This is a genomic window from Bradyrhizobium sp. WSM1417 (genome assembly GCF_000515415.1).
Lineage (GTDB): Bacteria > Pseudomonadota > Alphaproteobacteria > Rhizobiales > Xanthobacteraceae > Bradyrhizobium.
On record NZ_KI911783.1, the window covers coordinates 214,274 to 668,374 of the forward strand.

Consider the following 454,101-nt stretch of genomic DNA (forward strand, 5'->3'; position numbering starts at 1 on the left):
CTGGTTTGGCTGACATTGAGCGATCTCGGGACCGAATCACCTCGCCAAATGGGCGGGAAGCGGTCGATGAATGAATAGGGCTTGGGTACGGTCTTACAGGGACTTCAGAGGGAATTGGGCCCCCTTTCGGGCGCTGTCAAGGCACTATCTATAGCAGAACCATTGCGTGGCTACCCCCTCCGGGCTTATATAGCGCGAATTCCCAGTCATCGCTGATGACCACCGGTTTCGCCTCCAAAGGGGTGGGCGAAGCACAAAGGAGATTTGCCATGAGCAACGCACCTCTGATGCCCAAGGCGACCGCCGTCTGGCTGCTCGACAACACCGCGCTGACCTTCGATCAGGTCGCCGATTTCACCAAAATGCACCCCCTCGAGGTGCGCGCGATCGCCGATGGCGACGCCGCTCAGGGCATCAAGGGCATGGATCCGCTCTCCAACGGCCAGCTGACCCGCGAGGAGATCGAGAAGGGCGAGAACAACCCGGACTACCGACTCCGCCTCCAGGAGAGCAAGGTGGTGCTGCCGCCGCAGCCCAAGCGCAAGGGCCCGCGCTACACCCCGGTCTCGCGCCGCCACGAACGCCCGAGCGCCATCCTCTGGCTGCTGCGCAACCATCCCGAGCTCAAGGACGCCCAGATCATGCGCCTGGTCGGCACGACCAAGAGCACGATCGCCAGTGTCCGCGATCGCACCCACTGGAACACCTCCCAGCTGACGCCGATTGATCCCGTCACCCTCGGCCTCTGCTCGCAGATCGAGCTCGATTTCGAGGTCGCGCGCGCGGCCAAGGAAAAGCCGATCGACGCAGCCTATGGCGGCGCCACCCTGCTGCCGGCCTCAGAAACCACCAAGAAGGACGAGTACGAACCCGCGGAGCGGTCCAGCGACGATCTCAACGTCGATGCCGTGTTCGCCAAGCTGAAGACGCTCGGCGGCAAGAAGCAGGACCAGGAGGAGGAGTAATCCTTCACTCCCTGTTGGTCATCGAATGGGAATGCGAACGCGGCGGGCCAACCCGCCGCGTTTTTGTTTGTAACTGTCCGCGGTCGCGCGGCAGCGTGCTCCCGCCAAACTTCAGAACTTATACGTCACACCACCGCCGACCAGCCACGGGTCGATATGCGCGGTACCGGTAACCGGCAGACCACTGACCGTCGCCGAATAGTCCGGCCGCAACCAGAGCTTCTTGACGTCGACGTTGAGGCCCCAGTGCCGATCGAGCATGTAGTCGAAGCCGAACTGCACCGCGCCACCGAAGGCGTTGCTGACATGCAGGCTCGTGGCGGTGGCGACGATCGCGGGCGGACCGACGATCGCGGCCGGCGCGTTGGCCGCGGAATTGTTGAAGAACACGGTGTAGTTCACGCCGGCGCCGATATACGGCTTGAACGCGCCGAAATTGTCGAAGTGATATTGCAGGGTCAGCGTCGGCGGTAGCAGCGTGGTCTTGCCGATCGGCAGATTTGCCAGCGAGCCGGTGCCGCTGATCGAATGCCGGGTGACACCGAGGATCAGCTCGGCCGCGATGTTCTTGGTGAAGAAATAGCTGATGTCGAGCTCAGGCACGACCTGGTCGCTGATCGAGAGGCCCGAATTCGGCGACGACAGCGACGGAACGCCGGCGACATTGACGGTCGAGCCGCCCGCATCCGGCAACACGCCTAGTACCCGCAAACGTACCATCCAGGGATTGAAGGCTTCTACCGGCGGCGGCGCCTTTTTATAGATCGGCAAATCGGCAGCCTGTGCCGAGGCAAGAGCTCCCACCAGCGTCGCACCCAGCGCCGCGAGCCGCGCCATGTTTCTTGTCATTCCGTCCATTGCATTCCCCTTCAGCCTTGTGCGCGCTTCGTTGCGCGACATCAGCGTCAGAGCAGAAAGGCAATGGTGAAGGATTTGATGCCGATCAAATCAGGACAAATGCGATTGCGATTTGGCTGCGGCGTTGCAGATGTGTCGCGGCAGGATAATGCCGCAGCTTACATCATGGCCGGTCCGGATGGTTCAGCATGTATTCGCCGAGGTCGCGCTGGCGGCGGTCGGCGCGGGTGGTCGCGGCGCTGCGCTGGACGTCGCGGTCCTTGCGGCAGGCCACGTATTCGGGCGAGCCGGCCGCATAGCCGCGACTCTGGCAGACCGCGTCGTCATCGTCGCCGCCCATCGCCACCGGCGTCTGGTAGCGCGCGGAGCAGGCGGAGAGAATGAGGCCCGCAAATGCAATCGCTAGAAACGGCTTCGAATTCATGGCAGGCCCTTCATCCTCATGGTGAGGAGCCCGCGCAGCGGGCGTCTCGAACCATGCAGGCCAAGCTGCAGCAGCGGGCCTTTCATCCTTCGAGACGCGCGCCAGGCGCGCTCCTCAGGATGAGGATTGAGCGGAAAAATGCGGCCTATTCAAGCCCCATTGCAAACCTCACACCCGCCCCTTCAGCGCATCGCCGATCTCGTCCAGCACCTTGGGGTCCTCGATCGTCGCCGGCATGGTCCAGGCTTCACCATCGGCGATCTTCTTGATGGTGCCGCGCAATATCTTTCCGGAGCGCGTCTTGGGCAGGCGGCCGACGGTGATGGCCAGCTTGAACGCGGCAACGGGACCGAGCTTGTCGCGCACCAGCGCGATGATCTCCTTCTCGATCTCGGCCGGGGCCCGCTTCACGCCCGCCTTGAGCACCAGGAAGCCGCAGGGGACCTCGCCCTTGATCGCGTCCTTGACGCCGAGCACGGCGCATTCGGCGACGTCGGGATGCGAAGCCAGGATCTCCTCCATGCCGCCGGTGGAGAGCCGATGGCCGGCGACGTTGATGATGTCGTCGGTGCGGCCCATGACGAAGACATAACCGTCTTCGTCCTTGTAGCCGGCATCCGACGTTTTGTAGTAGCCGGGAAATTCGGTGAGATAGGCTTCCTTGAAACGTTCGTCCTGATTCCACAGCGTCGGCAGGCAGCCCGGCGGCATCGGCAGCTTGATGACGATCGAGCCCATGGTGTTCGGACCGACCGGCTTTGCCGCTTCGTCGACCACGTCGACCTGATAGCCCGGCATCGGCACCGTCGGCGAGCCGTGCTTCACCGGCAGCTGGCCTAAGCCGACCGGGTTGCCGGCGATGCACCAGCCGGTCTCGGTCTGCCACCAATGGTCGATGACAGGCACTTTCAGCTGCTGCTCCGACCATTCCACCGTCGGCGGATCGGCACGCTCGCCGGCCAGGAACAGCGTGCGGAAGGTCGAGAGATCGTATTGCCTGATGAATTTTCCTTCCGGATCTTCTTTCCGGATCGCGCGGAACGCGGTCGGCGCAGTGAAGAAGGCGACAGCCTTGTGCTCGCTGATCACGCGCCAAAACGCGCCGGCATCGGGCGTGCCGACCGGCTTGCCCTCATACATGATCGAGGTCGCGCCGTGCAGCAGTGGGCCGTAGACGATGTAGCTGTGGCCGACCACCCAGCCGATATCGGAGCCGCACCACCAGACCTCACCCGGCTTGACGCCATAGAGGTTGAACATGGACCATTTCACCGCGACGAGATGGCCGCCATTGTCGCGCACGACGCCCTTGGGAATGCCGGTCGTGCCTGACGTATAGAGGATGTAGAGCGGATCGGTAGCGGCGACCGGCACGCAAGGCGCCTGTTTTCCGTCGTTCATCGCCTTGCGGCGCAGGCCCGCCCAATCATAGTCGCGGCCGGGCGTGAGGGCGCAGACGAGCTGCGAACGTTGCAGCACGATGCAGGCCTTCGGCTTTGCCCCCGCAAGCCTGATCGCCTCGTCGAGCAGCGGCTTGTACTGCACGATCCGGCCGGGCTCGATGCCGCAGCTCGCCGACAGGATCAATTTTGGCTGCGCATCGTCGATGCGGGTGGCGAGCTCTTTCGCGGCAAAGCCGCCGAACACCACGGAGTGCACCGCGCCAATGCGCGCGCAGGCGAGCATCGCGACCACGGCCTCCGTGACCATCGGCATATAGAGGATGACGCGATCGCCCTTGGCGACACCAAAATCCTGCATGATGGCGGCGAGCGCCTGCACTTCGGCCAGCAGTTCGGCGTAGGTGAATTTGGTGACGCTATTTGCCAGCGGCGAATCATGAATCAGCGCGATCTGGTCGGCGCGGCCGCGTTCGACGTGGCGGTCGAGCGCGTTGTAGCAGGTGTTGACGACGCCACCGCTGAACCAGCGGCCGTAAACGCCCTGTGAGGGATCGAAGATCTTTTTCGGTGGCTCGATCCAGTCGATCTCCTTGGCCGCCTCGGCCCAAAAACCCTCAGGGTCGGCCAGCGAGCGCGCATAAACCTCGTGATAGAGGCTCTTTCCGTCGATGTTTCCTCGGACGTTCATTCCCGCGCTCCCGTTCCCTTTATTCGCCTGGCCCTGACCTTGTGGCAGGACAAACGTCCCGCCATGACAGGGATCAAGTACCGGCCATGTTTGGGGGGTATTTTCCCGGGAACGGGCCACGGTTCAAGCTGAAAAGAACAGTGTTCAGCTATCCATCGCATTGAGCCGCTGCAGCCGCTCCTGCATGACCTTCCTGAGATCATAGCCCGGGCGGCCGAAGCTCGTATTGCGGGTGGCGAGGAAATCGCGCTGGGTGCGACGGAGGTCGCTGGCCGAGCGCGATCCCGCCGATTTCAGCACGCGCTCATAGGTCTCGGCGATCTGGCGATCGAGCACGCCCAGCTGCGGATCGGCACAAATCACCTTCTCGACCTCGCGCTTCGCAGTGGCACAATCGAACGAGGGGCCATTGCCGGAATTCGCAGCGAGCGGCCGCAGCGGCTCGCCGCCGAATTTCGCAATCTCCGCGATCATAGCGCGGCGGCCGGCGGCGGCGTTGTCATTGCCGGGATCGAGCCGCAACGCGGTCTCGTAGTCGGCCAGCGCCTTCCTGCGTTCGCCCATCTTCTTGTAGAGCACGGCGCGGTTATTGTAGGTCTGCGCGAAATTCGGATCGAGTTTCAGCGCGGCCTCGTAATCGTTCAGCGCCGCGCCAAGCTCGCCCTTGAGGTGGTAGGAGTCGCCGCGGTTGGTGAAGAAGTTCGGTCGCGGCGCCAGCCGCAGCGCCTGGTCGTAATCGGTAATCGCCTTGTCGTACTCGCCCATCGCGGCCAGCGACAGCCCGCGATTGTCGTAATATTCGGGCACCTTCGGATCGAGCCTGATCGCCTCGCCGTCGTCGGCAACCGCCTTGTCGAGCTGACCGAGCTTCTTGTAGGCGGCGCCACGATTGGTGTAGCTGCGCGGCCGGTTCGGATCGAGGCGCAACGCCTCGCTGAGATCGCGGATCGCCTTCTCGTTGTCGCCGCCGAGATAATAGGTCACGCCGCGGTCTGACCAGGCCTGTGCATTGTCAGGCTTCAGCTTGATCGCCTGGTCGTAATCGGCAAGCGCGCGGTCGAGCCGGCGCTGGTTGGTGTAGACGACGCCGCGCAGCTCGTAAGATTCCGAATCCTGCGGATCGAGCTCGATGGCCTTGCTGAGGTCCGCCGCGGCGCGGTTGAGATCGCCGCCGGCCTCGCGGAGGAGATCGCCGCGCAGGCGCCAGGCTTTTGCATTCTTGGCATCGAGCGCAATGGCGCGATCGATATCTCGCAGCGCCTGTGTGAGGCCGCCCGAGATCCGCGCATTGGCGTCGGCGCGCACCAGCAATGCCGCGGCGCGATCGGAGGATGGATTTGAGGCCTGGTCAATGATGGCGCTGCAGGCCGGGATCAGCTCAGCCGGAGCGGCCTTGCTCCCCATCACGCAATCGACGCCGGCCGAGGTAGGGGCGACGAGAACGACGCTCATTGCCGCGCTGAGCAGGAGCGAGCGAAGCGAGATCTTGGCAAACGAGAATATTTGCGCGGAAGGATGCGTGCCGCACATGGCAGAGGGCTCCGGGACATCAGGCTTTCACCATTGTCGCGGCGGGGACGCGATGGGTTCAAAATTGAGCCAGTCAGGGGCGCGCCAGCGCCCTTCTCACGAGAAGTCGTCATGCCCGGGCCTGAGGTTGCGGAGGCCCTAAAGCTTCAATACCCGTCCACCCCGTTGAGCCGCTGCAGCCGCTCCTGCATTGCCTTCTTCAAATCGTACCCCGGCCGGCCGAAACCGGCGTTGCGGCGGGCGATGAAATCGTCCTGCTCGCGCTGAAGCGCCTTCGCTTCGCCTGCATTGCGGGCTTCGCGCAACACGCGCGCGTTGGCGGCAAAGACCTCACGGTCGAGATCAGCGAGCTCGCGGTTGGCGCAGATCGCCTTCTCGACGGGACGGCGGGCACCCTTGCAAATGAAGCTGGGCTTGCCCGCGACCGCCATCTGCGCGCCGATCCGCTCGATCTCGCGCGCCATCGCCTTGTGGTTGACCTTGGCCTTCTCGTGGTTCGGATCGATCTTCAATGCCGCGCCGAAGTCCTGCACCGCCTTGGGCTTGTCACCCTTCCTCAGCCAGAGTTCGCCCCGCGCGTTGAAGATATCGGCGAGACCGGAATCGAGCTCCAGGGCGCGGCTGTCGTCAGCGATTGCGCGGTCGACCTGATCATGCCGGGCAAACAGCGCGCCGCGCGCGATCAGCGCCTTGATCAGGTCGGCCTTCGCCGTCTTCTCATTGTCGATCACGGCGGCGCAGGCCGTGACGGCCTTGTCAATATCGTCGGCCGCGGCAGCCGCGAGGCACGGCGCGATGTCGACCTGCGGGACCGCGGGCGGTTCGCCGCCGGTCGCGGCATGAGCCACGACGAACGAGAGCGCGAAGAGCACCCCGGCGCCGGACCATTGAATGAGGAAACGCATGCTCGTCACAGTCGGCAAATCTTGGGTTTCAATCTTGAGTTAAGGTCCGGGTTGAGGCCTTGCCTTGGGGCTGCACTATCCATCATACGGCCGGATTGGTGCTAGCTTGTGGCGCCGCTCAAATCGGTTTCGGGGATCAACGTGTCGACATTCGAATGGATCATCGTGCTTCTGCTCGGCGCCGTTGGATTATCGGCGCTGGCGCGGCGGATCAAGGTCCCCTATCCGACCTTTCTCGCGATCGGGGGTGCGCTGATCGCCTTTGTGCCGTCGAGCCCGTCCTGGACGCTGGAGCCCGACCTGGCACTGGCTCTTTTTGTCGCACCGGTCCTGCTCGATGCCGCCTTCGACACCTCGCTGCGCGATCTCCGCAACAATTGGGTTCCGGTCTCCACCCTGGTCGTCGCCGCCGTCGGCCTGACCACGGCCGCTGTGGCCTACGTCGCGCATCGGCTGATGCCTGACATGCCCTGGGCCGCCGCGGTTGCACTCGGCGCCATCGTGGCCCCGCCGGACGCGGCCGCCGCAGTCGCGATCCTGAGCCAGGTCAAGCTGCCTCACCGCATGGTCAAGGTCCTTGAGGGCGAGAGCCTGCTCAACGACGCGACCGCGCTGTTGATCTATCGCATCGCGGTCGGAGCGGTTGCCACCGAGCATCTGGCATGGAGCCAGGTCGCGCCGACCATGGCGCTGGCCCTGGTCGGCAGCGTCGTGGCCGGCTATCTCGCCGCGAGAGTCATGCCACTGGTGATCGTGCGGATCACGGAGGCTCCAAGTTCGATCATCATGCAATTCGCCACCACCTTCATGGTCTGGATCGGCGCTGAACATCTCGGCCTCTCTGGCATCCTCACCATCGTCGTGTACGCCATCACGATGGCACGCGCTGCACCCGCCCGTATGCCGGCGCGGCTGCGGGTGCCGTCCTACGCGGTGTGGGAGACGATGGTGTTCGTGCTCAACGTGCTTGCCTTCATGCTGATCGGCATGCAGATGCGGCCGATCTGGACACGGCTCGACGCGGACGTACGCTGGGAATATTGCCTGGCCGCCGCCTGGATCCTGCTCACCGTGGTCTTGGTTCGGCTGCTCTGGGTCACGTTCTACCGCACGACGCTGCGCACGCTGGTGGCGCATGGGATCTACCATCCCAAGGATCCGAGGCAGGTCGCCTCGGCCAAGGGCGGCCTCATCATCTCCTGGTGCGGCATGCGCGGCCTCGTCACGCTCGCCACCGCCTTTGCCCTGCCAGAGAGCTTTCCGCATCGTGACTTCATCGTCTTCTCGGCGTTTGCGGTCGTGCTCGGCACGCTGGTCATTCAGGGCCTGACGTTGCGGCCGCTGATCCTGGCGTTCGGCCTCAAGGACGACGATCCCGTCGGCATCGAGGTCGCGCGTGCCCGCGCCGTCGCCTATCGCGCGGCGCTCGACGCGATCGAGGACGATCCGTCGGAGGAAGCGGAAATCCTGCGGCTCGAATATCGCGCCATCCTGATGCAGGCCGACGACGATCCCCATGGCGGCATCACCAACGGCGAACTGCCCGCCGACCCGCTGCGCCGCCGTGGCATCGCGGCCGCGCGAAAGTCGATCTTCGACCTCCGCGCCAAGGAAGTGATCGGCGACGATGCGTTTCATCGGATCGAGGAAGAGCTCGATCGCGCAGAATTGAGCGCGGGGGGTTAAATCCCCATCCTCGACAAGTGCCCCTGCACAGGTGGCTAGGGGCTTGAACCAAACGCCGCCTCTCCAGACTCATCCCTCATGACGACCCTGATCGACGACCGTCGTGTGCGCGCGCGAGATGCGTCGCCCGCACGATATTTCTATCTCCACATGGCACTGGCCTGCGCGGCCACCGCCTTTCTCGGCTTCGCACCGACCTATTTTGTACCGCTCGCCAACCGGACGTTGTCCGCAAGCCCCGTCATTCATTTCCACGGTCTGTTGTTCTTCACGTGGTCTCTCTATTTCGTGATCCAGACCTGGCTCGCCGCCTCAGGCCGCGTGGTCAATCACCGTGCGCTCGGCATCGCCGGCGTTTCGCTCGCGACCGCGATGACGATCTTCGGCTTCCTCGCCTCCGTCCATGTGATGCAGCATTCCGCGGCGCTCGGCCAGAAAGAGGCAGGCATTGCCTTCTCGATCGTGCCGATGAGCGGGATCGCGTTCTTCGCTGGTGTATTCGTGCTCGCGATCATGAACACGCGAAAGCCGGAGATTCACAAGCGCCTGATGCTGCTCGCCGCGGTCTCGATCCTCGATGCGGCGATCGCGCGCTGGTTTCTCACCTTCCTCGCGCCTCCGGGACCGCCCGGGCCGCCGCCGGTGCCCGTCACCATCGCACCCGCGATGGTCGCCTCGCTGCTGCTCGTCGTCGCCATGGTACGCGACTGGCGCACCGAGGGCCGCGTGCATCCGGTCTACATCACCGGCACGCTCGCGATGCTGACGGTGAAGGTGCTGAACTGGCCGGTCAGCGAGACTGCGGCGTGGCATTCGTTTGCCGGCGGGATTCTGGCGCTGGCGCAGTGATGTCGTCCTGGCGAAAGCCAGGACCCATTACCCCGAATGCCTGTTGTTGAAGAAAGCTGGAGCCATCAGCCTTCGCCGAACTTCTCCCTGTGGTTATGGGTCCTGGATCAGCACTCGCTACGCTCGCTTGTCCAGGACGACGGCGGAATATGGAGGGGCGCCTACGCCCCCGCCTTGCATGTGATCCCGCCGTCCACCACGAGCTCGATCCCCGTCACGTATTTCGCTTCGTCCGAGGCCAGGAACAGCGCGGCGTTGGCGACGTCGAAGGCGTCGCCCATGTGGCCCATCGGCACTTGCGCATCGCGCGCGCGCCACATCGCTTCGACGTCGCCCTTGGCATAGCTGTTCGCAAGACCTGCGGAATGTTCCACCATCGGCGTCTTCATCAGGCCGGGCAGGATCGCGTTGACGCGGACATGGTGGCGCGCAAACTCGATCGCGGTGGTGCGGGTCATCTGGTTCATCGCCGCCTTCGAGGTGCCGTAAGTGACGTAGGAGATACCCATGTGGCGGATCGAGGCGATCGAGGAGATGTTGATGATGGAGCCCCCACCCTGCTTCACCATCACGGGGATGACGTGCTTCATGGCGAAATAGGCGCTCTTGAGGTTGACGCTGAAGACGCGGTCCCAGCTCTCCTCGGTCACCTCGACAACGCTGCCCATCTCGGCGATGCCGACATTGTTGTCGAGCACGTCGATGCGGCCGTAGGCCTTCAGGCACGCCGCGACCATCGCCTCGACCTCGCGCGCACGCGAGACGTCGGCCGTAAACGCGCTCGCCTTACCGCCTTCGTCCGTGATGATCTTCACGGTCTCCTCGGCCGCCGCGCCGTTGCGATCGACGCAAAACACCTGCGCGCCCTCACGCGCAAAGGTGACCGCGGTGGCCTTGCCGTTGCCCCAACCCGGCCCGATCGAGCCGGCGCCCACCACCATTGCAACCTTGCCCTTAAGCCGGTCCATCGCGTTTCTCCCGTGTTGTTGTTTTAGTAGCCCGGATCGTTGCAGACCTTCATGGTGGTGACGCTAGCACCAATGGGATGACCGACAATCTCGGACAACGTCCGGCACTTGCCGTCATGGCATAGCCGCCATTCACCAGCCGCGCCCGAATTGCCAAGCACGACCTCCGGCATCGGCGCGCGCGCGGGCCTCCATTGAAACCAGCCGTCGACCAGGCGCGCCTCGGGCGGCGGCTCCATGCCGGGGCCGGTGCCCTTGACGCGTGCCTGCGTCAGTTCGAGCCCGGCGGGGGTGACGCGCCAGTCTTCCTGCCAGTCGACCTTCGCGATCGAATGCGTCCACACCAGCGTGAATGCGGACAGCGCCAGCGCCTTCACGCCTGAGGCTGTGACGAAGCAGAGGCTCACACCGCCTCGACCGACGCCGGCGGACGCCGCCGCCACTGCCACAGCACGATTGCCGCAGCGAGCAGGAAGCCCGCGGTGTCGCTGAACGGGAAGTCTCCGAGCAGGCACAGCGCGGCACCGAGCGCGACCAAACGTTCGAGGAATGTCAGGCGCGCGAACAGGAAGCCGATCGCGACCATGCCGAACAGCGCGATCGCCACCAGCGCCTTGAGAGTCGCCAGCGCCACCGCGCCGTAGAAGCCGAGCTTGGCCGCCATGGGATCGCCCGCCTGCAGCATCAGCGCCGGCGAATAGACGAATATGAAGGGGATGACGTAGCCGGCGAGCGCGATGCGCATCGCCTCCCAGCCGATCTTGTCCGGATTCTCCTTCGCGATCGGTGCTGCGGCTAACGCTGCCAGCGCGACCGGCGGCGAGAGGTCGGCCATGATGCCGTAATAGAACGCGAACATGTGGCTCGCGATCAAGGGCACGCCGAGTTTGGCCAGCGCAGGCGCCGCGAGCGCTGCCGTGATGATGTAGGTCGGGATGGTCGGGATGCCGGTGCCGAGCAGGATCGACAGCAGCATGGTCATGATCAGCGCCAGGAACAGGCTCTTCTCGCCGAGGCCGATCACCCAGCCGCCGAAGATGGTGCCGACCCCGGTCTGCGACATCATGCCGATGATGACGCCGACGATGGCGCAGGCCATGCCGACGGTGATGGCGGATTTCGCGCTTTCGGCCAGCGCATCGCGGCAGGCGCGCAGGGCGGAAAATCCGCCGCGCACGAACGCAGTGATCACGATCAACGCGACGACGACGCAGGCGACCGGCACGATCTGGAGACCATCGCGCGAGAGCGCGGCGACGACGAGAGCGAGCCCGATCCAGAAGATATAGCGGATCGCCATCGAAGACGCGCCTGTCGTGATGGCGGTGCCAAGGATCAGCCCCACTGTGAGCGCGAGACCCATGCTCCCGGCGTAGAGCGGCGTAAAGCCTTCGAACAGCATGTAGACGAGGGCTGCGAGCGGCAGCACGAGGTACCAACCCTTCACCAGCGCCTTCCAGGCGCTCGGGGTCTCCGACTTTTTCATGCCGGTGAGCCCGTGCTTGCCGGCTTCCAGATGCACCATCCAGAAGGCGGAGGCGAAATAGAGCATCGCGGGAATCGCGGCCGCTTTCACGATCTCCGAATATTGGACGCCGAGCGTCTCCGCCATGATGAAGGCAACCGCGCCCATCACCGGCGGCATGATCTGTCCGCCCATCGAGGCTGTCGCCTCGACGCCGGCCGCGAATGCGCGGCGATAGCCGAACCTGATCATCAGCGGAATCGTGAATTGGCCGACGGTGACGACGTTGGCGACGCCGGAGCCGGAGATCGTGCCCATCATGCCCGAGGCGAACACCGCCACCTTGGCCGGGCCGCCACGGGTCCTGCCGAATAATCCAAGGGAAACGTCGGTGAAGAGCTGGATCATGCCGGCGCGCTCCAGGAACGAGCCGAACAGGATGAACAGGAAGATGTAGGTCGCCGAGACGTAGATCGGCACGCCGTAAAAACCTTCGGTGCCGAACGACAGATGCGTGACGATCTGGTCGAAATCATAGCCGCGATGGTTGAGCGGTGACGGCAGATACTGGCCGAAGAACCAGTAGACGAGGCAGGCGCCGCACATCAGCGGGAGCGCGGCGCCCATCAGCCGCCGCGTGCCCTCGAAGATCAGGACGGCGAGCAGCGTGCCGACCACGAGATCGAGGCGCGTCGGATCGCCGTCACGTGCGATAAGATCCGCATAGAAGATCCATTGATAAAGCCCGCACAGAAAGCCCGCGCCGCCGATCAGCCAGCCGATCGCGCGGCCGAAATCGCTTTTGGCGGTGAAGTTGCCGATCAGACCGAAGGTGAGGAGAATGAGGAAGCCGACATGGACGCCGCGCACCACCTGGCTCGGCAGATAGTTGAAAGCCGCGACATAAAGCTGGAACGTCGCGAAGGCGATGCCGATCCAGTAGGCGAGCGTGCCCCACCAGCCCGGGCCGAAGCCTTCCGGAAAACCGTGCTCGAAATTGTCGAACTCGACCTTGATGGGCTCTTGAGCGCCCTCTGCCTTCTCCAGCATTTCAACCCATCCCCAATCGTCGAGCGCTTATAGCATTGGCACGGTCCATCCGCGCCGTCATGCCCGGGCTTGACCCGGGCATCCACGATCTTTCTCGCTTGGCCTTGGAACGTGGATGGCCGGGACAAGCCCGGCCATGACGTCCGATAACGAAAGCTGATTACTTGATCAGCCCTTTTTCCTTGTAATAGCGGATCGCGCCGGGGTGCAGCGGAACGGGGCTGCCGCTGGCGGCCGTCTCGAGCTTGATCTCCTTGCCGGCCGCATGCGCGTTGGCGAGCTCGGGCAGCGACTCGTAGATCAGTTTTGTCATCTGGTAGGCGAGATCGTCCGACACCGCCGAGCTGGTGACGAGATAGTTGATCACGGCCGCGGTCGGCACGTCCTTATCCTGCCCGGTGTAGGTGTTGGCGGGAATGGTCGCCGCGACGAAGGGCAGGCCGATCTTGTCGACGGTCTCCTTCGGCACCGACACCACCGTGATCGGGCTCGAGGTCGACAGATCCTTCAGCGAGGCCACGCCGAGGCCGGCCGATTGCAAGGTCGCGGCGAGCTGGCGGTTCTTCATGAGATCGACGGATTCGGCAAACGGCAGATACTCGACCTTGCCGAGATCCTTGTAGCTCATGCCGGCCGCCGCCAGGATCGCGCGCGAATTCAGCTCCGTGCCCGATTTCGGCGCGCCGACCGACAGGCTCTTGCCCTTGAGGTCCGCCAGCGTCTTGATGCCGCTCTCGGCGGTCGCGACGATCTGGATGTAGTTCGGATAGATCGCGCCGATGGTCCTGAGCTTGTCGAGCTTGGACTTGAAGCCCGCTTCCTCGTCGCCATCCCAGGCGGCCTTGAGCGAGTCGCCCAGCGTGAACGCGATCTCGCCGCGGCCCTGCTGAAGCAGGATCAGGTTCTCGACCGACGCCTTGGTGGCCTGCACCTGCGTCTTCACGTTCGGAATCTTGTCGCCGTAGATCTTCCCGATCGCGACCCCGAGCGGATAGTAGACGCCGGAGGTGCCGCCGGTCAGCACGTTGATGAAGGATTGCGCCTGCGCACAAGGCGCCGACGCCGCCAGAGCAAGAGCCGTGGCCACGCCGAAAATTGTCCGTTTCATGTTCTTTCCACTCCCCAAACCGGCCGGGAAGTTGGCCGGATGAGGGGTGCGGGTCAACCCATCCAAAAGTCAAAACAGGACTGCGGTAAATGGCTGTCCTGGCTCGATTTTTGGGGAACTCGGCGGGTGCGGCGAGGTGGCGCAGCCAGGCGTGGACAGCCCCTCACTGGAAGGTCATGTCCAGGCATTTGGAGATGTCGGAGCCGAGGCCGGACGAGATGATGATGCAGCCGCGGACTTTCTGCGCGCCCACGTCGGCGGCCCAGACCGAGTAGCCGCCGGGGCCGAAGAAGGAATTGGTGTTCGGCGGCTCGGTCTCGGTGGCGTCGAAATCGTAATGGCCGTCGGTCTCGAAGATGCGCGGCTTCTTGGTGCAGGCGCCGTCGGTCTGGACGTTGATGACTTCCTTGTTGTCGCGGGTCAGCGCCAGCGAGACCTGGCAGCGGAAATATTCCGAGGTCTTGGTGTTGAAGAGGTAGGTGTATGACTTGCAGGTCGCGGTGTTCAGCTTGCCCGGGGCCAGGCCGCGGCTGCACGAAATCCGCTGGTTGTGGCTGAGCTGGTAATCATCGGCCCGGGCGGCCGGCGCGAGCGCCGTCAGCATCAGGCCGGCGGCCCAGCAAGCTTTCATGACGAGGTTCATTCGAATCATCCCCTACCCAATGTTTTTGTCGAATTGCGTTCTAGACGGAAAGCGGAACATAGTCGCGCGGGGACGAAGGGAAAATCACAAACTGCTCGGCAAGACGTGAACCGCTGCGGCGCTTTCGCAAATTGACCCGGATGCATCGTTCGTGATTTGTTCAAGCCGGGCGCCTCGATGGGGAGGATAGGGTGATGGCAATTTCAACAAAGATCTTTCTGGTGACGGCCGTGCTCGGCGTGTTCGCTGCGCCCGCATTGGCGCAGACCGCTGCAACACCTTGGGAGCTCAAGCCCGACACCGGCTACGCCTATGACAAGGACGGCAAGACCTTTTCCTACAAGATGGGCACCAGCAATGCCGGTGAACTCCTGAAGGGCGCCAAGAAGGTGCCGAAGGGCACGCTGTTCTTCCTCGGCCACAACGGCCAGCTCTACATGCGCAGCGGCCCGTATCTGGAAGGCGACGGCAAGTTCAAGTTCGGGTCGGATCAGTAGGGCGAGGCTGGCGGACGACAGCGCCGCCGCGCCCTCGGTGTCATCGTCCGCGAAGGCGGACGATCCAGTATTCCAGAGATGGTAGTGCTTGAACGGAGACGCCGCGGCGTACTGGATGCCCCGCCTGCGCGTGACATGACAGCTACCGAGGACTAAAACGCGCCCGCCAGCTCCCGCGCGCCGGCATTGTTGCTGTTGCTGTCCATCCTCGTGTCCGTCACCGCCAGCAGCTTCGCCACCGTGTTGTGGCGGATCGCGACCGGGTTGCGCTCGTAGCCACCGCGCTGGAAGAAGTTCGAGGTCGGCACCTGCTCGCGCATCGCCTGCGGCATCGTCACCATGTCGAGGCCGGTGCCGTCGCCGGTGAGGTTCATCATCTCGAGCTCGGCCGCGCTGAGCGGGCGGCTATAACCCTTGGCGCGTGCGAACAGCACCGAGGTGAGCAGCTTGTGGGTCTGCAGCATCGGCCCGATGTCGATGTCGAGCACCATGGCATGCATGGCCCAGCCCTGCGCGGTGTTGCCGATCTTCTCGTGCTCCGACCAGGTGTCGGGCACCGATTTGGCATGCGCCACCATTTTCTTGAGCACAGTGAGCTTGTGCTCGAGCGACTGGCGCGCCGGGCCCGAGGTCCTCGCCACCTTGTCTGAAAGCGCGCGGATGAATTCATGGCCTTGCTCGGCCAGCAACTCGACGCTGTTGGTCGTCAGCAGCTGGTTGTAGCCCATCGCGGTCGAAATGGCGCGCTTGCCGCCATGCTCGATTCCCGCCTGCACGTCGTAACTGCCGGTGCCGCCGGTCTCGAACGCATAGACCCGCACCGCCTGCTCGCGCGTCAGCCCCGAGGCCAGCGCGTAGCGTGCATAGACGCGCTTGAATTCGACTTCGCTGGCCGGCCGCTGCGGCGTGAACTGGTAGAGTTCCTGCGCCGCACGCAGCAGATCGGCGACCACGGGGATCGGCTTTTTTGTCGGGCGGTCCGGGGTTTCCTCCGGCTCCGGATTCACCGGCCGTTTCGGCCCGTTATAGAGCGGCGGGTGCTCCAGCACGTAGTCGTCGAGCGTGATCTGCTGACCGCTGCGCCGCTTGGCGTTGCGACCTTTCCGCTTCTCGGAGATCTGACTCCAATAGGCGCCGGCTTCCTCGTCAAAGGCTGCGCGCGCCGCCTGATACTCCTGCAGCTTGCGACGATATTCGAGCACGGCGGGCGACCCGCCGCCTTGCGCAAAGAACTGCGACAACAGCTGGGCATTAGCATTGCGGACGGCCGGCGGCAGCGCGTCGGATTCGCCACCGCGCGCAACGGGCGCGAGCAGGACGAGCGCGAGTGGAACCAGTCTCACGGCATTTCGAATCGATTGATGCATGCTGCCCTCTTAGCAGGCATCCGGTAACCGTCACGTTAACACGTCGTTTACCTCGTTTTCGTCCCTCGCGTCACTTCCAGGCGAATACCGGCTGTTCCAGCTCGGTGACGCGGGTGTGCCGCCCCGCCAGTACCTCGCGGAACTGGTAGATCAGGGCCGCCGTCGGCGCGTGGATCAGGCTCGACTGATGATGAAAGCGGATCACACGGCGCGTGCTCTCGGGGATCACGACGAAATCGAAAGCGTCGGAGCGCTCGACCGTCGCAAGCGCGATGCGGTGGACGGAGGCGACCTCGTCCGGGTTTGGTTTGATCGCGGCACTATCGGCGGCCCAGACCACGACCGGCGTAATCAGATAGCCCGAGCGGGTCGGATAATCATCCAGCGTGCCGAGCACCTCCGCGCTGGTGAGGTGGAGGCCTAGCTCCTCGTCGAGTTCGCGCAGCGCCGCCTCGACCGGCGTCTCGCCGGCATCGCAGCGGCCGCCGGGCAAGGCCCATTGCCCGCGATGGGCGCGCAAATGAGATGCGCGTAGCGTGAGCAGCAACGCCGTGTCATCGCTCTCGCTGGCCGCAGTCAGCGCAACTGCCACCGCGGCGCGCTTCAACGCCGCCGGCGCTTCGTCCTCCGGCAGCCGCGTGAAGGCCGCGCAGGCGGCCGCGATATTCCGCCGTGTGGCATCGTCGAACGGTCTCATGATGCTTGACTACACCACGTCCGGCCCCGATGAAATGAGATCGCACGACCCGCTCAGGAATGGACGACATGACCAATAAGGCAGCCGCAAGGCTGAAAGCAGACGGCTGGACCATTCTGGAGACCACGGGCTTCATGCATCTGATCGGCCCCCTGTGGGAGCGCAAGGTCGACGGCCAATACGAATTCGCACTCGCAACCGAGGACAAGCACCACAATCGCCGCGGCATGGTCCAGGGCGGCGTGATGATGACCTTCGCGGACCGTACCTGCGGCATGACCGCCCGCTACGTCTCCGGCAAGGAGTTCATGGCGACGGTGCAGCTCGACACCCATTTCGTCGAAGCCGGCCAGATCGGCGATATCCTGATCTCCCGCCCGCGCGTGGTGCGCGCGACGCGCAGCCTGATCTTCATGAGCACCGAGGTCAGCGTGGACGGCCGCTGCTTGGTGATGGCTAATGGTGTGTTCAAGATTTTGAAGGGGCCGGGGTAGGAGCGATACCCACCGCTGTCATTCCCCGGGCAGGCGGGGAATCCAGTACACCGCGGCTTCTCGATTGAACTATAGCCCTCTCGGAATACTGGATCGCCCGGTCAAGCCGGGCGATGACAGTTGAGAGCGTAGGAAGCATCTCCGCCAACGTCGTCATTGCGAGCGCAGCGAAGCAATCCAGACTGCCGCCGCAGACGCATCTCTGGATTGCTTCGCTGCGCTCGCAATGACCGAGTGAGACGGTTATGCTGTCGCCCGAAGAAGCAGCTAAGGACGCGCCCCATGCAATACCGCCAACTCGGCCGCAGCGGCCTCAAGGTGTCGCCGATCTGTTTGGGCACGATGATGTTCGGCGGGCCGACCGATGAAGCCACCTCAAAGCGGATCATCGCGAAGGCGCACGAGGCCGGGATCAACTTCATCGACACCGCCGATGCCTATTCGAAGGGCGCATCCGAAGAGGTCGTGGGACGCGCGATCGGCAACAACCGTCACGCTTGGGTGCTCGCGACGAAACTTGCGAACCCCATGGGCGAGGATCCCAACCGTGTCGGCCTGTCGCGACGCTGGGTGTTGCAAGCGGCAGATGAGAGCCTGAAGCGGCTCTGCACCGACCGCATCGACATCTATTATCTGCACAAGGAAGACCATTCGACGCCCCTGGAGGAGACGGTGCGCGCGATGGGCGACCTGATCCGCGCCGGCAAGGTGCGCTATTTCGGCGTCTCGAACTACCGCGCTTGGCGCGTCGCCGAAATCTGCAACATCTGCGACCGGCTTGGGATCGACAGGCCCGCGGTGAGCCAGCCCTATTACAACGCCATGAATCGCATGCCCGAAGTCGAGCACTTCCCGGCCTGCTCCTATTACGGCCTCGGCATCGTGCCCTACAGCCCGCTCGCGCGTGGCGTCCTGACCGGCAAATACAAGCCCGACGCGGCTCCCGACAAGGAGACGCGCGCAGGCCGCAACGATACGCGCATGATGCAGACCGAATGGCGGTCGGAATCGCTCCAGCTGGCGCAGGAGATCAAGGCCCACGCCGAGAAAAAGGGCATCACCGCAGGCCAGTTCGCGGTCGCCTGGGTGCTGAACTCCGCTTTTGTCTCCTCGATCGTTGCCGGTCCGCGCACCGAGGAGCAATGGGACGGCTACACCGGCGCGCTCGACTATCGTTTCACTGCCGAGGACGAGGCGCTGATCGACAGACTGGTCGTGCCGGGTCATCCCTCGACGCCGGGCTACAACGACCCGGCCTATCCGATTGAAGGACGTCGCGCGCGGACGGCCTGAGCCGGAGACAAGAATGGCCCTCGAAGATCGCTACGGCCTGCCGCTATCTACCTCTTCGCCCGAGGCGGCATCCGCTTATGGCGAGGGTGTCGACCTCATGCTCGCGGGCTGGACCGGCACGGCGGAAACGCTGGAGCGCGCGATTGCGCTCGATCCGGATTTTGCGCTCCCCCAGATCGCCCGCGCCCGCGTGCATGCCTTCTATCAGCAAGGCGATCTGGCACGGCAGAAGGCAGCACTCGCGCGCGAGCTCGTGGCGAAACGCGGCACGGAACGCGAGCGCTCGCATGTCGAGACGCTGGCGCTCGCAATCGAGGGCCGGCTGCCCGAGGCGATCGCGGCGACGATGAAGCACGTCGAGGCCTGGCCGCGCGATGCATTGGTGCTGTCGCTGCCGCTCGGCGCGTTCGGCCTGTACGCGTTCTCCGGCATGGCCGATCACGACCGCGCACGACAGGAGCTGTGCGAGCGCGTCGCGCATCACTATGGCGAGGATTGGTGGTTCCTCACCATGTACGGCTGGGCGATGACCGAGAACGGCAATGTCAGTCGCGGGCGCGGCGTCACCGAGCGCGGCTTCGAGCTGCGCCGGCAGAATGCCCATGCCGCGCACGCCGTGCTGCATGCGATGTTCGAGGACGGTTCGATCGAGGCGGCCGACCGGCTCGTCGACGACTGGATCCCCTGTTACGACCGCGCCGGAATTTTGCACGGCCACATCCGCTGGCATCAGGCGCTCGGCGCGCTGGAGCATGGCGATGCCGCGCGGGCGCTCGCGATCTATGCCGATGTGCTGCAGCCGAAGGCCACACAAGCGCCGCCGCTCAATCTCGTCACCGACGGTGCGTCACTGCTCTGGCGCCTGTCGGCTTACGGCCACGCCGTGCCGAGAGCGCTCTGGCTCGAAGCCGATGCCACCGCGCAAGAATTGTTTCCGAAATCAAGCCTGTCCTTCGCCGATATTCACATGGCGCTGTTCGCGGCTGCGACGCAAAATCGCGAAGCGCTCGCCGCGCGTCTTGCCGCGATCGAGCAGCGGCTCGCCGACGGCAAGCTGCCGGCCGGTCCCGTGGTGCCGGCGGTCTGCCGCGCGCTGGCCGCCTTTGCGGACGAGGATTACGCGGCTTGCGTGCAAATGCTCGCGCCGGTCCTCGGCGAGGTCGTGCGTCTCGGCGGCAGCCACGCCCAGCGCGAGTTGATCGAGGACACTTTTGTCGTTGCCCTCATGCGCAGCGGCGAGCTGGCCCGCGCCCGCGCCCTGCTCGACGCGCGCCTGCACCGCCGCCCATCCTTGCGCGATGCGCGCTGGCAGGCGGCGATGGGGTAGCCCCGCCACGAAAAAAACACCGGCCGGGCGGCAAGTGCCGGCCGGGAATGGGTCGGGCGATCTGGGCGAATCGCCGTTGGGGTGGCGCGGTGGTATTTCAGACGGATTTGGCTGAGCAAACGGGATCGCAACCAATTTGCGGTTCGCTGGTTGTCGGACGGAACTTTTCCGTGGTTCCCTGGCATGTGAGCCTTCCGATGCGCCTCTGCCGATCCATCCTCGCTGTCGCCCTCGTCGCCACGTTCGTCCTCTTGACAAGCCCTTGTTTTGCCGAGTCTTCCGCGCCGATTCCCGTCAACAATCCACCCGGGCAGCAGAGCGCCTTTATCGACTTGCTGGCGCTGATGTCCGGCCACTGCAAGACGTTGAAGGTCGCCGGCCGCACCTTCGCCTGCAAGACGGTGGCCTACGCCCACGGCGACAGGGGCCGGGTCAATTTCACGGTCGCGGTCGACGATCCCGCCGACGAGAATCACGTCGTGTCGTTCTCCGGCGAGAACGGCAAGCGCGCCGACGACAACTCCTATGAGCTGCCGATCGACCGCATGCTGCTCAACTCCAAGGACCGCCCCAAGGTCGACGGACTGCCGGTGCCGGCCGAGCAGACCTCCACCGGCCTCTGCCGCCAGACCGGCAATTTCGCCGCCAAGAAGGTGACTGACGTCACCTGCTCCGCCACCGACAGCGAAGGCCGCCGCTACGAACTGCTGTTCGTTTCCGACGGCTCGCCCGTGAGCGTGCGTCGTATCAGGCAGTCGGCGCCGTCGATCCAGGATCCGTTCAAGTAGCGGTCCTTCTTCGCTCTGCATGCGGGCCAAGTGAACCGCCGCCTGCGCGGCACAGCCGGATCAAATCCTTTCATTGAAACTTCGGAACCGGCAGGTATGCTCGGATGCGACCTCATCGAGGAGGCGCCCGTTGCAAACACAGGCCAGGCACAGAGTCAGCAATGAGGATGGTCATCGCGATCAAACGGCTCCTGATCGCCTGCCTGTTCGCAACCCTGGCACATGAATGCCCTGCAGCCGACGGTCCGGGGCAGCGCTCGATCCTGGTGCTGGAAGACGCCGACTTTCGTTCGCCATTTTATTCGGAGATTTTTGCCGGTATCCGCACGGCTGCGAAGGAAAATGGAGAGATCCACACCGTGATCTACGGCGAAAGCCTCGATCTCGCCCGTTTCCCGGGACCGGACTACGAGGAGAGCCTGGTCGGTCATCTCAAGACCAAATACGCGCATCGGTCGATCGACGTCATCGTCTCGATCGGCGTCGCGTCGGCGAAATTCCTTCAGGGGCGCAAGCACGACATCTGGCCCGCCGCACCCGTGGTTTACGGCTTCGTGCCCGATCTGCCCGAGACGCGCGCGCTGTTCCTGCCCGGCACGACCGCAATCTTTGCCAAAGTGTCTCCGACGCAGATACTGACTGCGGCACGCGCGGTCGTTCCCGACTTGACTGGCGTCGTCCTCGTTGGCGATGCATGGAAAAATCCGCTGACATATGGCCACTGGAAGCAGGAATTCGCGGCCGCGATGCCGGATCTCGAGATTATCGATCTATCCGGCATGGTGCTGCGGGAAGTGCGCGAACGGGTCGGCTCCTTGCCCCCTCGCTCTGCAATCCTGACCTCGGCGATGTATTCCGACGGCGAAGGCACCCACTATTTGCCGGCTGCAGCGCTTGCCCGTGTCGCCGAGCGCGCGAACCGCCCGATCATCATCACTTCCGATACATTTCTCGGGCGGACGGGAGTCGGCGGCTTCCTGCTGCTGCCCGAAACCATCGGACGGGAAGCCGGCCAATTGGCAATGCGGATTCTCGGCGGCGAATCGCCGTCGAACATTCCGTCCGTTGCCGGGGACAACGTGAAGCCGATCTTCGACTGGAGACAGCTCAAGCTCTGGAATGTGGACGAAGCCCATCTGCCTCCGGGCAGCGAGGTGCGTTTCCGAGAACCGAGCTTCTGGGAGCAGTATTATTGGCGTGTCATGATCAGTGTCGGCGTGGTGCTGGTGCAGGCGACGATGATCGCCGTCCTCCTGCGCGAGCGCAGGCTGCGATTCCTGGCGGAGGTCGAGGCACGCCAGCGCATGTCGGAGCTTGCCCACATGAATCGCCTTGCGACCGCGGGCGAGATGTCTGCGACGATCGCGCATGAGCTGAGCCAGCCGCTCGCCGCCATTCTGATCAATGCTGAGACCGCCGAGCAGGTGTTGCAGACACAGGCACCTGACCTCGGCGTGATCAGGGAGATACTGGGTGACATTCGCCGAGACGACAAGCGCGCGAACGAGATCGTCGTTCAGGTGCGCTCATTTCTGAAGAGGGCCCGCACAGAGCGGATCGAGCTCGACCTCAACGCGGCGGTCAGCGATGTGTTTAGGTTCCTTTCCATTCAGGCCCTGACCTACGACGTTTCGCTCGCGACGGATCGATGGTCCTCGGATATTCGCGTAAGTGCCGACAAAGTGCAGCTCCAGCAGGCTATTCTGAACCTGGTCATGAATGCCATCGAAGCGGTGGCCGATCTGCCGGAGGATCGGCGACGCATCGTCGGTCGAACCAGCCTTGCGAACAATCAGGCCATGATCTCGATCGCAGATGCCGGCGACGGCATCCGCACAGAAAAGGTAACCGAAATCTTCAAGCCGTTTTTCACAACCAAGACGCGGGGGATGGGCATCGGCCTCTCGATTACGCGCACGATCATCGAGGCACATGGCGGGCGCATCTGGGCCGAGAACGCGCCGACGGGAGGCGCCGTCTTTCATATCAGCCTGCCGCTGGCTGTGGCACGGTCGTGAGTCGAGGCCCTCTGCCGTTCAAGTAGCTCCACCCGTCACATGAACGCCTTTTCCAGCGTCGCGAAGATCACCGCGAGCGATTTGTCGTGCCGCGTCACCGGCGGCACCGGGCGATCGATCTTCATCAGCTGATAGACCGCCATCTGGGCCGCGCGCACCGAATATTCGACGGTGAACACGACGTCATCGGGGATTTCGACGAACTGGCTGACGAAGGCGAGATTGACGGAATTCCTGGGCACCGGCAGCGGCCGGTCGGTCGCGGTGCGCGGCATGAACATGCTGGTGATATAGGGCATGCGGCAGGGAACGCAGATCGCATCCTCGAAGACGCCAGGGTCGAAGTTCAGGTGACCGCAAAGCTCCTTCAGGATGTCGGCGCCGCCGCAATCGGACATCGGCTTGGCCACGAAATTGCCGACGCGATCGGGATGCAGCGCATAGCCCCAGAACACCTGCACGTTGTTCGGCTGTCCGGCGAAATGCGGCTGGTGATACAGCACTACCGACATCAGCCAGTTGGAGTCCCTGAACGTGACGAGGCCGCCGGTGCCGGCCTTGTTGCCGGAGAACGCCTCCATCTTGTCGAAGAAGCGCGGATCGCGGCAGGTGACAGTGAATGACAGCCAATAGGATTCCGGGATCGACGCGTTGAACGCGGACGGCTTGCCGAATTCGGGACGCCCCTTCGCGATCTGTTCCCACAGCGCCCAACCCCGGCTGTCGGACTTGGTCAGGCGAGGAGCCGGCTCGGTCATCGAGCCCAGGCTCGAGGCATCGGTCATCGAGCCGTTCTGAAAGAACACGAGATCGCCGTCCTCGATCTGGACATTGGCGGTGCGGCCGTCGCGGTCGAGTACGAGCTGGCGCACCCGCAAGAGTCCGTCCTCGCTCTCGATCGCCATGTCGGTGACGGCAGTGCCGCGCACGAACTGAACGCCCTGCCCCTTGAGCCAGTCGGCAAGCGGCCGCACGATCGCGTCATACTGGTTGTAGACGGTGCGCTTGACGCCGGCGAGCGTCTCGATGCGGGGGAATTCGTTCATGAAGCGATGCAGATAGCGTTTCAGCTCGACCGCGCTGTGCCAGGGCTGGAAGGCGAAAGTGGTCTGCCACATGTACCAGAAATTGGATTCGAAGAATTTGGGCGACAGCCAGTCGGTGATGCGGCTGTTGCCGAGCGTCTCCTCCGAGGCCTCCGTGAGCCGCAGCAACTCGAGCCGGTCGCGCCCGGAAAATCCCATATGCGAGACATCGAGCTTGAAGCGGTTGCGATCGACCAGCCGCGCGCGCGAATGCGCAGGGTTCTCGGTGTTGAACGCGACGGTTTCCTCGCGCACGCTGAGGCCGGGATGTTCGAGCGAGGGAATGCTCGACAGCAGGTCCCAGGTGCATTCGTAGTGATCGGTCGTGAGCATGCGTCCGCCGCGCAGCGAATAAGCGCCGTTCGCGAGCAGCGCGCCGTCGAGGCTGCCGCCGACCAGCGGCTGCGCCTCGTAGATCACGATGTCCCGCCCCGGCAGCTGCGCGTCACGAACCAGGAACGCCGCGCCCGCGAGCGATCCAACGCCGCCACCGATGAAATACGCCTTCATGTCTTGCCTCGATCTGCAATTCGAATTGTCGCGGCGACATTGCATGGCGAGACACTGGCCGGAGTTGCGCTGGATCAAGCGCAACGCGCATGAGGATCACGTTGAGTTGAGCGATTGACTGATCAGCCCCGGCATGGCGTCCTTTCGCGACATCATCGAATCATGTCTTGACATTGCGGCCGTACCTCGGAGCGACCCATGATGCGCGACCGCCTGTGATTGCGTCATTCGCGGCAGAGTGATGGCGGAGTTGCGGTCGACGCCCGTGATGCGACAATAAATCTCACAGACGCACGCAGCCGCGCGAATCGAACGCGCTGAAACTGCGTCGTTTCGACGCCCGCACTGGCCGGAACGCGCGGGCTGACCATGTGTTGTCACACGACATTAAACTGGAGTGATGACATGAAGTATCTCTTTGTCGCGATGGCCGTCGGTGCTGCGGCGCTTGTCGGCGGATCCGCGGCGAACGCGGCCGATCATTCAAGCGCAAAACAGAACGCACCAACCGCCCAGTCAACCGATATCAGCGCGCAGCACAGGCACCACCATCACGGCCATCGCCATCACTGGCGTCCTCACCACCATCACGGCTATTATCGTCCGCACTACCGGAGCTACGGCTATTATCCGCGGCACCACGGGTACTACGGCGGCGGACCGTACGGATATTATGGCGGCGGCGGTCCCAGCGTGACGTTCGGCTTCGGCGGCAGCCGCTGGTAAGACGGTCGCCGGTAAGACGAAAGGCCCGCGAAATGCGGGCCTTTTTTTGCTCGTCAGCCTATCCCCGCAAGATCATCCCCGCCGTCTGCTGACCGCTCGCCAGCGCCGCTTCGACCGTGCCCATGTCGGCTCCGCGATAGAGCGCCTCGCCGGAGAACAGCACCGGCCCGTCGGCGCGCGCGAGGATCGTTTGCGCCTCGCGCGTTCGCGGCGTCGCCCAGGAATAGGCGCCGCGGGCGTAGGGATCGTGCGCCCAGTTTGTCGCAACGGCCGCGATGAGCTCGCGCGCGAGGTCCTCACGCGAGAGGCCGAAGACGGTCGCAAGCGAATCAAGCCCGGCGTCGATCAGCGCTTGCGGGTCGAGCTGCGCCAACGCTGCCGTGCGCGGGCCGCCGAACCATCCGGTCAGCACGAGATGCCGGTTCGGATATTGCGTCCACCACACCGGGATGGCCTGGTCGGTCAAAAGGAAGCTCATGTCCGCGAGCTCTTCCTTGCGCTCGCGCCACCATGGCCGCCTGAAGTGCAGCAGGATTTTTACTACGTTACCGAAGCCGATGTCGTCGGCAGACGCCGCCTTCACGCGCGCGCTCTCCGGGAGAGCGATCTCGCGCAGCAACGGCAACGGAACAGTGAGGATCACGCGATCGCAGCCATGTACCCCGCGGCCGACACAGCGAACGGCGAGCGCGCCGCCCTCCTCCTCGATCGCCGACACCACGCAGCCGAAGCGAAAAATCACGCCAAGCTTGCGGCACTCGGCCGTCAGGAACTCGATCATCGCACCATAGCCGCCCTTGACCCGCGCCTGCGGAGAGTGCCCGCCAGCCATCCATTCCTCGCGCAGCGCCAGCGTCGAAGCGCGCTCGGGATCGGCCGCATCATAGCCCTCGACCATTCGCTCGATCGCATGGCGCAGCCGCGCATGCTCATCGCCGGCAAAATGCCGGCGCAGGAAGTCGGCGACGGTGAGGTCGTCGTTCAATTCCCGAACCACGGCGTGCAGCTCAGCCTCATGCGGATCGTGGCGATCCTCGCGCACGATGTCTGCGCCGTCAAAGCCCCACCGCTCGCCTTCGATCTCCTGCAGGGATAGCCCGGCCTCCCGCAGCAGCGCGCGCGTGACCGGCGCCTCGCCGTGGACGAATTCGGCGCCACCATCGGCGGGGTAGCCGAATTCCGAAGCAGGCAGCGGATGGATGCGGCCGCCGCAGCGCTCGCGCGCCTCCAGGATCGTCACTGTCTTGCCCGCGCGCGCCAGCTCGCGCGCCGCCATCAGGCCGGCCGCGCCGGCACCGACGATGACGATATGCTCTGATGTTGCCGACATCTCGGTGCTGCTACTTGCCCACAGCCTGCGGATCGTTCTGGAACAGATAGCGCAGCAGCAGGACACCGCCGCCGAGATCCCGCGTGCTCTCCAGCGTCATCGCGCTCAGCGGTGCACGCCGATCGCCCTCGGCGTCCGTGGAATCGAACACGAAGGGAGCGCCCCTGGCGCCGTCGATCGCGGGACTGAGGACCAGATTGAACTCGTCGATCAGGCCGGCGCGCAGGAACGCGCCGTTGGCGACGCCGCCGCCCTCCACCAGCAGGCGCTTCACGCCGAGCTCGCGGTTGAGAATGTCCACTGTCAGTGCGAGGTCGATCTCGGACTTGCCGGCAAAGATATAGGAAACGCCCTCGCCGCGGAGCCCCGCGAGATGCGAATCCGAGACGCTCTCGGTCAGCACGACGACGATCGGATCGCCGCCGATATCGGAGCGGCCCCAGCCGATCTTGCCCTGTGCATCGAGCACGACGCCATAGGTTTTCGCGTCGCGCCGCGCGAACCAGTTTTCGCGCGGAAATTTCGCGTCCGTCGTCGCGGGATAGGGCTCGCCCTTGGCGAACTCCGAGCCGGTGACGCGGCCGATCACCCAGGCATCGCCGCCGAGCTCGTCATGGATCTTCTCGAACCAGTCCGTCCCTGCCCCCTTCGGGCGCCAGCGGCTCGGATGGGTGCGGCCGTCCAGACTCGAATGCATCAGACAGATGACGTAAGGCTTCATGCGTATCTCCGGGCCGCGCTCAGGCTGCCGGTTCATTGCCCTTCTCATTCCCCGTAGCGCGATCGTTCACGATCACCGCGAGGGGATTGAGCTTTGGCGGAGCGACGAGTTTCAGCGTGTTGGTGTCGCGATGGTTGAACGGTGCGCCGCGCACGAACAACTCGGTCTGGATCAGATAGGTCCAACTGCCGTCGTCGTTGAAGGTGATGTCGCAGCGGTAAGCATCGGTGCGGAACGCTTGTTCCAGAAAATCAGTCGAGCAGATCCCGTAGGCGGTGTCGCCGCGCTTGGCGGTGACGGAGATCTCCTTGTCGTCCGGCCCGGCCTTGCCCGACGCCAGCAGCACCTGCCCGCGCGGGATTGCCAGCGTCTGCATGATCAACCCGGTCGCGGGCTCCCACAACCAGTAGCCGACCTGGTCGTGGAAGGTGATGTCTTCCTCGGGGGTGTTGATGTGGATGTGATAGCGCAGCCCATAGAGCAGCTGCGGCCCATTGGCCTGGGGATCGATGGGGTCCATCCGGATGCGCTCGATGAAGGTCCGCCGCTCCGGCCCCTCCGCCTTTGGATTGATGTCGATACCCTTGTCGGCCTGCCAGACGCCGGCGAGACGGCGGAGCGGACCGAGATTGGCGAGGCCGTCGGGCGAGACGTCCTCGGGCTCGGTGAAGATATCGGCGGGAAGGGGCAGCATGGGTGTCCTCGCGTCATTGCGAGGCAGCCATAGCATGAGGGCGCGGGCGTGGCTCGTTCTGAAGCCTCACAATCGCGAATGGACATCCGCGCCACACGCAGACGATCCACGACGCGAAACGGAGCCAGGACGCTTAGTGGCGGTGGTCGCGGACCTCGGGGTGAGTCCGGTGGTCCCGAACGATGGTCGTCGCGTTCGAAGGTGTCACCACGTTCGCCAATGCGATCGCTGCGAGAGCCACGAGGATGTAGTTGCGCATCAGTCTTTCCCTTGCCAGGTGGATCACTGCGATCCACCTGACAACAGGCTAGACTGACCGGCTGGAATGATATGTGTCGTCAGTCACGCGCTGATCGTCGACACCCCCTGCGGCTTGCCTCGTGCAATCGGAGGAGAGGCCATCCGCGCTGCTACTTCAACGCAAGGCTGCTGCAATATGCCGACGTTTCGCCGCTCCGCCAACCCGTGACGCGTCCCGCTTCCTTGCACTCGTCGTAGGTCTTGTAGTTGCCGACGTTACGGCACGTGAACGAATAGACGCCACCCGAAACGTTGCAACCAACCCAGGGCTTGTCGGCCGCCTTGAAGCTCGATTGACAACCGCCGACGCAGCTGCCCGTGGCGGCGGCGAGCTTGGCAAGCTTCGCGGCGTCCGAGTTCGGCGCCAGTGACGCCGTCGAAGCGGCTGACGTGCGCGATGCGATACTGCGAGCTGTCGCGTGATGCGCCGGCCGGTGTGGCCGCGCCACATGCTTCGGCGCATCGACCGTGACGCCGGGAAGCTGGGTGTCGGCGGCGGTCGTGGTCGGCGTCGGTTGCGACATCGCGGTGCCGCCGAGGGCGCCGAGTAGCAGTGCAATCGATGAGATGGCGACAGCGGGACCCGTAACGAAGCGTGATGACAACGTCATGGCCATGTCCTCCCAGATGCGGGGACGGTCAATTCCGCCCCGAAGGCCAGGATATCACGCCTGATCCAGGTTGCATGGAGAGGAACTATGCAACTTGACACGGGCTGGCGACGCGCTCCGCATCGCGGGGGCAAGACGGTGCGGTCGGCCCGACCTGCGTGCGGACGGCCCCGGAACCTGTCGCAGCGATCATTCCGCAGTGATCCAGGACCTGTCCCCGTTCGTTTCCAGACCCACAGGTCGCTTGTCGAGGCGCTATGATCGCTGCTATCCGAGCTTTAGATGCGCCAATTCGGGCGAAGGCTGGTTTTCCCCGGAGGTTTGAAGCGCGGCTGTCGACTGGCACGAGCAAAGGGCCGAACACAAAGGTGGATTGGGCTGATCTGATCGGACGCGTCGCCTCGGCCGGAGACCGGGAGGCCTTCAAGCGCCTATTCGAGCATTTCGCGCCACGCATCAAGGGACTGATGCTGAAGGCCGGGTGCAGTTCGGACGAGGCAGAGGAGATTGCTCAAAATACCCTGATCGCCGTCTGGCGGAAGGCAGGCCAGTTCGATCCTGCGACGGCCGGGGCAGCGGCATGGATATTCACCATCGCGCGCAATTTGCGCATCGATTTTCTCCGCAGCAGAGCGCGGGCAGACCGCCTGCGGGGCACCTCTGAGCTTCCCGAGACGCCGGATCCCGCCGAACCCGCGGATGCCGTCATGTCCCGCGTGCAGGACGCGGCGCGGATCAATTCGGCGGTCAAGCAGCTCTCGATGGAGCAATCCATGGTGGTGAGGTTATCGTTCATCGAGGAGAGGCCGCACCCGGAAATCGCAAGCCTGCTCGGCATTCCGCTCGGAACGGTAAAGTCGCGGATCAGGCTGGCGATGAACCGCCTGAGAGACATATTGGACGAAGAAGCATGACGATCACCCATCATCCGCCGGAAGATCTTCTGGCCGACTTTGCGGCCGGCAGGTTGGAAGAAGCCCATCAATTGGTGGTGGGGGTGCATGTTGCGGGTTGCGCACGGTGCGGCCGGTTCGTGCAAGCCATCGAGCAACTGGGCGGCTTGGCGCTTGAAGATGTCGAGCCGGTGCCGGTTGCATCGGATTCGTTCGAGCAGGTGATGTCCCGCATTCACGAGGCTCCTGAAGGACGAGCGGCGCGGACTGCCGAGGTCGCTGGCGGCAGCGAGCAGGATGTTCCGGCGGCGCTGCGAAACTACCGCATCGGCAAGCGCAGGCGCATCGCTCCGGGTCTGAGCATGCGGCCGATCGAGTTGTCCGGATCGGGGACGGCGCGGGCATTTCTGCTTCGCTCCGCGCCGGGGAGCCGCATGCTCGAACACACGCACACCGGAACCGAACTGACCCTCGTGCTCGAGGGCAGCTTCAGCCACGAGGGCGGTCGGTTTGGTCCGGGTGATTTCGACTATGGCGACGATGAGGTCGACCATCGACCTGTGGTGGGCGACGAGGGCCCATGTGTTTGCCTGGTCGCAATGACTGGCAACCTGCGCATGAACGGCCTGCTCGGCAGGTTGATCGGGCCATTCGTGCGGCTTTGATCCGCTCGCCTCCTTCTTCCGCCGGGTGATCCGAACGCGATCCCGGAGCGTTTCGATGGAAACGCAAGGGAGACAGGTCATGGCCGGCTTAAGCCTGACAGGACAGGCGCAGAGCGAAACATTGCCCGAACTGCTGGCATGCGTTTCGGCGGGTGACACACGGGCCTTCGCAGCGCTGCATGTGCTGACGCGGAGCAGGCTGCGCAGGACTGCGCTCGCCGTCGGAACTCCGCCCCACGACATCGAGGACATTCTTCAGGAAGCCTATCTGAAGATCTGGCGCAACGCGGGTCGGTTCGACGGCGACCGGGCTTCGGCGATGACCTGGATGTCTGCCATCGCCCGGAATACCGCCATCGACCATCTGCGGGTCAGAAGACTGCCGACCTACGAGTTGGACGAGGCGCTGCTGGTTCCAACAATTGCTGATCAGCCGGCGAGCGACGATTTCGACTACGCCCGCGCCGAACCGATCGCACGCAGCGTGCTGGCTCGTTTGCCGGAAGACCGCCGCCGGCTGGTGGCGCTGGCTTATCTCGAGGGTGAGAGCCGCGCGAGCTTGTCACGGCGCTTCGGTGTGCCGGTCGGCACCATCAAGACCTGGCTGCACCGAACTCTTCTGGCGGTACGCAAGGACTGCCTTGCCGCATCGGCTGCAGCCTGAAGCAGGCGAGGGACCCGCGCGTGGCCGCAGAAATCATCGAATTCCCCAACCGTGGACACCAGGACCCGCTTGTGTCCTCCGTTGCGAGACTTGAGCAAATCGTGAGAGAGGTCGACGGTCTGGCGGCCAGCCAGCCCGCGGAAGGTCCCGATCATTTGCTCGCTGTCATGGAGCGCTTCGGCGATCGACTGGTCGATCTTGCGCACCTCGTGCTTGACGACGATGCCAAGCGGAGTGTCCAGATCGCATTCACGTCGCTCTCCGACAAGATCGCGACGACCCGAGAGGCCTTTGACGGGTGCGATGGAGCGACGGATCCCTGATTCGGCGCCACGCTCGTCCGTTCGACGCGTGAAGTCAGTTATGCGCGCCGATCTTAATTGAGGCGGAGCAGCGAGATGTTCAGCAAAGTCGCAAAACCCACCCAGCCGGCATAGAGAATGAAAAGCGCCGCTGCCAGCCGATCGTGCGCCCATTGACGCCAGACAAAGGCAAGGATCGCAGCAAACAGCGCAACAATGACGCCGAGCGCCACGTCCATGCGATGAAGCGAAAAGAAGATGGGAGACCATGCAAAATTCAGGATCATCTGCAGGCCCCATAATCTCATCGTCGTTCCCCGCGGCTCCGCTTCGAAGGTGCGGAAACCCGCCACGGCGATCATCAGGAACAGGGCCGTCCAGACCGGTGCGAACACCGCATCCGGCGGATTGAAGGATGGCTTGTTGAGCGCCGCGTACCACGCTCCCGGACGGTTCAGGACCCCGATCAGAATCCCCGCGGCAGGGACCAGAAACAGGAAAGCGGCGCATCGGTACCATCTGCCGCGCTTCCGGTCGCCATCGTGTCGCAGTGCTCCGTTGTGCGACCCATCCATGATCAGTGCGCCATCCTTTGAGCGACGAGAAATCCGGTCCAGGCGCTGACACCGGCGAGGAAGGATCCCCAGCACACGTCCGCAACAGTGAGTGCCGTCGACCAATTCCTCAGCGTGGCCTGGTTGGTCAGATCGTAGGTCGCATAAGTGAAGCAGCCCAGCATGACGCCGGACGTGAAGGCACGCAGAGCGCCGCCATCCTGCTGAGCCGGCAGCACCGCGAACCAGATCAGGCCGACGGGATAGGCCAGATAGAACACTGCGGCGGCGGCGAGGTCGGGCTGCGAGCGCAACATGTCGCCCAGCACCGGCCGGTAAAGTCTCTCGACCATGGTCTTGAGCCAGATCATGTCGAGGGCAACGAAGGTCGCAGCGACCGACAGATATGTGAAAAGCAGGCTCATGTCCGGTCTCCCTCCGGTGGTGTCGCAACCGGTTTGACAAAGGCAACGCCTGTAAACGACGTGAGCCCCTCGCTGGATCACGCTGCGCGCTCGTTCCGCCTGCCGCGCAACCCTGTCAGGCCCTTGAACCAGACTGTGCGGCGTCGGAGTTCCGATCATTCCGGCGCCTTCTTGGCGGCGAACGGGTGATCCACGCCGTCCGTTCGAACGTTTCCTCAGTGCGCGTGTGGCGGGTCAGCTATCTGAGCCGGGCGATGGACGACATTGGCCCGAAACCGGATGTTCCGGCCGCCGCTGGTGGTATTGGGGGGCGACAAAGCATGCGTTTGGCGGTGATCGGGACGGGAATTGCCGGCAATGCCGCCGCATGGCTCCTGTCCGAACGTCATGCCGTGACCGTCTACGAGCGCGAATTGCGACCGGGTGGACACAGTCATACAGTACGGGTTGACTACGATGGCGAAGAGATCGACGTCGACATCGGCTTCATCGTGTTCAACGAGCCGAACTACCCGGAATTGACGTCTCTGTTCGCGCACCTGGGTGTGAAGACCGAGGAGACATGCATGAGCTTCGCGATGTCGGCCGACCATGGCCGATTTGAGTGGCGGGGCGGCGGCGAGACCTTCCTGCAGGTCGCCTCCGGCCTGTTCGCCCAGCCGCGTAACCTCTTCTCCCCGCCGTATTTTCGCATGCTGGCCGAGGTCCGCCGCTTCAACAAGGAAAGCGTCTCCGACTTGCGGGCTGGCCGGCTCCAGAACCTCACACTCGGCGAGTATCTGCGCCAGGGAGCGTTCAGCCCGCGCCTGTTCAGCGATTATCTGGGACCGATGGGGGCCGCCATCTGGTCGTCGCCCTCAGCCGAGATCCTCGCCTTTCCTGCGGCAAACTTCGTCGCGTTTTTCGACAATCACCGGCTGTTGCATCTGGATCGGCCGCTCTGGCGGACCGTCCAGGGCGGCAGTAGGCGCTATGTCGAGAAGCTCACGGCCAGGTTCAAGGCGAGCATCCGGCTCGGCTGCGCGGTGACGTCGATCCATCGCACCGAGCACGGGGTGACGATCGGCGACAGTCACGGCAATCAGGATTCGTACGACGCTGTCGTGATGGCCTGTCACAGCGATCAGGCCCTGACGATGCTGTCGGATGCCGACCCACGCGAGAGATCCATTCTCGGCGCGATCCGTTACGCTCCAAACACCGCCTATCTGCACCGCGACCTCAACCTCATGCCGAAACGCCGCAATGCATGGGCATCCTGGAACTTCTTGCGCTGGCGACGCGAGACGCCTGCCCAGAACGACGTCGCGGTGACTTACTGGATGAACCGGCTGCAGGGCATCGAGGACAGCAAGCCGTTATTCGTCAGCCTCAATCCCCCTTTTGAGCCGGCGCCTCATCTCACTTTCGGCAAGTTCACTTTCGCGCATCCGCAATACAACGCGGGCGCGTTTGCCGCGCAGAGGAATCTCCCCGAAATCCAGGGACGCCGCCGCACCTGGTTTTGCGGCGCGTGGACCGGCTACGGATTCCATGAGGATGGCTTGCGCTCCGGCATCGCCGTTGCAGAGGCACTTGGCAGTGCGGTGCCGTGGCGGCAGTCCGGCGCGTTGCTGGCGCAGGCTGCTGAGTAAGACATGTTGCAACCGGGCGCCCCAGAACGAAAGGCGACGTCATCTGCAGCCGCGCTCTACCTGGGCCGGGTGATGCACGCCCGCATGCGGCCCGTGCACCACAGGTTCGCTTACCGGATCATGAATCTGCTCATCGACCTCGACCGGCTTGATGAAGCGGATCGCCAGTCTCGCCTGTTCGGCATCAATCGCGCGTCGGTCTTCAGCTTCCACGAATCCGATCACGGCAAGCGTGACGGCGCATCCTTGAGCAGCCATGTGCGGCGCCTGGCCGAACAACGCGACATCGATCTGTCGGGCGGGCGAATCCTGCTTTTGTGCTATCCGCGGCTCTTCGGTTACGTGTTCAATCCGCTTTCGATCTACTTCTGCTATGGCAGCAGCGGCAATCTTGCGCTGCTGATCTACGAGGTCCGCAACACTTTTGGCGAAATCCATTCCTACATCCTTCCGGTCGAGGATGCTGCTGCCGGCGGTGCCATACGACAATGCCAGGCGAAGGAGTTCTACGTCTCGCCATTCATGGAGATGCAAACGCAATATCGCTTCAGCATTGCCCCGCCCGATCAGCAAGTGAAGGTCAAAATCGTGCAGACCGATGAGCACGGTGCTATATTTACGGCCGCATTCTCCGGGCAACGTCGCCCGCTGACCAGCCGCTCGCTGTTGGCGACGCTCGTCACTCTGCCACTTCTCACCTTCAAGGTCGTCGCGGCCATCCATTGGGAAGCGATCCGGCTTTGGCTGAAAAATGTCCCTTACGTCCCCCGTCCGAACCAACGCTGAATGTGAAGCCATGGATCTCGCAGCCACTCACCAGACTGCTCGCTTCGATGACGTTCCCTTGCTCGCGCGGCTCGCGCTGCGGCTTGCCTCGCGGCTCAAGCTCGGCACCGTGGATGTTCGCCTTCCCGACGGCAGAACGGCGGTGTTGCGGGGAACGCATCCGGGGCCGTCGGCGATCATCGAACTCAACAGCTACGCCTTCGCGCGAAGCCTGGTGCTGGGCGGCGATATCGGCATGGCCGAGGCTTACGTTCGAGGCGATTGGAGCACACCGGATCTCTCCCAGCTGCTTTACGTGTTCTGTCTGAACGACGATCTGGTCGACAGCGCCTTCGCCGGCAATGCACTGGTCCGGCTTTGCCGGCGCGCGCTGCATCGGTTGCGTCGAAACACGCGACTGGGATCGCGGCTGAATATTCACGCCCACTATGATCTCGGCAATGCGTTCTTTGCGGCCTGGCTCGATCCGGGCATGACCTACTCGTCGGCCTTGTTCTCGCCCGATGCGACCGACCTGCTCGCCGCTCAACGGCACAAGTACGAACAACTGGCGAAAGCGATCGAACTGCGGCCCGGCCATACCCTGCTCGAGATCGGCTGCGGCTGGGGCGGCTTTGCCGAATATGCCGCCAAGACTTGCGGCGCTAAGGTCTTGGCGCTCACCATCAGCAAGGAGCAGCACGCATTCGCCAGCCGGCGAATCCACGAGGCCGGGCTCGGCGACAAGGTCGAAATCCGGTTGCAGGATTACCGCGATCAGGACGGACAGTTCGACCGTATCGCCTCGATCGAGATGATCGAGGCCGTCGGCGAGCCGTTCTGGCCGACATACTTCAATCAACTGCATCAACGGCTCAAGCCAGGCGGTCTTGCCGGCATCCAGGCGATCACCGTCCGCGACGAGCTCTTTGACAGCTACCGGCGCCGCGTGGACTTCATCCAGAGATACATTTTTCCGGGCGGGATGCTGCCTTCGCCGAATGTCCTGCGCTCGCTCGGCGAACGCGTGCAGATGCCTCTGATCCGCGAGCGGGTCTTTGGACAGGACTACGCCAAGACGCTCGCAGTCTGGCGAACGAGCTTCGGCCATGCCTGGACGGACCTGACCTCGCTCGGATTTGACGAGCCGTTCCGACGGCTGTGGGAATATTACCTCTGCTACTGCGAGGCAGGTTTCAGGGCCGAAAAGATCGACGTCCGGCAGCTGGTATTCGCGCGCCGAAGCTGACGTCGCTGACGTTTCTGATGTGAACGAACCCTCAAGCCGCTTCCGACGTTGATCGCGCACGCTGCTCGAGCACGCCGATCGTCGAGACCAAATTGTCGCGTCGCGCGCGAAGATTAAGCGCAAGAAGCGGGTATGACGGCTGAAGCGGGTCAAACACCCCTGCTCTCGCCTCTTCCTCGAGAATGTCTGTGTTCATGAGCCGAACGCGCCACCACAAATCGGCGACCAACGCATCGAGCCGGAGTTCGCCAGCAGCACCAGAACGGGACACTTCCTGCATCACTTGCCTCAACCTGAAACGGCCTCTCTTCCAGGCCAGACTTTGGTCCTGGCTGAGCAAGCAGAGTGCCAGCAATGGGCGGGCGCGATCTGGTTCCGGAATGGATTGCTGCGCGAGCCGGCTGGTCAAGGCTGGCGCTAGGGAAGTGTTGCCCGTGGAGAGCGGAATGGTGCCCAGGGGCGGAATCGAACCACCGACACTGCGATTTTCAGTCGCATGCTCTACCAACTGAGCTACCTGGGCGTGCTCCAAAGAGGGGCCAAAGCCCATCGAGCGGGCGGTTTATAGTGGGCTGAAGGCTGCCTGTCCACCCGGCTTCGCCAAGTGGCTTCGCCGGGCGCGGCCTGGCTGTGCACAAGGCGGGACGTGGCTTGGAGGAAACGGCGCGCGGCGGTGCATCGAGAATTTAAATAATTGATAGAACACGGTTATTCTTCCCCGTCTGCCTCGTCATCCCGGCCGGGAATGACATAGGAGCCTTTCAGCCAGCGGTTCAGATCGACGTCGCGGCAGCGTGAGGAGCAGAACGGGCGGGTGGCCTCGGACTGTGGCTTGCCGCAGATCGGGCAGGTTTTGGGGGGGCTTGCGGGCTTTTTCACCTGGTCGTCCATAGGGTGCCGAGCTTACACGCGGTGAGAGAGTTCAAGAGCCTGTCGCCAAAGGGGTTCCTCCGGCGGACGCGCAGGCGTCCCGGCCAGGTCCCGCGGGGCAATTCTACTGTGCATGGGGTTGTTTTCGAGATTTTTTGCAGGAGCAGCTTGTCGGCTCAGATGGCGGTGGCGTTGAGCCAGCCGAAGCGGATCGGGAAACCTTCGCCGCCAAGCAGCGTGGTGGTCTCGTAGAGCGGCAGACCGACGACGTTGGTGTAGGACCCCACCATCTTGACCACGAATGACCCGGCGATGCCCTGCACGGCGTAGCCGCCGGCTTTGCCGCGCCATTCGCCGGAGCCGATATAGGCCTGGATGTCGTCCTCCGAGAGGCGCTTGAAGCGGACGCGGGTCTCGACCAGGCGCTGGCGGAAGGCCTCGCGCGGCGTCACCACGGTGATGGCGGTGTAGACGCGGTGGTTGCGGCCCGACAGCAGCCGCAGGCACTGCGCGGCCTCGTCGACGAGATTGGCCTTGGGCAGGATGCGGCGGCCGACCGCCACCACCGTGTCGGCGGAGAGGATGAAGGCGCCGCGCAGCTCGTCGTCGAGCTGCACCGATTTGAGCGCCGCATCGGCCTTGGCCCGCGCCAGCCGATTGGCACAGGCGCGCGGCAGCTCGCCCCGCTTCGGCGTCTCGTCGACGTCGGCGGGCCGGAGCGCGTCCGGCTCGATGCCGGCCTGGTTGAGCAGCGACAGGCGCCGCGGCGAACCGGAGGCGAGAACGAATTTGGGGCGGCCGAGCATCAGGTGATTTGGGGAATGAAGCAGGGGGTGAATTGCGCGCGGAACCTATCGGACGGGGGCTGATTTCACAACCCGGGAACCCGGACTTTACTGATTCGACGGGTACGGGATGCGTGTGCCCGCAGTCTGTGACGCGGGTGTTACGGGCGCCGAATGCTACCCGTTTGGCGCGCCTACCTTCGAAAATCGCCGGCGGATGCGCAGCAGGAGCTGGTCGCAGACGTCGCGATAGGCAGCCAACTTCTGGTCGCGGCTGCCTTCCATGGTGGTGGGATCAAGCGTCGGCCAATACTCGACATCGGCGGCGAGCGTGCGGGTCAGCTCCAGCGCCTTGTGATGCGCCTCCGGCGAGAGCGTGATGATCAGGTCGAAATTGAGCCCCTCCCAGTCCTCCAGCTCCTCGAAGGTCTGCGGCTTGTGGGTGGAGATGTCCTGGCCGAGCTCGGCCATCACGGACACCGCGAACGGATCGAGCTCGCCGCGCCTCGCGCCGGCCGACCTCACATAGAGGCCCTGCGGAAACATGTGCCGCAGCAGGCTCTCTGCCATCGGCGAGCGCACGCTGTTCATGGCGCAAGCGAACAGCACCGATTGCGGATCGCGTGCGCGTGGCGGACCCGCCATCGCGCTTAACCCTTCCAGTGCAGAACAGTAATGAGCGTGAACAGCCGGCGCGAGGTCTCGAAATCGACCCGCACTTTGCCTTTCAAGCGCTCCTGCAGCGTACGCGATCCCTCGTCATGAATGCCGCGGCGGCCCATGTCGATGGCCTCGATCTTGTCCGGCGTCGCCGTGCGGATCGCCTGGTAGTAGCTGTCGCAGATCATGAAATAGTCCTTCACGATCCGCCGGAACGGCGTCAGCGACAACAGATGCGCGACCACGGGCGTGCCGTCCTCGCGGCGGATGTCGAACATCAGCCGGCTGCCGGTGATGCCGATATGGAGCGTGAACGGGCCCTTCCCGTCGGCGCCCTCCGGCGCGAACAGATTCTGCTCGATCAAATCGTAGATCGCGATCGCGCGCTCATGCTCGATGTCGGGCCCGGAACGGCCGATCGAGTCCTCGTCGAGCGTGACGCCGACGATGCGATTGGTCGAGTCGTCCTGTTCGGGCGGCTGGGTCATGACAAATTGAGGCGCAATCCAATCGAGCGCGAATGGGCATCTAGCCCCTCCGCCTTGCCGAGAATCATCGCGGCCGGACCCAGCGCACGCAGCTGATCCGGGCCGCATTTCAGGATCGAGGTGCGCTTGAGGAAATCGTGCACCGAAAGACCCGACGAGAATCGCGCCGAGCGCGCCGTCGGCAGCACGTGGTTGGAGCCGCCGACATAGTCGCCGATCGCCTCCGGCGTATGCGGCCCGAGGAACACGGCGCCAGCGTTGCGGATCCTTGCGGCGAGCGCGTCGGGATCTTGCGTCATGATCTCGAGATGCTCGGCGGCAATCGCATCTGCGAGCGGAATGGCGTCGTTGAGGTTCTTCACCACGATGATGGCGCCGAAATCGGCCCACGAGGCGCTGGCAATCGCGGCGCGCGGCAGCGTCTTCAACTGCGCCTCGACGGCCTTTTCGACATCGGCGGCAAGGCGCGCGGAATCGGTAATCAGGATCGACTGCGCGCTGGCATCATGCTCGGCCTGCGCCAGCAGGTCGGCGGCAATCCAGTCGGCATTGCCGGTGTCATCGGCGATGACAAGCACCTCCGAGGGACCGGCGATCATGTCGATGCCGACCTTGCCGAACACCAGCCGCTTTGCCGCGGCCACATAAGCGTTGCCGGGTCCGACGATCTTGGCGACGGGCGCGATCGTCGCGGTGCCATGCGCGAGCGCGGCAACCGCCTGCGCGCCGCCGACGCGGTAGATTTCGGTGACGCCGCCAAGCTTTGCTGCCGCCAGCACCAGCGGGTTGAGCTTGCCGTCGGGCGAGGGCACCACCATGACGAGACGGGTCACGCCGGCGACCTTTGCCGGCACCGCATTCATCAGCACCGAAGACGGATAGGCCGCGGTGCCGCCGGGCACGTAGAGGCCGGCGGATTCGATCGCGGTGTAGCGCCAGCCGAGTTCGACGCCGAGCGAATCGGTGAAACGCTCGTCCTTTGGCAGTTGGCGGCTGTGATAGGTCTCGATGCGATCGCGTGCGAGCTTGAGCGCATCCAGCGTCGCTGCATCGCAGGCTGTCACCGCGGCCTCGATCTCGGCGGCGGTGACGCGCAGGCCGGATGCATCCAGCGTCAACCGGTCGAACTTTGCCGTGGCCTCGAGCAGGGCGGCATCGCCCCGCTTCGCCACGTCGTCGACGATGGCACGCGCGGCCGCCTCGACATCGGCCGAGGCCTCGCGCTTGGCGGCGAGGAAGGCCCCGAATCGCTGGTCAAAATCGGCGCTGCTGCGGTCGAGACGAACGGGCATCTTGGCTTCTAACTGGTTTTTGGGGGCGCGGTTTGGCTCACCAGGCCCCTGCTCAATGGCGCGGCGGGGAAGCTGCGTCAACCCTTGGGCCGGGCCGTTCCCCTCCGGCGTCGTCCCGGCAAAAGCGGAATGCGTGGCCTTGGCATGCCACCTCACCCCTCCCCTTCAGCCTCCAACCCCGTCCCCAGCTGATCCGCCCCCAGATCCGTCAGCTCGCATTCAAGGCATTCGACGTCGAGGCGGATGGCGCCGCCTTGGGCAAACAGCAGCAGCGCGCTCCCGCCGGGGGCGTCCTGGCCGTGGAATTCGATGCCGACGAGGTCCAGGACAGTGTCCGGCGCGTCGAGGTCGATGTTGCGCGACTTGCAGGCGAGCACGCGGTCGAAACGGAGGGCGGCCACCAGCCTGCGCGGCTCGGCCTCGCCGTCCAGTGTCTGCTCCCAGTCCAACCGGCTCATGCCGACGACCAGCCGCTTTTCGCTTTGCCGCCAGATGATGTCCGAGGGCTGCACGCGGGCGTCCTGGACGTGGGCCGAGATCACGGAGAGGTCGTCGGCGTCAAGTGCGATCAGTTTGAGCTGGGGAGACATCGACGGCGCTTTCTGCTTCGGGCGGACGGGGCTCAACGCGCGCGGGCGGCGAAATTTCCCTAGAACTAACGCCCCACTGGACTAGAGGCTATTGATATCCTCCATCTCCAGCACCTTTCGCGGATACCCCTCCCGCGCAACCCGGATCATGGCGCGGCCGATCTGCTCGGTCGAGGTGACGAGCCGCGGCGACAGCCGACGCAGCACCGACCACAGTGGCCAACTTGCTGCATACACGGCCTGCACCCACGCGGTCTTGGAGCGGGCGCCGTGGAGCGGCTGGATCGCGCCGGGCCGGAACATGTAGGCCGCCTTGAACGGCAGCTTGAGGAGATCGTTCTCCGTCTTGCCCTTGATCCGCGCCCACATCCGCGAACCCTGCTCGGTGGAATCGGTGCCGGCGCCCGTGACATAGACGAACGTCATCTGCGGATTGAGCCGTGCCAGCGCGGTCGCCGCTGCGAGCGTGATATCATAGGTGAGATGACGGTAGCGCTCCTCGCTCATGCCGATCGAGGAGACGCCGAGGCAGAAGAAGCAGGCGTCGAAGCCGGTGAGCTGCGTTTCGATCGCCGAGTAGTCCGTGAAATCGCCGTGCGTGATCTCCATGAGCTTGGCGTGGCGCACGCCGGTCGGGCTGCGGCCGACCACGAGCACGCGATCGATGCCGGCATCGACCAGGCATTCGCGCAAGACGCCCTGCCCGACCATGCCGGTCGCGCCGAAGATGATGATCTGCATCGGGACCTCCCCGCAGCGCGCCTTCCGCGGCAGACTGGCTAATGAAGGGCTGCAGCCACCGGCTCACACGCGACTGGAACGTGTCCGCACCCGGCCCGTTCGAAATCAGATCGGTCCGCGCGTGGACTGAGGCCGCTCACCCCTTGAAGAATGCCAGCAAATCCGCGTTGATGGTCTCGGCGTGCGTTGTCGGCATGCCGTGGGGAAATCCCTTGTAGGTCTTCAGCGTGCCGTTCTTCAAGAGCTTGGCCGACAGCGGCGCGGAATCGGCGTAAGGCACGATCTGGTCGTCATCGCCGTGCATCACCAGCACCGGCACGGTAATCTTCTTCAGATCCTCGGTGAAGTCGGTTTGCGAGAACGCGACGATGCCGTCGTAATGGGCCTTCGCGCCGCCCATCATGCCCTGGCGCCACCAGTTCTGGATCACCGCTTCCGACGGCTTTGCGCCGGGACGGTTGTAGCCGTAAAAGGGGCCAGCCGCGATGTCGCGGTAGAAGCTGGAACGGCCGGCAGCGAGCTGCACCTGGAAATCGTCGAACACGCTCTTCGGCAGGCCGCCGGGATTGGCGGCGGTCTGCACCATCAGCGGCGGCACTGCGGAGAGGATCGCGGCCTTCGCCACCCGGCTCTCGCCATGGCGCGCGATGTAGTGCACCGCTTCGCCGCCGCCGGTGGAGTGGCCGACATGGATCGCGTTCTTGAGGTCGAGATGGGCCGTCACGGCTGCGAGATCATCGGCATAATGATCCATGTCGTGGCCGTCGGCGACCTGCGACGAACGGCCATGGCCGCGACGGTCATGGGCGATGACGCGATAGCCGTGCGTGACGAAGAACATCATCTGCGCGTCCCAGTCGTCGGCCGACAGCGGCCAGCCATGGCTGAACACGATCGGCTGGCCCGAGCCCCAATCCTTGTAGAAGATCTCGACGCCCTCCTTGGTGGTGATGGTGGGCATTGTCAGGCTCCTTGAATGATCAGGCGAACGCCATTGGCTTGAAGCGGCGCCAGGCGCCGATGGTGAGCACCACGAAGAACACCAGCACGAGGCCCTGCACCACGGCGAACACGGGACCTCCGGGCGGCGCCGGCGCCACGGCGGGTGCGAGCGCGGCGAGCGCCGGCACCTTCAGGAACGACTGGATCACCAGCACGAAGACGTTGAAATAGAGCGAGATCATCGCGGTCACGATGTAGACCGGGCGCCAGACCCCAGCGAGCTTCATGCCGTAGAGCGCGATGCAGGCGATCGCGAGCAGGACCAGCGAGATGATGCCGATGATATGCGACGGCAGCAGCTCCTTGACCGGAAACAGGAAGCCGGTGGCGCTGGTGAGGATCGTGAACGCTAAGAAAATCGCGGTGAGGCCCGGCATCGCCTTCGAGCCGAGCAGGCCGAACATCACGACGAGGCCGGCGGCGATGCCGATCAGGCTGATGACGACATGAATTAGCGTGAAGGCGGGCAAGCTCAACCCAAGAACCATGACATCTCTCCTACTCTCCGCATTGAGTTCGGGATTGATATTACGGTCCTCATCGGATTGCCACACGCGCTGGCGTCACACATGCGTGCACAGCCATGCGTCATCGTGCGAATCGAAAAACGCATGGCTGATATTTTTGCACCGCTGTCACAAACGACGGCAGTTAGCCGACCAAAGTCGAATCGCGGCTCACACTTCCTTGGTGTCGAAGATCAACAGGTCGGCGCCGCCACTGGCGAATTTCGGCACGTCAGCGCCGGTCGCCTTACCTTCCGGGCTAGCGAATGCCGCCTGGATGTCGGCCGTGCTGTCGAAGGTGAGAATGGCAACGAGATGGATTCCGGAAGGTCCAGCGGGGGAGCCGACCGGCCCCTTGCTGATAGCGTACTTCTTCAGGCCTGGAAGTTTCTTCGCGAGCGGAATGTGGGTCTCGGCATAATATTTGTCGAAGGCCGCAGCATCCGTGGGCGTTTTATACAGCACGACGATTTCAGCCATTTAGTCCTCCCGTTAAGCGTTTTCTTTGTCGATCCTCATGGTGAGGAGGCGCGCGAGCGCCCCTGCGGACGATGCTTGCGCATCGCCGCGCGAACCATGCAGGCCCGGCTTTGGCGGCTGGGCCTTCATCCTTCGAGACGCGCGCAATGCGCGCTCCTCAGGATGAGGAGATAATCCCGCATCACATCGCAGGATGGCAAGCCTCAATCGACTTGCCATTTACTTGCCTTGTCCTTGACTAAAGCGCCGGTTTTGCGGCGTCGCCGAGGAAGCCGTGCAGGGAGGCCACGACCTGGGCGCCCTCGCCGATGGCGCCGCCGACGCGCTTGACCGAGCCGGAGCGGACGTCGCCGACGGCGTAGACGCCGGGCACCGACGTCTCCAGCGGCGCGACCAGCCGGCCCTGGTTCTGCTCGGACTGCGCGCCCGTGACGACGAAGCCGCCGCGATCGAGCGTCACGCCGCAGCCATCGAGCCAGCTGGTGGCGGGATCGGCGCCGACGAACAGGAAGAGATTGCGGAGGTCGGCGAAATCCTCGTCGCTCGAGAGCCGGCTTTTCCAGCGGATACGCCGCAGCAGCGAGGCCTCGTCGCCTTCGAGCGCCGTAATCTCGGTGTTGAACATCAGTTCGATGTTCGGCGTGGCTTCGATGCGCTCGATGAGATAGCGCGACATGCTGGCGCCAAGGCCGCCGCCGCGGATGATCATCAGCACTTTCTTGGCGTGCCCCGAGAGGAAAACAGCGGCCTGTCCCGCGGAGTTGCCGGCACCGACAAGCGCGACCTCCTCACCGGCGCACAGCTTTGCCTCGACCGGCGAGGCCCAATACCAGACGCCGCGGCCCTCGAACTTGTCGAGGTTCTCGATCTCGGGCCGGCGATAGCGCGCACCGCTCGCGACCACCACCGCGCGCGAATGCAGGGGGTCGCAGCCGTCAAGCGCCACCGAAAACGCGCCGTCCTTGCGCGTGCAGTCGAGCGACTTCACCGTCACCGGGATCATGATCTCCGCGCCGAACTTTTGCGCCTGGTTGAAGGCGCGCGCGGTCAGGGCCTGGCCGGAAATTCCGGTCGGAAAGCCCAGATAATTTTCGATGCGCGCGCTGGCGCCGGCCTGGCCGCCGAAGGCGCGGGTGTCCAGCACGGCGACCGAAAGGCCTTCGGACGCGGCATACACGGCGGTGGCGAGCCCGGCCGGTCCGGAGCCGACGATCGCGACGTCGTAGATGCGGTCGTTGCGCGGGCCGCCGATCATGCCGATCGCGCGTGCAAGCTCGGTTTCGCCGGGATTGCGCAGCACAGCTCCATCGGGGGTGACGACCAGCGGCCAGTCGTCCGGCTTGGGCGAATAACGCGCGATGACGTCGGCGGCGTCGCGGTCACGCGCGGGATCCAGCAGATGATGCGGCTGGCCGTTGCGGGTGAGGAAGCCCTGCAGCCGCACCACGCCTGCCGAATGCGAGGGACCGATCAGCACGACGCCACCGACGCCGCCTTGGAGCAGATTGACCCGGCGCAGGATCAGCGCGCGCATGATGCGCTCGCCGAGCTCGGCCTCGGCGACCAGTAGCGCGCGCAGCCGCTCCGGCGGCAACAGCAGCGTCTCGACTTCGCCTTCCGCGCGGCCGTCGACCAGCGCCGGCCGTCCCGAGAGCTGGCTGAGCTCGGCCAAAAATTGTCCCGGCCCCTGGTCGATCAACGGCGTGACATGGCCCAGGCCGTCGCGCTGGGTGATGGCGACGTGGCCCTTGAGCACGACGAACATGCCCGGCCCGGGCTTGCCGGTCTCGAACAGGAATTCGCCATCGGCATAGTTGCGGACCTCGCCGAAATGCCTGACACGCTCGATCTCGGCTGGTGTCAGCGTCGGAAATGTCTGTTCAGGGCGGGTGAACCGCGACATCTGCGCGTCACTCTCGGGTCGTTGCGATTCGTCCTGCCCCATTGCCACGTCCATGCACTCCAAAAAATTCTAGTCGCCAGTCTTGTCGGCTATTTTGCCGGCGGTCCCCTCATTTAGGGGATCATCTTCGTTCTGCGAGGGGCCACCACTTGCGGCCCGTTCGCGCGCCTGCATTTTTCGCCGCTTCAGGTTTTCGCGCAGCGCCGATTTCAGCCGGTCGTCGCGGGACGCCCTCGCCTGTTTCGAATTCTGCTGCTCGCTCTTGTCGTTCTCGTCTGCCATCGGGGTCCATTACAGCGATCGGCGGTAACATGCCCGAGGAATAAGGCAGCTCAAGAGGCCCGCGCGATCCGATCGTGCGAAAAATCGAAATGGATCGAATCCGGCGCATCGGGCAACTGGCCAGTTGGGTGGGGATATCGGAACCGATTCCGCGGAAAGTCGGCCGTTTCGAGCCAAAACAGGCATTTTGGCCCCGATATCGACCCGATTTTATCGCTTTGGCGGAGCTAGCAAGCTTGCACAGGAGGGGGGCTTGTGGCAGATATCGGCCCGCTTGGTAGGCCCCTCGTGGCGGCCGATTCTTACCCCAGCACATGCTGCCGTAGCTCAGTGGTAGAGCACTCCATTGGTAATGGAGAGGTCGACAGTTCAATCCTGTCTGGCAGCACCATTTCCTGGGTCGATCACGCACAGATCAGCATTCTCGCGGCACGAGATGCCCGAGGTTTGCTTCTACCTTGACCCTCCTCTGTGAAGAGGGCGCAGGGAAGACCGGGTGCCGGCTGGCACCCACGGTCCGCTGCGCGAAAGTGTAGCGCAAAGAGACCGCACAGCAGCATACAGGTGACGCCGAACACTCGGCCTTCCCTGCGCAGTGGGTTGACGGCTTATGCCGCGCTCTCCCCGGCGACGAGTTCCTTTTTGTCACCGTCGCCTTGCGAATTGACGATGCCTCGAGACCCGGTAGAGCCCCGATCCATCTCCGCAAGGCTTGACCGTAGCAACGACGGCCAGGACCATACGATTTTGCCGTACGCAGCGATCCGGCTTTGCCAAGAGGCTTCGCCGGACACAGGCGCCGTTCGTCCGCACGCTAGACAAGACCTCACGAGGTTCATCTCGCCCTGGTCCCGTCTTCGTGCCCGACGCTGCCGCGTCCACCACCCCCCGATCCACGTTCGTTACGACGGACGATCGCCCCTCTCCCTGGACCGAGATGGCGGACTGATACTGCGATTCCGAATTTCGGTAAAGTGGAATATTTTTGTAGAGGAGGATTGACACGGTTTTGCGGGAGCCGGGTGTTTTGGCCGACGGGTCGGTGCAACGGTTCCCAGGATTGATCGGGCGGCTTTACGCATCGATTCCAGTACAAGGCCGTGATCGTTTCACTCTGCTATCGCTATAAATTACCTGCACGCGCGCCCCGGATTTGCGCCGCTCCCATTCAACTGGGACAGCATCTTACTCCGTCGAAAGGCCATTCTGAAGCACACCCACGAATCCCGTTGCATCCTTGCGAAGTATATGCCGGAGCGCTGGACCATCAACTTTTCGAGCTAAAACCCAAACGTTTGCTTCTCCCGCAACAATAGAAGCAGCGGAAATGACGTGATCGATGTCGTGGATCATGGCCCTCCTGCCAGTGATCTTGGGCTGGAGATCGAAATGCGCAATTGCCGTGTTTCGCAGCTCAGCCAATGTTGCGATTGCTTCCCCTAATTTGCCCCGCCGAAGTGCGCGACTGTATTTTACCAACCGCTGCGCAGAAATACCTGCCAATTCTGCACTGCCATTGCGGGCATGAAGCAGCTGCAAGAACTCGGATCGGTCCGGCCTTAGTGCTGCGGTCAATGTCCTTCGGAGGCTGGCCGCACGCCGGTCCTCGTCAAACAATGCAGCGGTCGATATAATCATTGACCTGAGTAGTGTTGCCACCACGATGTTGGCCCCCTCAGCTGCCGTGCTGTGGTTGCATGCGTCTACAAACCGCTTTGATCTGGACATAGCGCGGTAAAGAAATAGCTGCCCCAGCAACACCCGGATCTCTCTAGTGATAAGGAGCAATTCACGTGCAAGCGCTTTATCGTCTTCGCTTCCGAATGCTTCCGTAAACTCCGGCATCAGCATCGAGATTTGGTCGTCACGCACAACTTTTCCTCGCATTTTGGAGCCCAGCTCGTAAGATGGGTAGAGCGAAACGCAAACAATCAAGGCTTTTCGAAACGCGACGTGATGGGTTTCGCTTGCGTTCTACGCATCCTGCCGCCTTTCAATTGTCGTCATGCACCTGCTGCCCGGCAAATCGATTGTCGGCCCGACGCAGCCGTCGGCATAGCTCGCGATTGATGTTCTGCAGGACGATCACATAGGCGTGGATATCGGCCTTGTAACAGGCGTAGAGCTTTTGGGCGGTCAGCTCGTACAGCACCGTTGGAGTCTCCGCGATCACCGTGGCAGAACGATTCTGCATTTCGATCAGCGTCATCTCGCCGAAGAAATCGCCGGGCTCCAGAACTGAAATCGGGATGACCCTGCCCGCATTCGCCCGTTTGCTCACCGCCAGCCGGCCGGATTTGACGATGAACAGCGAGCGTCCGGGCTCGCCCTCCGTCACGACGGTTGCTCCGGTATCAAATCGGCACTCGACCAGCATCGACATCAGGAGGTCGAGACTTTGATCCGGGATACCGCCGAAGAACGGCGTGGCGAGCAGGAACGCCTTCACCTCGGGGACACTGACGGCCATCGCGAAAGGTTACGCCCGGTCGCTGACTGCGGCAAGCGGGGTAGCCTGCTCCGTCATTGCGAGCGTAGCGAAGCAATCCAGAATCTTTCCGCGGAGGGACTCTGGATTGCTTCGTCGCAAGTGCTCCTCGCAATGACGAGTTGAGAGAGCTTCGCCTCTTGAGCCCAGTGAGCTACTGCCGCGCGACACTTTCCCCCCGCGGCGTCCTTCGCTTTCGCCACACTTGCAGGTCAATCATGACCTTCACGGTTGCCACGAGGATCAACACGCACAGCGCCGCCTTCGAGATCGTCTCCATCGTCCCCTCGATCAGCAGGCAATGGGCCACGCTGCAGGCGACGATGACGATGGCGAGGGGAATATGGACGATGCGCCAGGTGCGCAGCCGCAATCCCAAGCGCCGGCGCAGTAGCGCCATAAGCGCGACGGTGAAGATGGCCCACATGGCGGTCACGCCGAAGGGGGAGAACGGCGTCGGTGAGGTATAGGTCAGGGCGTCGATCATGTCGGGCGGGCTGGTGATCCAGAGGCCGGCGACGTGGATCACGACTGCCAGAGCGAGCGCGCCGCCGATCCAGTGATGGGCGCGCCGGCCGCGATAGGCCGACAATCCCGGCAGATATCCGCCGATCAGCAGGGGCTGAACCAGCACGAGACCGAGCGCGATGATTCCCGCGAAGCCGGCGAGGATGTAGACCGGGCCGCGCCATGCGAGTTGCTCGCTTCCCGCAGCGAGCGCGATCGGCACGCCGATGGCCAAGGCAAGGACGACCCAGATCAGGCTCGCCCGGGCCGATCGCCGCCCCTTCATCTGCAATGCGATCAGGCCGGCTGCAGCACGAAGTGTGCCTCGAGGCTGGTTTCCTTTGCGCTCCGCATCACCGGCCGGAGGAACACGGTTTTGAACTCGCCGCTGTCATAGGCGAGATGGCCATGGGGCTGGCCGAAGATCGGAATGATCTGCGGCATCTCGAGCCGGAATCTTCCGTCCTTGTCGGTGAGCGTGGCCCCGTGACTCTGCGGCTGGTGCTCCTGCCCCTCGGTGGTGTGCGCCCAGATCTGGATGCGCTGGCCCGCGAGCGGTGCCCCGTCGCCGGCACGGCGCACGGTGCCGCTCATCCAGAAGCCACCCTTTCCGATCCGCTGCACGACCGCCGCGCCCTTGCGGTAGTTGTTTGCCCCGCCCGACATCGTCTCGGTTGGCGCGAGGCCGTCCGCGCGGGCACGCAAGAGCAGGCCGGGAACACCGGTTACCAAAAGCCCGGTTCCGAGGATCGAGCCGCCCGCGGCGAGGAGGCTCCGGCGATTGAGTACGACCGTGGTCATATCGGTTCCTCCTGGCGAGCGTCCAATGGCTCGGTGAGTGTACAACAACGGGCGCCAGCCGCCCAGTTGGGCCGAGGGGCGCAACGGGTCGCAATGACGGTGTTGTGAACGGGGTGCATGCCGCCCGCATGCCGTCAGTGATCGTCGTCTTCCTTGACCAGCGTCAGCAAGCGAAGGGTCAGGAACGTGAATAGGGCGACCGTCACCGCGACATCGTACGCGCCGAGCCCGACGGAAACGCCGATCGCGCCTGTAGCCCAGAGGCTCGCGGCCGTCGCGGTGCCCTGCACCGAATTCCCCTGCTTGAGAATCGCGCCACCGCCGATGAAGCCGATGCCGGTGATGAGCCCCTCGATCACCTTTGCCATCCCGTCAGGCGAATGCACGAGCAGGCTTTCGCTGGCCTGCACGAAGCCGCAGCTTGCCATGGCGACCAGCGGAAAGGTGCGCAAGCCCGCGCTGCGCGCGCGCTTCTCGCGGTCCCAGCCAATGGGAACGGCGAGCGCGAACGCCGCAGCCAGCGCGACGACATGAACGCCGATGTTGAATCTGTCCAAAGAAAGCCCCCGAAATGAAAATCGTAGCCGTTGATCAAACCGGCCGGCAACGCCGCAATGCGGCCCGCGGTTTCCATGCAGGCGAATTTGCCGCATGCCTCAGCGCAGCGATGGCTTGGCCTCCGCGCAATGGAGCCGCCGGCGCAGCACCATGATCGTTTCGGCTGGTATTCCCGGGGCCGGCTCCTACATGTCGAGTCACGTTCCCATCGCATGCTTCCGGACCCGCCCATGATCCCCTTCTCCGTGCTCGACCTCGCGCCCATCCGCCAAGGCGGCGATGCGTCACAAGCGTTCCGTAACTCGCTCGATCTGGCGCAGCATGCGGAAGCCTGGGGCTACAAGCGCTTCTGGCTGGCCGAGCATCACAACATGACGGGCATCGCGAGCGCGGCGACGTCGGTGGTGATCGGGCATGTCGCGGCCGGCACCAAGACGATCCGGGTCGGCTCCGGGGGGATCATGCTGCCGAACCATTCGCCGCTCGTCATCGCCGAGCAGTTCGGCACGCTGGCCTCGCTCTATCCCGGGCGGATCGATCTCGGGCTCGGCCGGGCGCCGGGCACCGACCAGTTCACCGCGCGGGCGCTGCGGCGCGATCTCGCCACCAGCTCCGAGAATTTTCCGCAGGACGTGCTGGAGCTGCAGGCGCTGCTCGGCGATTTGCAGCCGAACCAGACCATCCGCGCCGTGCCGGGCATGGGAACGAAGGTGCCGCTGTGGATCCTGGGCTCCAGCACTTTTGGCGCGCAGCTTGCGGGGATGCTCGGGCTGCCGTTCGCGTTCGCCTCGCATTTCGCGCCGCAGATGATGATGCCGGCGCTGCGGGAGTATCGCGCGCGATTCGAGCCCTCGGCACAGCTCGACAAGCCCTATGCGATGGTCGGCGTCAACGTGTTCGCCGCCGACAGCGACGCGGACGCGCAGCGCATGTTCTCCTCGCTGCAGCAGCAGTTCATCAATCTGCGCCGCGGCACGCCCGGCCCGCTGCCGCCGCCGGTCGACGACATGGACGCGCTGTGGTCGCCGGCGGAAAAGGCGATGGTCGGCCAGTCGCTGTCGTGCTCGGCGGTCGGCTCGCCTGAAATGGTCGAAGAGAAGTTGAAGGCACTGATCGCCGAGACCGGCGCGGACGAATTGATGACCACGGGCCAGATCTACGACCACGCCGCGCGGCTGCGCTCGTTCGAGATCGCAGCCGGGGTGCGGGACCGGCTGGCGGGGTGAGCAGGCGCGAATAGTTGCGACAATAAAGGTGCGCTCCCTCCCCCGCCTGCGGGGGAGGGTTTGGGAGAGGGTCTATCCGCACCGGGACAATCCCCTAGAGGGGAGAGCCCTCACCCCGACCCTCTCCCGCAAGCGGGAGAGGGAGCGCACCGCGCTCGGGGCAGGCCGTGAGCCCTAATCCGGAAAGCCGAACAGCTTGGCCGGATTGTGCACCAATATCTTCTCCAGCTCCGCCTGATCGGCTGCGTAACGGTACATCAGCTCGAGCAGATCAGCGTCGTTCGGTGGCTGCTTGACCGAGACCGGATGCGGCCAGTCGCTGGCCCAGACGCAGCGGTCGACGGCTCCCTCGATATAGGCACGCGCGATCGGGATGACGTCGTCGTAGGGTGGCCCGAGCTTCGAGGTCTTCTCCCCGAGCGACAGCATCACCCAGAAATTGCCCTTGGCGAGCAGCTCGAGCATCTTGCGCAGGTTCGGATCGTTCCTGCCGGCTTCAGGATCGGGCCGCGCCATGTGGTCGATCAGCACGGGCACGTCGAGATTCTCGTATTTGGCGACGCTGGAGACGATGCCGTCCTTCTCCGGCTGGATCTTGACGTACCAGCCGAGCTCGCGGATGCGCGCAATGGCGCGGGCGAAATCGGCATCCGACAGCACGGCGCCGAGTTCCTGGCGGAAGCTGAAGCGCGCGCCGCGGACACCGGCATCGTGCAGTTTGGCGAGATAGGCATCGTTCGCCTCCGCGAACACCAGCGCGTTGGCGCAGCCGCGATAGTTCGGCCCCATCGCGGCGAGACCGTCGAGCACGACGGCATGGTCGGCGCCATAGGTGGTGGTCTGCACGATGATGCCGCGCTCGATGCCGAGCGTCTTGTGCACGCGCAGCGCCGCTTCCCAGGTCGCGGTCGGCATCCGATAGGCCGCGCCGGGACGCTCCGGATATTTTTCGATGGGGCCGAGCACGTGGAACTGGCTGTCGACAGTCTTCGGCGGCGGCGCCTTGACCGGGCGGCGCGGGTTCGGGTCGAACGGCAGATAGGTCGGCATGCGCAAACTCCTTTAGTCGATCACGGCAGTGAAGTCGCACTGCACCAGCGCGCCGCCGTCCATGTTGTCCATCGGCAGCGCGTGGCGTGCCGGGCGTGAATGCTCGTCCGGAAACATGTTAAGCCACTCGACATTCACGGGCCCGCGCTGCGTACGGTCCTTCAGCCACACCGTCATCTTGATGATGTCGTCCGTGGTGCCGCCCGCGGCCTCCACCGTCGCCTTCATGTGCGCGAACATGTTGGCGCATTGCGCGTCCAGGCTCTCGGGCATCGCGCCAGCCGCATCGCGGCCGAGGATGACGCCCGACATCACGAGATTGCCGATGCGGCAGGCGTTCGGAATCGGATTGGCGTGCTTGAAGCCGCCGATATGGATGCTCTTGCGCCGCGTGTGACCGGTCATGATGCGCTCCCTCTTGCTTATTGGTTCAGACGAATTGGCACGACACCGAGCCGAACGCGCCATAGTCGCCATGAAACGTGTCACCGCGGCGGATGTCGACCGGCCGCGTGAACGATCCTGCCAGCACCACCTCGCCGGCGGCGAGATGCTCGTCATGCGGCGCGAGGCGGTTGGCGAGCCAGGCAATGCCATTGGCGGGATGATTGAGCACGCCGGCGGCAAGGCCGGTTTCCTCGACCTCGCCGTTGCGGAACAGCAGCGCGCCGATCCAGCGCATGTCCGCGTCCATCGGACGGAACGGCCGGCCGCCGAGCACCAGCGCGGCGTTCGCCGCATTGTCCGAGATCGTGTCCATGACTTTTCGCGCCTTCCCGGTCTGAGGATCGACGCGGTGCATGCGCGTCTCCAAGATCTCCAGTGCGGGCGTGACGTAGTCGGTGGCGTTGAGCACGTCGAAGATGGTGCAATCGGGCCCGCGCAGCGGCGCCTTCAGCACGAAGGCGAGCTCCACTTCGATTCGCGGCGCGTGAAAACGGTCGAACGGGATCGGCGTGGCATCGGCATAGAACATATCGGCAAACAGCACGCCGTAATCGGGCTCGCTGATGCCGACCGCGTTCTGCATCGCCTTCGAGGTCAGGCCGATCTTGTGGCCCTTGATGACCCGGCCGCGACTGAGCTGAAGCTTGGTCCAGGCGCGCTGAACGGCATAGGCATCCTCGATGCTGAAATCGGGATAGTCTTTGGTAAACATCGTGATCAGCGTCTTGCTGCGCTCGGCTTCGTCGAGGCGCGCGGCAAGGCGTTCGATCGTGGCAGTATCCAGCATGGCTCAACTCTCCGCGGCTACGGTGTTGCGCAGTACGCCGATGCGGCTGGATTCGACCTCGACGACATCGCCGACTTTGAGCCAGCGCGGCGGGTCGAAGCGGGCACCCGCCCCGGTCGGCGTGCCCGTCACGATCATGTCGCCAGGCTTCAGCGTGGCGAAGGTCGAGAGATAGGAGATCAGGAAATCGAACGGGAACATCAGCCGCTCGGTGGTGTCCTGCTGCCGGACCTCGCCGTTGACGCGCGTGATGATGTCATGAGGCCCGCGCGCATCGAGCTCGTCCGATGTGACGATCCAGGGACCGATGCTGCCGGAGCGGTCGAAGTTCTTGCCTTGCGTGACATTGAACTTGCCGTGGCGCAGCCAGTCGCGGATCGTGCCCTCGTTGCACAAGGTCATGCCGAAGATGTGCGCCCAGGCCTTTTCGCGCGGAATGTGGCGGCCGCCCTGACCGATCACGATGACGAGCTCGCCTTCGTAATCGAGCTGATCGGAGACGTGAGGCTTCTCCAACGGCTGACCGGAGCCTGTCATCGAGGACATGCTGCGCACGAACAGGCTGGGATATTTGGGCAGGTCGGAGCTGTCTTTATACTCCGCATTGCGCTCGGCGTAGTTGACGCCGATGCACCACAGCTTTTCGGGCGCCAGCACCGGCGGAAGCAGCACGAGATCGTCGAGGGCGTAGTCCGGCTTTTGTCCGGCGACGGCTTCCTGCGCGTCGGCCAGCGCATTGGCCGCGATCAACGCCCTCACATCGGAGAAGTCGCGGCCGATCCGCCGGGTCAGGTCGACGACACCGCCTTCGATGGCGGCACCGTAGCGCGGCTCTCCGTCAACGATGTAGCTTAGGAGTCGCATGGTCGTTCTCCAATGGTCTTGAGGCGCGCGCGGGGCAGCGCGCTCAGTCTTTCGACTTGGGGGTCTGGAACACGCCGCGCAGTGTCACGATCTCGCCGAGCCGGGCGTAGCGCGGCCCGCCGATGCGCGCGATCGGGTCGAGCGCCGCGGTTTCGACCTTGCCGTCGTTCACGAGGCCGTCGCGGAGGTGGAACATGACGACCTCGCCCACGATGAGACGGCTGCGGGCGTCGCCGAATTCGAGGCATTGCCGGAAGCGGCATTCCATCGCAACGGGTGCAATGCCAAGACGCGGCACCTTGATGCGCTCGCTCGGGATCGTCTCAAGGCCAAGCTCCGCGACCTCGCTGATCTCAGGCGGATGCTCGACCGATGAGTCGTGCACGGCCTGCATCAGCGGGGTGTCGGCGATGTGGATGACGTATTCCTCGGTGTCGAGGATGTTATGCGCGGTGTCCTTATAGTCCGCGCCCTTGCGGCCGACGCTGATGGCCAGCATCGGCGGCTTCTGCGAGACGAAGGTGAAGGCACTGAACGGCGCGAGGTTGAGCACGCCTGCGGGCGACAGGCTCGTTACCCAGGCAATCGGACGCGGCACCACGATGCCGGTCATCAGCCGGTAGATGCGTTCGGCGCCGAGCTCGGTGGGGTCGATCCGCATCGATCAATCCGCCTTGATGTTGGCCTTGCGCACGATCGGAATCCATTTGGCATCCTCGCGCTCGAGATAGGCCTTGAATTCGCCGGGCGTCATCGCGACGGCTTCGCCGCCGAGCTTCTCGAACTTGTCGACCACGGCGGGATCCTTCAGGATCGCGGTCAGCGCCTCGTGCAGCTTGTCGATCACGGGCGCCGGCGTGCCTGCCGGTGCGAACAGGCCGGTGAAGGTCTGGCCGTCGAAATCCTTGTAGCCGAGCTCGGCGAACGTCGGCACGTCGGGCAGCGACTTCAGGCGGTGCGGGCTGGTGACGGCCAGCGCCCGGAACAGGCCGGCCTTGATGTGCTGCAGGCTGACCGTGAGCTGGTCGAACGCGAACTGCACCTGCCCGCCCAAGAGATCGTTGACCGCAGGCGCATTGCCGCGATAGTGCGCGGTGACCCATTGCAGGTCGAGGCTGGACTGCATCAGCTCGCTGAGCAAATGGTTGGTGGTGCCGGGACCGGGCGAGGCCATCGTCAGCTTGCCCGGCTCGCGTTTGGCGAGGTCGATGAATTCCTTGAAATTCGTCGCCTGCACCGACGGATGCACCTCGAGCACCAGCGGCGTCATCGAGATCGTCGTGATCGGCAGGAAGTCCTTCTTCCAATTGTAGGCGTCGCGCTTGTTGATTTCGGTCGCGAACAGCACCGGGCCGTTGGCGCCGACGAACAGCGTGTAGCCGTCGGGCGCGGATTTCGCGAAGGCCTCGCCCGCGATCATGCCGCCGGCGCCCGCCTTGTTCTCGATGATGAAGGGCTGGCCGAGCTTTTCCTGGAGCTTGTCGGCGATGATGCGCGCGGCGCTGTCGACATTGCCGCCGGCCGGATAGGGCACGATCAGCTTGACGTTGCGCGCCGGCCATTGCTGGCCCGACGCCGGTCCCGTCAACATCGCCACTGCGGCAGCTATGGCAATCCAGATTAATCTCATGTTAACCTCCCGGCGGCGCTTCCAATTTTAAATCGAGTGCCCCGAACGTCGTACACGGCATCTCGATTCGGAGCGCAATCTCCAGATGCGCGCTTTACCTGTCGAGTGAATTGTGGCGTTCTTGTCCATATTATGGACAAGACCTCTTCCGCGAAATCCGCCCGCCGCATGACCGAACCGCGACAGGGCGCGCAGGCGATCCGGCGCGCGCTCGCGGTGCTGCGCATTCTCGCCGCAGGCCGCGAAGACGGCGTGCCGCTGGCCGAGGTGGTGCGGGCGACCGGCCTCACCCGCCCGACCGTGCATCGCATCGTCCACGTGCTGATCGAGGAAGGCATCGTCGAACGGCATGACAAAACCGGCCGCTACGCGATCGGCAACCAGGTGCCGGAGCTCGCGCTCGCACGGGCCCGGCCGTCGCGGCTGCTGATCGCCGCCAATCGGTCGCTGCAACGCGCCTCCACCGAGATCGGCGACACGCTGTTCCTGACGGTGCGGACCGGCAACGACACGCTGTGCGTCGATCGCAGGATCGGAATCTATCCGATCCAGGTGCTGTCGATCGAGGTCGGCGCGCGCCGGCCGCTCGGCGTCTCCAGCGCAGGCGTTGCCATCCTCGCCGCGATGCCGGCGCAGGACGCGCGAAAAATCGTCGCAGCCAACGAGAAGAGACTGGAGGCCTACCGGACCGACGCGGCGACGGTGCTGGGCCAGGTCACCGCCGCAAGGCGGCTGGGATATGGCATGAGAGAAATTGGTCTGGTGCAGGGCACGAAATCGATCTCGACCTGGATCAAGACCCCGGACGGCCGCCCCGCCGCCGCGATGACCGTCTCCGCCGTTCGCACGAGGCTCGGCCCGCGCCGCGAACAGGAGGTCGCGGAGATTTTGCTGCGCGAGGCGCGGATCATCGAGCAGGCGATCCGGGGGAATACTGGATAGCGCTGACGGTGCCGCTTCACCTCTCCCCGCTTGCGGGGAGAGGTCGGATCGCTCTTGCGATCCGGGTGAGGGGGTACAGGTCTCTCGACCATCTCGCGTGCGGAGAGAGGCCCCTCACCCCACCCCTCTCCCCGTAAGAACGGGGCGAGGGAGCGCACCGACGATGCGTCGCTGTCAATGGGCTGACTTCGCGCGCCGTTTTGTGGCACAAGGGCCGCCTCCGCCGACCGAGCAACGAGGCCCCGCATGCCCGCGCCAAAACCGCCCGCCTTCGAGACCCTGAGCCTGCATGCGGGCCAGCATCCGGATCCCGCGACCGGCGCCCGCGCCGTGCCGATCTACCAGACCACGTCCTACGTGTTCCAGGATTCCGACCACGCCGCCGCGCTGTTCAACCTCGAGCGTGCGGGCCACATCTATACGCGCATCTCAAATCCGACCACGAGCGTGCTGGAAGAACGGCTTGCGGCGCTGGAAGGCGGCGTCGGCGCGATCTGCACCGCGAGCGGCATGGCCGCGCTGCATCTGGCCATCGCGACGCTTCTAAACGCCGGCGACCATATCGTCGCGTCAAGCTCACTCTATGGCGGCACCATCAATTTGCTGGCGCACACGCTGCCGCGCTTCGGCATCACCACAACGTTCGTGAAACCGCGCGATCTCGACGCGTTCCGCGCGGCTATCAAGCCGAACACGAAGCTGTTGATCGGCGAGACCATCGGCAATCCCGGGCTGGAGGTGCTGGACATTCCGAAGGTCGCGACGATCGCGCATGACGCGAAGATTCCGCTGCTGATCGACAACACCTTTGCCACGCCCTATCTCAGCCGTCCGATCGAGCTCGGCGCCGACATCGTCATGCATTCGGCAACCAAATGGATCGGCGGCCACGGCATCGCGATCGGCGGCGCCATCGTCGACGGCGGCCATTTCGACTGGCGTTCATCCGGAAAATTCGACGTGCTGACCGAGCCCTATGGCGGTTATCACGGCATCGTCTTCGACGAGCAGTTCGGCACCGCCGCCTTCATCATGCGCGCACGCACCGAGGGCCTGCGCGATTTCGGCGCTTGTCTATCCCCGACCAACGCGTTCCAGCTGTTGCAGGGCGTCGAGACGCTCGGCGTGCGCATGGACCGCCACATCCAGAACACGCATCTCGTGCTGGAAGCGCTGAAAGCCAACAAGGCGGTCGATTGGGTGCTTCATCCATCGCTGGAGGACCACACGGACTACCAGCTCGCAAAACAATTGCTGCCGCGCGGCGCCGGCTCGATCGTCTCCTTCGGCATCAAGGGCGGACGGCCCGCGGGCCGCAAGTTCATCGAATCGCTGCGCATGATCAGCCATCTCGCCAATGTCGGCGACGCCAAGACGCTGGTGATCCACCCGGCGTCGACCACGCACCAGCAGATGGACGCCGAGCAGCTCAAGGCCTCCGGCATCGGCGAGGAGCTGGTGCGGCTCTCGGTCGGGATCGAGACCGCAAGCGACATCATCGACGATCTCGCGCAGGCGCTGCGCATCTCGCAAAAGGTCTGACACCATGAAGCTCTCCGTCAACGGCGCCGAGGTGCTGGTCGCAACCGGCGGCCGCGACTTCGACAGATCCCTGCCCGCGGTCGTCTTCCTCCACGGCGCCGGCTTCGATCATTCGACCTGGGCGCTGCACACGCGCTGGTTCGCCCATCACGGCTTTGGCGTGCTGGCCCCTGATCTGCCCGGTCACGGCCGCTCCCCCGGTCCTTCGCTCGGCAGCATCGCCGAGATGGCAGACTGGACGGCGGCCCTGCTCGATGCGGCCGGGGTGACCAAGGCGCATCTGATCGGCCATTCCATGGGATCGCTGATCTCACTGGAGACGGCCGCACGTCACCCCGACAAGGTGTCCGCGCTCAGCCTGATCGGCACTGCCGCGACCATGACGGTCGGCCCGGATCTGCTGAAGGCGGCCGAAATCAATTCGCAGGATGCAAACGACATGGTCTCGATCTGGGGCCTCGGCTTCAACGCCGAGCTCGGCGGCAGCCTCGCACCGGGCCTGTGGATGCATGGCGGAGCGCAGGCTGTGTTAAAACACTGCGAGCCGGGCGTGCTGTTCAGGGATTTGTCGGCCTGCAATGCTTACGCGAATGCGCTTCAAGCAGCCGCGAGTGTGAAGGTGCCTACGACGCTCATCCTCGGCGAGCGGGACATGATGACGCCGGTGAAGGCCGGCAAGGCACTCGCGGCGGCGATCCCGAATGCGAAGACCGTCGTGGTGCGGGGCGCCGGCCACATGATCATGGCCGAATGCCCGGATGAACTGTTGGCAGCGCTGACGGGCTGAGTCTGCTCAGGAACCCGGCGTCGATCATGCGTTTTGGCGACGTCTGAGCCAGCGCCTCGTCCTTCGAGACGACCGCTTTCAGCGGTCTCCTCAGGATGAGGGCTCAGCTCGGTTGCGCGAACTTTGAAACTGCAGCCACCCCCTCCGCCCTCATCCTGAGGGCCCGCCGAAGGCGGGCGTCTCGAAGGATGGCCACAGGCAATCTGCCCACCACGTTCTTCTTCATATGATATGCGATTCCTGTGGTGGGACGGGGAAGGGGGGACAACCACTCACCACATCGTCGCTGCCGCACGCTCCGGCCAAGCGCGATCGTACTCCGCGCCGCCGATCTTGTTCTCGCTCATCTCGGCGAGGATCTGGCCGGGTGTCGGCAGCGTCTTGGGATCGATGCGCTTGTCGGGATTCCAGAGGTCGGAGCGGACGATGGCGCGGGCGCATTGGAAGTAGATTTCGTCGACCGTCATCACCATGACGCTGCGCGGCGCCTTGCCGTCGACCTTGAAGGAAGCGAGCAGTTCGGGATCGATGGACAGATGCGCCCGGCCATTGGCGCGGACCGCATTGCCGGAGCCGGGAATCAGGAACATCAGCGACACCCTGGGATCGCGCACGATGTTGCGCAAGGAATCGACCCGGTTGTTGCCGCGGCGATCCGGCAGCATCAGCGTCTTCGGATCATGAATGCGGACGAAGCCGGAGAGATCGCCGCGCGGCGAGCAGTCGATGCCCTCGGGCCCGATGGTGGCGAGCGCGGCGAACGGGGCCTTTTCGATGAAGACCCGATAGAGCGGGGTGACGTGGTCGGCGACTTTCACGGTCGAGGCGTCGTTGGTGACGCCGTAGATGGCCTCCAGCTGCTCGACCGTTTCGATCACCGACATTCCAGTCTCCTTGTTGCGCCGGCTATTCGTGCCAGCCTTGATTCCTGATCACGCGCAGAAGCTGGCGGCCATGATACTCCGCGCTGCCCGCGTTGAGGATGGTGACGTCGGCCTGCGCCGATGCATCGCCGACGCTGCGTGTCAGCCGTTCCACGATATTGCCGTCACTGTGCCGGGCGCGGGCGGCGAGCCGCTGCGCCAACACCTCCGGCGGCGCCGTGATCGCGACCACCACGACGTTTGCATAGGTCTGACGCAGCGCGCCGATCACTGTGCGCGAAACGTTGGCCACGACGGCGCGTCCGGCAAGAATGTCGTCGTTGAGGTCGAGCGGCAGCGCATAGGAATGGCCATGCGCCTCCCAATGCACGGCGAATTCGCCATGCTCGCGCGCGCGACGGAATTCGTCAGGGCTCACCGCAATATTGTCTTCGTCGGCCGAGGATTCGCGGGTCACGACACGGCGCGGAAAGACGATGTCCTGATCCTCGATGCACGCCGCCCGCGCCAGCCGCAGCAGCGTGTCCTTGCCGGCACCGCTGGGACCGACCACGAGCACGAGCCGCCCGGGCCCGATCGCGCCCGTCTGCGCTCCCGCCACGGTGACGGTCTCGCTCATGCGACGCGGCGCCCTTCGCGCCAAACGCTGCGGACCGCAGGGACGCTGCCAGCAACATGCACGCGGATCAGATCGGCCCGCTTGCCAACCGCGATTTCACCGCGGTCGGACAGGCCGACGGCGTCCGCGGGCGCCTTCGTCACCGTGCGGATCGCCGCCGCAAGACTGATGGCGGGCACATGCTCGGGCAAATGTAGCGCGGCCATCAGAAGGCTCGAGGGAATGTAGTCCGATGACAGGATGTCGAGCAGGCCCTCGCGGGCGAGATCAACCGCGGCGATGTTGCCGGAATGCGAGCCGCCGCGCACGACGTTCGGCGCACCCATCAGGATGTCGATCCCGGCCTCGTGCAGGCCGCGCGCGGCCTCCAACGTGGTCGGGAATTCCGCCACCGAAACGCCATCGCGCACGGCGTCGACGACATTCTCCTCGGTGGTATCGTCATGGCTCGCCAGCGGGATCTTGTACTGATGTGCCAGCGCCACGATCTCGCGCATGTTGGTCGCGGCGTAGGCCTTCTGATACTCGAAACGCTTCGCGAACAGTTCGTCGAGCTGGGCGTCGGTCTTGCCGCCGCCCTTGCCGCGATAATAGTCGCGCAGCTTGCCTTCGTCGCGGAACTGGCGCTGGCCGGGGGTGTGGTCCATTAGCGACATCAGCCGCACGTCGGGACGGTCGATCAGCTCCCTGGCCTCCTCGACCACGCTCGGCATCGGGATTTCGCAGCGCAGATGCAGGAAGTGATCGGCGCGCAGCAAATTGGCATCGCGCGCGGTCGTGATCGCGGCGGCAAGCACGCCGGCGCGCCCGTCGACTTCCTCGGCGCCGTCCTCGCGCCAGACCCGGAGCGAGTCGAACACCGTGGTAATGCCCGATGTCGCGAGCTGGCCGTCATAGGAGACGACGGCCGCGACCGGATTCCAGAACACCTTTGGCCGCGGCACGTAATGTGCCTCGAGGTGGTCGGTGTGGAGCTCGATCAAGCCGGGCATGATCAGATCGCCGCCGGCATCCTCTGCCCCCGTGGGCGCCCTGCCCTCGCCGATCTCGGCAATGCGTCCATCGGCGAGAGCGAGCCAGCCCTGCTCGATCACCCGTTCCGCCAGCACGATCCTGGCGTTGGCGATCACGATGTCCTTCTTGGCGTTCATGTCCATTTCCTTCAGGCCGCGGCGGCGAAGCTGGTGACATCGACGATGCGGTCGGCAATCTGATGACGGATTTCGTCGTCATGGACAATGGCGACCATGGCGACGCCGTGGCGCTTCTTTTCGGCGACCAGTTCGACCACGACGGCGCGGTTGGCGGCGTCGAGCGAGGCGGTGGGCTCGTCGAGCAGCAGGATCGGCAGGTCCGAGATGAAGCCGCGCGCAATGTTGACGCGCTGCTGCTCGCCGCCGGAGAAGGTCGCGGGCGGCAGCTGCCAGAGCCGCTCGGGGATGTTGAGACGATGCAACAGTTCGCCGGCGCGCCGCTGCGCCTCCGCGCGCGCCATGCCGTTGACGATCAGCGGCTCGGCAACCACGTCGACGGTCGCGACGCGCGGCACCGCGCGTAGGAACTGGCTGACATAGCCGATGGTCGCGCGGCGGATGTTGAGGACCTGCCGCGGCTCGGCGTTGGCAAGATCGACCAACATGCCGCGATGGCGGATGCCGATGCGGCCGGAGTCGCAGCGATAGTTGCCGAAGATCATCTTCAGGATCGACGATTTTCCGGCGCCCGATGGCCCCGACAGCACGACACATTCGCCCGGATTGACGTGAAAGGTCATGCCGCGCACCACGGGCAGCTCGATGCCGCCTTGGAGATGCATCGTGAAGGTCTTGTTGGCGTCGGTGATGTCGATCATGGCGGTCATTGAAGGACTCATTTTGGAAGGCTTATGGCGGCAGGATCGAGGAGACGAGGAGCTGGGTGTAGGGCTCGCGCGGATCGTCGAGCACCTGGTCGGTGAGGCCGGTCTCGATGACGCGGCCGCCCTTCATCACCATCACCCGGTGCGACAGCAGGCGCGCGACCGCGAGATCATGGGTGACGATGATGACCGCAAGGTGCAGCTCGGCAACGAGGCTGCGCACGAGGTCGAGCAGGCGGGCCTGCACGGAAACATCGAGGCCGCCGGTCGGCTCGTCCATGAACACCAGCCGCGGCTCGGTGACGAGATTGCGGGCGATCTGGAGACGCTGGCGCATGCCGCCAGAATAGGTACGCGGCGCGTCGTCGATGCGTGCGATGTCGATCTCGACGCGGGTCAGCCAGTCCGACGCGGTATCGCGAATGCGGCCGTAGTGATTCCAACCCACCGCCATTAACCGTTCGCCGACATTGGCGCCGGCCGAGACCGCCATGCGCAAGCCCTGCGCGGGATCCTGATGAACGAAGCCCCAGTCGGTGCGGAACAGGAAGCGCCGCTCGGCCTCGCCCAGCGTGGCGAGATCGCGGGTGACGCCGTCGCGCATCCGATAGGAGACGTGCCCACCGCTGGCCGCGAGCTGACCCGAGAGGAGCTGGAGCAACGTCGACTTGCCCGAGCCGGATTCGCCGACGATCGCCAGCACCTCGCCGGGATAGAGCGCAAAGGACACATCGCGGCACGCCGCGATACGGCCGTAGGACTTGCTGAGGGATTTTGCGACCAGCAGCGGCTCGTCGTTCTCGTGCATGTCTTGATCAGCCATTCGATGCCTCCTGCGCCTTGTCCTTGTACGGCGCGGCGCTGAGGCTGCCGTGATGGCCGGCGGCCTGGCGGCCCTCGCAATAATCCGTGTCGGAGCAGACGAACATGCGTCCGCCCTTGTCGTCGGTCACGATCTCGTCGAGATAGGAATTGTCCGCGGCGCACAGCGCGCAAGGCGCGTTGAAACGATATGGCTCGAACGGGTGATCCTCGAAGTCGAGCGACACCACCTGCGTGTAGGGCGGGATCGCATAGATGCGCTTCTCGCGGCCGGCGCCGAACAGTTGCAGCGCCGGACAATTGTCCATCTTGGGATTGTCGAATTTCGGCGTCGGCGACGGATCCATCACATAGCGCGAGTTGACCTTCACCGGATAGGCGTAAGCCGTCGCGATGTGGCCGAAGCGGGCAATGTCCTCGTAAAGCTTCACATGCATCAGGCCGTATTCGGCCAGCGCGTGCATGCGCCGCGTCTCGGTCTCGCGCGGCTCGAGGAAGCGCAGCGGCTCCGGGATCGGCACCTGATAGACCAGCACCTGATTCTCGTGCAGCGATCTCTCCGGAATGCGGTGGCGGGTCTGGATTACGGTCGCTTCTTCTGTTGCCGTTGTCGTGGCGACGCCGGCGGTCCTGGCGAAGAATTTGCGGATCGAGATCGCGTTGGTGGTGTCGTCGGAGCCCTGGTCGATCACCTTCAGCACGTCCTCGGGCCCGAGGATCGCGGCGGTGACCTGAACGCCGCCGGTGCCCCAGCCATAGGGCATCGGCATTTCACGGCTGGCGAACGGCACCTGATAGCCGGGAATCGCGATCGCCTTGAGGATCGCGCGGCGGATCATCCGTTTGGTCTGTTCGTCGAGATAGGCGAAATTATAGGCGGGCGCGTTCATTCCGCGGCCTCCTTCAAGGCATCAGGCGCATTGGCATTGGTGAATTCCTTGCGCAGCTTGCGCAACAGGCCGAGCTCGGACTGGAAGTCGACATAGTGCGGCAGCTTCAAATGTTCGACGAAGCCGGTCGCCTGGACGTTGTCCGAATGCGACATCACGAATTCTTCGTCTTGCGCAGGGGCGAGTGTCTCTTCGCCGAGCTCGCGCGCACGCAACGCGCGGTCGACCAGCGCCATCGACATGGTCTTGCGCTCGCTCTGGCCGAAAGCGAGGCCATAGCCGCGGGTGAAGCACGGCGCTTCGGTCGCGGAGCCCTTGAACTGGTTGACCATCTGACACTCGGTGAGCTCGATCGAGCCGAGCGGCACGGCGAAGCCGGCGTCTTCCGCCGAAAATTCGACCTCGACCTCGCCGAAGCGGATTTCCCCGGCGAATGGATGGTTGCGGCCATAGCCGCGCTGGGTGGAATAGCCCATCGCCAGCAAGAAGCCTTCGTCGCCACGCGCGAGATTTTGCAGGCGCAGGTCACGATCCGCCGGAAAGTTCAGCGGCTCGCGGGTGAGGTCGCCGACGCTGGCGCCCTCTTCCGCTTGCGGCGAGGATTCGATCAGGCCGTCGCGGCCGAGAATATCGGTCACCCGCGGCGTGGGCGCCGTAGAGGCTTCGGCCGTCGCAGGCTGCTCCGGCACAAAGCCTTCGACGAGCGAGGGATCGAGCAAACGGTGGGTATAGTCGAAGGTCGGGCCGAGGATCTGGCCGCCGGGAATGTCCTTGAAGGTCGAGGACACCCGCCGCTGCACCCGCATCGCGCCGGTCTCGACCGGCTCGCTGGCGCCGAAGCGCGGCAGCGTGGCGCGGAAGGCGCGGACCAGGAAGATCGCCTCGATCAAATCGCCACGCGCCTGCTTGATGGCGAGCGCCGCGAGCTCGCGGTCATAGAGCGAGCCTTCGCTCATGACGCGGTCCACGGCGAGGCCGAGCTGCTCCGAGATCTGGTCGAGCGAGATTTCCGGCACGCTTTGGTCGCCGCGCCGTGCATTGGCGAGCAGGCGATGGGCGTTCTCGATGGCGCGTTCGCCGCCTTTGACTGCGACATACATGCGGCTAGCTTCCCTTGTTCACGACACGCGTGGTGCGCGGGATCGCAACCAAGGCATCGTCGGCGACCAGCACCACATCGGTGCCGCGCGGAAACAGCGTTTCGTTAACGCGCAGGCGCTCGAACAAGTCGAACGGCTTGATCGAGGCCTTGAGCGTCGCGACACCATCGATGCCGGGACCGCGCAGCTCGAAGCTGCGTCCTGCGTCCAGGCTCTCGACCTGCAGGATCAACGTCGTCGACCGATCCGGATATTCGCTGGTGCCCAGCGCGAAGCGCTCGAGCGAAGGCAGCGCCGCCCCGTCACTGATCAGCGCAAAGCTTGCGATCGAGGAATCCTGCACCATCGGCGCGCCCGTGTGGAACTTCAGCCATTTTGTCACGTCGGTGCTGTCCGACATGCGCGCATCGAGCCAGAGCGGCGTGTCGTGGTCGAACAGCGTCAGCGCGATCGCGGCCGTGCCGCGCATCATCGTATGAGGCGCTCCTGACGTCGGCACGATGCGCCGGACCGAGCTCGGCCGCGCCATCGCGTCCATCACCGAGCGAAAGGTCGATTGTGCTGACAGCACCTTGTCGGCGAACCCCGGCGGCAGTTCCGCAATCGTGGTCATGATCTCACCCCTCACCGCGCACCATGGTGTAGAAATCAACCTTCGTCGCGGCGGTCTCGGCCGCCGCCTGCTTGCGCTTAACCATCAGTTGCTCACGCAACGGCGCGATGATGTCGCGCTCCGCTGCGCCGCCGAAATCGCTGGACTGCACCAGCGCATCGCACAGCGCGATCAGCCGCGCCTTCTCGCCGTCGCGACCGAGCGTGTAGCCGAAACCGACCTCGCCGCTCGCGAGCCTGACAGCCGCGCGCGACACTGTCGCTTCGCCGATATTGAACGGCGCACCGTCGCCGCCGACCCGGCCGCGCAGCATGACGAGGCCGTTTTCCGGCGCGCGCAGATCCTGATGCGCCGGCAAAGCGAGAGCGCTGAGACGAGCGGCGATCTCGCCCGCCTCCGCGTGCGCCAGCACGGCCATTGCGGCCTGGCGCTGGGCTTGCTGATTGTTGTGCTGGGTCATCAGATCCACCGAAACTTTCTGCAGAACTTGCCGAATCCAAGTTGTCTATGATACTAGACAACTTGATAGCGGAGCGCCATGACTGTTTCGTGACAAAGGCGTGATTTCTGGAGTAGCTTCCCGGCCACATGAGCATGCAGGACACAGCCTCCTCCGGCGTCGCGTTGTGGCGCCTCGTTGCCGACGGCATCGAGCGCGGCATCGCCGACGGCCGCTTTGCGGCCGGCGACAAGCTGCCGGGCGAAGTGGAGATCGCCGAAACCTATCGCGTGAACCGCCACACCGTGCGGCGCGCGCTGGCCGCGCTGGCCGAGCGCGGCATCGTGCGGGCCGAACGCGGCAGCGGAACTTATGTCGAGGCGCAGAAGCTCGCCTACCCGCTGCGCTCGCGGACCCGTTTCTCCGAGATCGTCGGCGCGGACGGCCGCGAACCGCATGGCCGGTTGATCGAGGCGTCCGATGATGTCGCGACCCGCGAACTCGCGCGCGAACTTGGATTGAAGACCGGCGCACCACTGGTGCGGATCGAGGCGATGCGCCTCGCCGACCGCACGCCGATCTGCGTCTCCACGACCTGGCTGTCGGCGCAGCTATTCCCCGGTGCGGGCGACGTCTTTGCCGCGACCCGCTCGATGACGAAGTTGCTTGAGCATTACGGCGTTCGCGACTATCGCCGCGGCGCGACCCGGATCACCGCCGGCATCGTCGACGCAACCGACGCCGCACGGCTCGATCTGGCGCTCGGACGACCGATCCTGGTGGTCGATGCCACCGACCACGCTCTCGACGGCAAGCCGCTGGTCACCAAGCATTCGCGGTTTGCCGCGGAGCGGGTGGAGTTTCTGGTGGAGCCGTAGGGTGGGCTGCTTGTTCTCCCTCGCCCCGTTCTTACGGGGAGAGGGTTGGGGTGAGGGGCTGCCTCCACAATCATCGTAAGAGACGGACTCGCGGAGAGTCCCCCTCACCCGCCGCGCTGCGCGCGTCGGCCTCTCCCCGCAAGCGGGGAGAGGCGAAGACCTACGCCACCGCCCTTCGGCCAATGATCGCAAACCGCAGCTTGCCCGAGACGAAATCGATCGCGGCGACCGCGACCAGGATCATCAGGATCAGGAACGACACCTTCTGCCATTCCAGCACGCGGATCTGCTCCGCGAGCTGGAGGCCGATGCCGCCGGCGCCGACGATGCCGATGATGGTGGCCGAGCGCGTGTTCGACTCGATGAAATAGAGCACTTGGCCGGCGATCACGGGCAGGACCTGCGGCAGCAGACCGAAGCGGATCTCGTGCAGCGCGCTGCCACCGGAGGCGCGGATGCCCTCGACCTGCTTCTGGTCCGCGCCCTCGATCGCCTCCGAGAACAGCTTTCCAAAGGCGCCGAAATCCGACACGGCAATGGCGAGCACGCCGGCAAACGGGCCGAGCCCGACCACGTTGATCCACACCAGCGCCCAGATCAGCGTGTCGATGCCGCGGATCGAATCGAGGAAGCGGCGGACAGGGAAGCGCAGCAGCTTTGACGGCACCACGTTACGCGCGGCAAGAAGACTGATCGGCAGCGCGAACAGTGCAGCCAGCGTCGTGCCGAGCAGCGCGATCGACAGCGTCTCACCCAGCGCCTTCAGATAGATCGGCAACGACGAGCCGGGATCCGGCGGGATCATCATCAGGCTGATCCAGCCGAGCTGACTGAGACCGGCGACGAAGCGCGAGGGCGAGAAATCGAGATCGACCAGGCCATAGACCAGGATCGCGAACGCCGCGACGATCATCACCGGCATGGCGAGCCGCGCCGAGGCCGGCCGGGCGAACACGTCGGGGTAGCGCGCGCGAAGCGCCGCGGTGTCGGTCTCCTGCGGTCCCGTCACGTCCGCGCCTCCTTGCCGAACAGACGGCCGCGCAGCCATCCGGTGCTGATGTCGATGATGAAGACCGTGACGATGATGGTGAGCAGGATGGCGCTGACGTCGGAGTAATAGAACTTGCGGATGGCGACGACGAGCTCCTGGCCGATGCCGCCCGCGCCGACGAATCCCATCACTGAGGCCTCGCGGACGTTGATCTCGAAACGCAGCAGCGCGTAGCTGGCATAGCCTGCCGTGACCTGCGGAAGGATGGCGAAGCGCATGCAGGAGAGCCAGCTCGCGCCGGTTGAGCGGACGCCTTCGACCGGCTTCATGTCGGCGTTCTCGACGATCTCCGAGAACAGCTTTCCGAGTGCGCCCGTAGAGTGAATCGCGATCGCCAGCACACCCGCCATCGGACCGAGCCCGAAGGCGATCACGAAGATCAGCGCAAAGACGATGCCGGGGACGGTGCGGGCGAATTCGAGCAGGCGCCGCATCGTGAAGCGCAGCCAGGGCGCGGGCGAGGTGTTTTCAGCCGCGAGGAAATTCAGGCAGAATGCAAAAGTCGCGCCGATCAACGTGCCGACATAGGAGATCAGCAGGGTCTCGCCCAGCATCCTCAGCCATTTACGCCAGCCCCACAGCCATTCGCCGACATCGGTCCAAACCCGCTGTCCGCTGTCGAGTGTGAGGATCCGGTCGAAATAGCTGATGAAGTTGCCGTAGTGGGCGAACAGCGTGCGCAGATTCACTTCGGCGCCGATCGCCGCCAGACACAATGCAGCGGCGAACACCACGGCTCCGAACAGGAGGCGCCATCGCCTGCGCGCGACCGCCTGGCGATAGGCGGCGTTGAGCACGGCGAGCTGCTGCTCGGGGAGGATCGAAACCGCGACGGTCATCTGATCAGGAAAGGTGGTCGATCAAAGAGAAAGAGCCGGGTCCATCGACCCGGCTCCAGTGGCATCGTCCCGATACTCAGGACGCCTTCTTCTTACGCAGCGCATCGACGAACTTGATCAGCTCGATCGTGCCATCCCAATCCTTGGTGGTCGCGGGATGAAAGCCCTTCTTCTGGCCGTCCTGGAGGCGGTCGAAGGCAGCCTTGTCCTTGGCCGGCGCGTCGAAGAACGCCTTGGCGATCGCGGCCTTGGCCTCTTCCGGCAGATCGGAATTGTAGGCATAGGGGCCGTTGATGATCGGCGCCGATTTGTGGATGATGCGGAAATCGTCCTTCTTCATCGCCGAGCCGTCGGCATTCTTCAGCATGCCCTTGGTCAGCATCTGCGCCAGCGTCGAATCGTCATCGCTGGTCCACTGGTTGGCGGCTACGTCCACCGTGCCCTGCGCCAGTGCCAGGATCGCGTTCTCGTGGCTGCCGGTGAAGACGACCTTGCTGAAATAGGTGTCGGCATCCGTGATGCCCATCTTGTCGAGCTCGAAGCGCGGCACGTTGTTGCCGGAGGTCGAGTTCGGGTCGACCAAGCCGAGGTTCTTGCCGTTGAGCTGGTCGATACTCTTGTAAGGGCTGCTCGCCTTGACGAAGAACACCGAGTAGTAGCCGGTCGAGCCGTCGGAGTTGATGTCGTTGGCGAAAGCGTCGGTCTTGACGCCGGTCAGGCGGGCGCGGGCGAACGAGGCCGAGCCATAGCTCGCGATGTGGATATTGCCGGCACGCTGGCCTTCGATCACGGCGGCGTAGTCGTTGGCGATGCGCAGCGTGACTTTCACGCCCAGTTCCTTGGAGAGATAGCTCATGAACGGCGCCCAGCGCTCGGTGACGCCCGAGGCATTTTCCGCCGGAATGACCGCGAAGGTCAGCTCGGGATATTTGGCTTTCCAATCCTCGGCGGAAGCCGAAGCCGTGAACGCGAGCGCGGCGGCGCCGGCAAGAATCAATCTGCGAGTAATCATGATAGCCTCTTCATGGGTTGAGGTCGGTTGACGCAAAACTGGTGATGACTGATGCGGCGCAGCTCAGGCGGCAGCCGCCGTTCCAAGCGCCGGAATGCCCTGTCGCACCGGTGCAGGCGTGCCGCCCATGACATCGGCGGCTTCGAGATCGTAGAGCTCGCGCGCAACGTGCTCGGTCAATTCGGCTGGCGCGCCGTCGAACACCACGCGCCCCTGGGCCATGCCGATCAGGCGGTCGCAATAGCTGCGCGCCAGGTCGAGCGAATGCAGATTGCAGAGCACGGTGATGCCGAAATGCTTGTTGATGCGCAGCAGCGCATCCATCACGATCTTGGTGTTGCGCGGATCGAGCGAGGCGATCGGCTCGTCGGCGAGGATGATGTCTGGCTGCTGCACCAGCGCGCGGGCGATCGCCACGCGCTGCTGCTGGCCGCCGGAGAGCTGGTCGGCGCGCTGGGCTGCAAGCGGGGCGATGTCGAACTGTTCGAGCGCGGACATCGCCAGCCCCTTGTCCTGCTCGGGCCAGGTCTGCGACAGCGAGCGCCAGGCCGGCATCGTCGCGAGTCGTCCCATTAGGACATTGGTGAGAACATCGAGCCGGCCGACCAGATTGAACTGCTGAAAGATCATCGCCGAGCGCGCCCGCCACTGCCGCAGCTCCTTGCCGCGCAGCGCGGTGACGTCGAGACCGTCGAACAGGATGCGGCCCCGCGAAGGGGTCGCGAGACGGTTGATGGTCCGCAGCAGGGTCGACTTGCCGGCGCCAGAGCGTCCGATCACGCCGACGAAACCGCCGGGAGAGACTTGAAACGAGGCGTCGTCCACCGCGGCTTTCACGCCGAAGCGACACGTCAGACCTTCAACCACCAGCATGCAGAGCTCCAGAGTAGCTGGGACCCACCGCTAACGCCGGCGCTTGACACTTGTGTGACACGGACGTTGCGGTGCGGCGATCCTACGCACGCCATCCACTGTTCTTGCCCTGTCATCGCGTCGTCATGACATTGTCATCAAGCCGCTCGAAGAGAAACGCCCGCCCTCTCGTTCGGATGCAACATGGCCGCCAAAGCTCTTTCAGTCCAGCCGACTGTCGATTCCTCGGCGAAGCTGCACGACGCCAGGCTTGGGGCCTACACGGAGGTCGGCGCGCGCACGATCCTGCACGAAGTGACGATGGGCGATTACTCCTATGTCGTGAACGACGCCCAGATCACCTACACCACCATCGGAAAATTCTGCTCGATCGCGGCGATGACGCGGATCAATCCGGGCAATCACCCGATGCACCGCGCCACGCAGGCGCACTTCACCTATCGTTCGAGCGCCTATTTCGAAGGCGAGAGCGACGACACCGACTTCTTCGACTGGCGGCGCCAGCATCACGTCCATATCGGCCATGACGTCTGGATCGGCCATGGCGCGATCGTGCTGCCGGGTCGCAACATCGGCACCGGCGCGGTGATCGCGGGCGGCGCCATCGTCACCAAGGACGTGCCGGCCTACACCATCATCGCCGGCAATCCGGCGCGCATCGTGCGCCGGCGGTTCTCGGAAGAGGTTGCCGGACGGCTCGCCAGCCTCGCCTGGTGGGATTGGGATCACGACAAATTGCGTGCAGCATTGCCCGATTTCCGCAAGCTCGGGATTGAAGATTTCCTCTCGACATATGAAGCACGAGGAAGTTCTCTCAACAATTCTGTTGGCAGCAAACCAAGCGCGGTCGCGTGACAGACATTTTCCTTGAGGGCGGCCGGACCCTGATCGGCTCCGAGCTCGTCGGAACTTCTCTTGCCCTGTCCGGAGCGGACATCGCGGAGGTCGATGCCTCTCGCGGCCGGGCGCGGCTTGCGATCGACGCGCGCGACTTGCTGGTCCTGCCGGGCATCGTCGATCTGCATGGCGATGCCTTCGAGCGCCAGATGATGCCGCGCGCCGGGGTCGATTTTCCGATCGACGTGGCGCTCGCCGATAGCGACCGCCAGGCGATCAGCAACGGTATCACCACGGTGTTTCACGCCACGACCTGTTCGTGGGAGCCGGGCCTGCGCAGCGCCGACAATGCGCGCAGCCTGATGGAGGCGATCGAACGGCAGCGCCCGCAGTTTGCCGCCGACACCCGCTTTCACCTGCGCCACGAGACCTACAATCTCGATGCGGAAACCGAGATCAGCCAGTGGCTCGCTGAGGGCCGCGTCGACCTGTTCGCCTTCAACGACCACATGGACGGGACGGTTGGGGACATGGCCAAGCCCCGCAAGCGCAACCGCATGGTGGAGCGCACCGGTCTGTCGAGCGAGGAATTCGACCGGCTGGTCGGACACGTGCTTTCGCGCGCCAGTGAAGTGCCGGCTTCCGTGTCGCGGCTCGCCGCGACAGCCCGCGCCGCCGAGGTGCGAATGCTCTCGCATGACGATGCGACACCGGCGATGCGCGAGGGCTTTCGCGCCATGGGCGTGGCGATCGCGGAGTTTCCGATCAACGAGGAGACGGCGCGAGTGGCGGCAAGCCATGGTGACGCCATCGTCTACGGCGCACCGAACGTCGTGCGCGGCGGCAGCCACACCGGGTGGACCAAGGCATCCGACATGATCGCCAAAGGGCTCTGCTCGGTGCTGGCCTCGGACTACTACTATCCCGCGCAGCTGCTCGCTGCGTTCCGGCTCGCCGCCGATGGCGTGCTGCCGCTGACCGAAGCCTGGAACCTGGTTTCCGCCGCGCCGGCGCGCGCGACCGGCCTTGTCGATCGCGGCGTGCTCGCGAAAGGACGGCGCGCGGACATTCTGCTGGTCGACGACAGCATGCCGCTGCGGCCGCGGCTGATCGCCGTCATATCAGGCGGCAAGCTCGTGCATCTCACCGACGCGACGCGGTTGCTCGGCATGGCAGCTACCCCGCGCGAAGCTGTCGTCGCGGCATAAACCCGCTATGCTCGGACGATGACGAGTTTCCCCCGCTACGCGATCTATTTTGCCGCAGGCGTCGACAGCGCCCTCACCCGCTTCGGCGCGGAATTGCTCGGCTACGATGCCTATACCGGCAACGAGCTGCCCTTTCCCGCCGAGGCAGCGCGTCTCGCGCCGGACTGGCGCGACATCACCGCAGATCCTCGCAAATACGGTTTTCACGGCACACTGAAGGCGCCGATGGCGCTCGCGCCGGGCAAGACCGAAGTGGAGCTCTTGGCGGCCTGCGCGGCCTTCGCCGGCGAGGCGCGGACGATCCCGGTGATCCGCCCGGTCGTCGATGCCATCAGCGGTTTCATCGCGGTCATTCCGGCCGAGCCGGTCGTTGCGCTCCAAGAGCTCGCCGCCGATTGCGTCCGCGCGTTCGATGGCTTTCGCACCGCCCTGACGGCGGAAGATCGTGCGCGTCGCAGGCCCGAGAAGCTCAGCGATCGGCAGCGCGACTATCTCGACCGCTGGGGCTACCCTTACGTGATGGAGGAATTCCGTTTCCACATGACGTTGACGGGGCGGCTGGACGTGGAGCGCCGCGGCCCGATTCTGGAGATGCTGCGGGCAAGGTTTGCTGCGCTCGGGCTTGATGCGCTGGCGATCGATCGCATTGCGTTGTTCAAGCAGGATGATGCGGGGGCAAGGTTTCGTATTGTCGGTGAGTGGGCGTTGGCGAGATAGCCGACGCCGCTGCACCATTCCCGGTGTCGTCCTGGCGAAAGCCAGGACCCATTACCCCAGGGAGCTGTCGTGGTACGAGCCCGTAGCCCCGAGTATCCGCCAAACGACATCCTGGGGTAATGGGTCCTGGATCTGCGCTCCGCTTCGCTGCGCTTGTCCAGGACGACGGCGGAGTTAAATAGCAACCGCCGAGCAGCGTTGCCCTACTTCCCCCACCGCAACGCCAGCGCATCGCGCTCCTTGGCCAACTCCAGCAGTCCTGCCCGGGTCGCCGGGTGCAGCGGCTGCAGCGGATGCCGCACCGTGTCCGACTTGATCACGCCGCCGGCCTGCATCATCGCCTTGCAGGCGATCAGGCCACATTGGCGGTTTTCGTAGTTGATCAGTGGCAGCCAGCGTTCGTAGGCGGCTTTGGCCTCCTCACGCTTGCCGGCGAAATAGGGATCGACGATCTGGCGGATGCCGTCGGGATAGCCGCCGCCGGTCATCGCGCCGGTGGCGCCGGCATCAAGATCGGCGAGCAGCGTGATCGCTTCCTCGCCGTCCCAGGGACCCTCGATATCGCTGCCGCCGGCCTCGATCAGACTACGCAGCTTTGCAGCCGCGCCCGGCACCTCGATCTTGAAATAGCGGATGTTGGAGAAGTCGCGCGCCAGCCGCGCGAGCAGCTCGACCGACAGCGGCGTGCCGGCGACGGGCGCATCCTGGATCATGATCGGAATCTTGATTGCACCCGACAGCACCTTGAAGAATTCGACGACGCCTTTTTCGGGCACGCGGAAGGTGGCGCCGTGATAGGGCGGCATCACCATCACCATGGCGGCACCGGCCGCCTCGGCCTGCTGGCTGCGCGCGGCGCAGACGGCCGAGCTGAAATGCGTGGTCGTGACGATCACGGGAACCCGACCCGCGACATGATCCAGCACTGCATGCATCACGGTCTCGCGCTCGGCATCCGTGAGCACGAACTGTTCGGAGAAATTGGCGAGAATGCACAGACCGTTCGAGCCGGCATCGATCATGAAATCGATGCAGCGGCGCTGTCCCTCGAGGTCGAGCTCACCGCGTTCGTCGAAGATGGTGGGTGCGACCGGGAACACGCCGCGATAGGGGCGCTGGGCCTTGTGTTGGGGCGTGACCGGCATCGAACTCTCCATCCCTGATATTTCTTACATCTGCCGCGGCGCTCGCGCAGCGTCACAGATGTACCCGCCGCGTGCATCGGCGGCAATGCCGATCGCGCGACGGTGGGACGGAAGATTGTCGAAGTTACGCGGTCCTCACCGCGCCCAAAAAGCCCTCGACCGCCACGCGGAGACGATCAGCGTCGGCGGACATTTTCGACACGGACACCGACAGCACCGAACCGGCATTGCCCGTTTCCTGGTTGAGCCTGGCGACGCTGCCGATGGTGTCGGTGACCTCGCGGGTTCCCTGCGCGGCCTGCTGGAAGTTGCGGGAAATCTCGGTGGTGGCCGCGCGCTGCTGTTCGACCGCGGCCGCAATCGCCGTCATCTTCTCGTCAATACCGCTGATCGCGCCGCCGATCGCGCGGATGGCAGTGACCGCCTGGCCGGTCGCGCCCTGGATCTCCGCGACCTGGCGGGAGATCTCTTCCGTCGCCGTCGCCGTCTGCGAGGCGAGGCTCTTGACCTCGCCGGCGACCACGGCGAAGCCGCGGCCGGCCTCGCCCGCGCGCGCAGCTTCGATGGTGGCGTTCAACGCCAGCAGATTGGTCTGTCCTGCGATGGCGTTGATCATCTTCACGACCTCGCCGATGCGGCCAGCGGTCTGATCGAGGATCTCGACCGTCGCATTGGTCTGTGCTGCCTGCGACACGGCTTCACGGGCCTCGCGGGCGCTGGCCTGCACCTGCGCCGAGATCTCGCCCACGGACGCGGAGAGTTCTTCGGTCGCGGCCGCGATGGTCTCGAGATTGTTGGTGGCCTGTTCGGCGGAGGACGAGACCGCCGCGGTCTGGCTGCTCGATTCTGACACCAGCGAGCGCACGTCGGTCGCGGTGGCGTCGAGCTCCTTCGTCGACGCCGCAACGCTGTGAATGACAGCTTGCACGGTGTCGTCGAAACTGCGGCAGGCGGCATCGACGGTGCCGGAGCGGGCGAGCTGGAGCGCCTGCTGCGATTCGCGCTCCCGGCCCAGGCGTTCCGCGGTCGCCGCGCTCTCGCGCAGGCTTTCGAGTGCGGCCGCCATGGTACCGAACTCGTCGGGATACCTGGATTGCGGGACGGGCGTCGCGTAGTCGCGGGCGCTGATCTTGGCGATGGCATCCAGGATGGCGCGCACCGGGCGCATGAGGCGGTTGCGGACCACGTAGACGCCGGTCAGGGTCACGGCCAGCGCGAGCAGGAACGCGAGCGACTGCACGACGAGATTGGTGAGCGCCTTGGCCTGCACCGTTTCCGCCCGGACGATCGACTGGTCGAGCGCCTTGTTCGCCACCGCGACGATGGATGCAAAGGGTGACTGACACAACGTATTCCATTCCGCGGCGGGCATCGCGGGCTTGCCGCTTCCGTCGAAATTCTTGGTGAGCTCGCCGATCTGCTTGAGGGCACCGTCGGTCTTGGCCTTCGCGTCCGTCGCGGCCGTCACCAGCTCCGCCGCCACGCCCGGCGCAGCCAGCAACTCGGCCATGCCCGCCCAGCCGGAGGTGATCGTGCCATCCCATTGCGCCACCGACCGCTTCTGAGCGTCGTCGAGCGGCTTGCTGCTGTTGACGTTCGAGCGAAGCGACGAACAATGGATTCCATAGCGGTCGCGCACCTGCCAGGCGAAGCGCCGGACCTGGATCATGCGGGCGATGAAGGGGTCGTCCATCCAGGCACGGTTCGACACCGCGGTGGAGGCGAAGTTGGCTGTTTCGATCACCTTGGTGACGGCATCATACCAGGAGTTGGTCCGCTCGATCTTGCGCTCGGCGCGGGGGCGCTTGGCTTCGTCGTAGAACAGCTGGAATTGCGGCGTGGCGGCGCTCCAGCCCTGCTTCAATGTGCCAGCGAGTTCGTCGCGGCGGGCGAAGTCGACGGTGGCGAGCGCGGCGCCGATGGCGTCATAGCCGCCCTGCTCGGCCTTCTCCGCCGCCTCGAGTTTTGCCCGGGGGTCGTCCTCACCGAGGATCGCGCTCTGCGCATCGCCGCGATTGTTGCGCAGCGCCAGCACCCCATGGAAGATCGCCTTGTCGGCGGCGGCAAGCCGCGCGGTCTCGAGGCTGTCGCTATAGCGGCCGAACGCCCCAACCATCTGGATCGCCGTGGAGGCCAGCGCACCCGCGGCCAGCAGGGCCATCAAGGTCAGGAGGAGCGAACTTACCGATTTCTTAAACATTGCCATGGTGTCGGGGGCCTGGGTCGGGGGCCTATTTCGAGCGCCACCTTGCCCCGGGACATGCCAATGTTCCGTTAAGTTTAATGGAATTGCCGCGAGTACCCCCGACGAGGCTCGGTGCACCCCCCATGTCACGCAACCTTGGTGAAATCCGGCGGGCGGCGCTCCGCGAACGCCGTGAAGGCCTCGCGCGCCTCCGCGGTGCGCAGGCGCAGTCCGAACTGCTCGCCCTCGGCATTCATCTGCGCGACCAGCGCCTCGCCATTGCGCATCAGCTTCTTGGTGGCGGTGAGCGCGCCGGCCGGCTGACGGGCAAGACGCTGCGCCAGCGCAAGCGCTTCGGCATCGAGCTTGTCGAGCGGCACCACGCGGTTGGCGAGCCCCCATTCCAGCGCGGATTTGGCCGGCACCGTCTCGCCCAGCGCGAACATCTCGTAGGCCCGCGCGTAGCCGATGCGCGCCGGCATCAGCAGGCTGGAGGCGGCTTCCGGCACGAGCGCAAGGCTGACGAAGGGCGTCGACAATTGCGCGTTGTCGGCAAGCACGACGAGGTCGCAATGCAGCAGCATCGTGGTGCCGACGCCGACGGCGCGGCCCTGCACCGCCGCAACCAGGGGCCGGGTGCAGCGCGCCAGCGACTGGATGAAGCGCACGACGTTGCGGCTGCCTTCCGACTTGCCCGCTGCGACCGCGGCGAATTCGCCGACGTCGTTGCCGGCAGTGAACATGTCGCCTTCGCCGCGGATCAGGATCACGCGGGCCGACGCATCGGACTCGGCGGATTCGATGGCGTCGGCAAGCTTGCCGTACATCGCATCCGTCAGCGCGTTCTTCTTGTCGGGGCGCGCCAGCGTGAGCGTGAGAATTCCGCCGTTGTTCTCGATCCGGACTTGGTCAGTCATTCGTTCGCTCCTCTTGGAAATTTATCCTGAATGCTCGTCAGCCAGCGCGCGACGATGTCGATCTCCGCGCCGGTAAATCCTTCCGTCAATGCCGCATTGACCTTTGCTGCGCTGGCCTTCGCCTGCGCCAGCGCCGTTCGCCCCTTCGGCGTCAGCCAGACGCGCCAGGCGCGACCATCCTCGTGATCCGCGCGCCGCTCGACCAGTTTAGCCGCCGCCGTACGGTCGACCAGCCCCGAGATGCCGGCCGGCCCCATGTCGAGCGCCGCGCCGGCCTCGCCCATCAGGACGCCGTCATGCTTGCCGAGGATGAACAGGAGTCCTGCCTGCGCCGGCGTGACCTCGCTCGAAGGCTGCGCCGCCATCCAGCGCTGCAAGCGCCGCTGCGCAACGCTCAGCAGGTAGATCAGCCGATGATGCCCCGCGCCGGCCTCCTTATTTCGCATGCGAAATAGATAGTCGAAGCGGTTCAGATTGTCAAAGAGCGGCGACTAGGTCGATGTGCCGCGGCAGTCGTCGAGGAACAGGGCCGAACCAGCGGCACCAGGGCCTCAGCCACCAATCGCAATTAGTCGCCTCCGCCCGCTTGACGGTCGCGTCCTTTTGTGTTCCCTATTCGTTCTATTCAATCATAGATTGTCCCGGAGACTTTTCGTGATGAACAGTATGCGTGGCGAGAACCAGCCGACCCAGCTCGTAATTCATAATTACGATGATACGCCGGACCAATTCGTGATGGATCTGCTTCGGCAGGTCTTCGGCAAATCAGACCGTGAAGCGACCGCGCTGATCACTCAGATCGAGCAGAAGGAAAAGGCGTTTTGCGGACCTTACCCTCAATCCGTCGCCGAAGCCCTTTTCAAATCTGCGCAACAATCCATCGGCCTGGCTGGCCATCAACTGCAGGTCACGCTTGAGGCGGTCAAGACTCCTTGCGAACTCTGTGGCAAGCCTGAGGGACAGATGGACGTGCGTATCGGCGACCGCACGGTCTGGCTGTGCAGCGACTGCATGCGTGCGGCGGATGAACCCTCGAACGAACAAGAGGAAGATTTCGACTTTGCTTGCGACGTTCTCGATTGGCACCTTGCCAGCACCGCGCGCAGCAAACTCGTGACCACGATCCGCCAATTTTCCGGCCACATGCGGGTCGATCTCCAGGCCGCAGTCGACCGGCTCTTCGGCAAGGCCATCCGGCTGGTGGGACTGAACGAGGAGCAGCGCTACGAAACGTTGTCGATTCCACGACTGCTCAAGGAGGGCCGCTATGCGATCGCGATTGCCCCGCTGCAATATTCCGACGTCGATGTAGGCGAGAAGAGCCCGGTCAAGTGTCTGGATAACGGACTATGGCTGTGTGAGCAGGATCATCTCCGCTATGCGGTTTTGCTCTGCGCACACCGCGAATACAGTCGCGAGCCCGGAATTCGGATCGAGATCCTGGTGCCTTCAGGTTCCGCAGGCGCGGCTCTGGTCCAGCAATGCTTCAATGAATTGGAAGAAGCCGTACAGGCTGCGCGGACCTATCGCGGCAAGATCCTGTCGCTCGATGCCGACTCCGACTATCGCGGTCGCTCGCGCGGCATCACGGTGCATCGCTTGCCGCAGGTCGCGCGCGACGAGGTGATTCTGCCGGAGCAGACGCTGCGGCTGCTCGATCGCAACGTTCTGACCTTCGTCAATACCCGAGACCAATTGCGCCGGCTGGGTCAATCGACACGCAAAGGCATCTTGCTGTACGGGCCGCCGGGCACTGGCAAGACCCACACGATCCGCTATCTCGCAACGCATTTGCCCGGGCATACGACGCTGATCATCACGGCCGAGCAGATCGGTCTGCTCGGCGCCTATATGAGCCTGGCACGGCTGCTCCAGCCGTCGATGGTGGTGATCGAGGATGTCGATCTCATCGCCCGCGACCGCGATGACATGGGGCCGTGCGAGGAATCCATGCTGAACAAGCTGCTCAACGAGATGGACGGACTGAAGGAAGATGCCGACATCCTGTTCGTCCTGACCACCAACCGGCCGGAGGACCTCGAAGGAGCTCTCGCGGGTCGCCCCGGCCGCATCGATCAAGCCATCGAAGTGCCGCTGCCCGACGAGACCGGCCGCGGCAAGCTGGTCCGGCTCTACGGCAGGGGATTGCCGCTCGAGGGGGCGGTGATCGCGGAGGCTGCCCGACGGAGCGAGGGCACCAGTTGCGCCTTCATCAAGGAGCTGATGCGGCGGCTGGCGCAAGGAAGCATCGCACGGGACGGCGGCAACACCGTGATCTCCGCCGATATCGACGAAGCCCTTGACGACATGCTGTTCTCCGGCGGCCGGCTCAACGCGCAGCTGCTCGGCGGCGCGCAGGCAATGGCGACGGGGTGAGCGGTGCGTCTCTCCCTCGCCCCGCTTGCGGGGAGAGGGTCGGGGTGAGGGGGAGTCTCCACGGGGACGGTGGGAGTTGGATTCGCGGAGAGTCCCCTCACCCGGAATTCAAGCGTTGCTTGAATTCCGACCTCTCCCCGCAAGCGGGGCGAGGTAAGAACTCACGGCGCGCAGGTAAAACTCGACGCCTCCGTCACCGAACCGCTCTTGTAGTGCGGCCAGGCCGGCCAGCGGCACAGCGGCAGCCCGCGAAGCGTCGCGAACGACGGCGCCTCGACCTTCTGCTCGGTAACTTCCAGATCGCCGGGCGCCTTGCCCTTTTCGACCCAGTCGACCAGCGCGCTCAGCATGTCGACATTGGCCGGCGCGCCGGAGCCGACATGGTCGACCCCGGGCGCGGTGTAGAGCCGCGCGAATTCGGCCGTCTCGGCCTTGCCGAGCTTGCGTTCGACGTTCTCGAAATAACGGATGCCGGCATAGGGGCTCTGCGCGTAGTCCGCCATATGTTCGAGCATGATCAGCCGGCCGCCGCGGGCGCGGAAGCGGCTGAGGTCGGGGTCGGTGGAATCCATCAGGCTGGAGACCTCGAGCAGCCGCGCCTTGTGCTGTTCGGGCTTATACGTCGTCACGTCGAGCTTGGGATCGCGCGCGAACACGTACTGGATACCGCCGGCGCCGTAGATCCAGGCGATGCCGTTATTGGGCGCGGGCGGCTGCGCGGGAGGCGCCGTGCCGAGCCACCACGCGACCCAGCCGCCGGTCGGGCCAACCGCCGGCGTGTCCTCGCCCGACACGCCCCAGCCCGGATAATCATCGAGACCGTTGGCGAGCGGGAACGGGAATTTGTAGGTCGCATGCAGGGTCTCGACCGCCTTGATCTGTGCGTCGGTGAGGCACTGATCGCCCGTCTTGCCGCTCGCGCAACGCAGCGTCTCCGCCTTGAACGCCGACTTGCAGGATACCGGATCCTGCACCAGCGCGTCGTCGGAGCCATCGGCCTTGTCGCAAGCGGCCCGCACGGCATCGCCCACGAGCTTCACCTGGGCTGGATTGATCCAGCCGTCACCCATGGTCGCGAGACCCGAGCGGGTGCCGGCATGCTGCAGGCCGACCCAATTGATGACGGGCACGCGGGCAAAGATGCCGTCGAAATCATCGGGATAGCGTTGTGCCATGGTGAGGCCTTCGCGGCCGCCCTCGGACGACCCCATGAAATACATCTTCTCAGGCCTCTTGCCGTAAGCGCGCTGCATCAGCGCGACGGCCGCATCGCGCACCTTCTTGTAGGCGCGATGGGCGAAATTCTCGAAGGCTTCGTCGTTGAGCGCGAACAGCTGCGGCGGTTCGCCCGGCTTGGACTCGTGACCGGAATCGGTGCCGTAGGTGACGAAGCCGCGCGCGAGCGGCGACGGCTTGTCGAAGGGATAGGCCGGCGGCAGCGCCAGGCCCGTGATCAGCACGCCGTTGAATCCGCCGCCGCCATATTGCAGTGAGCGGCCGTTCCATTCGACGGGCAAATTGACCTGAAATTTGATCGGCGGCGCCTTGGGATCGGTGGGATCGATATGGCCGAGCACCTTGCAGAAGCCGGGATTGGCGGGCGTGACGCGCCCCGACGGCGTCGGGCCGCGCTCGGCGACGGCCAATTGCGACGGCGCCAGCAACGTCGCCGAATCGATCTTCACAGCGTCAGTGCTGCCGACCAAGCCCTTGCAGACGGCGTCCGCATCCTCAGGCAGCGTCGCCGCTGAAGCGGAGCTCCCGCCCAGCGCGCCCGCTGCGCCCACCAGCAATACACACAGTTTCGCACGCACCTGCGCCATCGTCTCCCCCTGAGTTTCTGTTCGTTCTGCCGGCAGGCCGCATTCAAGGCGCCCTGCGGCCGGTCGTCAATGCAGTGCTAGTGCTCAAACACCAGCCGCGCGCCGACGGTGCCCTCTAGGCTGCGGATCTGCTGGAGCAGCGCGCCTGAATCCTGGCCGCCGAGGTCGGCGTCGAGCACGACGTAACCGAGGTCGCCGGAGGTCTCCAGATATTGCGCGGCGATGTTGATGTCGCGCTGGAGAAAGACCTCGTTCAACCGGCGCAGCATGCCGGGCACGTTGCGATGGACGTGGCTGAAGCGCGCGCCGGAGGGACGCAGATGCAGCTGCACCTCCGGGAAATTCACCGCCCCCGTGGTCGAGCCGGTGATGAAAAAATCGACCAGCTTGCGCGCGACCTCGCCACCAATGCGCTCCTGCGCCTCCTCGGTCGAGCCGCCGATATGCGGAGTGAGGATGACGTTGCCGAGGCCCTGCACCGGGCTCTTGAAACGGTCCGAATTCGAGGACGGCTCGACCGGAAACACGTCAATGGCGGCGCCCGCGAGATGGCCGTCGCGCAGAGCTTCCGCCAGCGCGTCGAGATTGACGACGGTGCCGCGGCTGTTGTTGATCAGGAGGGAGCCGGGTTTCATCGCCCGCAACTCCTTCTCGCCGATCATCCCAGCGGTCTCCGGCGTCTCGGGCACGTGCAGGCTGACGACGTCGCTCTGCGCCAGCAGCTCTTCCAGCTTCTCGACCGGCTCGGTGTTGCCGTGGCGGAGCTTGTCGGTGCGATCGAAATAGATCACGCGCATGCCGATCGCCTCGGCCAGGGTCGAGAGCTGCGAGCCGATATTGCCGTAGCCGATGATGCCGAGGGTGCGGCCGCGCACCTCGCGGCTGCCGGTCGCGGACTTGTCCCAGCCGCCCTCATGGGCCGACACCGAGCGCGGGAAGATGCGCCGCAGCAGCATCACGATCTCGCCGATCACGAGCTCGGCGACGCTGCGCGTGTTGGAGAACGGCGCGTTGAACACCGGAATGCCGCGCTTGCGCGCCGCCAGCAGATCGACCTGGTTGGTGCCGACGCTGAAGCAGCCGACGGCGAGAAGCTGGTCGGCCGCTTCCAGCACCTGATCGGTGATCTGGGTGCGCGAGCGGATGCCGAGCAACGACACGCCCTTGAGCGCCCGCCGCAAATCCTCGCCGTCCAGCGCCTTGGTCAGGCGCTCGACATTGGTGAAACCCGCCGTTCTGAACAGGTCCACGGCGCTGTCGTTGACGCCTTCAAGCAGCAGCGCCTTCGCGCTCCGCTCAGGGCTTTGGCCTGGGACTGACATGAAATCTCCGTGGGTCACAGCTTCGCCGCAGCTCATAGACCGCGGGGGATGCGCAGCACAATAGGGTCTGGATACGGGGAGAAGATGGCGGGGGAGGAAGCTGGGGAACAGAGCTGCCGACTCCGATGTCGTCCTGGCGAAAGCCAGGACCCATTACCCCAGGAAGTAGTTGCGTACGACGCTGACCGCCACGCGTCTTCGCCAAACCCCGCCCCGGGGTAATGGGTCCTGGATCAGCGCTCCGCTTCGCTGCGCTTGTCCAGGACGACGAAAGAATTTGCCGTGGGTCGCAGGGACGACCCATTGGGAGTAGCCATCAGATGACGTAAAACCCGTGCGTGCCGTCGCGTCGGAGCTGTTCGACCAGGCCATATTCCCAGTCGAGATAGGCCTGCATTGCGCGCTCGTCGACGCCGGTGCCTTCATAGGGGCGGCGGTAACGGTGCGCGGGGTCGGGCTTGGGCAGGACGTGCGGCGCGCCGATTTCGAGCGCGCCGTCGTAGCCGCCTTCCCGCACATAGACCTCCCAACCCATCTGCGCGAGCCAGGACGCCGTCATATCGGCGCGGACGCCCTTGTCGTCGGTCAGCGCGATGCGCGCGCCGCGCACCGGTGCGGCCATATCGGTTTCCTGGACGAGCTGTCCGCCGGGATAGTGGCGAAACCCCGGGAGATGGCCGGCGGCATATTCCTCGGCGTCACGCACGTCGAAGCGATAGAGCGTGCGATCGGTCTGCGCGACAAGCGCAGCCATCTCACGCGCGCCGATGTGGCGCACACCGGCGCGATAGGCGACGTCGCGCGCATTGGCCGGGCCGCCCTCGAACGACCCGATCGCGCCACGCCTGTTAGCACCATGGTCGAGCGTATGCCGCGCCAGCGTCCAGCCGATGGTGCCGTTGCGCAGCGCCCGGACCTTGTTCGGCACGCCGGCATTGATCAGCGATTGGGTGCCGATGATCGAGCGGGTGCGGCCGGCGCAATTCACGATGATGGTGGTGTCGGCATCGGGTGCCACCTGCCCTGCGCGCAGCACCAGCTCCGCGCCGGGCACGCTGACCGAGCCCGGAATGTTCATGGTGGCGTATTCGTCGAAGCGGCGAACGTCGAGGATGGCGATGTTGGCCTTGTCCGCGATGAGTTTTGCCACCTCGTCGGCACTGAACGACGGCGTGTGCCTGCGCGCTTCGACCAGCTCGCCGAAGGCTTTTGAGTAGGAGTTGACGTCCTCGAACATTTGATAGCCGGCGTCGCACCAGGCCTTCAGCCCGCCATGGAGCGCGCGGAGGTTGGTATAGCCGAGCGCGGCGAGCCGCTCGGCGCCGGCAGTGACGAGGCCCTCACCGTCATCATAGAGCACGATCGGCACATTTTTGCGCGGCAGCCTGACCTGCGCTTCGATCTCGACCCGGTCCACGGCCATGTTGGCGGCAAAGAGCGGATGTCCCGTCGCGAAACCAGCCTCGTATCTCAGATCGAGCAGCGCGATCTCCTCGCGGAGCAGCAGCGCGCGGCGGATGTCGGCGGGGGTGACGGTGGTGAGCTTCATAGCGTAGACCCTGACGAGGATTGGCCATGGGCTTTTGAACGATTGCAGAAGTGTTGGCTAGCCTTTGCGGCAGCCCGTTCACTCGCCGGGAACAAGCTGCCCGAGCCGCGGCTGCGCCGGGCGCCGCAGCTTGCGGCGCGACAGATAGAGCAGGACGCCGGTGGCCGCGAACAGCGGCATCAGCGCAGCCGCGAGCATGAACGCGAGCTTGCCAGGCCAACCCAGAATCGCGCCGCGGTGAATGTCGAGCACGTTCGCGATGATCTTCTCGCCGAACGTCTTGTCGGCATAGCGTTCCGCGGAAACGAATTGGCCTGTGACAGCATCGATGCGGAATTCATCGCGCGTGGTGTCGAGGGAGGAGTCTTTCCCCCATGAGCGGATCCGAATCGCCGTCCCCGAACCGGCCGGCAGCGTCAACAGAGCCTTCGAGAAACGGCTGCCCTCTTCGTGCAGGAAGGCGGCCCACGCGCGATCAAAGCCGATCGGCTGTGCCGTCTCGCTGGCGCCGGCGGCACGTGACGCCTTTGTAGGCATCTTGGGCTGCATCTTAGCGGCGGCGACTTGCGGGCGCGACAGCAGCCAGAAGGCACCGTCCTTGTACCAGTCAAACGAGTACCACAGCCCGGTCAGCGTCATCACCAGATAGACCGGCAGGACCCAGGTGCCGATCACCGCGTGCAGCGAGCGATGGAGGCCGCGTCCGCTGAGGCCGAGATTGGGCTTCAGCCACATCTTCACGCTGCCTGCACGCCGCGGCCAGCGCAGCACGAGGCCCGAGATGAGCATCACGATCAAGCCGAGCGCGGCCACGCCCGTGATCTGACGCCCCCAGCCCTTGGCGTAGCCGGGAATCAACAGCCAGCGATGCAGCTTGCGCACGGTCGCGAAAAACTCTTCGCCGCGCGGTGCGCCCAACACGCGCGCGTCATAGGGATCGACATAGAGCGAGGACGGCCGCGCGCCTCGTTCGTCGCGGGCGAAGCGCACATGCACCGCGGCGGACGGATCACTTGCTAGCGTCACGGCGGAGACCTTGCCGACATCCTGCGCCGCAGTCAGGCGCGCAACCAGTTCGTCCGGCATCAGCGCCGGTGACTGGCGCGGCGCGACCTGCATGATGCCGGCGTTGAGATGATCGACGATCTCATCCTCAAAACTCATGATTGCGCCGGTCAACGCGATCACAGCAAGCAGCAGCGCGAGCACGAGGCCGGCGATGGAATGGGCCTGGTGGAGGGCGGCCTTGATCGCGCGCCAGCACTCACGCATCGGCGCCGATCCTTCTGGTCTGCACGACCGGGAAATCGGCTTCCTCGCGCCACACTGTCATCGCTAGAACTTCACCGTCGCCGACAGGGATACCCTGCGCGCGTCGCCGATCGCGACGTTTAAAGCGTTTCCGGTGGTGGACGTATAGTAGAGCTTGTCGAACAGGTTCTTGACGTTGAATTGATAGGTCACTGGCAAATTGTCTACCTTGGTGTCGTAGGTCGCGAAGACGTCCGCGACGGTATAGGCCGGCAGGAAGAACGTGTTGAGGGAGTCGCCCGGCCGGTCACCGACATAGTGCGCGCCACCGCCAAGCCGCAGACGTCCGGGCAGCGCATCGCCGAAATCGTAAACGAGATAGAGCGAAGCCGTGTTCATGGCGGCGTTGAGGAGCTTGGCGTTACCGACGGCGGGATCATTGATCAGCCGGGCATCGGTATACCCATAACTTCCGATCAGGCTCCATTGATCGGCTAGTTTGCCGGTCACGTCCAATTCGACGCCGCGCGACCTGGCCGCGCCGGAGGCACGCGCCGCCGACTTGCCACCGCCGATGTCATCCAGCACCAACACATTCTTCTTCTGGATGTCGTAGACGGCCAGGCTGCCCGACAGCCGCTTGTTGATATCGAACTTCAGACCGGTCTCCCATTGCGTTCCTTCTTCAGGCGCGATGGTGGAGTCGACGACAAAGCCGGAGGTGAACGCTGCGATGACCGATGTCGGCTTTAACGACTGCGTATAACTCACGTACTAGGAGAGCTGATCGTTCAGCTTGAAGATGACGCCGCCGAGCGGCAGCACCTTGTCACCCGCCAAATTAGTGTTTGTGATGAAGTTCGGCCGGCCTTTTCCCGCGAGCTGCTCGTATTCCATCCAGCGCACGCCTCCGACCACGGACAGCCAGTTGGTCAGATGGAAGGTGTCCTGGGCGAAGAAGCCGCGGGTGCCGAGCTTGTCGGTCTGTTCGCTGTCCGTTGGCGAAACAGCCGTGCCCGGCACGACCAGCCCGTAGACCGGGTTGTAGAAATTGAAGCTCGCCGTCGCCTGCCGAATCAAATCGTGGCGGTCGATCGTGCGATAGAGCGCCTCGCCTCCGAACAAGATCTCGTTTCGGAAGCCGCCGACCAAGACGTCACCCTGCAGATAGGAGGTGCCGTAGCTGGCGTTGCTCAGCGAGTTACGCGTGCCGTCGTTGCTGCGGGTCTCGACGCCAGTCGTCGCGTTGACGCCGGTGATGCGAAGCTGGTTGGCACTGAACGTCTCGGTGTTGTAGCTGTAGGCTGCGGTGACCTTCCAATTGTCGTCGAGCTTCTGCTCGACCGAGGCCTGCACCAGGCCGGAGATGCCCCACATGTTGTTGAAGGGCTCGTCGAGCCGGCGCGTCTTCGGAATCGCCAGCGGAGCGCCCTTGACGAAGGCAGTGCCGCGGTCGAATGGGAAGATGAATTCGCGGTGCTCATAGGTGAGCTGGACCGTCGTGGTGTCGCCGTACCAGGCCAGCGACGGGTTCACCAGCATTTCCCTGTAGCGGCCGAAATTGCGCCAATAGTCCTCGCTGACGCCGTAGCCGACGAACCGATAGGCAAGGCCTTGGTCGCCGATCGGACCGGTGATGTCGAGCGTGCCGTCGGCGCCGTTGCGATTGTTCGCGAAGCTCGAGCCGAGCAGCGTGACCGAACCGTGCTGGTAGAGCTCCGGACGCTTGCTGATGGTGTTAACGACCCCGCCGGGGTCCATGATGCCGTAAAGTAGCGATGCTGGCCCCTTCAGCACCTCAACACTTTCGACCGCGGCGTTCAGGCTGCGCCCCTGCACCAGCGGCATGCCGTTGCGCATGATCGAGCCGTCGCGGTTGTCGCCGAAGCCGCGGCGGATCACGGCATCCTGGGTGCCGGCGAGCGTGTTGGTCTGGGTGATCCCGCTGATGTTGACCAGCGCGTCGTCGATATTGCGCGGAAGCTGGTCCTTCAACACCTGCGCGGGCACGACATTGACGGACTGCGAGGTGTCGAGCGGCGAGGCACCGCTGCGCAGCGTGGTCGCGCTCGGCATGGCGCGGTAGCCGAGCTTAGCGGCTTGCTGCGCGGCGGCATCAGCCGCGGCGCGTTCCGATGGCGTCGGAGCCGCGGGGGTGGTGGCATTGCGGCTGCGCTGACGCACGGCCGCTTGCGTCCGGCGTTGAGATGTCTCCGATGCGCGCGCCGTTTTCGGCCGCGGCGCCGGCGCTTCCACCGTCACCGGCGGCAGTGCCGATTGCGCCTGCGCGCTCGTCGTGCTGGAGGGACATTCAGCGAGCAGCACGGCCGCTCCGATGAGAAGAGCCGCGCGGCTCTTGCCGGCAGGCGTTCGACGGCCGCTGACGCGCTGGCCGTCCAGATAGACACGCACTTTCGATTCACTTCCAAGTCAGACGCAGAAGCTGGCGCGTCTAACAGCCGCTGTACGTGAAGAGAACCGCAAGCGGACTTGAATCGCTCTAGTGTTGAATGGTTCTAGGCTTCGATCGCGCTATTCGGCAATCCTCGATTGATTGCGCAGCGAGCGCGACACGCAGCGCGCGAACTCGCGGCAACGTGCCGTGGTTTTGCGCGATTTCACGCGATGGCGGGAGCCACCAGCTCGTCGAGTTTCCGTTTGAGCGCGGTGCCGTCGGACAAGGCCCGCAGCGGCGGCCGCACGCGCAGCCAGCTCGCATCGCCCGTCTGTGCCGCGAGGATGGCTTTCAACGTCGTGAGGAAGGATGGCGATTTCACCACGATGTCCACGGCAGCCTGCATCCGTGCCTCGACATCCTTGCCGTCGATCATCGCCTTGACCAGCTCCGGCGCGATGTTGGCCATGCCGCAGATGGTGCCGGCACCGCCGGCGGCGATCGCGCGGGTGATGTCAACCTCGTTGCCGACGGTGATGGCGAGCTCGGGGGCCGCGGCACGGAACGCCTGGAACTGCTTGAAGTCGCCGCTGGAGTCTTTCAGGCCTGCAACGACCTTGCCGTAGCGCTTGCGCAAATTCGCGGCGACGGCGGTCGGGATCGCAACACCCGAGATCTGCGGGATATGATAGAGGTAGGCGCGCAGGCGATCGTCGGCGACGCGGTCGAGGATCGCCGCAAACGCATCCTCGATACCCTCAGGGGTGACGCTGCGGTCGAAGTAAGGCGGCAGATACAGCACGTGACGCAGGCCGAGACCGAGCACGGCGCGCGTCAGCGCGATGCTGTCGCTGATCGCGGGGAAGCCGCCGCCGATTCCAATTCGCTCAGGCGCGACGCCGGCCTTGAGCACGGCTTCGATGGTCGCGACCCGTTCGGCGACATTGAAGGAGGTGCCCTCGCCGGTGGTGCCGAACAGCACGACACCGTCGACGCCCTTGCCGAAGAGTTGCTTGGCGTGGGCCGCGAGCTTTGCGGAGTCCGCGCTGCCGTCCGTCGCCAGCGGCGTCGCCGACGCCACCCAGAACCCGCGAATTGCCTCGGTCATCACACCAGCCTTGTTTTTGCTTTACTTTCCGCCTTGTACCTTACATACAACAAACGCGCAAACCCTTTCCGCCGTCATGGCGGACATAACACGCAGCCAGATTCCGAGGAGGTCTCGCATGAACATGGTGACCCCCATCCAGCGGCCCGACCAACTGCTCGGCGCCCTGCGCGACAGGCTCGGCGCGGCTGCTGTGCTTGTCGGCACCGACGTGCCCGCCCGCAATTGCAACGACTGGAGCGCGAGCCTGCCGCAAACGCCGCTGGCGGTGATCCGCCCGGTCGACGCGCAAGGCGTGGCAGATGCGATTCTGACTTGCCGGCAGGCGCATCTGCCCTTCGTGCCGCAGGGCGGATTGACCGGGCTGTGCCGCGGCGCATCGCCTGAAGCAGGCTGGGTCGCGGTCTCGCTCGAGCGCATGAGCGGCATCGAGGAGATCGATCATGCCTCGATGACGATGACGGTGAAAGCAGGCACGCCGCTTCAGACGATCCAGCAGGCCGCCGACGAAGCCGGGCTCTTCTTTCCGCTCGATCTCGGCTCGCGCGGCTCCTGCGCGATCGGCGGCAACCTCTCGACCAATGCCGGCGGCAACCGCGTGATCCGCTACGGCATGACGCGCGAGCTGGTGCTCGGGCTCGAAGTCGTGCTGCCCGACGGCACCATCATCACAAGCCTCAACAAGCTGATGAAGAACAATGCCGGCTATGATCTGAAGCATCTGTTCATCGGCTCGGAAGGCACGCTCGGCATCATCACCCGCGTGGTGCTGCGGCTGTTTCCAAAGCCGCGCTCGACCATGGCCGCGCTCTGCGCGCTCGAGGACTATGCCGCGGTGATTGCGCTGCTCGGCGCCGCGCGAAGCGGGCTCGGCCCGCTGCTGTCGGCGTTCGAGGTGATGTGGCCGGATTACTGGGACGTCATCACGAATCGCGCCGGCGTCAAGCCGCCGGTCGCCGCAGGCCACGGCCTCTACGTGCTGGTGGAAGCGCAAGGCATCGACGAGAGCCTCGACGCGCCGCGCTTCCAAAGCTGGCTCGAAGAGCTGATGGAGCGCGGGCTGCTCGCCGACGCCGCCGTGGCGCAATCGCTGGCGCAGACGCAAAGCTTCTGGCGCGTGCGCGACATCTGCGCCGAGTTCGGCCAGGTACTGGGGCCGCACATCTCCTACGACATCGGTCTCGCCGTGGCGCGGATGGACGAGTTCGCGACACGCTGCAAGGCGGCTCTCGCGAAGGGCATCGAGGGCTGCGAGAGCGTCTATTACGGCCATATCGGCGACGGCAATCTGCATCTCGTCTCCTGGGTGACCAGCCTTGCCGTCGAGCGGCAGCCGAAGGAAGCGATGGACGCGATCATCTACGGTCTCGTGCGCGAGATGGGCGGCAGCGTCTCCGCCGAGCACGGCATCGGCACGCTGAAGAAGAAGTGGCTGGGTCATGCCCGCAGCGAGGCCGAGATCGCGCTGATGCGGACGCTGAAGGCCGCGCTCGATCCCGATCATCTGCTCAACCCCGGCAAGGTGATCTGAGAGAGCCGATGCGATCGCTGAAGCTCGATGCACCGAAATCGCTGTCGCAACGGGTCGTGCAGCGGCTGCGCCAGGCCATCATCGACGGCGAGTTCGCGCTGGGTGCAGCCATCTCCGAGGAGATGGTGGCAAACTCCTTCGGCGTCAGCCGCACCCCGGTGCGCGAGGCGATGGGCCAGCTGCAAGCGCAGGGCCTCGTGGTGATCCGCCCGCAGGTCGGCAGTTTTGTCTTTACGCCGAGCGCCGAAGACATCACCGCGCTCTGCACGTTCCGAATCGCGCTGGAGCCCAAGGCCGCCGAGCTCGCCTTCCGCCATGATCGCGCCGGTGCGATCGCGACGATGAGCGAGGCGATCGCGGCGATGGAGCCGGCGATTGCCGCCAGGGACAATATCGCCTATGGGCGCGCCGATGCCGCGTTCCACGAAGCGCTGTTCGCCCATTGCGGCAACCGCTATCTCGCCGAATCCTATCAGCTCGCATCCAGTCGCGTCGCAGCACTGCGTACCAATTTGACTTCGCCGATCGACGTGCGCACCCGCACGTCCTTCGACGAGCATCGCAAGCTGCTCGATCTGTTCGCCCGCGGCGAGTTCGCCGCCTTCGCGACGCTGATGACCACGCACGTCACCAATTCGGGCGTGGTCTACGCCAAAGCGCTGCAGGTGGATTGAGCGTTGCTACCGGGCATTTTTCGTGCCGGGCCTGTCCAGAAAATCCAGCGCGGTGTTGATCTGTTCGAGCTGGTGTTCGATTTTGTCGCGGTCCTCGACCGTGGGCGCCTTCTCGAGCTGCTCAACGAGCTTCTGCTTTCGAAGCAGCAAGTTCTCTATGACTGTACTCACGGCTCCCCCATCCGCCAGAGGCGAACATCGAGGCGATACTAAACCCCGGGCGCGAGCGCGCGCCAGCCGGGCCGGCGCAAACCCTGCATCAGAATGTTCGCGAGGGCAGTTGGTTCCTGCGCGTGACCCGAGAAGGTGCAGACACCTGATGGCGGCACTCGCGAACGGTTAACGCGGTCGCACGCCCGGGCTGCCGGCCACGGAACCGGATCTTTCACATGCCCGTCGGTTGTATTCGCCGTCCCGGAGTCCTATGCGTATGCGCCATGGACATCCAGATCATCGCCGCCGAAAAGCCCCTGATGGCGCAGGCACGCCCGCGCAAGCCGGCGCCGTTCCTCCCGATGAGCCGCGCCGAGATGGACGCGCTTGGCTGGGACGCCTGCGACATCGTGCTGGTGACGGGCGATGCCTATGTCGACCATCCCAGCTTCGGCATGGCCATCATCGGCCGCCTGCTCGAGGCGCAAGGCTTTCGCGTCGGCATCATCTCGCAGCCGGACTGGCATTCGGCCGAGCCGTTCAAGGCGCTCGGCAAGCCAAAAGTCTTCTTCGGTGTCACCGGCGGCAACATGGATTCGATGGTGAACCGCTATACCGCGGACCGCCGCATACGCAGCGACGATGCCTATACCGCGGGCGGCGAAGGCGGCAAGCGGCCGGACCGCTGCACCGTCGTCTACGCGCAGCGTTGCCGCGAGGCGTTCAAGGGCGTCCCGGTCGTGCTCGGCGGCATCGAGGCGTCGCTGCGCCGGATCGCGCATTACGATTACTGGTCCGACAAGGTGCGCCGCTCGGTGCTGGCCGACGCCAAGGCCGACCTCTTGCTTTACGGCAATGCCGAGCGCGCCGTCGTCGAAGTCGCCAACCGTCTTGCGGCCGGCGAAGCGCCGCGCGAGCTCGACGACATCAGGGGCGTCGCGCTGTTCCGCCGCGTGCCCGACGATTACACTGAGCTGCACGCCGACGATATCGACTCCGCCGACGAGGGCGCTTCGCGGACGAAAGGCTTGACCGTGATCCGGCTGCCCGCTTTGGAGCAGGTCGAGCAGGACAAGGAAGCCTATGCCCGCGCGTCACGCGTGCTGCACCGGGAGAGCAATCCCGGCAATGCGCGGCCGCTGGTGCAGCGCCACGGCGATCGCGATCTCTGGCTCAACCCGCCGCCGATCCCGCTGACCAGCGAGGAGATGGACGCGGTCTACGATCTTCCCTACGCGCGCGCCCCGCATCCGTCCTACGGTGACGCGAAGATCCCGGCGTGGGACATGATCAAATTCTCGGTGACGATCATGCGCGGCTGTTTCGGCGGCTGCACCTTCTGCTCGATCACCGAGCACGAGGGCCGCATCATCCAGAACCGCTCCGAGGGCTCGATCCTGCGCGAGATCGAGAAGATCCGCGACAAGACGCCCGGCTTCACCGGCGTGATCTCCGACATCGGCGGTCCCACCGCCAACATGTACCGGATGGCGTGCAAGGACCCGAAGGTGGAAGCCGCGTGCCGGCGGCCGTCCTGCGTCTTCCCCGAGATCTGCCCGAACCTCAACACCTCCCATGACGATCTGATCCGGCTCTATCGCAAGGTGCGCGAGACCAAGGGCATCAAGAAGGTGATGGTCGCCTCCGGCGTGCGCTACGACCTCGCGGTCGAGAGCCCCGAATACATCAAGGAGCTCGTCACCCATCACGTCGGCGGCTATTTGAAGATCGCGCCTGAGCATACCGAGCGCGGGCCGCTCGACAAGATGATGAAGCCCGGCATCGGCGCCTACAACCAGTTCAAGCGGATGTTCGATGCCGCGGCCGAACAGGCCGGCAAGAAATATTACCTGATCCCGTATTTCATCGCGGCACATCCGGGCACGACCGACGAGGACATGATGAACCTCGCACTGTGGCTGAAGAAGAACCGCTACCGCGCCGACCAGGTGCAGACCTTCCTGCCCTCGCCGATGGCGACCGCAACGGCGATGTACCACACCGGCGTCAACCCGCTGCGCGGCGTGCGGCGCGGCGGCAGCGACAAGGTCGAGGCCATCAAGGGCCTGCGCCAGCGCCGCCTGCACAAGGCGTTCCTGCGCTACCACGACCCCGACAATTGGCCGGTGCTGCGTGAAGCCCTGAAAGAGATGGGCCGCGCCGATCTGATCGGCTCGCGCCCCGACCAGCTGGTCCCCGCGCACCAGCCGCCCGGCACCGGCAAGGCCGCCGGCACGCGGCGGCCGGTTCGTCCAGACGGCAAGACCCAGCGGTTCACGACCAAGAATCTGCGGGTGATGAAGTAGCGGGCGAGCCGGATCAGGTCCGGTTCATCCTCGCACTGTCGTGCCCTCAAAAACAAAGAACCGGAAAAACAACCCCATGCACAGTAGCCGGCATGAGCGGGATCAATGACTTAGGCGGTTCGCGAATCCGCTGAGTCCGCCGGGCGAGATAACCGGAAAACGGAACTTAGGTTTTGGCGAAATATTGACTCGTCGGGCAAAACAGGCGCAAGATGCCATCGTCGCGGCATGCGTGACAGGGCGAGCCCCAACCACTACTCCGTATCAATATCCTCGAGCTTCATGCGGAGGCCATGCTGCACTTGCTTCGCAATGGCAAATAGCCCGTCTCGCTTGACGATTGTTTAACCGCAATCAGCATTGCAGTTGCATTGTTTTAAAATCTCTATTGTCGATTGCGTTAAACTTCGGGCAAGAGCGATTTCTCGGCCCGGAGAAGCAGATGAAAATAGGCTTGGCCCAGAGGCGGGTGGTGCGCGGGATTGCCTTCCTGTCCGTGCTCTGGTCCTTCTGTTCTGTGGCCATTGCGTCTGACGCCCAGACTTACCAGACGGCTGCTGCCGTTGCCGCAAGCAAGCTAGACTTTGAGCAAGCCATTCAAATCTACTCCAAAGGGCTCGAACAGCAATTCAGTCTCGAGGACCGGGCGGAGCTGCTGCGGATGAGGGGTGTAACCGCTCAGTTGGCAAAAAGATGGGATCAAGCCGAAGCCGATTTCACGGCGGCCGTCGAAATGGTCGGCTCTACCGACCCGCGCGCTTATATGGGCCGCGGGTTTTTCTATCACCACCAAGGTCGCTTTGAGCTTGCGCTGGCCGACTACACCGCCGGGGCGACATTGTTCCCGGATAACGGGGCTTTCCCCAATGGCCAGGGGCTGGCGCTTATGGAACAGGGCAAGTTCAAGGAAGCAATCAATCGGTTTGACGAGGCAATAAGACTTGATCCGACGTCGGGTGTCTTCATGTTTGGACGGGCCGAGGCCTACAATCGTTCGGACCGACCGCAAACCGCGCTGGACGATTACGAGAAGGCGCTGGCACTCGGATATCTTACGCAAGACGATACCTCTCGACTTCGCGTGGGCGTCGGAGACGCACATCTCAAACTGAAGAATGAGAAGGCCGCGATCGAAAGCTTGAATAAGGCTGTCGAACTCAGCCCCAACTCCACTACGGCCCTGAGGTATCGAGGACTAGCTTATGAACGGGCAGGCGAGCTTGATCGTGCGTATCGCGACTACGAGGCCGTCTTAAGACTGAAGCCTGGCGACGAATTCGCCGTGAAACGGCTGCAGAGACTCCGCTCGAAGTAGGGATCAACGGTCGCCTGATCTACAGCTGTTACCTCGGATATAGTTGCTCGAGTGGCCTGGGAAACTGAAGGCGTCAGGACCGCTTTAGGTCACAGCGGTCCTGCACCGGCGGCGCGCGGCAGGTCAGCTATGGGCCACAAGCCGACGTCATCCGCCGTTTACTTCGGATTCTGGATGAGGCGAAGCAACGTGCCGTCCGGATCGATCAGAGCTCCGATCCGGAGGCCACTATCCTCCACTACCGGACGATGCAGGCGTGGTGCACCTGTGTGGGCCTGAGGGATTCCTGCCGCAGTACAGCTTGCATAAAATGCATCCAAGTCGTCGAGTCGCAGACAGCAGCTAAAGCCGTTGCTCGCTGGATCGACGGTGGGATCGGGGAAGAACTCCATAACAAGGCTGTTGCACTTGAGGATCATCCATCCCTCATCACGAAAGCCTTCCGTGAAGCCGAGCACCTCGTAGAACTTCGCAGTTATTTCGAAGTCTCGCGAGGGAAGGTTTGGGGTTGCGTGATCCATCACTGAGCACATTATCGGAACTGCGACTGGTCGCAATGGATTGGCGGTGGTCTGGCCATCCATGGCGGACGTGTTCGGTCCCGGTCTCGCCCTGGAAGGAACTTGTTAAATATCTTTCGTTGCTGGAACGGCACACACCGCGCGTTTTCTTTGCGGGAACAAACCCTTTACGTCGCGCGAACGGCTCGTTGAGTCCGCTTCGGGTCATCAGCGGTCTCCACCGGCTGCGCGCGGCAGGTCAGCTAGCGGACAAGATGCGGCATCCCGGGTCGATGAGCTTCCAGTATGAACGGCACAAAAAAGTTCTGGATCATGCCGGGGCTTTGGAATGCACAATAATAAAGTGCTTCGCGATGGCGGAACCGCGGAATTCGTAGCTCAGACGCCCGGTTACGAGTCTACACGTTCCTCAATTAACAAATGACCAGAGCGTTCCTCGGGCAGATCGGCCGCGTGTGTCTGGCGCGCTACAGCAAATTCGGTGAGTTAGGTTAGCGTTTGGCACACGTTCTTTAAACCTGAGAGACTCGAAATGAAAAAGTTCCTTCTCGCTACTGTCGCTTTCGCCGCCTTAGCGGGTACAGCATCGGCAGCTGATATGGCCGCGCGTCCTTACACCAAAGCCCCACCGATGGCGGCCTCGCCGATTTACAACTGGACCGGCTTTTACATCGGCGGTCACGTCGGCGGCGCATTCGGCGGCAGCAACAACATTCTGGCCCCCGGCTTCACCGGCACCAGCAGCAACGATGGTGTGTTCATGGGCGGCGTGCAGGTCGGTTACGACCATCAGTTCTCGCCGAACTGGGTGCTGGGCATTGAAGCGAACTACAGCTTCCTCGACACCAATGACAATGCCTTCGTCAACCGTGGGCTCGGTTCGGTCACCGGTCGCCTCGGCTACACCTGGGGTCCGGCGCTGCTGTACGTCAAAGGCGGTTATGCCTGGGCTGACTCCCGCCTTACGAACGGTTTCGGCGGCGGCACCTTCACCAACAACGGCGGTGGTCGCGACGGCTACACCGTGGGCGGTGGTCTCGAATACATGTTCGCCCAGAACTGGTCGGGCAAGGTCGAATACCAGTACTACGACTTCGGCACGCGGAACGCTCTCTTCACCAGCGCCGGCGGTGTTGTTACCGCCGTCGGCTTCCGCAATGACGAGCACACCATCAAGGCCGGCCTGAACTACCGGTTTAATTGGGGTGCCGCGTCGGCTTCTCGTTACTGACGCCTTACGTAATATACTTAAAGGGCCAGCCATACGGGCTGGCCCTTTCTCCTAACACGGAATGCTGGCGCGAGTTGGCCGCTTGCGTTTTTTACGAAGTTCTCCAGAAACTACTTGATGTCAGCTACGGGGCAACAGCGGTCCACGGCCGGCTGCGCGCGGCAAGTCAGCTGTGGACCAGAAGCGGACATATGAATTGAAAGAGAAGCCGCGCCCTAACGGGTACGCGGATGCACTTGCTTGCCGTCCAATGCGCCTTCGAGCACATCGAACACACCTGCATGTCTGATGCATGGTGGAGCAACCTGGAGCGCCCGATGCGAGCCGCACTTCTCGATCGGGTCAGACGCGCAAATTCCTTGGCCTACCGCCGCTCGCCCCGTTGCTTATCCTATCGCATACATTATGCAGACTGGCGTGTTGCGGACATCCGTGGTCACAGCATTCCCTGAGAGCGACCAAGGCCCCTCCCCTCACCTCTCCACCGGCGCCCCGCCCCTCGATGATACCGGCTGGAAAAGAACACCAGTGGCGTGGTGTCGCGATGGTCGCAGGTCGAGACTTCGGCGATGATCAGCGTGTGGTCGCTGACATCGACGTGCCGGGTTACCTCGCCCCGTGGCCGAGATCGCGCGGTGCATCCGGCCGGGCCTGGCGCGATATCGAACAGCTGATTGCAGAGTTCTGCAAAGCAGCGCGGCCCAAAGCACTTGAATTGCAGCACGCTCTAGAGGTCACAAAAGCGCTGAAGGGCGCAGGATGGACACCGCCTAAAAATTCAAACTGAGACACTACCGAACTTTGCGATGGGGATTCTGCACGGATCTGCCGGCGCGCAGTTCGCTTCGGAAGGCACGCCGAAATCGGTTGACCTGAATGCGCTTATGTAACATATAAAGTTACATGAAACGAGACAGTCGATTATCCGGCGTGCTTCACGTTCTGCTGCACATGGCACAGCAGCCTGGTCCGTTCACGTCCGAGACCTTGGCAAAAGCCATGGATACCAACCCGGTGGTGATCCGGCGGATCATGGCCGGGCTTCGGGACCTTGGTTACGTCCGCTCCGAAAAAGGCCACGGCGGCGGCTGGACGCTGGATTGCGACCTCACGCAGGTGACGTTGCGCGACGTCTACATCGCGCTCGGCAGTCCCTCGCTTCTGGCGATTGGCAACCGGACGGAGGCGCCGGGCTGCCTCGTCGAGCAGTCCGTCAATGCCGCCCTCGACCAGGCGTTTGGCGATGCGCAGGCGCTGCTGCTGTCGCACCTTGGCGAGGTGACGCTGGCGATGCTGGGCGACGATCTGCGCAAGCGCCTCGGCTCGCGAAAGCTTCAGGGCATGAGCGCGCATGGCGCGTGATTGGCCCATTTCAGCAAGGACGACATCATGGCCGACGTTCAGAACATGTTTTCCGATCCGCAGGCGGTGGCGAGATACACCGAAGGACCGCCACGGTTTGTCCCCGGCTACAGTGCCATGCTGTCCATGGCGGCGATCCTTCTGGCCGAGCGCGCGCGTGACGATGCACGGATTCTCGTCCTCGGAGCCGGCGGCGGCCTGGAGCTGAAGGCTTTTGCGCAAGCGCATCGAGGCTGGAGCTTCGATGGCGTCGATCCGTCCGCAGCCATGCTGGGGCTTGCGAGCCAAACCCTCGGATCGTTGGCGCCACGCGCGCGTCTTCATCAAGGCTATATCGACGATGCTCCGGAAGGTCCCTTCGACGGCGCCACCTGCCTGTTGACCCTGCACTTCGTCGATGTCGAGGAGCGACGCCGTACCGCCTCGGAGATCCGCCGCCGGCTCAAGCGGCGCGCGCCGTTCGTGGTCGCGCATTTGAGCGCGCCCAATGGCGAAGAGGAACGCCCGCTGTGGCTCTCGCGGTACTCCGCTTTCCTGGCTGCGTCCGGCGTCGAGCCAGATCAGGCGGCGGCCGCGCGGAACGCCGTCACCAACCATCTGGAAATTCTCGCGCCCACGCAGGATGAAGCGATTTTACGGCAGGCCGGCTTCTCCGACCCGACGCTGTTCTATACCGGCTTCACTTTCCGTGGCTGGGTCGCTTACGCCTGAGGCGCCACGGCTTCGTCAACACGGCCGGCGTCAATGCGACGCCGGATGCGCCAGCGAGCGGATCATAAACCCGACAGCTCGCGAAGTCGGCGGTGTCAGTTCTGCCTTCGAAACCGGACGTGGCAGTTCACCTTTGGGAGTCAGCGAGGGGGCAGAAGCGAAGTTGGCGGAATCGAACTGGTTGCGCGAGGTTTTTATGCAACCTTTGACGGCCACGACGATATATGGAAAGAAGCGGCCAGTCAGGGGACCTTCCTCACTGTCGCTGAGAAAAGGAAGATGCGCATATTTTGGATTGGATGCGGACTTATCGCCGCTCTCACATTTATCGTCATTCCTTATGTGTCAGATGATCAATGTAGAAAACGATTGGAGCCGATGAAACAGGAGGCTTATTGGGACTGGCAGGCCGGGTGCGTGGTGAATGTTGGAGGTGCTCTCGTTCGTGAGGAGAACGTTCAGATCGGCCCCGCGATAAAGTTCAATGCGCCGAAATCGAACTAGGCCCAGTTTTGCTTTGCACCAACGCTCATCGGGCAATTACAGACAACGACCGGATTTGCGAGGAATAGGTCAGCCACCGAGAACGCACGACGAATAAAGAGTCCTGAATGTCTGCCTTGGGTCAAAGTGCGAAGAATTGAACCTGAGCAGATCCACTCCGCCGCGCCTCACCAAGCGGACTTCAACGAGGTGCGCCGCTCCTTCGCTGATGGGCCAGAAGCCGACTCGTTCGTCGACCGCAGCCTGTCACGGCCGCCAAGTCTGCTCAATTCTTCATTGCTCTTGCCGCCTGTTCCAAACTCGCCGGCACAATCACGCGATGAAACGGTGCTATCGTCGCAAGATAGATGCGCCCCAGTCGGTTATGACAATGCACCACCGTGCCCGCGACAAGCTCGCGCCCATTTGCTGCATCGGCGCGAAGTTGAATGGTGACGCGGAAGTCGAGATGCCGGTCATCCGCACCCACGACCAACTCCGTCGCACTCTTTGACAGCACTGGGAAGAAACCGATAACCGGCCCATGCGCCGCCGCGGCAAGACCGACGGCGCGCGACGATTTGACCGCGACTGCCGCCATCACCACATCGCGGACACGCGTGAGCGCACGAATCCACCACGCCTGTCGCTCGAGCGCGGCGCGTGCCAGCACCTCTACATCATCGCTGGCGCCCGCCGGCAGTTGAATTGCAAAGGCGTCCAAAAGGTCCGCGCCCGCGTAAAGCGGCGCAAGCACGCTGTTGCTGGGCATGGGCACGGCGCGCGCTTTTGTCATGGGATCAGGTACCGCATGCTGGGGAGGGGCGTAGCGCAGCTGGCGTTGCAGAGGATCTTGCCGCCGTCGTCCTTTTATATCCACGCGCTCTGCATCGCAACAATCCTGCGGCGCACATGTCTCAGTTGGGTGAAAAGGGGCGCTAGCAGCGATGTCCGCTTCGGTCCGCTTTCCCTCGAGGAACGGCACTCACCCATACGCGCTTCCCAGGTCGTCATCTTTCCTCCGGCCGAGGTGTCGCAAACTCTTCCCATCATCCATATGTTGCTTCCATGAAAAAAATCGGATTCCTCTCCTTCGGGCACTGGACGCCCTCGCCACAATCGCAGACCCGCTCGGCTGCAGACACGTTGCTGCAATCGATCGAGCTTGCGGTTGCGGCGGAAGAGCTCGGCGCCGACGGTGCCTATTTCCGCGTGCATCATTTCGCGCGGCAGCTCGCCTCGCCCTTTCCGCTGCTTGCCGCCGTCGGGGCCAGAACCAGCAAGATCGAGATCGGTACGGCCGTGATCGACATGCGCTACGAGAATCCGCTTTACATGGCGGAGGACGCAGGCTCTGCCGATCTCATCGGCGGTGGGCGCCTCCAGCTCGGCATCAGCCGCGGCTCGCCCGAGCAGGTGATCGACGGCTGGCGTTATTTCGGCTACCAGCCGGCCGAGGGCGAGAGCGACGCCGACATGGGCCGGCGTCATGCCGAGGTCTTTCTCGACATCTTGCGCGGCGAAGGTTTTGCAAAACCCAACCCGCAGCCGATGTTTCCAAATCCGCCGGGGCTGTTGCGGCTCGAGCCGCATGCGGAAGGCCTGCGCGAACGGATCTGGTGGGGTGCCGGCTCGAACGCGACGTCGGTGTGGGCCGCCAAGCACGGCATGAATCTGCAGAGCTCGACGCTGAAGAACGACGAGACCGGCGAAGCCTTCCATGTGCAGCAGGCCGCGCAGATCCGCGCCTATCGCGCCGCGTGGAAAGAGGCCGGCCACACCCGCGAGCCGCGCGTGTCCGTCAGCCGCAGCATCTTCGCGCTGGTCGACGATCGCGACCGCGCCTATTTCGGCGGCGAGCGCGGCAGCGAGGACCAGGTCGGCTTCATCGACCCGCGCACCCGCGCGATCTTCGGCCGCTCCTATGCGGCGGAGCCGGACGCGCTGATCGAGCAGCTCCGAGCAGACGAGGCGATCGCCGAGGCTGACACATTGCTGCTGACGATCCCGAACCAGCTTGGTGTCGACTATTGCGCGCACGCCATCGAGGCGATTTTGACGCATGTGGCGCCTGCGCTTGGGTGGCGCTGAGGCGAACGGTCGACCATCCTGCGGCCCCCCCCTCATGTTTCGCGGTGAAGCGCGCGCTCTCAAAACAAAGCGGCGCCGGCAGCCTGTCCGTAGATCATCGCGGTGACGAGAGAGAGCAGCAAGCCCGCGCCGGAAAAGATCGCGAGGATCTTCAGAGTTTCGACGTCCACGCTGGTTCTCGTCGCGCGGGATATCGCCTTTGCCAGTGCAGCCATCATCGCCAGCTCCGAACAGGCCGCGCGGAGGCGCGACCTCTCCCATCTAGCGTCATTGGCCGCATTTGCGTGTGAAGCAGATTACAGGTGATGTTGCGTGCTGCACCTCACACGGCGATGTGTGAAGAAGATCCAACCGGATTGTCTCACCCTGGCGCCCTGATGCCGCGGGCAAGCAAACGCTGGATCCGGCCGTCAAATCCCGCCGGGAAGCTCAACGCCCGCTTCCGTCAGGTCACGGAGGAATTTCCGCACCAGGAGCATGTTGGTTCGCTGCAGCTCGTGGTTATTGCCGAACTTGAACTGGTTGGCTTCGGTTACGATCAGTCCCTGGTCGGTCTCGCGGAAAATGCCTTGCTTCTTCAAGCGATCGGCGCGCCGCCGGACGGTTTCGATCGGCAGACCGAAAAAGCGGGACAGGGCGGCACGGGAAACGCCCTGCTTGATCATATCCGGCTCCACCGCCTGGATGCTGCCAAATTGCCGGTCCAGTTCGGGGTTCTTCATGATCTTGAGAACGTTGGCGTTCAAGACCGCATGAATGATCATCAAGTCCAGCGGATCGAAATCGTAGTGGCGGAACATTTCGCTGGCTGCGCACAGCATGTAGGCCAACGAGTGGCGGGAGACGGTTCGGATCAAATCCGACGCGATGTCCTCGTCTTTGGTCGTACCAACCATCACCAGTGCCCGCTTCTACGGATGTCCGGTTCGACGCCCACAAGCCGGTTCTATGTATCCGTGGCGCACCGCGCGTGAGGCAGGACCGGTCTGCTGTTTCCCCCAATATGGGTATGGTCGCGTTTCCATCGGGTCAATAGCTGGCTTGTCGGCAACATCATTTTCATCGATACGGGGTTGAATTGCCTGGCGCGCAATTGGCGCGTGCCAATTGTGGTCATGGACCAAATGACATTCATCATCGAAGCTATTAAAGACGACTGCCGCACCGTGGATTTCCGTGACAGCGCGATCGTTGCGGTGATCCTGGCCCGCAAGCACGCGGTGAATGGTTTTGTGGTTTCGATCACGGCTCCGGACGGGCAGCTTTTTTCAGCCGATCAGTTCAACCATTTGCTGACGAGCAGGGGGCTTGGTTCGGATCCTGCGGCGCGTGATGTTGCGCGGCGCTAGATCGGGCGTTGTTACGCGCCATCTTGGAACCGGTGCAACCATTTGCAGCGGCTTCGGTGAGCGGTGCGAACAGGGCATCGTCGGCGCGCCGGCCGATTGGATAGAGACTGATCTGCGGAATGTAGCCCTGGGTTTTCGGAAATCGCATTCGTCTTCGCCCGATCAGTGCTCGACCAAGGCAATGAAGAGATCCGAAACTACGATCCATTCACGGAGCCGGACCCGGAGCAGTGGCTCGCGCTACGAACAAGAACGTATCGATCTCGTGAAGAAGTATCATCGGCGTGCGCGGATCCGCCTCCCGCGCGAGACATTGCACGCCGTTATTCACGCCATCGTCTAGAACCAGATTGCGGATCGCGAACTGCCGGTCCGAGCCGCGGCGCAACGGCTGATGTCAGAGGGGCTCGATCGTCACGAAGCCATCCATGCGATCGGCTCGGTGCTGGTCGGATATCTGAACGACCGGATGCGCGGACTCAGGTCGGGCGGCGGCGACCTCGATATACGAGGTCCGAGCAGGATCTGAACGAGGCTTATTTCGCCGAGTTGGAAGCCTTGACCGCGGAAGGATGGCTTCGGTCCGCGTGACCAGGCGACAGTCGGTACCGAAATGGCGCGCCCGGAACGATTCGAACGTCCGACCCTCAGATTCGTAGTCTGATGCTCTATCCAGCTGAGCTACGGGCGCGTTTTTCGCTGACAGTGCGGGCGTGGCCCGCAGGCAGCCCCCGGCGACGCCGGAGGGGTGCGAAAGAGCGCTCTGACTAACCGCTCTTGCCCCGATTGGCAAGGTCCGGATTGGGGAGATTTTGCTGGGAAATGAGAGTTTCCGCACTCAGCCGCGAGCCGACTACGCCCGCGCCCGCTCGTTGCGGACGGAGAGCAGTTCCACGGGACGGTCGGGAATGACGATCCGGAAGGTGGCGCCGATGGTGCCTTCGACCAGATGGATGTCGCCGCCATGGGCGCGGACCAGCTCGGCGGCGATGGCAAGGCCGAGACCGCTGCCGCCGGGGCGGCCGGAGGTCTGGAACGCCTCGAACAGGTGATCGCGGGTCTTCTGGGGCACGCCGGGGCCGGTGTCGGAGACCTCGAGGATGGCGACCGCGCCCTCGCGTTTTCCCGTGATCCGGATCTGCTGCGCGCCACTCTCGGCGGACGCATGGCTTTCCAGCGCCTGGGCGGCGTTGCGGACGAGGTTGAGCAGCACGCGAAACAGCTGGTCGGGATCGGCGTCGACGGCGAGCCCGCGCTCGATCGCAGCGACCCAGGAGATCGACGCGTCGGAGGCAAGGCCGGCGGTCTCGCGCACCTCCAGCACCACAGGCTCGATCATGATCATGCGCCGGTCGGGCGCGGCTTCCTGGGCGCGGCCGTAAGACAGGGTCGACTGGCAGAAGGCGATGGCGCGCTCGAGCGAGCGCACGAGCTTTGGCGCAAAGCGCTGCACCCGAGGATCCGGCACGCTGGCGAGCTGGTCCGACAGGAGTTGCGCCGAGGCCAGCAGATTGCGCAGATCGTGATTGATCTTGGACACCGCGAGGCCGAGGGCGGCGAGTCGGCTCTTCTGGTGCAGCATCGACATCAGGTCGCGCTGCATGTCCGACAATTCGCGCTCGGCGACCCCGATCTCGTCGCTGCGCTGGCTCGGCACGATGATCCCCGCCGAACTCTCGGGATTTTCGTGGAAGCCGACCAGGCTCGCGGTCAGCCGCCGCATCGGGCGCACGAAGAGATAATGCATGGCGAGATAGACGAGGCCGGCGGTCAGCACCGCGATGATCAGCGCGACCACGACGACGTTGCGGGAGAAGCGGTACATCGACTGCCGCAGCGGCAGCTCATCGGTGACGATCTCCATGAACTGGGCGTTGCCGACGCCCGGCCCGACGATCCGGATGGCCTGATTGCCGGTCTCCAGCATCATCCGGAACGAGCCGGTGATCGCCTCCCAAGCCGTCATGTCGCGCAGGTCGATGTCGTGCTCGATCGCGGCCGGCAGATTGTCGCTGGCGAGCAGACGGCGCTGCTGGCCCATCTTGATGGCGACGGCGCGCGCATTGATGCTCTTCAGGATCTGGCGCGACAGCGAATCGGGGACCATGCCGAGCGGCGCGGCATCGAGCACCAGCGCCGCCGTGTTGGCCGCCGCGACGCGGTCGTTGAGCCGGTTGACCCAGAAATTGGCGATAGCGGGCACGTAGAGCAGGATGGCGGCGATCATCACCAAGGGAACGGTGAGCAGCAGCAGCTTGCCGGACAGCCCAAGCCCGCGCGTCCCCCGCGGCAGCGCCGTCGGCGGGTCCCGCTGATCCCCATCCTGGATCGGCTGGAGGTCTGTCGCTGCCACGAAATTCGCCCTCGCTGCCTTTACCGGATTGAAGATGTCGCCGGGTGAAAGGGTCTTGGCGCGTATCAAGATGCGGCCCGCCCCCAGCGCGGTCAAATTACAGATCGTCAATCTGCCAAGGTCGGATGTAAGCGCAGATTTGGCGAGTCGCCACCTCAAGGGTTAAAAACCCCGCACAAACAGCGATATTCGCCGGAATTGAGCGCTTGTGCGGCGTTGACGAAAAGAAGACGCTCGCTTATAAGCCGGCCAATTGTCCGCGATGACCCGGTGTGACCGCCGGGAGCGGCTCTCTTGGGGCCGAAAAGGGCCCGTTTTGGGCAGCATCTTCCGGACTTTATCATCAATTCTACAGGCAAATTGCCCGGTCAGCGGAGAAAAACCCGTGAAGCGGACTTATCAACCCAGCAAACTGGTGCGCAAGCGCCGTCACGGCTTCCGTGCCCGTCTCGCCACGGCCGGCGGCCGAAAGGTGCTCGCCGCCCGACGCGCCCGCGGCCGCAAGCGTCTGAGCGCCTGAGCCGGACCCCCTTTTTGGGATTTCATCATGGATCGGCTGAGGCAGCGAGCGGATTTCCTCGCCGTTGCCAATGGCGCGCGGGTGAATAGCCCCGCGTTCGTCCTGCAAAGCCTCGACCGCCGAAACCTTGGCCGAGACGACAGCGGCCCGATCCGGATCGGCTTCACCGTCACCAAAAAGAACGGCAACGCCCCCCAGCGCAATCGCATCCGGCGCCGGCTTCGCGAATTGGTGAAGCGGCTCGATCCGATGTCGATGCAGCCCCATCATGATTATGTGCTGGTTGGCCGAAGGGACGCGCTCTCGCGCGACTTCGCCACCATGCTCGACGATCTGCGCATAGCGTTCGCGAAGCCGGCGCGGCATACGCACAAGGGACGCGGCTCAAAAAGCAGCCCAACAACCGACTCAAGAACCGACGGCTCAAAGCCCGGCCCCGCTCCTGCGACCAGCCGCAAACCGGATTGATGACGAGAGAATGATGACCGACAACCGCAATACCATCCTCGCCGTCATTCTGTCGGGCTTCGTGCTGATCGCCTGGCAATATTTCTACAACATGCCGGCGATGGAGAAGCAGCGCGCCCAGCAACAGGCCCAGGCCGAGCTGCAGAAGACCACGCCGCAGCCGACGGCTTCCGCGACGCCGGGCGCCACGCCGCAGGCTGGCAGCACGGTCCAGCCGTCGACGCCGAGCACGAACCAGCAAGCCCAGCCGGTCGTTGCCCGCGACGTCGCGATTGCAGCCAGCCCGCGCGTGAAGATCGAGACGCCGCGGATCGCCGGCAGCATCTCGCTGAAGGGCGGCCGCATCGACGACGTCGCGCTGGTGCAGCATCGCGAAACGGTCGATCCGAAGTCGCCGCCGATCATTCTGTATTCGCCCTCGGGCACCGCGGAGCCCTATTACGCCGAGTTCGGCTGGGTGCCGGCGACGGGCGTGACGGCAAAACTGCCGGACGCGCAGACCGTCTGGCAGCAGGACGGCAGCGGCACCCTGACGCCGACGACGCCGGCGGTGCTGAAATGGGACAATGGCGAGGGCCTCAGCTTCCGCCGCACCATCGCGGTCGACGACCACTATCTCTTCACCATCAAGGACGAGGTGAGCAATGTCGGCAACGCGCCGGTCACGCTCTATCCGTTCGCCCTGATCTCACGCCACGGCACGCCGCAGGTCTCCGGCTACTATATCCTGCATGAAGGCCTGATCGGCTATCTCGATGGCTTGCAGGAATACGCCTACAAGAAGATCGACGAAGCCAAGACGGTGAACTTCAAGGCCACCAATGGCTGGCTCGGCATGACCGACAAGTACTGGGCCTCGGCGCTGCTGCCGGACACCACTGCGCCGCTGCAGGCGCGCTTCTCGTCCAACCCGAGCGGCAACGTCCACACCTACCAGACCGACTATCTGCTCGATCCCGTCACCGTCGCGATCGGCGGCTCCGCGACGGCGAACGCGCGGCTGTTCGCCGGCGCCAAGGAAGCCAGCGTGGTCGGCATCAACTTCCCGCTGGCCGGCCATGGCGGCTACAACAAGGAGCTCGGCCTCAACCATTTCGACCTGTTGATCGACTGGGGCTGGTTCTACTTCATCACCAAGCCGATGTTCCTCGGCCTCGACTTCTTCTACCGCTTCTTCGGCAATTTCGGCATCTCGATCCTGCTCGTGACCGTGATCGTGAAGCTGTTGTTCTTCCCGCTGGCGAACAAATCCTACGCCTCGATGGCGAAGATGAAGTCGGTCCAGCCGCAGCTTCAGGCGCTGAAGGAGCGCTTCCCCGACGACAAGGTGAAGCAGCAGCAGGAGATGATGGAGATCTACCGCAAGGAGAAGATCAATCCGGTCGCCGGCTGTCTTCCCGTGGTGATCCAGATCCCGGTGTTCTTCTCGCTCTACAAGGTGCTGTTCGTCACCATCGAGATGCGGCAGGCGCCGTTCTTCGGCTGGATCAAGGACCTCTCGGCGCCGGATCCGACCAATCTGTTCAACCTGTTCGGGTTGATCCCGTTCGATCCAACCACCATTCCCGTGTTCGGCCACTACCTCGCGCTCGGCATCTGGCCGATCATCATGGGCATCACGATGTGGTTCCAGATGAAGCTGAATCCGACGCCGCCGGATCCGACGCAGCAGATGATCTTCAACTGGATGCCGCTGATCTTCACCTTCATGCTGGCGGGCTTCCCGGCGGGCCTCGTGATCTACTGGGCCTGGAACAACACGCTCTCGGTGCTGCAGCAGAGCTTCATCATGCGCCGCAACGGCGTGAAGGTGGAGCTGTTCGACAATCTCAAGGCGACGTTCGCGAAGAAGGCGACGTAGCGGGTCGTCATTGCGAGGAGCGAAGCGAAGAAGCAATCCAGAGTCCGGATGCATTTCTGGATTGCGTCGCTTCGCTCGCAATGACGCGGACAGACAGAAAGCTTGCGCATGACCGACGACAAAGATGCGAAGCTGATCGAGGTCGGGCGAAAGCTGTTCACGCGGGACTGGCAGTTCATCTGGGCCTCGCCTTCGACTGAAACGCTGCCGCCGATGGCGGGGCTGGAGATCGCCTTTGCAGGCCGCTCCAATGTCGGCAAGTCCAGCCTGATCAACGCGTTGACCGGCCGCAACGCGCTCGCGCGCACCTCGCATACGCCGGGCCGCACCCAGGAGCTGATCTTCTTCGAGGTCCCCGGGAAAGGCGAGCTGCGCCTCGTCGACATGCCTGGCTACGGCTATGCCAAGGCGCCGAAGAGCCAGGTCGCGTCCTGGACCGAGCTGATCCACAAATTCCTGCTCGGACGCGCCAGCCTCGCGCGCGTCTACGTGCTGGTGGACGCGCGGCACGGCCTCAAGGACGTCGATCTCGAAGTCCTGAAGACACTCGATCGCTCAGCGGTCAGCTACCAGCTCGTGCTGACCAAGGCCGACCAGATCAAGGCCGCCGAGCTCCAATCGCGCATCGTCGAGACCGAGGCCGCGCTCGCCAAGCGTCCGGCCGCGTTCCCGAACGTGCTCGCGACCTCGTCCCGGAGCGCGACCGGCATGGCCGAGCTGCGCGCCGCGATCGCAAAGCTGCTGGAAGAGCGGACCTCGTGATGGCGGCATTCCGCCTGCTGATCGGGCTTGCCGGTGTGATGGGCGCCGCCGGCGTCGCGCTGGCCGCCGCTTCCGCGCATGGCGGCGATGCGAGCCGGCTCGCCGCCGCAAGCGCCATGCTGCTGTTTCATGCAACGGCCATGCTTGCGGCCGTCGCCCTGCTCGGGCGCGGCCTTCTGCACGACGGAATTGGCATCATCGCTGCGTCCGGCTTCGCAGCTGGCGCGGCGCTGTTCGCGGGCGACCTCACCTTGCGGCAATATGCCGGGCATTCGCTGTTTCCCTATGCGGCGCCGACCGGTGGATCGGTGATGATCTTGAGCTGGCTGGCGGTGACGCTCGCGGCGGTGGTGGTGAAGCGCAGTCCGTAGCCCGGGGGTGAAGACCACTTTGCGCCCCGCCCGCCAATCGGATAGAACGCGGCCGAGTATCCCGCCAGCGAGATCCGCCTCATGACCGAAATCTCCCCGCTCGACCAGGCCCGCATCCTGTCCGAAGCGCTGCCGCACATGCAGCAGTATGACGAGGAAACCATCGTCATCAAGTATGGCGGCCATGCCATGGGCGACGAGGAGACCGCTAGGAATTTTGCGCGCGACATCGTGCTGCTCGAGCAGACCGCGATCAATCCGGTGGTGGTGCATGGCGGCGGCCCGCAGATCGCGACCATGCTCAAGCGCCTCGGCATCGTCTCCGAATTTGCCGCCGGCCTGCGCATCACCGACGCCGCGACGATTGAGATCGTCGAGATGGTGCTCGCCGGCTCGGTCAACAAGCAAATCGTCGGCTACATCAACGAAGCGGGCGGCAAGGCGGTGGGACTGTCCGGCAAGGACGCCAATATGGTGAAGGCGTCCAAGACGACGCGCACCATCATGGATCCTGACTCGCAGATCGAGAAGGCGGTCGATCTCGGCTTCGTCGGCGATCCCGAGAAAGTCGATCTCACGCTGCTCAACCAGCTGATCGGCTACGAGCTGATCCCCGTGCTCGCGCCGCTCGCGACCTCGAAAGAGGGCCAGACGCTGAACGTCAACGCCGACACTTTCGCCGGCGCCGTGGCCGGCGCGCTGAAGGCAAAGCGGCTGCTGCTGCTCACCGACGTACCGGGCGTGCTCGACAAGTCCAAGAAGCTGATCCCGCAGCTCTCGGTCAAGGACGCGCGTAAGCTGATCGCTGACGGCACCATTTCCGGCGGCATGATCCCGAAGGTCGAGACCTGCATCTACGCGCTCGAACAGGGCGTGGAGGGTGTCGTCATCATCGACGGCAAGATGCAGCACGCGGTCTTGCTCGAGCTCTTCACCAACACCGGCACGGGCACGCTGATCCACAAGTGATGCGAGAGCGAACAGGAACAGAACTGGGAGAGCGGCGGCATCGCCGCTCGACCTTGACCCGTTTCCTGATGACGCTCCCTGCCGCGGCCATCTCGTTCGTGTTCTCCTCCGCACCGGCCTTTGCCGACCTCAAGATCTGCAATCGCATGTCCTATGTCGTCGAGGCCGCGATCGGCATCGACGACAAGGCGGCGACTGCGACGCGCGGCTGGTTCAGGATCGACCCCGCTACCTGCCGCGTGGTGGTGCAGGGCACGCTCTCCGCCGACCGCATCCTGCTCAACGCCCGCGCGCTCGGCGTCTACGGCGCATCCCCGATCCCGCAGAACGGCAGCGACACGCTGTGCGTCGCGCAGGACAATTTCGTCATCGCGGCCGCGCGACAGTGCCGCAGCGGCCAGACCCAGGCCGCCTTCACCCAGATCACGCCGACGCAAGGCGCGGACGGCAATTTCGTCGCCTATCTCGCCGAGGACTCCGAATATGACGACGAGCAGGCCCGCCTTGCCGGCATCCAGCGGCTCTTGGTGATCGCAGGTTACGACGCCGCGCCGATCGACGGCGTCGACGGGCCGAAGACGCAAGGCGCGCTGGCCGCTTTCCTGAAGAGCCGCGGATTGTCGTCCGACATCCTGTCGTCGCCGAACTTCTTCAAGACCATGGTCGATGCCGTGCAGACGCCGTCTGCGACCGGCCTCACCTGGTGCAACGACACCACGCACAAGGTGATGGCGGCGGTCGCCACCGACGACGGCAAGTCGGTAACGAGCCGCGGCTGGTATCGCATCGACCCCAAGACCTGCCTGCACCCTGATGTCAGCGGTCAGCCGAAGCAGATCTTCAGCTTCGCGGAAGCCATCGACGCCGACAACCGCATCGTCAAGCTGAAGGACAAGCCGCTGAACTGGGGCGGCGACAAGCAGCTTTGCACGCGCGAGACCAAGTTCGAAACCAACGAGCAGACCGACTGCGGCGCGCGCGGTTTTGCGGCGACGGGCTTTGGCGCGGTGGACATGTCGAGCGGCGGCAAGACGCTGCGGTTTGCGATGCCGTGATGCGTGGTGTTGTGATCGTACCGGTGCCATGCACTCCGCTGTCGTCCTGGCGAAAGCCAGGACCCATTACCCCGGGATTGGGTTTGGCAGAGAACGACGACCAGGGTGCCCCAATGATCGGTCACGGCGTATGGGTCCTGGCCTTCGCCAGGACGACGATTGAGGGTGGGGCCGCGCAGCGGTCAACGGATAGAGAGTGAAAATGACCTCACCCAGCGCCTTTGCCCATGTCGACACCTGGGTGTTCGACCTCGACAACACGCTCTATCCGCACCACGTCAATTTGTGGCAGCAGGTCGATGCGCGGATTACCGAGTTCGTTTGCAACTGGCTGAACCTGACACCGGTGGAAGCGCGCAAGATCCAGAAGGATTATTACCAGCGCTTCGGTACCACCATGCGCGGCATGATGACCCTGCATGGCGTCCGCGCCGACGACTATCTCGCCTACGTCCACAAGATCGACCACTCACCGCTGGAGCCGAACCCGGCGCTGGGCGAGGCCATCGCAAAACTGCCGGGACGAAAGCTGATCCTGACCAACGGTTCGGTCGATCATGTCGATGCGGTGCTGGCGCGGCTCGGCTTTGCCACGCATTTCGACGGCGTGTTCGACATCATCGCCGCCGACTTCGAGCCGAAGCCGGCGCCGCAGACCTACCGCAAGTTTCTCGCCGACCATTCGGTCGATCCGACCCGCGCCGCGATGTTCGAGGACCTCGCCCGCAACCTCACCGTCCCGCACGAGCTCGGCATGACCACCGTGCTGGTGATACCGGACGGGACGAAAGAGGTCGTGCGCGAGGACTGGGAGCTGGCGGGCCGTGACGCCGCCCATGTCGACCACGTCACGGATGATCTGGCGGGGTTTTTGCAGTCGTTCGCGATCGGCTGAGCCCCGCAGCAACGCAGGAGCGACCGTGCCCCAGAAGCCGACAGATTTGGCTGCGATCGAATGGGAAGACCTGCGCTACTTCCTGCACCTGGCTCGCGAAAAAAGCCTCTCGGGTGCCGCACGAAAGCTGGGCACCACGCAGCCGACAATGAGCCGACGCCTCGAGCTGTTCGAAAGGAAGCTCGGTGCAATCCTGTTCGACCGCCTTCCGTCCGGACTTCGACTCTCCGACACCGGACGACAAATCCTTGATTATGCCGAGAGGATGGAGGACGCAGCACTTGCGGCGCAGCGGATCGCAGTCGGCAGCAGCGCTGGACTGACCGGAACGGTGCGCGTGACCTCGCCCGAATGGCTCGGGGCACGGATCCTCTCGCCTTTGCTGGCGAAGTTCTGCGCGGCGCATCCGACCGTCACCGTCGAGCTGGTTACTGACGCCGAGGCCCTGAGCCTCACGCGGCGGGAGATAGATGTCGCCCTGCGCTTCGGGCGCTTCCAGCAGGAGGGACTGATGCAGCGGAAGATCGGCAGCATTCCGTTCGAGCTTTATGCTGCTGCTGCGTATCTCAAGGTAAAGGGACCGCCCGATTTTTCGGGCGGTGGCGCCGACGCTGCGCTCATCACGATGAACGCGGCGCTCGCCGAAAGCGTTGCGGAGACGAAATGGCTGCGTCGCTATCTGCCGCTGGCACATGTTGGATTCTGCAGCAACAGCCGCGATGGTCAGGCCGCGGCAGCCGCCGCCGGCGCGGGGCTGGTTTGCTTGCCAACTCGCCTGGCCTCAGCCTATCCCGCGCTTCGTTCCATCAAGACGCCGGCGCCCGTCCCGAGCCGCGAGCTCTGGCTGGGATTTCATCGCGATACCGGCAAGGTCCGGCGGGTTCGCGCCGTGGTGGACTTCATCGCTGGAGAATTCCGTCAATTCGCCTGAGGCTTCGGCAAGCTGTATGCCGGCCATACGCCCATAGCTGATGGCTCCGGCGAGACCGCACGTCTATCTCTCGAGCTGGCAACCCCTGCCGTTCGAGGAGAGAGACAATGATGATGGATTGGAGCGCCTATCGGAGCGACTTGCTGGCGCGGATCGGCGACATTGGCGCCCTAAGCCCGGCGACGCTGAAGGGTTATCGCGAACTTGGGGCGGCTGGCGCCCAGACAGGAAAGCTGGACGACAAGACGCGCGAGTTGATCGCACTGGCGGCGGCCGTGACCGCCCGCTGCGACGGGTGTATTGCGGTTCACGCCGACGCCGCCGCACGTTACGGCGCAAGCCGCGAGGAGCTCGCGGAGGCCCTCGGCGTTGCGATTGCGATCGGTGCGGGTGCTTCGTTGGTCTACTCTGCACGGACGCTCGAAGCGTTCGATGCGAGCAGGGCACCAAGGCCGGACGAAGGCTGATCCGATGTCGCAAACACTGCAATCCGTGGCGTTCTCCGGATGCGGCTCGGCCGCAAGCTCGTTTCAACGGTCGGTCTCATCTTCGCTGACCGTCGAAGAGGTGGTCGCCCGCTTGAAGCAGGGAATTATTGCCGCAGACCTCTGGATCCTGCACGAGATCGACCCGCAAATGCTGCTCAGTCGTGGCGGCTTCGCCATCGGCCCCGCGCGTCAGGTCCTTTTTTTCCATCCACGGCTGATGTCGCGGCTGCTGGCCGCCGATAGTGCGGCGCTGCTCGAGGCCCCCCTGAAGTTCGCCGTGATCGGCTTTCCCGACGGTCAAGCCGAACTGCGATGGCTTGATCCGGCTATCGCCTTCGCGCGCTACCGCTCGCCGGCCTTGACTGAACTCGGAAATGAGCTCGCCGGCCTCTGCGAGGGTATCGTGAACGGCATCGATCTCGCGGGCACATCAAAATAGCGGCGGGCCATGTCCCGGGCCATGTCCCGGGCGCATCCGAACGCGCCGGGACATCGCCGACTGCGTTCTTGACTCTCTCGCTCCAAGTCCCGAAAAAGCGATCCAAATTCCCGCAAATACCGCTCAAGGATCGCCAAATGTCCCTGTCCGCCCTCGAATCCACCATCAACGGCGCCTTCGAGGCGCGCGACGGCGTCTCGACCTCGACCAGGGGCGAGGTCCGCGAGGCCGTGGATCACGCGCTGGAGATTCTGGACAAGGGTGAGGCCCGCGTTGCCGAGCGCGGGGCCGACGGCAAGTGGAAGGTCAATCAATGGCTGAAGAAGGCGGTGCTGCTCTCGTTCCGCCTCAACGACATGGGCGCCATTCCCGGCGGCCCCGGCAAGGCGGCCTGGTGGGACAAGGTGCCCTCGAAGTTCGACGGCTGGGGTGAGAACCGCTTTCGCGACGCCGGCTTCCGCGCCGTCCCCGGCTCCATCGTGCGCCGCTCGGCCTTCATCGCCCGCAACGTCGTGCTGATGCCGTCCTTCGTCAATCTCGGCGCCTATGTCGATGAATCCACCATGATCGACACCTGGTCGACCGTCGGCTCCTGCGCGCAGATCGGCAAGCGCGTGCACATCTCCGGCGGTGTCGGCATCGGCGGCGTGCTCGAGCCGCTGCAGGCCGAGCCTGTCATCATCGAGGACGATTGCTTCATCGGCGCGCGTTCCGAGGTCGCCGAAGGCGTGATCGTGCGCAAGGGCGCGGTGCTGTCGATGGGCGTGTTCCTGGGTGCGTCGACCAAGATCGTCGACCGCGACACCGGCGAGATCTTTATCGGCGAGGTGCCGGAATATTCGGTCGTCGTTCCCGGCGCGCTGCCCGGCAAGCCCATGAAGAACGGCCAGATCGGCCCGAGCACCGCCTGCGCCGTCATCGTCAAGCGCGTCGACGAGCGCACGCGCTCCAAGACCAGCATCAACGAGCTGCTGCGGGATTGAGACTCTCTTCTCCCTCTCCCCGTTCTTACGGGGCCGCGACGAGCTTCGCTCGCGCTGAGAGGGTTGGGGTGAGGGGCCTCTCTCCACGGATGAGATTGCCGTGAGACCTGTACCCCCTCACCCGGATCGCAAGGGCGATCCGACCTCTCCCCGCAAGCGGGGCGAGGTGAAAGAAGCCCCTTGCGGCTCCTCATCGAACCCACCCTCCCCCAATCTCGACCAACATCCGGGCGACCTCTCCCGCCCGGAGCCTTTGGCATGGACTGGACCTGGTATCTCTTCCGCTTCGACGGCCGCATCAACCGCGCCTTGCTGTGGCAAGCGCTGCTGATCGTCATGTTGCTGGCCTGCATGCTCGGGATGATCGACCAGGCCATCAAGGTGCTGAACGGGGCCGCGACTTTCGCCTTCAACTTCAAGGTCGACTTCGATTTCGGTGTCGACGACATCTTCAACGTGGTTGATCCCAGGGCCTACCGTCTGCTGGCAACCACGGATCGCGCGCCTCTCATCCTCAAGGTGCTCGGCAGCTCGCTATTCCTGTGGATCTATCTCGCAACCGCGACCAAGCGGCTGCACGATCGCGACCGGAGCGGCTGGTGGCTGGTTCCGTTCTTCGTCGTGCCCGCGTTGTTCGACCAGTTCTCGGACCTGCTGCCCACCGCATCAAACTGGGTTCTTGCCCTCGCCTGGGCCGTGCACATTCCGTGGTTTTGGGGCCTCGTGGAAATGTTCATTGTGCGCGGCACCTCGGGCGACAACCGGTTCGGCGCCGATCCGTTGGCCGAGGTTGAAGATGGCTCCGCGCCCGCCCCGCCTGCGGCGAAAAGCTGGGACCAGCAGAGCGAGATCGAATTTGTCCCGCCCAGTGCTAGCCCACCCGGCGGCATGCATGTTAAGCGGGGCGCATGACCGATGCTCTCTCGATTGCCCGCGATCTCATCCGCTGCCCCTCGGTAACCCCTGAAGATGCCGGTGCGCTGGGCGTGCTCGAACAGGCCCTCAACGCGGCAGGCTTCACATGCCATCGCGTCACCTTCAGCGAGCCCGGCACCGCCGACGTCGACAATCTCTATGCGCGGATCGGCACTGACGGGCCGCACATCACCTTTGCCGGCCACACCGACGTGGTGCCGCCGGGCGACGAGAGCGCCTGGAGCGTCGGCGCGTTCTCGGGCGAGGTCCGGGACGGCTTTCTACATGGCCGCGGCGCGGTCGACATGAAGGGCGGCATCGCCTGCTCGGTCGCCGCGGTGCTGGAGCATCTCGCCGCGAACGACGGCAAGCCGCGCGCGGACGGACAGGGCTCGATCTCGTTCCTGATCACTGGCGACGAGGAAGACGTCTCCATCAACGGCACCATCAAGCTGCTGCAATGGGCGGCGGAGCGCGGCGAGAAATTCGACCATTGCGTGCTGGGCGAGCCCTCCAATGTCGAGACGCTCGGCGACACCATCAAGGTCGGCCGCCGCGGCTCGCAATCCGGCACGCTGTATGTCGACGGCGTGCAGGGCCACGTCGCCTACCCGCACCGCGCCGCCAATCCGGTGCCTGATATCTCGCGGCTGATCGTGGCGATCTCGGACGAGCCGCTCGACCATGGCAGCGCGCAGTTCCAAGCCTCCAATCTCGAATTCACCTCGGTCGACGTCGGCAACACCGCCAATAACGTCATCCCGGGACAAGCCCGCGCAAAATTCAACATCCGCTACAACGACAACCACACCCAGGCGAGCCTGCGCGAGCTGGTCGAGACGCGGCTGACCAAAGCCTGCGGCAACCGCATTCGCGCCCGCATCGTCTGGGAGCCCTCGAACTCGAACGTGTTCGTGACCAAGCCCGGACCGTTCACCGAGCTCGCGGTGTCCGCGATCGAGGAGGTGACGGGCCGCAAGCCGGAGCTGTCGACGTCGGGCGGCACCTCGGATGCGCGCTTCATCTCGAGCTATTGCCCGGTGATCGAATTCGGCCTGGTCGGCCAGACCATGCACCAGGTCGACGAGCGCGTGCCGGTTCAGGATCTGGAGCAGTTGACGAAGGTGTATCGCGGGATTTTGGCGAGGTATTTTGGGTAGGCTCTTCTTCCCGCCCAAACTCCGCTGTCATCGCCCGACTTGATCGGGCGATCCAGTATTCCAGAGACGGCAGTGACTGAGCCGAGAGGCCGCGGCGTACTGGATGCCCCGGTCAAGCCGGGGCATGACAGTGGTGGATGTAGCGAGAGCGCGCGCCCTCACCCCAATCAGTAATCCACCTGCATCAGATACAGCCCGTCTGGCGGGGCGACGATGCCGCAAGCGGCGCGGTTGCGCGCGGCGAGCGCTGCGGAGAGATCGTCAGCAGTCCAGCGGCCTTCGCCGACCCACATCAGCGACCCCACCATCGAGCGCACCTGGCTGTGCAGGAACGAGCGCGCCGAGGTGAGAATAATGATCTCGCGCCCGTCGCGCAGGACGTCGAGCTGATCGAGCGTCTTCTCCGGTGACTTGGCTTGGCACTCGGTGTCGCGGAAGGTGGTGAAATCGTGCTTGCCGAGCAGGCGCTGTGCCGCCGCATGCATCGCATCGGCGTCGAGCCGGCGCGGCACGCGCCAGGCGTGGCCGGCATCGAGCGCGAGATTGGCACGGGTGTTGACGATACGGTAGCGGTAGTGGCGCTTCACGGCCGAGAAGCGCGCCTCGAAACTATCGGGCACGATGTCCGCATCGAGCACGGCGATCGGATGCGGGCGCAGATGCGCATTCAAGCCGTCGCGAAAACGGCCAGGTGGAAACTGTTTCTCAATGTCGACATGCGCGACCTGGCCCCGCGCATGCACGCCGGCATCGGTGCGGCCGGCGCCATGCACGCGCGCATCCGCGCCGGTCATCGCCTTCACCGCCGCTTCCAGCGCGCCTTGCACCGAGGGCAGCGTCTCCTGCACCTGCCAGCCGAAGAACGGCGCGCCGTCATATTCGATGATGAGCTTGTAGCGGGGCATCTTGTCCAGTTTCGCTGTCATCGCCCGGCTCGACCGGGCGATCCAGTACTCCGCAGCCTATCCATTCGACCGAGAAGCCTCGGCGTACTGGATACCCCGCCTTCGCGGGGTATGACAGCGTCAGGTGAATTTGGCGCCGGTCTTCAACGGCACGCCGCGCAGGAAGTCCGCGGCCTGCATGCGCGCCTTGCCTTCGCGTTGGAGCTCGATCAGGCGGATTGCACCCTCGCCGCAGGCGACGGTGAGGTGATCGTTGAGCACCTCGCCGGGTGCGCCCGTGCCTTTCGCCAGCTCGCAGCGCAGGATCTTGACCCGCGCATTCTCAAGCTCGGCCCAGGCGCCAGGAAACGGCGACAGGCCGTGGATATGGCGCAGCACCTCGCGCGCGGGCCTGGTCCAGTCGATCCGCGCTTCGGCCTTGTCGATCTTGGCGGCATAGGTGACGCCGTCCTCGGTCTGCTGCTTGAGCTGGAGCCCGCCGCGGTCGAGCGCGGCCATGGCGCGCACCATGAGATCGGCACCGAGCCGGGACAGACGATCATGCAGATCGAGCGCAGTCATATTGTCCGTGATCGCGAGCCGTTCCGCCATGGCGACGTCGCCGGTGTCGAGGCCAACATCCATCTTCATCACCATCACGCCGGTCTCGGCATCGCCGGCCATGATCGCGCGGTTGATGGGAGCGGCGCCGCGCCAGCGTGGCAGCAGCGAGGCGTGCAGGTTGTAGCAGCCGAGCTTTGGCGCATCGAGGATCGCCTGCGGCAGGATCATGCCATAGGCGACGACGACGGCCGCGTCGGCGTCGAAGGCGCGAAATGCTTCCAGCGCCTCCGGCGTCTTCAAACTCTTCGGCGTCAGAACGGGCACGCCGAGCTTTCGCGCGGCCTCTTCCACGGGGGTCGGCTGCAATTGCAGCCCGCGCCGGCCGCCGGGCTTCGGCGCGCGCGTGTACACGGCCGCGATCTCGTGGCCATGCGCTACGAGTTCGAGCAGCGTCGGCACGGAGAAATCGGGCGTGCCCATGAAGATCAGGCGGAGGGGCATGACAAGGACTCGGTACGTTCCCTCCCCCTTGTGGGGGAGGGTGAGGGAGAGGGGTGCCACACGACGCGCTCTCTCGGCTGGAGCGTTCGCGGTGCGCACCCGATTTGGATGACGGAGAGACTTCCGCCTGGGCTACCCCTCTCCCCCGCCCTCCCCCACAAGGGGGGAGGGAGCGCAGGGGAATGTGGGGCAGCACAGTCGCTTGTACTCACTCGCCGCGCTTGGCGGCTTTCTCGAACTTCTTCAGCACGCGGTCGCGCTTGAGCTTTGACAGATAGTCGACGAACAGCACGCCGTTGAGGTGGTCGATCTCGTGCTGGATGCAGGTGGCGTAGAGGCCTTCGGCATCCTCCTCGTGCACCTTGCCGTCGAGATCGGTGTAGCGCACCCGCACCTTCGCAGGGCGCTCGACCTCCTCGTAATATTCGGGAATCGACAGGCAGCCTTCCTCGTAGACCGACAGGTCCTCCGACGAGGCGATGATTTCGGGGTTGATGAAGACGCGCGGCTCGGGCTTGGTCTCGCCGTCCTGATCAGGCTTGGCGAGGTCCATGGTGATCAGCCGCAGCGGCTGCGCGATCTGGATCGCCGCGAGCCCGATGCCGGGCGCGTCGTACATGGTCTCGAACATGTCGTCGGCAAGCTTGCGGATCTCCGGCGTGACCTTCTCGATCGGCTTGGAGACCAGACGCAGCTGCTTGTCGGGCAGGATGATGATTTCTCTGAGGGCCATGGCCGCGATTTAAGCCGCGCGTTCGATGCGGTCAATCCGGCCGGGAACCCCGTTAACCCTCCGTTAACCATAAAACTTCGCCTTTCGTTAACCATAAAAATTAGCGGACCGTTTACCATAAATGTTCGCTATTCGTTCGTGTCTCCGAGCGAATCGGCTAGAAGCAGGGGCATGAACGAGATCATTTTCATGCTCGGCGACTGGCCGGTGCGCACCGTGGACGCGCTGATCGGCTTTGGCGCCCTGGTCCTCATCCTGATGGTGGTGATCGCCGTCGTGATCGCGCGCTCCGGGCGACGCGGCGCGGAACTCGCGATGGCCAACGCCATCCGCGCCGACGAACTCGAGGAGCGCATCAGCCAGATGCTGCATGCCCAGAGCGAGGCTTCGGGGCGGGTCGACGCCATGACCCAGACGCTGGCCGGCCGCCAGGCCGACATGGCACGCGCGGTCAACGAGCGGCTGGATTCGGTGACCCACCGGGTCGGCCAATCCATGGAGCACACCACCCGCAACACCATGGAGAGCCTGCGCGCGCTGCACGAGCGGCTCGGCATCATCGACAGCGCGCACAAGAACCTCACCGACCTCACCACGCAGGTGACGACCTTGCGCGACGTGCTCGCCAACAAGCAGTCGCGCGGCGCCTTCGGTCAGGCGCGGATGGAGGCGATCGTCCAGGACGGTCTGCCGAAGGGCGCCTACGAGTTCCAGTTCACGCTCTCGACCGGCAAGCGGCCGGACTGCGTCGTGTTCCTGCCCGACCAGCGGCCACTCTGCATCGACGCGAAGTTTCCGCTGGAAGCGATGACCGCGCTGCATGACGCGCGGAGCGACGAGGAGAAGCGGATCGCCACGCAGCGGCTGCGCGGCGATGTCATGAAGCATGTCAGCGACATCTCCGAGAAATACCTCGTCGCCGGCGAGACCCAGGACATGGCACTGATGTTCGTGCCGTCGGAATCGGTCTACGCCGAGATCCACGACGGTTTCGACGACGTCATCCAGAAGGCGTATCGCGCCCGCGTCGTGCTGGTGTCGCCGTCGCTGCTGATGCTGGCGATCCAGGTGATGCAGCAGATCATGAAGGACGCGCGCATGCGCGATGCCGCCGACCAGATCCGCACCGAGGTGATCAAGCTCGGCGACGACCTCGGCCGCCTGCGCGATCGCGTGCTGAAATTGCAGAAGCACTTTGCCGACGCCAACGAAGACGTCCGCCAGATCCTGATCTCCGCCGACAAGATCGAGAAGCGCGCCGGGCGGATCGAAGAACTCGATTTCAGCAAGAGCGATGCGCCCGAAGCCCCGCATCTGGTTGCAACCGGCGTTGCCGAGCTGTTCCCGCGGAAGCTCCAGGCGGGGGAGTGACTTTCCTTACCTCGCCCCGCTTGCGGGGAGAGGTCGGATCGCCCTTGTGATCCGGGTGAGGGGGTACAGGTCTCACAACCATCTCATTTGTGGAGAGAGGCCCCTCACCCCGACCCTCTCCCCGTAAGAACGGGGAGAGGGAGAAGAGGCAGCGCTCCCAGAATCTGCTAACACCCTGCCATGACCGCACCCGACGCGACCTCCCCTGCCGGCCCCGGCACGGCCCCGACCTCCTGGCGTGACAGCCTTGCCGTTTACCTGCAGCCGCGGGTGCTGATCGTGCTGTTCCTCGGCTTCTCGTCGGGGCTGCCGCTGGCGCTGTCGGGCTCGACGCTGCTGGTGTGGATGCGGGAATCCGGCGTCGATCTCAAGACCATCGGGCTGTTTGCGCTGGTCGGCACGCCCTACACGCTGAAATTCCTGTGGGCGCCGCTGGTGGACGCGATGCATGTGCCGCTGTTCACGCGCGCGTTCGGGCGGCGCCGCGGCTGGCTGCTGTTCTCGCAATTGCTGCTGATCGCAGCGATCCTGCTGCTGGCGCTGACCGATCCCGCGCGCTCGCCGTTCTATGTCGCGCTCGGCGCGTTGCTGGTGGCGACGGCCTCGTCGACGCAGGACATCGTGGTCGACGCCTTTCGCGTCGAGAGCCTGCCGGAGAGCGAGCAGGCCGCCGGGATGGCGTCCTATGTCGCGGCCTATCGTATCGGCATGCTGATCTCGACTGCCGGCGCGCTGTTCATCGTCTCGGGCTTCGAGAGCACCGGCATCACCCGCACATCCGCCTGGATGTGGGGCTATGTAGTGATGGCGGCGATGGTGCTGATCGGGACGTTCACGGCGCTGGTGGCGACCGAGCCCGAGCAGTCGGTGCGGGCGGAAGCCGCGACGCAGACGCAGACCGCGTTGGCGCGCGTGCTGCACGCGGCGATCGGGGCCTTCTCGGAATTCTTGACGCGCAAGGACGCGCTTGCGGCACTCGCCTTCGTCGTGCTGTTCAAGTTCACCGACGCCTTCTCCGGCACGATGACCGCGCCGTTCGTGATCGACCTCGGCTTCTCCCGTAACGACTATGCGGCGATCGTGAAAGGCGTCGGTCTCGCCGCGACGCTGATCGGCGGCTTTGCCGGCGGCTTCGTCGCGCGGCGCTATTCGCTTGCGACCAGCCTCTGGATCGGCGGCGTGGTGCAGGCGCTCGCGAACCTCTCCTTTTCCTGGCTGGCCTTCGTCGGCACCAGCCAATGGGCGCTCGCCTTCGCCATCACTTGTGAGAACTTCACCAGCGCCATCGGCACGGTGATCTTCGTCGCTTATCTTTCTGCGCTCTGCCAGAACCCGCTGCACACGGCGACGCAATATGCGCTGCTCACAGCACTTGCCGCGGTGGGGCGGACTTATCTCTCGTCAGGCGCCGGCTTCGTGGCTGATACCACCGGCTGGCCGCTGTTCTTCGTGATCTGCATGCTGGTGGCGATCCCGAGCCTGGTGCTGCTGGCCTGGCTGCAGAAGCGCGGGCATTTTGACGCGCTGGGGCCGGTGAGGGTTTGACACTGCCGCTGTCATGCCCCGCGAAGGCGGGGCATCCAGTATTCCAGAGACAGTTGTGATTGACCGAGAAGCCGCAGCGTACTGGATCGCCCGGTCAAGTGTTTAGACCGGAGACATAGCTGACGCTTGTTCGGACACATCACTGACAGGTTGGCCACTGGTCAAGTCGATTGATGCGACCTGCCAACTGGCGAAGAAGATTCCGTAATGGCCGTCGCGGTCGAGCGGTCGGATGGCGAGCCGCTCGCCGCAGAAGGCTTGTGGGACTTTCCACATTTGCCCCTGGAAGGAGATGTAACTCCGAGTCGAGGAGACGGTGCGAACGATCTCTCCGGCATCGTATTGGACCTGCGGAACTCGTTCCGGCATGGCGCGAGAACTTGGCCGGTAGCGATCGGCGGGGACCCCCATGCCGAGACTTTCATGAGGCCGTTCCAGATTGTAGAGCATGCGCCAGCTATCGAGGGCGTGTTGGACTTCCGCCAGAGTGCGGAACGCGCGCAGAGCAAACACTTCCGCGTTCAGGCTGCGATGGAAGCGTTCATTCTTGCCCCGGCCCTGGGGATGGCGCGGCCTGGCATGCACCACCCTAATGCCAAGCTTGAGTAGCCAAACCTTCAGCGCGGTCCAGCGGACGCCAGACGTATCACCCCAAGGGGAGCCATTGTCGATGTAGAAGGCCTCCGGCAGGCCATAACGGCGGAAGGTATCGATCAGATGCTTCTGCACGGCGGGACGCTGCTCGTTGGCGCATGCCTCCAGACACACGGCATAGCGCGAGTGATCGTCGACCATGGTCAGCGGATGACAACGCGTTCCGTTGGCAAGGGGCATGTGGCCCTTGAAGTCCATCTGCCACAGCTGATTGGGCGCCTCCTTCTCAAAGCGATGGCCTGGAGGGCTCGGCGGGGCCTTCTCACTTGGCTTGATCCGCTCGTTCCGGCACAGGATCTGATGGACCGTCGAAGGCACAGGCACAGCCTGGCATTCGCGCTTTAGGCAATGGGCAATCTTGCGCGCCCCCCAGGCTGGATGCTGGTCACGCACAGCCAAAACCTGCGCCTCCACAGCAGGCTCGCTGCGTTTGGGCATCCGCTTCGGACGACGGGGCTGATCCGCCAGTTCATGGTCGCCAGCCTGCCAGCGCCTCAGCCATTTGTAGCCCACATCAGGACTGATCCCGAACCGCCGGCACAGCTCTCGCCGGTTCGTTCCCTCCTGCAAGGCAAGTCGCACGAACTCTCGTCGTTGATCCATCACCGACACCTCGTTCCAGGGCATGGACGGCCTCCCGAATCGACCAGACCAGCCCATTTTGATGTGTCAGCTATGTCTCCGAACACCTGTCAGTGATCTGTCCGGTCCAAACATCAAGCCGGGCGATGACACCGGAAGCGCGGTGAGGACATTGCGTGCCCCCCTACTGCTTCTTGATCAAACTCCATTTCGTGATCACGGCTTCGCTCATCTGGCCGGGATCGCTGGCGCAGGCGATCTCGTCGACCTTGACCGAGATCTCCTTGCCGGCGAATGTCTTCAGCTGCGCGGCCTGCGCGTCGCCGCTGGGAACGAGTTGGAAGGTTTCGGGGCCGGTCTCGAGATTGCACAGCCCGCTCGGCGGCGGCAGCCGGCGCGGCTCGGAGGTGATCTGGTACATGGCAATCCGCTTGCCGACGTTCTTGACGTCGCGCACTTTCATCGTGTTCAGCTCGCCCGACAGCACCTCGCCGGCATTGATCGGCTTGCCGGGCTTCGACGGCGGCGGAGCCCCGTCGTCCTGTTGCGCGGAGATCGCCGGCGTCGCCAGCATCGCGATCGTCGCGACCAAAGCCCATCGTGTGCCGAAAAGTTTCGTCATGTCGTCCGTTCCGTAAGTCTGGATGGCTAGAACAGGGTGCGCTGCCGCATCGCGGCCGATAGCGTACCTTCATCGAGATAATCAAGCTCGCCGCCGACCGGCACACCATGGGCGAGCCGGGTTACTTTTACGTTGGCGTCCTGCAGCAGGTCGGTGATGTAGTGTGCCGTGGTCTGGCCGTCGACGGTGGCATTCAGCGCCAGGATGACCTCATGCACCTGCGCCTCATGCGCGCGCGCGACCAGCGCCTCGATGGTGAGGTCCTGCGGGCCGACGCCGTCGAGCGGCGACAATGTCGCGCCCAGCACGTGATAGCGCCCTTGAGTGGCATTGGCCCGCTCCAGCGCCCAGAGATCGGCAACGTCGGCGACGACGACGATGATCGAGGGATCGCGCCTCGGATCGGTGCAGACCGTGCAGGGACTTTGCGTGTCGATGTTGCCGCAGGTCTTGCAGACCTGGACCTTCTCGAGCGCGACCTGCATGGCCGAGGACAGCGGCATCATCAACGCTTCGCGCTTCTTGATCAGATGCAGCGCGGCGCGCCGCGCCGAGCGCGGGCCGAGCCCCGGCAGTCGCGCGAGAAGCTGGACCAGCCGCTCGATTTCAGGACCCGCAACAGCGCCCATCCTACTGGCCGAACAGCCCCGACAGCCCCGGCGGCAGACCGAGCCCGCCGGTGAGCGACTGCATCTTCTCCTGCATGGCGGCTTCCGCCTTGCGGCGGGCCTCGCCGAATGCGGTGACGAGCAGATCCTCGAGCACCTCGCGCTCCTCCGCCTTCATCAGCGAAGGATCGATCTTGACGCCCTTGACGTCCATCTTCGCGGTCATGCGTACGGCGACGAGACCGCCGCCGGAGATGCCCTCGACCTCGACGTTGGCGAGCTGGTCCTGCATCTCCTGCATCTTGGATTGCAGCTGCTGCGCCTGCTTCATCATGCCGAAAATATCGACCATCGGTGCTGTCCTTGAAAATCGGCTCTAGAGATCGTCGCCGTCCGAACCGTCGGGCGGATCGTCACTGCCATAGTCCGCGTTAATATCGGATTGCGGTGCCTCGGGGGCAAGCCTGCGGACCTCGACGACCTTCGCACCCGGAAAACGCGACAGCACCTCGCGCACGCGCGGATCGGCCTCGGCGGTGCGCGCATGTTCCTGCTTGGCCGCCTGGCTCACCGAACGCAGCGTCGGCTGGCCCGGCTCGTTGGAGACGATCACGGTCCAGCGGCGCCCGGTCCAAAGCTCGAATTTGCGCGCGAGATCGGAAATCATGGTCTTGGAGGCGTTGGGTTCGAGCGCGACTTCCAGCCGGCCCTCCTCGAAACGGACGAGGCGCATGTCGCCTTCGAGCGCGCCCTTGGTCAGGAGGTCGCGCTTCTGCCCGGCCAGCGCAACGAGCTGGGTGAAGCTCGTGACGCGCAACACCGGCGCGGCAGCTTGCGGATCCGGCGCGGGCGTTGCCATCTGCGGACGGGCACCACCGCCGCCGAACGAGGATGGCGACGAATTCGGCATGCGAACTGGCGCCGCGGACGCCACCGGCCCGGCCGGCGCATTGCGCGCGACACCGCCGCCGCTCACGACCGGCGAACCGCCGCCGTTCTGCTCCAGCATCTTGATCGCTTCGTCCGGCGTCGGCAGGTCGGCGACATAGGCGATGCGCACCAGCACCATCTCGGCGGCTGCGGCCGGCCGGGTCGCGGCCTGCACCTCGGTGATGCCCTTGAGCAGCATCTGCCACATCCGCGACAGCACGCGCATCGAGATCTTCGAGGCGAAATCCCGCGCGCGCACGCGCTCGGTCTCGCCATAGGCGACGTTGTCGGCGGTCGCCGGCACGATCTTCACGCGGGTGACGAAATTGACGAATTCGGCGAGATCCGAGAGCACGACGATCGGATCGGCGCCGACGTCGTACTGGTCGCGGAACTCCTTGAATGCGGACGCGATGTCGCCGCGCGCCAGAGAATCGAAGAGATCGATGACGCGGGTGCGGTCGGCGAGCCCCAGCATCTGCCTGACGGCATCGGCCTTCACGGTGCCTGCCGCATGCGCGATCGCCTGGTCGAGCAGCGAGAGCGAATCGCGCACCGAGCCTTCCGCGGCGCGCGCGATGATGCCGAGCGCTTCCGGCTCGATCTCGACGTTTTCCTTGGCCGCGATGTTAGCGAGATGCTTCATCAGCACGTCGGCCTCGACGCGGCGCAGGTCGAAACGCTGGCAGCGCGACAGCACCGTCACGGGAACCTTGCGGATCTCCGTCGTGGCGAACACGAATTTGGCGTGCTCCGGCGGTTCCTCCAGCGTCTTCAGGAAGGCGTTGAACGCCGCCGTCGACAGCATGTGGACTTCGTCGATGATGTAGACCTTGTAGCGGGCGCTGGCCGGCGCGTAGCGGACGCTGTCATTGATCTGACGAACGTCGTCGACGCCGGTATGCGAGGCCGCGTCCATCTCCAGCACGTCCATGTGCCGGCTTTCCATGATCGCCTGGCAATGCACGCCGAGTGTCGGCATCTGGACCGTCGGGCCCTTCACCGAGCCATCCGGCATCTCGTAGTTGAGCGCACGGGCAAGGATGCGCGCAGTGGTGGTCTTGCCGACCCCGCGGACGCCGGTGAGAATCCAGGCCTGCGGAATGCGGCCGGTCTCAAACGCATTGGAGACAGTGCGGACCACGGCCTCCTGGCCGATCAGATCGTCGAAGCTGGAGGGACGGTATTTCCGCGCCAGCACCCGGTAGGGCGTACTGGCCTGGCCGGCGCTATCAGGGTTGGGAGGGGCGCCAGCGTCGGTCATCGGTCGATCCGCAATGAAGTGTCTTTCGGCCGGCTTTTGCGGAAAGGAGCGCGCTGGCGGCCCGAGCCGCCGGCGCAATTCGCTCGGAAAAACAGGTAGGAGACTGACGAGCGACCCGATCCGGACCTCGTTAGGGCTGCTTCCTTCCGGACCTGACCCGGTTGGCGAGTGGCTCGTCCACCGCCAATCTCCCGGTCCCTATTTGGGGCCAAAAGGCCCGGAAAGCAAGCGGGTATCGGCTTGAACGGGTTGGGCTTCATTGTGGCTTGCCCAGCATCCGGGCAATTCCCGGACTGCCCAGCCGATAGACCCGGCGCTGCAGGTGAGCGACAATCCGCAGGAGGCGGCGACGCGCGCCTTCCTCAGCCATTTTCACCGCACCGGCGCATTGCCGCCGGCCACAACGGCATCGTGATGTCCGAAATCAATCGCGTCTATCTCGTCACCGGCGCCGCCAGCGGCATCGGCCGTGCCACTGCAAAACTGCTCGCAGCGCCCGGCGTCGGGCTCGTGCTGCATACCCGATCGAATGAGGACGGACTCAAGGCGACCGCGGCGGAAGCCAAAGCCAGCGGCGCGGCTGTTGCAACATGCCTCGGCGATCTCGCCAATGAAGTGGCCCTGACGCTTGCTTGCGCGACCGCCCATCTCGATTTTGGCCGGCTTGACGGATTGATCCTGGTCGGAGGTCACGCCCGGCGCGGCAGTGCGATCGGCACGCCCGCGGATCAATTCCTGCAGGCGATGGACGAATCGGCCCTCGCCTTTACACGTTTCGTCAAGCTTGCTCTTCCGCAGCTGCGTGCGGGACGAAATGCGCGGATCGTGGCGGTGTCGTCCTTCGTGGCGCATGCGATCCGGCCCGGATTCGCGCCCTTCGCCGCGACGGCTGCGAGCCGTTCCGCGCTCGAAGCGCTGGTACGGCTCACTGCAGTCGAGCTCGCCAAGGAGGGCATCACCGTCAACGCAGTCGCGCCGGGCCTCATCGTCAAGGACAAACCCAGCGAAAGCCGGCTTTCACCCGAGCAGATCGCCGCGACGGAGGCGCTGATCCCGATGGGCCGCCGCGGGCGGTCGGAGGAAGTCGCCGAGATCATCGCCTTCCTCGCCTCGCCAAAAGCATCCTACGTCACCGGCCAAGTCTGGCACGTCAATGGAGGCCTGACATGACAGAAGTGACAGAAGCCACCGTCTAAACGTCTCAGGCTGTTCCTGATCGAGAGCCCGATCAAGATGGCGCGCATCCAGGGCGTCGGCAATTTCATCTACGAGGTCAAGACCGGCATGAAGCCGCATCGCGAGGATCTCGAGCACCTCCCCGCGATCCGCAACGAGTTCGACGACAAGGTCGACCTTCGCGTCGATTAGAACCAGGCCTTGGCGCCGTTCGGCGCCATCAAGATATTGCGCGACGTCGGGCAATTTGCGCCCGAATCCTCGTCAAACCCAATCCTGTGGTAATCGGTCCTGGATCTGCGCTGCGCTTGTCCAGGACGACGATCGCGTATGCGGCCTCTGCGGAGCGCCATCCTTCCCCAATCAGATTCCGTATCGTATGGTCGGAGCAAATATTCAGGGGTTCCGCCCCGCCATGCCCGATTCCCAATGGGCCATCCGGAAACCTTCATGTCCGAACCCGCCTGGTCGCTGCACTCCCGCCTGAAAGAGGACACCATCGACATCGGCGATTTGCCGCTGTCCAAGGTATTGGTCATCAAGGACGCGCATTATCCCTGGCTGCTGCTGGTGCCGCGACGCGCGGATGCGGTCGAGATCATCGATCTCGACGAGGTGCAGCAGGCGCAGTTGATGACGGAGATCTCCCGCGTCTCGCGCGCGCTGAAGGAGATCACCGGATGCGACAAGCTCAACATCGCGGCACTCGGCAACCTCGTGCCGCAGCTTCACGTCCACATCATCGCGCGCCGCACCAGTGACGCCGCCTGGCCGCGGCCGGTCTGGGGCGTGATGCAGCCCTTGGCGCACGACGCCACAGAGGTGCAGACTTTCATCAGCGCGCTTCGCCGCAAGATCTGGTTGGGTTGAAAGAACAAGACATGTCAGCATTCGACTCGTTTCCGCTGGGGCAGCCGGCCTTCGTCACCAACATTCTCGACCGTGCCGCGCATCTGCGCCGCGATGACGAAAAGCTGTTCGCGCTGGAGCAGAAGCCGACCTCGCGCGCCTATGTGGTCTACCGCGACTCGCTGCTGGTGAAGCGCGACGGCGAAAAAGTGCGCGCGCTGCTCGGAATCGACGAGGCGCTGAAATGCGGCGCCAATCCCGGCACGATCTTCTTAGGCTTGCGCGACGGCGCCGCGATGTTCGGGATGGGCCTGTCGCAGGCCGCGTCCGAGAAGCTGATCGGGCGCAAAGACTACGCCCTCAACGAGCTGCGCGGCATGGCGATGCAGGGCGCGGTGCCGCCGCAGGAGCTGTCGGCGATCGCGATGGCGAAGTCGATGGTGAGCTGGCATCAGCGCCACGGCTATTGCGCCAATTGTGGCACGCGTACCGGAATGAAGGAAGGCGGCTGGAAGCGGGAGTGCCCCAGTTGCAAGGCCGAGCATTTCCCGCGCACCGACCCTGTCGTGATCATGCACGTCGCCGCCGGCGACAAGTGCCTTCTCGGCCGCCAGAAGCAGTTTCCGCCGGGCATGTATTCGTGCCTGGCCGGCTTCGTCGAGGCGGCCGAAACCATCGAGGACGCGGTGCGCCGCGAGATTCTCGAAGAATCCGGGATCCGCTGCACCGACGTCCAATATTACATGACCCAGCCCTGGCCCTATCCGTCATCGCTGATGATCGGGTGCAGCGCGCGGGGCGTGAGCGAAGACATCGTCGTCGACCATTCCGAGCTGGAGGATGCGCGCTGGTTCACGCGCGAAGAGGCCGCTCTGATGCTGACGCGGACCCATCCGGACGGGCTCGCCGGCCCGCATCCGTTTGCGATTGCGCATCACCTGCTCGGCCGCTGGGTGCACGACAAGAGCTGACCGCCGATGGCGCACTCTGTGACCGCGCCGCGCATCCTCTGCATCGGCATTCCCGTGCGCGACCTGACGTTTCGGGTCGAAGCCGTGCCCGCGCGCGGCAGCAAGGCCAACGCCACGCATCTCGCGGAGATCTGCGGCGGCAACGCGCTCAATGCCGCGATCGCCATCGCGCGGCTCGGCGGCCGCGTCTCGTTCGCAGGCCCGATGGGCGATGCGCAGGAGACGTCGAGCGGCTTCATTCTCGAGCGCATGAGATCCGAAAATATCGACACAAGCCATATCGTGCGCATACCTGATGCGACCACGCCCGTCTCTGCTATCATCATTGACGCGACGGGCGAGAGAACGCTCACGATCTATCGCGATCCGGCCCTGTGGACAGTCGAGCTGCCCGACGCCGACAAGCTGCTCGCCGATTGTCAGGCGGTCCTCGTCGAGAGCCGCTGCGCATCGTTCTGCACGGACCTCTGCACTGAGGCACGCCGGCGCGGCATTGCCGTCATCGTCGGCATCGACCGCGCGATGTCGTTGCAGGACAGCCTGCTCACGGCCGCCTCGCACCTGCTGTTCGCGAGCGAACAGGTGCAGGAAACCGCCGGCATCGCCGACGACGGCGAGGCGTTGCAGCGCCTGGCCCCGCTCACGCCCGCCTTCCTCGCCGCCACCCGCGGTCCGCACGGCACGATCTGGCTGAACGAGACCGGCGCACTGGAGGAGACGCCGGCGTTCGCCGTTGAGGCGGTCGATACGCTCGGCGCCGGCGACGTCTTCCATGGCGCCTTCACGCTTCGCCTCGCCGAAAGCGGCGGCGTGCGGGAGGCGCTGCAATTCGCCGCGGCCGCCGCAGCGCTGAAATGCAGCCGTCACGGCGGCGGCCTAGCCGCTCCGCAACGCGTTGAAGTTGAAGAGCTTTTGAACATGCCGCGCGGGACGACGCTCGGACGGATGCCGAGATTATAGACTTGCTATAGAAGGATTTTCTCTATATCAGGAAAAACGACCCTTGATATGGAACAAAGTTCTTCAAATGACCGATCTCGCCGTCCCGCTCCCCGAGACCAGCCGCCGCCTCGACGCCATCGATCGCAAGATTCTGATGGTGCTGCAGGACGATGCCTCCCTCTCCGTCGCCGAGATCGGCGACCGCGTCGGCCTGTCCTCGACCCCCTGCTGGAAGCGCATCCAGCGCCTGGAGGCCGATGGCGTGATCACCAAGCGGGTGGCGCTGGTCGACCAGAACAAGATCGGCCTGGGCATCTCCGTGTTCGTGTCGGTCGAGAGCTCCGACCATTCTGACGCCTGGCTCAAGAAGTTCGCCGACGCCGTCAGCGCCATGCCGGAGGTGATGGAGTTCTATCGCATGGCCGGCGACGTCGACTACATGCTGCGCGTCGTCGTCGCGGACATGCAGGCCTATGACGTGTTCTACAAAAAGCTGATCAGCGCCGTGCCGCTGAAGAACGTCACCTCGCGCTTCGCGATGGAGAAGATCAAGTCGGTCACCGCGCTGCCGATCCCGGCGGTGGTGGCGGCGTAGGGCTCACCACAAGCAAACTGTCATCGCCCGGCTTGACCGGGCGATCCAGTATTCCAGAGATGACGATGGGGTACGGATAAGCCCCGGCGTACTGGATGCCCCGGTCAAGCCGGGGCATGACAGCAAGTGAGACTAGCCTCGCACCTCAGATCTTCTGATTGTACTCGCCGACTTCGGGATGGGTGCGCAGCACGCTGTTCACCATCTCGAACATGTCGTGCATGCGCTGCTCGGAGACCGGGCTTTCGACCACCACGACGAGCTCGGGCTTGTTGGAGGAGGCGCGCACCAGGCCCCAGCTGCCATCCTCGACAGTGACGCGGACGCCGTTGACGGTGACGAGATCGCGAATCGACTGGCCGCCGATCTTTGCGCCCTTGGCCTGCAAGGCCTCGAAGTGCTTCACCACCTTGTCGATGACGCCGTATTTGGTCTCGTCGGCGCAATGCGGCGACATGGTCGGGGACGACCAGGTTTTCGGCAGCGCGTTCTTGAGATCGGCCATCGATTTGCCGGGAGCGCGGTCGAGCATGTCGCAGATCGCCAGCGCCGAGACGAGACCGTCGTCATAGCCGCGTCCATACGGCTTGTTGAAGAAGAAGTGGCCGGACTTCTCGAAGCCGGCGAGCGCACCCGTCTCATGGGTGCGGCGCTTCATGTAGGAATGGCCGGTCTTCCAATAGGTGGTTTTTGCGCCCTGCTTCTGCAGCACCGGATCGGTGATGAACAGGCCGGTCGACTTCACGTCGACGATGAACTGCGCGTCCTTGTGAATCGCCGACATGTCGCGCGCCAGCATCACGCCGACCTTGTCGGCAAAGATCTCCTCGCCGGTGTTGTCCACGACGCCGCAGCGATCGCCGTCACCGTCGAAGCCGAGACCCACATCGGCCTTGTGCTGCAGCACCGCGTCGCGGATCGCGTGCAGCATCTCCATGTCTTCGGGGTTCGGATTGTATTTCGGGAAGGTGTGGTCGAGCTCGGTGTCGAGCGGGATCACCTCGCAGCCGATCGCCTCCAGCACCTGCGGCGCGAACGCGCCCGCGGTGCCGTTGCCGCAGGCCGCGACGACCTTGAGCTTGCGCTTGAGCTTCGGGCGGCTGGTGAGATCGGCGATGTAGCGCGCCGGATAATTCTCGTGGAATTGATAGGAGCCGCCGGCCTTGTTCTTGAACTCGGCGCCCAGCACGATCTCCTTCAGCCGCGTCATCTCGTCGGGGCCGAAGGTCAGCGGGCGGTTGGCGCCCATCTTCACGCCGGTCCAGCCATTGTCGTTGTGCGAGGCCGTGACCATGGCGCAGCAGGGCACGTCGAGGTCGAACTGCGCGAAATAGGCCATCGGCGTCACCGCGAGCCCGATATCGTGCACCTTGCAGCCTGCTGCCATCAGGCCGGAGATCAGCGCATATTTAATCGAGGCCGAATAGCCGCGGAAATCATGACCGGTGACGATCTCCTGGCTGACGCCGAGCTCCGCGATCAGCGCGCCCAACCCCATGCCGAGCGCCTGGATTCCCATCAGGTTGATTTCCTTCTGGAACAGCCAGCGCGCGTCGTATTCGCGAAAGCCCGTGGCCTTCACCATCGGCTCGGATTCGAAGGCATAAGTGTTGGGCAGCAACACGGATTTCGGCTTGGGGAACATTGGGACGGTCTCGTGAAAAAGAGCCAGAATTTGATGCAGCCTTAGCGAATGCCGGGCCGCAGCGGAAGGCGGGAATGGCAGCTTATGGATGATAATTGCGGCAGTTTGGTAACGGGGAAATCTGGCCGCGAGAGTGGCCGAAATAGTGATCTTCTTGAAATATGTGATCGCTGGAGCCTTTGGAAGGACCTTACTGCTCCAGCACCATCTGGCCGTTGGCGTATTCGAAGCGCTTGAGGCGGGAGAGGAAGGAGAGACCGAGCAGGTTCTCGGACAGCGCCTCGTCGGGCAGCACCATGGCATCGACGTCGCGCACGATTAGGCCGCCGACATCGAGCATGGCGATGCGGGTGCGCGCGGCCTTGATGGTGCCGTTGGCGGTGGAGACGGTGGCGTTGTAATCGCTGCGCGAGGGACGCAGGCCGAAACGGGCGGCCGAGGTCTCGTTCAGCGCAACCACGGAGGCGCCGGTGTCGACCATGAAGCCGATGCGCTGGCCTTCGATCCGGCCCTCGGTCTGGAAGTGGCCGCGGCCGTCGCGGGGGATGTTGAGGCTGCGGCCGCCGGCCGGCGCGATGGACGCGACTGCTACCGTGCGCGGCACCGCCGTCGCCGAAGCGGAGCTCATCCTGTCCGCCATCTGCGCCATGAAGGTGCCGAGGCCGATCATGATCGCCGCGAAGATCATTATGTTACGCATCACACCACTTCCGAGCCGAAAGCTCGATTTCATCACGCGGCAGGCCGCTCCGCGAGCGACGCTGCGGCCAGAGCTGTGCTATTTTGACGAAAAGGATGAGCGGACGGTTAATGCGCCGGTGTCGCAGATACGACATGTCCTCATCCTGAGGAGCCCGCGAAGCGGGCGTCTCGAAGGACGGCCGCGGGTGAAAAGCGGGCCTGCATGGTTCGAGACGCGCGTTCCGCGCTCCTCACCATGAGGGTCTTCTTGCGTCTCACGTCCCGCGCGGTTTGACCCGCCGGGTCGGAAGCGCATTCGCCGGATCTTCCGGCCAGGGATGGCGCGGGTAGCGGCCGCGCAAATCGGAGCGCACGGCACTGTAGCTGCCGCGCCAGAAACCGGGGAGATCGCGCGTCACCTGCACCGGGCGCTGAGCCGGCGACAGCAGCTCCAGCACCAGCGGCACCTTGCCGGCGGCGATCGAGGGATGGGTGTTGAGGCCGAACAATTCCTGGAGCCGCACCGCGATGGTCGGCCCCTGCTCGGCTTCATAGTCGATCGCGAGCACGCTGCCTGTCGGGGCCTCGAAATGCGTCGGCGCCTCGCGGTCGAGCCGCGCGCGCATCTCCCACGGCAACAACGTCATCAGCGCGTCGGAGAGATCGCCGGCAGAGATATCCTTCAGCGCGATCTTGTCGTAGAGCGCCGGCACCAGCCAATCGTCGCGCCGCGCGATCAACCCGTCGTCCGAGAGATCAGGCCAGCTATCGCCCTCGGCCTTGCGCAAGAACATCACGCGGTCGCGCCATTGTCTTGCTGCCTTCGACCAGGGCATCCGGTCGAGGCCGGCTGCGATCAGCCCGTCCGCGAAGACGCGCGCGGTGTCCTCCGAGGGCGACACGGCAAGTGTCGCCTCGGAGAGCGTGATCGCGTGCAGCGCGCGCTTGCGCCGCGCCCGCAGCGCCATTGCGCCGCGATCGAACCATACCTCCTCGACGGATTCGATATGCTCGGCGAAATGCCGCTCGATCTCGTCCTGCGAGATTTGCGCTGCGAGCAGAATACGCCCGCTCGCCGCCGTGCCGGTCATCTCGCCGATCGCGATATAGGGCGCGCGCGCGAGCGACGAGGTCTGATCCACGGCAGCGCCTCGACCGTTGGCGAGCACAAAGCTGCCATTGCCGCGGTTGCGCGCGACGCGATCCGGGAAGGCGTAGGCCAGCATCAGACCGGTCGAGAGGTCACCTTCTCCGGCCGCCGTCTTCTCTGACGCCGCCACCTGCGCGGCCCAGCGCCGCGCGAGGTCGCGCGCGTTTGCGGCCCGCGGGGAACGGTCGCGGCGGAACTGATCGCGCCGGTGCTCGAGATCGACGCTGTCGCCGCCGAGCCCGCGCTCGGTGATGATGGCGGCGATCTCGGCGGCGGCTTCGCCCTCGCCGGCACGATGCGAATCCACGATCATGCGCGCGAGCCGCGGCGGCAGCGCCAGTGCGCGCAGGCTCTTGCCTTCCGCCGTGATGCGGCCATCGGCATCGAGCGCGTTGAGCTCGGAGAGCAGGCTTTTGGCTTCCTTCCAGGCCGGCTGCGGCGGCGGGTCGAGAAACGACAGTGCGGCAGGGTCGACGACGCCCCATTGCGCGAGATCGAGCACCAGCGAGGACAGATCGGCGCTGAGGATCTCGGGCTGGGTGTAGGGCGCGAGCGAGGCTGTCTGAGGTTCGTCCCAGAGCCGGTAGCAGACACCGGGCTCGGTGCGGCCGGCGCGGCCGCGGCGCTGGTCCGCTGCCGCGCGCGAGACGCGCACGGTCTCGAGCCGGGTCAGGCCGATGTCGGGCTCGTAGCGCGGCACGCGGGCAAGACCGGAATCGACCACGATACGCACGCCCTCGATGGTCAGCGAGGTCTCGGCGATCGAGGTCGCCAGCACCACCTTGCGCGTGCCCTTGGGCGCCGGCGAGATGGCACGATCCTGCACGGCAGCGTCGAGTGCGCCGAACAGCGGCACGATTTCAATCGAAGCGTCCTGCACGCGCTCGCCGAGGAAATTCTGGGTGCGGCGAATTTCAGCGGCGCCCGGCAGGAACGCCAGCACCGAGCCGGCATCGGCGCGCAGCGTCGAGGCGATCGCATCCGCCATCTGCCGCTCGATCGGCGCGTCCGCCTTGCGGCCGAGATAGCGCGTCTCGACCGGAAAGGCGCGGCCCTCGCTTTCGACGACGGGCGCTTCGCCGAGCAATCTTGCCACGCGGGCGCCATCGAGCGTGGCCGACATCACGAGGATGCGCAAATCCTCGCGCAGGCCGGTTTGCGCATCGCGCGCGAGCGCGAGGCCCATGTCGGCATCGAGCGAACGCTCGTGGAATTCGTCGAACAGGACGGCGGCAATGCCGGAGAGTTCGGGATCGTCGAGGATCTGGCGGGTGAAGATGCCCTCCGTTACCACCTCGATGCGGGTCGCGCGCGAGATCTTCGACCCGAAGCGGACGCGATAGCCGACAGTCTCGCCGGCGCGTTCGCCGAGTGATTTAGCCATGCGGTCGGCGCTGGCGCGCGCCGCGATGCGCCGCGGCTCCAGCACGATGATCTTCTTGCCTTTGGCCCAGGGGGCATCGAGCAGCGCCAGTGGCACGCGCGTGGTCTTGCCGGCGCCCGGCGGCGCCACCAGCACGGCGGCATGATGCGCCTCCAGCGTGCGCGAGAGCTCGTCGAGCACGGCATCGATCGGGAGGGGCGTGTCGAAACTGCGGGGCAAATATCTCGCTTCCGTCATCACCCGCCTTGTGCGCACCTTGCGCACTGGTGCGGGCGATCCAGTAAACTCGGATCCCGGCTATTGCGAAGATCGCGGATTACTGGATACCCCGCCTTCGCGGGGTATGACAATCATATGCCGCTATCAGCCCTGCACGGGCGGTCGTCCAATGCTCTCATACACGAAGCCGGCCGCAGCCATTTCTTCGGGGCGGTAGATGTTGCGCAAGTCGACGATGACGGGCTGCGCCATGGTCGCCTTCAGCCGATCGAGATCGAGCGCCCGGAACTGCACCCATTCGGTGACGATCACGATCGCATCGGCGTCTTCCGCGCAGGAATAGGCGTCCTCGCAATAAGTGATGCTGGGCAGCTCGCTCTTCGCCTGCTCCATGCCGACGGGATCGAAGGCCTTCACCTTCGCGCCCATGTCGATCAAGCCCGTAACCAGCGGGATCGACGGCGCATCGCGCATGTCGTCGGTGTCGGGCTTGAAGGTGAGGCCGAGCACAGCGATGGTCTTGCCGCGCAGCGAGCCGCCTAGCGCCTGGCTGACCTTGCGGGCCATCGCGCGCTTGCGGTTCTCGTTGACCGCCAGCACGGATTCGACGATGCGCAAGGACACATCGTAGTCCTGCGCGATCTTGATCAGCGCCTTGGTGTCCTTTGGGAAGCACGAGCCGCCGAAGCCAGGTCCGGCATGCAGGAACTTGGTGCCGATGCGGTTGTCCAGGCCAATGCCACGGGCGACCTCCTGCACGTTGGCGCCGGCCTTTTCAGAGAGGTCCGCGATCTCGTTGATGAAGGTGATCTTGGTCGCGAGGAAGGCATTGGCGGCGTATTTGATCATCTCGGCGGTGCGGCGTTCCGTGAACATCAGCGGCGCCTGATTCAGCGACAGCGGACGATAGATGTCGCTCATCACCTTGCGGCCGCGCTCGTCGGAGGTCCCGACGACGATGCGGTCGGGAAATTTGAAGTCGCGGATCGCCGCGCCCTCGCGCAGGAATTCGGGGTTGGAGGCGACGACGACGTCCGCTTTGGGACTGGTCTCGCGGATGATGCGCTCGACCTCGTCGCCGGTGCCGACCGGAACGGTCGACTTGGTCACCACGACGGTGAAGCCGGACAGCGACTGCGCGATCTCTTTCGCGGCGGCATAGACGTAGGACAGATCGGCGTGGCCGTCACCGCGGCGCGACGGCGTGCCGACCGCGATGAACACGGCATCGGCATCCGCGACCGGCTTGGACAAGTCGGTGGTGAACTCCAGCCGCTTGGCCTTGACGTTGGTCGCAACCAGCTCTTCGAGCCCGGGCTCGTAGATCGGGATCTCGCCGCGATGAAGCGCCGCGATTTTCTTCTCGTCCTTGTCGACGCAAACGACATCGTGACCGAAATCCGCAAAGCAGGCCCCGGACACCAGTCCCACATAGCCCGTGCCGATCATAGCAATGCGCATGAAAAACCCTGTTTGGCTTGGTTAACGAAACCGCAATTCCAAGGCGGTTTAGCATTTTACCGGGGTGAGGGAACAGCCCGCGTGCAAAAAACGGCACAGCAATTGTACCAGTTAAGAAATCGTAAGCCGCAAGGCGCCAAACTGCTCCGCGTTCACACAGATCCTGGCGGAACACGCCTCGAAAAGAGACACTATGGCACTATCAGGCACAATCGCTGCGAGCGGGGGACTCAAGGCCCCGACTGCTGCGCGTGTCGATTGGGTCGATTACGCCAAAGGCATCTGCATCGTCATGGTCGTGATGATGCATTCGGTGCTGGGGGTCGAGCTTGCCGCCGGTGAGACCGGTTTCATGCATGTCTTGGTGGCTTTCGCGAAGCCATTCCGGATGCCTGATTTCTTCCTGATTTCGGGCCTGTTCCTGCCACTGGTGATCGACCGGGACTGGCGAACCTATCTCGACCGCAAGGTGGTGCATTTCGTCTATTTCTATGTCGTCTGGGTGACAATCCAGTTCGGCTTCAAGGCCCCCGCATTCGCAGCGGAAACGAGCTGGCGCGACGCCGGCTTGCTGTATCTTGAATCCTTCGTCGAGCCGTTCGGCACGCTCTGGTTCATTTACCTCTTGCCGATCTTCTTCGTCGTCACAAAACTGACACGGCTGGTCCCGCCGCCCGCGATCTGGCTCATCGCGGCCGCACTGGAGACGGCGCGCATTTCGACCGGCTGGACCGCGATCGACGAGTTCTGCGCGCGTTTCGTCTATTTCTATTCGGGCTATCTGTTCGCGCCCTACGTGTTCGCGCTGTCGGACCGCGCGCGCAATCATCCCGCATGGGCGCTGACAGCGCTCGCGACATGGGCGCTGGTCAATGGCGGCCTGGTTATGCTCGGCGCCAGCGAGTGGAAATTCGTATCGCTCGTGCTCGGCTTCGCCGGCGCCTGCGCCATCATCACGATGGGCACGCTGCTCGCGCGCGTGCAATGGCTGAATGTCTTCCGCTTCTGCGGCGAGCATTCGATCGTGATCTATCTCGCCTTCTTCCTGCCGATGGCGGCGACACGGACACTGCTCTTGCGCACGGGAATCATTCCTGACATCGGTGCGGTGTCGTTGATCGTGACCATCGTCGGCGTGATCGGCTCGCTCGCGATCTGGCAGATCGCTCTACGTCTTGGCGGCAATTTCCTGTTCGAGCGGCCTGATGCGTTCTGGATCGCGCCGAAGAGGGCGGGCGCGCGATTGCAGGCGGCGGAGTAATCCTGCCTCCACATCGTCGTCCCGGCGAAGGCCGGGACCCATACCGCGTGATTAGTCGATAGATCGCGGTCTTCGTACTGCGGCACGATCGCTTAGCTGCCAGTCTTCGCCAAACTTCGCCCTGTGGTTATGGGTCCCGGCCTTCGCCGGGACGACATTTGAGTGTGGGCTCCGGCCAGATTTCCCACATCCAAGGCTGTCAAAGGCCGCAAAAATTCATACATTGCGGCCATGCCCAAGACATCTCCCAACACATCCCCGAAGACCGCCGCCAAAGCCGACACCAAGCCCGCTGCGGCGACAGCTGCTGCCAAGCCCGTCGCCGCGAAGGCGGCCGGCAAGGGCGACCATGTCTTCCTGGTCGACGGTTCCGGCTACATCTTCCGCGCCTATCACGCGCTGCCGCCGATGAACCGCAAATCCGACGGCTTGCAGGTCAATGCCGTGCTCGGCTTCTGCAACATGCTGTGGAAGCTTTTGCGCGAGATGCCGGAGGACAACCGGCCGACGCATCTGGCGATCATCTTCGACAAATCGGAAATCACCTTCCGCAACAAGATCTATCCTGAGTACAAGGCGCACCGGGCGCCGGCGCCGGACGATCTGATCCCGCAATTTTCGCTGATCCGCGAAGCGGTACGCGCCTTCGACCTGCCTTGCCTGGAACAGGTCGGCTTCGAGGCCGACGATCTGATTGCGACCTATGTGCGGCAAGCCTGCGAGCGCGGCGCGAGCGCGACAATCGTGTCCTCCGACAAAGACCTGATGCAGCTCGTCACCGATTGCGTCACCATGTACGACACCATGAAGGACCGCCGCATCGGCATCCCCGAGGTGATCGAGAAGTTTGGCGTGCCGCCGGAGAAGGTGGTGGAAGTGCAGGCCCTGGCCGGCGATTCCACCGACAACGTTCCTGGCGTGCCCGGCATCGGCATCAAGACCGCGGCGCAGCTGATCGTCGAATATGGCGATCTCGAGCAATTGCTGTTCCGCGCCACCGAAATCAAGCAGCCGAAGCGGCGCGAGGCGCTGATCGAGAACGCCGAGAAGGCGCGCATCTCGCGGCAGCTCGTATTGCTCGACGACAAGGTCGACCTCGACGTCCCGCTGGACGATCTCGCCGTCCACGAACCCGATGCGCGCAAGCTGATCGCGTTCCTGAAGGCGATGGAATTTTCCACGCTGACGCGCCGCGTCGCCGAGTTCTCGCAGATCGATCCGGCCAACGTCGATGCCGATCCGGGCTATTCCAGCGGCGCCAGCGTCTTCTCGCCGCTGCCGCCTTCGGACGTCGTGCCGGCCCCGGGAACCGGCGCGCCGGCGCAAGCGCCAGTGGGCCAGCGCAACGCATCGGCGACCAAGGAGGACAAGGCCGCGAGCCCGAAAGGCGCGCCGATTTCTCTCGCCGCCGCGCGCGAAGAGGCTTTGCGCAAGCTTCCGGTCGACCGCAGCAAGTACCAGGCCGTCAAGACGCTCGCGGAATTGAACGCGTTCATCGCGCGCATCCACGATGCCGGCCATGTCGCGGTCGAGATCCGGGCAAACTCGATCGACCCGATGCAAGCCGATCTCTGCGGTATCGCGCTGGCGCTGGCGCCGAACGAAGCCTGCTACGTGCCGCTGGCGCACAAACAATCCGGCGGCGGCGCTGGCCTGTTCGACGCCGGCCTCGCGCCCGATCAGGTCAAGCACAGTGATGCGATCGAAGCGTTGCGGCCGGTGCTGGAATCACCAGGCATTCTCAAGATCGGCTTCGACGTCAAATTCACCGCGGTGATGCTGGCGCAGCACGGCATCACACTGCGCAACACCGACGATGCGCAGCTGATCTCCTACGTGCTCGATGCCGGCCGCGGCTCGCATGCACTGGAGCAGCTGTCCGAGCGCTGGTTCGGGCACGCCATGCTCAAGGAGAACGAGTTGCTCGGCAGCGGCAAGGGCAAGATCACGTTCGACCAGGTGCCGATCGACAAGGCCGCGACGTTGTCGGCGGAAGGTGCCGACATCACCTTACGCGTCTGGCGCGTGCTGAAGCCGCGCCTTGTCGCCGAGCACATGACCACGGTCTACGAGACGCTGGAACGCCCGCTGGTCGCAGTGCTCGCACGCATGGAGCGGCGCGGCATCTCGATCGACCGCCAGGTGCTGTCGCGTCTCTCCGGCGACTTCGCCCAGACCGCGGCGCGCGTCGAAGCCGAGATCCAGCAGATCGCGGGCGAGCCCGTCAACGTCGGCAGCCCGAAGCAGATCGGCGACATCCTGTTCGGCAAGATGGGACTGTCCGGCGGCACCAAGACCAAGACCGGCGCGTGGTCCACCACCGCTCAGGTGCTCGATGAGCTCGCCGAGCAGGGCCACGACCTCCCGAAGAGAATTCTGGAGTGGCGCCAGGTCTCGAAGCTGAAATCGACCTACACCGATGCGCTGCCGACCTATGTGAATCCCCAGACCCACCGCGTCCACACGACCTACGCGCTGGCCGCGACCACGACGGGCCGGCTGTCGTCGAACGAGCCGAATTTGCAGAACATTCCAGTGCGCACCGAGGACGGGCGCAAGATCCGGCGCGCCTTCATCGCGACGCCGGGGCACAAGCTCGTCTCCGCCGACTATTCGCAGATCGAGCTGCGGCTGCTCGCCGAGATCGCCGACATTCCCGTGCTGCAGCAGGCGTTCCGCGACGGTCTCGACATTCACGCCATGACCGCATCGGAAATGTTCGGCGTGCCGATCAAGGGCATGCCGAGCGAAATCAGGCGCCGCGCCAAGGCGATCAATTTCGGCATCATCTACGGCATTTCGGCGTTCGGCCTCGCCAACCAGCTCGGCATCGGGCGCGAAGAGGCCTCCGCCTACATCAAGAAATACTTCGAGCGCTTCCCCGGCATCCGCGCCTACATGGATGAGACGCGCGACTTCTGCCGGAACCACGGCTACGTCACGACGCTGTTCGGACGGAAGATGTACTATCCCGACATCAAGGCTTCGAACGCCTCGGTGCGCGCCTTCAACGAGCGCGCCGCGATCAACGCCCGGCTCCAGGGCACCGCCGCCGACATCATCCGCCGCGCCATGACGCGCATGGAGGCTGCACTGGCCGAGAAGAAGCTGTCTGCGCAGATGCTGCTGCAGGTGCATGACGAATTGATCTTCGAGGTGCCGGACGCGGAGGTCGAGGCCACGCTCCCCGTCGTGCAGCACGTGATGCAGGACGCGCCGTTCCCAGCCGTGCTGCTCTCGGTGCCGCTGCATGTCGATGCACGCGCGGCCAACAATTGGGACGAGGCGCATTGATCGGACGGCGTCGTCCCGGCGAAGGCCGGGACCCATAACCACGGAGTCGAATTCGGCGAAGACTCGTCGTTCTGTACTCCGACCATCTGCGATCGATAGATCTCGCGGTATGGGTCCCGGCCTTCGCCGGGACGACGCTGGAGGGACACGCACAAGCTGAATTGTCCTCCGTGCAATTGCGCGATGGCTCCACTGCGCCACGCATATTAGAACCATGCCGTCTCGCGCACCGGTTCAGCCATGCCCCACACGTCCGCCCTGCTCGGCTTCGCCCTCGTCTGCCTCGGCCTCGTGCTCACGCCCGGGCCGAACATGATCTACCTGATCTCGCGTTCGATCACGCAAGGGCCGGTGGCGGGCATCGTCTCGCTTGGCGGCGTGGCGCTCGGCTTCGTGTTCTACATGCTGTGCGCGGCGTTCGGCATCACGGCGCTGCTGCTCGCCGTTCCCTTCGCCTATGACGCGCTGCGCTTTGCCGGCGCCGGTTATCTGTTGTGGCTGGCTTGGCAGGCGGTGAAGCCGGGGGGGCGCTCGCCGTTCCAGGTGAAGCAGCTTGCGATCGACAGCCCGCGCAAATTGTTCGCAATGGGGTTCGTCACCAATCTGCTCAACCCGAAGATCGCGATGCTTTACCTCGCGCTGCTGCCGCAGTTCATCGATCCCAACGCCGGCAGCGTGCTGGCGCAGTCTGTGGTGCTCGGCGCAATCCAGATCGCGATCAGTGTCAGCGTGAATGCCGTGATCGCGCTCGCGGCAGGATCGATCGCGCTGTTTCTCGCAAGCCGGCCAAGCTGGATGCTGGTCCAGCGCTGGCTGATGGGCACGGTGCTGGCCGGGCTCGCGGTACGGATGGCGGTGGAAGCGCGGAAGGTGTGATTTTCACCTCTCCCCGCCTGCGGGGAGAGGTCGGATCGCTCTTGCGATCCGGGTGAGGGGGTACAGGTCTCACGGCCATCTCATCCGCGGAGAGAGGCCCCTCACCCCAACCCTCTCCCCGTAAGAACGGGGAGAGGGAGAAGAGCCCCCTCAATCCAGCTTCGCCTCCATGCCCCGTTTCACCGCCGGGCGTGCCATCAGGGCCTCGTACCAGCGCTTGACGTTGGGGAAGTCGGTGAGGTCAACCTTGTGGCGAGGGTGACGCCAGGCCCAGCCCAGGATGGCAAAATCGGCAACCGAGAGCTCGTCGGCGACGAAATCGCGGGCCTCCAGCCGGCGGTCGAGGACGCCGTAGAGCCGTCGCGTCTCCGCCACGTAGCGCTTGAGGCCGTAGGCGCGGTCCTGCTCGTTCTCGAGCGCGATGAAATGGTGCACCTGGCCCGGCATCGGCCCGAAGCCGCCCATCTGCCACATCAGCCATTCATAGACGGGGATGCGGCCCGCAAGCGATTTCGGGAGGAATTTGCCGGTCTTTTCGCCGAGATACAGCAGGATCGCACCCGACTCGAAGATGCTGACGGGCTTGCCGTCCGGGCCATCGGGATCGAGGATCGCGGGGATCTTGTTGTTGGGTGAGAGCTTCAGGAACTCCGGCGCCATCTGTTCGCCCTTGCTGATATTCACCGGGATCACCTTGTAGGGCAGCCCCATTTCCTCCAGCGCAACCGAGATCTTGCGGCCGTTCGGCGTGTTCCAGGTGTGCAGCTCGATGGTCATTTTTCGCGTGTCCTTCCCGGGGAGATCAGGCATCCACCTACTCCAGAACGTTGCACCCCCACAACCGATGGCCCGGGATGGCCGATCCCTGTTGACGGGGGAAGCCCCCTCTGGAATGTCGGGGCCGTCGCAGATAAATTCCGCCACCTCCAAAAACGCTCCCGAGGGCCCGCCGTGTCTAAATCAGCCTCCCGCGCCCGCCTGTTCGAGATCATCCGCCGGCGCTCCTTCGGCCGCGGCGAGGTGACGCTCGCGTCGGGCCGCAAGAGCGACTTCTACTTCAACCTCAAGCCGACCATGCTCGACCCGGAAGGTGCGACGCTGCTCGCCGAGCTGACCTATGAGGCGCTGAAGGACGACAATCTCGATTTCATCGGCGGGCTCGAGATGGGCGCGGTGCCGCTGGCCGGCGCGCTGGCGCAGATCTCCTGGATCAAGGGCCATCCCATCGCGGCCTTCTTCGTGCGCAAGAAGCCGAAGGAGCATGGCGCGAAGCTCGCGATCGAGGGGCTGCCCAGGGGCGAGACGCTGGAGGGCAAGCGCGTCGTGATCGTCGAGGATGTCACCACCACCGGCGGCTCGGCGATGAAGGCGGTGGAGGCGGTGCGCGAGACCGGCGCGGAAGTGGTGCTGGTGCTGACCATGGTCGACCGCGAGGAAGGCGCCGACGACACTTTTGGCGCTGCGGGCCTGCCATTCCGGTCGCTGTACAAGGCGTCGGAATTTTTGAAGGCTTGAGCGGCTAGACTTTCTCCGCCGTCGTGCCCGGGCTTGACCCGGGCATCCACGTCTTTGCCGCACCAGAGATCGTGGACGGCCGGGACAAGCCCGGCCATGACGAGGTCCCGCTCCCCCTCAACCGCTCATTTACCATCCCGCCTTATGGTGAATCATGTGCTGAGACCTGAGGGTCCCGGCCGGTTGGTAGCGTCGGGTGGAGTAAGCGTTTGCGTACAGTCATGTCCCATGCGCGCCGGAATCGCGCGATGCTCGTCGCCGCCACACTGGCAGCACCGCTGCTTGCGGCTCCCGCCCCGGTTTCGGCCGAAGGCCTCTTCGATTTCTTCTTCGGCGGAATGCAGCAGCAGCAGCGGCCGCAGCGTGAGGTGCCGCAGCAGGCGAGCTCCTACGCCGACCCCTTCACCGGCCAGCAGAATGCCGCATCCCCGCAATACGTGCCGCCGACACGTTCGGCCGCGGCCGGCGGCTCGGGACCGGCGTTCTGCGTGCGCAGCTGCGATGGCAAATATTTCCCGCTGATGCGCGGTCTCACCTCGCCCGCGCAGATGTGTCAGGCCTTCTGTCCTGCGAGCGCCACCAAGATCTATTTCGGCTCCTCGATCGACGGCGCGGCGTCGCAGACCGGCGAGCGCTATGCCGATAGCGAGAACGCGTTCGCCTATCGCAAGGCGCTGCGCGCCGATTGCACCTGCAACGGCCGCGAGCCGGTCGGCCTCGCTCCGGTCGATCTGGCGCTGGACTCATCGCTCAAGCCCGGGGACGTGATCGCCACCAGCGACGGCCTCGTCGCCTATACCGGCATCCGCGTCGGCAACGACCAGGCCGCGGACTTCACCCCGGTCGCCTCCTATCCCGGTCTCACCGCGCAGGTCCGCGCACGGCTCGGCGAGATGAAGGTGGCGCCGGTGCGCGCCGACACGGTGGCGGCGGATGCCCCTGCCGCGGAGATCGTGCGCGAGACGCTGCCTGACGTGACGGTGCCGAAGACGCAGAAGCCCGCGAAGCGGGCTGGGCTGGAGTAAAGCCCCAACTCTCACCAAGTCGTCATTGCGAGCGAAGCGAAGCAATCCAGAATCTTTCCGGAGAGAGGCTCTGGATTGCTTCGTCGCAAGAGCTCCTCGCAATGACGGAGGATGGTGGATCACCGTCCGATGATCACGCCGATCACATTCGGCGCCGCCAGATATTTCTCCTCGATCGCCGCGCGCGCGGCGGCGCGGTTGTCTGCCGTGAGCAGGCCGCGCTTCTCGGCCAGGATCATCCAGCAAAAACCCCACCAATCGGTGAGCATGCCCTGATCGTCGACGAGGTCATATCCCTGCTCGGCGGCGAAGATGCGCGCATGCGCTTCGTCCAGCGTGTCTAAGAACAGATGGTCCTCGGCCGAGAACAGATCGTCGCTGACGTCGTCGATGGTGTAGCCCCAGATCGACTGGCACACCGCATTGAACTCGCGGTCGAACTGGTCGTCGTCGACCGCGTAGCGCCGCGCCGCCTGATGCAGCCGCGACAGCGAGCGCGCGAAATCGGCGATCCTGGTGAGGGCAAACTGGTCGAAGGCAATGGTGGACATGTAGTCCTCGCGAAGTCTGACGGACGCTAGATATTGTGTCGGCAATGCGCCGAATCACAATGATATATCAAAGACTTGCTAAAGTGTTCTTAATTTGTTCTATTACTTGCTTATGTCGTCCCGGCGAAGGCCGGGACCCATAACCACCGTTGCCAGACGTTTCCAGGATCGGTGCTCAGCGATGAATGCACCAGCCGCGTACTACGTCTACATTCTCGCGAGCCGGCGGTACGGCACGCTATACATCGGCATCTGCAACGACCTGGGCAATCGATTATCACTACATCGTTCGGGACGTGGTTCGAAGTTCGTCAGCAAGTACGGCGTGACGCGGCTCGTCTATGTCGAGACATACGCAACTCCATCCGAAGCAATCGCACGCGAGAAGGCGCTGAAGGAATGGCACCGCGACTGGAAGATTCGCCTGATTGAGCAGGAAAATCCGGATTGGCGCGACTTGTCCCATCTCATCTGATAGCGGTGGTTATGGGTCCCGGCCTTCGCCGGGACGACACCGTTTTTGTAGCGCGCGATCGTCCTCACATCGCCGACATCAACCTATCCCCGCACGCGCTCGCATAAAACTTGGCGCCGCATTGGCGCTTGATGGCGGCGCAGCGGGCGGCGGGGGATGCGTTATGCGGGAGCGAGACGGCGCAGCTCAGGCCGTCGGCGCTGCGGCCCAGCTTGCCGGCCGCGAAGGCGGCGCTGGACGCCGTGATGCAGACAACGAGGAAGGTGGCCGCAGCGATTTCGATCAGCCGTCTCATCACCGGTCTCATCAGAGCTGTCATGGGCGTCTCCTCCACACTGATGGCTGAATTGGCCGCCATTCTAGCACCAAATCCACGTTTCCCCGTATGCGTCCGGGTTCCCAAATCGGCCCGTTCCTTGCATAATTTTACGCCAGCGCAGTGCACGGTCGCACCAGCGACGGTTCCGGTGCACGGGCAAGATGCGTAGGGTCAGTAGTGTTCTCGCGACCAGGAAGTGACGACTTTGCAAGATTCATCGTTCCAGCCCAATTTCTCCGCTCCCAGCCAGCCCATCGACGAACTCGCGCTTGCTGAGATCAAGGGCGCGATCCTGGCAAAGCTGCGCCTTGCCATCGGCAAGGATGCAGGCATGGCGACCAAGCACGATTGGTACCAGGCCGCCGCGCTGGCGTTGCGCGACCGCATCGTGCATCGCTGGCTCACGGCCGAGAAACACAGCTACGATGCGGGGCGCAAGCGCGTCTATTATCTCTCGCTCGAATTCCTGATCGGCCGCCTCTTCAGCGACGCGCTGAACAATATGGGGCTGTTGAAGATCTTCGAAGTCGCGCTCGGCGATCTCGGCGTCTCCTTGCCTGAGCTGCGCAAATGCGAGCCGGACGCGGCGCTCGGCAATGGCGGTCTCGGCCGCCTCGCCGCCTGCTTCATGGAAAGCATGGCGACGCTGTCGATCCCCGGGATCGGCTACGGCATCCGTTATGATTACGGCCTGTTCCGTCAGATCATCAATCAGGGCTGGCAGCAGGAATATCCGGACGAATGGCTCGGCTTCGGCAACCCCTGGGAATTGCAGCGGCCCGAAGTGATCTATGACATTCGCTTCGGCGGCGGTGTCGAGCATGTCGAAGATAAGGGCCGCGATCGCGCGATCTGGCATCCGTCCGAGACCGTGCAGGCGATGGCCTATGACACGCCGATCGTCGGCTGGCGCGGCCAGCACGTCAACGCGCTGCGGCTGTGGTCGGCACGCTCGCCCGATCCGTTGAAGCTCGATGCCTTCAACACCGGCGACTATGTCAGCGCCAGCGCCGAGCAGTCGCGCGCCGAAGCGATCTGTAAATTCCTCTACCCGAACGACGAGAGCCCTGCGGGCCGCGAGTTGCGCCTGCGTCAGGAATATTTCTTCGTCTCGGCTTCGCTGCAGGACCTGATCAAGCGACACCTTGCGTCGGATGGCCAGCTCCGCAGCCTGTCGAGCAAGGTCGCGGTGCAGCTCAACGACACCCATCCGAGCCTGGCCGTCACCGAGCTGATGCGGATCCTGATCGACGATCACAATTTCCGCTGGGACGAGGCCTGGAAGATCACGGTCGCCACGCTGTCCTACACCAACCACACGCTGCTGCCCGAGGCGCTGGAGACCTGGCCGGTCGAGCTGTTCGAACGGCTGTTGCCGCGGCATCTCGAGATCATCTACCGCATCAACGTGCAGCATCTCGCGCTCGCAGAGGCGCGCGCCCCCGGCGACATCGACTTCCGCGCCTCGGTCTCGCTGATCGACGAGCGGAGCGGGCGGCGCGTGCGCATGGGCCAGCTCGCCTTCGTCGGCTCGCACCGCATCAACGGCGTCTCCGCGATGCATTCGGACCTGATGCGCGAGACCGTGTTCCACGACCTCAACCATCTCTACCCCGGCCGCATCACCAACAAGACCAACGGCATCACCTTCCGCCGCTGGCTGATGCTGGCGAACCCCAAGCTGACCGATCTGTTGCGCGAGACCTGCGGCGATGCCGTGCTCGATGATCCCACGCAGCTCAGCCTGATCGAGGCCCGCGCCAGCGACGTCGAATTCCAGAAGAGGTTCCGCGCGGTCAAGCTTCACAACAAGACGGCGCTGGCGCGCCTGATCGGCGAGCGGCTCGGCATCAAGGTGGATCCGAGCGCGCTGTTCGACGTGCAGATCAAGCGCATCCACGAATACAAGCGCCAGCTTCTCAACGTCATCGAGACCGTCGCGCTGTACCAGGCGATCAAGGACGATCCCAACGGGAACTGGGTGCCGCGGGTGAAGATCTTCGCGGGCAAGGCGGCGGCGAGCTACCGCTACGCCAAGCTGATCATCAAGCTGATCAACGACGTCGCGGAAGTCGTCAACAACGATCCCGCGATCGGCGGCAAGCTCAAGGTCGTCTTCCTGCCCGACTACAATGTCAGCCTCGCCGAAGTGATCATTCCCGCGGCCGACCTCTCCGAGCAGATTTCGACGGCCGGCATGGAAGCCTCCGGCACCGGCAACATGAAGCTGTCGCTGAACGGCGCCCTCACCATCGGCACGCTCGACGGCGCCAACATCGAGATCCGCGACCATGTCGGCGCGGAGAACATCGCGATCTTCGGCATGGAAGCCGGCGACGTCATGATCCGGCGCAAGCAGGGGCTGGACGCCTCCGACGTGATCCGCAATTCGCCGAAGCTCCAGCGCGCCATCAATGCGATCGGCGCCGGCGAGTTCTCGCCCGGCGATCCCGGCCGCTTCGAATCGATCGCGCACGCGCTACGCTATCTCGACCATTACATGGTCAGCGCCGATTTCGATTCCTATTACGAGGCGCAGCGCAGCGTCGATGCGCGCTGGCAGGTGGCGCCGGCCTGGACCCGCGCCTCGATCCTCAACGTCGCGCGCATGGCGTGGTTCTCCTCGGACCGCACCATTCGCGAATATGCCGAGGAGATCTGGAACGTGCCGGTGAATCCGACCACGCCGTTGCTGCCGACGCTGCGCGACGTCGCGGGCTGATTTTCCGCTGCGTGAAATCGGTTACCCACGAGGTAATTGCATAAGCCGGCGGCGGACGTGATATGACGTCCGTCATTGAACGCCGGACCAAACAATGCACGCCAAGCTCCCGCACCCTTTCGACGATGCCACCCGCGTCACGGCCGGCGACTCCAGCTGGCAGGGACACACCAGCGACGACTATTGGGCCTTTGTCGGCCCGTTCGGCGGCGTCACCGCTGCGACCATTTTGCGTGCGCTGATCGAGCATCCGGAACGTGCCGGCGATCCGCTGGCGCTCACCGTCAATTACTGCGCGCCGATCGCGAAGGGGCCGTTCGATCTGGATTTGCGGCTGGTGAAGGCCAATCGCTCCAGCCAGCACTGGAGCGTCGAACTGTCGCAAGGCGGCGGCGATGTCGCAACGCTCGCCACCGCCGTATTCGCCGAACGCCGGCCGTCCTGGGAGCACAGGGTGGCGCAATATCCTGATGCAAAGCCGTTCGGAGAGACGATGCCGTTCCCGAAGATCGCGGCGTCCTGGGCCAACCAGTATGAATTCCGCTTCGTCGAGGGCGAGATGCGGATCGGCCCGCCCAAGCCCGAGCTCGCCGGCACTTACTCAAAGCTCTGGATCAGTGATCGCGAGCCGCGCAAGCTCGACATGCCGTCGCTGATGTCGATGTCGGACGCTTTCTTCGGCCGCATCTTCCACGCGCGGCGCGAGCTGGTGCCGTTCGGCACGGTATCGCTGACGACGTATTTCCACACCGACAGCGAAGAGCTCGCGGCCGAGGACATCACGCGCGTGCTGGCGACCGCCGATTCGAAGATCATGCACAAGAGCTACGCCGACCAGAACGCCGAGCTGTGGTCGCCGAACGGAAGGCTGCTCGCGACGACGACGCAGATCGCGTATTTCAAGGCTTGAGTCGTCCCGGCGAAGGCCGGGACCCATAACCACAGGGTCGAGTTTGGCGAAGACTCGCAGTGATCTTCTTGGCCGGTATGCGCAACGTGCTCCTTCGATAGATCACGCGGTATGGGTCCCGGCCTTCGCCGGGACGACACTGAGTATGAGGTTTCCGCGAGTGACCACCAACAAGAAGGGCGGCCTCACGGCCGCCCTTTTGCATTCCAGACAGAGAGAAACTACTCCGCCGCGAGCTTCACGTCCGGTGCAGCGGCGCGGACCTCGGCGTCGACCTGGGCTTCGAACTTGGCAAAGTTCTTCTGGAACATGCCGACCAGGGCGCGGGCGGTCTTGTCGAACTCATCCTTGTCCTTCCAGGTGTTGACCGGATTGAGGATCTCGCTCGGCACGCCGGGCAGCGCGGTCGGGACCGCGAAGCCGAAATATTTGTCGGTGCGGAATTCGACGTTGCGCAAACTGCCGTCGAGCGCCGCGGTCAGCAGCGCGCGCGTCACCTTGATCGGCATGCGCGAGCCAGTGCCGTACTTGCCGCCGGTCCACCCCGTGTTGACCAGCCAGCAGTCGACATTGTGCTGGGCGATCAGGTCGCGCAGCATGTTGCCGTAGACGCTAGGATCGAGCGGCAGGAAGGGCGAGCCGAAGCAGGTCGAGAATTCCGGCTGCGGCTCGTTGCCGAGACCGCGCTCGGTGCCGGCTACCTTCGCCGTGTAGCCCGAGAGGAAGTGATACATCGCCTGCGCCGGCGAGAGCTTGGCGATCGGCGGCAGCACGCCGAACGCATCGGCGGCGAGCATTACCACGTTCTTCGGCTGCGGGGCGCGGCCGGTGCGCGAGGCGTTCGGGATGAATTCGAGCGGATAGGCCGAGCGCGTGTTCTCGGTCTTGGAGCCGTCGTCGAAGTCGACCACGCGGGTGTCTTCGTCGAGCACGCAATTCTCAAGCACCGCGCCGAAGCGGGTCGAGGCGGCGTAGATCTCGGGCTCGGCTTCCTGCGACAGCTTGATGCACTTGGCGTAGCAGCCGCCTTCGAAATTGAAGACGCCGTTCGGGCCCCAGCCGTGTTCGTCATCGCCGATCAGCGTGCGGTTCGGATCGGCCGACAGCGTGGTCTTGCCGGTGCCGGACAGGCCGAAGAAGATCGCGGTATCGCCCTTGGCGCCGACATTGGCCGAGCAATGCATCGGCATCACGCCGCGCTCGGGCAGATAGTAGTTCAGCGTGGTGAAGACCGACTTCTTCATCTCGCCGGCATAATAAGACCCGCCGATCAGGACGATCTTGCGGGCGAAATCGATCGCGACGACGTTCTCCGACTTGCAGCCATGGCGCTTCGGATCGGCGCGGAAGCTCGGCATGTCGATGATGGTGAGCTCGGGCACGAACGCCGAGAGCTCGATCGCCTCGGGACGGATCAGCAGCGTGCGAATGAACAGCGAGTGCCAGGCGAGCTCGGTGAAGACGCGGGTTTTGATGCGGTAGGCCGGATCGGCGCCGCCGTAGAGGTCCTGCGCGAACAGCGACTTGCCTTCGGCGTGCTTGAGGAAGTCCTGGTAGAGCGTCTCGAACTGCTCTGCGGTGATCGACTGGTTGCCGGCCCACCACATCTTCTTGTCCGTGGTGGCGTCACGTACCGTGAACTTGTCCTTGGGGCTGCGGCCGGTGAACTCACCGGTGTCGGCGCAGAGCGCGCCATCGGCCGACAGCACCGCCTCGCCCGCGGAGAGCGAGTATTGATAGAGTTGCGGCGCACCGAGGTTCCAGTGAACCTGCTTGAGATTCTTTAAGCCGAATTTGTCGGCGCCGAAGGCACCGTTGCGCACGCCCGTCTCTTGCACGAAAAATCCTCCTAGAACCCACTCAGCGCGATCATGCTCGGCGCCGCCGCGGTCACCGTGATTACAGGCCGTTCGGCCTCGGTTGGAACGACCTAATACTGATGAACGCTGGCGTTGCCAAGCTGATCCCTTAGGATTTGGTTTATTCAAGGACCGCGCCAAACGTCGCGCATGTCTGCTCTGAGCAGGCGCATCAAAAAAACAACAATGATCGCGCAACCAAATGTGCGTTTCGGCGTTTCCCGAGATTGTTGCGACGCACAATATCGAAGACAACTGAAGGACAATCGCAAGCCCACCCTATCGTACCGCGCCTTCGCCGATGAGCGCGAAGGGCCCCCACATCGCAGGATACGCGTTGCGCGGAGACGAGGTGTCGTCAACATAGGTTAACATTGCGCGGCGCAAGGCTTCGGCACGCCCCATTGTTGGTTCGTTTTTGAGCAGCTCGAAAGTCATCGTGGTCAGGCGTGTGGCAGCTTCCGAATCCACGGCCCAATGCGAGACCAGCAGTGCGCGCGCGCCGGCGTAGAAGAACGAGCGCGCCAGTCCGGACAGGGCCTCGGCGCCCGGCTTGTCGCCCGCGATGGTGTTGCAGGCCGACAGCACAACCCAATCCGCATTGAGCTTGAGCTGAGCGACTTCACTTGCGGTGAGCAGACCATCGTCGAACTCAGTGGGCTGATCGGGAATGGAGAGCGCGAGCGAGGGCTCACCCAGTCCCTTGATGTCGCCGGCAACGAGGCCGTGGGTGGCAAAGTAGATGATGCCGTATTGAGCAAGCGCTGCACGCTTGAGCGTCGTCTCGCTGGCGTCGCGGCCGAGATGGATATCGGCCTCGGCAGCCCCGACATCCCTGGCCACCGCGTTCAACTCATCGGCGGTGTCGGGCAGTTGCGGCAGCGCCTGCGCAAGCCGCGCGCGATCGACGCCGGCACCGCGCCAGAAATCACTATAGGCGATGGTCGCGATGCTGCGCGCGGCGACCTTGCCGTTCGCGGCGCGCCGCTCGGCGGCGGCCCCTTCCAGTGCGGGATTGAACACGGGATCGCCAAAGCCTGTCATCGGCTTCACGCTTTGGTCCCGACGCGCGAAGGCGCGCAGCGATTTCAGACTGACCACCGACGGCAGCACCGAGACGGCCTGACGCCGCAGCAGCCAGGCGGCGCCGCGATAGCCTTCGAGGGTGTCCGGGATCGCAGCCTGCGGCTTCTCGGTGACGAGCAGATGAAACGGCAATGCGGTCAGCGCAGCCGACGGCACCACCAGCAGGCTGCGCTTGTCCTTTGTCAACGTCTCGACCGGACCGAGCAGCGCGACATGGAGTTCGTTGGCGAGTGCGAGATCGAACAATCCGGATTTGCCGGAGGCATCGCGCGCTTTGCCGACATCGAGTCCCTTGCGGAATGCCGTCACCTTCTGCGTCAGCGCATCCGCGCCGAGTGGAATAGCCTTCCAGTCCACGCCCTCGCGCGTGATCGCGACGACATAGCTCTGCTTGTCGACGACGGAGTAGAGCACCATCGCCTCGTCGGCCGACAGCAGCGACTGGATGTCCTTTGCGGTCAACGGCAGGGGATTGGAAAGCGACGCGTAGTCGGGAAACTCGACCGCGAGCGTTTTCTGCAAGCCCGCACGCTCGTTGGCAATCGTTGCAATCCGCGCCCGGCTGCGCTGCTCGGTCGCGAGATCGCGCTGCGCGGATTGCTTCGACACCGCGGTGACGATCGCCTTGTCGAGTGCCTCGGACTCAGCCGCGAGATCCTGGTCCCGGCGCACCAGCTCGGCGAGGCGGTCGCTGCCGGCGGCAAGCCGAACCGCGAGCTTGTTCACGGCGGATGCGGCGGAGGATTGCGTGCCGCGCTGGATCGCGGCGAGGGCCTCGTCCAGCGCCTTGTCGCCGGGCAGCAGATCCTGTTGGCGCGCGGCAAACAGGACCGGCAACACGACGCGCAACTGCGCGCGATCGCCCCGAAGCGTCTTTTCCGCGAGCGGCAATGCGTCCGCGGTGCGCCCGGCCACGTAGAGGAAATAAGCGAGATTGCTGGTCGAGGTCATGACCTCGGGGTGATCGAGCCCGAGCGCGCGTTCGCGGATGACCAGCGCGCGGCGATAGAGCGGCTCGGCGTCGCCGTAGCGCTGCTGGTGCTCGTAGAGCCCGGCGAGATTGTTCAGCGAGCGGGCGACGTCGGGATGATCCGGTCCCAGCACCTTCTCCCGGATCGCGAGCGAGCGTTTGATCGGCGCTTCCGCGTCCGGATCGCGATTGAGATCGCGATAGACCTGGCCGAGATTGTTCAGGACGGTGGCCACCGCCGGATGCTCGGAGCCACCGGCCTTCTGGTAGATCGCGAGCGCCCGCTGAAACAGCGGCTCGGCGTCGGCATAGTGCTGCTGCTTCACATAGAGCGTGGCGAGATTATTGAGCGACTGGCCGACATCGGGATGCTCGCGCGACAATCCCTTCTCGCGAACGGCGAGCGCGCGCTTGAATAGCGGCTCAGCCTCGGCGTAGCGGCTCTGCCGCTGGTAGAGCGCAGCGAGGTTGCTCAGTTCGGCTCCGATCAACGGGGTTTCGAGACCGAGCGACTTTTCCATCAGCATGATGGCGCGCTTGTAGAGCGGCTCCGCCAGATCGTCGTGGCCCTGACCGGCATGAACCTGGCCGAGGTTGTTCAGCGCGGCGGCGAGCTCGCGACCGGTGTCGCTCTTCTCCAGGTTCGCGACCATGCCTTGCGCCAGCGGCAGTGCTTCCGAATATCTGCCGGCGCTCATCAGGGCGTTGATCCGCGCGCTCTCCGCGGCGAGACCTTTCTGGGCAGGGCTTGTCTGAGCAAGGCTGGGCGTGACAAGCGATGCGGTGATCGCGAGCGTCAAACCCGCAACCAGCGTCAGTTTTTTCCATTCTGCCATGACGCTCTCGCCGGCCGCCTTCTGACCAATTATGGTCTTGGGTCGCCGCGATGGGCAGCAGCGTTCAATGTGTCGCGCTCTGGTCCATCCTGCTGCGCGCTTCGCCGGCGAGGCGAACCAGCATCTTGCGCAACGCCGTGCCATCAGCGACGCGCTCCGGAAAATCCAACCGCAAGGCGGTCTGGCCGTCCTGCATGTCGAGGCCCTCCGGATCGCAGCCGGTGCAGCGCCAGTCGCCGGCGGCAGCACCCAGCAATTTTGTGGCGTAGAGGCCCATGGCCTCGCGGTGGTCGGCATTCATGTGCTCGACCGCCCCCTGCTCCGCCGCCAGCAAGTCCTCGGCCCCCGTGAGGTCGGTCAGGAATTGCTCCGGCTTGAGGTCGACGATCCGGCCGAAGCCGGCGACCAGATGGGTTCCCGTGGGCCGAATCCGGAAGAAGGAAAAATCCTTAAAGGAAACAAAAGCTTCCGCTGAGGGATGGGCATTGAGATACCGTCGCCGGAGCAGGTCCTTGTCCGCGTCGGCCGGCTCGGCATGGCCGGACAGCATGATTCGGGCACCTTCCAGCGGATCGCCCGCCGCGCGCTCGTCCAGCATCAGGGACATCCGGCTGTCGGCCAGGATGTTCCTGGTGTGCACGGCCAATTCCGAGATCAGCAGGATCGGAGAGCCATCCGGATGGCTGGCCAGATTGACCAGGGAGCAATAGGGATCGCCGCTGCCGGCCATCAACGTCGCCAGGGCACCCTGCCGTGACCGCCGCAGCAGCGATCTGGCGAGCTTTCCGGGGTCGAAATCAGGGGTCGGTTGCATCGGCTTTCTCGGGTCAGGTGGTTGCATGGAGGGCCTTTTTTCGGGTAAACCGGGGCCCGGTTATGGGTCGAGATGCGGCGAATCTGCCGTGTTTCGTGGAACTTGGTCACACTTCAGCCTAGCTTGCATTGCTCGGTGACAAGGTTCGAATGCCAACTCGGCACCCATGTATGCGGCGCATCAGTGGATTGCTCGCCGTTTTCAAGCCACGACCCAAACGGAAAGCAGAAAGCAGAGGCTCATGCCCACAATCGCTTTGGTCGACGACGACCGCAACATTCTCACATCCGTCTCGATCGCGCTGGAGGCCGAAGGCTACCGCATCATGACCTACACCGACGGCGCCTCCGCGCTCGACGGTTTCCGCACCACCCAGCCCGATCTTGCCATCCTCGACATCAAGATGCCGCGCATGGACGGCATGGAGACGTTGCGCCGGCTGCGGCAGAAATCCGACCTGCCCGTGATCTTCCTGACCTCCAAGGACGAAGAGATCGACGAGCTGTTCGGCCTCAAGATGGGCGCCGACGACTTCATCCGCAAACCGTTCTCGCAGCGCCTGCTGGTCGAGCGCGTCAAGGCGGTGCTGCGCCGTTCGGCGCCGAAGGACCCGACCGTCACGCCGAAGGAGAACGACGCCAAGGCACTCGACCGCGGCCTGCTGCGCATGGATCCTGAACGGCACACCTGCACCTGGAAGAACGAACCGGTGACGCTGACCGTCACCGAATTCCTGATCCTGCAGGCGCTCGCGACCCGGCCCGGCGTGGTGAAGAGCCGCAACGCGCTGATGGACGCCGCCTATGACGACCAAGTCTATGTCGACGACCGCACCATCGACAGCCACATCAAGCGGCTGCGCAAGAAGTTCAAGGTGGTCGACAACGAGTTCGAGATGATCGAGACGCTCTACGGCGTCGGCTACCGCTTCAAGGAAGCCTGAGGCGCGCGCGCCTCCACGAAAGACCGAGAGCATCGCCGGTTCTGATTCCATCGGGACCGGGATGGCTCTAGAATGCGGGGACCTTCGCACGAGCTGTCCTAACGCGGGCGTGAGCATTGCTTGACCGAACGCAGCCTGACGAGAACCAGAACGCCGAGGACGTCACCGCCCACGGCGCTCCGGATCAATTGGCCGAGGACAAGCCGGCCGTGCGGGGCTGGCGTCCGCTGAACTGGCTCAGGCGCGCCGGGCAGTTCTTCTTCGCGCTGTCCTTCTCGAGCCTGACCCGCCGCATCGTCTCGCTCAACCTCGCCGGCCTGGTCGCGCTGGTGGCGAGCATCCTCTATCTGTCGCAATTCCGCGCCGGCCTGATCGACGCGCGCGCGCAGAGCCTGCTGGTACAGGCGGAGATCATCGCCGGCGCGATCGCGGCCTCCGCGACGGTGCAGACCAACGCCATCACCATCGATCCCGACCGGTTGCTCGACCTCAAGCCGGGCGAGACCTATGGCGGCTCGGACGAGTATTCCCCGCTGGATTTTCCGATCAATCCGGAGCGCGTGGCGCCGGTGCTGCGCACGCTGATCTCGCCCACCAAGACACGCGCCCGCATCTACGACCCTAACGGCAGCCTGCTGGTCGACAGCCGCAGCCTCGATACCGTGGTGCGCTTTCCCCTGCCGTCGGTCGCCGCCGAGAAGCCGGGCATGGTCGAACGCGGCATGGTCGCGGTCCGCACTTGGCTCAATCGCGGCGACCTGCCGCTCTATCGCGAGCTCGGACCCGAGAACGGCAATGGCTATGCGGAGGTGGGCGATGCGCTCCAGGGCCAGAAGCGCTCGATGGTGCGGGTCAATGCGCGCGGCGAGGTGATCGTCTCGGTCGCGGTCCCCGTGCTGCGCTCGCGCGCCATCCACGGCGCGTTGATGCTGTCGACGCAGGGCGACGACATCGACCAGATGGTCACCGCCGAGCGCCTCGCGATCCTCAAGGTGGGCGGCGTCGCCGCCGCGGTCATGATCATGCTGTCGCTGCTGCTCGCCAGCACGATCGCAGGTCCAGTCCGCCGGCTCGCCGACAGCGCCGAACTGATCCGCCGCCGGATCAGGACCCGGGTCGAAATTCCCGACTTCACCCGTCGTCGCGACGAGATCGGCCATCTCTCCGGTGCGCTGCGCGACATGACCAGTGCACTCTACAGCCGCATCGAAGCGATCGAGATGTTCGCCGCCGACGTCGCCCACGAATTGAAGAACCCGTTGACCTCTTTGCGCTCCGCGGTCGAAACGTTGCCGCTGGCGCGCAACGAGAACAGCCGCGCGCGCTTGCTCGAGGTGATCGAGCATGACGTCAAGCGGCTCGACCGGCTGATCTCGGACATCTCCGACGCCAGCCGTCTCGATGCCGAACTGCAGCGCCAGGATGCGATCCCGGTCGATCTGCGGCGCCTGCTGACGACGCTCGTCTCCGTTGCCAATGAAACCAAGCTCGGCCATGACGTCGCGGTCGAAATGCGTTTCGAGGGCCGCGGCCCGACCGACAATTTCGCCGTGACCGGCCACGATTCGCGGCTCGGACAGGTGGTCTCCAACCTGCTCTCGAACGCACAGTCCTTCTCCGAGCCCGGCAACAAGGTGCGCCTCACCTGCCGCCGCGTGCGCGGCGAGATCGAGATCGTGGTCGACGACGACGGCCCCGGAATCCGCGACGACGCGCTGGAGCGCATCTTCGAGCGCTTCTACACCGACCGCCCTCATCAGGGCTTTGGCCAGAACTCCGGCCTCGGCCTGTCGATCTCCAAGCAGATCGTCGACGCGCATGGCGGACGCATCTGGGCGGAGAACCGGTCCGGCCCGGCGGACGAGGACGGAGCGCCTGTTGTTGTCGGCGCGCGCTTCGTGGTGAGGCTGCCGGCGCTATGAGCCAAGGCAGCTTGGACGAAGGCGGCCCCAGCATTCACGCCTCGGCGGTCAAGGTTGGAGATCTGGCGGTGCTGATCCGCGGGCCCTCGGGCTCCGGCAAGTCGCGCCTTGCCTTCGATTTGATCATGGCGGGACGTAGCGGCGTGCTCGAAAGGGCCGTTCTGGTCGGTGATGACCGTGTCCATCTGGCGACAGTCGGCCGCGAAATTGAGGTCCGCCCCGCTCCGGTCCTGGCCGGCCTGATCGAGATCCGGGGCCTGGGAATCCGCCGCTGCGACTTCGTGGAGCATGCGACCGTCGGCCTCGTGGTCGATCTGGACGCCGCGGATGCGGAGCGGCTGCCGCCGGCCGAATCCCTGAAAACAGCCATTTTAGGTGTCGAAATACCGCGAATCCCGATCGGCCGCGGCTATTCGCCCCTTCCTCTGGTTGTCGCGGCCTTGACCACTACCAAGAGTTCATCTTCCGTTAACCCTTCAGGCGATTGTTTGAAGGGAAATGGTAACCATATGAACCCCACACTCGCGACCGAATAGACCGGCGCAGCTCCCCTTATCCATCCGTCTAGATTCAGGGAGATACGCAACATCCCCTCTTGCGCGGGGGCTCTGGATGGTCAAAGTGGCGCGTTCGTGCGGTGCACCAAAAGCGCCCGCGAGGAGTTTTCCGATGATTGGTCTAGTACTTGTGACCCACGGGCGCCTTGCCGACGAATTCAAGGCAGCGCTTGAACATGTCATGGGCCCACAAAAGCAAATCGAAGCGATCACGATCGGCGCCGAAGATGATTCCGATCTCTGTCGAAGCGACATCATCGAGGCGGTTAACCGCGTCGATTCCGGCGACGGCGTCGCGATCCTCACCGACATGTTCGGCGGCACGCCATCCAATTTGGCAATATCCTGCATGAGCCGGCCGAAGGTCGAAGTGCTCGCGGGCATCAACCTTCCCATGCTGGTGAAGCTTGCCAAGGTGCGCGAGGAGCGTCCGCTCCCCGACGCGATCGCGATGGCTCAGGAAGCCGGCCGCAAATACGTCACCATCGCCAGCCGCGTCCTCGCCGGCAAATGAGCGACGAGGCGCCGCAAGCCGGGACGGGCGTGCCCGCGGGCGCGATCTCCAAGGACCTTCTGATCATCAACAAGCGCGGCCTGCACGCGCGGGCCTCCGCGAAGTTCGTCCAGGCCGTGGAGCGCTTCAGCGCGCAGGTCTGGGTGACGCGCGGCGGCGAAACCGTCGGCGGCACCTCGATCATGGGCCTGATGATGCTCGCCGCCGGTCCCGGCACCACCATCACGGTCGCCGCTGCCGGGGACGACGCCGAAGCCGCGCTCGCGGCGATCACCGAACTCGTTGAAAGCAAATTCAACGAGGAAGGGATTTAGGCGGCGTCGCCTCGATCAATTCCCCGGCGGCGCGATGTAGATGTTCCAGCTCATCGACGGACCGGCCTTGCCGTGGGTGAAACGGCGCGTCGTCATCACGATGCGCTCGGCGTTCGGCGCAACCTCGGACACCCATTTCTCGAACGCCGGCAGGCGACCGTCGGCCGGATCGAACACGCCGATGAAGCCGTATCTCTTGACGTCATCGGGCGAGATCAACCCGGATCCCCAGGCTTCGAGCGGCGTGAACGCGGCCGGATGATCCGGGCTGTAGAACACCATCGGCTGGATCGACTCCATGGTGCCGGCGACGACCGCCCAGCGCGAGGCGAAGCGCGCGTGCCAGGCCTGCGTCAGCTCGCGCGCGAGATCCGAGCGCGCGCCATAGGTCGCCGTGTTGCCGGCATTGGCCGCCATCTCGCGCGCAGCGATCCAGGGCGAGGCAGCGAGCGTGGCGACGCTGAGCACGAGCCAGATCGCGACAATGTTGAACAGCGCAGCACTCTGCACCCGCAACGCCGGGATCGCGACCAGCGCGAGCGGCACCAGGAAGAACAGCGAGATGCCCCAATCGGTCTTCATGTAGATGCTGAAGGCCAATGCGCCGAGCGCGGGGCCGACCGCGACGATAATTTGAATGAGCCAGACGTTGCGCGCCTGCGAAAGATTCACGCCCGGATTCGCGCCGCGGGCCCAGGCCCGCGTGACGATGCGCAAGGGCGAACGCAGCAGCAGCCTGAACCAAGGCGGCACCAGCGCCATCGCCAGCGCGGCCAGCGCCACCGGCAATGCCAGCAGCGCGAAATTATGCAGGGCATAGCCCGCCACGAGCTGATGCACCTGGCCGCTGTCCTCGAGGCTGTAGGTATCGCCGGCATAGGTCAGCGGCACGAAATGCGCGTCCGCGAGCCAGACGATGTGCGGGATCATCGCCGCCGCCATCGTCGCGATCGCAACCCATGGCGCCGGTGACGACAGGAATCTCATTCGCTCCGGATGGATCAGCGCGGCAAGCCCGATGGCGCCGATCATGGTCAGCACCCAGTATTTGGTCATCAGCGCCAGCGCGCCGGCAAGGCCGAGCAAGACTCCGGATTGCCAGCTCCGCTTCTCGAACGCATTGAGATAAGCGAGCACGAGGAGCGGCAAGGTGACGAGCTGGAGCAGGTCGGGATTGTACTTGAAGCCCTTGAAATTGAAGATCGGGTAGAGCGCGACCATCACCACGACCAGGAATGCGCGCCGCGCATCCACGACGCGCAGCGCGATGAGCCAGCAGATCACCATACCGGTGCCGACGGTCGCCATCGCCAGCGCATAGGTCGCCCAGTCCGTCGGCGGGAACAGTGTGAACCAGAGGCCGGCAACCCAGCCCGACAGCGGCGGGTGCTTGCCATAGCCCCAGAGGAATTTCTGCCCCCAGCCCCAGGCTTCCGCGACGTCCATGTGAACGTCCTGCGCTGCCTTCAGATTGATCAGGATGAAGGTCCAGAGCACCGCATGCAGGATGGCGAGCTGGATCACCAGCCAGAGGCGCGCCTCGGGGCGGGTCGCGCTGGCAACGAGCCACGCCCGAAAGCGGGCATAGCTCACCCGGGTCTTCGCGCGGGCTCGGGCAGACGGGATCGAGGTCGTGGACATGGGCCTGGACATCAGGCGTTGCGTAGCGCGTTTCGGGCCTTCGTGGAATCAGCTTGGCGTGAACAAAGGCCCTGAAATTACAGCAATATGGTTGCCGCACGGGGGTGTGAGTGGTATCCCGCGCCCATGACGACCGTCCCCATTTCCAACATCCGCAATTTCTCCATCGTCGCCCATATCGACCATGGCAAATCGACGCTGGCCGACCGCCTGATCCAGATGACCGGCGGCCTCACCGACCGTGAAATGGCGGGCAAGGAGCAGGTGCTCGATTCCATGGATATCGAGCGCGAGCGCGGCATCACCATCAAGGCGCAGACGGTGCGCCTCGCCTACCGCGCCAAGGACGGCAAGGATTACATCTTCAACCTGATGGACACGCCCGGCCATGTCGACTTCGCCTACGAAGTCTCGCGGTCGCTGGCGGCCTGCGAGGGTTCCCTGCTGGTGGTCGACGCCAGCCAGGGCGTGGAGGCGCAGACGCTCGCCAACGTCTACCACGCGCTCGATGCGGGACATGAGATCGTTCCGGTCCTGAACAAGGTCGACCTTCCCGCCGCAGAGCCGGAGAAGGTCAAGCAGCAGATCGAAGACGTCATCGGCATCGACGCGTCCGAGTCCGTGATGATCTCGGCCAAGACCGGCCTCGGCGTGCCCGACGTGCTGGAGGCGATCGTCACCCGCCTGCCGCCGCCGAAGGGCGACCGCGACGCGACGCTAAAGGCGCTGCTGGTCGACAGCTGGTACGACGTCTATCTCGGCGTGGTGGTGCTGATCCGCGTCGTCGACGGCGTCATGAAGAAGGGCAGCCGGGTCCGCATGATGGGCACGGGCGCGGCCTATGACATCGAGCGGGTCGGCTTCTTCACCCCGAAGATGACGCAGGTCGACGAGCTCGGCCCCGGTGAGATCGGCTTCATCACCGCCGCGATCAAGGAAGTCGCCGACACCCGCGTCGGCGACACCATCACCGACGACAAGAAGCCGGTGACCGACATGCTGCCGGGCTTCAAGCCGGCCATTCCCGTGGTGTTCTGCGGCCTATTCCCTGCCGACGCCGACGACTTCGAGACCTTGCGGGCGGCGATGGGCAAGCTGCGCCTCAACGATGCCAGCTTCTCCTACGAGATGGAGACCTCGGCCGCACTCGGCTTCGGCTTCCGCTGCGGCTTCCTCGGGCTGTTGCATCTGGAGATCATCCAGGAGCGTCTGTCGCGCGAATTCGATCTCAATCTGATCGCGACCGCGCCGAGCGTGATCTACAAGATGAGCCTGACCGACGGCCAGGAAATCTCGATTCACAATCCTGTCGACATGCCGGATGTGGTCAAGATCGCGGAGATCCAGGAGCCCTGGATCGAGGCCACGATCCTCACCCCCGACGAATATCTCGGCAGCGTGCTCAAGCTGTGCCAGGACCGCCGCGGCGTGCAGAAGGAGCTGACCTATGTCGGCTCCCGCGCCATGGTGAAATACGATCTGCCGCTCAACGAGGTCGTGTTCGACTTCTACGACCGCCTGAAGTCGGTCTCCAAGGGCTATGCCTCGTTCGACTATCATCTCACCGACTACAAGCCGGCCGATCTGGTCAAGATGCAGATCCTGGTCAACAACGAGCCGGTCGACGCGCTCTCGATGCTGGTGCATCGCACCCGCGCCGAAGGCCGCGGCCGCGCCATGGTCGAGAAGATGAAGGATTTGATCCCGCCGCACATGTTCCAGATCCCGATCCAGGCGGCGATCGGCGGCAAGGTGATCGCGCGCGAAACGGTGCGCGCGCTGCGCAAGGACGTCACCGCAAAGTGCTACGGCGGCGACATCACGCGCAAACGAAAACTTCTGGAGAAGCAGAAGGAAGGCAAGAAGAAGATGCGGCAGTTCGGCAAGGTCGACATCCCGCAGGAAGCTTTTATTGCCGCGCTGAAGGTGGACAGCTGAGGCGGGGGCTTTAGGCCGCCGCGAGCGCGACGAGACAGGTCCGGTCTGCGCTTTTCAGGAACCGAAAAATAAAAACCGCGAAAACAACCCCATGCACAGTAGCGAGGGGCTTGTTCGGATTGAACTTTTGATTTTCAGAATTTCGCTTGACCTGTCGGGCAAAACACGGGCATAATGACATCATGCAGCCCGCGGCAATGCCGTGCGCATGAGGGGCAGCATCCTCCTCCGGACGCTTTGGGAAGATGTGGCCTTCAGGCGAATTGCTTCTACGCTGGAGGCAGCGTCACCCCCGTCAACTCGCCCAGTCTGCCCAGAAGCCTCTCCTGAAAATCGGGATCAGCCGCTTCGTGCGCCGGCTCTTGTTGCCGGAGGTCATGCCAGTAACGACCGCTGACCAGGGCGGCGGGATCATCGCTCACGGCGAGCCAGGTCTGCGTCCGTTGTCCGGTGGCCACGCCGACCGGCGCTCCGGCACCGCCCATTTTGGTGCGTGCCCAGCCGGGATCGACGGCGTTGCTCAGCACCTGCGGCCAACGCCGCGCCAAGGCAAAGGCCAGTGCGACCATGTGCAGCTTGCTCTCCGCGTACGCCTTGGCCGGATCCCAGGTTCGCCTGGTCCAGTCGAGATCGCCTAGCGATCCCTCTCCGCCGTGATGAAGTCCGCTGCTGAGATACACCAGCCGATCGGGGCGCTTCATCAGGGCGGTGAGCAAATAGGGCGCGAGCGTGTTGACCGCCAGCGTGGTGGCGTGGCCTTCGGGCGTTGGGCCGCGGCTGCGCTCGGTATAGACCCCGGCGTTGTGGATGACCGCGTCCATTCGTCCGATTGCGTTGACCTGATCTGCCACGTGTCTGGTCTGGGCGGCGCTCTTGAGATCGCCGATCACGACCCGTGCGGAATGCGATTCAAGCTCGGAGATTGCGGCCGCACGTTCCGCCGATCGCGCGTGCAGGACGATTTGGTGGCCCTGTTCGAGGAGAGACTGGGCCGCTGCGCGGCCCAAACCGTCCGTGCTGCCCGTGATGAAGACGATCGCCATTGCCGCTCCTGTTCGATCCCCGCTTCGGCGCCTGCCTCGAAAGCTCAAGGAGAATGCAACATGTTCGACTGATCATGCCGTGGCGCACGGAGCGCCGAACGAAGACATCACAACCGAACAATCTTCCAGGCTGCGCATTAACATTCGATAAGTTGGGAATGACCGCATGTCGAATTTCGTCATGCTGCTGGTCGAGGACGACTCGCTCCAGCGCGAAGTTTTATCCGACCTTCTCAAGGACGAAGGGTTCGAAGTCGTCGAATGTGCCACCGCGGAGGCGGCGGAGCTCATCGTGGCGTCGACGGGCACGGAGCTAAGAGCGCTCATCACCGATCACAACCTCGCGGGGAGAATGACCGGGCTCGAGCTCGCAGAGTACGCGCGCAGCGCTCATCCCGGGCTCAACATCGTGCTGATGTCCGGGACGGTGATGGCGCCGCTGCCGCCCAACACCACCTTTTTGCGCAAGCCGTTTCCGCCCGCCCATTTGCTGGCGGCCGTGTAGAATCAGAATGCCGTCGAGGGTCATCCGCCCGAATTTTCCGCGCCGACGGCGTTCTCGCTCTCCGGCACCGTCAGCCGCACGGAATGACCCTGCCGCATGGCGAGCGATGCCGCGGCCACAGCCGCCTCGAAAGCGGCTTCCTTGGTCTGGTAAGTGTTCCGGATTTCGCCATCGTGGTCGACGTGCCAGGCACCATCCCTGCCAACAATATCATAGGCTGCGAGGCCCATAGTCTATCCCTCCTTCATGCGTCCGGCGTCGCCTTGGACGCCTGGGTGCTGCTCACCGGGTCCGACGCCGGGAAACTGTCCTTCAAGCCCTTGTCCAACTCGTCGTCCTTGGCCTTGTCGCGCCGGATGCCGCGCTTGAGATCTTCCGCGTTCTTGTCCGGCGGTGCCGGATCGAATTTCTCGGTCATGCAAGTGTCCTTTCGCTACCTCAAACGCGTTGAGCTGCTGACCGTTCCTTCAGAGGAACCAACGCTGTCGCGGTTTGCTGTCGAATGGAAAGACCAGAAAGCGCGCGCAGCACAGTGCTCCTTCATCTCGGTTGCATCTTCTGCTACAACACATCCTGGGATAGCATGACGCATCCCTGCGATCAGGAGAGAGCAATGAAAGCTTCGGTTTTGGCGTTAGGCGGCTTGATCATCTTGTCGATCACATCAGCCAACGCAGCTCCCAAAGCCACGGCCGCCCCGACCACGGCGGTCAGCCCGGTCGCGTGTTCCACCTCGGGTGGCGGCTTTGGGAGCTACCCGTCAGGCTGCCGAAACGGAGCAAACTTCAAGACCTACAATGAGTGCAAGGAATCAGGCGTCAAGCGCGGCTGGCGACACGAAGATATGGCGTGGTACTGCAGCGGTCTGGGACTGCAATAGCGCGGTCATTGTGCATTTCATGGCCGCAGGGGCGAACAGCCATTGTGCTGTATACGGCCGCGGACCTACAGCGACGGTTGGAGCGTCCCATGGAATGCACAATCCGGCCCGCACTCGTAGATGATGCCGATGAGATCAGCGTGGTCATCTTACGGGCGCTGCGGGAAACGAACGCGAAGGACTACGCGGACGAGATCATCGAAAGGATCGCGCATAGTTTCAGTCCAGATGCCGTACGGCGGCTGATCGGACAACGCACCGTGTTTGTCGCCACGATCCGCAGCCGCATCGTTGCGACCGCAGTCTCGACGGAAGCGTGGTCCGCACGGTCTTCGTCGCTCCCGATGTTCAGGCCCGGGGCATCGGCAAGCTGCTGATGGTCGAGATCGAGCATACCGCACGCGAGCGCAACATCCCTTCGTTGACCCTCTCTTCGTCAGTCACCGCTGAGGCCTTCTACGCCCGGCTCGGGTTCAACGGCGTGCGCGACAACTATCATGGCGACGAACGCACGATCGTCATGGAGCGATTGCTAAAGGACCCGACCTAGATCCGGTTTGGACTGTTCTCTGGGATTCAGCGGGCGCGGGCTTATTGTATCGCCTACCGCCGCGCGGCGAGCACGTTCGAAGGAGGGGTTTGCAACGCTGCGCGCCTCTCGCTGAGGGCATGATCGAACAGTTCGAGCACCAGGCCGAAGGCTGCCAGCTCCTCTTCCTCGATGGCGCCGTCATCGTAGCAGCCGAGCGTTTCCTCTATGATGCTGTCAACCTCCTGCTGCATGGCCAGCAGCTCATGGTCGAACTCTGCAGTGCGCACCTTGGAAACCAGCGCCAGAATTCTGTTGCGATGGCCAGTGTTCTCGTCGCGTTCATCCCGATTCAGATATTGACGCAGCCAGGCGCCCGCCGAGCCAATGCCGGAGAGAAGCAGGAGCGCAAACCAGAAGTAGTCGCCGTACCTGTCGAGGAAGGTGCGCTCAGTGCCGTCGATCACGGCCGCCGCTCCCCGGTGAACCGGCAGCTCGGCTTCTTTCTCAGTGTCCGGCTTGGTGATTTGCGCAGCGCCTGGTACCTGCCTGGCAATCGCCTGGCGGAGGGCGAATTGCTGGCGGTAAAACGCCGCCACTGTGGTTTCGGACAAGGCATTCCGCGCTACGATCAAATGGCTGACACTGACGGTCTCCACCTTGTCATCCGGCCGGGCTGGATTCGCATTGAAAATGCTTGGCGGAATTTCCTCCGATTCATAACGCGGATGCTTCAGGGCGATGGCTTCCGATGCGTCGATCGCGAGAAATTTCGGCTCGCCACGCGTCCGGGCGGTCGCGGCAATCGCGTCGGCGGTTATCTTGCTATCGAGCGGACCGACCGCCATGAAGGCGTCGAGGCTCGGGTCACGCGCCAGCTCCTCAAGCTGGCCCGTGCCGAATTGAGCGACCGTGACCTTGTCCGGCTCCACACCGGCGGCGCTCAGGATGACTCTCAGCAACGCGGCGTTCGCTGGGGTCGCGCCAATCACCCCCACCTTATGCCCAGCGAGATCTGCGACCTCCTTGATTTTCGGCGCCGGCTTTCGCTTGGAGCCCTTGCCCGCCGGTCCCGAAGAAGACCACAGCACGACGAAGTTCTTGCGCAAGATGACGACTGTTTGCGCGTCGGCCGGCATTTCCAGATCGCCGCGACCCACCGCAAGATCGGCTTTGCCGGCACCGAGCAGGGCGAGAGCTTCGGCCGCTCCGGCGGTCGTGATCGGAGACAGCCTCACGGTCCTGCTCTCGTTGGCAAAGGCCTCGGTCATCGCCTCGATCACTTTGTGATCGTTGCTTCCCGGCGGTCCGACGGCAATCCGGAGCGTTATCGGCCGCAGCGCGTAATACAATGTACCCGCAGCAGCTCCGAAAACGAGAAACCCGATGGCTAAAATCAGCAGCAGGGTCTTCGTCTGTCTCCGCCCTCGGCGGGCTGCGTCACTGCGTTTCATCGGAGCATCAGACGAGGACATTTGCCGCTGCCGGTTGGAGGCCAAAATCGCTGCCTGTTTCGGAAGAGTATCACGCTGTTCTGGAAAACGATAATGTCCGAGCAGCACCAATAGTTTCTTGGAGCCGGCGTGAGCTCTTCGAGCTTGCATCATCATCTCCGATTCCGCACTTCACGTCGCGATTGCCGGATTGACGCCACACTACCTTGATCCTCCTCGCCAAATAGACCACCATCGTGCGATTGACCGCTCACGGTAGAATGGGCGAGGAAACGCGAATGTCCGAGCTTCCTGGATCTTGCCTGACTGAACGGACGCCGTCGGCGCCGACCATGCAGATGCTCGCGCACGCGCCGATGAGCGACATCATCGATGCCTTGGCCGGCGGGCGGATCACCGCGAGGGCGCTGGCCGAATTCTATCTCGCGCGCATCGCGGCGTATGACCGCGACGGGCCTAAGCTCAACTCGGTCCGTGCACTCAATCCCGATGCGCTCGCGGGCACGCTCGACGGCACGAGGCCGTCGCCCCAGCGGCCGCTGGCGGGCGTCCCTATCCTACTCAAGGACAATATCGCGACCGGGGACGAACAGCCGACCACGGCGGGCTCGCTGGCGCTGGAGAGTGCGCGCGCCAGGGATGACGCCACCATCGTCAAGCTGCTGCGGCGTGCCGGCGCGGTGATCCTGGGCAAGGCGAACCTGATGGAGTTCGCCAATATGCTCGCGATCGACATGCCCGCGGGCTATTCATCGCTCGGCGGCCAGGTGAAGAACCCCTATGCGCCCGCGCTGGACGATCGTGGGATTCCGGTGATGTCTCCAGGGGGATCGAGCTCGGGTTCGGCGGTCGCCGTGACAGCCGGCCTCTGCGCGGCCTCAATTGGCACGGAGACCTCAGGCTCGCTGCTGCATCCCGCCAGCCTGAACGGCCTCGTCACCGTGAAACCGACCGTCGGGCTGATCAGCCGCGCCGGCATCCTGCCGATTGCGCACAGCCAGGACACCGCCGGTCCGATGACGCGCACGGTGCGCGATGCCGCGATGCTGCTGAATGTGCTGGCTGCCAAGGACCCGCTCGACCCAGCGACGCAAGAGCAACGGCGGCCGGCCGACTACACCGCCGGCCTCGTCACCGACGCGATGAAGGGCGCGCGCATCGGCGTGCCGAGCGACCCCGCCGACCCGCTGAACGATTGCTATTACGGCAAGCTGCCGCCGAAGTCGGCCAAGCTGATGGCCGAGGTGATCAAGGTGCTGGAGGATCTCGGCGCCGTCATCGTGCAGGCCAGCATGCCGACACTTGGCTGGATCGGTGGACCGGGCACGACCATGGCCGTGCTCAACCGCAATCCGCTGAGCACCCACAAAGGCACGGTCGCAAGACCCCCGGTCGTCTTTCTGTACGAGATGAAGCACGGTCTCAATCTCTATCTGCGGGAATGGGCGACCAACACTGACATCAAGACCATGGCCGACATCGTGGCCTTCAACGCAGCGAACGCCGACAATGCGCTCCGTTTCGGACAGGACCACTTCCTCGCCGCTGACCTGACCAGGGGCGATCTGAGCGAGCCCGAGTACAAGTCCGCACGTGCCATGGACCTGCTCTCCGCCAGGACGCGCGGAATGGACGCCTATATGAACCAGCACGAGCTCGACGCGGTGCTGTTCCCCGGCGCCTACGGCGCCATAATCGCCGCCAAGGCGGGCTATCCCAGCGTCATGGTGCCTGGCGGCTTCGTCTCGGGGACGAACGACGGCAAAGACACGCCCGACTATCCGCTCGGCGTCACCTTCGCAGGGCGCGCCTGGAGCGAGCACAAGCTGCTGCGTCTGGCGTATGCCTTCGAGCAAGCAACGAACGCACGCAAGCCGCCGCCGGGTTTGCCCGAGCTGTGATGTCGCCCGCGTCAGCGCGAGCTTGCGAGACCAAACCGTCATTCCGCGGCGCCAGTTGGCCCGAGCCCGGAATGGCGGTGGACCACCTTGATCCTCCCTGCCACATAGACCACCATTGCCTCCTTACCGCTCACACCAAGAATGGGCGAGGAAACGCGCATGTATGCAACTCCCGGATTTGGCCTCATCGAGCGCGCCCGCGCCGTCGCGCCGCTCATTGCCGACGCGGCGACTGGCGTAGCAACCATTAAGTCTGGATGACGTTTTCGCGCCAGGGCGTACCTCTGGCAACGACAGTGTTGGCATAGATCAGGAGCTTCCTGGCGCAAGCCACCATAGCGACGTTGTGGGCTTTCCCCGCGGCCGTGAGACGGCTGTAGAGGTTGATCAAGGCCTTATTCCAGCGGAAGGCTGCGGGGAGCGCGGCGGCGTAGAGGGAGCGCCGAAGACGGCCCCGGCCCCCGGCGATGTGACGCTGGCCTTTGTATTTCCCGCTGTCGTCGTCGAAGGGAGCAAGACCTGCGAGCGCCGATGCCTGCTCCCGGTTGATGCGGCCGAGCTCGGGCATCCGGATAATCAGGGCAAGCGCGGTGCGTTCGCCAATGCCCGGAACGCTTATGACGAGATCAAGTCGGGCAGCCAGGTCGTGGTGATCGCGCAATTGCTTGGCAATGAGGCGTAGCTGCGCCAGTCTTCGCACCTTGAGCCGCGCAATGTCGGCGAGAACCATTCGTTTCAGGCGCGGTTCGGCAATGTGCTCGAGCCGGGTCTTGAAGCGAGCGATATCCTCTTCGATTTGCTCGACGAAGGTCAGGCCGTCGGCAAGTGCCGTCAGTCGCTGGTCCGCCCCTATCTCATGTGGTTCGATTGCGGTCGCACATGCGGCAATCAAAGCCGCATCGAGCGCATCATTTTTAGCCCTCTGGCGGTGCATGCGCGCAAAGGCCCGCACCTGGATCGGTTGGAGAACCAGAACGAGAAAACCTGCCGCCTGCAGGTGCCTGACCACACCACGTTCGTAACCACCGGTCGCCTCGATCCCGACGCGTTCGACTCCGGCCTTTGTCAGCTCCAAACGAAGTTGTTTCCAACCCCGCATTGAGTTTGCGACTTGTAAACGCTGAGTCTGTCCGCAAATCGCAACGTCCAGCTTGTCTTTGGCCGTATCGATGCCGGCCACAATCATGCTAGTCTTTTCCATCTTCCTCGACCCTGCCTTGTGAAGCGAACCAAATTGTTCCGGCAACCATCCGGGTCCGATGAAGGTGCTGGCGCGATCACGCTACGGGGCAGCCACAAACTGCTCAGGATGGGTACGATCCGATCGCCAGCGGCCTGCTGCGGATTGCAGTCCGCAGCAGGCCATTCCTCACGGAACGGGTCGATGATATTCGATTCCGCTATTACAAGGATGGGTTGAGCTCTTGCGAAACCCATCACCCGAAGTGCAGTCCAGAAGTTTGTGAGTTTCGCTTCCGCTCTACTCATCCTGCGGGCTGATACCGCAGCCTTGCCCTCCCCCGGCAGATCGGTCACCATCCCTGCTGCGCACCATCAACAAGACCAAAAGCGCAGAGGAACCGCATGAGCAAGCCATCAGGCTTCAACTACGGCTGGGTCGTCGTCGCCGCGGGTGCGCTGATGACATGCGTCGGCTTCGGCACGATGCTGTCGCTTGCGGTCTTCCTGCAGCCGATCTCGGACTCGATGGGATGGTCGCGCGCCGGTGTGTCGGCGGCGGCGACGATCGATTTCCTCTGCATGGCTGCTGCCGCGTTTGTCTGGGGCACGCTGTCGGACCGGTTTGGCACCCGCATCGTGGTGCTTGCCGGAAGCGTTCTGTTGGGGCTCGGTCTCGTGGCCGCGAGCCAGGCCGCAAGCCTGTGGCAGTTCCAGCTGTACTTCGGCGTGCTGATCGGCATCGCCGCCGGCAGCTTCTACGCGCCGATGATGGCGCTCGCGAGCGCCTGGATCGAGACCCACCGCAGCCTCGCGGTGGCACTGGTCTCCGCCGGCATGGGCGTGTCGCCGGTGACGATCGCGCCGACCGCAAGCTGGCTGATCACCGCCTATGACTGGCGCATCGCGATGCTGGTGATCGGCATCGCCGCGTGGGCGCTGCTGATCCCCGCCAGCTTCCTGGTGCGCTCGGCGCCGGCAGCGGCCGGGCCCACAACGGCGAATGCCGCGCCGGAGATGGAGTTGACGGGGTCGCAGGCGCTGCGCACGCCGCAATTCATCGCGCTCGCGGCGGCGCATTTCGCCTGCTGCGCCGCGCATTCCGGCCCGATCTTTCACATGGTGTCCTATGCGATGGTGTGCGGCATCGCCCCGCTCACGGCAGTGACGGTCTACAGTGTCGCCGGGGTCTCCGGGCTCGGCGGCCGCCTGCTGCTGGGCGCGGCTGCCGATCGCATCGGCGCCAAGCCGGTGCTGGTCGCCGGCCTGTTCGTGCAGGCGATGTGCATCGCGACTTATCTCGCGGTGGCGCAGCTCGGTGAATTCTACGCGCTGTCCGTCGTGTTCGGTCTCGCCTATGGCGGGGTGATGCCGCTCTATGCGGTGCTGGTCCGCGAGTTCTTCGGCGCGCGCATCATGGGCACGGTGTTCGGCGCGGTGTCGGCCTTCGCGAGCCTCGGCATGGCAATCGGGCCGTGGGCCGGCGGACTCGTGTTCGACAATTTCCAGCGCTACACATGGCTGCATGCGGGCTCCTTCGCAATCGGGCTTGCCGCCGTCGCGGTGGCACTGAGCTTCCCGACCAGGCGCCGGCAATCGCTCGACCTTGGCCGCGCCGCGGCCTGACGAGGTGGCGCATGAACAGGTCGCAAGTCTTCGATCAAGGCCTTGATCTCGTCGAACGTGCCCGCGCCATCGCGCCGCTCATTGCCAGCGAAGCCGACGAGATCGAGCGGACGCGGCGGCTGACGCCGGCCGTCGTCTCCGCGCTGATCGAGAACGGGCTCTACCGCGCGCTGCTGCCGCAGAGCCTCGGCGGCACTGAAGCGCCGCCGGAAGCCTTCATGCAGATGCTGGAGGAGATCGCGAAGGCGGATGCCTCCACCGCATGGTGCCTCGGTCAATGCACGGTCTGCGCGATGATCGCGGCGTCACTCGACCACGACACCGCGCAGGAGATCTTCAACACGTCGCCGGGCATCCTCGCCTGGGGCGCGATCGGGCATGAGGCGCGGGCGGTTGAAGGCGGCTATCGCGTCACGGCGCGCTGGGATTTTGCCTCGGGCTCGCGGCAGGCGAGCTGGCTCGGGGCGCATGTCCGCATCGTCGGGGCCGACGGCGCGCCGCGGAAAAATGCCGACGGCTCGGCGGAGGTGCGCACCATCCTGTTTCCGGTCGCGAGCGCCGTGCTGCACGACGTCTGGCAGGCGATCGGGCTCGCGGGCACCGGCACCGATTCCTACGAGGTCGCCGACCTGTTCGTCCCCGAGCGCTTCACCGCGTTTCGTGACGTGCCGTCCGCGCTGCGCGAGCAGGGTCCACTTTACAGGATCGGCACCGGTTCGACATTCAGCCTCGGCTTTGCCGCGGTGTCGCTCGGCGTGGCGCGCGCCACGCTGGATGCCGCCATCGCGCTGGCGCGCGGCAAGCATCAGTCGCTGGCAGCCAGCGCCATGCGCGACAACGGGGCGGTCCAGGGCCTGATCGGCCGCACCGAGGGCGACCTGCGGGCCGCGCGCGCCTATCTCTATGCGACAGCAAGCGCGATGTGGCGCGATCTCTGCGCGACCGGCGAATTCAGCGCGGCGCATCGGAGCTCGGTTCGCCTCGCCGCGACCTGGACCATTCACCAGTCGGCCAGGGTGGTCGACACCGCCTACCACATGGCGGGCGCCACGGCCGTATTCCGCAGCAATCCGTTCGAGCGCCGCTTTCGCGACATGCACGCCATCGCGCAGCAGATCCAGGCGCGCGACACGCATTACGAAGATGTCGGTAAGATGATCCTTTCAGGGGACCGCTGACGTCGACCAGTTGCGAAAGTGCACGCACGCTGACCTATATTGAGTTCGCATCCAGCGTCTTCGCCGCTGAACCTTTGTCAATTTTCCCGGACCAATTTCTATAGCTACAAAAACGACAGCTTTTCCGCTGTGACCGCGCCGACCATTTGGACGTGATAGTTCTGAATTGCTTTTTAGCGCGCCGATTTGCGCAAGAGAGGTCCGTTATGGGCCGCACAGCTGGCAGGAAAGTCAGTTGCCATGCCATTCAGGGGCGTTCGCCGGGATGGCACCATGGTGGCATTCTCATTGTTGCCACCCTCTGCATCGCATGCACTCTCCTGTTTGCGAGCGAAGCCGTGGCTCAATGCTCGGCGCGAGACGTCCTGCGGAATCAGCTGAAGCTCAAGCAGGCGCCGTCTGATCGGCCGCAAGTCCCAATCAAATCCGCCGTCGATCTCCCCGCGTGGAAGACGATCCGGATCGGGACGTTTGCAAACTTCTTCGCCCTCAGCAACGCTTTGGATGCGGCAGGTTGCGGCATCGGAAGCTCGGCTGGCGAAATTCTCGCGCGGCCGACGTTTACCGTTAGCGCCACGAAGACGAGCGTAGAGCTTTTCACGGTGTCGGCTGCCGAACTGGGCTTTCGAACCGACGCGGCGTTGCTGGCGGACATCTACGCGCGCGCCAAACGCTTGGGCTTCGGCCTCGCGGCGGCAGAACTCGGACCACAATTGAGGCTTCAATATTTCGACCAGCCGATCGGTGAGTTTCTCATCATCGGAATGGAGCCAATCAGGACCTGGCAGGGTGCCCCCGTCATCTTGAATGTCGCCAATGGCGGCGCGGGACTCATCCTCATCGGCCAGGATGGCAGCGCCGACGCACAGATCCCCGTGGCATCCCGCTTCGTATTCGTGCGGTCCCATGAAACCGCTCCTGCCGAGGAGCAAGAGGCCGTAACGCTTGTCGGCCACTGAATTTCAACTGTGCCCAACTCAAGACGCAAGCCGGCATCCCGCAGCCTAGGCCACCAGCGCGGCGTCCTCGCCTACGCCGTCGATGCCGCGCTGCGCGGCGAGCAGGCTGATGATCTCGGCATTCGGCCGGGCCTTGCTGAACAGAAACCCCTGGCCTTCGTCGCAGCCCTCAGTGCGGAGGCAGCTCAGCTCGGTTTCGGTCTCGACGCCTTCGGCGGTGATGGTGACGCCGAGGCCCTTGCCGAGGCTGACGATGGAGCGGATGATCGCCTGGGCCTCGCGATTGGCGCCGAGATCGCGCACGAAGGACTGGTCGATCTTGATCTTGTCGAACGGGAAGCTGCGCAGATAGCTCAGGCTGGAATAGCCGGTACCGAAATCGTCCATCGAGACGCGCACACCGAGCGCGCGCAACGCGTGCAGCGTCGCCAGCACCTGGGCGCTTTTCTCCAGCAGCAGCGTCTCCGTGATCTCGAGCTCGAGCCGCCGCGGCGGCAGGCCGGAATGCTTCAGCGCATCCGTTACCACCGAAAGCAGATTGCCGCTGCGGAACTGGAGCGGCGACAGGTTGACGGCGACGCGGACGTCGTCCGGCCAGGTCGCGGCGTCGTGACAGGCCCGGCGCAGCATCAGGCCGCCGAGCGGGTTGATCAGCCCGGTTTCTTCCGCGACCGGAATGAACTCGGCCGGGGGGACCATGCCGCGCTCGGCATGCGGCCAGCGCACCAGCGCCTCGAAGCCGGTGATGCGGCCGCTCTGAAGGTCGATCAGCGGCTGGTAATACGGCCGCAGCACGTCGTTCTGGATGGCGTCGCGCAGCTCGACCTCGATCTTGCGGCGGGTCTGCGCTTTCGCATCGAGCGCCGCCTCGAAGAACGCGAACGAGCCGCGCGCATCCAGCTTGGCGCGCGACAGCGCCATGTCGGCGCTCTTGAGCAGCTTTTCGGAATCGTCGCCGTCGCCCGGCGCCATCGCGATGCCGATGGAGGCGCTGATCACCACTGAATGGCCGTCGAGCAGATAGGGATCGGCGATGGCTTCCAGCAGGCGCTTGGCCAGCAGCACCGCATCCTCGGGACGCGTCAGGCCGCTCTGCACGATTGCAAACTCGTCCGAGTTCAGCCGCGCCAGCGCGTCCTCCTCGCGCAAGGTCGAACGCAGCCGCTTGCCGACGCCGCGCAGCAGCTTGTCGCCGACCGCGTGACCCAGCGTGTCGTTGACCGCCTTGAAATTGTCGAGCCCCAGCATCAGCAGGGCGACCTTGTCGGTGCTGCGCCTCGTATGCAGCAGCATCTCGTCGACCTGCTGGCGCAGCAGGTTGCGGTTTGGCAGACCGGTCAGCCCGTCATGCTGGGCCATGAAGGCGAGCCGTGCCTCGGCGCGCTTGCGCTCGGTGATGTCCATCAGCGCGAGCAGCACCGCGGGCCGCTCGGCATAGGTCAGTTCGCGGGAATAGATCGCAAGGTCGATCAGGGCGCCGTCGGCCTTGACGTGCTTCCAGGTGCGGCCGGCCTGCTCCTCGCCGGCCGAATCGGCGGTCCAGGGCGGCTTGCTGTCGAAGGCCTGAAGGGAACGGATCGTCAGCAGCTCGAACTCGGCGCGGCTGTAGCCGTAATGGGCGACAGCTGCATCGTTGACGCCGAGGATGCGCTCGTCGCCGAGCGCGCAGACGATCATGGGGACGGGATTGCCGTCGAACAGCAGGCGGAACGAGGCCTCGCGCTGCTTCAACTCGGTGATGTCGACGCGCAGGCCGACGACGCCGCCGTCGTCGGTCAGCCGCTCGTCGATCAGAATGACGCGGCCGTCCGCCAGCTTCTGCTCGTGGCGTGAGCCGGGCTGATAGAGCTTTTGCAGCCGCTCGGCGATCCATTCTTCCTCGTGGCCGGCGGCTTCGGGATAGTCGCCGCGGGCGACGCCGATGCGCAACGTGTCCTCGAGGCGCGCGCCTTTCTCGAACAGATCGGCGGTCTTGCTGTAAATCTCCGCGTATTGCTTGTTCCAGAGGACATAGCGGCCCTCGGCATCGAGGAACACGATGCCTTGCGGCAGGATGTCGATGGCCTGGCGCAGGCGCTCATGGGATTTGCGCGCTTCCGCGATCGCGGCCTCGGCACGGCCGCGCAGAACTTCGTCGCGTTCGGACGGAGGACGAGGGGCGCGCGCAAAGCGCGGCTTGCGCGGGTGCAGGCCGGACCTGCCAAGCACGCTTCCCTTTCGCTTTTTTGGTCTTCGAAACCCCAAACTCAACTTCACTCGTCCCAGTCGCACCCAGCGACCGCAACTCTTGGGGCAAGTGTCTGAAAGAAAGGTAATCTTGGGTGGCATGGCGATGGGACGCACGGTCTGGCGGTCTCGAAAAAACAGCCCGCATTGCTCGTTTGCAAGGCGCGACAGCGCCGATGGGCGCTCCAGGCGCGCCGCGTCGTCGTCATCGGAGAACGAGATGGCGCAAAATTCCGCGCTGCCTTGAATCATTTCCGGGATCGCGCGCGCTTGCATGCAGAAGGGGGTGAGTACGCGTCCCGCGCACGAATTTTGGTCAATGCATGAGAGGGTTATTGCATCGTTAAAAATCGGCCGGCCGACGCACTGGAACTGCGACTTCGAGACGATATTTCAGCCGAGGGACTGTTTCTTAACCCTGACCCGGTGTTGGGCTATAAGGATGTCAACATGAGTCCCCGCCGCCTCGCCCCTCTCCTGCTCGTCATGACGCTCCTGGCCGCCGGCGACGCGCTGGCCCAGGACAAGGGCAGTGTCAACCCAAAGCCGCTGCCGCCGCTCGCCAATCCGAACGATCCCAATATCGGCGCCAAGGAGCTGTTCGCGCGAAAGCTGCTGCCGTCGACCGGACCGGCGCACGTCATCGGCTCCTATGTGAAAGGCTGCATCGGCGGCGCCGAGCAGATGCCGCTCAATGGCGACAATTGGCAGGTGATGCGGCTGTCGCGCAATCGCAGCTACGGTCACCCCGCGATGATCGCGCTGATCAAGCGGCTTGCGGCCCGAGCGCACAAGGACGCGGGATGGCCGGGCATCCTGGTCGGCGACATCGCCCAGCCGCGCGGCGGGCCGGCGCTGTCCGGCCATGCCAGCCACCAGATCGGCCTCGATGCCGACATCTGGCTGACGCCGATGCCGGACCATCGGCTCTCGCGCGAGGAGCGCGAGGACATGTCGGCGGTGATGATGGTGCGCCCGGACCGGCTCGATATCGATCCAAAGGTGTTCACGCCGGGCCATGTGCTGGTGCTGCGCGACGCGGCGCAGGAGCCGGCGGTGCAGCGCATCTTCGTCAATGCCGCGATCAAGAAGGCGCTGTGCCGCGAGGCCAAGGGCGACCGTTCCTGGCTGTCGAAGATCCGGCCGTGGTGGGGCCACGACTATCATTTCCACATCCGCATGCACTGCCCGGCGGGCGCGAGCGACTGCGAGGGCCAGCCGTCGCAATCCGAGGACGAAGGCTGCAAGCCCTCCGATCTCGCCTATTGGTTCAGCGACGGCGTGCTGCACCCAAAACCCCCGCCGGAGCCGCCGAAGCCGAAACCGCCGATGACGCTGGCGCAGATGCCGGCGGCGTGCAAGGCCGTGCTGCACGCGGGCAATGCGAAGCCGTGAAGCTCTCCGCCGGGATGACGAATTCCTGGTTGGCGCTATGCGAACCGTCGCCTTTGACCTGTTCCGCCACCCTGTTATGATGACTCAGCGATCGCTTGCCGGACCGTAAGTCCGTCGGGCTTGTCGGAACAGCGCTTCCGCCGGTCGCAAGCCTCATTCAACCAACGCCGTCTTGCGCGCGCCGCCTTGCGTGCCTTGAGCGCGCGCATGGAGCGCTTCCGATGTCCCGCCTTTCCGTGCTTTTTTCGGCCTTGTTCGTTCTGGCCGCGACCCTTTCGCCTGCTGGAGCCGAGGACAAGACCATCACCGTGTTCGCCGCAGCCTCGATGAAGAACGCGCTCGACGAGGTCGACGCCGCCTACACCGCCAGGACCGGCGTTAAGTTCAGCGTCAGCTATGCCGCAAGCTCCGTGCTCGCCAGGCAGATCGAGCAGGGCGCGCCGGCCGATGTGTTCGTCTCCGCCGACACCGACTGGATGGATTACGCGATCTCGAAGAAGACCATCAATGAATCGACCCGGGTCAATCTGCTCGGCAACAGCATCGTGCTGATCGCGCCGAAGGATTCCAGGCTCGACAACGTCGCCATCACGCAGGGTTTTGACCTCGCAAAGCTCGCCGGCGACGGCAGGATCGCGACCGGCGACGTCAAATCCGTGCCGGTTGGTAAATATGCCAAGGCGGCGCTGACGAGCCTGGGCGCCTGGCAGGCGGCGGAGCCGAAATTCGCGATGGCCGAGAGCGTGCGGGCTGCGCTGACGCTGGTCGCGCGTGGCGAGGCCAATCTCGGCATCGTCTATTCCACCGATGCCAAGGTCGAGCCCGGCGTGGAGATCATCGGCACCTTCCCGGCGGATTCGCATCCCGTAATCATCTATCCCGTCGCTGCAACCACGACAGCAAAGGGTGAGACCAGCGACTATCTCGCCTTCCTACGCTCGACCGCCGCCAAGACCATTCTGGAAAAATACGGTTTCAAGTTCCTGATCAGCCCCTCCACTTGATTTTGCGATTTGATGCTCGACATCTCTCCCGCCGAATGGACCGCGATCCTGCTCTCGCTCAGGGTTGCCGTGATCGCGACGCTGGTGGCAACGCCGTTCGGCATTGCCCTGGCGTGGCTGCTCGCGCGGCGTGATTTCTGGGGCAAGTCGGTGCTCGATGCGCTGGTGCATCTGCCGCTGGTGCTGCCGCCTGTCGTCACCGGTTATCTGCTGCTGCTGACCTTCGGCCGCCGCGGCCTTGTCGGCGGTTTTCTGGCCGATACTCTCGGCATCGTCTTCGCCTTCCGCTGGACCGGTGCTGCGCTTGCCTGCGGCCTGATGGCGTTTCCGCTGCTGGTGCGCCCGATGCGGTTGTCGATCGAGGCGATCGACCGTCGGCTCGAACAGGCCGCCGAGACGCTCGGCGCTGCGCCGTGGAAAGTGTTCTTCACGGTGACGCTGCCGCTGGCGCTGCCCGGCGTGCTCGCCGGCATGGTGCTTGGCTTTGCCAAAGCGATCGGCGAGTTCGGCGCCACCATCACCTTCGTCTCCAACATTCCCGGCGAGACCCAGACGATTTCGTCCGCGATCTATTCGCTGATCCAGACCCCCGACGGCGACGCCGCCGCGGGACGGCTCGTGATCGTCTCGATCGTGCTGGCGCTCGGTGCGCTGATCGCCGCCGAATGGTTCGCCCGCCGCGCCACCGCGCGCCTGCACGGGAATTGACCATGCTGCGCGTCGACATCGAAAAGCAGCTCGGCGAGTTCTCGCTGTCCGCCGCCTTCGCGAGCGAAGGCCGTGTCATCGGCCTGTTCGGGGCGTCGGGCGCCGGCAAGACCTCGCTGGTCAACATGATCGCGGGGCTGCTGCGGCCCGACCGCGGCACCATCGTGATCGACGGCGAGACCGTTGACGACAGCGCGGCCGGCATTCATGTCCCGACCTGGCGCCGCCGCATCGGCTATGTGTTCCAGGATGCGCGGCTGTTTCCGCATCTCAACGTCGCGCAAAATCTCGACTATGGCAGGCGGATGAACGGCCTCGCCCCCGATCCGGCGCAGCAAAAGCGCGTCATCGAGCTGCTCGACATCGGCGCGCTGCAGGGTCGCCGCCCCGGAAAGCTCTCCGGCGGTGAGCGCCAGCGCGTCGCGCTCGGCCGCGCGCTGCTGTCGCGGCCGCGCCTGCTGCTGCTCGACGAACCGCTCGGCGCGCTCGACGAGGGCCGCAAGCTGGAGATCCTGCCCTATCTGGTGCGGCTGCGCGACGAGGCCAACGTCCCCATGGTCTATGTCAGCCACGACGTCGCCGAGCTGCGCCAGCTCGCGACGCAGATCGTGATGCTGAAGCAGGGCCGCGTGACGTCGTTCGGCGGGGTGAAGGTGCTGACGTAGCCATACTGGCGGTCGCACCCTTCGCCGTCGTCCTGGCGAAAGCCAGGACCCATACCGCGTGATCTATCAGCGGCAGGTGGTGTGCGTACCAGCGAAGAAAACGTAACTGCCGGTGTTCGCAAAACTACTCCCCGGGGTTAATGGATCGCGCCGCGAGCGGCGATCGCGCGGCATTGGATGGTGGCGGTGCCGGCCGAGTGATCCTCGCCGACACCGCTACCGAGAACCGCAACTACCAGCCGCGATCGACGTTGCGCACCTCGCCCGTTCGGGCGTCCACGTCGACCTCCATCCAGCGGCCGGCGCGATCACGGCCTTCGATCTGCCATTCGTCGCCGAGGAACTCGGTGTGCGAGACGGTCATGACGCCGATGTCGGTGGCGACGTCGAGTGCGACCTGCATCGAGATCTGATCGCCGGTGTCATAGGCCATCGCAGGCGCGGCCGATCCGAGGCCGATCGCAACGATCGCCGGCAAGATGAACTTTCGCATGGATTACTCCTGATCAGATGCGTTTACGCCGCTAAGAACGACCGGCATCACGGAGCGTTCCGGGAGCAGCGGTCACGAAGACGCGCAAATCTTCGGTGGTTGCGGCGATTTGGTGGCGGTTCCCGCGCTGTCGCCATCGCTCTCCACCCTCGTCCTGGCGAAAAGCCAGGACCAATTACCCAGGGAGGAGTGGTGGGGGCAGATCGTCACCACCAGCATTCGCAAAACAGCAGACGGTGGCTATGGGTCCTGGCCTTCGCCAGGACGACATCGGGGAGGCATATCGCTTCAACGATTCTCACGGCCACGACGCGCGAAACGCCGCTAAACCCCGGCCACCGAGATCCACAAATCCGCGAGCTTGCGCCGCAGGACCTGCCTGCGCGTCAATGGCGCGGGCGTTTCCTCGTCTTCCGGCAGGCGCAGGCCGACGACGTTGACTCGGCCACCGGAGATCGAGCGCGCCACAAGCACGATCGGATCCAGCACGAGCTCCGCGCCCTCTTTCGGCGCGCGGTCGAGATGGACGTCGAAATAGTCGGCCAAAGTGAGCTTGCTCTCGTCTTCGCCGGCCTTCACGCCGTAGATCTCCGCGAGCTCGGCCAGCGTGTGCTCGCCGGAGACCATGAAGTCGCCCAGCAGATGCGGGTCCGGCGCCGAGCTCGGCTGCATGTCGACGAAGAAGCGGTCGAGCGATTCGGCCTTTTCCGGCGGCGCCAGCAGATAGATGTAATCGCCGGGCGCGATCGGCTCGGCTTCCGCCGGCGTCAAAATATTCTCCTTGCGGATCACGAGCGTCGGCTTCGACCAGGACGGGATCAGGCCGCGGCGAAAATACAGGCTCTTGGACCGCACCGGATAGCCGACGAGCTGCTGCTCGAGCTGCCCAGGCAGATCCAGTTCGACACGGCGCGGGCCGCGTTCGGCGCGCGGCAGCGCCACATGCAGCTTGCGCGCGGCCGGCCCCAGGGTCCAGCCCTGCAGCAGGAGCGAGATGATGACGACGACGAAGGCGACGTCGAAATAGAGATAGGCCTTGGACAGCCCGACCAGCATCGGGATCGAGGCCAGGAAGATCGCGACCGCGCCGCGCAGGCCGGTCCAGGCGATGAAGATCTTTTCGCGCCAGTTGAAGCGGAACGGCGCCAGGCACACGAACACCGCGATCGGCCGCGCCACCAGCATCAGGACGAATGCAATCCCGACCGCCGGCAGCACGCTGCCGCCAAGCCGGCTCGGCGAGACCAGCAGGCCAAGCAGCACGAACATCACGATCTGCGCCAGCCAGGTCGCGGCGTCCAGAAAGGCCACCACCGAATTATGCGCGCGCGTCGGGCGGTTGCCGATGATGATGCCGGCGAGATAGACCGCGAGGAAGCCTGAGGCGTGCATGATCTGCGAGCCGCCGAAGATGACGAGCGCGGCGGTGGTGACAAACGGCGCATGGAGGCCCTGCGGCAGCGCGACCTTGTTGAGCGCGATGACCACGAGCCGCCCGCCGATCACCCCGACGACGGCGCCCAGCACGGCCTCCTGGGCGAACTCCATCAGCACATGCGCGGCCGTGCCCGTTCCCAGCGAGATGTATTCGACCAGCATCAGGGTCAGGAAGATCGCGAAGGGATCGTTGGTGCCGGATTCCACCTCCAGCGTCGCGCCGACGCGCGGGCGCAGGCGCAGGCCCTGGGTATGCACCAGCAGGAACACTGCGGCCGCGTCAGTCGAGGCCACCACGGCGCCGACCAGCAGCGACTCCGTCCAGTTGAGATCGAGCGCATATTTCGCGAATGGCGCCGTGATCAGCGCGGTCAGCAGCACGCCGACGGTCGCGAGCACCATAGAAGGCGCGAGCACGGTGCGAATGCTGGCAAAGCGGGTCCGCAGGCCGCCGTCGAACAGGATCAGTGCGAGCGCGACCGAGCCGACCAGATAGGTGGTTCGGACGTCGTCGAACTGCAGTTGTCCGGGACCGGAATCGCCCGCGAGCATGCCGATCGCGAGGAAGACGAGCAGAAGCGGCGCGCCGAAGCGCAGCGCAAGCAGGCTTGACAGGATCCCGGCCAACACCAGGACGGCGCCGAGCAATATGGCGAGGCTGACTGTGTCGAGGGAAGCCATGCGGTGCTGCGGTTACTCCAGGAGATCGACGATTTTCAGTCAGGGGGCCACCGGCCGGGCACTCCCTCGCCCCGCTTGCGGGGAGAGGGTGGGGTGAGGGGGGGCCTCCGCGGGGGCGGTGACAGTGGGACTCGCGGAGAGTCCCCCTCACCCGAAATTCAAGCTGCGCTTGAATTTCGACCTCTCCCCGCAAGCGGGGCGAGGTGAAGTGTGCCGCGACCAACAGATTTGCCCGTCTCGAAAACATGCGCTTCAGCATCCTTATCGTCGGCGGACTCCCACGCCAACCCATTTTCTCCCGCTCGCGGCAATCTGCCCGCATTTTGCGGCCTTAACGCACTTCACTTGGCGGTGTATCGGTGGTCCGGCCGCGCCCTTTGTGGGATTCTCCGGCGCGCTCGAATCAATGCCTCCCGCCCGCTCCCCGACGAGACCGATAGACATGGACCTCAAAGACTTCATGGAGTTCGTGCAGACCACCGCGCGTAGCGTCGGGGCCGAAATCTCCTCGCCCTGGTTCTACCTGCAATTCGGGCTCATTCTGGCCGCGGCCGGCATCGCCTATGCCGCGGAAGCCGCGGTTCGCAGCCGCGTCGACATGACCTCGCTGGCGATGCGCTGGCCGCTGCCGCTCCGGCACTTCGCCCGGGTGATGGTCTCCAGCGCCTCCACGGCGGTTTTCACCCTGCTCGTGATCGTCTCGCGCGTGGTGATGTACCACGCGACCTGGCCGAGCCGCAGCTATCTCCTGATGGTCGCCGCCAAGCTGGGGCTGGCCTGGCTCGCGATCCGGCTCTTGACCTCGGTGCTGCGCAACGCCTTCATCGTCAAGCTGGTGTCGATCACGGCCTGGTTCGTCGCGGCGCTCTCGATCCTCGGCCAGCTCGATGCGACGGTCGACCTGCTCGACTCCTTCGCCATCGTGCTCGGCGGTCTGCGGCTGACGCCGCTGCTCGTGATCAAAGCCGGTGCGCTGCTGCTCATCGCGCTCTGGCTCACCAACATCGCCAGCAATTTCGCCGAGAGCCGGATCAACTCGACCACCGATCTGACGCCGTCGGTGCAGGTGCTGCTGGTCAAGATCATCCGCATCGGCCTGCTTGCGGTCGCGATCGTGATCGCGCTCGGCACGGTCGGCATCGATCTCTCGGCGCTCGCGGTGTTCTCCGGCGCGGTCGGCGTCGGCATCGGTATCGGCCTGCAGAAGATCGTCGCCAATTTCATCTCGGGGATCATCCTGCTCGCCGACAAATCGGTGAAGCCCGGCGATCTCGTCACCATCGGCGACAACACCGGGCGGATCAGCGCGATGAAGACGCGCTATATTTCCGTCGCCGCTGGCGATGGCCGCGAATTCCTGGTGCCGAACGAGGATCTGGTGACGCAAAAGGTCGTCAACTGGACCTACACCGACAAGAACACGCTGGTGAAGATCGCCTTCGGCACCAATTACGACGCCGACCCGCGGCTGGTCTGCAAGCTCGCCGCCGAGACCGCGGCCGCTCATCCGCGCGCACAGAAGGGCAAGCCGCCGAATTGCATCCTGACCGAGTTCGCGGAAGCCGGGATGAAGTTCTCGCTGACGTTCTGGATCGCCGACCCTGACGGCATGGACAGCGTCAAGAGCGACGTAATGCTGGCGCTGTGGGACGCCTTCAAGCGCGAGGGCATCCGGGTTCCCTACCCCGTCCGCGAAATCCGCGTCCGCGGTGGCGCCCTGCCGGTGGAAACCATCATGGAAGTCCCGAATTAGGCCCGCTTTCAGGCGCAAGGCAGGCAAGCTCGGCTTGCATGCAGGCCCGCAATCATTAAATTAGGGCCTTAAATCAGACCCTTGCGCCCACCTCGATACCGGCCCCGTGCCGAGAAGACCGCATCCGCATGAGCTACGTCGAAGCTACCGATACCTCGCTGCGCAAGACCGGGCAGATCAAGCTGCATGGACCAAGCGCCTTTGCCGGCATGCGCAAGGCGGGCGCGCTGGTGGCGAAGTGCCTCGACGAGCTCACCGACATCGTCGGGCCCGGCGTTCCGACCGACCGCATCGACCAATTCGTCCGCGACTTCGCCTTCAGCAACAACGCCTATCCGGCGACGCTGATGTATCGCGGCTACCGCTATTCGACCTGCACCTCGCTCAACCACGTGGTCTGCCACGGCATGCCCGGCGACCGTCCGCTGAAAGAGGGCGACATCGTCAACATCGACGTCACCTTCATCGTCGACGGCTGGTACGGCGATTCCAGCCGGATGTATGCGGTCGGCCCGATCGCGCGCAAGGCGGAGCGGCTGATTGAGGTGACCTATGAGGCGATGATGCGCGGCATCGCCGCGGTGAAGCCCGGCGCCACCACCGGCGACATCGGCCACGCCATCCAGAGTTTCGTCGAGCCGCAGGCCATGAGCGTGGTGCGCGATTTCTGCGGCCATGGCCTCGGGCGCATGTTCCACGACGAGCCGAACATCATCCATATCGGCCGGCCCGGCGAAGGCGTGCAGCTCAAGCCCGGCATGTTCTTCACCATCGAGCCGATGATCAATCTCGGCAAGCCGCATGTGAAGATCCTCTCCGACGGCTGGACCGCCGTGACCCGCGACCGCTCGCTGTCGGCGCAGTTTGAGCATTCCGTCGGCGTCACCGCGACAGGCGTCGAGATTTTCACGCTGTCGGAGCGCCACGGCGAGAAGCAGATCGGGTGAGGGCGACTGGCCCTTCGGGTCGCCGGCTGGCGTGAACCGGATTTGCCGCCGCAATTGACGGTTGCAAAAACGATTGCCCGCGGCGATGCTGGCGGCCGATGCCCGCCAAGCCCGACCACGACAAGAGCAAGCCCGAAGAAGCGCCGCACTATCTCGGCCATCGCGAACGGCTGCGCGAGCGCTTCTACAGCGCGGGTGCGGACGCGCTCAGCGATTACGAGCTGCTGGAGATGGCGCTGTTTCCGGCGCTGCCGCGGCGTGACACCAAGCCGCTGGCGAAGTCGCTGATCAAGATTTTTGGCTCGTTTGCCGAGGTCGTGCATGCGCCGGTGGCGCGCCTGCGCGAGGTGGACGGCATCGGCGAGTCCGCGATCCACCAGCTCAAGCTGCTCGCGGCCGCGGCGCATCGCGTCGCCAAGGGCGGGGTCAACAGCCGCAACGCGCTGTCGTCCTGGAACGAGGTGATCGACTATTGCCGCACCAGCATGGCGTTCGCCGACAAGGAGCAGTTTCGCCTGCTGTTCCTCGACAAGCGCAACCAGCTGATCGCCGACGAGGTGCAGCAGACCGGCACTGTGGATCACACCCCGGTCTATCCGCGCGAGGTGATCAAGCGCGCGCTGGAATTGTCCGCGACCGCGCTGATCCTGGTGCACAACCACCCCTCAGGCGATCCCTCCCCTTCACAGGCCGACATCCAGATGACCAAGGCGATCATCGACATCGCAAAGCCGCTCGGGATTGCGGTGCACGACCACATCATCGTCGGCAAGAGCGGACATGCGAGTTTGCGCGGGATGCGGCTGATCTAGTAGCAATAGCGCGGATCGACCGGGACGTAGGACCCGTCCCGGCGCTGCATATAGCAGCCGCGCTGATAGGCGTAATAGCCGGAGCGGCGGCGTTCGCCCTCTGAGGCGATCGCAGCGCCCGTGCCGGCACCGACGACGGCGCCGATGGCGGCGCCGCGGCCTCCGCCGATGGCGCCACCCACGATCGCTCCACCGACGCCGCCGAGGATGGCACCGCCAATGGCGTCCTGCGCTGCCGCCTCATGAGCCGGCATCGCCATCACAACTGTCAGACATGCCGCGATAGCGAAACTTCCAATGCGAAGACCTCGAAGCATGCTCGCCCTCCCCTGTGATCAGACGAGTCATAGCGCCGCAACCGGATTCGGACCAGACAAATCACCATGCCGGGACCCGGCACTTCGCGCGATGGCGTCGGAGGCTCGGCTCGAAGGCGGCTCAGACCATGCACGTGCGCCGCGCGGGGCCGGCCGCTTCATCTCATGCATCGACCCAGCGCTGCACGGCCTCGGCGGTGTCGGCTGGCGTGGTGTTGAAGCAGATCGCGGCGTCGGGCGCCAGGCGATGGACGAGGTTGAGCACCTTCTCGAACAGCAGCAGGCGCTCCCTAGGCTCGCGCAGCCCCGCGCCGATCACGATGCAGTCGAAATTCTCCTCGCGCAACGCCGCCGAGACGGCGGCTTCCGCCGCGGCATCGAGATCGATCAGGCAACTCGTGACCTCGTAACCGAGATCGCGCAGGCGCAGCAGCTGCGCATCAATATAGTTGCGCACGAGCTCCGGCGTGAGCTGCGGGAATGCGCTGTAGTCCGCGTTGCCGGGTTCGATGCCGATCGCGAGGACGCGCGTGGTCATGCTGGACTCCTTGGCCAGACTGTCTCGCGTCGCTAACGGGACAGCGGCCCTGCCGGTTCCCTCGCCGCCGGCCGCCCGGATTCCCATCCTGCCGCTCATTTTCCCGGCGAAGCTGTAACCCACTTCACACGCACCGCGCCGGCGGCCTGCCAGACTTGCGGGAGATCACGCTAGCCTCACGCCCTGATCACGGCACCTGGTTCACTTCGACTGACACGCGGTTGCGAAAAATTTCTTCATTGCAGGAGCGGGAAATGATTTCATTCGAGAGTCTGAAAAGCGAATACGAGCAGAATTGGACCAATCTCGAGATCCGGCCTTCGCGCCTCTCCGACGCGAACGCGGTCGCACGCAAGGCCATCAACGGCAAGGCGACCTATCAGCAAATCGAGCGGTTGACCGGCGTCCCCTGGCATTTCGCTGCCCTCTGCCACTACCGCGAGTCCAATTTCGATTTCGACACCTATCTCGGCAACGGCGAGACGCTTCATCGCGCGACGACCCTCGTTCCGAAAGGGCGCGGTCCGTTTGCCACGTTCGTGGACGGCGCCGTGGACGCCTTCAGGATCGAGAATTTCATCGGCGCTCACGATTGGGGGATCGCGCGGATTTTGTTCCGGCTCGAAGCGTTCAACGGCTTCGGCTATCACGCCAAGGGCTGCAATTCGCCCTATCTCTATGGCGGTTCGACGCTGTATGGCCCGCCCGAGGCAAGGGCCGGCAAATTCGTCCGCGATCATGTGTTCGATTCGGGTCATGTCGATTCCCAGCTCGGCACCGCGGTGATCCTGCATGCGATGATGTCGCTGGATTCCTCGATCACCCTCGACGGCAGCCCGCAATTCGCGAGCCGCGTCGAACCGGAGGACGACGCGGCATCGACGATCGTTCTCATGCAGCAGGCGCTCAACAAGCTCGGCGCCAATCCGCCGCTCGCCGAGGACGGCATCAGCGGACCGAAGACCAGAACCGCGGTCTCGCAGTTTCAGCAGCAGAACGGCCTGAGGGATACCGGACTTCTCGACGGCGCCACGGTCGCCGCCCTCACGCGCGCGGCGCAGCCGGGCCCCACCGGAGCGACCGGCGATATGTCCCGGATCATGAAGCGGCTGGAGGATCTCGCGCAATTGCTGCGGCCACCCGTAGGCGCTGCGACCCCGGCAACGACCACGCCGGCAACGACGACATCGGGCAACACGCTGCCCGCCACCACGGATCCGATCAGCCTGTTCGAACGGCTCTTTTCCCTCGTCAACAAGACAGCCCCGATGCCAGGACCCCTCACTCAGACCAGTTCCGCCCCGGTCGATCAGTTGAAGCAGGTCGTCGACCTGCTCGGCACCTTGCTTAACCGGGACGGCAAGCCCGTCCTCGGCCAGGTCAATGGCGCGCTCGGCGAGACCATCGGCAAGATGCTCGACGGCAAGAAGACTGCGCTCGGCATCGGCGGCTCACTGATCACGGCGCTGCTCTCGTCGGTGACGGCGAGCCCCAATGCAGGAGGACTCGCGGGGTTGCTCGGGACGCTCGTGTCGGCGGTGCCGGGCCTCGGCCAATTCGCGATGCCGATCTCGCTGGCGCTCACGGCGTGGGGCGTTCTCGGCAAGATGGAGAAGTGGGCCCAGGGCACCGCGCCGCCGCCCAAGCCGACGACGTAGCCTGCGGCCATCCTCCGAGACGCCCGCCTTAGGGCGGGCCCTCAGGATGAGGTCGCGTTTCGCGGCGCCTACTGCCGCAGCATGATCAGGGGATCGGCGGTGTCGGGGACGCGCCGCCATTGCGCGTTGTCGTCGGCCTCGAACTGCCAGGCCTCGCCGGCCTTCGACAGCAGGATGATCTGGCCGCGCTCGAGCCGCCATTGCGTCGGGTTGAACTGCGCGATGACCGCGTCGCATTTCGGCTTGAGGAAGACCTGGAAATTGTCCGGGCCGGCTTCCGTGTTGGTCAGCGTCAGCCCGCAGACCGGTTGACCGTTGCCGCGCACGATCGACCAGTCGCCGATCATCTGGTCCATCGACTTCGCCATCGAGCGGGCGGCGGCGAGGTCTTGCAGGATGTAGACGCCCTCGCCTTGCCGCAGGCCCTCGAAGATGCCGGCCTCGACCTCGGTGAAGTCGATCACGGCTTCACCGCTCGCATCCTGCAAGCGGACGATGTCGAGGCCCCTGACGCTCCAGGCGACGATGTCCTTGGTGAAAGGCAGCGCGGCCTTGCAGGCTGGCTCCAGCTCGAGCTTGAAGCCTTGCGCCGCAGCGTCGGCCTTGAGCGTGACGACGCAGGTCTTGCTGCGCTCGGTGGTCGAGAGCTCCCACTGCCCGGGCATTTCCTTCTTCAGGGTCGTCGTATCCTGCGCCTGCGCGATGCCGATCGCGGCCAAGCAGGCCGCCACGCCGAATGCAACGACCCGAAGAACTCTCATCAGCGCCCCTTGAACGGCGTTTCCGCAACCGGCGTCAACGGCGCCTTGCCTGAGAACCAGGACTTGAGATTGTCGACCACGAGCTGATCCATCGCGTTGCGCGTCACCACCGAGGCCGAGCCGATATGCGGCAGCAACACGACGTTCTGCATGGTCTTGAGCTCGTCCGGCACGCTCGGCTCGGCCGCGAACACGTCGAGGCCGGCGGCAAGGATGGTGCCGGACTTGAGCGCCTGGACCAGCGCCGGTTCGTCGATCACCGAGCCGCGCGCGACGTTCACCAGCACACCGCGCGGGCCGAGCGCCTTCAGCACCTCGGCATTGATCATCTTGTTGGTGCTGGCGCCACCGGGCACGATCACCATCAGCGTGTCCACCGCCTTCGCCATCTCGATCAGGTCGGGGTAGTGCTTGTAGGCGACGTCCTTGGACGGATTGCGGGTGTGATAGACCACCGGCACCAGCGAGGCATCGAGCCGGCGCGCGATCGCCTGTCCGATCCGGCCCATGCCGACGATGCCGACCTTGCGGTCGCGCAGCGAGCCGACGCTGAGCGGATAATTCTGGGTCTGCCAGAGACCGGAGCGCACATAACGGTCGGCCTTGATGAACTCACGTACCGTGGAGATCAGAAGGCCCATCGCGACGTCGGCGACCTCCTCGGTCAGCACGTCTGGCGTGTTGGTGACGATGATGTTGTGCTCGGCTGCGTATTTGGCATCGACGTGGTCGTAGCCGACGCCGAAGCTCGCCACCATCTCGATCTTCGGCAGCTGCGACAGCGAATGCCGGTCGGCGCGCACGGTGTGATAGGTCACCGCCACGCCGCGGATCTTCTCGCGAATCGCCGGCGTCAGCCGCTCGAGATCGCCCCGCGTCTCCGCCTTGTGCACGACGAAATGATCGGAAAACCCGTTCTCGAGGATCGGCCGGACCGGCCCATAAATCAGGAGGTCGATCTTTTCGGACGAAATCGAACCGGTGGTCATCAGTTGTCCTTTCCAAGCGCGCTCTCGTGCCAGCGCCGTAAAACGAGGTGGGAAACTAGCGCCAGCACCCCATAGATGACAATCCCGGCCAGCGACAACAGCAGCAGCGCTGCGAACATGCGGGGTATGTTCAAGCGGTAGCCGGATTCTGCGATCCTGTAGGCGAGCCCGGAGCCGGCGCCGGCCGTTCCGGCCGCGATCTCGGCCACGACCGCGCCGATCAGCGAAAGGCCGCCGGCAATGCGCAGGCCGCCGAGAATGTAAGGCAGCGCCGCGGGCAGCTTGAGAAAGCGCAGGGTCTGCTGTGGCGAGGCGCCATAGAGCTGGAACAGGCCGGCGAGGTTGCGATCGACCGAATTGAGCCCGAGCGTGGTGTTGGACAGCACCGGGAAGAAGGCGACGATGAAGGCGCAGACCACGATCGCGGTCTGCTGTTCCAGATAGATCAGCAGCAGCGGCGCGATCGCGATGACAGGCGTGACCTGAAGCACCACGGCATAGGGGAACAGCGAAGCTTCGACCCATTTGGACTGGTTGAACAGCAGCGCCAGCGCAATGCCGCCGATGCTGGCCGCGACAAACCCTTCAAGCGTGGTCAGCAGCGTCGCGGCGAGCGATTGCGACAGCACCGCCCAATCCTTGATCAGTGTCAGCAAAATGACGGAGGGCGCCGGCAGCACGTAAGGCGGGATGTCCTTGATGCGGACCACGAGCTCCCAGGCAAGGAGTCCCGCCGCGAACACGATGACGGGCAGCACGAAGCGCACCGCGCGTTTTGCGCCGGACGGCTTCGCAGGGACGGAAGCTGGCGCGTTCATAGCGTCGACTGCCCTGCATAGGACGGCGCCAGCGCCGCTGACACTTTCCGGCAATAATCGGAATAGGCGACTGACGTGCGAAACTCCTCGCCGCGCGGCTCGACCGTTTCGATGCGGAAGTCGGCCTGGATGCGGCCCGGCCGCGCCGTCATGACCACCACGCGCTGCGACAGATAGACGGATTCGAACACCGAATGCGTGACGAAGATGACGGTCTTGCCAAGCCTGCGCCACAGCGCGAGCAAATCGTCATTGAGGCGGAAGCGCGTGATTTCGTCGAGCGCCGCGAAGGGCTCATCCATCAGGAGGATATCAGGGTCGGTGACGAGCGCGCGCGCCAGCGACACCCGCATCTTCATGCCGCCGGAGAGCTCGCGGGGAAAGGCGTCGGCGAAATCGGCAAGCCCGACGCTGGCCAGCGCCTCATCGGCACGCCCGCGCGCTTCCGCCTTAGGAACGCGTGCAAGCTTCAGCGGCAATCGCACGTTTTCGCGCACGCTCGTCCAGGGCATCAGGGTCGGTTCCTGAAACACGAAGCCGATGCCATGACCTGGTTGAACAAGTCCTGGCTGGGGTCCGCCCTCGCGACGCGCCAGCCGCACGATTCCGGACGATGGCGCGCTGAGTTCGGCGATCAGCCGCAGCGCGGTGGATTTGCCGCAACCTGACGGTCCCAGCAGCGAAATGAACTCGCCCTTGCGCACCGCAAGATCGAGCGGGCCGAGCGCCAGCACGCCGTTGTCGTAGGTCTTCGTCACGCCGCGCAGGCTCACAGCCAGGGCCGTCAGGCCAGCATCGCCCGCCGCCGAAATTTTGACTGATGACATCGACCTTGCGCTACGGCTTGTTCGGGCGCAGCTCGGCGCCAACGCCCTTGTTGACGAAGCGCAGCGTATAGGATTTGCGGAAATCGAGGTCTGCCTTCACCACGCCGGCCTTCACCATCTTGTTGAAGAAGGAGGTGTAGCGCTCGTCGCTCATCGCGCCGATGCCGTTCTTCAGCGAATCGCCGGAATCGACGATGCCGTATTCCTTCATCTTGGCGACGGAATAGGCGAGCAGCTCGTCGGTCATCTCCGGATTGAGCTTCTTGATCATGGCGTTGCCCGCGGAATTGTCGCGGTAGATGTAATTGTACCAGCCGACCATGGAGGCATCGACGAAGCGCTGCACCAGGTCGGGTTTCTTCTCGACCACGTCGCGGCGGCTCTCGATCAGGGTCGAATAGGTGTTGAAGCCGTAATCGGCGAGCAGCAGCACGTTGGGCTTGAAGCCGGCGGCTTTCTCGACGGCGAAGGGCTCGGAGGTGACGTAACCCTGCATCGCGCTCTTGGGATTGGCGATGAAGGGCTGCGGATTGAAATTGTAGGGGCGAACGTTCTTCTCGCTGAAACCGTATTCGGATTTCAGCCACTGGAAATAGCTGGTCATGCCCTCCTTGGAGACGAACAGTGTCAGCGGCTTGAGGTCCTCGATCTTGGCGACCTTGGCATCGGGCTGCGTCAGCATCACCTGCGGATCCTTCTGGAACACCGCGGCGATCGTGACGACCGGGACGTTGTTGGCGACCGCGTCGAACGACATCAGCGTGTTCGCGGCCATGAAGAAATCGATCTTGCCGGCGATCAGCAGCATCCGGTTGTTCTCGTTGGGCCCGCCGGGGACGATGGTGACGTCGAGGCCGTATTTCTTGTAAGTGCCGTCGGCGACGGCCTGGAAAAAGCCGCCATGCTCGGCCTCGGCGACCCAATTGGTGCCGAACATGACCTTGTCCAGGGTTTCGGCGCGCGCCGGAACGACCGAGACGAAAGCGGCCATCAGGCCCGCCATTAAGGCTCGCCGCAGATGAGAGGGGCTCATGATGGGACTCCGTCGATCGCTTCTAGCCGATGTCCAAGCAACGCGATAAAACCGCAAGACATTCAGGGACGCGAGCCGGCCTGGCCCGCGTCCCCTGATACCCCAAATTACGCGACAAATTCGGGCAAAGAAACCTTGATGACGCCTTCCCGCGACTGGACCGAGATCCGCTGGGCCGATTCCAGCCCCGCCGAGGTTTCGCGCTGGATCGCAGTGCTGCCGCTGGCGGCCACTGAACAGCACGGCCCGCATCTGCCGCTCGAGACCGACGTGCTGATCGCGGACGCCTATCTCGCGCGGGTGCGCGAGCTCCTGCCCGAGAGCGCTCCGGCCACTTTCCTGCCCGTTGAACCGATCGGGATTTCCACCGAGCATATCGACTATCCGGGCACGCAGACGCTGCCGACCGACATCGCGTTGAAAAAATGGACCGCGATTGGCGAAGACATCGCGCGCCGCGGATCGAAGAAGCTCGTCATCGTCACCAGCCATGGCGGCAACAGCGCGGCAATGATGCTGATCGCGCAGGATCTTCGCGCGCATCAGAAGCTGTTCGTGGTGACGACGTCGTGGTCGCGACTGTCGGGCGCGGACCAGCTGTTCCCGGCCGACGAAGTACGCCACGGCATCCACGGCGGCGCCGTCGAGACCTCGATCATGCTGGCGCGCTATCCCGATCGGGTGCGCGGTGATGCGATCGCGGATTTTCCCGCGAGCAGCATCGCGATGGAGCAGCAATATCGCTGGCTGTCGACACAGCGACCCGCACCGTTCGCCTGGCAGGCGCAGGATCTCAACCCAAGCGGCGCTATCGGCAATGCGACACTGGCCGTGGCCGCGAAAGGCGAGCAACTGATCGACCAGGGCGCCCGCGCTTTTTGCGAGCTGCTTGCCGAGGTTGATAACTTCGACGTGAACAGGCTCGCCAAAGGCCCGCTCGGCTAACGTCTATCCTCCTGGAATCATTCGAGAAGAAGCCAGCCTCGACCTCCGCTTTTGCCGGTTTCGAACCGGACGCGCGGAGCCTCCGTCCAACTCGGTACGCGGGCCACAACGGACCGCCTCAACCCGGATGGAGTTTCACATGTCGATCAAGACCAAGATTTTTGCAGTTGCCCTCACCGCGCTCACCCTGACCGGCAGCGTCGTCGCCACCACCTCGCAGGCGCAAGCCAAGCCGCTCGGCTGGGGCGTCGGTGTCGGCCTGGGCATCGCCACCGCCGCCGTCGTCGGCTCCGCGATCGCCGCCAGCAACGACCCTTATTACAACGGCTATCACCGCTGCGGCTGGGCCGCCCAGTACAATGCCTTTGGCCAGTACGTTGGCCGCGTGCGTACCTGCTTTTGATTTGAGTCCCTGAGGCCGATCTCACGTGGATCCTGCGTCCGACACGGGCGCCTCATCCACCCCGTGTCGTGCCCCCGACCCCGCCCGGATGTCCCCCCGGGCGGGGTCAACTGTTTTTGCATCTGGGGATTTGTTGCAGCCCCGTCACACAGCGGTGCGAACTATCCCCTGCGGCAATTCGCACTAGTTGCTATTGCGAATTAATAGCAATAAGGTTCGCAACAGGCTCAGGGGCTTGGGAAGATATCGCGCCGCATCGAGATCATCTCGACCGATCGCGGAGCACCTAATCCTGATGACAGGGTCGCCGCGAATCGGCAGGGATAGTGCGGCGAGTGGACACATTCGCGTTTGGGGGCGTGCGTTTTGACGTTGAGGGGTCACCGTTACAGGTATATGCGGACGGCCGCGGCGATTGCCTCGGGCGTATTGTCTTTTCCGGCCACCAGCCGCGCGGCCGATCTGCCGCTGAAGGCACCGGCCTTGAAGGCGGTCTATGACTGGACCGGCCTCTATATCGGCGCGCATGCCGGTTTCACCCGCGGCACGTCCTCGGCCACGCTGGCCGATCCCACGGCCGCGACCGACAATCATGTGTTCACCGGCGCGACCGGCGGCGTGCAGGCCGGCTACAATTGGCGGCTCAATTCGGGCTTCCTGCTCGGCGTCGAAGGCGACATCTCCTTTCCGAACTATCTGCCTTCCAACCATGTGGTGTCGTCGGCTGTGACCGCGCTGTCGAGCGCGGAGGAACGTTGGGACTATGTCGCGAGCCTGCGCGCGCGGCTCGGTTACACCACCGGCGCCTTTCTGTTCTACGCGACCGGCGGCGCCGCTTTTGCCGGCGAGCGCTTTCTCTCGACACCGACAGGCGGCACTGAGGAGAAAGTGTTGAACACGCGGTTCGGCTGGACCGCCGGCGGCGGCGTCGAATATGCCTTCGCGCCGCACTGGAGCGCTCGGCTGGAATATCTCTACAGCAAGTTCGAGAACGCCCACGTCACCTTCCCCTCGGGCGCGCAATATTCGTCCTCGATGGATTTCCAGAGCCTGCGGATCGGCCTCAATCGCAAGATCGACTGGCCGGGCCTGCCGACCTACAACCCGAAGTCGGATGTGACGGACACCGAGTCCAGCCGCTGGGAGATTCACGGACAGTCGACCGTACTGGGGCAGGGCTACCCCGCGTTCCACGCGCCCTATACCGGACCGAACAGCCTGCTCCCATCGCCGGATTTCCAGCAGACCTGGAGCAACTCGCTCTATCTGAATGCGCGGCTGTGGGACGGCGGCGAGGTCTACTTCAATCCCGAGCTGCTGCAGGGCTTTGGTTTCAACAACACGACGGGCGCTGCCGGCTTTCCCAACGGCGAGGCGCAGAAGTCCGGCTTTCCCTATCCGCACTTCAACGCCTCGCGATTGTTCGTGCGCCACACCTTTGGCTTCGGCGGCGAGCAAGAGGAGCTTGCCAGCGGCCAGTTTCAGCTTGCCGGCAAGGCCGACGTGTCGCGTCTGACTTTGCAGGTCGGAAAGCTCTCCGTGGTCGACGTCTTCGACGGCAATTCCTATGCTCACGACCCGCGCAAGGATTTCATGAACTGGTCGATCTGGGCATCCGGCGCCTTCGACTACGCCGCCGACAAGCTCGGCCTCGGCTATGGCGCAACGGCCGAATTGAATCAGAAGCAATGGGCGCTACGCGCCGGCTATTTCCTGATGGACGCGCAGTCCAACTCGAGCAATTTCGACATGAATATCGGCCGCCGCGGCGAATACGTCGCGGAGCTCGAGACGCGCTATTCGCTGTTCGGCCAGCCCGGCAAGCTGCGCATACTCGGCTTCGTCAACAGCGCTTTCTCCGGCAGCTATCGCGAGACGCTGGACAATCCGCTGCTCAATCTCGACATCAGCCAGACCCGCCGCGGCCGTCTCAAATACGGCTACGCTTTGAATGTCGAACAGGCGATCACTGACGACTTCGGCATGTTCGGCCGCTGGAGCTGGAACGATGGCCGCAACGAGATCATGGCCTTCACCGACATCGACCGCAGCCTGTCCGGCGGTGTCTCGGTGAAGGGAGCGAAATGGGGCCGGCCCGACGACGTCGTCGCCATTGCGGGCGCGATCAACGGCCTGTCGCAGGACCATCGCGACTTCATCGCCGCCGGCGGTCTCGGTCCGCTGATCGGCGACGGCCAGCTCAACTACCGCAGGGAACGCGTGCTGGAAACCTATTACGCCTACGCCCTGAACAAGGCGCTGACCTTCACTGCCGACTACCAGCTGATCGTCAATCCCGCCTACAACGCCGATCGCGGCCCGGTGTCCGTGTTCTCAGGACGGTTGCACGGCGAGTTCTGAGCGCGCTCAGAACAGCAGCGCGACGCCGGAGACGAACAGCAGCGCGAGCACGATCTTGCGGAACATGGCCTCATCGATCCGGCCGAACAGCTTCAGCCCGAGCCACGTCCCGCCAAACAGGAACGGCAGGCCGAGCACGAACAGCTTTGCGGTGTCGAGCGTGAGCGCCCCCTTGGCGCCCAGCAGCAGCGCCGCCATGGCGAACACCACGACCGCGACGGGCTGGAACGTGGCGCGCTGGACCTCCTTGGGCAGGCCGCGCAGATTGCACCAGATGGTGACGATGATGCCGGCAAGGCCGGTCAGCCCGCCGAGCAGGCCGTTGACAAAACCAATCGACATGTCGGCGGCGCGCGGAACGACGGTCGCGACCTTAAGCTGCGGCCGGAAAAACGCATAGAGGCTGTAGGCGATCAGAATCGTTCCAACAGCAATGCGGACGCTGTTCGGGTCGGCCCGAGTCAGAAGCGACACGCCGACCGGCACGCCAAGGACGGCGCCGAGCACGAACGGCCACAACCGCCGCCAGTCGAGCGCCGCGCGCAACTTCCAGACCGAGTAGCCTTGCACCAGAAGGCCGAAACCGACGATCAGTGCGGCGCTCTGAACCGGCGTCAGCACATAGAGCCACAGCGACGCCGCCACCAGGCCGAAGGCAAAGCCGGAGAGGCCGGCGACGAACGCGCCGGCGAAGGTGGCTGTCAGGAAAAGGGTAAGGTCGATCGTGATCCCGTCCATTGCTCGCTCCAAACATCAGCGAGCAGCGCTTGCGTGGGATCACCACTTCACGGGGAGGCTGCGACCCCCCAAGGCTGCAAGCCTAGGTGAAGCCGCTCCCTTCGACAATGACAATGTTACGCGGCCCGGATCGCGTCCAGGAATTTTCCGACCTCGACCTTGAGGCGGCTGCTCTCGCCGGACAGCGACCTCGCTGACGCGAGCACGGTGGAGGAGGCCGATCCGGTCTGGCTCGCGCCGCGCTGCACGTCGACGATGCTGGCGGAGACCTGTTGGGTGCCGCGCGCCGCCTGCTGGACGTTGCGGGAAATCTCCCGCGTCGCCGCGCCCTGCTCCTCGACCGCGGAGGCGATCGCCGATGCGATCTCGGACATGCGGGTGATGGTGTCGCTGATCGATTTGATGGCGCCGACGGAATCCTCCGTTGCGCTCTGGATTCCCGTGATCTGCTGGCTGATCTCGCCGGTGGCCTTGGCGGTCTGCTCGGCCAGCGCCTTGACCTCGGAGGCGACCACGGCGAAGCCGCGCCCGGCCTCGCCGGCGCGCGCCGCCTCGATTGTTGCATTGAGCGCCAGAAGATTGGTCTGCCCCGCGATCTGGCTGATGAGCTCGACCACGTCGCCGATCCGGCCGGCAGCCTTGGCGAGCTCGCCGACATAGTCGTTGGTCCGCGCAGCCTGTTGCACCGCTTCGCTGGCCACCCGCGCGGAATCCTGGACCTGCCGGCCGATCTCGTCGACCGAGGAGGCCATTTCTTCCGCGGCCGCGGCAACGGTCTGCACGTTGCTGGAGGCCTGCTCGGAGGCGGCCGCGACGGTCGCGGTGACCTTTTCCGATTGATCGGCGGTGCTCGTCAGCGTTCCCGCCGACACTTCCAGCTCCGACGATGCGGACGACACGGTGTTGATGACGTCGCCGATCAGCGCTTCGAAATCGCGCGCGATCTGGTCCATGCGCTGGCTGCGCTGGAGTTTCGCCTCGGCTTCCACCGCGGCGGCCTCGTCGGCGGCCTTCTTGGCGGAGAGCGAGTCCTTGAAGTGCTGGAGGGAGCCCGCCACCTGGCTGATCTCGTCGTTGCGGCCCGTCACGGGAATCTCGACCTCGTGCTGTCCGGCGGCAAGCGTTGCGATCACGTCCGCGAGCCGGCTGAGCGGCGTCACCACGCGCCTGCGCAGCATCATGGTCACGCCACCGAGTGTGCCCAGCAGCGCCAGCACCGCCACGCTCGCAAGCGCGAGCATCGCCAGCGCGCCGTCGCGCGCGGCCGAGGCGCGCTCGGCAGCTTCCGCGAGCGCGGCATCGCGCACGCCGTAGAACATCTGGATGGCGGGCACAATGACCGTGGCCAGCTCTTCGGCGTTGATGCCGTACTTGCCGTCACCACGTGCCGCAGGCATCTCCTTGTCCACAGCAGCGGCTGCTTTCCCAAAATAAGAATCGATCGCCGCTTTCAGCGCGGTGGCGATGCGGGGCGGGCTTCCCAGCTGGTCGATACCGGCCTCGATGCGCTCGCGGTCGGCCTCGACACGTCCCTGCATCCGATCCATCAGCGAAAATTCAGCCGCCGTGAGCGGTCGGCGTGCGCTCAGCGCGGGCGACAGCGAGGCGGCGCGACTGCCGGCCGAGACGCGCAGATCCTGCGCCGTTCGCGCCAGGCCCAACAGCGCCGCAAGCGAGGAATCGGCATTGATGACCTTGGCTTCGAGCCGGTTCATGATCGGCTCGATATTGCCGATGACCTCGGCAACGCCCGGCAGGAAGCCCTTGGTCGCAGCGCTGTCGCGTGTCGCCAGCGGAACGCTCATCGCGCGATCTGCCGCCGTGGTGATATCCTTGAGCCGCCGCGCGGTACGGTCCAGGTTTTCGATCATCGGTCCGGCATCATCCAGCACGATGATGGCGCGCCTTGCCCCCTCGAATGCGGCATCGACCGCTTTCGCCGCCTTCGCGGCAGCTTCGATCTGGACCTGCGTCGCAGCGTTCTCTTGGAAGATCGGGGAAATGTAGGGGGCACGAAGGCTGGCAATGTGCTGACTGACCATCAGGGTCGCACCAAAGGCGTCGACCGTCTTGATCGCGTCGGAGCGGTTCGCGAAGATGCGCGTCTGGGGTATCAGCACCTCGGCGCCAAGGATGACTGCAAACACCGTCACCGTCAGCATCGACAGCGCAAAGAGCTTCCCGATCCGCATCTGATCCCCCGAATACATTCCTGCAAATGCCGAAAACTTAGCCGGTTGGCGCTAAGAGCCCGTTAAGCAACGGCATGCCCGTAGTTCCGCGGGGTGTTGAGCTTCGAGTGCCTTCCGGACAGTGTCGCCGAAGTTCCTTCGCGGTGACGGATGCGACAGAATCATCGGCATTTCTTCCTCAAATACCTATATCAAGGCCTGTGCCGCTATCCGCGCCACACTCCCTTACCTCGGAACATCAATGCTCTCCGCCGAACTCGCCATCGTTGTCGTCCTGATCGTCATCAACGGCTTGCTGTCCATGTCCGAGCTGGCCGTGGTCTCGTCACGCCCGGCCCGGCTGTCGATGCTCGCCGCAAAGGGCGTCCGCGGCGCCGAGCGGGCGCTGACGCTCGCGGCCGATCCCGGCAAATTCCTCTCGACGGTGCAGATCGGGATCACGCTGGTCGGCGTGCTCTCCGGCGCGTTCTCGGGCGCGACGCTCGGACAGCGGCTGACGCAATGGCTGCTCGAGCTCGGCCTGTCCGCAGGAATTGCCGATATCGTCGGGGTGGGCCTGGTCGTCACGCTCATCACCTACGCCACGCTGATCGTGGGCGAGCTGGTGCCGAAGCAGGTGGCGCTGCGTGACCCCGAGAGCATCGCGGTCAGGGTTGCACCCGCGATGCACGTGCTTGCGAAGGTCTCGCTGCCGCTGGTCTTCCTGCTCGATCTCTCCGGCAAACTGATCCTCACGCTGCTCGGCCAGGGCGGCAAGTCTGAAGAGAAGGTGTCGGAAGACGAGATCCATCATCTCGTCAGCGAGGCCGAAACCGCGGGCGTGCTCGAGTCGGGCGAAAAGGAGATGATCGCGGGCGTGATGCGGCTCGGCGACCGGCCGGTCGGCGCGATCATGACGCCGCGCACGGAGGTCAACGAGATCGACCTGAACGATACGCCGGAGAGCATTCAAGCAATCATCGCCAAGAGTCCGCATTCACGCTTTCCCGTGTCCGACGGCGACCGCGACAAGCCGATCGGCGTGCTCCAGGCCAAGGACCTGCTGGTCGCTTTCATGAACGAGCGCACGCCGGATTTGCGCGTGCTGGTTCGCGAGGCGCCCGGCATTCCCGCGTCGGCCGATGCCCGCGACGTACTGGCGATCCTGAAGGCTGCGCCGGTGCATGTCGGCCTCGTCTACGACGAATACGGCGCCTTCGAAGGCATCGTGACGACGGCCGACATTCTGGAATCGATCGTCGGCGCCTTCCATTCCGAGGAAGGCCCGCCGGAACCGGCCTACGTCAAGCGCGCGGACGATTCGCTGCTGGTCTCAGGCTGGATGCCGGTCGACGAATTCGGCGAGCTGCTCGGCATCGAACTGCCGCCGCACCGTTACAACACGGTCGCTGGCCTCGTGCTGCAACAGTTCAACGTGCTGCCTGATGTCGGCGACGCCTTCGACTTCGGCGACTGGCACATCGAGGTGGTCGACCTCGACGGACGGAGGATCGACAAGATTCTCGCGAGCCGGCGGAGCGAAGTAGAAACGGGGTGATCCACTCTCGTCGTCCCGGACAAGCGCAGCGAAGCGGAGCGCAGATCCGGGACCCATAGCCACAGGATTGAGTTTGGCGAAGACTGGTAGTTGCGCGGTACTGCTTTCTGCACATGATCGACGGATCACGCAGTATGGGTCCCGGATCTGCGCTGGCGCTTGTCCGGGACGACGGCGGAGTTTGCGGTTAGAGCTTGCGCCAAACTCAAGCCCTCACCCGAACCTCACCCCGATCCGCTTTTCCTTGCGCCAGATCACGGTGCAGGCGAGATGTGTTCCATCCGCCTGGACGAACAGGCTGAAATGGTCGGGAATGCCGACGGGACTGCTGACGTCGAGAGCGGCGCCGGTATCGGACAGGTTGCGGACGGTGCAGTCGATCGCGCCGCCGCCGCCGAACTCGATCGTTCCGGCCTTCAGCACGCGATGCCTTGCCTTGTCGCGCCGCTCATCCATGGCGACAATCTACACCCAAAGTTGAACTAAACGTTAAACGCAGCCCTGGTCGCGATCCTCTCGCGTGGGCCCGGCGGCCTTGCAAGTGGACCGGCGCCTACAGCGCCGGCTGGAACGTCTCGGTCCGCGCCATCCGCCAGGCATCGCGGAAGCGCGGGTCTTCGGTGCCTTCGAGCAACTCGCCCGGACGCAGCGAAGGATAAAGCTGCGCGAAGGATTTCACGTCCGTGGTCGAGGTGCGCTGGGAGAAGTGGATCGGGCGCAACTGCTGCGGATGTTCAAGACCGGCCGCAGCGATCAGCTCGGTCAGCGAGTGCAGGGTCGCAAGGTGATAATTGTGCACGCGGTCGATCTTGAGCGGCACATAGAGCGCGCGCGCCCGCGTCGGGTCCTGCGTCGCGACGCCGGTCGGGCAGCGGTCGGTGTGGCAGCTCAGCGACTGGATGCAGCCGAGCGAGAACATGAAGCCGCGCGCCGAATTGCAGTAATCCGCGCCGATCGCCATGGCGCGCGCCATGTCGAAGGCGGTGGCGATCTTGCCGGAGGCGCCGATCTTGATGCGGTCGCGCGCGTTGATGCCGATCAGCGCGTTGTGAACGAAACTGACGCCCTCCCGCATCGGCATGCCCAGATGGTCCATGAACTCCAGCGGCGCGGCGCCGGTGCCGCCCTCGTTGCCGTCGACGACGATGAAGTCGGGATAGATACCGGTCTCGATCATCGCCTTGCAGATCGCCAAAAATTCCCAGGGATGGCCGATGCACAGCTTGAAGCCGGTCGGCTTGCCGCCGGAGAGCTTTCGCATCTCGCCGATGAACTGCATCATGCCGACAGGCGTGGAGAAGGCGCGATGCGAAGCCGGCGAGATGCAATCCTCACCCATCGCGACGCCGCGGATCTTTGAAATCTCTTCCGACACCTTTGCCGCCGGCAGCACGCCGCCATGACCGGGCTTGGCGCCCTGGCTGACCTTGAGCTCGACCATCTTGATCTGGTCCTGGCTCGCGACGCGCGCGAAGGCTTCGGGATCGAAGGCGCCGTCGAGATGACGGCAGCCGAAATAACCCGAACCGATCTCCCAGATGATGTCGCCGCCCATCTCCGCGTGATAGGGGCTGAAGCCGCCCTCGCCGGTGTCGTGCGCGAAGCCGCCCTTCTTGGCGCCGGCGTTCAGCGCGCGCACGGCGTTCGGGCTGAGCGCGCCAAAACTCATCGCGGAAATGTTGAACACCGAAGCCGAATAGGGCTTGGCGCAATCCGGCCCGCCGATGGTGACGCGGAATTTCTCCTCGGCATGCGTCTTCGGCGAGACCGAGTGATGCATCCACTCATAGCCCTCGCGGTAGACGTCCTCTTGCGTGCCGAACGGACGCTTGTCGAGCTGCATCTTGGCGCGCTGATAGACCACCGCACGGATGTCGCGCGAGAACGGCATGCCGTCCTTCTCGCTCTCGAAAAAATACTGCCGCATCTCCGGGCGTATCTCTTCGAGCAAAAAACGGATATGCGCCGAGATCGGGTAGTTGCGCAGAACGGCGTGGCCCTTCTGCATGAGGTCGCGGACGCCAAGAGCCGTCAGCGCGCCGAAGATCAGGATCGGGACCAGCAGGATGTCGAAGATCTTGCGGTCGGCGATGCCGATGCCGATCAGCAGCGCGGTGACCACCGCGCAGATCGTCAGGACGATGAACCGTGGGGAGAATGGCAGCAGCAGGGTTTCCATGATCCCCTCTTCCGCCAGCGGCAGCCGTTTGGCCGATAAGTTGGGCGATTCCTGCGTCTTATTCTCGTCGGCCACGATTCCCACCCTCTCGCCAGCATGAGGCGGTACGATACGCCCGCGCCTGTCATACGGATATGACGCGGCGGTTGTTTCACGCTAGCGAATTCGGCGGGGACAAATCAATCAGCCCAACGGGCGGGCTGCTGCGGTGCAGCAGAGCTCGGGAGGGACGGGCATTAACCGGTCAAAGGCGCTTTACCCAGGCAATCGTCCTGGCGTTTGCCAGGACGACACCGAGAGGGCCTAGCGCTCGACGAACGCCTTTTCGATCACGAAATGGCCGGGCTTGTTGCCGGAGCCCTCGACGAAATCGCGGCCCTCGAACATCAGTTTCAGCTCTTCGAGCATCGCCGGGCTGCCGCACATCATGATGCGGTCGGTCGCGATGTCGAGCGGGCCCTGGCCGATGTCGTTGAAGATCTGCTCGGAGCTGATGAGGTCGGTGATGCGACCGCGGTTCTTGAACGGCTCGCGGGTCACGGTCGGATAGTAGATCAGCTTGTCCGCGAGCAACTCGCCGAATAGTTCGTCCTCGCGAAGACCGGCGACGAGCTTCTCGCCATAGGCGAGCTCGGAGACCTGACGGCAGCCATGCACCAGCACGATGCTGTCGAATTGGTCGTAAACCTCAGGGTCCTTGATCAGGCTGGCGAAGGGCGCCAGGCCCGTGCCGGTCGAGAGCAGCATCAGCCGCTTGCCGGGGATGAGGTTGTCGGTGATCAGCGTGCCGGTCGCCTTGCGGCCGACCAGGATCGTGTCGCCTTCCTTGATCTTCTGGAGACGCGACGTCAGCGGGCCGTCCTGAACCTTGATCGAGAAGAACTCGAGCTCTTCCTCGTGATTGGCGCTGGCCATGCTGTAGGCGCGGAGCAGCGGGCGACCCTCAACCTCGAGGCCGATCATCGCGAACTGGCCGTTCTGGAAGCGGAAGCCGGAATCGCGGGTCGCGCGAAAGCTGAACAGGGTGTCGGTCCAGTGCTGGACGGAAAGAACCTTCTCTCGGTAAAACGCGCTCATGATTTTCGATATTCCGAATAATTGCGGTTTTAGGGCAAAAGCGTTGCCCGGCCCCTGAAAGCGGAGCGGACACCATTGCCATGGCGGAGGATTTCGCGTGTGTGATCTACGCCATTGAGACCAATAATCAACCTCGTTCCGGATGCAATTGATGCCGGTCAAACCGGCATTTGCGGCGGAAATGGTCGCATCATTAATGGATCTGCTGTCCGGCGCGGGCGGAGGGCAATTTCTTTTCCCTCCGAGGCTCGAATACAGCACTTAATTTCCGTGGCGCTCGCGAGAATTTCATTAAGAATAGCTCTGATTTCACCTCCCCTTGGCGCCGTTTCCCGCACTTTTGCGGCTTTTAGTGCCAACAACGACTGGAACTGGCGACTGGGACGGGCGACTGAGACACATGGCGAGCGGCGAGCGGATCTTCGTCCAAGCGATCAAGCGCTATTGCGCCACCCATGGCATCGCGCTTGAAGTCCGCGCCGATGGCTGGCTGCTCGCGATGCGCGGGGGCGAGCAACGCCGCTTCGCGTTCGGCTACGACATCGGCCTCAACAGCGCCATCGCGCACCGACTGGCCAACGACAAATCGGCCACCGCCGAAGTGCTCGCGCTCCAGGGCGTGCCCTGCATTCCCCATCGCCTGTTCCTCAATCCGAAGTTGGGCGAGAAGGTTGTCGGCGTCGCCTGGCGAGAGGCAATGCTGGCGTTGCTCCGCGACAATCCGCAAGGCATGGTGGTGAAGCCGAACGAGGGGACGTCGGGACGATCCGTCTTCAAGGTCACGACGGAAACAGAACTCGATCATGCGGTTGGCGAAGCCTTTTCGATGAGCGCCGGACTCGTGATCTCGCCCTATGTCGTGATCGAGGATGAAGTTCGCGTGGTCCTGCTCGATGATGTGCCACTCGTCGTCTACAGCAAGCAGCGCGGCTCGGATTGGCGGCACAATCTCGATGCGGGTGCAAAGCCCGTGCTGATGCAGGACGGCGATCTACGCGCAGCCTGCGCAAAGCTCGCCATCAACGCCGCCAATGCCATCGGCATCACCTTCGCCTCGATCGACCTCGTGCAGGTCGACGGCGTCTGGCGTGTGCTCGAGATCAATTCCGGCGTGATGATGGAGACGCTGGCGAAGCTGCATCCGGAGCTGGTGCAGACGACGTACGATGCCGCGCTGGACCGGGTGTTTGGGGAGGAACGCTAAGCGACGCGCGCTGGCGGCTTCAACTCACGGCGAGCCGATACGCAGCCTTCGCATTCACGCCGAACGCCTTCTCCCGCACCTGCGGCCCGAGCTTCATCAGGCAGGCCTCCAGCGCGCCCTTGATCTCACCATAGCTGCCCGCGAGCAAACATACCGGCCAGTCCGAGCCGAAGATCAGGCGATCTTCGCCAAAGCATGTTGCGGCGTGCGCGACGAACGGAAACAGCCGCTCCGCATTCCAGTCGCTCCAAACCGCTTCTGTCGCCAGCCCCGAGACCTTGCACCAGACATTGCCGCACGCCGCGAGTGACGCGATGCCGCTGGACCATTCAGTGCTTCCGCCATCGGCGATCGGCGGCTTGGCTGCGTGGTCGAGCACGAAGCGCGCCTGCGGGAACGCCTGTGCGGTTGCGATGGCGGCCGGCAGCTCGCGGGTGCGGACCAGGAAATCGTAGGCGAGATCGTGCGCGAACACGGCCGTGAGGCCGCGCTGGACGTCCTCGCGCAACAACCAATCCGGGTCGGCCTCGTCATGGACCTGGTGGCGGATGCCGACCAGCTTGTCGCCGCCGGGCGAAGCCCGCAACTGCTCCAGCGTCTCGCCAAGTTCAGCATCGGTCAGATCGGCCCAGCCGACGACGCCGATCACCGAGGGCGTCGCATGCGCGATCCGCAGGAATTCCTCGGTCTCCGCCAGCGCGGAGCGGCACTGCACCAGGATGCTCGCGTCGATGCCGTTGGCTTTCAAGAGCGGCGCGAGATCGGCCGGACCGAAGGCACGCCGGATCGGATTGAGCTCGGGCGCGTCCATCCAGGGATAGTCGGCGCGCGAGGGATCCCAGAAATGCTGGTGAGCGTCGATGATCATGCCTTACGCTCCGCCCGGCAATGGCGCGCGGGCGTCGACGAGTTTTCGCGCACGCAGCTCCCGCCAGAACGCTGCCGGCACCGCCGTCTCCGACATCGCGATGTTGTCGGCAACTTCCGCGGCGTTGCGCGCACCCATCACGGCGACCGTGACCTCCGGATGGGCCATGCAAAACTGCAGCGCGGCGGCTTTCAGTTCGGTGCCGTGCTTGCGGCAGAGTTCGTCGAGCGCGAGCGCGCGGGCGACGAGTGCCGCATCGGCGTCCTGATAGTTGAACTTCGCGCCCGTGTGCGGATTGGCCAGGATGCCGCTGTTGTAGATGCCGCCGAGCAGGATGCCGATGTTCTTCGCGGCGCAGACCGGGAACAGCGCATCCAGCGCGCCCTGGTCGAGCAGCGTGTAGCGGCCGGCGAGCAGGAAGCAGTCGACCGGAACGGCCTCTGCAAACCGGACCAGCATGTCCGACTGGTTCATGCCGGCACCAATCGCCTTGACGGTGCCCTCAGCGCGCAGGCGCTGGAGCGCGCGGAAGGCGCCGGCGACGGCGTCGTCATAGTGATCGTCGGGATCATGCACGAGCAGGACATCGACGCGGTCGAGCCCAAGCCGCGCCAGGCTTTCCTCCACCGAACGCATCACGCCGTCATAACTGAAATCGAACACCGGCCGCTCCCGCGACGTGCCTTTGTAATGCTCGTCCTCGGCGGCCGCGCCATCGGGCACGCGCAGCAGGCGGCCGACCTTGGTCGAGATGGCGTAGGAGTCAGGGGGCTGTTGCCGCAGGAATGCGCCAAGGCGTCGCTCCGCGAGGCCAAAGCCGTAGAGCGGCGCGGTGTCGAAGAAGCGGATTCCGAGCGACCAGGCGCGGGCGATCGTCGCCTCCGCATCGGCATCGCTGACCGGGGTGAACAATCCGCCGAGCGGGGCGGAACCGAGGCCGAGTGAGGTGACACCGAGAGAGCCGAGCCGCGACCTTTTCATTCCCATTGCCTCAAGAGTCTTCCCCAACAGCCAAATCATCTCTCCCGCTTGCGAAAAGCGCAAGCGGGAGAGGCACGCAGGAGCGTGGGGCTGGCGACGCTCCTACTTCAACATCTGCGCAACGTTGTCCTTGGTGACGAGATCGAGGCCGGTATAAACAATCTCCGGCACCTTCTCGCCCTTCTTGATGGCGAGCAGCGTGTCCATCGCCTTCTCGCCCATCTCGAACGGACGCTGACCAACCAGCGCATTGGCATAGCCATCGCGCAACAGCTCGAGCTGCATCTTCAGCGTATCGGCCACGACAAGCGTGAACTTGCCGGAATCGATATCCTTCTTGTACCTGGAGGCGAAGGCCTTGAAGCCTTCGGGGGCGAACATCGGCCAGCCGCCGATGGGAACGATCGCGGCGAGATCGGGCGTCGCCGTGCGCATGTCGGTCATCTGCTGAACCGCCAGCGCGGGATCGTCGTTGCAGAACGTAGGAGAGCCCGCGACCTCGGTCCATTTCGAGCCCTTCAACGCCTCGCGGACGCCGTCGACGCGTTCGGCGAGGTTCTTGGCGCCGGGACCACCCGAGACCATGGCGTATTTGCCGCCGTCGGGCCGCAGCTTCAGGAGCTGCTTGCCGAGGGCCACGCCGAACTCCTTGTTGTTGGTGCCGATATAAGCGATGCGCTTGGCGCCGGGCGCATCGGCGTCGAAAGTGATGACGGGGATGCCGGCCGCAGTCGCCGCGTCGATCGACTTGGTCATCGCCGCGACGTCGGCAACCGATATGGCGAGGCCATCGACCTTCTGGGTGACGAAGTCCTGGATGATCTGGGCCTGCGTCGCCGGCTCGTGCTCGACCGGTCCCTTGTAGATACACTCGATATTGCCGAGCTCCTTGGCACGCTTCAGGCAGCCGTCGCGCGCGAAGTCGAAGAACGGATTGTTCATCGCCTTGGGCACGATCACGAACCGGTAGTTTGCGGCAAACGCCGGCGTAGCCATCATCGCGACAGCGATGCCGGCAAGTAGATATTTCCTCATCGTCTCCTCCACCCTTCTTTGGCGCCTGTCCTCTCAAGATCGTCCGGGAAGTGGACAGGCGGCATTTTCGTTGCCGTCCCGGAACGACGTCGTTTCAGATCATCCGCGAGCGGATGCGATCGACCAATACGGCCAGGATGATGATCACGCCCACCAGCGTCTGCTGCCAGTAGGAGCTGACCTGGGCGAGCACGAGGCCGTTGCGGATCACCTCGAGCAGCACGCAGCCGACGATGGCGCCGAGTGGACCACCGATGCCGCCGGCGAGATTGGCACCGCCGATGACGGCCGCAGCGATCACGTTGAGCTCGTAGGACGTCGCCATGTTGGCCGGCGCCGACCCAAGCCAGCCGGAGATGATGATGCCCTGGAGGCCTGCGGCGAGCGCGCAGATCACATAAACCTCGATCTTCACCCGCACGACCGGGATGCCGGTGAGTTCGGCCGCCTTCTCGTTGCCGCCGAGCGCGAACACGTGACGGCCGAACGAGCTGTGGTGCAGCACCACGGCCATCGCCAGCGCGAGGACGATCAGATAAATGAATGGCACCGGCACGCCGAGCACGTCGCCCGACGTGAGCGCGTAGAAATAATCGGCATCCGGCCCACCTGGAAAGCTGCCGCGTCCGTTCGAGACGACATAGCCGAGCCCGCGCACGATCGAGAGCATGCCGAGCGTGGTGACGAACGGCGACAGGCCGAGCACCGCGATACAGAAGCCGTTGACGAGGCCGCAGAGCAGCGCGACGCCGAGGCCGGCGAGAAGCGAGACCACCAGGATCAGGCCGGGGACATTGGCGAGCACGGTCTTGCCGTCGGCCGCCATGTGCACGAACAGGGAGCCCGCCGGCGAACCGGGCGCCGACAACTCGGTCATCACCATCGAGGTGACCATGGCGGAGAAGCACATCATCGAGCCGACCGACAGATCGATGCCGCCGGTGATGATCACGAAGGTGACGCCGAGGGTGGCAATGGCGATGAAGGAGAAATTCTTCGCCACGTTCTGCATGTTGCCTTCGGTGAAGAAGTACGGGCTGGCGAAATGCATGACCACCAGCAGCACGGCGAGTGCGAGCAGGACATAGCCGGTCTGCGAGGCGAAGATGCCGCGCTGCCACCATCGGATCTTGCCGATGTTCGAGAAGGTGATCGGGGATTCCATGGGCATGGCCATCACGCCGCCTCCTTCGCGCCGGTGATCAGGGCGGTGACTTCCTCGGGGGAGGTCTGGTGGATGGGCTTGTCGGCCCGCTTTTCGCCGCGGCGCATGACGATGACGCGATCGCAGACCGCGAACACGTCGGGCATGCGATGCGAGATCAGCATCACGGCAACGCCCTGCTCCTTCAGCCGGTGGATCAGGCCGAGCACCTGCTCGACCTGACGGACCGAGATCGCGGCCGTGGGCTCGTCCATCATGACCAGCTTGGCGTTGGAGAGCCGCGTCCGCGCGATCGCAACCGCTTGGCGCTGCCCGCCCGACATCTGCTTGACGAGATCGTCGGGGCGCGTCTCCGAGCGCAGCTCGCCGAACAGCTCCAGCGCACGCGCCGCCATCGCCTTGTGGTCGAGCAACGCGAACGGCCCGATCCTGCGCTTCAGCTCGCGGCCGAGAAAGACGTTGGCCGCTGCGGTGAGATTGCCGGCGAGCGCAAGGTCCTGATAGACCACCTCGATGCCGACGCCGCGGGCATCGACGGGCCGGTTGAAATGAACCGCGCTGCCGGCGAAGCGGATTTCGCCGTGGCTGGGGCGGAAATTACCGGCGATGATCTTGACCAGCGTCGACTTGCCCGCGCCGTTGTCGCCCATCAGGCCGACGACCTCGCCGGGGAGGACGTGCATGTCGACATCATGCAGCGCGCGGATCGCGCCGAACTCCTTGCCGATGCCGGTCAGCTCGAGGACCGGTGTCGCTTGTGCATTTGTCATCAGCGGCCTTCCTCAGACGTAGCGGTTGACGAGGGATTCCAGATATTCCTGCCGGCCCGAGCGCGGCTGCGGGTCAAAGCCCGGGCCCTGCGCGCGGTCGGCAAGTTCGGCAAGCGAGCGCTGGCCGTCGAGAATGGCGCGGCCCTCGGGCCCGGCCCATCCCTCGTAGCGTTTCGCAAGCGGCGCAGTGAGCGCGCCGGAATCGAGCATGTCCGCGGCGGCGAGCAACGCCCGCGCGCAGGCGTCCATCGAGCCGACATGGGCATGGATCAGATCGTCGGGATCGATCGACTGGCGGCGGATCTTGGCGTCGAAATTCAGCCCGCCGGAGCTGAAGCCGCCGCGGCTCAGGAGCTCGTGGAACACCAGGGCAAGCTCGGGCACGTTCATCGCGAACTGGTCGGTGTCCCAGCCGAGCAGATCGTCGCCGCGGTTGATGTCGAGCGAGCCGAACACACCCAGCGCCTGCGCGAGCGCGACCTCGTGATGGAAGGAGTGGCCGGCGAGGATGGCGTGGTTCTGCTCGATGTTGAGCTTGACGTCCTTCAGCAGGTCGTAACGCGCGAGGAAGCCGTAGCAGGTGGCGACGTCGAAGTCATATTGATGCTTGGTCGGCTCCTTCGGCTTCGGCTCGATCAGGATCGGTCCCTTGAAGCCGATCCTGTGCTTGTGCTCGACGACGAGCGAGACGAAGCGGCCGAGCTGGTCGAGCTCGCGCTTGAGATCGGTGTTGAGCAAGGTCTCGTAGCCCTCGCGCCCGCCCCACAGCACATAGTTCTGGCCGCCGAGACGGTGCGTCACCTCCAGCGCGGCGCGGACCTGGCCGGCGGCATAGGTGAATATCTCGGGATCCGGATTGGTGGCCGCACCCGCCATGTAGCGGCGATGCGTGAACAAATTGGCGGTGCCCCAGAGCAGGCGCACCTTGCTCGAGGCCATCTTCGCTTCGAACAGGTCGGCGATGGCATTGAGGTTGGCGACGGATTCCGCGAGTGAATTCCCTTCCGGCGCCGCATCGACGTCATGGAAGGTGAAGAAGGGCACGTCGAGCAAGCGAAACAGCTCGAAGGCAACGTCAGCCTTGGCGCGCGCCTGCGCCATCGCATCGGTGCCGTGATGCCAGGGCCGCAGGAACGTCTCGCCGCCAAAGGGATCGCCGCCGGGCCAGCACAAGGAGTGCCAATAGCAGACCGCAAAGCGCAGATGGTCCTCCATCCTGCGGCCATGGACGAGGCGGTCCTTGTCGTACCAGCGGAAGGCGGGCGTGTTGCTCGCATCTCCGCCGGCGAAGGCGACGGGTACGTTTGTATCGAAGAATTTCACTGACGCAGTCACTCAGGCACACTCCTTCAACGCGGGATAAAGTTCGCGCCAGCGGCGATAGGCCTCGTCATAGGCCGCGCTGACCGATGCGCGAGGCGTAAAGCTCGCGAGCCGGCGCGGACGGGTGCAAACCGCAGCCGCGTCTTCGCCCGTGGCGGCGAGCCGGCCGAGCCTGGCGGCACCGAGCGCCGCTCCGACCTCGCCCTCCTCGACGCGGTGGACGGGAATGCCGAGCACATCGGCGCAGATCTGCGCCCACAGCAGCGAGCGCGAGCCGCCGCCGACGAGATCGACCTCGGCAAGCGGCCCACCCGCCGCGCTCAGCGCCGCCAGATTGTCGCGCGCGGCGAAGGCGACGCCTTCGAGCACGGCCTGAACGATCTGGGAGCGCCCGGTCGCACCGCGGAGGCCGACGAAGGCGCCGCTGGCGGCGGCATCGTTGTGCGGCGTGCGCTCGCCGTCGAGATAAGGCAGGAATTTGACCGGGCTCGGTCCATCGACACGCTCGCCGAGCGGCGCCAGCAGCGCTGCGGCCGGAACCTCCATCACGCCCGCGAGCCAAGCCAGCGACGCCGCCGCCGACAGCATCACGCCCATCTGATGCCAGCGGCCGGGCAGTGCGTGACAGAACGCATGGACCGCCGAGGCCGGCGCCGGTGCAAACCTGTCAGTGACGCGGAACACCACACCTGAGGTTCCCAGAGACAGAAACGCGTCGCCCGGCGCGATGGCGCCGAGCCCGATCGCGCTCGCGGCATTATCGCCGGCGCCGCCGGCGACCACGACATTCCTAGCCATGCCCCAGCGTTGCGCGTAGTCCGGCGCGAGCATTGCGCTGACCTCGCTGCCCTCGACGAGGCGCGGCATGTGATGGAGATCGAGCCCGGTGGCATGCAGCAGCAGGGGCGACCAGCGGCGCAGACCGACGTCGAGCCACAGCGTGCCGGCCGCGTCCGACATGTCCTCGACCATCTCGCCGGTCAGGCGATAGCGGACATAGGCCTTCGGCAGCAGCACCTTTGCGACGCGCGAGAAGATCTTTGGCTCGTGCCTGGCGACCCAGAGCAGCTTCGGCGCGGTGAAGCCGGGCATGGCCAGATTACCGGCGATCGTGTGCAGCGATGGGCAGCGCCGCTCCAGCGCGACGCATTCGGCGTGCGAGCGGCCGTCGTTCCAGAGGATCGCAGGACGCAGCGGCTGTCCGTCCTCGTCCAGCAGCGTCGCGCCATGCATCTGGCCGGATAGTCCGATGCCGCGCACCCGTGCGACCTCGCGCGGATGGCGGGCGGCAAGATCGTCAACCGCGCCGACCGCCGCATCGACCCAGCCATCGGGATCCTGCTCGGACCACAGCGGCGCGGGATGCGACAGCGCAAGCTCGCGCGCCGCCGTCGCGACAACCGCGCCGGCTTCGCAGACGAGCACCGCTTTCACACCTGATGTGCCGATGTCGATTCCGAGATACACGCCGTCCTCCCTTTCGCCTGTTGCGGTGCGCGAACTCAGAGTCGCCTTATCCGCAACGGGTCGTTTTGAATTCCACCTGCCGCTAAGGCAGATTGTCCCGCATCACGATGTCGATCCTGATCTTCTCCTGTTCGCGCAAGATCGGCTCGCCACGGGCGAGCGCGAGCAGCACACGCACGGCGGCGCGCGCTTCGTGTCCGGGGTTCTGCGAGATCGCGGCATGCATCACGCCCTGCAGCAGCAGCCGGCGCGTCAGCGCGGTGACGTCGTGTCCGACGAACACCACCTGCTTGTCGCGGCCGGCATCGCCCAAGGCCTTTTCATTCAACGCGTTGGCGACGCCTTGCGTGCCGGCGCCGACATTATAAAGACCCACGATGTCGCCATGCCGGCTCAACAGCCGCGCCAACACCTGCTCCGAACGCGCGTCCTCGTCGCGTCCTTCGAGCACCGGCAGCACGCTGAGGCCGGGGAATTCCGAGGCCATCACCTGGTTGAAGCCAAAAATGCGCTCGGCATGATCGCGCAGGCCCTGCGAGCCCGCGACGATCGCAACCTTGCCGGACTTTTGTCCGACCAGCCGCCCGACCAGCGCGCCGGCGGTGCGCCCCGCGGCAATGTTGTCGATGCCGACATAATGGTGCCGGCGCGACGACGGCACGTCGGAGACCAGCGTCACGACCTTGGCGCCGGCATCGACGAGATCGTCGATGGCAGCGCGGACGCCGGGATGGTCCAGCGCCACCACGGCGATGCCGTCGTAGTCGTCCGAGAGCCCTTCCAGGGAAGCGGCGAGCACCGACGGATCGAACACATCGGTTGCGACGGTCTCGACGCCGAGGCGGCGGGACGACAACCAGCCCGACATCTCGCCGAGATAATCCTGGATCTGCTGCATGAACGGGTTCGGCCCCGACGGCATCACGAAGGCGAAACGGCGGCCGCGGCCGCGGGCGAGCTCGGCGGCGGCCACGTGCGGCTGGAACGAATTGCGCTCGATCGCCTCCTTGACGCGCCGGACCGTATCCGGCCGCACGCCCGGGCGATTGTGCAGGACGCGGTCCACCGTCGCGAGGCTGACGCCGGCCTGGCGGGCGATGTCCTTCAGCGTCAGCGCGGTCGTGGTGAGCGTCTCGGCCATGGCTGAAGGCTAGCAGAGGTGTTTTGAGGTACGCAACTCATTTTGAGGGGCAGTAGGCGTTTTCCCGCAGCTGGGCCTAGGAACAGCCTTTCCCGTCCGCCGTTGCTGCCCCGTGCGTAACGATATCACCCATGATCCCGGCGAGGGATTGAGCCCGACGCTCGAGCGCAACATCCAGGCCCTGGTCGCGCGCCGCCGCCGCGAGCAGCACGCGGCCAAGGGTCAGGAAAAGGTCGCCGATGCGATCACGGCGTTCACCGGCAGCATGGCGTTCGTCTATCTCCACGTCGCGGTGTTCGGCTTCTGGATCATCGCCAATCTGCACTGGCTGCCGGGAATCCCGGCCTGGGACGAGAGCTTCGTGGTGCTGGCGATGATTGCTTCGGTCGAGGCGATCTTCCTGTCGACCTTCGTGCTGATCTCGCAGAACCGCATGAGCGCAGCAGCGGACAAGCGCGCCGATCTCGATCTCCAGATCAGCCTTCTCGCCGAGCACGAACTGACCAAGGTTGCCCGCCTCCTCACGCAAATCGCCGAGCGGCTCGACGTCCAGCCCGACTCGAAGCGCGATCTGGAGGAGGCAAGCCGCGACATCGCCCCCGAGCGCGTGCTCGATAGGATCGAGCAGACGCGCTCCTGAGCTATCGGCTCGCCGACAGATCCAGGGTCAGGAACAGGCTGTTGGGATCCTCGACATAGCCCTGGAACGGGCCGCAGAGGACAAAGCCATGCGCCCGGTAGAGCGCGTGCGCCGGCTTGAAATAGTCCCACGAGCCGGTCTCGAGGCTGAGCCGCTTCAGGCTGCGCGCGCGGGCTTCGCTAATGATGTGACGGAGCATCTGGCCAGCGAAGCCACGCCGCCGCGCCGTTTGCAGCGTGTGCATCGACTTCACCTCGCCATGATCAGCCGAGAGCATCTTCAGCGCGCCGGTGGCGACGAGCGTGTCGCTGTCCCAGCCGGTCCAGAACGCGACGTCGCTCGCGCGAAGGCCCGCGAGATCGAGCGCATGGGCGCTGCCGGGAGCAGTCTGCGCCCGCGCCGCCGTAACGTGATGATCGAGCAGCGCGATCACGCGGGGGTCAAAGGTGTCGCCAGTCCGGATCTGCATCGCCAGGGTCTCACATCTTGCCGTAGGACGCGCCGCGGCGCGTGATGATGACGTAGCGCGCGTCCTGCCTGGTCTCGTTCTCGAAGATCACCGCGCGCATCACGTCGAAATCGAGACAGTCGCCTTCGCGCAGGCGAACCGTCTTGGCGTCGATATGCACGCAGACCGCGCCCTCCAGCATCAGCAACTGCTGGGTGAAGGCGTTGCGGCCCCAAGGGCTGTAGGACACGCGCGCGCCGGTCGGCAGGTCGACGACGATGATCTCGATGCCGCTCGCCGCGTCCGTCGGCGAAGCGTGGCGGCGGCGATAGCCGCTGTCGGGATCGCGCCAGTGCGGCTGGTCGGCGAGCCGCACCAGCCGCTCCGGCGGCTTTTCGGCCAACGCGACGACGTCGCTGAGCGACACATCGAGCGCGGCGCAAAGTTTTCCGAGCAGCGCAGCCGTCGCACTGCTCTGCGCCCGCTCCACCCGCCCGATCATCGCCCGGCTGACGCCGGAGCGGCCTGCGAGCTCATTCAGCGTCATGCCGGCCTGCGTCCGCAGCGTCTTCAAGCGACGACCGATCGCGCGATCGAGCTTTTGCTGGTCCATTGCTTGTAGGTCCTGGCTTTCATCCGAACACGCCCTGGCGCGGTGACCGCAAACCGCCAGGAGCTTAGCCGAGAGAGCGGCGGGTGCAGGTCATCATGGGCTAATATATTGGAAACTTGTCTGGCGCACGCGAGAGAACATCGGCCCTTCTTCGCCAAGGCTTCGAAGGGCATCCTGCGTCGCGGTGCCGGGATATCAAAGTCCTGCGAAGCGCCTTGACGCGAAGCGGGATGGAGCGGGCGAAGGGAATCGAACCCTCGTATGCAGCTTGGGAAGCTGCCGTTCTACCATTGAACTACGCCCGCGGATGCGCAGCCTGCGCCCGCTCTGATTAGCCGAGACGGCGCATCTCGCCAAGCGCTTTGGCGCAGCCCGCCTGACCCTTCTTAAGTTTCCGTCAAGATTTTGGGTGCGCCGGATTGTGGCGGTGTTATGATCGCCTGTCTGGGGAGACGTGCACTGAGTGGGGCGTGTGCATGGTGGGGCGTGGCTACGCGATATTCGACACGACCGTAGGGCGCTGCGGCATCATCTGGAGCAGCACCGGTATCGTTGCCGTGCAATTGCCGGAGGCGCGGGAGATCGACACCCGCCGCCGGATTTTCCAGGTCCATCCCGAGGCGCGCGAGCAACGGCCTTCCGCGAACGCCGCGTTCGCGATCGAGGGTATCGTGGGCTTGCTGCAAGGCAGCGATGCTGATTTTTCCGAGGTCAGCCTGGACGCGAGCGGGGTGCCCGGTTTCAACCGGCGGGTCTATGAAGCCGCCTGCGCCATCCCGCGCGGGGAGACGCGCACCTATCACGAGATCGCCAAGGCGCTGGGCGCCTCCGGCGCCGCGCATTCGGTGGCACAGGCGATCGCGAGAAACCCCTATATGCTGATCGTGCCCTGCCACCGGGTGCTGGAGGCCGGCAATTACACCGACCGGCTCTCGCCCTATGGCGGCGTGATCTCCAAGCGGCGCCTGCTGTCGCTGGAGGGCGCCCATCCGATCGCCAGCAAGACGCTGTTCGACGTCCTGCTGCCCGTTGCCCCGCCCCGAGCGCCCACCTAGATAGGCGGGATGGACGCGACCTCGCTGCTGACCACGCCCTCGATGACCGTCTCCGAGTTTCGCTGCGACGCGGGACCGGACGACAGCCCGTTTGCGGAGTGCCGCACCGGCCATTCCATCGCCTATGTCCGCGCGGGCAGCTTTGGCTGTCATTGCCGCGCCGGCTTCTTCGATCTGGTCGCGGGCTCGATGCTGGTCGGCGCGCCGGGCGAGGAATACACCTGCACGCATGAGCATGTCGCTGGCGACGTCTGTCTGTCCTTTTTCCTCAGCGACGATCTGGTCGACGCGCTCGGCGGCCGGCGCGACGTCTGGCAAGTCGGCGCGACCCCGCCGCTGCCCGAGCTGATGGTGCTGGGCGAGCTCGCCCAGACGGCGGCAGATGGCAACAGCGATCTCGGTCTCGACGAGGTCGGGCAGATCCTCGCCGGCCGCTTCGTCGATGTCGTCTCGGGCAAGGCGCGCAAGCCGACGACGCCGACCGCACGCGACCGCCGCCGGGCCGTGGAAGCCGCCCTGTGGATCGACGCCAATTCGCATGCCGAGGTCGACCTCGAACAGGCGGCGCGGCAGGCACGCCTCAGCCCCTTCCACTTCCTGCGGCTGTTCTCGGCCGTGCTCGGCGTCACCCCGCATCAATATCTGGTGCGCTCCCGGCTACGGCATGCGGCACGGCTGCTGACCGACGACGACATCGCCGTCACCGACATCGCCTATGACGTCGGCTTCGGCGATCTCTCCAACTTCGTCCGCACCTTCCACCGCGCCGCCGGCGTCTCGCCGACCAAGTTCCGTCAGGCCTCAAAGGGAGAGCGCAAGATTCTCCAAGAGCAGCTCGCCCTCAACTGACTAGGTTCGTCTCCGGCGCGCGCCGATTGCGGCGCGCTTTGGAAATGGAGACGACCATGTACGACCATATCGGATTGCGCGTTGCCGACCTCGACGCCGCCACGCGCTTCTACACCGCGGTGCTGGCGCCGCTCGGTTACGTCCTGTGCTCGAGTGGCGATGGTTATGCCGGCTTCGGGCCAAAGGGCGAACCCGCGCTGTGGCTGCACCTGAACAAGGGACGCAAGGCCGATGGCGCGCATATCGCGTTTCGCGCTGGGGATCATGATTCGGTCAAGGCATTCCACAGCGAAGGCTTGAAGAGCGGCGGCCGCGACAATGGCGGCACCGGCCCGCGCAAGGACTACAGCCCGACTTACTACGCGGCGTTCTTGATTGATCCCGATGGCAACAATGTCGAGGCGGTTTGTGCGTGAGTGCGGCAGCCCTCACTACACACACACACTGTCATGCCCCGGCTTGGCCGGGGCATCCAGTACGCCGCAGCTTCTCGATTTCATTACAGCGCCTCTGGAATACTGGATCGCCCGATCAAGTCGGGCGATGACAGCTGAGATGACGGCGCAATCGCTCGCTTCTCTACATCACAGGACTCAACCAGGATTCTAAAATGGCCTCCATCCACAACGACATTCCCCTCCCCGCGCCCGCGCGCGACGTCTGGGATGCGGTGCGCGATTTCGGCGCGCTGCATCGGCGGCTGGCGCCGGGCTTCGTCACGGCCTGCACGCTCGACGGCGACGCGCGCGACGTCACCTTCGCCAATGGATCGGTGGCGCGCGAGTTGCTGGTCGATTGCGACGATGCCGGGCGGCGGCTGGTCTACGCGATCAACAACGAGCGGCTGAAGCATTACAGCGCCTCGGTGCAGGTGATCGCCGAGGGCGAGGCGAGATGCCGCCTGGTCTGGATCATCGACATGCTGCCGAACGAGCTCGCGACTTATGTGCAGGGACAGACCAAGGACGCTGTCGCCGCCATACACAGAGCGTTCCCGGCCGCGGCGGCGTGATCTTTCTCACGGAGCTCAGCCCTCGTCCGCACTAACCATGGCGGCGTGCGTCCGGTTGGCTCCGCTCTCCCGGCGGCGCCACGCACGCGAGGAGCAGGCCATGAGAGGTGCGGACAAGGTAATCTGCCAGGCGGCCGCCGTGCTGCTGATGTTTTCGATTTCGAGCGCGCCGGCAAAGGCGCAGTTCCTCGGCGGCGGCGGTGCCGGCGGCGAGGACATGATGACCCAGATGGCGCCGATGCTGGAGATGATGAAGGCCAAGATGGGCAAGCGCCGCTTCGGCATGATGATGCAGACCATGGGCCCGATGATGAGCCGCATGATGGAGAATGGCGGTGGTGGTCTTGGCGGCGTGATGGGCGGCGGCGGAATTGGCGGCGTCGGCGGCGGTTTCGGGGCGCCCAATTACGGCGGCTACGCGCCGATGGCCGGAGGCGGCCACATGCCGACCGCAGTGGGCGGCATGGGCGGCGGCGATATCATGGGCATGCTCGGCGGCGCCGGCGGCGGCGACATGATGGCGATGATTCCGCAACTGATGCGGCTCGCCAATGTCGGCGGCAGTGGCGGCCATCGCCGCCACAGGCATCGCTAGTCCGCAGCGGCCGACAGAGCCGGCCTGATCGCAGGTTTGGTTTGGCGCGGTCCCCAGCGCGTCAGCACCACGCTGGAGCACGAGAGCAGGCCGAGCACGACCATCGAGCTCGCCGCCAGCCAGAAGAAGCTTTGCGCGGTGGCATCATGCGTCGACAGCCACCAGCCGACCGCCGAGATGTAGATCAGCCGCGCAGTCTGCGCCAGCACCGGTCCGATCACCTTCGCAGCGCCCTGCGACGAGAAATACATGGTCGAGGCGAGGCCGATGAAGGCGTAGAACGGCGCCACCGTCGACAAATATTGGTGGCTGGTTGCGCGCACGGTCGCGCTGTCGGTGAAGATGTTGACCCAGAGATCGGGAAAGGCCGCGACCAGGCACGCCGGTGCACCGACGGCAACGAAGGCGCTCGCCGCCGCGATCCAGGCAATGCGCCGGGCACGGGCGATGCGACCGGCGCCGACCGCCATGCCGATCATCGGCACCGAGGCGATGCCGAACGAGAACGCGATCGAGGTCAGCAGGAATTCAAGCCGCGCACCGATGCCGTAGCCGGCGAGGATCGCGGTGCCGAATTTCGCAAGCATGTGAGTGAAGATCGAGATCGTCAGCACCGATTGCAGCGGCGAGAAGCAGGCGATGGCGCCGACCTTCAGGATATCGAAAAACATCGCCCATTGGATGCGAAGTCCGCGCAGCTTCGGCGTCACGCGGGCGCGGCCGGAGAACAGGTACCAGCCCATCACGCCGATGTTCATACAATAGGCAATCAGCGCGCCGGCGGCGACGCCGCGCATGCCGAATTGCGGCACCGGACCGAGTCCGAGCCCCAGCGTGCCGCCGAGCACGATCTGCCAGGCCGCGGAATTGAGGATCAACAGCGACGGCAGCTTCATGTTGCCGGTGCCACGCAGGACCCCGGCCATGGTGTTGAGCAGCCAGGGCAGCACGGCGCCGCCGAAAAACACCTGGGTGTAGGCGATCGCATGCGTCAGCACATCGCCGCGGCCGCCGAGCATTTCCAGAACGCGCGGCCCGAAGATCAGCATGCCCAGCATGAAGACGAGGCCGAAGCTGATGCCGATCAGCAGCGCGTGCGCGGCGAGCGTCCCGGCGCGCTCGCGATCGCCGGCGCCGAGCGCCCGCGCGATGGCGGACGCCACCGCGCCGCCCATCGCACCGCCCGACATGGTCATGGTCAGGATCACTGTCGGAAACACCAGCGCCATCGCGGCCAGCGCTTCCACACCAAGACGTCCGATATAAGAGGTCTCCGCAATCACGGTGCAGGTGCCGGCGGAGAGCGCGACGACGTTGGGCCAGGCCAGTCCGAGCAGCGTGCGCAGGATCGGCCCGTCCGTCAGCGCGCTCCTCACGGGCCGCGGGGGCGGCGGCAGCGGACGCTCCTGTTCATCGACCGGGATTTCGGCGATGTCTGACATGTCCTCTCCGGGCGAAAGCGCCATTTGCGGCGCAGCAATGCTTAGGTGTGCCAATGAATTGGTTCGCGCGCAGGGCGCAGCGAGAGGCTTGTTAGCACGACACGCAGCGATTCCTCCTGCGCCAGGTGCAGGCGTGCCCTGCGGCAGCGCATTTCGCAAAGGAATTAATCGATGCGCCAGACCAGCGGCCGACGGCAGGGCGGTGTCGGGGACAGATGCACGCCGATGTGCCGCCCGCATCCGGCCGCAAGCCCTTCGAACAATCCCGCCAGCACCTCAGCGCAAGCGGGGTGGTTATCGGCGAGGTCTTCCATCAGCCTCCAGCTCTGCTGACGGATTTCGAACGTGCCTTCGGATAGCGTCGTCTCAGCCACATCGTCCTGCGCGACAAACAGCGCGTTGAGGAACGTCGCGAATTCGCTCGCACCTCCGCGGCCCATCGACAGCGCCGCAGCGACCTCGTCAAAATATTGCATCCCGATCAGCTTGCCCGTGAGGTGCAGGAGATAGCCGGCATCCTCCGGACCGAACAGTTGCACCATCACCGGCGCGGCGGTGCGCACATATTCCATGGCGTAGTTTCGATAGGCTTTTTCCAGTCGCGGTCTTGGCCAGCTTGCGACCGGCAACGCCGGAGCCGCGGCTGCATCGAACAGCGGCGCTTCGAGATGCCGCGCGAACACAAGGCGCTGGTCGAGCTCGAGCGGTTGGTCATATTGGTAATAGTAGCCTTCGAGCCCATCCTGGCCGTCGACGCTCTGCTTGGTGCAGACGAACCCCAATCTGGTATCGCCGAGCGCGACACCGTTGTTGGCGTGCCAGCCGCGCAGCATCGCGCGCGAGACTTCGCCCGGCACGCCGCAGATCGCAGTGCCTTTCCAGATCCAGCGCGGCGGCGGATAGCGGATCCAGGCCTTGCGGTCGCTCTCATACATGTATTCGACGTGCACGCCGCCGATCCAGTTCGAGAGATAGTGATATTGCGCGGCCGCCACGGCGGGAGGCAGATGGCTCAGCCCGAGCTTCTCCAGCCCCGGCAGGAAGCGTTCCTGCTGCTGGCGGCGGAACACGCGAAAGACGAACTCCGCAGCATCCGCCGTGCCGCGACGCGTGACCACGGTGAGGATCAGGCCGGTGAAATAGGCGTGATAGAGATCGGCAACTGCGCGCCAGCGTTTCCACTGAGCTTCCTGCGCTGGGTCTGATGCGGCGGTCATGTTCGCTCCCGATCGTTATTTTGATCGAGTGTGTCACCGCATCCGGTGACGGACAAGGCGAGCCGCATGCAGGGCGCCCTGCACGCCGGCTCGCCAATTCCGCATCACGAAGTTTGCGCAGGCTTATTTTGCGCAGCTTTGGCGGCACGCTCGCGCTCGACGCGCTCGGTCACGTCGCGCGCCATCGCCACCGATCCCTGCACCACTCCAGCGGCATCCCGCACCAACGCAAAGGTCATCTCGATGTAGAGCTTGCGTCCGTCCTTGTGCAGCGCGCGGGTCAGTGTCGGCTTGCCCGCAAGCTTCATCGCGCCGCTGGCAAGCGCGGCCTCGAAACCCTTCCAGTGCGCGGCGCGCAGATGTTCGGGAATGATCAGGTCGAGATTCTGGCCCAGCGCTTCGTCCGCGGAGAAGCCGAACAGTGCGGACGATGCGCGATTCCAGCGCATGATGGTGCCGGAGCGATCCGAATAGATCAGCGCATCGGCGACGTCGTCGAGGATTTTTGCGTCGAGTTCGGATTGATCTGTCATTTCGCCACCTCGTCGTAGCCCGGATTCGCTTCTTATCCTGACACAGATTCGGTGTCATCGCCCGACTTGATCGGGCGATCAGTATTCCAGAGGCGGATGTGATCGAACCGATAGGCTGCGGCGTACTGGATGCCCCGGTCAAGCCGGGGCATGACAGCGGAAGGTGAGGCTATCCCTACACCCGGAAATGCTTGCTCAGCTTGAGGCCCTGCGCCTGGTAGTTCGAGCCGATGCGCTGGCCGTACATGGCGTCGGGGCGGGCTAGCATCTTCTCGTAGACGAGGCGGCCGACGATCTGGCCGTGCTCGAGGATGAACGGCACTTCGCGCGAGCGCACTTCGAGCACGGCACGCGACCCCAGCCCGCCGGCGCCGGCATAGCCGAAGCCGGGATCGAAGAAGCCGGCGTAGTGCACGCGGAACTCGCCGACCAGCGGATCGAACGGCACCATCTCCGCGGCGTAATCGGGCGGCACCTGCACGGCCTCTTTCGACGCGAGGATATAGAACTCGCCGGGATCGAGGATCAGGCTGCCGTCGGGACGGGGCGAGATCGGCTCCCAGAACTCCTCGACGGAATAGCCGGCGCGGCGATCGACGTCGATGACGCCGGTGTGGCGCTTGGCGCGGTAGCCGACGAAGCCGCCGCTCTTTTCGCCGGAAAGATCAACCGAGACGGCAACGCCGCCGGTGAGATCGGCATCGTCGATATCGACGAGACGCTCGGTCGCATGCAGCGCCTCGAGGTCGTCGATGTTGAGGATGGCATCGCCGGTGCGGAAGCGCACCTGGCTAAGGCGCGAGCCCTCGCTGACCAGCACCGGGAACGTCTTCGGACTGATCTCGGCATAGAGCGGGCCGTGATAGCCGGCACCGATCATGTCGAAGCGGCGGGTGCCGTCGGCGATCACGCGGGTGAAGACGTCGAGCCGGCCGGTCGAGCTCTTCGGGTTGGCGGCCGCGACGATCTCCGGCGGCAGCGCGAGGCTTTCGAGCAGCGGCACGATGTAGACGCAGTTGGTCTCCAGCACTGCGCCGTCGGCGAGGCTGAACTCGTGAAGCTTCAACTCGTCGATGCGCTCGGCGACGGTGGCGCCGGGACCGGGCAGGAAGCTGGCGCGAACGCGATAGGCAATGTCGCCGAGGCGAAGGTCGAGGCTCGCCGGCTGGATCTGGCTTTCGACGAAGTCGTAAGCGGGCAGGATGAGACCGCCCTCCGCCATCGCCGCGATCATGCGGTCGGGCAGGATACCATTGGCGTCGGCGGCGACCGTGAACGTCAACCCGGGGTCCTCATCAGGGATCAAACACATCCCGACATGTGGGAAATATGAGCGTTTTACGGCTATCCGATGGACGTCTTGACGGAAAGGGCATTGCGGAATATGAGCATGACTTATCCCGTGGTGATTTGAGCCGGCCGGCTTGCAGCCACGTTAAATAAGTCGCTAAACAGGCCGGGGACCTCTGTGATCCCGGCCCGTGGAAATATTCCAGGCCGGTTTTTTTGTGACCATTTTCGATGGTCGCTTCAGGAGGTCCTATGTCGAAGTCCCCGGCGCCAACCGCCCACTACCGTCCCGAAACCCGCCTGGTCCATTCCGGCACGCTGCGCTCGCAATATGGCGAGACGTCGGAGTCGCTGTTCCTGACCCAGGGCTACGTCTACAACAGCGCCGAGGAGTGCGAGGCGCGGTTCAAGGGCGAGGATCCCGGCTTCATCTATTCACGCTACTCCAATCCGACCATCTCGATGTTCGAGCGGCGGATGATCGAGCTCGAAGGCGCCGAAGCGGCACGTTCGGCCGCGACCGGCATGGCCGCGGTGACGACCGCGATCCTGGCGCCGCTGAAGGCCGGCGATCACGTCGTGGCCTCGCGCGCGCTGTTCGGGTCGTGTCTCTACGTCGTGCAGGATTTGCTGCCGCGCTACGGCATCGAGACGACGCTGGTCGACGGCCTCGATCTCGACCAGTGGCAGCGCGCCATGAAGCCGAACACCAAGACGTTCTTCCTGGAGAGCCCGACCAACCCGACGCTCGACGTGCTCGACATTCCCGGCATCGCCGAGATCGCGCACAGCTGCGGCGCGCGGCTCGTCGTCGACAACGTGTTCGCCACTCCGATCTGGCAGAGCCCGCTCGCGCTCGGCGCCGACGTCGTGGTCTATTCCGCGACCAAGCACATCGACGGCCAGGGCCGCTGCCTCGGCGGCATCATCCTGTCCTCGGAAGCGTTCATCGCCGAGCACATCCACAATTTCATGCGCCAGACCGGCCCGTCGATCTCGCCGTTCAACGCCTGGGTCCTGCTCAAGGGCCTGGAGACGCTCGCCGTGCGCGTGCGCGCGCAGACCGAGACGGCGGCGCGCGTCGCGGACGTGCTGGCGAGCCATCCGAAGATTTCGCGGCTGGTGTTTCCCGGCCGCGCCGATCATCCGCAGGCTGCATTGGTGAAGAAGCAGATGCGCGGTGGCTCGACGCTGGTCGGCCTCGAGGTCAAGGGCGGCAAGCAGGCGGCATTCCGCGTGCTCAACGAGCTCAAGCTCGCCAAGATCTCGAACAATCTCGGCGACGCCAAGAGCCTCGTCACGCATCCCGCCACCACGACGCATCAGCGCCTCAAGCCGGAGGACCGCGCCGCGCTGGGCATCAGCGAGGGCTTCATCCGCTTCTCGGCGGGGCTGGAGCACGCGGACGATCTGATCGAGGATCTGACCGCGGCGCTGGAGAAGGCGTAAGGTCCTGTGTCGTCCCGGCTTCGCGCCGGGACGCCAATTACATCGGCCGATAGGTCCGCACGTCCGCAGGCACGTTCACGCCGAGCTTGATCTGGCCGACGGAGCGGATGATGTCGTCGCCGAGGAGCTGGGCGAAGCAGGCATAGCCCCAATCGTTCATGTGCAGGCCGTCGGCGATCACGAAGCTCTCGACCGGAAGCGATTGCTTCTCGTGCCAATCGCGCATCACCTCGAAGCGCGGGAAGATGCCGACGTGACGGAGCTCGGCGACCTTGCCGAGCAGCTTCACCATCTTGCCGGCGCTCTCGGCGCGCTGGTTGACGGCGGGCGAATATTGCGGATCGACCAGCACGACGTCGGTGCCGCCGGCAGCCTGGATGCGGCTGATGCCGTCCTCGACCAGTTTGGCGGTATCGCCGGGATCAAGATTGCGCAGCACGGCATTGGTGCCGACCTGCCAGATCACCAGATCCGGATGTACGTCGATCACCTCTTTCTGGAGGCGCTTCATCATCTCGGGCGCGTCCTCGCCGCCGACGCCGGCATTGACAACAGTGATGTCGGCGGTCGGATAGTGCCGGTGCAGCTGCGCGGCAAGGCGATTGGGATAGTTGAACTCCGGCGAGCTCGCGCCGAATCCCGCGGTCGAGGACGAGCCGAACGCGACGATGACGACGGGCTGGCCGGCGACGAGCTTGCCCGCGACATGCGGCAGCGAGCCCATCGCCTTCGCGCCGCCCTTCGGCGACAGGCAGGGCACGCGGCTGAAGACATCGCCGGCGGACTTCGCGACCTGCTTCACCTTGTCGATGGCGCGCGCCGTGATGCCGCGCTGGTCGGGGGACGTCGCTGCGACGGCGGTCTGGGACGGTGAAGCGGAAGCCGGATCAGCCGACTGCTGCGGGGCCGGCGTTGCCTGCGCGGCCTGCGTCTGCGCGTGCGACTGCGAGGCCGGACTCAGCAACAGCAGCAGCGCTGCTGCGCGCACAGCCAGCCATGCCGTCAGGCAAAAAGGGCGGAGAGAACTCATTAACGCTAGACCTCAATTTTGCTGCTGGGCCGGCTCCAGATGGGCAGCGTCGATCACGAACTGTGCCAACGCCCGGCCAAGGCAATCATGGACCTGTTTCGCCAGCTCAGGCCCGCGCGACGGGCTGAACAGGTCGAACTGCCCCTGGTCATTCCACTGCCGCATGATCGCGAAACGATCGAACAGCGGAATATCGTGCTCCTGCGCCACCACCCGCATATTGTCGAGGTATGGCGGCACCGAGATCATGGTTTCGGTACGCGGACTGTACTGCAGATTCATCAAGACGACGTCAGCCCCTGCCTTTTGCAACGCAACAACCCCTTCGGTCACCGCGCCACGAAAATCGTCGGGATCAATGGCTCGAATAGCATCCACGGTCCCGGTCTGCCAGATGACCAAAGTAGGCGCTTTTGCTTCCATCAGCTTAACGAAGCTGGCGGCCGCCTCCTCGGCCGTTTTCTTGCTCTGTATTTCTACGGAGACGTGCACAGTCTCGGTCGGCGGCAGCTTGTCCTTCAGGATGGCCTGCATCCGCGCCGGATAAGAAGCGTCCTCGGAAGCCGGAATCGTGGTCGAGCGGCTGCCGATGACCAGGATTTCGAGCGGCTTGCCGGCCTTGATGGCATCGGCGACCTTGGGAAGCTGGCTTTCGGTGGTGAGCAGATAGGAGGGCACTTCACAGGCTGCGGGCGCGGCTGAAGCAGCCGGCGCAGCATCGTCCGCGCGCGCCGGAGGCGCGGCGAGACCACCGCACAGCAGGATCAGGCTCAGGAAAACCTTCGCCTTCATCAGCCCCCTCCCGCCATATCGGCGCTGCCGACGGCGCTTTTGGTTTTCGAACCGCTCTTGTCAGCCACCCGCTTGTACCACGAAATCAGCCAGGCCATGGCCCACATGATCAGGATTCCGGAGAGACTAATTAGCGCATGCATCACCGGGCCGCCCGAGACTTCGGCCAGGATGAAATGGCCGGCAAAGGCGAGAAAGACGCCGAGGCAGAATATCTCCAGGGAATGCGAGCCGCACAGGATCAGCGGCCGCAGCCAGGGCGATTTCAGGCCCGGCCAGTCCCGGGGCAGGACCCGCACGGTGAGCGCAGCCAGCGCCAGGAAATGCGTGAAGCGCAGCACGTCGAGGTCGGCCTTGTCGATCGGATACATCCACTGCTCGAGCCGCTTCGGCATGAAGTGGGAGAGCTGCGGCACATACCAGGTCAGCGTCACGTAGAATGCCGCGACCAGATAGGCGATCGCGATCCACATCGTCACCCGCGAAGCCAGAATGTGCGACATGCGTCGCGCCCCCCCGAGCGCGCACCATGCCCCGAACACGAACAGCAATTGCCAGGCGAAGGGATTGAAGGCCCAGAAGCCGTTCGGATAGGCCGACAGATAGAGGTCGTATTCCCAGGTCACCGCGTAGAGCGCAACCGAGAGGCCGAGCGTCACGTCGGGGCGCCACTTCATCAGCCACAGGATCAAGGGCAGCGCCAGCATCAGCACGATGTAGAGCGGCAGCACGTCCATGTTGACGGGGCGGAAGCGCAGCAACAGCGCCTGCACGATCGTGACGTCGGGCTGCTTGAGGAAATCCATGATGCCCATCTCTTCGGTGTAGAGCGGGTTCTCGAACCTGGTCGCGACGTAGGAGATTTCAGCAAGGAAGATCGTGAACAGGAAGACGTGGGCGACATAGATCTGCCAGACGCGCCGCAGGATGCGCGCGGAGGCGACGACGATGCCGGACTCCAGCATCGCCCGACCGTAGACAAAGGCGGCGGTATAGCCGGAGATGAAGATGAAGATCTCGGTGGCGTCGCTGAAGCCGTAATTGCGGATCGTGAACCAGGTCAGAAGGCTCGGCGGCAAATGGTCGATGAAGATCAGCCACAGCGCGAGGCCGCGGAACAGGTCGAGCCGGAGCTCGCGCTCGCCGATGGCGGGCAGCGAAATGGCCGGCGCGGCCGCGCGCCGCTTCGTCCCCGCGGATTTGACCTCCACAGGTTTGGCGGTTCCCGCGATCGTCGATCCCGTCACTTGGTCGGCAATGGTCATCGGGGGCCTAAAAACCCTTCCGCAAATCGCGAGGTGGCAAGGAGTGTATCGGTCCGGCCGTCATCTCGCAAAGCGACCGGATCACATGCAAATACACTTGCAAATACACTTGGACGTGTCCTTCCCTGCGAATTCTGGCGGGACGATGTCGGCAGGACCGGCTCCGGCATTTGGTTCCCGGGCGGATTTCGGTATGATGGCAATCATGTACCGCGCCGTGACCCGCCAGATCGAAGTGACCGTCGAGCCGAACTTTGTTCCGGAGCAGTCGTCGGCCGACCGCTCCCGTTATTTCTGGGCCTACACCATCGTCATCACCAATTCCGGCGACGAGACCGTGCAGCTCAAGACGCGGCACTGGATCATCACCGACGCCACCGGCCGGCAGCAGGAGGTGAAGGGCGAGGGCGTCGTCGGCGAGCAGCCGACGCTCGCGCCTGGCGAACGCTTCGAATACACCTCCGGCGTACCGCTCACGACCGCCTCCGGCTTTATGACCGGCCGCTACCAGATGGTCAGCGCAACCGGCGAACGCTTCGAGATCGACGTGCCCACGTTCTCGCTGGACAGCCCGGACAACAAGAGGGTGTTGAATTAAGGTCTGAGATGGTGGGCACGCTTCGCTTTACCCGCCCTTACGGCACTACGGCACCGCGCTACGCGTCCTCGACGCCCGCCTCATCCGGTGTGAACTCGTACACAGAGCTGCAGAACTCGCAGGTCACGACGACCTTGTCGTCCTTGACCATCGCGGCACGGTCGTCGGACGAAAAGCTCTTCAGCATCGATGCCACCGCATCGCGCGAGCAGGAGCATTGCGCCTTCAAGGGCAGCGGATTGAACACGCGCACGCCGCGTTCGTGGAAGAGACGGTAGAGCAGCCGCTCGCCGGAGAGCTCGGGATCGATCAGCTCGACGTCTTCGACGGTCTCGATCAGCGAGCGCGCCTCGACCCAGGCATCGTCTTCAGCAACGGCATGCACTTCTACGCCTTCGGGCGCATCGCCGGGATGCAGATCGGCCTGCCGCGCGCGCTCGGGCGCCTTCGGCAGGAACTGCATCAGCATGCCGCCGGCGCGCCAGCGATGCTTGCCGCCGTCGTTCGAGCGCCACTCCTCGCCCACGGCAAGGCGCACGCGGGTCGGGATCTGCTCGGAGCGCAGGAAATATTCGTGAGCGGCGTCTTCCAGGCTGCCACCGTCGAGCGCGACCAGGCCCTGGTAGCGGCTCATGTCGGGGCCCTGGTCGATGGTCATGGCGAGATGACCGTGCCCCAGCAGCGCGCCGGAATCTTTTGCATCGCCGAGGCGCGCGGCGTCGTAGCGCGCATAGGCGCGCAGACGATCGGGCGCCTGGTAGTCCACGACCAGGAACGACACCGGACCGTCGGTCTGGGCCTGGAGGATGAAGCGGCCCTCGAACTTCAGCGCCGAGCCGAGCAGCGTGGTCAGCACGATGGCCTCGCCGAGCAGCTTGCCGACCGGCGCCGGATAATCGTGCTTGGTCAGGATCTCGTCGAGCGCCGGACCAAGCCGCACCAGCCGACCGCGCACATCGAGCGCGTCGACCTCGTAGGGCAGCACGGCGTCATCGATCGGAACCGCGGATGGCGCGCGAACCGGGCCCTCGGGCCCGGTTTTCATGTCAGGGGATTGGGAAACCATGGCGCTTTATCTGGGGTCGGAAGGCGGAATTGGAAGGGGGGTGAGGGCAGCCCATCTGGACACTGGTTTGATCACGATACGGCAAATTCAGTGCCGTCCTGGCGAAAGCCAGGACCCATTACCCCAGGGAGAAGTCGCGGCATGCGATGACAATTTCCGATCTTCGCCAAACCACGGCCGGTGGTAATGGGTCCTGGCTTTCGCCAGGACGACGATCCAAAACTACTTCACCGGCCCGGTTACTTCACCGCGTCGAAGCACCAGGCCAGAATGCCCTTCTGCGCGTGCAGGCGGTTTTCGGCCTCGTCGAATACGACGGATTGCGGACCGTCGATCACCTCGTCGGTGACCTCCTCGCCGCGATGGGCGGGCAGGCAGTGCATGAACAGCGCATCGGGCTTGGCCAGCGACATCAGTTGGGCATTGACCTGATAAGGCTTGAGCACGTTATGGCGATGCTCGCCTTCCTTGTCGCCCATCGACACCCAAGTGTCGGTCACAACACAATCGGCGCCGCGCACGGCGGCTTCGGCATCCGTGCCGAGCATGATCGGCGCGCCGGTCGCCTTGATGAAGTCGCGCATCGCCTTTTTCGGCGCGAGCTCCGGAGGCGTCGCGACATTGAGCTGGAACTTGAAGCGCTCGGCGGCGTGCGCCCACGACGCCAGCACGTTGTTGTCGTCGCCGGTCCAGGCCACGGTCTTGCCCTCGATCGGGCCGCGATGTTCCTCGTAGGTCATGAGGTCGGCCATCACCTGGCAGGGATGCGAGCGCCGCGTCAGGCCGTTGATGACGGGTACGGTGGCGTTCGCCGCAAGCTCCAGCAGGGCGTCGTGATTGAGGATGCGGATCATGATGGCGTCGACATAGCGCGACAGCACGCGCGCGGTGTCGGCGATGGTCTCGCCGCGGCCGAGCTGCATCTCGGCGCCGGTGAGCATGATGGGCTCGCCGCCGAGCTGGCGCATGGCGACGTCGAAAGACACCCGCGTCCGCGTCGAGGGGCGCTCGAAGATCATCGCCAGCGTCTTGCCTTCGAGCGGCCTGACCGGCTGATGCGCCTTCTGCTTCGCCTTCATCGCGGTGGACGCGGCGAGCATGCGCTTGAGCTCCGACAGCGGCAGCTCGTTGATATCGAGGAAGTGCTTCGGTGTTTTGTTGGGTGTTTTATCGGACGACTTGCTCATCAGCTTGCCGCCCGCTTGTTGCCGGATAACGCGGTGCAGGCGCGCTCGAGCCGCCCGACGCTGTCCTCGATCTCGGCTTCGGTGACGATCAAAGGCGGCAGGAAACGCACGACATTGTCGCCGGCACCGACGGTGAGCAGCCTTTCGGCGCGCAATGCTGCAACGAGATCGCCCGAAGGCACCACGGCCTTGATGCCGATCAGAAGGCCCTCGCCGCGCACTTCGCTGACGACGTCAGAGTGGCGGTCGATCACGGAAGCGAGCTTCTGCTTCAGCAGCAGCGACATCCTCTGCACGTGGTCGAAGAAGCCGGGCTTGAGCATGACGTCGAGCACGGCGTTCGCAGCCGAGATCGCGAGCGGATTGCCGCCGAAGGTCGAGCCGTGCGAGCCCGGCGTCATGCCGGACGCTGCTTCCGCGGTCGCGAGGCAGGCGCCGATCGGGAAGCCGCCGCCGAGCGCCTTGGCCAGCGACATCACGTCGGGTTCGACGCCAAGGCGGCGGTACGCGAACAGATCGCCGGTGCGGCCCATGCCGGTCTGCACCTCGTCGAAGGCGAGCAACAGACCCTTCTCGTCGCAGAGCTGGCGCAACGCCCTCAGGAAGGCGGGCGTTGCCGAACGCACACCGCCCTCGCCCTGGATCGGCTCGATCAGGATGCCGGCGGTCTGCGGACCGATCGCCTTTTTCACCGCGTCGATATCGCCATGCGCAACTTGGTCGAAGCCCTCCATCGGGGGGCCGAAACCTTCGAGATATTTTGCCGAACCCGTCGCGGCCAGCGTCGCCAGCGTGCGGCCGTGGAAGGCGCCTTCGAAGGTGATGATGCGATAGCGCTCCGGATGCCCGTTGGAGAAGTGATAATGGCGGACCAGCTTGATCACGCATTCCAGCGCTTCGGCGCCGGAATTGCAGAAGAACACGAAATCCGCAAAACTTTCATTGCACAGACGCGCGGCGAGCTTTTCGCCGTCCGGGCTCTGGAATAGGTTCGACATGTGCCAGAGCTTCGTGGCCTGCTCCTGCAACGCCGCGACCAGCGCCGGATGGGCATGGCCGAGCGCATTCACCGCCACCCCGGAGGTGAAATCGAGATAGCGCTCGCCATTGGTCGCGATCAGCCAGCAGCCTTCGCCACGCTCGAAACCGAGGTCGGACCTGGCGAAAACGGGGAGCAAATGCGGCGCTGCGCTGTTAGTCATGAGAGTCACTTGAATGTTGCGGACGGTGTGAGCGTGCATTGCGCAACGCACCATCGACCGGCCCGGAAAACGAAACGTGCCGCCTCTTGAGGGCGGCACGTGCGACTATCTTAGGCCTGGTGAAACGGGTGTCAATGCCGCCCGGAAAGCCTCGCGAAACGCTGAATCCGTAGTCTTGCGGTGCCGATTTTGCGAGATTTAGCCACGGAACATGTGGAAGCGAGTCGGCGGACTCTTGCGCGGGAGTCACGCCATATTGTAGCGTTTGGATTGTCAGATACGACATCTCGTGCAGTGGTTCTGATCTTTAAGTCCTTATGTACCGGCGTAAACGTTCGGGCGTTCAAGACGCGCCCGGCGAGCCTTAAGGGATTCTGGCGGCACGGGTTTTTGAAGGCTTAGGCATTCGCTGCGAGGCCCCAGGATGGCTGGCGCGCAGCGAGGGAAAGGGTGCAATGACGGTTTTGACCTGGTCCGATGATCGCGTCGAGCAGCTGAAAAAGCTCTGGGAGGCCGGACTTTCGGCCAGCCAGATCGCGGCGGAGCTCGGCAATGTGACCCGCAATGCCGTGATCGGCAAAGTGCACAGGCTCGGCCTTTCGGGCCGCGCCAAGAGCCCATCATCGGCAGCGCCGCGGCCGCGCAAGGCGCGCCCCGCGCAGCACATGATGCGGGTGAGCCGCCCGATCTCGCGCGGCAACACCGCGCTGGCGCAGGCCTTCGAGGTCGAGGCTGAGCCGGATCCGGTCACCTACGACAACGTGGTGCCGATGAGCCAGCGGCTGTCGCTGCTGGAATTGAACGAGGCGACCTGTCACTGGCCGGTCGGCGACCCCTCGAGCCCTGACTTCTTCTTCTGCGGTGGACGGGCGTTGTCCGGCCTGCCCTATTGCGCCCAGCACTCGCGCGTCGCGTACCAGCCGGCGTCGGATCGGCGCCGCGCACCGGTGAAGCCGGGTCCGCGGTAATCACGGCAAGTCGTCGCGCGAAGACAGTTCAACAATTTCAGTGTCGTCCTGGCGAAAGCCAGGACCCATACTCCGAGCACGCAGTAGTCGTGCGAAAGGGTCACTCCGAGTCTTCGCCAAACCACGTTCGGTGGTTATGGGTCCCGGATCAGCGCTCGCTTGTCCGGGACGACGTCGAAGAATTCGGGGACAGCTCGCCAACAAACAAGCCTGCAACCCTACACCTGCTCCGCCTTGGCAAACCGATCATCCAGCGCGTAGCCGGCGCCGCGGACGGTGCGGATCGGATCCTGCTCGCGGCCGAGATTGAGCAGCTTGCGCAGGCGGCCGATATGCACGTCGACGGTACGCTCGTCGATATAGATGTCGCGGCCCCAGACGCTGTCGAGCAGCTGCTCGCGCGAAAACACCCGGCCCGGATGCTCCAGGAAGAACTCCAGCAGGCGATATTCGGTCGGACCGAGATCGATCGGCCGGCCCGAGCGCGCCACGCGGCGCTTGTCACGGTCGAGCTCGATGTCGCCAAAAGCAAGGACGGTGGCGAGGCGCTCCGGGCTCGCGCGCCGCAGCAGGCCCTTCACGCGCGCGAGCAGCTCCGGCACCGAGAACGGCTTGACGATGTAATCGTCGGCGCCGGTCGCAAGACCACGCACCCGCTCGCTCTCCTCGCCGCGCGCGGTGAGCATGATGATCGGGAGCTGCTTGGTCTCGGGACGGGTGCGAAGCCGCCGGCACAATTCGATGCCCGACAGGCCCGGCAGCATCCAGTCGAGCACGATCAGATCGGGGATGTGCTCCTTGAGGCGGGTGTCGGCGTCGTCGCCGCGCATCACCGTCTCGACGTCATAGCCGTCGCCTTCGAGGTTGTAGCGGAGAAGCTCGGTCAGGGCTTCCTCGTCCTCAACCACCATAATGCGTGCGCCCATCGGGTCGTCGCTCCTTAAAGTCTTCAGGTGTTCGGTACCGTGTTGGCGAAGGTCGTCATGTCGCCCTTCGGCCGCTTGTCGGTGATCGCCTGGCCCTCGATCATGTAGAACACGGTCTCGGCGATGTTGGTGGCATGGTCGCCGATCCGCTCGATGTTCTTGGCGCAGAACATCAGGTGAATACAGAACGAGATGTTGCGCGGATCCTCCATCATGTAGGTGAGAAGCTCGCGGAACAGCGAGGTGCAGATGGCATCGACCTCCTCGTCGCCCTTCCACACCGCCATCGCCGCCGGCAGATCATGCGCGGCATAGGCGTCCAGCACCGACTTGACCTGCTGCTGCACGAGGTCGGTCATGTGCTCGAGGCCGCGGAACAACTTGAGCGGATGGAAATCCGTCTCCAGCGCCGCGACGCGCTTGCCCATGTTCTTGGCGAGGTCGCCGATGCGCTCGAGATCGGTCGCGACGCGCATGGCGCCGACGATCTCGCGCAGATCGACCGCCATCGGCTGGCGCCGGGCGATGGTGAGCACCGCACGCTCCTCGATGCGCTTCTGCAGCGCGTCGAGCTCGGTGTCGATGGCGACGACGCGCTGCCCGAGCGGGACGTCGCGGCGGATCAATGCGTCGACGGACTCGACGATCATGCGCTCGGCGATGCCACCCATCTCGGCGACCAGGCGCGTGAGTTCCTGGAGGTCGGTGTCGAAGGCCTTTGCGGTATGTTCAGAACCCATTTCGCGTCTCCTAGCCGAACCGACCGGTGATGTAATCCTGCGTGCGCCGGTCGGACGGCGACGTGAAGATCTTGCTGGTGTCGTCGAACTCGATCAACTCGCCGAGATACATGAAGGCGGTCTTGTCGGAGACGCGCGCCGCCTGCTGCATGTTGTGGGTGACGATCGCGATCGTGTAATCCTCGGACAGCTCCTGGATCAGCTCCTCGACCTTGGCGGTCGAGATCGGGTCGAGCGCCGAACAGGGTTCGTCGAACAGGATCACCTCGGGCCGCACCGCGACGGTGCGGGCGATGCAGAGGCGCTGCTGCTGGCCGCCCGAGAGCGACAGGCCGGAGGCGTTGAGCTTGTCCTTGACCTCGTTCCACAGCGCGCCGCCGCGCAGCGCCTTCTCGACGCGGCCGTCCATTTCAGACTTCGAAATCTTCTCATAGAGACGGATGCCGAACGCGATGTTCTCGTAGATCGTCATCGGGAACGGCGTCGGTTTCTGGAACACCATGCCGACGCGGGCGCGCAGCAGATTGAGGTCCAGCTTGCCGTCGAGGATGTTGGTCTGGTCGAGCATGAGCTGACCGGTGGCGCGCTGGCCGGGATAGAGGTCGTACATCCGGTTGAAGACGCGCAGCAGGGTCGACTTGCCGCAGCCTGACGGACCGATGAACGCCGTGACGCGGTTCGCGCCGAGCGTCAGGTTGATGTTCTTCAGCGCATGGTGCTCGCCGTAATAGAAGTTCAGGTTGCGCACGGTCACCTTGGGGGGCGCCTCGGGCAGCACCGCCGCGTGCGGCAGTCCACCGGACGCGCTCATCGATACGGAAAGATCACTCATTTTGCGGTCCTCTCGGCGCCAAGGATGCGCGCGAAAATATTAAGGGCAAGAACGGTCAGGGTGATGAGCAGCGCCCCGCTCCAGGCCAACTGCTTCCAATAGGCATAGGGGCTCTGCACGAAGTTGTTGATGGTCACAGGCAGGTTCGCCATGGTCTTGTTCAGGCCGAGGCTGAAGAACTGGTTCGACAGCGCGGTGAACAGCAGCGGCGCGGTTTCACCGGCGACGCGGGCGGTCGCGAGCAGCACGCCGGTGATGAGACCCGATCGGGCAGCACGATAAGCGATCCGCTTGATCACCAGCGAACGCGGCAGGCCGAGCGCCGAGGCCGCCTCGCGCAACGCGTTCGGCACCAGCAGCAGCATGTCCTCGGTCGTGCGCAGCACCACCGGGATCACGATGACCGCGAGCGCGAGCGAGCCTGCGATCGCCGAGAAGCCGCGCATCGGCACCACCACCGCGCCGTAGATAAACAAGCCGATGATGATCGACGGCGCCGAGAGCAGGATGTCGTTGATGAAGCGGATCACCGAGGTCAGCCGGTCGTTGCGGCCGTATTCGGCGAGATAGGTGCCGGCGAACATGCCGAGCGGCGCGCCGATGCCGACGCCGATCACGGTCATGATCAGCGAGCCGACGATGGCGTTGAGCAGACCGCCCTCGTTCGATCCCGGTGGCGGCGTATTCTCGGTGAACAGCTGGACATTGAGTCCCGCCAGTCCGTTGTAGAGCAGCGTGATCAGGATCAGCGCGAGCCAGGTGACGCCGAAGGCGGTTGCGGCGATGCAGAGCCCGCGGACGACGATGTCCTTGCGGCGGCGGCGTGAATAGATCGGATTCATGGCGCTAGTTCCCCGCCTTCTTTTCCAGCCGCATCAGCATCAGCCGCGCCGCGGCGAGCACGAAGAAGGTCAGCACGAACAGCAGGAGGCCGAGCAGGATTAGGCCGGACTGGTGCAGGCCGTCGCTCTCGGCGAACTCGGATGCGATCGCCGCCGAGATCGTGGTGCCCGGCGCGAAGATCGACGACGAGATCCGGAACGAGTTGCCGATGATGAAGGTCACCGCCATGGTCTCGCCGAGCGCGCGGCCCAGCGCCAGCATGACGCCGCCGATGACGCCGACGCGGGTGTAGGGGATCACCACGCTGCGGACGACTTCCCAGGTGGTGCAGCCGACGCCGTAGGCGGCTTCCTTCAGGACCGGAGGCACGGTCTTGAACACGTCGACCGAGATCGAAGTGATGAAGGGCAGCACCATGATGGCGAGGATCAGCGCGGCATTGAACAGGCTGAGATAGGACGGGGGACCTGCGAAGATCGCGCCCAGCACGGGCACGCCGTCGAAGATCTTGATCATGAAGGGCTGGAACGTGTTGGCGAGGAACGGACCCAACACGAAGAAGCCCCACATGCCGTAGATGATCGAGGGGATGCCGGCGAGCAGTTCGATCGCCATGCCGATCGGGCGGCGCAGCCATTGCGGGCAGAGCTCGGTGAGGAAGATCGCAATGCCGAGACCCACGGGAATGGCGATCAGCATCGCGATGAAGGAAGTGACGAGCGTGCCGTACATCGGCCCGAGCGCGCCGAGCACCGGCGGATCGGCGGACGGCGCCCAGCGCTGCGTCCACAGGAAGGAGACGCCGTATTCCTTCATCGCCGGGAAGGCGCCGACGATCAGCGAAACGATGATGCCGCCGAGGATCAGAAGCACCGAGATCGCGGAAAGCCGCGTGATCCAGTAGAAGGTGACGTCGCCGAGCTTGAACGCACTCAAGGCCTTGGCGCGATCATACGGTCCGGCGTCGTCGATTACATCGCTCTGAACGGCCATCTCTGCCACGCCGATCCCCTGTACCAAATAGTATACGTTTTTTGTTGGTCCGTGCCCCGGATGCGGCGCAGCGCATCCGGGGCACGAGCGTCGCGAGCCTAGCTCTTGATGTCGGCAGCCCAGGTCTTCTCGATCAGCTGAACGACCGGGTCCGGCATCGGGATGTAGTCGAGCTCTTCAGCCGCCTTGCCGCCGCTCTTGAAGGCCCAGCGGAAGAACTTGATGGCTTCCTGCGAAGCCGCCTTGTCGGTGGCGTCCTTGTGCATGAGGATGAAGGTCGCCGCCGTGATCGGCCAGGACTTCTCGCCGGGCTGGTCGGTCAGGATGACGTAGTAGCCGGGAGCCTTGGCCCAGTCGGCGTTGGAGGCGGCCGCCTGGAAGGCTTCGACGGTGGGCTGCACCGACTTGCCGGCCTTGTTGACGAGACCGGTGTAGGTCAGCTTGTTCTGCTTGGCATAGGCGTACTCGACATAGCCGATCGAGTTCTTGGTCTGGCCGATGTTGCCCGACACGCCTTCGTTGCCCTTGGCGCCGACGCCGACCGGCCACTCGACGGCGGTACCCTCACCGACCTTGCTCTTCCAGTCCGCGCTGGCCTTGGCGAGGTAGTTGGTGAAGTTGAAGGTGGTGCCCGAGCCGTCCGAACGGCGGACCACGGTGATGGCCTCCGAGGGCAGCTTCACGTTCGGGTTGAGCTTCTTGATCGCCGCGTCGTCCCATTTGGTGATCTTGCCGAGATAGATGCTGGCCAGCGTCTCGCCGTCGAACACCATTTCACCGGGCTTCACGCCCTCGATGTTGACGACGGGAACGATGGCACCCATCACCATCGGCCACTGGACGAGGCCGTCCTTCTCGAGCTGCTCGGCCTTGAGCGGCGCGTCGCTGGCGCCGAAGGTCACGGTCTTGGCCTGGATCTGCTTGATGCCGCCGCCGGAGCCGATCGACTGGTAGTTCAGACCGTTGCCGGTCTCCTTCTTGTAGGCGCCGGCCCATTTGGAATAGATCGGGAACGGGAACGTCGCGCCGGCTCCGGTGATGTCGGCAGCAAAGGCCGCCGTCGTCGATGCGGCGACCATGCCAGCAGCGACGAGTGTTTTGAGGAAATTCATGCTGGTCTCCATACAGGGGAGCGAAGCGCCATCCGCGCCCGATCGCGCTCCCCGTGCCGCCCCTTTAGGAGCGGACAGCTGAGCTTTTACGAAGGTTTGGTGACAGTCGGATGACAGTGTTAAGCAACTGAAATTGCTCGAATTTAGCTCAGAGCCGCAGGCCTGACCTGGGGAAAACAGGCGGTGAAAGTGGCGCCCTGTTTGGGCACACTTTCGATCAAAAGCCGGCCGCGATGGCGGTTAAGAATATGTTTCACCAGCGATAATCCGAGGCCCGTGCCGCCCTGCGAGCGGCTGTCGCCGACATCGACCCGGTAGAAGCGCTCGGTCAGCCGCGGCAAATGTTCCGGCGCGATGCCGGGGCCGAAATCCCGGACCAGGACCCGGATTTCCTGAGTTCCATCAGGGGCGGAACTGGACGTCAGCGACACGATGACGCGACCGCCCGCGGCGCCGTATTTGAGCGCGTTCTCGATCAAATTCTCGAACAGGCGGAGCAGCTCCTCGCGGTCGCCCGCGATCAGCACCGGGCTCTCCGGCAGCTGGGTCTCGACCTCGACCTGGCGTTCCCGCGCCAGTGGCTCGAGTCCATCGGCGACCTGCAAGATGATCGGCAGCAGGTCGACCAGGGTGTCGGGCCGCACATGGGCCGACAGCTCCACCCGCGACAGCGACAAGAGATCGTCGATCAGGCGGGCCATCCGGGTGGCCTGATTGTGCATGATGCCGAGGAAGCGCTCGCGCGCCTTGGGATCGTCCTTGGCCTGGCCCTGGAGCGTGTCGATGAAGCCGGACAGCGCGGCCAGTGGCGTGCGCAGCTCGTGGCTGGCATTGGCGACGAAATCGGCCCGCATCTCCTCGACCCGGCGCAGCGGCGTCTGGTCGTGAAAGGTCATCAGCATGCATTTGTCGGCGCCGCCGAAGGTCGTCGGCACCGGCACCGGCGTGATGGTCAACTCCATCCAGCGATCGACCGGGACATGGTCGAGATAGGTCGCGCGCCGCGGCTCGGTGGTCGCGATCGACTCGCGCAGCGCCGTGATGATCTCGGGCGAGCGCAGCGCGAACTGGGCGAGCTCATTCCGGCGCAGCGCCGGCGCGAGCTGGGCGGCCGCGGTGTTGAGATGGATGACGCGGCCGGCGCGGTCGAGCAGCACCGCGGGATCGGGCATGCCGGCGACAACAGCGGCCACCGCCGCGCTCTCGACCGGGTTGACGCGGCGGGTCTCTTCGCGCGAGGCGGCGGTATCGTGCAGGCGCCAGGGGATCAGCGCTGCGGCCGCGATGCAGAGCAACACCGCAATCGCATGCAGTGCCGACAATTCGCCCAGCGAGACCACCACCGACAGCGCCAGCGCCGCGGCGATCAGGATGACGGTCGAGTGCCGCAGCCGGTCGGACCAGGGCTGGGAGGAGGGAGAAGATGGGGCGTCGATCGCCATCGGGGCGGGCTTCTCCAAAGGACCTTGCGCCTGTCAGGCGCCGCTGTCGCTGCGCTTTCTCACGTAAGCGGCTTCAGGTGCGGGGCCGGGGTCGAGCTTGAGCGCGGCCTGCTGCAGGCGTTTCGACCGTGCGCCGATGATAACTTCGCGAAACGTCAGCAAGATTACAGAAATGACGAAAGGGGAGAGATAATAGAGGACGCGGAACAGCAGCATCCCGCCCAGCAGCTCCTCGCGGTCCATCTGCCAGAGCCCGACCAGCATGGCCGCGTCGAACACGCCAAGCCCTCCGGGCGAATGGCTGGCAAAGCCGAGCAGCGTGGCCGAGACGAAGATCACCGCGACCACCACGAAGCCGAGATTGGGCTCGTCCGGGACCAGCACGTACATCGCGAGCGCGCAGAAGCCGAGATCGATGATGCCGATCGCGATCTGAAGCAGCGTCAGCGGACCGCCCGGCAGCATCACGGTCCAGGGCCCGCGGCCGACCATCCGCGGCCGGGTCCAGACCCAGACCACGTACGCGACCAGCCCGACGATGATCATCATCGCCAGCATCCGGTTCAGCCAGGGCGGAAGCATGTCGATCGAGGCCGCGGCCTCCGGATGATAGGAGATGCCGAGGCCCAGCACCGCGGCATTGCCGAGCCAGAAGGTCAGGCCGGCGAGGAAGCAGATCTTTGCGACGTCGATCGCGTTCAAGCCGTAGGCGGAATAGATGCGGTAGCGCACCGCGCCGCCGGTGAAGACGCTGGCGCCGACATTGTGGCCGATCGAATAGCTGGTGAATGCAGCGAGCGCGTTGATCCGATAGGGCACGTGGGGGTGCCCTATCGCGCGCACGGCGAACAGGTCGTAGAAGGTCAGCGTGAAATAGCCCGCGGCGACGAACAAAGCCGCCAGCGCAATCTGGCTCGGCTCGGTGCTCTTGATCGCTTCGAGGACTTCGTTGACATCGATGCCGCGCAGCATGTGGTAGAGCACATAGCAAGCGATGCCGATGACCGCGACGCTGATCACAACTCCAAGCTTATGCAGGATTTGCTTCTGGCGCAGAAACGACATCGTCCTGCGTATGGCTTCCAGCATCTAAACCTCGAACAACGCTTCAGCGGCCAGGGTGGCCGGCGAACAGGCGGACGACACGCAGGCACCCGACGAATCCTCGCCGGCGGCTCCAGCATCGCGCATGCCCCCTGCCCCTCCACTAGCGCGTTTTGGGGCGGAGTGGAATTCGACAATTCGAACAAAAAGTCGTGGCTTCAAGGTTTTAGGCAGGTTGCGGGCTCCTGATGCACGGTTTGGCGCTTTCGGCGGCAAGCCTGACGCGAATCTCCATGGCAATCCTGCGCAGACGCCATGAAGTTTTGATGATTTCGGCCGTACAATGTTCCGTCACGGCTTAAGTCGAAATCAATCTATGGGCGGGATTCCGCTGTTGAAAGAGGGTCGCGCCGCGCGCGGCCGCCGCGGCGCGCACGATTACGTGGCCAACGGCTCGCGCTCGATCGTCCGGTTGCACTGCGACATCACAGACGTCATTGCGGCCGCCCGCCAGCGGCCGCGATGAGCACGTCGTTCGGAGGTAGCGTTCTGCTCAGGCCGCAAGCTGCGGGCGCACCGCCTCGATGCCCGCGATCTGATGGCAGAGCAATTGATGAGCGCGATAGCGGGCGCGTTTGCCTCTGAGCCCAGCGGCTCAGGCCGGCGGCATGCTGCGTGCGACCACCCGGTCGCGCAGCCAGGCGCCGATGGCGCCGCCGACGAGGTAGCAGGCGAACATGATCAGGCCGAGGTCGAGCCAGTAGCCGAAGCGACCGGGGACCACATGCGCGAGCGAGGCCGCGACCAGGCCGGCAACAAGCACGGCGAGCCAGCGCGCGGTCGCCTTCGAGGTGCCGTTGCCGCGTTGGACCACCGAGATCCAGCCCATGCAGAAGCCGAGCAGCAGCGAGCCGATCAGCCAGCCCAGATGGAACGAGACGAGATAGGGCATCGTCACCTCACCAGAAATTCGATGCGGCGGTTCTGCGCCTTGGCGTCTTCGCTGTCATTGCCGGCGACCGGCTGCGTGCTGCCGTAGCCGACCGCGGTGAAGCGGCTGGCAGGCAGGCCGGCCTTGACAAGATAGTCGATCACCGCCTGCGCGCGCTTCTCCGAGAGTGCCTGGTTGAAGGAATCCTCGCCGTCGGCATCGGTATGCCCGGCGACCTCGATATTGGTGGTGGGACATCGCAATGCCGTCTCGATCAGATGATCGAGAACACCGGCGGAATCCGGATCGATGTCGGCGCGCTTCGCCCCGAAGCGAATCTTGGCCTTGGCCAAAAGCTCGGAGAACAATTGCTGGCACACGGTGCCGTCGACCGGGCCGGCTGCGGGTTTCACCGTGATTTCCGGCTTGTATTGCCAGTTTTTTGGAAAGTCCTTGCCGAGGCTAGCGCGGATGTCGTTGGCGGCACCCTCATAGAGCGCATCGCCCGACAGCTTCACCTCGCGGTCGGACACGACGAGCGTGCCGGTCGACAGCCGCGACAGCGCGCCGAGCGCTGCGACCACGGCGGGGCTGAAGGAGCCGGGCGCGCCGACGCTGGCCTTGAGATTGTCGACGACCTTTTCGTTGAAGAATTTCCGCGACGCGCTGGTGGCGATGGCAGCGTGGGCATTGTTGTCGGGAACATAGCCGGTCAGCGTCACCGTCGCGGCCACCGGATCCTTGTAGGCCTGGAAGACGTAAGGCGGCGCCTTGACGTCGTTGGCGGCGATCGAAAAGCCCTCGGGCAGGTTTTTCAGCGCCGCGGCGACCGCTTCGCGACCGCCGATATCGCGCGCCATGCCCGACAGAGTGACTTTGGTGTCCGTGATCGTGATCTTGCCGTCCTTGAGCTTGCCGATCTGGTCGAGCAGCAGCATCGCGGCCGCCTCGAACCGCGGCGGTGCCCCGCGCGCCAAAACCATCTGATCGGCCACCTCGGTACCGGCGACCTCCTTGCGGGCCGCCTCAGTCAGGCGGCCCTTCATCGACGGCAGGGGCGCGGAGCCTGACAACGTCACCCGCACCACGTCGCGTTCGGCGTTCCAGACGAAGGGCTTTGCCTCGGGAACGAGGCGGGTCCGGTCGTCGACCAGGCGCACGCCGGGGACGGTCTCGACCGCCACAACAGCGTCGCGGCGACCCTCCTCGGAAAACGCGTCAGCAGCCAGGCTGACGTCGCGGCCGTCCACCGCAATCCGGGTCTTGTCCAGAACGGTATCCTTTAGCGCCGCCGAGCTGCGGGCGGAAAGGTCCGCCTCGACCGGCAAAGTGTTATTCCAGGCCGCAAATCCCCACATGACGACCAGGGGGATGAGCCCCGGCCACCATTTGCTGGCCCACCTGAAAAGCTTCTGCATTCGACGACCCGAACTCTGGAACCGGAGACAAAACAAACCCTTGGCGGGCTGTCAAACCGGAAATGACGCCCTTCCGAAGGCCGGGCGTGGACAATTGGAATAACTTTTTCTTCAAGGGTTCTTCCGTAAGTTGAAGACGGAATGCCAAAGTCCGCCAGCGGGTCATGAAACAACTCCGTAACAACGTCATCCGCGCCGGACTGGAAGCACTCTATTTCAGCGGCGCTCACCACCTGTTGCGTCCGCTTTTGTCGGGCGTCGGCGCCATTTTCATGCTGCATCACGTGCGGCCGGCCCGCACCGCGGCGTTCCAGCCGAACAGGCATCTCGAAGTCACCCCCGAATTCCTGCGCGCGACCCTGCGCCATCTGCGCTCGCGCGAGATCGACATCGTCAGCATGGACGAGCTGCATGATCGGCTGGTGCGGCGCCGGTTCGACCGCCGCTTCGCCGCCTTCACGCTCGACGATGGCTATCGCGACAATCTCGATTTCGCGCTGCCAGTTCTGCGCGAATTTGACGCGCCTCTGGCGGTCTATGTCGCCAGCGATTTCGCGGAGGGCACGGGTCGGTTGTGGTGGGAGGCGCTGGAGGCCGTGATCGCCAAGACCGAGCAGATCGAGGTGACAATCGGCAATGCCGCGCTGCGGCTCGATGCGACGACGCCAGCCGCCAAGCAGGCGGCGTTCGACCGCCTGCACGACTGGTTGCGCGCATTGCCCGGCGAGCACGATCTCAAGCGCGAGATCGAGGCGCTCTGCACGAAGTACGGCGTCGACATGGCCGCGCTGTGCCGCAGCCTCTGCTTGTCCTGGGACGAGGTGAAGACATTTGCCGCCGATCCCCTGGTCACCATCGGCGCGCATTCCATCAGCCATTGCAATCTCGCCAAGCAAAGCGAAGAGATCGCCACGCAGGAGATGGCCGTGAGCCGCGCGCGGATCGAGCAGGCGCTGGGTCGCAACGTCCAGCATCTTGCCTATCCCTATGGCGATCGCGAGGCGGCGGGCGAACGTGAATTCGTGCTCGCTGCATCCGCCGGCTTCAAGACCGCGGTGACGACTCGGCCCGGCATGCTGTTCGCCGAAAACGCCGGCCACATGACCGCGCTGCCACGCGTCTCGCTCAACGGCAATTACCAGGACACGCGGATTCTGCCGGTGCTGACCTCGGGCGCCGCGACCGCGATGTGGAACGGCTTCCGCAGGATCGCGGCGGCTTAAATCTCTCCGTCTTCGCTGCGCAACTCGGACGACGATGCGGCGCCTTTCTTGACTCCCCTCCCTACCCCGCTCAAAAGGTCGCCAAACACCAAGGGAGGCACCATGTTCAACGATCTGTTCTCGCTCAAAGGCCGCGTCGCGCTGGTGACCGGCGGTTCGCGCGGCATCGGCAAGATGATTGCGGCGGGATTTCTCAGCGCAGGGGCCGCGAAGGTCTACATCACCGCGCGCAAGGCCGGGCCTTGCGAAGCGACCGCGAACGAGCTCTCCGCGCAATATGACGGCGAATGCATCGCGCTGCCGATCGACATCTCGACCGTCGACGGCTGCGACAGGCTCGCTGGCGAAGTCATCAAGCTGGAGCCGAAGCTCGATATCCTCGTCAACAATGCCGGGGCTGCCTGGGGCGCGGAGTTCGATGAATTCCCCGAAAGCGGCTGGGACAAGGTGATGGACCTCAACGTCAAGTCGCTGTTCTTCCTGACCAAGGCGCTGGCCAAGCCGCTGCGCGCGGCGGCTTCGCATGAGCGGCCCGCCAAGGTCATCAACATCGCCTCGGTTGACGGCATCTTCGTCAATCCCGGCGAGACCTACTCCTATGCCGCGAGCAAGGCCGCGGTGATCCATTTGACGCGGCGCATGGCGACGAAACTGATCAAGGACAACATCAACGTCACCGCGATCGCGCCCGGCGCGTTCAAGTCCGACATGAACCGGGCTGCGCGCGACCATTCGGACGAGGTCGCCAAGCGCATTCCGGCGCGGCGGATCGGAACCGACGAGGACATGGCCGGCGTGGCGATCTATCTCGCCTCGCGCGCGGGTGACTACGTGGTCGGCAACACCATCGCGGTGGATGGCGGCGTGGTGTACGCGAACGCGGGGCTGGAGATCGCGGGGTAGGGGCTCGAGCCCGCCGCGCGGACAGTGCGCTCCCTCGCCCCGTTCTTACGGGGAGAGGGTTGGGGTGAGGGGCTCTCTCCGCGCGTGAGATTGTCGCCGCACCTGTACCCCCTCACCCGGATCGCAAGAGCGATCCGACCTCTCCCCGCAAGCGGGGAGAGGTGAAGAAGACACCTACGACTCGATCCTCACATACTCGAAATCGCCGGGCTTGTTGTCGATGCCGACCTTCGGGGGCGAGATCCAGGAGGCGAACTGGCCGGTCTCGGTGACGGGCTGCATCAGCGAGGTGATGAAGTCTCCGTCGGCGGTCGAGGGCAGCCATTCATCCTTGCGCTTCGCCCAGGTTGCGTCATCGATCAACAGACCATCCGGCGTCGCGTGGATGCCCTTGAACTCGCCGATATGGCGATGGAAGGCGACGTTGGGCAGCTTGAGCTGAAACTGGTAGCCCGCGGTCGAGATCACCTTGTTCCAGCGCAGCATGCCCTTGACGCAATCCTGGCTGTAATCGTCGCGCAGGCGCATGTTGAGCGCGGTCAGCGCCGGCTCGTCCACCAACTTGATCTCGCCATCGATGAACTTCAGCACCGGATAGGTCGCGTTCTTGAGCTGATGATCGTCGTCGATCTGGGTCTCGTGATAGCGGCCCTTGATGCCGGTATTGAAGGCGTTCGCCGCGTTGGTCGAGACTTCCGAGCCAAAGAGATCGAGCGACAGCGTGTAGTGCAGGTTCAGCTTCTTCTGGATGGTCGGCAGGTCGATCACACCGAGCGCGCGGACCTTCGCGATGTCGGTGGGATCGGTGATGCCGGCTTCGCGCATCGCATCGCAGGTGCGCTGCACGACACGCGTGATGCCGGTCTCGCCGACAAACATGTGGTGCGCTTCTTCCGTCAGCATGAAGCGGCAGGTGCGCGACAAGGGATCGAAGCCGGACTGCGCCAGCGAGTGCAACTGCATCTTGCCGTCGCGGTCGGTGAAATACGTGAACATGAAGAAGGACAGCCAGTCCGGCGTCGCCTCGTTGAAGGCGCCCAGCATGCGTGGCGAGTCAGCGTCACCCGAGCGGCGGCGCAACAAATCGTCAGCCTCTTCACGTCCGTCGCGACCAAAGTACTTTTGCAGTAGGTACACCATCGCCCAGAGGTGACGGCCTTCCTCGACATTGACCTGGAACAGATTGCGCATGTCGTACAGCGAGGGCGCGGTCTTGCCGAGGTGGCGCTGCTGCTCGACGGAGGCAGGCTCGGTGTCGCCCTGGATCACGATCAGACGGCGCAGCATGGCGCGATATTCACCCGGGACTTCCTGCCAGGCCGGCTCGCCAAAATGCTCGCCGAACGGCACGACGCGGTTCTCTTCCTGGGGAGCAAGGAGAATGCCCCAGCGATACTCGGGCATCCGCACGTAGTCGAACTTGGCCCAGCCGCGCGGGTCGACCGAATAGGCGGTGCGCAAGTACACCAGCGATTCCTGGAAGCCTTCCGGTCCCATGTCTTTCCACCAGTCCATGTAGCCAGGATGCCAGCCTTCCAGCGCCTTGAGCACCTGGCGGTCTTCGGCCAGATTGACGTTGTTCGGAATCTTGGTCGAGTAGTCGACGTTCATGATGTTCATGGAGGACCTCCCGTGTGGGACTAGTTCATTAAATCGCGGGCATCGAATTGTGGGATCGCGAATAGCGAGTGGCGAATGGCGTCTCTATTCGCCACTCCCCATTCGCGCTCTACACTCGCGTCATATCGAATTTCGGCTTCTGGCCACTGCCGTAGCGGCGCAGCGCGCCTTCCTCGCCGACCGCATTGGGGCGCTGGAAGATCCAGTTCTGCCACGCGGTGAGGCGCGAGAAGATTTTCGACTCCATCGTCTCGGGCCCGACGAAGCGCAGGTTGGCTTCCATGCCGGTGAGGCTGTCGGGCGAGAAGCTGGCGCGCTCCTCCAGGAACACGCGGACCTCGTCGTCCCAGTCGATGTCGTCGAGTGCGAAGGTGACGAGACCGAGCTCTTCGGCCTGCTCGGCGTCCAGCGCCGTGCCCATCGTGGCTTCCGCGCGTTCCACATCGGCCGGATCGGCCTGGAAGCGCGACTGAAGCCGCGTCAGGCCATGGCTCATCGGATAAGGGCCAAAATTCATTGCTGACAGTTCGATCGACGGCGGCGGGCGGTTGTCGCCCTGGCGCGTGCCGATCAGCATGTAGGAGCGGTCGGCGGCGAAGACGAGCTCGGCGAGTGTGCCGGCGAAGCAGGAGCCGGGCTCGACCAGTGTCACCAGCGTGCGCGAGGTGACGTCGATGCGCTTCAACACGCGCTTCCAGTAGTGCCTGATTTCGTTGACCAGCCAATGCGCCTTGTTGGCCTCGAGGAAGGCATCACAGGCAAGCACATGGGCGCGGTCGCCATGGCTCTTGAACACCAGCATTGCGATCTCGAGTTCGTTGATGCGCAAATGCAGAATGGCGTCGTCAAGTTCGCGCGCGACCTGGAGCGGCCAGAACGCGACACCCTGCGCCATCATGCCGTCGATGTCAGCGGGCGGCGCGGCTTCAGGCGCCTTGATCGAGATCGTGGCGATACGTGCGGCGCGGTCGATATCGACGGTGACAAAGCCATAGCGGATGCTGGTCTCGTCGATGATGCGCTTGAGCGGCGTCAGCGCGATGCCCTTGCCGTTGCCCTTGCGCTTCGAGGCCTGGGCGAATTCCCTGGCGCGCTCGGCAACCATGCCTTCGAGCTTGCTGTTCGGCGCGATCTCGTCGACCAGGCGCCATTGCACGGCGCGCTTGCCCTTCACGCCTTCTTCGATGGTGCAGAAGAAATCGGCGTGATCGCGGCGCACCTTGCGCTTGTCGACCACACGCGTGAGGCCGCCGGTGCCCGGTAGCACCGCGAGCAGCGGCACTTCGGGCAAGGCGACGGCGGACGCGCCGTCATCGGCAAGCATGATGTAGTCGGTGGCGAGCGCAAGTTCATAGCCGCCGCCGGCGGCCGCGCCGTTCACGACGGTGATGAAGCGCTGGCCGGAATTCTCCGACGAGTCTTCCATGCCGTTGCGGGTCTCGTTGGTGAACTTGCAGAAATTGACCTTGTGGGCATGCGTCGAGCCCGCAAGCATGCGGATGTTGGCGCCGGCGCAGAACACGCGGTTCTTGGCCGAGCGCATCACCACGACCTTCACCTCGGGGTGCTCGAAGCGCAGGCGCTGGACCGCGTCGGCAAGCTCGATGTCGACGCCGAGATCGTAGGAATTGAGCTTGAGCAGATAGCCCTCGAACAGGCCGCCATTCTCGTCGACGTCCATGGTCAGGGTGGCGACGTCACCGTCGACCGCGAGCTTCCAGTGCCGGTAGCGGGACGGCTCGGTCTGGAAATCGATGAATGTCGCGCCGCCTGCGAGGCGCCGATCTTCCCCGGCCATGGGCCACCCTTGAGCTTGATTATGCGTTTTGGCTGTCGTGTTAGATGCACAATAATGCACATTTTCGGACGAGTCTACCCCTTAAACGAGAGAACATGCATTTTGTTTCATGTCTTCGCGCAAGGCCGCTGCTGCAAATTGCTCAATCGCGTCAAGCGTCGCTCCCGGAGCTTCGCGATGCGGAGAATGCGCCGCGCCTGAAATGACTTCCAAATCGACCGGGCAATAGCATTCCTGCTGCGCGATCTCAGCCTGACGCAGCGTCCCGTATTGGTCGTTCGCGCCCTGCAGGATCATGACGGGGACGCGGATATAGGCGAGATATTCCGAGATATCCCAGTCGCGGAATTTCGGATCGAGCCAGGCGGCGTTCCAGCCATAGAAGGCGTTGTCGACGTCCTTGTGCCAGCGCGCGAGCTTTGACTTCAGGTCGGTGGTCTCGAAGGTAGTCTTGATGTCCGCAATCGACTTCACCGAGATGTCCTCGACGATGAAATGCGGCGCGATCAACACTAGGCCGTTGAGGCGATGATCCTGATGCGCGCCGGCATAGATCGTCGCGATCGAGGCGCCGTCGGAATGGCCGAGCAGCAGGCCGCGCCTGAAGCCGATCGCATCGAGAATCTTCGGCAGCACGTCCAGTGCCTCGCGGTGCATGTAGTCGAGCGGCCGCGGCAGCGCGATCTTGCTGGACTGGCCGTAGCCCGCGCGAGAATAGGCGAAAATGCCGAAGGAGGTGGCTTGCTGGAGCTTTTCCGGGAAGTCGCCCCAGAGGCCGACGGAGCCGAGGCCTTCGTGCAGCATGACGATGGTGGGTGCATCGGCGGATTGCGGCGCCAGCCATTTGTATTCAAGGCTGGCGTTACCGATGCTGAGAAAGCCGGTCGGGGAGAGGTTGGTCATGTTCTGTCGCTCTTCTCTCGGTCGTCAAGCCCGGCCATGACGACCTGTTGTCAATTCGCCCCGTCCCGCAGCTTGAACCGCTGGATCTTTCCCGTTGCCGTCTTCGGCAGCGAGTCCACCACGTCGATCCAGCGCGGATATTTCCACGGGCCGATCTTCTGCTTGACGTGGTCCTTGAGCATCTCTTGCAAACCGGTCGTCGTCGCGCCGGGGCGCAGCACGACGAAGGCCTTGGGCTTCAACAAGCCTTCCGGATCGGCTTCGGGCACGACCGCGGCTTCCAGCACGGCCGGATGCGTGATCAGCGCACTCTCGACCTCGAAGGGCGAGACCCAGATGCCGGAGACCTTGAACATGTCGTCGGCACGACCGCAGAAGGTGTAGCGGCCCTCGGCATCCCTGACATATTTGTCGCCGGTGCGGGTCCACGGACCCTCGAACGTGCGGCGGCTCTTGTGGCGCTGGTTCCAGTAGCCCTCCCCGGCGGAGGGCGCATCGACCAGGAGCTCGCCGACTTCGCCGTCGGCCACATCCTGTCCGGCCTCGTTGACCAGCCGCACCGCATAACCCGGCACCGGCTTGCCGGAGGAGCCGTATTTGATATCGCCGGGCGCGTTCGACAGGAAAATGTGCAACAGCTCGGTCGAGCCGACGCCGTCGAGAATGTCGACGTTGAAGCGCGCCTTCCAGCTGTTGCCGACGGACTCCGGCAACGCCTCGCCGGCCGAGGTGCAGATGCGCAGGGCGCCGCCGCCGCGCTCGCTCTTCATCGCCTCGTCGTTGAGCATCGCCGCGAACAGGGTCGGCACGCCGTAGAAGATCGAGGGATTATAGCGGTTCATCAGATCGAACATGCGCGCCGGCGTCGGCCGTTCGCTGTTGAGCACCACGGTGGCGCCGACCGACATTGGAAAGGTCAGCGCATTGCCGAGGCCATAGGCGAAGAACAGCTTTGCCGCAGAAAGACAAACGTCGTTCTCGCGAATGCCGAGCACCTGCTTCGCATAAGTGTCCGCGGTCGCCTGCATGTTCGAATGGATGTGCCGCACGCCCTTGGGCATGCCGGTCGAGCCTGACGAATAGAGCCAGAACGCCGGCTCATCCGGATGCGTCGCGGCGGTGGTGAACCGGTCGCTCTCGTCCGCAATCTCCTCGGCGAGTTGCTTGTGACCGTTCTGCTTGGCGCCGGACACCACGACATGCTCGAGATCCGGCATGCGGCCGACGACGTCCTTGATGACGGGATAGAGCGCTTCCGAGACGAACAGCACGCGTGCGCGGCAATCGGCGAGGATGTAGGCGTATTGATCTGATGTCAGCAGCGTGTTGAGCGGCACCGGCACAATGCCGGCGCGGATCGCGCCCAGAAACAGAAGCGGGAAGTCGACCGTATCCAGCATGATCATCGCAACGCGCTCTTCGCGGCGGACACCGAGCCGGCGCAGCATGTTGGCGGCGCGCCGCGTTTCGCGCTGGAGCTCGCCATAGGTGAGCCGGGAGACGGTGTCGTCGAAGGCGAGCTTGTTGCCGCGTCCCTCCTCGACATTCCGGTCGAGCAGCCAGGTCACCGCGTTATAGGATCCCTCGCTCACGGACTTCTCCCCTGAATTTAGAATTATAATTCATAGAAAGACATCGCATTGGCTTGCTGTCAATGCCAGCAGGCACTATGTTTCATTAATACGCGCCGCAGGACCTCTTTAAAAGAAGACATCCGCTCAAGCAGGCCCATGATCCGTAGTCCATGACTGACAGTCCCGACGCCGAATCCCGATTTCTCGAACAGCTCGGCCAGCGCGTGCGCACCATGCGCGCGCTACGCGGCATGTCGCGCAAGGTGCTCGCCAAGGTATCAGGGATATCGGAGCGCTACATCGCGCAGCTCGAAAGCGGCAAGGGCAATGTCTCTATCGTGCTGCTCCGCCGCGTCTCCGACGCGATGGGCGCGCATCTCGAAGACCTGCTTCCCTCAGTCGATCCGACCCCGGACTGGCAGATGTTTCGCGATCTCCTGCGCAAGGCGACGCCGGCGCAGATCGCGCAAGCCAAGGATCTGCTCGCCGGCGGCAGCGCAACCGCGCCGCGGCGCGCGCCGTTCTGCGGCATCGCGCTGATCGGCCTGCGCGGCGCCGGAAAATCGACGCTTGGGCGGATGCTGGCGAAGAAGGTCGGCTGGAGTTTTGTCGAGCTCAACAAGGAGGTCGAGCAGCAGAACGGCCTCTCGGTCGCCGAGATCATCGCGCTCTACGGCCAGGAAGGCTTTCGCCGCATGGAGCAGGCGGCGCTGCAACAGCTGCTCGCGCGCAACGAGCTGATGGTGCTGGCGACCGGCGGCGGCATTGTCTCGGAGCCCCTGACCTTCGACCAGATCCTGTCGTCGTTCTACACGATCTGGCTGAAGGCCGAGCCCGAGGAGCACATGGCTCGCGTCCGCCGCCAGGGCGATTTGCGCCCGATGGCCGACGACCGCTCAGCTATGGCGGAGCTGCGCAACATCCTCTTGAGCCGCGAGCCGCTATATGCGCGCGCGACGGCGGTGGTGGACACGGCGGGACTGTCCGTCGATGCCGCCGCGGCGCGCCTGGTTGATGCGGTGCGGCCGGTGCTGCAGAACGAAGCGCGCAGCTTCGGGCTGCGCAGCGTGGCGCTGTAGGTCCGAACTCCCATGACCGACGGCGACGTTGCAATCTCCATGTTCGAGCGGATCGGCGGCAGCGCCACGATCGACCTGTTGGTCGATCGCTTCTATGAGCGGATGAATACGCTGCCGGAGGCGAAGATCATCCGCGCGATGCATGCGGCCGACCTCGGCCTCATCAGGGATGTGCTGAAGCGCTATCTCACGGAGTGGACCGGCGGCCCGAAACTCTATTCGGTCGACAAGGGCCATCCACGGCTGCGCCAGCGCCACCTCGGCTTTGCCATCGGCGATGCCGAGCGCGACGCGTGGATGCTCTGCATGCGCGGCCCGCTCGAGGAGACCGTTGTGGACGCTGCCGCGCGGCAGGACCTCGACAAGGCGTTGTCCGGCCTCGCCGACTGGATGCGCAACCGGTCGTGATTTTTGCACAGGCGCGTAGCCGGGATGAGCGAAGCGACATCCGGGGCTTCACGATGACTTTCCCGGGTATCGCTTCGCTCACCCGGGCTACAAGAGTTGCGACCGCACGGCTTCCGCGCCCTCACGCAGCAGCGGCAAAAATCGCTCGATCAATTCCTGCGCCGGCACGCGGTCGACATGGGCGCCCATGTTGATGGCGGCGACGATGACATCGTCATAACGACGCACCGGGACCGAGATCGAGCGGAAATGCGGCTCGGCCTCGCGATCGACCAGCGCGTAACCCTGCGCGCGATCGGCGACAATGCGCGCGAGCAGCGCCTTGGGATCGGTCACCGTCTGCGGCGTCAACGCCTCGCGCTTCATCGCTTTTAGACGCGCAGCCAGCTCGGCATCGGTGAGTTGGCCGAGCATGGCGCGGCCGACCGAGGTGCAGAAGGCCGGCAGGCGGTAGCCGATGTCCGGCCCACCGGAAAACATCCGCGCCGGACTGCTACGCGCGATGAACACGACCTCATCGCCGTCGAGCACCGCGAGCGAGGCGATTTCGTTGGCCGCTGTCGCGGCGCGGTCGAGGACCGGTTGCAGGACCGTGACGAGTTGGCTCGACCGCAGATACGACGCGGCCAGTGTCAGCACATGTGGCGTCAGGGAGAACAGCTTGCCGTCGCCGCTGACGAAGCCGCCGCGCTGAAGCGTGAACAGCATGCGTCGCGCGGTCGCGCGCGGAAGGTCCGCGGCGCGGGCGAGATCGCTGAGTGTCATCGGACCCGCCGTCGCTCCGAAGCACTGCAGCAGCCGCAGGCCGCGATCGAGGCTCTCGACGAAATCCGTCGGGCGTTCGTCGCTCTCGCTTCGCTTCAGCTTGGGCATGGGTGTCGGGTCATTCCTGCAAAATAGTGCTTGCTGCCGGACCAAGGCATGTCATAATTCGCCCATTCGTTCAATAGGCGAACAAACGCCACTCCGCAAAGGATGCGACTGCCATGATGAGCCAGGAGCAGAACGACCTGATCACCCGCACCGGTCCAAAGGACCCCTGCGGAAAGCTGATGCGAAGCTATTGGCAGCCGGCGGCGCTGGTGGACGAGCTCGACGGCGATCGGCCGATCCGCCCCGTCAAATTGCTCGGCGAAAACCTGGTGCTGTTCCGCGACGAGCGAGGGCGCTACGGCCTGATCGATCGCCACTGCGCGCATCGCGGCGCCGATCTCGCCTTCGGACGGCTCGAGCATGGTGGCCTGCGCTGCGCCTTTCACGGCTGGCTGTTCGACGCCACCGGGCAATGCATTGAGACGCCCGCGGAGCCGAAGGATTCAAAGCTCTGCCAGAACATCCGCCAGCGCTCTTATCCCGTGGTGGAGAAGAGCGGCATTCTTTGGGCTTATCTCGGCGAGGGCGAGCCGCCGGCATTTCCCGAGCTCGATTGCTTCGTCGCCCCCGGCACCCACACTTTCGCATTCAAGGGGCACATGGCCTGCAACTGGCTCCAGGCGCTCGAAGTCGGCATCGATCCCGCACATGCCTCCTATCTGCATCGCTTCTTCGAGGACGAGGACACCTCGACGGCCTACGGCAAGCAGTTCCGTGGCGCATCTGCGGGAAGCGACCTGCCGATGACAAAGATCTTGCGCGAATACGATCGTCCGATCATCAATGTCGAGCATACCGAATACGGACTGCGGCTGATCGCGCTGCGCGAGATCGACGAGGAGCGCACCCATGTGCGCGTCACCAACCAGCTCTTTCCGCACGGCTTCGTCATCCCCATGAGCACGGAGATGACGATCACGCAGTGGCACGTGCCCGTCGACGACGAGAATTGCTACTGGTACGCGATCTTCACCAGCTACACGAATGCCGTGGACAAGAAGAAGATGCGCGACCAGCGGCTCGAGCTCTATGAGCTGCCGGACTACAAATCGCGCAAGAACAGCAACAACGATTACGGTTTCGACCCGCACGAGCAGCAGACGGCGACCTATACCGGAATGGGCACCGACATCAACGTCCACGACCAGTGGGCGGTGGAATCAATGGGCGCGATCCAGGATCGCACCCGGGAGCACCTCGGCACGAGCGACAAAGCGATCGTGCAATACCGCCGTCTGCTGCGGCAGGAGATCGAGAAGGTCGCAGGCGGCGAGAAGCCGATGCTGCATCTCGACGAGGCCACCGCACGTTCGATCCAGGGCCCGGCGACCATGGACGGCATCGGGCCGACCCGAGGCTGGGAGATCTACTGGATGGAAGTCGACGTCAAGCGCCGCCGCAGCGCACCGTGGACGGCCCCGGTGCCGAAGGAGATCGCGGACAACGTGCATCGGCTGACGGCGGCGGAGTAGCGCAGAATGCAGGTCCCTCCTTCGTCATTGCGAGCGCAGCGAAGCAATCCAGACTGTCTCTCCGGAGGGATCCTGGATTGCTTCGCTGCGCTCGCAATGACGGAGAATGTGGCGCATGCTTCGCCTCTCACGGATAGAGGAGTGAAAAAGTGACTTTCGTTGCGCGTCATGCGCTGTGGTCGGATGAGCAGAAGGACGCTGCATTGCGCATGCGCCGCATCGTCGAGGAGAAGAACCTCGAGGTCATCCGCCTCGCCTTCCCCGACCAGCACGGCATCTTGCGCGGCAAGACCATCATCGCGGCCGAAGCGATCGCATCGCTCGAAAGCGGCTGCTCCATCACCACCACCATGCTCGCCAAGGACACCTCGCACCGCACGGTGTTTCCGGTGTTCACGTCGGGCGGCGGCTTCGGCATGAAGGAGATGGAGGGCGCGGCCGACGTGCTGATGGTCGCCGATCCCACGACGTTTCGCGTTTTGCCCTGGGCGCCGGCTACGGGCTGGGTTCTCTGCGACCTCTATTTCAACGACGGCCGTCCCGTCCCGTTCGCAACACGCGGGCTCTATCGCAAGGTGCTCGGCGAGCTCGCAAGCCGCGGCCACGATTTCGTCGCGGGCCTTGAGGTCGAATTCCACATCTTCAAGCTCGACGATCCGCATATGCGCCCGGAAGATGCCGGCCAGCCCGGCACGCCGCCTTCGGTGAGCCTGCTCAGCCACGGCTACCAATATCTCACCGAGCAGCGCTTCGACCAGATGGAGCCGGTGCTGGAGATTTTGCGCCGCGACATCGTCGCGCTCGGTCTGCCCTTGCGTTCGGTCGAAGTCGAGTTCGGGCCGAGCCAGTGCGAATTCACCTTCGCGCCGAGGATGGGTCTGGAGCCCGCCGACAACATGGTGCTGTTTCGGAGCGCCGTGAAGCAGATCGCGCACCGCCACGGTTATCACGCCACCTTCATGTGCCGGCCGAAGCTACCGAACCTGTTCGCGAGCGGCTGGCATCTGCACCAATCGGTGGTGTCACGCACGAGCGGCGAGAACCAGTTCATGGCGAAAGAGGGCGGCGAGCCGCTCAGCGCGTTCGGCCGCGCCTGGCTTGCCGGCCTGCTCGACCACGCCCGCGCGTCCACCGTGTTCACCACCCCGACCATCAATGGCTACAAGCGCTACCGCTCCTATTCACTGGCGCCGGACCGCGCGATATGGGGCCGCGACAATCGCGGCGTGATGATCCGCGTGCTCGGCGCGGCCGGCGACGCCGCCACGCGCCTGGAAAACCGCATCGGCGAGCCCGCCGCCAATCCCTATCTCTACATGGCCTTGCAGATTCTCTCCGGCCTCGACGGCGTCGACCGCAAGCTCGATCCCGGCCCGTCGGCCGATACGCCCTACGAAACCAAGGCACCGCTCTTGCCGAAGTCGCTGCGCGATGCGGTCAGCGCGCTGAAGGACGATCCGTTCTTCCGGGAAAAGCTCGGGCCTGAGTTCGTCGATTATTACACCCACATCAAGAACGCCGAGATCGACCGCTTCCTGTCCGAGGTAACCGACTGGGAGCACAAGGAATATTTCGAGGTGTTTTGACCTCGGCTCTCTCCCGTCATTGCGAGGAGCTCTTGCGACGAAGCAATCCAGACTGTCGCATCAGAAACAGTCTGGATTGCTTCGCTACGCTCGCAATGACGGGAGAGAGCGGAGGCTCAAATCCCCAGATATTTGTGCTGCAGATCCGGCTCAGCCAACAGCTCGTCCGAGGTACCGCTCCACACCGTCTTGCCGCGCTCGATGATGGTGTGGCGGTCGCAGATGCGGGCGAGGTGGTCGACGTTCTTGTCGACGACCAGGATCGACTGTCCCCGGCTCTTGAGCAGCGACAGACAGCTCCAGATCTCTTCGCGGATCAGGGGCGCCAGGCCTTCGGTCGCTTCATCCAGGATGAGGAGCTTTGGGTTGGTCATCAACGCGCGGCCGATGGCGAGCATCTGCTGCTCGCCGCCGGAGAGCTGGTTGCCCATGTTGGAGGCGCGCTCGGCGAGGCGCGGAAACATCACGTAGATCGCCGCCAGCGTCCAGGGATTGCGGCTGTCGAAACGATCGGCGGCGGCCGCGACCAGGTTTTCGCGCACGGTGAGGTTCGGGAAGATCTGCCGCCCCTCGGGGACGAGGCCGACACCGAGTTGCGCGATCCTGTAGGACGGTTGCGTCCGCACTTCCGAGCCCGCAAAGCGGATGCTGCCTGCGCGCGCCGGCGTCAGGCCCATGATCGAGCGGATGGTCGTGGTCTTGCCCATGCCGTTGCGGCCCATAAGCGAGACCATCTCGCCTGACTTGACCGACAGTGACAAGCCGAACAGCACTTGGGACAGGCCGTAGCAGGTCTCGATGCCGTCGACCTCGAGCAGCGTGTCACCCATCCCTTTTTCAGACATGGTGCGTCACCACATGCGCCTCGCCGAGATAGGCGCGCTTGACGTCCTCGTTCGCACGGATCGCGGCCGGATCGCCGGAGGCGATGACGCGGCCATAGACCAGCACGGAGATACGGTCGGCGAGCGCAAACACCGCCGGCATGTCGTGCTCGACCAGCACGATCGAGACCTCTTTGCGCAGCTCCTGGAGCAGCTGCACCATGCGCTGGGACTCGGTGACGCCGAGGCCGGCCATTGGCTCGTCGAGCAGCAAAAGCTTCGGCTTGCTTGCCAGGGCAACCGCCAGCTCGATCTGGCGACGCTCGCCATGGCTGAGCCTGGACACCAGGACGTCGGCACGATGGGCGAGACCGACGCGGTCGAGCGCGGCATGCGCGGCATCGCGCAGGCCCTTCTCCTTGCGTGCATCGGCGAAGAATCGGAATGAGGTGCCGGCATGCGCCTGCGCCGCGAGCGCGACATTGTCGGCGGCGGTGAAATCGAGCAGCAGTGAGGTGATCTGGAACGAACGTGCCAGGCCCAGCGCGCAGCGGCGATAGGCCGGCAGATAGGTGATGTCGCGCCCCGCCAGCGAGACGCTGCCGGAATGCGGCTCCAGATGCCCGGTGAGCTGGCTGATCAGCGTGGTCTTGCCGGCGCCGTTCGGGCCGATGATGGCGTGCAGCTCGCCTGCCGCAACGTCGAGCGAAACGTTGTCCGTTGCAACGATGCCGCCGAAGCGGCGCACCAGCTTGTCGACACGGAGCAGCGGCTCAGCCACGGTTGAGCCTCCCGAGCAGGCCCATGATGCCGCCGCGGCCGAACAGCACGATCAGCAGCAGCAGCGGGCCCATGATCAGCGCCCAGTATTCAGTGAGCTGCGACAAGAACTCTTCCAGCAGCAAATACACCACCGCGCCGATGACCGGGCCGAACAGCGTGCCCATGCCCCCGAGGATCACCATCACCATGAGGTCGCCGGAACGGGTCCAGTACATCGCGGCCGGGCTGACGAAATCGGTGTTGTTGGCGAGCAGCGCGCCGGCAAGGCCGCACATCATGCCCGAGATGACGAAGCAGACCAGCTGGTAGCGTTTCGAGGGAAAGCCGATCGCCTGCATGCGCTGCTCGTTGGAGCGCAGGCCCTGCAGGACGAGGCCAAAGCGCGAATTGACAATGCGCCAGATCAGGAAGACCACGCCGAACAGGCAGGCGAGGCAAAGATAATAGAACTGCGTGCGGTTCGACAGATTGATCAATCCGGAGAAGTCGCTGCGTTTGTAGACGGTGAGGCCGTCATCGCCGCCGTAACGCGCCAGCCCCGAGGCGACGTAATAGGCCATCTGCGCGAAGGCGAGCGTGATCATGATGAAGTAAACGCCACGCGTGCGAAGCGAGAGCGCGCCGATCACGACGGCGTAAGTCGCGGAGGCTGCGAGCGCGACCGGAAACTGGATGAAGCCGCTTCCCACGCCTTCCTGCGCCAGCATGCCGACCGCGTAACCGCCGATGCCGAGATAGGCGGCATGGCCAAAACTCATCATGCCGCCAAAACCCATGATGAGGTTGAGGCTCGCGGCCGCCAGCGCCAGGATGACGATGCGCGTGAACAGCGTCAGGATGAAGATGTTGCCGGAGAGTTGCGAATAGAGCGGCAGCAGCACGAGGCCCGCCAGCATCAGGGCCGTGACGGCCTTAGCTACAGTGAAAGTCTTCATCGACGGTTGGCCGGAAACAGCCCCTCCGGCCGCACCACCAGCACGATCGCCATCAGCAGATAGATCAGCATGGACGACAGCGCGGGCGCCGCAGTGGAGGCCGCGGCGCCGCTCAGCACCTGCCGCAACAAATTGGGCAGGAAGGCACGGCCGAGCGTGTCGATCATGCCGACGAAGATCGCGGCCAGGAACGCGCCCCGGATCGAACCGATGCCGCCGATCACGATGATGACGAAGGCGAGGATCAGGATGTTCTCGCCCATGCCGATCTGCACGGTGAGGATCGGCGCCTGCATCAACCCGGCAAGGCCGGCGAGCGCGGCACCGAGGCCGAACACCAAGGTGTAGAGCAGCTTGATGTTGATGCCGAGCGCGCCGATCATCTCGCGATTGGAGGCGCCGGCCCGGATCAGCATGCCGATGCGGGTGCGCATCACGCCGAGATAGAGCAGCAGCGCAACCAGCAGCGCCACGACGATGATGGCGAGGCGATAAGCGGGATAGTGAATGCCCGGCAGGATCGGCACCGGCACGGTGAGCCAGGCCGGCAGCGGCAGCGCAAGCCCGGCCGGCCCCCAGATCAGCCGCACGGCTTCGTTGAAGAACAGGATCAGGCCGAAGGTCGCGAGCACATGGTCGAGATGGTCGCGTCCGTAGAGATGCCGCAGCGCGGTCATCTCGAGAACGATGCCGAGCACGAGCGTCGCGCCGAGCGCCAGCAGCGCGCCGAGCAGGAAGCTGCCGGTCCAGGCTGCGAAGGTCGCGGCGAAATAGGCGCCCATCATGTAGAGCGAGCCGTGCGCGAGGTTGACGAGATCCATGATCCCGAACACCAGCGTCAGGCCGGCGGCGAGCAGGAACAGCAGCAGGCCGAACTGCAAACCGTTCAAGAACTGTTCGACGACGAGCAGCATCAAAACTCTTTCAGGCGCACGCAGGTTCGCGCCGATGTTCGAACACGGTCGCCATCAGTGAAAGAGCTCCCCCTGCCTGTACAAGGCGGAAAAATGGGTAATGGCAGTATCGTTCCGAGGCAAGAGCGATTCGACACCAAACATGCACTTTGTTGCATGCCGATGCATGAGATCGATCGTGGCCCTGTAATTTGCCCTGCAAGAAGACTGCCGCGCAGGATGGGTCAACCTGCCGCACCCAAACGGATCACCCTCCCTCCGTTCCCGGAGAGAGGGTGTGAAATTCGTCGCAACGTATGGATGGAGACGCCTAGTGCGACGTCATCTGCCGGGGAAGGTCATCCGGCTCGGCGAGCACGCTGTTGGCTGTCGAGGCCTCCAGCGCCGCCATCCGGAACAGATAGGCGAGCGTCGCCAATCCGGTGTCTTCCGCCATCTGCGCGAGCTCGAGCGCCATGTCGGACATGTAGCCGAGATTTTCGTCTTTGATCTGCGCCATGATCTGGCTGTCCCGCATCATGTTCGACATCTCAGGCGCTCTTTCGTTGCGCGGCAGCGAGGCCGCAGAGGTTGGCACGGGCGACGGCGTCCAGACGCGGGCCGTCCTGTTGCACGATAGAAGGCATGCCGATGCGATCATGCAGGGCATCGAGCGTCTCCCGACGAATGTCGATCGTCGCCGCCATGGTCCACGCATTCTCCACCAGAGCCGGCAGACCGAGCGGGGTCACGACGAAGCCGGCCTCATGAAAGCGCGGCAACCACCAGGTTTCCATGATCGCGCTGACTTGCGCGATCCCCTGACCGAGGCAGAACTCCTGCACCGCCGCCATCAGTTGCAGGTTGAGCGCGCCGTCGCGGCGATCGCGCACGACGAAGTAGCGCGACCATTCCCAGACCAGCGGATCCGCCGGGCAGCCGCGCACGGCCGCCAGATGGGGAAAGACTTCGCTCATCATCGAAGGCTTGGTGGTCGGGTAGAGCCGGTGACCGCCGATGACACGGCGCCCCTCCAGCGCAAGCAGATAGACGGTGTCCTCGTCGTCATAGGAATCGATTTCGCGACAATCCGGCCTGCGCAGCGTCTCCCAGCCCCGCTCTTCGACGAAGATGTCGTGCCGCAGCCGGAAATGCTGATCGAGTATATCTTCGTAAAGGTGGCGATTTACTGCAGAAATGGCGTGAATCATGAAAGCCCCCATTCGTCCTCAATGGAGGCACCCTCTGCGAAAAGAGGATGGTTCGATATTGGGAAATTTCCCAGTACGTCGTTAGGGATTGATGATCTTGTTGCGAATCGCCAATGCAACCGCATGCGTACGGTTGACGGCTCCGAGCTTGCGCCCGGCGGTCGCGAGATGCTCTTCGGCGGTACGCTGCGTGATGTGCAGGATCTCGCCGATTTCCCAGGCCGATTTGCCCTGCGAAGCCCAGGAGATCACCTCGCGCTCGCGCGGGGTGAGGCGCGTCGAGGGATACGGCGCCGGATCGAGCAGACGGCGAATGTGGTCGAAGCCATACATCGCCATCAGGTGCAATGCCGGCTTGCTGCGGGCGTTGAGATCGAGATGGATGCCGCCGAGCGACACGGCGGCCTCATAGCCGGTGAGCCCGTGGATCGGCACGATGAAGCCGCGCGACATGCGGAAATCGCCGGCGCGGTTCATGACCTCCGCCGCGCCCGGATCGAGTTCGGCATCATAGGGCGCTTCCGACCATTCGAACGGGTTGACCGATTGTCGGCACATCCGCACCACCGGGTCGACGCGGTCGTAGTTGTTCTGGGTGTAGAGGCTGAACCATTCCGCGGGCCAGCGCTTGGCGAGCACCATCTGTGCGAACCGCTGGTCGGGATTTGGCAACCCTGTCACGATGATGGTTTCAAAGCCGAAGCGCCCGAAGGCCCCTTCGAGCGCATTCATAGCGTCTGGAACCCTATGATAGGCCCCAAGCCCCTCAATGAAGTCGAGCGCTTCCCGGCCATAATCCACGGCGGACATCGGTGCGTTTCCTGACCCTCGCTATCGCTATAGCACGTCCTGGCGACTGCCTCAATTCACCGCTTCCGTAGTTTCCCGGTATCCCATTGACCCCGAAGGTTTAATCTACTTGTGGAAGAAGTGACGTCAAGATACACCTATGATGTCTGAAGCGGGGAAACCACGATGGAAGACGAGGACATCGCCCTCAACAGCGTGCTCGGCCTGGAACTCAACCGCGTATTTTTCGCCGTCCGCGAAACGGCAAACAAGCAGAAGATCATCGAGTTCGCGCGCGGGGTGCTGCAAAGCGAGCGCAGCCAGCCGGCAGAGAGCGCCACGCCGGACGGACCGGCGAGCTAGCACGCAATTGCGACAACCGACGCCGCTACAACAGATCGCGCGCCGCCCTTGCCGCTGGCTGACATCATGGCTCTCGTGAGATAATCGCCGCCAAGGATTATCTTTCGGATGCCCAGGACATGATGACGCTGCGCCAGGTTGAAGTGATCCGTGCCGTGATGGTGACGGGCACGATCGGCGGCGCGGCGAAGCTGCTGAACGTCTCGGCGCCGGGCATCAGCCGCCTCGTCAAATACACCGAGCGCTCGCTCGGCATCCGCTTCTTCCAGCGCCAGAACGGACGCTATTTCCCCACCCCGGAAGCCGAGAACATCTTCGAGCAGATCAACAGCGTCTACAAGAAGGTCGACGACCTCTCCGAGATCATTTCCAAGATCGGACGCGGCGGATTGTCGGAATTGCGCATCGGCTCGGTGCCGAGCATTTCGCAAGTCATGGTGCCGCGCGCGATCGAGCGGGTCCGGCGGCGCTATCCGGACCTCGGCATCGACATCAACATCCTCAAGCTCGAGGAAGCGATCGACTATCTCATGCTCGGCCGCGGCGAGTGCGTGGCGATGAGCTACCGCCTGGAGCATTCCGGGCTCGACTTCATGCCGCTCGCCTCGGGGGAGCTCTATTGCATCGTGCCGCCGGGCCACGAGCTCGCCGGCCGCAAGCAGGTCTCCGCGGCCGAGATCACGCGCTATCCGCTGATCGGCATCGATCCCAACGATCCCTACGGGCGGATCATGGCCGAGATCTTCGCGCGCCACCGCCTCCAGTACAACATCACCATTCGCGCTCGCTTCGGCACCACGGTCTGCGCGCTGGTGAAGGCGGGGCTCGGCATCGCCATCATCGACCAGTTCACGGTGGCCCATGGGGGCTATCCCGGCATCGAGCTGATCAAGATCACCGAGCCGACGCGATTCGACACCTATATCGCGGTGAAGCGCGGCGCACCGTTGTCGCTTCACGTCGAGTATTTCATCGAGTCCCTGCGCGCAGAGATGCGCGCGGTCGAGCCGTCGCGGGACAAAGGCAGGGCCGCGCCGCCACGAGGGCGGAAGAGATAACATTATGTTAGGTTTGCAGGACAAAAGGGTAATTGTGTTAGGCCGAGGAAAGACTATCGTTCGTAGGGGAAGCCCCCTTGGAATTGGGCGGATTTCCCCGCTAATGGCCGGGACCAAACGCTCCCAACGAGACGATAGCGAACCATGTCAAAGCGCGGATACGCCGCATCCAAAAAGCTCCTGAGCGGCCTGATCGGCGCACCCATCGCACATTCCGCCTCCCCTGCCATGCACGAGCGCGCCGCGGAGGGGCTTGGCCTGCGCGGACATTATCAGCTCATCGAAGTGGCCGGCGCCGATGCGGCCGGGCTCCGGCTGATGCTGGAAGGCGTGCGGCGCCTCGGCTTTGCCGGCGTCAACGTCACCTTTCCTTACAAGGAGGCAGTGGTCCCGCTGCTCGATGAACTGGCACCGGGCGCGGCCGCCATGGGGGCGGTCAACACCGTCGTCGTTAGCGATGGCCGGCTGATCGGGCACAACACCGACACGACGGGCTTTGCGCGCGCCGTCGCGCCGCTGCTGGCACCGTCCGGCAACGCGGTCGCCGTGATCGGCACCGGCGGCGTCGGCAAGGCGATCGCCTTTGCGCTGGCGAGCCTTGACGTGACCGACATTCGCATCTTCGACAGCGAGCCGGCACGCGCCGAAAAACTCGCCGCGCTGCTCGTCAAGCAGGGTGGCGCCAGGGTCGCCGCAAGCGTCGAGGACGCGCTCGACGGCGCAACGGGCCTCGTCAACGGCACGCCGGTCGGCATGCTGCCGAACCGGGAAACGCCGGTCGCGCCGACGCTGCTGCGTCAAAACCTGTGGGTCGCCGATGCCGTCTACTCACCGCTGATCACGCCGCTGCTGGCGGCCGCCCAAGCCAAGGGCGCGCGGATCATGACCGGCCGGGAGCTTGCGATCTACCAGGCCGCCGACGCTTTCGAACTGTTCACTGGCCTTGCCCCATCAACCGAGATCATGGGAGAGGCATTCGACGGGGTGATGGCGGCACGAAGCCCGGCCTATCACGCAGCGTAACCGAAGCGGCCGGACACAAGGCCGCACGTAACATCAAAAGAAATCGGAGGAGAGACCATGAAATCGACCATTCTGGCAGGCGCCCTGCTTGCATTCGCGACCGCAACCAGTGTCCACGCCCAGGCGATCAAGCTCGCCGACGTCGCCGAGTTGTCCGGCGGCGGCGCCACCGTCGGCACCAACTGGAAGAACGGCATCGACCTCGCGATCGAGGAGATCAACGCCAAGGGCGGCGTGCTCGGCCGCAAGCTCGAAGTCACTCATGCGGATTCGCAATCCAACCCGGGCGTCGCGCGCGCACAGATGCAAAAGGCGCTCGACGCCGAACCCTATGTGCTGCTCGGACCCGGCTATTCCGGGTCGGTGAAGGTGACGGCGCCGTTGGCGGCCGAGGCCGGTATTGCGCAAATCATGGGCGGCGAAGCCGCCGAGCTGACGCAAGGCGGAAACAAATTCCTGTTCCGCACCTCGTTCGGCCAGCAATCGTCGATGCCGAAGGTCGCCAAATATATTCACGACGACATGAAGGCGAAGTCGGTCGCCGTCGTCTGGGTGAACAATGACTTTGGCCGCGGCGGTCGCGATGTCGTCGTCAAGGAGCTCGACCGTCTCGGCTCCAAGGTCGTCGCCGACCTCTCCACCGAGGCGGGCCAGGCCGATTTCGCCGCCGACGTCGGCAAGATCAAGGCCGCCAATCCCGACGCCGTGTTCGTCTATTTGAACGAGGAAGAGAGCGCGCGCATCCTCAAGGAGCTGAAGCGCCAGGGCGTCACCGCGCCGCTGATGGGCGAGACCACGCTGATCGGGCAGAAGGTGATCGAGCTTGCGGGCGATGCCGCCAACGGCGCGCGCGGCCATGTCGGTCTCACCACCGACGCGCCGGTCGACCTGATAAAGGCGTTTCGCGACAAGTTCGCGAAGAAGTACAATTACGTGCCCGACCATAACGGGCTGAAAGGCTATCTCGCGGTCTACATGGTGAAGGCCGCGACCGACAAGATGGGCAAGGTGGATTCCAAGGCGTTCGCCGACACGCTGCACGGCCTGACCATCAAGGCCGCGGACGAGCCGGGCATTCTGATGGACGTCACCTTCAGCGACACCGGCGACATCGATCGCCAGAGCTTTCTGGTCGAGGTGGTCGAAGGCAAGCAGGTGGTGAAACAGGTGCTGCCGAAGGTGAAGTGAGGTCTTATTCGCCTCTCCCCGCGTGCGGGGAGAGGCCGGAATTTGCGTAAGCAAATTCCGGGTGAGGGGAAGCCTCCACGAGTCCAACTCTCAGCGACCTCGCGGAGGCTCCCCCTCACCCCGACCCTCTCCGCGCAAGCGGGGAGAGGGAGAAGAGAGGGAGGGGAAAAATGTCCAATCTGTTCGATCTTCTGGTCGCGGGACTTGCCACCGGCGCGATCTATGCGCTGGTCGCGGTCGGCTTCACGCTGCTGTGGCAGACCTCGCAGACCATCAATTTCGCGCAAGGCGAGTTCGTGATGCTGCCGGCGTTCCTGATGCTGGCGGCGATGCATGCCGGCGCGCCGTTCTGGCTCGCGATCATCCTCGGCATCCTGCTCTCGATGCTCCTGCTCGGCCTCGCCTTCAAGATGCTGCTGGTGGATCCGATGATGCGCCATGGCGTGCTGCCGCTCGCGATCGCGACCATGGCGCTCGCGATCGGCCTCAAGGAGGCCGTAAAACAGTTCTTCAGCGCCGAAGCCTCACCTTTCCCGTCGATCGTGCCGACCGGCGACGTCTCCATCCTCGGCCATGCCGTCTCGCTGCAAAGCATCGGCGTCCTCGTCCTCGCCATCCTTGCCGTCTTCGGCTTGACTGCGCTTCTCAACCGCACCTCGCTCGGCCACCAGATGCAGGCGGCGGCGCAGAACCCGACGGTGGCGCGCATCATCGGCGTCCCGGTCGAGCGCATGATCCTCCTGACTTTCCTGATCAACGCGTTCCTGGTCGCGCTCGCCTCGCTGTTGATCACGCCGATCTACCTCGCGAAATTCACCTCCGGCGAGGTGCTGGGCCAGGCTGCCTTCATCGCCGCGATCGTCGGCGGGTTCAACCAGGTGCGCGGCGCGATCGCAGGCGGCCTCCTGATCGGCGTGCTCGACAATCTCGCGGCCGCCTATGTCTCGACGCAGTACCGCGCCGCCGTGCCGATGATATTTCTGATCGCCGTCATCCTGTTCCGGCCGCAGGGCCTGCTCGGCCGCGCCGAGGAGCGCACCGTATGAGCGGCTTCGCCAAACCTCTCAAGCTCGCGTTCGGCCTTATCGTCATCGCTGCGCTGATCGTCGTCCCCATGAACTTCAACCGCTATGGCCTGTTCATCCTGAGCCAGTGGGCGGTGATGGCCATCGCCGCGATGGGCCTCAACCTCACGCTCGGCTATGCCGGCCAGGTCTCGCTGGCGCAGGGCGCCTTCGTCGGCATCGGCGCTTACGCCGCGGCGATCATGACCACCCATGGCTGGCCGCTGCCGGCGGCGATCGTCGTCGCGATCGGCTTGAGCTTCGCAGTCGGCTGGGTGCTCGGCTATCCCGCGCTACGGGTGCAGCACCACTACCTCGCCTTCGTCACGCTCGCCTTCTCCACGCTGGCCTTCCTGGTGTTTCGCAACGAGAGCTGGCTCACCGGCGGCATCTACGGCATCTCCAACATTCCGCGTCCGCACATCTTCGGCATCGCGACCAACAAGCCGCTGCCGTTCTACTATGTCTGTCTCGGCTCGCTCGCGATCGTGTCGCTCGCAGTGTGGTGGCTGATCCGCTCGCCCTGGGGCCGCGCCTTCATGGCGTTGCGCGAAAACCCGCTGCGGGCGCAGTCGCTGGGCGTCGACACGCGCCGCTATACGCTGATGGCGTTCGCGATCGGCTCGGCGCTCGGTGGGGTCGCCGGCGCGCTCTATGCGCCGCTGACGCAATATATCGATCCCGTGCCGTTCAACCTGTCGCTCTCGCTCGACCTCCTGATGATGGTGATCGTCGGCGGCGCCGGATTCTTTCTGGGTCCGTTCCTCGGCGCGATGATCGCGGTGCTGCTGCCGGAATGGCTGCGCTTCACCGAGGGCTATTATCTGATGCTCTACGCGATCGCGGTGATGGGGCTGCTGATCTGGTCGCCGACCGGAATCCTGGGAATCCTCGACCGCTACCTCGCCGAGCGGCGAACCAAGGCGGCCTCCGCCCAGCGCGCCGTCGCAAAGTCCCGGCTGGAGACGGTGCAATGAGCGCGGTCCTCGAAGTCACCGACATCAAGAAGAACTTTGGCGGCATCAGCGCCGTCGGCGGCGTCTCTTTCGACGTCCGCGAGGGCGAGATCCTCGGCCTGATCGGCCCGAACGGCTGCGGCAAGTCGACGCTGTTCAACTGCATCCTCGGCCAGCTCACGCCGAGCGGCGGCGAGGTCAAGCTCGACGGCAAGGTCGTCACGGGCTTGCGACCCGCCGAGCTCAACAAGCTCGGGGTCAGCCGCACCTTCCAGCTCCTGCAAGTGTTCCCAAAACTCTCGGTGCGCGAGAACCTGATCCTCGCCGGACAGGAGCACCAGGGCAGCATGGCCTCACGCCTGATCGGCCGCTCCGATGCCGGACTGACGGAGGCCGCTAACCAGATGATCGGCTTCTTCAAGCTCGATCATCTCGCCGACGAGCCGGCCGGCGGGCTCTCCTATGGCCAGCAGAAGCTGCTCGACGCCGCCATGGCCTTCATGGGCGGACCGCGGCTGGTGCTGCTCGACGAACCCGCCGGCGGCGTCAACCCGTCGATGCTGGCGGACCTGAAGGACCGCCTGGTCGCGATCAACCGCGAGAAGAATGCCACCTTCGTCGTGATCGAGCACAACATGGAATTCGTGATGTCGCTGTGCTCGCGCGTGATGGTGATGGCGGAAGGCAAGGTGCTGGCAATGGGACGGCCCGACGAGGTCCGCAAGGACCCTGCCGTGATCGAAGCCTATCTCGGACATTAGGGACAGCCATCATGAGCGATCCGATCCTCTCGGTTCACAATCTCGTCGGCGGCTACGGCAAGATGACGATCCTGAACGGCACCACTTTCGCCGTGCCGCAGGCCACCATCACCACCATCATCGGCCCGAACGGCGCCGGCAAGTCCACCGTGTTCAAGGCGATCTTCGGCCTGCTCAAGCTGCGCGAGGGCAAGATCAGCTTCGCCGGCCGCGACGTCACCAATTTGAGCCAGCGCGCGCTGCTCAATGCCGGCATCTGCTACGTGCCGCAGGGCCGCAACATCTTTCCCGAGCTGTCGGTGCGCCACAACATCGAGCTCGGCGGCGTTTCCGCGGGCAAGGGCATCGACCTGCAGAGCCGGATCGAGGCCGCGCTCGACCTGTTCCCGGCGCTGCGCCGGAAATCGACGCAGCAGGCCTCCACGCTATCAGGCGGCGAGCAGAAGCAGCTCGAAATCGCCCGCTCGCTGCTGCTCGAGCCGAAGCTCGTACTGATCGACGAGCCCTCGATCGGCCTGTCGCCGCTGATGGTGCAGCAGACTTTCGACATCCTGAAATCCCTGCGCGACCGCGGCGTCACCATTCTGATGATCGAGCAGAACGCACGCTCAGCCCTGGAGATTTCCGACATCGGCATCGTGCTCGAGCTCGGCCAGACTCGGATGATCGACGGCGCGAAGCGCATTTTGAATGATCCCCGCATCGGACAATTGTTCCTGGGCGGCGCGATGGAGGACAACGCAGCATGAGTAAACGCTCGATCGCAACCGTCTCCCTCTCCGGCGCCCTTGACGAGAAGCTCCGCGCCATTGCGTCTGCAGGCTTCGACGCGGTCGAGATTTTCGAGAACGATCTGCTGTCGTTCGGCGCCGGCCCGCGCGACATCGCAAAGCTCTGCAAGGACCTCAATCTCGAGATCTGCGCGTTTCAGCCGTTCCGCGATTTCGAGGGCATGCCGGAGCCGCAGCGTGCGCGCAACTTTGCCCGTGCGATGCGCAAGTTCGACCTGATGCAGGAGCTCGGCACCGATCTGCTGCTGATCTGCTCCAACGTGTCGCCGGCCTCGCTCGGCGGTATCGACCGCGCCGCGGATGATTTTCGCGAGCTTGGCGAGCGCGCCGCCAAACGATCCTTGCGCGTCGGCTACGAGGCATTGGCCTGGGGACGTCACGTCAACGATTACCGCGACGCCTGGGAGATCGTGCGGCGCGCCGATCACCCCGCGATCGGAATCATCCTCGACAGCTTTCACGCACTGGCCCCCGGCTTTCCGGTCCGCGCGATGGCCTCGATCCCCGGCGACAAGATCTTCCTGGTCCAGCTTGCGGACGCGCCGAAGCTCGAGCTCGACATTCTCTCCTGGAGCCGGCACTTCCGCTCCTTCCCCGGCCAGGGCGATCTGCCGGTCGGCGAGTTCATGGCGGCGATCGCGGCGACCGGCTATGCCGGGCCGCTGTCGCTGGAGATCTTCAACGACCAGTTCCGCGCCGGCTCGGCCGTGCAGACCGCGGTCGACGGCCTGCGTTCGCTGATCCTGCTGGAGGACCAGCTTGCACCGGATTGGCCAAAGCTCATCGGCGAGCCCTTGGCGCCCAAGCCGAAAAGTGGAGGCACGGGATTCCTCGAGTTTGCCGTCAACGAGACCAAGGCCGGCGAACTCGCCCGCCTGCTTTCGCAGCTCGGTTTCCGAAAGACCGGCAAGCATCGCAGCAAGGCGGTGGAGCGCTGGTCGCAAGGCAAGGTCGAGCTCGTCGTCAACTCCGAGACCGACGGCTTTGCGCATTCGCACTACGTGACGCATGGCCCCGGCGTCTGCGCCATCGCGCTCGACGTCGACAATGCCAGCCTCGTCATGCAGCGCGCCGAAACACTGAAGGCGCGCACCTTCTACCAGCCGGTCGGACCGGGCGAGCTCGAGATTCCCGCAATCCACGGCGTCGGCGGCAGCCTGCTGTATTTCCTCGACCAAGCCGGCAAGAACTGGGACACGGATTTCGAACAGGTCCCGAGCGACGCCCGCGCGGACGCCCTGCTGGCCGTCGATCACATCGCTCAGTCGATGCCCTATGACGAGATGCTGTCCTGGCTGCTGTTCTACACCGGCATTCTCGACCTCGAGCGGCTGCCGCAGATGGAGATCGCCGATCCCAGAGGGCTCGTGCAAAGCCAGGCGGTCGTCAACGGCGACCAGAGCCTGCGCTTCGTGCTCAACGGCTCATCCGCCAACCGCACGTTGCCGGCCCGTTTCATCTCGGAATTTTTCGGCTCGGGCGTGCAGCACGTCGCGTTCACGTGCCGGGACATCTTTGCGGCGGTCGCGGAGATGCGCAAGCGCGGCGCGGATTTCCTGGATATCCCGGACAATTACTACGACGACATTGAAGCCAAATACGACCTCGCGCCCGATCTGATGGCGCAGCTGCGCGCCAACCACATTCTCTACGACCGCGAGGGCGACGGGGAGTTCTTCCAGGTCTACACCCACATCTTCGACGAGCGTTTCTTTTTCGAGATCGTGGAGCGACGGAATTATCAGGGCTTCGGCGCGGCCAATGCCGGGATCAGGCTTGCGGCGCAGGCGCGCGAGGTGCGGCCTGTGAGCATGCCGCGGGTGTAGCTTACTTTCCCTCTCCCCTTGTGGGAGAGGGTGGCTCGCCGCAAAGCGGCGAGACGGGTGAGGGGTTCTCTCCGCGCGAGACCTCTTACTTTTGAATACGCGGAAACAAACCCCTCATCCGGCGCTTCGCGCCACCTTCTCCCGCAAGGGGAGAAGGGGCATCGTGCTTGTGGCTACTTCATCGCGCATTTGTCGTGGAAACGATCCTGGTCGTTTTCAACGATGGTCGCGACCGTCTTCAGCGAGAGCTGGCCTTCGCCGTCCTTTACCACGTCCTGGAGATAGAAGTTCTGCACCGGGATGTGGTTCTTGCCGTACTTGAAGGGGCCGCGCAGCGACTTGAAGTTGGCCTTCTCCATCTCGGCCTTCATCGCGTCCTTCTTGCTGGTGTCGCCCTTCACCGCGACCACGGCGCTGTTGATGAGCTGGGCCGCGTCGTAGGCTTGCGCGCCGTAATAGGTCGGGCGCAGGCCGGGGTACTTCTTGCGATAGTCGGCCACGAAGCGCTTGTTCTGCTCGTTGGGCAGATCATTCACCCATTCCTGCGCGCCGGGAACGCCGAGCGCGTTCTCCTTTTGCAGCGGCAGCGACAGCTCGTCGACGGTGAACGCCGTGTAGAGCGGCATCGTGCTCTTCAGCCCGGCCTGCGCATATTGGTTGAGGAACTGCACGCCGGCTGCACCGGGATAGAACACGAAGATCGACTCGGCGCCCGAGGCCCGCGCCTTGGAGAGCTCGGCGGAGAAGTCGAGCTGGCTCGGCCAGACTGTGTATTCCTCGCCCTTGACCTCGCCCTTGAACGTGCTCTTCACGCCCGCGAGCATGTCCTTGCCGGCGGCGTAGTTAGGGCCGATCAGGAACACGCTCTTGACGCCCTTCTGGTTCATGTAGAGGCCCATGGCGGCCGGCGTCTGGTCGTTCTGCCAGGAGGTCGAGAACACGTAAGGCGAGCAGAGCTCGCCGGCGAGCTGCGACGGACCGGCATTGGCCGAGATCAGGATGGTCTGCGAATCCACGGCGGTCTTGAGCGAGGCCAGCAGCACGTTCGACCAGATGTAGCCGACGATGAAATCGACCTTGTCGGACTGCACCAGCTTCTCGGTCTTCTGCTTGCCGACGTCGGGCTTCTGCCCGTCGTCCTCGTAAATCACCTCGACCGGCTTGCCGTCCATCTTGCGGCCGATGTGATCCAGCGCGAGCTCGAACGAGTTGCGCATGTCGTTCCCGATCACGGCGGTCGGGCCGCTGAAGGTCGAAACGAACCCGATCTTGATGGTGTCGCCGGCGGATGCCGGGCCTGCCAGCACCAGCGCCGCTGCGCCCGCCAGCCAGAATGCCGTTCTCATAACCACTCCCCTCCATATTATTATGCCCGGAAGCGGGGTGATTGCCGCCCCGGGTCATCTCTATTGAACGCAAAATCTGTCGCGCCGCCAATGGCTCAGCGCCCGCCCTGCACCATATTTCGCCCCGATCGTTAATGGCAAGAAATATAGTTCTACTCACTTCGGCGAGGGCTGCGGCGCTTTTTCGCGGGATATCGATACGCCAGGCCTATTCAGCGATTGATGACGGCTATTGGACCGCGGCGCCTGATCAGCGTTTAGATGAGTATAGAGCCGCGAGATTCGGAGGGGCGCATCATGACCACGACACCGCACCGCGTCGTCATCGTCGGAGCCGGCTTCGGCGGGCTGGAGACGACCTACCGGCTCGCCGGCAGCCCGGTCGAGATCACGCTGATCGACCGCCGCAACCATCATTTGTTCCAACCGCTGCTCTACCAGGTCGCGACGGCCTCGCTCGCCACCAGCGAGATCGCATGGCCGGTCCGGCACCTGATGCGCGACCGGCGCGATGTGACGACGCTGTTTGCGACCGTCAGCGGCGTTGACGCCGACAGGCGCTGCGTGCTGATCGACGATGGCAGCGAGGTGCCTTACGACACGCTGGTGCTCGCCACCGGCGCGCGGCATGCCTATTTCGGTCACGACGAATGGGAGCAGTTCGCGCCGGGCCTGAAGACGCTGGAGGACGCGACCACGCTGCGCCGTCACATCCTGGTGGCGTTCGAGCGCGCCGAGCGCGAGACCGATCCGGCCAAGCGCGCGGCGCGGCTGACTTTCGTCATCGTCGGCGCCGGCCCCACCGGCGTGGAGCTCGCCGGCACCATCGCGGAGATGGCGCATCACACCTTGCCCGCCGACTTCCGCAACATCGACACCAACAAGGCGCGGGTGGTGCTGATCGAGGCGGGTCCGCGCGTGCTCGCAGGCTTCCCCGACGACCTCTCGGCCTACGCGCAGGCCTCGCTGGAAAAAATCGGTGTCGAGGTCGTGCTCGGACAGGCCGTCACCGAGATCAATCGCGAGGGCGTGGTGTTCGGCGGCAAGCTGCTCGAAGCCAAGACGAGAATCTGGGCCGCCGGCGTGCGCGCATCGCCCGCCGCCGAATGGCTGGGCGCGCCGGCCGACCGCGCCGGGCGCGTGCAGGTCGAAGACGATCTTACGATCCCCGGTCATCCCGAAATCTTTGCAATCGGCGATACCGTCTTGATCAACGCCTGGGACGGCAAGCCCGTGCCCGGCATCGCGCCGGCCGCCAAGCAGCAGGGCCGTCACGTGGCCGAGACCATCAAGGCGCGGCTGCGCCGGGAGCCGACCGGCCCGTTCCGCTACAAGCATTCCGGCAGCCTCGCGCAGATCGGCAAGCGGCTGGCGGTGATCGACTTCGGCCGCATCAAGCTGCGCGGCACCATCGCGTGGTGGATCTGGGGCATCGCCCACATCTACTTCCTGATCGGCTTGCGCCACCGCCTCAGCGTCGCGCTGAGCTGGCTCTGGATCTACGCCCGCGACCAGCGGGCGGCGAGGTTGATCACGCAGGGATCGAGCAAGGTGGTGTAGGGCTTCTCCTCCCTCTCCCCGTTCTTACGGGGAGAGGGTTGGGGTGAGGGGCCTCTCCGCGAGCGAGATATTGGTGAGACCTGTACCCCCTCACCCGGATCGCAAGAGCGATCCGACCTCTCCCCGCGAGCGGGGAGAGGTTAAGTGAGACGCGCTCACCGCCCCTACTTCACCAACTCACACCCACCTTCCGCCAGCGGGCGGAACGCCTGCTCCGCAGAGATCGTCGAAACCAACTTGTAATAGTCATAGGGATATTTCGATTCCTCCGGCTTCTTCACCTCGAACAGATACATCGGATGCACGACGCGACCGTCCTGGCGGATCGTGGTGTCGCCGAACAGCTTGTCCTTGCCCTTGAATTTCTTCATCTCGGGCACGGCATCCTTGGCATTGTCGCTGCCGGTGGCGGCGACCGCGTTGAGATAAGCGAGCGTGGAGGCATAGACCCCGGCCTGGTTGCCACTCGGCATCTTGCCGTTCATGCCGGGCCGCGCCGCGAACCGCTTGGCGAAGGCGCGGGTGTCGTCGTTCATGTCCCAGTAGAAGGCCTCCATGAGCTGAAGCCCTTGCGCGACCTTGATGCCCATGCCGTGGACGTCGTTGATGAAGAGCAGGAAGGCGACGAGCTTTTGTCCGCCCTGCTGGATCCCGAACTCGGCCGCCTGCTTCACCGCGTTGATGGTGTCGCCGCCGGCATTGGCGAGCCCGATCACCTGCGCCTTCGAGCCCTGCGCCTGCAACAGGAAGGACGCGAAATCGGAGGTGCCGAGCGGATGCTTGCTGGATCCGATCACCTTACCACCATGCGCCTCGATATATTTCTGGGCTTCCGCCTCGATGCCCTTGCCGAGCGCGAAATCGACCGTGAGGAAGTACCACTCCTTGCCGCCGCGCGACACCATCGCGGCCGCCGTGGTGTTGCCGGTCGCCCAGGTGTCGTTGACCCATTGGATGGTGTTGGGCGAGCAGGCCTTGCCGGTGAGATCGGAGCTCGCGGTAGACGACGCGAGGAACGTCATGCGGCTGTCGCGCAGCAGCGTGTTGATGGAGAGACCAACGGCCGAGTTCGGCACGTCGACGATGGCATCGACGCCCTCGACATCGAGCCATTTGCGCGCGATGGCATTGCCGACATCGGCCTTGTTCTGGTGATCGGCGTAGACGATGTCGACCTTGATGCCCTTGCCGCCGCCGTTGAAATCCTCGGCGGCCATGCGCGCAGCCTCGACCGAGCCCATGCCGTTGGTGTCCTGGAAGATGCCGGAGATGTCGTTGAGCACGCCGACGCGCACGACATTGTCCGATATCTCGGCATTTGCCGCGCCGCTCACGAGGCTTGCGGCCAGCGCGAGTGTCCATTTTAGGTTCCTCATGAGTCCCTCCCCTTATCCCATTTCTTTTTTGCCGGTCGCGTCAGGCCGGCGTGATCGTCACCGGCAGGCTGTCGAGCCCGCGCAGCGTGTTGTTGAAGCGGCGCTTCGGCTCAGCCGTGATCTCGATGCTGGCGACACGACGTGCCAGCGCCGTGAGCATGGTCTCGCCTTCGAGGCGCGCGACCAGCTGCCCGACGCACATGTGAATGCCCGAGCCGTAGCCGACATGACCGGAGGTGCGGCGGGTGATGTCGTAGCTGTCCGGCTTGTCCCAGCGCCGCGGATCGCGGTTGGCGGCGGCGAGGAACATCAGCACCTTTTTGCCCTCACCGATGGTCGCGCCCGACAGTTCGACCTCGCGCGTGGTGGTGCGGAAGAAGGTCTGGACCGGGCTTTCAAAACGGACGGCCTCCTCGAAAGCGTTGCGCGCCAGCGTGAAGTCGTCGCGCAGGCGCTGCCACTGCTCAGGGAAGCGCGCGAGACAGTAGACCGCTGCACCGATGCCGTTGACGGTGGTATCGAGGCCCGCCGACAGCAGCGAACGCACCAGCAGCGGCGCTTCGGTGGCGGTGATGGCACCCTCGTCGACATGGGCATGGATGCAGGCGCCGATGCCGCCGGGCGTGAGGTTGTCCCGCTGGCACTGATCGGTGACGTAAGCCTGGTGCGGCGTCGAGCGCGCGATCGCTTCCTGGCGCAGCTCGTTCGGCGGGCCGAAGGCGTTGAACACGACACTCGCATAGGGAATCAGATGTTCGCGGCCCTCCGGCTTCAGCCCGAGCGCATCCGGAAAGATCGAGAGCGGATAGGCTTCCGCCAGATCCGCGATCGCGTCAAAACTGCGCTTCTCCAGCAGCACGTCAACCCGCTGCTCCGCCGCCGCGGCAAAGCGGTCGCGCAGCCCTTTCATCACGGTCGGCGACAGCACTTTGGACAGCACCGCGCGGGTCCGCGAATGCGCGGGCGGATCGGCTTCGAGAATCAGGCTCGGCGGCCGCCACGGCGTCTCCTTCTTGAAGTCGGAGAGGCCAACGCCGCGGCTGGAGCAGAACGTCGTGGGGTCGTTCAGGACGGCATGAACCTCGGCATAGCGCGCCACGCCATAGACGTTCCACTTGTCGAGATAGACGACAGGCCCGGCCTCCCGCAGCAGCTCATGCGTGGGATAGGGATCGGCAAAAAAAATCATGTCGAAGGGATCGACGTCGAGATGCGGGACGGCCGACGAACCGTTGATTTCCGGGGAGCTGGATGCGCTCATGGAAGTCCTCCCTTATTTTGATCTTGTGCAAGGGCGGCGCTTACCCTTAGGTCTCCAGACACGCCGCGAGACAGAATCCCGATATGCCGCCGTCTTCGACCAGAGCCCGCCAAAAACCTGCGCCCGCCGAGACGGGACCGACGCTCGATCTCGACCGCTACGTCCCCGCGTTTATCACCTTCATCGCCAACAAGCTCTCGAACAGCGCCACCGCGTTCTATCAGCGGCAGTTCGGCGTCAACGTCACGGAATGGCGGATCATGTCGCTGCTGGCGATCGAGCCCGGCATTCCCGCCTCGCGCATCTGTCACGTCATCGGTTTCGACAAGGGCCCGGTGAGCCGGACGCTGGCCGGCCTGGAGAAGCGGGGGCTGATCTCGATCCGCACCGATCCCAACGACGGGCGCACCCATTCGATCTCGCTGACCGCCAAGGGCCGCGCCATCCATGACAAGGTGATCGTCGCGGCATTCGAGCGCGAACGGCGCCTGTTGTCCTGCCTGGATAAGGACGAGCGCGAGGTGCTGATCGACCTGTTGCGCCGCCTGCACGAAAATCTCGGCGCGGTGACCGGCAGCACCGAGACCTGACGGGCCACGCAGCCGGCGCCGACCTCTGTCAGTTCCAGGCATGCGCCGACATTCGCCCGCGGCACCCTCTCTGCCGAGCATTGCTTCCTCCGATCCGACGCGGCGGTTCCTCCGCCGTCATCCTTGTCTGGAACGGTTCGCATAAATTAGTTGCTTAAGCAACAAAAGAATCATGCAGGATAGTGCGTCAGGTTGGCTGGCCGAATGGCGAGCTGTTTCTCTCCCTCTCCCCGTCCTTCGCGGGGAGAGGGAGGGGTGAGGGGCTGTTTCCGCAGATGAGATGATCGCGAGACCTGTAACCCCTCACCCGGATCGGCAAGAGCGATCCGACCTCTCCCCGCAGGCGGGGAGAGGTTAGGAGCGGCGGCGCGCAATCAGTAGCACCCGATCCACTCCCCCGGCGCATCGTCATCCAACCGCGCCAGCGCATCGGCGCGCCGCGTCAGCACGGCGCGCTGGTTGATGTAGCCCTTGTCGGTGATCTCGCCGCCGTCCACCGACGGCGGCTCGACGAGCAGCAGGGCGCGCGTGGCGTGGCCGGAGGAGTTAGCGCTCTGCTGCTTCAGTTTCGCCAGACCTTGCGCGATCGCGGCTCTGACCTTGTCATGCGTGAGCAATTCGTTCACGCCCGCAGTCTCGGGCAGGCCGGCATGCGCGCGGCAGGCCGCGATGTTCGGAAACACCAGGAAGCGCACCTCGTCGCCGCCATGGCCGGTGACGACGATGTCCTGCGCGAGCGGCGCCAGCGCGGCGATGCCGGCGAGGCGCAGCGTACCGACACTGACCCAGGTGCCGGAATTGAGCTTGAAATCCTCCGCGACGCGACCGTCGAAGAACAGGCCGCGCTCCGGCCGGTTCGCGTCGGCGAACTTCACGGCGTCACCGATGAGATAAAACCCCTCGTCGTCAAACGCCTGCCTGGTCAGCTCCGGCGCCTTCCAGTAACCCGGCGTGGCGTTGGGGCCGCGCACGCGCACCTCCAGCTTGTCGCCGGAGGTGACGAGCTTCAATTCGGTGCCGGGGATGGGCACGCCGATATTGCCCGAGCGTTCCGCGAGGAAATGGCAGTCGGTGGCCAGCGGCGACGTCTCGGTCGAGCCCCACGCCGAGACCATCGGCATCGCGCGGCCAACAGTCTTGACGGAGAGTTCTTCGAGCGCGTCCCAGAGATTCTGCGGCAGCGCAGCTCCTGCGTAGAACGCGAATTTCACCTCGCTGAAGAAGCGGCGACACAGCTCCTCGTCTGCACGCAGCGCCGTGATCAACATGTCGAAGCCGCGCGGCACGTTGAAATAGACCGTCGGCATCACGCTCTTCAAGTTGGCGAGCGACGTCGCAAACAGGCCGGGCGCCGGCTTGCCGCCGTCGATATAGAGCGCGCCGCCATTGCGCAGCACGAGATTGAAATTGTGGTTGGCGCCGAACGTGTGGCTCCAGGGCAGCCAGTCGAGAATGACGAGATCCTCGCGCGCCTGTTCGAGAAAAGTCCACGTCTGGGCCTTGGCCTGCTGGCTGGACGTCAGCATGCGCTGGGTGTTGATCACGGCTTTCGGCGCGCCGGTCGAGCCCGAAGTGAACAGGAGCTTTGCGATCGTCGCGGGCGTCACCGCGGCGAAGGCCTTTGCGACGTCGGGGCTCTCCGGCGTTGCCGCGATGGTGCGAAAGGCCAGCGCATCGGCATCGTCGGCATTGCCGCTGATGATCTGCGCGCTATGCAAAGGCTTGATCGCGGCCAGCGCCGCCGCAAACGGCTTCGTCGCGGAGACATAGATCGCGGCGGGCTCAAGCAGCGTGATCATGCTCTTGAGCTTGTCAAAATCCTTTGACATCAGCGAATAGGCCGGCGAGATCGCCGCCGAGGGCACGCCGACATGGTGGGCCGCCAGTGCCAGCAGCGCATGATCGATGCTGTTGTCGGAGAGGATCGCGAGCGGGCGCTCCGGACTGAGGCCTTGCGCCAGAATCCACGACGCCGCCGCGCGCACCTGGCGCAGCGCCTGCCCATAGGTGACGGTGCTCCATGGCGCTTCGGCGCTGCTGCGCTCCGCGAGGAAAATCGAATCGGGCCTCTGCCGCGCCCATTGCTCCAGCCAGTCGCCGATGCAGCGCGCGCCATCGCGCAGCGGTTCGGGCGAGCGCAGCACGATGCTGCCGTCGGCGCGGTGCTCGGCAACGGTTCTGGGTGTCGCGAACAGGCTCGCAGCATCACCGCGAGAGGCGGTTGTCATGGTTTCCTCCTCGCCCGGAAGCCGGGATCGGTCGCAGCCTCGTCGCGGGCCGCGTTGCTGATAATGTCGGGCATGCCGATTGTTGTCGTCAACAACAATCTTCCGCTGGCACGGCGAAGTGGTTACAAGAATGGTCCCGCAGGAGACGCGACGTGACGGCCACCACAACTCGGACTTCCCCACGCAAACGCGGCGGCAACGGCGCCGCGCGGCCGGTCGACGCGGACGAGATCGGCCTCGACGCCCTGGTCGGGCACGCCGGCTATGCGGTGCGGCGCTTCCAGATCTGGATTTTCCAGGACTTCATCAGAACGCTCGGCGATGTCGACATCCGGCCGACGCAATATTCGGTGCTCACGGTGATCGGCGCCAATCCCGGCCTGTCGCAGATGGCGGTGGCCAAGCGCCTCGGCATCGAGCGTGCGCGGTTGGTGCATCTGCTCGACAGTCTCGAGCAGCGCGATCTGCTCAAACGCGTCAAGTCGAGCACGGACCGGCGCTCCCACGCCCTGCACCTCACGCCGCCGGGCAAGACGGCGCTGGCAAAATTCAAGCGCCTCGCCGCGGAGCACGAGCGGCATGTCGAAGAGAAGATCGGCAAGGAGAACCGGAAGCGGCTGCTGCGAATCCTCGCTGACTTCACCTGATCAAAACTGCCTAATATTTGCGCAAATGCCCCCGACAGGGCGATGGCATGGCGGCCCGCCCGATCCTCGAAATATCCCACAAGCCACTGATCTCTCGGTAATATCCGCGGCACTTGTCCTGCCCGGATTCTGTACACAATGGCACATCGCTTGCTTCGATCGGGGTGAAGAGACGTAGCCGGAGATTTGTCGCCATGAAGGCTGAAATGGGGGCTGAGCAGCCTGAAACGATCGCCGCGATCGTGGCCGCGCATCGCGCGGGCACGGTCACGCCGGCGCAGACGGTCGCACGCACCTATCAGCGCATCCGCGACCACAACGATCCCGCCGTCTTCATCAGCCTGCGCGACGAAAAGGACGCGATCGCCGAGGCCGAGAAGCTCGCCGCCAAGGAGGCCGCCGGCCTGTCGCTCTATGGCGTGCCGGTGGTGGTGAAGGACAATATCGACGCGCTGGGATTTCCGACCACCGCGGCGTGCCCGGCCTTCTCGTACATCCCGACACACGATTCGACCGCGGTTGCGCGGCTGCGCGCCGCCGGCGCGATCATCATCGGCAAGACCAATCTGGACCAGTTCGCGACCGGCCTTGTCGGCGTGCGCTCGCCCCACGGCATCCCCAGAAACGCGATCCGTGAGGACCTCATTCCCGGCGGATCGAGCTCGGGATCGGCCACCGCCGTCGGCGCCGGGCTGGTGCCACTGTCGCTCGGCACCGACACCGCCGGCTCAGGTCGCGTGCCGGCGATGCTCAACAACATCGTCGGTCTCAAGCCGAGCCTCGGCATGATCTCGACCGCCGGCCTGGTGCCGGCCTGCCGGACGCTGGACTGTATCTCGGTGTTCGCGCTGACCGTGGACGACGCCGCGCTGGCGCTCTCCGTGATGGCAGGTCCCGATCAGGCCGATCCGTTCTCGCGCGACCGGCCGCTTGGCGCGATCACCCCGCTCCCGGCAAACCTGCGCCTGGGCGTGCCGCGCAGCGGACAGTTGATCTTCTTCGGCGACAAGAAGGCGGAAGCGGCTTACGCCGACGCGTTGAAGCGCTGGACCGCGCTTGGTGCAACGCTCGTCGAGTTCGACCTCGAGCCGTTCTACGAGACGGCCCGACTGCTCTACGAGGGACCGTGGGTCACGGAGCGCTATCTCGTGATCCGCGACCTGCTGGCGTCCGCGCCGGATGCCATCCATCCCGTGACGCGCGAGATCACCGCGGCCGGTGCGCGGTTGACGGCGGCGGACACCTTCTCCGCGCTCTATCGTCTGCAGGGCCTGCGCAAGATCGCCGAACGCACCTTCACCAATATCGACGCGCTGGTGCTGCCGACGGCGCCGACGGCCTATACGACTGCGCAGGTGCTGGCCAATCCGGTTGAGCTCAACAGCCGGCTCGGCACCTACACCAACTTTGTCAATCTGCTCGACCTCTGCGGTCTCGCGCTGCCGGCGGCGATGCGCGGCGACGGCATTCCGTTCGGCATCACGCTGCTCGCACCCGCCGGGCACGATGCGCTGCTCGCCAGCATCGGGCGCGTGTTTCATGCCGATACCAAACTGACGCTTGGCGCAAAGGGCGTGGCGCAACCCGCGCTGGCGCCGCTTGCCGCAAGCGGCATCGACGACATTCCCATCGCCGTCGTCGGCGCGCATCTGTCCGGCATGGTGCTGAACGGCGAGTTGAAAGCGCTGAATGGCCAGCTGATCGAGGCGACCAGGACCGCACCCGACTACAAGCTCTACGCATTGAAGACCACGCCGCCGAAGCCGGGCATGCTGCGCGTCGAAGCCGGCAAGGGCGCGTCGATCGAGCTGGAGATCTGGTCGCTGTCGTCGTCCGCCTTCGGCAAGTTCGTCAACGCCATTCCTGCGCCGATGGCGATCGGCACCGTTCGCTTGGCGGATGGCCGCAGCGTGAAGGGATTTCTCGTTGAACCCGAAGTGCTGGGCGAGGCGCGAGATATCACCGCGTATGGCGGCTGGCGGGCCTATATGGCGGACGCCGCGACAGCGTAACCATATCCTCTGATGGTGAACGGGGGAGGCGGCGGCCTCTCATTCGTTAGGACCATCAGCGCGCTTCAGGCCGGCGTGAACAGCGCGAGATCACCGATCCCGATCTGCTGTTCGAGGGTTGCCACACGGTGAATCATCATCTCGAAACCGTCCTCGCCGAACTGCTGATGCTCCTTCTTCTCGAAGTCCTCCGCCATCGCATCATATTCGTTTGGCGAGACGACGGTCTTGAGCATCGGAAAAAGATCGGTGTCCTCGCGCGCGGCGTGCGGACGGTACATGGCGATGAAAGCGCGGATCGACGCGATCAGTTTGTGACGATCATCGCCATCCTTGCGGCTTCCCGGCGCCGTCTTCAGGATCACGTCGGTCACGCGACGACCGGCCTTGTGTTGGGTCACCAATGTGTCGACGAGAGTCACGAGTTTCCCCGCACGTTTGAACCGTGGGAAGACCGCATGCTCCTCGGATTGTTCGTGATAATTTTCGATGAAGTCACGCACGATCTGCCCGGCGCTGGTGAGGACAGCGGGATCGAAATCCTCGCTGGCGTCGAATTTGCGCAAGGCCGCCTCATAAACTAGGAGGACTCGGTCGAGCACCCCATGCTCCCGCATCAAATCCTCGGGCGGGGTAACCTTGGGTACCCTTTGTTTCTCGACCATCTCCCTGCGCGCCGCCTCGGCGTCGCCGGCGGACAACCAGCCACCGGCGACGATTGCGGCGGGCACCAGCCTCAGGAGCTTTCTCCTTTGCGGCACGATGGTCTCAGGGGCCGCGCGGCGGGCCATCAAGCGAGTCATGCCCGATCACGCCGATTTGCGCCAGGCGGCCTCGTTCTTCTTCTCGTAGTCGTCGAACGCCTTCACGAGGCCGGACAAGACCTCGGCTGAAGTCTCGAACATCGCTGTCAGCTGCGGCTCGTCGACTTTGCGGATGTCCTCTCGCAGATGCGTCACGGTCTCCTGAAGACGCTGCTTCATCTTCTGGGTGTGGTGCTTGGGGTCTTTTTCAGAGGAAGCCATGGGTTTCTCCTCATCTGATCGACATCGGATCGAGGAAAACAAGCTTGCCAGGAGCAGGTTCCTGCCAAACTGCGACAGTCATTCACCTGATGGTGATGAAGCGCTACACCGACACAGCGTAGATCTCGTACTCCCCGCGCACCAGCTCGATGTGCGCGCGCATCGCGGCGGCGGCGCCCTGCTTGTCGCCGCGCATGATGGCGACCACGACGCGGTCGTGCTCGGCCTGCGATTTGGCCAATCGGCCAAGGTTGCGGAATTGGGCGCGGCGGAACGGCTGGACGCGCACGCGCGTCGCCAGCGTGATCTCGGCGATATAGCCGTTCTGCGACCCGGCATAGATCGCATTGTGGAAGCGCTCGTTGACCTCGTGGAACCGATCGGGATTGCCGGCGTAGCTGAGAACCCGCAGCTCTTCGTGGATAGCTTCCAGGCCGTGACGCTCGGCAGCTGACATGCGTTCAGCGGCAAGACCCGCGCACAGCGCTTCCAGCTCCGCCATCGCCTCGAACATGCCAGTCAGCCGTTCGAATGAAGGTTGCGCCACCACCGCGCCGCGATGGGCGCGCGCTTCGACGAGACCGCTTGCCACGAGCTGGCGCAGTGCTTCCCGCACCGGCGTGCGCGAAACGCTGAAGCGGCGCGCGATGTCGGTCTCGTCAAGCGGCGCGCCGGGGGCCAGGGCTCCGCGTACGATCTCGTCGGCGAGTTGCAGGCGCAGCTCCTCGGCCCGCGTGACCTTGTGTGCTGATGGCGACGCCCGGTCGACACGCGGCACCGCCGGTTCGGCCGGCAGCGCTCCGGGCGGAAGATCGTCAAGCGTCATACGGTCAGGTCTCTTTCGACTCGTCGATGATGCTGACATGGGCTGCGACGACGCGCCAGCCCTCCGGGAATTTTACCCAGGTCTGCATCTGCCGGCCGACCTTGCCCGGCATCGTGTCGCGATAGAACAGGGTGGATGCGACCGCGGTGTCGCGGCCATAGCTGGTGATCACGGTTTTCGCGGTGCGGCGGTTGAGGCCGACTGGCGAGCGCCCGGCGCGAAAGCCGGAGATCGCCTCATAGCCGTAGAGGTTCTCGCCGATGCCATAGCGCAGCGTGCGGGGATCGTTGCGGAAGAGCTCGCCGAGTACGGCGACGTCGTTGGTGATCAGGGCCTGTTCATAACGCTCGAACGCGGCTTTGACGTCCGCGATCACCTCGGGGAGATCGATCTCCATCTCAAAATCCTTTTGGGCTGGGCGCGGCGGCGACGCCCATCTTCTCCAACGCGTACGCGACGCGCAACGCGATGTCCTCGCGCCAGGGTGCGGCGATGATCTGCACGCCAATCGGCAGCGGCTCGAGCGGCACTGGCACGGCGACGACGGGGAGGCCGATGAATGAGATCGGCTGGGTATGGATGCCGATATTGGCGCGCACCGGCAGCTCGACGCCGCCAAGATTGAAATTGACCTGGCCGAGCTTCGGCGCGGTGCATGGCGTCGCGGGCGCGATCAGCACGTCGACGGATTTGAAAATCTCCGCGAATTGCGCGCGATACCAGCGGCGGAATTTTTGCGCACGGTCGACCAGCGGCGCCGGCACCATGGCGCCCGCGATCAGCCGGTCGCGCACGGCGGGATCGAAATCGTTCGGTCGCTTGCGCAGCCGGTCGAGATGCAGCGAGGCGCCCTCGGTGGTGGTGATGACATAGGCAGCCGCGCGGGCGCGTGCGGCTTCGGGCACCTCTACCACGCGCGTTGCGCCCAGCGCCTTGGCGACGCGGCTGACGGCTTCGACGGCTTCCGGAAACAGATTTTGCTGGAAGTACCCGCCGGCGATCGCGATGCGCAGGTCCGAAACCGGATTGGCAAGCAGCGGCAACGTCGGCTCCAGACCACGTGTGGTGGTGCAGGCGGCATCGTCCGCATCCGGTCCCTGCATGGCGTCATAGGCCAGCGCGAGATCGGTGACGGAGCGCGCGAACGGACCGAGATGATCGAGGCTCGCGACGAACGGGAACGAGCGCGCACGCGAGAGCCGGCCATAGGTCGGCTTCAGCCCGAAGATGCCGCAGAATGAGGACGGCACGCGGATCGAACCGTTGGTGTCGGAGCCGAGCGCGATCGGCACCAGCGCGCCGCCGACGGCGCTGCCCGAGCCGCCGGAGGAGCCGCCGCTCATCCGCGTCGTGTCATGCGGATTGCGCGAGGGACCGTCATGGACGTTCTCGCCGGTGAAGTCATAGGCGTATTCGCCCATGTTGAGCGCACCGACCAGCACGGCGCCGGCCGCTTCCATGCGCTCGATCAGCGTGGCGTCGCGCGTGGCGGGTGCGCGGTCTCGGTTGATCTTCGAGCCGGCGCGCGTGGCCAGCCCAGCGACGTCGAATAAATTCTTCACCGCGAAGGGCACGCCGGCCAATGGGCCGACGGTCTTGCCGGCGGCGATATCGGCATCGATCGCGCGCGCTTTGGCGCGGGCGCGATCGGCGGTGACGTCGGTGAACGCATTGAGGATGGTGTCATGCTGCTTGATGCGCGCAAGCGCCGCTTCGGTCGCATCGAGCGCGGACATCTTGCGGCCGGCAACAGCGCTCGCGATCTCGGAGGCCGTCATCTCTGGCTTGGTCGTCATGGCGGCGTCAGACCGTGAACACGGGCGCCGGCTCGGTCTCGTCCGGCAGCGCGAATTCGTCGACGAGGCGGCCAAGCCGCAGCGAGACCTCGAGATTGGCGCGAACGGACGACCTCCATGCTTCCTCGATAGGCAACGCCAACGCTTTGGTGACAGCGTCGATATAATCGTCCAGCGGTTCGGCCATCACGCTCCCAAACAAGCTCTCAGTGTGCGCCCAGTGTCTGCAGCGGCGGATGCGGGATCGCCGTCAGCAGCTCCTTGGTGTAATCGTCCTGGGGATCGCTCAACACCCGCTCGGAAGTTCCTTCCTCGACGATTCGACCCGACCGCATGACAATGACACGATCGCACAGCAAGCGCACTACGTTCAAATCATGCGAGACGAACAGATAACTCATACCTAGCCGCGCCTTGAGGTCCTGAAGCAAATTGAGGACCACGGCCTGGACCGAAACGTCGAGCGCAGCGGTCGGCTCGTCCAGGATGACGAGTTTCGGGTGCAGGGCGATGGCGCGGGCGATGCCGACGCGAGCCTTCTGGCCGCCCGACAATTGGTGCGGAAAGCGATCCAGCAGATTGTGCGGCAGGCCCACCATGGTGGCGAGCTCCTCGCAGCGGGCGCGGAGCGCGTCGCGTCCCCTGATGTCGCCGAGCTGCATGATGGGATCGGCGATGGCGCGGACGGCGGTGAAGCGCGGGTTGAGGCTGTCGGTGGGATCCTGGAACACCATCTGGATGCGGCTGCGCTGCGGCAGCCGGGCAAAGCCGGCGGGCGCGATGGCGCCGATGTCCTCGCCGTCGAACTGGATCAGGCCCGAGGTCTGGTCGAGGAGCCGCATCACCATCATCGACGTGGTCGATTTGCCGCAGCCGGACTCGCCGACCAGGCCGACGCTCTCGCCATGGCCGATCGAGAAGCTGATGCCGTCGACCGCGCGGAACACATCCGGCTCCACCGGCGGCTTGCGGCCGAACAATTTGCCGAGCGTGGCCGTGGCGCCCTGACGGGGATATTCCTTGACCAGCTTCTCGATGAGGAGAAGTGGCGTCTTCTCCCTCTCCCCGCTTGCGGGGTCGCGACGAGCTTCGCTCGCGCTGAGAGGGTCGGGGTGAGGGGGACTCTCCGCGAGCACGGTGCTGGGAGAGCCCCCCTCATCCGCCACGCTGCGCGTGTCGACCTCTCCCCGCACGCGGGGAGAGGCGAAGGAAGCGCCCTCCTCCTCCGGCAACAGATCCCGCAGGCTCACGCCGAGCCGCGGCGTCGCGCGCATCAGCTTCTTGGTGTAGGGGTGCTGCGGGTTGGCGAAGATGTCGGCGGCCTTTGCGGTCTCGACCACCCGGCCCTTCTCCATCACCACGACGCGGTCGCAATAGGCTGCGGCGAGGCCGAGATCATGCGTGATCAGGATGGTGGACATCGCCTTGCGCTTGGTCAGCTCGACGATCAGATCCATCACCGCCTTCTGCGTGGTGACGTCCAATCCAGTCGTCGGCTCGTCCGCGATCAGCAGCTGCGGATTGCAGGCGAGCGCGAGCGCGATGACGACGCGCTGGCACATGCCGCCGGACAATTCGAACGGATAGGCGTGATAGCGCTCGCGCGGGCGGGCGATCTTGACCTGCTCCAGCGCCTCGATCGCCTTCTCGCCGCGGTCCGAAACCATGGCCTGCTGGACATGGGTGCGCAGCACGTCCTCGATCTGGTCGCCGACTTTCCGGATCGGGTTGAGCGCGGCGCGCGGGTTCTGGAAGATCATCGAGACTTCGCGGCCGCGCAAATCGCGCATCTGGTCTTCGGTCGCGGCCTTGACGTCGATGCCCGAGAACATCACCGAGCCCTCGGCGATCCGCCCCGCACGGTCGAGGATGCGCATCACCGCGTACGACGTCACCGACTTGCCGGAGCCGGACTCGCCGACGATCGCCAGCGTCTCGCCCTTGGCAACGGAGATGTTGACGTGCTGCACCGCTTTCACGATGCCGCGGCGGGTGGTGAATTCGACGGTGAGATCCTGGACGTCGAGCAGCGGCTGGGCGGTCATGGGTGCCTCCCAAACAAAAACGTCGAAAACAACCCCATGCACAGTAGAATGGGATTGATTTCATTGGAGAATTTCGAGCGAAAATTTGCGCGGAATCCAGCCATCACGTCCTCCGCTGGGGGTCGACGATGTCGCGCAGGCCATCGCCGAGGAGGTTGAAGCAGAACACGGCGATCATCAAAGCGAGGCCCGGGAATAGCGCGATCCACCATTCGCCTGACACCATGAAGCCGGCGCCTTCGGCGACCATGATGCCCCATTCCGCCGTCGGCGGACGGACGCCGAGGCCGATGAACGAGAGGCCGGCGGCATTGAGGATGGCGTAGCCCATGGTCAGCGACATCTGCACAATCATGATCGGCATGATGTTCGGCAGGATATGCACGAGGAGAATGCGGAATTCGCCGTTGCCGGACAGCCGCGCGGCCTGCACGAAGCCGGCGTTGCGGCGGACATTGGCTTCGGCGCGCGCGACGCGGGCATAGAGCGGGAAGTTCACGATGGCCGTGGCCAGGATGATGTTCTGCACGGTGTTGCCCAGCGCTGCGACGATGCCCATCGCCAGCACGAACAGTGGAAACGCCATGATGGTGTCGGCGATGCGGCCGACGATGCGGTCGGTCCAGCCACCGAAATAGCCGGCCGCGATGCCGGCGAGCCCGCCCATCAGGAACACCAGCGCGACGGAGGCGACCGCGATGAACGTATCGAGCCGCGTCGCGACCACGACCCGGCTGAAGATGTCGCGGCCCAATTGGTCGGTGCCGAACCAGTGCGCGGCCGAGGGCGGCTTCAGCGACGCCGCGGTGTCGGACGCCAGCGGCTCATACGGCACCACATAGGGGCCGAAGATCGCGGCAAGAAGGATCACGATCAGCAGCGCGAAGGCAAAGCCGGTGACCTTGTTCTCGCCGAGGACGTAGCGGGTCTGGTCGAGCAGCGCGACGATTCCCGAGGTCCGCGCGGGTCCGACGGGCTCAACAGCAGGCGCAACGGTGCTCATGACTCTATCCTTTTGAGCATGATCTGATCGGAAAACCGGTACCCACTTTTCCGGATCATGCTCTACCCTTCCAAGCGCACGCGCGGATCGATCACGCCATAGAGAATGTCGATCACGAGATTGAGCAGCACGTACATCACCGCCATGGTCAGCACGAAACCCTGCACCGGCGCGAAGTCCGACGAGATCAGCGCTTCGACTGCATAGGAGCCAATGCCGGGCCAGGCGAATACTTTCTCCACCAGCACGTTGGCGCCGAGCAGGAACGAGAACACCATGCTCAGCGTGGTGATGACGGGGAGCATCGCGTTGCGGAAGGCGTAGGTGACGATGACGGTTGCCGGGGACAGGCCGCTGGCGCGCGCGGTGCGCACGAACTCGGACGACAGCACCGCCAGCATCGAGGCCCGCGTCATGCGCGCGATCGGCGCCAGCGAGAAGATCGCAAGCGTCGTCGCCGGCAGGATCAGCTGGCTGCATGCCGAACGGAACGCCTCGAAGTCGCGCGCGATCAGGGTGTCGATCAGATAGAAGCCGGTCACCGTCGGCGGCGCGCTGTAGAACACATCGAGCCGGCCGAGCGGCGCGGGCGACCAGCCGAGCCGGAAGTAGAAGACATACACCAGCACCAGGCCGGTGAAGAACACCGGTAGCGAGACGCCGGCCGTCGTCGTCACACGACAGAGATGATCAACCCATGAGCCCGGCCGCGTCGCCGCCAGCACGCCGAGAGGGATGGCGATGACGACCGAAACGATGAGGCCGAGCAGCGTCAGCTCGGCGGAGGCCGGCAAGCGGTTGCGGATCTCGGCCGCGACCGGCTGGCCCGTCGTGAGCGAGTTGCCGAAATCGCCATGGGCAAGATCGTTGGTGTAACGGAAGAACTGCTCGATCAGCGGCTTGTCGAGGCCGAGTTTTTTCCGGATCTGCTCGACGGCTTCTTTCGTTGCGGCGGGCCCTGCGAAATACGCGGCGGGATCGCCCGGCAGCGCGCGGGTGAGCAGGAAGGTGACGATGACGACCCCGATCAGCGAGGGAATCGCGAACATCAGGCGCTTGCCGATCATGGTCAGCATGATGGGGCACTCCAGGAAGATGAAACGCTCTCGCGGATCCGCGAGAGCATCGCCGCGCGCTCCGCTGCGTTCCCTCCCCCCTTGTGGGGGAGGGTTAGGGAGGGGGGTGGCTCCGGGAGAGGTCGGAGTTCGTGGCTACCCCTCACCCTGCCCCTCTCCCACAAGGGGAGAGGGAATGAGAGAGCGGTGGCCACCTCACTCAGAAAGAGAGTCGACGACGCGACCATCTCGCCCGCCATGGCCCCTTACCCCTTCGCCATCGCGCGATAATCCAGGCGGCGGTGGAACCAGTATTGGTAGCCGCTGATGTTCTTCTGCATCGCGACGTTGACGAAGGGCTGGTACAGCGGGATGCGCGGGATGTCACTGTAGGCGAGGTCGACGAAGCCCTTCACGTCGGCGTCGTAGGTCGCGGTGTCGCCGATGGCGGCAGCATTGCGCGCCCCGTCGATCAGCTTGTCCATCTCCGCCGACTTGTAGCTCATGGTGTTGAAGACGGAATTATTGCCGTGATAGCACCAGTAGAAGAAGTATTCGGGGTAATCGAGCCAGCCCGAAAATACGTTGGTGAAGAGCGGCATCTCCTTCTTGTTCAATTCGGTGCGCCAGTTGGCGCCGGGCACCTTGTTGATGGTGGTCTTGATGCCGATCTGGGCCAGGCTCTCCTGCACCAGCACGCATAGCGGCTCGTTGACGCCCGCGAAATTCAAGTCGAACGAGATCGTGGTCTCGAAGCCGTTGGGATAACCAGCTTCAGCGAGCAGCGCCTTCGCCTTGTCCATGTCGGTGTTGTATTTGTGCGGCTGCGGCCAGGCGACTTCGGTCGGCTTGTCCTTGGGCGCGCCGAACATCGGGTTCGCCAGCCCGAACATCACCGCGTCCATGATCTTCTGGTAGGGAATCGCGTAGGCCACCGCCTGACGCACTTTGGGATTGTCGAACGGCGGCTTGGTCACGTTCATGCCGATGTATTGGATGCCGTTGGAGAACGGCAGCGACACCACGTTGAGCTTGCCGCTCGCCTTCATCTCCTGGAAATCCTTGAACGGCAGCTCGTAGGAAATGTCGGCGTCGCCGCGCTCCAGCAGCGCGCGGCGATTGCCGGCCTGCGGCACCATGCGCCAGATCACGCGCTTGATCTTCGGCAAGGGCCCGCCGACCCAATCGTCGTTGCGCTCCATCACGACTTCAGTGCCGGCGGTCCACTTCGTCACCTTGTAGGCGCCAGAGCCCGCGGTCTGCTGCTTCGTGTACTCAAGACCCCATGGGTCTTTTTCGCTGGCGTTCTTCTTCACCAGCTCGGAATTGACAATGCAGGGCACGATCACCGCGAGATCGGGAATCGTCAGCTTGTCCTTCTTCAGGAAGTCGACACGCACCGTGTAGTCGTCGATCACGACGAACTGCTCGGGTTTCGTGAGCGAGCCCGCGCTCATCTGGAAAGTGGGAAAGCCGCCGACGCTGACGGCGCGGTCGAGCGACCACTTCACGTCCTTGGCGGTCACAGGCGCGCCGTCGTGGAATTTGGCATTTTTCTTCAGCTTGAAGGTGACCGACATGTCGTCGATCTTGAAGTCCTCGGCGAGCTCGCCCTTGAACTTGTCGCGATCGTAATAGGGCACGCCGCCGGGGCCGGTCTTCATCTCGTGGCTGATCAGGCGGTCGTAGCAATTCCAGGACACCTCATAGCCGGGCACGTTGGTGCCGACGCCGTGGATGTCGAGATTGTTGGGCCCGCCTTCCGAGACGATCAGCAGCGTCTCCGAGCGCGCATCGGCATAGGCCGAAGAAACCACGGAGGGCATGGCCGGAAGCGCCGCGCCTGCGGCCAATCCGGAAACGGACTTGAGGAAATCGCGGCGCTTCATGAAATGGCTCCAACACAAAGTTTTCTGGTTGGAACTGGATTCGCAAGGTTCGTGCCAAGGCTTGATGAGAGCTTAAACCGAAATAAGCCTTTGAAATGCTTAAGGGAAACGGCTATTGATCGGGCCGTCGATCAGACGCCAAGTCTTGGGGCATTGCATACAAAGATGCGCATTTGCTCATAAAATAAGCTGAATGGAGCCTCGCTTGTTTGGCAGGCGGCTTATTGAACCGCCGTCGTCCTGGCGAAAGCCAGGACCCATTACCCCAAGGTGAAGTTGCGGCGCGAAGCTGGCAACCACGAGTCTTCGCAAAATCCCTTTCTGGGGTAATGGGTCCTGGATCGCGCTGCGCTTGTCCAGGACGACCGCTGGATGAGTCCGCGGCGGTGGGGTCATTCCGCCCAGATCAGCTCCTGGAGCTCGACCAGATCATCCGCCTGCTCCTGCCAACCCTCGATGCAGATGTGGCTGTTGAGGTCGCTGGCGCGATGCAGCAGCATCAGGGCCATCAGGCGGCGCTTGAGCGCATAGTCCGGCTTGGCATAGCCAAAACCTTCGAGCAGGCTGCGCACGCGACCGGGCCGGCCCGCTGCCATGAAGGCGCTGGGGCCGAGCAGATCGTAGTCGCGCCATCCCGCCAGCACGTCGCCGAAGTCGAACAGGCCGGCGAGCGACCATTGGCCGTCGTCGCAAGCGAGCAGGAAATTCTCCGGAATGTATTCGCCGATCAGGATCACCGGGGGCGCGTCCATCGGAATGAGTTTTGCCGCATCACGCAGGAGATCGTCGAGGCCGGCGAGGAATTTCGGCGCGAGGCCGAGACGGGTGTGCCGCGCCTTGCAGCCCTGCATCTGGGCGCGCATGAAGTCGTCCCAGCGCGGCTGGATCTCCCCGAGCAGGCCGAGCGGCGCGCGCTGCACGGCGGCGATGGTCTCGCCGATCTCGCGCAGCACGCGCTCCTTCTGCGCTTCAGGTAATAGCGGCCAGACCTCCGAGCCGAGCGTGCCGGCAAGGCGCGTGATGACGAGATAAGGCCAGCCGTCACGCTCGCCTTCCGCGACGATCTCGGGGATCGGCAAATGGAGGCGGCCCGCAAGCTGGGTCAGCGAGCCGCGCTCGGAGACGAACTGCGCGCGGAGCAGCGGCGGGAAGATTTTCAGGATCAGGTGATCGCCGAGCCCGACGACGAGATTGGTGCCGGTCGCAAACACGTGCAGCGCGCTGATATCGAGACCGTGGCTGTGGGCGATGTCGAGCGCGATCGGCAGCCATCGCGATGGGTCGGAGCGAAAGGCGCGAAAGGCAGCAGCGTCGGTGAAAGTTGGCAAGATTTGCGATGGAACGCTGGTCATGCGCGCCCGATCAGGCAAGCGGGTTTGGTTGATTTGATGCGCGCCAAGCAGACGGTGCACCTCTCCCGCTTGCGGGGGAGGTCGGCGCGAAGCGCCGGGTGGGGGTTCTCTCCTCTAGGGGATTGTCCCGTTGAGGAGACACCCTCTCCCCAACCCTCCCCCGCAGGCGGGGCAGGGAGCGCACCTCGCTCTCGGCTGCAGCAGAAGCCTGACATCACCGGCATTACCGATCCGGGCTGGCGCGCTCGAACTGGCGCAGGATCTTGTTGCCGCGTTCGACCGCGGCATCGAGTGCGGCTTGCGCGCTCTTGCGGCCGGCAAAGGCCTGTTCCAGCTCGTCCTCGATCGCGCCGCGGATCAGCACGAAGGAGCCGAGCCGGATGCCCTTGGAATTCTCCGTCGGCGGATGCAGCGTGATCTCTTCGAACGACATCGCCGAGCCCGGATTGCGCTCGTAAAAGCCTTGCGCGCGGGTCAGCTCGAAGGCGGCGCGGGTGACAGGCAGATAGCCGGTGTTCTGGTGCCACGCCGCCTGCACGCCGGGCTGCGACAGATAGGCGAAGAATCGCGCCACGCCCTTGTATTCCTCGCGCGGGCGGTCGCGCAGCACCCACAGCGTGGCGCCGCCGATGATCGAATTCTGCGGCGCGCCCTTCACGTCGGGCCAATACGGCATCATGCCGTAGCCGATCTCGAACTTCGAATTTGCCTTGATGTCCGCGCGAGTCGCCGAGGAGCCGATGAAGATGCCGCATTCGCCGTTCTGGAAGCGCGGCTCGGCCGACTGGCCGCGGCCGCTATAGTCGAACACCTTCGTCTTCTGCCACTCGCTGAGCTCGGCGACGTGACGCACGAGAGACGGATTGTTGATGGTCAGCTCCGCATCGAGCGCGGCGAAGCCGTTGGTCCGCGTCGCCAGCGGCAGGTTGTGGAAGGCGGAGAAATTCTCGACATGGATCCAGGACGGCCAGGACGTGGTGAAGCCGCACGCCGCGCCGCGATCGCGCAGGCGTTTTGCAGCAGCGCCGAGCTCCGGCCAGGTCTTCGGCGGCGCCTCCGGATCGAGCCCTGCGTCGCGGAACATGGTCTTGTTGTAATAGAGGATCGGCGTCGACGAATTGAACGGGAAGGACAAGAGATTGCCGGCCGCATCCGTGTAGTAGCCGGAGACCGCGGGAAGGTAATCATTCAGCGAGAACGGCTCGTTCATGTCCCGCATCAGGCTGAACACGGGATAGATCGCGCCCTTGGCGGCCGTCATGGTGGCGGTGGCGACCTCGTTGACCTGGACGATCGCGGGCTGGCTGCGCGAGCGGAAGGCGAAGATCGCGGCCGTCACCGTCTCGGTGTAACTGCCCTTGTAAGTCGGCACCACGCGATAATCCGGCTGCGAGGCGTTGAAGTCGGAGGCGAGCTTCTCGAGCTGGCGGCCGAGCTCGCCGGACATGGCGTGCCACCACGCGATGTCGGTCGCGGCCCGCACCGGCGCGGCCAAGGAGAGGGCCGCAAGAGCGGCAACGACCTGCAAGAAGCGCAATGTTGAAATCACGATGGCTCTTTCCGTATCGCGCGACGACGGCGACGGTCCCTGCTTAAGGCGCGGCATTTGCGGTTTCAACCGGGAATGAGCGCCGGCCGCGCCGCACAATCACGCCGAAGCCCCGGGCGGGATGGCCTTCCCCCGACCATCTGCTAGATTGCATTGAACCTTTTGCTCCCGCCATAGACTCCACCACTGAGGGGTTGAGTGTGCCAGTGTTGAACCGTGCCGAACGCTCGCGGACCGGGGTGGTTTTCGTCGCGCTTCTGATCGCCATCTGCGCGACGGGAGCCGCTGCGCGGGAATTCCGCGCCGCCGACACCCAGACCGAGGATTATCCGACCGTGCAGGCGCTGCGCTACATGGGCGCCCTGATCGCCGAGCGCAGCGGCGGCCGGCACGAGGTCAAGGTGTTCCACTCCCGCCAGCTCGGCGAGGAGAAGGAGACCATCGAGCAGACCCGGGTCGGCGCGATCGATCTCAACCGAACGAATGTGGCGCTGATCGGCAATTTCGTCCCGGCGATGAACGTGCTGGCGATGCCGTTCCTGTTCCGGTCCATCGAGCACATGCAGAAGGTGCTGGACGGGCCGGTCGGCAGCGAGATCCTCGGCAGCTTCGAGCCCTACGGCTTCGTCGGCCTCGCCTTCTACGATTCCGGCGCGCGGTCGATCTACAACGGCGCCCGCCCGGTCAGAAACGTCGCGGACCTCAAGGGATTGCGGATCCGGGTGCAGCAGTCGGAGTTGATGAGCCAGATGATCCGCGCGCTCGGCGCGGAGCCGGTCGAGATGCCCTATGGGCAGGTGCTTGCCGGGCTTGCCAACCATTTGATCGACGGCGCCGAGAACAACTGGCCATCCTACGTGACGACGGACCATTACAAGCATGCCGGCTATCTCGCCCTCACCGAGCACACGATGAGCCCCGAAGTGCTGGTGATCTCGCTGAAGGCCTGGAAAAGCCTCTCAGTCGACGACCAGACCATCTTCCGCGAAGCCGCGCAGCGCTCCAGCCGATTCATGCGCGAGAAATGGCGCGACCTCGAGGAGCAGTCGCAGCGCAAGGCCGAAGCAGCGGGCGTCACCATCGTCAGGGATATCGACCGCAAGCCGTTCGAGGACGCGATGGTCGCGATCTACGCCAAGGCCGGGCAAGATCCGGTCGCGGCCGCGCTGATCGAACGCATTCGCAAGGTGGAGTGAGGCCACTTGCCCGGGCTTGGACACAGCCAGCATGCAGACAAGTCGCCCGGCCCGATGGGGCGGCTGCGCGCGCGGCTGGTCGGCGTGCTCCGGGCGGTGCCGATCCGCTGGCGCATCCTGTCGATCGCGGCGCTGAACTCCGCCGTGGTCATCGTGCTGGTCGGGCTGATCTGGAACGGCTCGCAGGTGCTCGGCTCGGCCTGGGAGGACGTGCGCCAGGTGCGCGAGTCCGACCGGATTCTGGCGCTACTCGAAAGCGAGACCGGGCGGCTGCACAATCTGATCCATCGCTACATCAACCAGCCAAGCCCCGATTTGTTCGCCGAGATCCTGCTGCTGCGCGAGGCGGTGCTGGGGACGCTGACCAACCGCGCCGCCAAGGACCCGATGCTGTCGGGCTCGGTCGAGGAGCTGGAGCGCACCACCGACCGCTTCCTCAACGGCTTCGGCGAGCTGCGCGGCGTGCAGGCCACCATCGCCAAGACCTATGAGGACCAGGTGCAGGGACCGGCCAGGGACATGGCCGGGCTTTACTCCATCATCGAAGGCGCCACCGGCCACCGCGACGCGCTGATCTGGCCTTCGCTGGGCAAGTCGCGCGAGGCCTTCACTGCGATGCTGGTCGCGGCCAACTCCTACTATCTGTCGCTGTCATCAGGTGCTGCCGACGACGCCCGCCGCAACACCGAGACGATCGAGAAGACCATCCCCGTGATGATCGATCTCGCCGACAACGACCTCCAGCGCATGGCGCTGCGACGGCTCGCGGCCCGGACCGCCGCGTTGCGCGAAGGCTTTGCAAAGCTCTCCGAGCAGCTCACGAACCGTACCGAGCTGCTGCGCAACACCATCGACGCCAACCAGGCCGAGGCGATCGGCGCCATCGACGATCTCTCCACCAAGATGCGCCAGCGCGAGCAGAAGGCGCAGGAGACGTTCGACCGCACGCTGGCGGACATCTCCCGCCGTGTTCTTTCCATCGCCGTGATCTTCCTCGGCATCATCCTCACTGCCGGCGTGCTGATCGCGCTGTCGATCCGGCTGCCGCTGCAGCAGATCATGGCGGCGATGCGCGCGATCACGCTCGGCGACCTCGGCCGCGAGGTGCAGGGCACGCGCGCGCGCGACGAGGTCGGGGCCATGGCGCGCGCGGTGGAAGTGTTCCGCGAAAACGCCATTGCAAAGCGCCAGACCGAGGACGAGCTGCGCGCGTCAAAGGAGAAGGCCGAAAGCGCGCTACTCGAGCTCAACGCCGCGCAGCAGAATCTGATCGATGCCGAGAGGCTTGCAGCCCTCGGCGGCCTCGTCGCCGGCGTCGCGCACGAGGTCAACAATCCGATCGGCATCAGCCTCACCGTTGCGTCGAGCTTTGCCCGGCGCACCGAGATCTTCGAGGCCCAGCTCAAGGGCGACGGCGGCCTGCGCCGCTCGCAGCTGGAAGAATTCGTGCAGTCCTCGCGCGACGCCTCGCAGCAGCTTGTTGCCAATTTGCAGCGCGCCGGCGAGCTGATCCAGTCGTTCAAGCAGGTCGCGGTCGACCGCTCCCATGCCGAACGGCGGCAGTTCTCACTCAGCGAAGCCACCGACCAGATCATCGCGAGCCTGCGCCCGGTGCTGAAGCGGTCGCCGATCACGCTCCATGTCGACATGCCCGAGGGGCTGCTGCTCGACGGCTATCCCGGCTCCTACGGCCAGATCCTGACCAATTTGTTCCTCAACGCCGCCAACCACGCCTTTGCCGACGGCCGCGCCGGCACGATCACGATCTCGGCGCGGCCCCGCGGAGCCGACGACGTCGAGATCATCTTCACCGATGACGGGGCCGGCATGACCTCCGACGTGCAGCGCCAGGCCTTTGACCCATTCTTTACCACCAGGCGCAATGAAGGTGGCACGGGACTCGGGCTCCATATCGTCTATAACCTCGTCACCCAGCAGCTCGGCGGTCGCATGATGCTGGAATCCAAGCTGGGACAAGGCACTACATTTCGCATTATCATGCCCCGGGTCGCCAGGGGCGGCGGGCAAAGCACAGAGACTGACGGGACTTCTCAATGGCCGAACAGGACGATGTCCTCCACCTGATCGACGACACCGGTACCGCATCGGAGGATGTTGACGCCCGGAAATGGAAGATCGCCGTCATCGACGACGATCCGGCCGTGCATGACGGCACGCGTTTTGCGCTGTCCGACTACAACCTCAACGGCCAGGGCCTGGAGATCCTCTCCGCCCATTCCGCGGCCGAAGGTCGCAAGCTGATGGCGGCGCACAACGACATCGCCGCCGTGCTGCTCGACGTCATCATGGAAACGGACGTCGCCGGCCTAGAGCTGGTCGAGTACATCCGCAACGAGCTCAAGAACGAGACCGTGCGCATCATCCTGCGTACCGGACAGCCCGGCCAGGCGCCCGAGCGGCGCGTGATCGTGCAGTACGACATCAACGACTACAAGGCCAAGACCGAGCTCACCGCCGACAAGCTGTTCACGTCGTTGACCGCGGCGCTGCGCTCCTACCAGCAACTCGAGCGCATGCTGCAGACAAGGCGCGGACTCGAGATCATCATCGACGCGGCTTCCACGCTGTACGACTTCAAGTCGATGCAGCGGCTCGCCGAGGGCGTGCTGACCCAGCTCGCCTCGCTGCTCAACGTCGATTGCGCCGGCATCCTGGTCTTGCGCGACAATGGCGGCCTCGACCCCGAGCTCTCGGTGCTCGCCGGCAGCGGCTGCTACAGCCGCTTCATCGGCACGACCTCGTCGAAGGCGCTCGACCCCGATCTGCGCGCGATGGTGGAAGCCGCTTTTCAGGGCCGCAAGAACGAATTCGCCGACCACCGCAGCGTGATCTATTTGCGCACCGGAAGCGGGCGCGAAGTCGTGGTGCTGCTCCAGGCCGAGCGCGAGCTGTCCGAGACCGACCGCTCGCTGGTCGAGATCTTCTCCAGCCGGCTCTCGATCGCCTTCGATAACGTCATCCTCTACCAGCAGCTCCAGGCCGCCAACACCCAGCTGGAAGACCGCGTCGCCCAGCGCACCCGCGCGCTGATGCAGGCCAACCGCCGCCTCTCGGCGCAATGGCTGCGGCTGCAGCGCGCCAACGGCTTCAAGAACGAAATCCTCGGCACCGTTGCCCACGATCTGAAGAATCCGCTCGGCGTCATCCTCGGCCGCACCGAGATGCTGAAGGAGCTGATCTCGACCGGCGCGTCATCAGGCGGCGTGGTCGCCCAGGTCGATCACATCCGCGATGCGACCAAGCGCCTGACCACGATGGTCGATCACCTGATCTCGGACGCGATGGCCGACGCCTTCGACATCACCATCCGCCGCGAGCCGGTCGACGTTGCGGCCCTGGTCAAGGAGGTCGCCGAGGCCAACCAGCCGCTCGCCGTCAACAAGCAGCAGACGATCAGCGTCACCGCGCCCGTCAACATCGTCACCATGTGCGACACCGACCGCATCCGCGAGGCGATCGACAACCTCATCAGCAACGCCATCAAATACTCGCCGATCGGCGGCAAGATCGGCGTCATCGTGAGCCATGAAGGCGGCGACACAATCGTCCGCGTCAGCGACGAGGGCGCCGGCCTGTCGCCGGAGGATCTCGGCCGCCTGTTCGGCCGGTTCCAGCGGTTGTCGGCAAAACCGACCGCCGGCGAGAGCTCGACCGGGCTTGGGTTGTCCATCGTCAAGCGTATTATCGACATGCATGGCGGCGAGGTGACCGCCGAGAGCGAGGGCCCCGGCACGGGCTCGACCTTCACCATCACCCTCCCCGCGACCGAAATTCCGTGATCCCAGGACCATGACCCAAAGCCAGCACATCATGATCGTCGACGACGAGGCCCCGGCCCGGGAGATGGTCGGCGATTACCTCAAGATGCACGGCTTCACCGTGACGCTGTGCGACGGCGGCAAGTCCTTGCGTACGGCGATCGACGGCAGCATGCCCGACCTCGTCGTGCTCGACCTCAACATGCCGGAGGAAGACGGGCTCTCGATCATCCGCGACCTCAAGAGCCGCATCAACGTGCCGGTGATCATGCTGACGGCGACGGCGAGCCCGATCGACCGCGTCGTCGGCCTCGAGCTCGGCGCCGACGATTACGTGGCCAAGCCGTGCGAGCTGCGCGAGCTGATGGCGCGCATCCGCTCGGTGCTGCGCCGGAGCGCGCCGGCGAAAGCCGTGGCGGAAACGGCGGCTGCGAAATCGGACAAGGAGCAATTGGTACGGTTCGGGACGAAGTGGCTCGATCTCGAAGCGCAGGCCTTGCGCGACGACGAGGGCAACGAGCACCCGCTGACCGCATCCGAGTTCGGGCTCTTGAAAGTGTTCGCGGCCAATCCGAAGCGCGTGCTGTCGCGCGAGCGCCTGCTGGAATTGGCCAACGCGCGCGACGCCGAAGCCTTCGACCGCGCCGTCGACCTGCGCATCATGCGCATCCGCCGCAAGATCGAGCCCGATCCGGCAAAACCCGCCGTGATCCGCACCATCCGCGGCGGGGGCTATCTGTTCTCGCCGGCGGGCGAGAAGGCTTAGAAGCGCAGGGCGTCGTCCTGGCGAAAGCCGGGACGAGACGGGAGTGCGAACGCAAAGGCCCGAAATACGTTCCCGCCGCCTCCGTCCGCCTCTAGTCCCCACCCCCGTATTTTCCGTACATTGAAATTCCACGCTTTTTTGCCCCAAATATTTCGTCGCGGCTAATCCGACGAAACAATTTGATGGCGCACGAAACCATTTTCTCCTTTTCGTGCAGACGTCCCGAAACGTTGGCTCATTAACACTTTGGTCCAAGGAAACGCCGCTCGGTTGCGGCGCTACGGGGAGCCAAGTCAATGCCGAACGTCATCGCCATCAACGCCCAAGCCAGCCAGAGCATCATTGCCGCTCAGGCGACCTCGGACGACATGCTTCTCGAAAGCATTGCCGACGGCAACCGGACGTCCATGCACATCCTTTATTGCCGGCACAATGTGCGCGTCTACCGCTTCATCCTGCGGATCGTGCGCGACGCCACCACGGCGGAAGACCTCGTCAGCCAGGTGTTTCTGGACGTGTGGCGGACCGCCGGCCAATTCCAGGGCCGCTCGCAGGTTTCGACCTGGCTGCTCTCGATCGCCCGCTTCAAGGCGCTGACCGCGATGCGGCAGCGTCGCTTCGAGGACATCGACCAGGAAGACGTGCGTCAGATCGCCGACGGCTGCGATACGCCGGAGACCTCGCTCGACCGCAGCGACACCAGCGCCATCCTGCGCGCCTGCGTTCAGAAGCTGTCACCCGCGCATCGCGAAATCATCACCCTCGTCTACTACCATGAGAAGTCGGTGGAGGAGGTCGGTCAGATCATCGGCATCCCGCAGAGCACGGTGAAGACCCGGATGTTCTACGCCCGCAAGCAACTGGCCGAATTGCTTAAGGGCTGTGGCGTCGAGCGCTTCGCCGCCTGAAGTTCAGATATTTCAATGGGATAGGGCGTTGGTTTTGGCCCTACCCCGGACACGGAAGTGTTACCGCCGACGAAACAATTGAAACAAAGCACAACATCAGGCGGAAAAACTTCCCTCCTATAAAGCTTACATACGGTTTCGTTAAACCTCCCAGGACCTCCAACGACCCGGACGGGATGCCCCCCTCCGGGTCGTTTTGTGTTTGGCGTCGAGGCGGTCGCCGCAGGCTCCCGCCTCTCCCGCTTGCGGGAGAGGCCGACGCGCCCGGGCGGTGCGAAGCATCGTCTCGAGCGCGGCGGGTGAGGGCTCTCTCCTCTTGGGAATGTCCCGTTGCGGAGACACCCTCTCCCCAACCCTCCCCCGCAAGCGGGGGAGGGAGCGCACCCCGCGATGGCAGGCACTGCTGCTCTCCGACGAAACAGCCGCACCCGTCACGAACGTGTGACGGGGCGTAACGTCCGACACATCCATCCCGAACTGCCCTCGTGACCCCCTTCACGAGTGCCCCGATGCTCGAACTCACCTTCGCTATCCTCGCCGGCATCCTCACCATCGCCGCGCCGTGCACGCTGCCGATGCTGCCGATCCTGCTCGGGGCCTCGATCGGCCGCAGCTCGCAGCTGCGCCCGGCGATGATCGCGCTCGGCTTCGTCATCTCGTTCTCCGCGACCGCGCTGTTGCTCGGCGCCATCACGCGGCTGTTTAATTTCGATCCGAACGTGCTGCGCGAGGCGGCGTCGATCCTGCTGCTCGGCTTCGGCCTGTTGATGCTGTGGCCGGCGCCGTTCGAATGGCTGTCGATCCGGCTCAACGGCTGGCTCGATCTCGGCAACTCCGGCGCCACGCAGCGCGAGGGCGCGCTCGGCGGGCTCGTGCTCGGCACCACGCTAGGTCTGGTGTGGACGCCCTGCGCCGGCCCGGTGCTCGGCTCGATCCTGACGCTGGTCGCGACCACTGAGAACGCGACCTGGGCCGGCACGCTGCTGATCGCCTACGCCATCGGCGCGGCGATTCCGATGCTGGCGATCGCCTATGGCGGGCAGGCCGCGACCACCCGGGTGCGCAGTCTCGCGCGCATCTCGCCGCGGCTGCAGCAGGGCTTTGGCGTCGTCGTGATCGGCTTCGCACTCGCCGCCTATTTCCAATACGACACGCTGATCGTGGCGTGGCTCACCGGCTTCTATCCCACCGGCCAGATCGGCCTGTGATCATCACTCATCTTCACCGGAGGATCTTTCCATGACTTTCAAGCTGCTCGCCGTCTCCGCCGCACTGATCGGCATCGCCGTAACAGGCGCCGTCATCCCCGGCATCTGCGACGAGGCCGCGCGCGCGGTCCCTGTCGTCACCGCCGCCGCCAGCCAGGACACCGCGCCCGACTTCGCCGGCATCAACAACTGGTTCAACTCGAAGCCGCTTAATATCGCCGATCTGCGCGGCAAGGTCGTGCTGGTGGATTTCTGGACCTATGGCTGCGTCAACTGCGTCAACACGCTGCCGCACGTCACCGACCTCTATGCCAAGTACAAGGACAAGGGCCTCGTCGTGGTCGGCGTGCACACGCCGGAATTCCCGTTCGAGCGCTCGGCGTCCAACGTCCAGGCGGCGCTGAAGCGCCACGGCATCACCTATCCGGTGGCACAGGACAACGATTCCAGGACCTGGAACGCCTACCGCAACCGATATTGGCCGGCGCAATACATCATCGACCAGAACGGCAAGATCGTGTTCCAGCACGAGGGCGAAGGCCGCTATGACGAGATCGACCGCACCGTGGCAAAGCTGTTGAACGCCAATAGCTGACACCCGGCGCGGGTCGCGCCGTTGTTGCTTGACTCCACGGAGCCGTCCGTGGAGTTTCGCGGGCCACGTAATCAGCCGCCCGCGATGGACGACGCCACCAGCAGCACTGACATTCGGCTTCGCGAAGGCGCCTCGATCGCGCAGCGGCTGGTCATGTCCGGCTTTGCGGCCGCCGTTGCGCTGTGCTTCACGCCGGGGCTGTTCACGCACGACACTCTGGAGATCATCATCTCCGTGGTCGCGCTGCTGGTGGGAGCGGCGTTCGTCCGAATCATCATGCTGGCGCCGGCAGTGGTGTGGATCATCACGCCGGACGAGATCCTGATCGGGGAGCAGCGTCCGTTCGGAAAACTTCGGACGCGGATCGTCGGCAAAGATGACATCAGGGGATTGCAGGTTCCCGGCAGCAAGAGGGCGAAAGCCCGCTTCCAGCTCGCCTTCACCTTGGCCTCCGGTGAGCGCCTGACCTCGCCGCCGATCGCCGATGTCACCCATGTGCACGACACGGTGGCGCGGATCGCCGCGCAATTCGACGTTCCCGACGTCGAGTCTCCGGTCAATCCGCTCGATGCCAGCAATCCCGAGATGCGTCTCGGCGACCCCCTCGAGCCGTTTTCCGCACGAGACATCAGGATCGTCGCACTGATCGTCGTCGCACTGTGCGCCGTTCCCTACGCCTACAGGCTCTGGCGTGGCCTGTCGCCCGGGCCGGTCGACATCGTGCTGCTGCCGGTCGGCGCGATCGCCGCTTTCGGCGTGTCCCGTTATGCCAATCTTGTGACCGGCGCCTTCTGGATCATCCGGCAAGGTGATATCCGCGTCGAACGCCTGTGGGGCGACGGCACGTTGCGCGCCGACCACATCGAAGGGCGCGACGTCAAGACGATCACGGTCGAGCGCCGCGGCCGTTCCGAGGACGAGCACTGCATCGTCGTGATCCGCTTGCAGTCCGGACAGCGATTTCGCAGCCCTCGCATCGGGTCGAGGCCTGAGGCCCGGGCCGTGGGGACGGAGATCGTCCGACGGCTCGGGATCGCGGAAGAGAACAACAAGATCTAGTTACAAGGATGCCCGTTGGCTCAGGTGATTTGGCCGCGTGCTCGCTCTAACCTCTCCCGCTTGCGGGAGAGGTCGGCGCAGAGCGCCGGGTGAGGGTTCTCTCCTCTGGGGGAATCTTTCTGCGGAGACACCCTCTCCCCGACCCTCTCCCGCAAGCGGGAGAGGGAGCACGTCGTGCCCGGCTCACTGCTTTTCGCGCCATCCCCTGTTTGTGGCATTGCGCGCGGTCCGTCAAAAAACCAAAGCATTCTCGTGACATACCAGCCGGGCGCGCCATCAACTTGCCATGAAGCTGCCGCTGGGTTCAGATGGTTCCGAACGATATTCGCTGTGGCAGTGGGGGAGAGCTTGAAATGACGGATTTTCGTCGCCTGACCGGGATATTTGTGGCTGCGATCGGCCTGATCCTGTCCGCGCCCCATGCCTACGCTCAGCAGCCCGACCGCGGGGACGAGCCGGGCCTGGTCGCTGACGATGCCTATGAACTCGATCCGGAATGGCAGAAGCAGGTCGTCTACTTCCGCACCACCGAAGCGCCCGGCACCCTCATCATCTCGACCGCGGAACGGCATCTCTACCTGGTGCAGCCCGGCGGTCGTGCGATTCGCTACGGCATCGGCGTCGGTCGCGACGGTTTTCAGTGGCAGGGGCTGGTGAACATCACCAACAAGAAGGAGTGGCCGGACTGGACGCCGCCGCCGGAGATGATCCAGCGCCAGCCCTATCTGCCGCGCTTCATGGCCGGCGGCCCCGGCAATCCGCTCGGCGCGCGCGCGATGTATCTCGGCACCACGGTCTACCGCATCCACGGCACGAATCGGCCCGACACGATCGGCACCAAGGTCTCCTCGGGCTGCTTCCGGCTCGTCAACCGCGACGTCGCCGATCTCTACGATCGCGTCCCGGTCGGCACCAAGGTTGTGATCCGGCAGAAGCCCGAGCTCTGATCTCCTCGCCTTAGCGAATATTCCTTTTCCCGATTATTTCGAGAGAGCAACATGATGCGCACTTTTCGTGGCGGCCTGCTGATCGGGCTCGCCGTCGCCGTGCTGGTCGCCGTCCTGGCCATCATCTATGAATTCTACGACACCCGCACGCTGAAGCGCACCGTCCGCCGCGGCGAAGTGCTGTGCGGCGTCAACAAGGGCCTGCCGGGCTTCTCGATCCCCGACGACAAGGGCAACTGGACCGGCTTCGACGTCGATTTCTGCCGTGCGGTGGCCTCCGCGATCTTCAACGACCCGAGCAAGGCGAAATTTGTCGCGCTGGATGCCAGCGAGCGCTTCAAGGAATTGCAGAGCCGAAAGGTGGACATCCTCTCGCGCAACTCGACCTGGAGCATGGCGCGCGAGCTCGACTACGATCTCTATTTTCCCGCGGTCGCCTATTACGACGGCGCAGGCTTCATGCTGCCGCGCGCGCGCAACAAGGAAACCGCGCTGGACCTGACCGGCAGCAAGGTCTGCGTCCAGACCGGGACCACCACGGCGCTCAACGTCGCGGATTACTTCCGTGCCAACAACATGAAGTATGAAGAGGTGAAATTCGACAAGCTGGACGACGTCGTGAAAGCCTACGACACCGGCAAATGCGACACGCTCTCCGCCGACGTCTCCCAGCTCTACGCGTTGCGGATCAACCTGTCGAAGCCGGGCGACCACATGATCCTTCCGGACATGATCTCCAAGGAGCCGCTCGCCCCCGTCGTGCGTCAGCGCGACGACGACTGGATGATGATCGTGAAGTGGACGCTGTACGCGATGATCAACGCCGAGGAGCTCGGCGTCTCCTCGGAGAACATCGACGAGGCCCTGAAGTCGAAGAAGCCGGAAGTGATGCGGCTGGTCGGCACCGAGGGCAATTACGGCGAGCAGCTCGGCCTCACCAAGGATTGGGTGGTCCGCATCATCCGCCACGTCGGCAATTACGGCGAGATGTACGAGCGCAACATCGGCGAGAAGTCGAAGCTGAAGATCCCGCGCGGCATGAACCAGCTGTGGAATGCGGGCGGCGTGCAGTACGCGCCGCCGGTGCGGTAAGGAGCTCTATCCGCCGTCATTGCGAGGAGCGCAGCGACGAAGCAATCCAGAGTCACTCCTCGGTGACAGACTGGATTGCTTCGCTGCGCTCGCAATGACGAGCTTGGGGCAGGCGCTTTCCACTTTCTCAACTGTCATCGCCCGGCTTGACCGGGCGATCCAGTACTCCGAGAGATCAATCGCATACTGAGGGGCCGCGGCGTACTGGATCGCCCGCTCCAGTGCGCAATTGCGCACAAGGCGGGCGATGACACCGAATGCGACGCGACGGTGCGCCTCAATACCCCCGCGCCCTTGCCAGTTGCTCGGTGTGGTAATTGGCGTCGCCGAACAACTCCTCGCACACGCGCGCGCGCTTCATGAAGAAGCCGATGTCGAACTGGTCGGTCATGCCCATGCCGCCATGCATCTGCACGCTTTCCTGCACCGCGCGTGTGGCGGTGGTGCCGGCGCGGGCTTTCGCCACTGCGACGCTTGATGCGGCCTTGGCGACGTCCGTATCCAGCGCTTGCAGCGCCTTCATCACGGCGGCGCGGGTGATCTCGATGTCGACATAGAGCTCGGCGGCGCGGTGCTGCAGCGCCTGGAATTCGCCGATCAGCTTGCCGAACTGCTTGCGGCTCTTCAGGTACTCGACGGTGCGGTTGAACACTTCTTCGCTCAAGCCCACCATTTCGGAGGCGACCGCGCCGCGCCCGATATCGAGCACGCCGTCGAGCAGCCCGCCACCCTGGTCGACTTCGCCGAGCACGCTGTCGGCATCAACCTCGACATTGGCAAGCTCGAGCCGCGCCGCATTGTGCGCGTCGACCATGATGGTGCGCTCGATCGCAACGCCCTTGGCCTTCGGGTTGACCAGGAACAGCGTCAGCCCCTCGCGCTCGCCGGCCGAGCCGGCGGTGCGCGCAGCGACGATGAGGAGATCGGCGACGTGACCGTCGACCACCAGCGCCTTGGCGCCAGAGAGCCTAAAACCGTTGCCGGCGCGCACGGCCTGGAGGCTGGTCTGAAGCGGGCGGTGTTTTGCGCCCTCGTCGATCGCGAGCGTCGCGAGCAGCGAGCCGTTGGAGATCTTCGGCAGATACTCCGATTTCTGCGCGGCATTGCCGCCACGGTTCAGCGCAGAGGCCGCGACCACGCTGGTGGCGAGGAAGGGCGACGGCATCAGCGTGCGGCCGATCTCCTCCATCACCACGCCAGCCTCGACACAGCCGAGCCCGCTGCCGCCGAACTCTTCCGGCACCAGCAAGCCGGCAAAACCCATCTCAGCGAAGGAATGCCAAAACTCCTTGGAGAAGCCGGTGGGATCTTTGCTGTCGCGCAGATGCCGCAAATGCGACACCGGCGCCTTGTCGCTGATCAGCCCGCGCGCGCTGTCGCGGAGCATCGATTGTTCTTCGGTGAGGACGAGGGCCATGACGGGCTCCAACAAAGTGCGATTCGACTGAGTTCGGTGGTTGAACCTTATGGTGAGGAGGCGCCACCGGGTCCGCGCTATGCGCGGCTCCGATGATAAACTAAGCGCCGTCTCGAACCATGTAGGCGATCCTTCGAGACGCGGCCTTGCGGCCGCTCCTCAGGATGAGGACTTTTGCTAAGCTCCCGGCAGGTCGAGGATGCGCTTGGCGACGATACCGAGCATGACCTCGGTGGTGCCGCCCTCGATCGAGTTGGCCTTGGTCCGCAGCCAGGCGCGCGGACGGGCGCCCTGCTTCGACCGGTCGCTCTCCCATTCCAGTGCGTCGACGCCGCCGGCCGACATCAGGATCTCGTAACGGCGCTTGTTGAGCTCGGTGCCATAATATTTCATCGCCGACGAGAACGCCGGATGCGCCTGCCCCGCCTTGGCGAGATCGACCGCGCGCTCGGCGCAGGCTGCAAGGGCGGCTTCATCGACGTCGAAGCTGGCGATCCGGCCGCGCAGCATGGAATCGTCGAGCCGTCCCAGCGCATCGGTGCCGACGGAATCGGCCGCGATCTGGCCGAGCGGACGGCCGACGCCGCGCTCGCCCATGCCTGATATCATCGCGCGCTCATGCTGGAGCAGATATTTGGCGACGTCCCAGCCGCGATTGACGGTGCCGACCACGTGCGATTTCGGCACGCGGACATTGTCGAAGAAGGTTTCGCAGAACGGCGAGTAGCCGGAGATCAGCAGGATCGGCTTGGTCGTCACGCCCTTCGAGGTCATGTCGAACAGGATGAAGCTGATGCCGTCATGCTTCTTCGCGGCGGGATCGGTGCGGACGAGGCAGAAGATCCAGTCGGCGTAGTTGGCGTAGGACGTCCAGATCTTCGACCCCGTGATGAGGAAATCATCGCCGTCGCTCTCGGCACGGGTCTGCAGAGAGGCGAGATCGGAGCCGGCGTTCGGCTCGGAATAGCCCTGGCACCAGCGGATCAGGCCAGCCGCGATCTTCGGCAGATGCTCCTTCTTCTGGGCGTCGTTGCCGTATTTCAGCAGCGCCGGCCCGAGCATCCAGATGCCAAAACTCGACAGCGGGGGACGCGCGCCCATCCTGGCCATTTCCGCGCGCAGCACCTTGTGCTCGGCAGCGCTGAGGCCACCGCCGCCGTACTCCTTCGGCCAATCGGGTACGGTCCAGCCCTTATCGCGCATGCGCTCGAACCAGATGCGTTGCGGCTCGGACGAGAACTTTGCATTGCGTCCGCCCCAGAACACGTCGGCGTCGGACGTCGCAGGCTTGCGCATTTCCGGCGGGCAATTGGCCTCGAGCCAGGCACGTGTTTCGCTGCGGAATGTTTCGAGATCGGCGGTCTCAGTCTCGCTGGCCCTGGAGTCAGTCATTGGTCGTTTCCATCAATCTAAATCGGCTTGTTGCCCGCGACTCTGGGCCAAGCTCCCGCGGAATTCAACCACTTCCGTGTCACGCATCCGCTATAGTCGCTGCGACGGCGAAGCTTGAAAACAAAGAGGAAACAACAATGCGCCTGAAACTTCTTTCGCCTGGCGAAATGAACGAGAGCCAGCGGCAGACCTATGACGAGTCGATTGCCGGCAAGCGCGGCAAGCCGCCGGCGCCGATGATGGCCTGGCTCAACAGCCCCGACATGGCCCGTCACGCCACGCGGCTCGGCGAGGTCCTGCGCTACGACACGATTTTTCCCGCCAAGCTCTCGGAGATCGCGATCCTGGTGACGGCGCGGCACTGGACCGCGCATTACGAATGGTACGCGCACAAGCGGCTGGCGCTTGCCGGCGGCATGGATCCTGACATCGTCGATGCCATCCGCGACCGCCGCACGCCCGTCTTCGACGATCCCAGGGCTAAGATGATCTACGACGTCGCGAAGTCGCTGCATGAGGGCCACGGCGTCGAGAAGGGCCTCTATGACGAGGCGGTGAAGCTGCTCGGCGAGCGCGGCGTGGTCGAGGTGATTGGTCTCTGCGGCTATTACACGCTGGTGTCGATGACGCTGAACACGTTTGAGTTCGAGCTGCCGGAGGGCGAGGTGCGGGAGCTCTCATAGTTTCACGTAAGGAAACGATGGGTTTCGGGATAGGTCGGTAGCACTGTTCCGGGCCCGGGCTTATGTGGAGTCCATCAACGGAGCAGCCGCCATGTCGCAGAACCAAGCCGTCGCCGCCGGCACCAGGATCGGCCACGTCCACCTCAAAGTCGCCGATCTCGACCGCGCGCTCGGCTTCTATTGCGGCGTGCTCGGTTTCGAGCTGATGCAGCGCATGGGCTCCGGCGCGGCCTTCATCTCGGCCGGCGGCTATCATCACCACATCGGGCTCAACACCTGGGAGAGCAAGGGCGGCTCGCCGCCACCGCTGGGCACGACCGGGCTCTATCACACCGCGATCCTCTATCCGACGCGGCCCGCGCTGGCGGATGCGCTGCACCGCGTGCTCTCGGCCGGCATTGCGCTCGACGGCGCCAGCGACCATGGCGTGTCCGAAGCACTGTATTTGCGCGATCCGGACCAGAACGGCGTGGAGCTGTACTGGGACAAGCCGCGGGAGCAATGGCCGTTCGGGCCGGATGGCAAGCTTTCGATGTTCACGAAGCGGCTGGATGTGGATGCACTGTTGAAGCAGCGCGAGGCGTGAACTCCGCTGCCGCCCCTCGTCATTGCGAGCGCAGCGAAGCAATCCAGACTGTCTCTGCGGAGGCAGCCTGGATTGCTTTGTCGCAAGAGCTCCTCGCAATGACGGAGCTTGTTGAAGCGCCGTCGCTCACGACTGGGATTTTCGTCCCCGCACCATGATCAACGCCGCCGCCGCCAGCTCCAGCGCAATACACAGATAGAACGGCAGCTCATAGCCACCGGAGACATCGCGCAGAAAACCGACCACGCCGGGGCCGAACGCATACGTCACCTGGTTGATCGCGGTGTTGAGGCTGATCAGCACGCCGAACGAGGCCGAATCGAATTCCTGCTGCACGATCAGCGACGGCAGCGTGATGAGATTGCCGACCGAGAAGCCGAACAATGCGCAGGCCGCGATCAGCACGTAATCATTGTGCAAATTGATGACGACACACAGCGCCACGGCCTGGCTCAGGAACGACAGCGCCGAGGCGAGCCGCTGGTTGAGGCGGTCGATCACCAGCGAGAACAGCACCCGGCCGATCACCGCCATCGCGGTCAGCACCGCAACCGCGACGGCCGCGCGCTCGCGCCCGATCACGGGGTCGAGGAACGAGATCAGGTGGACGATGAAACCGACCTGCGCGAACAGCACCAAAGCAAAGGCAATGGTCACGGTGAGGAAGCCGACATCGCGCAAGGCCTGGCTGCGGATCTGCGCCGAGGATTGCGGCTTCGCTCGCGTCGCTGCGCGCCGGCCATGGAGATCGGGCGGGCGGCCGACGACAATCAGGATCACCGGCAGGAGCAGCGCCAGCATGGCACCGGCGACGGTAAACATCGCGCTGGCGAAGCCGACATGGCCGATCAGGGTCACCAGCAGCGGCACCCCGACGATGCCGCCGAAGCTTGCGCCATTCAGCGCGAGACTGATGGCCATGCCGCGCTTGTGGTCGAACCACAGGCTGATCGTGTTGGTGATCATGGCGAGGCTGGTGCCGGCCCAGCCGAAGGCGAGCACGGCGTTCGCGAGATAAAGTTGCCACGGCTCGCGCACCGCGCCGATCGCGACCGCCGCAGCCGACATCGCCAGCGTGCCTGCGATCAGGCCGAGGCGCGGGCCGTATTTGTTGACGGCTTCGCCGACGAAGACGACGAGCAGCGCGCCGAACAGATAGAAGAACGTCGTGCCCGAGGATATCAGCGAGGCCGACCAGCCGTGCGCGCGCTGGAGTTCGGCGACATAGACGCTCTGGCCGTAGAAGCCGAGCCCCCAGCCGAAGGTCGCGAGCAGGAAGCAGACCGCAACGATGCGCCAGCCTTCGTAGCGGAGGGAGGATTCGTCGATGGATGCGTCGTGCCGGGGATTGTCGAGCATTTGCGCTTGTCCTTCGTTTCCCCCGCGAGCGCCTTGCTTCACGCTCGCCTGTTCATGACGAGCATCATGTAACAACCCAAGCCCCGGAAATCACTTCGACCTGGATCGAACTATCAACGCTGCTGACAGCCTCCCGCCAATTCAGATCGCATCCGGGAACTCGCCCATCGCCGCGTCCAGCCGCGCCTTGCGGCGGCGGGCAAAGGACGCCAGCGAGAGCACGGCGAGGCCGAGTGCTACCGGTGGGAACACCACCATGTTCACTGCGGACCAGCCGTAACTGGCGAGCAATTGGCCGGACGAGAACGAGCCGATCGCCATCATGCCGAACACCAGGAAATCGTTGAAGGCCTGCACCTTGTTGCGCTCCTGCGGCCGGTGCGTCTCCAGCACCAGCGCGGAAGCGCCGATGAAGGAGAAATTCCAGCCGATGCCGAGGACGATCAGCGTGGCCCAGAAATGCATCGCGGTGATGCCGGACAGCCCGATGCCGGCCGCGCCGGCCTCCAGCAGCAGGCCGGCGGCAACAACCTTGCGCGCGCCGAAGCGGGCGATCAGCGCGCCCGTGAAGAAGCTCGGCCCGTACATGGCGACGATGTGCCATTGAATGCCGAAATTGGAATCGGAAACGCTCAAGCCGCACAGCTTCATGGCGAGCGGCGCCGATGTCATCACCAGATTCATCATGGGGTAGGAGATGACGCCGCACAGCGCCGCCGCGATGAAGCGCGGCTGGGTCACGATCTCGAGCAGCGGCCGCCCGCCGTGAAGATCGGCCGGTGCCGGCTTCGGCATGTCGACACCTGCGACGATACCCATCGCGATGAGCGCGACGGCCGCCTGGACCAGGAAGCTGAAGGCGAACAGATAAGGCTGCCAGACATCCATGGTCCATTGCACGAGCTGCGGACCGAGCACGCCGGCGAACACGCCGCCCGCCATCACCCAGGACACCGCCTTGGGCCGATAGGCCGCACTGGCGCCGTCGGCGGCAGCGAAGCGATAAGACTGCGCCACCGCGCCGTAGAGGCCGCCGAGAAAAGTCGCCAGACAGAACAATGGAAACGAAGCGTGCAGGATCGCGAACGAGCCGAGCAGACCGGTCAGCGCGCCCAGACCTGTGCCGACGATGAAAGCCATTCGGCGGCCGAAGCGGCGCGAGATCGCGCCGGTCGGCAGCGTGCCGGCGGCGAGGCCGAGCACATACATCGAGATCGGCACGGTCGCGAACGAAACGTCGGGCGCGAGCGTCGCGCCGACGATTGCGCCGGTGGCGAAGATCACCGCCGAGTTGGCGCCGGTCAGCGCCTGCGCGGCGGCTAGGCGCACCACATTGGCGCGCACGCGGGCGTCGGCGGCGATCTCATTGGCTGCAGTCACATCCAGCATCGGCATTTCCGCCCCAACGGGCTTTCGAGGGGCTTTTAAAGGCTCGCTTGATTCCCGGCACTATGCCGGGGCGCGGGAGGCCGGGCAACCGGCGCAAACGGGCGCAGGCCATGTCTCTGACGCAATCGGACCGATCATAATGGGCCGCGCACTTGACGGTTTGCGTTCGATCAAATCCTATCCGCCGCAATCTTCCGGAGTTTCGTTCATGTCCGTCGACGACAGGCCTACGCTCAGCGCTCCCGACGACGATCCCTGGCTCTGGCTGGAGGAGATCGAAGGCAAGCAGGCGCTCGATTTCGTGGAGCGGCAGAACAGCCTGACGCTCGACGCCTTCGGCGGAGCGGCCTTCGCGCGCGACCGCGATATCCTCGCGGCGATCTACGATCGTCCCGACAACATTCCCTATGTCAGCCGGCGCGGCGACGAACTCCACAATCTCTGGAAGGACGCCACCAACCCGCGCGGCCTGTGGCGAAAGACTTCGCTCGCCGAGTTTCGCAAACCGCATCCCACGTGGGAGATCATGCTGGATGTCGACCAGCTCGCCGCGCGCGAAGGCGAGAACTGGCTGGTGAGCGGCATCACCACACAGAAGGGAAGCTCGCGGGCCATTTTGGGCCTGTCGCGCGGGGGCAGCGACGCCGTCACCTTGCGGGAATTCGACCTCGACACCAAGAGTTTCGTTGCCGACGGGTTTGCGCTGTCGGAAGCCAAGGGCGGCGTCGATTGGCTCGATGCCGACACGCTTCTGCTGTCGAGCGCCCATGGCGAAGGCATGGCGACTGCTTCCGGATATTCGCGGACGGTTCGCCTGTGGCGGCGCGGCCAGCCTGTCGATCAGGCGCAAATAATCATCGAGACGACGGCGGATCATATGGCGATCTCCGGCATCGTCGACGACACCGCGGCGGCCCCGCGCAGCTGGATCGTCGACCAGATCGATTTCTTCAATCATGCGCTCTGGCTGCGCGACGCAGACGGCACGACGACGAAGCTCGATCTGCCGACCGGCATCTGGTTGCAGGCGCATGGCGACTGGTTCGCGATGAAGCTGCGCGAAGCCTGGTCGATCGAGGGCAAAACCTATGCCGCCGATACCGTGCTCGGCATGTCGCTCTCGGCCTTCCTCGCCGGCAGCCGCGATTTCGCGGTGCTGTTCGAGCCGGAATCTCGCCGCGCCCTGCAAGGTCTGTTCTGGGCCGGAGGCAGGCTGGTGCTGTCGATCCTTGACGAGCTCCAGCCGCAATTCGAGATCTGCACGCCGTCCGTCACGAGCTGGAGCCGCGAGACGCTCGGCGGCCTGCCGCAGATCGGCGTCGTCGACATCTGGCCGCTGGATCGCCATCCCTCCGAGAGCAATGGCGACCTGCTTGCCAATGTGCAGGATCCGTTGACGCCGCCGTCGCTGCTGCTGATGGAGCGCGGCGTCGCGAGCCCGATTGTGCTGAAGCAGGCGCCGAAAACATTCAACGCCGACGGTCTCGTGGTGACCCAGCACGAGGCGATCTCGATCGACGGCGAACGCATCCCTTATGTGCAGACCGGCCCCGCCGGCGAGACCGGCGACGCACCGGTCTATATGAGCGCCTATGGCGGCTTCGCCCATTCGGTGAAGCCGTATTACAACCCGTCCCTCGGCAAGCTGTGGCTGGAGCGTGGCGGCACCACGGTGCAGGCGAATTTGCGCGGCGGCGGCGAATTCGGCACGGGCTGGCACGATGCCGGCCGACTCGCCGGCAAGAAACTGTCGCACGACGATTTCGCGGCCGTTGCCGCCGATCTCGTCCGCCGCGGCGTGACAACGGCAAAGCGCATTGCCGCACAGGGAGGATCGAACGGCGGCATCCTCATCACCAACATGCTGGTGCGATACCCCGAACGTTTCGGCGCGCTGTTCTGCACCATCCCGCTGATCGACATGCGTCGCTACACGAAGCTGCTCGCCGGCGCGAGCTGGATCGCGGAGTACGGCGATCCCGACAAGCCGGAGGAGTGGGACTGGCTGAAGACCTACTCCGCCTATCACAACGTCAAAGCCGGCCAGCCCTATCCGCCGATCCTGATCGCCACCACGCGGCGCGACGACCGTGTCCATCCCGGCCATGCGCGCAAGATGGCCGCAAAGCTGCAGGCCATGGGCTACGAAGCCTGGTTCTACGAGCCTGAAGCCGGTGGCCACGGCTACGGCAAGGACAACAAGGAGCGTGCGGGGTTCGAGGTGATTGGTTTTCGGTTTTTGAAAGAGAAGATCGGGTGGCGAGACGGGGAAGCGTGACGTTAATTTGATCGCTGCACGCCGAGGGCGCCGCTTACCTCTCCCGCTTGCGGGAGAGGTCGACGCGCTCGAAGAGCGCGGCGGGTGAGGGTTGTCTCCTCTGGGGGACATCCCGTTGCGGAGACACCCTCTCCCCAACCCTCCCCCGCAAGCGGGGGAGGGAGCGCACCGCCGTTGTGGCTTAGCGTGAAAACACCAGCGTGAAATTATTCGCCGGCATGTCGATCGTATCGACGAGGCGAAGACCTGCGCCGCGGGCGAGCGCTTCGACATCGGCGATATCACGCACGCCCCAGTCGGGATTGCCTTCACGCAAGGACGTGTCGAACACGGCGTTGCTGAGCGCGATGTGCTTGCCGCCGCGCTTGAACGGCCCGTAGAGGAACAGCTTGCCGTCGGCCCGCAAATAGCGGCCGGCGCCGGCGAACAGGCCCTCGGCGACGCTCCACGGCGCGATGTGGATGACATTGGCGCAGAACAATGCGGCAAGACTTGACGGCGCCTGCCCGCTCTTCATCTCCGGACACCAATCGGGATCGGTGAGATCGATCCGCAGCGGCGAGCGGATGTTTTTCAGGCCTGAATGAACGCGCCAGGCCTCGATGCTCTTGAGGTGGCGCGGGTTGAGATCGCTGGGCCACCAGATCAGGCCCGGCGTGTGACGAGCGAAGTGGACCACGTGCTGGCCGGTTCCGCTGCCGAGTTCGACCACGTTGCCGGTGCAGCCGGCGAGATGCTTTTCCAGTGCCGCCCAGAGCGGCTCGTGATTGCGATGAAATGCCGGTGCGTCGAGCCGCCCGTCGGACTCGACCCGACCGCCATCCCTGCCGAATTCGACGACATATTCAGCCAAGTGAGGTCCCCTTGAAAAAACGAGAACGCGATGAAAACAGGTTGAGCGGCAAAACGCTCAGGAAACAGCCGGCCCGCGCCCACGGGCCTTAACTCTCGGGCCAAATCGGCTGAACAAATAATCTCATTAGTTGCAATGGGGAAGATATTAACTTCATTTTGTCGCGTGCATAGTCTTGATTGTCAGGCGGTGCCCTTTGTGCTTTGGAACGCTTCTATTTCGCGATCGAGACCATCGATACAACGCCTCGGAATGACGCCTTGACCGCTTTTTCCCGGACGCCCGTTCTGTTCATCTTGCTGGCCATTGCGGCCGGCCTCGCCAGCCCGGCGTGGGCGCAGTCCGCTGTGGCCGACGGCAAGAAGCTCGCTTTCGACCGCGGCAAGGGCAATTGCCTGACCTGCCACGTGATCAAGGGTGGCGACCTGCCGGGAACGATCGGGCCGGAACTCAAGGACCTCAAGGCCAAGTACCCCGATCGCAACGAGCTGGCCGCGATCATCTTCGACGAGACCAAGCGCAATCCGCAGACCATGATGCCGCCGTTCGGCCGGAACCGGATTTTGACCGAACAGGAGATCAGCGCGATCGTTGATTTCCTGCAGACCCTGTGACTTCAGGCACGCCAAGAGATTGGTGAGGAGACCCGAGATGACCACACTCACCGGCCCAAGCGCGACGCGGCGCCTGATCGTTCAGGGCGCAGCCTCGGTCGCGCTGCTCGGCCTCGGCAATCTGCCGTTCGGCGCCGCTCCCGCGCGCGCCGCGGCCAACGACAAATATCCGGAAGAGGCGTTCAAGCAGAAGAGCGAGGCGGACGCCATCAAGGCGATCTACGGCAAAACCGCCGAGCCGTCCGACAAGGTCAAGCTGGACGCCCCCGAGATCGCCGAGAACGGCGGCGTGGTGCCGATCTCGGTGACGACGACGCTCGACAAGGTCACCTCGATCTCGTTCTTCGTGGCCGAGAACCCCAGCGCGCTGGCCGCGTCCTACAGGATTCCCGAAGGCACGATCCCTGCTGTCGCCAACCGGCTGAAGATGGCCAAGACCACCAACGTCGTTGCGATCGTGGAGGCCGACGGCAAGCTCTACAGCGCGACCAAAGAGGTCAAGGTCACCGTCGGCGGCTGCGGCGGCTAAGCGAGGAAGATCGAGATGGCATCCAGCATTCGCGTCCGCGCCACCGCCAACGGCGACATCACCGAGGTGCAGGCACTGATCCAGCACCCGATGGATACCGGCTTCGTCAAGGACGGCAAGGGCGAGCTGATCCCGGCGCATTACATCCAGCAGCTGAAATTCGAATGTAACGGCAAGGACGTCTTCGTTGCCGATTGGGGCACCGCGATCTCGAAGGACCCCTATGTCAAGTTCAGCTTCAAGGGGGCCAAGAAGGGCGACGATCTCAAGGTCTCCTGGACCGATAACAAGGGTGCGTCGGACACGACCACCGCGAAGATCTCGTGATGAAGGCCCGCACCTCCATCCTGCTTGGTTCGTTGAGCGCCGCGCTCGTCGCGTTCGCCCTCACCTCTCCGCGCGTGGTGGCGGCCGACAAGGTCGACCCCGTCGCCGATGCCAAGGCGTTCCAGAACTTCTTCTTCCAGAAATTCCCGACCGTGAAGCACGAGGATTTCGTCAACGGTCCTTATTCCATGAACGAGGACATGAAGCGGCAGTGGCAGGAGAAAGAGGAATTCCCGCCCTACGAGTTCGCGCTCGACGCCGGCAAGGAAATGTTCGCCACCCCGTTCAAGAACGGCAAGACCTATGCCGACTGCTTCCCGAACGGCGGCATCGGCATCCGTCAGAACTATCCTTATTTCGACGAGAAGGAAGGCAAGGTCGTCACGCTGGAGCTGGCGCTCAACCGCTGCCGCGAGGCCAATGGCGAGGCGCCTTATTCCTACGTCAAGGACGAGATGGCCTCGCTCACCGCGTACATGGCCTTCACCTCGCGCGGCAAGCCGATGGACATCAAGATTCCCGATGATCCTCGCGCGCTCGCGGCCTTCGAGAACGGCAAGCGCTATTTCTACACGCGCCGCGGCCAATTGAATTTCTCCTGCGCGAGCTGCCATGTGCAGAGCCCGGGCGAGCGCATCCGCGCCGAGATCCTGGCGCCGGCGCTCGGCATTCTGAACGCGATGCCGATCTACCGCTCCGAATGGAGCGGCATGGGCACCACCAGCCGCCGCTTCATCACCTGTAACAGCCAGACCCGCGCGGTTCCGCTGGAGCCGCAGGCGGATGAATATCGCGACGTCGAATATTTCCTGTCCTACGTCGCCAACGGCCTGCCGATATCGGGACCGGGAGCGCGGCCATGAAGCGGTCACTTGCTCTCGCCGTGGTGCTTGCCTTGCCGCTCGCCCTGAGCCTCGCGCCGGCGGCCCACGCTGCAAATGAGGCAGACTACAAGACCGCCTATTCCGCCGCCGAAGCTGCCGCAAAGGAGGCTGCCGGCTTGCGCCACCAATGGACCGTGACCGTCTCGACGCTGGCCGCCGCGAAGAAGGCGGCCGATGGCGGCGATTTCGACCGCGCCGTGGCCGCAGCCAGGGAGGCCGAGGCGCTGGCGAAAGCGTCGGTCTTCCAGGCGATTTCCGAAAAAGAAGCCTGGAAGGCGATGGAAATCCGCTAGACTGTTCGCTCCTGCAACAGCCTTGCGACCATGAGAGGGCGCGGAGAATTTCTGGATGGCGATCCGCCGCCGCGATTTCCTGAAGAATGCAGGCCTTGCTGCCGCATCGCTTAGCCTGCCACGGCTTGCGCGCGGTGCTGAGGCCGCGAGCATTTACGACCTCGAGCGGTTCGGAAATGCGCGGATCCTTCACCTCACCGACACGCATGCGCAACTCAATCCGGTCTATTTTCGCGAGCCCAGCATCAATATCGGGATCGGCGAGATGGCGGGACGGCCGCCGCACCTGGTCGGCCGCGCCTTCCTCGACCGTTTCGGCATCAGGTCTGACAGCGCCGACGCCTATGCCTTCAGCTGCTTCGAGTTCGAGAAGTCCGCAGGTCGCTTCGGCAAGCTCGGCGGCTTCGCCCATCTGAAGACGCTGATCGACCGCTTGCGCGGCGATGTCGGCGAAAAACACTCCGTGCTCGTTGACGGTGGCGACCTCTGGCAGGGCTCGGGACTGGCCAACATCATGCAGGGCCGCGACATGGTCGAGGCCGCAAACCTGCTCGGTATCGAGGCGATGACCGGGCATTGGGAATTCACCTACGGCGAGCAGGCGCTGCGCGACAATCTCGCGCGCTTCAAGGGCGAGTTTCTGGCGCAGAACGTTTTCCTCACCGAGGAAGCGGCATTCAACGACGCCGCCGCCTTCGACAAGGCGACGGGGCGCGTGTTCAAGCCCTCCGTGATCAAGGAGCTCGGCGGCCACCGCGTCGCGATCGTCGGCCAGGCCTTCCCTTACGTGCCGATCGCGCATCCCAAACGGTTCACACCGGACTGGAGCTTCGGCATCCGCGAGGAGGAACTTCAGAAGCATGTCGATGGCTTGCGCGGCATCGACAAGGTCGATGCGGTCATCCTGCTGTCGCACAACGGTATGGACGTCGATCTCAAGCTCGCAAGCCGCGTCACCGGCATCGACGTCATCCTCGGCGGCCATACCCATGACGCGATCCCGCAGCCCATTGCAGTGAAAAATGCGAGCGGCACGACGCTGGTCACCAATGCCGGCTCCAACGGGAAATTCCTGGCCGTGCTCGATCTCGCACTCGACAAGGGCAAGGTCGGCGACGTCAAATATCATCTGCTGCCGGTCTATTCCGAGCTGTTGAAACCTGATCCTGGGATGGCCGAACTGATCGGCCGGCTGCGGGCGCCCTACGTCAACGACTGGTTGGAGAAGATCGCGACGCCCGATCGCCTGCTGTATCGCCGCGACAATTTCGCCGGCCCGGTCGACGAGCTGATCTGCAGCGCGCTACGCACCGAGCTCAACGCCGAGATCGCGCTGTCGCCGGGCTTCCGCTGGGGCGTCACCGGGCTGTCCGGTCAGGCGCTGACGATGGAGGATTTGCTCGCCGAAACCGCGATCAGCTATCCCGAGACCTATGTGCAGGAGATGACCGGCGCCCAGATCAAGGACGTGCTGGAAGACGTCTGCGACAATCTCTTCAATACCGATCCTTATTACCAGCAGGGTGGCGACATGGTGCGCGCCGGCGGGCTCAGCTACACCTGCACGCCGACGGCGGCGATCGGCAGCCGCATCTCGGAGCTGAAGCTCCATGGCGGCAAGGCGCTCAGTGCCAGCCACCGCTACAAGGTCGCGGGCTGGGCCTCGGTCAACGGCCAGCAGGGCGCGCCGGTGTGGGATGTGGTGGCCAAATATCTGCGCTCGGGCCGGATGTTTCAGGAGCGGCTCGGCTCCGGCGTCACGCTGAAAGGCGTCGACGGCAATCCGGGCATCGCAGGACAGGGATGATGCGGTCGCAAACCCTATCCGCGATGCTGCTGGCGCTATTCGCCTGGGCGGCGCCGCCGGCTTTCGCGCAGCAGGTGCCGCTCCAGGACAAGCCGTTCGCCGAGCACAAGATCGTGCTGCAGCTCTCCGATGGCGATGCCAGGAAGCAAGCTCTGGTGCTCAGCGTCGCCAACAATTTGCTGAAAGCCTACGACCCCGACAAGGTGGCGGTCGAGGTGGTGGCGTTTGGTCCCGGCATCGATCTCCTGTTGTCAGGCAACGAGCGCCGCAAGCAGGTCGAGAGCCTGATCGCGCAAGGCGTACGCTTCGACATCTGTCTCAACACCGTCGACACGATCGAACGGGAGACCGGCAAGCGGCCGGACTTCATCCCCACGGCGACACCGGTGCAGGTCGGGGTCGGGCAGATCCTGTTTCTCAGCGAGAACGGGTACACATTGGTGAGGCCCTGAGCCTTTTGTCGGGGCAAAGCGTCGCGGCACATCGGTGTCATCGCTCGCGAAGGCGGGCGATCCAGTACTCCGAGACCGCGAGGGGTACGGAAAGGACGCGGCGTACTGGATTCCCCGCCTTCGCGGGGAATGACAGCGGTGGCCAGGTGACGCCCACTCGCCCGTCACAGGAATAAAAATCTTCCAAATTTTGCTGCTTACACAGTGAATTGCTTCTCTTGTGAGCCCGAAATGTAGTAGAATCTCGGGGTAATTCACGCCGGGTCTCGCCATGATCTTCCGTCAGCTCTTCGACAGTGTTTCGGGTACCTACAGCTATCTCCTGGCGAGCCGCCCCGGCGGCGAGGCGCTGATCCTCGATCCCGTACTGGAGAAGGTCGACCGCTACTGCCAGCTGCTGCGCGAGCTCGACCTCAAGCTGGTCAAGGCCGTCGACACCCATCTGCACGCCGACCACGTCACCGGCCTCGGCGAGCTGCGCGACCGCACCCATTGCATGACCGTGATGGGCGACCAGACCAAGGCCGACGTGGTGGCGATGCGGGTTGCCGACGGCGACAAGGTGACGATCGAGGGCCTGTCGCTCGACGTGATGTACACGCCCGGTCACACCGACGATTCCTATTCCTATTTGATGGGCGACCGCGTCTTCACCGGCGACACGCTGCTGATCCGCGGCACCGGCCGCACCGATTTCCAGAACGGCTCGTCGCGCGCGCAGTACGATTCGATCTTCAACCGCCTGCTCAAGCTGCCGGACGAGACCATGGTGTTCCCGGCGCATGACTACAAGGGCGACACCGTCTCCACCATCGGCGAGGAGAAGCGCTACAATCCGCGGCTCCAGGTGCGCTCGGTCGACGACTATATCGAGCTGATGGCCAATCTGAAGCTGCCCAATCCGAAGATGATGGACGTCGCCGTGCCCGCCAACATGCATGTCGGCCTGCACCAGGAGGAGCTGGAGAAAGAGGGCCGCGCGCTGCGCGCCGTCGAGGCCATCCGCAGCCTCGGCCGGCCCGATATCCTACTGGTCGATTTGCGCGAGGCCAACGAACGGATGAAGCACGGCATGCTCGAAGGCGCGCTGCATACGCCCTATCCGTCTGTCGAGGACAGCCTCAAGCCCGGCGGCATGCTGCGCGAGGTCGCGGCCGCCACCGGCCGCCGCGTCGTGTTCTTCTGCGCCTTCGGCGAACGCTCCGCGATGGCTGTCGCCGCCGCGAAGGAGGCCGGGCTCACCAACACCGCCCACATCGCCGGCGGCATCGATGCCTGGAAGAAGGCCGGCGGGCCGGTGGTGCACTGACCGCCTTGAGATAAGTCAGGAACCGCACATATCTTCCGGATAGGATCGGGCGCAGCATCACCATCCGGGACCAGCCATGGCCAAGATCGGCAAGCCGAACGCGCCGCCCAAAATTGCGGACGAAACGCCAGCAAAAGACAAAGCGAAGAAGCCTCCGCCTCCGCGCGACACCGAAGACGATGATTACGAAGACGGCGACATCGCGACACCGAAGCGCGACCGCTACGGGCCGGATGACGAGCCATTTTGAGGGGTCGCGCAGACAAGGCCTTAGTCGCGCGCTGGCGCAACATCATCAGTGTCGTCCCGGCGAAGGCCGGGACCCATACCGCGTGATCTCTCGATCGAGGCAGGTCGCAGTACCCCACGATCATCCTCCGCCAAACTCCTTCCTGGGGTTATGGGTCCCGGCCTTCGCCGGGACGACGATGCGGAAGCGTCCTGCCCCTCACTTCTCCCGCCCCGCGCTACTGCCATGCGCCTGCGTTCATGGACAAATAACCGCTCTGGCCGATAGTTTGCGCGTCTCCAAAGGACATAAAACGGAACTGCAATGGTCGACGTTCTCGCCGCACCGCAACAAGGCAAGGCGGACAGCGCGCTACGCACGCTGACGGGAATCTCGATCGCGCATTGGGTCAGCCATTTCCATCTGCTGGTCCTGCCGATGCTGTTTCCCTTCCTCAAGAATCAACTCGGCGTCGGCTATGTCGAGCTCGGCTTTGCGCTCACCGTGTCGGCCGTGGTGTCGGGGCTGACGCAGGCGCCGACCGGCTATCTCGTCGACCACTTTGGCGCGCGACGGATCCTGCTGGGCGGTCTCACCCTCGGCGGCTTCGCGCTGATCCTACTCGGCCTGCATCTCAGCTACACCTCGCTGATCGCCTGCGCCGTGCTGCTCGGGCTCGCCAACAGCGTCTACCATCCCGCCGATTACGCCATCCTTGCCGAGCACATGGATGAAGCGCGGATGGGTCGCGCCTTCTCGATCCATACTTTTGCCGGCTATTTCGGCGGCGCGGTGGCGCCGGCGATCGTCGCCGCGATGGTCATCGTGTCCGGTGGCGCCGGTGCGCTGATCGCATCGGGTGCGATCGGCGTTCTGGTCGCGCTGTTGCTGGTGACGATGAACATTCCCGATGCCAGCGCGCACAAGACCAAGCCGGGCACCGAGGGCGCACCAAAACAAGCCGTGATCACGCCGGCGCTGATCACGCTGACAGCACTGTTCATGCTGCTCAGCCTGTCGGTCGCCGGCATCAACAATTTCGGCGTAGTGGCGCTGATGGGCGGCTACGGTGTGACCTATTCCGCGGCCAATGTCGCGCTCACCGCGTTCCTCGGTGCAAGCGCCGCCGGCGTGCTCGCGGGCGGCTTCCTTGCCGACCGCACCGAGCGCCACGGCTATGTCGCCGCCGCCTGCTTCGCCGCGAACGCGGCGATCGTGCTGCTGATCGCGCTGGTCACGCTGCCGGGCTGGGCGCTGACCGCCACGATGGCGGCTGCGGGATTCCTCTCCGGCGTGATCGCGCCCTCGCGCGACATGCTGGTGCGCAATGCAGCGCCGCCCGGCGCGGCCGGCCGCGCCTTCGGCATCGTCTCCACCGGCTTCAATCTCGGCGGCATCGTCAGCCCGCTGCTGTTCGGCTGGATCATGGACCAGAGCGCGCCGCATTGGGTGTTCGGGGCGTCCGTGATCTTCATGCTCGCGACGGTGGTGCTGTCGCCGTTCACGGAGCGGAAGGCGAAAGCCAGTTCTTAAGTCACCAGCGCCACTACAAACTTAACCGTCGTCCCGGCGAAGGCCGGGACCCATAGCCACCGAAAGGTGTTGCGGCGCGGGCTGGTCAATACCAGTCTTCGCCCAACTAAAAATCGTGGTTATGGATCCCGGCCTTCGCCGGGATGACAGTTGTGATTGGGTTGGCTGAAGTGGCCCCCTTACGTCGGCGACACCGCGCTCTTCAGCGGCGCGGCCTGCGGCGTAGCTCCACCGGTCAGCCTGGCCTTTTCCGTGTTCGGCCAGAGCAGGAGCAGCCCGAGCAGGCCGGAGCCGACCATGATCGCGGCGTTGATGGTGAAGCCGGTCATGTAGCCGTCCAGCATGCTGCCGGCGCGCTGGATCACGCTGCCCATCACCAACGGCGCGACGATGCCCGAAAGCGTATAGAGCGCGCCGTAGATCGCGAGAACCGCGCCGCGCTGCGACGTCGGCGTGAACTCGCCGAGCATGGGCGGACAGACGACGTAGATCGCGCCGCACAGGCCGGAGCCGACCACGAGCAGGGCGATCTGAAGGCCGGCGCCTTGGACGTGCGGCATCATCGCGAGGATCAGGCCGCCGACGATCAGCGGCACCGAGCCGAGCACGCCGCGGGAGATCCGCGACGTGTAGCCGCGTGCCAGCATCACCTGCGAGATCCAGCCCGTCAGAATGACGATGGTCGCCCCGAACACCCAGGGCAGGATCGAGACGAAGCCCGCCTGAGACTGCGAGAAGCCGAGGCCCTTGACGATGAAGGGCGTGAACCAGGTGAGCCCGAGCGACAGCGCCCAATAGGCGCCGAAAGTCGCGGTCACGCAGCCGATGAAGGTGCGCGATGTCAGAAGCTGCAGATAGGGTATTTTCGGTTCGATCACGGCCGATGCGTGGGTGTCCAGCGGGCCTTCCTTGCCGAGTGCGAGCCAGGCGGCGACCCAGATCAGGCCGACGATTCCAAGCGCACCGAACGCATAGTGCCAGGAATGATTGACGATGATCCAGTTCAGCGCCGGGACCGCCAGGATCACGCCAAAGGCCGAACCTTGCGACAGGATTGCGGTCGGCATCGTGCGCTTCTCGTCGGGGAACCATTTGTAGACTGCGTGCATCGCCACCGAGGCCGCCGGGCCTTCGCCGGCGCCGAGCACGATGCGGCAGATCAGGAGCGTGGTGAAAGAGACGGTGCCGACCATCGGAAACTGCGTCAGCGCCCAGATCACCGCGAGGGTCAACAGCACCCAGCGGGTCGGTACCTTGTTGACGATGAAGCCGACCACGATCGCCGAGATCGAGAACAGGAAGAAGAACGACGAACCGAGCAGACCGAACTGCTCGGGCTCGAGCTTCAGCTCGGTCATGATCGGAACGCCCGCGAGACCGACGACGATCTTGTCGGCGAAGTTCACCAGCATGAAAAGAAACAGGAGAAATGTAACGGTCCAGGCCCCCTTTGGCGTTTCCTTGGACGTTTGCTTCGACGTTTCCTTGGACATCCCCGTCATCTTGCCCGCCGCGGGCTGCGTTGCCTGAGCGCTCATCGTTCTCCCCGTCGTCCCTTTTTGGCACTTTTTTGATGTGGTCCTCTTAGGAGCTAACAACGGCTTCAAGACCAACGCAACCCGGCATTTCCGCAGCAAGTGTGCTACGCAGCAATCCCGCTAATTCCGTCCGGCGCCATTCATCGTGCTGAGCATCCGAAACCTCTCCAAGACGTTCTCTTCGGCCGGTGAGCCGGTCCATGTCCTGCGCGGCGTCGATCTCGACCTCAAGGCCGGCGAACGCGTCGCACTGACCGGTGAGTCCGGCAGCGGCAAGAGCACGCTGTTGCACCTGATCGCAGGGCTCGATGCCGCCGATGGCGGCACGATCCGCCTGGAGGACATCGAGGTCACCAAATTGTCCGATGCGGGACGCGCGGGCCTTCGGCGCGACCGGATCGGCTTGGTGTTTCAACAGTACAATCTGATCCCGAGTCTGTCGGTCGGAGACAATCTGGTGTTTCAGGCGCGGATCGCCGGCCGGTACGACGCAGCTTGGTACAAGGAGCTGATCGAACGTCTCGGGCTTGGCGGCCTGCTCAAGCGTTATCCAGAACAATTATCGGGCGGACAGCAGCAACGGGTCGCGATCGGCCGGGCCCTCGCAACAAAGCCGTCGTTGCTGCTGGCGGACGAGCCGACCGGCAATCTCGACGAGGCCACCGCCGAGGACGTGCTGGCCCTGACGCGCGACCTCGTCACGCGCACCGGCTGCGGCTTTCTGATGGTGACGCACAGCCTGCATCTGGCCGCGACACTCGATCGCCACGTCAATCTGCATGCCGGGCGGATCGCATGAGGCGCGCGCTCTGGGTCCTCGCGGTGCTGCTCAGCCATTGGCGGCGCCACAAGATGCAGTTCGCGACGCTCCTGATCGGGCTGATTGCGGCGACCGCGCTGTGGAGCGGCGTGCAGGCGATCAACCAGCAGGCCCGCAACGCCTATGACCGCGCCGCGGCAACCTTCGGCGGCGCGCGCACGCCGATGCTGGTCGCACCTGATGCCGCGACCTTCCCGCAGGAATTGTTCGTCAGGCTCCGCCGCGCCGGCTGGCCGGTCTCGCCGATGCTGGAGGGACGGGTCCAGGTCAACGGGCGTTCGGTCCGGCTGCTCGGCATCGAGCCGGTGACGCTGCCGGTCGATGTCGGCAACGCACCGCGCCTCGGTGCCGCCGATCTGAGCAGCTTCGTGGCTCCGCCGGGCCAGACGCTGGTGGCGAAGGAAACGATGACCGATTTGCAGGAGCAGGAGGGCGCGGCACCAGCGATCAGCAACGGCGCAAAACTGCCGCCGCTGCGCGTGCTGCCGCAGCTCGTGCCCGACGTGCTCGTCGTGGATATCGGCGTGGCGCAGCGCCTGCTGAACAAGCCGGACCAGATCTCGCGGCTGCTGATCGGTAAACCGAAGGGCAAGCTCGCGCCCTTGGCGAGCGTCGTCGGCGACCGCTTGCAGCGGGTTGAGCCGGATGCGGAGACTGAGCTGGAGCGCCTCACCGACAGCTTTCACCTCAACCTCACTGCGTTCGGCCTGCTGTCGTTCTTCGTCGGTCTTTTCATCGTCAATTCGGCCGTCGGCCTCGCCTTCGAGCAGCGGCTGCCAATGCTGCGCACGCTGCGGGCCTGCGGTGCCTCGGCGCGACTGGTCAACACCGTGCTGGTTGTCGAGCTCGTGGCGCTGTCGCTGGTCGCAGGCCTGATCGGGCTTGCCTGCGGCTATTTCATTGCGGCCGCGCTCTTGCCCGACGTCGCAGCATCCCTGCGTGGACTCTATGGCGCGCAGATCCCGGGGCAGCTCAGCTTGCGACCTGAATGGTGGCTCGCCGGGATCGGCATCAGCATTGCCGGCGCGCTTGTTGCCGCGGCGACCAGCCTGATCAAGGCCGTCAGGATGCCGGTGCTGGCGACCGCGCAGCCGCGCGCCTGGCAACAGAGGCAGCGCCGTTGGCTGATCCTGCAAAGCGGAGCTGCCTGCGCCGTGTTCGCGGTCGCGCTGTTGCTGCTCCAGTACGGGCAATCGCTGATCGCGGGCTTTGGCGTGCTGGCAGCGCTGATGCTCGGCGCCGCGTTGATCCTGCCGGCCTTCCTCGACATCATCCTGCGGGCCGGGCAGCGTTTCGCACGAAGGCCGCTCGCGCTGTGGTTCTGGGCGGACAGCCGGCAGCAGCTCTCGGGTTTGTCGCTGGCGCTGATGGCGCTGCTGCTCGCGCTCGCCGTCAATGTCGGCGTGTCCACCATGGTGGAAACGTTCAGCCGCACCTTCATCGGCTGGCTCAACGGGCGGCTCGCAGCCGACGTCTACATCAGCGCCTCCGACAATGCGAAAGGCGTCGCGATCCGCAACTGGCTGAAGGAGCGCCGCGATGTCGAGGCGATCCTGTCGGGCGGACGCGCCGAGGCGCAGGTACAGGGCCAGCCGGTGGAGCTGCTCGGCCTGCCCGATCATGCGCTCTATCGCGAGCGCTGGCCGCTGCTGGAAGCCGCGCCCCGTGCCTGGACCCGGCTCGTGCCCGGTAATGCGGCCTTCATCAGCGAGCAGCTGAGCCGCCGCCTCAACGTCCGCGTCGGTGACGTCGTTGAGGTCCCGGCGCCGGGCGGCACCTGGGAGCTCGACATCGTCGGCATCTATGCCGACTACGGCAATCCCAAGGGCCAGCTCGCGGTGAATGTCGCGGCGCTGATCCGGCATTTTCCGCAGACGCCGCAGACGCGCATCGGCCTCATTGTCGCAAAGCAGAATATCCCCGGCCTGATCACGGCGTTGCAGACGCAGTTTGCGCTCGACGACCGCAGCGTCGCCGACCAGGCGACGGTGAAGGCGGAGTCGATCCGGATCTTCAACCGCACCTTTGCGGTGACGTCGGCACTGAACGCGTTCACGCTCGGCGTCGCCGGCATCGCGCTTCTGACCAGCCTTCTCACGCTGGCGAATTCCCGCCTGCCGCAGCTCGCGCCGCTCTGGGCGATCGGCATCACACGGCCACGCCTTGCCGCGATCGAATTGACCAAGACGCTGTCGGTCGCGCTGTTCACCTCGCTCCTGGCCGTGCCACTCGGGCTGCTGGTGGCGTGGTGCCTGATCGCGATCGTCAACGTGAAGGCGTTCGGCTGGCGGCTGCCGTTTCATGTATTTCCGTTGCAACTGGTCGAGCTGGTCGCGGTCGCGCTGTTTGCCTCGTTGCTTGCCGCCCTGCTGCCGATGATCCGACTGGCCCGAATGCAGCCGGCGAGCCTCGTCAAGGTGTTTGCCAATGAGCGCTGACAGGATCTCGCGACGCACCTTCGCCGGCGGCATCGCCGCACTCGCGGCAGTCCGCCGCGCGGGCGCACAAGGCTATGCCGGGCTCGGCGCGACGGCCGACGGCTTTGCCAAAGTGACGCCGGGAAAGACACTCGCCTTTCCGGCCGATCACGGGCCGCATCCGGAGTTTCGCATCGAGTGGTGGTATCTCACGGCGAATCTCGTCGATGCCAGCGGCGCGGCTTGCGGCCTGCAATGGACGCTGTTTCGCCAGGCGACGCAGCCGGGACCGCAGGGCGAAGGCTGGGCCAATCAGCAGGTGTGGATGGCGCATGCGGCGGTGACGCGCGCCGATACCCACCGTATCAACGAGCTGTTTTCCCGCGGCGGTGTGGGACAGGCCGGCGTCACGGCGAAACCGTTCTCAGCCTGGATCGACGATTGGGCGATGAACGGATCCGAGCACACTGAAGATCGCACCTTGGCGCCGCTGACGCTGAAGGCCGCTGGCACCGACTTCAGTTACGCGCTGACGCTTGAGGCCGATCGTCCGGTGGCGCTGCAGGGCGACGGCGGCTACAGCCGCAAGTCGGAGCGCGGACAGGCCTCCTATTATTACAGCCAGCCGTTTTACCGCGCCCGCGGCACGCTCAGCATCGACGACGGGACGGTCGATGTTTCCGGCCAGGCCTGGATGGACCGCGAATGGAGCAGCCAGCCGCTCGACGCCGACCAGACCGGCTGGGACTGGCTGTCGCTGCATCTCGCGTCCGGCGACAAGCTGATGCTGTACCGGCTGCGCCAGAAGGACGGCCAAAATTATCCGTTCGGCAACTGGATCTCCGCCGCCGGCGACACGCACATGATTGCGGGCGACGACATCCAGATGAGTCCGAAGGCGACCGCCGAGGTCGCGGGACACAAGCTGCCGGTGGAATGGCAGATCGCGATTCCCTCGCGGTCGTTCTCGATCCTGTGCAAGCCGCTCAATCCAAAGGCGTGGATGGGGACCGGCTTTTCCTATTGGGAAGGACCGATCAGCTTTGCCGGCACGCATGACGGCGTTGGCTATCTCGAGCTGACCGGGTATTGAACCGGGACCTCTTCGAAGGGACTAGCGATGCATCACCTCACCGCCCTCGTCACGCTGCTGGCGATCCTGTTCTAGTTTTTCACCACCATCAACGTGTCGCGCGCGCGCACCAAGACCGGCGTCAAGGTGCCGGCAATGTCTGGCCATCCGGATTTTGAACGCGCGTTCCGGATCCAGATGAACACGCTGGAATGGATGCCGATCTTCCTGCCGTCGCTCTGGCTGTTTGCGATTTACATCAATGATGCCGGTGCAGCGGCGATCGGCGCGGTCTGGATCGTCGGCCGCATCGTCTACTTCATCGGATATTCGAAGGCCGCCGCAAAACGCGGCCCGGGATTTTTTATTCAGGGTATTGCGGCCATCGCGCTGTGGGCGGGGGCGTTGGGCGCGGTGGTGCTGCGGCTGGTGTGAGGGGCGGGCTGTTCCTACACACTCGGCGTCGTCCTGGCGAAAGCCAGGACCCATAACCACAGGGCATGGTTGTGGGCACGATCGTGGCCACAGTTTGTTTCAACAATTGCCGGCTGGGGTAATGGGTCCTGGCTTTCGCCAGGACGACATCTCGCTTTTTAAGCCGCCGTCATCTCACTTCGTCAGCGGACAGCCGCTCTCCTTGGCAGTGAAGAACGCCTTGTCGCCGGGAACGACCGCGAGCTGCTTGTAATAATCCCAGGGCTTCTTCGATTCCGAGGGCTTCTTGACCTCGAACAAATACATGTCGTGGACCATGCGGCCGTTCTCGAGCACCTTGCCGCCTTGCGCGAAGTCGTCGTCGACCGGCAGCTCCTTCAGTTTCTTGGCGACCGCATCCGGATCCTTGGTGCCGGCGGCTTTGACCGCCTTGAGATAGCTCAGCGTCGCCGAATAGGTGCCGGCCTGGATCATGTTCGGCATCCGGCCGGTGCGCTTGAGAAAGCGTTCGCCGAGATTGCGCGTGCGGTCGTTGATATCCCAGTAATAGCCCTCGGTCAGCACCAGGCCTTGCGCGGCCTGCAAGCCGAGGCCGTTCACTTCGGCGAGCGTCATCAGGAGACCCGCGAGCTTCTGGCCACCGGAGACGATGCCGAACTCGGACGCCTGCTTGATCGAGTTGGTGGTGTCGAGGCCGGCATTGGCAAGGCCGACGATCTTCGCCTTCGAGCTCTGCGCCTGGAGCAGGAAGGAGGAGAAGTCCGAGGAGTTGAGCGGCACGCGCACAGAACCCAGCACCTTGCCGCCATTAGCCGTGACGATCTCGCTGGTGTCCTTCTCGAGCGCATAGCCGAAGGCGTAGTCCGCGGTGAGGAAGAACCAGCTGTCGCCGCCGGCCTTGGTCAGCGAGCCGCCGGTGCCGACGCCGAGCGCGCGAGTGTCATAGGCCCAGTGGAAACCGTAGGGCTGGCAGGCATCGCCGGTGAGGCGCGAGGTCGCAGCGCCGACGACGATGTCGATCTTCTTCTTTTCCTTGGAGAGCTCGTGGATCGCGAGCGCGACCGATGAGGTCGTCAGCTCCGTGATCATGTCGACATTCTCGACGTCATACCAGCGGCGCGCGATCGAGGTCGCAAGATCCGGCTTGTTCTGGTGGTCGGCGGTGACGAGTTCCACCTTCTGCCCCAGCACCTCGCCGCCGAAATCCTCGATCGCCATCCTGGCGGCCTCGACCGACCATTTGCCGCCGTAATCGGCATAGACGCCGGACTGGTCGTTGAGGATGCCGATCTTGACGCCTTGCGCAGAGGCCGGCTCGGCCAGCAACAGGGCGGAGCTTGCGACAGCGGCCAAAAGTGCTGATTTCATTCGTTGGCTCCCAGCAGTTTTCTGTTTTGAAATCGCGCGGATACTAGTGAAGAACCCCGCGCCTGCCCATCCATTTCGGCCTAGGCCGTTAGTATGGGCGCGGCCATCTTGATGAGGAGCTGCCGTCGTCCTGGACAAGCGAGCGGAGCGAGCGCTGATCCAGGACCCATTAGCCCAGGGAGCAGTTTGGCGAAGTCTCGGAGTTAGCAGCTCGCACAGCAACCACTCCCTGGGGTAGTGGGTCCTGGCTTTCGCCAGGACGACATTGGAGGGGAATCAGGCCACCGCCTTCGGCTTGCCCTCGTTCTTCCCCTCGGCCAGGTTCCGCACCACCACGTAGAAGATCGGCGTGAACAACAGCCCGAACAGGGTGACGCCGATCATGCCGAAGAACACGGCGACGCCGACGGCTTGCCGCATCTCCGAGCCCGAGCCCGACGAGATCACCAGCGGCAGCACGCCAAGGATGAAGGCGAAGGACGTCATCAGGATCGGCCGCAGGCGCAGGCGGCAGGCGTCGATCACGGCCTCGAGCCGCGGCTTGCCTTCGTTCTCGATGTCGCGCGCGAACTCGACGATCAGGATCGCGTTCTTTGCCGCCAGCCCCACTAGCACGACGAAACCGATCTGAGTGAGGATGTTGACGTCCTGCCCCATGATGCGCACGCCGATGGTGGCGGCCAACAGGCACATTGGCACGATCAGGATCACCGCGAACGGCAAGGTCCAGCTGCCATATTGCGCGGCGAGGACGAGATAGACGAACAGCACGCAGATCGGGAACACGTAGAGACCCGCATTGCCGCCCGTGATCTGCTGGTAGGACAGATCAGTCCATTCGAAGGTGAAGCCGCTCGGCAGGGTGTCGTCGGCGAGCTTCTTGATCGCGTTGAGCGCGGTGGTCGAGCTGGTGCCCGGCGCCGGCTCGCCCTGCAGTTCGGACGCCGCGTAGAGATTGTAGCGCGCGACACGGTCAGGGCCGGAAACATCCTTGAAGTCGACCACGCTGCCGAGCATCACCATGTCGCCGGAGGCGTTGCGCGTGCGCAGGCGCGAGAGGTCGCTTGGTTCTTTGCGGAACGGGAAGTCGGCCTGCGCGGTGACGTGGTAGGTGCGACCGAACAGGTTGAAGTCGTTGACATAGGTCGATCCGAAATAGGTCTGGATCGTGTCGTTGATGCCGGCGATGGGAACTCCGAGCTTCTGCGCCTTGGTGCGGTCGATGTCGACGAAGAGCTGCGGCGTGTTGGCCGAGAACGGGGAGAACACGGAGGGAGCGAGCAGCGAGGGCGATTTGCGCGCTGCGGCGACAAGCTCGTCAGTAGCCGCGGCGAGCATCTCCGGCCCACGGCCCTGGCGGTCCTGGATGCGGATGGTGAAGCCGCCGCCGGTGCCGATGCCCGGCACGGCCGGCGGTGGAATCACGATGATGAAGGCACCCTGAATCGCGGCCAGGCGCTTGCGTAGATCGACCGTGATGGCGTTCGCAGACAATCCCTTCTTGATCCGCGCCTCGGGCTCGTCGAACACCGGGAAGAGCGCCGCCGCGTTGCCGGCCTGCGTGCGCGTCGCGCCGGAGAAGCCCGCGAAAGCGGCGACGCGGACGATACCGGGCGTATCCAGCGAGATCCGTTCGATCTCGCGCACGACCTCGGTGGTGCGCGCCAGCGAGGCCGCGCCCGGCAATTGCACGGAGATGATGACGTAGCCGCGATCCTGCGCCGGAATGAAGCCCTGCGACGTGGTGGCGATCAGCCAGCCGGCGCTGCCGATCAGCACGACGTAGACCAGGATCATCACCACCGAATGCCGGATCACGAAATTGGCGAGGCCGGCGTAGCCATGCGCGAGACGGTCGAACAGGCGGTTAAAAAGGCCTGTGAAAGCATTCCAGCCGCGGGCGAGGATATTCCAGCGCGCCGGCGGCCGCTTCTCCTCGTGCGGGACGAGGAGAAGCGAAGCCAGCGCCGGCGATAGTGTCAATGAGCAGAAGCAGGAGATTGCGGTCGCGACCGCAATGGTGACGGCGAATTGCTGAAAGAACTGCCCGGATATGCCGCCCAGAAACGCAGTCGGGACGAACACCGCGCACAGCACCAGCGCGATCGACACCAATGCGCCGCCGACCTCCTCCATGGTCTTCAGCGCGGCATCGCGCCGGCTCATGCCATGCTCGAGATGCCGCTCGACATTCTCGACCACCACGATGGCATCGTCGACCACAATGCCGACGGCGAGAACGAGGCCGAACAGCGTGAGATTGTTGATCGAGAAGCCGAGCGCCGCCATCACCGCGAAGGTGCCGACCAGCGAAACCGGGATCGCGATGATCGGAATGATCGCAGGCCGCCATCCCTGCAGGAACACCAGCACGACGATGACCACGAGCAACATGGCCTCGTAGATGGTCTTGATCAGCTCATGGACGGACTGCGCGATGAACTCGGTCGGGTTGTAGCCGATATTGAAGTCGAGGCCTTTCGGAAAGGTCTCCTTCAACTTCGTCATCGTGTCCGAGATGTGCTTCGCGGTCGCGAGGGCGTTCGATCCCGGCCGTTGCGTCACCAGCATCGCGACCGCCGATTTGCGCAGCAGGAAGCTGTTGGTGGAGTAGGCGAGAGCACCAAGCTCGATACGGGCGACGTCACGCAGGCGCACCGTGCGGCCGTCAGAGCCGGCCTTGATCAGGATGTCCTCGAACTGCTTCTGGTCTTTCAATCGCCCGGTGAAGGTGAGGTTCGGCTGGAAGGCGCGGTCGGCGATCGGCGGCTCGGCGATCTGGCCGCCCGCGATCTGCACGTTCTGCGCGCGGATCGCAGCGAGCACCTCAGTCGCGGTCAGGCCGAGATTGGCGATCCGGTCTGGATCGAGCCACAACCGCATTGAATAGTCGCGTGCGCCGAAGATCTGGATGTCGCCGACGCCATCGATGCGGAGCAGTTGGTCGCGGACCTGCAGCAGCGCGTAATTGGAAATGTAGAGCTGGTCGAACGTGTCGTCGGGCGACAGCATGAACACGACCATCAGGATGTCGGGCGAGTTCTTGCGCGTGGTGACGCCGTTGCGCTGAACCTCTTCAGGCAAACGCGGTTGCGCGATCGCGACGCGGTTCTGCACCAGCACCTGGGCCTTGTCGAGATCGGTGCCGAGCTTGAAAGTGACGGTGATGGTGAGCTGGCCGTTCGAGGTCGCCTGGCTGTAGAGATACAGCATGTCCTCGACGCCGTTGATCTCCTGCTCGATGGGCGCTGCAACCGTGTCGGACACAGTCTGCGCGGAGGCGCCGGGATATTGCGTGGTGACGACGACGGTCGGCGGCACCACCTGCGGATATTCGGAGACTGGCAGCGTGGTGTACGCCAGCGCGCCGACGATCAGCAGCACGATCGACAGCACCATCGCGAGAATGGGCTGGTTGATGGAGAGACGGCCGAGATTCATGACTTGTCACCGGGCTTGCCACCGGCCGGCGCTGGCGCAGTCTGCGGGGCAACCTTGGCGCCGACACGGGCGCGCTGGATGCCGTTGACGATGACGCGGTCGTCTGCCTTCAATCCTTCGCGGATCACGCGCAGGCCGTCGTCGAGCGGTCCGAGCACCACGGGACGCGCCTCGACAGTGTCGTCCGGCTTGACCACGAACACGATCTTGCGCGACTGGTCGGTCGCAACCGCGACGTCCGGAATCAGCAGCGCCTCATAGGGCGCGCTGCCGATCAGGCGGACGCGACCGAACTGACCCGGCAGGATCGACAGATCGGTGTTCTTGATAACGGCGCGGCTGCGCAGCGTGCCGGTGGAGACATCGAGGCGGTTGTCGAGGAAATTGATACTGCCTTCACGGGATGGTTTGGCCTCGCCGGCGAGCGTCACCTGCACCGGGTTCGCCGTATCGCGCGAACTCGGGCGGCGGCCTTCGAACCACAGCTTGCTGTATTTGATGAAGGTCGCCTCATCCATGTCGAAATAGATGTAGATCGGGTCGAGCGTCACGATCGAGGTGAGCAGCGTCGACGTTCCGGTATCGCTACCCTGCACGAGATTGCCAGGGCTGACAAGGTGGCGGCTGACGCGGCCGGTCAGCGGCGCCGTCACATGCGTGAATTCGATATTGAGCTTGGCGACTTTGAGCGCACCCTCGGCCTGTGTTTCGGCAGCGTGCGCGGCCTGCAAGGCCTGACGGCGCTGATCGACAACCTGCTCGGAGACGGCACTGGTCTGCACCAGGCTCAAACCGCGATCGAGCTCCCGCTTTGCAAGCTCCACCTTGGCACGCGCATCGGAAAGCTGCCCCTCCGCCTGCGTGGCCACTGCCTCGAACGGACGTGGATCGATGACATAGAGCAGATCGCCCTGACGTACGATGGCGCCATCCTGGAATTCGACAGAGTTGACGAACCCGCCGACGCGCGGGCGGACCTGCACCTCCTCCATCGCCTCGAAGCGGCCGGTGAACTCGTCCCAATCGGTGACGGTGCGCTTGACCGGCTGGGCGACGGTCACCGGCGCGGGCGGCGGCGCGGCCGCTTGCGGGGTCGGCTGGCCACAGCCGGTGAGCGCAAAGGCCGCGGCGACAAGGCCGGCTATGGCGTAAGGCCGGGACTGAACGAAATCGTGCTTTTTGACAAACTGCTCGCTTCCGTCCGGTCCACTCATCCCAGGTCCTCGCATAGAAACCGCAGAAATATCAGGGTACGCCTGTACCCGCGGGCGACACAAGATGGGTCGCAATGATGAACTCTTCAAGACCAAAGCGCGGGCAATGCTCGGAGGAATGCCCTGGCCGGATGACGGGTTGACAGGGAGAGAAGCGACGCTCCTTCGCCTCTCCCCGCTTGCAGGGAGAGGCCAACGCGCGAAGCGCGGCGGGTGAGGGGGGACTCTCCGCGAGTCAAACTATCGGCTCCCTCGCGGAGAGCCCCCCTCACCCCAACCCTCTCCCCGCAAGCGGGGAGAGGGAGCAGATAGAGCTCAGCGTCTTCGCGCATGACGAATGCCGCCAGCGCGGTTAGACTACCCCCAGAAGAACAAGACGAATTGTCCGGGGAGGACAGGCGTGCATCAGGGACGTGTCGTTTACGGCGCGATCGAGGAAGTTGTTTTCGGCCACCCCGCGGCCGAGGCCGTGGTCGCGCAGATGGACCGGCTGAGGACGCGCCGCGCCTTCCTGATGGTCTCGGGCACGCTCAACCGGCAGACCGACGAAATCACGAAGATCAAACAGGCCCTGGGCACAAATTGCGCGGGCATCTTCGATGCCATGCCGGCCCACACACCGCGCGAGGCGGTGATCGCCGCAACCAATGCAGCGCGCGAGGCGGGCGCCGACCTGATCGTCACCGTGGGCGGGGGCTCGATCACCGACGGCGCCAAGGCGGTGCAGCTCTGCCTTGCCAACGGCATCGACGACGTCGACGGCATCGAACGTATCCGCGTGCACAAGGGCGTCGTGCCTGAGATGAATGCGCCGACCGTGCGTCAGATCAGCGTCCCGACCACGATCGCCGGCGGTGAGTTCAGCTCGATCGCAGGTGTCACCGACCGCACCGCCCATGTGAAACAGATGCTGCGGCATCCGCTCAGCGTTCCGCGCGCGACCATCCTCGATCCCGCCATCACCGTGCACACGCCGGAATGGCTGTTCCTCTCGACCGGCATCCGCGCCATCGATCATTGCGTCGAGGCGATCTGCTCGCGCGAGACGCACCCCTATGCCGACGCGCAGTCGGTCAAGGGCCTCGCGATGCTCGCCGACGCGCTGCCGCGGGTGAAGGCTGATCCTGCTGACCTCGACGCGCGCATGGATGCGCAGATCGGCACTTGGCTGTCGATGGGCGCCCTCGCCGCCGGCGTGCCGATGGGGGCAAGCCACGGCATCGGCTACGTGCTGGGCGCAACCTTCGACGTGCCGCATGGCTACACCTCCTGCATCATGCTGCCGGCCGTAATGCGCTGGAATGCGCCCGACAATGCCGAGCGCCAGATGATCGTCGCGGCCGCAATGGGCTTTCCGGGTCACAAGGCGGCCGATGTGCTCGATGCCTTCATCCGCTCGCTCGGCATGCCGCGCAGCCTCGCCGATGTACGCGTCTCGCCGGAGCATTTCGACGCCATCGCGGACGCTGCGATGCGCACGAACTGGATCCCGCGCAACCCGCGCAAGATCGACGGCCCCGCGCAGGTGCGCGAAATCCTGCTTCTTGCCGCATGATCTAAAGCCGGAGGACCGATGTACCCAGGTCAGCATGCCCGCCTGCGCCCGCTCCAGCCCGCCTTCATCATGGCGGGAACAGGCGAGGCCGTCACCTATCGCGAGCTCGATGCGCGCAGCAATCGGCTGGCGCATCTGTTCCGCGAGCACGGCTTGAAGCGGCTCGACCACTATTCGATCTTCATGGAGAACAATTCGCGCTACCTCGAAGCCTGCGGCGCGGGCGAGCGCTCCGGCCTCTACTACACCTGCATCAACTCGTTCCTGACGCCGGGCGAGCTCGCTTATCTCCTGGTCAACAGCCAGTCCAAAATCCTGATCACGTCGATTGCGAAGCTCGACATCGCGCGCGAGGCGATCAAGGTCTGCCCCGACATCAAACTGTGCATCGTCGCCGACGGTCCCGGCGAGAGTGAGCGCATCGTCGGCCTCACGGAGGTGACCGCCGGCCTGCCGAAGACGCCAATCCCGGATGAATGGCTCGGCACCGCCATGCTGTATTCATCGGGCACGACGGGACGGCCGAAGGGCATTATTCGGCCGCTGCCGGAGGAGCCGCCGAAACACAATCTGCCGTTGTTCGATTTCCTGACCAAACTTTGGCACTACCGCGAGGGCATGATCTATCTGTCGCCCGCGCCGCTCTATCACTCCGCGCCGCAGGCCGCGGTGAACCTCACGATCCGGATGGGAGGCACCGCCATCATCATGGAAACCTTCGATCCCGAGCGTTACCTCCAGCTCGTCGAGCGGTGGGGTATCACCCACACCCAGCTCGTGCCGACGATGTTCTCGCGCATGCTCAAGCTGCCAGAGGAGGTGCGTACGCGCTATGACCTGTCGTCGCTCGAAATCGCGATCCATGCCGCCGCGCCCTGCCCGGCCCTGGTGAAGGACGACATGATCAAATGGTGGGGGCCGATCATCCACGAATATTACGGCGCGACCGAAGGCCTCGGATTCACCGCCTGCGACAGCGCGGAATGGCTCGCCCATCGCGGCACCGTCGGCAAGGTGCTGCTCGGCGACCTCCATATTCTCGACGAAAATATGAAGCCATGCCCGACCGGCACGCCAGGACAGGTCTGGTTCAAGACGGCCACGCCATTCGAATATTTCAACGACCCGGAGAAGACCAAGAAGGCGCGATCGGCCGACGGCAGCATGAGCACGGTCGGCGACGTCGGCTATGTCGACGAGGACCGCTTCCTTCATCTAACAGACCGCGCGACCTTCATGATCATCTCCGGCGGCGTGAACATCTATCCGCAGGAGTGCGAGAATTTATTGATCACCCATCCAAAGGTTGCGGACGCCGCGGTGTTCGGCGTGCCCAATCCCGACCTCGGCGAAGAGGTGAAGGCGGTGGTGCAGCCGATGCCCGGCATCGTGCCGGGCGAGGCGCTGGCCGAAGAGCTGATCGCGTTCTGCGGAGCGTCGCTCTCGCGGCAGAAGGTGCCGCGCTCGGTCGACTTCGAGAAGGAGTTGCCGCGGCTGCCGACCGGGAAGCTGTACAAGCGGCTGCTGCGGGACCGATATTGGGGGAACAAGGCATCCAGGATCGTGTGAAGGGCCGCTGTCGCCTGAGGCGCTTCCCTCACATCGTGAGAGAACCCCCTGCGGCCTTCCGTCATCCGAATTGCCGAGAGAGTGGCAGAGCTTGTCGGTTGCCTCACCGCGCTCGCATCGCTATCGTCCGCTCAAACAGGCCGCAAAAGGCCCAAAAGACAAGACGTCCAGGGAGGATGAGCATGCGGAGCGTGTGGTCGCTCGCCGCAATGGCGGCGCTAACTGTGCTGACGACCTCGACCACTACGCTCGCCGGCGAACCAAAGCAGGGCGGGATCCTGCGGATGTATCACCGCGACAGCCCGGCGAATGCGTCCATCCTGGAGGGCGCGACCTATTCGATCAACGTGCCCTTCATGGGAGTGTTCAACAATCTCGTCGTTTACGACCAGCACATTGCGCAGAACAGCCCAGATACGCTGAGGCCAGAGCTGGCCGAGAGCTGGTCCTGGAGCGGCGACAACAAGAAGCTGACCTTCAAGCTCCGCCAAGGCGTCAAGTGGCATGACGGCAAGCCGTTCACGTCGGCCGACGTCAAATGCACCTTCGATCTCCTGATGGGCAAATCGCAACAAAAGCTGCGGCAGAATCCGCGCAAGGCCTGGTACAGCGAGGTTAACGATGTCACACCGAACGGCGATTTCGAGGTCTCCTTCGATCTGAAGCGGCCGCAGCCCTCGCTGCTGGCGATGCTCGCATCCGGCTATACGCCGATCTATCCCTGTCACGTCTCGCCGGCGGAGATGCGCACCCATCCGGTCGGAACCGGCCCGTTCAGATTCGTCGAGTTCAAGGCCAATGAATCGATCAAGCTGACGCGAAACCCGGACTATTGGAAGAAGGGCCTGCCCTATCTCGACGGCATCGAGTACACGATCATCACGAACCGCTCCACCGCGATCCTCGCCTTCGTCGCCGGCAAGTTCGACATGACCTTCCCGACGCACATCACGATCCCGCTCCTCAAGGACATCAAGTCGCAGGCGCCCAACGCCCTCTGCGTCGTCGAGCCGACCAACGTTTCGACCAACATCATCGTCAATTCGGCGTCCCCGCCGTTCGACAACATCGACATCCGCCGAGCCATGGCGATGGCGCTCGACCGCAAGGCCTTCGTCGACATCCTGTTCGAAGGCCAGGCGGATATCGGCGGCACCATGCTGCCGCCGCCGCAGGGCATCTGGGGCATGCCCAAGGACAAGCTGGAGACCATTCCAGGCTATGGTCCGAACGTGAATGCGAGCCGGGATGAGGCCAAGAAGCTGATGCAGAAGGCGGGCTACGGTCCCGACAAGCACTTGGCGGTGAAGGTCTCGACGCGCAATCTCGCGGAATATCGCGATCCCGCGGTGATCCTGATCGACCAGCTCAAGAGCATCTATATCGACGGCGAGCTCGACGTGGTCGAAACCGCAAACTGGTTCCCGAAGGTTGCGCGCAAGGATTACATGCTCGGCCTCAACTTGACCGGCAATTCCGTCGACGATCCCGACCAGTCTTTCTACGAAAATTATTCCTGCGGCTCGGAGCGGAACTACACCAATTATTGCAACAAGGAGATCGAGAAGCTGTTCGACGTGCAATCGCAGGAGATCGAGATTGGCAAACGCAAGCAACTGGTCTGGGACATCGACAAGAAGCTGCAGGAGGATGTCGCCCGCCCGATCATCTTCCATGCGCGGGCCGGCACCTGCTGGCAGCCTTATGTCAAGGGCGTGACGGTCATGTCGAACAGCTCCTATAACGGCTTTCGCTACGAGGACGTCTGGCTCGACAAGTAGCGCGCAAGGCTGACGACTAGCGGCTCGCGGAGGGCGAAGGGATGTTTGCCTATCTGGTGCGGCGCCTGTTGCTGATGCTCGTGACCCTGTTCGGGATCTCGATCGTCATCTTCTTCCTGCTGCGTGTCGTGCCCGGCAACATCGTCGACATCCTGTTTGCCGCGGCCGGCTATGTCGACCCCGCCGACAAGGCCAATCTGGAGAAGGAGCTCGGCATCGACCAGCCGCTGGTGGTGCAATATTGGCACTGGATCAGCGGCTTCCTGCGCGGCGATTTCGGCTACTCCTATGTCTCCGAGAAGCCGGCGCTTCAGGAAATTCTGCCGCGAATTCCGATCACCGCACGGCTCGCCGGGCTGGCGCTGCTGTTCTCGGCCTCGATCGGCATTCCCCTGGGCGTGATCAGCGCGGTGAAGCAGGGAACGAGGCTCGACTACGCGTTGCGTGTGGTGAGCCTGAGCGGATTGTCGCTGCCCTCGTTCTGGCTCGGCCTGCTCATCCTCACCGCATCGGTGGCGATGTTCAACCAGATGCCGATCTTCAACCCGAATCCAGCGACGTGGCTGGAGGCGTTCGCAACCTACGCCGTGCCCGCCGCCGCCGTCGGCTTTCGCAGCGCAGCGCTTACCATGCGCATCACGCGATCCTCGATGCTGGAAGTGCTGCGGCAGGACTATATCCGCACCGCGCGTGCCAAGGGCGCATCGGATGCCGCCGTGAACTATCAGCATGCGCTCAAGAACGCGATTTTGCCCGTCATCACCGTGATCGGCATCGAGGCGGCGTTCCTGATCGGCGGCCTCATCGTCACGGAGACGGTATTCAACATCCCCGGCGTCGCGCGCTTCCTGGTCGAGGCTATACGCTGGCGCGATTATCCGATCGTGCAGAACCTGGTGATGCTGATTGCCATCGTCGTGGTGAGCGCGAATTTCATCGTCGACATGCTCTACGCCGTGTTCGACCCGCGCATCAGGTACACGGATTAGGAGAACCTGTTGGCCGCAATCGACTATGACGTTGAACTGAGGCGCGCCGGGGCGCACGCGACCGTCGGCTGGCGGCGCGTGCTGTTTTTGGCGCAGCGGCATGTGCTGGGCGCGGCCGGCCTTGTGATCATGACCCTGTTCGTATTCACAGCGATCTTCGCCGACTTCATCGCGCGTTACGATCCGCTGACGATCGACGCCGCCCGGGCACTGGCGCGTCCAAGCCTGGCACACTGGATGGGCACAGATTCCTTCGGCCGCGATGTCTTCAGCCGCATCATTCATGGCGCGCGGATCTCGCTCGCGGTCGGCATCGGTTCGACCGCACTCGGTGGCTCGATCGGGGTCATCGTGGGCCTCACCTCCGGCTATCTCTCCGGCTGGGTCGATCTCGTGTTCCAGCGTGTCTCCGATGTCCTGCAGGCGCTGCCGCTGCTGGTGCTGGCCCTCATCATGACCGCGGCGCTTGGGCCGTCCTTGCCGAACGTCATCATTGCGATCGCCATTCCGCTGATCCCGACCGTCTCGCGCGTCATCCGCGCCAACACGCTGGCGCTGCGGGAGCTGCCATTCATCGAGGCCGCCAAGTCGATCGGCATGAGCGAGGTACGCATCGCGCTCCGTCACGTGCTGCCGAACACGCTGGCGCCGCTGATCGTGCTTGCGACCGCCCAGCTCGGCTCGACCATCCTCACCGAAGCCTCGCTCTCCTTCCTCGGCCTCGGCATTCCCGAGCCGTACCCGTCGTGGGGCCGCATGCTCTCTGAATCCGCCGCCGAATATGTCCGCACGGCGCCCTGGCTGGTGATCTTCCCGGGCATCGCCATCAGTCTCGCGGTGTTCGGCGCCAATCTGTTCGGCGACGCCTTGCGCGACATCCTCGATCCACGGCAGCGCGGCTGATGGCTGACAAATCCGATCTGGTGCTCGAGGTGAAGAACCTGAAGACGGTGTTCTTCACCAACTCCGGTCTGTTCAAGGCCGTCGATGATGTGTCCTTCACGGTGAAGCGCGGCGAGACGCTGGCGATCGTCGGAGAATCCGGCTGCGGCAAGAGCGTCACGGCGCTGTCGCTGATGCGGCTGGTGCCGGATCCGCCCGGCCGCATCGTCGGCGGCTCCGTCACGCTCGAAGGCACTGATCTTCTGACGCTGGACGAAGCAGAGATGCGCGCCGTCAGAGGCAACCGCATCTCGATGATCTTCCAGGAGCCGATGACTTCGCTCAACCCCGTGATGCGGATCGGCGACCAGATCGTCGAGGCCGTGCGGCTGCACCGGAGCATGTCGAACAAGGAGGCCCGGGACATCGCGATCGAGATGCTGCGCCTGGTGCGCATCCCCGAACCGGCGCGGCGCGCGCGGGAATATCCGCATCAATTGTCCGGCGGCATGCGCCAGCGCGCCATGATCGCGATGGCGCTGGCGTGCCGGCCGGCGCTGCTGATCGCGGACGAGCCCACGACCGCGCTCGACGTCACCATCCAGGCGCAGATCCTGGCGCTGATCCTGGACCTGCAGAAAAAGCTCGGCACCGGGCTCGTGCTGATCACACATGATCTCGGCGTCGTCGCGCAGACCGCGCAACGGGTCATCGTGATGTATGCGGGACGGAAGGTCGAGGAAGCGAGCGTCGAGGCACTGTTCGCCGCGCCGAAACATCCCTACACGCGCGGATTGATGGCCTCGATCCCGGCGGTGCCGGCGCCGGGCGTCGCCGCGCCGGCACGGCTGAACGAAATTCCCGGCACGGTGCCGTCGCTGGTGCAGCTGCCGAAAGGTTGCGCGTTCGCGCCGCGCTGCAAGCTCGCGATCAAGCGCTGTGAGGCCGAATATCCGCCGCTCATCGATTGGGGCGGTGGCCATCTTGCGGCCTGCTGGCGCGCGGCCGAAGTGGCGGAGGTGGCATGACCGAGGCGCTGCTCGAAGTCACCGATCTCAAGAAGCACTATCCGGTGCGCGCCGGTGTGTTGCGCCGACAAGTCGGCACAGTGCATGCGGTCGACGGCGTCTCGTTCTCGGTTGGGATCGGCGAGACGCTGGGCCTCGTCGGCGAATCCGGCTGCGGCAAGTCGACGGTGGCGCGCAGCGTGCTGCGGCTGGTCGAGCCGACCTCGGGCCAGATCCGCCTCGAAGGCGAAGACATCACGCATCTCTCCAAGTCCGCGCTGCGTCCGCACCGCCGTTCGATGCAGATCGTGTTCCAGGATCCGTTCGCCTCGCTCAACCCGCGCATGACTGCCGGGGACATCGTGGGCGAGCCGCTGTTCGTGCACGGGATCGCGACCGGCAAAGCGCTGGAGGCGCGTACCGCAAACCTGTTCGATCAGGTCGGCTTGCGGCCCGACCAGATGCGCAACTTTCCGCACCAATTCTCCGGCGGGCAGCGCCAGCGCATCTGCATCGCTCGCGCGCTGGCGCTCGGGCCCCGCCTGATCGTCTGCGACGAGCCGGTCTCCGCGCTCGACGTCTCGATCCAGGCGCAGGTGATCAATCTTCTCATTGACCTGCAGCGCGAGCACGGCTTCTCCTATCTCTTCATCGCGCATGACCTCGCGGTGGTCGCCCATATCAGCCACCGCGTCGCCGTGATGTATCTCGGTCGCATCGTCGAGATCGCCGACAAGGACGAGCTGTTCCGCAATCCGCGCCATCCCTACACGCAGGCCCTGCTCGCCTCGGTGCCGGTTGCGAACCCGCTCGCCAAGAAGCTCGTGCCGCTGGTCGACGGCGACGTGCCAAGCCCGGTCAATCCGCCGCCGGGGTGCGCGTTTCACACCCGCTGCCGGTTTGCGATGGAGCAGTGCAAGACGGAGCGGCCGGTGCTGGTGGACGCGGGCGACGGGCACCAGGTGGCGTGTTTGCTCAATGACGGGACGGGGCGCGGGCAGTAGCCCCATGTCGTCCCGGCGAAGGCCGGGACCCATAACCACAGGATCGGGTTTGGCGAAGACTCGGAGTTACCTGCTCGCCCTGTAACCGCTGCCTGGGAGTATGGGTCCCGGCCTTCGCCGGGACGACGAGTTGAGTTCGAGGTGCCTACCCCGCCCCAATCTCGGCCACGATCCGGCCGGTCGTCACCTGCTCGCCCTCGGCGACGTCGATCGCGACGACGACGCCGTCGATGCCGGCCTTGTGGACGTGCTCCATCTTCATCGCCTCCAGCGTCATCACCGGCTGACCGGCGGTGACGCGGTCGCCCGGCTGGACCAGGACGGCAACGACGCGGCCGTTCATGGCGGCACGAACCTTGCCGTCGCCGCCGTTGCTTGCGGCGGCCTTCGGCGCGGCGAGTGTGAGATCGGTCGCCGCGAGCGGGATGCCGCGGCGCTGGAGGTGGAGCCGGTCGCCATCGCGCAGGAATTTGGCGCTGTCCATCACGCCGTCATGGCGGAAGCGGATCACATCGAAATCGAGCTGGTCGATCCCGAATTTGTCTTGCCGGCCGCCGCTCGCGACGGTGTAGCTGCCATCGCGCTCCCGCGTGACTTCGAGCTCATACGCGTGGCCCGCGACCTCGATTTTCGCCGGCAGCGGGAACGTTGCCGCGAGGCTCCGTCCGCGGCGCCACGAAGGTGCCTGCGGGTTCGTGACGTAGAGCAACAGGCCGGCCAAAGCGATATCGAATGCAGCGTCCGCGCGCGCCGCCAGCAACTCGTCGCGATGCGCACCAATGAACGCCGTCGTCGCTTCACCCTTGGCAAAACCAGGATGACGCAGGCACGACAGCAGGAACGCCTGGTTGGTGGTCACGCCGAAAGCGGTGAGCTGTTCCAGGCCGACGATCAGCCGCCCCCTCGCCTCCTCGCGGGTCGCGCCATGGCCGATCACCTTGGCGATCATGGAATCGTAGAACGGCGGAATCTCGGAGCCCGATTGCAGCGCATGCTCGGCGCGGATGCCATCCGGCACCTGCCAGCGCGCCATGCGCCCGGACTGCGGCATGAAATCCTGCGCGGCGTCCTCCGAGCACAGCCGCACCTCGATGGCGTGGCCGGTGAAGCGAATGTCCTGCTGCTTCACCGGCAATGGCTCGCCGCGCGCGACGCGCAGCTGCAATTCGACGAGATCAAGCCCGGTGATCGCCTCGGTCACGGGATGCTCGACCTGGAGGCGCGTGTTCATCTCCATGAAGTAGAATTCGCCGCTCGCATCGAGCAGAAATTCGAGCGTGCCGGCGCCCTCGTAGCGCAGCGCCTTCACCGCGGCGACCGCGACCTCGCCCATCTTCGCGCGCAGTTCCGGCGTCACAGCGGGCGACGGTGCCTCCTCGATCAGCTTCTGGTGGCGCCGCTGCACCGAGCAATCGCGCTCGCCGAGATGGATGGCGTTGCCATGGCTGTCGCCGAACACCTGAATTTCAATGTGACGGGGATTCTGGATGGCGCGTTCGAGGATCACCGTCGGATCGCCAAACGCCGCCTTCGCCTCGGACCGCGCGCTACGCAGCGCATCAGGAAACGACGCCGCGTCCGTCACGAGCCGCATGCCGCGTCCGCCGCCGCCGGCGACCGCCTTGATCATCACGGGAAAGCCGATCTCTCTCGCCTCCGCGAGCATGACCTCATCGCCCTGATCGGCGCCCTGATAGCCGGGCACGACGGGCACGCCGGCCTTTTTCATGATCTCCTTGGCACCGGCCTTGTTGCCCATCGACTCGATCGCCTGGGGCGACGGGCCGATGAAGACGAGGCCGGCATCCTTGCAGGCCTGTGCAAACTCCTCGTTCTCGGCGAGGAAGCCGTAGCCGGGATGAACGGCATCCGCGCCGCTGGCCTTTGCGGCTGCAACGATCGCGGGAATGTTGAGGTAGGATTGCGCCGGCAGCGGCTCGCCGATGCGCACGGCCTGGTCGGCGTGTTGCACATGAAGCGCGTCGCGATCCGCATCCGAATAGACCGCGACGACGCCGAGGCCGAGCTTCCGCGCACTGCGCATCACGCGCAGCGCGATCTCGCCGCGATTGGCGATCAGGAGCTTGAAGAACGGCCGGTGCTGCGTTGAACCGTTCCTCATGGGCGAGCCACCGAAAACTGCATGCGCTGGGGCGTGCGCGCATCGCCCTCGCGGCAAATCGCGAGCACTTCCGACAGCAGCGCGCGGGTGTCGCGCGGATCGATCACGCCGTCGTCGAGCACGCGCGCGCTGGTCGAGAACACGTCCATCTGGCCGTCGAACACGCCGACGATCTGCGCCTTCATGGCATCGAGCTTTTCCTTTTCGACCGACTTGCCGCGGCGCGCGGCTGCGGATTCGGTGACGATCGCCATGGTCTCGGCGGCCTGCTCACCGCCCATCACGGCAGTCTTGGCGTTGGGCCAGGAGAAGCAGAAGCGCGGATGGAAGCCGCGCCCGCACATGCCGTAATTGCCGGCGCCGAACGAGGCGCCGCAATAGATGGTGATCTGCGGCACATTCGCCGACGTCACCGCCTGGATCATCTTGGAGCCATGCTTGATCATGCCGGCTTCTTCGTAAGCTTTGCCGACCATGTAGCCGGTGGTGTTGTTCAGATACAGCAATGGCGTACGGGTCTGGCAGCACGCCTGGATGAAATGCGTCGCCTTGTTGGCACCGGCCGGATCGAGCGGACCGTTGTTGGTGATGATGCCAATGGCCTGGCCCTCGATGCGGGCATGGCCGCAGACGGTGGCCGGGCCGTAGTTCGGCGCCATCTCGGTGAAGTCGGAATCGTCGACGATGCGCGCGATGACCTGCTTCATGTCGACGGCGCGCTTGTGGTCCATCGGCATGATGCCGAGCAGCTCGTCCTGGTCGTAGCGTGGCGGCTTATATTCCGCGCTCGCCCTGCCGGGCCGCTCCCATTCCAGCGCCGCCATGATCTCGCGCGCGATGCGCAGGGCGTCGCGGTCATCCTCGGCGAGGTAGTCGCCAAGTCCCGACACCTGCGTGTGCATCTCAGCCCCGCCAAGCTCCTCCTCGGTCGCGATCTCGCCGGTGGCGGCTTTCAGCAGCGGCGGGCCCGCGAGGAAGGCGCGGGTGCGGCCACGGACCATGACGATGTAGTCGGACAGGCCGGTCTGATAGGCGCCGCCGGCGGTCGAGGAGCCATGCGTCACCGTGACGACGGGCAGCCCGGCCGCCGAGAGCCGCGCGAGATTGCGGAAGATATTGCCGCCACGGACAAAATCCTCGACGCGATAGCGCAACAGATTGGCACCGGCGCTTTCGACCAGCTGGACATAGGGCAGCTTGTTTTCCAGCGCGAGCTCCTGCACGCGCAGCGTCTTGTCGAGACCGTAGGGCTGAAGAGCGCCGGCATCGATGCCGGAATCGTTGGCGCTGACCATGCAACGGATGCCCGAGACGAAACCGATGCCGGCGATGACGCCGCCGCCGGGCACGCTTTTGTCCGGATCCGATACGTCGAACATGTAGCCGGCGAGCGTGGACAGCTCGATGAAGGGCGCGCCCGGATCGAGCACCAGCGCGACGCGTTCGCGCGGCAACAGCTGGCCGCGCTTGTGGAAGCGGTCTTTCGCCGCGGCTGATGCCGCACGCGTACGCTCTTCCAGCGCGCGCATGCGGTCAATCAGGCCAAGCATGCCGTCGCGATTGGCGCGGTAGACGGCGCTGCCGGGGAAGATGGCGTTTTCGAGAATGGACATGATTATTTCCTACCCGTCATTGCGAGGAGCGGAGCGACGAAGCAATCCAGACTGCCTCAACGGAAAGATTCTGGATTGCTTCGCTTCGCTCGCAATGACGGCTGGGGCTACGTTCAGCGATTCGTCCCAAAAATCTTTCGCGCTTCCGCCGGGCTCGCGATCTCGCGGCCCGCACGGCGGGCGCAGGCGGCGATGGCCTCGATCAGCTGGCCGTTCGACGTCACCTTCTTGCCGTCGGCGAGATAGAAGGCATCTTCGAGACCGGTGCGCAGATGACCGCCGAGCTCGGCGCAGCGCTGGTGCAGCGGCCAAATTTCTTCGCGGCCGATCGCGGTGACCTGAAATTGCGCTTCGGGACGCTTCAGCTTGATCAGGATCGGCAGCAGATCGGGATCCGACGGCATGCCGGAGGCGACGCCCATCACAAAGTTATATTCGAGCGGGCCCTTGTACATGCCGACCTGACGGTACATGCCGACGCAGCGGACGATACCGACGTCAAAACATTCGAATTCGGGGATGGTACCGACCGCGTTCATGACGTCGAGATAGTCCTTCACCTTCTCGACCGCATTGTCGAACATCATCGGCGGCCAGGCCCAGCTGTTGTCGGCCTTCACCTTCAGATAGTTCAGCGAGCCGGCATTGCAGGCGGCGATTTCCGGCCTGGTCTCACGGATGCAATCCAGCGCACCGCTGTAGTTCGGCCCGGAGACGCCGGAGGTGTGGTTGATGATCACGCCGGGGCAGGCTTCGCGGATCGCCTGCTGGATCTCCTTGCTGACGCTGACCTCCCAGGACGGCAGATGCCCCTTGTCCGGCGCCTGCTGACGCAGATGGATGTGCATGATGGACGCGCCGGCATCGAACGCAGCCTTGGCCTCGCGCGCCATCTGCTCGGGCGTCACAGGCACGTTATGCTGCTTCGGGTCGGTGAGCACGCCGTTCAGCGCGCAGGTGATGACGGCCTTGTCGCTCATGCCTTGAATGTCTCGCACGTTGATAATTCAACGCTTGCGATCATGTGATGAGCGGCATGCGGCTTCTTGCGCGGAGAAGCTGGAAACAATGCGATCGTGGGGTGGGTTAGCCGAAGGCGTAACCCACCAAGGTCTCCCCGGAGAGAAAGGTGGTGGGTTACGCTTCGCTAACCCACCCTACAAGAGCGTTCCTAGCTCGCCTCCGCAAGCCTCACCGTCTCGCTGCTGCGATAGATCGCGAGATCCCGCGAGCCAACGAAGATCGCGCGCGGCTTCAAACCGTAGAAGCGGCGGATCGAGTGGCTGAAATGGGTGCTGTCGGGATAGCCGATGTCCTGCGCGAGATGGGCCAGATTGAGGTCCTGGTTGGCGAAGTGCAGCAGATGCCGCGCGCGCTTCCAGGCGCGGAAGGAGCGGAACGAGATGCCGGTCTCTTCCTTGAACAGATGCAGGAAACGCGAAGCGGAAAGTCCGGCGTCCGCCGCGCAAGTGTCCGCCGTCACGGGCTCACCTGTGAAGCGACCGATACGGGCGACCGCACGCGTTACGCGGGGGTCTAGCACCCGACGCGGCAGCGCTTCGCCAAAACACATCTCGTCGAATTCGGCGGTGGTGATGTCGCCGTAGCGGCGCTGGCGCAACAGCGTGTAGGCGGCGAGAATCTTGCGGGCATAGACGGCGCTGTCGGGTCCGGTGAGCCGCTCGGCCAGGACCTCGATCACGCCATCAGGCATGCTCTCCGGCTCCAGCGTGACGCTGATCGCGGTGCGATAGTCGCTGGCAATGGAATGCCGCTGGTTCGGCAGGGTGACGAACAGCTCGCCAGTGGCGAGGGCATCATCGATCGTCAGATGCAGGCTGCCCTTGACCGCGACATAGACATGACAGCAGCCGGGGGTCCGCTTGCGGGGGCGGCCGAGCAGGCCGGCATAGAATACCCGCTCCGGCGTGATCAGCATCAAATGGTCGGATTCGCGACCGTTATCTTCCATTGGGATCCTCCTCGCGCGGCTCTTTGGCCGCTGCGGACGGAGGTCACCTTAGCGGAAATCTGGGCGCTGTCACGGCGGGATAGCGCTATCATGAAGCGCAAAAGGTCGGCACTTCGGGAGGGATGGCGGGCGACCCGGAACTCCTGGCAACATCGTTGTCCTGGCTTTCGCCAGGACGACAATTAAGCCCTCACCCTTGGCGCGACGTTCTGCTCGATGCCGGCCTGTTGCTCCGCAGCAACCGCGCGCTTGAATCCATCGCGCTGCTGCAGGCGAGCCCAATAGGCTGCGACATTTGGCCCAAAATCCTTGGCAAGCCCGATAGTATCGGCGAGGCGGAGCGCGTAGCCAATCACGATGTCGGCGGCAGTGAAGCGACCGGCGCACAAGGCCTCGGTAGTTGCGGTGGCTGCCTCGACGGCGCGCAGCCTCCCTAAGAACCATTTGCCATAGTCGCCGGCGACCTGCGGATTGCGGCGCTCTTCCGGCTCGAGTTGGGTGTATCGGAGCACCAGCGTCTGCGGGAAGGTTAACGTGGCGTCGCTGAAATACATCCAGTTCAGGAACGCGCCATAGGCGGGATCTTCCGGCCCGACCATCAGTGGCGTCGGTCCATGCCTGACGCCGAGATAGTGGCAGATGCCGGACGATTCCGTCATCTTGGTCTCGCCATCAACCATGAAGGGAATCGTGCCGAGCGGATTGATGCCGAGATATTCCTTGGCGAAGACCCGCGGCGGGAACGGCAGCATCTTGAGCTCGTAGGGCAGCCCCATCTCCTCCAGCATCCAGAGCGGACGGAACGAGCGCGCGCCGTCGCAGTGATAGAGCGTGATCATCAGGAACTTCCTTTGCTGCCGGGCAGCGTACCCATCATCTTGCACAGGACCATCAGCATGACCTCGTCGGCGCCGCCGCCGATCGATGTCAGGCGACTGTCGCGATAGGCGCGGCTGACCGGCGTCTCATTGGTAAAGCCCATTCCGCCCCAATATTGCAAGCAGGCGTCGGTAAGCTCGCGGCCGAGTCGCCCGGCCTTCAGCTTGGCCATGGTCGCCAGTTTCGTGACGTCCTCGCCCGCCACCAGCGCCTCGCCGGCACGGTAGATCAGCGCGCGCAACAGCTCGACCTCGGTCTGCATCTCCGCGAGCTTGAAGTGAACGATCTGGTTGTCGAGGATGGACTTGCCGAAGGCCTTGCGGTTGCGGGTGTATTCGATGGTCTCGTTGATGATGTATTCGTGCGCCTTCAGGCAGGCGGCCGCGCCCCAGAGCCGCTCCTCCTGGAACTGGATCATCTGGTAGGTAAAGCCCTTGCCCTCCTCGCCGATCCGGTTGCGCTTGGGCACGCGGACGTTGTCGAAGAAGATTTGTGCGGTATCCGACGAGCGCATGCCCATCTTGTCGAGCTTGCGCGCGACGGTGACGCCCTTGGTCTTCATGGGCACGCAGATCAGCGATTTGTTGCGGTGAACGGGTCCGTCGCCGGTATTGGCGAGCAGGCAGATCCAGTCGGCCTGAGTGCCGTTGGTGATCCACATCTTGCCGCCATCGATGACGTAATCGTCGCCATCCGCGCGCGCATTGGTCTTGATCGAGGCGACGTCGGAGCCTGCGCCGGGTTCGGAGACGCCGATGCAGGCCACATAGTCGCCAGAGATCGAGGGCGCCAGGAATTCGCGCCGCACTTCATCGGAGCCGAACCGCGCCAGCGCCGGCGTCGCCATGTCGGTCTGCACCCCGATCGCCATCGGCACCCCGCCGCAATTGATGGCGCCCAGTTCCTCCGCCATCATCAGCGCATAGGAATAGTCGAGGCCGGATCCGCCGAATTCGACCGGCTTGTTCAGCCCGAGAAAGCCGAGGCTGCCCATCTTCTTGAACAGCGCGTGCGCCGGGAAGATGTCGGCCTGCTCCCATTCATCGACGTGCGGATTGATCTCGTTGGCAATGAATTTCTGTAAGGAACGACGGATCTCGTCGTGGTCGGCGGTAAACAGCATTGCTTCCTCTCGTCGTCACAACCCCATCTGCCGCGACGCCAGATCCTTCATGATCTCCTCGGTGCCGCCGCCGATGGCGTTGACCTTAACCTCGCGGTAGATGCGCTCGGCCTTGATGCCGCGCATGAAGCCGGCGCCGCCAAAAATCTGCACGGCTTCAGAGGCGCAGAATGCCATGGTCTGGGTCGCCTGGTTCTTCATCATGCAGATTTCGGCGACCGGGCTTTCGCCCTGCTCCAGCCGCCAGGCCAGCATCTCCAGCATCGCTTGCGATGCGGCGACCTTCTGCGCCATGTCGACGATCTTGTGGCGGATTACCTGGTGCTGCGCGAGCGGCTTGCCAAAGGTCTTGCGCTCCTTGGCATAGGCAATGGCTTCGTCGAGGCAGACGCGCGCGAACGCGGTGCAGCCCGCCGCCATGCCCATGCGCTCGCTGTTGAAATTCCGCATGATGATTTTGAAGCCCTGGCCTTCCTCGCCGATCAGGTTTTCCGCCGGCACGCGGCAATCGTCGAAATGCAGCGTCGCGGTGTCGGAAGCCCACCAACCCATCTTCTTCAGCTTGGTCCGGGACAGGCCAGGCGTATCCCCCTCGATCAGGAGCAGGCTGACGCCGCCGGCGCCCTCGCCGCCGGTGCGCACCGCAACGGTCAGATAGTCGGCGCGCATACCCGAGGTGATGAAGGTCTTCTCGCCGCTCACGACGTAGTGATCTCCGTCGCGTCGCGCCTTGGTGCGGAGGCCCGCGACGTCAGAGCCGCCGCCCGGCTCGGTGATCGCGAGCGCGGAGATCTTCTCACCCGCGAGCACCTGAGGCAGCACGCGCGCCTTGACCTCGGGGCGCGCGGCCCGCGCGACCGGCGGCGAACCGATCGTATGGCTCATCAGGCTGGCGCTGACGCCGCCGGCGCCAGCCCGCGCCAGCTCCTGGCTGGCGACGATCTTCATGAACTGGTCGGCGGCGATCCCGCCATATTCCTCGGGGAAACCGAGCCCCAGGAGCCCGATCTCGGCCGCCTTGCGATAGAGCGCGCGGGGGAATTCGCCGGCCTCGTCCCACTCGTGGGCGAAGGGCGCAATCTCCTTGTCGACGAAGCGGCGCATCACGTCACGAAAGGCGTCATGCTCGGCGGTATAGAACGGGCTCATCATCGCACTCTCGCCCTGCTGGCGGATTCGTCTCGTGCACCATGGCCGGAACTTTGACGGCTCACTTGCGCGGAGTGGCTGACCAAGGCTCCCCTCCGAGCAGGCTCGCTCTAGCAACTCAACGCAAGACGATTTTCATCGCTCGCGCGCCAACTCCGGATCAAAAAAAGGCGTGGTGCACAAACTCCGGCTGGCCTCAGGGCCATGCCGGGCATGGTGCATGGCAACAGGGACGCGGGCGGCACCAGACCGCCGAGGGAGGAATTTTTGTCCGTTCGTTACTACGACTGGATCGCCCATTATGGCCGCCGCTCGCCGAACAAGGTTGCGGTGATCGACCTCGCGAGCGAGCGCCGCTTCAGCTATGCGCAGCTCGATGCGCGCGTCTCGCGTCTCGCGTCATTTCTGCATCATACGCTGAAAGTCTCGCGCGGCGAGCGCGTCGCGGTGCTGGCGCTGAACACGACCGATACGCTCGAGGTCCAATTCGCCTGCGGCCGGTTAGGTGCGATCTTCGTGCCGCTGAACACTCGCCTCACCATTCCCGAGCTCCAGTTCATCACCGGCGATTGCGCGCCGAAGGTGATGATCCACGACAGCGATCTCGCCGAAACGGCGCTTGCGGTAGCAAAGCTCTGCGGCATTGAGACGAGCCTGCTGCTTGGTCCCGGCGGGACTTATGAGGCCGGCATCGCCGCCGCAAAGCCACTCGAGAAAATCGAGGAGGTCACTCTCGATGATGTCTCGACCATCATGTACACCTCCGGCACGACGGGTCATCCCAAGGGCGCCACCATCACCCATGGCATGACCTTCTGGAATTGCGTCAATCTCGGCGGCCCTGCCTGCATCGGGCCGTCCTCGGTGCTGCTCACCGTGCTGCCGCTGTTCCACACCGGCGGTTTGAATTGCTACACCAATCCGGTGCTGCATGCCGGCGGCACCGTGATGATCATGCGCGCCTTCGATCCCGGCACGGCGCTCGGCCTGATTAACGATCCCGCGCAGGGCATCAATGTGTTCTTCGGCGTGCCCGCGATCTACCAGTTCATGGCCCAGCATCCGACATTCGCCACGACTGACCTGACCCGGCTGATCGTCGGCGGTGTCGGCGGCGCACCGATGCCGGTGCCGCTGCTCAAGGTGTGGGAGGCGCGTGGCGTCGCACTCCAGCAGGGCTACGGCATGACCGAGACTTCGCCGGCCGTGCTGGTGCTCGACCGCGAGGATGCGGCACGGAAAGCAGGCTCCGCCGGCAAGCCGGTGTTGCACACGGAAGTGCGCATCGTTCGTCCCGATGGCAGCGACGCCGATGTCGGCGAGCTCGGCGAGCTCTGGGTCAAGGGGCCCAACATCACGCCCGGCTACTGGAACAGGCCGGAGGCGAACAAGACGTCGTTCACCGATGGCTGGCTGCACACGGGCGACGCGACACGCGTCGATGAGGAAGGTTTTTATTACATCGTCGACCGCTGGAAGGACATGTACATCTCCGGCGGCGAGAACGTCTATCCGGCCGAGGTCGAGAACGTCCTGCACCAACTCGACGCCATCGCGGAAGCCGCCGTGATCGGCATTCCCGATCCGCAATGGGGCGAGGTCGGCCTTGCCATCCTCGCAGCCAAGCCCGGCCAGCGGCTGACCGAGGCAGATGTCTTCGCGCATTGCGCGGCGAATCTCGCGCGCTTCAAATGTCCGCGCCAGGTCCGCTTCGTCGATGCGCTGCCACGCAACGCCACCGGCAAGATCCACAAGCCGACCTTGCGCAAGGAATTCTCGGTCACTTCCGAGCTCGACAAGAAAGCCGCCAACGCCTGATCAAAGCGCCCCTCTCGCGGGCGCTTTTCTTTTTTGAAGTGCCAAAGTCAGAAGAAACCCCAAAGAAGCCCCAAGGAATTTTCATGAACAAGAAACTCGCCCTGCTTGCCGCGGCAACAGCGATGACGCTGTTTGCGACCCACTCCGCGTATGCCCAAAAAGCGTACGACACCGGCGTCACCGACACCGAGATCAAGATCGGCAATGTCGAGGCCTATTCCGGCCCGGCTTCCGCCTACGGCGTCATCGGCAAGACCGAGGAAGCCTATTTCAAGATGATCAACGACCAGGGTGGCATCAACGGCCGCAAGATCAACTGGATCTCCTACGATGACGGCTACTCGCCGCCAAAGACCGTTGAACAGATCCGCAAGCTGATCGAAAGCGACGAGGTCTTCCTCGTGTTCAACGCGCTGGGCACCCCGACCCAGACCGCCGTTCAGAAATATCACAATTCCAAGAAGGTGCCGCAGCTGTTCCTCGCCACAGGCGCCAGCAAGTGGAACGACCCGAAGAACTTTCCCTGGACCATCGGTTTCCAGCCCAGCTACCGCGTCGAGGCACAGATCTTCGCCAAGTATATTCTGAAAGAGAAGCCGGACGGGAAGGTCGCGATTTTCTATGCCAATGACGATTTCGGCAAGGACTACCTCGCCGGCATCAAGGACGTGTTCGGCGACAGGGCATCGAAAATGATCGTGGCGGAAGAGAGCTACGAGACGTCGGAGCCTTCGATCGACGCCCATATCGTCAAGCTCAAGGGGACCGGCGCCGACGTCTTCGTCAACATCGCGACCCCGAAGTTTGCGGCGCAGGCGATCAAGAAGATTGCCGAGCTGGAGTGGAAGCCGATGCATCTCATGACCGACGTCTCGGTCTCGATCGGCGCGGTGATGAAGCCGGCCGGCCTCGAGGCATCCGAAGGCGTGCTGTCGGCCGGCTATCTGAAGGATGCGTCGGATCCGCAGTGGAAAGACGATGAGGGCATGAAGAAATTCATGGCCTTCATCGACAAATACATACCCGGTGCAAATGTTTCGGACGCCAATCTGGTTTACGCCTATGCCGCAGCCCAGACGATGGTGCAGGTGCTGAAGCAGGCGGGGGACAATCTGACCCGTGAGAATGTGATGAAGCAGGCAGCGAGCCTCAAGGATTTCGTCCCCGACACCCTGATCCCGGGCATCAAGATCAACACCTCCGCCACGGACTTCGCGCCGATCGAGCAGCTCAAGATGTGGCGGTTCAAGAAGGGCCAGTGGGAGCTGTTCGGCGATATCATCAGCGCCGAAACTGGCGGGTAGTTCGACTGAAAGTAGAGGCCTGAAGCCACCGAATAGCGGCCGAAAGGACGCTATTCTTTTCAAGCGAGCGACGACACTATTCCCGCGCTTTCGACCTCGATCATGTCCTGGCCGACATCGATCGCCGCGATCGGCAGGCCGAGACGACGCGAATCGCCGACGCCCCTGAACACGGGGCATGCCCAGGCGAGGGTGGCGATGCCTGACGGCGGCAGATCGAGGCTCAGTGTGTAGCTGTCATAACCGGTCACGACCGCTTCGGGGGCGACGGCCGTGCCGTCGACATAGAACCGCGTGTCGATCGTATCCAGCGGCGCGCGAAGTGCGGGGCTTCGAACGCGGACGATGGTGCGGCCAGGCATCCCCTTGATGCGCACGGCGGCCTCCGGTTCGCTCCAGCGGAAAGAGTGACCGGCGGAGAACTCCTCGGCATGGAATCCGATCTGCGCGATGACGTTCTCACCAAGAAGGCCGCCGGCAGACAGCGCATCTCGCCCGAGACGATGAATGCAATCGAGTCTCTGATACCGGATCAGCGCGGCGATGTATCGCGGCATCCATCGCGCGATCGCCTCGCTCGATCCGACGGCCGTCAGAACGACCAGCACGGCCCGCGCGTACCATGCCCCCAGCCGCGCGAAGCCGCGCACGTCGAGACCGCCGAGCAGCGCCGGTACGGCCCAACGCCATAACGCCAGCCATTTCTCGCCATGCTGTCCCCCGCCGCCGCCAGCGAGGCTGTAGCGCAGGAGCGCGTTCAGTGCATTGCGGGCGAGCGACGTGCCGGCCTCACTCCGCGAGCTCCACTCGATCGGAACGTCGAGCAGCTCGCTGCCAGGATCGTTGCGGGCCTCGCTCAAATAGCGAATCTCGCCTTGCACGAAGTCGAGCGTGAATTGCTTCAGCTCGTCGATCTCGCCGACGTAGTAGTGATGGAAGCGCGCCTCCTCGAGATAGCCGATGGAATAGCCTCTCGCGTGATAGGCGGCAGCAAGCACCCATTCGGCGAAATGACCGAGCTCCTCGCGCAGGCCGCCGCATTCCCAATAGACGTCGCGCCGCGTCACGAAACACTGATCCAGCACCTTGCGCCAGGGATGCTGCTTCATACCGAACTCGATGTCGGCCTGGTACATGGCGGCCTCTGCCACGGATAACCGGTTATGGCAGATCGGGATCGAACGGCAGGAAAAGCCGGCCCAATCGGGATGAGCATCGATCGCGCGAATGCAGACTTCGATCACGTCGGGTTCGGGCCGGCAGTGCGATTCCGTGAAGAACAGATAGCTGCCGCACGCCTTGGTCGCGCCGAATGCGCAGAGCCCGATGTCGTGTTCGGAATCGGTGAATTCGAGGCGAGCCCTGTTGCCGGCCAGCGCCTTCAACTGCTCGCGTGCCGTGAAATCCGGCGGCACGACCAGAATGATCTCGTAGAGCGATTTGTCGGCAGTCTGCGACGTCCAGCCGAGCCAGGACATCTCCCACTGCCCGCGGTGAGATTCGAGCGGGATAATGATTGAGAACAGCGGAGATTCGCCGTCGTCGCGTGCGGGCGCGTCCTGCATGTCCTCCTTATAGACGCATGCTGCGTCATTCCGGATAATTTCTTGCGGACTATACCGACAGAAACAGAGCGAACGATTCTTCCACCGTTCGGCGCAGATGCTTTTGGTACAGTTCATGGTTGGCATCGCCGGGCGCGACCCGACCCAGCGAGGGCTTCGCGAAGTTTCGGAGCGGCACATAGGCGATCGGCGCTGCGATCGGCGTCAGCTGCGAGCCGGGGCCGGCGCGGAGCGTCGAGATGATCCCGTACATCTCGCCGGCGACCGTCGGCCGCGACACTGTGATCACGCGATGCTGGCCGTGCTTGATGATGACGAGATAGATGAAGCCGGACTGATGCGGCACGGCGACCTCGCCGGTGTGTTCATAGGCGGCATCGGTCCGCTCGCCCTCGCGGAACACCAGTGAAGAGACTTTCGGCTCCCAGACGATCTCGGTGCGGTAGGCGAAGATCGCGTCCTTGTCGCCGAACGACGGGCGCAGCGTGACGTAGACGTCCTCGAGCCAGGTCACCGCGCGATGTGCATAGGAGCCGAGGCTGTCGGGCGCGACATCGTTTGCGGCCGGCGGCGCCACCACGGCGGCGCTTCTGCGCAGGGAGACGCCCAGCGCCTGCTCCAGCCGCACCGTGGTCGCCAGCGTGAACGGCCGTCGGCCGCCGAGCACCTTCTCCAGCGTCGACAGGCTGAGCTTGGCTTGCTCAGCCAGCGCCTGCCGGGAGATCCGGCGCCTGGCGAGCTCCTCACGGATGGTCTCCGCAATCTCGCGGCTCTGCTCGTCCGACAGCTGCTTGTCGGTGAATTTGTCCTGCGTCTGCATCGTGGCCCTGCTCCAGGACGACATCCTAGCAGGGCGGACAAACCAGCACAAAACCGCACTTGGCCATCTCGGAGGCGGCCGGCCGGGCCGGCCGTGGCGGAACATTGCCGATCATTCTGCTCGCGAAACCGCGCCGTGCCGGCGGATGCTCGGGGCCAGCCAACATCCTCGGGAGCAGGCCAAATGGATACCTACGACATGACGGACAGCAACGAACACCCTTGGCTGGGCAGACTCATCGTGGTCGGACTGTTCCTTCTGGCGCAGGGCATCGCGGTGATGCTGGTCGCCTTCGTGGCCCTGCTGGTGAGCTTGGAGCCGGGCTGGTCGGCGACGACGGAGCAGGCCAGCCTGCTTCAGCCCGGCGATGCCAAATCCGGGTCTCTTCTCCTCAAGGAGGACGGCGCCTACACGGAAGCGATCCGCCTCGGCGTCGACGTCGACATCACGGTATCAGGCCCGACGCTCCGTGCCCGGGTCACCCAGATCTTCCGCAATCCGACCAAGGACTGGGTCGAGGCGACCTATGTCTATCCGCTCCCCGCCGGCGGTGCCGTCGATTCGCTGAAGATGGTGGTCGGCAACCGCGTCATCGTCGGCGACATCAAGGAGCGGCAGCAGGCGCGCGTGATCTACGAAGAGGCGCGCCGGGCCGGCCAGAAGGCCGCGCTCACCGAACAGGAGCGGCCGAACATCTTCACCAACTCGGTCGCCAATATCGGTCCCGGCGAAACCGTGCTGGTGCAGATCGAATATCAGGAGCCGGTGCATCAATCCGGCAACGAATATTCGCTGCGCCTGCCGCTGGTGGTCGGACCGCGCTACAATCCGGCGCCGATCGTCCAGAGCGTCGATTTCCGCAACGACGGTTCCGGCTGGGGCGCGACGAATTCGGACCCGGTGCCGGACCGCGACCGCATCTCGTCGCCCGTGCTGGATCCTGCCATGAATGCGCCGGTCAACCCGACCAGCATCACGGTGCGCCTGAACGCCGGCTTTGCGCTCGGCGAGGTCAAGAGCCCCCACCACAACGTCAAGGTCGAGAGCCCGGACAATACGACGCGAATCGTCACGCTTGCCGACGGTGCCGTGCCTGCCGACCGCGATTTCGAGCTGACCTGGAAGCCGGCCGCCGTGAAGGCGCCCTCGGTCGGTTTGTTCCGCGAGCGCGTCGGCGACACCGATTATCTGCTCGCCTTCGTCACCCCGCCCGCCGCCGAGCAGGCGATGCAGAAGCCACGGCCGCGCGAGGTGATATTCGTGATCGACAATTCCGGCTCGATGGGCGGCACGTCGATTGTTCAGGCCAAGGCGAGCCTCACCTACGCCCTTTCCCGTCTCCAGCCGACCGACCGTTTCAACGTCATCCGCTTCGACGACACCATGGACGTGCTGTTTCCGGCCTCCGTGGCGGCGGATGCCGAGCGTGTCGGTGAAGCGACCGCGTTCGTCAGCGCGCTGCAGGCGCGTGGCGGCACCGAGATGGTGCCGGCGATGCGGGCCGCGCTGACCGACAAACTCAGCGACGCCAGCATGGTTCGCCAGGTCGTATTCCTGACCGATGGTGCGATCGGCAACGAGCAGCAATTGTTCGAAACGATCACGGCGATGCGCGGCCGCTCGCGCGTGTTCATGGTCGGCATCGGCTCGGCGCCCAACACCTATCTGATGACGCGCGCCGCTGAGCTCGGCCGCGGTGCCTTCACCCATATCGGCTCCGTCGAGCAGGTCGAGGAGCGCATGCGCGGCCTGTTTGCCAAGCTCGAGAACCCGGCCGTGACCGGCCTGAGCGCAAAGTTCTCCGAAGCCAAGGCCGACGTCACACCGACGATCATTCCCGACGTCTATCGTGACGAGCCGCTGGTGCTCGCGGCAAAGCTCGACACGCTGGCGGGCTCGGTCGAGATCAAGGGCCGCGTCGGCGACCGCCCATGGTCGGTGACGCTGCCGCTGCAAAATGCGGCCGAAGGCAAAGGCCTGTCGAAGCTTTGGGCCAAGCGCAAGATCGATGATGCCGAAGTGGCGCGCACCCTGCGCGAGATGACGCCCGAAGACTCCGACAAAGCGATCCTGGCACTGGCACTCGACCATCAGATCGTCACCCGGCTCACCAGCCTCGTCGCGGTCGACAAGACGCCGAGCCGTCCCGAAGGCGAGCCGCTCAAGCCCAGCGAATTGCCGATCAACCTGCCGGCCGGTTGGGATTTCGCGAAGGTCTTTGGCGAACGACAGCAAGTCCCGGCGCAGCTCCGCGAGCGTCACGCCGATGCACGCAACCAGCCGGCCACGAGGCGGCCGACGCCCGCTGCACCGGATGCGATCCGCCTGCCCAAAACCGCGACCTCGGCAGAGCTGAAAATGACCGCAGGCCTGATCCTGATCGTACTCGCCCTGATCCTGTTCGTGTTCAACCGGCGTCAGACCTTGCTCACTGACGCCGCTTGAGAGAGGAGCCCCCCGAACTCCTCTGTTAGCGCGCGCGGCTGCCCGTCCCACACCAACGGCCGCGCGCGCCTTTTTGAACACGCCCTCTCAAATTCGTCATTCCGCTCCTCGCAATGACGGGAACTAGCAAATGCCCCGCCTCATCTCTCCCCTGGCTCTCGCCCTGATCGGCATCATCCTGTTCGGCGACGGCGCCTACATCCATGCCAAAGCGTGGCTCGCGCAGGTGCTGCTGGAGCGCGCGTTCGACCGGAGCATTGCGACGGGCGAGGTGGTCAGGCCATGGTCATGGGCCGATACCTGGCCGGTCGCGCGGATCGAGGTGAGGCGGATCGGCGCCAGCGCGATCGTGCTGGAAGGCGCGAGCGGCCAGGCGCTCGCTTTCGGGCCCGGCCATATCCGCCAAACGGCCGACGCGGGCGAGCGTGGTGTTGCCGTATATGCAGCGCACCGCGACACTCATTTCCGCTTCCTGCGGAATGTCGCCATTGGTGACCTGATCGATGTCACACGCAGTGATGGCAAGCACTTTCGTTTTCGCGCGGATTCTTCCGCTGTGGTTCGATTCGATGCCTCGGGGATCGATCCTGCGGCACGGGCAGCCGAACTCGTGCTCGCGACCTGCTGGCCGTTCGACGCCGTCGTGTCCGGCCCCGAGCGCTACATCCTGCATGCCACCCTGATCCGAACCGATGAATAGCGGTTCGCAATCGATCCCCACCCCCTCTTGAATCCGCCCGGCCTGTAGGGACAATCCCGCATGATGGAACCCGTGAACCGGGGCCGTCGGCCGGAGACCTATCAGAACGGCCCATTGAGCATTTTCGCTGCAATTTGCGAGAAGAACGGTGATGGATGAGGAGTTCAGGCAGCGTCTCGAGCAGCTCGAAAACCGCGTCGCGCTCCTGGAGAGGAACCAGGATCTTATCGCCTCGGGGCAAAGACGCTCCTCGCTTCGGAGCCTCTGGCGCCGACCGCCGATGTGGACCTTCGAGCAATATCCGCCGCGCCTGCTCAACCTGACGGCTTTCCCGCCAGCACCTGCGATCCATTCGGGCGCGCCACGAATCGCGATGGTCACGCCGAGCTACAACCATGCGCAATATCTCGGCGCCACGATCGACAGCATCGTCAGCCAGAACTATCCGGACCTGTATTATCACGTGCAGGACGGCGCCTCGATCGACGGCACGCTCGATCTCCTGAAGAGCCGCCGCGATAGCCTGAGCTGGAGCAGCGAACCGGACAAGGGGCAATCCAGCGCGATCAATCTCGGCTTCGCCGGCATCGAGAGCGAGATCATGGCCTATCTCAACAGCGACGATATCCTGCTGCCCGGAACACTTGCCTATGTCGCAAATTACTTCATCGCACATCCGCGTGTCGACGTCGTCTACGGCCATCGCGTCTTCATCGATCGCGAGGGACTCGAGGTGGGCCGCGCCGTGCTGCCGCCCCATGACGGCAAGGCGTTGCGATATGCCGACTACATTCCCCAAGAGACGATGTTCTGGCGCAAGCGCGTGTGGGACAGGATCGGGCCGATCGACGAGAGCTTACACTACGCGATGGACTGGGACTTCATTCTTCGCGCGCAAGCCGCGGGATTCAAATTCGCACGCTTGCCGCGATTTCTCGCCTGCTTCCGAATCCATGACGCACAAAAGACGGCATCCACCTATGCGGTCGGCGTCAGGGAGATGGGCGTCCTGCGGCGACGCATTCTCGGCTTCGAACCGACACAGATGCAGATCCGGCGCGCCATCGCTCCTTATCTGGCGAAGCAGCTGGCCTATCACTACGCCTACAAACTCGGCATGCTGAGATACTGAACGACCGCGCGAGCAGTGATCCGAAGATGTCGATCACCAGGGCTCGATGCGTGCTCATTCCATCGCACGGCATACCCGCCCACGTGGTTGCCAGTCCGAAGAACTCGCCATAGAACAGAGTGACGCACCGCCAACAAGAACAACAGGTGAGGTCACACCATGGAAGCTCGCGTATCTGCCGCCTCCGCTTCATCGCGCCCATGGTCTCCGCCGCCCGATGCCAGCGGCATCGTCAAGGGCATCCACGCCATGCTGCATCCGCGCAACATCGTGCTGGTGGGCGCGACCGACAAGCCCGGCAACTATGCCGAGCGCATCTGGAACAATCTGGTCAAATACGGCTACGAGGGCGGGCTCTATCCGGTCAATGCCAAGCGCGACACCATCTGGGGTGTCCCCTGCTACAAGGACTTTACAAGCCTCCCGGAGAAGCCCGACCACGTGCTGGTGCTGGTGCCGGCGCGCTTTGCCGTGCAGGTGATCCGCGATGCCGCCGCGGCCGGCGCGCGCTCGGCCACCATCGTCACCTCGGGCTTCAGCGAGTTGCAGGACGAGGAAAGCCAGAAGCTCGCCGCCGAGCTGCAAGCGGCCGTGCGCGAGACGGGACTGGCGGTCACCGGCCCGAACTGCCTCGGCAATTTGAGTGCCGGCGAAAAGCTCTTCACCAATATCGACGACCGTATCGTCACCATGGAACAGGGCGCGGTGGCGATTGCCGGACAATCCGGTGCCATCGTCATGGCGATCCGCCAGGCTTTGGAAGATCGCGGCGTCGGGGTCGGCTACATGGTGACGACCGGCAACGAGGCCGGGCTCGAGACGCCGGACCTGATGCGTTATTTTGCCGAGGATCCGAGCATCAAGGTGATCGTGGTCTACCTCGAAGGCGTGCGCAACACCAAGGCATTCCGGGACGCCTGCAAGGCGGCGCGCGCCGCGAGCAAACCGGTGATCGCGCTCAAGCTGGGAGCGTCCGAGGGTGGCCGCGCGGCGGCGATGGCACACACCGGCGCGCTCGCGGGCTCGATCGAGACATTCGACGCCATCGCAACGCGCGAAGGGGTCATCAGGGTCGGCGGGCTCGACGAACTGATCGAGACCACCGAATGCTTCGTCCACGCCGCTGTGCCCAAGGGCGACCGGCTCGCAGCGGTGACGCTATCCGGCGGCAAGCGCGGCATGCTGATCGACGCGTTCGATGCAGAGGGCCTGAATTTTGCACCACTCAGCTCGCATGTCGGCTCGGAACTGGCAAAGATGCTCGGGCCGGGCTCGATCGTCGGCAACCCGCTCGACGCTGGCTTTGCCGCGGTGGTCGATCCTTCCGTCTACATGAAAACGATCGGGCTCATGATCGACGACCCGGATATCGACATCGTCATCATCGATGCCGAGCTGCCGAAAGCGCCGCACGAGTTGCGCGAGCGCAATCTGCGCATCGTTGACGAGATGGCGAGCCGGGCCGGCAAGCCGGTGATCTATATCAGCGCGATGTCGATCGGCTTCACCGAATTCACCAAGACCTTGCGCAAGTCGCTGCCGCATCTTGCGGTCATGCAGGGCATGGATCGCGCGGTGACTGCGATCAAGTCGCTGCTCGACTACGCCAAGCTGCGCAAGGAAGTGCCCGATATCGTCTCGAGCTCGAAGCCTGCCGCGCGTGCCGTGCTGGAGAAGGCGCTGAAATCGGCAACCGGCGCCGCGCTCGACGAGGTCGCCTCCAAGAAGCTGCTGAAGGCCTATGGCATCCCGATCTCGAAGGAGGCAATCGCACAGACGGCAGCCGAGGCCGTGAAGATCGCCAAGCAGATCGGCTTCCCGGTCGTGGCCAAGGTCGTCAGTGCCGAGATCCTGCACAAATCAGACATCGGCGGCGTGGTGCTGAATCTCAGCAACCCGGCCGAGGTGAAAAAAGCGTTCGCCGACATCACCGCGCGGGTGAACAAGCTGAAGGGCAAGCCGAAGCTCGACGGCATCCTGATCGCGCAACAGGTCAAGGCCGATCTGGAGCTCGTGGTCGGCGCCTCCCTCGATGCCGAGATGGGTCCGGTCGTGCTGTTCGGCACCGGCGGCATCGACATCGAGCTGATGAAGGACGTCGCGCTCGCCGGTGCGCCGCTGGACGAGGCCGAAGCTCGGCTCCTGATCGGCCGCACCAAGGCCGGTATCAAGATGCGCGGCTATCGGGGCAAGCCAGCCTTGCACGAGGCCTCCGCGGTGAAGGCGCTGGTCGGCCTCTCCAACCTGATCGCGGATGCCGGCGACCGGATCGCCTCGATCGATGTCAATCCGTTCCTGATCAATGCCAAAACAGGCGTCGCCGTCGATGCCCTGATCGTGCTGAACAATGCTGCGGCAAAACGCGCTGCCGGGCATTGATGTCGCGTAGGGCGAATTGGCGCAGCGTAATCCGCCAAATCGGTCCATGGCAGCACGAGACGTTGGCGGGTTACGCTTCGCTAACCCGCCCTACGTACCATTGCAGCTCCTTCCAACTTCCCTCGTTTGGCCGTAAAATCACCCCGCATGGCACGCGCGAGCAATCTGGTGATCGGAACGGCGACGCTGGCGGTGATCGCCGTGGCGTTCGGCGGCGTGCTCGGCGTGCAGAAATGGCGCACTCTCCAGAGCCGCAGCCAATTGCGCGTGGTGTTCGAGGGCGGCTCCGCCAGCGGATTGCGTCGCGGCGGGCCGGTCAATTTCGACGGTGTTCCCGCGGGACAGATCCTGTCGATCAAGCTGGACAATCCGCGCAAGGTCGTGGCGTTGGTGATGCTGGACAATACCGCGCCAATCCGCAAGGACACCGTCGCGGGCATCGAGTTCCAGGGCCTCACCGGCGTCGCCGCGGTCTCGCTGATCGGCGGCGCACCCTCCGCGCCGCCAGTGCCGCTCGACTCGGACGGCATTCCCGTGCTGACCGCCGATCTCAGCGACGCCGAATCGATTGTCGACACCCTGCATAGTGTCGACCGCACCATCGTCAGCAACGCCCCGGCGATCAAGGAGGGCCTGCGCACGTTCGAGACCTACACCGCCGATCTCCGGAGCAAGGGCGGCGAAATCGATTCCGTCATGGCCAAGGTCGATAGCGCCTTCGCGGGCTTCGACAAGGCGGTCACAAAGATCGAAGGCGTCGTGCCCGGCTTTGCCGACGGCAAGGCGGATGAGCTGTTCGAAAAGATCCAGGGCTTGCACGAGCTCGCCGACACCATGAGGAAGAAATCGGCGAACTTCCTCGAAGACATCCGTCGCTCGCTGCTCGACGTCAGCGAGGCCGCCAACAAGATGAGCGGAACACCCACACCGGCCGCCGCTCCGCGACCGCCGCGCAAGCCGGCGCAGCAGAAGCGGTAGCGCCTACCACGCGTAGCGGACGACGCCCTTGCCGGCGTAAGAGCGGGTGACGTTCGAGAACTCCCCCTCGAAAGTCGCCGACGCAGACCAGCCGTTCATCCAGCTCATCTGCACCGCCGCTGTGGTCAGCGCGGAATCGTGCGCCTGGGCGGCGCCGTTCACCACGAACGCCGATCCCGGCAACGTCTGGAAGACCGCACCGACGGTGCGATCCGGATTGTAGTCATGCGCCCAGGCGACGCGGCCGCGCAGGGTCATCAGGCCGCCGGCTGCAGCAAATGACTTGTCCGCGCGCAGGCCGAGCTCGGTGCGGGTGCTAGTCACGTCCTTGGCGGCATAATTCAGCGCAAAGACGTTGCTGCCGACCACAGCGAACTCCGAATAGCTCGGAAGGCTGAATACGGTGGCCTGGAGTGCCGCATAGGGCGTGAGGCCGATCCACTGCGAGGCATAGCGATAGCCGCCCTCGATACGGCCCGAGAGCGCGTTGGCGTTGAACTGCGCACGCAACTGATCGACGCCGGCGGCGGTGACGATGCGGTTGGTCGTGACGTCCTGCCAACCATAGGCCAGCGCGGCCGTTATGTAGGCCGGCCCCGCCGTATGACGCACGAAGGCGCCGGCCTGGAACAGGTCGGAGCGGCCCCAGCCGAGTCCGTTGACGTTGAAGCCGGTTGCCCCGCCCGCAAGCGCAAAGCCGGCGATCGTGGACGGCGAGAAGCGGTAGTCAAGGCCGACGGCGGTGCCGTAGACGCTGCTGCTGGCGTTGTTGGAGCCGAGGCCCGCACTGCCACCGGTGGTCTGCGAACCACCATAGCCGGCAGCCCACACGTCCCAGCGTTGTTCGAAACTCGCCGGCGGCGCCTTGCGATGGATTGAGGCAAGAGCGTCGCGTGCGCCCTTGCCGGTCGCGGCATACGCATTCGCGCTCGTCTCGTCGGCGAAGGGCGTCGCACCCGGCGTCCCGCCACGCTCCGAGCCAAACACGTCGGTGAGCAGGCCGAGGAACAGGTTCATCGCGTTGAAAGTCGTCTGCTGCGTACCCGTCGCCGACTCGCCCGAGGCCTGTGTCAGCCCTGTCGGCGAGAGATTCGCGAGAGCCACGGGAAGGCTGCCGGTTCGGTTGAAGACGCTCGTCAGGGCGTTGGCGACATTCTGCTGATTGACGTTGAGACCTGTACCGTAGTTTAGCGAGAGATCCAGAAAGACGTTGTTGGGATCGTAGCTGAGGCTGGCCTTCAGGTTCGAAGACAGACCCGCGACGGCCGGATCGAATTTGTCGGGAAGCGTCGCCGAAGTCAGGATCGTGTAGTGCTTCGCGATCGAGCCGGTCGGGACGACTGTAACCGTGGCCCCATTGAGCGTGGAGGTCCCGGTGACGACAGCGATGCCGTTGCTCGTACCTGAGACCTGCACCAGGTACGTCGACGCCGCCGTGAAGGTGAGATCGCCGTTCACGTTGAGCACTCCGGTCGGGTTGCCCGGCGACAGCGTGCCACCATTGACGTTGATCGTGTTGACGCTGCCGACGCCGCCGAATGTGCCGCCGGTCGCGACGCTTACATTGCCATTGATGGTGCCGACCAGCATGAGCGTGCCGCCCAGCACATTCCAGTCCTGATTACCCGTGCCGGTCACGGTCCAGTTCGAATTGTCGACCTTGTTGAAGGTCGAGAAGCCGTCATACTGAAGAAGCGGACCGATCAGGTCGAGGTTGAACGTGTCCTTGCCGATGCCTCCGAGCTGGAAGGTGTCGACGCCGGTGCCGAGCACCAGGCCGTTGATGATGCTGCCGGGTCCTAGCGTCAGCGTGTTGGGGCCGCAGACACAAAACTCGATTGCAGCGATTCCGGCCGCAGCGTTGATTGTCCCGGAGTTGAAGACGTTGGCCCCGCCGCTCACGCTGATGCCGACGCCGCCAGCACCGACGGTAATGGTTCCGGTATTGACAACCTGATTGGTCGTTGTGAACGAGCTCACGTCGATGCCCAAGCCGGAATCGCCGACGGTGATCGTACCGCTGTTGATGATGGTGTTGGAATCACCGAGGGCTACGATGCCCTCGGCGAAATCGGCCCCTGTGATCCGTCCATTGTTGCTGATCGTGGAGGACAGGCCCGTAAACGCGATGCCCGCACCGCCCAGACCCACGCTGATCATCCCGTTTTGGTTGATCGTGGCCCGATTGCCCTGCACCGCAATGCCGGCGGATGTGCCGTCGCCCGACTTGATTGAACCACTATTGGTCACCTTGGCGTCATCACCGAACAAGGCGATGCCGACACCAAAGTCGCTGGCCAAGATGGCGCCGAAATTGCTGACGGTTTGAAAACTACCCTGCATAAAGATGCCAGCGGCATTCTGCCCGACCGAAATCGTGCCGGTGGCGGCGTTGGTGACCGTGTTGTTATCCATGATCGCAACGATGCCGCCGGAGAAGCCGGAGGAATCGCCGACCTTGATCGCGCCTGCATTGGTCACGGTCGTGCCACCGAACGAAGTGTAAATCCCGATTGAATCATCGAGGCCGGTGATCGTGCCCATCGCGGCGTTGGTGATCGTGTTGCTCTGGACCGCGAAGATGCCGGCTCCCGACGCGCCGATGGACAGTGCACCGCTGTTGCTAACGCTATTGTTGCTTCCTACCGAGATCGCGCTGCCGTGGTCGCCGGTGGTGACGGTCCCGGCATTGATAATGATGTTGTGATCGAGCGCGGAGATACCGAGGCCGTTATCAAGCACCGTGATGGCGCCGTTGTTGGTCACGGCGTTCGAATTGCCGCCATTGATGCCGGTGAGGCCCGAGCCCGCCGTCACCGTGCCGTTGTTGGTGATGACGTTGGTGTCATTGACGTTGATCGCCGCCGTGCCGTTATCGTTGACGGTAGCGCCAGTCAGCACGTTTACGGTCAGATTGGTGACGCCGCCGCCTGCCGCAAAGCCGTCGGCATCGGTGCCGCTACAGGTGACGGTTTGCCCGCTTGCCGCCGGGTCCGGCGCGCAGTCCGCCTGCGCAGGTATCGCCGATAGGCCGAGGCTGAGAACGACCACCACGACAGATGACGCGACGGCGGCAAGGCGCAGCCCACTCCGACCAGCCGCCTGCGGCCCAAATTCCACTTGATGCCCCCAGTCCAGCGCTCCCCAGCGGCGCCGCCGGCAAACTAGGCCGCCAGGCCCCTCCGTGGAACTACGGAATCGGCGGAATCGCTAGGTGGCAGCAAAACCGGACTGATTCAGGTGACCATGTTGCACCAGAGGCACGCTTTTCCGGAGCAGCCTGGTCGATCCACGACGTCTGCGTGTGCGGTTCGGTCGCAGTATTGACCGTCGTTCATATCAACGACTGATCATCCGGGGCGGCGTCCCGTCCCAACGGGAGCGAGCGGCACGCCTTCACATACACACCGGTTTGGGCAACGGCTCAGTAGTTGCTCGGCGCCGCTTCATTCGGGATGCCGTCGATCGGGCATTCGGCGGTCCCGGGCGTCGCGCGCGTCATCGCCTCGACCATGTCCCTTGTGCCCTCGGGATCGGCGATCCAGTTCTTGTAGAAATCATAGGGGCAGGCCGCGACGCCGCGCGGGCTTTCGCCGGAATTGATCATGCCGGTGTAGCCGCGATGGACCAGCTTGTAGAGATGGTTCTGCGATTGGCCGTTGCGGCGCGCATCGCGGATCAGATGCTTCGACAACTGGGCATATTGGATGCCGTAGTCCTCCTCGCCGCACTCGCCGAGGGTGCGGCCGTCGAAGCCGATGATCGCGGAGTGACCGAAATAGGAATAGACGCCGTCAAAGCCGGCAGCGTTGGCGACCGCGACATAGACGTTGTTGGCCCACGCCATCGCCTTTGAAATCAGGATCTGCTGCTCCTTGGCCGGATACATGTAGCCTTGGCAGCGCACGATCAGCTCGGCGCCCTTCATGGCGCAGTCGCGCCAGATCTCCGGGAAGTTGCCGTCGTCGCAGATGATCAGGCTGACCTTCATCCCTTTCGGGCCGTCGGAAACATAGGTGCAATTGCCGGGATACCAGCCCTCGATCGGCACCCACGGCATGATCTTGCGGTACTTCTGCACGATCTCACCCTTGTCGTTCATCAGGATCAGGGTGTTGTAGGGCGCCTTGTGCGGATGCTCCTCGTGACGTTCGCCCGTGAGCGAGAACACGCCCCACACCTTGGCCTTGCGGCAAGCCTCCGCAAAAATCGCGGTCTCTTCACCGGGGACCGCGCAAGCGGTCTCATACATCTCCTTGGAATCGTACATGATGCCCTGGGTGGAGTATTCCGGGAAAATCACCAGATCCATGCCGGGAAGACCGGTCTTCATGCCCACCACCATGTCGGCGATCTTGCGGGCGTTGTCGAGCACCTCGGCCTTGGTGTGCAGGCGGGGCATCTTGTAGTTGACCACCGCGACGCCGACGGTGTCGTTGCTGCTGGAGATGTCACCGTGAAGCATTGGATGTTCCTCTACCCTGTTTGAGATTGCCGCGTGAATCAGTGACTGATCATCCAAGGCCGCGCGGTCGGAAAACCCTTCGCGCCGCTCCTGGTCTTGGTCACCAGCCGCGCCGGCTTTTTCTTGTCCGATGGGCTTTTTCCCGTGGAGCAGCAGCCGCAACCGGGACCGTGCGAGGCCTTGTATTGCGCAAGCGTCTGCGGCGCGTGGGTGCTGCGCTCGTTGACGGCGTGAGCCTTGCGCGTCTCCGACGGCATGCAGAAGAAGTTCGGGGCGGTCAGAATGACGCGCGGCGCCATGATTTCACATTGCGGACAGACCTGCGGATCGTCGCATTCGGCCATCGGGCGCATATCCTTGAACGGACCGCAATCGTCACAGAGATATTCATAGACCGGCATCTTGTGTCCCTTTGCGTTTAGTGACGACGGAGCGTCAGCTTCACCTCGACCCGCTTGCGGGGAGAGGTCGGAACGCATCGCAAGATGCGTTCCGGGTGAGGGGGAGTCTCCGCAAACTCACTGCTACCGTTCGCGCGGAGACAGCCCCTCACGCCAACCCTCTCCCCGTAAGAACGGGGAGAGGGAGGTGGCGTCATTTGTCCGGCGAGATCGGCATCTGGATATCGCCCTTGATGTGCTTGATAGGTCCTGCCGAGGACGGCATCACGTCGAAGTCGAAAATCTCCGTCGGCAGCCATAATGTGGCGCAGGCATTCGGTACGTCGACCACGCCGGAGATGTGGCCCTGAACCGGTGCGGTGCCAAGGATCGAATAGGCCTGGGCGCCGGAATAGCCGAACTTCTTGAGGTACTCGATCGCATTCAGGCAGGCCTGGCGATAGGCGATGGTGACGTCGAGATAGTGCTGCTTGCCAGCCTCGTCGACCGAGATGCCTTCGAAGATCAGATAGTCCTTGTAGTTCGGTGTGATCGGCGATGGCTTGAAGATCGGATTCTTGACGCCGTACTTCGCCATGCCGTCCTTGATGACCTCGACCTTCAGATGCAGCCAGCCGGCCATCTCGATCGCGCCGCAGAAGGTGATCTCGCCGTCGCCCTGGCTGAAGTGGAGATCGCCCATCGAGAGACCGGCACCTGGCACGTAGACCGGGAAGTAGATCTTCGAGCCGCGCGAAAGATCCTTGATGTCGCAATTGCCGCCATGTTCGCGCGGCGGCACGGTGCGCGCGCCTTCCGCGCCGATCTTGTCCTTGACCTCGCCCTTGGCGCGGCCGCCATGAGCCGTCGGCGCGAACGGCGGATTGGCAAGGCCGGGCACGCGGGTCGGATTGGTCGCGATCAGCTCGGCCTCGCGCTTGTTCCAGGTGTCCAGCATCTTCGGATCGGGCAGACAGCCGATCAGGCCGGGATGGATCAGGCCGGCGAAGTTGACGCCGGGGATGTGCCGCGACGAGGTGTAGAGGCCCTTGATGTCCCAGATCGACTTCTGCGCCAGCGGGAAATGGTCGGTGAGGAAGCCACCGCCGTTCTGCTTGGAGAAGAAGCCGTTGAAGCCCCACATGCTCTCCTTCATCGGACCGACGTCGAGCAGGTCGACGACGAGGAGGTCGCCGGGCTCGGCGCCCTTGACGCCGATCGGGCCGGAGAGGAAGTGCACGATCGACAGATCGATGTCGCGCACGTCGTCGGCGGAATCGTTGTTCTTGATGAAGCCGCCGGTCCAGTCATAGGTCTCTATGATGAAATCGTCGCCGGGATTGACCCAGGCTACGATCGGAATGTCGGGGTGCCAGCGGTTATGCACCATGTCGTTTTCATAGGCCGACTTGGTAAGATCGACCTTGATCAGTGTCTCTGGCATCGAGAGGCTCCCCTTTTACACGGTTGGTTAGACGGACAGATATTTCGAGACCTGCGCGGCATCGACGGCGTCGCGCGGATCGTCGCGGACGATTTCGCCGTTCTCGATCACCAGCACACGGTCGGCGATATCGAGAGCGAAGCTCAGGACCTGCTCGGACACGACGATCGAAAGCCCCTTCTCGTCGCGGATGCGCTTGAGCGTGCGCGCCATCTCCTTGATGATCGACGGCTGGATACCTTCGGTCGGCTCGTCCAGCAGCAGCACTTTTGGCTTGGTCGCCAGCGCGCGCGCGATCGCGAGCTGTTGCTGCTGGCCGCCGGAGAGATTGCCGCCCCGGCGATCCTTCATCTCCAGCAGCACCGGAAACAGTTCGTAGATGTCGCCGGGCACCTCGGTTCCGCCGGAGACCACGAGGCCGGTCTCGATGTTCTCCTTCACCGTCATGGTCGAGAAGATCATGCGGCCCTGCGGCACATAGGCGAGGCCCTTGGCCACCCGCTCATAGCTCGGCAGGCTGCCGAGCTCGGCGCCGTCCATGGTCACCGAGCCGCTCTTCGCCGGCAGGATGCCCATCAGCGACTTCATCAGCGTGGTCTTGCCCATGCCGTTGCGGCCCATGATCGCCACGATCTCGTTAGGCGCGACCTTGACGTTAAGACCGTGCAGCACCTCGCTCTGGCCGTAGGCGACGTGAAGATCAGAAATAGCCAGCATCGTCGTGCTCCTTAGTGACCCAGATAGACTTCGACGACCTTGGGGTCGTTCTTCACCTTCTCCATGGTTCCTTCAGAGAGGATCTGGCCCTGGTGAAGCACGGTGACCTTGTGCGCGATGTCCTCGACGAACTTCATGTCGTGCTCGATGACGAGCACCGAGCGGTTCTTGATGATGCGGTTGAGCAGCTCGGCCGTCTTGGCGCGCTCGGACACGCTCATGCCGGCGACGGGCTCGTCGAGCATCAGCAGGTCCGGGTCCTGAATCAGCAGCATGCCGATCTCGAGCCATTGCTTCTGGCCATGACTAAGCTCGGATGCATAGGTGTTGAGCTTGTCCTTGAGGAAGATCATCTCGGCGACCTCTCCGACGCGTGACCTCACCGGCTGGTCACGCTGGAAAGTAAGTGAGCCGAATACGGTACGGCCGCGCGGAAACGAGATCTCGAGATTCTCGAACACGGTGAGGTCTTCGAACACCGACGGCGTCTGGAACTTGCGACCGACGCCGGCCTTGACGATCTCGTTCTCCTTCAGCTTGGTCAGCTCGGTGCCGCGAAACTGGATCGAGCCTTCGGTCGCCTTGGTCTTGCCGCAGATCAGGTCGAGCACCGTGGTCTTGCCAGCGCCGTTCGGCCCGATGATGACGCGGATCTCGTTCTCCTCGACGTAAAACGAGAGATCGTTGACCGCCTTGAAGCCGTCGAAGGAAACCGTCAATCCGGAGACCGCGAGCAGGAATTCCTTCGGCTGATGTCCAACAAGCATGATGGTCTCCTCACTCTGCGGGTGCGCCGTCGGCAACCGAATTGTCGCTCCAGCCCGGCTTCTTGCGCGAGGCAAACAGGCGGTCGATGCGCGGCTGCACATAGTCGGCCCAGAGCCCCGACAGGCCGTTCGGGAAAGCGAGCACGACCGCGATGAACAGCGCGCCGAGACCGAACAGCCAGAGTTGCGGGAAGGATTCCGACAGGCTGGTCTTGGCGAAGTTCACCAGAATGGCCCCCCATATCGCGCCGAAGATCGACATCCGTCCGCCGACCGCGGTGTAGATCACCATCTCGATCGACGGCACGATGCCGACAAAGGATGGCGACATGAAACCGACATTGAGCGCGAACATGGCCCCGCCGATCGCGGCGAAAACCGCGGCCATACAGAACGCAAAGATCTTGAAGTTGGCGACGCTGTAGCCGGAGAAGCGGACGCGGTCCTCCTGTTCGCGCATAGCCACGAGGATGCGGCCGAGTTTGGTCAGGCGGATGAACTGCGCGATGCCGATGCAGGCGAACAGCAGTACCACTTCGACGAAGTACAGGATGACCTTGGCGTGGTCGGGCCGGATGTCCCAACCCTTGAGGGTGCGCAGGTCGGTCATGCCGTTGATGCCGCCGGTGTAGCCCTGCTGGCCCACGATCAGGATGGTGAGGATGGCCGCCACCGCCTGGGTGATGATGGCAAAGTAGGTGCCGCCCACGCGGCGCTTGAACATCGCAGTGCCGATGATCAGCGCGAAGATGCCGGGGACCAGGATGATGGCGAGGATGGTGAAGGTGAGACTGTGAAACGGCTGCCAGAACAGTGGCAGTGACGTGATCTGATTCCAGTCCATGAAGTCCGGGATGCCTGGCGTCGACTGGATCTTGGTATTCTCGACGCTGGAGGCCTCCAGCTTGAGGAACATCGCCATGCAATAGCCGCCGAGGCCGAAGAACACGCCTTGCCCCAGACTGAGAATGCCGCCGTAGCCCCAGCACAGCACGAGACCGAGCGCGACGAAGGCGTAGGTCAGATATTTCGCGACGAGGTTGAGACGGAACACATCCAGCGAGAGCGGCAGGATCACGAACAACACAGCGGCCAGCACGAGGAAGCCCGTGAGCTCGGATCGATTGAAGAAGCGTGAGTTGATGACCATGACTTGCCTGCTTCTTGTTATTTGCGGACCTTGAGGGCGAAGAGACCCTGCGGCCGCAGCATCAGGATTCCGACAACGGCAAGCAGCGTCAGCACCTTGGCCATCGAGCCCGACAGGAAGAACTCGAGGGTTGATTGGGTCTGCGAGATCGAGAAGGCAGATGCGATGGTGCCGAGCAGGCTTGCCGCGCCCCCGAACACGACCACGAGGAACGTATCGACGATGTAGAGCTGTCCGGAGGTCGGCCCGGTCGAGCCGATCATCGTGAAGGCGCTCCCGGCGACACCGGCAATGCCGCAGCCGAGGCCGAAAGTGTAGCGATCCACCTTTTCGGTGTTGATGCCGACGGCTCCGGCCATGATGCGGTTCTGCACGACGGCGCGCACCTGCCGACCCCAGCGCGATTTGTACATCACGTAGGCGACGCCCACGGTGATCAGGACGGTGAGGCACATCACGAACACGCCGTTGATCGGCACTTCGATGCTGTCGGTCACGTGCAGCGAGCCAAGCATCCATTGCGGCAGCTCGACGCCGACCTCGCGCGCGCCGAACACGGAGCGATAGGCCTGTTGCAGGATCAGGCTGAGGCCCCAAGTCGCGAGCAGCGTGTCGAGCGGGCGCTTGTAGAGATGCCGTATCAGCACCCATTCCACCAGCATCCCCAGCGCACCGGATGCGACAAAGGCCAGGATCATCGCGAGGAAGAAATAGCCGCTGAACAGGCTCGGCAAATAGGACTGGAAGAAGCTCGAGGTCATCCAGGTGACGTAGGCCCCGAGAATCATGAACTCGCCATGGGCCATGTTGATGACGCCCATCTGGCCGAAGATGATCGCAAGTCCCAGCGCCATCAGGACGTAGACGGAGAACAGGATCAGTCCTGCAAAGCCCTGCATGACGAAGATGGAGCCAAGGTCACCAAGCGAGTAGTCGCCGAACATCGATGTCCTCCGTCGGGAAAGGGTCCCGCGTCGCGAGCAGGTTCGCGACGCGGGGGTCTTGGGCGTGGATTTGCGGTCCACGCCAGGGAGAGGTTTTGTCTGAAAGGGAAACGGCGACGAACGCCGTGCCTTACTGGTGGCTCTCGCCTTACTGGTAGCCCTTGGGGAACGGATCCGGCTCGACCAGATCGGCGGTTTCGTAGATCAGTTCGAACTGGCCATCGAGCTTGGCGCGTCCCACCCGGGTCTTCGACCAAAGGTGATGATTTTCGTGGATGCGCACATAGCCTTCCGGAGCGCCCTTGAACTCGATGCCTGGCGATGCCGCCGCGATCTTGTCGATGTCGAAGGAGCCCGCCTTCTCCACCGTCAACTTCCACAGCCACGGGCCGAGATAGGCAGCCTGGGTGACGTCTCCGATCACGGTCTTCTCGCCCCACATCTTCTTGAACGCCGGGACGAAGGTCTTGTTGTTAGGATTGTCGAGCGACTGGAAGTACTTCATGCAGGCATAGGCGCCCGCGATATTCTCGCCGCCGATGCCGTCGATCTCGTCTTCGGTCACCGAGATCGTCAGCAGCGCCTGCTTGGAGAGGTCGATGCCGGCGGCCTTGAGCTGCTTGTAGAACGCGACGTTCGAGCCGCCGACGACGTCGGTGAAGATCACGTCGGGCTTGGTCAGCTTGATCTTGTTGATGACCGAATTGAACTGGGTGTTGCCGAGTGGATAATATTCTTCGCCGACCACCTTGCCCTTCAGCACGTTCTCGACATGCTTGCGCGCGATCTTGTTCGAGGTGCGCGGCCAGATGTAGTCAGAGCCGATGAAGAAGAACGACTTCGCGCCCTTCTCCTTGGCGATCCAGTTCAGGCCGGCGAGGATCTGCTGAGTGGCTTCCTGGCCGGTATAGATCACGTTCTTGGACTGCTCGAGACCTTCGTAGAAGGTCGGGTAATAGAGCATGCCGTTGTACTGCTCCATGACGGGCAGCACGGCCTTGCGGGACGCCGAGGTCCAGCAGCCCATGATCGCCGCAACCTTGTCGTTGACCAGCAATTTCTTGGCCTTTTCGGCAAAGGTCGGCCAGTCGCTGGCGCCGTCTTCCTGGATGAACTTGATCTTGCGCCCGAGCACGCCGCCCATGGCATTGATCTGCTCGATGGCGAGCTTTTCGGCTTCGATCGAGCCGGTCTCGGAGATCGCCATGGTGCCTGTCGCCGAATGCAGAATGCCGACCGTCACCTCGGTGTCGGTAACCGCGAGGCCCGTGGTATTGACCGCCGAGGTCGCCGGGGCCTGCGCAAAAGATGCTCGCGGCAGCATGGTAATGGCTGGCACAGCCGCCATTCCCATCAATAATTTGCGCCGGAGCGGCGATAACAGGCCCTTGTTCGCTTCGTCTGACATGAGCACCCCACTGTTGTTCGAGGACACGCGATTGGTGCCGTGAGGATGGCTCGAATTTGTGCACTGCAAGCATACGCAAGATCGCGTATACTGCACCGCAAAATGACGACGTAGGCTTTTGGTACGGGTTTTGCGAGGGGTCCGGCGCGTTCGGGAGTAGGAGTGGGGCTGAAGTGGCAGGGCGGCAGCGAATAGATCGCGTCAGGCGCCAGTACAACCAATGGGTCGCCAACCAGACGCTGGAAGACTACGCGCTGCGCTTCACCGCCAAGAGCGCGCGCAGGTGGTCCGCCGCCCGCGTCGCCAACACTGCACTGGGCGCCATCTCCTTTCTCGCGCTGGAGGCGATCGGCGGCACCATCACCCTGAACTACGGGGTTACCAACGCCACCGCCGCGATCCTCGTCGTCTCCACCATCATCTTCTGCTGCGGCGTTCCGATTGCCTATTATGCCGCCAAATGCGGCATCGACATTGACCTGCTCACCCGCGGCGCTGGCTTCGGCTATATCGGCTCGACCGTCACGTCGCTGATCTACGCCTCCTTCACCTTCATCTTCTTCGCCATCGAGGCGGTGATCCTGGCGACGGCGCTCGAGATGTGCTTCGGCATTCCGCGCCCGATCGGCTACCTCATCAGCGCGGTCGCGATCATCCCGCTTGTCACCTACGGCATCACGCTGATCAGCCGCTTCCAGCTCTGGACGCAGCCGATCTGGATCATCCTGCACATCCTGCCCTTCGCGGCGATCGCCTGGGCCAACCCTTACTCGTTCACGGAGTGGCGCAAATTCGCCGGCGAGCACGGCGACGCCGGCGGGCATTTCGATCTGCTGCTGTTCGGCGTGGCATCCTCCGTGGTGTTTTCGCTGGTGGCCCAGATCGGCGAGCAGGTCGACTTCCTCAGGTTCCTGCCGCGCGACCGCCGCACGTCGCGAACGTCGTGGTGGGCCGCCCTGCTGATCGCGGGCCCCGGCTGGATCATCTTCGGCGCGCTGAAACTGCTGCTGGGCTCGTTTCTCGCTTTCTTCGCGCTGAGCCACGGTCTCTCCAGCGAGCTGGCGGCCGAGCCTGCGCACATGTATCTCGAAGCGTTTCGCTACGTGCTGTCACAGCCGGACATGGCGCTGGCACTCACCGGCGCGTTCGTGATCCTGTCGCAGCTCAAGATCAACGTCACCAACGCGTATGCCGGCTCGATCGCCTGGTCGAACTTCTTCTCGCGGCTGACGCATAGCCACCCCGGCCGGGTCGTCTGGCTGGTGTTCAACGTGATGGTGGCGCTGCTGCTGATGGAGATCGGCGTCTACAAGGCGTTGGAGCAGACGCTCGCGCTCTACTCAAATGTCGCGATCGCCTGGGTTGGCGCGCTGGTGTCCGATCTCGTGGTCAACAAGCCGCTCGGCCTGCGCCCACCGCAGATGGAGTTCAAGCGCGCCCATCTCTACGACATCAACCCGGTCGGCGTCGGCGCGATGACGATCGCGACCATCGTCTCGATCGCGGCCTTCTACGGCCTGTTCGGCTCGACCATGAAAGCGCTCGCGGCCTTCGTCGCGCTCACGGCCGCCTTCGTCACCGCACCCGTCATCGCCTGGCTCACCGACGGTAAATACTACATCGCGCGCAAGCCGAAGAGGAGTTGGGCCAATATCGAATCGATCCAGTGCTGTATCTGCGAGCACCATTTCGAGCCGGAGGACATGACCTCCTGTCCTGCCTATGCGGGCCCGATCTGCTCGCTATGTTGCTCGCTCGATGCGCGCTGCCACGATTTGTGCAAACCGCATGCGCGCGCGCAGGTGCAGTTCGCCGACGCGCTCGCCAGGATCTTGCCGCAGGCGATCTATCAGCGGATCAACTCGCAGTTCGGCCACTACATCGGTGTGTTCGTGGTCTCCGCGGGCCTCGTCGCGCTGGTGCTGGGGCTGATCTACCTCCAGACCTCGGTCAGCGTGCCCGGCGAGAACATGCTCGTCTCCAACGTGCTCTGGAAGGTGTTCTTCTCGCTCAGCATCATCATCGGCGTCGTGGCCTGGTTGTTCGTGCTGGCGCAGCAGAGCCGACGGGCCGCCGAGGCCGAGACCCGGCGCCAGACCACGCTGCTGATCCAGGAGATCGACGCGCACAAGCGCACCGACGCCGAGCTCCAGCGTGCCAAGGAAATCGCGGAATCCGCCAACCTCGCCAAGAGCCGCTACGTGGTGGGCCTGAGCCACGAGCTGCGCTCGCCGCTCAATGCGATCAGCGGCTATGCCCAACTCCTGGAGCAGGATACGACACTCAACACCAAGCCGCGCGACCAGGTCCGCGTCGTCCGCCGCAGCGCCGATCACCTCTCCGGCCTGATCGACGGCATTCTGGACATCTCCAAGATCGAGGCGGGGCGGCTGTACCTGTCGCGCGACGAGGTGCGCCTGACCGAATTCCTCGACCAGCTCGTCGGCATGTTCCGCCTTCAGGCCGCCGCCAAGAGCATCGACTTCGTGTTCAGGCGGCCGGCGCATTTGCCGGTCGTGGTCTATGCCGACGAGAAGCGGCTGCGCCAGGTGCTGATCAATCTGCTGTCCAACGCGATCAAATTCACCCAGACCGGCAGCGTCCATTTCGTGGTGCACTACCGCAGCCCGGTCGCGGAGTTCGAGGTGATCGACACCGGCCCCGGCATCCAGGGCGACGATCTCGAACGCATCTTCGCACCGTTTGAACGCGGCGCGCTCGGTGTCTCGCAGCCGCAGACCGGCACCGGGCTGGGCCTGACCATCAGCCGGCTGCTCGCCGGCGTCATGGGCGGCGACATCAAGGTCTTGAGCACGGTCGGCAGCGGCAGCACGTTCAAGGTCAAGATGCTGCTCTCGGAAGTCACCAATCCGCAGCGTATTGCGCCGGTGGAGGCCCCGATCTCAGGCTATCACGGCGCGCGCAAGACCATCCTCATCACCGACGACGATCCCGTGCATCGTGACCTCCTGCGCGAGGTGTTGACACCACTCGGCTTCATCCTGCTCAGCGCGCCCGACGGCCCCGGCTGCCTGGCGCTGGCCCAGCACTGCCGGCCCGATCTGTTCCTGCTCGACATTTCCATGCCGGGCATGGATGGCTGGACGGTCGCGGAGACGCTACGCGCCAACGGACACCATCAGGCGCGGATCCTGATGGTGTCGGCCAGCGCCCTCGAGGCCCACGGCACACCGCTGGCACAGCCTTTCCACGATGGCTATCTGATGAAGCCGATCGACATTCCCAGGCTTTTGGAAAGCATCCGCCAGCTTCTCAAGGTCGAATGGCAATACGGCTCGGAGGAGATCGCCGTGCCGCTGTGGCGGCCGGAGAGCGGCTCGCGACCGCCGGTACAACACATCGAGGCGCTGATCGGGCTCGGTCAGATCGGCTACGTCAAGGCTATCCAGTTGAAGCTGGACGAGATCGGCAGCGAGCATCCTGAACATGCCGACTTCGTCGCGGAAATGCGGTCGCTGATCGACCGCTTCGATCTCGACCAGTACATGGCCACATTGAAGACGTTGCATGCGTATGACCACTGAGTCGAAAAAGCGCGACGTCGCGCTCGTTGTCGACGACTCCCCGGAGACGCTGCGGCTGCTCACCGACGCGCTCGACAGCGCCGGAATGACGGTGATGGTGGCGCTCGACGGCGCGGCCGCGATGCGCATCGTCGACCAGATCACGCCTGACATCGTGCTGCTCGACGCGGTGATGCCGGGCATGGACGGATTCGAGACCTGCCGCCGCCTCAAGCGTGATGCGGGCCTTGCCAATGTCCCGGTGATCTTCATGACGGGGCTCGCCGAGACAGAGCACATCGTGCGCGGGCTGGAGGCCGGCGGCGTCGACTACGTGACCAAGCCGATTGTGATCGAGGAGATGCTGGCGCGCATCCGCGTTCACCTCGGCAATGCGCGACTGACGCAAAGCGCACGCGCCGCGCTCGACGTCTCCGGCCGATTCCTGTTCGCGATCAATCGCCAGGGCAAATTGTTGTGGGCGACCCCGCATGCGCAGAAGCTGCTGGCGGACCACCACGGCGCGCAGACCGAGGACGACTTCGTGCTGCCAGTATCATTGCTGCAATGGCTGGAGCAGGCAAAGGGCAAGGGCAGCTCGAAATCTCAGGCAGCTTCCTTGCCCGACAATCCTCAGCTCCGCCTGTACTACATGGGCGAGACCGCGCCGAACGAGTTCCTGCTGCGGCTCTCCAGGGAATCCGGCACCGCGCCGCCACCCGAGTTCACTAGCGAGCTCGGCCTCACTACCCGCGAAGGCGAGGTGCTGGCCTGGCTCAGCAAGGGCAAAACCAACCGCGACATCGCCCAGATTTTGGGCTTGAGCCCGCGCACGGTCGACAAGCATCTCGAGCAGATCTACTCCAAGCTCGGCGTCGAGAACCGGACTGCGGCGGCGGCGATTGCAACGAATGCGACAAGAAGGAATTCCTGACGCCCCCACCGCCGTCGTCCTGGATAAGCGCAGCGAAGCGGAGCGCCGATCCAGGACCCATTACCACAGTACGTGGTTTGGCGAAGACTCTTGATGACAAGCACGCGCCGAAACTTCTCCCTGGGGTAATGGGTCCTGGCTTTCGCCAGGACGACGGAGAAGTTTGTAGCGCCGCTTATCCCACCTCACCCATACACAAACTCCCCGCCATCCAGATCCGTTTTCGGGATCTCGTCCTTTTCGGTCCAGTAATCCTGGCTGTGCTGCCATTCCGGTTTGTCGCCGCGCTTGGGCAGCAGGTCCATGTTGCGCATCATATAGCCGGGATTGAAGTTCTCCGGATCGATCCAGGGCAGGATCGGCATGTTATGGTCTTCGGCGCGTAACTTGACCTCGACCTTCTTCTTGCCTTTGGCCTTCATGTGACCGAGCAGGCGGCAGACGAAGTCGGCGACGAGGTCGACGCGCAGCGTCCAGCTGGCGCGGAAATAGCCGAACACCCAGACCATGTTCGGCACGCCCGTGAACATCATGCCGCGATAGGTGACGGTGTCGCCGAAGGCGAGCGGCTTGCCGTCGACCTCGAAGGCAATGTCGCCGAGCGCCGCGAGATTGAAGCCGGTTGCGGTGACGATGATGTCGGCTTCGAGCAGCTTGCCGGATTTGAGCTGGATACCGTTCTCGACGAAACATTCGATCTCGTCGGTGACGACGGACGCCTTGCCGCTGGCGATGCCCTTGAACAGATCGGCATCGGGCACGAAGGCGATACGCTGCCGCCATGGCCGGTAGCTCGGCGTGAAATGGGTATCGACATCGTACTCCGGACCGAGCACGGCGCTGATCTGGCCGATCAGCTCCTTTTTCACCTGCTCGGGTTTTGACAAGCAAAGCTTGGTGAAGGCATCCTGCTCGAACAGGATCTTTCGCCGGACGATCTCGTGGATCCATGCTTCGTCAACCTGAAGCCTGCGTAGCTCCTCTGCGATCTCGATGGCGTTGCGGCCCAAACGGAAATAGGTGGGCGAACGCTGCAGCATCGTGACATGCGCGCATTTGTCGGCGATGTTCGGCACCAGCGTCGCCGCCGTCGCGCCGGAGCCGATCACGACGACTTTCTTGTTCGCGAGCTCGATATCATCAGGCCAGGTCTGTGGATGAACGATGCGGCCCTTGAAGCGATCCGTGCCCTTCCATTCCGGCGTATAGCCTTCCGAATGGCGGTAATAGCCCTGGCACATCCAGAGGAAGTTCGCCGTGAAAGTTTTTGGCTCGCCGGTGTCGGTCGTCACCGCCTCGATGGTCCAGAGGTTTTGCTCGCTCGACCAGCTCGCCGAATTGATCCTGTGCTTGTAGCGGATATGCCGCGCGATATCGTTTTCGTCGATCACCTCGTTCATGTAGGCGAGGATTTCCTCGGCGGTCGCGATCGGCGGCCCGACCCAGGGCTTGAAGCTATACCCGAAGGTGTGGAGGTCGCTGTCCGAACGAATTCCGGGATAGCGATGAGTGGTCCATGTGCCACCGAACGTCGCCTGCGTTTCCAGGATGACGAAGCTCGCATTCGGAAGCTGCCTGGTCATGTGATAGGCGCTGCCGATGCCCGAGATACCGGCGCCGACGATCAGCACGTCGAAATGTTCAGAAGCCTGTTTGGCCGTGGCGTGACTGCGAACAGCGACATTCATTGTTGCTTCTATGCCTTGCTTGTTTTTGTGGCCGCCCTTGATTGGGCGGCGCGTTTCCTCCGCGACGGACGTGGTTGCCCATCGCGCTTCCGCTTCAAGATGACATAGATCGGGACGCGGTCAAATCACAGCGCCGCACCCCAGCTCCGCGCGGTCTGCAAGATCCAGTCGCGATAGAGCGTGAGCGGCGTGACTCCGGTCAGCCCGCCGCAGCCGGCGGCTCCGTTCGGCCCCGTGGACCAGCTGATCACGCCGACGAGCACGGCTCCGGCCGGCTTGTCCTCGAACACGGGACCGCCGGAATCACCGGTGCAGGCGCCAATTCCGTCGCGAACACCGTTGGTTACGGGGTCGACCAACCGGATCTGGAGCGTGCCGGGCTGCCCCGTCGCAACGAGGCCGGCAACGCGCGTCGCGCCGCCACTCTTGCCGTCGCCACGCACCGTGACGCCGATGCCGGCGATGACGAAGCGGCTGCCGACCTGGATCGGAATATTCGGCGCACCGACCGGTACCGTCGATTTTCCCTTCAATGGAATTTCCAGCTGCAGCAGCGCCAGGTCGGCGGTAGCGCGATGCCCTTGCATCGCCTGCATGTTGAAACTCGGATGGATCGCGACGGTGCGGACATTCAGCAGTTGCGGCTGCCCGTCGGTGCCACGATCGACGATCTTGTAGTCCGCGCCAGGCTGCACGCAGTGGGCAACGGTGAGCACCAGTTTTGGCGCAACCAGGGTGCCGGTGCAGAAATTGCCGCGCGAGCCGACGATCGTGACAACGGCGCGCGCGACGCCATCGGCCTGCGGCGTGCCGCCGCCAACGATGGCATAAGCGGGCGTGGCGAGCAGCAGCGCGGTCGTAATGAGGGTTACGAGCTTCTTCATGGGAACACGCTTTGGTATCGGCCTCGGTGACGGCGGTGGGATGGCTTCGGACTGGCCCTTGCCGATAGCGCATGCTAGCGCCCTGGAAAGGAATTGACGAGGGCGGGATCTTGACGATCGAGGCTGTGATCTTTGATTTTGGCGGCGTGCTGACGAGTTCGCCGTTCGAGGCGTTCACGCGGTTCGAGACAGAGCGTGGCCTGCCCATCGACATCATCCGGCGCACCAACGCGGCCAATCATCTGGAAAATGCCTGGGCCAAATTCGAGCGCGCCGAGGTCGATATCGACACGTTCGATCATTTGTTCGCGACGGAGTCGCTCGCGCTCGGCGCGGAGGTGCGCGGCCGCGATGTGCTGCCGCTGCTTCAGGGTGATCTGCGCCCCGAGATGGTCGAAGCGCTGAAGCGCATCAAGGCGCAATTCAAGACCGGCTGCATTACCAACAATCTGCCGGCCAATGCGATCGGCAGCATGACCGGCCGCTCACTCTATGTCGCCGAGGTGATGGTGCTGTTCGACCATGTCATCGAGTCCGCCAAGATCGGCCTGCGCAAGCCCGACCCGCGCATTTATCAGCTGATGGTCGAGACGCTGAAGGTTGATCCGAAGAATTGCGTCTATCTCGACGATCTCGGCGTCAATCTGAAGCCGGCACGCGAGATGGGCATGACGACGATCAAGGTGACCAGCGGCGCCCAGGCGATCGCCGAGCTCGAGGCCGCGACGGGATTGAAGCTGGGCTAGCTGGCGCGTCGTTCTCCGTCATTGCGAGCGGAGCGAAGCAATCCAGACCGCCTCCGCGGTGGGATTTTGGATTGCTTCGCTGCGCTCGCAATGACAGCGTGGAAAAATCTCGCCTGGCGAACTGATTATTCCGCGGCTGCTGCGATCCGCTCGGGGAAGGCGGCGGCAAGTGACGCACGATTGGGCTTCAGCACGCCGCGCTCGGTGATGAGGCCGGTGACGAGCCGCGCCGGGGTGACGTCGAAGGCATAATTCGCGACCGGCGAGCCCTCCGGCACGATGCGTACCGTCTCAAGCCTTCCGTCCGCGGTGCGGCCGGTCATGTCGGTGACCTCCGTTCCGCTGCGCTGCTCAATGGGGATGTCGCGGACGCCGTCATCAACGGCAAAATCGATCGTCGGCGACGGCAGCGCGACATAGAACGGCACGTTATTGTCGTGAGCGGCGAGCGCCTTCAAATAGGTGCCGATCTTGTTGCAGACGTCACCATTGGCGGCAACGCGATCGGTGCCGACGATGGCGAGATCGACCATGCCGTGCTGCATCAGATGCCCCCCGGTGTTGTCCGGAATGACCGTATGCGCCACACCGTGGTGGCCGAGTTCCCAGGCCGTGAGCGAGGCGCCCTGGTTGCGCGGACGCGTCTCGTCGACCCAGACATGGATCTTGATGCCGCGCTCGTGCGCAAGATAGATCGGCGCCGTCGCCGTGCCCCAATCGACCGTCGCAAGCCAGCCGGCATTGCAATGGGTCAGCACGTGCACCGTCTCGCCTGGCTTCTTCCTTGCGACGATCGCCTCGATGAGTTTCAGGCCATTGCCGGCAATGCCGCGGTTGATCTCGACGTCCTGCTCGACGATCTCGTCGGCGCGCGCATAGGCAGCTTCGGCGCGCTCCAGCGGATCGATCGGCGCGAGGCTCGCGCGCATCTCGTCCAGGGCCCATTTCAGATTGATCGCGGTCGGCCGCGCCACCACGAGCGTGTCGTAGGCGCGCTTCAGGCCGGCGTCGGAAGCGTCCTCGCGCATTGCGAGCGCCATGCCGTAGGCCGCGGTCGCGCCGATCAACGGCGCACCACGCACCAGCATGTCTCGGATGGCGAGGGCCGCGTCCTCGCATGAGGTCAGCTTCGCAACGATGAACTCGTGCGGCAGCCGGCGCTGGTCGATTGCGCCGACCGACCAGCCGTCGCGCTCACGCCAGATGCTGCGGAAATGCTTGCCGTCGACCTTCATGGCATTCTGCCTTTCGTATCACGTTCGCAGGATGCGCCCGGCCACCGCATCGAGCTTCTTCAAGAGCTCGGGATCGCGCGCCTCGGGCGCGGTGATCAGCGCGGTATCGAGCGCGCGGTCCGAGCCGATCGGGCACGGCTCATGCTCGCGCGGGAAGTCTTTCGCCAGCCGCGCCACCAACGCTTTTGCCTTGTCGGCGTTCGAGCTCAGAACGCGAATGATGTCCTGCACGGTGACGGCGTCGTGATCGGGATGCCAGCAATCGAAATCCGTCACCATTGCAACGGTAGCGTAGCAAAGCTCGGCCTCGCGCGCGAGTTTCGCCTCGGGCATGTTGGTCATGCCGATCACGGAATAGCCAAGCGTCTTGTAGGTCATGCTTTCCGCATAGGTCGAGAATTGCGGTCCCTCCATGCAGACATAGGTGCCGCCGCGCGCAAACGCGATGCCCTCGGCTTCGGCCGCCGTGGCAAGATGGATGCGCAGCCGCGGCGAGACCGGATGCGCCATCGACACATGCGCAACGCATCCCCTCCCGAAGAACGAGCTCTCGCGCTTATGGGTGCGATCGACGAATTGGTCGACGAGAACGAAGGTTCCCGGCGGCAGTTCCTCCCTGAACGAGCCGCAGGCCGACAGCGAGATCAGGTCGGTGACGCCGGCGCGCTTGAGGACGTCGATATTGGCGCGATAGTTGATGTCGGATGGCGACAGCCGGTGGCCCTTGTCGTGGCGCGGCAGGAACACGATCGGCAAGCCGGCCATGGAGCCGCGCCGCAGGGGCGCCGACGGCTCGCCCCAGGGGCTCTTGATCACCTCTTCGCGAGCGCCCTCCAGTCCTGGCAGATCGTAGATGCCGGAGCCCCCGATGATGCCCAATACCGCCTGCGTCATGCCTGCTCCACCCCCGTTCGCGCCATCGCGATTCCGTGGGGAAGCTATGCCAGTTTTACGTCGGTTTTGGAACGGGTGATGGGGTCAGGAAGTGCCGTCAGGAGGATGGGCGCCAGCGCGCCTGATTATGCCGCGGCCGCCGACTGCAGCTGGGTCGCGACCATACGCTCCAGCGTCTCGACCGACTGGAAGTTCTCCGGTGTGATCTCGGACTGGGGAATCGTGAAGTCGAACTCGGCTTCGACGCCGAGCATCAGATTGACCATGTCCATCGAGGTCAGGCCGACGTCGACGAGCTTGGCCTGCGGCGTGACCTCGGCGGGGAGCGAGTTCTGGGCGAGGATGCCCTTCACCAGCTTGATGATGCGATTGCGCAATTCGGTATTGAAAGCCTGCATCGGTAAATTCCCATCTGTCGACAAAGGTCGGACCGGTTGCCGGCTAGGATGGGCACGGCGGTCCGATCCCGCAATGGACGCCACCATTACTTCGCGTTTCTTAGTAAACGATGACTCAGATTGTCTGGATTTCCGGCTTCTTACAGATCCCTAACGCGATCGCGGAAATCCGGACGATGCAAACAACCCGAACTTAACTGTTCGTTCGGAATTGGGCTTTGTTTACCCTCTATTTCATCGACGAATTTGAATTAAATCCGTAGCCTCATCTCATAAGCAAAGATGGTCGAAGGATCGCTCAAGCGGCATCGCGAATGATGCCGGCGATCCTGAACGGCAAACCGGAGGCGGACGAGTATGAACGTGCGTGAAGCAGTCCTCACTGTCGACGAGACGCAGACGAGTTTTCTCGAGCAGGGTCCGTCCCTCGTCGAACGCGCCGCCCGAACCGCCACCGTGGCGGCAGCCGACGCAGACGGGGTCGATCGCGATGCCCGCTTCCCCCACAAGGCCTTCGAGGTCGCGCGTGAGCAGAAGCTGCTCGGCGTCATGATCCCGGCCGAGTTCGGCGGCTTCGGTGCTTCGATCCACGACGTCACCGACGTCTGCTACACGCTCGGACGCGCCTGCGCCTCCACGGCGATGATCTACGCCATGCACACGACAAAGGTCGCCTGCGTCGTCAGGCACGGCCACGGCATCCCATGGATGGAGACCATGATGCGCCGGGTCGCGCGCGACCAGTGGCTGCTCGCCTCCTCCACCACCGAAGGCCAGAACGGCGGCAACATCCGCGCCAGCGCCGCCGCCGTCGACGTCGCCGGCGACACCGTCTCGCTGCTGCGCGACGCCACCGTGATCTCCTACGGCGCCGAGGCCGACGGCCTCGTCACCATCGCCCGCCGCGCCACCGACGCTTCTGCGTCGGACCAGGTGCTGCTGGCGCTCGCCAGGGACGATTATTCGCTGAAGCGGACGCTGGGCTGGGAAACGCTCGGCATGCGCGGCACCTGTTCGACCGGCTTCGAGCTGAAGGTCGACTGCCCGACCGACCGCGTCTTCCCGGAATCCTACGACAAGATCCACGCCCAGACCATGACGCCGTTCGCGCATCTGTGCTGGTCCTCGGCCTGGGCTGGTATCGCTGCAGCCGCCGTTACCCGTGCGCAGGCCTTCGTCCGCAAGGCGGCCCGCACCTCGGGCGGACAGATGCCTCCGGCGGCCGCGCATTTCACCGCCGCCAAGATGTCGCTGGCCAAGCTGCGGGCGCTGATATCAGCCAATATCGACGCCTTTGCACGCGCCGAACACGACGAACGCGCGCTCGGCTCGCTCGACTTCCAGTCTTCGATCACGCTTCTGAAGGTGCAGGCCTCGGAGCTCGCGGTCGAGACCGTGATGCATGCGATGCGCACCGCAGGCCTGTCCGGCTACCGCAACGACGGTGAGTTCACCATGGGCCGCCACCTGCGCGACGTGCTGTCGTCGCCGATCATGATCAACAACGATCGCATTCTGGCCAATGCGGCAACATCGACCCTGATGAGCGGCGTGCCGACAAGCCTTCGGGACTGACGAGCTTTCGAGACCGACGTGCCTTCGTTCAATAAGAATAATTTCAGATAGCAGGAAGCCGAACATGAACATTGCTGTTCTCCCCAACTCGCCTGAGACCGCGCCGCAGATGGCGGATCCGCTGGATCATCTCGCCGAGAAGCTGTTCCACTCCATGGGCTCGGACGGCGTCTATGCCCGCACCGCGCTTTATGAAGGCATCGTCGAGCGGCTCTCCGCGCTGATCACGAGCCATCGCGAGGCCGGCACTGAGGTGATGCGCTTCCCGCCGGTGATGAGCCGGTCTCAGCTAGAAAAATCCGGCTACCTCAAGAGCTTTCCGAACCTGCTCGGTTGCGTCTGCGGTCTGCACGGCACCGAGCGCGAGATCAACGCCGCGGTCAGCCGCTTCGATGCTGGCGGCGACTGGACCAGCTCGCTCTCGCCGGCAGACCTCGTGCTGTCGCCGGCCGCCTGTTATCCCGTCTATCCGATCGCGGCGAGCCGCGGCCAGTTGCCGAAGGGCGGCCTGCGCTTCGACGTCGCCGCCGACTGCTTCCGCCGTGAACCGTCGAAACATCTCGACCGGCTGCAATCGTTCCGGATGCGGGAATATGTCTGCATCGGCAGCCCCGATGACGTCGCCGACTTCCGCGAGCGCTGGATGGTGCGCGCGCAGGCGATTGCGACCGATCTCGGTCTCACCTTCCGCGTCGACTATGCCAGCGATCCGTTCTTCGGCCGCGTCGGTCAGATGAAGGCGGTGAGCCAGAAGCAGCAGCAGCTCAAGTTCGAACTGCTGATCCCGCTGCGTTCGGAAGAGCAGCCGACGGCCTGCATGAGCTTCAATTATCACCGCGAGCATTTCGGCACGACCTGGGACATCAAGGACGCCAATGGCGAGCCGGCCCACACCGGCTGCGTCGCCTTCGGCATGGACCGCCTGGCCGTCGCCATGTTCCATACCCACGGCACCGACCCTTCCGCCTGGCCCGCCAAGGTGCGGGAGATCATGGGCCTGCAGCCGCAGATCGCAGCCGATGCCCACGGCGAAGGCTGGCGCTAACGGAACGAGGCCGGTCATTTCCACGGGAAAGACGAGCGTGATCCATACCAAGGTCCGATGCCGCGAGATCACCGAGTCCGACGTCGATGCGGTCGCGGACTTGCTGACGCGCGGCTTCGTCGGCCGCTCGCGCGGCTACTGGATCCAGGGCCTGCGCCGGCAAGCCTTCCGACCGGTACCGGACGGCTACCCGCGCTTCGGCTACATGCTCGACAATGACGGCACGCCGGTCGGCGTGCTGCTGTTGATCTACACGGCGCGGAGAGATGGCGATGAGACCGCCATCCAATGCAATTTGTCGAGCTGGTACGTCGATCCGGCCTACCGCAACTACGCCCCGCTCCTGACCAAGATCGCGCAGCGCCACAAGGACGTCACCTATCTCAACATCAGCCCGGCGCCGTGGACCTGGCCGATCATCGAGACGCAGGGCTTTCGCGCCTATTGCCGCGGCATATTCTTCTCCGTGCCTGCTTTGGCGCGCGTCCCACGCTGGAGCACGATCGAGGTCATCTCGCAGCACGCCAAGACGATCGACGGGCTTTCCGATGCCGAGACCGATCTCTTGACGCGGCATGCGCGCTACAATTGCCTCAGCCTCGTCTGCCGCACGCCGAAGGGAACGTTCCCCTTCATCCTGCAACCGGTGCGCATCCGCCGTGGCATCATTGCGCCGCCCGCGATGAAGCTGATCTACTGCCGCAACGCGGCCGAATACACCGAATGCGCAGGCCGCATCGGCCGGCTGCTGCTGCGGCTCGGCAAGATCGCGGTCGCCGTCGATTCCAACGGCCCGGTTCCCGGCCTCGTCGGCATCTACACCGAGCGTCGCGGCCGCAAATATTTCAAGGGCCCACACCGGCCGCAGCTCGCCGATCTCACGGATACGGAACTCGTGCTGTACGGGCCGTAGGCCGCGTTTTGAACTAGATGCCCTCCGGGCCTAGTGCGCAATTGCGCAGGCCGCCTTGCACACCCCTCTGCATTCGCACGCATCCCTGCATCGCCGGTCACCCTCCGTAAACTACGGCGCTTAAGGGAATTTTCCCGCCTCTTCGCTAGCCTCGGCGACTGAATTACATCGCGTTAAGTCTATCGCCCGCCGAGACCCCGCCGCCCCATGACGTCGATCCGCGACAACGAGCTTGATGCACGCCGCGAGCAAGGCCCGAAGGCCCTAGTCGGGCTGAGCCAGCTTGCGCTCGACTACATGGAGCAAGGCGTCTGCGTCTACGATGCCGGCAACCGGATCGTGCTGGTCAATCAGCGCTACCTCAGCCTGTTCAACATGTCGGCCGACATCGTGCGGGTCGGCACGAGCTACCGCGACGTGCTCGCCCACAGCGTGGCCCTCGGCAACATCCCTGCAGGGGAAGTCGACGCACTCTATGCCGCGCGCATGGCACGGATCGCAGCCGGCCAGCCGTTCCGGACTCAACAGACGCTTGCAAGCGGCCTCGTCATGGCGCTCGAACTGAAGCCCCTCCCCGGCGGCGGCTGGATGACGATCTGCGACGACGTCAGCCGCCTCGCCCGGGTCGAGGCGGAGCTGCGCGTGCAGACCGAGCGCAGCCAGCACGCGCTCGCCAACATGGCGCACGGGCTGATCATGTACGATGCCGACAGCCGCGTCGTCGTCTGCAACGAACGTTTCCTGAAGCTCTACAATCTCGACCCGGACATCGTGAAGCCGGGCGTCTCGCATTGTACGGTCATCGAGCATTGGATGTCGCGCGGTAACCTGCCGGGGATGTCGGCCGACGAATTCCACGACACCAGGCTGGAGGACGTGCGCACCAAGAAGGCGAAAAACCTGCTGGTGATGCGCTATGACGGACGGATGGTGCAGGTGGTTTCCCGTTTTCTGCCCGACGGCGGCTGGGTGACCGTGCACGAAGACGTCACCGAGCGGCTGCAATACGAGGAGATGCTGAGGCAGCAGAACTTCATGCTCGATGCGGCGCTGGAGAACATGGCGCACGGACTCGCCTTCTACGACAGCGAGATGCGCCTGCGCGTCTGCAACACCACCTACCGGAAGATCTATCGGCTCTCGCCGGAGGAAGCCAAGCCGGGCACGCATCTCGGCGAACTGATCGAACGCGCGATGGCAAACGGCGCGTTCTCGTCCGAGTATACTCCGCGACAACTCCTGGAAGCCGCCAGCGCGAGGATCGCCGACCGCAACTCCTCGCCGATGCGCCGGCGGATGTCGAACGACACCACGATCTCGGTGCGCTATTGCGCCCTGGCCGAGGGTGGTTTTGTGGCCACCTACGAGGACATCACCGAGCGCGAGCACGCAGTCGAGGAGCTGAGCGAGCAGTATCGGCGCTTCGACGCGGCCCTGAACAACATGAGTCAGGGCCTGTGTATGCTCGATTCGAGCTTGCGCGTCATCGTCTGCAATCGGCGCTACATCGAGATGTACGGATTGTCACCCGAATTGGTGAAGCCGGGGGTGTCGATGCGCGAGATCATGGAGCACAGCTGCGAGCTCGGCATCCATCCAAACACCACCGCCGCGCGGCTCTATGCCGACTATGTCGAGAGGCTGCGCGAGGGCGAGCACACACTGCACCGCTATTTGGGCGACGGCCGCATCATCAAGCTCAATCACAAGCGAATGGAGCATGGCGGCTGGGTCGTCACCTATGAGGATGTCACCGAACGCCACAAAGCCCAGGCCCGCGTGGCGCACATGGCGCGGCACGATTCACTCACCGACCTGCCCAATCGCACTCTGTTCCGCGAGAAGATGGGCGAGGGACTGAACCAGGTCGCGATCGCCGGCGGCGCGATGGCCGTGCTGTGCTTCGACCTCGACAATTTCAAGACCGTCAACGATCGCCTCGGCCACGCGGCCGGCGACCGGCTGTTGCGCTGGGTCGCGGCGCAGCTGAAGGAGAATGTCGGCGAGCACGACACCGTCGCGCGGCTCGGTGGCGACGAGTTCGCGGTTCTCCAGCGCGGGCCGCAGCCGCAATCGGCGGAAAGGCTCGCGCGCCGCCTGGTGGAGATCATCGGTCACCCGCCTCCTTTGGAGCACCAGTCGATCCATGTCGGCGTCTCCGTCGGCATCGCAATCGCGCCCGATCATGGGCTCGACGCCGACGAGCTGATGAAATGCGCCGACCTCGCGCTGTACCAGGCCAAGGCCAAGGGGCGCGGCGCCTATCAGCTGTTCGAGCCCGAAATGGAGAAAGAGGCTCGCAGCCGGCACGCGCTCGAGCACGATCTGCGCGGCGCGCTGGAGGCCCGTGAATTCCACCTGGCATTCCAGCCGCAGGTGCGGCTCGACACCACCGAACTTACCGGCTTCGAGGCGCTGCTGCGCTGGAAGCATCCGTCGCGCGGCCTCGTCTCACCGGCCGAATTCATTCCGATCGCGGAAGAGAACGCGCTGATCGTTCCGATCGGAGAATGGGTGCTGCGCACGGCCTGTGCGACCGCCGCGACCTGGCCCGATCTCACCGTTGCGGTGAACCTGTCGCCGGTGCAATTCCGCTCGCGCGGGCTGGTGACGATGGTGACGAGCGCGCTTGCGGAGGCCGGCCTGCCGCCGCATCGGCTCGAGCTAGAGCTCACCGAGACGGCGCTGCTCGACGACAGCGAGGCGACGATCGAGATCCTGCACCAGCTGCGCGCGTTGGGCGTGCGCGTCAGCCTCGACGATTTCGGCGTCGGCTATTCTTCGCTGAGCTATTTGCGCAGATTTCCGTTCGATCGCATCAAGATCGACCGCTCCTTCGTCGGCACGCTCGGCGAAAGCCCGGAGAGTGTGGCGATCGTCCGCACCATCGCCAGCCTCGGCTCGGTGCTCGGCGTCGAGACCACAGCGGAAGGCGTGGAGACGATTGAACAACTCGACTTCGTCCGCGAATGCGGCTGCACCGCCGTGCAGGGATATTATTTCGGCAAGCCCTCCCCGGCCGCAGAGGTCGGACACATGATCGAGATGCTGAGCGCAGTACGCCGCGTGGCGTAAGGGCTCAGCCGATAGCCAAATTCCGTATCTCGGGACGCCTCCAAACGACCAATTGTCGCACGTGCGCTTTTCGGCGGGATCACCGTATCGCGCCTGCGGAGCGGTCGCGCAATGCGCTTTTCTTCTCCGATGATTTCGAGGACAATCCCGTCATAACAATGAGAAACGGCGGCCCGAATGAGGCCACCGCGAGGGAGGAGTTTCGATGTCGCGATTCGGGCTGAAGACAATCGCCTTTGCCGCCATGCATACCGTCGCGAGCGCGTTGCTCGCAACCGCGGCCAATGCGCAGGACTATCCCACCAAGCCGGTGACGCTGATCGTGCCGTGGCCGGCCGGCGGGTCGACCGACATCTCGATGCGCGCGATCGCCGACAGCGCCTCCAAAGTCCTGGGGCAACCGATCGTGATCGACAACAAGGCCGGCGGCGGCGGCACTGTTGGACCTGCCACCATGGCCGCGGCTGCGAAGCCGGACGGCTACACCATCTCACAGCTTCCGATCACCGTCTTCCGCCTGCCCTTGATGCAGGAGGTGTCCTGGGATCCGGCGAAGGACTTCACCTATATCGTTCACCTCACCGGCTACACCTTCGGCGTAACCACCAGCGCGGAGTCGCAGTTCAAGTCCTGGAAGGACGTGGTCGAGTTCGCGAAGGCAAATCCCGGCAAGGTGACTTACGCGACGCCGGGCACCGGCACCTCGCTTCATATCGGCATGGAGCAGATCGCCGCGATGTCCGGCATCAAGCTCACACAGGTGCCGTTCAAGGGCGGGGCGGAAACCAACGCCGCGGTACTCGGCCAGCACACCATGCTGCAAGCCGACTCCACCGGTTGGCGGCCCTTGGTCGATGCTGGCAAGCTGAAGCTTCTCATGGTGTGGACCGGCGCGCGATCGCCGAATTATCCTGACGTGCCAACGCTGAAGGAACTCGGCTATCCCATGGTCTATGATTCCCCGTTCGGCATCGCCGGCCCCAAGGGCATGGATCCCAAGATCGTCGCCAAGCTGCACGACGCCTTCAAGAAGGCGGTCGAGGACCCCGCGGTGATCGCCACGCTCGCCAAATACGATATGGTGCCGAGCTACAAGAATACCGAGGACTACAAGAAGTTCGTCGTCGAGGTCACGGAGTCAGAGCGCAAGGTGATCGACACGCTCGGGCTTGCGAAGAAGTAGGATTGAGCCACTTTCGTGTCCCGGATCTGCAGCGCACCGCGTCGCGCTGCGTAGTGTCCGGGGCACGGCCGAGAGGGTATCGATGAACGACCAAACCACCGTCAAACTCCGTCTCAACAACTCCGAACTCTGGGGCGGCTTGATCGGGCTCGCGCTCGGCGGCTTCGTGATCTGGCAGGGCGTGAAGCTCAAGCTTGGCACCATCAACGACCCCGGCTCCGGCTACGTGCTGTTCTACACGGGCATCCTGATGTGCGTGTTTGCGGCCAGCATTATCATCTCGGCCATCACCGAGGGCGGGCCGACGCTAGCTTCGCGCTGGCAGAGCGTGAGCTGGAGCAAGCCGCTTCTCGTCATCGTCTGCCTCACCGCGTTCTCATTTGCCCTCGAGCCGCTGGGATTCCTGCTGTCGTCGATTCCGCTCATGTTGCTTTTGCTGCGCTTGATCGATCCCGTGCGTTGGACGCTGGCCATCCCGATCGCCGCGCTGGTGCCGCTCGGAATGTGGTGGGTACTCAAGCGGTTGCTGCTGATCCAGCTACCCTCGGGCCTGTTCGGGATCGGTTGATCGCATGGATACGCTCGTCAACGTCGCTCATGGGTTTGGCGTCGCGCTCCTGCCGATCAACCTGCTCTATTGCTTCATCGGCGTCTTCATCGGTACGCTGGTCGGCGTGCTGCCAGGCATCGGGCCGATCTCGGCGATGTCTCTGTTGCTTCCAGTGACACTGTCAGGAACGCCGGAATCCGGCATCATCATGATGGCGGGGATCTATTACGGCTCGATGTATGGCGGCTCGACCACCTCGATCCTGGTCAATATCCCGGGCGAGGCGGCTTCCGTCGTGACCTGTATCGACGGCCACCAGATGGCGAAGCAGGGCCGTGCCGGCCCTGCGCTGGGCATCTCCGCCTTCGGCTCCTTCATCGCCGGCACATTTTCGCTCGTTGCGCTGATGCTGGTGGCGCCTCGGCTCGCCAACATCGCCATCGCGTTTGGCCCTGCCGAATATTTTAGCCTGATGGTGCTCGGCCTCATCGTGCTCACGTTCCTCACACAGGGATCAATGCCGAAGGCGCTCCTGATGGCGTGTATCGGCGTCGTGCTCGGACTGATCGGGCTCGACAGCATCACGGCGCAGCCGCGGCTGACGTTCGGCCGCATGGAGCTGATCGACGGCATCGGACTCGTGCCCGTCGTGATGGGCCTGTTCGGCGTCGCCGAGGTGCTGCTCAATACCGAGCAGGCGATCAAACGCGATATCATCAACGCCAAGATCACGCAGCTGTTGCCCAACAAGGCCGATTGGCAAGCGAGCGCCGGCCCGGTGGCGCGCGGCACGTTACTCGGCTTCCTGCTCGGCATCCTCCCGGGCGGCGGCGCGGTGGTGGCCTCGTTCGCGTCCTATGCCCTGGAGAAGCGGCTGTCGAAAACACCGGAGCGTTTCGGCCATGGCGCGATCGAGGGCGTAGCGGGTCCCGAATCCGCCAACAACGCGGCGGCCGGAGGCGCTTTCATTCCGCTGATGACCTTGGGCATCCCTCCGAACGTGGTGATGGCGCTGCTGCTCGGCGCCTTCGTCATCCACGGCCTGCAACCGGGGCCGCTGCTGATCACGCAAAACCCCGGCCTGTTCTGGGGCATCATCGCCAGCATGTATATCGGCAACGTGATGCTGCTGATCCTCAATTTGCCGCTGATCGGCATGTGGGTGCAGCTGCTCAAGCTGCCCTACAACATCCTGTTCCCGCTGATCATCCTGTTCACGATCCTGGGGGTCTATTGCTCGAGCAACAATGTGTTCGACGTCTATGTGATGATCGCGTTCGGGATCATCGGCTATTTCATGCGCAAGCTCGGCTTCGAACCCGCGCCGCTGGTGCTGGCATTCGTGCTGGGACCGATGATGGAGAACAATTTGCGCAAGTCGCTGATCCTGTCGCAGGGCGACCTCTGGACCTTCGTGCAGCGGCCGATCTCGGCAGCGTGTCTTGCGCTCGCGCTGGTGCTGCTGATAGCGCCGCTATTGCCCGCGTTGCGCAAGAAGCGCGAGCTCGTGGCGCTGGATGAGGGGGCGTGAGGGTTTGGTCTCAGCTTGCCGCGGGCAGTGCGCTGTCCGGCGGCGCTCCCCAGGGGCGGTCGGCTGAGGCGAGCCCGATCAGGCGGCCCTGGATGTAGTCGCAGCCCCAGTCGCGCAGCATGTTCGCGGCTTCTTCGTCCTGGACCCATTCGGCCACCGTCTTGATGTCGAGGCGGCGGGCGAGGTCGATCAGGGTCTGCACGAAGGCGCGGTCGTCGGCGGAACGAGTGATGTTCTGCACGAAGGCGCCGTCGATCTTCACGATATCCACGCCGAGCTTGCGCAGATTGCGGAACGAGGTGTAGCCGGCGCCGAAATCGTCGATGGCGATGCGACTGCCGAAATTCTTCAGCCGGGTGACGAAGCCGCGCACATCGTCGATGTCCTGGATCGCGACGGTTTCGGTGATCTCTACGATCAGCCGCTCGGCGACACCCGGATGGGCGCGCATCAGAGATTCGATTCCCGCCCACCAATCCGGATCCATGGTGGTGTCCGGCGAAATGTTGAGGCTGAGGCAGATGTCGGGCGCGGCCGCGAGCTCGGCGACCACGAGCTCGAGCACGCGGTGATCGACCAAGCGGATCAGCCCGAGCCGTTCCGCGACCGGCACGATGTCGGGCGCGAGCAGCACCTGGCCGTCGCCCTGGTCCATCCGCACCAGGCATTCGTGAAAGGCGCACTCGCGCGAGAGGGCAGCAACCACCGGCTCATAGGCAAGCTTGATGCGGCGCTCGTTCAGTGCGGTGACGATCTCGTCGGTGACGCGGATGTTGACGCGGCGTTGGGCGTCGCGCGCGGCATCCGGGCGCCAGGCTGCGAACGAGCCGACGCGGCGTTGTTTGGCGGTGTCCAGGGTCTCGTGGGCGCGATTGACGGCTTCATCGGTGTTGCGGGCATAGCGCGGCACGCTGACCGCGCCGATCGAGGCGGTAACCGATACCGGGCCGGATTTGGTCGGCACGACCTCGTCGCGGATGCCGGCGAGGAAGCGCTCGGCGGCGACGTTCATGTCGTCGACGGTGCAGTTCTTCAGGATCAGGCCGAACTTGTTGCCGGAGAAGCGGCCGAGCACGTCGCCGCCGCGCAAGCGCGCGCGAATGCGCGTGGCGACGTCGAGGATCACGGCGTCGGCGACGTCGAAGCCGAAGGCGTCGTTGACACGCGCGAGATGATCTATGCCGACCAGCATGAAGGCTGCGGTCGAGCGAAAACGGGTCGTCTCCTCGATGGCTTCGGCCAGCGCGGCGATCAGATGCGAGCGATTGAGCTCGCCGGTCAGCGGATCGAGCCGGGCCAGCTTCGTCAGTTCCTCGTCGCGGGCATGGCGTTCATTGTTGATGCGGACGGATCCGATCGCACGCACCGGACGGCCGTCGGGGCCGGCGAACCAGCGGCCGGTCTCCTCGATCCAGACCACGGGATCGGCGGCGCTCATGCGCACGCCGTACTCGACCCGGTAGGGCGTGCCGTCGGCGCCATGCACGGCTGAGGTCTGCGCCAGCGCGGCGGTCCGCAGCGATTGCGCGGGCTCGATCAGCCTGGCGAATTCCGCGCCGGTGGCCATCCGTTCGGCGGGAATCCCGGGGAAGATGGCGATGACCTGCTCACCCCAGACGATGGCATCGCTGGCGATGTCCCAGGCGAACACGGCCTGGCCAAGGGCGGCCAGGATGTCGGAGGCTTGCGGCAATGCGGGGGTCAAAATCGCCTCGTTTCGGGACAGCGGGGAGTCCTGAGTCGGCACAGGATAAAGCCAGATTCGCCATTGACCCTAGGCAAAGTTGATAAACAATTTGGAAACCACGTTTCCTCACGCGCAGGAACCAAACCGGCCCGCCCGGCATAGGCCTTGCGAGTACATGACACGCACTGGCGCCAGCGTCTCGAAACGCGACAATCTGCGCCGGGTCAACGGTGATTGCGATGTTGAGTACCGATCGATCGAACGCGTCGGACAACGGCACGGGCTCGGCCCTGGTGCCGCTGATGCCGATTTTGCAGTGGGTCCACAAGGCACCGCTGCCGCGCCCCGACCCCAGCTTCGTCACCCAGCTCATGGCCAATGCCGAGCATCTGCCCCAGGCGAGCCGGCTGCGCCGCGTGTCTTCCGAGGATGCGCAGGTTGCCTATGGCAGCAAGCGCCCGCTTCCAAGCGTCACCGCGCGTACGCGGCAGGTGGCTTGAAGCCTTGAAGTAGATCAGCGAGGCGCGTCGGGAGACGGCTGGGTGCCGTTGCCCGGCTGCAAATGCGGCGAAGGGATTTCCGGCGAGGCCGTGCTCTGGACCGGCTTCGGCGCAGGATGATCCATCAGCACGGATTCGGCGACCGACTGCGCGGAGGGTGCGGATGCGGGCGGCGCAACGACCGGCTCGAACTTGGGCTCGACCACTGCTTCATCGACTGCCGCTTCAGCCTGACGCCTGCCCTTTCGCGGCGCTGGTGCCGCTTCGGTGACATAAGCGACGCGGCGGCGCGTGCGCTGGGCGATGCCGCCGAGGAAATCGGCCATCGCCAGCAGCACCAGAAGGAAATAGGTGGAGTTGCCGAATTTCGGCCACATGACGAACTCGGCCGCAGCCGCACCGAACACGATCAGCGACAGCAAATGATCCATGAGGAATTTCGAGCCGGGCCGTGCGCCCTTGACCACTTCGAGCAGCAGCAGCACGACACCTAGCGCGAGCATCACGTCGGAGAGCGTGACCGGCCAGGCCTCGCCCGTGATCATCGGCACCTTGAACAGCACGTCCGTAAAGGACACGCTCGGCATCAGGAAGGCGATGATGTTGTAGACCGCGAGCGGGATCAGGAGCAGCGGGAAACCGACCATCGGCGAAATGCCTTCTCGATCAAGATAACCAGACAGGACAATGCGGCGGCGAAGCATTCGCTCCGCCGCCGTCACTGTCATATCTCATGGGTTGGCCGAAATCAGGCAGGCGAAATCATCCTGCCTGGGGAAAGGTCCTGAATTCAGGACTCTTTCTTCTTCAGGACCTGACGGCCCTTGTACATGCCGGTCTTGAGGTCGAGATGATGCGGACGACGGAGCTCGCCGGAATCCTTGTCTTCCACATAGGCCGGCTTCTTGATGGCGTCAGCCGAGCGGCGCATGCCACGGCGCGACGGCGAGGTTTTTCTTCTCGGAACGGCCATTTCAGTATCCTCTAGGGATTGGTGTCATCAGGGCATCGTCCACGAGGGGACGGCTCAGCACCCGCAAACCGAGGCGAGCTGAATGCCGGTCAAGGCCGGGCTTATAGAGGAAGGCCTGCCTTAAATCTAGGGCTCTGGGCCGGAAAAAGCGCCCGAAAAGGACCCGAAATCAGCGATTCTCCCGCCAGCAGGTTGAAAGCGAGCTGGCCTGCGCCCTCGCCACATAGGTCCCGGCCAGTCGCCGGACGCCCGGTCCCGGCGTTCTGGCGCTGCGCTTGACCGGATTCGGCAGGATCGAGGCCAGAAGCGCCGCCTCCCGGGGGGAGAGGTTAGCTGCCGACTTGCCGAAAGCATAGGCGCTGGCCGCCTCGGCCCCAAATTGGCCCTGCGGGCCGAGCTCGGCGATGTTGAGGTAGATTTCCAGAATCCGTGTCTTGGGCAGGACGAGATCGATCCACAGCGCCAACGGGAATTCCAGCGCCTTGCGGACGAAGTCCCGCCCCTGCCAGAGAAACAGGTTTTTCGCCACCTGCTGGGTAATGGTGGAGGCGCCCCGGAACGGGGTGCCGTCCTCCCGGGCATCGTCGACCGCCTCACGCAGCGCCCCCCAATCGATGCCGTGATGCTTGCAGAAATGGGCGTCCTCAGCCGCCACCACCGAGCGTGGCAGCGAGGGCGACATCGCCGCCAGATCGATCCAATCCCGCTGCATCGGCGCCCCCCGAAGCGAGCGCCAAATCATCAGCGTCGAAACGGGATGGCCGGTGCGGTAGAACGGCGCGATGACATAGGGCGCGAGAGCCGCGACCGCGAGCACCAGGAGAAGGATTTTGACGACGCGCAAATCAACCTTTCCGGCGCAGAACGAAACGCGGCCACAAGCCCGGCATTAAGTCTGTGATAATTCGGGCCTTTTCCAGCACTTTTTAGGCCTTCCAAACGATTGACTGAGGCGGGCGCATAAAGGATTGTCCCGCCGAATTTTAGTTCTGGAGCCCTTCTTGATGACCGGCACGTCCCCGTCCGATTTCGCCAAACGTCTGGACAAGACCGCTGATGACACCGAAGCCCTGCTCGGGCGCCTGCTGTCGGACGACATTCTGCCCGATGAGATCGCCCGGCCCAAGCGACTGATGGACGCAATGCGCTATTCGAGCCTCAACGGCGGCAAGCGCCTGCGGCCGTTCCTGGTGGTCGAGAGCGCGGCCGTGTTCGGCGTGCCGCGCGAAGCCGCGCTGCTCGCCGGTGCGGCGCTCGAATGCATCCACTGCTATTCGCTGATCCATGACGATCTGCCGGCGATGGACAATTCGGACCTGCGTCGCGGCCGTCCGACCCTGCACAAGAAGACCGACGACGCGACCGCGATCCTCGCCGGCGACGGCCTCCTGACGCTCGCCTTCGACATCATCACCCGCGACGAGATCCATCGCGACGCCAATGTGCGGCTTTTGCTGACCCGCGCGCTGGCGCGCTGCGCCGGCATCGGCGGCATGGTCGGCGGTCAGATCCTCGATCTCGCCGGCGAAGGGCGCTTTGGCGGCAACGAACCGATCGACGTCGCCCGTATTCAGCAGATGAAGACCGGCGCGCTGCTGCGCTACGGCTGCATCGCCGGCGCGATCCTCGGCCAGGCCTCGCAAAAGGAATATCAGGCGCTCGACGATTACGGTCGCGCGCTCGGCGAAGCCTTCCAGATCGCCGACGATCTGCTCGACGTCGAAGGAGATGCCGCCGCGCTCGGCAAGCCTGCCGGCGCCGATGCAGCGCTCGGCAAGACCACCTTCGTCACCCAGCTCGGAATTGAAGGCGCCAAGCAGCGCGTCCGCGACCTGCTCGCGCGGGCTGACAGTGCCGTGTCGATCTTCGGCGAACGGGCCGCCGTGTTGCAAGCGGCTGCGCGGTTCGTCGCCGAACGCAAGAACTAGCCGTGCGATGACGGGCGGCACCAAAGAGGATCCCGCCCTCGCCCGCTTTCGCAAGATGTCGCGGCCGATGCGGCTGATTTATGCGCGGCCGCGGACGTTCATCTCCCTTGGTGTCGGTATCCTCGTCTGCCTGCTTTTGCCGGGCTCACCCCGGCTGACGACGCGGCTTGTGCTCGGCTGGGATGCGCTGATCGCGGTCTATCTCGTGCTGGTCTACGCGATGATGCTGTGCAACGACCACCAGCACATCCGCCGCGCCGCTGCGATGCAGGACGACGGCCGCTTCGTGATTCTGCTGGTGACGGCGATCGGCGCATTTGCGAGCATCGCAGCCATTGTCGCCGAGCTCGGCGTCCACCGCGGCGCCGCGGAGCTGACCATCGCGATCACGACCATCGCACTATCCTGGGCCGCGGTGCACACGACTTTCGCTCTGCATTACGCGCATGATTATTATCGGCACCCAACGCCAGGTGGCCTCGAGTTTCCCAGTCGCGACAAGGAGGACCACGCCGATTATTGGGACTTCGTCTACTTCTCGTTCGTGATCGGCATGACCGCGCAGGTCTCCGACGTCGGCATATCCGACAAGACCATCCGCCGCACCGCCACCGCGCACGGCATTATCTCATTCATCTACAACACGGCCTTGCTGGCGCTGACGGTCAACATCGCGGCGAGCGCGATCTCGACGTAGTCGTCGTCCTGGCGAAAGCCAGGACCCATTGCCACCGGCTGTGGTTTTGCGAAGACTGGTGGTTGGCTCCTCGGCGCCGCAACTTCTCCCTGGGGTAATGAGTCCTGGCTTTCGCCAGGACGACATTGGGAGTTAATTACAGACCTCGGCGTTGGCATCGTTGCCGGGGCCGCCGCCGCCGCGATATTCGAGATGGCAGCCGCGGTTGACCGCACGACAGCCGCTGTTGTTGCAGAATAGCTGCCCGCCACTTGAGCGGCGGCTGGTGCCAGCGGCAGCAGCGATGCCCGCAGCGCCACCAAAGCCGCCCGCTGCTCCGGCAGCCTCACCGCCGGCTTGGCGCCGCTGCCGTGCGGGACGCTCGTCGGCATCGTCACGCTTTGCGGTCGCAGGCTTGGCGGTCGCAGGCTTGGCGGGCTTGGCGACACGCTGCTTCTCGCATTCGTTGTCGTCGTTGATCGCAAAGCCATCACGGCAGACGATCTTGGTGCACTTGTCGCCGTCGGCCTTGAAGCCGTGCTCGCAAACCAGCGGACAGACGCGCGACTGTTTCGACTTGACCGTGTCGAGTGCATCGGTGCTCGCCACCTTCACGTCGAGCTTGGTGCCGGCATAACGATTGAACTGCGACAACGAGCGCTGCGCGGACGTCGTCCAGTTGCCGTCGGCGGCGCCGGAGAAGCAGCCGACGCGCCCGAGCTCGGTCTGCACCGAGCGGCTGAGATCGGCCGGCGCGGTGGCTGGCGTCAGCGACGCAACGTTGGTGCCGGCTGGGCTTGCCGTGCTGGCTGGCGCTGCACTGGGCGCCGCGGCGGCGAGATTGACGCGCTGCTGCTCGGCGGCGGCCGCCTGCTGCTGCGCCTGCTCCTTGGCCTTTTGCGCGGCAAGCTGTACCTGCTCTGCGGCCTTCGCATCGGCGGCTGCCTTGGCCTGCGTATCCTTCTGCGCGCCAACCGCGGCAAGACGATCGCGCTCGGCCTCGGCCTGTTTCGCCTTCTCGGTGGCCGCCGCATGAGCCTGCTCGGCGCCGATTTTTTCGAGCTGAAGCTTGGCAAGGCTCGCATAGAAGCCGTCGGAATGCTGGGCGAGGAACGCCTCCCATGCCGGCCTGTTGCCGACCTGGAGCGCGAGCTCGTAATCGCGGCGGATGTCGGCTTGCGGGTTCGGCGCGGGCGCAGCGGCAGCCGCAGCCGTCACCTTAACCGGCACCAGCGGCACGTCCTCGCCGCCGAGCGAGCCATAGACGAACGGCTCCTGCTTGTTACCTGTCGACTTGAGCACGTCGTCGCGCACGAAGCCGAAGGCGCGGCGGACGTCGAGGCCCGGCGTCGTCAGATGCTTGGACAGCGCCACGGTGAAGGGGCTGTTCGCACCGTCGCCGTCCTGCGCCGTGAAGCCGGCCTTGGCCGAATAGGCGATCAGCGTGTTGGGGCTGGTCGGCTCAACCTGGGCGAGGCCGCGGCCGATGCCGCGCGAGGCGACCGTGCGCTTCATGGTCTTGCCGAACGGATTGTCACGGCAGGCATCCAGGATCACCAGGCGAAGCTGCTTGGCCGGTTCGACCGCGACCAGGACGCGGTCGAGGGAGAGCGCCTCGTCAAAGACGTCGGTGTCACGCTCCAGCTTGGCGTCGACAGGGATCAGATAGTTCGAGCCTTCGACCTCGATGCCGTGGCCGGCATAATAGACCACAGCGATATCGGCATCGCGGGTCCCGTCGGCGAATTCGCGCAGCACGCGCCGCGTCTCCTGCGCCGTCAGATCGCGCCGGGAATCGACGATGTCGAACCCGGCCTCCTTCAGCGTCCTGGCCATCACCGAACCGTCATTGACGGGGTTCGTCAGCGACGGCGCATGCTGATAGGCGGAGTTGGCGATCACCAGCGCGACGCGCTTCCCGGCGAAAGCGGGCCCGGCGCCGAATAGCAGCGCGACGGCGAGGAGAAGTGGGCAAAGTCTGAGCAATTTGCGCATGACACGACTTCCAAGTTCAGGGCAGTTCGAGCCCCTTTGGGATGGCTTTAGCAGGGTCCGCCGCGAGCGCTTGTGATGGAGGTCACGAAGGTGGTGCCAGCGGCAGGCCGAAAGACCCCTTTTGTTTGTCGCGCCAGTTCGGCCGCGGTTCGCCGCGAAACGGGTGCACAGCAGGTCAGGCATTCCCGATGTGGCCCCGATATCGAGGCAGATTGTCCGTAATCTCGTGCCAGGGCGCCTTCGAGCCCACGAAAATGTGGGCGTTCGGTCGGATCGAGGGGGCATCCACCAGGGTTCCCATGGCGACATGGACCCATTTCCCGTCGCGCACCCGGGAATAAAGCAGCGAGCCGCAGCGGGCGCAGTGGGCGTCATGGGTGGTGTCGTCACCGTAGATGGTGCGCTGGTTCTCGCCGCCAACGATGCGGAACTTGCTCTGCTCGATGCCGGCGAACGGCTTGAAGGCGGCGCCGGTGGTGCGGCGGCAATTCGAGCAGTGGCAGTTCATTGCATAGGAGAACGCGTCCGCCACCTCGTAGCGCACGGCGCGGCAATAGCATTCGCCGACCAGGATACGAGCGTTCGAATTCTCTGATCCGGTCATCACAGTGTCCTCGCGCAAATGGTACGCACTCTTATAGCGCATTTTGATCTGTACGACTAAGTTCGGCCCGAGCCATCAGTCAAAGGGATGACCCATGAGCCAGAACCGTTCGAGCGTCGAAGCCGTCGTGCAATCCTATTTCGATGGACTTTACGAGGGCGATGCCGAAAAACTCGGCGCCATCTTCCATCCCTCCGCCGATTTGCGCTGGGTCGAAAAGGGCGAGCTGCAGGTGCTGACCGTGCCGGACTGGCTCGACCGGGTGCGCAAGCGCCCCTCCGGCAAGGCCGAAGGCAAGCCGCGCGAGGATTTCATTGTCACCATCGACCGTTCCGACGACAAGACCGCCTTCATCAAGGTCCGGTGCCAACTGCCGCCGCGTTTTTTCACCGACTATCTGGTGGCGATGAAGCTCGCCGACGGCTGGCAGATCGTGTCGAAGTCTTATCGGTATGATCTGCGGGAGTGAGAGGGGCCTAATCTTGCGCTGCCCGAAATCGGGCGCACTCGTCCCACATCCTCCGTCATTGCGAGCGCAGCGAAGCATCCAGAGTCTTTCCGCGGAGGCAGACTGGATTGCTTCGCTGCGCTCGCAATGACGATGCGGATGGAGTGCATGCCGCATCTCCACCCCGCCCCCGCCTCGCTCAAAAGGTCCCCCATGCTTTTCGATCGCCGTTCGCTGCTTGCCTCATTGTGCTGGATTGCCGCCTCTCCCGCGCTCGCCGCAGACGGATTACCTGAGCTCGAAACCTATGAGCGCGAGAGTGGCGGCCGGATCGGGGTCTATGCCGAGAACCTCGCGACCGGCGCAAAGCTCGCATGGCGCGCCGACGAACGGTTCGTCATGTGCTCGACATTCAAGGCTTCGCTGGCGGCTTGCGTACTGGCGCGAGTCGATCGTGGCGAGGATCAGCTTGCCGCCATGATCCCGTACGGCAAGGCCGACCTGCTGGAGTACGCACCGGTCGCCAAGCAGAACGTTGCCGCCGGAGCAATGTCGGTCACCGAGATGTGCAAGGCGATTGTCGAGCTCAGCGACAACACCTGCGCCAATTTGCTGCTGGCGCGGATCGGCGGTCCCGCCGCACTCACCGCATTCTGGCGCTCGCTCGGCGACACCACCTCTCGGCTCGACCACAACGAGCCCGAGCTCAACCGCTCACCGCCCGGCGATCCCCGCGACACTACGACTCCGGCGGCGATGGCAGGCAATCTGCGCCGGCTGGTGACGGGCGAGGCGCTGTCGACCACCTCGCGCGCGCAGCTCACGGAGTGGCTGGTGGGTTGCAAGACCGGCGCGAACCGGCTGCGTGCCGGCCTCCCCGCAAGCTGGAAGATCGGCGACAAGACCGGCAACAACGGCAAGGACGCCTCCGGCGACATCGCGGTGGCCTGGCCCAAGCCCGATACGAAGCCCGATGCACCGATCCTGATCGCGGCCTATACCCAGGGCGGCACGCCGAGCGCGGCGCAGATCGAAACCGTGTTCGCACGCATCGGCCACATGGTGGCCGAGCGGCTGGCGTGAGCCGCATGCATTGACCTTCCGGCCGCTTCCGAGTGAAGACAGATCATCATGGAAGCGAAATTTCAGACCTTTCTCATCCTGCTCGCCGTGCTGGCGGGCACCGCGCTTGTCGCCCGCCGCTTCAACATCGCGCCTGCCATTCTGCTGATGCTCTCCGGCGTCGGCCTCGCCTTCGTGCCGGGCATGCCGCCGGTCGAACTGCCGCCGGAGCTGGTGCTGCTGATGGTGCTGCCGCCGCTGATCTACTCGGCAAGCGTCGCGATGAGCTGGCGCGAATTCAAAAAGAATCTTCGCCCCATCGTGCTGCTGGCGGTGGGCGCGGTGATCTTCACCGCGGCGTTGGTCGCAACCGCCACGCATTATTTCATCGGCCTGCCCTGGACCGTTGGCTTCCTGCTCGGCGCCATCGTCGCGCCGCCCGACGTGGTGGCGCCGCTCGCGATCGCGCGCCGGCTGCATTTGCCGCGCAGGCTGATGGTCATCCTCGAAGGCGAAGGGCTCGCGAATGACGCCACCGCGCTGATCCTCTACCGCTTCGCGCTCGCCGCAATCATGGTCGGGCATTTCTCGCTGCCTCTGGCAGGCGGCGAGTTCTTGCTCATCGTCGCCGGCGAGATCGCCTTCGGCATCGGTGTCGGCTGGCTCTCCCTGAGGTTCCGCAAATGGTCGGGAGACCCGCAGGTCGAGCTGACACTTTCGCTGATCACGCCCTACGTGTCCTACTGGCTGCCCGAGCATCTCGGCGGCTCCGGCGTGATCGCCACCGTCGCCTGTGGCCTCTATGTGAGCTGGAACGGTCCGCTGTTGATCTCGGCATCGACGCGCCTGCAAGGCATCTTCTTCTGGGACCTCGTGATCTATCTTATCGAGGGCTTGCTGTTCCTGCTCACCGGGTTCCAGATGCGTGCGCTCTACGAGAAGTCGAAGGCGTTCCCGCTCGATGACATCGTGATCGCGACCGTCGTGGTGCTGGCGGTCGTCGTGATCGCGCGCTTCGCCTGGCTCTATCCCGCGACCTATCTGCCACGGATGCTCAGCAAGTCGCTGCGCGCTCGCGACCCCTCCCCGCCATGGCAATGGCCGTTCGTGCTTGCGTTCACCGGCGTGCGCGGCGCGGTGTCGCTGGCGGCGGCGCTGGCGCTGCCGTTCACGCTTCCGGGCGGCGAGACCTTTCCGTTTCGCGACCTGATCCTGTTCGTTGCCTTCGGCGTCATCTTCATCACGCTGATCGGCGTCGGCCTCACGCTGCCCCCGGTGGTCCGTTGGCTCGGTGTCGCCGAAGCCGGTCGCAACGAGCATGCCGCCGAGCACGAGGCCGAGATCGCGGCACGGCGCCAGACCCTCGATGCCGCCCTGAAGTCGCTCGACGCGCTGACAGAGGAGAAGGACGTGTCCGACGAGGTGATGCGGCTCCTGCGCGCCCGCCACGAGATCCGTGTCAACCAGCTACCGGACTCGCTCGATCCCACCCGCCACGACGTCTCCGCCGCCGGCACCGCCCTGACCCGCGGCCTGATCGCCGCCGAGCGCAAATTCATCCACGAACTGCTGCGCGACGGCCAGATCACCGACGAGACGCGGCGGCGGATCGAGCGCGATCTGGATCTGGAGGAAGCGAGTTTAGCGAACCGGGAATATCGGGGAGGGCCGCTGTAGCTCCTCGTCATTGCGAGCGTAGCGAAGCAATCCAGACTTGAGCCTCCCCTAAATCGGTGGACACCTATAGCTTAGGCAGCGAGAGGTGTCAGATGGCGAAACGGCAGCGACGGTCCTATTCGGACGAGTACAAGCGGCAGGCAGTCGATCTGGTCTTGTCGAGCGGCCGCTCGGCGAAGTCGGTATCGAAGGAGCTCGGGCTTGACGGCTCCGTGCTGAGCCGATGGGTGAAGGATCGGAGCACGGTGGCAGCCGGCGGCAGCGCCGTGGCGCCCACATCGCAAGCGGCGGTGCCGTCGGCGGACCAAGCTGACCTGGTCGCACGGTTGCAGCGGGAAAACGAACAGCTGCGCATGGAGCGCGACATTTTAAAAAAGTCGATAGCGATCTTTGCTGGACCCCGGACATGAGGTTCCGTTTCATCGAAGATCGCCGGGCGGACTATCCGGTTAAGATCATGTGCCGTGTGCTCGGCGTCTCGCCCGCGGGCTACTATGCTTGGAGGTCGCGCCCGGAAAGCCCTCGGGCCGTGGCCAATCGAGATCTGCTGGAAGGCATCAAGCGGGTTCATCGCGAGAGCCATGGCCGCTATGGCAGCCCGCGCATCCATGTCGAGCTCAAAGCCCAGGGACATCATGCAAGCCGTGGCCGGATCGAGCGGCAGATGCGCCGTCATGGCGTTCGAGCCATCTCCGCCGGGCCGCGACGATGCCGCACCACCGATAGCGGGCATGGCTTCCCGATCGCGCCGAACCTGCTCGGCCGGAACTTCTCGGCCGCCATGCGCAATCAGGTTTGGCTCGCCGACATCACCTATGTCTGGACCGGCCAGGGATGGTTGTACCTGGCCGCCGTTATGGATCTGTACAGTCGCCGCATCGTGGGCTGGGCAATGGACGACCATCTACGCGCCGAATTGCCGCTCGCCGCATTACGAATGGCGATCAAGGGACAAAAGCCCGGCGCCGGCCTGATCCATCATTCCGATCGCGGCATCCAATATGCTTCAACCGAGTACCGCCAAGCGCTGCAAGCCGCCGGCTTTCGGCCTTCGATGAGCCGCAGAGCCGACTGCTACGACAACGCCCCGATGGAAAGCTTCTTCCACACGCTCAAGACCGAACTGATCCATCACAGTCAATATGAGACCCGCAATGAAGCCGAGCGCGACATCTTCGCTTACGTCGAAGGCTTCTACAATCAGACCCGAAGGCACTCGGCTATCGGCTATATCAGCCCGGTCGAGATGGAGCTAAAATCGGCTTGAACCCTGTCCACTTTTTTGGGGGAAGATCAGAATCTTTCCGCTGCGGCAGCCTGGATTGCTTCGCTACGCTCGCAATGACGGCTGTTGAAGCGGCGGCGCAAACTACCGCCTCTCGCAAAATTCCCTCATCGCCACCGCCACGGCGCCCGCAATGATCTGCTGCCGCTCCGGGGAGTTCATCGCCATCTCCTCGTCCCGGTTGATAATGGAGCCCGCTTCGAGCAGCACTGCGGCACTGCGGGTTTGCGAGAGCACGACGAGCCCGTCATAGCGGTAAACGCCGACATCCTTGTCGAGCAATTGGCGCCGGTAGCGGCCCATCACCGGCAGGGCATATTGGCCGGCATAATGCAGGTCTTGATCCTTCAGCTGCCGGCCGATCATCCGGGCCAGCATCAGGCTCGCAGCGTAGTGCGGATTCCGCTGCGACACGAACAGAGAGTGGCCCGAAAAGCGGTCGCTGAAATAGCTGTTCGCGCCGTCGAACTCCCAGGTCTCGATCAGCTTGTCCGGCACCGAATCGTGATGGATCGACAGGAAGAGATCGGCCCGGGCGCCATTCGCGGTACTGACGCGTTTGAGCAAACTCGGCCGCGCCTTGCCGTCCGTGACGAGCAGCCGGGTCGCGGCAAAGCCTTCGGCCTTGAGCTTCGCCGCGATCAATCTTGCAAGCCGGAAGTTGAAGCCGAATTCCGTGTCGTTGCGTGCGCTCAACGCGCCGTAGGAGTCCGGGGTGTGCCCAACATCCACGACGATCCGGAATTTCGACATCTCACATTTGACCGGCGCGTGCGGCGGCTTGGGTTTCGCGATCTTCCGCGCGATAGCAGCATGGCCCTTACCTGCAGGCGCCAGCGACCATAGCAAGATCGACGCGACCAGCGTCGAGACGAGACTTGCAAGGATGCTGCGCGGCTGCCCCAAGTGCTACTCCGCTGCCGCTGTTCGCGGCCGGCCGACAAAGCCTGTGACGTCACCGAAACGCTCCAGCATCACCGCGGAAAGGTCCTTGGCCTTGCTGGTGACGCAGGCGCCCGAGCGCACGGCGTAGCGATCCTGATGCGCGGCCTGCGGCGGCGGCTCGCCCTGCTGAAGCGCTCGCGCCAGCTCCATCACGACTTTCCGGAAATGCATGATGCCGAGATCGGTCGGACCGAGATGCTCGCGGGTGCGGTCGGCAATCGGGCCCTGGCTGTCCTGCACGGCCGCATCCTGTTCGGAGACGCCCTTGATGCCGGTGTAGCTCCTGGTCTTCTGCAGCTTGCGGTCGATCAGATAGTCGTTGCCCTTGTGGCGCAGCGGCACGTAATTGTCGCCGACTTCCGCGATCACGCCGTTGCCGCGATCGAAGGCGTCACGCTCGGCTTGCGTCAGCGGCCGCTCCGGATTCCAGGCATAGGTGTAGATCCAGCAATTGGTGTCGGTGACGGGGACGAAGGTCTGGCCAAAGATGTTCTCGCCCGGCATCGCGCTCGGGGCATAGGCGTGGAACGGCATCAGGAACTGCGCGATGCGCCAGTAGATGTTGTCGTCGCCGGTGATCCGCCCGCCGGCGATGGTGAGGCCCGCCGCATGCGGGGCGATCTTGATCACCGGGCGCGGATCCTCCGCGATCCAGCGCATGTGGTCGCTTGACATCCGCGCGATCGGATTCACGAAATGCTTCTTGATATCCAAAATCTCGTTCTCCTCCTTGTCGAAGGAGAGATGGGCGAAGGTGAAATGCGCGGTGTCGATCGAGCCTTCCAGCGCCTGCACCCAGTTGCAGTCCTGCCATTTCTTGCTGACGTAGCGGTGCGAGGCCGGCAGCAGCGCCATTTCGAGATCGGGCAGCTCGGGCATCGCATCCGCGGGACCCATATAGGCCCAGATCATCTCGCCCCATTCGCGCGCCGGATAGGATTTGATGCGGATGAGATCCTTGGCGTTGAGATCGGGATAGGAGGTCGGCATGTCGACGCACCTTCCGTCGGTGTCGAACTTCCAGCCGTGATAGACGCAGCGGATGCCGCATTCCTCATTGCGCCCAAGCCAGAGATTGGCGCCCCGATGCGGGCAATACTGGTCGATGATTCCGACGACGCCGCGCGTATCGCGGAACGCAAGCAGCTCCTCGCCGAGCACGACGATCTTCTTCGGCTCGCCGTCGGGTTCGGGAAGTTCTTCGGACAGCAGGACAGGAATCCAGAACCGGCGCAACAATTCGCCCATGCCGGTTCCGGGGCCGGACTCGGTCAGGAATTTGTTGTCCTCGGCGCGGAGCATGGATGATCCTCCCGACGGTCTTTGTTTTCGGCAAGATTGGCGCGGCCGCGGGAAGACGTCAACGCGGAACGCGGTGCGCAGGCCGGTTAAACCGGCCGCTCCCCCTTCACCGTCACGCGCGTGCCGGAGCGCGTGTGCGGCCAGTAGTCCCACATCGCGCGGTGCTGGGTGCAGCGGTTGTCCCAGAAGGCGATGGCGTTCTCGGTCCAGCGGAAGCGGCACTGGAACAGCGGGTTTTCCGCGTGCTGATAGAGATAGGCCAGCATCGCATCGCTCTCGTCGCGCGGGATTCCGTTGATGTGCCGGGTGAAGCCGCGATTGACGTAGAGCGCCTTCCTGCCGGTGACCGGATGCGTGCGCACCACGGGATGCTCGGCACTCGGATAGGACGGGCGGTCGGCGACGCCGTAATTGGCGTAGAGCCCGCGATAGATCGGCTCGCCGTCATGCAGTGCGGTCAGCCCGTCGAGATAGGCCTTCATCCGGTCCGACAGCGCCTCGTAGGCCGCGTACATGTTGGCGAACAGCGTGTCGCCGCCGCGCGGCGGGCACTGCTTGATGTAGAGGATCGAGCCCATCGGCGGCTCGAGATCGCAGGACACGTCGGAATGCCAGCCCTCGCCGTTGGCGCGCGGCGAGTTCGCATCCGCATAGATCTTCATCAGCGCCGGGTCTTCATCCTCGTGCGGCGCGGCAGGATGGAAATGCAGCTCGCCGAACTTGCGGCCGAAGGCGAGATGCTGCTGTGGCGTGATGGTCTGGTCGCGGAAGAAGATGACGAGGTTTTCGGCGAGCGCGCGATGGACCTCGTCCATCTGTTGATTGGAGCGGGCATCGTCGGAAACGAGCTTGCCGATGTCGACGCCGGAGATTTCCGCGCCGATGATCGGGGTGAGCTTTTCGACCGAGATGGTCTCGTAAGGCGCGCTGTCGTCCGCCGCATGGCGATAGCGCGGGCCCTGCTTGCCGGCGAGTGAGCTCATGGCGTGTCTCCCGATCGCTCTTGATTGGGGACATCGTAGCCCGGATGGAGCGAAGCGCAATCCGGGTTGAGTTCGTCAGCTTGCGAGAACCCGGATTTCGCTGCGCTCCATCCGGGCTACACGCCGCAAAAGGGCTACTCCGCCGCGGTCACCGGCACCTTGGCGCCCTGGCCGTAGCGCTGCTCGATGTAGTCGATCACGAGCGCCTTGAAGTCGGCGGAGATGGTCGGGCCGCGCAGGGTGCGGAACTTCTTGCCGTCGACGAACACCGGGGCAGCCGGCGCCTCGCCCGTGCCCGGCAGCGAGATGCCGATATTGGCGTGCTTGGATTCGCCGGGGCCGTTGACGATGCAGCCCATCACCGCGACGTTGAGCTCTTCCACGCCGGGATATTTCGTCTTCCAGGTCGGCATCTCGTCGCGGATGAACCCCTGGATCGAGCTGGCCAGTTCCTGGAAGGTGGTCGAGGTGGTGCGGCCGCAGCCGGGGCACGCCGCAACCAGCGGCACGAAGGTGCGGAAGCCCATGGTCTGCAAGAGCTCCTGACCGACCTGCACCTCGCGGGTACGGTCGCCGCCGGGCTCCGGCGTCAGTGAGATGCGGATGGTGTCGCCGATGCCCTGCTGCAACAGGATGCCGAGCGCGGCCGAGGACGCCACGATGCCCTTGGTGCCCATGCCGGCCTCGGTCAGGCCGAGATGGATCGCGTAGTCGGAACGGCTGGCGAGATCCTGATAGACCGCGATCAGATCCTGCACGGCCGAGACTTTGGCCGAGAGGATGATGCGATCCTTCGGCATGCCGAGCTCTTCGGCGCGCGCGGCCGAGAGCAGCGCGGACTGCACCATGGCCTCGCGCGTCACCGCGCGCACGTCGCGCGGATCGGCGGACGCGGCGTTCTCGTCCATCAGCTTGGTCAGCAGCTCCTGATCGAGCGAACCCCAATTGGCGCCGATGCGCACCGGCTTGTTGTTCTTGTTGGCGATCTCGATGATGTCGGCAAACTGGGTGTCGCGCTTGTCCTTGAAGCCGACATTGCCGGGATTGATACGATATTTGGCGAGCGCCTCGGCGCAGGCCGGATAGGCCGCGAGCAGCTTGTGGCCGATATAGTGGAAGTCGCCGATCAGCGGCGTGGTGATGCCGCGCTTGAGCAGGCCGTCGCGGATGTGCGGAACGGCGGCGGCCGCCTCCTCACGGTCCACGGTGATGCGGACCATTTCGGAGCCGGCGCGGGCGAGCGCTGCGACCTGGGCAATGGTGCCGTCGATATCGGCGGTGTCGGTGTTGGTCATCGACTGCACGACGATCGGCGCACCGCCGCCGACGGCGACGTCGCCGACCTTGACCTGGGTGGTCTTGTGCCGGGGCGCGGGGCCCGCAACGTCGGAATCGATGGTCTTTTCGAGCTTGTTCATGGCGTCCAAATATCAGGTTTTGGTGACGTTCAGCAATGCATCGCGCGGTGCCGCAGCGGATTGGCTGGGACGGTTAACCAGAAAAAGCCCAGCAATGACAAGGACGGCGGCAGCCCCGAATGTCAGGTTGAGCGTGTCGTGCATGATGAAATAGCTACCCACCACGCCAAACAAAGGGGTGATGAAGGTAAAAGCCGACAATTTGCTGGCCGAATAGGTCTTCACCAGCGCGAACCAAAGCGTGAACGTGGTTCCCACGACCCAGATCGCCTGGAAGGCCATCAGGCCCAGCGACAGCGGCGACGGGGTGTGGGGGATGGTCTCCCCGAACAGCCAGGCGGCCAGCCCCAGGATCGGGATCGAGGTCGCGACCTGGTAGCCCAGCGCCTTCTCGGGCGCGGCGAAGCGCAGCCGCGTTCCCTTGGCAACCAGCGTGGTCGCCGCCCACAGCGCGGCGCCGCCGACAATCATGAGGTCGCCGAGCAGAACATGCGAATCGACGTTGGGCTGCGGCACGCCGATCGCGAGTGCGACGCCTGCAAAGCTGATGGCGAGCCCCAGCCATTGCGTCCCGCCAAGTCGCTCGCCGAGCACCTGGTAGGAGCCGAGCGCGACGAAGAACGGCGCGGTGTAGAGGAACACGACCGCCCGCGATGCCGGTGTGAAGCGCAGGCCCTGGAAGATCAGCACGAACTCGATGCCGAACATCAGTCCGGCGATCACGCCGGGCTTCCAGGTGCCGTCGCGCTCGAAGAATTTAACGCCGCGCAAGCTGCCGATGATGAACAGCACCGGCAGCGCGCCCATCGAGCGGAACGTGGCCTGAAGCATCGGCGGAATGTCCGGCAGCACCAGCTTCACCGCGATCTGGTTGAATCCCCAGGTCAGGCACAGCATGAGCATCAGGGCGATGGCGCCGGCACTGAGGGGACGACCGGCGGACGGTATGGCTTGAGGTGAGGACATTTCTTCCTGAAAAACCAGCTTTGCGCCGTTGTTGCTCTATGCAGCTTTCTGACAATGCGCACAAACGCCCGTGATTTCCACCACGGACAATTTGGGAGCGAAGCCTGAGCTGCGCGCGGCGGCGTTGAGATCCCTGGCGAAGGAAGCCGACGGAATCTCACCGACCAGGCCACAGCGCTCGCAGATCAGGAACGTCACCGCCGAGGTCGCGTCGTGGTCGTGAGCGGCGCAGGCGAGATAGGCGTTGCGGCTTTCGATGCGGTGCACGAGGCCGTTGGCCATCAGGAAATCGAGAGCACGATAGACCGTGATCGGCGCCGGCCGCGGCATCGACTTTGCCAGCTCGTCGATCACCTCATAGGCGCCGAGCGGCCGGTGGCTCGAGAGCAGCGCCCCCAGCACATGGCGGCGTATCGGCGTGAATTTCTGCGCGCGCTCTCCGCAGACGGCCTCGGCATGCGCCAGCGCATCCGCGGTGCAGCGGCCGTGATCGTGGTCGGGCGCGGGAAATGCCGGCTTTGCGAAGGTCATGCGACGGCCTTCTAGCATTTCGAAAGGGGAACCCAAAGCGGGACCGGCGATGCGGCCATCAGCCATGCTCGGCCTGCGGGACAGTGTCCCGCAAACCCGCCATGAAATAATCATAAGCTTGCTTATTATATTCCAAGCTTATTGGAGACCAAGCTCATGAGCCCAGGGCCCGTGGACCAAAACTTCCTGTTTACGCTCGCCGAGCTCTATCGCCTGCTCCGGGTCTATGCCGACAAGGAAGCCTCGCGCTTCGGCATCACCCGCGCGCAATGGGCGGTGCTGGCCAAGGTCGAGCGCAGCGAAGGCATGAAGCAGTCGGAACTCGCCGAGCTTCTCGAGGTGCAGCCGATCACGCTGACGCGCCTGATCGACAAGCTCTGCGACAGCGACTGGATCGAGCGACGCAACGATCCTTCGGATCGCCGCGTCAAGCGGCTGTATCTGAAGAAGGCCGGGCGGCAATTGCTCGGGCGGATGAGCGGGCTGAAGTCCGAGCTCACGGCCAACGCGCTCGACGGTATCACTCCGGCGGACGCCCACCGCCTCCTCACCCAACTCGAAACAATCAAGGAAAACGTGCGGTCCGCGATCCAGACCAGCGGAGCGGAACAAGCGCGTAAGGAGCAGCGCTATGGCTGATCAGGTTCTCAAGTTCCAGCCCGAGCAGAAAATCGACGGCGGCAAGCCCACCAAGAAAGCCGGCACCAATCCGCGCCGCCGCCTGGTGGCGGGCCTGCGCCGCTATCGCCGCGTGCTGCTCCTGGTCGTGCTGCCGATCGTCGTCGCGGTTGCCGGCTTCACCTTCTATCTCAATGGCGGCCGTTACGTCGGCACCGACGACGCCTATGTCGGCGCCCAGAAGGTGCTGGTGACGCCCGATATCTCCGGCAAAATCCAGAAAGTTGTCGTCAAGGAAGGCCAGATCGTCAAGCACGGCGACGAGCTGTTCGAGATCGACCCCGCTCCGTTCCGTCACGCATTGGAAGAAGCCAAGGCGCAACTCGCCCAAGCCCGCATCACCTATGACAATCTCGTTGCCAACATCAAGATCTACGGCGACATGCTCAATCTCGCCCAGCAGGGCATGGACCTCAAGCAGCGCGACGTCGAACGCAAGCAGTCGCTGGTGAAGAACAATTACGGCTCGCAGCTCGATCTCGACAACGCGTCGAATGCACTGGTGACTGCCGGCGCGCAGGCGCAATACATCAAGCAGCAACTCTCCAATGCCAGGACGCAATTGCTTGGCAACCCCGAGTTGCCGCTGGAGCAATTCCCCGCCTACGCGCAGGCGAAAGCCAAGCTGGACGATGCCCAGCGCAACCTCGACCACACCGTGCTGCGCGCGCCGATGGATGGCGTGGCAACACAAGTCGAGCAGATCCAGCTCGGCCGCTACGTCGCCGCCGGCACGCCGGTGTTCTCCATCATCGACGTCGCCCATCCCTGGGTCGACGCCAATCCGAAGGAGAGCGATCTCACCTACGTCACCGAAGGACAGCCGGTCACACTCGAGGTCGACGCCTTCCCGAACCATACCTTCAAGGGCAAGATCGGCTCGCTCTCGCCCGGCACCGGCGCGCAATTCGCGATCCTGCCGCCGCAGAACGCCAGCGGCAATTTCGTCAAGGTGGTGCAGCGCGTGCCGATCCGCATCTATTTCGACGAGACCGACAAATCCGTGCGCAAGCTGAAGGCCGGCATGAGCGTCTACGCCACCATCGACACCGGCCACCGGCGCTCGCTCGCCGGCCTGCTCGGCCTGTCGGCGACCGCGAGCCAAGACAAAGATACGGACAAAGACTGAGACAGGGACTGATCCGATGTCCGGCCCCAATGCCCATTTGATGGTTCCCGGTCTGCGCCGGAACATGGTGACGATCTGCGCCATGACGGCAACCATCATGCAGGCGCTGGACACCACCATCGCCAACGTCGCCCTGCCCTATATGCAGGGCACGCTGTCGGCCTCGCAGGACCAGATCAACTGGGTGCTGACCTCCTACATCGTCGCCGCCGCTATCATGACCGCGCCGGTGGGCTGGATCGCCAACCGCTTCGGCCGCAAGCGCATCTTCATCATCTGCTCGGCCGGCTTCACCATGGCATCGGTACTATGCGGGCTTGCGCAGGACATCAACCAGATGGTGCTGTTCCGTCTGCTGCAGGGCGTGTTCGGCGCCGCCCTGGTGCCGTTGTCGCAATCGGTGATGCTCGACTATTACACGCTCCAGGAACGCGCCAAGGCGATGTCGATCTGGGGCATGGGCGTGATGATGGGGCCGATCATGGGTCCCTCGCTCGGCGCCTGGCTGACCGAGACTTATTCCTGGCACTGGGTGTTCTTCGTGAATTTGCCGTTCGGCGCCATAACCGTGATCGGGCTGATCATCTTCATGGACGAGACCCGGAAGGATCTCAGTCTCAGATTCGACTGGTTCGGCTTCGCGGCGCTGGCGGTCGCGATCGGCTCGCTTCAGCTCGCGCTCGACCGCGGCGAGCAATTGGGCTGGCTCGAATCGGCCGAGATCCTTGCCGAGTTCATCGTCTCGGCAGTCGCCTTCTACTTCTTCATCGCGCACTCCTTCACGACCTCGACGCCGTTCATCCGCTTCGCGCTCTTCAGGGATCGCAACTTCGTCACCGGCTGCATGTTCATGGTCGTGATGGGCCTCGTGCTGTTCTCGACCATGGCGCTGGCCTCGCCCTACATGCAGAACGTGATCGGCTATCCCATCATCACCGCGGGCCTGCTGCTGGCGAGCCGCGGCTTCGGCACCTTCTTCGCCATGATGCTGGTCGGCCGCATGATGCGTTATGTCGAGGCCCGCACGCTGATCATCACCGGCCTGACGCTGACCGCGGGCTCGCTGTTCCAGATGACCGGCTGGACCGATTTGACCCAGGTGCCGGAGATCGTGACCGTCAGCGTCATCCAGGGCTTCGGCTTCGGCCTCGTCTTCGTGCCGCTATCGACGGTGGCGTTCCTGACCTTGTCGAATGAGCTGCGCACCGACGGCACCGCGATGCTGACCCTGATGCGCAACGTCGCGAGCTCAGTGGGCATTTCCGTCGTCATCGCCCAGCTGACACAGGGCACGCGGCGGACCTACGCGATCCTGTCCGAGCACATCAACCCATTCAACCACGCGCTCCAGATGCCCAGCGTCAGCGGCATGATCAATCTCTCCACCGACGCCGGCCGCGCCATGGCCGATCGCATGGTCAGCGTGCAGGCGCAGATCATCGCCTTCGCGCACGACTACGAGCTGGTGATGTTCTTCATCCTCTGCACCATCCCGCTCGCCCTGCTGATCGGCTCGACCAAGGCCACCCTGCGCAAGCAGGCGGCCGGGCCGGAACACGCGGTGATGGAGTAACGCCGTCGTCCCGGCCTAGTGCGCAATTGCGCACGGGGGCCGGGACCCATACCCACCGGATGCAGTTTGACGAAGACTGGGAGTGACCTTCGTTTGGGACGAACGTCACTCAAGACCGATAGACCTCGCGGTATGGGTCCCGGCCTTCGCCGGGACGACAGCGGTTTTGTGGTGCGAGCAGTTACAAAAGCTCCTCGCAGCCCAAATCCTCGACCGCCATCATCACCCGCTCCAGATTATTCCACCAGATCAACGGCGGGAGGTTGATGCTCCATTGCCAGACCGGCCTCGTGATGTGCCACAGCACCGACAGACGATAGTCCTGGTCGAGCGCGCCGCGCGTGTAGCCGCTGACGCCGCTGGCGATCAGCGTCTCGTGATACAGATTGAGCAGCGGCCGCTCGAGCATCTGCCTGCGGTCCGGATACCACTGCATCGCCATCATGTAGGCGAGGTCACTCGTAGGCACGTTGATGCGCCACTGGTCGAAATCGAAGATGCGTGCGGTATCCGCGACACCGGGGCGCGGCAGCAGGAAATTCCAGATGTGGGCATCACCATGGGCAATGCTGATGTGACGTCGCGAATGGTAGCGCTGGGATAGCCGGTCCGAGTGCTCGATCAGGCGGCGGTAGAGGGTGCGGCGCTCTTCACCGAGGCGATCGCCGAGCAGATCGGCAAAACGGTCGTAATGGCCGGCGAAGGTCTCCATGTGCTGCCTGCGGTCCTCGGGGCTCGCCCAGGTACCGACGGTATCACCAAGACCAGGATGGTCCCACCATGCCGCATGCCAGCGTGCCAGCGTCGTGACGATCGCCACCGCCTGCCCACGCGACGGCGGCAGCGGCCATTGGGTCGCGATCTCATGGCTGTCGGTGAGATCCTCGAGCAGCAGGTGCCAACCGAGGCTCTCCTCGTCGAAACTCCCGTCGAAGCAGCGCGGCACGAGCCCCTGCGGCATGCTTGGCGCAAGCTCTGTGTAGAAAACCACTTCCTGTCGACCCGCATCTGCAAGCGTTTCGGCGAAGTCGGAATTCGCAGTCTTCAGGATCAGCGATTGCGGCGCACCGGCGGACTCGCCGACATAGCGCAGGCCGAGGCGAACGATGTGTGAGACGACGGTGTCGCGCTGATGCAGCACCTTCACTTCGCGCACTGCACCAGCGTCCAGTACGCCACTCCTGCGCAGCGCAGCTGTCAGTTGGGCCGGCTCAACGACCGCCGGCAATTGTGGAGTTGTCATAACCACGATGCCCCTGCCTCGCGTCATCCTGCACGTTCACGGCCGCAGGCGCCAGCGAACGACGTCGCGCCCGGCTCAGGCCGCCGCTGTCGAGTCGCGCACCGTCCGGACCACGACCGACCGGAGCTGTTCGAGATTGGCCGCCATGCCGGCGATCGCCTGTCTGACCTCCGCGGCGCGCTCGTTCACGGAGGCGGCGTCGCGGCTGACATCACCGATCTTGGCCGAGACCTCCTTGGCCGCGGACGCCGATTCGGAGATCGACCGCGTGATCTCTCGCGTCGCCGCGTCCTGCTCTTCCATCGCGGCGGCAACCGAGGTGGCAACGCCGTCGATCTCGACGATGTGACCTCCCATGGTTTCGACTGCATCGACTGCGGCCTGCGTCGAGGCCTGGATCTCGGCAATCAGCCGCGCGATCTCCTCGGTGGATTTGGCGGTTTGGTCGGAGAGGGATTTCACTTCCGCGGCGACCACCGCGAAGCCACGGCCGGCCTCCCCGGCGCGCGCCGCCTCGATGGTGGCGTTGAGTGCCAGCAGATTGGTCTGGCCGGCGATGCCGCCGATGAGGTCGGAGACCTCGGCGATCTTCTTCACCGATCCGGCCAGCGTCTGGATGGTCGAGCGCGCCTGTTCCCGACCGGCGACCGCCGATTTCGTCACCGTACTGGTCCGCGCGACCTGGGTTGCGATCTCGCGGATCGAAGCACTGAGTTCTTCAGCTGCGGCCGAGACAGTCTGCGAGCTGCCGAGAGCCTGGTTGGAGGCGGCTGCGACCGCCTGCGATTGTGTCGAGAGCGACCTTGCGATCTCGGACAGACTGGAGGCGGCACGCTCCACGCCTTGCGTTGCGGCGCTCGCGGTGTCGACCGAGCGGCCGGTCTCGCGCTCGACGGTTTCGGCCATCTGGTGCAGGGCCTCACGTTTGGCGAGCGCCGCCTCCTGCGCCTTCTGCAACTGCTCCTCGCGCAGGCGGGAATTCTCGACCGCCGCCTGCTTGAACACCAGGAGCGCGCCCGCCATCGAGCCGACCTCGTCCTGCCGGTGCGCGAAAGGAATGTCGGCGGCGAGATCGCCGGTCGCGAGCTTTTGCATCGTGCTGGTCATGCGCACGATCGGGCGCATCACGCCGAGGGCGACGCCGAGCAGGCCCGCCGCAATGAAGGCGAGGACGGCGGCGGAGACGCCGAGGAGGATATAAAGCATGGAGCTGTCGCGGTCCGCGGCCAGCTTCTCCATGTCGGCATTCTGCTTGTTGGCGCTCTCGACGATGCTGTCGATGATGGCGCGATGCGCGGTGTAGGCGTCCTTGAGCTGCGCGTAGGCGCGCTCGGAAGCGGCCGTGTCCTTGGCCTTGAGCGCGGGGAGGAGCTGGTCGGACAACAGCTTCCAGAATTTCTGCACCTCGACGTCGGATTTCGACACCAGGGCCGTCTTCAGGTCGGCCGAGAGGCTGGAGGTGACCCAGAATGCCTTGCGCTCGTCGTAATCCTTGCGGAGCTGGACCAGGCGTTCGCCATGAGCCGCCAGCTGGTCGGGCTCGCGCATGGCGAGCGTGGCCTCGAGGTAGGCCTCGATCACATATTCCGGCGGCGGCAGGATGTCGGCGATGAGATCGTTGCCCAGCTTGATGTCGGAATAGAGCGGGCCGCCGACCTTGAGCTCTTTCAAGGCGTAAAGGCTGGTGGAGACCACGGCGGTGAAACCGATCGCCAGAACGACGCCGAAAGCAATGATTGCGGAAGAAAGGGAAAGGCGAATTTTCATGGAACAATCCAATGGGGCCGCGCCGAATCCCACGGACCCTAAAGGATTACGGTAAACACGGGATTGCATCGCGCGGAAATTGCATCGCGCGAACTCCGGAAAAATACGGGAAACGGCGTCAGGTGAACGGTTTCGGGCAGCGAAGCCTGGGTCCGTCCTCCGCTGTCGTCCGGGGTCGGCGCTCCGCCTGTCCGGGACGACGCTGGACTCACACGTCGAAAAACACCGTTTCGTTGTCGCCCTGAAGCCGCAGGTCGAGCCGGTACACCGGCTTGCCGGCCTCGCGCACGGCCGTCAGCGTGGCGCGACGGTCGGCGGGCACCACCGCCAGCACGGGATCGGCGGCATTGCCGGCCTCGTCGCTGAAATAGATGCGGGTATAGAGATGCCGCAGCATGCCGCGGCCGAACACCGCAAGCAGGATATGCGGTGCCTGCGGCTTGCCGTCGGGATCGGGCACCGCGCCCGGCTTGACGGTTTCAAAGGAATAATTGCCGTCCTTGTCGGTGCCGCAGCGGGCAAAGCCACGGAAGCTCGCATTCGGCAGCGCGCGCTTGTCCTGCGGATCGGCAAAGCGCCCCTGCGCGTCGGCCTGCCAGATCTCCAGCATGACATCGGGCACGACGACGCCATCTCCGTCGAACACGCGGCCCTCGATCCGGACGCGATCGCCGGTGACGTCGGGCGTCAGGGTGGAGTTGGTAAACGCATCGTTCCAGGCATACTCGCCGGTCGGCGTCAAGCCATATTTGAAGAACGGGCCGACGGTCTGCGACGGCGTGATCCCATTGTCCTGCACTTAATGGTTCTCCATAGGGGTGGCGTTCTTGCCGCGCAGCACGATGTCAAAGCGGTAACACAGCGCCCATTCGGGCTGGGTGTTCTCGAGATCGAACGATGACACCATCCGCGCCCGCGCCTTTTCGTCCGGCACCGAATTGAAGATCGGATCGAACGGGAATAGCGGATCGGCCGGGAAGTACATCTGCGTCACGAGACGCGTGACGAAGGAATGGCCGAACACCGAGAGATGGATGTGTGCGGGACGCCAGGCGTTGTGATGATTGCCCCAAGGATAGGCGCCAGGCTTGATCGTGACAAAGCGATAGTAACCGGAGGCGTCGCTCACGGTGCGACCGGCGCCCGTAAAGTTCGGATCCAGCGGCGCCGGATGCTGGTCGCGGACGTGAACGTAACGGCCGCAGGAATTGGCCTGCCAGATCTCGACCAGCGAGTTCGGCACGCCGCGGCCGTCCTCGTCGCGCACATGGCCGTGCACAATGATGCGTTCGCCGAGCGGCTCGCCAGTGTGTTGGGTGGTGAGGTCGTTGTCGCCCTCGCGCACGGTCTCGTGGCCGTAGACCGGGCCGGTCAGCTCCGACAGCGTATGGCGCATCGGGATCAAGGGCTTGTTCGGCGCGCGCTTGATCGAGCTCTTGTACTCGGGCGACAGCGGCAACGGATGCGCCGTGTTGCTGTCGACGGGATAGATGAATGTCATTGGCGAACTCCTCCCCCGGCCCTTTTCCGACCGGTCTACGCTTCCGCCAATCATTATAGGATATAACTAATTGGGGGAAGCGGCTTTGCGCCCTATTTGATCGGCGGACGCGGCAGGACGGCCTCGCCGGCTTCGAGCCGGTAGACATGGTCGAGCGAATACCAGGGCGTCGCGACGTCGCGCTCGGACGGATGTGGCGTGTCATGGCGCAGGAACTTGCCGATCAGCGCCTTGGTCACGCCGAACTGCACGTCGCTGTCGATATGCGGATCGGCGGGGTCGTAGACCTGCGAGATCAGCACCTTGAATCCGGGCTTGAAGACCAGCGCGTGCAGGTGCGCGGGACGATAGGGATGCCGGCTCTGCGCCTCCAGAAGGCGGCCGACCACTCCGTCGGTCGGAATGGGATAGCCGACCATCATCACGGAGCGGAAGGAGAAGCCTCCGTCCTGGTCGGTCGTAAACTTGCCGCGCAGGTTCATGTCGGCCTGCTCGGGGTCCTGGTTTTCATAGAGACCAACCGGCGACGCGTGCCAGACGTCGACCTCGGCGCCCGCAACGGGACGGCTGTCCTTGCCTACGACGCGGCCGTTGACGAACAGCGGCGCGCCTGGGGTCTCGGAGCGGACGATCGATCCGCCATTCTCCACCCGTGGCGAGTTCAACCGCCAGAACGGTCCGAGCAGCGACTGGTCGGTCTCCGTGTTGCCCTCATCGCCATTGTTCAGCAGGCACACCAGCGGCGAGACGCCGAGCGAGCCTGCCATCAGCACAACCTCGTTATGCGTGTCGGTCGAGAGCTTGCCGAGTTCGGCGATCACAGCCGTGGCGTCGCGGAATTCCTTCTCGGTCAGGCGAACGTCGCGAACAAAACCGTGCAGATGCTTGACCAGGGAGACCATGATCTGGCGCAGGCGGGGATCGGATGTCCGCTCCATCACCGCCAATGCCGCGGCCGTGACGTCCTGCTCGCCCGCGATGATCATGGGCTACTTTCTCCCTGTCGTTCCGGGGCAGCCCGACAGGGCTGAACCCGGAATTTCGAGATCCCGGGTTCGGTGCAAATGCACCGCCCCGGGATGACGGAACGCTGCCCGTCCGGTCAGTTCAGCTTCTCGATCGCGACAGCCACGCCCTGGCCGACGCCGACGCACATGGTGGCGAGCGCCAGCTTGCCGCCGCGCTTCTCCATGCCGTGCACGGCGGTGAGCGCAAGGCGCGCGCCGCTCATGCCGAGGGGATGACCGAGTGCGATCGCGCCGCCGTGCGGATTGACGAAATCGGCATCGTCGGCAACGCCGAGCTGGCGCATGCAGGCGATCCCCTGCGAGGCAAAGGCTTCGTTGAGCTCGATCAGGTCGAAATCGCTGATTTTCTTGCCGAGACGCTCCATCAGCTTGCGGGTGGCCGGCACCGGGCCGATGCCCATGATGCGCGGCGGCACGCCGGCCGAGGCGAGGCCGAGGATGCGCGCGCGCGGCGTCAGGCCGTGCTTCTTCACGGCAGCCTCGGATGCCAGGATCATCGCGGCGGCGCCGTCATTGACCCCGGAGGCGTTGCCGGCCGTCACCGTGCCGGGATTGCGCACGATCGGCCTGAGCTTCGTCAGAGCTTCGAGCGTGGTCTCGGGGCGCGGGTGCTCGTCCTTGTCGACGGTGACGGGGCCAGCCTTGCCGCCGGGAATGGTGATCGGGATGATCTCCTCGGCGAAATAGCCGGCCGCAATCGCGGCGCCCGCGCGCTGCTGCGAGCGGATCGCGAAGGCGTCCTGATCGGCGCGCGAGACCTGGAATTCCTCGGCGACGTTCTCGCCGGTCTCGGGCATCGCGTCGACGCCATACTGCGCCTTCAACAGCGGATTGATGAAGCGCCAGCCGATCGTGGTGTCGAAGATCTCAGCCGAGCGCGAGAACGCTTCCTGCGCCTTGCCCATCACGAAAGGCGCGCGCGTCATGGATTCGACGCCGCCGGCAATCGCAAGCTCGATCTCGCCGGAGCGGATGGCGCGGCCGGCGGCACCGACCGCATCGAGACCGGAGGCACAGAGCCGGTTCAGGGTCTGGCCCGGAACCGAATCCGGGAGGCCCGCAAGCAGGAGCGCCATGCGTGCCACGTTGCGGTTGTCCTCGCCGGCCTGGTTGGCACAGCCGAAGAAGACCTCGTCAACCTGTGCCCAATCGAGATTGGGGTGCTTGGCCATCAGAGCCTTGATCGGGGCCGCAGCCAAGTCGTCGGCACGCACCTTGGCGAGCGAGCCGCCAAAACGGCCGATCGGGGTCCGCACGGCATCGCAGATAAAGACGTCACGCATCGTTGTTCTCCCTGAATGCCGCGATCCGGCCTGAATTCTTCAATGTCGACGGAGTTTTAGGAGGGCGCCCGCGGCAGGTCAATTGACCGATACGCCCGTGTTCCGAGGGGGACGCGCGCGAGTTGCGCATGCCGCGGTGCGGACAACGTGGAAAACCTCTCCTCCGCGGCCAAAGCGATAGGAGCGCGGGGTGAAATTTTGTAGGTTGCGCCGCCCATGACAATGCAACAACCGATCCCTGTACCGCCCCCTGACGATACGCCCGCGCCGCAGGCGGAAGCCGCCGCACGCGTCACGCCGATGATGGAACAGTACCTTGAAATCAAGGCGGCGCATCAGGGCCTCTTGCTGTTCTACCGGATGGGCGACTTTTACGAGCTGTTCTTCGAGGACGCAGAGATCGCCTCCAGGACACTCGGCATCGTCCTGACCAAGCGCGGCAAACATCAGGGCGCCGATATCCCGATGTGCGGCGTGCCGGTCGAGCGCTCCGAGGATTATCTGCACCGGCTGATCACCGCCGGCCACCGGGTCGCAGTGTGCGAGCAGACCGAGGATCCCGCCGCCGCCAGGGCGCGCGGCAACAAGAGCGTCGTGCGCCGGGGCGTGGTGCGACTGGTCACACCGGGCACGCTGACCGAAGACACGCTGCTCGACGCGCGCGCCAACAATTACCTGCTGGCGCTGGCGCGCGCGCGCTCATCGGCGGGCGGTGACCGCTTTGGCCTCGCCTGGATCGACATCTCGACCGCCGAATTCATGGTGACGGAATGTTCGGGCGGCGAACTCGCCGCGACGCTCGCGCGCATCAATCCGAACGAGGTGATCGTCACTGACGCGCTCTATAACGATAGCGAGCTCGGACAGACCCTGCGCGAGCTGCCGGCGGTGACGCCGCTGACCCGCGACGTCTTCGACGGCGCCACCGCCGAGAAGCGGCTGTGCGACTATTTTGCCGTCGCAACCATGGACGGACTGTCGCAGCTCACGCGGCTGGAAGCCACTGCTGCCGCCGCTGCCGTCACCTATGTTGACCGCACCCAGGTCGGCAAGCATCCGCCGCTGTCGCCGCCAGCGCGTGAAGCCTCGGGCGCGACCATGGCGATCGATCCGGCGACGCGCGCCAATCTCGAACTGACGCGGACGCTGGCCGGAGAACGCCGCGGTTCGCTGCTCGATGCGATCGACTGCACGGTGACCTCGGCCGGCTCGCGCCTGCTGGCGCAGCGGCTTGCCGCGCCGCTGACCGATGCGACGGCGATTGCGCGGCGGCTCGATGCCGTCGGCAGCTTCGTTGCCGACTCGGCCGCGCGCGAGGACATCCGCAGCATCCTGCGTGGCGCCCCGGACATGTCGCGGGCGCTGGCCCGTATATCCGTCGGCCGCGGCGGACCGCGCGACCTCGCCGGCCTGCGCGACGGCATCATCGCCGCCGACCAGGTGCTGACGCGGCTTGACGAACTCGACCAGCCGCCGCAGGAGATCGCCGCGGTGACGGCGGCGCTGCAAAGGCCATCGCGCGAGCTCGCGGCGGAATTCGCCCGGGCGCTCGACGATCAACTGCCGCTGATCAAGCGGGACGGCGGGTTCGTTCGACAGGGCTATGAGCCTGCGCTGGACGAAACGCGAAACCTGCGCGACGCCTCGCGCCTGGTGGTGGCCTCGATGCAGGCGCGCTACGCCGACAACACGGGTGTGAAGGGTCTCAAGATCCGGCACAACAACGTGCTCGGCTATTTCGTCGAAGTCACCGCGCAGCACGGCGACAAGCTGATGTCGGCGCCGCTGAACGCGACCTTCATCCACCGCCAGACGCTGGCCGGCCAGGTCCGCTTCACCACCTCGGAGCTCGGAGAGATCGAAGCCAAGATCGCCAATGCCGGCGACCGCGCACTCGGGCTCGAGCTCGAGATTTTCGAGCGGCTCTGCGCCAAGGCGTTGGCAATCAGCGAGGAGCTGCGCGCCGCCGCCCATGCCTTTGCGCTGCTCGACGTCGCGACGTCGCTTGCCAAGCTGGCGATCGACGAGAACTATGTACGGCCCGAGGTGGACTCGTCTCTCGGCTTTGCGATCGAGGCCGGCCGTCATCCGGTGGTCGAGCAGGCCTTGAAGCGCAATGGCGAGCCATTCATCGCCAATGCCTGCGACCTCTCGCCGGGCCCTGCGCAAAAGTCCGGCCAGCTCTGGTTGCTCACCGGCCCAAATATGGCGGGTAAATCGACCTTCCTGCGCCAGAACGCGCTGATTGCGCTGCTTGCTCAAATCGGCAGTTTCGTGCCGGCGACACGCGCGCGGATCGGCATCATCGACCGCCTGTTTTCGCGTGTCGGCGCCGCCGACGATCTCGCCCGCGGCCGTTCCACCTTCATGGTCGAGATGGTCGAGACGGCTGCGATCCTGAACCAGGCCGGCGAGCGCGCGCTCGTGATCCTCGATGAAATCGGCCGCGGCACCGCGACCTTCGACGGCCTCTCGATCGCCTGGGCCGCGATCGAGCACCTGCACGAGAGCAATCGTTGCCGCACGCTGTTCGCGACGCATTACCACGAACTGACCGCGCTCTCCGCAAAGCTGCCCCGGATGTTCAACGCGACCGTGCGGGTGAAGGAATGGCAGGGCAACGTCGTGTTCCTGCACGAGGTATTGCCGGGTTCGGCCGATCGCTCCTACGGCATCCAGGTCGCCAAGCTCGCGGGCCTGCCGCCGGCCGTGATCACGCGCGCCAAATCGGTATTGGCGAAGCTGGAAGCCCAGGACCGCGGTCAGACCGCGCGCGCGCTCGCCGACGATCTGCCGCTGTTCGCAGTGCCCTCGCGCGCCGCCGCAGAAGCCGCCCCACCGAGCGCGGCCGAACTGCTGATGGACGCGCTGAAGGCGCTGCATCCGGACGAGATGTCGCCACGCGAAGCGCTCGATGCGCTGTATGCGTTGAAGGCCAAGCTGCCGAAGCAGTGACGGTGCCGTAGGTGGTCAGCCGAAGGCGTAACCCACCACCTTTGCCATCGCGCGAGAAGTGGTGGCTTACGCTGCGCTAATCCACCTACGCTTCTGACCGCTATGCCCTCGCCGAGATCGCCGCTGCTTCCGCTGCAGCGCGCTGCATGCTGGTCGACATCTCGTTGGTCACGGTGCTTTGCTCTTCGATTGCCGCGGCCGTCGACGTCACATATTCGCTGACGTTGCTGATGGCCGTCTTGATCGAAGCCAGGGCGGTGACGACGTCTCCGGAGATGCCGTTGAGGCTGCCGATCTCCGCGCCGATCTTGTCAGTGGCCTGCTTGGCTTGGTTGGCGAGGCTCTTGACCTCCGAGGCCACCACCGCAAAGCCCCGACCGGCTTCGCCGGCGCGGGCGGATTCGATGGTGGCGTTAAGGGCCAGGAGGTTGATCTGCCCGGTGATGTTGTTGATGAGCTCGACGATCCCGCTCATCGCCAGCGCCGCTTCAGTGAGGCGCTGAGCCTGGGCATCAGCGGACGCGACCTGCTCCACCGCGCTCATCGCGGTCTCGCGCGATTTGGTCATGGCCTCGGAAATCTCCCGCACCGAGGCGTTCAGCTCTTCCGATCCGGCGGCGACCGATTCCATCATGCCGCGGACGCGCTCGTTGCCCATGCGGACCAGCACCTGCTTCGTGACGTCGGTCGCATATTTCACGACCTTGAACGGCTTGCCGTTGAGATCCATGATCGGGTTGTAGGAGGCCTGGATATAGACCTCCCTGCCGCCCTTGCCGATGCGCTTGTATTCGGCCGCTTGGTACTGACCGCGGTTGAGCGCCGCCCAGAACTCGCGATAGCCATTGCCATCGCGCTCCGACGGCTCGACGAACATGCTGTGGTGCTTGCCCTTGATCTCCGCCAGCGAATAGCCGAGTGCGCCGAGGAAATTGGAGTTAGCGGTGATGATCGTGCCGTCCATGTTGAACTCGATCACGGCTTGCGCCTTGTCGATCGCCGCGATCTGGCCCGCAAGGTCGGCACTCTTGAGCTTCTGTTCAGTGACATCGGTCGCGAACTTCACCACCTTGGTGGGCCTGCCCTTCTCGTCGAAAACGGGATTGTATGAGGCTTGGATCCAGACTTCCTTGGCGCCCTTGCCGATCCGCTTGTATTCGGCGGCCTGATATTCGCCGCGGTTGAGCGCGGCCCAGAACTCACGATAGGCCGGGCTTTCGCGTTCGACAGACGGAACGAACATGCTGTGATGTTTGCCCTGGATCTCGTTCATCGTGTAGCCGAGCGTACGCAGGAAATTCTCGTTGGCGGTGAGGACCGTGCCATCCATCGCGAACTCGATGACCGCCTGTGAGCGGTTCGCGGCCGCAACCTGCCCCCCGAAGTCGAGGTTCTGGAGGCGGATCGAGGCATCCGACCATTCCACGACAGTTCCGGCCCGGCTCCCGTCTTCGTTCTTCAGCGGTGTCGCGACGAGGTCGAATTTGTGGCCACCGACCTGGATCATTGCGCGATGCACCGCGCTGAGGCTCGCCAGCATCTTGCGCTGATGCTGGGGATTCTTATGAAACACATCGATGTTGGTTCCAACGAGCGTGGCCACGTTGAAGTGGGGCAGTTCTTTCTTGAGGTCGGACTCAGCCGCGCGCAGCAGGTCTGTCACCGCGTCATTCATGTAGACGATGTTCAGGTCGTTGTCGGCCACCATCAGGTTGGCGCTCACGGCCTTGGCAGCCATCATAACCAAAGCACCACTATTCGACTTGCGCTTGAACATGGTCTCTCCAAATTGATCTGGTTGTGCTCGGTGCCACGGACCGATGGCCGATAAAAAAACGGCGGAGAACGCTAAACTGGACGCCAACAAGTCCAAGTATAGGACGCAAGCAGAAACAAACCGCTAACTAAGCTATCGAAAAATGGCACGCGCGAGTGATTGAAGAACGCTCGAAACAATCTGCACCGGCGCGCCGACGCATCGACAGATGAATGATCATTCAATGACTTAGCGGGGCGATGATGCCTAGCAAGAACGAAGAGCGCACTGCAAAGTGCAACTGCTGCCGCGCGTCAGCCCACCACCGTAGTACTGCGGGTGACTTCGGTTTCTGCAAAAAGTCTGCTTGACGATGCTGTCAGGCCTCGTTGCCTCTAAGCTTCCGCCGGCCCCTCCACCACAGCGTCAGATTCCAGGTCACGCAAGTGCCAAGCGCAAGAGAGAGTCCGGCGGCGGAGCCGAACCACACGACCGCAACGTGCAACATGGCGATGGCCATTCCGAATCCGAGCAGGCCCCAAGCCGAATTGGCCAGCACCGCGGCGGTCGGCGGACCGCCGATGCGCGGATGCAGGATCACCATGATGCTGGAGAACACCACCGGATACAGCGCGATGATGCCGCTGATCCGGGGACCGACCCAACCCGAGGTCGAGACGACGATCGCGACCAGGGTCGCGACCAGTGCAGCCCGCATCGGCACGTCATACCAGCGCCGCGTCACCAGCGGCATCTTCACGTGGCGATAGCCCGCGAGCAGCGGAATGCAGATGCCGAACGCGATCAGATTGGCGGCGAGCCCGGCGGTGAGCGGCCAGTCGAACTGCTTGATGATCGATGCGAACACGATCCAGACCGCGACCGCGCTTCCGCAACTCACCAGAAGGCTGCGCCGCTGTGCCAGCACCACATAGGTAACGCACATGAAGATCGTCGCTGCATTGACCGGCAAGCTCGACAGAGCTCCCTGTGCGATGAAGGCGGCATCGTGGTCGAGCGCGAGAAAGACGTAGGACGGACCGGCGGAGACCGGCAAGGTCGCGACCAGCGCGCCGATCACCGGCCCTGAACGCTCGGTGATGATCGACGCCGTCACGACGAACGCCGCCGCGATCATCATGCGCAGAACGAGGATGAGGATGAAGTGGAGCTCGGGGGACATTTGTTTTGTCGTCCCGGCGAAGGCCGGGACCCATAACCACAGGCTTCCCTGTGTTAGACGAATGGCGGTTGTCAGTATCGCAAGACAATCAGCATCGGGATAATGGGTCCCGGCCTTCGCCGGGACGACACCGATTGTTGGAGTGCGGTCCGCGCCTTACATCCGCTGCATCGAGACCGAGACCTTCGGACCGTTCTTGATGGTCTGATAGACCACGCAATAGCGCTCGGTGAGCTTGAGCAGCAGGTCGAGCTTGTCTTGCGGCGCATCAGTGTCGACCTCGAAGCGCAGACGGATCTCGGCGAAACCGACCGGGGTCTCCTTGTCGACGCCGAGCGTGCCGCGGAAATCGAGATCGCCCTCGGCGTAGACGTTGCCGGTCTTCAGCGGCACCTCGATCGCGGTCGCGACCGATTTCAACGTGACCCCGGCGCAGGCGACCAGCGCCTCGAGCAGCATGTCGCCGGAGCAGAGCTCGAGGCCGGAGCCGCCGGTTGCGGGATGCAGGCCGGCCATTGCGATGGCGCGGCCGGTCTCGACCTTGCAGGCGATGCCTTCGCTGTCGGTCGAGCCCTTGGCCTTCAACGTGATCATCGCGGTCTTGGGGTCGGTCTTGTAGCGCTCCTTGATCGGGGCCTGCATCTGGCGCAGTGCTGCGGCGTCCATTTTGTCTCTCCCGGGAAAATTGCCTCTACGAAGTACCGGATTGCGATGTACCGGCTCGGAGAGAAATTGTCACCACCACATGGCCTGACCGGGACCCTGGGTTGCGTCACGGTCGGGCACGCTGCGGTCGAGCGAACGGTCGAGTGACGTCAGCACACTTCGCTTGAAATTCTCGAACAGCGGCGAATTGCGGTCGCGCGGCCGGCCGAGATTGATCTCGATCTGGTCGAACAGCCGGCCCGGCCGCGGCCGCATCACCAGCACGCGGTCGGCCAGCACCACGGCCTCGTCGACGTCATGCGTGACGAGGATGAGCGTCGGCCGCGTGTCGGCCCAGAGATCGAGCAGATGATCCTGGAGGTCCCTGCGGGTGAAGGCGTCGAGCGCCGAGAACGGCTCGTCGAGCAAGAGCACCTCGGGCTGCGGCACCAGCGCGCGGGCGATCGCGACGCGCTGTGCCTGCCCGCCCGAGAGCTCGCGCGGCCAGGCCTGCGCTTTCTCGGCGAGCCCAACACGCTCGAGCGCACGCGCCACCTTTTCACGCCGCTCAGTCGCGGGCCCATCGGCAAGCCCAAAGCCGATATTGTCGGCGACGCTGAGCCAGGGCAGCAGCCGCGGCTCCTGGAAGATGATGCCGATCTTGGCATGCGGCGCGGCGATCGCCTCGTTGTCGAGCGTCACCGTGCCCGAGCTTGCGCGGTCGAGGCCGGCGATGGCGCGCAGCAGCGTGGACTTGCCGCAGCCCGAGCCGCCGATGATGGCGACGATCTCGCCTTGCCTGATCTCGGCGGAGAAGCGCGCCAGCGCCTGCACGCCGTTGGGATAGGTCTTGCTGACCCGGTCGAGCGCCAGCATCGCCTTATGCTCCCGTCGCACGCCCGAAGGCGTCCTGCCAGCGCAGGAAGGGCGCAGCCGCGATCTCGATCAACCAATCCGTGAGCTTGCCGAGGATCGCGAAGATCACGATGGCGGCGAGGATCTGCGCGGGCTTGCCGAGCTGCTGGCCATCGAGCAGGAGATAGCCGAGGCCTTCGGACGCGCCGATCAGCTCGGCCGCCACCACGAACATCCAGCCCAGACCAAGACCGACGCGCAAGGACACGACATAGGCCGGCAGCACCGCCGGCAGCAGGATCCGCCGGATCATGGCAGGTCCAGAGAGACGGAAGGTGCGACCGACCTCGACGATCTTGCGATCGACAATGAGGATCGCGCCCATCACGCCGAGATAGACCGGGAAGAACACGCCGACCGCGATCAGCGCGATCTTCGAGGTCTCGAAGATGCCGAGCCAGAGAATGAACAGCGGCACCCAGGCCAGCGAAGGGATCGCGCGCAGCGCCTGCACGGTCGGATCGAGCAGCCGCCGCGCCAGCAACCAATAACCGGATATGGCGCCGAGCAACGTGCCCGCGACCACGCCGAACGCGAAACCAAGACCGACGCGCCACAGTGTCGCGGCGATGTGACGGACCAGCTCGCCGGAGCGGGCAAGATCAACGATGGTGGCGAACACGCGCGAGGGCGGCGGCACCAGGCGGCCATTGGACCAGCCGAGCCAGACCAGGAACTCCCAACCGAGCGCGAGGATGAGCGGCAGCAACACACCCAGCAATGGACGCGCATAACGCGACAACCACGAAGGCGCGGCGGCGCTTTCGGCCGGTTCCGTAGTCTGTTGCAGGACTGGCGCGTCAGAGATCATGGCCGGTAGGAAGCGCGTCTGGTCAGGGATTGCAAGGGCGCGCGGCATTCTCGGCGTTATCCCGGGCTCGCTTCGCGCCCCGGGACGACGACCGAGTTTGCCGCGCACCTGCCTTCAATTCGTCGGCAGCGGAACTTGGTCGTCGATCAGAGCATCCAGCGTTGCCTTCACATCGACCTTGGCATCGACCACGCCGGCCTGTTGCAGGGCGAGGCCCGCGGCGAGGATCGATTCGCGCTGGGGTGCGCCGATGCGGCTGTGGGTCAGCTCGGTGCGCTCCTTGAGCTGCTTGTCGACGACAGGTTCCGGCAGCTTGGTCACGGCCATGAACGTCTTTTTGAGCTCGTCGTAATTCGCCAGCGAATACTTTCGCGCTTCCTCGTAAACGGCAAGCACGCGGCGGGCGGCGTCCGGATAGTCTTTCAAAAACTGCTCGCGCACATTGAGGATGCCCCAAGTGTTGGCGTCGGCCTTGCGGTAGAACAGTTTCGCGCCGTCCTCGACCTCGGCCTGCGCCATCATAGGATCGAGCCCGGCCCACGCATCGACGTCGCCGCGGATCAGCGCGGTCTTGCCGTCGGCGTGCTGGAGCAGCACGGGCGTGATGTCCTTTTCGGTGAGACCTGCGCCAAGCAGCGCGCGCACCAGGAAGATGTGCGGATCGGTGCCGCGCGTCACCGCGACGCGCTTGCCCTTGAGGGCCGCGACATCAGCGATCTTGGAATCCTTTGATGTCACCAACGCCGTCCATTCGGGACGCGAATAGACGTAGATCGACTTGATCGGGTTGCCGTTGATACGTGCAACAAGCGCCGCCGAGCCCGCGGTCGAGCCGAAGTCGATCGAGCCCGCATTGAGGAATTCGAGCGCCTTGTTGGAGCCGGCCGACTGCACCCAGGTGACCGTGATGCCGTCCTTGGCGAACTCCTTTTCCAGGAGCCCCTTCTGCTTCAGGACCATCGACACAGGATTATAGGTCGCCCAGTCGATCCGGATTTCCTTGAGTGGATCCGCCGCTCGCGCCGCGGGGGACATGGCAAGAGCGACCGCTCCCGCCAAAAGTATGCGTCGTGTAACTTTAGTCATGCCCGGCCTCCTCAAAACTTCATTGTTTTTCAATGAGTTATATCTAGAGGTCAACGAGAAAATCCGTCCCTCGAAAGCACGCCGGCTGAGAACAGCTTTGCTCAAAGCCGCACCTTTCCAGCATGGAACGACTATTGCGAGAGAATGGCGGGTGACAGCGCCTGCCGCCTCTTATATCCGGTGAGACATGGACAGCGTCGCGACTGAGCACAAGGCCGAGGTGGACGATCGCTTCGACACCGCGCGGATCACCGCCGCGGTCGATGCGCTTGCCGAGAAGCACCAGGGACGCGAGGACGCGTTCCGCACGGCCATGGCGCAATTGCTCAAGGCCGAGCTGATTGCGTCGCGCGCCGCGGCACAGACGATCCTGCTGAAGGACCGCCACGGCCGGCACTGCGCCGAGCGGCTGTGCCACGTGCAGGACGAGATCATTCGCATCCTGTATTCGGCCGCGACCCGCCATCTCTACCGCTCGCCGATCCCGAGCGGTGCTGAGCGCATGGCAGTGGTGGCGACCGGCGGCTATGGCCGCGGCCTGATGGCTCCGGAGTCCGACATCGATCTGCTCTTCATCCTGCCCTACAAGCAGACCGCCTGGGGCGAGCAGGTCGCCGAGGCCATTCTCTATTGTCTCTGGGACATGGGGCTGAAGGTCGGTCACGCCACGCGCTCGGTCGACGAGTCGATCCGGCAGGCGCGCGGCGACATGACCATCCGCACCGCGATCCTGGAGACGCGCTTCCTCACCGGCGACCGGCCGCTCTATGACGAGCTGGTTGCCCGCTTCGACAAAGAGGTCGTGCAAGGCACCGCGTCCGAGTTCGTCACCGCGAAACTCGCCGAGCGTGAGGAGCGGCATCGCCGCGGCGGTCAATCGCGATATCTGGTCGAACCTAACGTCAAGGACGGCAAGGGCGCTCTGCGCGACCTGCACACGCTGTTCTGGATCGCGAAATACGTCTACCGCGTGAGCGACACCGACGAGCTGGTCGACCGCGGCGTGTTCGACGCGCAGGAATACCGCACCTTCCGCCGCTGCGCCGACTTCCTCTGGTCGGTGCGTTGCAATCTTCACTTTTACTCCGGCCGCGCCGAAGAGCGCCTCTCCTTCGACCTGCAGCGCGAGATCGCGGTCCGGCTCGGCTACACCTCGCATCCCGGCATGCAGGACGTCGAGCGGTTCATGAAGCACTACTTCCTGGTCGCCAAGGAAGTCGGTAACCTCACCGCCATTCTTTGCGCCAAGCTCGAGGACCAGCAGGCCAAGCCCGCACCGGTGCTGAGCCGGATGATGGCGCGGCTGCGCCCCACCGCGGTGAAGCGGCGGGTGCCCGACAGCGACGACTTCATCGTCGACAACAACCGCATCAACGTCGCCGCGCCCGACGTGTTCAAGCACGATCCGGTCAATCTGATCCGCATCTTCCGCCTGGCGCAGAAGAACAATCTCGCCTTCCACCCGGACGCGATGCGCGACGTGACGCGTTCGCTTGGCCTGATCAACGCGCAGATGCGCGAGAATCCGGAGGCCAACCGGCTGTTCATGGAGATCCTGACGTCCGACAACGCGGAAATCGTGCTGCGGCGAATGAACGAGACCGGCGTGCTCGGCCATTTCATCCGCGCCTTCGGCAAGATCGTCTCGATGATGCAGTTCAACATGTATCATCACTACACCGTCGACGAGCATTTGATCCGTTGCGTCGGCTTCCTCCAGGACATCGAGCGCGGCGGCATCGAGGAATTCGCGGTGGCGAGCGACCTGATGCGCAAGATCCGGCCGGAGCATCGCTCCGTGATCTACATCGCGACCCTGCTGCACGACGTCGCCAAGGGCCGGCCCGAAGACCACTCGATCGCCGGCGCCAAGGTGGCGCGACGGCTTTGCCCACGGCTCGGCTTCAGTCCGGCCGACACCGAACTCGTGGCCTGGCTGATCGAGGAGCATCTGACGATGTCCACGGTCGCACAGTCGCGCGACCTCTCCGACCGCAAGACCATCGAGAACTTCGCCGCCGTGGTGCAGTCGGTCGAGCAGATGAAGCTCTTGACGATCCTGACTACCGCCGACATCCGCGGCGTCGGCCCGGGCGTGTGGAACGGCTGGAAGGCGCAGCTCTTGCGCTCGCTGTACTACGAGACGGAACCGGTGCTGACGGGCGGGTTCTCGGAGGTTGACCGCGGCAAGCGCCTCACGGCCGCATACGCCGAATTCCGTAACGCCTTCGCGGAATGGCCGGCGGAAGAGCTCGACGCCTACATCGGCCGGCACTATCCGGCCTATTGGCTCAAGGTCGAACTGCCGCGCAAGATCCGCCACGCGCGCTTTGTCCGTGCCAGCGAGCAGGCCGGCCACAAGCTCGCGATCAATGTCGGCTTCGACGAGGTGCGTGGCGTCACCGAGCTGACCATCTTCGCCGCCGACCATCCTTGGCTGCTGTCGATCATCGCGGGCGCCTGCGCCTCGGCCGGCGCCAACATCGTCGACGCCCAGATCTACACCACGACCGACGGGCGCGCGCTCGACACGATCTCGATCTCCAGGGAATACGACCGTGACGAGGACGAGGGACGGCGGGCGACGCGCATCGGCGAGATGATCGAGGACGTGCTGGAAGGCAAGCTGCGTCTGCCCGAAGTGGTGGCGCGGCGCACGGTGCGCGGCAAGGCGCGGCCGTTCGTGATCGAGCCGGAAGTGACCATCAACAACCAGTGGTCCGACCGCTACACCGTGATCGAAATGTCCGGCCTCGACCGGCCCGGCCTGCTCTACGAGCTGACCACCGCGATCTCGAAGCTTAACCTCAATATTGCGTCTGCCCATGTCGCGACCTTCGGCGAGCGCGCCCGCGACGTGTTCTACGTCACCGACCTCCTGGGCGCACAGATCAGCGCGCCGACACGCCAGGCCGCGATCAAGAGCGCGCTGACCCACGTGATGGCCGGCGACAAGCAGGTTCAGCCAGCGGCGTGAGCGGAGAGATCTAGACCGCCACGCCCTCGTGCCGCAGCAGCCAGAGCTTGCGCTCGAGGCCGCCGCCGTACTTCACCAGAGAACCATCGGCGCCGATCAGACGGTGGCACGGCAGCACCACGCTGATCGGGTTGGAGCCGTTGGCATGGCCGACGGCGCGAATGGCCTTGGGCATGTCGATCCTGGCGGCGAGCGCGCCGTAACTCATCGTGGTGCCGGCAGGGATTTGCGCCAACGCATTCCAGACCTTCTGCTGGAACGGCGTGCCGGCGATGCGCCAGGCAATGCCTGAGAGTTGGCCGAGATCGCCGTCGAAATAATCCGACAGCGCAGTCCGCATGGCTGCGGGCGCGGGCTGGTCACGCAACTCCACCACACCGTAATGCAGGCGCAAGAGCTCGCGCATGCGGTGCTCGTAATCCTCCCAGTCGAGCGCGCGCAAGGCGCCCGCAGCGTCGGTGACCAGCAGCGCAATCCCGATCGGCGTCGCCAGCCGATCGAGGCCGAAGCTTACAGGTGATTTGGTCGGTCGCGCGGGCATTGCGGCACCATGGCATCGAAACACGCCATCGCACTTGCCACGCCCGCCGTGCTAACGTCCACCCGAAAGCTGACGCTGGGGGAGCTCAACTTGATTTGGATCGCGAATATTTTGGTGGCGCTGGTCGCCGCACTGCACGCTTACTTCCTGATCCTGGAGATGTTTCTCTGGGACAAGCCGCAGGGCTTGAAGGTTTTCCGCAACACGCCGGAGAAGGCAGCGACCACAAAGGTGCTGGCCGCCAACCAGGGGCTCTATAACGGCTTCCTGGCCGCGGGCTTGGTCTGGGGGCTGGTGCACGGCAATCCCGCCTTCGCGTTCCAGATCAAGGCGTTCTTCCTGCTCTGCGTGATCGTGGCGGGCGCTTATGGCGCAGCGACCGTCAGCACGCGCATCCTGATGGTGCAGGCCCTGCCGGCGGCGCTCGCTCTGCTAGTCTTGTTCCTGACCTGAGACGCCATAGCGCGGCGCCGCGATCCTTGCGCCCCGCCTGCCGTTCCTCCACAATCTCCGACAGCGATGGCGACCGTTGGCAATCAACGGGACAAGACCGTCGGTCGGAAATTCCGTCAGGAGGAACAACCCCACATGAGCAATCGCAGAGCCTTCATCACTGCCACGACGGCGCTCGCCTTCGCGTTCTCCGCCAACCAAGCTCTCGCCCAGAAGAAATACGACGCCGGCGCGAGCGACACCGAGATCAAGATCGGCCAGACCGTGCCGTTCTCCGGGCCCTATTCCGTCTACGCCAATATCGGCAAGACCCAGGCCGCCTATTTCAAGATGATCAACGATCAGGGTGGCATCAACGGCCGCAAGATCAATCTGATCCAGTATGACGACGCCTATTCGCCGCCGAAGACGGTCGAGCAGGTGCGCAAGCTCGTCGAAGGCGACGAAGTGCTGTTCACCTTCCAGATCATCGGCACCGCCGCGAACGCCGCCGTGCAAAAATATCTCAACGGCAAGAAGATCCCGCAGCTGCTGGCCTCGACCGGCGCCGCGCGCTTCAATGATCCGCAGAACTATCCCTGGACCATTGCCTATAATCCCAATTACGTGTCCGAGGGACGCATCTACGCCAAGTACATTCTCAAGGAGCATCCGAACGCCAAGATCGGCGTGCTCTATCAGAACGACGACATGGGCCGCGACTATCTCGCGGGCCTCAAGAGCGGTCTCGGCGACAAGGCCACCAGCATGATCGTCGGCGAGGTGTCCTACGAGGTCACCGATCCGACGGTGGACTCGCAGGTGGTCAAGCTGAAGTCGTTGGGCGCCGATCTTTTCTATGATGCCTCGACACCCAAGTTCGCGGCGCAGGCGATCAAGAAAGTCGCCGAGCTCGGTTGGACGCCGGTGCACATTCTCGACATCAACGCGAGCCCGATCTCGGCGACGCTGAAGCCGGCCGGCCTCGATATCTCCAAGGGCATTATCTCGACCCAGTACGGCAAGGAGCCCGGCGATCCCCAGTGGAAGGACGATCCGGGCGTGAAAGCCTTCTTCGCCTTCATGGACAAGTATTTCCCCGAGGGCGACAAGCTCAATACCGTCAACACCTATGCTTATTCCGTCGCCGAGTTGCTGACGCAAGTGCTGAAGCAATGTGGCGACGACCTGTCCCGTGAGAACGTGATGAAGCAGGTTGCCAACATCAAGGACTTCACCCCGAGCTTCGCGCTGCCCGGCATCAAGATCAACACCGGGCCGAACGACTACCGCGTCAACAAGCAGATGCAGATGATGAAGTTCAACGGCGAACGCTGGGAGCTGTTCGGCCCGATCATGGAGGATGCGGGTCCAGCGGGTTAGATTTCACAGTCTGGGTTGCGCCCGGTGGACGCGTTTCGCGCATCCGCCGGGCTGGCCCCCTTACGAACCTGCTACGAAGCAGCGCATGCTACGAACTACGGGCGCACGCCCAGCTTGCGTTGCAACAACGCCTCCTCCACTATCGCCCTCAGCGGTGACGTCCGGTGCGCACAAACGCACCCGATTGATCACCGGCAATAAACAATGAGGAAATGCGAATGAGGAATGGAATTCTGCATCTGGCCACTGCAACGGCGCTGACCCTGGCGCTGTCGATGCCGGCGGCCAATGCCCAGAAGAAATATGATCCGGGCGCCAGCGATACCGAGATCAAAGTCGGCCAGACGATGCCGTTTTCTGGACCGGCGTCGGCCTATTCGTCGATCGGCAAGACCCAGGCCGCCTATTTCAAGATGATCAACGACCAGGGCGGCATCAACGGCCGCAAGATCAATCTGATCCAGTATGACGACGCTTACTCGCCGCCGAAAGCCGTGGAGCAGATTCGCAAGCTCGTCGAGAGCGACGAAGTCCTGCTGACCTTCCAGATCATCGGCACGCCGGTGAACGCAGCCGTGCAGAAATATCTCAATTCGAAGAAGGTGCCGCAACTGTTCGCGGCGACCGGAGCCTCGAGGTTCACGGATCCGAAGAACTTTCCGTGGACGATGGGCTTCAACCCCAACTACTTCGTCGAAGGCCGCATCTACGGACAGTACATCCTGAAGGAGCATCCGAACGCCAAGATCGGCGTGCTCTATCAGAACGACGACCTCGGCAAGGACTATCTGAACGGCATCAAGGCCGGCCTCGGCGACAAAGCTGCCAAGATGATCGTGACTGAAGCTTCCTACGAAGTCTCCGATCCGACTGTCGATTCGCAGATCCTCAAGATCAAGGATGCCGGCGCCGATTTGTTCTTCAGCGCCACCACGCCGAAGCAGGCGGCCCAGGCGATCAAGAAGATCGCCGAGATGGGCTGGCATCCGGTGCAGATCGTCGACATCAACGCCACCTCGGTCGGCGCGGTGCTGAAGCCGGCCGGCCTCGACGCCGCCAAGGGCCTGATCAGCGTCAATTACGGCAAGGAACCGCTCGATCCGACCTGGAAGGACGATGCCGGCCTCAAGAGGTATTTCGACTTCATGGCCAAGTATTATCCGGATGGCGACAAGGATTCGAACTTCAACACCTACGGCTACAGCACGGCGCAGCTGCTGGTCCATGTGCTGAAGCAGTGCGGCGACGACCTCACGCGCGAGAACGTGATGAAGCAGGCCGCGTCGCTGAAGGACGTGACCAGCGACACCGCGTTGCCCGGCATCAAGGCCAACACCTCACCGACCGACTACCGGGTCAACAAGCAGCTTCAGATGATGAAGTTCAACGGCGAACGCTGGGAGCTGTTCGGCCCGATCATTGAGGATGCGGGTCCGGCGGGTTAGTTCTCGGAAGCAACTGCCTCAACGCTGTCATGGCCGGGCCAAGCCCGGCCATGACAGAAAATCACTCCGGCACCTCCCCAAAATTCTTCCCCACCGGCAGCACCGCGTGCCGAATGAGCCGTGAATCCTCCACTGCGGCCTGCCTGTGCTTCACCGCTTCGCGATAGACGGGATCGCGGATCATCTCGACGAAGGCGGCAACGCTTGGGTATTCGGCGATGAAGCAATGGTCCCAGCGCTCGGTCTCCGGGCCGATCAGCATCAGCTCGAATTTGCCCTGCCACACGATGCGGCCGCCGAGGCGTTCGAACACCGGGCCGCTCTCGCGGCCATAGGCCGCATAGGCTTCCGCGCCGCTGGCCTTGCGGCCATCCGGATAGGCTGCCTCCTTGCGCAAGCGCACCAGGTTGAGCATGTGGATCGGGCCGGGACGGTCGTTGTCCCGGAACTGCGCGAAAATCTCCTTGGTTGGATCGATGTGGCCCATCTGAGCTCCCTTTTGTTTTATGCCGGCGATCCTAGCTCTGCCGACCTCCCAGCGGAACTGCGGCCATCGAATGCCGCACCTCCTAATCACGCGTTAAGCTCTGGGTAACCGGGCCTTAAACAGCGACCGCTAGCGTGCGGCGGGGCGGGCTGACCGGGCGTTTGCGTATGGGGTTGGGAAAGAAAAAGGGTGGGCGGAAGGAGCCGTTGTTCGGCTTGCCTGCAGCACTCGCCGATCTGCGCCTGACCGCAGCCGACCGCATACCCGGCAGCGATGACAAGCCGAAGAAATCAACGAAATCATCCGCCAGGCGCAAGAGCGAGGATGCCGGCGACGAGCAGCCGCGCGAGCGGAAGGCGCCAGCCGGCCGCGGCAGTGCCAAGCGGCGATCGAAGTCGCGCATCGGCGCGAGCCTTGGCCGCCTGGTCTATTGGGGCGCGGTGCTGGGCCTGTGGGGCGCGATCGCCGTGATCGGCGTCGTGATCTATGTCGGCGCTCATCTGCCGCCGATCCAGTCGCTGGAAATCCCCAAGCGGCCGCCGACGATCCAGATCGTCGGCATCGACGGCAGCATGCTGGCGCAACGCGGCGAGATGGCCGGCGCCAACGTCTCGCTGAAGGATCTGCCGCAATATCTGCCCAAGGCGTTCATCGCCATCGAGGATCGCCGCTTCTATTCGCATTTCGGCATCGATCCCGTAGGCATCCTGCGCGCGCTCGTCACAAACGTGCTCCATCGCGGTGTGTCGCAGGGCGGCTCGACACTGACGCAGCAATTGGCGAAAAATCTGTTCCTGACCCAGGAGCGCACCATGGCGCGCAAGCTGCAGGAAGCGGAGCTCGCGATCTGGCTGGAGCGCAAGCATTCCAAGAACGAGATCTTGGAGCTTTATCTCAACCGCGTCTATTTCGGCTCCGGCGCCTATGGCGTCGAGGCCGCCGCGCAGCGCTATTTCGGCAAGTCGGCCAAGAACGTCACCGTCGCGGAGGCCGCGATGCTGGCCGGCCTCGTCAAATCGCCCTCGCGGCTCGCGCCGAACCGCAATCCCGAGGGCGCGGAAGCGCGCGCGAAAATCGTGCTCACGGCGATGGCCGATGCCAAATTCATCACCGAGGCACAGGCGCAGGCCTCGATCGGCCAACCCTCCTACAATGTGAAGCCGGTCGGCGCCGGCACGATCAACTACGTTGCCGACTGGATCGGCGAGGTGCTGGACGATCTGGTCGGCCAGATCGACGAGAGCATCAAGGTCGAGACCACGATCGATCCGAAGCTCCAGAGCGTGGCGGAAGCCGCCATCATCGACGAGCTGGCAGCCAAGAGCGTGAAGTTCAACGTCAGCCAGGGCGCGCTGGTGGCGATGACGCCTGACGGCGCGGTGCGCGCCATGGTCGGCGGCAGGAACTATTCCGAGAGCCAGTACAACCGCGCGGTCACCGCCAGGCGCCAGCCGGGCTCCTCGTTCAAGCCTTTCGTGTACCTGACCGCGCTGGAGCAGGGGCTGACGCCCGACACGCTCCGCCAGGACGCGCCGATTGAGGTCAAGGGCTGGAAGCCTGAGAACTACACCCACGAATATTTCGGCGCGGTGACGCTGACCCAGGCGCTCGCGATGTCGCTCAACACAGTCGCCATCCGCCTCGGCCTCGAGGTCGGGCCGAAGAACGTGGTGCGCACCGCGCACCGGCTCGGCATCTCGTCGAAACTCGAGCCCAACGCCTCGATCGCGCTCGGCACCTCCGAAGTCTCGATGGTCGAGCTGGTCGGCGCCTATGCACCATTCGCCAATGGCGGCTTCACGGCGACGCCGCATGTCGTCACGCGGATCAGGACGCTCGGTGGCAAGCTGCTCTACATGCGCCAGCCGGACGAGCACAACCAGGTGGTCGACCCGCGCTATGTCGGCATGATGAACGCAATGATGCGGGAAACGCTGATCAGCGGCACCGCCAAGAAGGCGGAGATCCCGGGCTGGCCGGCGGCTGGCAAGACCGGTACCAGCCAGGACTACCGCGACGCCTGGTTCATCGGCTACACCGCCAACCTCGTCACCGGCGTGTGGCTCGGCAATGACGACAATTCGCCGACCAAGAAGGCGACCGGCGGCGGCTTGCCGGTGGAAGTCTGGTCGCGCTTCATGAAGACGGCGCACGAGGGCGTGCCGGTGGCAGCGCTGCCGAGCTCTCCAGGTGGCTGGGGCCTGTCGAACCTGGCGCAGGCGACATCGCAGGTGTCGGCACCAACAGCGGCAGCGCCCGCACCGCCACCTGTCAACAACGGCGGCTATCGTCCGCCGCCGACGCGCGCCAATGCGCGGCCGGAGGCAGCCGCAGGGCTCGACGGCTGGCTGATGGACCGGCTGTTCGGCGGGAATCGATAGGTTCTGCGTGGGGTACGGGTGACCTCACAAAAACTGCGAAAACAACCCCATGCACAGTAGCCGAGGATAACAAAATCAACGGCTTGCGCGGGCAGCACATACGCTTGAATCGCGCGCGCGGCTGTCATTCCCCGCGAACGCGGGAATCCAGTACGCCGCGGCTTCTCGATTCAATAACAATCGCCTCGGAATACTGGATCGCCCGCTTTCGCAGGCGATGACAGCGTCACATGAGGCATCTACGAGCCCTAATCCTCGACCCCGTACCGGTGCAAATCGTTGCCGTACGTATCGAGCCATTTCTTGGCGCGCTCCATCGACGGGCAGACCTTGCCGCAGACGCGCCAGAATCGCGCCGAGTGGTTCATCTCGACGAGATGGGCGACCTCGTGGGCGGCGAGATAGTCGAGCACGTACGGAGGCGCGAGGATCAGGCGCCAGGAGAACGACAGCGAGCCGGCCGAGGTGCAGGAGCCCCAGCGGCTCGATTGATCGCGGATCGAGAGCCGCTTCACCTTGACGCCGAGCTCGGCGGCATAGGATTCTGCGGCACGCTGAAGATCGCGGCGCGCCTCGCGCTTGAGGAAGTCGCTGACGCGACGGTCCGCATGTTCGACGCCGCCGGCGACGCAGAGAATGCGTTCCCCGCTGTCGCGCACTTCCGTCCACACCGTACCGCGGGTGCCGGCGCGATGAACGATGCGATGAGAAACGCCGCGAAGCGGTATCACTGTGCCAGGCTGGAACGGTGCGGCCTTCGGCAAACGGCCGAGACGTGCCGCGATCCACGCGCCATGGCGCTGCGCAAAGTCTTTTGCTTCGGCGAGCGTGCCGCGCGGCGGCATGGTGAGGATGGCTTCGCGATCGCTCGGATGAATTCTGAGCGTGTAACGACGTGCGCGGCGATGCCGGCGCAGCCGGATCGCAAAATATTGCGATCCATGGGTGATCAGGAGGGTCTTCGGCTCGTGGGGCCGGCGATAGAGGAGTGCGCGAGTGGCCATGTCTGTCAGTCCGGGGGGCAGGAGAGCGCCCGGATTCTGCCATAACCGCCGCCAGGGAAAGCGCTCGGCGCAAAAACAAATCATTTGCCCAATATACAGGGGTCTGGCGTCCGGGAGACCCTACAGACTGGGGTTGGAACCGGCTTTTTTCGCCCCCTTCCGGCGCATGCGCCGCCCCCAAGGGGTGAGGTTGGACTCACTCCTACAAAGCTACCTAAATACCGCGAATCTGGCGGGAACTTGCCCCTGTCGGAGCCTCCGACAGGGCGTCGATTTTCAGCGGGAAAGCCGAAAAACGCGATTATTCGGCTGCGAGCGCCTGCAATGAGCTCGGATTCGCCGCCGAGACCATGAAGTCATGGATGCGCGGCACGATTTCCGATTTGAAGCGCGAGCCATTGAACACGCCGTAATGTCCGACGCCCTTCTGGACGTAATGAACGCGGCGATGATCGGGAATCGAGCTGCACAATGTGTGCGTTGCTTCGGTCTGACCGATGCCTGAGATGTCGTCGTTCTCGCCTTCGACTGTCATCAACGCAACGCGCGTGACCTTGGAGGGATCGACACGTGTTCCACGATGGCTCATCTCGCCCTTCGGCAGCGAATGCTTCACGAACACGGTGTCGACCGTCTGCAGGTAATACTCGGCCGAGAGATCCATCACCGCGAGATATTCGTCATAGAAGTCGCGATGCTTGTCGACGAGGTCGCCGTCGCCCTTCACCAGATTGGCGAACAGCTGCTTGTGGGCATCCATGTGCCGGTCGAGATTCATGCTGATGAAGCCGTTGAGCTGCAGGAAGCCCGGATAGACGTCGCGCATCATGCCTGGATGCGGGAACGGCACCTTGGTGATGACATGGTTGCGGAACCAGTCGATGCCGCGCTCCTGGGCGAGGTTGTTCACCGCCGTCGGATTGCGCCGGGTGTCAATCGGACCGCCCATCAGCGTCATCGAGGTCGGCACGAAGGGATCACGCCGCGCTTCCATGATCGAAACGGCAGCGACGACGGGAACCGAGGGCTGGCACACCGCCAACACATGCGTGTTGCCGCCGAGGACATGCAGCATCTCGATGACGTAGTCGATGTAGTCGTCGAGATCGAAGCGGCCGTCGCTGAGCGGCACCATGCGGGCATCGGCCCAATCGGTGATGTAGACCTCATGCCCCGGCAGGAAAGCCTCGACGGTGCCGCGCAGCAGCGTCGCGTAATGACCGGACATCGGCGCGACGATCAGCACGCGCGGCTGCGGGCTGCGCAGCGGACGGGTGAACTTGCGATCGAAGTAGAGCAGGCGGCAGAACGGCTTTTCCCAGACCGAGCGGACCTCGACGGGGACGCGGATGCCGTTGACCTCGGTGTCGTTGAGGCCCCATTCCGGCTTGCCGTAGCGGCGCGTGGTGCGTTCGAACAACTCGCAGGCCGCGGCAACCGACTTGCCGACCTCGGTGCGTGCCCATGGATTGAGGGGATTTTGAAACAGCAGCTTGGTTGCGTCGGTGATCGCACGCGCCGGATTGAGAGAGGCTTGCCCCATCTCGTACATCCAGTACATCGGCGTCGTCAGGACCGGACTGCCTTCGGCCACCAGGGGCGGCGCGCCGCCAAACTCACCAATCGGCATCGCTATATTCCTCTTCGCATCGCAGCATACTGCCGAATGCGTAATATTGCGTCAATGCATGGTTCCGTACATCTACGTGGCCCAGGTGCCCAAACCGGGCTGAATCCACGAGAAAGTGACGTTATTCGCCGCCTGACAGCAACGAGCCCTGCATCCGGGCGCTGCGCAAAAGGGCAAGGAATGCCCCAAAAGATGCAACCAGCAGCACCGCGTTGATGGCCAACGCGCTCAGCATCAGATCGGTCCTGAAGGTGTTTTCGATCAACAGCGCGCGCATTCCTTCGAACACGTAGGTCGGCGGCAGCGTCCAGGCAATATATTGCAACCAGACCGGCAGCACGCTGACGGGATAATAGACGCAGGCGAGCGGCATGATGCCGAACATCAAGGTCCAGACGATGCTCTCGGCGCCGAGGCCGTTTCGCAGCACCAGGCCGGAGACGAAGATGCCGACCGACCAGCTGGTGAAGATCAGGTTGCAGAAGAACGCGATCAGCGGGACGCCGAGCGCATAAACATTGAAGTGAAACAGGAATAGCGCGAGCAGCGTCATCGGAATGACGCCGATCGCGAGCCTGATCAGGCTCATGATCATCAGCGACAGCAGGAATTCGATCGGCTTCAGCGGGCTCATCATGAGATTGCCGAGGTTGCGCGCCCACATCTCTTCCAGAAATGAGATCGAAAAGCCGAGCTGCCCGCGAAACAGGATGTCCCAGAGGATGACGGCGCCGATCAGGGTGCCGCCGGCGCGCGCGAAGAAGTTGGCATTCTGCGCGATGTAAAGCTGAAGAAAGCCCCAGGTGATGACTTGCAGCGCCGGCCAGTAGAGCAGCTCAAGCAGCCGCGGCCAGGACGACAGCAACAGGTACCAATAGCGCAGGATCATCGCGCCGATGCGATGG

Annotated in this window: 420 protein-coding genes, 4 tRNA genes, 1 other RNA gene, 2 pseudogenes and 1 riboswitch (2 of these 428 only partly in view); of the genes and pseudogenes, 190 read left to right on the forward strand and 237 right to left on the reverse strand. The window is 64.3% G+C overall.

The window, feature by feature from the left end; genetic code table 11:
* Positions 1-16 carry the 5' portion of a 4-hydroxy-3-methylbut-2-enyl diphosphate reductase gene (gene ispH / locus BRA1417_RS0101065; protein WP_007597506.1) on the reverse strand. Its footprint begins 953 nt before the window's first position, so 16 of the gene's 969 nt are visible here — the first part of the coding sequence; the start codon lies at positions 14-16; the stop codon falls past the left edge of the window.
* Positions 17-269: 253 nt separating this feature from the next.
* Between ispH and BRA1417_RS0101070 the strand changes: the two genes are divergently transcribed.
* Positions 270-965, forward strand: coding sequence for a DUF1013 domain-containing protein (locus tag BRA1417_RS0101070; protein WP_007597507.1), 696 nt, complete (start codon positions 270-272; stop codon positions 963-965).
* 111 nt (positions 966-1,076) lie between these two features.
* Here BRA1417_RS0101070 and BRA1417_RS0101075 read toward each other — a convergent pair whose 3' ends face one another.
* The 5 genes from BRA1417_RS0101075 to BRA1417_RS0101095 all read right to left on the reverse strand — a co-directional run bounded on the left by BRA1417_RS0101075 (position 1,077) and on the right by BRA1417_RS0101095 (position 6,773).
* On the reverse strand, positions 1,077-1,823 hold the full coding sequence (locus BRA1417_RS0101075) for an OmpW family protein (protein WP_027514217.1): 747 nt from the start codon (positions 1,821-1,823) through the stop codon (positions 1,077-1,079).
* A gap of 163 nt (positions 1,824-1,986) precedes the next feature.
* On the reverse strand, positions 1,987-2,247 hold the full coding sequence (locus BRA1417_RS0101080) for a hypothetical protein (RefSeq protein ID WP_007597509.1): 261 nt from the start codon (positions 2,245-2,247) through the stop codon (positions 1,987-1,989).
* A 168-nt stretch (positions 2,248-2,415) separates the two neighbouring features.
* The gene (locus BRA1417_RS0101085) at positions 2,416-4,338 is read right to left on the reverse strand and encodes a propionyl-CoA synthetase (protein WP_027514219.1); all 1,923 of its coding nucleotides are present in this window, start codon (positions 4,336-4,338) and stop codon (positions 2,416-2,418) included.
* A gap of 144 nt (positions 4,339-4,482) precedes the next feature.
* Positions 4,483-5,868 carry a tetratricopeptide repeat protein gene (locus tag BRA1417_RS0101090; protein WP_027514220.1) on the reverse strand — a complete coding sequence of 462 codons (1,386 nt, stop codon included), beginning with the start codon at positions 5,866-5,868 and terminating at the stop codon, positions 4,483-4,485.
* Between the two features lie 146 nt (positions 5,869-6,014).
* Positions 6,015-6,773, reverse strand: coding sequence for a tetratricopeptide repeat protein (locus BRA1417_RS0101095; protein WP_027514221.1), 759 nt, complete (start codon positions 6,771-6,773; stop codon positions 6,015-6,017).
* A gap of 108 nt (positions 6,774-6,881) precedes the next feature.
* On the opposite strand from BRA1417_RS0101095, the gene BRA1417_RS0101100 reads away from it, so the two are divergent.
* Positions 6,882-8,459: a sodium:proton antiporter gene (locus BRA1417_RS0101100; RefSeq protein WP_156948512.1), complete on the forward strand. Its 1,578-nt coding sequence runs from the start codon at positions 6,882-6,884 to the stop codon at positions 8,457-8,459.
* Between the two features lie 78 nt (positions 8,460-8,537).
* A complete protein-coding gene (locus BRA1417_RS0101105) occupies positions 8,538-9,308 on the forward strand; it encodes a hypothetical protein (RefSeq protein ID WP_027514223.1) in 771 nt (256 codons plus the stop codon).
* 161 nt (positions 9,309-9,469) lie between these two features.
* Here BRA1417_RS0101105 and BRA1417_RS0101110 read toward each other — a convergent pair whose 3' ends face one another.
* The 5 genes from BRA1417_RS0101110 to BRA1417_RS0101130 all read right to left on the reverse strand — a co-directional run bounded on the left by BRA1417_RS0101110 (position 9,470) and on the right by BRA1417_RS0101130 (position 14,542).
* Entirely contained in the window at positions 9,470-10,276 is an 807-nt protein-coding gene (locus BRA1417_RS0101110; protein ID WP_027514224.1) for an SDR family NAD(P)-dependent oxidoreductase, read from the reverse strand.
* Between the two features lie 23 nt (positions 10,277-10,299).
* Positions 10,300-10,683 (reverse strand): DUF1850 domain-containing protein, encoded by a 384-nt coding sequence (locus BRA1417_RS0101115; protein WP_245286128.1) that lies wholly within the window; start codon positions 10,681-10,683, stop codon positions 10,300-10,302.
* Positions 10,680-12,791 carry a TRAP transporter permease gene (locus BRA1417_RS0101120; protein WP_027514226.1) on the reverse strand — a complete coding sequence of 704 codons (2,112 nt, stop codon included), beginning with the start codon at positions 12,789-12,791 and terminating at the stop codon, positions 10,680-10,682. The genes BRA1417_RS0101115 and BRA1417_RS0101120 overlap by 4 nt, the downstream gene beginning before the upstream one ends.
* Before the next feature lie 160 nt (positions 12,792-12,951).
* Positions 12,952-13,899 carry a TAXI family TRAP transporter solute-binding subunit gene (locus BRA1417_RS0101125; protein WP_027514227.1) on the reverse strand — a complete coding sequence of 316 codons (948 nt, stop codon included), beginning with the start codon at positions 13,897-13,899 and terminating at the stop codon, positions 12,952-12,954.
* A gap of 163 nt (positions 13,900-14,062) precedes the next feature.
* Positions 14,063-14,542 (reverse strand): hypothetical protein, encoded by a 480-nt coding sequence (locus tag BRA1417_RS0101130; protein WP_027514228.1) that lies wholly within the window; start codon positions 14,540-14,542, stop codon positions 14,063-14,065.
* 194 nt (positions 14,543-14,736) lie between these two features.
* On the opposite strand from BRA1417_RS0101130, the gene BRA1417_RS0101135 reads away from it, so the two are divergent.
* Positions 14,737-15,039, forward strand: coding sequence for a hypothetical protein (locus BRA1417_RS0101135; protein WP_027514229.1), 303 nt, complete (start codon positions 14,737-14,739; stop codon positions 15,037-15,039).
* A gap of 152 nt (positions 15,040-15,191) precedes the next feature.
* On the opposite strand, the gene BRA1417_RS0101140 is transcribed toward BRA1417_RS0101135, so the two are convergent.
* Both BRA1417_RS0101140 and BRA1417_RS0101145 read right to left on the reverse strand, forming a co-directional pair.
* The gene (locus BRA1417_RS0101140; protein ID WP_027514230.1) at positions 15,192-16,406 is read right to left on the reverse strand and encodes a hypothetical protein; all 1,215 of its coding nucleotides are present in this window, start codon (positions 16,404-16,406) and stop codon (positions 15,192-15,194) included.
* 70 nt (positions 16,407-16,476) lie between these two features.
* Positions 16,477-17,106: a CoA pyrophosphatase gene (locus BRA1417_RS0101145; RefSeq protein ID WP_027514231.1), complete on the reverse strand. Its 630-nt coding sequence runs from the start codon at positions 17,104-17,106 to the stop codon at positions 16,477-16,479.
* A gap of 65 nt (positions 17,107-17,171) precedes the next feature.
* Between BRA1417_RS0101145 and BRA1417_RS0101150 the strand changes: the two genes are divergently transcribed.
* The 4 genes from BRA1417_RS0101150 to BRA1417_RS0101165 all read left to right on the forward strand — a co-directional run bounded on the left by BRA1417_RS0101150 (position 17,172) and on the right by BRA1417_RS0101165 (position 21,005).
* Positions 17,172-17,597 (forward strand): PaaI family thioesterase, encoded by a 426-nt coding sequence (locus BRA1417_RS0101150; RefSeq protein WP_027514232.1) that lies wholly within the window; start codon positions 17,172-17,174, stop codon positions 17,595-17,597.
* 282 nt (positions 17,598-17,879) lie between these two features.
* A complete protein-coding gene (locus BRA1417_RS0101155; protein WP_027514233.1) occupies positions 17,880-18,890 on the forward strand; it encodes an aldo/keto reductase in 1,011 nt (336 codons plus the stop codon).
* A gap of 13 nt (positions 18,891-18,903) precedes the next feature.
* A complete protein-coding gene (locus BRA1417_RS0101160) occupies positions 18,904-20,217 on the forward strand; it encodes a tetratricopeptide repeat protein (protein WP_027514234.1) in 1,314 nt (437 codons plus the stop codon).
* A 197-nt stretch (positions 20,218-20,414) separates the two neighbouring features.
* Positions 20,415-21,005, forward strand: coding sequence for a hypothetical protein (locus BRA1417_RS0101165; protein WP_027514235.1), 591 nt, complete (start codon positions 20,415-20,417; stop codon positions 21,003-21,005).
* 155 nt (positions 21,006-21,160) lie between these two features.
* On the opposite strand, the gene BRA1417_RS45240 is transcribed toward BRA1417_RS0101165, so the two are convergent.
* Positions 21,161-21,523 (reverse strand): hypothetical protein, encoded by a 363-nt coding sequence (locus BRA1417_RS45240; protein ID WP_245286129.1) that lies wholly within the window; start codon positions 21,521-21,523, stop codon positions 21,161-21,163.
* Positions 21,524-21,559: 36 nt separating this feature from the next.
* Here BRA1417_RS45240 and BRA1417_RS0101170 point away from each other — a divergent pair, with 36 nt between their 5' ends.
* Complete coding sequence (locus BRA1417_RS0101170) at positions 21,560-23,023, forward strand: HAMP domain-containing sensor histidine kinase (RefSeq protein ID WP_245286130.1); 1,464 nt, start codon at positions 21,560-21,562, stop codon at positions 23,021-23,023.
* A gap of 35 nt (positions 23,024-23,058) precedes the next feature.
* On the opposite strand, the gene BRA1417_RS0101175 is transcribed toward BRA1417_RS0101170, so the two are convergent.
* Complete coding sequence (locus BRA1417_RS0101175) at positions 23,059-24,618, reverse strand: oleate hydratase (RefSeq protein ID WP_027514237.1); 1,560 nt, start codon at positions 24,616-24,618, stop codon at positions 23,059-23,061.
* 405 nt (positions 24,619-25,023) lie between these two features.
* Here BRA1417_RS0101175 and BRA1417_RS0101185 point away from each other — a divergent pair, with 405 nt between their 5' ends.
* Positions 25,024-25,344 carry a hypothetical protein gene (locus tag BRA1417_RS0101185; protein WP_027514238.1) on the forward strand — a complete coding sequence of 107 codons (321 nt, stop codon included), beginning with the start codon at positions 25,024-25,026 and terminating at the stop codon, positions 25,342-25,344.
* A gap of 58 nt (positions 25,345-25,402) precedes the next feature.
* Here BRA1417_RS0101185 and BRA1417_RS0101190 read toward each other — a convergent pair whose 3' ends face one another.
* From BRA1417_RS0101190 to BRA1417_RS0101210, 5 genes are all read right to left on the reverse strand, one after another.
* Positions 25,403-26,674, reverse strand: a complete 1,272-nt coding sequence (locus BRA1417_RS0101190) for an NAD(P)/FAD-dependent oxidoreductase (protein WP_027514239.1) — start codon at positions 26,672-26,674, stop codon at positions 25,403-25,405.
* A 10-nt stretch (positions 26,675-26,684) separates the two neighbouring features.
* A complete protein-coding gene (locus BRA1417_RS0101195) occupies positions 26,685-27,395 on the reverse strand; it encodes a dihydrofolate reductase family protein (protein WP_027514240.1) in 711 nt (236 codons plus the stop codon).
* A gap of 19 nt (positions 27,396-27,414) precedes the next feature.
* Entirely contained in the window at positions 27,415-28,089 is a 675-nt protein-coding gene (locus BRA1417_RS0101200) for an FABP family protein (protein ID WP_027514241.1), read from the reverse strand.
* 133 nt (positions 28,090-28,222) lie between these two features.
* A complete protein-coding gene (locus BRA1417_RS45915; protein WP_256379133.1) occupies positions 28,223-28,348 on the reverse strand; it encodes a hypothetical protein in 126 nt (41 codons plus the stop codon).
* 151 nt (positions 28,349-28,499) lie between these two features.
* Positions 28,500-29,000 carry a hypothetical protein gene (locus tag BRA1417_RS0101210; protein WP_027514242.1) on the reverse strand — a complete coding sequence of 167 codons (501 nt, stop codon included), beginning with the start codon at positions 28,998-29,000 and terminating at the stop codon, positions 28,500-28,502.
* A 368-nt stretch (positions 29,001-29,368) separates the two neighbouring features.
* Between BRA1417_RS0101210 and BRA1417_RS0101215 the strand changes: the two genes are divergently transcribed.
* The 4 genes from BRA1417_RS0101215 to BRA1417_RS0101230 all read left to right on the forward strand — a co-directional run bounded on the left by BRA1417_RS0101215 (position 29,369) and on the right by BRA1417_RS0101230 (position 31,545).
* Positions 29,369-29,914, forward strand: coding sequence for a sigma-70 family RNA polymerase sigma factor (locus BRA1417_RS0101215; RefSeq protein WP_027514243.1), 546 nt, complete (start codon positions 29,369-29,371; stop codon positions 29,912-29,914).
* Positions 29,911-30,558, forward strand: a complete 648-nt coding sequence (locus tag BRA1417_RS0101220) for a ChrR family anti-sigma-E factor (protein ID WP_027514244.1) — start codon at positions 29,911-29,913, stop codon at positions 30,556-30,558. Before BRA1417_RS0101215 ends, BRA1417_RS0101220 begins: the two co-directional genes overlap by 4 nt.
* Positions 30,559-30,637: 79 nt before the next feature.
* Positions 30,638-31,222 (forward strand): RNA polymerase sigma factor, encoded by a 585-nt coding sequence (locus BRA1417_RS0101225; protein ID WP_027514245.1) that lies wholly within the window; start codon positions 30,638-30,640, stop codon positions 31,220-31,222.
* A 101-nt stretch (positions 31,223-31,323) separates the two neighbouring features.
* A complete protein-coding gene (locus BRA1417_RS0101230) occupies positions 31,324-31,545 on the forward strand; it encodes a hypothetical protein (RefSeq protein WP_156948515.1) in 222 nt (73 codons plus the stop codon).
* A gap of 53 nt (positions 31,546-31,598) precedes the next feature.
* Here the strand turns inward: BRA1417_RS0101230 and BRA1417_RS0101235 are convergent, their stop codons facing one another.
* Both BRA1417_RS0101235 and BRA1417_RS0101240 read right to left on the reverse strand, forming a co-directional pair.
* Complete coding sequence (locus BRA1417_RS0101235; RefSeq protein ID WP_371259969.1) at positions 31,599-32,174, reverse strand: TspO/MBR family protein; 576 nt, start codon at positions 32,172-32,174, stop codon at positions 31,599-31,601.
* Positions 32,102-32,503, reverse strand: a complete 402-nt coding sequence (locus tag BRA1417_RS0101240) for a DUF2177 family protein (RefSeq protein ID WP_027514248.1) — start codon at positions 32,501-32,503, stop codon at positions 32,102-32,104. Before BRA1417_RS0101240 ends, BRA1417_RS0101235 begins: the two co-directional genes overlap by 73 nt.
* Positions 32,504-32,823: 320 nt before the next feature.
* Here BRA1417_RS0101240 and BRA1417_RS0101245 point away from each other — a divergent pair, with 320 nt between their 5' ends.
* From BRA1417_RS0101245 to BRA1417_RS0101255, 3 genes are read left to right on the forward strand one after another with little or no spacing between them, the layout of a single operon-like run.
* Positions 32,824-34,137 (forward strand): NAD(P)/FAD-dependent oxidoreductase, encoded by a 1,314-nt coding sequence (locus BRA1417_RS0101245; RefSeq protein WP_027514249.1) that lies wholly within the window; start codon positions 32,824-32,826, stop codon positions 34,135-34,137.
* Positions 34,138-34,140: 3 nt separating this feature from the next.
* On the forward strand, positions 34,141-34,923 hold the full coding sequence (locus BRA1417_RS39445) for a DUF1365 domain-containing protein (RefSeq protein ID WP_035968313.1): 783 nt from the start codon (positions 34,141-34,143) through the stop codon (positions 34,921-34,923).
* A gap of 10 nt (positions 34,924-34,933) precedes the next feature.
* Positions 34,934-36,151 carry a cyclopropane-fatty-acyl-phospholipid synthase family protein gene (locus tag BRA1417_RS0101255; RefSeq protein WP_027514250.1) on the forward strand — a complete coding sequence of 406 codons (1,218 nt, stop codon included), beginning with the start codon at positions 34,934-34,936 and terminating at the stop codon, positions 36,149-36,151.
* Between the two features lie 31 nt (positions 36,152-36,182).
* On the opposite strand, the gene BRA1417_RS0101260 is transcribed toward BRA1417_RS0101255, so the two are convergent.
* The 14 genes from BRA1417_RS0101260 to BRA1417_RS0101330 form a co-directional block, all read right to left on the reverse strand.
* A complete protein-coding gene (locus tag BRA1417_RS0101260) occupies positions 36,183-36,431 on the reverse strand; it encodes a hypothetical protein (RefSeq protein ID WP_027514251.1) in 249 nt (82 codons plus the stop codon).
* 167 nt (positions 36,432-36,598) lie between these two features.
* Positions 36,599-36,674: transfer RNA gene (locus tag BRA1417_RS0101265), tRNA-Phe, on the reverse strand.
* Between the two features lie 185 nt (positions 36,675-36,859).
* Positions 36,860-37,042, reverse strand: a complete 183-nt coding sequence (gene yacG, locus BRA1417_RS0101270; protein ID WP_027514252.1) for a DNA gyrase inhibitor YacG — start codon at positions 37,040-37,042, stop codon at positions 36,860-36,862.
* Between the two features lie 155 nt (positions 37,043-37,197).
* Positions 37,198-37,827, reverse strand: coding sequence for a Maf-like protein (locus tag BRA1417_RS0101275; protein WP_027514253.1), 630 nt, complete (start codon positions 37,825-37,827; stop codon positions 37,198-37,200).
* 156 nt (positions 37,828-37,983) lie between these two features.
* Positions 37,984-38,451 carry a low molecular weight phosphatase family protein gene (locus BRA1417_RS0101280; protein ID WP_027514254.1) on the reverse strand — a complete coding sequence of 156 codons (468 nt, stop codon included), beginning with the start codon at positions 38,449-38,451 and terminating at the stop codon, positions 37,984-37,986.
* A 5-nt stretch (positions 38,452-38,456) separates the two neighbouring features.
* On the reverse strand, positions 38,457-38,954 hold the full coding sequence (locus BRA1417_RS0101285) for a UPF0262 family protein (protein WP_018453111.1): 498 nt from the start codon (positions 38,952-38,954) through the stop codon (positions 38,457-38,459).
* Positions 38,951-40,246 (reverse strand): histidinol dehydrogenase, encoded by a 1,296-nt coding sequence (hisD, locus tag BRA1417_RS0101290; protein ID WP_027514255.1) that lies wholly within the window; start codon positions 40,244-40,246, stop codon positions 38,951-38,953. Before hisD ends, BRA1417_RS0101285 begins: the two co-directional genes overlap by 4 nt.
* 152 nt (positions 40,247-40,398) lie before the next feature.
* Positions 40,399-40,836 carry a DUF2948 family protein gene (locus tag BRA1417_RS0101295; RefSeq protein ID WP_007615475.1) on the reverse strand — a complete coding sequence of 146 codons (438 nt, stop codon included), beginning with the start codon at positions 40,834-40,836 and terminating at the stop codon, positions 40,399-40,401.
* An 81-nt stretch (positions 40,837-40,917) separates the two neighbouring features.
* Complete coding sequence (locus BRA1417_RS0101300; RefSeq protein ID WP_027514256.1) at positions 40,918-41,577, reverse strand: NAD(P)H-binding protein; 660 nt, start codon at positions 41,575-41,577, stop codon at positions 40,918-40,920.
* Between the two features lie 136 nt (positions 41,578-41,713).
* Positions 41,714-42,538 (reverse strand): alpha/beta fold hydrolase, encoded by an 825-nt coding sequence (locus BRA1417_RS0101305; protein ID WP_027514257.1) that lies wholly within the window; start codon positions 42,536-42,538, stop codon positions 41,714-41,716.
* Between the two features lie 19 nt (positions 42,539-42,557).
* Complete coding sequence (locus tag BRA1417_RS0101310) at positions 42,558-43,067, reverse strand: hypothetical protein (RefSeq protein WP_027514258.1); 510 nt, start codon at positions 43,065-43,067, stop codon at positions 42,558-42,560.
* 189 nt (positions 43,068-43,256) lie between these two features.
* Positions 43,257-43,565, reverse strand: coding sequence for an EthD family reductase (locus BRA1417_RS0101315; RefSeq protein ID WP_007615494.1), 309 nt, complete (start codon positions 43,563-43,565; stop codon positions 43,257-43,259).
* 238 nt (positions 43,566-43,803) lie between these two features.
* Positions 43,804-45,510 carry an FAD-dependent oxidoreductase gene (locus BRA1417_RS0101325; protein ID WP_027514259.1) on the reverse strand — a complete coding sequence of 569 codons (1,707 nt, stop codon included), beginning with the start codon at positions 45,508-45,510 and terminating at the stop codon, positions 43,804-43,806.
* Between the two features lie 27 nt (positions 45,511-45,537).
* On the reverse strand, positions 45,538-45,750 hold the full coding sequence (locus tag BRA1417_RS0101330; protein ID WP_027514260.1) for a hypothetical protein: 213 nt from the start codon (positions 45,748-45,750) through the stop codon (positions 45,538-45,540).
* A 316-nt stretch (positions 45,751-46,066) separates the two neighbouring features.
* On the opposite strand from BRA1417_RS0101330, the gene BRA1417_RS0101335 reads away from it, so the two are divergent.
* A tRNA-Thr gene (locus tag BRA1417_RS0101335) sits at positions 46,067-46,141 on the forward strand.
* Between the two features lie 794 nt (positions 46,142-46,935).
* Here the strand turns inward: BRA1417_RS0101335 and BRA1417_RS0101340 are convergent.
* The 5 genes from BRA1417_RS0101340 to BRA1417_RS0101360 all read right to left on the reverse strand — a co-directional run bounded on the left by BRA1417_RS0101340 (position 46,936) and on the right by BRA1417_RS0101360 (position 50,103).
* Positions 46,936-47,622, reverse strand: a complete 687-nt coding sequence (locus BRA1417_RS0101340; RefSeq protein WP_156948518.1) for a hypothetical protein — start codon at positions 47,620-47,622, stop codon at positions 46,936-46,938.
* Between the two features lie 121 nt (positions 47,623-47,743).
* On the reverse strand, positions 47,744-48,220 hold the full coding sequence (locus tag BRA1417_RS0101345; protein WP_027514262.1) for a Crp/Fnr family transcriptional regulator: 477 nt from the start codon (positions 48,218-48,220) through the stop codon (positions 47,744-47,746).
* 172 nt (positions 48,221-48,392) lie between these two features.
* Positions 48,393-49,031 carry a ferric reductase-like transmembrane domain-containing protein gene (locus BRA1417_RS0101350; RefSeq protein ID WP_027514263.1) on the reverse strand — a complete coding sequence of 213 codons (639 nt, stop codon included), beginning with the start codon at positions 49,029-49,031 and terminating at the stop codon, positions 48,393-48,395.
* A gap of 11 nt (positions 49,032-49,042) precedes the next feature.
* Positions 49,043-49,546 carry a twin-arginine translocation pathway signal gene (locus tag BRA1417_RS0101355; RefSeq protein ID WP_027514264.1) on the reverse strand — a complete coding sequence of 168 codons (504 nt, stop codon included), beginning with the start codon at positions 49,544-49,546 and terminating at the stop codon, positions 49,043-49,045.
* A 134-nt stretch (positions 49,547-49,680) separates the two neighbouring features.
* Positions 49,681-50,103: an MgtC/SapB family protein gene (locus tag BRA1417_RS0101360; protein ID WP_027514265.1), complete on the reverse strand. Its 423-nt coding sequence runs from the start codon at positions 50,101-50,103 to the stop codon at positions 49,681-49,683.
* A 231-nt stretch (positions 50,104-50,334) separates the two neighbouring features.
* On the opposite strand from BRA1417_RS0101360, the gene BRA1417_RS0101365 reads away from it, so the two are divergent.
* A complete protein-coding gene (locus BRA1417_RS0101365) occupies positions 50,335-51,330 on the forward strand; it encodes an LLM class flavin-dependent oxidoreductase (protein WP_027514266.1) in 996 nt (331 codons plus the stop codon).
* A 174-nt stretch (positions 51,331-51,504) separates the two neighbouring features.
* On the opposite strand, the gene BRA1417_RS0101370 is transcribed toward BRA1417_RS0101365, so the two are convergent.
* Genes BRA1417_RS0101370 through BRA1417_RS0101395 form a run of 6 tightly spaced genes read right to left on the reverse strand, consistent with a single transcriptional unit; the run spans position 51,505 to position 56,108 of the window.
* Positions 51,505-52,380 carry an amidohydrolase gene (locus BRA1417_RS0101370; protein ID WP_027514267.1) on the reverse strand — a complete coding sequence of 292 codons (876 nt, stop codon included), beginning with the start codon at positions 52,378-52,380 and terminating at the stop codon, positions 51,505-51,507.
* Positions 52,381-52,392: 12 nt separating this feature from the next.
* Positions 52,393-52,785 carry a RidA family protein gene (locus BRA1417_RS0101375; protein WP_027514268.1) on the reverse strand — a complete coding sequence of 131 codons (393 nt, stop codon included), beginning with the start codon at positions 52,783-52,785 and terminating at the stop codon, positions 52,393-52,395.
* A gap of 25 nt (positions 52,786-52,810) precedes the next feature.
* Positions 52,811-53,614, reverse strand: coding sequence for a 2-oxo-hept-4-ene-1,7-dioate hydratase (hpaH, locus tag BRA1417_RS0101380; protein WP_027514269.1), 804 nt, complete (start codon positions 53,612-53,614; stop codon positions 52,811-52,813).
* 3 nt (positions 53,615-53,617) lie between these two features.
* The gene (locus BRA1417_RS0101385) at positions 53,618-54,478 is read right to left on the reverse strand and encodes a fumarylacetoacetate hydrolase family protein (protein WP_027514270.1); all 861 of its coding nucleotides are present in this window, start codon (positions 54,476-54,478) and stop codon (positions 53,618-53,620) included.
* 43 nt (positions 54,479-54,521) lie between these two features.
* Complete coding sequence (locus tag BRA1417_RS0101390; RefSeq protein ID WP_027514271.1) at positions 54,522-55,139, reverse strand: flavin reductase family protein; 618 nt, start codon at positions 55,137-55,139, stop codon at positions 54,522-54,524.
* 3 nt (positions 55,140-55,142) lie between these two features.
* Positions 55,143-56,108, reverse strand: coding sequence for a tripartite tricarboxylate transporter substrate binding protein (locus BRA1417_RS0101395; protein WP_027514272.1), 966 nt, complete (start codon positions 56,106-56,108; stop codon positions 55,143-55,145).
* Positions 56,109-56,240: 132 nt separating this feature from the next.
* Between BRA1417_RS0101395 and BRA1417_RS0101400 the strand changes: the two genes are divergently transcribed.
* From BRA1417_RS0101400 to BRA1417_RS0101410, 3 genes are all read left to right on the forward strand, one after another.
* On the forward strand, positions 56,241-57,050 hold the full coding sequence (locus BRA1417_RS0101400; protein WP_027514273.1) for an IclR family transcriptional regulator: 810 nt from the start codon (positions 56,241-56,243) through the stop codon (positions 57,048-57,050).
* A gap of 246 nt (positions 57,051-57,296) precedes the next feature.
* Positions 57,297-58,592 (forward strand): O-acetylhomoserine aminocarboxypropyltransferase, encoded by a 1,296-nt coding sequence (locus BRA1417_RS0101405; protein WP_027514274.1) that lies wholly within the window; start codon positions 57,297-57,299, stop codon positions 58,590-58,592.
* A gap of 4 nt (positions 58,593-58,596) precedes the next feature.
* Positions 58,597-59,379: an alpha/beta fold hydrolase gene (locus tag BRA1417_RS0101410; protein ID WP_027514275.1), complete on the forward strand. Its 783-nt coding sequence runs from the start codon at positions 58,597-58,599 to the stop codon at positions 59,377-59,379.
* Between the two features lie 272 nt (positions 59,380-59,651).
* Here the strand turns inward: BRA1417_RS0101410 and BRA1417_RS0101420 are convergent, their stop codons facing one another.
* The 9 genes from BRA1417_RS0101420 to phnG are packed head-to-tail and all read right to left on the reverse strand — an operon-like array spanning position 59,652 to position 66,583.
* Entirely contained in the window at positions 59,652-60,263 is a 612-nt protein-coding gene (locus BRA1417_RS0101420; RefSeq protein WP_027514276.1) for a pyridoxamine 5'-phosphate oxidase family protein, read from the reverse strand.
* A gap of 22 nt (positions 60,264-60,285) precedes the next feature.
* Complete coding sequence (gene phnN / locus BRA1417_RS0101425; RefSeq protein WP_027514277.1) at positions 60,286-60,882, reverse strand: phosphonate metabolism protein/1,5-bisphosphokinase (PRPP-forming) PhnN; 597 nt, start codon at positions 60,880-60,882, stop codon at positions 60,286-60,288.
* Positions 60,879-62,033 (reverse strand): alpha-D-ribose 1-methylphosphonate 5-triphosphate diphosphatase, encoded by a 1,155-nt coding sequence (locus BRA1417_RS0101430; protein ID WP_027514278.1) that lies wholly within the window; start codon positions 62,031-62,033, stop codon positions 60,879-60,881. Before BRA1417_RS0101430 ends, phnN begins: the two co-directional genes overlap by 4 nt.
* A gap of 11 nt (positions 62,034-62,044) precedes the next feature.
* Positions 62,045-62,743, reverse strand: a complete 699-nt coding sequence (gene phnL, locus BRA1417_RS0101435; protein WP_027514279.1) for a phosphonate C-P lyase system protein PhnL — start codon at positions 62,741-62,743, stop codon at positions 62,045-62,047.
* A gap of 22 nt (positions 62,744-62,765) precedes the next feature.
* A complete protein-coding gene (gene phnK, locus BRA1417_RS0101440; RefSeq protein WP_027514280.1) occupies positions 62,766-63,563 on the reverse strand; it encodes a phosphonate C-P lyase system protein PhnK in 798 nt (265 codons plus the stop codon).
* Positions 63,556-64,452: an alpha-D-ribose 1-methylphosphonate 5-phosphate C-P-lyase PhnJ gene (locus BRA1417_RS0101445; protein ID WP_027514281.1), complete on the reverse strand. Its 897-nt coding sequence runs from the start codon at positions 64,450-64,452 to the stop codon at positions 63,556-63,558. Before BRA1417_RS0101445 ends, phnK begins: the two co-directional genes overlap by 8 nt.
* The gene (locus BRA1417_RS0101450) at positions 64,449-65,552 is read right to left on the reverse strand and encodes a carbon-phosphorus lyase complex subunit PhnI (RefSeq protein ID WP_027514282.1); all 1,104 of its coding nucleotides are present in this window, start codon (positions 65,550-65,552) and stop codon (positions 64,449-64,451) included. The genes BRA1417_RS0101445 and BRA1417_RS0101450 overlap by 4 nt, the downstream gene beginning before the upstream one ends.
* Positions 65,553-65,556: 4 nt before the next feature.
* A complete protein-coding gene (phnH, locus tag BRA1417_RS0101455) occupies positions 65,557-66,165 on the reverse strand; it encodes a phosphonate C-P lyase system protein PhnH (RefSeq protein WP_027514283.1) in 609 nt (202 codons plus the stop codon).
* Between the two features lie 4 nt (positions 66,166-66,169).
* A complete protein-coding gene (gene phnG, locus BRA1417_RS0101460; RefSeq protein WP_051448460.1) occupies positions 66,170-66,583 on the reverse strand; it encodes a phosphonate C-P lyase system protein PhnG in 414 nt (137 codons plus the stop codon).
* Between the two features lie 170 nt (positions 66,584-66,753).
* On the opposite strand from phnG, the gene phnF reads away from it, so the two are divergent.
* Complete coding sequence (gene phnF, locus BRA1417_RS0101465; protein WP_027514285.1) at positions 66,754-67,482, forward strand: phosphonate metabolism transcriptional regulator PhnF; 729 nt, start codon at positions 66,754-66,756, stop codon at positions 67,480-67,482.
* A 160-nt stretch (positions 67,483-67,642) separates the two neighbouring features.
* Here the strand turns inward: phnF and phnE (BRA1417_RS0101470) are convergent, their stop codons facing one another.
* The 4 genes from phnE (BRA1417_RS0101470) to phnC all read right to left on the reverse strand — a co-directional run bounded on the left by phnE (BRA1417_RS0101470) (position 67,643) and on the right by phnC (position 71,257).
* Positions 67,643-68,530, reverse strand: coding sequence for a phosphonate ABC transporter, permease protein PhnE (phnE, locus tag BRA1417_RS0101470; protein WP_371259970.1), 888 nt, complete (start codon positions 68,528-68,530; stop codon positions 67,643-67,645).
* On the reverse strand, positions 68,488-69,372 hold the full coding sequence (gene phnE, locus BRA1417_RS0101475; RefSeq protein ID WP_027514287.1) for a phosphonate ABC transporter, permease protein PhnE: 885 nt from the start codon (positions 69,370-69,372) through the stop codon (positions 68,488-68,490). The genes phnE (BRA1417_RS0101470) and phnE (BRA1417_RS0101475) overlap by 43 nt, the downstream gene beginning before the upstream one ends.
* 76 nt (positions 69,373-69,448) lie before the next feature.
* A complete protein-coding gene (phnD, locus tag BRA1417_RS0101480; RefSeq protein WP_027514288.1) occupies positions 69,449-70,384 on the reverse strand; it encodes a phosphonate ABC transporter substrate-binding protein in 936 nt (311 codons plus the stop codon).
* A 63-nt stretch (positions 70,385-70,447) separates the two neighbouring features.
* Positions 70,448-71,257 carry a phosphonate ABC transporter ATP-binding protein gene (gene phnC / locus BRA1417_RS0101485; protein ID WP_027514289.1) on the reverse strand — a complete coding sequence of 270 codons (810 nt, stop codon included), beginning with the start codon at positions 71,255-71,257 and terminating at the stop codon, positions 70,448-70,450.
* Positions 71,258-71,440: 183 nt separating this feature from the next.
* On the opposite strand from phnC, the gene BRA1417_RS0101490 reads away from it, so the two are divergent.
* From BRA1417_RS0101490 to BRA1417_RS0101500, 3 genes are read left to right on the forward strand one after another with little or no spacing between them, the layout of a single operon-like run.
* Complete coding sequence (locus BRA1417_RS0101490; protein ID WP_027514290.1) at positions 71,441-72,112, forward strand: chloramphenicol acetyltransferase; 672 nt, start codon at positions 71,441-71,443, stop codon at positions 72,110-72,112.
* Positions 72,109-73,302, forward strand: a complete 1,194-nt coding sequence (locus BRA1417_RS0101495) for an alpha-D-ribose 1-methylphosphonate 5-triphosphate diphosphatase (protein WP_027514291.1) — start codon at positions 72,109-72,111, stop codon at positions 73,300-73,302. Before BRA1417_RS0101490 ends, BRA1417_RS0101495 begins: the two co-directional genes overlap by 4 nt.
* A gap of 18 nt (positions 73,303-73,320) precedes the next feature.
* Positions 73,321-74,019, forward strand: a complete 699-nt coding sequence (locus BRA1417_RS0101500) for a DUF1045 domain-containing protein (protein WP_027514292.1) — start codon at positions 73,321-73,323, stop codon at positions 74,017-74,019.
* A 203-nt stretch (positions 74,020-74,222) separates the two neighbouring features.
* Here the strand turns inward: BRA1417_RS0101500 and BRA1417_RS0101505 are convergent, their stop codons facing one another.
* From BRA1417_RS0101505 to BRA1417_RS0101520, 4 genes are all read right to left on the reverse strand, one after another.
* Positions 74,223-75,164, reverse strand: coding sequence for a dihydrodipicolinate synthase family protein (locus tag BRA1417_RS0101505; protein ID WP_027514293.1), 942 nt, complete (start codon positions 75,162-75,164; stop codon positions 74,223-74,225).
* A gap of 124 nt (positions 75,165-75,288) precedes the next feature.
* Positions 75,289-77,370 (reverse strand): methyl-accepting chemotaxis protein, encoded by a 2,082-nt coding sequence (locus BRA1417_RS0101510; RefSeq protein WP_027514294.1) that lies wholly within the window; start codon positions 77,368-77,370, stop codon positions 75,289-75,291.
* Positions 77,371-77,495: 125 nt separating this feature from the next.
* A complete protein-coding gene (locus tag BRA1417_RS0101515; protein ID WP_027514295.1) occupies positions 77,496-78,266 on the reverse strand; it encodes an enoyl-CoA hydratase in 771 nt (256 codons plus the stop codon).
* Complete coding sequence (locus BRA1417_RS0101520) at positions 78,263-78,712, reverse strand: MarR family winged helix-turn-helix transcriptional regulator (RefSeq protein ID WP_027514296.1); 450 nt, start codon at positions 78,710-78,712, stop codon at positions 78,263-78,265. The genes BRA1417_RS0101515 and BRA1417_RS0101520 overlap by 4 nt, the downstream gene beginning before the upstream one ends.
* A 211-nt stretch (positions 78,713-78,923) precedes the next feature.
* Here BRA1417_RS0101520 and BRA1417_RS0101525 point away from each other — a divergent pair, with 211 nt between their 5' ends.
* Positions 78,924-80,642, forward strand: a complete 1,719-nt coding sequence (locus BRA1417_RS0101525) for an ATP-dependent Clp protease adaptor ClpS (RefSeq protein ID WP_027514297.1) — start codon at positions 78,924-78,926, stop codon at positions 80,640-80,642.
* Between the two features lie 161 nt (positions 80,643-80,803).
* Here BRA1417_RS0101525 and BRA1417_RS0101530 read toward each other — a convergent pair whose 3' ends face one another.
* From BRA1417_RS0101530 to BRA1417_RS0101560, 6 genes and pseudogenes are all read right to left on the reverse strand, one after another.
* Positions 80,804-82,465: a tannase/feruloyl esterase family alpha/beta hydrolase gene (locus BRA1417_RS0101530; protein WP_027514298.1), complete on the reverse strand. Its 1,662-nt coding sequence runs from the start codon at positions 82,463-82,465 to the stop codon at positions 80,804-80,806.
* Positions 82,466-82,542: 77 nt separating this feature from the next.
* On the reverse strand, positions 82,543-83,787 hold the full coding sequence (serA, locus tag BRA1417_RS0101535) for a phosphoglycerate dehydrogenase (RefSeq protein WP_027514299.1): 1,245 nt from the start codon (positions 83,785-83,787) through the stop codon (positions 82,543-82,545).
* A 316-nt stretch (positions 83,788-84,103) separates the two neighbouring features.
* Complete coding sequence (locus tag BRA1417_RS0101540) at positions 84,104-85,336, reverse strand: rhodanese-like domain-containing protein (RefSeq protein ID WP_027514300.1); 1,233 nt, start codon at positions 85,334-85,336, stop codon at positions 84,104-84,106.
* Between the two features lie 78 nt (positions 85,337-85,414).
* Positions 85,415-86,608 (reverse strand): PepSY domain-containing protein, encoded by a 1,194-nt coding sequence (locus BRA1417_RS0101545; protein WP_027514301.1) that lies wholly within the window; start codon positions 86,606-86,608, stop codon positions 85,415-85,417.
* Positions 86,609-86,671: 63 nt separating this feature from the next.
* Positions 86,672-88,999: pseudogene (locus BRA1417_RS39450) on the reverse strand (TonB-dependent siderophore receptor).
* 206 nt (positions 89,000-89,205) lie between these two features.
* Positions 89,206-90,090 carry a dihydrodipicolinate synthase family protein gene (locus tag BRA1417_RS0101560; RefSeq protein ID WP_027514302.1) on the reverse strand — a complete coding sequence of 295 codons (885 nt, stop codon included), beginning with the start codon at positions 90,088-90,090 and terminating at the stop codon, positions 89,206-89,208.
* Positions 90,091-90,208: 118 nt separating this feature from the next.
* Here BRA1417_RS0101560 and BRA1417_RS0101565 point away from each other — a divergent pair, with 118 nt between their 5' ends.
* Positions 90,209-91,621 carry an FAD-binding oxidoreductase gene (locus BRA1417_RS0101565; RefSeq protein ID WP_027514303.1) on the forward strand — a complete coding sequence of 471 codons (1,413 nt, stop codon included), beginning with the start codon at positions 90,209-90,211 and terminating at the stop codon, positions 91,619-91,621.
* Positions 91,622-91,629: 8 nt separating this feature from the next.
* Positions 91,630-92,295, forward strand: coding sequence for a GntR family transcriptional regulator (locus BRA1417_RS0101570; RefSeq protein ID WP_027514304.1), 666 nt, complete (start codon positions 91,630-91,632; stop codon positions 92,293-92,295).
* Between the two features lie 6 nt (positions 92,296-92,301).
* Here BRA1417_RS0101570 and BRA1417_RS44610 read toward each other — a convergent pair whose 3' ends face one another.
* Complete coding sequence (locus tag BRA1417_RS44610) at positions 92,302-92,466, reverse strand: hypothetical protein (protein WP_197031097.1); 165 nt, start codon at positions 92,464-92,466, stop codon at positions 92,302-92,304.
* Between the two features lie 266 nt (positions 92,467-92,732).
* Here BRA1417_RS44610 and BRA1417_RS0101580 point away from each other — a divergent pair, with 266 nt between their 5' ends.
* Complete coding sequence (locus BRA1417_RS0101580; protein WP_027514305.1) at positions 92,733-94,754, forward strand: YgiQ family radical SAM protein; 2,022 nt, start codon at positions 92,733-92,735, stop codon at positions 94,752-94,754.
* A 340-nt stretch (positions 94,755-95,094) separates the two neighbouring features.
* On the forward strand, positions 95,095-96,069 hold the full coding sequence (locus BRA1417_RS0101585; RefSeq protein WP_156948523.1) for a tetratricopeptide repeat protein: 975 nt from the start codon (positions 95,095-95,097) through the stop codon (positions 96,067-96,069).
* A 158-nt stretch (positions 96,070-96,227) separates the two neighbouring features.
* Here BRA1417_RS0101585 and BRA1417_RS0101590 read toward each other — a convergent pair whose 3' ends face one another.
* Positions 96,228-96,593: a bleomycin resistance protein gene (locus BRA1417_RS0101590; protein ID WP_027514307.1), complete on the reverse strand. Its 366-nt coding sequence runs from the start codon at positions 96,591-96,593 to the stop codon at positions 96,228-96,230.
* 529 nt (positions 96,594-97,122) lie between these two features.
* Here BRA1417_RS0101590 and BRA1417_RS0101595 point away from each other — a divergent pair.
* The 4 genes from BRA1417_RS0101595 to BRA1417_RS0101610 all read left to right on the forward strand — a co-directional run bounded on the left by BRA1417_RS0101595 (position 97,123) and on the right by BRA1417_RS0101610 (position 99,894).
* On the forward strand, positions 97,123-97,821 hold the full coding sequence (locus tag BRA1417_RS0101595; protein WP_027514308.1) for an outer membrane protein: 699 nt from the start codon (positions 97,123-97,125) through the stop codon (positions 97,819-97,821).
* 544 nt (positions 97,822-98,365) lie between these two features.
* A complete protein-coding gene (locus tag BRA1417_RS43535; RefSeq protein ID WP_156948524.1) occupies positions 98,366-98,608 on the forward strand; it encodes a hypothetical protein in 243 nt (80 codons plus the stop codon).
* A gap of 116 nt (positions 98,609-98,724) precedes the next feature.
* Entirely contained in the window at positions 98,725-99,183 is a 459-nt protein-coding gene (locus BRA1417_RS0101605) for an Rrf2 family transcriptional regulator (RefSeq protein ID WP_027514309.1), read from the forward strand.
* Between the two features lie 27 nt (positions 99,184-99,210).
* Complete coding sequence (locus BRA1417_RS0101610; protein WP_027514310.1) at positions 99,211-99,894, forward strand: class I SAM-dependent methyltransferase; 684 nt, start codon at positions 99,211-99,213, stop codon at positions 99,892-99,894.
* 769 nt (positions 99,895-100,663) lie between these two features.
* Here the strand turns inward: BRA1417_RS0101610 and BRA1417_RS0101620 are convergent.
* The gene (locus BRA1417_RS0101620) at positions 100,664-101,173 is read right to left on the reverse strand and encodes a DUF2867 domain-containing protein (protein WP_027514312.1); all 510 of its coding nucleotides are present in this window, start codon (positions 101,171-101,173) and stop codon (positions 100,664-100,666) included.
* Between the two features lie 272 nt (positions 101,174-101,445).
* Between BRA1417_RS0101620 and BRA1417_RS0101630 the strand changes: the two genes are divergently transcribed.
* A complete protein-coding gene (locus BRA1417_RS0101630) occupies positions 101,446-102,468 on the forward strand; it encodes an LLM class flavin-dependent oxidoreductase (RefSeq protein WP_027514314.1) in 1,023 nt (340 codons plus the stop codon).
* A 59-nt stretch (positions 102,469-102,527) separates the two neighbouring features.
* On the opposite strand, the gene BRA1417_RS44615 is transcribed toward BRA1417_RS0101630, so the two are convergent.
* Positions 102,528-102,686: a hypothetical protein gene (locus BRA1417_RS44615; RefSeq protein WP_198034781.1), complete on the reverse strand. Its 159-nt coding sequence runs from the start codon at positions 102,684-102,686 to the stop codon at positions 102,528-102,530.
* Positions 102,687-102,878: 192 nt separating this feature from the next.
* The gene (locus tag BRA1417_RS0101640) at positions 102,879-103,364 is read right to left on the reverse strand and encodes a hypothetical protein (protein ID WP_027514315.1); all 486 of its coding nucleotides are present in this window, start codon (positions 103,362-103,364) and stop codon (positions 102,879-102,881) included.
* A 228-nt stretch (positions 103,365-103,592) separates the two neighbouring features.
* On the opposite strand from BRA1417_RS0101640, the gene BRA1417_RS0101645 reads away from it, so the two are divergent.
* Entirely contained in the window at positions 103,593-103,817 is a 225-nt protein-coding gene (locus tag BRA1417_RS0101645) for a hypothetical protein (protein WP_245286131.1), read from the forward strand.
* Between the two features lie 614 nt (positions 103,818-104,431).
* Here the strand turns inward: BRA1417_RS0101645 and BRA1417_RS0101660 are convergent.
* Positions 104,432-104,508, reverse strand: a tRNA-Arg gene (locus tag BRA1417_RS0101660).
* A gap of 162 nt (positions 104,509-104,670) precedes the next feature.
* Positions 104,671-106,170 carry an ATP-binding protein gene (locus BRA1417_RS0101665; protein WP_027514318.1) on the reverse strand — a complete coding sequence of 500 codons (1,500 nt, stop codon included), beginning with the start codon at positions 106,168-106,170 and terminating at the stop codon, positions 104,671-104,673.
* Positions 106,171-106,555: 385 nt separating this feature from the next.
* Between BRA1417_RS0101665 and rpmH the strand changes: the two genes are divergently transcribed.
* The 14 genes from rpmH to dapE all read left to right on the forward strand — a co-directional run bounded on the left by rpmH (position 106,556) and on the right by dapE (position 117,987).
* Positions 106,556-106,690, forward strand: a complete 135-nt coding sequence (rpmH, locus tag BRA1417_RS0101670) for a 50S ribosomal protein L34 (RefSeq protein WP_008542748.1) — start codon at positions 106,556-106,558, stop codon at positions 106,688-106,690.
* Positions 106,691-106,717: 27 nt separating this feature from the next.
* A complete protein-coding gene (gene rnpA, locus BRA1417_RS0101675) occupies positions 106,718-107,158 on the forward strand; it encodes a ribonuclease P protein component (RefSeq protein WP_027514319.1) in 441 nt (146 codons plus the stop codon).
* 13 nt (positions 107,159-107,171) lie between these two features.
* Positions 107,172-109,019 (forward strand): membrane protein insertase YidC, encoded by a 1,848-nt coding sequence (yidC, locus tag BRA1417_RS0101680; protein WP_027514320.1) that lies wholly within the window; start codon positions 107,172-107,174, stop codon positions 109,017-109,019.
* A 108-nt stretch (positions 109,020-109,127) separates the two neighbouring features.
* On the forward strand, positions 109,128-109,781 hold the full coding sequence (gene yihA, locus BRA1417_RS0101685; RefSeq protein WP_027514321.1) for a ribosome biogenesis GTP-binding protein YihA/YsxC: 654 nt from the start codon (positions 109,128-109,130) through the stop codon (positions 109,779-109,781).
* A complete protein-coding gene (locus BRA1417_RS0101690) occupies positions 109,781-110,152 on the forward strand; it encodes a DUF423 domain-containing protein (RefSeq protein WP_035968315.1) in 372 nt (123 codons plus the stop codon). Before yihA ends, BRA1417_RS0101690 begins: the two co-directional genes overlap by 1 nt.
* An 81-nt stretch (positions 110,153-110,233) precedes the next feature.
* Positions 110,234-111,121: an acetylglutamate kinase gene (gene argB / locus BRA1417_RS0101695; protein WP_027514323.1), complete on the forward strand. Its 888-nt coding sequence runs from the start codon at positions 110,234-110,236 to the stop codon at positions 111,119-111,121.
* 68 nt (positions 111,122-111,189) lie between these two features.
* On the forward strand, positions 111,190-112,176 hold the full coding sequence (locus BRA1417_RS0101700) for a DUF1036 domain-containing protein (protein WP_027514324.1): 987 nt from the start codon (positions 111,190-111,192) through the stop codon (positions 112,174-112,176).
* A gap of 202 nt (positions 112,177-112,378) precedes the next feature.
* On the forward strand, positions 112,379-113,071 hold the full coding sequence (locus BRA1417_RS0101710; RefSeq protein WP_027514325.1) for a pyrimidine 5'-nucleotidase: 693 nt from the start codon (positions 112,379-112,381) through the stop codon (positions 113,069-113,071).
* A 25-nt stretch (positions 113,072-113,096) separates the two neighbouring features.
* Positions 113,097-114,002, forward strand: a complete 906-nt coding sequence (locus tag BRA1417_RS0101715) for a LysR family transcriptional regulator (protein WP_051448262.1) — start codon at positions 113,097-113,099, stop codon at positions 114,000-114,002.
* A gap of 107 nt (positions 114,003-114,109) precedes the next feature.
* On the forward strand, positions 114,110-114,469 hold the full coding sequence (locus BRA1417_RS0101720) for a carboxymuconolactone decarboxylase family protein (RefSeq protein ID WP_156948528.1): 360 nt from the start codon (positions 114,110-114,112) through the stop codon (positions 114,467-114,469).
* Positions 114,470-114,569: 100 nt separating this feature from the next.
* Positions 114,570-114,929, forward strand: a complete 360-nt coding sequence (locus BRA1417_RS44620) for a DUF302 domain-containing protein (RefSeq protein WP_198034782.1) — start codon at positions 114,570-114,572, stop codon at positions 114,927-114,929.
* A gap of 137 nt (positions 114,930-115,066) precedes the next feature.
* Positions 115,067-115,912, forward strand: a complete 846-nt coding sequence (gene dapD / locus BRA1417_RS0101730; protein ID WP_027514329.1) for a 2,3,4,5-tetrahydropyridine-2,6-dicarboxylate N-succinyltransferase — start codon at positions 115,067-115,069, stop codon at positions 115,910-115,912.
* A 258-nt stretch (positions 115,913-116,170) separates the two neighbouring features.
* Entirely contained in the window at positions 116,171-116,824 is a 654-nt protein-coding gene (locus BRA1417_RS0101735) for a DUF805 domain-containing protein (RefSeq protein WP_027514330.1), read from the forward strand.
* Positions 116,821-117,987: a succinyl-diaminopimelate desuccinylase gene (gene dapE, locus BRA1417_RS0101740; protein ID WP_027514331.1), complete on the forward strand. Its 1,167-nt coding sequence runs from the start codon at positions 116,821-116,823 to the stop codon at positions 117,985-117,987. The genes BRA1417_RS0101735 and dapE overlap by 4 nt, the downstream gene beginning before the upstream one ends.
* Before the next feature lie 167 nt (positions 117,988-118,154).
* On the opposite strand, the gene truA is transcribed toward dapE, so the two are convergent.
* From truA to def, 3 genes are all read right to left on the reverse strand, one after another.
* Complete coding sequence (gene truA / locus BRA1417_RS0101745) at positions 118,155-118,892, reverse strand: tRNA pseudouridine(38-40) synthase TruA (RefSeq protein WP_027514332.1); 738 nt, start codon at positions 118,890-118,892, stop codon at positions 118,155-118,157.
* 120 nt (positions 118,893-119,012) lie between these two features.
* A complete protein-coding gene (fmt, locus tag BRA1417_RS0101750; RefSeq protein WP_027514333.1) occupies positions 119,013-119,936 on the reverse strand; it encodes a methionyl-tRNA formyltransferase in 924 nt (307 codons plus the stop codon).
* A gap of 208 nt (positions 119,937-120,144) precedes the next feature.
* The gene (gene def, locus BRA1417_RS0101755) at positions 120,145-120,669 is read right to left on the reverse strand and encodes a peptide deformylase (RefSeq protein WP_027514334.1); all 525 of its coding nucleotides are present in this window, start codon (positions 120,667-120,669) and stop codon (positions 120,145-120,147) included.
* 171 nt (positions 120,670-120,840) lie between these two features.
* On the opposite strand from def, the gene BRA1417_RS0101760 reads away from it, so the two are divergent.
* A complete protein-coding gene (locus BRA1417_RS0101760; protein WP_027514335.1) occupies positions 120,841-122,040 on the forward strand; it encodes a DNA recombination protein RmuC in 1,200 nt (399 codons plus the stop codon).
* Between the two features lie 180 nt (positions 122,041-122,220).
* The gene (locus BRA1417_RS0101765) at positions 122,221-123,585 is read left to right on the forward strand and encodes an MFS transporter (protein WP_027514336.1); all 1,365 of its coding nucleotides are present in this window, start codon (positions 122,221-122,223) and stop codon (positions 123,583-123,585) included.
* A gap of 102 nt (positions 123,586-123,687) precedes the next feature.
* Here the strand turns inward: BRA1417_RS0101765 and BRA1417_RS0101770 are convergent, their stop codons facing one another.
* From BRA1417_RS0101770 to ffs, 6 genes are all read right to left on the reverse strand, one after another.
* Positions 123,688-124,866, reverse strand: a complete 1,179-nt coding sequence (locus BRA1417_RS0101770; RefSeq protein ID WP_035968316.1) for an IS481 family transposase — start codon at positions 124,864-124,866, stop codon at positions 123,688-123,690.
* A 139-nt stretch (positions 124,867-125,005) separates the two neighbouring features.
* On the reverse strand, positions 125,006-125,443 hold the full coding sequence (locus BRA1417_RS0101775) for a hypothetical protein (protein ID WP_027514338.1): 438 nt from the start codon (positions 125,441-125,443) through the stop codon (positions 125,006-125,008).
* A gap of 26 nt (positions 125,444-125,469) precedes the next feature.
* Positions 125,470-126,072 carry a recombination mediator RecR gene (recR, locus tag BRA1417_RS0101780; RefSeq protein WP_007604678.1) on the reverse strand — a complete coding sequence of 201 codons (603 nt, stop codon included), beginning with the start codon at positions 126,070-126,072 and terminating at the stop codon, positions 125,470-125,472.
* Position 126,073: 1 nt separating this feature from the next.
* Complete coding sequence (locus tag BRA1417_RS0101785) at positions 126,074-126,403, reverse strand: YbaB/EbfC family nucleoid-associated protein (RefSeq protein WP_007597704.1); 330 nt, start codon at positions 126,401-126,403, stop codon at positions 126,074-126,076.
* 24 nt (positions 126,404-126,427) lie between these two features.
* A complete protein-coding gene (locus BRA1417_RS0101790; protein ID WP_027514339.1) occupies positions 126,428-128,245 on the reverse strand; it encodes a DNA polymerase III subunit gamma/tau in 1,818 nt (605 codons plus the stop codon).
* Positions 128,246-128,340: 95 nt separating this feature from the next.
* Positions 128,341-128,437, reverse strand: an RNA gene (gene ffs, locus BRA1417_RS42010) — signal recognition particle sRNA small type.
* Between the two features lie 118 nt (positions 128,438-128,555).
* Between ffs and BRA1417_RS45245 the strand changes: the two are divergent.
* From BRA1417_RS45245 to BRA1417_RS0101825, 7 genes and pseudogenes are all read left to right on the forward strand, one after another.
* Positions 128,556-128,660: pseudogene (locus tag BRA1417_RS45245) on the forward strand (amino acid ABC transporter ATP-binding protein); the annotation flags it as partial.
* Entirely contained in the window at positions 128,660-129,415 is a 756-nt protein-coding gene (locus tag BRA1417_RS0101800; protein ID WP_027514340.1) for an SDR family NAD(P)-dependent oxidoreductase, read from the forward strand. The pseudogene BRA1417_RS45245 and the gene BRA1417_RS0101800, both read left to right, overlap by 1 nt.
* A gap of 63 nt (positions 129,416-129,478) precedes the next feature.
* The gene (locus BRA1417_RS45920) at positions 129,479-129,613 is read left to right on the forward strand and encodes a hypothetical protein (protein ID WP_256379134.1); all 135 of its coding nucleotides are present in this window, start codon (positions 129,479-129,481) and stop codon (positions 129,611-129,613) included.
* Between the two features lie 258 nt (positions 129,614-129,871).
* Positions 129,872-130,291, forward strand: a complete 420-nt coding sequence (locus BRA1417_RS0101810; RefSeq protein WP_027514341.1) for an HIT domain-containing protein — start codon at positions 129,872-129,874, stop codon at positions 130,289-130,291.
* An 11-nt stretch (positions 130,292-130,302) separates the two neighbouring features.
* A complete protein-coding gene (gene nudC / locus BRA1417_RS0101815; protein WP_027514342.1) occupies positions 130,303-131,241 on the forward strand; it encodes an NAD(+) diphosphatase in 939 nt (312 codons plus the stop codon).
* A gap of 6 nt (positions 131,242-131,247) precedes the next feature.
* The gene (locus BRA1417_RS0101820; RefSeq protein WP_027514343.1) at positions 131,248-132,201 is read left to right on the forward strand and encodes a sugar kinase; all 954 of its coding nucleotides are present in this window, start codon (positions 131,248-131,250) and stop codon (positions 132,199-132,201) included.
* Positions 132,202-132,268: 67 nt separating this feature from the next.
* Positions 132,269-132,778 (forward strand): Lrp/AsnC family transcriptional regulator, encoded by a 510-nt coding sequence (locus BRA1417_RS0101825; RefSeq protein ID WP_027514344.1) that lies wholly within the window; start codon positions 132,269-132,271, stop codon positions 132,776-132,778.
* A gap of 145 nt (positions 132,779-132,923) precedes the next feature.
* Here the strand turns inward: BRA1417_RS0101825 and BRA1417_RS0101830 are convergent, their stop codons facing one another.
* The 4 genes from BRA1417_RS0101830 to BRA1417_RS0101845 form a co-directional block, all read right to left on the reverse strand.
* Positions 132,924-134,423, reverse strand: coding sequence for a phosphomannomutase/phosphoglucomutase (locus BRA1417_RS0101830; protein ID WP_018453006.1), 1,500 nt, complete (start codon positions 134,421-134,423; stop codon positions 132,924-132,926).
* A 190-nt stretch (positions 134,424-134,613) separates the two neighbouring features.
* Complete coding sequence (locus tag BRA1417_RS0101835; RefSeq protein ID WP_027514345.1) at positions 134,614-135,123, reverse strand: TIGR02281 family clan AA aspartic protease; 510 nt, start codon at positions 135,121-135,123, stop codon at positions 134,614-134,616.
* A 256-nt stretch (positions 135,124-135,379) separates the two neighbouring features.
* Positions 135,380-137,857 (reverse strand): ATP-dependent helicase HrpB, encoded by a 2,478-nt coding sequence (gene hrpB / locus BRA1417_RS0101840; protein ID WP_027514346.1) that lies wholly within the window; start codon positions 137,855-137,857, stop codon positions 135,380-135,382.
* A gap of 144 nt (positions 137,858-138,001) precedes the next feature.
* On the reverse strand, positions 138,002-139,318 hold the full coding sequence (locus tag BRA1417_RS0101845) for a UDP-glucose/GDP-mannose dehydrogenase family protein (protein WP_027514347.1): 1,317 nt from the start codon (positions 139,316-139,318) through the stop codon (positions 138,002-138,004).
* Positions 139,319-139,511: 193 nt separating this feature from the next.
* Here BRA1417_RS0101845 and BRA1417_RS0101850 point away from each other — a divergent pair, with 193 nt between their 5' ends.
* The 3 genes from BRA1417_RS0101850 (at position 139,512) to BRA1417_RS0101860 (ending at position 144,749) form a co-directional block, all read left to right on the forward strand.
* On the forward strand, positions 139,512-140,579 hold the full coding sequence (locus BRA1417_RS0101850; RefSeq protein WP_027514348.1) for an acyltransferase family protein: 1,068 nt from the start codon (positions 139,512-139,514) through the stop codon (positions 140,577-140,579).
* Between the two features lie 231 nt (positions 140,580-140,810).
* The gene (gene polA, locus BRA1417_RS0101855; protein WP_027514349.1) at positions 140,811-143,873 is read left to right on the forward strand and encodes a DNA polymerase I; all 3,063 of its coding nucleotides are present in this window, start codon (positions 140,811-140,813) and stop codon (positions 143,871-143,873) included.
* 240 nt (positions 143,874-144,113) lie between these two features.
* Entirely contained in the window at positions 144,114-144,749 is a 636-nt protein-coding gene (locus BRA1417_RS0101860; protein ID WP_027514350.1) for a LysE family translocator, read from the forward strand.
* A gap of 150 nt (positions 144,750-144,899) precedes the next feature.
* On the opposite strand, the gene BRA1417_RS0101865 is transcribed toward BRA1417_RS0101860, so the two are convergent.
* Entirely contained in the window at positions 144,900-145,526 is a 627-nt protein-coding gene (locus BRA1417_RS0101865; RefSeq protein WP_027514351.1) for a glutathione S-transferase family protein, read from the reverse strand.
* A 174-nt stretch (positions 145,527-145,700) separates the two neighbouring features.
* On the opposite strand from BRA1417_RS0101865, the gene pyrE reads away from it, so the two are divergent.
* Both pyrE and BRA1417_RS0101875 read left to right on the forward strand, forming a co-directional pair.
* Positions 145,701-146,264 (forward strand): orotate phosphoribosyltransferase, encoded by a 564-nt coding sequence (gene pyrE / locus BRA1417_RS0101870; protein WP_007597730.1) that lies wholly within the window; start codon positions 145,701-145,703, stop codon positions 146,262-146,264.
* Between the two features lie 248 nt (positions 146,265-146,512).
* Entirely contained in the window at positions 146,513-147,289 is a 777-nt protein-coding gene (locus BRA1417_RS0101875) for a DUF2865 domain-containing protein (protein ID WP_084462448.1), read from the forward strand.
* A gap of 119 nt (positions 147,290-147,408) precedes the next feature.
* Here the strand turns inward: BRA1417_RS0101875 and BRA1417_RS0101880 are convergent, their stop codons facing one another.
* Positions 147,409-147,840, reverse strand: a complete 432-nt coding sequence (locus BRA1417_RS0101880; RefSeq protein ID WP_027514353.1) for a hypothetical protein — start codon at positions 147,838-147,840, stop codon at positions 147,409-147,411.
* 181 nt (positions 147,841-148,021) lie between these two features.
* Between BRA1417_RS0101880 and BRA1417_RS0101885 the strand changes: the two genes are divergently transcribed.
* Positions 148,022-148,315 carry a GIY-YIG nuclease family protein gene (locus BRA1417_RS0101885; protein ID WP_027514354.1) on the forward strand — a complete coding sequence of 98 codons (294 nt, stop codon included), beginning with the start codon at positions 148,022-148,024 and terminating at the stop codon, positions 148,313-148,315.
* 64 nt (positions 148,316-148,379) lie between these two features.
* Here the strand turns inward: BRA1417_RS0101885 and BRA1417_RS0101890 are convergent, their stop codons facing one another.
* Positions 148,380-148,610 carry a hypothetical protein gene (locus tag BRA1417_RS0101890; protein WP_156948533.1) on the reverse strand — a complete coding sequence of 77 codons (231 nt, stop codon included), beginning with the start codon at positions 148,608-148,610 and terminating at the stop codon, positions 148,380-148,382.
* Positions 148,611-148,839: 229 nt separating this feature from the next.
* Between BRA1417_RS0101890 and BRA1417_RS0101895 the strand changes: the two genes are divergently transcribed.
* Both BRA1417_RS0101895 and BRA1417_RS0101900 read left to right on the forward strand, forming a co-directional pair.
* On the forward strand, positions 148,840-151,356 hold the full coding sequence (locus BRA1417_RS0101895) for a glycogen/starch/alpha-glucan phosphorylase (RefSeq protein ID WP_027514356.1): 2,517 nt from the start codon (positions 148,840-148,842) through the stop codon (positions 151,354-151,356).
* A gap of 94 nt (positions 151,357-151,450) precedes the next feature.
* Positions 151,451-152,266 (forward strand): acyl-CoA thioesterase II, encoded by an 816-nt coding sequence (locus BRA1417_RS0101900; RefSeq protein ID WP_027514357.1) that lies wholly within the window; start codon positions 151,451-151,453, stop codon positions 152,264-152,266.
* A 221-nt stretch (positions 152,267-152,487) separates the two neighbouring features.
* On the opposite strand, the gene BRA1417_RS0101905 is transcribed toward BRA1417_RS0101900, so the two are convergent.
* The 3 genes from BRA1417_RS0101905 to BRA1417_RS0101915 all read right to left on the reverse strand — a co-directional run bounded on the left by BRA1417_RS0101905 (position 152,488) and on the right by BRA1417_RS0101915 (position 157,831).
* On the reverse strand, positions 152,488-154,104 hold the full coding sequence (locus tag BRA1417_RS0101905; protein WP_027514358.1) for a phosphoenolpyruvate carboxykinase: 1,617 nt from the start codon (positions 154,102-154,104) through the stop codon (positions 152,488-152,490).
* A gap of 300 nt (positions 154,105-154,404) precedes the next feature.
* Positions 154,405-157,017: a CHAT domain-containing tetratricopeptide repeat protein gene (locus BRA1417_RS0101910; protein WP_027514359.1), complete on the reverse strand. Its 2,613-nt coding sequence runs from the start codon at positions 157,015-157,017 to the stop codon at positions 154,405-154,407.
* Positions 157,018-157,081: 64 nt separating this feature from the next.
* Positions 157,082-157,831: a HugZ family protein gene (locus BRA1417_RS0101915; RefSeq protein WP_027514360.1), complete on the reverse strand. Its 750-nt coding sequence runs from the start codon at positions 157,829-157,831 to the stop codon at positions 157,082-157,084.
* A 241-nt stretch (positions 157,832-158,072) separates the two neighbouring features.
* Here BRA1417_RS0101915 and BRA1417_RS0101920 point away from each other — a divergent pair, with 241 nt between their 5' ends.
* The 5 genes from BRA1417_RS0101920 (at position 158,073) to BRA1417_RS0101940 (ending at position 162,081) form a co-directional block, all read left to right on the forward strand.
* Positions 158,073-158,774, forward strand: a complete 702-nt coding sequence (locus BRA1417_RS0101920) for a response regulator transcription factor (protein WP_007597749.1) — start codon at positions 158,073-158,075, stop codon at positions 158,772-158,774.
* A 116-nt stretch (positions 158,775-158,890) separates the two neighbouring features.
* Positions 158,891-160,696, forward strand: coding sequence for a sensor histidine kinase (locus BRA1417_RS0101925; RefSeq protein ID WP_027514361.1), 1,806 nt, complete (start codon positions 158,891-158,893; stop codon positions 160,694-160,696).
* An 11-nt stretch (positions 160,697-160,707) separates the two neighbouring features.
* Positions 160,708-161,232, forward strand: coding sequence for an HPr kinase/phosphorylase (locus tag BRA1417_RS0101930; protein WP_027514362.1), 525 nt, complete (start codon positions 160,708-160,710; stop codon positions 161,230-161,232).
* A 133-nt stretch (positions 161,233-161,365) separates the two neighbouring features.
* The gene (locus BRA1417_RS0101935) at positions 161,366-161,767 is read left to right on the forward strand and encodes a PTS sugar transporter subunit IIA (RefSeq protein WP_007597752.1); all 402 of its coding nucleotides are present in this window, start codon (positions 161,366-161,368) and stop codon (positions 161,765-161,767) included.
* Positions 161,764-162,081, forward strand: a complete 318-nt coding sequence (locus BRA1417_RS0101940; RefSeq protein ID WP_007604995.1) for an HPr family phosphocarrier protein — start codon at positions 161,764-161,766, stop codon at positions 162,079-162,081. Before BRA1417_RS0101935 ends, BRA1417_RS0101940 begins: the two co-directional genes overlap by 4 nt.
* A 15-nt stretch (positions 162,082-162,096) precedes the next feature.
* Here the strand turns inward: BRA1417_RS0101940 and BRA1417_RS0101945 are convergent, their stop codons facing one another.
* Positions 162,097-163,722, reverse strand: a complete 1,626-nt coding sequence (locus BRA1417_RS0101945; RefSeq protein WP_027514363.1) for a glycosyltransferase family 39 protein — start codon at positions 163,720-163,722, stop codon at positions 162,097-162,099.
* Positions 163,723-163,848: 126 nt separating this feature from the next.
* On the opposite strand from BRA1417_RS0101945, the gene lepA reads away from it, so the two are divergent.
* Entirely contained in the window at positions 163,849-165,660 is a 1,812-nt protein-coding gene (gene lepA / locus BRA1417_RS0101950) for a translation elongation factor 4 (protein WP_027514364.1), read from the forward strand.
* Between the two features lie 269 nt (positions 165,661-165,929).
* Here the strand turns inward: lepA and BRA1417_RS0101955 are convergent, their stop codons facing one another.
* Entirely contained in the window at positions 165,930-166,703 is a 774-nt protein-coding gene (locus BRA1417_RS0101955; protein WP_027514365.1) for an SDR family NAD(P)-dependent oxidoreductase, read from the reverse strand.
* Positions 166,704-166,869: 166 nt separating this feature from the next.
* On the opposite strand from BRA1417_RS0101955, the gene BRA1417_RS0101960 reads away from it, so the two are divergent.
* Positions 166,870-167,208, forward strand: coding sequence for a response regulator (locus tag BRA1417_RS0101960; protein WP_027514366.1), 339 nt, complete (start codon positions 166,870-166,872; stop codon positions 167,206-167,208).
* A 20-nt stretch (positions 167,209-167,228) separates the two neighbouring features.
* Here the strand turns inward: BRA1417_RS0101960 and BRA1417_RS0101965 are convergent, their stop codons facing one another.
* Together BRA1417_RS0101965 and BRA1417_RS44625 are read right to left on the reverse strand one after the other, a co-directional pair.
* Positions 167,229-167,438 (reverse strand): hypothetical protein, encoded by a 210-nt coding sequence (locus BRA1417_RS0101965; RefSeq protein ID WP_027514367.1) that lies wholly within the window; start codon positions 167,436-167,438, stop codon positions 167,229-167,231.
* 14 nt (positions 167,439-167,452) lie between these two features.
* A complete protein-coding gene (locus BRA1417_RS44625) occupies positions 167,453-167,626 on the reverse strand; it encodes a hypothetical protein (protein ID WP_167552273.1) in 174 nt (57 codons plus the stop codon).
* A gap of 195 nt (positions 167,627-167,821) precedes the next feature.
* Here BRA1417_RS44625 and BRA1417_RS43550 point away from each other — a divergent pair, with 195 nt between their 5' ends.
* The gene (locus tag BRA1417_RS43550; protein ID WP_156948535.1) at positions 167,822-168,088 is read left to right on the forward strand and encodes a hypothetical protein; all 267 of its coding nucleotides are present in this window, start codon (positions 167,822-167,824) and stop codon (positions 168,086-168,088) included.
* A 316-nt stretch (positions 168,089-168,404) separates the two neighbouring features.
* Positions 168,405-168,638: an N-acetyltransferase gene (locus BRA1417_RS45250; protein WP_245286132.1), complete on the forward strand. Its 234-nt coding sequence runs from the start codon at positions 168,405-168,407 to the stop codon at positions 168,636-168,638.
* A 53-nt stretch (positions 168,639-168,691) separates the two neighbouring features.
* On the opposite strand, the gene BRA1417_RS0101980 is transcribed toward BRA1417_RS45250, so the two are convergent.
* Entirely contained in the window at positions 168,692-170,092 is a 1,401-nt protein-coding gene (locus BRA1417_RS0101980) for a TAXI family TRAP transporter solute-binding subunit (RefSeq protein ID WP_035968319.1), read from the reverse strand.
* Between the two features lie 257 nt (positions 170,093-170,349).
* On the opposite strand from BRA1417_RS0101980, the gene BRA1417_RS0101985 reads away from it, so the two are divergent.
* Entirely contained in the window at positions 170,350-171,972 is a 1,623-nt protein-coding gene (locus tag BRA1417_RS0101985) for an amidase family protein (protein WP_027514369.1), read from the forward strand.
* 247 nt (positions 171,973-172,219) lie between these two features.
* On the opposite strand, the gene BRA1417_RS0101990 is transcribed toward BRA1417_RS0101985, so the two are convergent.
* On the reverse strand, positions 172,220-173,158 hold the full coding sequence (locus BRA1417_RS0101990; RefSeq protein WP_245286133.1) for an IS110 family transposase: 939 nt from the start codon (positions 173,156-173,158) through the stop codon (positions 172,220-172,222).
* 398 nt (positions 173,159-173,556) lie between these two features.
* On the opposite strand from BRA1417_RS0101990, the gene BRA1417_RS0101995 reads away from it, so the two are divergent.
* The 3 genes from BRA1417_RS0101995 (at position 173,557) to BRA1417_RS0102005 (ending at position 176,914) form a co-directional block, all read left to right on the forward strand.
* Positions 173,557-174,777 (forward strand): MFS transporter, encoded by a 1,221-nt coding sequence (locus BRA1417_RS0101995; RefSeq protein ID WP_027514371.1) that lies wholly within the window; start codon positions 173,557-173,559, stop codon positions 174,775-174,777.
* Positions 174,778-174,788: 11 nt separating this feature from the next.
* Complete coding sequence (locus BRA1417_RS0102000; protein ID WP_027514372.1) at positions 174,789-175,955, forward strand: acyl-CoA dehydrogenase family protein; 1,167 nt, start codon at positions 174,789-174,791, stop codon at positions 175,953-175,955.
* A gap of 206 nt (positions 175,956-176,161) precedes the next feature.
* The gene (locus BRA1417_RS0102005) at positions 176,162-176,914 is read left to right on the forward strand and encodes a hypothetical protein (RefSeq protein WP_027514373.1); all 753 of its coding nucleotides are present in this window, start codon (positions 176,162-176,164) and stop codon (positions 176,912-176,914) included.
* A 45-nt stretch (positions 176,915-176,959) separates the two neighbouring features.
* On the opposite strand, the gene BRA1417_RS0102010 is transcribed toward BRA1417_RS0102005, so the two are convergent.
* Positions 176,960-179,122, reverse strand: a complete 2,163-nt coding sequence (locus tag BRA1417_RS0102010) for a bifunctional diguanylate cyclase/phosphodiesterase (RefSeq protein WP_027514374.1) — start codon at positions 179,120-179,122, stop codon at positions 176,960-176,962.
* Between the two features lie 468 nt (positions 179,123-179,590).
* Here BRA1417_RS0102010 and mepA point away from each other — a divergent pair, with 468 nt between their 5' ends.
* From mepA to modC, 4 genes are all read left to right on the forward strand, one after another.
* Positions 179,591-180,535: a penicillin-insensitive murein endopeptidase gene (mepA, locus tag BRA1417_RS0102015; RefSeq protein WP_027514375.1), complete on the forward strand. Its 945-nt coding sequence runs from the start codon at positions 179,591-179,593 to the stop codon at positions 180,533-180,535.
* 221 nt (positions 180,536-180,756) lie between these two features.
* Positions 180,757-181,539 (forward strand): molybdate ABC transporter substrate-binding protein, encoded by a 783-nt coding sequence (gene modA, locus BRA1417_RS0102020; RefSeq protein WP_027514376.1) that lies wholly within the window; start codon positions 180,757-180,759, stop codon positions 181,537-181,539.
* A gap of 12 nt (positions 181,540-181,551) precedes the next feature.
* Positions 181,552-182,247 (forward strand): molybdate ABC transporter permease subunit, encoded by a 696-nt coding sequence (modB, locus tag BRA1417_RS0102025; protein WP_027514377.1) that lies wholly within the window; start codon positions 181,552-181,554, stop codon positions 182,245-182,247.
* 2 nt (positions 182,248-182,249) lie between these two features.
* Positions 182,250-182,912, forward strand: a complete 663-nt coding sequence (modC, locus tag BRA1417_RS0102030; RefSeq protein ID WP_027514378.1) for a molybdenum ABC transporter ATP-binding protein — start codon at positions 182,250-182,252, stop codon at positions 182,910-182,912.
* 232 nt (positions 182,913-183,144) lie between these two features.
* Here the strand turns inward: modC and BRA1417_RS0102035 are convergent, their stop codons facing one another.
* Positions 183,145-183,405, reverse strand: coding sequence for a PepSY domain-containing protein (locus BRA1417_RS0102035; RefSeq protein WP_027514379.1), 261 nt, complete (start codon positions 183,403-183,405; stop codon positions 183,145-183,147).
* 324 nt (positions 183,406-183,729) lie between these two features.
* Entirely contained in the window at positions 183,730-185,523 is a 1,794-nt protein-coding gene (locus BRA1417_RS0102040; RefSeq protein WP_027514380.1) for a potassium/proton antiporter, read from the reverse strand.
* Positions 185,524-185,959: 436 nt separating this feature from the next.
* Here BRA1417_RS0102040 and BRA1417_RS0102045 point away from each other — a divergent pair, with 436 nt between their 5' ends.
* From BRA1417_RS0102045 to radC, 3 genes are all read left to right on the forward strand, one after another.
* Positions 185,960-187,276 carry a mechanosensitive ion channel family protein gene (locus tag BRA1417_RS0102045; protein WP_027514381.1) on the forward strand — a complete coding sequence of 439 codons (1,317 nt, stop codon included), beginning with the start codon at positions 185,960-185,962 and terminating at the stop codon, positions 187,274-187,276.
* Between the two features lie 128 nt (positions 187,277-187,404).
* Entirely contained in the window at positions 187,405-188,223 is an 819-nt protein-coding gene (gene map / locus BRA1417_RS0102050; RefSeq protein WP_018460078.1) for a type I methionyl aminopeptidase, read from the forward strand.
* Positions 188,224-188,321: 98 nt separating this feature from the next.
* Positions 188,322-189,035, forward strand: a complete 714-nt coding sequence (gene radC / locus BRA1417_RS0102055) for a DNA repair protein RadC (protein ID WP_027514382.1) — start codon at positions 188,322-188,324, stop codon at positions 189,033-189,035.
* Here radC and BRA1417_RS0102060 read toward each other — a convergent pair.
* Together BRA1417_RS0102060 and BRA1417_RS0102065 are read right to left on the reverse strand one after the other, a co-directional pair.
* On the reverse strand, positions 189,032-189,352 hold the full coding sequence (locus tag BRA1417_RS0102060; RefSeq protein WP_007604950.1) for a glycine zipper domain-containing protein: 321 nt from the start codon (positions 189,350-189,352) through the stop codon (positions 189,032-189,034). The two genes, radC and BRA1417_RS0102060, sit on opposite strands and share 4 nt — an antisense overlap.
* A 163-nt stretch (positions 189,353-189,515) precedes the next feature.
* Positions 189,516-189,890, reverse strand: coding sequence for a hypothetical protein (locus BRA1417_RS0102065; RefSeq protein WP_027514383.1), 375 nt, complete (start codon positions 189,888-189,890; stop codon positions 189,516-189,518).
* A 254-nt stretch (positions 189,891-190,144) separates the two neighbouring features.
* Here BRA1417_RS0102065 and BRA1417_RS0102070 point away from each other — a divergent pair, with 254 nt between their 5' ends.
* On the forward strand, positions 190,145-191,548 hold the full coding sequence (locus BRA1417_RS0102070; RefSeq protein ID WP_027514384.1) for a peptidoglycan-binding protein: 1,404 nt from the start codon (positions 190,145-190,147) through the stop codon (positions 191,546-191,548).
* 68 nt (positions 191,549-191,616) lie between these two features.
* Here BRA1417_RS0102070 and BRA1417_RS0102075 read toward each other — a convergent pair whose 3' ends face one another.
* Genes BRA1417_RS0102075 through BRA1417_RS0102095 form a run of 5 tightly spaced genes read right to left on the reverse strand, consistent with a single transcriptional unit; the run spans position 191,617 to position 195,976 of the window.
* On the reverse strand, positions 191,617-192,309 hold the full coding sequence (locus BRA1417_RS0102075) for an AprI/Inh family metalloprotease inhibitor (protein WP_027514385.1): 693 nt from the start codon (positions 192,307-192,309) through the stop codon (positions 191,617-191,619).
* Positions 192,309-193,298: a 2-hydroxyacid dehydrogenase gene (locus tag BRA1417_RS0102080; protein WP_027514386.1), complete on the reverse strand. Its 990-nt coding sequence runs from the start codon at positions 193,296-193,298 to the stop codon at positions 192,309-192,311. The genes BRA1417_RS0102075 and BRA1417_RS0102080 overlap by 1 nt, the downstream gene beginning before the upstream one ends.
* On the reverse strand, positions 193,298-194,116 hold the full coding sequence (locus BRA1417_RS0102085) for an ABC transporter permease (RefSeq protein ID WP_027514387.1): 819 nt from the start codon (positions 194,114-194,116) through the stop codon (positions 193,298-193,300). The genes BRA1417_RS0102080 and BRA1417_RS0102085 overlap by 1 nt, the downstream gene beginning before the upstream one ends.
* Positions 194,113-194,943, reverse strand: coding sequence for an ABC transporter ATP-binding protein (locus BRA1417_RS0102090; RefSeq protein WP_027514388.1), 831 nt, complete (start codon positions 194,941-194,943; stop codon positions 194,113-194,115). Before BRA1417_RS0102090 ends, BRA1417_RS0102085 begins: the two co-directional genes overlap by 4 nt.
* A 10-nt stretch (positions 194,944-194,953) precedes the next feature.
* Positions 194,954-195,976 carry an ABC transporter substrate-binding protein gene (locus tag BRA1417_RS0102095; protein WP_027514389.1) on the reverse strand — a complete coding sequence of 341 codons (1,023 nt, stop codon included), beginning with the start codon at positions 195,974-195,976 and terminating at the stop codon, positions 194,954-194,956.
* 138 nt (positions 195,977-196,114) lie between these two features.
* Between BRA1417_RS0102095 and BRA1417_RS0102100 the strand changes: the two genes are divergently transcribed.
* The 3 genes from BRA1417_RS0102100 to BRA1417_RS0102110 all read left to right on the forward strand — a co-directional run bounded on the left by BRA1417_RS0102100 (position 196,115) and on the right by BRA1417_RS0102110 (position 199,685).
* Positions 196,115-196,921 (forward strand): creatininase family protein, encoded by an 807-nt coding sequence (locus BRA1417_RS0102100; protein WP_027514390.1) that lies wholly within the window; start codon positions 196,115-196,117, stop codon positions 196,919-196,921.
* A 139-nt stretch (positions 196,922-197,060) separates the two neighbouring features.
* Positions 197,061-197,324, forward strand: a complete 264-nt coding sequence (locus BRA1417_RS0102105) for a hypothetical protein (RefSeq protein ID WP_007597808.1) — start codon at positions 197,061-197,063, stop codon at positions 197,322-197,324.
* Positions 197,325-197,720: 396 nt separating this feature from the next.
* Positions 197,721-199,685 (forward strand): carbohydrate porin, encoded by a 1,965-nt coding sequence (locus BRA1417_RS0102110; RefSeq protein WP_027514391.1) that lies wholly within the window; start codon positions 197,721-197,723, stop codon positions 199,683-199,685.
* Between the two features lie 6 nt (positions 199,686-199,691).
* Here the strand turns inward: BRA1417_RS0102110 and BRA1417_RS0102115 are convergent, their stop codons facing one another.
* Positions 199,692-200,423 (reverse strand): sulfite exporter TauE/SafE family protein, encoded by a 732-nt coding sequence (locus tag BRA1417_RS0102115; protein WP_027514392.1) that lies wholly within the window; start codon positions 200,421-200,423, stop codon positions 199,692-199,694.
* Positions 200,424-200,539: 116 nt separating this feature from the next.
* Positions 200,540-202,615 carry a methyl-accepting chemotaxis protein gene (locus BRA1417_RS0102120; RefSeq protein WP_027514393.1) on the reverse strand — a complete coding sequence of 692 codons (2,076 nt, stop codon included), beginning with the start codon at positions 202,613-202,615 and terminating at the stop codon, positions 200,540-200,542.
* Positions 202,616-202,856: 241 nt separating this feature from the next.
* Between BRA1417_RS0102120 and BRA1417_RS0102125 the strand changes: the two genes are divergently transcribed.
* Positions 202,857-204,152 (forward strand): hemolysin family protein, encoded by a 1,296-nt coding sequence (locus tag BRA1417_RS0102125; protein WP_027514394.1) that lies wholly within the window; start codon positions 202,857-202,859, stop codon positions 204,150-204,152.
* 213 nt (positions 204,153-204,365) lie between these two features.
* On the opposite strand, the gene BRA1417_RS0102130 is transcribed toward BRA1417_RS0102125, so the two are convergent.
* From BRA1417_RS0102130 to BRA1417_RS0102140, 3 genes are all read right to left on the reverse strand, one after another.
* Positions 204,366-204,608: a PilZ domain-containing protein gene (locus tag BRA1417_RS0102130; protein WP_027514395.1), complete on the reverse strand. Its 243-nt coding sequence runs from the start codon at positions 204,606-204,608 to the stop codon at positions 204,366-204,368.
* Positions 204,609-204,705: 97 nt separating this feature from the next.
* Positions 204,706-206,406 (reverse strand): FMN-binding glutamate synthase family protein, encoded by a 1,701-nt coding sequence (locus tag BRA1417_RS0102135; protein WP_027514396.1) that lies wholly within the window; start codon positions 206,404-206,406, stop codon positions 204,706-204,708.
* Between the two features lie 228 nt (positions 206,407-206,634).
* Positions 206,635-207,408, reverse strand: coding sequence for a ferredoxin--NADP reductase (locus tag BRA1417_RS0102140; RefSeq protein WP_007597827.1), 774 nt, complete (start codon positions 207,406-207,408; stop codon positions 206,635-206,637).
* A 400-nt stretch (positions 207,409-207,808) separates the two neighbouring features.
* Between BRA1417_RS0102140 and BRA1417_RS0102145 the strand changes: the two genes are divergently transcribed.
* Entirely contained in the window at positions 207,809-208,612 is an 804-nt protein-coding gene (locus BRA1417_RS0102145) for a RimK family alpha-L-glutamate ligase (protein ID WP_027514397.1), read from the forward strand.
* Positions 208,613-208,631: 19 nt separating this feature from the next.
* Here BRA1417_RS0102145 and BRA1417_RS0102150 read toward each other — a convergent pair whose 3' ends face one another.
* From BRA1417_RS0102150 to BRA1417_RS0102185, 8 genes are all read right to left on the reverse strand, one after another.
* The gene (locus BRA1417_RS0102150) at positions 208,632-209,480 is read right to left on the reverse strand and encodes an amidohydrolase (RefSeq protein ID WP_027514398.1); all 849 of its coding nucleotides are present in this window, start codon (positions 209,478-209,480) and stop codon (positions 208,632-208,634) included.
* Positions 209,481-209,483: 3 nt separating this feature from the next.
* Positions 209,484-210,461 carry an aldo/keto reductase gene (locus BRA1417_RS0102155; RefSeq protein WP_027514399.1) on the reverse strand — a complete coding sequence of 326 codons (978 nt, stop codon included), beginning with the start codon at positions 210,459-210,461 and terminating at the stop codon, positions 209,484-209,486.
* Between the two features lie 102 nt (positions 210,462-210,563).
* Positions 210,564-211,496, reverse strand: a complete 933-nt coding sequence (locus tag BRA1417_RS0102160) for a sugar-binding protein (RefSeq protein WP_027514400.1) — start codon at positions 211,494-211,496, stop codon at positions 210,564-210,566.
* Between the two features lie 94 nt (positions 211,497-211,590).
* Positions 211,591-212,673 (reverse strand): ABC transporter permease, encoded by a 1,083-nt coding sequence (locus BRA1417_RS0102165; RefSeq protein WP_027514401.1) that lies wholly within the window; start codon positions 212,671-212,673, stop codon positions 211,591-211,593.
* Positions 212,673-213,431, reverse strand: coding sequence for an ATP-binding cassette domain-containing protein (locus tag BRA1417_RS0102170; RefSeq protein WP_027514402.1), 759 nt, complete (start codon positions 213,429-213,431; stop codon positions 212,673-212,675). The genes BRA1417_RS0102165 and BRA1417_RS0102170 overlap by 1 nt, the downstream gene beginning before the upstream one ends.
* Before the next feature lie 12 nt (positions 213,432-213,443).
* Positions 213,444-214,766, reverse strand: a complete 1,323-nt coding sequence (gene xylA / locus BRA1417_RS0102175) for a xylose isomerase (protein WP_027514403.1) — start codon at positions 214,764-214,766, stop codon at positions 213,444-213,446.
* The gene (gene xylB / locus BRA1417_RS0102180; RefSeq protein WP_027514404.1) at positions 214,767-216,221 is read right to left on the reverse strand and encodes a xylulokinase; all 1,455 of its coding nucleotides are present in this window, start codon (positions 216,219-216,221) and stop codon (positions 214,767-214,769) included.
* Positions 216,222-216,303: 82 nt separating this feature from the next.
* Positions 216,304-217,362 carry a LacI family DNA-binding transcriptional regulator gene (locus tag BRA1417_RS0102185; protein ID WP_027514405.1) on the reverse strand — a complete coding sequence of 353 codons (1,059 nt, stop codon included), beginning with the start codon at positions 217,360-217,362 and terminating at the stop codon, positions 216,304-216,306.
* A gap of 112 nt (positions 217,363-217,474) precedes the next feature.
* On the opposite strand from BRA1417_RS0102185, the gene BRA1417_RS0102190 reads away from it, so the two are divergent.
* The gene (locus tag BRA1417_RS0102190) at positions 217,475-218,002 is read left to right on the forward strand and encodes a DUF1003 domain-containing protein (protein WP_027514406.1); all 528 of its coding nucleotides are present in this window, start codon (positions 217,475-217,477) and stop codon (positions 218,000-218,002) included.
* Between the two features lies 1 nt (position 218,003).
* Here the strand turns inward: BRA1417_RS0102190 and BRA1417_RS0102195 are convergent, their stop codons facing one another.
* The 3 genes from BRA1417_RS0102195 to BRA1417_RS0102205 form a co-directional block, all read right to left on the reverse strand.
* On the reverse strand, positions 218,004-218,471 hold the full coding sequence (locus BRA1417_RS0102195) for a GNAT family N-acetyltransferase (protein ID WP_027514407.1): 468 nt from the start codon (positions 218,469-218,471) through the stop codon (positions 218,004-218,006).
* 10 nt (positions 218,472-218,481) lie between these two features.
* Positions 218,482-219,063 carry a helix-turn-helix domain-containing protein gene (locus BRA1417_RS0102200; RefSeq protein ID WP_027514408.1) on the reverse strand — a complete coding sequence of 194 codons (582 nt, stop codon included), beginning with the start codon at positions 219,061-219,063 and terminating at the stop codon, positions 218,482-218,484.
* A 231-nt stretch (positions 219,064-219,294) separates the two neighbouring features.
* Positions 219,295-219,368: transfer RNA gene (locus BRA1417_RS0102205), tRNA-Gly, on the reverse strand.
* A 171-nt stretch (positions 219,369-219,539) separates the two neighbouring features.
* Between BRA1417_RS0102205 and BRA1417_RS0102210 the strand changes: the two genes are divergently transcribed.
* The 5 genes from BRA1417_RS0102210 (at position 219,540) to BRA1417_RS0102230 (ending at position 222,574) form a co-directional block, all read left to right on the forward strand.
* On the forward strand, positions 219,540-220,118 hold the full coding sequence (locus BRA1417_RS0102210) for a methylated-DNA--[protein]-cysteine S-methyltransferase (RefSeq protein WP_027514409.1): 579 nt from the start codon (positions 219,540-219,542) through the stop codon (positions 220,116-220,118).
* A gap of 9 nt (positions 220,119-220,127) precedes the next feature.
* Entirely contained in the window at positions 220,128-220,967 is an 840-nt protein-coding gene (locus BRA1417_RS0102215) for a helix-turn-helix transcriptional regulator (RefSeq protein WP_027514410.1), read from the forward strand.
* A 56-nt stretch (positions 220,968-221,023) separates the two neighbouring features.
* Positions 221,024-221,383 (forward strand): VOC family protein, encoded by a 360-nt coding sequence (locus BRA1417_RS0102220; protein ID WP_027514411.1) that lies wholly within the window; start codon positions 221,024-221,026, stop codon positions 221,381-221,383.
* A gap of 194 nt (positions 221,384-221,577) precedes the next feature.
* Positions 221,578-221,979 carry an SRPBCC family protein gene (locus BRA1417_RS0102225; RefSeq protein WP_027514412.1) on the forward strand — a complete coding sequence of 134 codons (402 nt, stop codon included), beginning with the start codon at positions 221,578-221,580 and terminating at the stop codon, positions 221,977-221,979.
* A gap of 100 nt (positions 221,980-222,079) precedes the next feature.
* Complete coding sequence (locus tag BRA1417_RS0102230) at positions 222,080-222,574, forward strand: hypothetical protein (RefSeq protein WP_027514413.1); 495 nt, start codon at positions 222,080-222,082, stop codon at positions 222,572-222,574.
* Here the strand turns inward: BRA1417_RS0102230 and BRA1417_RS0102235 are convergent.
* The 4 genes from BRA1417_RS0102235 to BRA1417_RS0102250 form a co-directional block, all read right to left on the reverse strand.
* Positions 222,571-224,016 (reverse strand): MATE family efflux transporter, encoded by a 1,446-nt coding sequence (locus BRA1417_RS0102235; protein WP_027514414.1) that lies wholly within the window; start codon positions 224,014-224,016, stop codon positions 222,571-222,573. The genes BRA1417_RS0102230 and BRA1417_RS0102235 overlap by 4 nt on opposite strands.
* A gap of 164 nt (positions 224,017-224,180) precedes the next feature.
* A complete protein-coding gene (locus tag BRA1417_RS0102240; protein ID WP_027514415.1) occupies positions 224,181-225,233 on the reverse strand; it encodes a hypothetical protein in 1,053 nt (350 codons plus the stop codon).
* A gap of 104 nt (positions 225,234-225,337) precedes the next feature.
* Positions 225,338-225,766 carry a PAS domain S-box protein gene (locus BRA1417_RS0102245; RefSeq protein ID WP_027514416.1) on the reverse strand — a complete coding sequence of 143 codons (429 nt, stop codon included), beginning with the start codon at positions 225,764-225,766 and terminating at the stop codon, positions 225,338-225,340.
* A 175-nt stretch (positions 225,767-225,941) separates the two neighbouring features.
* Positions 225,942-227,078 carry a 2'-deoxycytidine 5'-triphosphate deaminase gene (locus BRA1417_RS0102250; protein ID WP_156948544.1) on the reverse strand — a complete coding sequence of 379 codons (1,137 nt, stop codon included), beginning with the start codon at positions 227,076-227,078 and terminating at the stop codon, positions 225,942-225,944.
* Positions 227,079-227,158: 80 nt separating this feature from the next.
* Positions 227,159-227,238: riboswitch (SAM riboswitch) on the forward strand.
* A 70-nt stretch (positions 227,239-227,308) separates the two neighbouring features.
* Between BRA1417_RS0102250 and BRA1417_RS0102255 the strand changes: the two genes are divergently transcribed.
* A complete protein-coding gene (locus tag BRA1417_RS0102255; protein ID WP_027514418.1) occupies positions 227,309-228,505 on the forward strand; it encodes an O-succinylhomoserine sulfhydrylase in 1,197 nt (398 codons plus the stop codon).
* 37 nt (positions 228,506-228,542) lie between these two features.
* Here the strand turns inward: BRA1417_RS0102255 and BRA1417_RS0102260 are convergent, their stop codons facing one another.
* From BRA1417_RS0102260 to BRA1417_RS0102270, 3 genes are read right to left on the reverse strand one after another with little or no spacing between them, the layout of a single operon-like run.
* Positions 228,543-229,535, reverse strand: a complete 993-nt coding sequence (locus BRA1417_RS0102260) for an SGNH/GDSL hydrolase family protein (protein WP_027514419.1) — start codon at positions 229,533-229,535, stop codon at positions 228,543-228,545.
* A gap of 12 nt (positions 229,536-229,547) precedes the next feature.
* Positions 229,548-230,327: a lipolytic enzyme gene (locus BRA1417_RS0102265; protein ID WP_027514420.1), complete on the reverse strand. Its 780-nt coding sequence runs from the start codon at positions 230,325-230,327 to the stop codon at positions 229,548-229,550.
* Entirely contained in the window at positions 230,327-231,592 is a 1,266-nt protein-coding gene (locus BRA1417_RS0102270; RefSeq protein ID WP_027514421.1) for an OpgC domain-containing protein, read from the reverse strand. The genes BRA1417_RS0102265 and BRA1417_RS0102270 overlap by 1 nt, the downstream gene beginning before the upstream one ends.
* Positions 231,593-231,797: 205 nt before the next feature.
* Here BRA1417_RS0102270 and apaG point away from each other — a divergent pair, with 205 nt between their 5' ends.
* The gene (gene apaG / locus BRA1417_RS0102275) at positions 231,798-232,190 is read left to right on the forward strand and encodes a Co2+/Mg2+ efflux protein ApaG (RefSeq protein WP_027514422.1); all 393 of its coding nucleotides are present in this window, start codon (positions 231,798-231,800) and stop codon (positions 232,188-232,190) included.
* 58 nt (positions 232,191-232,248) lie between these two features.
* Here apaG and BRA1417_RS0102280 read toward each other — a convergent pair whose 3' ends face one another.
* The 3 genes from BRA1417_RS0102280 to BRA1417_RS0102290 form a co-directional block, all read right to left on the reverse strand.
* A complete protein-coding gene (locus BRA1417_RS0102280; RefSeq protein WP_027514423.1) occupies positions 232,249-233,256 on the reverse strand; it encodes an Hsp33 family molecular chaperone in 1,008 nt (335 codons plus the stop codon).
* A gap of 239 nt (positions 233,257-233,495) precedes the next feature.
* Complete coding sequence (gene argF / locus BRA1417_RS0102285; protein ID WP_027514424.1) at positions 233,496-234,443, reverse strand: ornithine carbamoyltransferase; 948 nt, start codon at positions 234,441-234,443, stop codon at positions 233,496-233,498.
* A complete protein-coding gene (locus BRA1417_RS0102290; RefSeq protein ID WP_027514425.1) occupies positions 234,443-235,645 on the reverse strand; it encodes an aspartate aminotransferase family protein in 1,203 nt (400 codons plus the stop codon). The genes argF and BRA1417_RS0102290 overlap by 1 nt, the downstream gene beginning before the upstream one ends.
* A 455-nt stretch (positions 235,646-236,100) precedes the next feature.
* On the opposite strand from BRA1417_RS0102290, the gene BRA1417_RS0102295 reads away from it, so the two are divergent.
* Entirely contained in the window at positions 236,101-236,613 is a 513-nt protein-coding gene (locus tag BRA1417_RS0102295; RefSeq protein WP_007597869.1) for a GcrA family cell cycle regulator, read from the forward strand.
* Positions 236,614-236,831: 218 nt separating this feature from the next.
* On the opposite strand, the gene phoB is transcribed toward BRA1417_RS0102295, so the two are convergent.
* The 8 genes from phoB to BRA1417_RS0102335 all read right to left on the reverse strand — a co-directional run bounded on the left by phoB (position 236,832) and on the right by BRA1417_RS0102335 (position 244,590).
* Positions 236,832-237,539 (reverse strand): phosphate regulon transcriptional regulator PhoB, encoded by a 708-nt coding sequence (gene phoB / locus BRA1417_RS0102300; RefSeq protein ID WP_007597871.1) that lies wholly within the window; start codon positions 237,537-237,539, stop codon positions 236,832-236,834.
* A gap of 23 nt (positions 237,540-237,562) precedes the next feature.
* Positions 237,563-238,279, reverse strand: coding sequence for a phosphate signaling complex protein PhoU (gene phoU, locus BRA1417_RS0102305; protein ID WP_018456067.1), 717 nt, complete (start codon positions 238,277-238,279; stop codon positions 237,563-237,565).
* Positions 238,280-238,289: 10 nt separating this feature from the next.
* Positions 238,290-239,111, reverse strand: coding sequence for a phosphate ABC transporter ATP-binding protein PstB (pstB, locus tag BRA1417_RS0102310; protein WP_027514426.1), 822 nt, complete (start codon positions 239,109-239,111; stop codon positions 238,290-238,292).
* Positions 239,108-239,953, reverse strand: a complete 846-nt coding sequence (gene pstA / locus BRA1417_RS0102315) for a phosphate ABC transporter permease PstA (protein WP_018456065.1) — start codon at positions 239,951-239,953, stop codon at positions 239,108-239,110. The genes pstB and pstA overlap by 4 nt, the downstream gene beginning before the upstream one ends.
* Before the next feature lie 4 nt (positions 239,954-239,957).
* The gene (pstC, locus tag BRA1417_RS0102320) at positions 239,958-240,947 is read right to left on the reverse strand and encodes a phosphate ABC transporter permease subunit PstC (protein ID WP_027514427.1); all 990 of its coding nucleotides are present in this window, start codon (positions 240,945-240,947) and stop codon (positions 239,958-239,960) included.
* Between the two features lie 98 nt (positions 240,948-241,045).
* Positions 241,046-242,059: a phosphate ABC transporter substrate-binding protein PstS gene (gene pstS, locus BRA1417_RS0102325; protein ID WP_027514428.1), complete on the reverse strand. Its 1,014-nt coding sequence runs from the start codon at positions 242,057-242,059 to the stop codon at positions 241,046-241,048.
* Positions 242,060-242,202: 143 nt separating this feature from the next.
* Complete coding sequence (locus tag BRA1417_RS0102330) at positions 242,203-243,501, reverse strand: ATP-binding protein (RefSeq protein WP_027514429.1); 1,299 nt, start codon at positions 243,499-243,501, stop codon at positions 242,203-242,205.
* Positions 243,502-243,534: 33 nt separating this feature from the next.
* A complete protein-coding gene (locus BRA1417_RS0102335; RefSeq protein ID WP_027514430.1) occupies positions 243,535-244,590 on the reverse strand; it encodes a lysylphosphatidylglycerol synthase domain-containing protein in 1,056 nt (351 codons plus the stop codon).
* Between the two features lie 349 nt (positions 244,591-244,939).
* Here BRA1417_RS0102335 and BRA1417_RS45925 point away from each other — a divergent pair, with 349 nt between their 5' ends.
* A complete protein-coding gene (locus tag BRA1417_RS45925; protein ID WP_256379135.1) occupies positions 244,940-245,071 on the forward strand; it encodes a hypothetical protein in 132 nt (43 codons plus the stop codon).
* Between the two features lie 129 nt (positions 245,072-245,200).
* On the opposite strand, the gene BRA1417_RS0102345 is transcribed toward BRA1417_RS45925, so the two are convergent.
* Positions 245,201-245,497 carry a membrane protein gene (locus tag BRA1417_RS0102345; RefSeq protein WP_027514431.1) on the reverse strand — a complete coding sequence of 99 codons (297 nt, stop codon included), beginning with the start codon at positions 245,495-245,497 and terminating at the stop codon, positions 245,201-245,203.
* 2 nt (positions 245,498-245,499) lie between these two features.
* Positions 245,500-246,894 (reverse strand): OmpA family protein, encoded by a 1,395-nt coding sequence (locus BRA1417_RS0102350; protein ID WP_027514432.1) that lies wholly within the window; start codon positions 246,892-246,894, stop codon positions 245,500-245,502.
* A gap of 164 nt (positions 246,895-247,058) precedes the next feature.
* On the opposite strand from BRA1417_RS0102350, the gene BRA1417_RS0102355 reads away from it, so the two are divergent.
* Both BRA1417_RS0102355 and BRA1417_RS0102360 read left to right on the forward strand, forming a co-directional pair.
* Positions 247,059-248,117, forward strand: coding sequence for a polysaccharide deacetylase family protein (locus BRA1417_RS0102355; RefSeq protein ID WP_027514433.1), 1,059 nt, complete (start codon positions 247,059-247,061; stop codon positions 248,115-248,117).
* A gap of 102 nt (positions 248,118-248,219) precedes the next feature.
* Positions 248,220-249,020 (forward strand): SDR family oxidoreductase, encoded by an 801-nt coding sequence (locus BRA1417_RS0102360; protein WP_027514434.1) that lies wholly within the window; start codon positions 248,220-248,222, stop codon positions 249,018-249,020.
* A gap of 174 nt (positions 249,021-249,194) precedes the next feature.
* On the opposite strand, the gene boxB is transcribed toward BRA1417_RS0102360, so the two are convergent.
* The 4 genes from boxB to BRA1417_RS0102380 all read right to left on the reverse strand — a co-directional run bounded on the left by boxB (position 249,195) and on the right by BRA1417_RS0102380 (position 254,933).
* Entirely contained in the window at positions 249,195-250,631 is a 1,437-nt protein-coding gene (boxB, locus tag BRA1417_RS0102365; RefSeq protein ID WP_027514435.1) for a benzoyl-CoA 2,3-epoxidase subunit BoxB, read from the reverse strand.
* 118 nt (positions 250,632-250,749) lie between these two features.
* A complete protein-coding gene (gene boxC / locus BRA1417_RS0102370; protein ID WP_027514436.1) occupies positions 250,750-252,438 on the reverse strand; it encodes a 2,3-epoxybenzoyl-CoA dihydrolase in 1,689 nt (562 codons plus the stop codon).
* 81 nt (positions 252,439-252,519) lie between these two features.
* Entirely contained in the window at positions 252,520-253,341 is an 822-nt protein-coding gene (locus BRA1417_RS0102375) for an alpha/beta fold hydrolase (RefSeq protein ID WP_027514437.1), read from the reverse strand.
* Between the two features lie 50 nt (positions 253,342-253,391).
* Positions 253,392-254,933: a benzoate-CoA ligase family protein gene (locus tag BRA1417_RS0102380; protein WP_027514438.1), complete on the reverse strand. Its 1,542-nt coding sequence runs from the start codon at positions 254,931-254,933 to the stop codon at positions 253,392-253,394.
* 152 nt (positions 254,934-255,085) lie between these two features.
* Between BRA1417_RS0102380 and BRA1417_RS0102385 the strand changes: the two genes are divergently transcribed.
* Positions 255,086-255,994: a helix-turn-helix transcriptional regulator gene (locus BRA1417_RS0102385; RefSeq protein WP_027514439.1), complete on the forward strand. Its 909-nt coding sequence runs from the start codon at positions 255,086-255,088 to the stop codon at positions 255,992-255,994.
* Between the two features lie 12 nt (positions 255,995-256,006).
* Positions 256,007-256,402, forward strand: a complete 396-nt coding sequence (locus BRA1417_RS0102390; protein WP_027514440.1) for a group II truncated hemoglobin — start codon at positions 256,007-256,009, stop codon at positions 256,400-256,402.
* 87 nt (positions 256,403-256,489) lie between these two features.
* Here BRA1417_RS0102390 and BRA1417_RS0102395 read toward each other — a convergent pair whose 3' ends face one another.
* Entirely contained in the window at positions 256,490-257,275 is a 786-nt protein-coding gene (locus tag BRA1417_RS0102395; RefSeq protein ID WP_027514441.1) for an IclR family transcriptional regulator C-terminal domain-containing protein, read from the reverse strand.
* A 113-nt stretch (positions 257,276-257,388) separates the two neighbouring features.
* Between BRA1417_RS0102395 and BRA1417_RS0102400 the strand changes: the two genes are divergently transcribed.
* Both BRA1417_RS0102400 and BRA1417_RS0102405 read left to right on the forward strand, forming a co-directional pair.
* Positions 257,389-258,747, forward strand: a complete 1,359-nt coding sequence (locus BRA1417_RS0102400; protein WP_027514442.1) for an aromatic ring-hydroxylating dioxygenase subunit alpha — start codon at positions 257,389-257,391, stop codon at positions 258,745-258,747.
* Positions 258,748-258,896: 149 nt separating this feature from the next.
* Positions 258,897-260,333, forward strand: a complete 1,437-nt coding sequence (locus tag BRA1417_RS0102405) for a glutamine synthetase family protein (RefSeq protein WP_027514443.1) — start codon at positions 258,897-258,899, stop codon at positions 260,331-260,333.
* Between the two features lie 116 nt (positions 260,334-260,449).
* On the opposite strand, the gene BRA1417_RS0102410 is transcribed toward BRA1417_RS0102405, so the two are convergent.
* From BRA1417_RS0102410 to BRA1417_RS0102440, 7 genes are all read right to left on the reverse strand, one after another.
* The gene (locus tag BRA1417_RS0102410; protein ID WP_035968321.1) at positions 260,450-261,178 is read right to left on the reverse strand and encodes an ABC transporter ATP-binding protein; all 729 of its coding nucleotides are present in this window, start codon (positions 261,176-261,178) and stop codon (positions 260,450-260,452) included.
* Positions 261,171-261,938, reverse strand: coding sequence for an ABC transporter ATP-binding protein (locus BRA1417_RS0102415; RefSeq protein WP_027514445.1), 768 nt, complete (start codon positions 261,936-261,938; stop codon positions 261,171-261,173). Before BRA1417_RS0102415 ends, BRA1417_RS0102410 begins: the two co-directional genes overlap by 8 nt.
* Positions 261,931-262,875 carry a branched-chain amino acid ABC transporter permease gene (locus BRA1417_RS0102420; protein WP_027514446.1) on the reverse strand — a complete coding sequence of 315 codons (945 nt, stop codon included), beginning with the start codon at positions 262,873-262,875 and terminating at the stop codon, positions 261,931-261,933. Before BRA1417_RS0102420 ends, BRA1417_RS0102415 begins: the two co-directional genes overlap by 8 nt.
* The gene (locus BRA1417_RS0102425; protein ID WP_007615745.1) at positions 262,872-263,789 is read right to left on the reverse strand and encodes a branched-chain amino acid ABC transporter permease; all 918 of its coding nucleotides are present in this window, start codon (positions 263,787-263,789) and stop codon (positions 262,872-262,874) included. Before BRA1417_RS0102425 ends, BRA1417_RS0102420 begins: the two co-directional genes overlap by 4 nt.
* 310 nt (positions 263,790-264,099) lie before the next feature.
* Positions 264,100-264,318: a hypothetical protein gene (locus BRA1417_RS0102430; RefSeq protein ID WP_027514447.1), complete on the reverse strand. Its 219-nt coding sequence runs from the start codon at positions 264,316-264,318 to the stop codon at positions 264,100-264,102.
* A gap of 1 nt (position 264,319) precedes the next feature.
* Complete coding sequence (locus tag BRA1417_RS0102435; RefSeq protein ID WP_027514448.1) at positions 264,320-264,979, reverse strand: acyl-homoserine-lactone synthase; 660 nt, start codon at positions 264,977-264,979, stop codon at positions 264,320-264,322.
* An 81-nt stretch (positions 264,980-265,060) separates the two neighbouring features.
* On the reverse strand, positions 265,061-265,789 hold the full coding sequence (locus BRA1417_RS0102440; RefSeq protein WP_027514449.1) for a LuxR family transcriptional regulator: 729 nt from the start codon (positions 265,787-265,789) through the stop codon (positions 265,061-265,063).
* Between the two features lie 165 nt (positions 265,790-265,954).
* Here BRA1417_RS0102440 and BRA1417_RS43555 point away from each other — a divergent pair, with 165 nt between their 5' ends.
* The 9 genes from BRA1417_RS43555 (at position 265,955) to BRA1417_RS0102485 (ending at position 274,798) form a co-directional block, all read left to right on the forward strand.
* On the forward strand, positions 265,955-266,131 hold the full coding sequence (locus BRA1417_RS43555; RefSeq protein ID WP_156948550.1) for a hypothetical protein: 177 nt from the start codon (positions 265,955-265,957) through the stop codon (positions 266,129-266,131).
* A gap of 119 nt (positions 266,132-266,250) precedes the next feature.
* The gene (locus tag BRA1417_RS0102450; protein WP_027514450.1) at positions 266,251-267,189 is read left to right on the forward strand and encodes a LysR family transcriptional regulator; all 939 of its coding nucleotides are present in this window, start codon (positions 266,251-266,253) and stop codon (positions 267,187-267,189) included.
* A gap of 144 nt (positions 267,190-267,333) precedes the next feature.
* The gene (locus BRA1417_RS0102455; protein ID WP_027514451.1) at positions 267,334-268,212 is read left to right on the forward strand and encodes a shikimate dehydrogenase; all 879 of its coding nucleotides are present in this window, start codon (positions 267,334-267,336) and stop codon (positions 268,210-268,212) included.
* Between the two features lie 57 nt (positions 268,213-268,269).
* Positions 268,270-269,400, forward strand: coding sequence for an ABC transporter substrate-binding protein (locus BRA1417_RS0102460; RefSeq protein ID WP_027514452.1), 1,131 nt, complete (start codon positions 268,270-268,272; stop codon positions 269,398-269,400).
* Positions 269,401-269,570: 170 nt separating this feature from the next.
* Positions 269,571-270,446: a branched-chain amino acid ABC transporter permease gene (locus BRA1417_RS0102465; RefSeq protein WP_007615760.1), complete on the forward strand. Its 876-nt coding sequence runs from the start codon at positions 269,571-269,573 to the stop codon at positions 270,444-270,446.
* Complete coding sequence (locus BRA1417_RS0102470) at positions 270,443-271,441, forward strand: branched-chain amino acid ABC transporter permease (RefSeq protein ID WP_027514453.1); 999 nt, start codon at positions 270,443-270,445, stop codon at positions 271,439-271,441. The genes BRA1417_RS0102465 and BRA1417_RS0102470 overlap by 4 nt, the downstream gene beginning before the upstream one ends.
* Entirely contained in the window at positions 271,438-272,181 is a 744-nt protein-coding gene (locus tag BRA1417_RS0102475; protein WP_027514454.1) for an ABC transporter ATP-binding protein, read from the forward strand. The genes BRA1417_RS0102470 and BRA1417_RS0102475 overlap by 4 nt, the downstream gene beginning before the upstream one ends.
* 11 nt (positions 272,182-272,192) lie before the next feature.
* Positions 272,193-272,930, forward strand: a complete 738-nt coding sequence (locus BRA1417_RS0102480) for an ABC transporter ATP-binding protein (protein ID WP_027514455.1) — start codon at positions 272,193-272,195, stop codon at positions 272,928-272,930.
* Positions 272,927-274,798 (forward strand): bifunctional sugar phosphate isomerase/epimerase/4-hydroxyphenylpyruvate dioxygenase family protein, encoded by a 1,872-nt coding sequence (locus tag BRA1417_RS0102485; protein ID WP_027514456.1) that lies wholly within the window; start codon positions 272,927-272,929, stop codon positions 274,796-274,798. Before BRA1417_RS0102480 ends, BRA1417_RS0102485 begins: the two co-directional genes overlap by 4 nt.
* A 173-nt stretch (positions 274,799-274,971) precedes the next feature.
* Here the strand turns inward: BRA1417_RS0102485 and BRA1417_RS0102490 are convergent, their stop codons facing one another.
* Positions 274,972-276,144 carry an ABC transporter substrate-binding protein gene (locus BRA1417_RS0102490; RefSeq protein ID WP_027514457.1) on the reverse strand — a complete coding sequence of 391 codons (1,173 nt, stop codon included), beginning with the start codon at positions 276,142-276,144 and terminating at the stop codon, positions 274,972-274,974.
* A 297-nt stretch (positions 276,145-276,441) separates the two neighbouring features.
* Here BRA1417_RS0102490 and BRA1417_RS0102495 point away from each other — a divergent pair, with 297 nt between their 5' ends.
* A complete protein-coding gene (locus BRA1417_RS0102495) occupies positions 276,442-277,704 on the forward strand; it encodes an NAD(P)/FAD-dependent oxidoreductase (protein ID WP_027514458.1) in 1,263 nt (420 codons plus the stop codon).
* Between the two features lie 164 nt (positions 277,705-277,868).
* Here the strand turns inward: BRA1417_RS0102495 and BRA1417_RS0102500 are convergent, their stop codons facing one another.
* Both BRA1417_RS0102500 and BRA1417_RS0102505 read right to left on the reverse strand, forming a co-directional pair.
* Positions 277,869-279,080: an ABC transporter substrate-binding protein gene (locus BRA1417_RS0102500; RefSeq protein WP_027514459.1), complete on the reverse strand. Its 1,212-nt coding sequence runs from the start codon at positions 279,078-279,080 to the stop codon at positions 277,869-277,871.
* 40 nt (positions 279,081-279,120) lie between these two features.
* Complete coding sequence (locus BRA1417_RS0102505) at positions 279,121-280,341, reverse strand: cytochrome P450 (protein WP_027514460.1); 1,221 nt, start codon at positions 280,339-280,341, stop codon at positions 279,121-279,123.
* Positions 280,342-280,424: 83 nt separating this feature from the next.
* On the opposite strand from BRA1417_RS0102505, the gene BRA1417_RS0102510 reads away from it, so the two are divergent.
* Entirely contained in the window at positions 280,425-280,931 is a 507-nt protein-coding gene (locus BRA1417_RS0102510; RefSeq protein ID WP_027514461.1) for a MarR family winged helix-turn-helix transcriptional regulator, read from the forward strand.
* A 374-nt stretch (positions 280,932-281,305) separates the two neighbouring features.
* Here BRA1417_RS0102510 and BRA1417_RS0102515 read toward each other — a convergent pair whose 3' ends face one another.
* A complete protein-coding gene (locus tag BRA1417_RS0102515) occupies positions 281,306-283,159 on the reverse strand; it encodes a feruloyl-CoA synthase (RefSeq protein WP_027514462.1) in 1,854 nt (617 codons plus the stop codon).
* A 152-nt stretch (positions 283,160-283,311) separates the two neighbouring features.
* On the opposite strand from BRA1417_RS0102515, the gene BRA1417_RS0102520 reads away from it, so the two are divergent.
* Together BRA1417_RS0102520 and atzF are read left to right on the forward strand one after the other, a co-directional pair.
* A complete protein-coding gene (locus BRA1417_RS0102520; protein ID WP_027514463.1) occupies positions 283,312-283,806 on the forward strand; it encodes a MarR family winged helix-turn-helix transcriptional regulator in 495 nt (164 codons plus the stop codon).
* 194 nt (positions 283,807-284,000) lie between these two features.
* The gene (gene atzF / locus BRA1417_RS0102525; RefSeq protein ID WP_027514464.1) at positions 284,001-285,818 is read left to right on the forward strand and encodes an allophanate hydrolase; all 1,818 of its coding nucleotides are present in this window, start codon (positions 284,001-284,003) and stop codon (positions 285,816-285,818) included.
* A 65-nt stretch (positions 285,819-285,883) separates the two neighbouring features.
* Here the strand turns inward: atzF and BRA1417_RS0102530 are convergent, their stop codons facing one another.
* The 12 genes from BRA1417_RS0102530 to ugpB form a co-directional block, all read right to left on the reverse strand.
* Positions 285,884-286,609 (reverse strand): hemerythrin domain-containing protein, encoded by a 726-nt coding sequence (locus tag BRA1417_RS0102530; RefSeq protein ID WP_035968324.1) that lies wholly within the window; start codon positions 286,607-286,609, stop codon positions 285,884-285,886.
* An 18-nt stretch (positions 286,610-286,627) separates the two neighbouring features.
* A complete protein-coding gene (locus BRA1417_RS0102535) occupies positions 286,628-286,843 on the reverse strand; it encodes a hypothetical protein (protein ID WP_027514466.1) in 216 nt (71 codons plus the stop codon).
* 103 nt (positions 286,844-286,946) lie between these two features.
* The gene (locus BRA1417_RS0102540; protein WP_027514467.1) at positions 286,947-287,669 is read right to left on the reverse strand and encodes a GntR family transcriptional regulator; all 723 of its coding nucleotides are present in this window, start codon (positions 287,667-287,669) and stop codon (positions 286,947-286,949) included.
* A gap of 4 nt (positions 287,670-287,673) precedes the next feature.
* The gene (gene hpxZ / locus BRA1417_RS0102545; RefSeq protein WP_027514468.1) at positions 287,674-288,066 is read right to left on the reverse strand and encodes an oxalurate catabolism protein HpxZ; all 393 of its coding nucleotides are present in this window, start codon (positions 288,064-288,066) and stop codon (positions 287,674-287,676) included.
* A 1-nt stretch (position 288,067) separates the two neighbouring features.
* Positions 288,068-289,465 carry an AtzE family amidohydrolase gene (locus tag BRA1417_RS0102550; RefSeq protein ID WP_027514469.1) on the reverse strand — a complete coding sequence of 466 codons (1,398 nt, stop codon included), beginning with the start codon at positions 289,463-289,465 and terminating at the stop codon, positions 288,068-288,070.
* A 7-nt stretch (positions 289,466-289,472) separates the two neighbouring features.
* A complete protein-coding gene (locus BRA1417_RS0102555) occupies positions 289,473-289,652 on the reverse strand; it encodes a DUF4089 domain-containing protein (RefSeq protein ID WP_027514470.1) in 180 nt (59 codons plus the stop codon).
* A gap of 19 nt (positions 289,653-289,671) precedes the next feature.
* Complete coding sequence (locus BRA1417_RS0102560) at positions 289,672-291,510, reverse strand: ABC transporter ATP-binding protein (protein ID WP_027514471.1); 1,839 nt, start codon at positions 291,508-291,510, stop codon at positions 289,672-289,674.
* Between the two features lie 103 nt (positions 291,511-291,613).
* A complete protein-coding gene (locus tag BRA1417_RS0102565) occupies positions 291,614-292,513 on the reverse strand; it encodes an ABC transporter permease (RefSeq protein WP_027514472.1) in 900 nt (299 codons plus the stop codon).
* A gap of 62 nt (positions 292,514-292,575) precedes the next feature.
* A complete protein-coding gene (locus BRA1417_RS0102570) occupies positions 292,576-293,589 on the reverse strand; it encodes an ABC transporter permease (RefSeq protein ID WP_018456013.1) in 1,014 nt (337 codons plus the stop codon).
* Positions 293,590-293,834: 245 nt separating this feature from the next.
* Positions 293,835-295,457, reverse strand: coding sequence for an ABC transporter substrate-binding protein (locus BRA1417_RS0102575; RefSeq protein WP_027514473.1), 1,623 nt, complete (start codon positions 295,455-295,457; stop codon positions 293,835-293,837).
* A 392-nt stretch (positions 295,458-295,849) separates the two neighbouring features.
* Positions 295,850-296,809: a phosphotransferase gene (locus BRA1417_RS0102580; protein ID WP_027514474.1), complete on the reverse strand. Its 960-nt coding sequence runs from the start codon at positions 296,807-296,809 to the stop codon at positions 295,850-295,852.
* A gap of 223 nt (positions 296,810-297,032) precedes the next feature.
* The gene (gene ugpB, locus BRA1417_RS0102585) at positions 297,033-298,415 is read right to left on the reverse strand and encodes a sn-glycerol-3-phosphate ABC transporter substrate-binding protein UgpB (protein ID WP_051448264.1); all 1,383 of its coding nucleotides are present in this window, start codon (positions 298,413-298,415) and stop codon (positions 297,033-297,035) included.
* Positions 298,416-298,558: 143 nt separating this feature from the next.
* On the opposite strand from ugpB, the gene BRA1417_RS0102590 reads away from it, so the two are divergent.
* From BRA1417_RS0102590 to BRA1417_RS0102635, 10 genes are all read left to right on the forward strand, one after another.
* The gene (locus BRA1417_RS0102590; RefSeq protein WP_027514476.1) at positions 298,559-299,554 is read left to right on the forward strand and encodes a TRAP transporter substrate-binding protein; all 996 of its coding nucleotides are present in this window, start codon (positions 298,559-298,561) and stop codon (positions 299,552-299,554) included.
* A 54-nt stretch (positions 299,555-299,608) separates the two neighbouring features.
* A complete protein-coding gene (locus BRA1417_RS0102595; RefSeq protein ID WP_027514477.1) occupies positions 299,609-301,639 on the forward strand; it encodes an ATP-binding protein in 2,031 nt (676 codons plus the stop codon).
* A complete protein-coding gene (locus tag BRA1417_RS0102600) occupies positions 301,609-303,354 on the forward strand; it encodes a DUF3369 domain-containing protein (RefSeq protein ID WP_027514478.1) in 1,746 nt (581 codons plus the stop codon). The genes BRA1417_RS0102595 and BRA1417_RS0102600 overlap by 31 nt, the downstream gene beginning before the upstream one ends.
* 10 nt (positions 303,355-303,364) lie before the next feature.
* Entirely contained in the window at positions 303,365-304,099 is a 735-nt protein-coding gene (locus tag BRA1417_RS0102605) for a response regulator (RefSeq protein ID WP_007597984.1), read from the forward strand.
* Between the two features lie 296 nt (positions 304,100-304,395).
* Positions 304,396-305,007, forward strand: a complete 612-nt coding sequence (locus BRA1417_RS0102610; protein ID WP_018456005.1) for a sigma-70 family RNA polymerase sigma factor — start codon at positions 304,396-304,398, stop codon at positions 305,005-305,007.
* Positions 305,008-305,516: 509 nt separating this feature from the next.
* The gene (locus tag BRA1417_RS0102615) at positions 305,517-306,215 is read left to right on the forward strand and encodes a cytochrome c biogenesis CcdA family protein (protein ID WP_027514479.1); all 699 of its coding nucleotides are present in this window, start codon (positions 305,517-305,519) and stop codon (positions 306,213-306,215) included.
* A 31-nt stretch (positions 306,216-306,246) separates the two neighbouring features.
* Entirely contained in the window at positions 306,247-306,810 is a 564-nt protein-coding gene (locus tag BRA1417_RS0102620) for a thioredoxin family protein (protein WP_018456003.1), read from the forward strand.
* Between the two features lie 84 nt (positions 306,811-306,894).
* On the forward strand, positions 306,895-307,869 hold the full coding sequence (locus BRA1417_RS0102625) for a hypothetical protein (RefSeq protein WP_027514480.1): 975 nt from the start codon (positions 306,895-306,897) through the stop codon (positions 307,867-307,869).
* Positions 307,870-308,222: 353 nt separating this feature from the next.
* Positions 308,223-308,816, forward strand: a complete 594-nt coding sequence (locus BRA1417_RS0102630) for a L,D-transpeptidase (protein ID WP_027514481.1) — start codon at positions 308,223-308,225, stop codon at positions 308,814-308,816.
* 54 nt (positions 308,817-308,870) lie between these two features.
* Entirely contained in the window at positions 308,871-309,908 is a 1,038-nt protein-coding gene (locus tag BRA1417_RS0102635) for an amino acid ABC transporter substrate-binding protein (protein WP_027514482.1), read from the forward strand.
* Between the two features lie 277 nt (positions 309,909-310,185).
* Here BRA1417_RS0102635 and BRA1417_RS0102640 read toward each other — a convergent pair whose 3' ends face one another.
* Together BRA1417_RS0102640 and BRA1417_RS0102645 are read right to left on the reverse strand one after the other, a co-directional pair.
* Complete coding sequence (locus BRA1417_RS0102640; RefSeq protein WP_027514483.1) at positions 310,186-311,325, reverse strand: acyl-CoA dehydrogenase family protein; 1,140 nt, start codon at positions 311,323-311,325, stop codon at positions 310,186-310,188.
* Positions 311,326-311,502: 177 nt separating this feature from the next.
* On the reverse strand, positions 311,503-312,717 hold the full coding sequence (locus BRA1417_RS0102645; RefSeq protein ID WP_027514484.1) for an acyl-CoA dehydrogenase family protein: 1,215 nt from the start codon (positions 312,715-312,717) through the stop codon (positions 311,503-311,505).
* 137 nt (positions 312,718-312,854) lie between these two features.
* Here BRA1417_RS0102645 and BRA1417_RS0102650 point away from each other — a divergent pair, with 137 nt between their 5' ends.
* Positions 312,855-313,400 carry a carboxymuconolactone decarboxylase family protein gene (locus BRA1417_RS0102650; protein WP_027514485.1) on the forward strand — a complete coding sequence of 182 codons (546 nt, stop codon included), beginning with the start codon at positions 312,855-312,857 and terminating at the stop codon, positions 313,398-313,400.
* 91 nt (positions 313,401-313,491) lie between these two features.
* Positions 313,492-313,986 carry a VOC family protein gene (locus tag BRA1417_RS0102655; protein WP_027514486.1) on the forward strand — a complete coding sequence of 165 codons (495 nt, stop codon included), beginning with the start codon at positions 313,492-313,494 and terminating at the stop codon, positions 313,984-313,986.
* Between the two features lie 126 nt (positions 313,987-314,112).
* On the opposite strand, the gene BRA1417_RS0102660 is transcribed toward BRA1417_RS0102655, so the two are convergent.
* Together BRA1417_RS0102660 and BRA1417_RS0102665 are read right to left on the reverse strand one after the other, a co-directional pair.
* Positions 314,113-315,345 carry an MFS transporter gene (locus tag BRA1417_RS0102660; RefSeq protein WP_027514487.1) on the reverse strand — a complete coding sequence of 411 codons (1,233 nt, stop codon included), beginning with the start codon at positions 315,343-315,345 and terminating at the stop codon, positions 314,113-314,115.
* Between the two features lie 141 nt (positions 315,346-315,486).
* Positions 315,487-316,734, reverse strand: a complete 1,248-nt coding sequence (locus BRA1417_RS0102665) for an MFS transporter (protein ID WP_027514488.1) — start codon at positions 316,732-316,734, stop codon at positions 315,487-315,489.
* Positions 316,735-316,942: 208 nt separating this feature from the next.
* Here BRA1417_RS0102665 and BRA1417_RS0102670 point away from each other — a divergent pair, with 208 nt between their 5' ends.
* Positions 316,943-319,012, forward strand: coding sequence for a prolyl oligopeptidase family protein (locus BRA1417_RS0102670; protein ID WP_027514489.1), 2,070 nt, complete (start codon positions 316,943-316,945; stop codon positions 319,010-319,012).
* Positions 319,013-319,193: 181 nt separating this feature from the next.
* Here the strand turns inward: BRA1417_RS0102670 and BRA1417_RS0102675 are convergent, their stop codons facing one another.
* Positions 319,194-319,865 carry a DUF938 domain-containing protein gene (locus BRA1417_RS0102675; RefSeq protein ID WP_027514490.1) on the reverse strand — a complete coding sequence of 224 codons (672 nt, stop codon included), beginning with the start codon at positions 319,863-319,865 and terminating at the stop codon, positions 319,194-319,196.
* Positions 319,866-320,125: 260 nt separating this feature from the next.
* Here BRA1417_RS0102675 and soxX point away from each other — a divergent pair, with 260 nt between their 5' ends.
* The 10 genes from soxX (at position 320,126) to BRA1417_RS0102725 (ending at position 327,842) form a co-directional block, all read left to right on the forward strand.
* Positions 320,126-320,479 carry a sulfur oxidation c-type cytochrome SoxX gene (gene soxX / locus BRA1417_RS0102680; RefSeq protein WP_027514491.1) on the forward strand — a complete coding sequence of 118 codons (354 nt, stop codon included), beginning with the start codon at positions 320,126-320,128 and terminating at the stop codon, positions 320,477-320,479.
* 37 nt (positions 320,480-320,516) lie between these two features.
* Complete coding sequence (gene soxY / locus BRA1417_RS0102685; RefSeq protein ID WP_027514492.1) at positions 320,517-321,008, forward strand: thiosulfate oxidation carrier protein SoxY; 492 nt, start codon at positions 320,517-320,519, stop codon at positions 321,006-321,008.
* 15 nt (positions 321,009-321,023) lie between these two features.
* A complete protein-coding gene (soxZ, locus tag BRA1417_RS0102690) occupies positions 321,024-321,335 on the forward strand; it encodes a thiosulfate oxidation carrier complex protein SoxZ (RefSeq protein WP_027514493.1) in 312 nt (103 codons plus the stop codon).
* Positions 321,335-322,198, forward strand: a complete 864-nt coding sequence (gene soxA / locus BRA1417_RS0102695; RefSeq protein ID WP_027514494.1) for a sulfur oxidation c-type cytochrome SoxA — start codon at positions 321,335-321,337, stop codon at positions 322,196-322,198. The genes soxZ and soxA overlap by 1 nt, the downstream gene beginning before the upstream one ends.
* Positions 322,195-322,512 carry a hypothetical protein gene (locus BRA1417_RS0102700; protein WP_027514495.1) on the forward strand — a complete coding sequence of 106 codons (318 nt, stop codon included), beginning with the start codon at positions 322,195-322,197 and terminating at the stop codon, positions 322,510-322,512. The genes soxA and BRA1417_RS0102700 overlap by 4 nt, the downstream gene beginning before the upstream one ends.
* A 55-nt stretch (positions 322,513-322,567) precedes the next feature.
* A complete protein-coding gene (soxB, locus tag BRA1417_RS0102705) occupies positions 322,568-324,319 on the forward strand; it encodes a thiosulfohydrolase SoxB (RefSeq protein WP_027514496.1) in 1,752 nt (583 codons plus the stop codon).
* Positions 324,316-324,771, forward strand: a complete 456-nt coding sequence (locus BRA1417_RS0102710; RefSeq protein WP_027514497.1) for a hypothetical protein — start codon at positions 324,316-324,318, stop codon at positions 324,769-324,771. Before soxB ends, BRA1417_RS0102710 begins: the two co-directional genes overlap by 4 nt.
* A 271-nt stretch (positions 324,772-325,042) precedes the next feature.
* Positions 325,043-326,080 (forward strand): MBL fold metallo-hydrolase, encoded by a 1,038-nt coding sequence (locus BRA1417_RS0102715; RefSeq protein ID WP_027514498.1) that lies wholly within the window; start codon positions 325,043-325,045, stop codon positions 326,078-326,080.
* 76 nt (positions 326,081-326,156) lie between these two features.
* Positions 326,157-326,330, forward strand: coding sequence for a hypothetical protein (locus BRA1417_RS43560; RefSeq protein WP_156948556.1), 174 nt, complete (start codon positions 326,157-326,159; stop codon positions 326,328-326,330).
* 303 nt (positions 326,331-326,633) lie between these two features.
* Entirely contained in the window at positions 326,634-327,842 is a 1,209-nt protein-coding gene (locus BRA1417_RS0102725) for an MFS transporter (RefSeq protein WP_027514499.1), read from the forward strand.
* Between the two features lie 179 nt (positions 327,843-328,021).
* Here BRA1417_RS0102725 and BRA1417_RS0102730 read toward each other — a convergent pair whose 3' ends face one another.
* Entirely contained in the window at positions 328,022-329,380 is a 1,359-nt protein-coding gene (locus BRA1417_RS0102730) for an MFS transporter (protein WP_027514500.1), read from the reverse strand.
* A gap of 145 nt (positions 329,381-329,525) precedes the next feature.
* Here BRA1417_RS0102730 and BRA1417_RS0102735 point away from each other — a divergent pair, with 145 nt between their 5' ends.
* From BRA1417_RS0102735 to BRA1417_RS39460, 4 genes are all read left to right on the forward strand, one after another.
* Positions 329,526-330,179 (forward strand): ABC transporter ATP-binding protein, encoded by a 654-nt coding sequence (locus tag BRA1417_RS0102735; RefSeq protein WP_027514501.1) that lies wholly within the window; start codon positions 329,526-329,528, stop codon positions 330,177-330,179.
* The gene (locus BRA1417_RS0102740; RefSeq protein WP_027514502.1) at positions 330,176-332,638 is read left to right on the forward strand and encodes an FtsX-like permease family protein; all 2,463 of its coding nucleotides are present in this window, start codon (positions 330,176-330,178) and stop codon (positions 332,636-332,638) included. Before BRA1417_RS0102735 ends, BRA1417_RS0102740 begins: the two co-directional genes overlap by 4 nt.
* Positions 332,628-333,710: a lipocalin-like domain-containing protein gene (locus BRA1417_RS0102745; protein ID WP_027514503.1), complete on the forward strand. Its 1,083-nt coding sequence runs from the start codon at positions 332,628-332,630 to the stop codon at positions 333,708-333,710. The genes BRA1417_RS0102740 and BRA1417_RS0102745 overlap by 11 nt, the downstream gene beginning before the upstream one ends.
* 87 nt (positions 333,711-333,797) lie before the next feature.
* Positions 333,798-334,124: an MAPEG family protein gene (locus BRA1417_RS39460; RefSeq protein WP_245286340.1), complete on the forward strand. Its 327-nt coding sequence runs from the start codon at positions 333,798-333,800 to the stop codon at positions 334,122-334,124.
* A gap of 174 nt (positions 334,125-334,298) precedes the next feature.
* Here the strand turns inward: BRA1417_RS39460 and BRA1417_RS0102755 are convergent, their stop codons facing one another.
* The 3 genes from BRA1417_RS0102755 to BRA1417_RS0102765 form a co-directional block, all read right to left on the reverse strand.
* Positions 334,299-335,492, reverse strand: a complete 1,194-nt coding sequence (locus BRA1417_RS0102755) for an ABC transporter substrate-binding protein (protein ID WP_027514504.1) — start codon at positions 335,490-335,492, stop codon at positions 334,299-334,301.
* Positions 335,493-335,768: 276 nt separating this feature from the next.
* Positions 335,769-338,933: an efflux RND transporter permease subunit gene (locus BRA1417_RS0102760; RefSeq protein WP_027514505.1), complete on the reverse strand. Its 3,165-nt coding sequence runs from the start codon at positions 338,931-338,933 to the stop codon at positions 335,769-335,771.
* The gene (locus BRA1417_RS0102765; protein ID WP_027514506.1) at positions 338,930-340,147 is read right to left on the reverse strand and encodes an efflux RND transporter periplasmic adaptor subunit; all 1,218 of its coding nucleotides are present in this window, start codon (positions 340,145-340,147) and stop codon (positions 338,930-338,932) included. Before BRA1417_RS0102765 ends, BRA1417_RS0102760 begins: the two co-directional genes overlap by 4 nt.
* A gap of 400 nt (positions 340,148-340,547) precedes the next feature.
* Between BRA1417_RS0102765 and BRA1417_RS0102770 the strand changes: the two genes are divergently transcribed.
* The 7 genes from BRA1417_RS0102770 to BRA1417_RS0102800 all read left to right on the forward strand — a co-directional run bounded on the left by BRA1417_RS0102770 (position 340,548) and on the right by BRA1417_RS0102800 (position 348,934).
* Positions 340,548-341,702 (forward strand): iron-containing alcohol dehydrogenase, encoded by a 1,155-nt coding sequence (locus tag BRA1417_RS0102770; RefSeq protein ID WP_027514507.1) that lies wholly within the window; start codon positions 340,548-340,550, stop codon positions 341,700-341,702.
* An 18-nt stretch (positions 341,703-341,720) separates the two neighbouring features.
* Positions 341,721-343,271, forward strand: a complete 1,551-nt coding sequence (locus BRA1417_RS0102775) for an AMP-binding protein (RefSeq protein ID WP_027514508.1) — start codon at positions 341,721-341,723, stop codon at positions 343,269-343,271.
* A gap of 182 nt (positions 343,272-343,453) precedes the next feature.
* The gene (locus BRA1417_RS0102780; RefSeq protein ID WP_027514509.1) at positions 343,454-345,052 is read left to right on the forward strand and encodes an ABC transporter substrate-binding protein; all 1,599 of its coding nucleotides are present in this window, start codon (positions 343,454-343,456) and stop codon (positions 345,050-345,052) included.
* Between the two features lie 41 nt (positions 345,053-345,093).
* Positions 345,094-346,041, forward strand: a complete 948-nt coding sequence (locus BRA1417_RS0102785; protein ID WP_027514510.1) for an ABC transporter permease — start codon at positions 345,094-345,096, stop codon at positions 346,039-346,041.
* A gap of 9 nt (positions 346,042-346,050) precedes the next feature.
* Entirely contained in the window at positions 346,051-346,944 is an 894-nt protein-coding gene (locus BRA1417_RS0102790; RefSeq protein ID WP_018455966.1) for an ABC transporter permease, read from the forward strand.
* A complete protein-coding gene (locus BRA1417_RS0102795; RefSeq protein WP_027514511.1) occupies positions 346,944-347,951 on the forward strand; it encodes an ABC transporter ATP-binding protein in 1,008 nt (335 codons plus the stop codon). The genes BRA1417_RS0102790 and BRA1417_RS0102795 overlap by 1 nt, the downstream gene beginning before the upstream one ends.
* Positions 347,948-348,934, forward strand: coding sequence for an ABC transporter ATP-binding protein (locus BRA1417_RS0102800; protein WP_027514512.1), 987 nt, complete (start codon positions 347,948-347,950; stop codon positions 348,932-348,934). The genes BRA1417_RS0102795 and BRA1417_RS0102800 overlap by 4 nt, the downstream gene beginning before the upstream one ends.
* A 145-nt stretch (positions 348,935-349,079) precedes the next feature.
* On the opposite strand, the gene BRA1417_RS0102805 is transcribed toward BRA1417_RS0102800, so the two are convergent.
* The 7 genes from BRA1417_RS0102805 to BRA1417_RS0102835 all read right to left on the reverse strand — a co-directional run bounded on the left by BRA1417_RS0102805 (position 349,080) and on the right by BRA1417_RS0102835 (position 357,795).
* The gene (locus BRA1417_RS0102805) at positions 349,080-351,056 is read right to left on the reverse strand and encodes an acetyl-CoA carboxylase biotin carboxylase subunit (protein ID WP_027514513.1); all 1,977 of its coding nucleotides are present in this window, start codon (positions 351,054-351,056) and stop codon (positions 349,080-349,082) included.
* Complete coding sequence (locus BRA1417_RS0102810) at positions 351,053-352,669, reverse strand: acyl-CoA carboxylase subunit beta (RefSeq protein ID WP_027514514.1); 1,617 nt, start codon at positions 352,667-352,669, stop codon at positions 351,053-351,055. Before BRA1417_RS0102810 ends, BRA1417_RS0102805 begins: the two co-directional genes overlap by 4 nt.
* A 113-nt stretch (positions 352,670-352,782) precedes the next feature.
* Positions 352,783-353,649, reverse strand: a complete 867-nt coding sequence (locus BRA1417_RS0102815) for a 3-keto-5-aminohexanoate cleavage protein (protein WP_027514515.1) — start codon at positions 353,647-353,649, stop codon at positions 352,783-352,785.
* A gap of 191 nt (positions 353,650-353,840) precedes the next feature.
* Positions 353,841-354,641, reverse strand: coding sequence for an AraC family transcriptional regulator (locus BRA1417_RS0102820; RefSeq protein WP_027514516.1), 801 nt, complete (start codon positions 354,639-354,641; stop codon positions 353,841-353,843).
* Positions 354,642-354,823: 182 nt separating this feature from the next.
* Positions 354,824-355,480 (reverse strand): glutathione S-transferase family protein, encoded by a 657-nt coding sequence (locus BRA1417_RS0102825; protein ID WP_027514517.1) that lies wholly within the window; start codon positions 355,478-355,480, stop codon positions 354,824-354,826.
* Positions 355,480-356,643, reverse strand: a complete 1,164-nt coding sequence (locus BRA1417_RS0102830) for an acyl-CoA dehydrogenase family protein (protein ID WP_027514518.1) — start codon at positions 356,641-356,643, stop codon at positions 355,480-355,482. The genes BRA1417_RS0102825 and BRA1417_RS0102830 overlap by 1 nt, the downstream gene beginning before the upstream one ends.
* A gap of 15 nt (positions 356,644-356,658) precedes the next feature.
* Positions 356,659-357,795 carry an acyl-CoA dehydrogenase family protein gene (locus BRA1417_RS0102835; RefSeq protein ID WP_027514519.1) on the reverse strand — a complete coding sequence of 379 codons (1,137 nt, stop codon included), beginning with the start codon at positions 357,793-357,795 and terminating at the stop codon, positions 356,659-356,661.
* Between the two features lie 264 nt (positions 357,796-358,059).
* Between BRA1417_RS0102835 and BRA1417_RS0102840 the strand changes: the two genes are divergently transcribed.
* Entirely contained in the window at positions 358,060-359,610 is a 1,551-nt protein-coding gene (locus BRA1417_RS0102840) for a long-chain fatty acid--CoA ligase (RefSeq protein ID WP_027514520.1), read from the forward strand.
* Positions 359,611-359,693: 83 nt separating this feature from the next.
* Positions 359,694-360,914: an ABC transporter substrate-binding protein gene (locus BRA1417_RS0102845; protein ID WP_027514521.1), complete on the forward strand. Its 1,221-nt coding sequence runs from the start codon at positions 359,694-359,696 to the stop codon at positions 360,912-360,914.
* A gap of 59 nt (positions 360,915-360,973) precedes the next feature.
* On the opposite strand, the gene BRA1417_RS0102850 is transcribed toward BRA1417_RS0102845, so the two are convergent.
* Positions 360,974-362,479 carry a glycosyltransferase family 2 protein gene (locus tag BRA1417_RS0102850; protein WP_027514522.1) on the reverse strand — a complete coding sequence of 502 codons (1,506 nt, stop codon included), beginning with the start codon at positions 362,477-362,479 and terminating at the stop codon, positions 360,974-360,976.
* Positions 362,480-362,528: 49 nt separating this feature from the next.
* Positions 362,529-363,299 (reverse strand): helix-turn-helix transcriptional regulator, encoded by a 771-nt coding sequence (locus tag BRA1417_RS0102855; protein ID WP_027514523.1) that lies wholly within the window; start codon positions 363,297-363,299, stop codon positions 362,529-362,531.
* Positions 363,300-363,482: 183 nt separating this feature from the next.
* On the opposite strand from BRA1417_RS0102855, the gene BRA1417_RS0102860 reads away from it, so the two are divergent.
* From BRA1417_RS0102860 to BRA1417_RS0102880, 5 genes are all read left to right on the forward strand, one after another.
* The gene (locus BRA1417_RS0102860; protein WP_027514524.1) at positions 363,483-365,744 is read left to right on the forward strand and encodes a marine proteobacterial sortase target protein; all 2,262 of its coding nucleotides are present in this window, start codon (positions 363,483-363,485) and stop codon (positions 365,742-365,744) included.
* Positions 365,745-365,874: 130 nt separating this feature from the next.
* Positions 365,875-366,444 (forward strand): class GN sortase, encoded by a 570-nt coding sequence (locus BRA1417_RS0102865; protein ID WP_027514525.1) that lies wholly within the window; start codon positions 365,875-365,877, stop codon positions 366,442-366,444.
* Between the two features lie 151 nt (positions 366,445-366,595).
* Positions 366,596-367,576: a glycosyltransferase family 2 protein gene (locus tag BRA1417_RS0102870; RefSeq protein WP_027514526.1), complete on the forward strand. Its 981-nt coding sequence runs from the start codon at positions 366,596-366,598 to the stop codon at positions 367,574-367,576.
* A 159-nt stretch (positions 367,577-367,735) separates the two neighbouring features.
* Positions 367,736-369,955 (forward strand): acetate--CoA ligase family protein, encoded by a 2,220-nt coding sequence (locus BRA1417_RS0102875; RefSeq protein ID WP_027514527.1) that lies wholly within the window; start codon positions 367,736-367,738, stop codon positions 369,953-369,955.
* A gap of 147 nt (positions 369,956-370,102) precedes the next feature.
* Complete coding sequence (locus BRA1417_RS0102880) at positions 370,103-370,933, forward strand: MlaD family protein (RefSeq protein WP_027514528.1); 831 nt, start codon at positions 370,103-370,105, stop codon at positions 370,931-370,933.
* Positions 370,934-370,936: 3 nt separating this feature from the next.
* Here the strand turns inward: BRA1417_RS0102880 and BRA1417_RS0102885 are convergent, their stop codons facing one another.
* From BRA1417_RS0102885 to urtA, 9 genes are all read right to left on the reverse strand, one after another.
* Positions 370,937-374,053, reverse strand: a complete 3,117-nt coding sequence (locus tag BRA1417_RS0102885; RefSeq protein WP_027514529.1) for an autotransporter domain-containing protein — start codon at positions 374,051-374,053, stop codon at positions 370,937-370,939.
* Between the two features lie 304 nt (positions 374,054-374,357).
* Positions 374,358-375,398: an aliphatic amidase gene (locus BRA1417_RS0102890; RefSeq protein WP_027514530.1), complete on the reverse strand. Its 1,041-nt coding sequence runs from the start codon at positions 375,396-375,398 to the stop codon at positions 374,358-374,360.
* A 38-nt stretch (positions 375,399-375,436) separates the two neighbouring features.
* Positions 375,437-375,799 carry a zinc ribbon domain-containing protein gene (locus BRA1417_RS0102895; protein ID WP_027514531.1) on the reverse strand — a complete coding sequence of 121 codons (363 nt, stop codon included), beginning with the start codon at positions 375,797-375,799 and terminating at the stop codon, positions 375,437-375,439.
* A 193-nt stretch (positions 375,800-375,992) separates the two neighbouring features.
* Positions 375,993-377,222: a formamidase gene (gene fmdA, locus BRA1417_RS0102900; protein ID WP_007598072.1), complete on the reverse strand. Its 1,230-nt coding sequence runs from the start codon at positions 377,220-377,222 to the stop codon at positions 375,993-375,995.
* Positions 377,223-377,249: 27 nt separating this feature from the next.
* Positions 377,250-377,939 (reverse strand): urea ABC transporter ATP-binding subunit UrtE, encoded by a 690-nt coding sequence (gene urtE, locus BRA1417_RS0102905; protein WP_027514532.1) that lies wholly within the window; start codon positions 377,937-377,939, stop codon positions 377,250-377,252.
* Positions 377,940-377,950: 11 nt separating this feature from the next.
* Positions 377,951-378,706, reverse strand: a complete 756-nt coding sequence (gene urtD / locus BRA1417_RS0102910) for an urea ABC transporter ATP-binding protein UrtD (RefSeq protein ID WP_027514533.1) — start codon at positions 378,704-378,706, stop codon at positions 377,951-377,953.
* Positions 378,707-378,716: 10 nt separating this feature from the next.
* Positions 378,717-379,856 carry an urea ABC transporter permease subunit UrtC gene (gene urtC, locus BRA1417_RS0102915; protein ID WP_027514534.1) on the reverse strand — a complete coding sequence of 380 codons (1,140 nt, stop codon included), beginning with the start codon at positions 379,854-379,856 and terminating at the stop codon, positions 378,717-378,719.
* 17 nt (positions 379,857-379,873) lie between these two features.
* Positions 379,874-380,800: an urea ABC transporter permease subunit UrtB gene (gene urtB, locus BRA1417_RS0102920; protein WP_018455942.1), complete on the reverse strand. Its 927-nt coding sequence runs from the start codon at positions 380,798-380,800 to the stop codon at positions 379,874-379,876.
* A gap of 148 nt (positions 380,801-380,948) precedes the next feature.
* Positions 380,949-382,208, reverse strand: coding sequence for an urea ABC transporter substrate-binding protein (gene urtA / locus BRA1417_RS0102925; protein ID WP_018455941.1), 1,260 nt, complete (start codon positions 382,206-382,208; stop codon positions 380,949-380,951).
* Positions 382,209-382,381: 173 nt separating this feature from the next.
* On the opposite strand from urtA, the gene BRA1417_RS0102930 reads away from it, so the two are divergent.
* Both BRA1417_RS0102930 and BRA1417_RS0102935 read left to right on the forward strand, forming a co-directional pair.
* Positions 382,382-385,753, forward strand: coding sequence for an ATP-binding protein (locus BRA1417_RS0102930; protein ID WP_027514535.1), 3,372 nt, complete (start codon positions 382,382-382,384; stop codon positions 385,751-385,753).
* Positions 385,743-386,666, forward strand: a complete 924-nt coding sequence (locus BRA1417_RS0102935) for a response regulator transcription factor (protein WP_027514536.1) — start codon at positions 385,743-385,745, stop codon at positions 386,664-386,666. Before BRA1417_RS0102930 ends, BRA1417_RS0102935 begins: the two co-directional genes overlap by 11 nt.
* A 185-nt stretch (positions 386,667-386,851) precedes the next feature.
* On the opposite strand, the gene BRA1417_RS0102940 is transcribed toward BRA1417_RS0102935, so the two are convergent.
* A complete protein-coding gene (locus BRA1417_RS0102940) occupies positions 386,852-388,354 on the reverse strand; it encodes an NAD(P)/FAD-dependent oxidoreductase (protein ID WP_027514537.1) in 1,503 nt (500 codons plus the stop codon).
* Between the two features lie 125 nt (positions 388,355-388,479).
* A complete protein-coding gene (locus BRA1417_RS0102945) occupies positions 388,480-389,238 on the reverse strand; it encodes a trypsin-like serine protease (RefSeq protein WP_027514538.1) in 759 nt (252 codons plus the stop codon).
* 110 nt (positions 389,239-389,348) lie between these two features.
* On the opposite strand from BRA1417_RS0102945, the gene BRA1417_RS0102950 reads away from it, so the two are divergent.
* Entirely contained in the window at positions 389,349-389,984 is a 636-nt protein-coding gene (locus tag BRA1417_RS0102950; RefSeq protein ID WP_027514539.1) for an HAD-IA family hydrolase, read from the forward strand.
* A 125-nt stretch (positions 389,985-390,109) separates the two neighbouring features.
* Here the strand turns inward: BRA1417_RS0102950 and mtnA are convergent, their stop codons facing one another.
* The 3 genes from mtnA to BRA1417_RS0102965 form a co-directional block, all read right to left on the reverse strand.
* Positions 390,110-391,219, reverse strand: coding sequence for an S-methyl-5-thioribose-1-phosphate isomerase (gene mtnA, locus BRA1417_RS0102955; RefSeq protein ID WP_027514540.1), 1,110 nt, complete (start codon positions 391,217-391,219; stop codon positions 390,110-390,112).
* An 18-nt stretch (positions 391,220-391,237) separates the two neighbouring features.
* A complete protein-coding gene (locus tag BRA1417_RS0102960; RefSeq protein WP_027514541.1) occupies positions 391,238-392,113 on the reverse strand; it encodes an S-methyl-5'-thioadenosine phosphorylase in 876 nt (291 codons plus the stop codon).
* Between the two features lie 125 nt (positions 392,114-392,238).
* Positions 392,239-392,511, reverse strand: a complete 273-nt coding sequence (locus BRA1417_RS0102965; RefSeq protein WP_027514542.1) for a phosphopantetheine-binding protein — start codon at positions 392,509-392,511, stop codon at positions 392,239-392,241.
* 357 nt (positions 392,512-392,868) lie between these two features.
* Between BRA1417_RS0102965 and BRA1417_RS0102970 the strand changes: the two genes are divergently transcribed.
* The 7 genes from BRA1417_RS0102970 (at position 392,869) to BRA1417_RS0103000 (ending at position 402,383) form a co-directional block, all read left to right on the forward strand.
* Positions 392,869-394,086, forward strand: coding sequence for an acyl-CoA dehydrogenase family protein (locus BRA1417_RS0102970; RefSeq protein ID WP_027514543.1), 1,218 nt, complete (start codon positions 392,869-392,871; stop codon positions 394,084-394,086).
* A gap of 64 nt (positions 394,087-394,150) precedes the next feature.
* The gene (locus BRA1417_RS0102975; RefSeq protein ID WP_027514544.1) at positions 394,151-395,131 is read left to right on the forward strand and encodes an amino acid--[acyl-carrier-protein] ligase; all 981 of its coding nucleotides are present in this window, start codon (positions 394,151-394,153) and stop codon (positions 395,129-395,131) included.
* A 37-nt stretch (positions 395,132-395,168) separates the two neighbouring features.
* Complete coding sequence (locus BRA1417_RS0102980; protein ID WP_027514545.1) at positions 395,169-396,044, forward strand: hypothetical protein; 876 nt, start codon at positions 395,169-395,171, stop codon at positions 396,042-396,044.
* 207 nt (positions 396,045-396,251) lie between these two features.
* Positions 396,252-399,119, forward strand: a complete 2,868-nt coding sequence (locus BRA1417_RS0102985; protein WP_027514546.1) for a PAS-domain containing protein — start codon at positions 396,252-396,254, stop codon at positions 399,117-399,119.
* Between the two features lie 205 nt (positions 399,120-399,324).
* Positions 399,325-400,302, forward strand: a complete 978-nt coding sequence (locus BRA1417_RS0102990; protein WP_027514547.1) for a tripartite tricarboxylate transporter substrate binding protein — start codon at positions 399,325-399,327, stop codon at positions 400,300-400,302.
* An 82-nt stretch (positions 400,303-400,384) separates the two neighbouring features.
* Positions 400,385-400,870 (forward strand): tripartite tricarboxylate transporter TctB family protein, encoded by a 486-nt coding sequence (locus BRA1417_RS0102995; protein ID WP_027514548.1) that lies wholly within the window; start codon positions 400,385-400,387, stop codon positions 400,868-400,870.
* A 4-nt stretch (positions 400,871-400,874) separates the two neighbouring features.
* Complete coding sequence (locus BRA1417_RS0103000; protein WP_027514549.1) at positions 400,875-402,383, forward strand: tripartite tricarboxylate transporter permease; 1,509 nt, start codon at positions 400,875-400,877, stop codon at positions 402,381-402,383.
* A 10-nt stretch (positions 402,384-402,393) separates the two neighbouring features.
* Here the strand turns inward: BRA1417_RS0103000 and BRA1417_RS0103005 are convergent, their stop codons facing one another.
* Positions 402,394-404,088: a bifunctional diguanylate cyclase/phosphodiesterase gene (locus BRA1417_RS0103005; protein ID WP_027514550.1), complete on the reverse strand. Its 1,695-nt coding sequence runs from the start codon at positions 404,086-404,088 to the stop codon at positions 402,394-402,396.
* A gap of 221 nt (positions 404,089-404,309) precedes the next feature.
* On the opposite strand from BRA1417_RS0103005, the gene BRA1417_RS0103010 reads away from it, so the two are divergent.
* On the forward strand, positions 404,310-404,570 hold the full coding sequence (locus BRA1417_RS0103010) for a hypothetical protein (protein WP_027514551.1): 261 nt from the start codon (positions 404,310-404,312) through the stop codon (positions 404,568-404,570).
* Between the two features lie 14 nt (positions 404,571-404,584).
* Here the strand turns inward: BRA1417_RS0103010 and BRA1417_RS0103015 are convergent, their stop codons facing one another.
* The 3 genes from BRA1417_RS0103015 to mtgA form a co-directional block, all read right to left on the reverse strand.
* Positions 404,585-405,217 carry a hypothetical protein gene (locus tag BRA1417_RS0103015; protein WP_027514552.1) on the reverse strand — a complete coding sequence of 211 codons (633 nt, stop codon included), beginning with the start codon at positions 405,215-405,217 and terminating at the stop codon, positions 404,585-404,587.
* Between the two features lie 143 nt (positions 405,218-405,360).
* Positions 405,361-405,543, reverse strand: a complete 183-nt coding sequence (gene rpmF, locus BRA1417_RS0103020; RefSeq protein ID WP_027514553.1) for a 50S ribosomal protein L32 — start codon at positions 405,541-405,543, stop codon at positions 405,361-405,363.
* 169 nt (positions 405,544-405,712) lie between these two features.
* Positions 405,713-406,387: a monofunctional biosynthetic peptidoglycan transglycosylase gene (mtgA, locus tag BRA1417_RS0103025; RefSeq protein WP_027514554.1), complete on the reverse strand. Its 675-nt coding sequence runs from the start codon at positions 406,385-406,387 to the stop codon at positions 405,713-405,715.
* A gap of 160 nt (positions 406,388-406,547) precedes the next feature.
* Here mtgA and BRA1417_RS0103030 point away from each other — a divergent pair, with 160 nt between their 5' ends.
* Positions 406,548-407,471: a polyprenyl synthetase family protein gene (locus tag BRA1417_RS0103030; RefSeq protein ID WP_027514555.1), complete on the forward strand. Its 924-nt coding sequence runs from the start codon at positions 406,548-406,550 to the stop codon at positions 407,469-407,471.
* Positions 407,472-407,478: 7 nt separating this feature from the next.
* Positions 407,479-408,168 carry a DUF1345 domain-containing protein gene (locus tag BRA1417_RS0103035; protein WP_027514556.1) on the forward strand — a complete coding sequence of 230 codons (690 nt, stop codon included), beginning with the start codon at positions 407,479-407,481 and terminating at the stop codon, positions 408,166-408,168.
* Between the two features lie 132 nt (positions 408,169-408,300).
* On the opposite strand, the gene BRA1417_RS0103040 is transcribed toward BRA1417_RS0103035, so the two are convergent.
* Positions 408,301-410,142: a caspase family protein gene (locus BRA1417_RS0103040; protein ID WP_027514557.1), complete on the reverse strand. Its 1,842-nt coding sequence runs from the start codon at positions 410,140-410,142 to the stop codon at positions 408,301-408,303.
* 175 nt (positions 410,143-410,317) lie between these two features.
* Positions 410,318-410,746 (reverse strand): GFA family protein, encoded by a 429-nt coding sequence (locus tag BRA1417_RS0103045; RefSeq protein WP_027514558.1) that lies wholly within the window; start codon positions 410,744-410,746, stop codon positions 410,318-410,320.
* Positions 410,747-410,840: 94 nt separating this feature from the next.
* On the opposite strand from BRA1417_RS0103045, the gene BRA1417_RS0103050 reads away from it, so the two are divergent.
* The 4 genes from BRA1417_RS0103050 to BRA1417_RS0103070 all read left to right on the forward strand — a co-directional run bounded on the left by BRA1417_RS0103050 (position 410,841) and on the right by BRA1417_RS0103070 (position 415,200).
* On the forward strand, positions 410,841-411,215 hold the full coding sequence (locus tag BRA1417_RS0103050; protein ID WP_007598116.1) for a nuclear transport factor 2 family protein: 375 nt from the start codon (positions 410,841-410,843) through the stop codon (positions 411,213-411,215).
* A gap of 192 nt (positions 411,216-411,407) precedes the next feature.
* Positions 411,408-412,277 carry a class A beta-lactamase gene (gene bla / locus BRA1417_RS0103055; protein ID WP_027514559.1) on the forward strand — a complete coding sequence of 290 codons (870 nt, stop codon included), beginning with the start codon at positions 411,408-411,410 and terminating at the stop codon, positions 412,275-412,277.
* Between the two features lie 48 nt (positions 412,278-412,325).
* Positions 412,326-413,933, forward strand: coding sequence for a Na+/H+ antiporter (locus BRA1417_RS0103060; RefSeq protein WP_027514560.1), 1,608 nt, complete (start codon positions 412,326-412,328; stop codon positions 413,931-413,933).
* Positions 413,934-414,025: 92 nt separating this feature from the next.
* Positions 414,026-415,200, forward strand: a protein-coding gene (locus BRA1417_RS0103070) for an IS3 family transposase (protein ID WP_156948563.1) whose coding sequence is annotated in 2 segments (ribosomal slippage) — positions 414,026-414,335 and positions 414,335-415,200 — 1,176 coding nt in all. Because the reading frame shifts where the segments join, the coding sequence is not laid out codon by codon here.
* A gap of 102 nt (positions 415,201-415,302) precedes the next feature.
* On the opposite strand, the gene BRA1417_RS0103075 is transcribed toward BRA1417_RS0103070, so the two are convergent.
* The 6 genes from BRA1417_RS0103075 to BRA1417_RS0103105 all read right to left on the reverse strand — a co-directional run bounded on the left by BRA1417_RS0103075 (position 415,303) and on the right by BRA1417_RS0103105 (position 421,363).
* Positions 415,303-416,124, reverse strand: a complete 822-nt coding sequence (locus BRA1417_RS0103075) for an N-acetylmuramoyl-L-alanine amidase (RefSeq protein ID WP_027514563.1) — start codon at positions 416,122-416,124, stop codon at positions 415,303-415,305.
* Positions 416,125-416,127: 3 nt separating this feature from the next.
* On the reverse strand, positions 416,128-417,465 hold the full coding sequence (locus BRA1417_RS0103080) for a Rieske 2Fe-2S domain-containing protein (protein ID WP_027514564.1): 1,338 nt from the start codon (positions 417,463-417,465) through the stop codon (positions 416,128-416,130).
* Between the two features lie 86 nt (positions 417,466-417,551).
* Positions 417,552-418,448 carry a TauD/TfdA family dioxygenase gene (locus BRA1417_RS0103090; protein ID WP_027514565.1) on the reverse strand — a complete coding sequence of 299 codons (897 nt, stop codon included), beginning with the start codon at positions 418,446-418,448 and terminating at the stop codon, positions 417,552-417,554.
* A gap of 134 nt (positions 418,449-418,582) precedes the next feature.
* A complete protein-coding gene (gene ispG, locus BRA1417_RS0103095; protein ID WP_027514566.1) occupies positions 418,583-419,866 on the reverse strand; it encodes a flavodoxin-dependent (E)-4-hydroxy-3-methylbut-2-enyl-diphosphate synthase in 1,284 nt (427 codons plus the stop codon).
* A 12-nt stretch (positions 419,867-419,878) separates the two neighbouring features.
* Positions 419,879-420,832 carry a DMT family transporter gene (locus BRA1417_RS0103100; RefSeq protein WP_007615962.1) on the reverse strand — a complete coding sequence of 318 codons (954 nt, stop codon included), beginning with the start codon at positions 420,830-420,832 and terminating at the stop codon, positions 419,879-419,881.
* A gap of 36 nt (positions 420,833-420,868) precedes the next feature.
* A complete protein-coding gene (locus BRA1417_RS0103105) occupies positions 420,869-421,363 on the reverse strand; it encodes a Fur family transcriptional regulator (protein ID WP_027514567.1) in 495 nt (164 codons plus the stop codon).
* Positions 421,364-421,519: 156 nt separating this feature from the next.
* On the opposite strand from BRA1417_RS0103105, the gene BRA1417_RS0103110 reads away from it, so the two are divergent.
* From BRA1417_RS0103110 to BRA1417_RS0103120, 3 genes are read left to right on the forward strand one after another with little or no spacing between them, the layout of a single operon-like run.
* Positions 421,520-422,002, forward strand: coding sequence for a MarR family winged helix-turn-helix transcriptional regulator (locus BRA1417_RS0103110; protein WP_007598134.1), 483 nt, complete (start codon positions 421,520-421,522; stop codon positions 422,000-422,002).
* Positions 421,995-423,170, forward strand: coding sequence for an HlyD family secretion protein (locus BRA1417_RS0103115; RefSeq protein WP_027514568.1), 1,176 nt, complete (start codon positions 421,995-421,997; stop codon positions 423,168-423,170). The genes BRA1417_RS0103110 and BRA1417_RS0103115 overlap by 8 nt, the downstream gene beginning before the upstream one ends.
* A gap of 16 nt (positions 423,171-423,186) precedes the next feature.
* On the forward strand, positions 423,187-424,743 hold the full coding sequence (locus BRA1417_RS0103120; RefSeq protein ID WP_027514569.1) for an MDR family MFS transporter: 1,557 nt from the start codon (positions 423,187-423,189) through the stop codon (positions 424,741-424,743).
* A gap of 181 nt (positions 424,744-424,924) precedes the next feature.
* Here the strand turns inward: BRA1417_RS0103120 and BRA1417_RS0103125 are convergent, their stop codons facing one another.
* From BRA1417_RS0103125 to pcaF, 6 genes are all read right to left on the reverse strand, one after another.
* Complete coding sequence (locus BRA1417_RS0103125) at positions 424,925-426,013, reverse strand: phosphotransferase (RefSeq protein ID WP_027514570.1); 1,089 nt, start codon at positions 426,011-426,013, stop codon at positions 424,925-424,927.
* A 48-nt stretch (positions 426,014-426,061) separates the two neighbouring features.
* Positions 426,062-427,753: a methyl-accepting chemotaxis protein gene (locus BRA1417_RS0103130; protein WP_027514571.1), complete on the reverse strand. Its 1,692-nt coding sequence runs from the start codon at positions 427,751-427,753 to the stop codon at positions 426,062-426,064.
* Between the two features lie 208 nt (positions 427,754-427,961).
* Positions 427,962-428,552: a protocatechuate 3,4-dioxygenase subunit alpha gene (gene pcaG, locus BRA1417_RS0103135; RefSeq protein ID WP_027514572.1), complete on the reverse strand. Its 591-nt coding sequence runs from the start codon at positions 428,550-428,552 to the stop codon at positions 427,962-427,964.
* A complete protein-coding gene (gene pcaH / locus BRA1417_RS0103140; RefSeq protein ID WP_027514573.1) occupies positions 428,553-429,254 on the reverse strand; it encodes a protocatechuate 3,4-dioxygenase subunit beta in 702 nt (233 codons plus the stop codon). It abuts the gene before it with no gap.
* Between the two features lie 92 nt (positions 429,255-429,346).
* A complete protein-coding gene (locus tag BRA1417_RS0103145) occupies positions 429,347-430,240 on the reverse strand; it encodes a dioxygenase (RefSeq protein ID WP_027514574.1) in 894 nt (297 codons plus the stop codon).
* Between the two features lie 116 nt (positions 430,241-430,356).
* Positions 430,357-431,565, reverse strand: a complete 1,209-nt coding sequence (pcaF, locus tag BRA1417_RS0103150) for a 3-oxoadipyl-CoA thiolase (RefSeq protein WP_007598148.1) — start codon at positions 431,563-431,565, stop codon at positions 430,357-430,359.
* 216 nt (positions 431,566-431,781) lie between these two features.
* Between pcaF and mutS the strand changes: the two genes are divergently transcribed.
* Positions 431,782-434,520, forward strand: coding sequence for a DNA mismatch repair protein MutS (gene mutS / locus BRA1417_RS0103155; RefSeq protein WP_027514575.1), 2,739 nt, complete (start codon positions 431,782-431,784; stop codon positions 434,518-434,520).
* Positions 434,521-434,620: 100 nt separating this feature from the next.
* Here mutS and BRA1417_RS0103160 read toward each other — a convergent pair whose 3' ends face one another.
* The 6 genes from BRA1417_RS0103160 to BRA1417_RS0103185 all read right to left on the reverse strand — a co-directional run bounded on the left by BRA1417_RS0103160 (position 434,621) and on the right by BRA1417_RS0103185 (position 440,916).
* Positions 434,621-436,297, reverse strand: coding sequence for a PAS domain-containing methyl-accepting chemotaxis protein (locus BRA1417_RS0103160; RefSeq protein ID WP_027514576.1), 1,677 nt, complete (start codon positions 436,295-436,297; stop codon positions 434,621-434,623).
* Positions 436,298-436,655: 358 nt separating this feature from the next.
* A complete protein-coding gene (locus BRA1417_RS0103165) occupies positions 436,656-437,459 on the reverse strand; it encodes a hypothetical protein (RefSeq protein WP_027514577.1) in 804 nt (267 codons plus the stop codon).
* 156 nt (positions 437,460-437,615) lie between these two features.
* Positions 437,616-438,125: an OsmC family protein gene (locus BRA1417_RS0103170; RefSeq protein ID WP_027514578.1), complete on the reverse strand. Its 510-nt coding sequence runs from the start codon at positions 438,123-438,125 to the stop codon at positions 437,616-437,618.
* A gap of 69 nt (positions 438,126-438,194) precedes the next feature.
* Positions 438,195-438,980: an ABC transporter ATP-binding protein gene (locus tag BRA1417_RS0103175; protein ID WP_018455896.1), complete on the reverse strand. Its 786-nt coding sequence runs from the start codon at positions 438,978-438,980 to the stop codon at positions 438,195-438,197.
* A 4-nt stretch (positions 438,981-438,984) separates the two neighbouring features.
* The gene (locus BRA1417_RS0103180) at positions 438,985-439,830 is read right to left on the reverse strand and encodes an ABC transporter permease (RefSeq protein ID WP_027514579.1); all 846 of its coding nucleotides are present in this window, start codon (positions 439,828-439,830) and stop codon (positions 438,985-438,987) included.
* 114 nt (positions 439,831-439,944) lie between these two features.
* Entirely contained in the window at positions 439,945-440,916 is a 972-nt protein-coding gene (locus BRA1417_RS0103185; protein WP_027514580.1) for an aliphatic sulfonate ABC transporter substrate-binding protein, read from the reverse strand.
* 187 nt (positions 440,917-441,103) lie between these two features.
* Between BRA1417_RS0103185 and BRA1417_RS0103190 the strand changes: the two genes are divergently transcribed.
* Positions 441,104-443,893 (forward strand): [protein-PII] uridylyltransferase, encoded by a 2,790-nt coding sequence (locus BRA1417_RS0103190; protein WP_027514581.1) that lies wholly within the window; start codon positions 441,104-441,106, stop codon positions 443,891-443,893.
* 10 nt (positions 443,894-443,903) lie between these two features.
* Here BRA1417_RS0103190 and BRA1417_RS0103195 read toward each other — a convergent pair whose 3' ends face one another.
* Positions 443,904-444,434 carry a methylated-DNA--[protein]-cysteine S-methyltransferase gene (locus tag BRA1417_RS0103195; protein WP_027514582.1) on the reverse strand — a complete coding sequence of 177 codons (531 nt, stop codon included), beginning with the start codon at positions 444,432-444,434 and terminating at the stop codon, positions 443,904-443,906.
* 9 nt (positions 444,435-444,443) lie between these two features.
* On the opposite strand from BRA1417_RS0103195, the gene BRA1417_RS0103200 reads away from it, so the two are divergent.
* The 3 genes from BRA1417_RS0103200 (at position 444,444) to BRA1417_RS0103210 (ending at position 447,694) form a co-directional block, all read left to right on the forward strand.
* Entirely contained in the window at positions 444,444-444,887 is a 444-nt protein-coding gene (locus BRA1417_RS0103200) for a DUF1304 domain-containing protein (protein ID WP_027514583.1), read from the forward strand.
* Between the two features lie 135 nt (positions 444,888-445,022).
* Positions 445,023-446,249 carry an ABC transporter substrate-binding protein gene (locus BRA1417_RS0103205; RefSeq protein WP_027514584.1) on the forward strand — a complete coding sequence of 409 codons (1,227 nt, stop codon included), beginning with the start codon at positions 445,023-445,025 and terminating at the stop codon, positions 446,247-446,249.
* A gap of 218 nt (positions 446,250-446,467) precedes the next feature.
* Positions 446,468-447,694 (forward strand): ABC transporter substrate-binding protein, encoded by a 1,227-nt coding sequence (locus BRA1417_RS0103210; RefSeq protein ID WP_027514585.1) that lies wholly within the window; start codon positions 446,468-446,470, stop codon positions 447,692-447,694.
* A 61-nt stretch (positions 447,695-447,755) separates the two neighbouring features.
* Here BRA1417_RS0103210 and BRA1417_RS0103215 read toward each other — a convergent pair whose 3' ends face one another.
* Positions 447,756-448,181 carry a DUF1330 domain-containing protein gene (locus BRA1417_RS0103215; protein ID WP_027514586.1) on the reverse strand — a complete coding sequence of 142 codons (426 nt, stop codon included), beginning with the start codon at positions 448,179-448,181 and terminating at the stop codon, positions 447,756-447,758.
* Between the two features lie 167 nt (positions 448,182-448,348).
* On the opposite strand from BRA1417_RS0103215, the gene BRA1417_RS0103220 reads away from it, so the two are divergent.
* Positions 448,349-450,562, forward strand: coding sequence for a transglycosylase domain-containing protein (locus BRA1417_RS0103220; RefSeq protein ID WP_027514587.1), 2,214 nt, complete (start codon positions 448,349-448,351; stop codon positions 450,560-450,562).
* Between the two features lie 248 nt (positions 450,563-450,810).
* Here the strand turns inward: BRA1417_RS0103220 and BRA1417_RS0103225 are convergent, their stop codons facing one another.
* From BRA1417_RS0103225 to BRA1417_RS0103235, 3 genes are all read right to left on the reverse strand, one after another.
* A complete protein-coding gene (locus tag BRA1417_RS0103225; RefSeq protein ID WP_027514588.1) occupies positions 450,811-451,650 on the reverse strand; it encodes a M48 family metallopeptidase in 840 nt (279 codons plus the stop codon).
* A 217-nt stretch (positions 451,651-451,867) separates the two neighbouring features.
* A complete protein-coding gene (locus tag BRA1417_RS0103230; RefSeq protein ID WP_027514589.1) occupies positions 451,868-453,196 on the reverse strand; it encodes a polyhydroxyalkanoate depolymerase in 1,329 nt (442 codons plus the stop codon).
* A gap of 121 nt (positions 453,197-453,317) precedes the next feature.
* Positions 453,318-454,101: the 3' portion of an ABC transporter permease gene (locus BRA1417_RS0103235; RefSeq protein ID WP_027514590.1), read on the reverse strand. It continues 35 nt past the right edge of the window; 784 of the gene's 819 nt are visible here — the last part of the coding sequence; its start codon lies beyond the right edge, outside the window; it ends in the stop codon at positions 453,318-453,320.

Excerpts from the sequence above, each read along its gene's own strand:
- BRA1417_RS0101070 (WP_007597507.1), top strand. The coding sequence starts at position 270 with ATGAGCAACGCACCTCTGATGCCCAAGGCGACCGCCGTCTGGCTGCTC.
- BRA1417_RS0101075 (WP_027514217.1), bottom strand. The coding sequence starts at position 1,823 with ATGGACGGAATGACAAGAAACATGGCGCGGCTCGCGGCGCTGGGTGCG.
- BRA1417_RS0101080 (WP_007597509.1), bottom strand. The coding sequence starts at position 2,247 with ATGAATTCGAAGCCGTTTCTAGCGATTGCATTTGCGGGCCTCATTCTC.
- BRA1417_RS0101085 (WP_027514219.1), bottom strand. The coding sequence starts at position 4,338 with ATGAACGTCCGAGGAAACATCGACGGAAAGAGCCTCTATCACGAGGTT.
- BRA1417_RS0101090 (WP_027514220.1), bottom strand. The coding sequence starts at position 5,868 with ATGTGCGGCACGCATCCTTCCGCGCAAATATTCTCGTTTGCCAAGATC.
- BRA1417_RS0101095 (WP_027514221.1), bottom strand. The coding sequence starts at position 6,773 with ATGCGTTTCCTCATTCAATGGTCCGGCGCCGGGGTGCTCTTCGCGCTC.
- BRA1417_RS0101105 (WP_027514223.1), top strand. The coding sequence starts at position 8,538 with ATGACGACCCTGATCGACGACCGTCGTGTGCGCGCGCGAGATGCGTCG.
- BRA1417_RS0101110 (WP_027514224.1), bottom strand. The coding sequence starts at position 10,276 with ATGGACCGGCTTAAGGGCAAGGTTGCAATGGTGGTGGGCGCCGGCTCG.
- BRA1417_RS0101120 (WP_027514226.1), bottom strand. The coding sequence starts at position 12,791 with ATGCTGGAGAAGGCAGAGGGCGCTCAAGAGCCCATCAAGGTCGAGTTC.
- BRA1417_RS0101125 (WP_027514227.1), bottom strand. The coding sequence starts at position 13,899 with ATGAAACGGACAATTTTCGGCGTGGCCACGGCTCTTGCTCTGGCGGCG.
- BRA1417_RS0101130 (WP_027514228.1), bottom strand. The coding sequence starts at position 14,542 with ATGAACCTCGTCATGAAAGCTTGCTGGGCCGCCGGCCTGATGCTGACG.
- BRA1417_RS0101135 (WP_027514229.1), top strand. The coding sequence starts at position 14,737 with ATGGCAATTTCAACAAAGATCTTTCTGGTGACGGCCGTGCTCGGCGTG.
- BRA1417_RS0101140 (WP_027514230.1), bottom strand. The coding sequence starts at position 16,406 with ATGCATCAATCGATTCGAAATGCCGTGAGACTGGTTCCACTCGCGCTC.
- BRA1417_RS0101150 (WP_027514232.1), top strand. The coding sequence starts at position 17,172 with ATGACCAATAAGGCAGCCGCAAGGCTGAAAGCAGACGGCTGGACCATT.
- BRA1417_RS0101155 (WP_027514233.1), top strand. The coding sequence starts at position 17,880 with ATGCAATACCGCCAACTCGGCCGCAGCGGCCTCAAGGTGTCGCCGATC.
- BRA1417_RS0101160 (WP_027514234.1), top strand. The coding sequence starts at position 18,904 with ATGGCCCTCGAAGATCGCTACGGCCTGCCGCTATCTACCTCTTCGCCC.
- BRA1417_RS0101165 (WP_027514235.1), top strand. The coding sequence starts at position 20,415 with ATGCGCCTCTGCCGATCCATCCTCGCTGTCGCCCTCGTCGCCACGTTC.
- BRA1417_RS0101175 (WP_027514237.1), bottom strand. The coding sequence starts at position 24,618 with ATGAAGGCGTATTTCATCGGTGGCGGCGTTGGATCGCTCGCGGGCGCG.
- BRA1417_RS0101185 (WP_027514238.1), top strand. The coding sequence starts at position 25,024 with ATGAAGTATCTCTTTGTCGCGATGGCCGTCGGTGCTGCGGCGCTTGTC.
- BRA1417_RS0101190 (WP_027514239.1), bottom strand. The coding sequence starts at position 26,674 with ATGTCGGCAACATCAGAGCATATCGTCATCGTCGGTGCCGGCGCGGCC.
- BRA1417_RS0101195 (WP_027514240.1), bottom strand. The coding sequence starts at position 27,395 with ATGAAGCCTTACGTCATCTGTCTGATGCATTCGAGTCTGGACGGCCGC.
- BRA1417_RS0101200 (WP_027514241.1), bottom strand. The coding sequence starts at position 28,089 with ATGCTGCCCCTTCCCGCCGATATCTTCACCGAGCCCGAGGACGTCTCG.
- BRA1417_RS45915 (WP_256379133.1), bottom strand. The coding sequence starts at position 28,348 with ATGCGCAACTACATCCTCGTGGCTCTCGCAGCGATCGCATTGGCGAAC.
- BRA1417_RS0101210 (WP_027514242.1), bottom strand. The coding sequence starts at position 29,000 with ATGACGTTGTCATCACGCTTCGTTACGGGTCCCGCTGTCGCCATCTCA.
- BRA1417_RS0101220 (WP_027514244.1), top strand. The coding sequence starts at position 29,911 with ATGACGATCACCCATCATCCGCCGGAAGATCTTCTGGCCGACTTTGCG.
- BRA1417_RS0101225 (WP_027514245.1), top strand. The coding sequence starts at position 30,638 with ATGGCCGGCTTAAGCCTGACAGGACAGGCGCAGAGCGAAACATTGCCC.
- BRA1417_RS0101240 (WP_027514248.1), bottom strand. The coding sequence starts at position 32,503 with ATGAGCCTGCTTTTCACATATCTGTCGGTCGCTGCGACCTTCGTTGCC.
- BRA1417_RS0101245 (WP_027514249.1), top strand. The coding sequence starts at position 32,824 with ATGCGTTTGGCGGTGATCGGGACGGGAATTGCCGGCAATGCCGCCGCA.
- BRA1417_RS39445 (WP_035968313.1), top strand. The coding sequence starts at position 34,141 with ATGTTGCAACCGGGCGCCCCAGAACGAAAGGCGACGTCATCTGCAGCC.
- BRA1417_RS0101255 (WP_027514250.1), top strand. The coding sequence starts at position 34,934 with ATGGATCTCGCAGCCACTCACCAGACTGCTCGCTTCGATGACGTTCCC.
- BRA1417_RS0101260 (WP_027514251.1), bottom strand. The coding sequence starts at position 36,431 with ATGCAGGAAGTGTCCCGTTCTGGTGCTGCTGGCGAACTCCGGCTCGAT.
- yacG (WP_027514252.1), bottom strand. The coding sequence starts at position 37,042 with ATGGACGACCAGGTGAAAAAGCCCGCAAGCCCCCCCAAAACCTGCCCG.
- BRA1417_RS0101275 (WP_027514253.1), bottom strand. The coding sequence starts at position 37,827 with ATGCTCGGCCGCCCCAAATTCGTTCTCGCCTCCGGTTCGCCGCGGCGC.
- BRA1417_RS0101280 (WP_027514254.1), bottom strand. The coding sequence starts at position 38,451 with ATGGCGGGTCCGCCACGCGCACGCGATCCGCAATCGGTGCTGTTCGCT.
- BRA1417_RS0101285 (WP_018453111.1), bottom strand. The coding sequence starts at position 38,954 with ATGACCCAGCCGCCCGAACAGGACGACTCGACCAATCGCATCGTCGGC.
- hisD (WP_027514255.1), bottom strand. The coding sequence starts at position 40,246 with ATGCCCGTTCGTCTCGACCGCAGCAGCGCCGATTTTGACCAGCGATTC.
- BRA1417_RS0101295 (WP_007615475.1), bottom strand. The coding sequence starts at position 40,836 with ATGTCTCCCCAGCTCAAACTGATCGCACTTGACGCCGACGACCTCTCC.
- BRA1417_RS0101300 (WP_027514256.1), bottom strand. The coding sequence starts at position 41,577 with ATGCAGATCATCATCTTCGGCGCGACCGGCATGGTCGGGCAGGGCGTC.
- BRA1417_RS0101305 (WP_027514257.1), bottom strand. The coding sequence starts at position 42,538 with ATGCCCACCATCACCACCAAGGAGGGCGTCGAGATCTTCTACAAGGAT.
- BRA1417_RS0101310 (WP_027514258.1), bottom strand. The coding sequence starts at position 43,067 with ATGGTTCTTGGGTTGAGCTTGCCCGCCTTCACGCTAATTCATGTCGTC.
- BRA1417_RS0101315 (WP_007615494.1), bottom strand. The coding sequence starts at position 43,565 with ATGGCTGAAATCGTCGTGCTGTATAAAACGCCCACGGATGCTGCGGCC.
- BRA1417_RS0101325 (WP_027514259.1), bottom strand. The coding sequence starts at position 45,510 with ATGGGGCAGGACGAATCGCAACGACCCGAGAGTGACGCGCAGATGTCG.
- BRA1417_RS0101330 (WP_027514260.1), bottom strand. The coding sequence starts at position 45,750 with ATGGCAGACGAGAACGACAAGAGCGAGCAGCAGAATTCGAAACAGGCG.
- BRA1417_RS0101345 (WP_027514262.1), bottom strand. The coding sequence starts at position 48,220 with ATGGCCGTCAGTGTCCCCGAGGTGAAGGCGTTCCTGCTCGCCACGCCG.
- BRA1417_RS0101350 (WP_027514263.1), bottom strand. The coding sequence starts at position 49,031 with ATGAAGGGGCGGCGATCGGCCCGGGCGAGCCTGATCTGGGTCGTCCTT.
- BRA1417_RS0101355 (WP_027514264.1), bottom strand. The coding sequence starts at position 49,546 with ATGACCACGGTCGTACTCAATCGCCGGAGCCTCCTCGCCGCGGGCGGC.
- BRA1417_RS0101365 (WP_027514266.1), top strand. The coding sequence starts at position 50,335 with ATGATCCCCTTCTCCGTGCTCGACCTCGCGCCCATCCGCCAAGGCGGC.
- BRA1417_RS0101370 (WP_027514267.1), bottom strand. The coding sequence starts at position 52,380 with ATGCCGACCTATCTGCCGTTCGACCCGAACCCGCGCCGCCCGGTCAAG.
- BRA1417_RS0101375 (WP_027514268.1), bottom strand. The coding sequence starts at position 52,785 with ATGACCGGTCACACGCGGCGCAAGAGCATCCATATCGGCGGCTTCAAG.
- hpaH (WP_027514269.1), bottom strand. The coding sequence starts at position 53,614 with ATGCTGGATACTGCCACGATCGAACGCCTTGCCGCGCGCCTCGACGAA.
- BRA1417_RS0101385 (WP_027514270.1), bottom strand. The coding sequence starts at position 54,478 with ATGCGACTCCTAAGCTACATCGTTGACGGAGAGCCGCGCTACGGTGCC.
- BRA1417_RS0101390 (WP_027514271.1), bottom strand. The coding sequence starts at position 55,139 with ATGCGGATCGACCCCACCGAGCTCGGCGCCGAACGCATCTACCGGCTG.
- BRA1417_RS0101395 (WP_027514272.1), bottom strand. The coding sequence starts at position 56,108 with ATGAGATTAATCTGGATTGCCATAGCTGCCGCAGTGGCGATGTTGACG.
- BRA1417_RS0101400 (WP_027514273.1), top strand. The coding sequence starts at position 56,241 with ATGGACAAGACCTCTTCCGCGAAATCCGCCCGCCGCATGACCGAACCG.
- BRA1417_RS0101405 (WP_027514274.1), top strand. The coding sequence starts at position 57,297 with ATGCCCGCGCCAAAACCGCCCGCCTTCGAGACCCTGAGCCTGCATGCG.
- BRA1417_RS0101410 (WP_027514275.1), top strand. The coding sequence starts at position 58,597 with ATGAAGCTCTCCGTCAACGGCGCCGAGGTGCTGGTCGCAACCGGCGGC.
- BRA1417_RS0101420 (WP_027514276.1), bottom strand. The coding sequence starts at position 60,263 with ATGTCGGTGATCGAAACGGTCGAGCAGCTGGAGGCCATCTACGGCGTC.
- phnN (WP_027514277.1), bottom strand. The coding sequence starts at position 60,882 with ATGAGCGAGACCGTCACCGTGGCGGGAGCGCAGACGGGCGCGATCGGG.
- BRA1417_RS0101430 (WP_027514278.1), bottom strand. The coding sequence starts at position 62,033 with ATGAACGCCAAGAAGGACATCGTGATCGCCAACGCCAGGATCGTGCTG.
- phnL (WP_027514279.1), bottom strand. The coding sequence starts at position 62,743 with ATGACCGCCATGATCGACATCACCGACGCCAACAAGACCTTCACGATG.
- phnK (WP_027514280.1), bottom strand. The coding sequence starts at position 63,563 with ATGGCTGATCAAGACATGCACGAGAACGACGAGCCGCTGCTGGTCGCA.
- BRA1417_RS0101445 (WP_027514281.1), bottom strand. The coding sequence starts at position 64,452 with ATGAACGCGCCCGCCTATAATTTCGCCTATCTCGACGAACAGACCAAA.
- BRA1417_RS0101450 (WP_027514282.1), bottom strand. The coding sequence starts at position 65,552 with ATGTATGTCGCAGTCAAAGGCGGCGAACGCGCCATCGAGAACGCCCAT.
- phnH (WP_027514283.1), bottom strand. The coding sequence starts at position 66,165 with ATGACCACGATTGCGGAACTGCCGCCGGGGTTCGCCGACAAGGTGCTG.
- phnG (WP_051448460.1), bottom strand. The coding sequence starts at position 66,583 with ATGGCCGTGCTGGCGCACGCGGAGGCGGGCGAGATCGCCGCTCGTCTC.
- phnF (WP_027514285.1), top strand. The coding sequence starts at position 66,754 with ATGAGCATGCAGGACACAGCCTCCTCCGGCGTCGCGTTGTGGCGCCTC.
- phnE (WP_371259970.1), bottom strand. The coding sequence starts at position 68,530 with ATGGCTGCGCGGCCGTCTGTTCGGCAAGGAGGCGCGGACGTGACGGGA.
- phnE (WP_027514287.1), bottom strand. The coding sequence starts at position 69,372 with ATGACCGTCGCGGTTTCGATCCTCCCCGAGCAGCAGCTCGCCGTGCTC.
- phnD (WP_027514288.1), bottom strand. The coding sequence starts at position 70,384 with ATGATTACTCGCAGATTGATTCTTGCCGGCGCCGCCGCGCTCGCGTTC.
- phnC (WP_027514289.1), bottom strand. The coding sequence starts at position 71,257 with ATGCTGGTGGTTGAAGGTCTGACGTGTCGCTTCGGCGTGAAAGCCGCG.
- BRA1417_RS0101490 (WP_027514290.1), top strand. The coding sequence starts at position 71,441 with ATGGCCGCCAAAGCTCTTTCAGTCCAGCCGACTGTCGATTCCTCGGCG.
- BRA1417_RS0101500 (WP_027514292.1), top strand. The coding sequence starts at position 73,321 with ATGACGAGTTTCCCCCGCTACGCGATCTATTTTGCCGCAGGCGTCGAC.
- BRA1417_RS0101505 (WP_027514293.1), bottom strand. The coding sequence starts at position 75,164 with ATGCCGGTCACGCCCCAACACAAGGCCCAGCGCCCCTATCGCGGCGTG.
- BRA1417_RS0101510 (WP_027514294.1), bottom strand. The coding sequence starts at position 77,370 with ATGGCAATGTTTAAGAAATCGGTAAGTTCGCTCCTCCTGACCTTGATG.
- BRA1417_RS0101515 (WP_027514295.1), bottom strand. The coding sequence starts at position 78,266 with ATGACTGACCAAGTCCGGATCGAGAACAACGGCGGAATTCTCACGCTC.
- BRA1417_RS0101520 (WP_027514296.1), bottom strand. The coding sequence starts at position 78,712 with ATGCGAAATAAGGAGGCCGGCGCGGGGCATCATCGGCTGATCTACCTG.
- BRA1417_RS0101525 (WP_027514297.1), top strand. The coding sequence starts at position 78,924 with ATGAACAGTATGCGTGGCGAGAACCAGCCGACCCAGCTCGTAATTCAT.
- BRA1417_RS0101530 (WP_027514298.1), bottom strand. The coding sequence starts at position 82,465 with ATGGCGCAGGTGCGTGCGAAACTGTGTGTATTGCTGGTGGGCGCAGCG.
- serA (WP_027514299.1), bottom strand. The coding sequence starts at position 83,787 with ATGTCAGTCCCAGGCCAAAGCCCTGAGCGGAGCGCGAAGGCGCTGCTG.
- BRA1417_RS0101540 (WP_027514300.1), bottom strand. The coding sequence starts at position 85,336 with ATGAAGCTCACCACCGTCACCCCCGCCGACATCCGCCGCGCGCTGCTG.
- BRA1417_RS0101545 (WP_027514301.1), bottom strand. The coding sequence starts at position 86,608 with ATGCGTGAGTGCTGGCGCGCGATCAAGGCCGCCCTCCACCAGGCCCAT.
- BRA1417_RS0101560 (WP_027514302.1), bottom strand. The coding sequence starts at position 90,090 with ATGACCGAGGCAATTCGCGGGTTCTGGGTGGCGTCGGCGACGCCGCTG.
- BRA1417_RS0101565 (WP_027514303.1), top strand. The coding sequence starts at position 90,209 with ATGAACATGGTGACCCCCATCCAGCGGCCCGACCAACTGCTCGGCGCC.
- BRA1417_RS0101570 (WP_027514304.1), top strand. The coding sequence starts at position 91,630 with ATGCGATCGCTGAAGCTCGATGCACCGAAATCGCTGTCGCAACGGGTC.
- BRA1417_RS0101580 (WP_027514305.1), top strand. The coding sequence starts at position 92,733 with ATGGACATCCAGATCATCGCCGCCGAAAAGCCCCTGATGGCGCAGGCA.
- BRA1417_RS0101595 (WP_027514308.1), top strand. The coding sequence starts at position 97,123 with ATGAAAAAGTTCCTTCTCGCTACTGTCGCTTTCGCCGCCTTAGCGGGT.
- BRA1417_RS43535 (WP_156948524.1), top strand. The coding sequence starts at position 98,366 with ATGGTCGCAGGTCGAGACTTCGGCGATGATCAGCGTGTGGTCGCTGAC.
- BRA1417_RS0101605 (WP_027514309.1), top strand. The coding sequence starts at position 98,725 with ATGAAACGAGACAGTCGATTATCCGGCGTGCTTCACGTTCTGCTGCAC.
- BRA1417_RS0101610 (WP_027514310.1), top strand. The coding sequence starts at position 99,211 with ATGGCCGACGTTCAGAACATGTTTTCCGATCCGCAGGCGGTGGCGAGA.
- BRA1417_RS0101620 (WP_027514312.1), bottom strand. The coding sequence starts at position 101,173 with ATGACAAAAGCGCGCGCCGTGCCCATGCCCAGCAACAGCGTGCTTGCG.
- BRA1417_RS0101630 (WP_027514314.1), top strand. The coding sequence starts at position 101,446 with ATGAAAAAAATCGGATTCCTCTCCTTCGGGCACTGGACGCCCTCGCCA.
- BRA1417_RS44615 (WP_198034781.1), bottom strand. The coding sequence starts at position 102,686 with ATGATGGCTGCACTGGCAAAGGCGATATCCCGCGCGACGAGAACCAGC.
- BRA1417_RS0101640 (WP_027514315.1), bottom strand. The coding sequence starts at position 103,364 with ATGGTTGGTACGACCAAAGACGAGGACATCGCGTCGGATTTGATCCGA.
- BRA1417_RS0101645 (WP_245286131.1), top strand. The coding sequence starts at position 103,593 with ATGACATTCATCATCGAAGCTATTAAAGACGACTGCCGCACCGTGGAT.
- rnpA (WP_027514319.1), top strand. The coding sequence starts at position 106,718 with ATGGATCGGCTGAGGCAGCGAGCGGATTTCCTCGCCGTTGCCAATGGC.
- yidC (WP_027514320.1), top strand. The coding sequence starts at position 107,172 with ATGACCGACAACCGCAATACCATCCTCGCCGTCATTCTGTCGGGCTTC.
- yihA (WP_027514321.1), top strand. The coding sequence starts at position 109,128 with ATGACCGACGACAAAGATGCGAAGCTGATCGAGGTCGGGCGAAAGCTG.
- BRA1417_RS0101690 (WP_035968315.1), top strand. The coding sequence starts at position 109,781 with ATGGCGGCATTCCGCCTGCTGATCGGGCTTGCCGGTGTGATGGGCGCC.
- argB (WP_027514323.1), top strand. The coding sequence starts at position 110,234 with ATGACCGAAATCTCCCCGCTCGACCAGGCCCGCATCCTGTCCGAAGCG.
- BRA1417_RS0101700 (WP_027514324.1), top strand. The coding sequence starts at position 111,190 with ATGACGCTCCCTGCCGCGGCCATCTCGTTCGTGTTCTCCTCCGCACCG.
- BRA1417_RS0101710 (WP_027514325.1), top strand. The coding sequence starts at position 112,379 with ATGACCTCACCCAGCGCCTTTGCCCATGTCGACACCTGGGTGTTCGAC.
- BRA1417_RS0101720 (WP_156948528.1), top strand. The coding sequence starts at position 114,110 with ATGATGATGGATTGGAGCGCCTATCGGAGCGACTTGCTGGCGCGGATC.
- dapD (WP_027514329.1), top strand. The coding sequence starts at position 115,067 with ATGTCCCTGTCCGCCCTCGAATCCACCATCAACGGCGCCTTCGAGGCG.
- BRA1417_RS0101735 (WP_027514330.1), top strand. The coding sequence starts at position 116,171 with ATGGACTGGACCTGGTATCTCTTCCGCTTCGACGGCCGCATCAACCGC.
- dapE (WP_027514331.1), top strand. The coding sequence starts at position 116,821 with ATGACCGATGCTCTCTCGATTGCCCGCGATCTCATCCGCTGCCCCTCG.
- truA (WP_027514332.1), bottom strand. The coding sequence starts at position 118,892 with ATGCCCCGCTACAAGCTCATCATCGAATATGACGGCGCGCCGTTCTTC.
- fmt (WP_027514333.1), bottom strand. The coding sequence starts at position 119,936 with ATGCCCCTCCGCCTGATCTTCATGGGCACGCCCGATTTCTCCGTGCCG.
- def (WP_027514334.1), bottom strand. The coding sequence starts at position 120,669 with ATGGCCCTCAGAGAAATCATCATCCTGCCCGACAAGCAGCTGCGTCTG.
- BRA1417_RS0101760 (WP_027514335.1), top strand. The coding sequence starts at position 120,841 with ATGAACGAGATCATTTTCATGCTCGGCGACTGGCCGGTGCGCACCGTG.
- BRA1417_RS0101765 (WP_027514336.1), top strand. The coding sequence starts at position 122,221 with ATGACCGCACCCGACGCGACCTCCCCTGCCGGCCCCGGCACGGCCCCG.
- BRA1417_RS0101770 (WP_035968316.1), bottom strand. The coding sequence starts at position 124,866 with ATGCCCTGGAACGAGGTGTCGGTGATGGATCAACGACGAGAGTTCGTG.
- BRA1417_RS0101775 (WP_027514338.1), bottom strand. The coding sequence starts at position 125,443 with ATGACGAAACTTTTCGGCACACGATGGGCTTTGGTCGCGACGATCGCG.
- recR (WP_007604678.1), bottom strand. The coding sequence starts at position 126,072 with ATGGGCGCTGTTGCGGGTCCTGAAATCGAGCGGCTGGTCCAGCTTCTC.
- BRA1417_RS0101785 (WP_007597704.1), bottom strand. The coding sequence starts at position 126,403 with ATGGTCGATATTTTCGGCATGATGAAGCAGGCGCAGCAGCTGCAATCC.
- BRA1417_RS0101790 (WP_027514339.1), bottom strand. The coding sequence starts at position 128,245 with ATGACCGACGCTGGCGCCCCTCCCAACCCTGATAGCGCCGGCCAGGCC.
- BRA1417_RS0101800 (WP_027514340.1), top strand. The coding sequence starts at position 128,660 with ATGTCCGAAATCAATCGCGTCTATCTCGTCACCGGCGCCGCCAGCGGC.
- BRA1417_RS45920 (WP_256379134.1), top strand. The coding sequence starts at position 129,479 with ATGGCGCGCATCCAGGGCGTCGGCAATTTCATCTACGAGGTCAAGACC.
- BRA1417_RS0101810 (WP_027514341.1), top strand. The coding sequence starts at position 129,872 with ATGTCCGAACCCGCCTGGTCGCTGCACTCCCGCCTGAAAGAGGACACC.
- nudC (WP_027514342.1), top strand. The coding sequence starts at position 130,303 with ATGTCAGCATTCGACTCGTTTCCGCTGGGGCAGCCGGCCTTCGTCACC.
- BRA1417_RS0101820 (WP_027514343.1), top strand. The coding sequence starts at position 131,248 with ATGGCGCACTCTGTGACCGCGCCGCGCATCCTCTGCATCGGCATTCCC.
- BRA1417_RS0101825 (WP_027514344.1), top strand. The coding sequence starts at position 132,269 with ATGACCGATCTCGCCGTCCCGCTCCCCGAGACCAGCCGCCGCCTCGAC.
- BRA1417_RS0101830 (WP_018453006.1), bottom strand. The coding sequence starts at position 134,423 with ATGTTCCCCAAGCCGAAATCCGTGTTGCTGCCCAACACTTATGCCTTC.
- BRA1417_RS0101835 (WP_027514345.1), bottom strand. The coding sequence starts at position 135,123 with ATGCGTAACATAATGATCTTCGCGGCGATCATGATCGGCCTCGGCACC.
- BRA1417_RS0101845 (WP_027514347.1), bottom strand. The coding sequence starts at position 139,318 with ATGCGCATTGCTATGATCGGCACGGGCTATGTGGGACTGGTGTCCGGG.
- BRA1417_RS0101850 (WP_027514348.1), top strand. The coding sequence starts at position 139,512 with ATGGCACTATCAGGCACAATCGCTGCGAGCGGGGGACTCAAGGCCCCG.
- polA (WP_027514349.1), top strand. The coding sequence starts at position 140,811 with ATGCCCAAGACATCTCCCAACACATCCCCGAAGACCGCCGCCAAAGCC.
- BRA1417_RS0101860 (WP_027514350.1), top strand. The coding sequence starts at position 144,114 with ATGCCCCACACGTCCGCCCTGCTCGGCTTCGCCCTCGTCTGCCTCGGC.
- BRA1417_RS0101865 (WP_027514351.1), bottom strand. The coding sequence starts at position 145,526 with ATGACCATCGAGCTGCACACCTGGAACACGCCGAACGGCCGCAAGATC.
- BRA1417_RS0101875 (WP_084462448.1), top strand. The coding sequence starts at position 146,513 with ATGCTCGTCGCCGCCACACTGGCAGCACCGCTGCTTGCGGCTCCCGCC.
- BRA1417_RS0101880 (WP_027514353.1), bottom strand. The coding sequence starts at position 147,840 with ATGTCCACCATTGCCTTCGACCAGTTTGCCCTCACCAGGATCGCCGAT.
- BRA1417_RS0101885 (WP_027514354.1), top strand. The coding sequence starts at position 148,022 with ATGAATGCACCAGCCGCGTACTACGTCTACATTCTCGCGAGCCGGCGG.
- BRA1417_RS0101890 (WP_156948533.1), bottom strand. The coding sequence starts at position 148,610 with ATGAGACGGCTGATCGAAATCGCTGCGGCCACCTTCCTCGTTGTCTGC.
- BRA1417_RS0101900 (WP_027514357.1), top strand. The coding sequence starts at position 151,451 with ATGCACGCCAAGCTCCCGCACCCTTTCGACGATGCCACCCGCGTCACG.
- BRA1417_RS0101910 (WP_027514359.1), bottom strand. The coding sequence starts at position 157,017 with ATGGCAGAATGGAAAAAACTGACGCTGGTTGCGGGTTTGACGCTCGCG.
- BRA1417_RS0101915 (WP_027514360.1), bottom strand. The coding sequence starts at position 157,831 with ATGCAACCGACCCCTGATTTCGACCCCGGAAAGCTCGCCAGATCGCTG.
- BRA1417_RS0101920 (WP_007597749.1), top strand. The coding sequence starts at position 158,073 with ATGCCCACAATCGCTTTGGTCGACGACGACCGCAACATTCTCACATCC.
- BRA1417_RS0101935 (WP_007597752.1), top strand. The coding sequence starts at position 161,366 with ATGATTGGTCTAGTACTTGTGACCCACGGGCGCCTTGCCGACGAATTC.
- BRA1417_RS0101940 (WP_007604995.1), top strand. The coding sequence starts at position 161,764 with ATGAGCGACGAGGCGCCGCAAGCCGGGACGGGCGTGCCCGCGGGCGCG.
- BRA1417_RS0101945 (WP_027514363.1), bottom strand. The coding sequence starts at position 163,722 with ATGTCCACGACCTCGATCCCGTCTGCCCGAGCCCGCGCGAAGACCCGG.
- lepA (WP_027514364.1), top strand. The coding sequence starts at position 163,849 with ATGACGACCGTCCCCATTTCCAACATCCGCAATTTCTCCATCGTCGCC.
- BRA1417_RS0101955 (WP_027514365.1), bottom strand. The coding sequence starts at position 166,703 with ATGGCGATCGTCTTCATCACGGGCAGCACGGACGGTTTGGGCCGCGCA.
- BRA1417_RS0101960 (WP_027514366.1), top strand. The coding sequence starts at position 166,870 with ATGTCGAATTTCGTCATGCTGCTGGTCGAGGACGACTCGCTCCAGCGC.
- BRA1417_RS0101965 (WP_027514367.1), bottom strand. The coding sequence starts at position 167,438 with ATGGGCCTCGCAGCCTATGATATTGTTGGCAGGGATGGTGCCTGGCAC.
- BRA1417_RS44625 (WP_167552273.1), bottom strand. The coding sequence starts at position 167,626 with ATGACCGAGAAATTCGATCCGGCACCGCCGGACAAGAACGCGGAAGAT.
- BRA1417_RS43550 (WP_156948535.1), top strand. The coding sequence starts at position 167,822 with ATGAAAGCTTCGGTTTTGGCGTTAGGCGGCTTGATCATCTTGTCGATC.
- BRA1417_RS0101980 (WP_035968319.1), bottom strand. The coding sequence starts at position 170,092 with ATGTCCTCGTCTGATGCTCCGATGAAACGCAGTGACGCAGCCCGCCGA.
- BRA1417_RS0101985 (WP_027514369.1), top strand. The coding sequence starts at position 170,350 with ATGTCCGAGCTTCCTGGATCTTGCCTGACTGAACGGACGCCGTCGGCG.
- BRA1417_RS0101990 (WP_245286133.1), bottom strand. The coding sequence starts at position 173,158 with ATGATTGTGGCCGGCATCGATACGGCCAAAGACAAGCTGGACGTTGCG.
- BRA1417_RS0101995 (WP_027514371.1), top strand. The coding sequence starts at position 173,557 with ATGAGCAAGCCATCAGGCTTCAACTACGGCTGGGTCGTCGTCGCCGCG.
- BRA1417_RS0102000 (WP_027514372.1), top strand. The coding sequence starts at position 174,789 with ATGAACAGGTCGCAAGTCTTCGATCAAGGCCTTGATCTCGTCGAACGT.
- BRA1417_RS0102005 (WP_027514373.1), top strand. The coding sequence starts at position 176,162 with ATGGGCCGCACAGCTGGCAGGAAAGTCAGTTGCCATGCCATTCAGGGG.
- mepA (WP_027514375.1), top strand. The coding sequence starts at position 179,591 with ATGAGTCCCCGCCGCCTCGCCCCTCTCCTGCTCGTCATGACGCTCCTG.
- modA (WP_027514376.1), top strand. The coding sequence starts at position 180,757 with ATGTCCCGCCTTTCCGTGCTTTTTTCGGCCTTGTTCGTTCTGGCCGCG.
- modB (WP_027514377.1), top strand. The coding sequence starts at position 181,552 with ATGCTCGACATCTCTCCCGCCGAATGGACCGCGATCCTGCTCTCGCTC.
- modC (WP_027514378.1), top strand. The coding sequence starts at position 182,250 with ATGCTGCGCGTCGACATCGAAAAGCAGCTCGGCGAGTTCTCGCTGTCC.
- BRA1417_RS0102035 (WP_027514379.1), bottom strand. The coding sequence starts at position 183,405 with ATGCGAAAGTTCATCTTGCCGGCGATCGTTGCGATCGGCCTCGGATCG.
- BRA1417_RS0102040 (WP_027514380.1), bottom strand. The coding sequence starts at position 185,523 with ATGGCTTCCCTCGACACAGTCAGCCTCGCCATATTGCTCGGCGCCGTC.
- map (WP_018460078.1), top strand. The coding sequence starts at position 187,405 with ATGAGCTACGTCGAAGCTACCGATACCTCGCTGCGCAAGACCGGGCAG.
- radC (WP_027514382.1), top strand. The coding sequence starts at position 188,322 with ATGCCCGCCAAGCCCGACCACGACAAGAGCAAGCCCGAAGAAGCGCCG.
- BRA1417_RS0102060 (WP_007604950.1), bottom strand. The coding sequence starts at position 189,352 with ATGCTTCGAGGTCTTCGCATTGGAAGTTTCGCTATCGCGGCATGTCTG.
- BRA1417_RS0102065 (WP_027514383.1), bottom strand. The coding sequence starts at position 189,890 with ATGACCACGCGCGTCCTCGCGATCGGCATCGAACCCGGCAACGCGGAC.
- BRA1417_RS0102070 (WP_027514384.1), top strand. The coding sequence starts at position 190,145 with ATGATTTCATTCGAGAGTCTGAAAAGCGAATACGAGCAGAATTGGACC.
- BRA1417_RS0102075 (WP_027514385.1), bottom strand. The coding sequence starts at position 192,309 with ATGAGAGTTCTTCGGGTCGTTGCATTCGGCGTGGCGGCCTGCTTGGCC.
- BRA1417_RS0102080 (WP_027514386.1), bottom strand. The coding sequence starts at position 193,298 with ATGACCACCGGTTCGATTTCGTCCGAAAAGATCGACCTCCTGATTTAT.
- BRA1417_RS0102085 (WP_027514387.1), bottom strand. The coding sequence starts at position 194,116 with ATGAACGCGCCAGCTTCCGTCCCTGCGAAGCCGTCCGGCGCAAAACGC.
- BRA1417_RS0102090 (WP_027514388.1), bottom strand. The coding sequence starts at position 194,943 with ATGTCATCAGTCAAAATTTCGGCGGCGGGCGATGCTGGCCTGACGGCC.
- BRA1417_RS0102095 (WP_027514389.1), bottom strand. The coding sequence starts at position 195,976 with ATGAGCCCCTCTCATCTGCGGCGAGCCTTAATGGCGGGCCTGATGGCC.
- BRA1417_RS0102100 (WP_027514390.1), top strand. The coding sequence starts at position 196,115 with ATGACGCCTTCCCGCGACTGGACCGAGATCCGCTGGGCCGATTCCAGC.
- BRA1417_RS0102105 (WP_007597808.1), top strand. The coding sequence starts at position 197,061 with ATGTCGATCAAGACCAAGATTTTTGCAGTTGCCCTCACCGCGCTCACC.
- BRA1417_RS0102110 (WP_027514391.1), top strand. The coding sequence starts at position 197,721 with ATGCGGACGGCCGCGGCGATTGCCTCGGGCGTATTGTCTTTTCCGGCC.
- BRA1417_RS0102115 (WP_027514392.1), bottom strand. The coding sequence starts at position 200,423 with ATGGACGGGATCACGATCGACCTTACCCTTTTCCTGACAGCCACCTTC.
- BRA1417_RS0102120 (WP_027514393.1), bottom strand. The coding sequence starts at position 202,615 with ATGCGGATCGGGAAGCTCTTTGCGCTGTCGATGCTGACGGTGACGGTG.
- BRA1417_RS0102125 (WP_027514394.1), top strand. The coding sequence starts at position 202,857 with ATGCTCTCCGCCGAACTCGCCATCGTTGTCGTCCTGATCGTCATCAAC.
- BRA1417_RS0102130 (WP_027514395.1), bottom strand. The coding sequence starts at position 204,608 with ATGGATGAGCGGCGCGACAAGGCAAGGCATCGCGTGCTGAAGGCCGGA.
- BRA1417_RS0102140 (WP_007597827.1), bottom strand. The coding sequence starts at position 207,408 with ATGAGCGCGTTTTACCGAGAGAAGGTTCTTTCCGTCCAGCACTGGACC.
- BRA1417_RS0102145 (WP_027514397.1), top strand. The coding sequence starts at position 207,809 with ATGGCGAGCGGCGAGCGGATCTTCGTCCAAGCGATCAAGCGCTATTGC.
- BRA1417_RS0102150 (WP_027514398.1), bottom strand. The coding sequence starts at position 209,480 with ATGATCATCGACGCTCACCAGCATTTCTGGGATCCCTCGCGCGCCGAC.
- BRA1417_RS0102155 (WP_027514399.1), bottom strand. The coding sequence starts at position 210,461 with ATGAAAAGGTCGCGGCTCGGCTCTCTCGGTGTCACCTCACTCGGCCTC.
- BRA1417_RS0102160 (WP_027514400.1), bottom strand. The coding sequence starts at position 211,496 with ATGAGGAAATATCTACTTGCCGGCATCGCTGTCGCGATGATGGCTACG.
- BRA1417_RS0102165 (WP_027514401.1), bottom strand. The coding sequence starts at position 212,673 with ATGGCCATGCCCATGGAATCCCCGATCACCTTCTCGAACATCGGCAAG.
- BRA1417_RS0102170 (WP_027514402.1), bottom strand. The coding sequence starts at position 213,431 with ATGACAAATGCACAAGCGACACCGGTCCTCGAGCTGACCGGCATCGGC.
- BRA1417_RS0102185 (WP_027514405.1), bottom strand. The coding sequence starts at position 217,362 with ATGGCCGAGACGCTCACCACGACCGCGCTGACGCTGAAGGACATCGCC.
- BRA1417_RS0102195 (WP_027514407.1), bottom strand. The coding sequence starts at position 218,471 with ATGCAGATCCGGACTGGCGACACCTTTGACCCCCGCGTGATCGCGCTG.
- BRA1417_RS0102200 (WP_027514408.1), bottom strand. The coding sequence starts at position 219,063 with ATGGACCAGCAAAAGCTCGATCGCGCGATCGGTCGTCGCTTGAAGACG.
- BRA1417_RS0102210 (WP_027514409.1), top strand. The coding sequence starts at position 219,540 with ATGGTGGGGCGTGGCTACGCGATATTCGACACGACCGTAGGGCGCTGC.
- BRA1417_RS0102215 (WP_027514410.1), top strand. The coding sequence starts at position 220,128 with ATGGACGCGACCTCGCTGCTGACCACGCCCTCGATGACCGTCTCCGAG.
- BRA1417_RS0102220 (WP_027514411.1), top strand. The coding sequence starts at position 221,024 with ATGTACGACCATATCGGATTGCGCGTTGCCGACCTCGACGCCGCCACG.
- BRA1417_RS0102225 (WP_027514412.1), top strand. The coding sequence starts at position 221,578 with ATGGCCTCCATCCACAACGACATTCCCCTCCCCGCGCCCGCGCGCGAC.
- BRA1417_RS0102230 (WP_027514413.1), top strand. The coding sequence starts at position 222,080 with ATGAGAGGTGCGGACAAGGTAATCTGCCAGGCGGCCGCCGTGCTGCTG.
- BRA1417_RS0102235 (WP_027514414.1), bottom strand. The coding sequence starts at position 224,016 with ATGTCAGACATCGCCGAAATCCCGGTCGATGAACAGGAGCGTCCGCTG.
- BRA1417_RS0102240 (WP_027514415.1), bottom strand. The coding sequence starts at position 225,233 with ATGACCGCCGCATCAGACCCAGCGCAGGAAGCTCAGTGGAAACGCTGG.
- BRA1417_RS0102245 (WP_027514416.1), bottom strand. The coding sequence starts at position 225,766 with ATGACAGATCAATCCGAACTCGACGCAAAAATCCTCGACGACGTCGCC.
- BRA1417_RS0102250 (WP_156948544.1), bottom strand. The coding sequence starts at position 227,078 with ATGTGTTTGATCCCTGATGAGGACCCCGGGTTGACGTTCACGGTCGCC.
- BRA1417_RS0102255 (WP_027514418.1), top strand. The coding sequence starts at position 227,309 with ATGTCGAAGTCCCCGGCGCCAACCGCCCACTACCGTCCCGAAACCCGC.
- BRA1417_RS0102260 (WP_027514419.1), bottom strand. The coding sequence starts at position 229,535 with ATGAGTTCTCTCCGCCCTTTTTGCCTGACGGCATGGCTGGCTGTGCGC.
- BRA1417_RS0102265 (WP_027514420.1), bottom strand. The coding sequence starts at position 230,327 with ATGAAGGCGAAGGTTTTCCTGAGCCTGATCCTGCTGTGCGGTGGTCTC.
- BRA1417_RS0102270 (WP_027514421.1), bottom strand. The coding sequence starts at position 231,592 with ATGACCATTGCCGACCAAGTGACGGGATCGACGATCGCGGGAACCGCC.
- apaG (WP_027514422.1), top strand. The coding sequence starts at position 231,798 with ATGTACCGCGCCGTGACCCGCCAGATCGAAGTGACCGTCGAGCCGAAC.
- BRA1417_RS0102280 (WP_027514423.1), bottom strand. The coding sequence starts at position 233,256 with ATGGTTTCCCAATCCCCTGACATGAAAACCGGGCCCGAGGGCCCGGTT.
- argF (WP_027514424.1), bottom strand. The coding sequence starts at position 234,443 with ATGAGCAAGTCGTCCGATAAAACACCCAACAAAACACCGAAGCACTTC.
- BRA1417_RS0102290 (WP_027514425.1), bottom strand. The coding sequence starts at position 235,645 with ATGACTAACAGCGCAGCGCCGCATTTGCTCCCCGTTTTCGCCAGGTCC.
- BRA1417_RS0102295 (WP_007597869.1), top strand. The coding sequence starts at position 236,101 with ATGACGGTTTTGACCTGGTCCGATGATCGCGTCGAGCAGCTGAAAAAG.
- phoB (WP_007597871.1), bottom strand. The coding sequence starts at position 237,539 with ATGGGCGCACGCATTATGGTGGTTGAGGACGAGGAAGCCCTGACCGAG.
- phoU (WP_018456067.1), bottom strand. The coding sequence starts at position 238,279 with ATGGGTTCTGAACATACCGCAAAGGCCTTCGACACCGACCTCCAGGAA.
- pstB (WP_027514426.1), bottom strand. The coding sequence starts at position 239,111 with ATGAGTGATCTTTCCGTATCGATGAGCGCGTCCGGTGGACTGCCGCAC.
- pstA (WP_018456065.1), bottom strand. The coding sequence starts at position 239,953 with ATGAATCCGATCTATTCACGCCGCCGCCGCAAGGACATCGTCGTCCGC.
- pstC (WP_027514427.1), bottom strand. The coding sequence starts at position 240,947 with ATGGCCGTTCAGAGCGATGTAATCGACGACGCCGGACCGTATGATCGC.
- pstS (WP_027514428.1), bottom strand. The coding sequence starts at position 242,059 with ATGAATTTCCTCAAAACACTCGTCGCTGCTGGCATGGTCGCCGCATCG.
- BRA1417_RS0102330 (WP_027514429.1), bottom strand. The coding sequence starts at position 243,501 with ATGGCGATCGACGCCCCATCTTCTCCCTCCTCCCAGCCCTGGTCCGAC.
- BRA1417_RS0102335 (WP_027514430.1), bottom strand. The coding sequence starts at position 244,590 with ATGCTGGAAGCCATACGCAGGACGATGTCGTTTCTGCGCCAGAAGCAA.
- BRA1417_RS0102345 (WP_027514431.1), bottom strand. The coding sequence starts at position 245,497 with ATGCCCTATCTCGTCTCGTTCCATCTGGGCTGGCTGATCGGCTCGCTG.
- BRA1417_RS0102350 (WP_027514432.1), bottom strand. The coding sequence starts at position 246,894 with ATGCAGAAGCTTTTCAGGTGGGCCAGCAAATGGTGGCCGGGGCTCATC.
- BRA1417_RS0102355 (WP_027514433.1), top strand. The coding sequence starts at position 247,059 with ATGAAACAACTCCGTAACAACGTCATCCGCGCCGGACTGGAAGCACTC.
- BRA1417_RS0102360 (WP_027514434.1), top strand. The coding sequence starts at position 248,220 with ATGTTCAACGATCTGTTCTCGCTCAAAGGCCGCGTCGCGCTGGTGACC.
- boxB (WP_027514435.1), bottom strand. The coding sequence starts at position 250,631 with ATGAACGTCGACTACTCGACCAAGATTCCGAACAACGTCAATCTGGCC.
- boxC (WP_027514436.1), bottom strand. The coding sequence starts at position 252,438 with ATGGCCGGGGAAGATCGGCGCCTCGCAGGCGGCGCGACATTCATCGAT.
- BRA1417_RS0102375 (WP_027514437.1), bottom strand. The coding sequence starts at position 253,341 with ATGACCAACCTCTCCCCGACCGGCTTTCTCAGCATCGGTAACGCCAGC.
- BRA1417_RS0102385 (WP_027514439.1), top strand. The coding sequence starts at position 255,086 with ATGACTGACAGTCCCGACGCCGAATCCCGATTTCTCGAACAGCTCGGC.
- BRA1417_RS0102390 (WP_027514440.1), top strand. The coding sequence starts at position 256,007 with ATGACCGACGGCGACGTTGCAATCTCCATGTTCGAGCGGATCGGCGGC.
- BRA1417_RS0102395 (WP_027514441.1), bottom strand. The coding sequence starts at position 257,275 with ATGCCCAAGCTGAAGCGAAGCGAGAGCGACGAACGCCCGACGGATTTC.
- BRA1417_RS0102400 (WP_027514442.1), top strand. The coding sequence starts at position 257,389 with ATGATGAGCCAGGAGCAGAACGACCTGATCACCCGCACCGGTCCAAAG.
- BRA1417_RS0102410 (WP_035968321.1), bottom strand. The coding sequence starts at position 261,178 with ATGTCTGAAAAAGGGATGGGTGACACGCTGCTCGAGGTCGACGGCATC.
- BRA1417_RS0102420 (WP_027514446.1), bottom strand. The coding sequence starts at position 262,875 with ATGAAGACTTTCACTGTAGCTAAGGCCGTCACGGCCCTGATGCTGGCG.
- BRA1417_RS0102425 (WP_007615745.1), bottom strand. The coding sequence starts at position 263,789 with ATGCTGCTCGTCGTCGAACAGTTCTTGAACGGTTTGCAGTTCGGCCTG.
- BRA1417_RS0102430 (WP_027514447.1), bottom strand. The coding sequence starts at position 264,318 with ATGTCGAACATGATGCGGGACAGCCAGATCATGGCGCAGATCAAAGAC.
- BRA1417_RS0102435 (WP_027514448.1), bottom strand. The coding sequence starts at position 264,979 with ATGATTCACGCCATTTCTGCAGTAAATCGCCACCTTTACGAAGATATA.
- BRA1417_RS0102440 (WP_027514449.1), bottom strand. The coding sequence starts at position 265,789 with ATGTCCGCCGTGGATTATGGCCGGGAAGCGCTCGACTTCATTGAGGGG.
- BRA1417_RS43555 (WP_156948550.1), top strand. The coding sequence starts at position 265,955 with ATGGAAGACGAGGACATCGCCCTCAACAGCGTGCTCGGCCTGGAACTC.
- BRA1417_RS0102450 (WP_027514450.1), top strand. The coding sequence starts at position 266,251 with ATGATGACGCTGCGCCAGGTTGAAGTGATCCGTGCCGTGATGGTGACG.
- BRA1417_RS0102455 (WP_027514451.1), top strand. The coding sequence starts at position 267,334 with ATGTCAAAGCGCGGATACGCCGCATCCAAAAAGCTCCTGAGCGGCCTG.
- BRA1417_RS0102460 (WP_027514452.1), top strand. The coding sequence starts at position 268,270 with ATGAAATCGACCATTCTGGCAGGCGCCCTGCTTGCATTCGCGACCGCA.
- BRA1417_RS0102465 (WP_007615760.1), top strand. The coding sequence starts at position 269,571 with ATGTCCAATCTGTTCGATCTTCTGGTCGCGGGACTTGCCACCGGCGCG.
- BRA1417_RS0102470 (WP_027514453.1), top strand. The coding sequence starts at position 270,443 with ATGAGCGGCTTCGCCAAACCTCTCAAGCTCGCGTTCGGCCTTATCGTC.
- BRA1417_RS0102475 (WP_027514454.1), top strand. The coding sequence starts at position 271,438 with ATGAGCGCGGTCCTCGAAGTCACCGACATCAAGAAGAACTTTGGCGGC.
- BRA1417_RS0102480 (WP_027514455.1), top strand. The coding sequence starts at position 272,193 with ATGAGCGATCCGATCCTCTCGGTTCACAATCTCGTCGGCGGCTACGGC.
- BRA1417_RS0102485 (WP_027514456.1), top strand. The coding sequence starts at position 272,927 with ATGAGTAAACGCTCGATCGCAACCGTCTCCCTCTCCGGCGCCCTTGAC.
- BRA1417_RS0102490 (WP_027514457.1), bottom strand. The coding sequence starts at position 276,144 with ATGAGAACGGCATTCTGGCTGGCGGGCGCAGCGGCGCTGGTGCTGGCA.
- BRA1417_RS0102495 (WP_027514458.1), top strand. The coding sequence starts at position 276,442 with ATGACCACGACACCGCACCGCGTCGTCATCGTCGGAGCCGGCTTCGGC.
- BRA1417_RS0102500 (WP_027514459.1), bottom strand. The coding sequence starts at position 279,080 with ATGAGGAACCTAAAATGGACACTCGCGCTGGCCGCAAGCCTCGTGAGC.
- BRA1417_RS0102505 (WP_027514460.1), bottom strand. The coding sequence starts at position 280,341 with ATGAGCGCATCCAGCTCCCCGGAAATCAACGGTTCGTCGGCCGTCCCG.
- BRA1417_RS0102510 (WP_027514461.1), top strand. The coding sequence starts at position 280,425 with ATGCCGCCGTCTTCGACCAGAGCCCGCCAAAAACCTGCGCCCGCCGAG.
- BRA1417_RS0102515 (WP_027514462.1), bottom strand. The coding sequence starts at position 283,159 with ATGACAACCGCCTCTCGCGGTGATGCTGCGAGCCTGTTCGCGACACCC.
- atzF (WP_027514464.1), top strand. The coding sequence starts at position 284,001 with ATGAAGGCTGAAATGGGGGCTGAGCAGCCTGAAACGATCGCCGCGATC.
- BRA1417_RS0102530 (WP_035968324.1), bottom strand. The coding sequence starts at position 286,609 with ATGGCCCGCCGCGCGGCCCCTGAGACCATCGTGCCGCAAAGGAGAAAG.
- BRA1417_RS0102535 (WP_027514466.1), bottom strand. The coding sequence starts at position 286,843 with ATGGCTTCCTCTGAAAAAGACCCCAAGCACCACACCCAGAAGATGAAG.
- BRA1417_RS0102540 (WP_027514467.1), bottom strand. The coding sequence starts at position 287,669 with ATGACGCTTGACGATCTTCCGCCCGGAGCGCTGCCGGCCGAACCGGCG.
- hpxZ (WP_027514468.1), bottom strand. The coding sequence starts at position 288,066 with ATGGAGATCGATCTCCCCGAGGTGATCGCGGACGTCAAAGCCGCGTTC.
- BRA1417_RS0102550 (WP_027514469.1), bottom strand. The coding sequence starts at position 289,465 with ATGACGACCAAGCCAGAGATGACGGCCTCCGAGATCGCGAGCGCTGTT.
- BRA1417_RS0102555 (WP_027514470.1), bottom strand. The coding sequence starts at position 289,652 with ATGGCCGAACCGCTGGACGATTATATCGACGCTGTCACCAAAGCGTTG.
- BRA1417_RS0102560 (WP_027514471.1), bottom strand. The coding sequence starts at position 291,510 with ATGACCGCCCAGCCGCTGCTCGACGTCCAGGATCTCACCGTCGAATTC.
- BRA1417_RS0102565 (WP_027514472.1), bottom strand. The coding sequence starts at position 292,513 with ATGAGCACCGTTGCGCCTGCTGTTGAGCCCGTCGGACCCGCGCGGACC.
- BRA1417_RS0102570 (WP_018456013.1), bottom strand. The coding sequence starts at position 293,589 with ATGCTGACCATGATCGGCAAGCGCCTGATGTTCGCGATTCCCTCGCTG.
- BRA1417_RS0102575 (WP_027514473.1), bottom strand. The coding sequence starts at position 295,457 with ATGAAGCGCCGCGATTTCCTCAAGTCCGTTTCCGGATTGGCCGCAGGC.
- BRA1417_RS0102580 (WP_027514474.1), bottom strand. The coding sequence starts at position 296,809 with ATGACCAGCGTTCCATCGCAAATCTTGCCAACTTTCACCGACGCTGCT.
- ugpB (WP_051448264.1), bottom strand. The coding sequence starts at position 298,415 with ATGCCGCGCCTTAAGCAGGGACCGTCGCCGTCGTCGCGCGATACGGAA.
- BRA1417_RS0102595 (WP_027514477.1), top strand. The coding sequence starts at position 299,609 with ATGGGGCGGCTGCGCGCGCGGCTGGTCGGCGTGCTCCGGGCGGTGCCG.
- BRA1417_RS0102600 (WP_027514478.1), top strand. The coding sequence starts at position 301,609 with ATGGCCGAACAGGACGATGTCCTCCACCTGATCGACGACACCGGTACC.
- BRA1417_RS0102605 (WP_007597984.1), top strand. The coding sequence starts at position 303,365 with ATGACCCAAAGCCAGCACATCATGATCGTCGACGACGAGGCCCCGGCC.
- BRA1417_RS0102610 (WP_018456005.1), top strand. The coding sequence starts at position 304,396 with ATGCCGAACGTCATCGCCATCAACGCCCAAGCCAGCCAGAGCATCATT.
- BRA1417_RS0102615 (WP_027514479.1), top strand. The coding sequence starts at position 305,517 with ATGCTCGAACTCACCTTCGCTATCCTCGCCGGCATCCTCACCATCGCC.
- BRA1417_RS0102620 (WP_018456003.1), top strand. The coding sequence starts at position 306,247 with ATGACTTTCAAGCTGCTCGCCGTCTCCGCCGCACTGATCGGCATCGCC.
- BRA1417_RS0102625 (WP_027514480.1), top strand. The coding sequence starts at position 306,895 with ATGGACGACGCCACCAGCAGCACTGACATTCGGCTTCGCGAAGGCGCC.
- BRA1417_RS0102630 (WP_027514481.1), top strand. The coding sequence starts at position 308,223 with ATGACGGATTTTCGTCGCCTGACCGGGATATTTGTGGCTGCGATCGGC.
- BRA1417_RS0102635 (WP_027514482.1), top strand. The coding sequence starts at position 308,871 with ATGCGCACTTTTCGTGGCGGCCTGCTGATCGGGCTCGCCGTCGCCGTG.
- BRA1417_RS0102640 (WP_027514483.1), bottom strand. The coding sequence starts at position 311,325 with ATGGCCCTCGTCCTCACCGAAGAACAATCGATGCTCCGCGACAGCGCG.
- BRA1417_RS0102645 (WP_027514484.1), bottom strand. The coding sequence starts at position 312,717 with ATGACTGACTCCAGGGCCAGCGAGACTGAGACCGCCGATCTCGAAACA.
- BRA1417_RS0102650 (WP_027514485.1), top strand. The coding sequence starts at position 312,855 with ATGCGCCTGAAACTTCTTTCGCCTGGCGAAATGAACGAGAGCCAGCGG.
- BRA1417_RS0102655 (WP_027514486.1), top strand. The coding sequence starts at position 313,492 with ATGTCGCAGAACCAAGCCGTCGCCGCCGGCACCAGGATCGGCCACGTC.
- BRA1417_RS0102660 (WP_027514487.1), bottom strand. The coding sequence starts at position 315,345 with ATGCTCGACAATCCCCGGCACGACGCATCCATCGACGAATCCTCCCTC.
- BRA1417_RS0102665 (WP_027514488.1), bottom strand. The coding sequence starts at position 316,734 with ATGCTGGATGTGACTGCAGCCAATGAGATCGCCGCCGACGCCCGCGTG.
- BRA1417_RS0102670 (WP_027514489.1), top strand. The coding sequence starts at position 316,943 with ATGTCCGTCGACGACAGGCCTACGCTCAGCGCTCCCGACGACGATCCC.
- soxY (WP_027514492.1), top strand. The coding sequence starts at position 320,517 with ATGACCACACTCACCGGCCCAAGCGCGACGCGGCGCCTGATCGTTCAG.
- soxZ (WP_027514493.1), top strand. The coding sequence starts at position 321,024 with ATGGCATCCAGCATTCGCGTCCGCGCCACCGCCAACGGCGACATCACC.
- soxA (WP_027514494.1), top strand. The coding sequence starts at position 321,335 with ATGAAGGCCCGCACCTCCATCCTGCTTGGTTCGTTGAGCGCCGCGCTC.
- BRA1417_RS0102700 (WP_027514495.1), top strand. The coding sequence starts at position 322,195 with ATGAAGCGGTCACTTGCTCTCGCCGTGGTGCTTGCCTTGCCGCTCGCC.
- soxB (WP_027514496.1), top strand. The coding sequence starts at position 322,568 with ATGGCGATCCGCCGCCGCGATTTCCTGAAGAATGCAGGCCTTGCTGCC.
- BRA1417_RS0102710 (WP_027514497.1), top strand. The coding sequence starts at position 324,316 with ATGATGCGGTCGCAAACCCTATCCGCGATGCTGCTGGCGCTATTCGCC.
- BRA1417_RS0102715 (WP_027514498.1), top strand. The coding sequence starts at position 325,043 with ATGATCTTCCGTCAGCTCTTCGACAGTGTTTCGGGTACCTACAGCTAT.
- BRA1417_RS43560 (WP_156948556.1), top strand. The coding sequence starts at position 326,157 with ATGGCCAAGATCGGCAAGCCGAACGCGCCGCCCAAAATTGCGGACGAA.
- BRA1417_RS0102725 (WP_027514499.1), top strand. The coding sequence starts at position 326,634 with ATGGTCGACGTTCTCGCCGCACCGCAACAAGGCAAGGCGGACAGCGCG.
- BRA1417_RS0102730 (WP_027514500.1), bottom strand. The coding sequence starts at position 329,380 with ATGAGCGCTCAGGCAACGCAGCCCGCGGCGGGCAAGATGACGGGGATG.
- BRA1417_RS0102740 (WP_027514502.1), top strand. The coding sequence starts at position 330,176 with ATGAGGCGCGCGCTCTGGGTCCTCGCGGTGCTGCTCAGCCATTGGCGG.
- BRA1417_RS0102745 (WP_027514503.1), top strand. The coding sequence starts at position 332,628 with ATGAGCGCTGACAGGATCTCGCGACGCACCTTCGCCGGCGGCATCGCC.
- BRA1417_RS0102755 (WP_027514504.1), bottom strand. The coding sequence starts at position 335,492 with ATGAAATCAGCACTTTTGGCCGCTGTCGCAAGCTCCGCCCTGTTGCTG.
- BRA1417_RS0102760 (WP_027514505.1), bottom strand. The coding sequence starts at position 338,933 with ATGAATCTCGGCCGTCTCTCCATCAACCAGCCCATTCTCGCGATGGTG.
- BRA1417_RS0102765 (WP_027514506.1), bottom strand. The coding sequence starts at position 340,147 with ATGAGTGGACCGGACGGAAGCGAGCAGTTTGTCAAAAAGCACGATTTC.
- BRA1417_RS0102775 (WP_027514508.1), top strand. The coding sequence starts at position 341,721 with ATGTACCCAGGTCAGCATGCCCGCCTGCGCCCGCTCCAGCCCGCCTTC.
- BRA1417_RS0102780 (WP_027514509.1), top strand. The coding sequence starts at position 343,454 with ATGCGGAGCGTGTGGTCGCTCGCCGCAATGGCGGCGCTAACTGTGCTG.
- BRA1417_RS0102785 (WP_027514510.1), top strand. The coding sequence starts at position 345,094 with ATGTTTGCCTATCTGGTGCGGCGCCTGTTGCTGATGCTCGTGACCCTG.
- BRA1417_RS0102795 (WP_027514511.1), top strand. The coding sequence starts at position 346,944 with ATGGCTGACAAATCCGATCTGGTGCTCGAGGTGAAGAACCTGAAGACG.
- BRA1417_RS0102800 (WP_027514512.1), top strand. The coding sequence starts at position 347,948 with ATGACCGAGGCGCTGCTCGAAGTCACCGATCTCAAGAAGCACTATCCG.
- BRA1417_RS0102805 (WP_027514513.1), bottom strand. The coding sequence starts at position 351,056 with ATGAGGAACGGTTCAACGCAGCACCGGCCGTTCTTCAAGCTCCTGATC.
- BRA1417_RS0102810 (WP_027514514.1), bottom strand. The coding sequence starts at position 352,669 with ATGTCCATTCTCGAAAACGCCATCTTCCCCGGCAGCGCCGTCTACCGC.
- BRA1417_RS0102815 (WP_027514515.1), bottom strand. The coding sequence starts at position 353,649 with ATGAGCGACAAGGCCGTCATCACCTGCGCGCTGAACGGCGTGCTCACC.
- BRA1417_RS0102820 (WP_027514516.1), bottom strand. The coding sequence starts at position 354,641 with ATGGAAGATAACGGTCGCGAATCCGACCATTTGATGCTGATCACGCCG.
- BRA1417_RS0102825 (WP_027514517.1), bottom strand. The coding sequence starts at position 355,480 with ATGATCACGCTCTATCACTGCGACGGCGCGCGCTCGTTCCGTCCGCTC.
- BRA1417_RS0102830 (WP_027514518.1), bottom strand. The coding sequence starts at position 356,643 with ATGCTGTTTACCGCCGACCACGACGAGATCCGTCGTTCCTTACAGAAA.
- BRA1417_RS0102835 (WP_027514519.1), bottom strand. The coding sequence starts at position 357,795 with ATGATGAGCCCGTTCTATACCGCCGAGCATGACGCCTTTCGTGACGTG.
- BRA1417_RS0102845 (WP_027514521.1), top strand. The coding sequence starts at position 359,694 with ATGAACAAGAAACTCGCCCTGCTTGCCGCGGCAACAGCGATGACGCTG.
- BRA1417_RS0102850 (WP_027514522.1), bottom strand. The coding sequence starts at position 362,479 with ATGCAGGACGCGCCCGCACGCGACGACGGCGAATCTCCGCTGTTCTCA.
- BRA1417_RS0102855 (WP_027514523.1), bottom strand. The coding sequence starts at position 363,299 with ATGCAGACGCAGGACAAATTCACCGACAAGCAGCTGTCGGACGAGCAG.
- BRA1417_RS0102860 (WP_027514524.1), top strand. The coding sequence starts at position 363,483 with ATGGATACCTACGACATGACGGACAGCAACGAACACCCTTGGCTGGGC.
- BRA1417_RS0102865 (WP_027514525.1), top strand. The coding sequence starts at position 365,875 with ATGCCCCGCCTCATCTCTCCCCTGGCTCTCGCCCTGATCGGCATCATC.
- BRA1417_RS0102870 (WP_027514526.1), top strand. The coding sequence starts at position 366,596 with ATGGATGAGGAGTTCAGGCAGCGTCTCGAGCAGCTCGAAAACCGCGTC.
- BRA1417_RS0102875 (WP_027514527.1), top strand. The coding sequence starts at position 367,736 with ATGGAAGCTCGCGTATCTGCCGCCTCCGCTTCATCGCGCCCATGGTCT.
- BRA1417_RS0102880 (WP_027514528.1), top strand. The coding sequence starts at position 370,103 with ATGGCACGCGCGAGCAATCTGGTGATCGGAACGGCGACGCTGGCGGTG.
- BRA1417_RS0102890 (WP_027514530.1), bottom strand. The coding sequence starts at position 375,398 with ATGCTTCACGGTGACATCTCCAGCAGCAACGACACCGTCGGCGTCGCG.
- BRA1417_RS0102895 (WP_027514531.1), bottom strand. The coding sequence starts at position 375,799 with ATGCCGGTCTATGAATATCTCTGTGACGATTGCGGTCCGTTCAAGGAT.
- fmdA (WP_007598072.1), bottom strand. The coding sequence starts at position 377,222 with ATGCCAGAGACACTGATCAAGGTCGATCTTACCAAGTCGGCCTATGAA.
- urtE (WP_027514532.1), bottom strand. The coding sequence starts at position 377,939 with ATGCTGGCTATTTCTGATCTTCACGTCGCCTACGGCCAGAGCGAGGTG.
- urtD (WP_027514533.1), bottom strand. The coding sequence starts at position 378,706 with ATGCTTGTTGGACATCAGCCGAAGGAATTCCTGCTCGCGGTCTCCGGA.
- urtC (WP_027514534.1), bottom strand. The coding sequence starts at position 379,856 with ATGGTCATCAACTCACGCTTCTTCAATCGATCCGAGCTCACGGGCTTC.
- urtB (WP_018455942.1), bottom strand. The coding sequence starts at position 380,800 with ATGTTCGGCGACTACTCGCTTGGTGACCTTGGCTCCATCTTCGTCATG.
- urtA (WP_018455941.1), bottom strand. The coding sequence starts at position 382,208 with ATGTCAGACGAAGCGAACAAGGGCCTGTTATCGCCGCTCCGGCGCAAA.
- BRA1417_RS0102935 (WP_027514536.1), top strand. The coding sequence starts at position 385,743 with ATGACCACTGAGTCGAAAAAGCGCGACGTCGCGCTCGTTGTCGACGAC.
- BRA1417_RS0102940 (WP_027514537.1), bottom strand. The coding sequence starts at position 388,354 with ATGAATGTCGCTGTTCGCAGTCACGCCACGGCCAAACAGGCTTCTGAA.
- BRA1417_RS0102945 (WP_027514538.1), bottom strand. The coding sequence starts at position 389,238 with ATGAAGAAGCTCGTAACCCTCATTACGACCGCGCTGCTGCTCGCCACG.
- mtnA (WP_027514540.1), bottom strand. The coding sequence starts at position 391,219 with ATGAAGGTCGACGGCAAGCATTTCCGCAGCATCTGGCGTGAGCGCGAC.
- BRA1417_RS0102960 (WP_027514541.1), bottom strand. The coding sequence starts at position 392,113 with ATGACGCAGGCGGTATTGGGCATCATCGGGGGCTCCGGCATCTACGAT.
- BRA1417_RS0102965 (WP_027514542.1), bottom strand. The coding sequence starts at position 392,511 with ATGCAGGCTTTCAATACCGAATTGCGCAATCGCATCATCAAGCTGGTG.
- BRA1417_RS0102970 (WP_027514543.1), top strand. The coding sequence starts at position 392,869 with ATGAACGTGCGTGAAGCAGTCCTCACTGTCGACGAGACGCAGACGAGT.
- BRA1417_RS0102975 (WP_027514544.1), top strand. The coding sequence starts at position 394,151 with ATGAACATTGCTGTTCTCCCCAACTCGCCTGAGACCGCGCCGCAGATG.
- BRA1417_RS0102985 (WP_027514546.1), top strand. The coding sequence starts at position 396,252 with ATGACGTCGATCCGCGACAACGAGCTTGATGCACGCCGCGAGCAAGGC.
- BRA1417_RS0102990 (WP_027514547.1), top strand. The coding sequence starts at position 399,325 with ATGTCGCGATTCGGGCTGAAGACAATCGCCTTTGCCGCCATGCATACC.
- BRA1417_RS0102995 (WP_027514548.1), top strand. The coding sequence starts at position 400,385 with ATGAACGACCAAACCACCGTCAAACTCCGTCTCAACAACTCCGAACTC.
- BRA1417_RS0103000 (WP_027514549.1), top strand. The coding sequence starts at position 400,875 with ATGGATACGCTCGTCAACGTCGCTCATGGGTTTGGCGTCGCGCTCCTG.
- BRA1417_RS0103010 (WP_027514551.1), top strand. The coding sequence starts at position 404,310 with ATGTTGAGTACCGATCGATCGAACGCGTCGGACAACGGCACGGGCTCG.
- BRA1417_RS0103015 (WP_027514552.1), bottom strand. The coding sequence starts at position 405,217 with ATGGTCGGTTTCCCGCTGCTCCTGATCCCGCTCGCGGTCTACAACATC.
- rpmF (WP_027514553.1), bottom strand. The coding sequence starts at position 405,543 with ATGGCCGTTCCGAGAAGAAAAACCTCGCCGTCGCGCCGTGGCATGCGC.
- BRA1417_RS0103030 (WP_027514555.1), top strand. The coding sequence starts at position 406,548 with ATGACCGGCACGTCCCCGTCCGATTTCGCCAAACGTCTGGACAAGACC.
- BRA1417_RS0103035 (WP_027514556.1), top strand. The coding sequence starts at position 407,479 with ATGACGGGCGGCACCAAAGAGGATCCCGCCCTCGCCCGCTTTCGCAAG.
- BRA1417_RS0103040 (WP_027514557.1), bottom strand. The coding sequence starts at position 410,142 with ATGCGCAAATTGCTCAGACTTTGCCCACTTCTCCTCGCCGTCGCGCTG.
- BRA1417_RS0103045 (WP_027514558.1), bottom strand. The coding sequence starts at position 410,746 with ATGACCGGATCAGAGAATTCGAACGCTCGTATCCTGGTCGGCGAATGC.
- BRA1417_RS0103050 (WP_007598116.1), top strand. The coding sequence starts at position 410,841 with ATGAGCCAGAACCGTTCGAGCGTCGAAGCCGTCGTGCAATCCTATTTC.
- bla (WP_027514559.1), top strand. The coding sequence starts at position 411,408 with ATGCTTTTCGATCGCCGTTCGCTGCTTGCCTCATTGTGCTGGATTGCC.
- BRA1417_RS0103060 (WP_027514560.1), top strand. The coding sequence starts at position 412,326 with ATGGAAGCGAAATTTCAGACCTTTCTCATCCTGCTCGCCGTGCTGGCG.
- BRA1417_RS0103080 (WP_027514564.1), bottom strand. The coding sequence starts at position 417,465 with ATGCTCCGCGCCGAGGACAACAAATTCCTGACCGAGTCCGGCCCCGGA.
- BRA1417_RS0103090 (WP_027514565.1), bottom strand. The coding sequence starts at position 418,448 with ATGAGCTCACTCGCCGGCAAGCAGGGCCCGCGCTATCGCCATGCGGCG.
- ispG (WP_027514566.1), bottom strand. The coding sequence starts at position 419,866 with ATGAACAAGCTCGAAAAGACCATCGATTCCGACGTTGCGGGCCCCGCG.
- BRA1417_RS0103100 (WP_007615962.1), bottom strand. The coding sequence starts at position 420,832 with ATGTCCTCACCTCAAGCCATACCGTCCGCCGGTCGTCCCCTCAGTGCC.
- BRA1417_RS0103105 (WP_027514567.1), bottom strand. The coding sequence starts at position 421,363 with ATGACCTTCGCAAAGCCGGCATTTCCCGCGCCCGACCACGATCACGGC.
- BRA1417_RS0103110 (WP_007598134.1), top strand. The coding sequence starts at position 421,520 with ATGAGCCCAGGGCCCGTGGACCAAAACTTCCTGTTTACGCTCGCCGAG.
- BRA1417_RS0103115 (WP_027514568.1), top strand. The coding sequence starts at position 421,995 with ATGGCTGATCAGGTTCTCAAGTTCCAGCCCGAGCAGAAAATCGACGGC.
- BRA1417_RS0103120 (WP_027514569.1), top strand. The coding sequence starts at position 423,187 with ATGTCCGGCCCCAATGCCCATTTGATGGTTCCCGGTCTGCGCCGGAAC.
- BRA1417_RS0103125 (WP_027514570.1), bottom strand. The coding sequence starts at position 426,013 with ATGACGCGAGGCAGGGGCATCGTGGTTATGACAACTCCACAATTGCCG.
- BRA1417_RS0103130 (WP_027514571.1), bottom strand. The coding sequence starts at position 427,753 with ATGAAAATTCGCCTTTCCCTTTCTTCCGCAATCATTGCTTTCGGCGTC.
- pcaH (WP_027514573.1), bottom strand. The coding sequence starts at position 429,254 with ATGACATTCATCTATCCCGTCGACAGCAACACGGCGCATCCGTTGCCG.
- BRA1417_RS0103145 (WP_027514574.1), bottom strand. The coding sequence starts at position 430,240 with ATGATCATCGCGGGCGAGCAGGACGTCACGGCCGCGGCATTGGCGGTG.
- pcaF (WP_007598148.1), bottom strand. The coding sequence starts at position 431,565 with ATGCGTGACGTCTTTATCTGCGATGCCGTGCGGACCCCGATCGGCCGT.
- mutS (WP_027514575.1), top strand. The coding sequence starts at position 431,782 with ATGACAATGCAACAACCGATCCCTGTACCGCCCCCTGACGATACGCCC.
- BRA1417_RS0103160 (WP_027514576.1), bottom strand. The coding sequence starts at position 436,297 with ATGTTCAAGCGCAAGTCGAATAGTGGTGCTTTGGTTATGATGGCTGCC.
- BRA1417_RS0103165 (WP_027514577.1), bottom strand. The coding sequence starts at position 437,459 with ATGTCCCCCGAGCTCCACTTCATCCTCATCCTCGTTCTGCGCATGATG.
- BRA1417_RS0103170 (WP_027514578.1), bottom strand. The coding sequence starts at position 438,125 with ATGGACGCCGCAGCACTGCGCCAGATGCAGGCCCCGATCAAGGAGCGC.
- BRA1417_RS0103175 (WP_018455896.1), bottom strand. The coding sequence starts at position 438,980 with ATGCTGGCGCTCGACCGGGTCAGCAAGACCTATCCCAACGGCGTGCAG.
- BRA1417_RS0103180 (WP_027514579.1), bottom strand. The coding sequence starts at position 439,830 with ATGATCTCTGACGCGCCAGTCCTGCAACAGACTACGGAACCGGCCGAA.
- BRA1417_RS0103185 (WP_027514580.1), bottom strand. The coding sequence starts at position 440,916 with ATGACTAAAGTTACACGACGCATACTTTTGGCGGGAGCGGTCGCTCTT.
- BRA1417_RS0103190 (WP_027514581.1), top strand. The coding sequence starts at position 441,104 with ATGGACAGCGTCGCGACTGAGCACAAGGCCGAGGTGGACGATCGCTTC.
- BRA1417_RS0103195 (WP_027514582.1), bottom strand. The coding sequence starts at position 444,434 with ATGCCCGCGCGACCGACCAAATCACCTGTAAGCTTCGGCCTCGATCGG.
- BRA1417_RS0103200 (WP_027514583.1), top strand. The coding sequence starts at position 444,444 with ATGGCATCGAAACACGCCATCGCACTTGCCACGCCCGCCGTGCTAACG.
- BRA1417_RS0103205 (WP_027514584.1), top strand. The coding sequence starts at position 445,023 with ATGAGCAATCGCAGAGCCTTCATCACTGCCACGACGGCGCTCGCCTTC.
- BRA1417_RS0103210 (WP_027514585.1), top strand. The coding sequence starts at position 446,468 with ATGAGGAATGGAATTCTGCATCTGGCCACTGCAACGGCGCTGACCCTG.
- BRA1417_RS0103215 (WP_027514586.1), bottom strand. The coding sequence starts at position 448,181 with ATGGGCCACATCGATCCAACCAAGGAGATTTTCGCGCAGTTCCGGGAC.
- BRA1417_RS0103220 (WP_027514587.1), top strand. The coding sequence starts at position 448,349 with ATGGGGTTGGGAAAGAAAAAGGGTGGGCGGAAGGAGCCGTTGTTCGGC.
- BRA1417_RS0103225 (WP_027514588.1), bottom strand. The coding sequence starts at position 451,650 with ATGATTTGTTTTTGCGCCGAGCGCTTTCCCTGGCGGCGGTTATGGCAG.
- BRA1417_RS0103230 (WP_027514589.1), bottom strand. The coding sequence starts at position 453,196 with ATGCCGATTGGTGAGTTTGGCGGCGCGCCGCCCCTGGTGGCCGAAGGC.